Genomic DNA, 461,373 nt, shown 5'->3' on the forward strand with positions numbered 1-461,373 from the left:
TTTTTCAATTGACAATTGAAAAGGGATAATTGACAATGGTGGTTAATTAAGCAGGCATCATCAACTCTGGGAGAAGTATGCCCTCTGTGGATCTCTGTGTCTGCTCGGTGCTCTCTGTGTAACTTTTATTTTATTACTAAGAGAAGTAACGCCTCGTGAATTGATGTGATTATAATATTTTCTGAGTGTTTGATGTTGACTAAATTGTCAATTATCCCTTTTCAATTGTCAATTAATATATTTGTATCCTTGCATGAAAAACGAAGCGCATACAGATAACTTAGACAAAAACAACATTGATCCCGCGTTTGATTATGTAATAACGCCATTTGCTGTTTCGCAACTAAACAGCTCTTTTATCCTGCGTCATTGTTCGGAACTCGTGCCAACAGAAGCAAGAGGTTTCTTCGACATGCAGCCGGAAACAATTTCTGTAAATAAAGTTGTCTTCAATAATTCAACTGTCACGCCTTCTTCATCAACCGTTACAGTTGTTCAAACGGATGATCGCCTTATTCTTTCCTGCGCATGCAGCCAGGAAAAAAGAAAGCTCTGCAGCCACCAGGCAAGGGCTTTGTACAACATCATGGAGCGGGAAGAAATAAAAGCGTTTTTTGATGATGAACTCCGGGACCTGTTAATCCGGCACGCTGCAAAAGAATACGGATTAGAACAGGAAAAAGAGCTTGATAACTTTTTCACGATTGAATACGGCAATAAGCGGGTTAACGTACAACCTATCCGGAAAGAACTACTACCATTTACCAATGAAACAAAGAAAATATTTCAGCAGAGCTTGTTATCACGACAACATGGCGAACCTGTAAATATTCCCGATGGTTCCCTGCAGAAATTTGTGGTGCTAAAGCAGCACAAATATTATGGCCACCTGTATATAGAACTTTTCGAAGCAACTTTCAGTCAACAGGGAAAAGTAAAAAATCCTTTACAACTCGTTAACCCTTCAGATGAAACATGGCGTGCAAATAACAATGCCGCTATTAAATTTTTCGCAGCCATTACTAATTTTCAGCAGAACCACAGTGTACAAAAAAACGCACCGTCAATTGAAGCATTGAAAGCTGTCGTTACAAATCCTTTAGAATTAAATTTTTACTATCATAAGGCAGAAGTTTCAGAGAATGTAATTGCCAGCTCCATTAAGCCGGTTAAACTACAGCTTTTAAAACGCAACATACAACTGCATGTACAGTCAAAAAACCATTTTTATGAGGTAAGCTGTTACGTGCAATTGCGTAACAAATGGTTTGATCTGGCTGATGTTGAGCTTAAATATGATTACTTTATACTATCGGAAGATACGTTGTATCTTATAGATGATTATGAAATATTAAAGGTAATCGACTTCTTCAAACAACATCACTACAAGCTTCTTCTTTATGCATCCAAATACAAAGAGTTTCAACAGGATATATTGACGCAGCTTGAAAATAAGATCAAGATCTCTTATGAATACCTACATGCGGCTACCGCACAACAGATTGAAGATAATGGCTTCAATCAACCGCTGGAAAGAATATTGTATTTAACCAGCTCTCAAAATTATATTCGTTTCTCACCGGTGATAAAATATGGTGATGTTGAAATTCCAATTCTATCGAGAAGGCAGATCTATGCACTCGATAACAAAGGAAAAGCATTCACAATTGAAAGAAATGAGGAAGCCGAACTTGCTTTTACTGCATTATTGTTGAAGCAGCACGCTGATTTTTTCGAGCAGCTTGACTACGATTATCTCTATCTGCATAAGGACCGGTTTCTTGAAAACGATTGGTTTCTACATGCTTTCGAGCAATGGCGGGATGAAAACATCACTATTCTTGGATTTAACCAGCTACCCAATAACAGGTTGAATCAAAATAAAGCAAAGATCACCATTGAAGTAACCAGCGGCATTAACTGGTTCAACACATCCGTTTATGCTCGCTTTGGCAAGCAGAAAGCATCTATAAAAGAGCTTCATAAATCCAACAGAAACAAAAGCAGGTATGTACAACTGGATGACGGAACACTCGGCATTATTCCTGATGATTGGCTAACGAAATTTGCGCATTACTTCGAGGCGGGGGATATAGCTGGCGATATAATTCAAACGCCGAAGATCAATTTTTCCGGTATCACGGAAATGTATGAGTTGCAAATGCTATCACATGAAGTAAAAGAGGAAATTGATCTGTACAAGGCGAAGTTTGACAACTTTGATGAAATTGAAGATGTGGAATTGCCAGAAGAATTTACGGGAACACTCAGACATTATCAGCAACAGGGATTGAACTGGCTCAACTTTTTGGATGACTTTAATTTTGGCGGCTGTCTTGCAGATGATATGGGTCTTGGTAAATCAGCACAGATCATTGCATTCATTCTTACACAAAGAAAAAAGACCAATCGGAATACCAACCTGCTGATTGTACCTACTTCTCTCCTTTTCAACTGGCAACAGGAAATAGCCAAGTTTGCACCAACGCTGAAACTGTTTACACATTACGGCTCCAGGCGTGCCAGGAATTTAAAAGAGTTTGATCAATATGAAGTCATCTTAACAACATATGGAAGCATTTTAGCCGACGCACGTTCTTTAAAAGATTATACCTTCAATTATATTTTTCTTGATGAGTCACAACTAATCAAAAATCCGGGCTCACAACGTTACCAATCCGTTTGTCTGTTAAAGTCAAGAAACAAGATCATCATTACCGGCACACCGCTGGAAAACAACACATTTGATCTGTACGGACAATTGTCTTTCGCATGTCCCGGTTTGTTTGGCAGCAAGCAACATTTCAGGGATTTATATGCCATACCTATTGACAGGTTTAAGGATGATAAACGCGCTGCAGAGTTACAACAAAAAATAAATCCTTTTATTTTAAGACGTACCAAAAAACAGGTAGCAAAAGAACTTCCCGATAAAACGGAAATGGTGATCTACTGCGAAATGGACGGGGAGCAAAGGAAAATATATGACGTGCATGAAAAGGAGTTTCGCGAGTTTCTTTCCGCGCGTAGTGATGAAGACATTCCGAAAACTGCCTTACATGTATTAAAAGGATTGACAACACTCAGGCAAATATGCAATTCGCCTGCCCTGGTAAAAGATGCTGCATACATGCATACTTCAGCCAAAATGGAAGCGCTGATGGAGCAAATAGAAAATAAATCGCCACAGCATAAAATATTGGTATTCTCGCAGTTCGTTTCAATGCTGAATCTTATCAAAAAAGAATTGGAAAGAAGAAATATTTCATTTGCTTATCTTACAGGAAGCACCAGGAACAGAGAAGAAGTAGTTGACTCATTTCAAAACGACAGCAATGTTCGCGTTTTTTTGATAAGTCTGAAAGCCGGAGGTGTCGGCCTTAACCTGACGGAGGCAGATTACGTTTACTTAGTTGACCCATGGTGGAATCCGGCAGTAGAAAACCAGGCAATCGACCGTTGTTACCGTATCGGACAAAATAAAAAAGTAATTGCCGTCAGACTGATCTGTATGGACACTGTTGAGGAAAAAATAATGAAGATGCAACAAGCCAAAACATTGTTGGCAGATGATCTTGTAAGAACTGACAACAACATGCTTAAATCTTTCACGAAAGATGATCTGTTGCGTTTGCTGAAATGATCAAGCCCAAAGCTGATTGCTGATTGCTTTTACAACTTTCGTTACATGTCTGATAAAAGAAAAAATATTGAGACTGTAATTGGCCTGTACAACATGATTCCGAATGTTGTTTGGTCGGTGATAAATTTTACACCGGTTTATTTTTTCTATGCACTACCCGGAAACTTACATTATTTATGGATTGTGATAGCCATCAGCCTGGTTGGATTTTTTTTACCAAAATCCTTCTATAGCCGATTACAACTCAGCAATTCAATACGCACTTATAACAAACTGGGCATACGCATTGTAAGAAAATACGCGCAGGATGGGGATCTCATTAACAGACTCATCAGAAAAAAATACCCGGGCTATAAACCGCACATTCAGCCAAACTTTAGAAAGCATATCGGAAAAACATATTTCTATGAAAAATTCCATTTCGTTTGTCTGCTCTTTTTCTTGCTTACAACGGTGCTGGCATTTATGCAGGAGAAAATAATATTGGGGAGTCTGATCACCATTGCCAATATACTGTACAATGTGTATCCAATTCTCTTGCAGCAATATAACCGGCTTCGCATTATGCTGCTGCTCAAACATACGCGCCGGTTAGCTCCCGATGAATAACAGGATCTTAAGTACTTTTGTGCTCAATATGTTTTTTGTTTTATGAGCTCATCGTTGATTCTTTCCACATATAAAATTTTAACCCGCGACATCTCGCTTTATGTGCCTGAACCCGGAAAAATTGTTGAAGCATTTAAAGAAGATAAAAACAGGAACATTTTTGCCGCTGCTCCTTATTGGGCACGCGTATGGCCGGCTTCAATTGCAATGGCTACATATATTGAAAAGAACAAAGAATTTTTTGCCAACAAAAAAGTCCTGGAACTGGCCGCTGGCCTTGGCTTACCTTCACTAATAGCAGCAAGTTACGCATCTGAAGTTTGCTGCAGTGATTACCTCGAAGAAGCACTGTCTGTAATACAAAGCTCAATTGCACTTAATAGCATCACCAACATGTATTGCCGGTTAATAGACTGGAACAACGTTCCTGCCGATGCAGATGCCGACGTTCTATTATTGAGCGATATTAATTATGAGCCGGCAGCATTCGACACCTTGTTTCTCGTGTTGCAGAAATTTATTCAGCAAGGCACATCCGTTATTTTAACTACACCGCAAAGATTAATGGCAAAGCCGTTTATAACACGCTTATTTCCTTTTATAAGACACCAGGAAGAAATTAGTGCTATCATCGGTGAGCAGCAGTCATTTATTTCGCTTTATGTACTCGGCTGATTCGTTTCGGGGCTTGTCTTTTACCTTAAAATTTTAGGTCACACATTATTCTCATTTGTTTAATTCATAATATTGCACGTACCCAAATTTTTCGTACCTATGTTTTTACGCCTTAAGCCAATTCTGCTAACCGCATTGTTTTCAGCCATTTTTCTTTTAGCCTTTTCACGCGAGCCACTACCTAAAACGTTGCTTTGGCGCATTTCCGGTAACGGTTTGCAAAAGCCATCTTTCCTCTATGGAACTTTTCATCTGAATGACAAACGTCTATTTCAGTTTACAGATTCTGTATATCATTCAATTGAAACGAGCCAGGGTTTGGCGATTGAAGTGAATCCTGATGAAATGGCCGCATATTTCGTTAATAAGCTTTTTGATGAAATAGGGAAAGGAAAAAAATTAAAAGATCTTCTTTCCGAAAAAGACTATGAAAAGTACAGCGGTGTACTCTCAAAAAAACTAAAGAAGCCGGCCGACAAAATAACCAGCAACGATATTCTCAAGGAAAAGAATAAATGGATGTCTGACTATTTTGAAAAGGGAGAAATGCCCACTTTCATGGATGCCTACCTGTACAATATTGCGAGGCGCCAGGGAAAATGGCTTGGGGGAATTGAGGACCTGTCTGATCAAACCAGTCTCAGGGACGACCTTATCGATCAGTCGGATATTACTGCAATATTACATTCTGAAAAAGGCGAGGCGGACAAAGCAATGGAAGAAATGATTCGCCTGTATACTTCTCAAAATATAGAAGGCATTGATTCTTTCACAAACGAAACTTCTTCAGAGAAGCAAAAGGACCTAATCCTGATTCATAGAAATATTAAGATGGCGCGCCGCATGGATAGCCTGGCCAATGAAAGAAGCATGTTCTTTGCAGTAGGTGCGGCCCATCTTCCCGGAGATAGCGGTGTAATTCAATTGCTAAAAGACAGAGGGTTTAATGTAGAGCCCGTTATTTCTGCTAACAAAATAGCTCCGGATAAATACACATTCACAGAAGTGCCAATCCCCTGGCAAAAGGTAACAGACGATCAGAATTATTATAGCACCAGTATGCCGGGAAATCCTGCAGAAATTAAAATGTATGGTGTTGTTAAAATGAAATTCCTGCTTGACCTTTTCAACTTCAAAGGATACTGCACAATGGCCAGCGCCATTCCCGGCAATATCACCAACCATGATAGCCTGCTTGACCGCATGGGAAAGGGAATGTACAAAAACACAAAAAATGTGGAAGTAAACAAGCTTTCAAAAAATGGTATTCCGGGAAAGGAATTTATATATACAGTTGACAATTATACAAACCGTGTTCAAATATATTTTCAAAATAATATTGCATACATGGCCCTTATATCAGCCATGAAGAAATCCGGTGTAAGTGATGAAAGCGCAATAAGGTTTTTTGACTCGCTTAGTATCAGAAAAAATATCCCGGTCGTTGCAGCAGAACAAATGTTCTCATTTAATGATCCATTAATGGGTGTTAGCTTAAACGCGCCAGCAGAGTTAACCTTTAATAAAGAATTGAGCAAATCAAACGAGGGCTGGAAGGTTAGAACCTTTTCGGGTGTAGATGCACATACCGGTTCATACATATTTCTTATGAGCAAGGATGCAACCGACGGACTATACATAGTAGATCACCGGGCAATTTTTGAAGACCTTGCAAAAAAATATAGGGAGTTATACCCGAAGGTTACAGAAAAAGACAGAACTGTTAATGGTAGATTCTTTCGGGAATTAACATGTACAGGCAATAAGGATAACCCATCCATACACATGCGGATCATTATTGCGGTGGCCAATAATCGTAATATTATCTTTTCCATAGTTGGAGATAAAACCAGCATATACAATAAACAAGTTGAAGACATGTTTAGCAGCGTGAGGATTAATATTAAATCCACTGCTGCCTGGAACACACAACAAGCTCGGGACAGTTCATTCACGGTTTGGGCGCCACAGCCGTTAAAACGGATTGAGGCAACTGAAGATGCAAAAGCATACACCGTTACCTATGACAGCACCACTGCAATGTCTTTTATGATATTTGAAGACACATTGGGTAAGTACAACTGGTATGAAAGCGATAGCGCATTCTGGCATGAAAACATACATTTCAATACGGAGACAGACTCTGTCATTTACGACAAACGTGAGAAAATATTATCCGGTGAAACAAGGAGCGCCCTTTTAGAATCAAAAAATAAAAACGTTTTTACAAGAACGAAAATGCTTGTTAACGGAAACATCCTGTACAAATTATTTGGCTTTGGCGACAGAGAAATACTGCAGGAAGAGAATGCCGAAAAATTCTTCAATTCTATAAGTTTTAAAAATGCTGCAACGGGTAATTATATTACAATTTCGAAAGCATCTTTGATTTTACAGGATTTAACCAGTACCGACTCTGCCACAAGAGTGCAGGCATACACCGCTATTACTGACGCACCATTCTCTAAGAATGATCTTGTGAGTTTACGAGACGCACTTTTCAAAAATTATGAGTCTCCATGGCGTGATGAAGACCATTATAATTCAGTTGCTGTTAACAGGCGCATTAGTAATAAACTGCAAAAAATGCAGGATACGTCTGCAGTAAATTTTATAGAGAAAGAATATCCTGCATTAAAGAGTGAAATGCGCCCTCTTGCATTGGCAACGCTTGCAGGAATAAACACAACGGATAGTTATTCCGCGCTGGCAAGATTGCTGGATAAAACGGCGCCGATAGATCGTTTTGAATACAGCTTTTTCGGTAATCTTGAAGACAGTTTATCATTAACGGCCGAAATATATAAACATCTTTTGCCGTTTGCCAAAGATTCAGTGAATGCCCCTTCCATTGCGGAGCTCATGTTGACATTGGTTGATAGTGGCTTCATTAAAATAACAGACATTGCGGCGTCAGAGAATCAATTTATCGAAACAGCTAAATCACTGCTGCCGTTCTATAAAACAAACACGGCTGACAGCAGTAATTACAATTATGACATCTATTCCTTATTAAAATTAATCGGCAGATATAATTCTCCGGTAGGCATTCAGACGGTGAAAAGCTACCTTTCGGCTAAGGAACCTTATCTGCTCAAAGTTGCGGCGCTTATCCTTCTTGAGAAAAATGAAGAAGTAAATGCATCGGTATTTACAACGATCGCCGCCGACAGATCAATGCGTACCAGGCTCTATGACGACTTGAAAGAAAAGAACAAAACATCGCTGTTTCCGCGTAAATATTTAACCCAGTCATACTTTGCAGAAAGCCTTGTTTATAATGCTGCTTCTGATGAAGATCTACCTTCTTCTCTTAAGTTCTTAATGCAAAAGCAAGGCACATACAATGGAAAGACTTACAACTTCTTTTTGTATAAAGTGACTTACGGAGAAGGTGATGACATTTCATCCTATTTGGGTATTGCCGGTGGCTTTAGCTCAAATGCAAATAATATCGAGCCTCTTGATGATGTTTCCGGAGTTTATTGGGAAGAACAGTTTAGCCAGGATAATATTTCAAAATTCTTCAAGGCATATCTAAAGTCTTTAGAAGAAGAAAAGTAAGCATATAAATAAGGCTTCATGAACGGGGAAATTTGTGTTGAAATGGTTTTTCAACACAAATTTCCCCGATTTGCATTTGTCATTATCGCTGCAACATCTCATTTTGCTGACGAACGCTAATTGTCATTTCGACGCAGGAGAAATTTCTTAAAATTGAACAGATAGATCTAACCTTTTTATGCAAATTTTCAACAGCTCTAATGTCGGGAGAGTGTTAGAATTCATTTTTTGGCGGCAATTTTAAAGCTTGCTTTGGTTTCATCATATACCATACGAGAAAGATCTGCTATGAGTTTTATTATAGTTCTCCTTACCAAGTGTTCCGCTTCCTCCCTTTTCTCCGGAACCTCTTCGTTAAAATCATACCGTTCGTGTTCACAACGAAAATAAAGCTCTTGCCCAAAGCTCTTTTTAGGCTTAAAAGTTTTAAATAAAAGTATCCCCATACTTGAAAGAATAATATTAATTTAATTCAAAAGCCCTGGCTAGACAGCCAAGGGCTAATCACTTTAAATCGAGATTGCAAGTTACTAGTGTGATTCTAAAATGCCATGTCGTAAAGGGTTTAAAAATACTCCTGGAATTATTTTTTAGAGCTTGCTCATTGGCACAATTCCCGATTGCAATTGTCCAACTTATTAATTTTTTCCCAAAAGACAGACGTTTATTTTTGATGCCACTAAGATTCTTCGCCATCTTTCACTTTCCCTAACTAGGACGGGCGCTTAAATTTTTCTACAAACCTTATTAGTGTGTCTAACTGAGGGGTTGTAATGTCTGGATTTTTGATGCTGCTAATACTCGCATTTAACTTTCTTCCATCACAGTTGAGTTCAACATTAGCACGAGAATCGTCATATATTACAGGCATTAATCGACCCAATGTATCATAACTACCAAATTCTATGCTACTGAAAAAATCCTTTGTAAGAGCAAATAGAGTATCGCACAAGTTTTTTGAAAATGCAATTTCAAAAGTATCATTAGGAACAAATTTGTGAATACTGGGATTAACCTCGTCAACCTTGCTTCTATAAGAAATATTGTATAAAACTAAAGGTTTTGTTAATGGGTTAGTGAATCTTACGGAATCATAAGTATTAATAAACAAATTATTTAAAACGTACTTAGACTTCTGCTCACCCAATGCATTTGAAATATCAATTGCAATAAGATACTCATATTTTTTCACTACTTGATACTTACCGTTTATCGTTTTGTTATTTTCACTATTACAAGAAGCAAAAAACAAAGTGCAAATAAGCATAAATAAAAAAAAACGATTCATAATAATTTATTATTTGGATTAATTTAACTAGCTGCTTCTTCGATACTATTAATCATTACCAAAGCTGTTATTTGTATTATAAACCTTTCCGTTTTTATCTACTTGATAAGGATCATTCAAATTATGAATCAACATCTAAAACCCTTGTATTCTCATATCGATATCGAGTATTGAAAGTAGGTACAATAAGGGATGCAGGAACCGCAGCTATTTTTATTCCACTGGCTGTAATCTTTTAAAAAGTCACTTTATATAATACGCAATTGTTAGTAACAATCTGGGTATTGAGGTTATGGCCTGAATACTAGTGTATCGCTAAACCCCAAAGTTTCAATGTGAAGTTTATACACAAAACCTTTACTCAAACGTAACGTATCTCCATTAAAATGGTACCCCTCATTTTCTAAAAAAAAGTATATTTTACTTTTTCCATCACCATTAAGATTCTTATAAATATTTTTTTTCCCTATAAAATTATTAAGTGTGTCATATTGCTCAATCGCCACGGCCCTTATAGGAGAGTTATTTTTTTCTTCGACAAATTCATAATCTTTGCTAATCAAAAAAACGGGTTGCTTGGCATGGCAAGAATAAAACACAACTAAAATAGTTGGTAGGTAAAAAAATACTGCTATCTGAATTACTTTCATAATCTAATGCTCTTTTTTTTCAGATTGTAATCTATTAAAATTATCTACCAATTTCATAAGATCATTAAACGCTTGCGTGTAAGCCTTCTTATCGGTATTACCTTGAGCAGTCTGCATTTGTTGCAGTAGGTCTAGAATTTTATTGCCCGATTTTGTTACCCCATTTTCGGTAGTTGTGTAGTTTTGAGAGTCGTAAAAAGAATCGAAACGTGTTTCATATCGAATAGCGTCCTTTTCTATTTCAATTTTATCATGCAGCTTATTGGGGTCCGTTGTCTTATTTTCCGCCGCTTTTGATGCAGCATCTATTCCATATGAAAACAACCAAGCTGCCACAGCCTTTTGGTAATCTTTGTTAGAATTAAAATCTTTTCCAAACGCGTCAATAAACTGCTGAACATGGGCTATTTCATGTCCTGTTAGCTTTAACCAACTTTCTCCACTATTATTGGCTGCGTAGTTTCCTGTATAATTTATTTCAAAGCCTAATGTAACAGCACCGTTTTTATAACCAGTTAATCTGTCATGAAGTGGTTGATTTATAACAATATTGGCTTTAGCACCTGTAGTCCAAAAAGAATTACCGTATAACCTTGCATACATTGCCACAACTGGCAAATTAAGTTTCGTTTGCCCAGATTTATTTTTGCTGGCTATGTATGCTGGCTCTAATCCATCTAAATCTATTGCAACTGTCGGCTCGTTTCCTGCAAACTGATAAGGCGCATATTGGGCATAGTGATCTGCAAGCCTATCTTGTACAAAGAATCGTCCTATTTGATTATCATAAAACCGATGTTTATAATCATACCACTCAAGACCACTTCCATCACTAAATTCACTATGTTGTTGCTCATACCCATTGAAGCGATGTTTGTTCTCCGGCTTACCCGCCGCCTTAGAGCTGATGCCCGTCATTTGCAGGCCGAATGGATAATAGTGTGTTTCCTCCACCAACGGCCCTCGTTCATCACTTACCTGGAAGTTATCAAAGTACACCAGGTTGTTGCTTTCGTTACTAATATAAGCATACGCAAAACCATTCTTCGGTGCTTCTTTGGCAACTTTTACAATCGGCTGCCTACTTCCAACGGTGTTTACCTGCACTATTTCACTGTTCTGTGCTACAAATTTAAACTGTTCGTCAAAAAACAGGATATTTAAATAAGCTTTGGGTAACGTGCTGGTTGCAGCCGTTGTCTGAGGCCTTAGCAGGCTGGTAAAATCGGTGCTATTATTCAGGCCATTAGCAACAAGATTCCCGCTTCCTTTCAGTGCGGCTCCTGCAGCTCCATTGTTGATGGCTGCGGCCAGGCTCGTGATCACGCTGCTGATGCCATTGGCATTACTGTTATCAGTTGTTGCAGCCGGTATATAATAATCAACGGTTACATTTAGTTTGTCCGTAGCCATCACTTTGATAATCTTCCCCACACCGATACTTTGTGCGCTCTTCTGTAGCAACTGCACCTTGCCACCATTTAGACTTTCGTCACCAAAAGCACCAGGTCTTGTTGTGCGTGCTACATCCACATTGGAATAATACAGCTGTTCATTTGCCTGGGTGGCATCTTCAAAGCTCGCCAGCGGATAGTTGTCTTTTTGTTGGTCATCAGTGAGTACCATCCTTACGTTTCCTAAATGATCTTTTAAGAAATAATCATAGGCGTATCCTCCTTTAGAAAATGTACTTTTCCGCATCCTTCCTTCTTCACTCCCGATGTATTGAAGGATATTGTCTTCATAAACGTAATTGCCCAAATAAGTGGTGGTCCTTACCGGTTTACCTGTTTCTGCTATCCTTTTTTCCAACTTGTTACCCAGGGCGTCATAGATATAAGTGATCGTTCCCTTATTTTGTACTGTGATCTGCCAGGGCAGGTTTAGATGATTGTATACAATACCACCAGCCGCAGTAGTACCAATGTCTTTGTTTAAGTCCTTTACCATGTTGCCATTTCCGTCATAGCTATAGTCTACTTTAGTATAAACATTAGTCTCATTCTTATTGGGGCTATAGGCACTGGTTCTAAAATCTCCCAGTGCTGTCTGTGCATCATTGTTATTGTCTAATACACCTTGCAATCTGTTGCTCAAATTGGTATTGTAATAGGCATAAGTGAGATTATCGATTTGTGTGCTGCTTGTACCTTTCAGGCCCCATTGTTGCATCTGTTTGATGTTACCGTTTTCATCATAAGCGGTTCCATTATTGGTACCATCGGTTCCCATCTTTAGCGTGAAGTCAATACCTGCAGAATTATTCCAACCACTGGAGTTTTGCTTGAAGTCGGCAAAAAGCAGCCTATTTACCCGGTCATAACCCAAACCATAACTACGCTCAGCTTTATCCCCATTGCTCTGCCAACGCATACCCGCAATATTGCCATTGTATTGATTGGTTTGATATCCCCAATCATAGCTTAGATCCATGCCGAACCATCGGTTAGCTGTAGCCTTGGTTGTCGTACCTCCGTACCCCTCCCAGTTGATGCCTTTAAGCCAGCCGCGGATATTGTACCCATAGTCCTGGGTTTCCATTGCGGTTGCCATCAGGTTGCCTGATGCATCCTTTTGCTGGCCCACTTGTTTGGTTTTTAGTTTTCCAAGTGCATCGTAACTGTTGCGGGCAATTTTGCGCAATGTGTTGTTGTCGTCATTAAGCTTTTTTCTTACTTCTAATACCCTGCCTGCATGATCATAATCGGTTTCTGTTAAGATTGCCTGATTAGTGGCGCCTGCTGCGGGATTATTGTGCACCTGGTAGCTCGAGATCACTTTACCTGTAAAATCATAACGGCTGGTAACTATATCCAGACCGCCCTTGTAGTTATCCGACTGCGTCTGTACAGCTCGTCCTTTGTCATCATAAAAACTTGCTGTTTCCAGCCATTTGCCGGAACTAAGATTATTTACATCTTCAATTGCCCTTACCTTGCCTCCGGTAGCTAATCCTGTAGTTTGCGTATTTGTGACCGATGGCAGGTTATCACCATAGCCATTGCTACCAATTCCCAGCTTACTATTGTATACTGCATTGTATCTTTTGGCAGTAAAGCTATAGTCATCGTAATAAGTATTGGTCAACGCAGTATAACTGGCGCCTTGTGGCAAAGGATTAAGCGACACTGTGGCCGTGTTGTTATCAACAGAAGTTCCAGCACCCACAATTGCGGCTTCAAATGAAGCTCCGTCTTCACTGGTAAATCCAGGTAAAAACTCAATACTGTTGGTTGCGCTATACTTTTGTACACCCGCGGTACGCTGGCTAACCTGCAGATTTGCCGATAAATCTTTGATCAATGCGGGCAGATTGTTTTGATAAGTTTGAAGGTTATCGCGTGTGGAAGAAGAGTAAAGAATCCCCGTTTGAATAGGTCTGTTTAATTCATCATAGATTGTATATGCCCACTGGTTCTTGTTTTTCAAGTTTGCATCTTGCGTGAGCACCAGTCTGTCGACGGCGTCATAGACCAAGTATGTCCATCCTGCGCCTGGAGTTTTTTTTGCAATCATTCTTTCCCGGCTATCATATTCATAGCGAAAGCAAAGTTCGTTTACTATTGTTTGACTCAAAATCCAGCTTCCTGCCGTAATCATAGCAGCGACTGCTTTGGGTGGAATAACAAAGCGTAGTGATCCATAATCATCGTACACATAGTAGGTACACAAAAAGTTTTGATACCCTGAATAATCAATTGAAACACTCCCGTTCTGTATTTTTTTCAAAATCAATTTGCCCTCGGCATCTTTATACTCCACAACAGCATTGTTGTTTTCGTCAATCGTAACAATTTTGTATAAGGTGGCAGCAGCAAAAGCCGTTGCAACAGTTGGGATATTTTGGCCGTCTGTAACATTAAAAGCATAGTTATTGTCTATCTTCCATTTTTTTACATCGTCCCCACTAAGATTGAGAAGGTATTTTGTTTCGATTCCCTTGCTAGCTCCTATCCAGCTATTACCTGCAGCCATACTTTTTATAGGCCTGCTTAATAAAGACGCTTCAAACTCGGTCTTCCCATAATAAAGCTGCTCTCCGGACAATGAAGGTTGTTGAGAGAGGTAAGTGCTGCTGTAAAACGTTTTCTGATCACTAAAGGAATTAGGTTTATAGTTTCCATCAGTTCCGTTCGCATAAGGTAAAAACTGGTATGCCTCGCGACCATAATCATCATAAGCAACAGGAGCTACAACATCTTTAGCGTCTGGTGCGGCATGCCACAGGACCGTCTGTAGTGGCCTGCCAAGCCCATCAAAATACGATGTTGATCGTTGTACTTCGGTTTCGGACCTCGAGGTGCTAATCACATCTGTTTCCTGGCGGTACGGACGGTTGGGTTGCCAGCTACGCACAAAGTTGACCGGCGTAGTGGCAGGAACCCCTGGTAAAAAAGGCATAACGTTTGTTGTTGACGTTTTTGTTGTTTGGGTAGGTACATTTGTCTGCGCAATTACCTGCATTACACTCATCCATCCAATTAGCGATACAATACCATATATAGACTTACACATTGTTAATGATTTACATTTTAATATTGAATTCTAATATCTCCGTCGGTAGTAAAACTCATATCGTAGAGCGTTCCATTGTTTACTCCAATCAGGGATCGATAGGTAATGCCATATTGGTATAGCTTTACTTTGTCAGAGGACGAAAACGCTACATGGTATTTGCCAGCAGGTATGGTAAGTTTTACATTAGCTGAGTTGGGAGCAATGATAACCGGGCTTCTCGGTCCCGTTATTGTACTTACAAACAACACTGTAATTGTTTCATTCGTATTATTGGTTGCTAGAAAATTGATGTTATAGCTAGTGCATGTGCCGTTTGTATTGGCATAATTCTGTCCATTTACATTTGCATCTTGTTCTGCCTGCGCATCAGCGTCTGCCTGGCTGATGGTACTTGTGTATTTTCCCGCCGGAACCGTGTATGTTACAGCAGATCCGACCGCGGACCCGCTGCAGTTGTTACGTGTAAAGATGGTTGGCAATGCAGCGTTTTTGAAAGTTTTTTCTACGCAATCTGTTTGATTGCCCGCAAAATCATAACAAAATTTCTTCCGGATATTTTTTTGTGCATCCCTGATTAAACTAAGCCGGGAAAGAATATCGTAGTCATAATAGGCGATGCTGTTGCCGGCATCACACTCACTTGTTATGCCAACAAGCGGCGCATATGTATAGGATACTAGTTGTGCATTTTTGGGATACAAACGGACTTCATCAATTGTTGCTGCTCCGGATATCGAAATGGAAGTTGAGTTTTTGACAAGATGTTGATAATAAGTCCAGCCATCTACTGTATTTCCGGTTAGCGAAGAAACACTTCCGGAAACCGTACAGATCCCATTCTTGCTCCAATAAGAGACCACATATTCATTAACACTATTCAACCCGCTTTTAGTCATGGTTCCCGCAGTCAGGCTATAACACATTTTACCAGTAGGAGCAGTATTATCATTAACAGGTGTTCCGGCGAAGGTCCAGTTCCCTTTCGCTTCCGCTTCAAACGAAGTATAGGCTACATCACCATAAGTCGCATTGGTAATTTTTGCCACATTATACTGATTGTTGTAGTCCCAAAACAAACTTGTCGTTTGCCCATTTACGGTGTATTGCTGAAGATTTCCGTTTGATGCATCGTAGCGGTTGTAATTAATCTTCTGTGGATCATCTGCATAAGGATGTTTTCGCTTGGAAACAAGCGCCGCATCTTCCAAAATTCTATCCCCTTCCTGGCGAAAGGTTTTCAAATACTTATACACTTCCGTGGCCGACCCGTTATCATATTTTTTAGATATACTCAGTGAAACAATATCTGACAAACGATTGGCAGTAACCATGCTATTCCACATAAGAATGCCTGCGCCATAGACAGGCCTTGATATGTTGGTTTCTGTTACATAGTCCGTGTTTAATGTCCGGACTGTACTCAAGGCCAACTGGTTGTAATTATCGTAAGAATTGGTGGTTTCCACTTTTAATGCCTGGCCATTAGCATAGCTGGTTGCGGTAGATTTGGATACCAGCGTTTCAAAATCGAAAATCGGATAATAGCCTATCATGTTTTGCTGAAAAGGAAAAACTCCTTTATCATTTAGAATAAACAAGGTTCTATAACCGAATAGCCGCGCCCCATAGTAATAATTTGAACCCTTATTGACATATTGATAATCCTCCTGTTTTAATAACGTGGTAGTATTATCATAATAACTGACCGTTTTAACCGACCCATTTTCTGGTAGTGCACTATTTTTGATGGCAGGCAAGGTTACATTGAGTTGGCAATATTGTAACGCAGCGCTGTTGACTTTATCAGGGTTATTATAGAACTGCATTGTCTTCTTCCCCAGCGCATTTCCTGAAGGATCAACATCCTGCATAGCCACTTGATCATATCCTATTCCATTGATGGATGAAAAAGGACTTGGAGCATAAAATCCTGCTGCACTCACTTCATTGATCGTTGACTGGCGCGCATAATATTGATCTCCTTGTTTTGGCATTAGCCATGTATAAGGGTAAGATTTAAAAACCTGTATTGGTAATATTGCTTTGCCCCCACTGTAGCTATAGACAGTTTTTTTAGACTGCGTTTGATCATCCCTCTTATGTATCACGGATTTTATCCTTAACCCATTCCCCGAAGAAATGGTATTAGTAGTTGCAGCATAATCCGGATACCATACATTATCGAACTGGTTTAATTCGTACTCAAATTCAACAGTTCCGCCTGTAGGATATTTGATTTTTTCCAGGATGCCAGCCTTGGCGTATTCAATATTGGCAGAGTGATTATTACCGTTATCACCTAAGTCAGTCTTTTTAAATCTTTTGGGATTGGGAATTAGAGAAGTATTGGTCAGATTCCCATTGTAAAATCCCCAGAAATCCTGGGCGAAGCAATTTTTAGGAGGCAGTGGCTTATTGTTGTAAGTAAACTCATATAAAGCCCCATCACTCTGACGCAGCGATTTGAGCCGAAGCCTTAAGTTTGCATAGGGCTTATAATCGTCTGAAAGATTATACCCATTTGTTGGTGCAGTTAAATAATCGAAGTAATCGTAGTTAAATTTAAACTCTTTCGTAACGCTTGCTGCAGAAACAGAAATTCTGTCGAGTTTATATTCATTATTAACATCATTGCGCGCAGATAGCGAAAAATCGATTTTGCCTTTTGGGAAAACAATAGATGTAATGATTAAGCGATCTTCGGTTGAAGTAGACAAGTCATAGGATAGAAGACCAGAACTGCCAAACGCATTGGATATGCCGCAAGCATCTGAGGGGTAGCCAAGGAGTTCCGATTGCGCTATCCCGGCTGTTCCTAACACACCCAATTTCCAATTTTGTGAAAAGTTGGGAAAAACCTTACCATTTGGTGTCCTTTGGTAATTAAAAGTGATTGTTCTTTTGTTGTTAGTCACAACACGTGTCAACATCCACATTTTTGACGAAGTGGTTAAGGAGCCACTCCCACATGCAGAGGCAATACTGCTGGTTTTAACTTCAGCCTTTTCTTCGAAAAAAAACTGTTCACCTGTAGGCACCTTAATAGCCCATGTGTCACCATTTTTGCTAACCTGATAACCCTTTTTATTCAGGACGATAAAAGTGTTGCCAGGCCCATCCCAATCTAAAATAAAGTTGATGGAATGGCCTGGAAAATTAGCCTGAAAAATATCAGGTTCAGCATCATATGATTCATGGTTTTGAAAAAAAGCCAACCGTTGCTGATCAAAATCTCCTTTAACAGGCATGTAGTAATCTGTGACAATTTTGTATGAAAGCTCCGGCAATGTCTGCGCTATAGGAAAAGGATTAGACCAACCAGGACCAGGTATCCAATGTCCTGCATCAGTCATTTTGGCGCTATAATCCCAACGTCGGGGTAATTCAGTGGGTAGTGGCCCATAGAAATAATCTGGTCTCATTTTAACCAGCGGCTTATTCATATAACTACCAAAATCATCTCCATCATTCACAGTTTGAATAATGCTTCCAAATTGCAGATTCCATCCCAAGCCAACCCAGCCGGCTTCTTCCGAAACGCGAATGCCGTTGGAGTGATACGATAGATTGACTGGAATTTTTACTCCGTCTTCCTGTATTTCGTACAAGGGTATTGAAATGCTCGGAATACCGGTATACTCGCTCACCGGCATTTCTGTATACTTTATAAATTGAAACTCGGCAGGAGTAACTGTTTTAAAATTATCAAACAGGGGTTTATAAGATTGCGCATGTAAGTGCTGAAAAACGAAAACTGCAAGCGCAACAAGTAATATTATTCTATGTCTCATTACGGTAAAAATTGTAATCGCGATTTGACAACCTTTGTAATTCTGTTTTATTTTTTTTCAAGGAGAGCTAGCTTCTTTTCCAACTCAATCACATACAGCGTCAACTCTTCCACTTTCTTCAACAACAACTTCTGCACCTCACCCAAATCATGACCATCCTTCTCAATAGTCAATGCAGATGGCATTTCAGGCAAATGCTTATTTTCTTTAACGAAAGATGAAACAGACACAAGTGAAGGCAGCTCATAAGACGAATCAAACACATAATCCGGCCAGTCGGCGGCAGCCTGTGATACGCGCACTTTTTTGGCCAGCACTGTACCATTGACTGAAAGTTTTTCGGTGGGAGAAGTCGTACCAATACCGACCTTTCCAACGGCAGGCGCTATGTTGACATTACCATTTTTGGCTACGACTAATCCCATTGAATTCGTCAGACTTGAATAGACATAGAAATCACCATTTTTTACCGGATAATTAGAACCGTCAAGATGTGCTACACCCAGCCTTATTACTTCGTCATCACCTGGAGTCTGAAAGCGTATCTCCGGCCATTCCCTGGACGAGATTTTTATATAATTGCGTTGAGCTGTTGTACCTGCATTGATGTTTCCTATAGTTGAAGTATTTCCGTTTACTGATAAATCATTACCCAGTGTAGCTCCTTTTGTATTGACATAATAATCAACAATTGTTTTATAGGTATGGGTTGGGCCATTTGTCTGTTGAAAAGGCAATGGGTTTTGTACGCCATCATATACCACCGGATTTACATTGGCATTGGCCTTGTAATAATAGGTGGTTGTGCCACCTCTTAACCAAATTATGATTTTGGCATCACCGTTCAGATAAGTTGCATCTGTCCATCCGGCTACGAACCTGTCAATAACAGCATTTGCCAAAAGACAGCTTCTTATATCAGCATCAATAAAGTTGGCAGCGTTGCCCCAGTTGTACGTATGATACCTGAACTTTGATATAAGGGCACCTCTCCAGGAGGCATCCGTATGAACAGCAGCCCTGCCAATTTCTAATTCTGTGGCAACATTTTGCCAGCAATTGCCATCCAAAAAAGTTACAGGGTAATATTTATCAATATCTCCCTTTACTTGAAAACTACCTGACTCCGCCTGCACTGAGATACAGATAAGAGTCATAATAACTGCAACCAATATCTTTTTCATGTTATTGTTTTTTAAAAGCTTAGTTATGATTAACTACCTGTTGTTCTATTTGCTCAATACGTTTTCTTAATGCTTCATTTTCCGATCTTAAGTCTTTAATGGAGCCGTTCTGATCAATGATATAGAGGGTCAACTCTTCCACTTTCTTCAATAACATTTTCTGCACATCGCCTAGATCATGCCCATCTTTTTCTATCGTAGATGCAGAAGGGATTTCAGGCAAGTGCCTGTTTTCTTTAACGAAGGATGAGACTGATTCTAATGATGGTAGGTTATACGCCGAATCAAATACATAATCCGGCCAGTTGGCATAATTCTTTACCACAGCTTTTGTGAAAACAGCAGCTCCATTCACTGCAAGCTTATAGCCTTTAGTATCAGTTGTTCCTATACCAAGAGAACCTTGGGTAACACGAAGGCCATTGCCCTGTACGTCCAAATAACTTTTGCCATACTGCGTGCCAGGATCAATGACAACACCAGTGGTCCAACCCAATCGTAGCTGTTGATAGTTGGGAGCAACCCAGTCACCTGCTGTTCTATGCACTCCATAAACAGTGGGATCACCGCTACCGCTATACCAGGTAATGCCATTAGGTAGGTTCGTTTTATCTACATCTGCAAAACTGAGCTTCCCTGCCGGGTTGGTGGTACCGATCCCTATGTTGCTGGGAGTAGTGATGGGGTCAAGATTTACAAAAGGCTGTACATTGCTGACGAACTCGTCCTTTACTATTGACAGCGTTTCATAATGTGCATAGCCGGTAAAGGAAAAATAATACAAGGCTGAACTATTGTTTATTTCTACGGCTAAATAATTCACATTATTATACGTAAGCGTTACCAGGCGGGCAGCTTCATTATAAGTGATCATACTCCCTCTGTTGGCATTATAGGCGCTGGATGTATTCACTTCTACCGTCCATTTACGGTTCCAGGAGCCAGTATTGCCGCGAATTGCGGTGAGTTTCCCCATTACATGCCGGTCATCGAGCAGTGTGCCGCTATAAATTTCATGAAGCAATAAATAGTTAGGCCCCTGGCTGTCTTCAGAAGATCCAGGGATCATCCTGTCTACATAATAATCCCTTGCGTTCTCAACTACATGAAGTTTTCCCCTGGGCATGGTTGTACCTATTCCAACACTGCCTGTTGCAGGAAAAGTATTCTGTGCCTGAAGGTTTTCCAAGGTTGTAATCAAACTAAAAAAAAGTAGTATTCTTTTCATGATGCCATCGGGTTTATATTAGTTCTTTCTAAAAATTCTAAAAGCCGTAACCAATTCTGAATTTGAGTATCTGGGCCCTTGGTACTTGTTGTGCAGCTATAAAATCATATAAAAGCTGCATACGCCCTTCTTTCTTCGTTCCAATCTTGTATTTCTTGGTAACACCTGCTAGCACACTACGCTGCCACAGATTGATGTTTTGTGCAGCTGGTGATGGCAATGCTCTCAAGCTGCTAAAAGCCCGCATGTAGTTGTACTCAAAACCTGCACTCAGCCATATACTGCCTTTGGCCTTTATGTCCATATAGCTGCGCAAACCAACGCCCTCATTGCTTAAGGCCAACTTTTCCCAACCTTTGCCCAAACCCAGCTTATAGCTTGCACCAATGCCCATCACCGCTTTATCGCTTAATTTGTAACCTAACTGAACTGCTATGTCCGCTATCGTTGGCAAATAATTGGTTACGCCACTTGTCTGTATTGTCAATCCATATTCAAGTCGCTTTAAAAAGCTTTTTGTCTTCTGTTTATTGGGCCTAAAATCGGGCATGGTCATATCGCTGCTGCCACCCGTTAACCGGTTCAGCTTGTTTTTTAGTTCATTCATTTGAGATTCGGCCTGCTGTACTTGCTGCTGCATAAAGGCTTCTGCGTTAGCACCACCACCCATTGGAGAATTAGTGTTTAATGGTAACCCTAATCGTTGGCTGATCATTCCTTCTACCTGGGCCCTTGTCTGCAATCCTTCCAGCGCCTGCGGTGTGCCATAGTTGGCTGGTATTCCAAACAACTGCGCCAGCATGCTGTTTTGCTGCATGAACTCCTTAAAGGCCGGCAATTCTCTTACTAAGGAAATAGCTTTATCCTCCAGCTTCCTGCGATTATTGAGCAGGTTTTTATATTCAGATAATTGCTGTTGATAGTAGACAACCTGTTTATTAATGCCCAGCAATTCTTTACCTAGACCAAACTGAGTGAGTTGTTGTTTTAGTTCCTGTTCTTTCTGACGAATGAAACTTTGGATTTCATTGGCTTGCTGTAGTTTGCCTTGCAGTTCCTGTAATTGTCCGCTGATCTGTTTTACTTTTTGCAATTGTTCCAATGGAAGCTTTGTTCCGTTTTGTTCCAGGAAACGCATGGCGGTCTGCAGGCTGTCCATACCTGGGATATACTCCTTTAATGGATTCGCTATTGATTTATCCAGTGGGGCTTTTAATTTGTTCCGGAGATCCTGGTAAGTACTTTCGGATCCGGCAAACAATTCCTTTGCTTTTGTACTGTCTTTTCCAGCCAGTTTGCGTTGCAGTTTTTCTTCCTTGCGCTGCATCTGTACCAGGCAATGCATGGTGTTTTCATTAATGGCATTGGTCAGGGATTGGTATTTCTGATCAATCTGACGGAGTGCTTTATCACCAATAAAGGACACGTTATTATCAGGCTTTGTAGAATCTTGTGAAGGCTGCCCATAGGCAAGCAGTAAGCAACATAAGCCCGGAAAAAACAGGGCGATCTTTTTTTTAAGAGTCAGTGGTTGTTGTACAGATATTTCCATAAAAGCTTAGCTTTTAAGTTTGGTTTTAAAAAAAATCAACTTAAAATCATTGAGGACGGATCAATAAAACATTAGCTCACAAAATCTCTTGTCTCAATTTTTATAAACCAGGAAAAACGGTCAATGCTTTTGGTATCTTTATTTTGGTATGTCCTGCACTTGTATCACACAGCAATAAACACAGGGAGTACAGTTGTATCAAAGCCCGACCACTAAATTCATGTTCAGACATAAAGCAAAATTAGACGGGGGGTAATTCCAAACACCATTGTATAGATCAAATAATCATCCCGAAAATTATTACTGTTAATACCATAAAGAGCGTCTTTTGCCGTGCATACATATGGTCCGAAGACTTAAAGGATTAAATGCATTAAAATCAGCAGGGAAATTTTTGTATGAATTCAAATAGAAAGTGTCAAATAGCGCGACGTAACAGCATTACAATTGCATCACTAGCTTTATTTGATGCTAAGTTTTATCCGGGATAGTTTTTTGATTTTTTTCAATTAATACGAAAGAATCAACAAAATAGTGATGTTTGTATGTGGATGTTATAGTCATTTTATTACCTATAACAACCAAAAAACAATCCTCAGAATGAAAGTTTTGTCCGCTACCTCAATCATCCTATCTATATCGACTCATCAAGAAAGGCATGGCTTATCAGCTCAAAGCAACTATTTTATATTGCAGGAGTTGCAGGGAGAACCTTACGATCTTTCAAAGATATTGTGATCTGGTTCCAAAATTGAGCAGCATTGCAGTCCTAAAAACGTTGCTTAAAAATTCAACACCACCGATTGCAAGAAAAGTTCTCTTTCGCAGAAATGATGATGTCAATCAAAGTTTCCGCATATTCGAAAACTTTGTTAACCATTTGTATTATATTCGTTACTAGCCTTCTCTTAAACATAACCCCTCTGTTGATTCATAAACCGGTTTTAAAACATGTAGGTCACATATGAAAAAATCAGGCGCTGCTATTCTCGAAACCAAACAACACTATGCTTTACTTGATGGACTAAGAGGCACTGCGGCTTTGACGATTGTTGTTTTTCATTTTCTTGAGATGGTTTACTCAGACTATAGCAAAAATTTTCTCGGTCATGGCTTTCTGGCTGTAGACTTCTTTTTTTGTTTATCGGGTTTTGTAATCGGATATGCTTATGATAACCGCATTCGCAATATCGGCGTTTGGGAATTCTTTAAATCAAGATTAATAAGACTGCATCCGCTGGTTATTTTAGGATCTATTTTGGGCTTGGTTGGATTTCTTTTTGATCCTTTCGGTGGTCATCCGGAGCTGTATAGCGCCGGTAAGATTCTGCTGATGTTTGTCTGTTCAATCTTCCTCATTCCTTTTCCTGCAATTGAGGAACGTGGCTTTGCCCTGTTTGGTTTTAATTCACCATCATGGTCATTATTTTATGAGTATATCGGCAATATCGTTTATGCATTTATTCTTTGCAGAGTTCGTAAAAGCATTTTAATAATACTTACGGCAGCATCAGCCATATGGCTTTGTGTGGTTGCTTTTAAGGCTGGCACTTTGATTGGGGGATGGGATGGTAAAAGTGCCTGGGATGGAATGGCCCGTTTATCATTTTCTTTTCTCGCAGGTCTGCTGGTTTATCGCTGTAGGCTGATCATTCAAAACAAGCTCGGCTTTATTGGTTTATCGTTGTTGCTGGTGTGCCCTTTTGTTATGCCTTATTTTAAATGGAACTGGCTGGCAGAATCTCTTGTTGTTATTTTTTACTTCCCGCTGATTATCTCGCTTGGAGCAGGTGCAAACATCGTCCACCAGGGAATGAATAAACTATGTGCCTTCTTCGGAAAAATATCCTATCCGCTTTACATGATGCATATTCCCGTGATCTGGTCCTTTGGTCATTATTACAGCACAAACAAACCAGACACAAGGCAGCTGTTTTATATCATAGGTATAAGCACCATCCTACTGGTTGCTATGGCTTACATAATAATGATTGTATTTGACATTCCCGTTCGAAAATATTTAACCAACAGGAGAAGAAAAGCACTAGCCCAAAATGAAGTGAGAGAAGGCAAAAAAGCGATAAGCAATGCATAAGCTCATTACTTACCTTTTTAAGGCAAGGCAATAATATGCCAACTACTGATTTTGTCAGTGGAAAAAATTTGCAAATGCAGGCGAAGCTACAACTGCTCGTGCTGCTGCACTACATAAAGATCTATCAGTTCGCCTATTTCCTCAGCTTCCGGTGTTGCCTGTTCGCTGTGTGAATCCATCCAGCGGTTAGCACCTTCAGTATCTTCCTTTACATGAATATGAAGATCTCCATCAACCAGGTGAACAATATAGCCTTTTTCATTAGCTCTTGAGTGCGGGTCTTGTTCTACAACAACCTGCCGTCCTTTGTACTCGATGGTAAATTCTTTTTTCATATCGTTAAAGAATCAATCTCAGTGCCAAGTTATAATTCTTTAGCTCAGGCTGCAAGAAAATCGCCTTCCATTTTACGTTTGCTGTCAAGGTATTTTTCGTAGATAACTGCACCCATCGGTTTTTCGTACACTTTGCTTTCCAGCCAGGAGATTACATCCAGGTATGCAAAAGATCTTGTTTCATACCTGTTTTTCTCAAGATGCTTGATCTTATGTAGAAACTTTTCCAATTCAGGTTTCAGCTTTCTTGGAGAAATAGCGAATGACGTACGCAGGAATCTGAACATCTCTTCCTCAACCACTGTAAGATTTTTCATCTTGGCCATAAACCTGTAGACAGACTTCATTAGTGATTCAATTATCTCGTAGTTACCCAGTTCGTAATGAGCCATCAAATGAAGCAAGCGCGCATAACATTGCAGGTCTATGCGCATATCGGTATTTCCATGTATAAGATTCTGGAGGTAATCTATTGAAGTAGAATAGTCGCCGTTGCCAAAATACAGGCTCGCTATCTTATAGTTTGAAACCATTATTCTATGCCTGTCTATATACAACGAATACTCCTTCATCTTTTCCACAATATGTGGTACCAGCTTTAAACCATCTGCAAAAGTACCCATCATCAAATGCTGATTCAGTTTGGCACTGCTGATGTAAATAAATATGTGAATGCGGAAGTTATCGTGCAGGTTGGCTACCGGTGTTTTAGCAAAATCCTCAAAATCCCGCAGTGTTATTTCAAATTGCTGATAGTTCCGGAGATCGAAGTGCGCATTCAGGAGGTTATGCATTCCTTTTATATAATGACCTATCTCCACGGTTTTCATCAGTTCCTGTTCTTCGTACAGGTCGATCCATTTACGGCTATAACGGTAATACATTAAGAAGTCCTGCCGTATAAATGCATACCAGCAATAACTCTGATACAGGTATAATTTCTCGTAAAAGTCTGTGACCTTGTGTGCATTGGCCGGAAGGTTACTGGAAAAAAAGTTTCTTACATCTTCTTCATCAGCAGGATTGCGCGCGTGGCCATTTTTAATGTACCAGCGATATAATTGAAGTGCCAGGTTAGACAATCTTACAACACTATCAATATGTTCACTGATTTCCAATGCTTCAGCAGCAAGAAGATCAGTCTTTTCTTGTGAGCTGCGGGTAATATGCAGCGTCTCTATTTTCTTTTCCAGGGAAATTACCTGCGCCAGGTAGTTGTATTTGTGATTGGCCTTGGCTAATTCCTTTGCCTTTTCAAGCATTTTCAGCGCCTGTGGCTTTAATCCTTTGTTATAAAGCACACGGGCGTAATCAAGATGCTCGCTTAATTGGAGATCAATGTTCTCGGTGCTTTTCAGAAGCCTGAGGCTCGCAAGAACCTGTTTATACAAGTGCGTTTTCAGATTGGCCAGTTGCGGTTTGGTAATGGGAGAAAGTCTTTTCATTAAAAACTTCTCGTCATATTCCGGCAATTTATCCAATGCATCAAATAACTGTATGATTTTCAAGTCTTCCTTAGCGGAACTCCGCTTTATATATAATTTAAAATGCCTTTTTTCAGATTTTTCCAACGATTGAACTAATTGAAATAAAGCATCTGTTAAACTGTTGGACGTCATAATGAAATTCTCCTCAAATTCAATATCAGTAAGGGTTTTAATATTTATTTATCATTTTTGGCGTAATAAAAACACGATTAAGTTGTCTTGTACGCCAAAAGAATGCGTATTACTTTTACATCAGAATAACAAGAGATCATACAGCAAGCAACCGAAAGAGCAGGCAACAATAGTTAAAGGACCGTGGTAAAAGCAGAAAAAACCTGCCTCTTTGAACAAAAAAAAATTTTCGAACTTTTTTTCATATGGCAAGCAATCGTTAGAGGCCATCTGTTTCTACAGTGTGGCTTTTTTCTTTTTGTATCAACGAAAATAAGCGTTATTTCCAATCCAAAAAATTTTTCTTCGCCATTTTAGCAGGTCGTTTACGCATTTTATCCAACTTTAATTTGGCCTGGTAATCTCAAATTAGCCATTCATAATCAATGTATTCGGAGATTTCGAAACCCGACGGATCTAGCTTTGGTATTATGGCTTGTCCAGAGGTTGGCGGTGAAACGTGATAAAAAGAAAGGTGCTTTTCAAGGGATAGGTAGAACCCACAGCTTAGACTTTTTTTCTAAGTATTTGTAAGGCTATTTGTTCCACTTGCTGGCCGGCATCTGGCTTATGAGAAAAATAAGTGCTTATTTTAAGAATTAATTCTACAGATGCCATTTGTTTGTTCAGGGCTCGGATAATAACGGGCTTGGATTTTCGCGTATAGGTAACCAGTTTTTTAACATCACCTCTTGTCTGCTTTTCCTTCCATATAGCGTAAACACTATCTGGTACAGCAATTACATTTGAGCCGAAATCTGCTTTACTTTGTATTTCTTTTTTGTTTACCAAATATTTACTATTTTATTGTTTGTTTAGACAACAAATCTAAGCATTAATTCTAAACTTTAAAAAACATATTAAATTTTTCTTTCAATGCATATTGGTGAATTTTTAAAGCGATTCAGGGATGCAAAAAACCTAAGCAGGAGCAAGATAGCTGCACAAATTGGTGTCAGCGAATTCCGGCTGCAAAAGTGGGAGGACAAAAATTTCAATCCCAAAAGCGCTGATAGTGAAAAAATTCGCAGCTATTTCAACCTGGTCAGCATTCAATATCTCTCAGAAGAAATTCTTGCAAAATGCATTGCTGCTGAAGATGGGCAATTGAACAATAAGATCAGTTTTGAAGATATTTTACAACAAAAGGATCTGTTATTACAAGAAAAAGACAAACGTATTGAGGAGTTGCAGAAGCTTGTATTAGCCCAGGAAGAAGTGATTAACAGGTATAAGGCAGGCAAAGCCGTACCCGGCGGACAATAGCCTATTCTACTTTTCGAGTACTTTATCCAGCAGATCTTCTAATGACTGCAATTTTTCGGCAGATTGTTCAAGTTTCACCCAATCCGCACCGGATTTATTTTTTTCAGTAGCCAGCCAGATAAGTACCATAGCAATATAGTCCTGCATGTCTTTACCGGAAAAATTGGTTTTAAACTCAAGGATCTTATCATTAATAAGCTTGATGCTTTTACGGACAGATTCCTCGTCCTTAGGCTCAATCTTCAGGCGGTAGGTGCGATCGCCAATGAGTATATTAACAGGTATTAATTCTTCCATACGTTAAGCGTTTAGCAATGCCAGGCAGCGTTCCACCTCTTTCAGATATTGATCAATTCTCTTCTCAAAGTCTTTTTTCGAACTTTCGTCCCAGCCATGTGCACCAACTTTAAGCGCATCAGCCTGCTGCTGCAGCAAGTCTATTTGTTGCTGTTTCGCCGTTGCATCTGCTCGTTGTTTTTCAAGCTCCCTGGAAAGCTGCAGGTTTTCTTTCTGCAGTTGCTGGTGCTGCTTTACAAGCTGTTGAAGCTTTTGCTGCAATCGTGTTATTTGCTCTTCCAGTTGAAACATGACAGTTTATGTACGATGTACGGTGTACGATGTTAGATGTACGATGTTAGATGGACGATGTTATTGATAAAGTACGATGTTAGAGCCGGAGCACACATCGTACACCGTACATCTAACATCGTACATTTGCTCATTTTCTTATTTCTGCGCTTAAGTCTTCCTCAAACGCTTTGATCAGCTTATTGGTGAAACCCTCAATCTCTTTATCTGTAAGTGTTTTTTCGTCATCAGCAAACGTGAAATTAACCGCCAGTGATTTTTTATTTGTTCCCAGCTTTTCACTTTCGAACACGTCAAACAATCTTACTGTTTGCAACTTTTGCAACTTTAATTTTTGAACTGCTTTTTCAATAGCATCAAACGAAACAGATCTGTCAACCACTAAAGCCAGGTCACGCTGAACGGACGGAAATTTCGAAACTTCAGTATACCTGATCTTTTTCTTTTCAAACAACTTCAACAACTGTGCAAAGTCAATATCGATAAAGTACACGGGCTGTTTAATATCAAATCCGCTTAACTGAGCTTTGCTCACTTCGCCAACCAGTCCCACATGTTGTTTACCAATAATAAAGTTCAGTGCGGTAGCATATTCCGGCAGTTCAGTTAATTCAAAAGTTACAGCTTCTAATCCGCACCAGTTAATCAACGCCTGAACAAGTCCCTTAGCCCTGTAAAAATCGTACCGTAAACTTTTGTTGCGCCAGCTATCTGCATGGTTTGCCCCGGTTATGTACAGGCAGAAATGTTCATCTTCCCTGTAAGAAGTAGATTTAGCACTATGGTGATATGTTTTTCCAAACTCAAATAATTGCAGGTCGTTGTTCTTGCGATTGATGTTGTATGCTATGGCTTCCAAACCGGTCTGCAACATTGAAGGACGCATTACATCAAGATCAGCACTCAGGTTGTTCAACATTTTTACTGTAGTGTTGAGCACCTCTTCGGAAAAATATTTGCTGTTCGTTACAGAGTTGGTCATGATCTCATGAAAGCCCTGTCCTACCAGGTAATTTGCAATCTTTTCCTTCAGAACATCTTTTAAACCGCCATCATCAACAGACGGAGTTATTGTGATGCTTGTTGGGATGGAGATATTATCAAGACCGTCGATGCGCACAATCTCTTCCACAATATCTGCCGGCAGAGTGATATCCGGCTTGCTAAAAGGCACTGCTACCCAAATCTCGTCCATACCTTCCTTGATCAGTTCAAAACCAAGACTGGTCAATATCTTCTTGATCGTATCCGGGTGATAGTTTTTACCGCTCAGTTTTTTCAGGTAGTGGTATTTGATCGCCACCTGCAGTTTGTCTTTTTGAACAGGATAAACATCAACCAGGTCGCTCGAAATTTCACCGCCGGCAATTTCCTTTATTAATAAGGCCGCTCTTTTCAATACCGTTACAGTAGCTGAAATATCCACACCTTTTTCAAAGCGGGATGCAGCATCTGTTCTCAGGCCGTGAAACAAGGATGTTTTACGAATATCAACCGGGTTAAACCAGGCACTTTCGAGGAATATGTTTTTAGTCGTATCCTTCACACCGCTATGCAGACCGCCAAATACACCGGCAATACACATGGGCTCACTTTCGTTGCAGATCATCAGGTCTTTTTCAGAAAGCTTGCGTTCTTTTTCATCCAATGTAGTGAATGGTGTGCCTTCCGGAAGATTCTTGACAATGATCTTATTTCCCTTTACTGCGTCTGCATCAAATGCATGTAGCGGCTGCCCTGTTTCATGCAGAATATAATTGGTAATATCTACGATGTTATTGATGGGTCGTAGTCCGATTGCCACCAATCTATCCTTTAGCCACTTTGGAGATTCTTTGATAGTAACTCCGGAGATTGAAATGCCCGCATATCTTCTGCAAGCTTCTTTATTTTCAATGGTAACGCTGATCGGTAAATTGTGGTTATCTGCTTTGAAAGCATTGATAAAAGGAGTCTTAACCTTCGCATCATTTTTTGTGTGATGTGTCAGGTAAGCACACACGTCACGTGCCACACCCAGATGGCTCATGGCATCCATGCGGTTAGGCGTAAGACCAATCTCAAAAATGTAATCATTATAAACCTGGAAGTAATCAGACGCAGGCGTACCAACTTTAACATCGTTTGGCAATACAAGAATGCCATCATGACTTTCACCCAGGCCTATTTCATCTTCAGCACAGATCATCCCAAAGCTTTCTACGCCACGGATCTTGGCTACTTTCATGGTCAGCGCATCACCTTTTACAGGATGAATTGTTGTTCCTACAGTAGCTACCACAACTTTCTGACCGGCTGCCACATTCGCAGCGCCGCACACAACCTGTAATGGTTCACCTTTACCCACACTTACTTTCGTAACTTTCAGTTTATCGGCATTCGGATGTTGTTCGCATTCCAATACTTCACCAATAACTAACCCAGCCAGCCCTTCTTTCACACTTTCATATTTATGCAGGCTTTCTACTTCCAGTCCTATTGATGTCAGAATCTTTGATAATTTCTCCGGTTCAATTCTTTCCGGCAAATAATCACATAACCAGTTATATGAGATTGTCATGTATCGCTCCTTTAATTCAATTGCCTGCAAATATAACGGATGTGGGTGAGGTGGCGGAGGATTTATGGGAAAGACCAGACAATGTACGATGTTAGGTGTACGATGTTAGATGTACCCCGTCGTTTAAGGTTCAGTGTACAACTAGATAAGGGTGTCAGCCGTTCGAAACGCTCTGGTCAATTTTTCTTAATTTTAATCGAGCCATGCCACATAAATCATTTTTTTAACTGACATTTTACCCTTATTTGCGTTGTTTTTATTTTATTATTGCATTGAAAGCGATTAAAAAAAGATAATATGATAACCGAAAAATTCCAATTAACCGGCGTCTTTGTTCAGGACCCTGAGACAAAGGGATTTACGGCTTTTTTCGCACAGTTGCCGAACATTATTGCGGAAGGAGATACTGAAGAAGAGGCTACACATAATTTAATTCATACTGTACAGGCAGTTTTCGAACATCAAAAAAATATCGAACTGCAGTCAGCATGCGCTTCTCAAAGCAATGTGATAACAAAGCCCTTTAACCTATCTTTTGCATAAGCAATGACACGAGCAGATTTTTACGATTGGCTTATAGCCAACGGCTGTACAATTGAGCCCTTACCCGAAGATTCCAGAGGAAACGTAATAAAGATCAAAAGCCCACGAAGCAGTAGCTATGTATTTTATAATACTCCAATAGATGACAGGCCCGTAAAATGTTATTCGGTTTGTACTATTTGTCATCAACTTTATGTAGATGTCCCGGACGAGTGTAAGGAGTTTGAACAGCTGGCTACTATGATAAAAAATAAGCACTATCCGAATAGATAGTGCTTAAAAAAAATCTTATCATGCCTGGAATAAATGCGAATACTATCCCGCAATCATCGTGTTCACAATCACCTTATCCTTCATTAAATCCCGCACAGTTTCAGCGATGGCAACGGCGTCGTAGCCACATTCACGCTGTAATTCTTTTGGCGTTCCGTGTTCTACAATTCTGTCTGGGATTCCCAATATTTTTACCTCTGCCTTGTAGTTGTATTTGGCCATAAATTCTAAAATGGCACTGCCAAAACCACCGGCAACAGTACCGTCTTCCACTGTTACTATTTTAGAATATCTTCCAAACGCTTCATGAAGCAGCTCTTCGTCAAGCGGTTTAACAAAGCGCAGGTCATAATGCGCGGGATTAATTCCTTCAGTTCGTAATTCACGAATGGCTTGCGTTGCAAAGTTTCCGGGGTGACCGAATGAAAGGATTGCCACATCCTGTCCGTCTTTGATCTTGCGCCCCTTGCCTATCTGCATTTCTTCAAACGGTGTTTTCCATTCCGGCATAACACCTTCGCCACGTGGATAACGGATCACGAATGGCAGGTTCATGGTTGGCAACTGTGAAGTATACATCATGTTGCGCAATTCCTGTTCATTCATCGGAGAAGCAATGATCATATTTGGGATGCACCTGAAATAAGCTATATCGTATGCCCCGTGGTGGGTTGGTCCGTCCTCCCCTACCAATCCCGCCCTGTCCAGGCAAAGCACAACCGGCAGCTTTTGAATGGCCACGTCATGCACAACCTGGTCAAACGCGCGTTGCATAAACGAAGAATAAATATTACAGAACACCCGCATTCCTTGCGTAGCGAGTCCTGCACTCAGCGTAACTGCGTGCTGTTCACAAATTCCAACGTCAAATGCGCGGTCCGGCATTTTTTCCATCATGAACTTTAAGGAAGAACCACTTGGCATGGCGGGCGTTACACCCATAATAGCCTCATTCTTTTCTGCCAGTTCGATTATTGTGTGTCCAAAAACATCCTGGTACTTAGGCGGTTGAGGAACATCCAGTTTCTTTTTATAGATCTCACCGGTTACTTTATCAAACAATCCGGGAGCGTGCCATTTTGTTTGATCTTTTTCTGCCAGTTCATATCCTTTCCCTTTTACAGTAATGATATGCAACAATTTAGGACCGGGAATACTTCTCAGATCTTTCAGCGTATCAACCAACTTAGTGATATTGTGGCCGTCAATCGGACCAAAATACCTGAAATTCAACGCCTCAAAAAGATTGCTGCTTTTGCTTACCATTCCTTTAAAACCTGCTTCCAGCTTGCTGGCCATATCGCGGGTAAAACGTTTGCCAACCGGCAGTTTGCCTAACAGGTTCCAAACGTCGTCTCTGAATTTATTGTAAGTATGTGAGGTTGTGATGTCAGTAAGGTATTCTTTTAATGCGCCAACATTGGGGTCGATGCTCATGCAGTTATCATTTAGAATAACCAGCATATCAGCATCTGCCACGCCAGCGTGGTTCAATGCTTCGAAAGCCATACCAGCCGTCATCGCACCATCGCCGATAACAGCGACAGATTTCCGGTTTTCACCTTTGTATTTTGCTGCCATCGCCATACCTAAAGCAGCAGAAATTGATGTGGAAGAGTGTCCTACGCCAAATGTATCATATTCACTTTCACTGCGTTTTGGAAAACCGCTAAGACCATTGTACTTACGGTTGGTGATAAATGTATCCCTGCGGCCGGTAAGGATCTTGTGGCCATAAGCCTGGTGACCCACGTCCCAAACCAGTTGATCGTAAGGAGTATTATATATGTAATGAAGGGCAACTGTAAGTTCTACTACGCCGAGACTTGCCGCAAAGTGACCGCCATGTACGCTTACTACATCAATAATATACTGACGCAATTCATCGCAAAACTGGTGTAATTGTTCTCTTGGAAGCTTTTTAAGATCATCCGGATTGTTCACCTGACTTAATAGCGGACCTGGCAGTATTTCCATTCAACTCAATTTAAGGTGTAAAAATACTATTTTAGCGGCTAAACCTTACATACCGAAAAAAACACCGGAGATATTTATTTTATAACGTTTATCCATTTATTTGGCCGCGTTAATTTATATACTGTAAATTAACAAAAATTTTATTTTTCGACACAACATTCAACCAAACAGCCTTTGCATTTTACCTTTAATCACTAAGAAGATATTATAGCGCGGGCAATAAATTAATTTTGAGTTCCCATGAAGTTTAGATTATCAGCATATTGGTTGTGCCAGATTGCCGGATGGGCATTTTATGGCCTTGTGTTCATGTTCCTGGCGTTAGTGTTCGAACAGAATATCTCTACCCTTTTTGTCCAACGACTTCTTTTGCAATTATTTATGGGTTTATTTTTTACCCATTTGCTCCGCGAATTCATCAATTACAAGAAATTACTACCTCCACTCAATAAAAGAGAATGGATGTTTTTGTTGGTGCTTGTGCTAACAACCTGCGTTTTGTGCAGTTTCGTATCGAGTGTAATAGTTGAAACGCTTTCACTGTACGATCCGCAGATGAAAGCATCTTTCGCCAAGCGCTTTTTGTCCGATATGTTCTATGATTCTCCCATTATTATTGTGTGGGCCTCTATATATTATGTTTGGCACTACGTTGAAGCAACCCGCAAAAGCCAGCTTGACCGTGTACAGCTGGAAAGCGTTGTAAAAGAACTGGAGCTCAAAACCATCAAATCCCACATCAACCCACATTTCATCTTTAACGCCCTGAACAGTATCCGCGCCCTTGTAGATGAAAACCCTGAACGTGCAAGAACCGCCATCACCGAACTTAGTAATATACTTCGCAGCAGCATGAAAGCTGATTCTCTCGAAACATCTCCGCTGGAAAGAGAATTGAGCATTGTAAAAGATTACCTGGCTTTGGAGCATATCCGTTTTGAAGACAGACTGCGAATTGAATATGATATTGACGAGGATACGCTTGACCAACAGGTTCCGCCGATGATGTTGCAAACCCTCGTGGAAAATGCGATCAAGCACGGCATCAGCAAACAGATAGATGGCGGCATCGTTAAGATCTCATCAGGTTTTAAACAAAATCAGCATGAGTTGATCGTTCTTAATACAGGAAAACTGAGCAGTGAAATTAACCCTGAAGGCTTTGGGATAATGAGTACCTTTAACAGGCTTAAGTTGTTATACGGAGCCAAAGCTTATTTTGAAATAAAGAACGTTAACGGAAACCTCGTGGAAGCAAAAGTTATCTTGCCTTTACAACCACTATAGTCACAAATAAATCTGAAGCATCAAAAAAATTTGAAGTCATGTCCATAAAAGCAATTATTGTTGACGACGAACGCTTAGCCAGAAATGAATTAAGGAAGTTATTGCAGGAGTTTAATGACATTGAAGTGATTGAAGAAGCAAGTAACGCCGATGAAGGAATTGAAAAGATAGAGACATTGAATCCTGACCTTATCTTTCTTGATATTCAGATGCCCGGTAAAACCGGTTTTGATATGCTGGCCGAATTGGAGAAAGCCCCCCATGTTGTTTTTACAACAGCCTATGACGATTATGCTTTAAAGGCTTTTGAAGTAAATGCACTGGATTATTTAATGAAGCCAATTGAGCCCCGCCGCATGGCAGACGCTATTCAAAAAGTAATGTTTGAAATAAGCAAGGAAAAGGCAGGCATAAACGGCAACATAAATCGTGGTCCGTTAACAGATAACGACCAGGTATTTGTGAAGGATGGAGAACGCTGCTGGTTTGTGAAACTGGGTGAAGTAAGATTGTTTGAGAGCGTTGGTAACTATGCACGTGTATTCTTCGGAACAAATAAGCCTCTTATCTTAAAATCACTCAACGCCTTGGAAGAAAGACTGGACGACAGGATCTTTTTCCGCGCCAACAGAAAGCACATCATCAATCTCCGCTGGATTGAAAAGATTGAACCATACTTTAACGGTGGCCTCCTTGTTGAACTGAAAGGCGGCGAAAAAATAGAAGTAAGCCGCAGGCAGACAGTGAAGTTTAAGGAAATGATGAGCCTGTAGGAAGACCGTAAGATGGTAAGACAGTAAGACCGTAAGATCGTAAGACAGTAAGAGAGTAAGACAGTAAGAGAGTAAGAATGGAAGTTGATTGATATAAATTAAGTTGCGGCAACTAAAGAAATCAGCGATCAAACAATCAGAGATCAGCGATTTGCTTCCGGCATTTTCAATTGTCCCCGCCTGAATGACATCAGTCGGGCAGGAATTTTCAACTTTCAATTAGCATAAATCGGAGATTCAAACATACAACCAACTATGATTAAAATTACTACTACAGCGTTGCTGACGCTTTTATCGGTATCCTATGTATCAGCGCAAAAAATCAATACCATCATTAATGCAGACGAAGTAAAAAGAATAGAAACTGTTCTTAGTTCGGATGACATGCTCGGCAGAAAAACTTTTAGCCCGGAGATTGACAAGGCCGCAGACTTTATTGCATCAGAGTTTAAAGCAACAGGATTAAAAACATTTCCCGGCTTATCTTCCTACAAACAACACTTTCAATTAATAAAACCAGTAGTACAATCTCAAAGCCTTACAGTAGATGGTGCCGCCGCTGATGAAAAAAACTTTGCAGTAGTTACTTTAAAGAATGAAATAAATATAACCGAGAAATCAGGACTGCCTTTTACTTCTATAAAAAAAGACGAAAATTTATATGAGGCCGCTTCAAAAATTGTTCACTCAAAAAAGAGCCAGGTTGTAATTGTAGATACCTCTTTTGCAAAATACTTTGGCCGCATTACGAATTACCTGAAAAGCAGATTGTTTGAAAACCAGCAGGATGTTCTTTTCATTTTGTCTGACAAGCAGCCAACTTCCTTCTCTTTAACTGCAAAACATACTTTCCAAAAATCAGATTTGAATAATGTTGTAGGCGTGTTGCCAGGTAAGTCAAAGAAAGATGAATTTGTTGTTTTCTCCGGACACTATGATCACCTTGGTATTGGTGAAGCCGTGAACGGCGATTCCATTTATAATGGTGCCAATGATGATGCTGCAGGAACTACAGCAGTTATTATGCTTGCTAAATATTTCAAGGCGTTAAAGAATAATGAACGCTCAATTATCTTTGTTGCTTTCACGGCAGAAGAAATCGGCGGATTTGGCTCTCAATATTTTTCAAGACAACTGGCTCCGGAAAAAGTAATGGCGATGTTCAATATTGAGATGATCGGAACAGAAAGCAAATGGGGCAAAAACTCCGCGTATATAACAGGATACGAGAAGACTGATATGGGAGACATTCTTGCTAAAAATTTAAAAGGATCTTCTTTTTCATTCTATCCTGATCCTTATACCTCGGAACAGTTGTTCTACCGCTCAGATAATGCAACGCTTGCGAGACTTGGCGTTCCGGCGCATACCATCTCTACATCCAAAATGGATAACGAACCCAATTACCACAAACCAAGTGACGAGATTGAAACATTGGATATGAACAATATGGCTGAGATCATTAAGTCTATTGCAATAAGTTCCACCAGTATTGTTAGTGGCAAGGATACACCTTCGAGAGTGAAGACGGAAGAACTTCGTTAATTGAAAATGGACAATTGAAAATTGAAAATGAAGTGTGCGCATAGATGGATGGCTATCGCTGATGTCTGATTTGAGGATGGCTGATTTCGCTTATCTATTCACACATTTTCTCATTTCCAGATTTACATATTGGCACATCTACTCATTTTGCGCATGTACTTATTCGCACATTTCGCCGCCGCCATCATTGTCAATTTTCAATTGTCAATTTTAAAATGAACCTTGACCTGTATGAACAGATATATACTGCTTACAATACTATTGATCTGTTTTTTAGTAAACTCCTACGCAACAAAATTGACGGGCATTGTGTACAATGAAACCGGCAAACCACTGGCATATGCGTCTATTACTGTGAAGGAGACAGGTAGGGGAACGACAACAAATGAGTCAGGAGCATACATCCTGGATCTTTCTTCCGGCAATTATACGATCAGCGTTCAATATATTGGCTACAAAAAGCAGGATAAAAAGATTCATATTAGCAACGATGCGGAAAAATTGGATTTCAAATTAGAACCGCAAACTTTTACACTGAATGAAGTTGTAGTTAAGTCCGGAGGAAAAGATCCTGCATACGAAATCATCCGCAATGCCATTAAGAAAAGGGAAGAATACCGTGCACCTTTGGATTCCTTTACCTGCCAGGCCTATATAAAAATGATGATCAAAACGCGCGGCCTGCCAAAGCGGATCTTTGGTCAGAAAATTGACAGCGCGGATCTGAAAGAAATGGGTGTTGACTCACTTGGGCGCGGTATTGTAGCATTGACTGAATCTGTAACTAAGGTCGCTTATAAAAAACCTGAGAAGCTTAAGCTTGAAGTGCTGTCAGGCAGGGAAAGCGGTTCCGGCGGATATGGATTTAACTTTCCCACTTTTATCAACTTCTATGACAATAATGTGGAAGTAATGAGCGACATCATTGCACCACGCGGATTTGTTTCTCCGATCGCTAATGATGCGCTTTCTTTTTACAATTACAAGTTTCTCGGATCATTTTTTGAAGATGGAAAAGAAGTCAACCGGATAAAAGTAATACCTAAAAGAAATTATGAGCCGCTATTCTCCGGAACAATAGAAATAACGGAGGGGGATTGGCGCATCTTCAGTCTCGATCTTCAGCTTACCAAACAATCACAGTTGCAGATGTTGGATACCATGCACATCCGGCAGATCCACCATGCTATCACACCTAAGGTTTGGCGCGTTAAAGACCAGGTTACTTACTTTACTTTTAACCTGTTTGGCATTAATGCCATCGGCAACCTGGTTAATATTTATAACGACTACGACCTCAAACCAAAGTTCCCCAAAAACTACTTCAATAATGTGATTGTGAAGTATGATACAGCTGTGAACAGAAAAACGCTGGCCTACTGGGATTCGATCCGCCCGGTTCCTTTACAACCGGAGGAAGCAAAAGATTTCAGAACCAAGGACAGTGTGTTTAAGGCGAAGAAAGATTCAGGTTATTCCAAAACATTTATTGATTCGCTTCGCGCAAAACAGGGAAAGGTTACTGTGATGAATATTTTGTGGAACGGTGTAAGGCGGAGCAACTACAACCCCGAAAAATGGACGACTTTTTATTGGAAGCCGTTACTCAAGCAGATACAATATAACACGGTGGAAGGGCTTGCAATGAATGCAGAAGCAACTATTAAAAGAGCTTATCCTGCAGCAAGCGGTGAACTTAGCTTTACGCCACATGTCCGGTACGGGTTTAGCAATGGCCATTTAAACGCATGGGGAACTTTTGAATGGAATAACAGAACGTTCAACAAAGACACTTCCGGCAAATATGATTTTGATGAGTTTGGGTTTGGCAACAATTCGCGCAATCGCTTTTCACTGAGTGGAGGTAAAAGAATAAACCAGTTTAATAAGGATAATCCAATATCGCCTTTATTCAACAGTATTGTGACGCTTTTCTTTAATCACAATTACATGAAGATCTATGAAAACATTTTTACAGAATTCAACTGGATTCATACGAACAACAATGGTTTGAAGTATGGGCTAAACCTGCTGTATGAAGATCGGATCCCTGTTGAAAACACGACTGATTTTTCCATCATTAAATATGACTCTCAAAAGTTCACACCGAATTATCCTTATGAAAAGATCTCGTCGCAGTTTCCGCGTCACCAGGCAGTAATTGCAAGCGCGTTTGTGGAATACCAACCGGGACAAAAATTCATTGAATTCCCCAATGGCAGAATGTTTATCGGCTCAAAATATCCAACGTTTACTTTGAATTATCAAAAGGGTATTGAAGGTATTTTGGGCAGCGATGTAAACTTTGACAAATGGTCATTCTCAGCCAGACAGGAGCTAAAATTAAAACTCTGGGGACAGTTTAACTACCGTGTTAACATTGGAGGTTTTCTCAATACCAGGAGTGTCTATATACAAGATTACAGGCACTTTAATGGTAACCAGATCATTCTTGCCAGTCAATACCTCAATAGTTTTCAGCTAGCGCCATATTACGCAAACAGTACAACTGCTTCATTTTATACCGCCGCACATATGGAGCATCATTTTAATGGTGCTATCACCAACAAGATTCCGTTATTCAAAAAACTCAATTGGTTTCTCGTAACTGGTAGCAACGCATTTTATGTAAATAGCAATAACAACTATGTAGAAATCTTCGGTGGTATCGAGAATATCTTCAAGCTCATTCGGGTGGATGTTGTCGGCGCATACCTCAATGGCACAAGCGGCCAGGTGGCAGTGCGCATTGGACTGGGGGGAATACTTGGAGGAAAAATCTCATTCACGAATAATTGATAATTGACAAGGGAAAATTGACAACGATTGCAGCGAAGGAGAACCGGCTAATTTTGTTTGTATAAACACTTCCCTTAACAATTACAGTTACACAGAGCTACACTGAGAAGGCACTGAGTTACACGGAGGGTTGCCCCATTTGCACATTCGCACATCTACACATCCGCACATTTTCAATTGTCAACTTTCAATTATCAACTGACTACGCCGCGTTTGTTCTGAATTTTGCTTTGCGCTGGAACAACAATTCGGTTACGTAGATCAGCAACATGCTTACTGCTGTCGTTGCAATTACTTTACTGAAGAAGAAAATGAAATCGTTGAACTGCAACCATTCAAGCAGTACGAAATAAAGATTATGGAAGAAGGCCAGGATTAACACATATACGCTGTATGGTGCCCAGCCAAGACTTTTAATGCTTGGTTCTATATAAGAAAATTCGGTTTTTTCCTGGGGCAGTAAAACGTTTAATAAGAACGGTCTGATATAGGCAATCAATACACATGGAGCGGCATGCATACCCGGCGTTCCGGTAAAATAATCCATACACAAACCAAAGATGAATGCAACGATCATCAGGCTGATGCGGGACATATTAAACGGCAACCACAACACAAACAGGAAATATAAATACGGTTTTACATATTGATGCAATGGCGGCACTTTGTCCAGCACAAAAGCCTGCACCAGGATGAACAACACAAAGCGGATAATATTTTTAAGTAAAGTGCTCATTAGTTCTTAGGTGTTTGTGCTTCCAGTTGCTTTTGCTCGTTCCAGTTTGCGTTGTCAATAATATAGGCATACTGCATGGTGAAAAAGTTAGTTGCAGCTTTCACCTTGATATTGTAAGTACTTCCGGAAGGTTCAATGGAAAAATTGTCAATCTGTCCAATCATTAATCCGGGAGGAAATATGCCGGACAAATTACTGGTTAGAACGGTATCACCCTTTTGTATTTTTGCAGTCTTAGGAATATTTCTCAATACAACAATTGAAGCATCTTTTCCGTCCCATTCAACAACGCCGTTATTGTATGCGCCTTTCTTCAGCATTGCACTGATACCCGATTTATGATTGAGCATGCTCATCACTCTGCAGTAGTTATCACTCACCATAATAACCCTTCCCACTACGCCATCCGGACCAACTACAGCCATATCAGGATGAATGCCCTGCTTTCTGCCTCTGTACAAGGTGATGTAGTTGTTTTCTTCGTTCACTGAGTTATTTACCACTTTTGCAGGCAGGTAAGTAAACACACGAACCTTGTAAGTTGAGTCTTGTAACAGGGAATCCAGCTTTTGCTGCTTTGTACTATCAGGCCCTTCAAAACTTGTCAGCAGCTCGTTACGCAATCTTGCGTTTTCGGCTTCGAGCTGCTTATTCGTTTCTTTCAGCCTGAAATAATATTCTACATTATTGTACTGCTTGCCCATTTTGCCGGTTATTTGGCCGGCCACATTTGAAAAAACAGCCTCATGCGTTTTATTGTATTTTACAAGTATGGCTATACTTAACCCTTGTAAAACAAGGAACATGAAAAAAGTAAAAAAACGCCTTATGAAGAGAATGATGTTACGCATGCAGTTTTCTATAATTCATGATCCGATACCAGGAAACCGCAGAACGGAACACCGGATAACAGATTTTCTTCGTGAGCACCAGTTCTATCGCATTACAAACGGATAGCGCTGATAATTTTTTAATGAGATTCCCGTACCACGCACTACACTCTTCAATGGATCATCCGCAATATGTACAGGCAATTTAATTTTCTGGCTTAAACGCTTGTCCAATCCACGAAGTAAAGCACCACCACCAGTCAGGTACAACCCTCTGCGGTAGATATCCGCAGCCAGCTCAGGAGGTGTGGTTTCCAAAGCTTTTAAAATAGCTTCTTCTATTTTAAAGATGCTTTTATCCAATGCTTCGGCAATTTCCTGGTAGCTCACCATAATTTGCTTGGGAATACCGGTAACAAGGTCACGGCCGTTTACGGGTATATCATCCGGAGGAGTTTCCAGGTCTTTCATCGCAGCACCGATCTGGATCTTGATCTGCTCCGCAGTTCTTTCACCGATCAGTAAGCTGTGGTAACGGCGCAAAGCTTCCATAATGTCAGCTGTAAATTCATCACCCGCGATACGGATACTTTGGTCGCACACAATACCGGCCAACGCAATAACGGTAATACCAGTGGTACCACCTCCAATGTCAATGATCATGTTACCAACCGGCTCTTCCACGTCGATACCGATACCTAGTGCAGCCGCCATTGGCTCGTGAATAAGATAAACCTCTTTTGCACCTGCCTGCTCAGCACTATCCCTAACCGCACGTTTTTCTACCTCCGTAATGCTTGATGGTATGCAGATCATCATTCTCCAGCTTGGGGGGAACAATGGCTTTTTGGAATAGATCATTTTGATCATTTCACGGATCATCAGCTCAGCAGCGTTAAAGTCGGCGATTACACCATCTTTCAGCGGCCTTACGGTACGGATGCTTTCGTGTGTTTTTTCATGCATCAATAAGGCACGTTTACCCACAGCCAAAACCTCTTTAGGGTTGTTACGGTTAAGTGCAACTATTGAAGGCTCATTCACCACAATTTCATCGTTATGTATAATAAGGGTATTTGCGGTACCCAGATCCATTGCTATTTCTTGTGTAAAAAAATTAAAAAGTCCCATTATATGAATTGTATTCCTTGTATTGTTATCGAATGCCTGCAAAATTCATAGAAATAACCCGAATAAACAAAAAGCAGAAATTTTTACTTTTTCAGCTTCCCTCTGAATTAACATTCACCCAGACTAAATGTGTAAATTTTTATCGGCCTATTAGAAAATACTGTACCAAAAACGATTTTCTTCCAACTTATTCTTCTTTTTAATCATAAAAAGAATTACTCGAGCTTTTCACCTTTCGAAGCCTTCTCCTTTAGCTGTTGAAAGTATGCTTTCGTTTCAGGAGCAAAATAAGGAAGTACCTCTTCCGGATATTTTCTTTCTGCTGATTCAAGAAACTCTAACGCTTTTTCAGGATGGTTATTTTGCGAAGCAATTATCGCGGCTGTTCCGTACGCAAAACGGTAATTATTAAGCAACTGGATATTATCCCTGTTATTGAGGTATGACCTGGATTCAGTAGAAATATGTTGCAGTTTCTGCAATCTTAGCTCAAGTTCAAAAGTATTATCGCCTTTGGGATGAGTTACCATTTTGGAAGTCAGGCCGCGCGATTGCAGGTACGTATCCAGGAAAAGACTCATATTAGGCGGAACATCGCCCGCAAAAAACACTTCTTTTTCAAAGGAATTTTGCTGTAAAAGATTGAGGACAATTTTATCTGAGCGTAGAATAAACTTACTTGCGTAGGTTGGTTTTAGCTGCCAGGTGATCAGGGAATCACCATATTTATCATTTTTATTGTTGATCGTAACGCTTCTTGTCGTCCATTTCTCTACCTCTACTTTAGCCAGGTCATCCGCAGAATAGGAGACATTCAATATGCCCTTTGTCTGCAGCCATGCAGGATACCACCTGGTATTCAACAGGTTAAGATCAATAAAACGGACATCCACCCGATACCGCTCAATCACCTGGAGATACAGCAGATAATACAGATACATATCGCCATTGGTAAACAGGTAAGCGCCGGCCGAGCATTCATCAACCACCTGGCGGAAATAATCCAGGACAGTTCTGTTCACACCACCACGCTGAAATGCCTGGCGCAAACACCATTCGGCCGAGTCTCTCTTGTCCTCATAAAAATACCTGTAAGCCTGTGAACCCCATGCTGTAAGGATTTTTGTGTGCGGATCGAGCAGCAGAATTTCTCCTTTATAAGTATCACTGTCACTAAGTGCAATGGATTTTTGAAAAGCTTCACTGGCCTTCATGGTTTGATGAAGATCCACATCAAGCATCGTTTCTCCGTCGAAGGAATTAAGCCTGTCAAGCGCATAGCCATAATAATACCAGGCTTCTGCTTTGGTTGAATCGACGGCAACCACTTTTTGCAAAAGATCGACAGCCTGAGTGTAATCCGGCGACAGATCCATGCGGTTGCGCTTCATTTCAGCCTTGGCTTTTTCAAGGTTATGGGCGGCATCGGCTGCTGCATCCTGGGCCAGGGCTGCATTCGACGCTGCAATCATGAAAAAAAGTATGTATAAAAAAAGTTTTTTCATCCAGGTATAACGTGGTTTATTCAAATTCAAAACCAATATCCTTCCTGTAATAGATCCCTTCGAAATTAATTTTCTTTAGTGCTTCTTCCGAACGCTCAACGGCTTCTTTAATATTTTCACCATAGGAGCTCACTGCCAATACTCTTCCGCCGTTTGTAACCACTCCGTTTTCCGCCTGTTTGGTTCCTGCATGAAAAACAATGGTATTCTTATCAAACGATCCATCAAGACCGGTTATTACTTTATTCTTCTCATAATCACCGGGATATCCGCCACTTACAGCTACAACGGTACAACAAGCGCGGTTATCAAAATCAATTACAATATTTTTTAACGTATTGTTATGTAAAGCCACAAAAAGCTCTACCAGGCTATTTTTCAGCCTTGGCATTACCACCTCTGTCTCGGGGTCACCCATGCGGCAGTTATACTCAATAACAAAAGGCTCATCGCCTACTTTTATCAGGCCAAAGAACACAAAACCCTTATAAACGATATTTTCCTTTGCAAATCCGTTAATGGTTGGTTTAATGATCGTCTCTTCCACCTTTTGCATAAACGCTTCATCCGCAAAAGGCACCGGGCTTACACAGCCCATACCACCGGTATTCAGACCTGTGTCACCTTCGCCAATGCGCTTGTAATCTTTCGCGTGGCCGATAATTTTATAGTCAGCTCCATCAGTCAACACGAACACGCTGATTTCAATTCCTGTCAAAAACTGTTCAATAACCACTTTGGAAGATGCATCTCCAAACTGGCGATTGACGATCATTTCTTCAAAAACATCCAATGCTTCTTCATGTGTATTGCTGATTACCACGCCTTTACCAGCAGCAAGACCATCTGCCTTTAATACGATTGGCAGGCTGTGAGAGGCGATGTATTTCTTTCCTTCTTCAAAATTTTCGGACGTGAATTCTGCATAACCGGCAGTAGGAATATTGTGCCTTTGCATGAATTTTTTGGAAAAAGCCTTGCTTCCTTCCAACTGGGCGCCGAATTGAGAAGGGCCAACCACCATAATATCTTCTCCGGCAAAATAATCGTAGGCGCCTTTCACCAGTGGCTCTTCGGGGCCCACCACCAGCATTTGAATTTTATTCTCTTTGCAAAACTTCTTCTGGCTCTCAAAATCATTTACGCCAATTGCCACATTGGTTCCAAAAGCAGAGGTGCCGGCATTACCGGGAGCGATAAACAATGAAGAGCAAAGTTTGTCCTGGCTTATTTTCCATGCCAGCGCATGCTCCCGTCCACCTGAACCCAAAAGAAGAATATTCATAGCTGATTTTTAAAAATTGAACGAAAGTAAATAGTTGAGCGCGAATATTGTAAAGAAGTTTTGGAGCTGTCAGCTGTCAGCTATCAGCTATCAGCCTGTTTCGACTGTTCCAGAACACCGTTTAATTACCACATGTTAGTCGTAAAAAGACGATTTTTTAAAATTCTATGCTTCTACCTCAAGCCTTAATCCTCAAACCTCACAGCTGACACCTGATACCTGAAACCTGATACCCAAAGCTCATAGCCAATAGCTAAAAGCTAACAGCCAATTAAGTGTTTAAACGTAAAGCTGCCGTTCAATGTTGCATTTTCTCACTTTTTTCGAGCATAATATAAATTTCTCTGTATTTTACGCCGCCCCCAAACGGCGCAACGTCAAAAAAACATAAGAAAATTCTACTCTATGCAGGAAAGTGCTGAACTAACGGAGCAACCTATTGCAGCCAGAAAAAGTCATCCGAAAGGCTTATATATTCTCTTCGCCACAGAAATGTGGGAGCGTTTTAACTTCTATGGAATGAGGGCGATCCTTATTCTGTTTATGACAAAGGCCTTATTGTTTGATAAAGTTTTTGCATCTAACTTATATGGAAGCTACATAAGCCTTATCTACTTAACACCATTGCTGGGCGGTTACATTGCGGATCGTTACTGGGGTAACAAACGCTCCATTATTGCCGGCGGTATTGTAATGGCAATCGGCGAATTATTGTTGTTCTTCTGCGGATCATTATATAATAGTGCACCGGGGCTTTCGCAGTTATTGTTTTTCTCAGGATTGGGAATGATGATCACCGGCAACGGATTTTTCAAGCCAAACATTTCTTCCCTGGTTGGTCAGTTATATCCTTCTACTGATACAAGAAAAGATGCAGCATACACCATTTTCTATATGGGGATCAATACCGGCGGAGCGATAGGACCGTTCGTTTGCGGATTGTTTGGTGATACCGGAAATCCGGCAGATTTTAAATGGGCATTCTTAATTGCAGGCATCGGAATGGTTATTAGTGTTATTGTGCAAAGATTGTTTCAGCACAAATATGTTGTTACTCCTGAGGGAAAACCTTTGGGCCAGGTTCCGGCTAATGTTCCCAAATACATGCTTTCGCCCGTGCTCACTATTATTGGTATGGCAGTGATTTCCGCTGTTATGATCGGTTTGTTTTACATTGATGCAAAGGTTGTAAGCTATTTATTCTATTTACTGATTGCATGTATTGTAGGTATACCGACAATTATCTTCATGGACAAAACGCTCTCACCAAAAGAAAAAAAACATGTAACAGTAATATTTGCTGTGTGTTTCTTTGTCATCTTCTTCTGGGGCGCCTTTGAGCAGGCTGGTGCGTCGCTTACATTTTTTGCGGAAGAACAAACTGACCGTCATTTAGGTTTGAAAGTGCCTACATGGATTGTTCATACATTATCGGCATTATTGCTTTTTTATGTGTTTAAGCTCTATAAAAGAACGGCGAAAAATTTGGCGACTGATTTTAATAAGAACCTGCGGGTAACGGTGTATGGTTTGTTGTTGATACTTGCAGCGGCAACAGTTTACGCCAATATTTACATTTTACAGTCGGGCCAGTCTTATGTAGAAAAAGATGTAGTGCCTGCAAGCTGGTTCCAGTCCCTGAACTCAGCATTCATCGTGTTATTTGCTCCTTTCTTTGCATGGATGTGGACCAAATTTGGCAAGCGCGAGCCTGCTTCTCCCACAAAAATGGCCTGGGGATTATTACTGCTGGCGCTCGGTTATTTCTGGATCGCCACTGGCGTAAATAATCTGCATACCGGCGTTAAAGTAAGCATGATCTGGCTTACCGGTATGTACGCATTACATACATGCGGTGAATTGTGTTTGTCACCAATCGGGATGTCCCTCGTAAATAAATTATCTCCACTTAAGTTTTCTTCTTTGTTGATGGCTATCTGGTTTACGGCAAATGCCTTTGGCAACAAACTGGCTGGCGTATTAAGCGCATTGTATCCTCCGGGAATAGCTGAAATTCAGAAAGCTGAAAAAGCAGGCATCAACCTGGAAGAGATCCTTTCCAAAAAAGTAGTGCCAACTGCCGACCAAATTACAAAACTGAAGAGCCTTGAAATTCCTTACGAATTCAAATCATTTGCAGGATATCATATCAATAACCTGTATGACTTCTTCATGCTGTTTGTATTTATGGCAGGCGTAGCATCAATCATATTGTTCTTCCTGACAAGAAAGTTGCAAAGCATGATGAAGTGATCTCTGATGTCTGATTTGATCATCTCTGATTTGCTTTAGTTCGGGCAGGTAAACTAATTTCAGCCGCTTTAACTATGAAGCAGTTCGGATATCAATAAACAAAACTGAACGCTCATCGCAAATCAGAGATCAAAAGATCATACATCAGCGATAAATATCTTATTTTGTAGTAATGTAAACCAATTGCAATGTCCAACGAAAAAGAATTTCATCCCTTTGTCGCGCCCGAAGCCCAGGTAAAAGAGTTTACCATTAAAGCCATCATCATGGGTGGAATTTTTGGTATTATTTTCGGCGCAGCTACAGTATATCTCGCATTGAAAGCAGGATTAACCGTAAGTGCTTCCATTCCCATCGCGGTTATTGCAATAACACTCGGAAGGAAATTTCTGAAAACTACCATTCTTGAAAATAACATCATTCAAACCACCGGCTCTGCAGGCGAAAGTATTGCAGCGGGGGTTGTATTCACCTTACCGGGCTTTTTGTTTTTGACTGAGCCAACCAGCGCATCGTTCTTTAACTATATAACGATATTAACGCTGGCGATCTTCGGCGGTATACTCGGAACATTAATGATGATACCGTTACGCAGGTCGCTCATTGTAAAAGAACACGGCGTATTGCCCTATCCGGAAGGTACTGCGTGTGCTTCAGTATTAAAGGCCGGTGAAAAAGGCGGAGATTTTGCAAAGACAGCATTTATGGGTCTTGGCTTTGCTTTTATTTATGCACTATTACAGAAAATATTTCACGTTATTTCAGAGCTTCCAAAATTTGCTACTCACCAGGTTAATAAATATTTCCCCTCGGCTACATTAAGCAGTGAGATAACACCGGAGTATATGGGTGTTGGGTATATCATTGGACCAAAGATCTCTGGCGTGCTTGTGGCTGGTGGTGTGTTAAGCTGGTTTGTGTTTATTCCTTTATTGGCTTCAGTTGTGCCGGGTGATGTTGTGGCTGCGCAGCTTGTTAAATTGGGTTATCTCGCAAACCTTGCAACAGGCGGCGGACCTGGCAACTGGGATCCTGCAACACATCAGTTTGCCGATTGGTCCGTGGCGCTGTACCGCGCTTATGTAAGACAAATTGGTGCCGGCGCAGTTGCCGCAGGCGGATTTATTACGTTATTCAAAACCTTGCCCACTATCATATCTTCTTTCAAAGGAAGTATCAGTTCTCTGAAAGAAAAAAATGATACCAATGCGGTAGTTAAAAGAACTGACAGAGATCTTGACATTCGCGTTGTGGGTATTGGAAGTGCCATACTTATTATATTGATGACTGTGCTTCCGCAGGTGCCGGGAGATACCATCATCAGCAAATTGATATTGGGTGTACTGGTGATCATTTTCGGTGCATTCTTCGTTACAGTTTCTTCCAGGATTGTGGGATTGATAGGAAGTTCTAATAACCCGATCAGCGGTATGACCATCGCAACCATCATGGGTACATGCCTGGTGTTTATCGCAGTAGGCTGGACAGGAAAAGTGTATGAGCCGATGGCGCTTGTTGTAGGTGGTATTATTTGTATTGCTGCGGCTAATGCCGGTGCTACTTCGCAGGATTTAAAAACAGGTTATATAGTGGGCGCCACACCGCGTTATCAACAGTTGGCATTATTTGTAGGTGCGATTGTTTCTTCCCTGGCAATAGGTGCGACCGTAAAAATTCTGGATACGCCATCACGAGAAATGTTGGCGCAGGGCATTCAACATGCTATTGGGACGGACAAATATCCTGCCCCACAAGGCACACTGATGGCCACGTTGATTAAGGGTATTCTTTCTTATAACCTGGACTGGCAGTTTGTTTTAGTCGGCGTGGCGATTGCTATTGTAATGGAACTTTGCGGCATTAAGGCGTTGAGTTTTGCAGTGGGTGTATATCTTCCACTGAGTACAACGTTGCCCATATTTGTTGGTGGCGCAATAAGAGGCATTGTTGACTGGAGAAAGAAAAGAAAAGGTGAAGAGGTTCATCCGGAGGAAGAAGATCTTGGAAAGGGCAATTTGTTTGCGACTGGCCTTGTTGCAGGCGGAGCTATTGCAGGTGTGATAGTTGCATTCTTATCCGCAAGTGATAATGTAAACGCTGCGCTGGCAAAGTGGAGCGCAGAGCATGGATTGGTGAACTTATTATCAGATACAGGATATATGTTATTAGGCGTTGCATTCTTCGCATTTATGGGAATTGTGTTGTACAGGGTTGCAATAAAGAAAAATGAAATAGAGCTGGAGAATTAAGCTTAAAGCCTAAAGCGAAAAGCCTAAAACTGATAACAGGTTTTAGGCTTTTTTTTTAATACAGTTACACGGAGAAAAGGCAGGAGAAGACATAGGAGCTGCACAGAGAAAATGCCATCACCTAAACATTCCCTTTTAACCAATCCCGAAGGGATGAAATTATTATAGACCCAATCGAAAACATTGCATATAACCGCGAAGGGGTGGCATTATAAAACATAGAACCTTATATGATTAGCTGTGTTGATCCGCAATATTCGGAGATGGTATAATGTCACCCACTTCGGGGTTCAGCCCCCTCTGAAATGATGATTCTATAATAATTTCATCCCTTCGGGATTTCCACTGCCATACTTGAATGATTGTCTCCCTTAAATGATCATATAAAACCGAGATGGTTATAGTTCGCATTCAATACAGCCTTATCATCCGCGCCGAGCCATTTGTTTAAAACCGTTGCATACACTTCCTTAAAATCCACTTTGTATTTTAAATCCCCTTCATCCAGATCATTTAAATCCGGCATGGGATTCAGCAAACCTTTTTGCTTCAAACCGCCGCTAATAAAAAACATATTGTTTGCTGTACCATGATCTGTTCCGCCGCTTGCATTTTGCGATACTCTTCTGCCAAACTCGCTGAAGGTAAACAGCAGCACATCCTGGAAACGATTGTTATCCTTCATGTCCTTTACAAACGCAGACACCGCATCATTAAGCTCGGTGAACAATTTTTGTTGTTGCAGCTGTTGTGCCACATGGGTATCAAAACTTCCGAGGCTTAAATAATAAACTTTTGTGTTGATATCGGAAAGAATAAGTGAAGCAACGGTCTTTAAATTCTTGCCGATCTCTGTTCCCGGATAGGTTACTGAAGAAACATGCTTTTTACTCTGCTCAAAAATATAATCGGCACTACTTAATGTTTCGCTCATCACTTTATACAGATAATCTACCGGTTGTTCATGTTGGGCTGCATGATGGGCTTCCGCCAGCTCCCTGAAATATTTCTGATGACTCGTGTTATACAATCTTCCCGGATCCTTAAACGCCAATCCCTTGTTATTTGTTCCTTTTAAAGCAAGACTCAAAACATCATCAATCTCCAGGATCTGCGTTGGAGCCGAGCAGTTTTGGCATTGCTCATCAAGGTATCGCCCAAGCCAGCCGCTTTGTAAATATTCATTGGAATTGCTTGCTGTCTGCCAAATATCCATGCTGCGAAAATGGCTTCTATCCGGTATTGGATAACCCACACTATTCAGTATTCCGAGACTTCCGTCATCGTACAGATCCTTAAAACCAGGCAATGCGCCATGCAATGCAGCAGCATCATTTAACTGCAATGATCTGCTTTTATTTATTCCCAATCCTGGCCTCTCCCGATAATAAATATCATTGCCGACCGGGATAACCGTATTCAATCCATCATTTCCTCCACTTAACTGAATCACAACTACAACCCTGTTACCAGCAGGCACAGGATCAAATTGCCTGCTCTCAAAAGCCTTCAGAAACTTCGGCATCATGAAGGCAGTCGTTGCCAGTGAACTTATCTTTAAAAAATTTCTTCTTTTGATCAGCATGTGGTAGCCATTTAACACAATTGATATTCAGGTGTACTCATCAACGCGATGGTCGTTGTTTGAATATATGCTTCCCTTGAACTCTTATCGACAATACCCTGCACAACAGTTTCATTCAATGATGAAGGTGGTGTTTGCAATAATACCGACTCCATTACATCGTAGAGATATTCTCTCCCTACGCTTTCAAATTGTTTCATGTAAGATGGCCAGTCGATATCTGCATTAATACGCAACCCTGGTCTTGCAGCACCACTTTTTGCGGATTGTGATGGAGTTGCCTTAAGCTGAGAATAGTTTTCCTGCATTCCCATTTGCTGGTCGTCATCTGTCTTTGGTTTTATATTAAAAGATTCATCTTCCTTAATAAGCCTGGCGAGGCTTAACCTCAACATCAGGGAAGAACTATCTATCCAGTTAGTGCCACCAGGCCAACCGGCAACATTCGGCGGATAAAATAATAGTTGACCAAGCACACGCTGCAAGAGTAATTGCATCGATTCATTTTGAAACTGCATGGGTAGCGTCCGTCTTATTCCTGCAATCAATTCAACAGGAGATTTAACACGCGAGCCAACATTCTTCTCATCATAAAACCAGTCTGCGGTGAAAATATTTTTCATCAGGCTACTGATGTTGTAATAGCTCTTATAAAAATGCTCTGCAAGATGTTTTACTTTTTCTTCATCAGGACTATCGTTCACCAAATATCTGTAGATCTTTCGTGTGATGAACAATGCTGTTTGCTTTTGTTGTAAAAGAATATCAATAACATCATCACCGTCAAAATTGCCAGCCTTTCCAAGAACTGTTTTCACGCCATCATCATGAAACATTTTACGGAATACAAACTCGCCATTCATTTTAAATCCCCAGCCGGTAAAAGCGCGCGCCGCTTCCTTCACATCCTGTTCTGTATAATGTCCGCGACCGAGCGTAAACAGTTCCATTACTTCACGTGCGAAATTTTCGTTTGGATGCTGCTTCTTATTCTGTTGATTATTTAAAAAAGACAGCATTGCAGCGCTCTTGCTTACGGCACGCAACAGATCGCCAAAGTTGCCGAGCGCATTGCTTCTTATCTCATTCAACAATTGTTGCTGATAGAAAATATTCAGATTGATGCAAGCGAAATGCCCGTGCCAGAACAAAGACATTTTCTCCCTTAATTGTGCATCGCTGTTCACCATTTCATGGAGCCAGGTAAGATTGAGACTTTTGATGTCCTCGCGACTTTGTACGCGCACCTGTTTCTTTTGTTCTTTGGACATTTCCTTCATTTGATTTTCCAACTGTACGGCATTGCCGATGCCCATGAATAAACCTTTTAGGGAGTTGTCCGCCACGTCAAAATAACTGGGTTTAGCCTGCGACTTTTTTTCAATGATTTGATAAAGATTATTTGGAGGAATAGTCGACAACCGGCTGATATCATTAACTGCAACACCAAAACCGGCCCGCCACAACAAGTGCTGATTCTTTATTTGAGTGGTAAGCACCATGCGAAAAATTTGCTTTTTGACTTAACGTGTAGCCGCAGGTTTAATTGTGCGAAGGATTAGCCACAGAGGCACTGAAACACAGAGTTTTTTAAACCACAGGGGACAGGGAGTTTTTTTCACAGAGTTGCACAAGGTTTTTTTGAATGCCACAGAGGCGCTGAAACACAGAGTTTTTTAAACCACAGAGGACAGGGAGTTTTTTTCACAGAGTTGCACAAGGTTTTTTTGAATGCCACAGAGGCGCTGAAACACAGAGTTTTTAACCACAGAGGACACGAGTTTTTATTCTCAGAGTTGCACGAAGTTTTTTGAATGCCACAGAGGCACTGAAACACAGAGTTTTTTAAACCACAGAGGACAGGGAGGTTTTTTCACGGAGTTGCACAAAGTTTTTTTGAATGCCACAGAGGCGCTGAAACACAGAGGACACGAGTTTTTTTTCGCGGAGTTGCACGAAGTTTTTTGAATGCCACAAAGATAGATTTATAAAATACAATGCAAGCTTGTGGTTAAAAACCTCCCGCCTCAAGCCTCATACCATACACCTCATATCTATCGCATCTATTCAGTGCTTCAGTGCTTCAGTGGCAAACAACTCCCACCATGCACTCTGTGAAAAAACTCTATGTCCTCTGTGGTTAATCTCTCACCTTATCACTCCTGCACTCCACCGTTTAAATTGTAATTCCGACTTTTTATATCCACAAAAAATGTATATTACAAATCCATTTCTAACAATTGCCAAAACCAAAATCTTTATGCATCGCAGAACCTTTATTAAGAACACCTCGACGGGACTTATTTTTTCCGCGGTTCCTTTTGCGCAAAGCCTGGGCGCATATCAGTCCAAATACACTACTGCATTGATCGGAACAGGTTGGTGGGGAATGAACATTTTGCGCGAAGCCATTGCTGCAGGGCAATCTAAAGTTGTTGCCATGTGTGATGTTGACGACAATCAACTACAACCAGCAGCAGCGGAAGTAAACAAGTTAACAAGTGATACACCCAAGCTGTATAAAGATTTTAGGGAACTCATTCACAAAGAAAAACCACAAATAGTTATCGTTGCAACGCCTGACCACTGGCATCCGCTGATCATGATTGAAGCAGTGAAAAACGGTGCCCATGTGTATGTCGAAAAACCGATCAGTCATACCATTAAAGAAGGCATTGCTATGGTGAAAGCAGCGCGTGACGCAGATCGTATTGTTCAGGTGGGTACGCACAGACGCGTTTCTCCACACAACATTTCCGGCATGGACTTTTTGAAATCGGGCAAAGCTGGAAAGATTGGAATGGTGCGCGCTTTTGTGCATTACGGTGGCGGTCCCGGTCAAAAAGTTCCGGACTCTGAAACGCCTAAAGGATTGGATTGGGACATGTGGTGCGGCCCAGCTCCATACAGACCATTCAACAAAACCATTCATCCGAAAGGATTCCGTTTGTTCTTAGATTATGCGAATGGACAGCTCGGCGACTGGGGCATTCACTGGATGGATCAGATCTTGTGGTGGACAGAAGAAAAAGCACCGAAGAAAATTTCGTCTTACGGGGCACGTTATATCCGGCAGGACAATACAGATGCACCGGATACGCAGGTTGTAGAATACCAATACGAAAGTTTTATCGCCACATGGGAGCATCGTCTGTATGCGGCAAATGAAGCAGAGAAAGCCAATGTGGGCTGCTATTTTTATGGAACAGAAGGAACATTTCATATGGGCTGGACGGATGGCTGGACCTTCTATCCTTCTGACAAAAACAAACAAATCATTCATCAGGACCCGGTTCTTCATACAAAGGATCAGCACAACATCAAAGAGCTTTGGGCCAACTTCCTGGATTCGATTGCCAACAAACGCAGACCGGTTTGTGATATTGAGATCGGACATAGATCCACCTCCGTTAGCTTGCTGGGCATGCTAAGTTATAAACTGGGCAGAAGTATTAACTGGGATGCGGACAAACAACTTATTATTAATGATCCTGACGCGAACAAGTTGCTTATGAGGGATTACAGGGGCGAGTGGAAATATCCAGTGTAGCTGTCAGCAGTCAGCTATCAGCTGTCAGCTAATTGACAATTGAAAAGGGAGAATTGACAACGTCAATTTCGTTTAGTTAAGAGTTGTTAAGTTCAGGCGCTCATAATATCACGATCAGTTCAATATTCGGGAAACCTCTCCTGTCGAGGTGACCATTCGGATGCAGAATTCCAAATTATATACTCGTTGTTAGTGCTGCTGTGGTTATTTTTTCTGATAAGCCAGGATGATCATGTTGACTGGAAAATTGGGGTACCACAATCAAAAAGGTAATGACATTATAGCCGGCGTCGATAGCCCGTAGGGCTTATAGCTCAATAGAAAAACAATAATTTCTGCTCCTCTTGTCCGTAGGACATTAACCAATTAATTGGTCAAGCCCTAACGGGCTATGAGGTTCTCAATTCGATCATTTCTACTGAGCTTAATTCCCTACGGGAAAAATTATAACTGTAATAAAATCATTGGCACGACAGAGACATCTCCCAAAGTTGATAAAGCCTGATTATTAAACAACATTGAATGGACAATGAAGATGGTGAACGCTTATTTCAAATCATACATCAAAAAATCTGAGATCAGCGATTAAAAAATATTTGTCCGGTCAACATTTTATGTAGATTTATCACTCAAAATGTAACCGATTGCACCAACGCTATGCTTATGAAATCATTTATTAATCGTTTTGCGCCCATTCCTGTTGTCATGTCCGTTCTGCTAGGAGCATGTACTTCATCTTCCGAAAAAAAGGAAGAGACTTCAAAGCCATTGACAGAAGCAGAGAGACATTTGCCGGAGAATGCGATCCGCGGATTAAAAGTCGCTGACGGATTAGAAGCTTCTTTGTTTGCGCATGAACCTATGCTGGTTAATCCCACCAATATTGATATTGACGAAAGGGGACGTGTGTGGGTTTGTGAGGCCTACAATTACCGCAACCAGTTGAATCCGCAGAATCCGGTAAAAAATGAAGGGGACAGAATTCTTATTCTTGAAGACACTAACGGTGACGGCACTGCTGACAAACAAACTGTATTTTACCAGGGAACTGAGATCAATGCGCCACTGGGCATTGCGGTTCTGGGCAATAAAGTAATTGTTTCCTGCAGTCCCAATGTGTTTGTTTTTACAGACGAGAATGGTGATGGTAAGGCTGATAAAAAAGAAACATTGTTCACCGGCATTGGTGGTATTCAGCATGACCATGCCATTCACGCTTTCAACTTCGGACCAGACGGCAAACTGTATTTCAACTTTGGTAATGCAGGTGACAGCATTGAAAACAAAGAAGGAAAAGTGATCCGTGATCCGGAAGACAACATAGTAAGAAATGATGGTAAGCCCTATCGCCAGGGAATGGTATTCCGTTGTAACCCTGATGGAAGCGAGTTTGAAGTGCTCGCGAATAATTTCCGCAACAACTACGAAGTGGCGGAAGATTCATATGGTACGATGTGGCAGTCGGACAACGACGATGATGGTAATCGCGGCGTAAGAATAAATTATGTAATGCCTTATGGTAATTATGGTTATACTGATGAATTAACAGGCGCGGGCTGGCGTCAGCGCCGTGTAAATATGGAGGATTCTATTCCATATCGTCACTGGCATTTAAATGATCCGGGTGTTGTGCCTAATCTTCTGCAAACCGGCGCCGGATCTCCTACGGGCATGGTTATTTATGAAGGCAATTTGCTTCCGGAAAAATACCGCAACCAAATGATCCATGCAGATGCCGGACCTAACGTGGTACGGTCGTATGCAGTTGAACCGGATGGCGCAGGCTACAAAGCCACCATCAATAATATTGTAGAAGGAACAGGTGATAACTGGTTCAGGCCTTCTGATGTTTGTATCGCTCCTGATGGGTCATTATTTATTGCAGACTGGTATGATCCAGGTGTAGGCGGTCACCAGGTTGCAGATCTTGATCGTGGAAGAATCTTCAGAATTGCACCAACAGGTAGCAAGTATTCGGTTCCTTCATTCAATCTTGATAATCCTGACAATGCTGTAAAAGCATTACAAAGCCCCAATATTGCAACACGTTATCTTGCCTGGCAGAAACTGCATAAATGGGATACCGACGCTATTCCTGCATTGGAAAAATTATACCGTTCAGATAATTCCCGTTTCAGGGCAAGAGCGTTGTGGTTGCTTGGCATAATTCCGGGCAAAGGATTTGGCTACATTACCGATGCATTGAAAGATAAAGATGATAACATTCGCATCACTGCACTTCGCATTGCACTGGAAACAAAAGCTGATACCATTGGAATAGTTAAACAACTTATCAACGATCCTTCGGCACAGGTGAGAAGAGAAGCTGCCATTGCACTGCGCCATAATAAATCAAAGGAAGCTCCGGAATTATGGGCACAACTGGCTAAACAATATGACGGAAAAGACCGCTGGTATCTGGAGGCGCTGGGTATTGGTGCAGACAAACAGTGGGATACATTTTTTCCCGCCTGGCTCGCCGCAGTTAACAACAACTGGAACACAACTGAAGGCCGTGACATCGTTTGGCGCGCAAGAACGCCACAAACATTGCCGCTGCTCGTTCAGATTGTGAGTAACCCGGAACATAATCCGGATAACTACCTGAAGTTTTACAGGGCATTCGATTTTAATCCCGGTATAGACAAAGAAAAGGCTTTGCGTTCACTGCTCGAGGGCCATCATCCGCAACAGGACAGAATTAATTCTATTGTGTTGATGTTAATCGATGAAACAAAAGTTCCGATGACACCTTCTTTTAAAAATGCTATTGCCAGCGCATTAAACAGCGTGGAAGGCACACAGGATTATGTTGATCTTGTAAGCAGGTATAAACTGAGAGACAAGAACAATGAGCTTTTGCAAATAATTGAACAGAGCAACGACAAGGGTTTACAAACCAGTGCCATAAGGGTATTGCTTTCTACCAATAACGGAGACGTATTGTTAAAGAAGGCATTGGAACCGAGAGATAGTACTTCACTTAAAATCATCAAAGCCCTGGGCGGCTATGAGGACAAAAAAAGTAAAGATATTTTGCAGGCCATTGTACTCGATACCAAATATCCTGCGGACCTGAGAAATGCAGCCATAGAATCATTCTCGCACGGATGGAGCGGAGAAGACAGGTTGCTTGCACTTGCCAAAGAAAACAAGTTGCCTGAAGATGTTAAACCGGTTGCAGTAAAAGTGTTATCAACTGCCTATCGCGGTGAAATCAAAAAAGAAGCAGCTAAATACTTGAACATTTCAACCGGCCCTGTAAATAAGATATCGCCGGTAGCACAACTTGTCACGATGCATGGAGATGCAACAGCAGGGGCCGCAGTGTTCACAACTTATTGTGCAACCTGCCACCAGGTAAATAATAAGGGAACTGACTTTGGTCCGAAATTGTCTGAAATAGGAAGCAAGCTTTCTAAGGAAGCTATCTACACATCCATTATGGAACCGAGCGCTGGCATCAGTTTCGGCTTTGAGGGCTATTCTTTCAAACTGAAAAATGGCACACAATTGCTCGGCTATATTTCCAGTAAAACAAATGATGAGATCACCATAAAGATGATTGGCGGCACAGAAGAAAAACACGCCAAATCAGACATCGTTGAGCAAAAACCTTACGACAAATCGTTAATGCCGGAAGGTCTTGCACAAGGCATGGGCGAAAAGGACCTGGTGAATTTGGTGGAGTATTTGACGACGCTGAAGAAGAAAAACTAAAGTCGCAAGTACGAGGTACGAGGTACGAAGTACCTGGTTTCAGCAGGTTCATTTTATTGAAACAGCGCATCTCTGATGTCTGATTTTTGGATGTCTGATTTGATTGAAGCCTGGAGTTTCAGTCTTAATTAATTAAATGATTATAAGCCCCAAGCCGTTAGAATTTATTGCATTCTAACGGCTTTTTTGTCTAAAAAAATCATCATCCATTTAGCTTTACCCAAAAACATTAGCCTGATCAAAATTGAACAGCAGCTGATAGCTGAAAGCTCATAGCTGATGGCTACTTTTTGCAATTTCTGTCTTAATTAATAGAAGTTTACAAGCAGAAAGCCATTAGAATTTATTGCATTCTAATGGCTTTTTTGTCTAAAAAAATCATCATCCATTTAGCTTTACCCAAAAACATTAGCCTGATCAAAATTGAACAGCAGCTGGCAGCTGATAGCTAATAGCTGACAGCTAATTTCATATTTGCATAACACTCCGGTAACGTCTAAATAACATTAGGTAGGGTACTTTGTAAAACCTCTTACAAATGGAAAGAAGACCTGTTGATGTTGTTGTGATGAGTGACCTTCACCTTGGTACGTACGGCTGCCACGCGAAAGAAATCGTCAATTATCTTAAAAGCATTTCGCCCCAGATCCTGATCCTCAACGGCGATGTTATTGACGGATGGCAATTCAGCAAACGATATTTTCCTGTTGCCCACATGCAGGTGATCAAAGAGATCATGAGCCTGCTGAGCAAAGGAACACGCGTAATTTATATTACCGGCAATCACGATGAAATGATGCGCCGGTACAGTGATATACAGATCGGCAATTTTCAGTTAACGGACAAGCTGGTGATGGAAATAAACGGTAAAATGACCTGGATCTTCCATGGAGACGTATTTGATGCCACTACGAAAGGAGGTGCCAAATTACTCGCTAAAATGGGTGGCCATGGTTATGACCTGCTGATCCTGATGAACAGTTTCATTAACTGGTGGCTTCGCCTGATGGGCAAAGAAAGGATGAGTTTCAGCAAGAAAGTAAAGAATAGCGTAAAAAAAGCTGTTTCCTGGATTTCTGACTTTGAGCAGACTGCAGCAGAACTGGCCATTGAAAAGAACTATGACTATGTTATTTGCGGACATATTCATCAGCCACAAAAAAGAGTTATCGAAACAAAAAATGGTAAAGTAACCTACCTGAACAGTGGCGACTGGATTGAGAACCTGACCTGTCTTGAATACAAACAAAACGAGTGGACAGTTTTTCAATATGACGAAAAGAACTTCCCCGCGGTAAATCAGAAAATAGATAAGAAGCTGCCTCAGCTTAATGTAGTTACAGATGAAGTTGGCCTGTTCATTCATTCACTTTTACAGCCACCAATGGGCGAAGAACCTAAAGTGGTAAACTTCTAAAATAAATCCAATGTTATTCAACGGCGATTACACCCGTAACAACTTCTTTCATATACCGCGCAAAAGCCGGATATTGTATGCCGTTCAGGCAACAGGAAACGGCCACATTGCACGTGCATTGGAACTAATGCCATTCCTTCAAAAATGCGGCACCGTTGATGTTTTCCTGAGCGGCAGCAACAGCAATCTTTCCTTTGATCTTCCTGTAAAATACAGAAGTAAAGGTGTTAGTCTTTTTTACGGTAACCGAGGCGGATTGGACTACTTGAAAATGATGAAAGACATCAGCCTGAAAAGGATCTGGAAAGAAGCGAATGACCTCCCCGTTGAGAAATATGACATTGTTATAAACGATTTTGAAAGCATTACCTCGCTCGCATGTAAGCTGAAAAAGGTAAAATCTGTAAATTTTGGACATCAGGCAAGCTTTCAATCTTCCAAATCACCAAGACCTTCATTTAAAAACCTGAGCGGCGAATTCATTCTGCGTTATTATGCCACTGCCACTGACTATATAGGTTTGCATTTTGAGCAATATGATGATTTTATTTTCTCCCCGGTTATAAAGAAAGATGTACTGGAAGCGAGCCCGTCAGATAACGGACATATCACTGTGTACCTGTCTCATTACTCAGATGAGGTTGTTGCGCCCCAGCTTCGCAAACTGGATGGTGTGCGTTTTGAGGTATTCTCCAAAAAAGTAAAGACTGCACAAACAACCGGCAACATTACTTTTATTCCTGTGAGTAATGCGGCTTTCAATCAAAGCATGATCACCAGCAAAGGCATTATTACGGGCGCCGGCTTTGAAACACCCGCAGAAGCATTGTATATGGGTAAGAAATTGTTGTGTTTGCCCATTAAAGGCCAATACGAACAATTGTGCAATGCCGAAGCCCTAAAGGGTTTTAATGTACCAATTATAAAATCTATTGATGACAATTTTGCCATTGTTGTGGATCAATGGTTGCGGGAGTTGAACCCACGACCACTTAAGCTTAGCCATTCCACCGCTGAGATTGTCGACATTGCTATTGAACGTGTAAGAAACTTACAGGAAGACTTTGATGCTGATGTGTTGCCGGAAGTGGTGGGGTATGCGTTGTAAACGTTGTACGTTTTAAGTTATACGTTGTACGTTTGGGGTATGACTGGCGAAATTGGAGCAATGTCCTGATTACGGATCGCTTATTGAAAGCTGATTGATTTAGATTCATTGCCGTCTGCTTTAGCTGACGGAACATTGTTGCTCTTTTAATCCGGGCTTTAGCCCACGAACAAAACGGCAGCTAACGATCCAAATTTTACCGAAGGTTCTTCCGTCGGTTTGCTGCTCCCTTTGCGGTCTCTGCGTGAAATCCTTCCAACTTATCTTTTGCAAGTGGTTACCGTAAATTTGATCGCTGGCTTATAAAATACTTTTTGATCCGGCGAGCCGTATTTCTTTACGGGTTCGTTATTCATAATATAGAAAGAACCGTCATCTCCCGTTTCTCCTTGCTGCAATCCTAACGACCAGCGGTTTTGCATGTTCTGGAGCCAGGAAATTTTGTCGTTCGAAGTCTGCAAATTCTTGAATTGTTCAATTTGTTCTACAGGATAGATGAATTCAATGCCTATTACAACATCGTTGAAATCAAAATATATCTTATTCTTTGGAAGCGCAAAATTGTTCCATCCTTTTGCAGTCGCGTACATTACAAGGTTGGTGTCTGTAAGCTCCTTGCCCGGTGCGTGTTTTACATCATCCCATTCATACCAGTGAAGCCTAATTGGCACTTTAAAATTAGAAGTCGTCTCATTCATCAACAGGTTAATATTATCAATATACCCGCTTCTCCCCTTGTTATTCATATATCGCGCTATAATAATAAAGCGCGTCTCGGGCCCCGGTCCAACATACTGTTTAATATTTCCTACCCGCTTGTTAAGTACGACCTGCGTTAGTTTTTTACAGCTTTGCACGACAACCGGAGCCAACACATTGGTCGACTGCTGGAGCTTTATTTCATTTAACGATAAAAGTTCTTTTATAAGAAAAGACCGCTTATCATATCCCAGAAATTCAATTGAAACCTTATCGTTCACATCTACAGAATCTTTTTCCAGGAAGAAATTTCCTAACGAATCCGTGTAGGTGATCTTCGCATTGTTACCGTAAATAATAGTGGCGTAAGTAAGTGGCTTACCGGTGGTAGAATCTACAACCTTGCAGCGGATATCCTGTGCGAAAGAGTGGATACAGCTCAATGTAAGCAGGATGGTGACGAGGCGAAGATTCATACAGTTAATTTTAAATTATACCGGTTAAAACTACAAGATTAAGCATTTTTAATGTAGAGCGCATTTTAAAAACATCCTGATTGTCGCCATTTAAGATCCCTGCCGCAAATCAAAATAATCGGTATTTTATTTGCTGTATCCCTTTTACCATTTATCACTTATAAAACTGAACATTTTGATATTTAAAGTGTTTTATTAATTTTGTGGTAATCTTATTAGCGTACTATAAAGCTAAATGGTTATATAGTTGAATGTGGCTTTTTCTTGCCACTGCATTCCGGAGTTAAACCAAACCATCTGTAAAAGCACCCTCGGGAACGTAGAAAAAACAATTATATGACAGCTAGAACAGTTAAACCGGCATTTCCTAAGACTGGAGAAGATCTATTTCTACAGCTAAGACATGAAGTAAACAGAACAGTAAAAGCTTTAGAACCTACCCGAAAAAGAAGAATTAAAATCAAAGCTTATCTGTTTCCTGTACTTTATGTCGTCGCTTATTTTGTGGCACTGATATGGGGAAAGAACCTGGCAATCTTTTATTTAGCCTACTTTGCAATGGGCATTTTCCTCGTCCTTAATTATCTGAATATTGTACATGAAGCAGTTCATGGAACGCTCTTCAGAAGTAATGCAATGAACAAAGCTTATGTTGGCTTTTTCGACCTGATGGGCGCCAACAGCTACATTTTCAAGATCAGGCACGTTAGATTCCACCACAATTATCCAAATATCCAGGGATGGGATACGGACTTTGAACAGAGCCCGCTGGCACGGGTCTTCCCGCATGGCCCGTTTTCAAAAATGCATAAATACCAGCACATATACCTGCCCTTCCTTTACCCGCTTTATCTTTTTAACTGGCTACTGGTAAGGGATTTCAAGGATTTCTTTAAGAAGGATACTATCGTTCGCAAACTTGTTACTGAAATACCCGGAAAGGAATATGTAAAGCTTTTCTTCTTTAAAGCCTTCTTCTTTTTTTACATGCTCGTTCTCCCTGTACTGGTAGTAACCCTGACATTTACGCAGGTACTCATTGGCTTTTTGATTTTTATGTTTACTGCGAGCATATTTTCGTTGTTAGTGCTTTTGTCGCCACATGCAAGCATTGAAAGCGAGTTTCCTATGCCGAATGAAAAAGGACTGTTACCTTCCACCTGGTTCGTCCATCAATTGTCCTGCACCAACGACGTAAAAGAAGATAACTGGTTTACAAGATTTTTTATGGGATGCTTTAATTACCATATTGCGCATCATCTGTTTCCCTCAGTTAATCACGTTTACTATCCGGAGGTAACGAAGACCATCAAACAGTTTGCTGAAAAGAATCAGTTACCTTACCGCACTTACTCTCTGGCTACATCGTTAAAAAACCATTATATACTGCTGAAGAATAATGCCTTTCATGAGAATATTTTTGAGGAGACGATGTAAGGGGTAGTATAGAAGAGCATTTTTTTTACACGCTGGATTTCTCTTCCTGATGAACTGTACGTTTCGGTTTATAAGATTGAAATAAGTAACTGTGTTGCGAATTTTCCTTTTCCGCATTATTGCCGGAAATAATTTATCGTATACATTTGACATAAGTGAGACAGATACTTATTCAATCTTAGAACCTTGCGCCCAATGAATATTTTACTATCTTCTTTTGATGCCTGGTGGCTATCCAAAACCTCCCTTGAACAGATCCTTTGGGGGACTGCAGTTATTGCAACAGTATTACTGGGAATCCAAACATTGACCGGATTTTTAGGAGGAGATCACCATAGCGCCTTTGGCGACGCTGATGATGCAACCGCACACGACGATGGCATACATTCACAGTTCTTTACCGTAAAGAACTTGCTTGCATTCTTTACCATGTTTGGATGGGTGGGTCTAGGCGTTTTCTCCATTTCCAACAATATCACCTACACATTGCTGTCGGCAACCGGCGCCGGCGTAGCCACAATGATACTTATAGCCTGGCTTTTTAAACAGATAAGCAGGCTTCAATATAACGGAACCACAGAATTAAAAAATGCAGTTGGCCAGGTCGCTAAAGTTTACCTGAACATTCCAGGCGGCCGCACGGGTACGGGAAAGGTGCACGTTACCATACAATCGGCCCTAAAAGAACTCGATGCAATTACAGACGATGGGGATGCTCTACCAACCGGATCCAATGCGAAAGTCATCGCCGTTATTACAGATGACACACTTCTCGTTACAAAAAACAATTAATCAACAAATTCACATTTTGTAAAAAATCCCTTATGGAATACATGTTCATTGGCATAATTGCCGTTGTTGTCTTTATTTTTATTTTGATCTTATCCCTTTTCAGACGCTACAAACGATGCCCTTCAGACAGAGTGCTGGTTGTTTATGGTAAAGTTGGCTCAGGACCTGATGGAAACCGTAGCGCAAAATGTATTCACGGCGGTGCAGCCTTTATCTGGCCCATTATCCAGGACTATTCATTTCTTGACCTTACACCCATTTCGATAGAAGTAATGTTGGCAAATGCCCTGAGTAAGCAAAATATCCGCGTGGATGTTCCTTCGCGTTTCACTGTGGGCATTTCGACAGAACAGGGCGTTATGCAAAATGCAGCAGAACGTTTGCTTGGCATGCAGCGTCCGCAAATACATGATCTTGCAAAAGACATTATTCTCGGTCAGATGCGTTTGGTTGTCGCGATGATGGACATTGAGGAGATCAACAACAATCGTGATAAATTTCTTACCAATATAGCGGGCAGTGTTGAGACTGAATTGAAAAAGATCGGTCTGAAAATGATCAATGTAAACGTCACTGATATTAAAGATGAGAGCGGATATATTGAGGCATTGGGTAAAGAAGCTGCTGCTAAAGCCATTAATGAAGCCAAAATAAGCGTTGCCGAACAGGAAAGATCTGGCGACATTGGTAAAACGCAGGCTGAAAAAGATCGTGATATTAAGATTGCAGAAACGTATCGCGACCGCGACAGCCAGGTTGCCATCGCCACAAAAGACAAGGAAATCTCAATTGCGGCAGCTAAAAGAGATGAAAGCATTGGTAAGATAGAAGCAGAAAGAGACACCCGCATTAAATCTGCGGAAGCCAATGCGGATGCTGTTAAAGGTGAAAACCTATCGCGCATACAGATTGCCAATTCAGAAGCAGAAAAAAGAGAAAGAGAGGCCGAAGCGTTGAAACGTGCTATGGCGGCAGAAAAAGTGCAGGCAGCAATGGCATTGGAAGAGGCCTATACCGCAGAAAGAAAAGCGGAAGAAGCTCGCGCCGAAAGAGACAGGGCATCGCAAAATGCCAATATTGTGGTTGCTGCAGAAATTCAGAAACAACGTGCTATTATTGAAGCACAGGCTGAAGCAGAAAAAATCCGCGAAAAAGCAAAAGGTGAGGCTGATGCCATTTTCGCGAAAATGCAGGCCGAGGCAAATGGTATGTTTGAAATATTGACGAAGCAGGCTGAAGGTATGGACAGGATTGTTAAAGCAGCTGGAAATAACTCAAAAGACGCCGTGTTATTGCTAATTGCTGACAAGCTACCAGAACTGGTTAAAATGCAGACCGAAGCAATTAAGAATATTAAGATTGACAAAGTTACCGTTTGGGAAAATGGTAAAGGTGATGGACAATCTTCAACATCAGGTTTTATCTCAGGTTTGTACAAGTCTGTACCGCCGTTGAAAGATATTTTTGATATGGCGGGAATGGATTTGCCCGAATATCTTGGAAAAGGCAAGCAAAATGATCATTACATTTCAGACCTGCCTGCAAAACCAGATAACGTAGAATAATCAAATAAGCTTCTCGATACACGCATATACCGCGTAAACTCATTTTTTCTAAGTGGTGGCATTTGTTTGCACGAGCGAATAGAAGTCGCCACTTATCATTAGTTAGTGCTGTTCTTTTCCATATATTCATGTCTTCGTTCAACCTTGCGGAACATAAAATTTTAAAAATAAGAGGATGCAATTCAAGAAAGCAGCAACACTTCTCCTGTTAGGCATAGGCCTTTTTTCAACAACCTATGCACAAAAAGTCAAGAAAACAGTCTTTGTAATTGTTGATGGAATTGCATCCGACCTGATTGAAAAATTACCTACACCCAATTTGCATGCTATTGCAGGCAAACAGGGTTTTTCAAAATCTTATGTGGGCGGAATAAAAGGCAGCTATTCAGAAACACCTACAATTTCTGCGGTTGGTTACATTAGTGAACTCACCGGCACATGGGTAAATAAACATAATGTCTGGGACAACGACATAGCTGCACCGAATTATAATTACTACACGATATTCCGCTACTTGAAGCAACAATATCCATCCAAGAAGACAGCGATATTCTCCAGCTGGGAAGATAACAGGACCAAGCTTGTTGGCGATAAATTTGCGCAAACCGGCAATATCGCAGTTGATCATCATTACGATGGACTGGAAAATGACACGGTAAACTATCCGCATGATAAAAAACGCGACTTTATGAGTAACATTGATGAAAGCGTTTCGCAACATGCCGCGGATTATATAAAAAGCGATGCACCAGACCTTACCTGGGTTTATCTTGAATATACAGATGACATGGGTCACATGCACGGTGACAGTCCGGAATACTATAAGGCAATTGAACTTGCAGATAAGCGCGTTGGCTACTTATGGCAGGCCATTCAATACAGAGAAAAGAATTTTAATGAAGATTGGCTGATCGTAATTACGACTGATCATGGCCGCGATAAAGCGACCGGAAAAAATCACGGAGGACAAAGTGATCGCGAGCGTGCAAGCTGGATTGTTACCAATGCAAAAAGCCTGAACGAAGAATTTAAAGAACCTCATTTATCCGCCGTTGATATAATGCCATCAATTGCTAGGTTTATGGACATCAACGTTCCTCAACAAAATGCGTTTGAAGTGGATGGTATTCCTTTCATTGGGGAAATTTCTTTTATTCAGCCCGCCATTTCCTTTGCAGATGGAAAGGTGAATATAAACTGGAAGGCAATTCAGAAGAAAGGTGATGTAAAAGTTTTTGTCTCTACTACCAATCAGTTCAAAAAAGGCGGAAAGGATGAATATACAGTGTTAGGTTCGGCACCTTTGGCAGGCCAAAAAGCTTCATTCAAGCTACCCGAAAGCAGCACTGGGTTTTATAAAGTGGTTTTACAGGCGGACGGAAATAATTATAATTATTGGAGTGGGAAGAGTCCTGAGTAGTTTTCTAATTGACAGTGGATAATTGAAAATGAAAGGCGATTAACCACAGAAGCCACGGAGTTTTTTTCACGGAGTTGGGGAAGTAAAATTGTTGTACATCTCTGATGTCTGATTTTTTGATCGCTGATTTATCTCATGTGCGGCATAGCAACCGGTCACAGACAGCGCTTCTCTTACGGTCTTACGATCTTACTGTCTTACGGTCTTAATGCCGTACATCTCTGACGTCTGATTTTTTGATCGCTGATTTATCTCATGTGCGGCATAACAACCGGTCATAGACAGCGCTTCTTCTTACGGTCTTACGATCCTACTGTCTTACGATCTTAATGCCGCACATCTCTGATGTCTGATTTTTTGATTGCTGATTTATCTCATGTGCATAGCAACGAGTCACAGACAGCGCTTCTCTTACGGTCTTACGATCTTACGGTCTTACGGTCTTAATGCCGCACATCTCTGATGTCTGATTTTTTGATCGCTGATTTATCTCATGTGCATAGCAACGAGTCACAGACAGCGCTTCTCTTACGGTCTTACTGTCTTACGATCTTACTGTCTTATTAGCCACAGAGGCACTGAAGCACAGAATTTCTCATTACAAGAAATACTCTGTGCTTTTTTATTTTGATGATCAGCGGTGTACTCTGTGAAAAAAAACTCCGTGGCTATCTGTGGTAAAAAATTTTCACCTCGGTAGCCCATCCGCTTTCAATTGTCCCTTTTCAATTTTCAATTAATTATTTTCTACCGTCTTATGTAATTCTCTTCTTTTCAGCATCAGGCAATTATAAAACCACCTGACATGCAGCGACTACTGGTAATTTTATTCCTGGCTTTACCGCTTATTGGCATTACTCAAATTGACTGGAAAAACCTAAAGAAGAAAAGCGATGATATTTTTACATATCGCGTTACCACTGCAGAAGCAGAGAAATATATCAAGCTGGATAGCATTCCTGTTGACGTGTTCCTCCCCAGAAAGCCCGATTATGTTTTAAAGAGATATTACGATCAGGATAGTTTACCAACCGGCCATTACATATTATTGTCTGTTGACGACATCAACATCAAAGCAGAAATCATTAACGTCACCCGCCTTTATGTATCACCCACCGTAAACCGGAATGTACCTCAAATTCAGATCAGAAATACCAATGGAGGATTTGTGACCAATGCACAAGTTTGGGATAACGGACATAAAACAACATATATTCCACAGGCGCAGGCATATCGTCTGAAGAAAAAAATTCGTGATGAGGTTGCCATAAAAATATTTGCACCGGGAGATTCCACATTCCTGATCCTTAATGGAGATAATTTTCAACCCTATTCCTACAAAAAACATTTCCCCGATACACGTGTTGGAAAAGTAATAACATGGCTTCCCAGAAAAATATCGCCCTCGCATGCTTATCATAAATACTCAGACAACAACAAGGCAGCCGGCGCCAGGGGTTACATATTGTTCAATCAACCAAAATACAAGTTAACCGACACTGTTAAGCTAAAGGCATATATCATAAATAAACATCAGAAGCAATACACGAACAACCTCCGTTTGTATTTACAATTCTATAAAAATGGCAGTGCCAAATCCCAGCTGCTTTCAACCCTAAGCCCTTCCTCTCCGGGGGCATATGTCTATAGCTTTCCGCTGCATGACTCGTTACCATCAGATGCAACGTTATCAATCGTCTTTAAAACAGAAAAAGAAGACTATGTGTTAAGCGGAAATTTTAAAACAGAAGACTACCTGCCTGATGAAATCTCAACTTACAATTTCACTTCTACCAGGAAAGATTATTTCTACGGTGACAGTCTATTGTTTGAAGCATCAGCGCAAGATGCCAATCATCTCACACTATTGGATGCTTCTGCAAAATTGATCCTAACTACCTCCACCGTTTCAAAATTTTATGGAAATCAACAATACATTGCTGACACAATCTACACTGAACAAAAAAAATTGCTTACTGAAGGGAAAACACCATTTGTGGTGCCAGTCAAATATTTACCTGCTGCCGATGTCACCTTAAAAGCTTTGCTGCAATTCCGCAACAGTAATAACGAGCTGCATGAACAAACACTCACCTTAACATACAATGCTCAAAAAGAACAATTAGTTACCTGGATTACGAATGACACATTGTACGCAGATTATCGTATCAACAACAAAAGTGTAAATACTGTAGCCAGCATGGAAATGGATGGCAATTTCAGTAAGGAGCAGGAAGTAGGCCTGCCTTATAAAAGCAAAATTGATCCTTTCGCAGAAAGCTATAATTTCTTTATTGAGAAAAAAGATTCAGGGAGTTTATATTCCTCTATCGATATTCCGGCCAACTACAATGTTCCATTTTCAAGAATAAGCAGCAGCGACACGATAGGTTTCTCTCTGTACAACAATTACAAGATACCGGTTAGTTATCTGGTATTGGATGGAAAAAAGATTGTAGCGTCTGGAACAGACAGCACTTCTGTTATTACCTGGGAAAAGAAGATGACTCTAAAACATAAAGGGTACACCGTTCTATGGCAATATGTATGGGGTGGCAAACAAAAGGAACAACAGGATCGAATAGGTTTACTTTACAGTAAGCTGAACATAGAAGTCAACACTTCCGCTTCCGTTTATCCCGGTCAGCAGGATGCTGTTAAGATACATGTGAGCGACTACAAACACACGCCCGTTCCTAACGTCAACCTGGCCGCCGTTAGTTACAACAGTCAGATCACAAAGAATTTTTATGTTCCAGATCCACCTTATACAGATAAACACAAAATAAAATCGTTGCGCACAAAGGGCGTTTATGAAAACGATGATCATGATCCATACTTTTCAAAAAAATATTTATTGGGCAAGCACCAGCAATGGAAAAGAATATTCGGAGTAGACAGTATCTTTTACTACAAACTTTTGTTTCCTGAAAAAGCTGTTACGGATGTGACTACGCGCATCACCAGCTACCTGCCACAGGTAAGCATTCATGTTACGGATAATGGTATCCCCCAATCAATCGCTCTTTTATATATCAACCGGGGCTTTATGTACATGGAAAGTTCAGCAGATACAAGTGAATATTGTTTTCAGGCTTCCACGAGCTTCATAAAAGTGGGTGTGCGTTTACGCAATTGTTTTTTTGAAGTGGACAGTATCTATATGCAACCCAATTATAAACATGATGTAGTAATTGACATGAGTAAGCTGGCGAAGGAAAAAATAAAACCCATGCCGGAATATTTCACAACGGAGGAACGAAAACTAATTGAGAAACAAATGATGCGCGTAAGAAATAACTATGGTTATTTATGGCAGGGTACTAAAGTCACGCGGCTTTCCGGTCAAGACATGATGATAGGGCCATTCAATGATTACGATAGCCTGCATTTCTATCAGCCTGCAAATTATGATCTGCATTTTGTAAGAGAAAATGGATATGAATACAATTTCTCGCCAAAGATCTTACGCCTCGAAAGAAAACCAATATATGCTGCATCTGCGAAAAAGATCATGATAAATGAAACGTTGAAAAGCTGGAACAAATGGGGTGACACATTATCACTAGTACCTGTCATCAATTATGAAAAGGTTGAAATACATGAACCATACATTGCCGATGTTCCGCAGAATATAACCAGAGCGACAAAAACAGGTCACCTGCTATTCACCGCGGGAAAAGACAGTACGCTCAACCCTGTTGCAGCCAGAAATATTCGCCGGATAGCTTTGGTTCCAATTATGGAAAATGGTCAGCAGCTTGTCGCAACTGTTACAGGAAGATATGCATTCACCAAAATAGAGGCCGGCGAATACATGCTATATCTTATTGATAGCAGATGGAACACAGCATCCGGTAAAATTCAAATTCGGCAAAATAGGACATTGTGTATCGCGACTGAGAACTGGAAGTTCGCTGCCAATGATCCGATCGTTAAGCAATTGGAGTATGAAACAAAAAGAAGAAGGAAGACTGATAATAATCCAATAAAAGTACCCGTTACCGGCAACAAACCACAATCCGGAAAGTTGTCAAAAGGTTCATCTTCGCTAACAGGAAACATAACAGATAGTATTTCAGGAAAACCTGTTCCCTATGCCCTCGTCCGGATCCATGATAATTTCACCAACGGGCAAACTGATGTGGCGACTGACAGCAACGGAATATTTCACGTACAACAGATTTTGGAAGGAACTTATAATGTTTCAGTATATGCATTAGGTTACAACGAAAAGTCGTTGATTATTTCCCTCTCTAAGGGAGAGGACTATTTTTTGCAGCAACGGCTGTCTATAGGACAGTTGAGCTTAAATGAGGTGGTAGTAGTTGGCTATGGCGTGAGTAGAAAATCCGACATAACAGCATCAATAAGTTCTGGCAAAACCAGCAATTTGCTCTTCCTCCAGGGAAAAGCAGCCGGTGTTTACGTGGGCTATGCCGCAACGGCCAATTCAATCAGCATAAGGGGATTAAGGACTTTTTCCGCAAGTGAAAAACCTTTGTATGTAGTTGATGGCATTTTATATGAAGACCTTCCTGCCAGCATTTCTCCGGACACAATAGCCAGTGTGGAAGTAATGAAGAGCACTGAGGCATCTGCGATTTATGGCGCCCGGGCTTTTAACGGTGCCGTAATTATTACAACAAAAAAAACAGCCGGAGGAATGAGAAAAAACTTTAGAGATTACGCGTTCTGGCAGCCAAATCTTATTACAGATAAAAATGGACAGGCGTCATTTTTCGTAAACTACCCGGATAACATAACGGGGTGGGAAACATATGTGATTGCTATCGACAAAAAGCTTAGAACGGGAAAAGCGATGTTGTTTACGCAATCCTTTAAGCCATTGCTCGCGCAACTTAATACGCCGCAATTTCTTATAGAAGGCGATTCAGCTGTTCTTATCGGAAAAGCAATGAACTACACAAATGATTCTTACAAAGCCCAACTTAGCTTTAGCTTACAACAAAAACAATTGTTACAAAAAAAACAGGATCTTGAAGCAAAACAATCTACCATAACACGATTACCGATATTGGTACCCACCAATTCAGATTCATTGCTGGCAGCATTTGAATTGCAGTCGCAAACAGGTTTCAAAGATGGAGAGGAAAGAAAAATCCCGGTCCTCAAGAAAGGTATTGAAGAAACCAAAGGAATATTCTGGCAACTGCATAGAGACACCACCGTAACCTTTACAGCTGATGCCAACGCCCAGAATGTAGAAATAAGTATTTTGAATAACGGCCTGGAGCTTATGTTGAAGGAAATTGAACATCTAAAAGACTATCCTTATGCATGTATGGAGCAAACTGCCTCCAAACTTCGGGGGCTATTAATGGAAAGGCAGATAAGAGAATATTTGTCACAATCATTTAAAGAAGATAAAACGATCAACCTGTTATTGAACAAACTGCAAAAAGCACAACATTTTGATGGGAGCTGGAGCTGGTGGGAAAATGGCCGGTCAAGCATCGACATCACATGCTACGTAATCAATGCGTTATTGCCGGTGCGATCGCAACAACTTGTCGGAACCAGTATAAGGAATGGCCTGTTGTACTTGCAAAGCCAACTTCCCACATTAAACCGAAAAGAAATGTTGACAGCTTTGCTTACGTTATCTGAAGCAGGTCATTTCATGGAATACGGACCTTATCTTAAAACAATTCCGTTCGATTCAATAAGCGTTCACGGACAATGGCAATATGTGCGTATCATGCAAAATCTCAAAGCTGACTATTCAAAGCAGTTGAACTACCTTATCAACAAAGGTACGCGCGGTATACTTGGCGGGCTGCATTGGGGCGATGAAAATTATAGATGGCAAAATAATGCAACCTCAACAACATTGCTTGCACATCAGGTAATCGTTGCAGATAAGAGCACGCAATCGTTGCAGCCAAATATTACACAATATTTTATGGAGCAGCGAAGAAACGGCTATTGGCGCAATACTGTTGAGAGTGCAGGAATACTGTCTGCGATTTTACCTGTGCTGCTGAATGAAAACAAGAAAATCGCAGCACCGGCAACCATCAGCGTTAGCGGTGACACAAGTTTTACAGTTACTCATTTTCCATTTCATCTTAAAACAGGCGCAAATAAAACGCACCTGGAATTACAAAAGACAGGAGGCGGTATTACTTATGCCAGTATTTATCAAAAGTTATGGAATCCGCAACCACAGATAAATAAAGAACTATATAACATTTATACAGCGTTTACAGCAAACGGACAAGAAATGGAAACTATTAAGGCCGGCGAGAAAGTAAAAATGATCATTACCATTGAGGTTGAAAAAGAAGCAGAATATGTAATGATAGAAATTCCTATACCCGCAGGTTGCACCTATGCAGAAAAAAGCCAGGACAGCTGGCAAACGCACAAAGAATTCTTTAAGAATAAGGTTGCTTTGTTCGCTGGGCACCTTGCGGTAGGCAAACACAAATATGAAGTTGAACTGGAAGCAAGATATACAGGAAGTTATACGTTAAATCCCGCAAAAGTTGAATTGATGTACTTTCCAACGTTCTATGGAAGAAATGAGATGAAAAAAGTTTCAATTAATTGACAATTGAAAAGGGAAAATTGAAAATGAAAGGCGATTAACCACAGAAGCCACGGAGTTTTTTTCACGGAGTTACAGAGAGTTTTTGCCATATAAACACAAAAGCACAGAATTTCCAATTAGACGGAAAATTCTGTGCTTTTTAATCTTATTAAACGTTAACCGTGTACTCTGTGAAAAAAACTCCGTGGCTATCTGTGGTTAAAATTTTCAGTGCCTACTGGTTCTTATTCCTTCATTTTCAACTTTCAATTCTCAATTTTCAATTCTTCTTCACAATCTTAATCTCTGGCCCATTCGCAAATGCCTGCCAGTTTTTTTCTGCTTCTTCAGCAGTTATTGTGCCTTCATACACCAGCATTCTATATTTTAATACATGATCTTTTCCCGGTGTAAGAGTCCAGTCCTTGTTTCTTGTGGGGCTAAAGCTAAAGAACACATCTCCCCTGCCGTTCATCTTCTCGGGCCATACGCGCATTGGCTCAGGATAATTATAGTTGGCCGGAAATGACATGAATAAGATTCCGGAATGGCCATTGTTAATCGCGCCATCCAACATGCACCAACGCGCGGTGGATGCATCAGCATCTTTTCTTGTTTTGTTTTCAGAAGTCAGCACTTTGCTGTTGTCATCGTTCCATTGCTCTGTAGCGCGATAGCCAAATCCGCCATAGCGGTATTCTTTAAGAAAAACAGTATCAGTAGTTGCGCAGTTTAAAACGGAAGTAAAATCCCATAACCATTTTTTATCGCCAATGTTATAAACACGCACATCCCATTCTTCATTCATGGCCACTTTTTCTCCCGCAGGATCGTTCAACACCACATGCTCCTGTAAAGCTTTAAAACCACCAAATACAGCACCCTCGTCTTTAGAGATAAATTTCGCAAAACGCACTGTGCCTTCTTTCTTTACCAGGTTCCAGAAGTCAACAATTTTTCCGCGGAAACTAACTTCAGTCCATGGATTCCACAATCCGAAATGATGATAATGATCCGGTGCATTGATGCGTGTCATTACATTTCCATCCGGCGACCAAAGCGGGTGTATAAAGCCGCTGCGTTTAAATACAGTATCAACGCCTTGCGGCGGATACATCGTTGCATAGTTGTACTGTAGTACTTTTTTCCCGGCATCGGTTACAAGCAGTGTACCGTTTTCATCTTTGATGCCAATCTTATCTTGCCCAGAGCCGTCAGGCATGTCGGCTCTACGTTTCTGTAATTCAAAAACACCTTCCTTGTTTGTTGGCTGCATCATCCACCATAAAAAGCGATGATATCTTTTTTCGATCTGGAAAGGGACAGGCGTTCTCTTGCCTTTACTTACTTCTACAAGTTGCAATGTTGAATCCGCATCCTTTGTTAACGGATCCAGGTCTATGCACACCGGCTCTGCAACATACTGCTGGTGTTGCTTAATACTAAACGTAGCAATTACCTGTGCTTTTGCACACACAGTGGCCAACAGACCGGCGGCAGAAATAAACAATACTTTACGCATAATATTTGTTTAAAAAAAGTGAGCCATTATTAATGACTCACTTTACGACTACTCAACTAACTACCTAAAAAACTATTTTGGTATTGTGGTTAATGGAGGTTGATTGTTTTCAAATCCATCATATCCTTCATTCTGATTTATAACTCCACTCACGTTGGCGTTGATGGCAGCTTGTGGAATTGGCCATAATACATGGTACGGGCTCATTGTGTACTCATCACCATGGTTGGTTTTAACACCTTTGTTATAAAAATCTGTTTTCTCCATTATGCGATCATAGAAGAAATTACTTTTTGAAAAGTTTTGCATATTGTACGTTTTACCGTTGTATGCAGGCTTACCCGTTTGTGCAAGGATGTATGAGATACGCGTAAGTTCAACCTTTCTTGGTTCTTCCCAGTACAATTCACGTGCGCGTTCATCGAGAATGGTTCCGATGTTTACATCAGATGCGCTGATCGGAGCACAACCAGCTCTTGTTCTTACCTTGTTGATGTCATCTGCTGCCTGCTGCAACTGACCTTTCCAGAAATACGCTTCAGCTCTCAACAAATACGTTTCTGCCAAACGGAACACATACCAGTCGCTGTGACCACCACTTGGATTAGCATTTTCAACATCCGGAACATACACTTTGTAATGCGGCCAATCAAACCAGCTTCTGATAGTATCTATGCAAAGTATCTTACCGGAGTCATTATACAATTGCAGATTTTTTAAATAATACGGATCATTTAAAGTCTTTAATGCAGGATTATTATACACCAGGTCCTGCATGCGCATCCAGTTTCCTTTTGCGTGACGAAGGTCATTAGAATCTGTCCAGATCATATGCGTAGAGTACCAGCTTCCGCGGCAGCGGCCAATACCGCGACCAACAGCTGTGATCTGCTCATAATCCAGGCTTGGCGTATTCTTTTTCAGAGCATCTGTCGTGCCTTTATTTCCCGCAGGAGTATTAATGTTGGAATGTTCAAAAGGTACATTCTGACGCATGGTTGAGCCACCTCCGCTAAAGTCGCCATTGTTTTTGTAACCTTCTTTATCTATTACCAATAAAATTCCTTCAGTGTTTTCTGAACGTGATTTATTTAACGGACGATGTAGGTCCCAAATAACATTTCTGGTGGCGTCATCTTTATCCACGCCAAATCTTTGCGTCATCAATGCATAACCTCCACCATCGATCACGCTGCTGGCAGCAGCAATGGCATCATCAAATTTGCCCAGCGACAAGTCTATCTTCGTAAGCAAATGGGCAACAGCCGCTTTGTTTACAGAACCACGATCTGTTTTGGCGGGAACCCACGCCAGCGCGGAATCCAGCTCAGCCTTCATTTCCTGTAACACCACTTCTCTCTTTACAGAAGCGAAGTCAACTTTCGGTGTGCTCAGCAGAGACAACGTAACAGGAATATCGCCAAACTCATGACAAAGCATATAATACCTGTAGGCACGATGAAAATAAGCTGTTCCTAACATGGCGTTACGCTCATCGGGAGATTTCCACTTAGGAAGATCTATGTATGTCACTACTGCGTTCGCATTCTTTATCGCTTTATAAGATTCTGTCCAATACCAACCGATGCGGTTATAGTCAGTGCTGTTCAAGTTTGCGGTAGGCGTAATTTGGAGATTCATGTTTTGAGCCGGACCGGATTTATCGGTTGTTCCCTCTACTGCTACATCAGAAAAAATGAGCTGACTAATAATCGGTGACCCGTCTCCAAAAAATTCACTGCGTAAGCTCGCTTCGCAGGAAATTAACATATCCTGCATACCCGCAGCCGTTGATAAAGTGTTGTCCGGCGTATAAAAAGAGAGTGGCTTAGGTTCGAGAAATTCTTTCTTACAGCCGGTGATCGTTGCTATAGCGACCGCAGCGGATGCAACTATATATAGGGGTTTTGATAATCTATTTTTCATAAAAGCATTTTTAGGTAATTAAACAACCAGCCTTAAAGTGTTACGTTGATGCCTGCAGTATAGATTCTTGGCGTAGGGCCAAAAGTTGGACCTGAAGAAGGTTCCGGATCCCAATACTTCCAGTTTGGTGAATACACTGCTGCGTTCTTAATGGTGAAATAAAACTTGGCATCCTGTACACTGATCTTTTTAAGGAACGTTTTAGGAATGTTGTAGCCAAAGCTTATGTTGTCCAGGCGAATAAATGAGCTCTTCTTATACACGCTGTAAGATGCACCACCATCGCTTGACGCCAAACGCGCGTAATCGTTGATCGGGTTTTGTGGTGTCCAGAACGGGAAGGTGTAAGAGTTTACACGATCAGGAAACGCTGCGCTTCTGTTCTTCGCCTGATCGAAAGCATTCATCTGACCCCAATAAGAATATACAAGGAATGAGAACGTAAAGTTTTTGTAGAAGGTGAATTCATTTCTTAATGTCCACCTGAAGCGTGGTTCTTTGAAGCCCAGGAATTCCCTGTCTGCATCAGTATACTTGCCATCATTGTTTACGTCTTTTACGTGAAAGTCACCAGGATAAACACCATATTTTTTAGCCTGTGCAGAGTCCGGTGTTTGCCAAACGCCCAGCACGCGCTGATCCCATATTGCATCAAGAGAATGACCAATAAACCATTTGTTTACTGCATCGTCACCTTCTTTATAACCAATTACTTTTCCGTTGGCATCTTTAATTGCAACCTGGTTACCGTACAGGTGAACAATCTCGTTCCTGTTCAAAGAAAAGTTGGCAGAAGTATTCCAGGTAAAGTTGTTACGCTGAATGTTTCTTGTGTTCAGATTTATCTCAATGCCCTTATTGTCTACCTGTCCGATATTTGTCCAAACAGACGTAAAACCGGTTACATCAGGCAGCGTTCTTTTTGCAAGCAGATTTGTTGTAGAGCTTTTGTAGACATCTATGCTTCCATCAACTCTGTTTTTAAGAACAGTGAAGTCTAAGCCCAGGTTAAATGAAGCTGTTTGCTCCCATTTAAGTTTGGGGTTAGGCATATCGTTTACATTTAACTGTGTTACCTGCTGTACAGAACCATTTTGCAGAACATGCAGATATTTAGATGTAGTAAGGTCAGCCAACGCTGAATATCTACCGATATCCCTGTTACCATTTAAACCATAACTAACACGCAACTTACCGTAGTTGAGCCAATTGGTTTTTACAAAAGATTCATTGGTGAATACCCAGCCAAGTGCGGCTGAAGGGAATGTTGCATATGGCTCTGCCTGGCCAAATGCTGAATAACCATCTCTACGCACTGTAGCAGTCAACATATACCTGTCTTTATATGAATAGAACAGGCGTGCCATTAATGCATTTGCAGTACCTACTTCATCACCAAGGGTCCCTGTTTCATCATTGTAATCTCCGGTGTTACCAATTGAAGGATTTATACCTGATGCCATGTTATGATATCCCAAAACATCAGAAGGGCTAAATCCATTGTTGTTCATATAGCTGCGCCATACCTGGTATTTCTCGGCGTTCGCAAGCAATGTTACGTCCAGGTGATGTCTGCCAAAATCTCTTGACCAGTTGATCAGGTTATCGACCTGCCATTGATAGATCTGCCTGTCCTGGCGCGTTGCAAGACCTCCCAAAGGAGCCCATTCCTGGTATGCAGAATTTTGTGCCTGGTAAAACTTGAACCATTCAAATCTTGGCGTAAAGTTTACCTGGTATTTGATACCGAACGGCAATGCAACCTTGGCGTAGATATTGGAGTTTAAAGAGTAGTATCTCTTTAATTTGTCTGTGTATTTAGGCGCAGTGAACGGTACTTTACCACCACTCGCTTCATCGTTTGGAATATAACGATAGTCAGATGAGTCATCTTTGTAAACAGATCCCCATGGAGAGTTAGGACTGATCACGGTCCAGTCAAAAGGCACTGCACTTTCGTCTCTCACGCTGAACTGCGTGTTTGTACCAACACTAAGAAAATTGGTCACTTTTGCTTCAAGGTTCAAACGGGTGCGCGCAACATTGTATTCATCGTTCGTAACAATGCCTTTGTTATCCATATAACCAACTGACCAGAAATAAGACAAGCCGTCTTTTCTGCCGGATAAACTTAAGTTATAATCTTGTCTTAGGCCATTCTGAAACACCATATCATACCAGTTCTGCGAAACACCTTTTTTGTAGTTGGCAACTTCCACCGGTTGAAGGCCGAGACGTTGTAACCAGATAACCACAGGATCTGAGTTTGGAGCTGATGCATCATAAGCCAGCCAATCTTGAAGAGATACGTCTGAAGGCAGCGTCCTTGGATCATCATACTGATAAGGTTTCGCCTTCAGGTTGGTGCTATATTTAACGTTTCTTCTCCATGTGTTCAAAAAATCATCCGGACCATACACCGGCTGGTTTACACTCATTGTTGCCAGACCTGTGCTCGCGTTCACATTTACAACCGGCTTACCTGTTTTACCTTTTTTAGTGGTAACCTGGATAACACCACTCGCCGCTTTGGCACCGTATACCGCAGCAGAGCTCGCGTCTTTCAGTACGTCAATCGTTTCAATGTCATTTGGGTTAATGTCAGCTAACGCACCATAATAGATGGTTCCGTCCAAAACCACTAACGGACTGGAGCTTGCGTTCAACGTGTTTTTACCTCTCACCTGTAAGCCGGCATCACCTTTAGGAGATGTAGCCAGGCCGATGTTCAAACCAGGCACATTGGCTCTTAACAGATCCTGCACAGATGCAGGATGTTCGTTTTCCAATTGAGAAGCCTTTACAGAGGCAACAGCACCCGTAAGATCTTTTTTCTTCGCAGTACCGTAACCGATAACAACTACCTGTTCAAGATTGGACACTTCCGGTTGCATTTTTAAATTAACCTCGCTGCGGCCCTTTACTGCTACTGATTCTTTCTTATATCCAATATTGGAAAAGATAAGAACCGAGTTAGCTGACAGGCCGGTCAATTTAAAATTACCGTTCTCATCTGTAGTGGTGCCTTTTGTTGTACCATCTATGGTTACAGCAACACCAGCGAGTCCCTGCGACTCATTTTCGCCGGTTACTCTTCCATGCACAGAATGGGTTTGAGCAGATGCAATACCCAGGCTGGCAATTGAAATAACACCCAACATGAACAAATAACGGTAGAGTGTTTTCCATTTCATAAGCAATCGTGTTTTTGGGGTGAATGAAAATGTTTACGATCAAAAATTGAAAAGATTGATAGTTGATTTTCCATCGTACAATGCATTTATAAATTGAAAATTGTTTATAGGTGCATTTGTGTGGCGCTCGTCTTTCAGCCTTTTACAGTTTCAGTTTAGTTTTAGTTTTTATCTACAGTTTTAAAACCCGATGGAATTGCCGCCGTCAACACATAAAACCACGCCCGTTACATACTTCGCAGCATTGGAAGCCAGGTACACAACAGCATATCCTATATCAGCCGGCTCACCCAATTTGCCCATTGGCGTGCGGCCCATCACTTTAGCTTTACGCTCAGGATCGTTGTTCAGTGCTTTTGCTGACATATCTGTTGCAATAAAACCTGGTGCAATACAGTTAACACGGATACCTGATGGTGATAGCTCTACTGCCAGTGATCTGGTCATGCCCTCAATAGCAGTTTTAGATGCAGTGTAAGCAACCACTTTCGGCAAACCGTATTGTGCCGCCATTGAGCTGATCATTACTATACTGCCTCTTTCTCTTTGCAGCATAAACTTTGCAACTTCACGTGTCACAGCAAAAACAGCCTGCTGATTTACCTTGATTATTTCGCTGAATTCTTCATCTGTAACATTTATCGCTTCCTTCTTCAAATTAATTCCGGCATTATTTACCAGTATATCTATCGCGCCGATCTGTTCTTCTACTTCTTTTATAAATGCAGGGATAACAGAAAGATTCGCCAGATCCACAACTTTATATGTTGATTTTTGCCCGAGTTCTTCACAGGCGCTGCGTAACAAAGCTTCATTTCTTCCCACAATAGTTACAGATGCTCCATTTTCTACAAGTGCTTTAGCTGTAGCAAAACCCAGTCCTTTACCGCCACCTGTTACCAATGCATGCTTTCCTGTAAGATCAAATTGATTTATGTATTCCATGTTTCCTTTACGTATTTAAGTTTTGAACCGGCAATATATTACCATTACGGTCACAGCACATCTCTTTAACCGTTTGAAATTTTCATTCCTAACGCACCTGCATTTATGTAATATGATTTTTTACTTTGTTGTAGCCATTTGCAGCGCTTTAGTAGTAGTGTAATATTTTGCTATCATGTTCGGCTGCTCCCAATCGGGCAGCTTTTTATTTTTCAGATATTGAAGAAAACGCTCCATCACCTGTCCAAAATGAGCTTCGTGGCCAACCTTGTAGGAATCAGGAATATTCATTTTCCATCCTTTTACAGTCTTCACTACACCAATGCCCTGATAGTTTGCAGCAATTTGTTGTATAGCGGCCTGTAGCTTTTGTTCAAAGTCCGCATTGTTTGTTAGTGGTTCTATATATAATGTTGGCTGAAACTGTTCTTCCTTTCCTTGCTTAATAATAAGGTTCGCCTTGGTTCCGCGGAATAACGAGTAATGTGTGTCCCCACTTCCTTCCGGTGCCTGGTAATGCCACAACGCGGCTATTTTAGCATGAACACCATTTATCGTATAATTGATATCGCCATTAGCAATAATATTCAGTACTGTATCTTTCTGTACAAATTTTTTAAGGAACGAAGGAAAGCTGTCCTGTCTTGTCATTGCTGCAAACTGAGAAAGGGTTAAAGGCGTTGCCCATCTGCTGGCCGATTCAACTACGATATCTTTTTTGTAATCGATGATCTTGTCAGGAAAGCTCTCCCATTGCACCAGGTCTACAAGGTGCGTTCCTACATCAGCCATCGCATCGCCTTGTTGTTCAGGATCAAAAAACCATGTTGGTCTCTTTAGTGCATTGCCAGATACATATTTGTAAAAGTGATGCACGCTCTCCATTACCACAGCTGGATTATCTTTTGTGCCTTGTTGTAAAGTGCCAAACACATCTTGTTGCTTCATTAATTCGCGCTGGAGGATAGTGGTGATTTCAGAACGTTCTGTCATAATATCGTACAACAGCACATTCTTTTTATTGGCTTCTTCAAATGACTGCAACAGCAGGTCGAAGCCGGCAGAAGTTATAGCCATCGGCTTATCCGCCAGAACATTCAAACCTGCGTCAACAGATTTCTTGATGTATTCGGTTTTTCTCAGATTATTACCAGCTATAACTACCACATTTCCTTTTTTATCCGCAACCATCTTATCCAAAAAATCATTGCCCTTGTATATTTCTTCCTGCCAGTGCGTAGGCTTTTCCGTCCGTTCGTTGTATTGTTTTACGAGAGCGAGATGTGCATTTAGCTCTTCTCCGTCAGGTGCGTATACATGAACAACACTATCAATGCCCGGATACATGGTTTTTTGTACCAAAGCAGCATGAAAGTGCCCCGGATCCAACGTGATTAACCTTACCATTGAAGAATCAGTATTCGTTCCTTTTGCGGTGCTTCCTGAATTACATGAAACACTCGTCAAAGCAAGAGCAGCAAGAGAAAATGTGGTTAGTTTGTTAAACATAATTGAGCTATCAGCTGTCAGCTATTAGCTATCAGCTGGTTTTTAGTAATGATTTTGTTTGATCGCATCCCTAACGCTTCGTTAAGGAAATAATATCCGCGTAATCTTTCTATCAACTCCTTTCTAAATCGTGTATTCCTTCATTCATCATCAACCCAATCCCGTTAATCCTCAAATCTTATAAATCCAGGTCTAGACCAGTTGGTATGGCCAACGTTGCGGTTTACACAACATTGCATTCGCCTCATCATCGTTTTTAAACTTCTCCTGGATCGGATCCCAATAAAGTTTGCGTTTTAACTTCATCGCAGCATGATTGAGCAAACAAACGGAGCAGGCTCTATGTCCAACTTCAATTGGTGTAATAGGTGTTTGTCTTGTTTGAATACAATCCAGCCAGTTACCATGATGCTCTTTACTTTCATACAGATGCAATTCATTCTCCCCGATCACTGAAGTAAGTATTTTGGGATCGCTTGCATCAAGTGCTTTCGCATTTTTATCTTTTGCAACAGGATCGTTTGCTGTTGCGGAATAGTTGCCACGCGTAACAAAGATCCATCCATCGGAACCAACAAATTTTACACCGTTAGGATATTGGTCGCTTGCCAGTACCCGCACACCATTTGCAAACAGGCTTTCCGTTTTAAATGAGCCATGCACATCCCATAAGCTGCCGGCAGGAGGCCACTCGGCAGTTCCGAATATTTCAACCGGACCGGTAAATTCAGTACCCATTCCCCAATTGGCAATATCAAAGTGATGCGCGCCCCAGCCTGTGATCATACCTGCACCAAATTGCTCAATGCGCAACCAGCCTGGTCTCGAAAAATCATTCGTGGGATGAACACGTTTTAATGTATAAGGAACATAAGGCGTAGAGCCCAGCCATTTTTCATAATTCAATTCTGACGGTACCGGCATTGGCTGCTCGACTGTGGCTTGTTTAGGATCATCAATTGGCAAGCCAACATAAATAGTATGCAGTTTACCGATGCGACCATTACGAACCAACTCACATGCGCGTTTAAATTGCGGCATCGAACGTTGTTGGCTGCCTATTTGTAGTATGCGTCCTGATTTATGTACTTCATTACTTAAAAAACGTCCTTCAGAAATAGTGAGTGATGCCGGCTTTTGCATGTACACATCCTTACCCGCACGCACTGCCGCAACAGCAGGTATTACGTGCCAGTGGTCAGGTGTGCTGATCAATACTGCATCAATATCTTTATTTGCCAGCAATTCAAGATAGTCGTCATACCTAATAACCCCATTGTATGGCTTTCCCTCCTTCTTTGAATAATAATCATTCACCAGTTTCTGCGCAGAAGCCAGGCGGTTCTTATCAAGATCACACACGGCAATAATGCGTGCTTTACCGTGCTGCCACGTACCTGGCATATCATGTTCACGGGAAATCCTGCCTGTACCTATAGCTCCTATATTGATCCGGTTGCTTGGTGCATATTTACCAAACACACTTGCAGGAACAATTGTGGGAATATTTACAAGTGCAACACCGGCGGCACCTGCAATAGAGTTCTTCAAAAACTTCCTTCTCGATGAATCGTTGGTTTTCTTTTTCATAACTATAGGTTTTGAAAAGCTATGAGCTGTCAGCCATCAGCTTTCAGCTTTTAGTAACTATCTATATATTTAAACATCCGCACATAAAAAGACTCGCTTCATTTGCATAATCGCACATCCGCACATTTGCACATCTACACATTTGCACATTTAATATGGCAGCGGATCATCCGGACTCTTAGCCTTCGCTTTTGAATAATCCGGTTTATCGTTGCCACCAGCCACCCACTCTATTCCACCAAGCAAGTGTTTTTGAAAAACGGGATTTGAATAAGTAGCGCTGTCATGCCCAAGTGTTGTATACCATTGTCTGCCTCCATCAAATTCGTGACACCAGACTGAAGGAAAAGTCTGTCCGTAGAAAACAGGTTTGTCCTTATCGTCCACGCTACTCAGATCATGAACTACAAGCACATGCAGATCCGGATTTACTTCTTTTACATAATAGCATTCATCATCACACTCCCATATCTGAGGTAAGGATGCTGTTGAAGGATGCGTGTTATCGATGACAATGTCTTTAAACTTCTGATGAGCTGCATGACGCAGGAAAGTGGCGCCCAGCAAGCGTTTGAACCATGGCCAGTTGCGTTCTGTTCCCGATGCGGAATGTATTCCGATAAATCCTCCGCCGGCCTGAACGTATCGCATCAAAGCAACCTTTTGTTCATCTGACGTAAAAACATCATTATTCGTATTATTAAAGATGAGAACATTGTACTTTTTCAAATTTTCTTCTGTGAAATCTTCGGGCTTGTCAGATACATCAACAACAAAACCGTTTTCCCTGCCAAGTTGCTGCAAACTCGAAGTTGCCGCTGCAATATTTTGATGAACATAGCCCTTGCCATTTTTGGTATATACAAGTACACGTTTGTTCTTCAGACTTGCATTGGAAGATGAGGCCGATCTTTTTGCTGATGTGCACGCAAATCCGAATGCTACAATTGCGGTAAGCAGACACGTTATACCAAGTAACTTTTTCACAGTACCCATAATAATTTTAAATCCTGTTTAATGTTTTTCTGATTATTTGCCGGCAATAAACAATGGCAGGTCTGAACACGCTATAACAATGCAATGTTTTGCATAGCGGTAAACAAAGTTTTTTTCATTATGCGCAAGGTCTATCCAATCGTTCCAGGCAAAAGCAATTATTCCGGTTCTTCATTCAAACATAAAAAGAATATCTGTTTAAAACACGTGCTGCTAAAATTGATTAGCAAAGCAATTCGCCTCACTCGTTGCCGGGAACGTTTGCGTTGATGTAACCACGGTTTTTTCCCAAAAAAATTTTAAAAATTTTGAATGAATAACCTTGTTTATTAGATATCTATAAATAGATTTATGCTTTAAACCCCTTATAAGCGTTATAATAGTGCAATGGATAATTCGCAACGTATAGTCACAATTAAAGATATCGCTCAAGAGTTGAAACTCTCTGTGAGCACGGTTTCCCGTGCGTTAAGAGATAGTGCTGAGATAAAGCTTGAGACAAAGATGCTGGTAAAGGAAGTAGCAGCAAGACTGCACTACACTCCCAACCCCATTGCATTGTCACTGAAAGAAAAAAGAAGCAAGATTATCGGCGTCATCGTTCCTGAAATTGCCAATAACTTTTCATCCAACACTATTGCAGGCATTGAAGACATCGCTTATAAAAAAGGTTATCATGTACTTATCTTTCAAAGTCATGAAAAATATGAGCGTGAAAAGGAAAATGTTCAGCTCCTTGTTTCCAGGCGCATTGATGGCCTGATCATTTCGCTTGCGAACGAAACACAGTGCTATGATCATCTTACTGATACAATAGATAAGAACATTCCGCTCGTGATGTTTGATCGTGTGTGTCATTCAATCAACGCACATAAGGTAATTACCAATGATTACTTTGGCGCATACAACGGCGTTGAACACCTGATACAACAAGGATATCACAACATTGCACTGATAACGCTACCGCTCAACCTTTCCATCACACAGAACAGGTTAAACGGTTATAAAGACGCAATGAAAAAATACAATCTTCCGGTTCGTGATGAATGGATCATTCATAGCCCAATCGACGTTGTGTGCAGTGAAATGACGATCAGAAGGATCCTTGAATCGGATAACAGACCGGACGCTATTTTTATTTCTGCAGAAAGATTGAATATCATCTGTATTAAAGTGATAAAAGAAATGGGGTTGCGTATTCCTGAGGACATTGCTATTGCCGGCTTCTCCGATAATCCCATCACGCCTTATCTTGCTCCCGCACTCACTTCTGTTAAGCAACCTACATTTAACGTTGGACAGAAAGCAGCCGAACTTATTATTGAATTGATTGAAAACAATAACACTACAACACAATACCGCACCATTCAGTTAGATACTGCGTTAGATATACAGGCCTCTTCAAGAAGAAGACAGTAAGACCGTAAGATCGTAAGACAGTAAGATGGTAAGAAGATGTGCTGTCTATGTTTAGTTGTTATCTCGCACCTGAGAAAGATCAGAGATCAAAAAAACAGACATCAGAGATATAAGACCGTAAGACGCGTAAGATCGTAAGACAGTAAGAAGGTAAGAAGATGTGCTGTCTATGTTTAGTTGTTATCTCGCACCTGAGATAGATCAGAGATCAAAAGATCAGACATCAGTGATATAAGACCGTAAGACAGTAAGATCGTAAGACAGTAAGAAGGTAAGAAGATGTGCTGTCGATGTTTAGTTGTTATCTCGCACCTGAGATAGATCAGAGATGAAAAAATCAGACATCAGAGATATAAGACCATAAGACGCGTAAGATCGTAAGACAGTCAGAAGAAGTGCTGTCTATGAATTATTGGGATTTTGCGCCTGAACAAATCAGAGATCAAAAAATCAGACATCAGAGATATAAGACCGTAAGACGCGTAAGATCGTAAGACAGTAAGAAGAAGTGCTGTCTATGAATTATTAGGATTTTGCGCCTGAACAAATCAGAGATCAAAAAATCAGCGATCAGCGATATACCAAAACGCTTTATATTTGACGACAACATTTTAAACACCTCTCAAATTGATTGCTTATGTTCATGGAACAGACCATGCGTTGGTATGGCCCTAATGATCCGGTTAGCTTATCAGATATTCGCCAGGCAGGTTGCACAGGCGTTGTTACTGCGCTTCATCATATTGCTGTTGGTGACATATGGCCGGTTGATGAAATAAATAAAAGAAGACAACAGGTAGAAGATGCAGGAATGACCTGGACGGTTATTGAAAGTCTGCCTGTACATGAAGACATCAAAAAACACACTGGCAACTATCTTCAATATATAGAGAACTACAAGCAGAGTCTTCGCAATGTTGCCGCATGTGGATTGAAAGTTGTTACCTATAACTTTATGCCGATCCTTGACTGGATGCGTACAGATATTTCCTATGAAATGGCCGATGGCAGCAAGGCATTGTATTTTGAAAAAGCTGCTTTCATTGCTTTTGATCTTTTTATTTTAAAGAGACCAGGCGCTGAAAAAGATTATACTGAAGATGAGATCAGTAAAGCCAAAGCAAGATTGGAAAGCATGACTGCAGAACAAAAAGATGTTTTGTACACCAATGCATTACTTGGCTTACCAGGAAGTGAAGAGCGTTTTACTGAAGAGCAAATTTTGAATGCATTAAATACTTATAAAGGCATTGATGCGCAAAAATTAAAACAGCATTTGTTTTTCTTTCTGCAGCAGGTTGTTCCCATAGCGGAAGAAGTGGGATTGAAAATGGCGATCCATCCTGATGATCCTCCATATCCGATATTGAGCTTACCCCGTATTGTAAGTACAGAGCAAGATGCTGTTGAATTGCTGAACAGCATTCAATCTCCTGCAAACGGTTTGTGCTTTTGTACGGGATCTTACGGTGTAAGAGCGGATAATGATCTTGTTGGAATGGTTCAACGCCTGGGCGATCATATTCATTTCCTGCACTTACGCAGCACAAGACGTGATGCTGAGGGCAATTTTTATGAAGCGGACCACCTGGATGGTGATGTTGATATGTATGCAGTAGTGAAAGAAATTGTGTTATTGATGAAACGCAGAAATGTTGCAATTCCTATGCGCCCCGATCATGGGCATCAAATGTTGGATGATCTGAAAAAGAAAACCTATCCCGGTTATTCTGCAATTGGAAGATTGAGAGGTTTGGCGGAGTTGAGAGGTTTGGAGCTGGGGATAGCGAGAAGCCTCTAAGAAGACATGTAAGACAGTAAGATCGTAAGATAGTAAGATAGTAAGATGGGCTGTTCAGTTTTGAATATCCCCTTTCTATTTAGCATCGATTCGTTCGGTGAACAGTAAAAAAATAGATCTGGAGAAAGATAGCGCTTCGGCAAAAAACGTGTCCTACACTTGCAAGTGTAGGACACGTTTTTTGTAAATCCAGTTAATCCCCTAATCCCAAAAATCCCGGTCAAGATAATGCCACCCCTTCGGGATTAGTAGAAGACACGTAAGACAGTAAGATCGTAAGATCGTAAGATGGGCTGTTCAGTTTTTGAATAGCCTATTTCTATAAAGCATCGATTCATTCGGTGAAAAGTAAAAAAAATACATCTAGAGAGATCGGGCTTTGCAGCAAAAAACATGTCCTACACTTGCAAGTGTAGGACATGTTTTTGCAAATCCTGTCAATCCTCCAATCCCAAAAATCCCGGTCCAGATAATGCCACCCCTTCGGGGTTATTTTCGCCAAACTATATGATTATGCTATAATAATTTCATCCCTTCCGGATTTGTAGAAGACACGTAAGACTGTAAGACAGTAAGAGCGTAAGATGGGCTGTTCAGTTTTTGAATAGCCTATTTCTTTTTAGCATCGATTCATTCGGTGAACAGTAAAAAAATAGATCTGGAGAAAGATTGGGCTTTGCAGCAAAAAACGTGTCCTACACTTGCAAGTGTAGGACACGTTTTTTGCAAATCCAGTTAATCCCCTAATCCCAAAAATCCCGGTCAAGACAATCCTAATCCAAATCCTAATCTAGGGACCACGGCTTCCTGATATTTGCCTTCGCCAATCTGTTTGCTTCCTTATCGTGCCTGAATTTTTCTTTTTCCGGGTTCCATTCCAGCGGGCGGTTTAACCAGTAGGCTATGTTTGCTATGCAACACAAACTGCTGGTGCGGTGACCAGTTTCTGCATTGCAAATAGGTTGAGTGCCGTTCTTAATCGCATTTAACCAGTCAGAATAGTGATCATCACTCTTATACAAATGAATTTCATTTGGCTGGATAGTCGCGGTCACAATATTTGCAGGATCGGATGTTAAATATTCACGGCTGATATCAAGCGTTCCTTTTGAGCCAATAAATCGTACACCAAAACCTCGTCCAAAGTCCATGTGCTTCATCACTACGCCATTTTTATACACCATGGTAAGGTGCTGATGGTCCTTACCGTCAGGAGGATAAAAATGAACCGGACCGGATTCATCCATGCCCAGGCCCCATTGTGCAATATCAAACATGTGTGCACCCCAGTCGCTCAAAATGCCACCACCAAATTCTTTGTATTTTCTCCAGTTAGGAAAGATGTCTAACTCTACAGGCGGAGCATAATCCGCATTAAAAGGCACCAGTGGCGCAGGACCGCTCCACATGTCCCAGTTAAGCACTGATGGCACTTGCTGTTGCGGCAGCGTTGCAGGCACAGCAGCCACACCAACATTCACTTGCACTTCCTTAACATCACCGATGTAACCATTGCGAACAAGCTCGCAGGCATGGTGGAAAGTCTCGCGGGAACGCTGCATACTTCCCGTTTGGAGTATAACATTATTCTTTTTTGTTGCATTTACCATTGCCCGGCCCTCTTCAACTGAATGTGCCAGTGGCTTTTCGCAATACACATGCTTTTTTTTATTCGCAGCCATTACGGTCATTACAGCGTGCCAATGATCCGGAGTGGCAATAACCACCGCGTCAATATCCTTTCTATCTAATAATTCACGAAAATCTTTATAGCCGGTAATGCCTTTATAATCCATTTTGTCTTTGACCTCAGCATATAACTTTTTCGTATTTGATTCGAACAGATCCAGTTTTTGCTGATCTACATCGGCAGCGGCGACCACCTGTGCGCGGGTGGCAAAGTTGCGAACCAATCCTCTCCCCTGTTTTCCTGTGCCGATAAATCCCAGGTTTATCTGGTCACTTGGAGCAACATAATTTTTTCCTCCCATAACATGGCGGGGAATAATGGTAATAGCAACAGCGGCCTGTACAGTATTTATCAAAAACTTGCGTCTTCCGGCGGAGTAGTTGGGCCGGGGTATTTGTTTTTTCATGTGGAATCGTTAAGCGTTCTTTCAAATATACTTAATCCACTCTATGATTGTTAAGCCAGATCACTTAAAAAAATTATACATATATAGCTGTAAGTAAGACTTACAGCCCCTTCTATATTTGCATTTACTCGCAAGCCCACATTCATTATCTTTGCCAACCTTTTATTTTTTTAATATGAGTCAACATTTGTCCGAACAGGAAATCATCCGCCGTGAAAAGTTAGGAAAGCTGAAAGAAGCAGGCATAGATGCATATCCTGCACCTTTATATCCCGTATCACATTTTTCTGCTGATATCAAGAAGGAATTCAGTGAAGAAACAAAAGACAATTTTGCCAGCGTTTGCGTTGCAGGCAGAATCATGAGTATCAACGACAAAGGCAAGGTTTTCTTTATAAAGATACAAGACAGCAAAGGCATTATTCAGTTGTATGTAAAACGCGATGACATTTGCCCTGGTGAGGATAAATCTTTCTGGGATAATGTTGTAAAACATGGACTGGATCTGGGTGATATTATCGGTTCTACGGGTTTTGTATTTATCACTAAAACAGGCGAAACATCCATACACGCGCAAACAATTACCTTGCTGACGAAATCCCTGAAACCGCTTCCTGTGGTAAAAAGAGATGAGCACGGGCACGTTTTTGATGCTGTCACTGATCCTGAGTTCCGCTATCGTCAACGTTATGCGGACCTGATCATCAACCCGGATGTGAAAGAAACATTCGTAAAAAGAACCAAACTGATCAATACCATCCGCGACTTTTTGAATGGCCAGGGTGCGATTGAGGTAGATACGCCGGTATTGCAATCTATTCCGGGTGGTGCTGCGGCCAGACCGTTTATGACACACCATAATACGTTGGACATGCCTTTTTACCTGCGTATTGCGAATGAGCTGTACTTAAAAAGACTGATCGTTGGTGGTTTTGACTGGGTATATGAATTCAGCCGCAACTTCCGTAATGAGGGCATGGACAGAACACATAATCCTGAGTTTACCGTGTTGGAATGGTATACAGCTTATAAGGATTACTTCTGGATGATGGAAGTGACCGAACAATTAATTGAAAAAATTGCTCTGGCGCTGCACGGAACAACAGAAGTAAAAGTTGGCGAAACTATCATCAATTTTAAAGCGCCGTTCAAACGTCTGAGCATTTATGACGCGATAAAAGAAAACACTGGCATCGACATCAGCGAAATGAATGAAGATGAGCTTCGCACTACCTGCAAACAACTGCATATTGAGGTAGATGCTTCAATGGGTAAAGGCAAGCTGGTCGACGCATTGTTTGGCGAGAAGGCAGAATACAAATATGTTCAACCGACATTCATTATAGACTATCCTGTTGAAATGAGCCCGCTTACCAAAAAGCACCGCAGCAAACCGGGGCTGGTTGAGCGTTTTGAGCTGATGATCAATGGAAAAGAAATTGCGAACGCCTATTCTGAGCTAAACGACCCAATCGATCAACGTGAACGTTTCGAGGAGCAGGTTCGTTTGATGGAGCGTGGCGACGATGAAGCAATGTTCATCGACTATGACTTTTTACGTGCCCTGGAATACGGTATGCCTCCTACCAGTGGTATTGGTATTGGAATTGACAGGCTTTGTATGTTGATGACCAATCAGCCTTCTATTCAGGATGTGCTGCTGTTCCCGCAAATGAGGCCGGAAAGAATGGAAGAGCAGGAAGATTAGCCGCAAAGACGCAAAGACGACAAGAAGCACAAAGAAATAAATGACAAAAGCACAGAATATAAGTTTTATTCTGTGCTTTTTTTATGTTTAGTATTCGAATTCTTCTTTTTAAGAATGCTGATAGCTCAATGCTGATAGCTGAAAGCTTATTGAACCGGCGACGGAGCAGGCGTTTGTGCTGGCGGAGGAGGAGTACTATCGTTGTTCGATGGCAATAAGCTGTCTCCAACCAACAGGTTACCGGTGGCATTTGTAAAGCTATATTTGCTGAAATCCTGTTTTGCGGTAAGTGCAGCACCGCGCAGGTTTTCGCCGGACTTTTTATGAACATTCACCGGCTTGTCTGAGTAGAAGATTTGTTTATTTTGATCCCACCATAGTTCGTCGCAGAACAACGTATCACCCTTGACGTTGAATACAACAACACTATCACGTAAGAATACCTTATTGTCGTTTTGAAGATAGTGACCGTATTTGGCGAACAGATGACTTTCCATTTTCAGGCTGTCGTTATAAAAGATCACCTGGAGCGATTTTGGGAAAATGGTACGTGGCGTATCGTTTTGTGTCCGCAACATTTCAGGAGCAGTCAGCCGTGCTTTCATAACACCGCCTTCACTCATATAACTTTCGATTTGTACGCCTTCTTCAACACCTGTTCTTTTCTTGCCCAGATCCTGTACTTCTTCGATTTTATTCTCACAGGAAAATAACAGCAGCGCCGGAAGCAGTATTGCCCATTTCTTATTTATGCGTAAAAAGCGTTGTATCATAAATTCTGTGAAATAAAATCGGCCCAAAGATAAGTGAAGAAACGTGTAAGCCGGCACCCCCTGAACGTTGCAAATGTCATTTTAACAGGAGCTCTAAGCATTCGGCTATCAGCTATCAGCCTTGAGCCATCAGCTATGAGCTATCAGCTTTGGATTTTGATCTCAATCTGCCTAATTATCAGTTTCATTCTTTCGTGTAGCTTTTGCTTTCGCCCCTTCAGGGCTTGATCGATATTGTGTCTTTTACCCAGGGCGTTGCCCTGGGCTAATGCTCTAAGGCCTTCAGCCTTAGCCGGGTAAGGATTAAGTTTACCCTTCTAATAGTGTAAAATTTCTTAGCTAACTTACAAGGTGCAATTCTTGGACACCTCACACCTCACACCTCACACCTCACACCTCACACCTCACAACTCACATTTCACATTTCACACCTCACACTCACACCTCATGCCTCATGCCTCATGCCTCACACCTTATGCCTAAAACCTGATACCTGACACCCAGCTCATAGTCCACAGCTACTTATTCTCCTCACTAATCGCATACAATCCCTTATAAATCAGATATGGATCGAAAATGATCTCTGATTTAAGATGCGGTTTAAAGAAATGCATATCACCTCCGGTGAGGAATACCTTAAGATTGGCATATTTGGCCAGGTACTCGTCAATAATGCCGTCAATTTCTTTGCTCATGCCCAATATTACGCCACTGAGCATGTTTGTGCGGGTATCATAGCCAATCAGGGGAAAATTGCCGTCAGGTTTTATCAAAGGCAACCTGGCGGTAAACTCGTGCATGGAGCGGAAACGCATTTCAAGGCCGGGTGATATTCCTCCGCCTAAAAATTCGTGACGCTTATTAACAAAATTGAAGGTAATACATGAGCCCAAACCAACCACGAGGCAATGATTTTCAGGAAATTCATGCATGGCACCAACAACCAGCCCCAGCCTGTCGGCACCAATTGTTTCTGGCTTTCCAACAGGTGTTTTAACAGGTAACCGGCTCAGGTGATTGAGCCTGTGAAAATCGGAATGCTGTTGTAAAAGCTCATCCAAGGCCTGATTGTGATTAATTACAGAAGATAGCAGGGTTCTTATTGGCTTGTATTCCCCTATCAACTCCAGAATGGTGTCGTTACTATCATCTTTCAATACAAGTACATCGGTCAATTCTCCGTTGGTAAATACGGCGCACTTTAAGCGGGTGTTTCCAAAGTCAAAGCAAAGGGTGGTCTGCATCATTAAAGATCTAAATTAAAACCTTTCAGTTCCCTGAAATGTCCGTTAAGCTGAATTTTTTCTTTTAGTTTATCTATGCCGCCTGCAATGGGTATTATCTTATTCAGATGGCGTTTTAAGTATTCCAGGCGCTGATCTTCCTGCAACAGTCCAAGCAACTCATATTCTTCGTGTAAGGAAAGTCCTGCGTGATGGGCTATATCATAACTTACCAGCTCGTCATCATTCTTTTTAAAATCTTTGGTCACTTTCAGCAAGCGGTGTAATTCGCGAATGCCTGCAATAATGCGGCGCATCATGTTAATATTCCTCTCGTCAATTGTGTCCGGATAGTTCACAATCGCGCCGTCATATAACTTGTTGGGAACAGAACGTATAATCTCCAGTATTTTGAACATGCGAATTCCCTCTGTGCGTATATCCATACGACCATCTTCATAAACTTCGGCAATCTCTTTGATCTGTACCAACGTACCCAATTCTTTAACATGACTGTCAATAACAGCAGGAATGCCAAAAGATTTTTTTTCAGTAAAACATTCGTTCACCAATTGTTTATAGCGCTCCTCAAAAATATGCAGGTTAAGTTGCTCCCCGGGATACACCACAATATTCAACGGAAATATGGGAATGAAATTAATCATGCTAAACCTGGTATGGATGACAGAATAATAGTTATAGCTACAGCAAATTCCATGCTTTCTTAGTGCAAACTTATTGATATTAGCCAAATGAGAGAATGCCCGTTTTTAAAAAATAAGAAGCCCAACTTTATCGTAGGGCTTCGGTTGACAAATCCGTTTAACACTACCACAGAGGATAGCCTGTATTATACCATTCATTAGACGTAACGTCACCTTCGACATGTTGATAAATCGTACCATTTAAGTCAAGCGTCCACATTGGTGTAGGTTGCGACGGAGATGTGATCCCACTTCCGTTATATTGGGCAAGCAGCAGGGTATAGTCTCCGCTTTGGGTAATGCCTGTATTAAGATTTATTTCAGGACCAACTTGATAGCCACCTGAACCAAAATTCACTGTCGCCGCCCCCTGTAGTGAAGTTCTAATCTCCCTCCTTTCTCCTGCAGGTTGCCGTTTCTACCCTTCCATTCTAACTTAATTCTTAAATATATATACGAACGCCATACAATAGCCGGACCAGCGGGATAATTGCCCTCGTAGTAGGTGATGATTTCATGCACATATTTTCTGTCACCATTCATAGTCCTTCCCTGGTAATTAATTTGAAAAAAAGTTTTCTGATGTCGAGCGTCAAGGGCGTTGGAAAGAGAGAAACTGGTTCTCTCATTATCACTTGACTTTTTTTGAACGAGAGAGCTTCCGGCAGGCACACAATCTTTGATCAAATCTGGATTTTCTTTTAATTTACTCAGCATTGACTCAGATTGTTTGGAAATAAAGTACTTTTTCCCGCGACTATACCAAACAATATAATCACCGATTTGAACTTCACCATCCTGATTAATCACAAACAAAAAAGGCAAGGGAAAATTAAATTGCTTTAAATCTTCAATTTCTTCAGAAATCTCAACATCATCATCAGACTGGCTTCTAAGATAAAGCGACTTAAACCCACTCGTATCGCCGGCAGCGGCAAGTTCATCTGCGGATTTCGACATTCGAGCTTCCACATATTCATAGAATGCACGTTCGTCGGAAAACACCAATCTTCCGTTAATCAGTTGAGGAGCATCACGTTCTTGACTGGAAATTTCGTTCGCAGGTGCTGTTGCTTTCTTACTGCAGGAAAAACTTGTGAATGCTGCAAGCAAACTCAACAAAAAAATTCGTTTCATAAATAGAGTTTAATGTTCAAACTCAAAAATGAGAGAATGTAATAGTTTAAACACTGACTTTAATCAACTTAGTTTTTCATTTTCAGTTAGTAAAAAGATTTATTTTACGCTGTTTTTCTAACGCTAATCGATAATAACACCATGAAGATCAGTGGCTTTACCATTATTAAAAATGCCGTGATAAATGACTATCCTATTGTAGAAGCCATTACTTCCATACTTCCGGTTGTAGATGAGATGATTGTGCTGGTTGGAGACTGCGATGATGATACAGAAGAACTGGTAAGAAGCATTAATAGCAATAAGATCAAGATACATCACTCAGTTTGGGATCAAAGTCTTCGCCACGGCGGAAAAGTTCTTGCAGTAGAAACAGATAAGGCTTTTCAATTAATAGATCCGGCCAGCGACTGGGCATTTTACATTCAGGCTGATGAAGTGGTGCATGAACAATATTATCCTGCAATAATAGAAGCGTGCAAAAAATATAAAGATGATATGCGTGTGCAGGGACTTCTTTTTAAATACCTGCATTTTTATGGCACCTACGATTATGTTGGTGATAGCAGAAAATGGTATAACCGCGAAATAAGGATCATACGGAATAATAAAGCTATTACAGCTTACCGCGATGCGCAAGGTTTTAGAATTGGCACAACCAAACTGCCTGTAAAACCAATTGATGCATACGTGTATCATTACGGATGGGTGAAAAGTCCCAAACTAATGAAGCAGAAAATGAAAAATGTGAGTCGTTTTTGGAATGATGATACAGATGAATGGCAACAATTCCTTGCATCTGAAGATGTGTTCAATTACGATGATTTTGATTCACTGCAAAAATTCACGGCAACTCACCCTTCGGTAATGCAAAAAAGAGTGGCTGAACAGAACTGGCGTCTGAATATAGATATCTCAAAAAAACATTTCGACCTGAAGGACCGGTTTCTTTATTGGTTTGAAAGAAAAACAGGCATTCGTCCTTTCGATTTTAAAAACTATACCATTGTAAAATAACGGATTAACTTTTGCTAAACCACCGTGTGTATAACAATCACTTTTGCAATGCATGCTTATTTTTGCTAAATGGATAATCATCAGTTGATAAAAGAAATAGCAACGGGAAACTTTCGTGCGCTGGCAAGAGGCATTTCCCTTGTTGAAAATGAAGCTGATGGTTACGAAGTGCTAATGTCAGACGTGTCTTCCTATTACAACAATGTTATTGGCGTTACCGGCCCTCCCGGTGCAGGAAAAAGCACACTTGTTGATTGCATGATAAAAGAAATTATTACAGAAAGTAAGAAAGTGGGTGTGATCTGCGTTGATCCTTCGTCACCTTTTAACAAAGGCGCGATTCTCGGCGACAGAATAAGAATGAGTCAGTGGTATAATCACCCGAATGTTTTTATACGCTCGCTTTCTTCAAGGGGAAGTATGGGCGGGCTTCATCCGAAGATTATTGAGATAACAGATTTGATGAATGCCGCCGGTTTCGATTATATTATTATTGAAACCATTGGTGTTGGGCAAACAGAAATTGAAATTGCTGGTCTTGCCAATATCACATTGGTTGTTGTTGTGCCTGAAAGCGGCGACAGTATTCAGACAATGAAATCAGGCCTGATGGAAATAGCTGATATTTTTGTGCTGAATAAATATGACAGACCCGGTGCCGATGAATATTTGCGTAACTTGTATGACACATTGAACCTGGAGGATAACAGGAGTATTCCGGTTATAAAAACTATTGCAGAACAAGGTTTCGGCGTAGATGCTTTATACCAGTCCATTCAGCACATACTGGAAAATAATCCTGCACTGGATAAAAAATATTGGCTGCTCACGGAAAAAGCCTATCACCTTATCCAGGCCAACAAAATGGCAGGAATAAAAAAAGGAGAGATTTTTGAAGAAATAAGCCGGTATATCGCCGGGCACAATCAGTTTAATTTGTATCAGTTTATAAAACCATATATCCAACAGCCCGGCGCTGCAAATTATAAAGCTACACGATGAAGAACATTCCGGACAATATTTTGATAAGCAGAACCGACAGCATTGGCGATGTGGTACTCACATTACCGGTGGCTGCAGTTTTGAAAAAGCACTTTCCGGAAATGAAGATTGGCTTTATCGGAAAAAAATATACAAAGCCGGTTATTGAATCCTGCACGTATGTTGATGAGTTTATTGATGCGGAAGATTTCCTGACCAGGGAAGTAACTATCTGCGGAAAGAAGCCACAGGCTATTTTACATGTTTTCCCCACAACCGGAATTGCAGAAAGAGCGAAGGCTCTGAAGATACCATTGAGAATTGGCACCCGCAACCGCCTGTACCATTGGTATACATGCAACGAGTTGGTGCGTTTAAGCAGAAAAAAATCAGATCTTCATGAGAGCCAGCTTAATCTTAAACTGCTGGAATTTTTTGGCATCAACAAAACATATAGCCTTGATGAAATAAGCGAGCTGTTTGGAATGAATAAACTTGAAACATTACATCCATCATTTAAGGCATTGATCGATCCTTCGAAATACAATCTTATTCTGCATCCTAAATCGCAGGGAAGCGCAAGGGAGTGGGGACTGCACAATTTTGCCACACTCATTAAGATTCTCGATCCTTCCAAATTCAACATATTTGTTTCAGGCACTGCAAAAGAACGGGCTTTGCTTGATCCTCTTTTTAACGAGGCCGGCGATTTGTTTACTGATCTGACTGGTAAAATGGATCTGTCACAGTTCATTCCTTTTATAAAAGCATGCGACGGATTAATTGCCAACAGCACGGGCCCCTTGCACATCTGCGCAGCAGTTGGACGTGAAGCCATCGGTATATATCCACCGATGCGACCGATACATCCGGGCCGATGGGCACCGGTCGGAAAACATGTTCATGTGTTTGTAGAACACAAGTTTTGTGACGATTGCAAAAAAACAAAGCATGTTTGTCATTGCATGTTAGGTATTCGTCCTGATAGCGTCAGGGCTATGCTCGAATTTTCATACGGTAACAAGCAACTAAAAAAAGAAACGGTAAAAGCCTGATTTGGCACTTCGTATTTATTGTTAGCACAGCTTTAAAATTAGCTTAAAAAAACATCACAAATAATATATCATTATTGTGTACTGCCAAGGGAGGGCTATGGAGTTTTTTCCCTTAATTTGCTCCCCTAAAAGATAACATAATGCCGACAAACGGATACAAACGATACTTTAAACTATTCAGGAATATTCAGAACCCGGGCGTTTATCTGCGCAATAAGGTTGCCAAATCTGAGTGGCCGTTGCATTTTGTTACAAAGCCAAATGCCATCGAACTAAGCGTCCCCTCAAACCTTTTTCTGGTGTTCAAGGAAATTTTCATGAGCGATGTTTATGATATTGAAGACCTGATAAAATTATTGCCTTCTGAACCCGTAGTAGTTGACATTGGCGCCAACGTGGGTTTTTTTGATTTTATACTGTTGTCTAAAATAAAGAAGGCCAGGATATTTGCTTATGAACCAATGCCGGCTAATGTCGGGCTTATGAATAAAACAATCAGTCAAAATAATTTGCAGGGATATATCTCTCTTCATCAAATGGCTGTAACTGGTAAGCCTAAGGACAATATCGAGTTGTTTGTTGAAGACGCCAGTGATAATACAGTTATAGCATCCGTGTTCGAAAACTTTAATGATGTGAACACAAAAAAAATATCTGTTCCCTGCATTTCGTATGAACAGATAGTAACAGAAAATAAGCTTGGCCTGATAGATGTACTGAAAGTGGATTGTGAAGGAAGTGAGTTTGACATTTTTTATAACACACCTCCCGAATTGATCAAACTTGCAAAAGTTATTTCGGTGGAAATTCATGATCTGGATAGCGACAAAAACAATATTAACTACTTCAACAATTTTATTCAATCGCTGGGATATACAACCACACACACACAAATCAACGGATTTTGCCATGCATTAACTGCAATAAAACAATCCTGATTTGCAGATGAAGGCTAACCACAACATTCTGTTCGACTGTGAAAAAATGCGCCATCCTAATACGGGCGTATTTTACTTTTGTTTAAACCTTGGACAGGCACTTCAAAAAGCATACAACAGCGCCAGGGAACAACTACATTTTTATACGCCTCAAAACCAGGCGACGGCCTTTGGCAACGAAGCTTCTTATGTGCATCACAAATCATGGCACAAATTTTTTAATCCCGCCGCAGGTAAAATGGATGTTTGGCACTGCACTTACCAGCTATCAAAATATTTACCGCACAATAAGAAAACAAAAAAGATCATCACTGTTCATGACCTCAATTTTTTGGTTGACAATCCCGAAAATCAGCAGGAACAGATCAAGAAAATACAATCATTGATTGATCGGGTGGATGAAATTGTCTGTATCTCGGAACATACAAAGCGGGATGTTTTAAATTATCTCGGAACGAGCAACAAGCCCGTGTCCGTTATTCACAACGGCGGTGGCGTAAAAGAGTTTGCCGGATTTGACGCGCCGGTTTACAAGCCTTCGAAGCCATTTATTTTCAGTATCGGAATGTTCTTTGCAAAAAAGAATTTTCATGTTCTCCCTTGTCTGCTGAAAAACAATGACTACGAATTGATCATTGCAGGCGAACGCAGACCGGATTATGAAGCAAAGATTTTGGAGCAGGCAAAATTGTATAATGTAAGCGACAGGATTAAACTGATTGGAAAAATATCGGATCAGGATAAATACTGGTATTATAAAAATTGCCTTGCATTTGCTTTTCCTTCAATTGCTGAAGGCTTTGGACTGCCTGTTGTGGAAGCCATGCATTTCGGCAAACCTGTATTCTTATCAACGCATACATCGCTGCCGGAAATTGGAGGAAAAGAAGCTTTTTACTTTAACAGCTTTGATTGCGACGCAATGAATACCGTGTTTGAGCAAGGGCTTTCCCAATTCAATGATGAATTATCTGAAAAAGTGAAAGCAAGGTCAAGAGAATTTACCTGGGAGAAAGCTGCGGAACAATACCTGGAAATTTATCGTTCATTTTATTAAGCATTTTAAATGAATGTGTCCTACATTTTAAAAATGTAGGACACATTCATTTGCGAACAGACGCTTTGCTGGGCCTCCACGCTCCGCAGCTTTATTTTGTCGCCGCCGGCGACAGATACATCGTCGGAGGCGATGGAGTGAGATCACGCAGCTAAAAGATGTCCAGAGCAAGCTAACAAAGCAACGGCACAAATCATTTTTCAAAAAATACTGTACTGGAGAGTTTTTCGGAAAGTAATATTTTAACCTATAGGCATTTTCTTTTTAGTATTAACCTCTCTCAATTACATTTTTCAATATTTGCCTTGCAAAGTGAATGCGGCTTTTTATTGTTCCTATCGGTTCATTCAGCATGTTTGCAATTTCAGCGTATTTATAACCTTCAAGATGCAAAACAAACGGTACTTTAAAAAGCTCCGGCAATTTGTGAATCTGGATTAAAATGTTTCGGGACAAAATATCCTGGTGAGAGCTTTTGCTTATGCCATGATTGGAACTTTGTTTATCCGCTGGGGCATAAATGATTTCGGCAAATTTTCTTCTACGCCTGTATTTATTTATAAAGATGTTTCGCATGATAACATATAGCCATGCGCCAAGGTCTGAACCGGCTTTAAATTTCTCCTGGTAAATAAGCGCCTTGCAAAATGTTTCTTGTAGCAGATCCTCTGCATCTTCCCTGGTTCTTGCAAACTTTTGTGCAACTGTGTTTAGAAAACCCGAGTGTTTTAGCAACGATTTGTGAAAGCAGGGTTCATTCATTTTATAACTGTTTTTAAAGTGGCGAACTAAAAGACGATTCTGAAGTACGAGGCGCTTTTTTATAAAATCAAAGCATTATCTAACAACAGCTTGTCGCACTTCGACCCGTTTATTTTTCAACAGTCACAGTAAAATTTTGTTTAATAAGTATTGCGGTTTTAATACGATTTTTGCATTTATTACAATTTTTGGTTATTTCAGGATTACTACTTACCGCAAGCTGTTTGGCAAAACAGACACGCTTTAAAGAATGAAAAGCGCACAAAAAGATTTTTAGAAGATTTCGGAGACGGGCAAAAAAATGTCCTGCATCTCAAAATTGCAGGACATTTTTTTGCCGACAGCTCTTCAGAGCCTCCGGCGACAGATACATCGTCAAAGGCGATAGAGTAAGACCACGCAACTAAAAGGCGCGAGGACCACAGGCAGGTTATTTATTCCTTTTCTCAACCAGGTGGACAAACAATTCATCCATCCCCTCACACATACGCTCCTTAGAATACTTTTCAACCACTGCTTTCTTCGCATTCTCCAGCATCGAATTCAGATCTTCATTTGATTCAAGCTGTTGCAATTGCTCACAAAAATCACTTTCATTATTGTACTCAAACAAATACCCCAATCTTCCATCTTCGAGTAATTCTTTTGTTCCGTCTTTATTGGTGCCAACAACAGGACAACCGGAAGCCATCGCCTCCACTGTCACCATTCCAAAATGTTCTCCTCGCGAAGCCATGGCGAATACATCTATCGCACGATAAAATTGCTTTACATCCCAACTGAATGGTAAAAAATGAACGCGATCTTTTATCTGCAGTGATTCTGCCAGGGAATGCAGGCCATTCATGTATTCTTCGCCATGTTCGGGCGTTATGTTACCCATAATGGCTAAATGATAGTCAGACTGATATTTTTCCTCCAGCACTTTTATACAACGGATCAAAAAATCCTGTCCTTTTTCCGGATCAATGCGACCCAAAACACCTATCAGCTTTACATTCTGCGGCAGATGAAGATTTTGACGTGCTGATGATTTTGTTTCGGGATTTTCAAGAAAAGGTTTTGCATCAATGCTTAGTGGAATCAATTTTATTTTGTCTCTGGTAATGGTTGTTTTCTCCAGCGTTTCTTCAATAAGATAAGGCAATGGACTTATCCATGCATCAACCATTTGATATCGCAGCATGTGAACAGGCGATTTCTTTTTAACACCAACTTTCATTTGCTGTTGATAGATAACAATTGCATTGGATTTATATAGGCGTTTATATAAGGAGGCTGTAGCTATATCTTTGTTAAGCGCAGTAAAAATAATTGGGGATTGATCATTAGCGTTTATCCATCTTCGCATGTAAGTCACTTTGCGCCACTTCATAAAAAAACCTTTAGGCACCGTAGTGATATTCTTACTGAATTTTCCCGCTGCTTCATGCATTTTAGAATCACCCAACAAAAGCAGATGCACCTGCCATCCATATTCTGTAAGCCATTCAGCTAATTTAAGCGTATTGATTTCCAGTCCTCCGAAGCCCGATGAAACACAAGATATATATAGCTGCTTATCCATGATACGCAAAAGTAATGGATTAGTGTGGGCATCAGCAAACGACTACAACCAGATATATTTCTACGTCGTTATTTTCGCATTCTTCAAAATAAAAAAGCTCCCCGATTTTTGTTTGGAGAGCTTTAGCAACATTTAAAAACTCTATATCGTTTAGCTAAGCATGCATCTCCAACGTTGGGAGATGTCTCCTGTCGTGCTCATGACAGATTTTAGAACAGTTACAATTCCCCGCAGGGAATTAAGCTCAACAGAGAAGACCGAATTGGGGGCATCATAGCCCGTACGGGCTTTAACCAAGGGGTTGATTGTCCTACGGACAAGAAAGCCTTTGTATGTTGGGCCTTCTATTGAGCTTAAAGTCCTACGGACTATCGAAGAAAAGCGTACTGTCATCTCTTTTTGATTGTCGTTTGCCAAATTACTTGTCGACATGACGTTCCTGGCTTATCAGAAAAAGTAATTGCAGTAGCATCAATGACGAATTAACTATAATGCGGTAATCTACACTCACTTCGTCACCTCGACGACTGGAGAGGGCTCCCCAATATCGATCTGATCATGACATTATGAATGGTTGATAATGACAACACTCTATTAAACGATATTGATTCTAAAAACTAATTATTCTTTCTCTACCAAATTATCTGCGATCTTATAAACCGCAATCTGTTTTAAGTACGGTGTTGCTTTAGCGTTTTTAATTACAATATCAACCGCATCTGCTTCTTCAGCCGGAAATGTGAGAATCCGTTTTCTGCCGATTGTTGTTGCTGAGATCTCTTTTACAACTGAACCATTCTTTTTCAATTGTACTGAAAATGAAATCACTCTTTGTCCAAGCTCGATTGGTTCCTGTAATAAAACACAATTAACAGCAGTTGATTTTGGCAATGCAACGCTGAAAGTGTTATTGGTTTGCTGAACAGCTTTCCATGTCTTTGAAGCTACAGGTTTACTTAGGTTTTCGTCAAGCAATTTTCTAAAGCCAACCAGCGAAGCACTATCGTAAGATGTAAATAATCCTCTTCTATCAGGAGGAACATTCAACAAAAAGTTTGCTCCCCTTCCAACTGACTTCAGATACAGGTCAAATAATTCTTCTGGTGTTTTGACCTTTGCATCTTCTGTCTGATGATAAAACCATCCTGGTCTGATACTTACGTCGCATTCGGCAGGAATCCAAACCTTTCCATTAAAATTACCGCTATTCAATGTATCTGTTGACGGTGCACCAAGGCCACGGTTAAAACCCGCAGTATCTAACAAATTCCAGTTTGTTTTGCCGGCAATGCCTTTCTCATTTCCAACCCAACGCATATCAGGGCCAATATCGCTGAACACAGGTGTATTAGGCGCAATCGTGCGCATGGTCTGCTCAAAACGATGCCAGTCATACACCATTTTTTTACCGTTCGGGCCTTCACCATTCGCGCCATCCCACCAAAACTCAAACAATGGTCCATAACGGCTCACAACTTCTTTCATCATATCCACAAACACATCGTTGTAACCCGGTGTTCCATATTGCGGATGATTGCGATCCCATGGCGATAAATAGATGCCCAATTTTAAGCCATATGCTTTACATGCATCGCTCAATTCTTTCAATACATCACCTTTTCCATCTTTCCACTTGCTTTCACGCACTGTATGTTTTGAGTATTTGCTTGGCCAAAGACAAAAGCCATCATGATGTTTTGCTGTAATGATAATGCCTTTTGCACCTGCGGCTTTCGCTATTCGAGCCCATTGACGGCAATCCAGCTCCGTTGGGTTGAACACCTCTTCATGTTCTGTTCCATGTCCCCATTCAAGATCGGTAAATGTATTCGGACCAAAATGAGTGAAGAGATAAAACTCCTGTTCCTGCCAGTTTAGTTGTCTTGGCGTTGGCAAAGGTGGCAATAGTGCAGCCTTTTGGGCAGTGGCGCCTAGTCCTAACAAGGATAACAAAATCGTGTAACCAAATTTCATGTTGTGTGTTTTAGACCTCTTCCATTTTCATGAAAGAAGTTGCAATGTATTAATCTCTAAACAATTTACTCAAATGCATTCTTCAACGTAACTACCTGTCCTTTTTTAACATTCATCGTCATCACATTTCCTTCTTCCAGCTTTATCGAACTGCGGTTTATGCCTTCGGACAAATAAGTTGGGAAAGGGCGTTTGATTCGTAGCTGTCCCTCTTTTTCAGCTTTAACTTTCACTTGCGTTATTACACCATTTTCTTTGGCAGCACTTACGACATATGCTCCTTCCGCACGAAGATCTTTGAAAGAAACGTCTTTCCAGCTTTGTGGCACAGCTGGAAAAATTTCGATATAGCCTTTGTTACTTTGTAGTAAGAGTTCATGTACGCCTTGCGCAAATGCAAAATTTCCTTCGAGTGTAAAGGGACGGTAAGTGAAATTGGAATATTGTCCGCCTTTCTGATCGCCGTTTAAATGAAAACTGTTTGTAGAACAAAAATTAGATGCAAATATGCGAAGCTGGTTAACAGCACTATCCGCTTGCTTTGCCCTCGCATAAATACATGCAGCCCAGCTAAATGAATAACCACACCATGCTCTTGTCCCCATCTTTTCCAATTGATGTAATGAGTTCTCCATCACATCTCTGTCCGCAGGCTTTTCAACATCCAATAAACCCAAAGGATAGATTGCCATTAATTGTGCGTGATGACGATGAGATTCATCCAGGTTCTGACCCGGTGCAATTGTTAAACCCGTTTCATTTATATCAAATGCGGGAAGCTGATCATAAATACTTTTCCAGTGCTTCGCTTCGTCAGGCTTATTCATTGCCATAGCAACTTCTGATGCCGTACTTAAGGCATATTTATAGAGTGAGAGATCGTAATTGGTATAATTTTTAAACCATGCCTTAATGGAGTTGTCATGATACTCGGGACTTGAACTTAAGGGCAATACACGTTTACCATTTTGCAGGTAGGTAATGTTTTCGATAAAAGTCGCTACGTCATGTATATATGGATACAACCGATCTTTAAGAAACTTTTCATCCATGGAATATTTCCATTGCCAGTAAAAATGTTGCGCAAGCCACGCGGATGTGGACGGCGATAATGAATACTGGATCCAGCCACCCATTGCAACACCATCTAAAGTAGTTACGCCCGGTACATTCAAACCATCAACGCCAAAATATTGTTTCGTCAGCTTCTTGTTTTCATCACGAATTTTCCAAAGCCAGTCAGTATATGATTCTGCTTCCTGCAAATGGTTGCCGGTATAACCGGGCCAATAACTTAACTCTGTATTCAGGTCGTGATGAAAATCTCCCTTCCATGGTGGAAGGTTTCCGTTGTCTGCCGTCCATACAGCTTGAAGCGTGATGGCAGGTGCACCTTTACGTGCCACACAACCTAACTTGTACATTTCCAGGTAATATTGTTTTTGAAGCAGCGGATCCGGGATTTTCAAAGCGGACTGTTGCCAGTAGTTTTTCCACCATGCAATATGTTGTGCAAGCGCTGCATCATAGGTGGCTTCTGCCGTATTGTTATTTTTTGAAGTAATCGCACTCACGACCCACGATCCTGTAAGTACATTATTTTTCTTACTCCATTTAATGGTTATTGTAAATCCCTTGTTCTTATCTACCGGCTGATAGTAAGAAATCTGTCCCTGCGATTTTTTTATTGTCCCCTTGTCATATCCAAGGCTTTCAAGACCCAGGCCTTCAACTGAATTTCCCTGGCTTGCTTTTCTTCCGGTATTGTAAGGAGGGGCAATTATATCGGGCTGAATATCGGCAGCCAGATTACTAAAACGGAAAAAGCCAATATTCTTATTTGCAGTTACAAATGTTTGAAGTGAAGTTCCGTTCTGCCATTCCACCATGCATGTGGCTGTTTCAATATCAAGCGTGGTTTGTTTCACTGCACCTAATGAAGCTATATTAAATTCAACAGCCCCGGCAGGAATTTTTGTTGGATGGGGATTGGCTTCATAAGGGTCATCGCCCAATTTATGAATCGTATCGTACGTGTTGTTTTTTACTTGTTGTTGTACAAATTTGAAATTGAATTTTGAGAAATCAATTGCCGGACGTTCATCCCACAAGTCTGCCCTATCCAATGAAAAGCGTAGCTTATCTCCCTTTTGCCAAACCAACGCGCCAACCATGCCATTGCCTAATGGCATTGCCTCATCCCATCTTTTAGGAAGTGAATCGACCTGTAAATTGTATGCTTTTAGAGATTGTGCGTTTGCAGAAAAACTACCAGCTGCAGCTACGATAATGCATGACAATCTGATTAAAAAAGACTGACCTATTGCACGATGGGCCTTTGCACCAGCGACGTGTCCGATGGAAATGAAGGCACGATATATCCACCCGAATCCAGTTTTGCCGAGGGGAATTGTTTTTGCAGCTCTGCCCATAGTGTCTTATCTACTTTAGTTTGATACAAATAAATTCGTTTCAGTTGCTTTAGCTGTGCCAGTGGTTTTATGCCATTGGCGGTAACAGCCGTGCCTACTAAATTAAGATAACGCAATTTGGACAGGTTGTTTAATTTGCTCAAATCCTTATCGGTAATTAACGTATGATCAAGAAACAGTTTAATGAGTGAGGTGCATTGCGCGATTGCGTCAAGGGCAGCATCGTTAGTATTGGTATTGCTCAGCTTTAAACTAACCAGCTGCTTTTTTAATTGTACGATCAATTGCAGCTTTTCAGGCGTTATCACTGTATCATTCAGAAAATTAACCTGCAGGTAATTGGAGTTCTGTGCAACGGGTATTACAATTGCACCGGCTTTCCTGAGCGCATCAATTGTTTTTTCATCCGCCTTCGTTACCTGCTCTGCAGGAATATCCTTATCTGCTATAGTCGCAGAACCTTCTTCAGAAGAGCCGCCTTCAGCATTTTGGAAAGATAACAGTACCGGCTTTATGCTATCAGCCTGTGGCAATTGATTGACTTTTTTATCGAAAGGAGCACCGTTACCGATCCACCATTTTATAACTGTAATTTCTTTCTGAGTGAGTTGGGGCTTCTCCTTTGGCGACATATGATGTTCATCTTCCCGCGGTAGCAACACTCTTTTAATGATCTCACTTTCATCCGTATTTCCGGGTTTGATTACCACACCATCCTTTCCACCTTTCATCAATAACTCTTGCTGATCCATGCGAAGTTTACCTTTCTGTTTTGTTGGTCCATGGCAACTAAAGCATTTTTCCGCGAGTATAGGTTGAACAAGATCGTTGTACGCCATTGCCTGCTGCACATCGGGAATAGGTTTGCGTTTAAACTTAGCATCTGCCTTTCCTTCAAGGGCGCTTGTGAGGTAGTCGGCTCCGTGTGTGAGATTACCACCAAGATGTCCGGTAATAATGATTAGCAACACAAGCGCACCGCTCATTATTTTATAGATCTTGTCGCGCCTGTTGTTAATTCGGCGCACATATAATAATGCCGAAACAATCGCAACGCCAAAGCCCATCCACATGTGCCAGCTAATTGCTGACCTGTCGTATTCACCGCTTAGTGACAATAAGTATCCTGTAATACAAGAAGCAAACGCACTTAACATACCAATCAGTAAAGAGATGGTAACAGCTTCTGAAAGGCCGGCATATTTTTCTTTTGTAGAAAGATATTGCATGAGCAACGCTATCAGCAAAATGCCAATAGGCAGATGAACCAAAACGGGGTGAAAACGACCAAGAAATTCAAGCATGTTTTTAGCTTTCAGCTGTCAGCCTTGAGCTGTCAGCAACTCGTAATATTCTTAAAATTTATTTTTCATTTTACAGTCATTCATAAAATGTGAAAAGCTGACTGCTGATAGCTCACAGCTACGCATAGCGTTTCCTCAACGTTTGCATCATATGCACATTAATTGCCCATTGGTCAGCCACCGGCTGGCGCGTATAAGGTAATGAAGGCATATAATCCATCGGACCGAATTCTGTCAGAACTGTCAGAACCTCGCCTTTTTGTTTTTTCATTTCTACAACTTTATCCCACCAGGCGAAATGTGCATTTACGGCATCGGCCCATTCAGGCGCACGGGGATCATTCACTTGTGGTCCTTCAGGATGACCAATGCGTGCATGAATATGATCAACTCTTTCCAGCGTTTTATCTACAGTCCTCTGTTGATCATGCAGTAAACTTTCACTCACATTGCACCAATGTGACACGTCAAAAGTTATACGCAGTTCCGGAACTTTTTCAATATACTGTTTCGCAACAGGTGCCGCGAACAACATGCGTGAACGATGTGTTTCATGGCAGATCTTAATGCCTGTCTTTTTGGACAATTGTGTTGTATGATCAATCAATTGCCTGTTCTCATCAAATGAAAAATAATCACGGCCAGAATGACAATTAATGTACAATGGTTTCTGGATCGTGTTTGTTGCAGCAGCGTCAATCATCATTTTAAAATGATCGAAGTGTTTATCAAAATCACTTTCATGTCCCGCACACAGAAAACCAACTTCCAGTGAATACTTCTTTAATGCTGCAAACAGTTCATCCTGGTCTTTCTTTTCCACCGGCCACCAAATCTCAATGCCGTCGTAACCTTCCTTCTTTACTTTCTCACAATATTCGTCCATCGATCCTTCAAAGCCCCAGTTGGTAGCAAGTACTTTTAAGCTAAAGCCTGTATTCATATTGTTGGTTTGTTGTTGTGGTAACGCAAAACTGTCTAAAGATGTTAAAAATAAAGCAGTTGTTGCAGATACTGATGAAGCAAGAAAATTTCTTCGGGAAAAAAGCATGCGATGTACGATTTACGAAGTACGATGTACGATGTGTTCAATGCAAAACTTTTCATAGAACACACGCCTTCTTAATTTAAATATTGATTTATTGAAACTATCTAACCTCGGCACTAAAAGCTGATTGCTGATAGCTAATAGCTTATAGCTGACAGCTGACAGCCTTCTTCCTGATACCTCACACCTGATACCTGACAGCTGGTACCTACCCAACAATATCCGTCAGCACCCTTCCCTTCACATCTGTCAACCTGAATGGCCTTCCCTGGAAAGGATAGGTGAATTGTTCATGATCGAAGCCAAGCTGATTTAAGATGGTAGCCTGTACATCAAACGGTTCCACTTTGTTGGTCACAGCACTATAGCCAATTTCATCGGTTTCGCCGTATGAGTGTCCTTTTTTGATGCCACCGCCTGCCATCCAGATAGAAAATGCTTCAGTATGATGGTCGCGACCTTTGAACGGATTTTGTTTTCCTTCCCTGTTTTCCATCATCGGCGTGCGACCGAATTCTCCACCCCAAATTACCAGCGTTTCATCAAGGAGGCCCCGTTGTTTCAGGTCGAGGATCAATGCAGTTTTCGCTTTATCTACCTGGCGACATTTATTGATGAATCCAACATCTATCGCAGTAGAAGAATCAGTACCATGACTATCCCAACCCCAATCAAATAATTGAACAAAACGCACACCTTTCTCCACCAGTTTTCTTGCAAGCAGCACATTATTGGCGAAGCAGGCTTTGCCTGGCTGTGTGCCATACATATCATGAATATACTGCGGTTCGTTATTGATGTTCATGACTTCCGGAACAGAGATCTGCATGTTATACGCCATCTCATATTGGGATATGCGCGAAAGAATTTCCGGATCGTTGAACTCCTTATATGATTCTTCGTTCACTTTATTAATAGCATCAATGGAAGCTTTACGCAGGTCTCTGTCCATACCATGCGGGTCTTCAATAAACAGAACCGGATCGCCTTCGCTTCGGCACTGCACACCCTGGTATACACTTGGTAAAAACCCGCTGCCCCAAACGCTTTTTCCTGCATCAGGGAAACGCCCACCGCTTGTCAGAACGACAAAACCAGGTAGATTCTGATTTTCACTACCCAATCCATATGTCACCCACGAACCAATACTTGGTCTTCCCAAACGTGGTGTACCAGTGTGCATCAGCAACTGTGCCGGCGCATGATTGAACTGATCGGTAGTCATGGATTTGATGATGGTTACTTCATCGGCGATGGTTGAAAAATGCGGTAGATTTTCACTTATCCATAACCTGCTTTCTCCGTGCTGGGCAAATTTTGCCTGCGGACCGAGCATCTTAGGAACACCTCTTATGAAGGCAAATTTCTTTCCCGCGAGCAAAGATGGCGGACATTCCTGTCCATCCATTTTCATCAACTCGGGCTTATAATCAAACAGCTCAAGCTGAGAAGGTGCGCCTGCCATGTGCATATAAATAACGCTCTTCGCCTTTCCGGGAAATTGCGGAAGCTTCGGCAACAACGGGTGCGCCGGGTCAAATGCAATTGGTGCAGTTGCAGTAGATTTACTATTGCAGCCGAACAATGCAGCTAAAGCAAGTCCGCCCATACCCATTGCACTTTCTTTTAAAAAGTGACGGCGCGTGTGTAACCGAAGCGCAGTATGCTCCGCCTCTTTCACCAACCGCTGATTATGTATTTCTTGTCGCGTCATATTAAGCTATTAGTGGTCAGCTATCAGCCATCAGCCGATCGCAATTAATCACCACATTTTATTAATCATTTTACACCCACATTTGCACATTCGCACATCTATCAATTCGCACACATTTTCAATTCTCCCCGCCTGAATGACGTCAGTCGGGCAGGAATTTTTAACTGTCAATTAATTTTTTGTTACTACTTCGTCCAAATTCAGCATCGCATTTGCAACTACAACCAGCGCCGCGAAATCCGGTGTTGTATTGTCTTCCTCTGTCATTTCTTTTGCCTTGCTTATATCTTTCGTGAATTTTTGTTTTGCTTCGTTATAGAGCGTTACCAACACCTGTAATTTTTGTTGCTCTAACGGTTTGTAAAGCATCAATTCATAGCCTTTGGAAATTTGCTGTTGAACGGTGTTTCCAGCCGACTGCATGCGCTTTGCAAAATGCCTTGCAACGTCAACATATGCTTCATCATTTAATGTAACCAGTGCCTGCAGCGGCGTGTTGGTTCTAATTCTCCGTGCCATACAAACTTCTCTTGCGCCACCGTCAAAAGTGATCATTGACGGATAAGGTGCAGTACGTTTCCAAAAGGTATATACACCACGTCTGTATTGTTCATTGTTAATGCTTTGTACCCATTCAGCACCGTTGTAAGGCGATTGCCAGATCCCTTTAGGTTGAAATGGAAATACGCTCGGACCATATAATTCTTCATTCATCACACCGCCGATATTCAATGCCTGGTCACGTACTTGTTCTGCACTTAGTCTTACGCGTGCTCCCCTTGCATACCATTTATTGTAGAGATCTTTTTCGCGTAGCTCAGGCGTCAATTTTGAATCTTGTCTATAAGTTGCACTCATTACCATTTTCTTCAATAATTTCTTTACGCTCCAATTGTCTTCGTTCATGAAGTTGTAAGACAGGTAATCAAGCAATTCGCGGTGAGTTGGGGTAACACCCTGCGTACCCATGTCTTCCAAAGTTTCTACTATGCCTGCACCAAACAATTGCTCCCACATGCGGTTCACCAATGTCCTTGAAACAAGCGGGTTTTGTTTGTCGGTTAAAAACATTGCAAGGCCCAACCTGTTTGCAGGCGCCTTCGCAGGCATGGCAGCAGCAAATATGTGGGGAATGGAAGGTTTTACTTCTTTGCCTTTTACCAGCCAGTTTCCTCTTTCAAACACATAAGTCGGGCGATACATATCATCCGGATTATCCATCATCACAGGCGTAGTTGGAGCATTTGCGGTCAATAACTTCCAGAACAGTTTATTATTCGTTTCATAGTCTTTTGTTCCTTTACCCGGAAATTGTTGTGTAAAGTGCAGCCAATCGAACATCATTCCGTTTTGATCAGGCTTTACGATAGTCGGATTCTCGTAAGTCAGATAAATATCATGAACACCGCTTTGCATCAGAAAATCAACCGGGCTAATTTGCCAGCCCCTGGTTGGCTGTATATTGATCTTCACAAATACAGGACCGTTAGTTGAGTCAAGGTGCATGCTTAAAACTCCGCTGGTCAATCCGCTTGTGTATCGCAGTATAAGTTGATTTGTATTTTGAAGATCAACTTGTTTAAAACGTGCGGATGAATGATTTCTCATTGCCAGCCACTTGGTATCGGCAAGTGAACTGCTAACGTATTTATCTGATGTAAGTGAATTGATGGATGGTTGCCATGTTTTTATAAAGCGCTCAATATCTTTTGCTCTTTTTTCAGAACTTTCCTTGGTAAGCCACGCAGTTAATGAGGTCAGCTCATTTGTCAACGTATCGTTGAATGTGCGCAACAGCGGATAATCGGCTTCTGTATCTTCATCACGGCTATTGTTAAAGTAAGCCATGAATTTATAATACTCATCATGTTTAAACGGGTCATACGGGTGACTATGGCATTGCACACAAGAGAAAGTGGTGCCCATTACCGCTTCCCAGGTGGTATTTACACGATCAATAATAGCAGCTGTTCTGAATTCCTCATTATCAGTTCCACCCTCATCATTGGTCATGGTATTCCGATGAAAAGCTGTGGCTATATATTGTGCATCGGTTGGATTTGGCAGCAAATCGCCTGCAACCTGTTCTGTTAAAAACTGATCGTAAGGTTTGTCTGAATTGAAAGCTTTTATCAGCCAGTCACGATAACGCCAGATGCTTCTTACATCATCACGTTCATAGCCTTTTGTATCAGCGTAGCGGGAAAGATCCATCCACATGGCTGTCCAACGTTCACCAAAATGTGGCGACGCCAACAATGAATCAACCAGCGTTTCATAAGCCCGCGGCCCGTTATCCTGTAGAAACTTTTTAGCAACATTTTCAGATGGTTGCATGCCTGTGAGATCGAGGCTCACGCGACGAAGCAATGTTGCCTTGTCAGCTTCGGGTGAAGGTTGCAATTTTTGCTCTTCCAGCTTTTGATAGATAAACTTATCAATATCATTCTTCGCCCATTTATTGTCAACGTCGGGCACTGCAGTTTTCTTTACCGGTACATAAGCCCAGTGTTCGCCCCATTGCGCTCCTTGTTTCACCCATTTACGCAGAATTGCAATTTCATCCTTGCTCAGCGGCTCATGTTTAAAAGGCATCCGCTCTTCAGGATCATCAAGTGTTAAGCGCCTGATCATTTCGCTTCCATCCGGATCTCCTGGAATAATAGCTGGCTGACCTGACTCGGTCTTTGCCAATGCTTCTTCCCTAAACAGCAAACTGAAGCCACCTTTGGCTTTTACACCACCATGGCAGGAAATACATTTGCGGTTAAGAATAGGCTTTACCTGCGTGCTGTAATCAATCTTGTCTTCCTTTGTTACACACGTAAAAAACAAAACTGCTGCCGCAAGGGCAATACTTATCAGGGCAATTTTACTATGTAAGATTTTTTGCATGCGAAATCGTTATGTGCTTTTTACGGTTAGCGTATTCTTTTATCGTGCTACTTGTAAATCTCAAACAGTGTTTGGTACGTTTTTCTGGCTTCAATCCTTTCTCGTAAAAGCAGGTAAATTTAAATTCTTCCTTTCATAAATGATCACTTTGCAGCAGTTTCCGCAAACGGTTGCATAAATGTGGCACCGTTAGTACACAATCCAAATGCTAAATGTATTTAGAATCAATTTTTTATGCCTATGAGTTTATTTACAAAGTAAAAATTCAAAAGTCAAAATTCAAAAGCCTTAACTGATACTTGCTGCATTAATGCATCTTGCTCACAATCAAGGTTTTAAATTTTGACTTTTTACTTTTGAATTTTGCCTTTATTTCCCGGTATTATTCATCTTAATCACATAAGCATACTGGCTTTTGATTTTATTGGGATCGAATTCGGGAAGACTAACTATCACATTTTTTCCATCCTGTTTCCATTGCAGACTTTCTTTGGTATCTAACAATTGCAGTACTGCGTTTTGATCGAGTGTAATATCCTTTATGGTAAACTTCCTGTCGGACGGCCATTTCGGTATAATAGCGTATAAGTTGTTCGCTGTTGGGTTGTAGGTAAAGAAGCATTCCTGCACCGCATAACCAGGTTCGGGATCAATCGTAAGCTTCAGCATCAGGTCCTCAACTGTTTTAAAATCATCCTTTTTGGGTTTGTAGTCAGTTTTGCCTTCGCTCCATTGATGTGGTCTTTTCCAACGCACGGTGCTGTAAATAGCCTCGTTGTTAATTTTCATCCAATCGCCCATCTGGAGTAATCTTTCCTGCATAATAGGCGGAATTTTGCCGTGCTCATCAGGACCAATATCCAGCAGAAAATTACCACCGCGGCTTACCTTATCAACCAGGCTGATAATTAACGACTGGGTGGAATTGTAATCCCACGCGTCTTCTTCGCGGTTATATCCGTAGGAATATCCCATGCCACGGCTCTCTTCCCAGGCGTGATTGGGAAAATCAAGCTCGGGCTGATATTCAGGTGTAAAGAACCCGGCATGTTTAAACCTGTTGTCCTTTCCCCAACGATCATTCACCACCAGCCTGTCTTTAACCGGACTTTCATTAAATGCCCAGGTCAGGAATTCCTGCGATTTCCATCTTTCCGCGGGAAGCTCCCATTCGCCGTCAGTCCAGAATACATCGGGTTTATAAGTCGTGATCACATCTTTCATTTGCGGCCACATATGATTTTTAATGTAGGCGTCTTTATCCTTTAACCAAAGTGGATTGTACCATTCGTACAATGAATAATACATACCAGGATGTACAGAAGTTTTTCTTAATGCAGTAAAAAGATCGCCGAGTAAGTCACGCTTAGGCCCTACCTCTGCAGCGTTCCACGGAAATCCCCAATCCCTGCTGGCATCTTTGCTTGGCCATAAAGCATAGCCATCATGATGTTTGGATGTAAGCACTACATACTTTGCCCCTGATGATTCAATTACTTTGGCCCATTCATCGGGATTATACAATTCAGCTTTGAATTGCGGCGCGAGCTGATAGTAGGTTGTGCCTGCTCCAAATTTTTTATTATGATAATCTACAACAGCTCCTTTAAAAGCTTTTGTCTGCAACCAGTACTGATACCATTCGGAATAATTTCCTTTGGGTGCATACCCCGGAACGGAATAAACGCCCCAGTGAATAAAGATCCCAAACTTGGCGTCAAGATACCATTGTGGTGTTGGGCGCTTATCAAGACTCTCCCAATTGGGCTGATAAGTCTGGGCAGAAAGATTGGTAACAAAAGCAGCAGTTACCATACATACAGCGAGAAGACAATTTTTTTTCATGTACATAACAGGCTAAACGTTAGGTGTTTTAATGATGGAAGATAATGAAAAAGCAAGTACGAGCTACGAAGTACGAAGCACGCAAAGTTGAAGAGCTCTAATTACTTTTAACACCTTCAAACAGACAAAGTACGATTTACGAAGTACGAAGTACCTGACCTCGGACAGCATCATAAATATTAAGCAAAGTCAAAGCCTTCGTCGCTTTGCGCCGCTCCGATTCGCCGCGCCCGCCGCGTGAAAACCTCCGCATGAAACAACAAAAAACCCCGTAGAAGAAACCTTCCCGGGGCTTTGCCATTTAAAAAACATCACACATATTTCTACTGCTACTTAATAATCAGCAGCAAACCTTTTCCTTTCTCTACAGCGATATTATCCTGGGCATTGAACGATTTTCCTGCCTGGAAATTTTTAATCTCAGGTGCAGTAATTGTAGCTTTTGCAGCGTCTATACCCAATGCTTTCCAATCAATCTTTAACTGAACATCGGTTGTTGCGTCAGCCCAGCTCGCAATGCTTACTAACGCCGATCCATTCTTTTTGTAAACTGTCGCCAGCACTTTGTCGTTGGTAGTTCTTACCGGACAATTCGGGCTCCAGCAACCAATCATTTCAGAACCTTTTATTCCGAAATCATCCCACACTTTCCAGATATAACGGGGATCTGAATTGTCTGTCCACGGCATACGGCTGGTCATGCCATAGATCATTCCACGCCATGCGTTACCGCCATCCTGCAACATTTCACCCATTAATCCGAATGGAATACCGCTTACTTCTGTCAGGAAGAAATCTGCCGGATTTTTCTCATAATCAAAATATTCACCAAACCACAAACGATTCAGGTATGGGAAGTGCTCCATGTATAAGTTGGCACTGTTGTTAAAGCCGTCACTCTTGTTGTATTGGTTTGCTGAGTGCAGATCAATAATGCCGGGATGACCATCTTTTGTCAGCACACGTTTAATACGCTTCATCGTAATACGGTCAAAGGCTACATCATCCAGGTAAATACCGTCAATGCCTACATTTTGCGTCAGCCAGTTCATGCCTTCTACATAGTAGTTGTGCCAACGGTTCATGCCGCTGTTGATGATGGCCGCATCCTTAATTTCAGGTACAAACCATGCAGCAATATAATCTGAATCAATATGCTCCTGTAACCAGCTAAAGCCACCACCTTTGCCGGGAGAATATACTTCGTGACCAAGGCTACGCAAAGCAAATGTCTCGTAAGCATGATTCGACAACTCGCGCACAGTGTTGTATATTTTTACTTTCAAACCAAGCTGATGTGCCGTATCAATATAATTTTTCATCGCCTTCCATTCAATGAACGGATAGTTGATCCATGGATTGATAGGTGTTGCGTGGTGAATGTTTATGATTGATGCACCTGCATTTTTTATCGTGTTCAGATCATTGTATTTGTGATAGAACCTGTTCTCCCACTGAAAATCCGTATTGATGGTATGGAAAGGCGTGATCAATAAAGTGAAGTTATAATACAGCACATCACCTTTCTTCATGCTTCTTTCACCACTGTAGTTGTTGGCAAGAATGGCATCGCCTTTTTGTGCAACATTAATCCCTCCTTTGTTATCATTACCCCATGAAGTTGGTAACAACAAAGGTTTCTGCAAGTAGAAGTTCGTATTTAACGGACGAACATATTTTTCATCGCGTAATGAATATTGCAATCCTGCATTCACGCTGCCGATCCATGCACCGTCCTGGTTTTTGTGTGCTACATCCCATTTCCAGGAAAAGTCATCCGGACGGTTACCACCTTTCTGCCCCAATCCCATCATATAAGTTGATGCGGATTTCCGGAAAGGAATATGCATCGCAATGTCAGAAAGCGCCACATCATTTAATGCTGTAAGCTTTACAGAATAATATAAGAATCCGTCAAACTCGATAGATGCAGTTACATCCATTTGTACATCTGAAGAACTGCTGTTGGCTTTCCAGCTAACGGTGCCGGATTGTTGTTGTGTAAACTGCAGACCGTTGTTTTTTAGCTTTATTTCCTGTCCGCCATTTTTCTCAGTTATATGAAAATGAATCGGCTCTGTAAGAATATTGTTGGCAGTTGATGCAATGGATGTCATCTCCGGTGTAAAAAACGTCTGAATTTGTTTAGGTAATCCATTCTCATCCAATTCTATTTTTCTGCCTAACAGACTGATGGTTTTATCATTTACCTGCAATGCCGTATAAGGAGCAATTACCGCATTTTCCTGCGCCAATGTTGAGTTCAGCCATTTTAGCCTTGTCATCATCCACGGTTTGTCAATGCCGCCATGTTCAGTTGTTTTATTGGTTACCACCAATTTAATATTAACGGTCATAGGCGCCAGTCCAGCCGCAATAACTTTTGCAGTACCACTGTAAGTTCCGGCTGCTGCGTCTTTCGGAATATCAATTCCGCACCACATAGGCTGCACAGTGCCTGACCCAACATTTACAGTTTCAACCAATGGTTTGTTATCATAAGAGGTGCCGTTTGTGTTGATGCAATACATATTAGCTGCGGCAATGGTAGCTCCGTTAGATTTCAGATCGCTGAAAACAACCTTAACATCCTGCAAATTTTGCAGCGCATACACGCCTAACTGATAAGTAAAATTTTCTCCTTTATCTGTTGTATCAATGAATGTTGTTGCAGCTTTACCCGCTTTTACCCAACGATAAGGCAGATCATTCGGCATGCGGATGCTGTATTGTCTTCTTTCCGGGAATACAATAAAGGGTTTACCTGCATATTTTGAAACAAGCGAGTTTGTTTCTTTTTTCGTAGCAATTACTTCCATCGGATAAAAACTATTGAACTCATCAATTGATTCTATTGCTTTTACAACGGCAGTCGACTTTGTGCTGCTGGCTTTTGCAGTCCATTCTGCTGACGCCGTTTGTTCAGGTTTTAAGTAAACACCCTTGGGATAATTGTTTCTGCCCTCATTTTTGGAAGGCATATAGTATATATAATACGTCCCCTTTCCTGAAGTTGGTTCAAAACGGATAATACCTTTTTCCCTGTTTATGCTCTCGATTTTTACGTTTAATACCTTCTGTCCGCTTTTGGCGTCTTGTACAATGATTCTTTTTTCTTCCGAATGTTCGTCTCTTCTTCTCCAGGGAATGGACGCTTCAGCAACAGCCCCCTCTCCTTTAAACTCAACGACTACACGGTGGTTGCCTAACGAATCTGCATTCCAGCAATTTTTGCAGGAAGTGTAGTTTATTTCCTGCGCATGAAGCATTACTGCACCGAGGCATTGGAGGATACAAAATAAAAATAGTCTTCTCATGTTGGTATTTTTAAGAACAACCGCACCTTCAAACATATGGCTTTCTCTACGCGTTGGCCTGACTAAACGCATGTTGGGAAATAATATATGACTGAAGGGATTTGAACGGGGTTTAAAACTATGCGATTATGAGCTATTGAGGCAAGGCAAACGTTTGTTTTAATTTAATGAAACCATGTTAGAGTTGAAACAAATGAGAGATTTTTTTTGAGGCATATAAGGTAATATAAGGTTTGGATTGCTTCACGCCTACACGGCACAACATAATGGCTAAAAACTCATTGCTGAAAGCTAATAGCTATTTTTAAACCATATAAGGCATGTAAGGGAATATAAGGTTTTGATTTGATTCACGTTTTGCGACATCACTAGACAGTACATGCATAATGGCTAAAAGCTAACAGCTACGTTTAGCCATATAGAGCATAGAAGAACATATAAGATCCATGTTCTGCGTCTACACTACTTGTAGGAAGCAATATCTACGACCGACGCCTTCGGCGTCGAAGCATTAGCATTGGGCAACGCCCTGGGGAAAAATAGCAAATGATGATCAAGCCCTGAAAGGGCGTAAGCATTAAAAAAGCCGAACGATAGAAGATAATTAAACTTTTACAGACCTCATGTTCTGCGATTTCGCAACATGGTAAGATGTAACAGCTGATAGCTCATTGCTGATAGCTCACAGCTAAAAGCCGACAGCTAAAAAAACCGCAGCGTTAATTCATTGCTGAATCACACTACGGTTTGCAAACCAAAACCCTGTTTAAATATTCAACTTTATGGCTGAATAAGTTTTTTTTAATCTACCAACTAGAATGAAGCCTGCGGAAGACCGGCTGACAGCTCATTGCTGATAGCTGAAAGCTAAACGATTATTCCGTCAATGTTATTTCGCCTTTTACTGTTGCAGGCTCTAGCAGGTGCAGATCAAGCACAACTATTTCGTTGGTACCTTTTTTCAACCAGGAAGCAGGACAATACAAACGCTGTTGCGGTCCGCGGTTCCAGTAACGGCCAAGGTTATGCCCATTTACCCATACAACGCCTTTCGCATATTTACTCATATCGATGTAAGTATCACCGGTTTCATTCAATTCAAATGTTCCTTTGAAAAACATACCATTCTTTGGATCGCTTACTGTTTGAAGTTTAAGAGAAGAAATAAATTTTTCATCGACAGGCAGCAGGTATGTATCCCAGCTCATTAAGGTCATTCCATTCAACGTAACTCTGTCGGTGATCCCTTTGCGATCGATCATATATTGTGCAAAGTTGATGTGCCCCATTCCTTCTACCAGGATGTCAAGCACCGGCTCCTTGCTTTCAGTCTTCGGAAGTTTTATGCTCCATTTACCACCATCACGATAGATCGTATCAACAAATTTTCCATCCACAAAAACCAATGCATAATCATGTGGCTCGGTAATAGTAAGCGTTCCACTCTTATGACCGATGAGTTTTGTTCTGTATAAAATAAAACCCTGGTTTTGATCGTACGCTTCCATTGGCTTAGGCTGCGGAGAAGCGATTGGCTTGGGCAATTGCTGCCATAGAGATGTAAAGGGCTTAAGCATTACATCAGGAACTGAGATCGCGGGTATTGCTTTCGGAACATCCGGTATCTTGTACGAAATATACTTACTGATCAGATTTCTCAGCGCGTAATACTTCGGCGTAGCTTGTCCCTGTTCATTTATCGGAGCATCATAATCATAACTTGTAAGGTCAGGCTGGTATTGTGTTGCAGAAAAAGCATTGGCGCCTGCAGTAAATCCGAAATTGGTGCCACCGTGTACCACATAAAAGTTAACTGATTTTTTGTTATCCATCAGGTAGCGCACTTCTTTCAATAAACCTGCGGTATCAGGTCTCGCCCATTTTTCACCCCAATGGGTTAACCAACCGGGATATGTTTCACTGCTGAACGAAGGCACATTCGGATTGCGTTTGCTAGCCTGTTTAAAATCTTCATCACCGGAACCGCTATCCAAACCAATCGCAGCGCCATCGATATTACCCGCTTCAAGCATGTAAGCGGTAGCACCGTCAGCAGTATAGAAAGGAACATTGATGCCGTTATCGATCCACATTTTCCGCAGCGTTTCAAGATATGTTTTGTCGTTTGCGTAGCTACCATATTCGTTTTCAACCTGAACCATCAGGATTGGTCCGCCGTTGGTGCACTGCAGGGAGGTAACTTCTTTTGACAGACGTGCCACATACTTCTTCACCGCATCCATATAGTGCGGGTCCATGCAACGTATCTTAATATCCGGGATCTTTAAAAGATATGAAGGCAGTCCGCCGAAATCCCATTCCGCACATACATAAGGCCCCGGCCGTAACAACACCCACATACCTTCTTCCTTACAAATACGAATGAATTTTGCAATGTTGTGGTTACCAGTCGAAAAGTCAAAAACACCCGGTGCAGTTTCTTGGTAGTTCCAAAATACATAGGCAGCGATGGTATTGCATCCCATGGCTTTTGCCATCTGGATGCGATGACGCCAGTATTCTTCCGGAATACGCGCGGGGTGCATTTCACCACTAATCATCTGGAAGGGTTTGCCATCCAGTAGAAAATCTGTCTTACCAAGAGAAAACACATGTTTCTGTGATTGGGCTGCGGTTGACAAGAACACCATCAACAAGAGCAGGATTATTTTCGTATATGGATATTTCATAATGACAAACCTATTATAAATGTTTGAAAGATGATGCTTTTAACGCAAACGATTGCATCAAGCTGTCAGCTATCGGCTATCAGCTGGCTGTTGAGCTTTGAAGAGGTTTATAATTGGGGTGAAGCTTTATTCCTACAATTGTTGGTAATAGAAGAAATTATCTGCGAAAGGCCATTTATAATCTCCGGCTAGATCTTTTAATTAACTATTAAAATCAAATCCCGTTAATCCTTTAATCCCTCAAATCCCGGTCCAGACAAAATCTTGCTTCTTCTTTCAAAATCAAATCTGTCAATCTCCTAATCCCTTAAATCCCGGTTCCAAACTTAATCTTAATCCCAGTTCAAAATCCCAATCCGAGTACCAATCCAAATCATTAGTTTTGGCTCCTATGTGGATGATTTGCAAAAAAGAATGGCAACAATTTTTCGGCAGTCTTACAGGTTACATAGCATTGGTCATATTTTTATTGCTGACCGGCTTGTTTCTTTTCGTCTTTCCCGACACCAGCCTGCTCGATTTTGGATATGCTTCTCTCAACGGATTTTTTGAACTCGCTCCCTGGCTGTTATTGTTCCTGGTTCCGGTTGTAACCATGCGCAGCCTTGCAGATGAATACAAGGCCGGCACGTTTGAGCTGCTGAAAACAATGCCGCTGAGCAATGCGTCCATTGTGTGGGGAAAAATAGCCGGTGCGTTCATTACCATTGCAATCGCAATTATTCCAACTATTATCTACGCTTTTTCCATTCAATCATTAAGTTCCGTCGGCGGTATTGATGTGGGCAGTACTATTGGTAGTTATGCCGGTCTTTTGTTTCTTGGTGCGGTATTTACGTCCATCGGTGTTTGCGCCAGCAGTCTTACAAACAATACAGTGGTTGCTTTTATCGTTGGTGCCTTTATGTGTTTCATTTTATATAATGGATTTGAAGCCATCAGCAAATTACCTGCGCTTGGTTCTGCTGGATATTATATTGAAATGATGGGCATTAAATTTCATTATCACAGCATAAGCCGTGGCGTAGTTGACCTTCGCGACATTATCTATTTCGCGGGCATTATCGTTTTGTTTGCATTGATCACTCAAAGAATGTTGGAGAAGAGATAAGCTATGACTTTTGTTCAAAGAATATTACGACATAAATACTGGTGGGTTGCCCTTCTTGTTTTTTTTGCAGGATTGATCTATGTATCAGGCTTGCTGAATTACCGGCTTGATTTAACCGCCGAAAAACGTTTCAGCCTCAACAACTCAACCAAGCAATTACTCAACGATCTTGATACTGTTGTTACGGTTAAAGTTTTTCTTACCGGAGAGCTTCCATCAGACTATAAAAAATTAAGTCTTGCAACAGAAGATCTATTGAACGAATTCAAAGAGAGAAGCCACAACAGAGTACAGATCGCTTTTGAAAAGCCCGGTGAAGATCTTCCTGATAGCAGCAAGATGACGTTATATGACAGCCTTGCCCGGCACGGCGTTGTTTTTGAAAGAAGTGAAGATGTAACGCAATCCGGCAATAAGGCAACACAACAACTGATCATTCCTTCAGCACTTGTTTATTATAAAAATCTGCCACCTTTTGCCGTTGATTTAAGAAGCAGCAGGAAAGTGTTTAAGAACTTCAATGTGATGAATGATATTCCGCAGGAAGATAAAGAAGCTACCCTTAACGCAGCAGAAGCTTTACTCGAATTTAAGTTTGCCAATGCCATTGATAAATTAACGCGCAAAGAAGTGCCTGTAGTCGCGTATGCCGTAGGCAATGGAGAACCAACTGATTTACGTGTGAGCGATTTGGGTGAAAGCTTGCGCAACGATTACCGTTTAGGAATTTTTGATTTGAAAAAGGCCTATCCCAATCCAAAAGATATTAATGCGCTATTGATCGTAAAACCTCAACAACCTTTTACAGAAGAAGATAAGCTTAAACTTGACCAATACGTAATGCATGGCGGTAAGATCATTTGGTTTGTTGACAAGTTGTATGCGGAGCTTGACAGTCTGATGCGCAGCCGTGCGGATTTTGTCGCTTTTGACAGAAACCTCAATCTTGATGACATCTTGTTTAAATACGGTGTTCGTATCAACGGCGATCTTGTACAGGATTTAAACTGTTCAAAGATTCCTGTAGTGGTAGGCTACAATCCTGATAACAGTCCAAGGATGCAACGCACACCGTGGCCCTACTATCCCTTTTTGTCTGCCTATAACAATAACCCTATCTCAAAAAACCTTGACAGGGTGTTGCCTGTTTTCCCATCAAGCATAGACACAGTTAAGGCCGTCGGCATTCAAAAAACCATTCTGTTGGCTACCGACACAAATAGCCGTACGTTAAGTTCGCCTGCGTTAGTCAGCCTTAACAGTATTCAAACAGATGCAGATTTCCATTCCATGAACAAAAGCCATGTTCCGGTTGCTGTTTTATTGGAAGGAAAATTCACTTCTTTATTTGCCAATCGTTTGTCCAATGAAGTAAAAGACAGCGTTACGAAGGCGCTGGGTCAACCATTTGCTGCACAATCTTCAGAAGAAGGCAAGCAGATTGTTGTATCAGATGCAGATATTGTTACGAATGCGGTAAGCAATACAAACGGACCAATGGCAATGGGTATGCTGCCAATGGAAAATTACCGTTTTGCCAACAGGGAATTTTTCCTCAATAGTGTGGATTACCTCGTAAGCAATAGCAAAATATTTGAAAGCAGGAACAAAGACTTCACGCTTCGCCTGCTGGATAAGAGTAAAGTTCAGGAACAAAAAACGTTCTGGCAGCTTGTTAATATCGGTGGGTCTATTCTTATTGTTATCATCATTGGACTGCTAGCTCAATGGAGAAGGAAAAAAAATTACGCATAGCGACCCGGTAATCTGAGTCACTACGCGTTTTGAATAATATCTAAGACCTGTTTTTTAATTTGATAGCTTAATAAATCTTCCCGAGAAAGTTTCGTTGCCAATTGCAACTGTAACAAAGTATGAACCTCCCGAAAGATTGGTTACATTGACTTTCTCTTTCCAAACAGATGCAGTTTTATCAGCGCAGCTTTTCCTTAACACTATTCTTCCCGACATATCCGCAATGTGAACTGTTACTTTGCCTGTTAAATCATTAACCATCGACAAATTCAACTGATCATTGGTTGGCACAGGAGACAATTTTAATTGCTGTGCTTTGGGTTCATTCAACTCCAAAGAAGAAACCTCAGATCCAGAGTGCTGTTCAGCATTTGCAATGCGCTGCCCTGACGAAAGAGTCACTGTAAATGTGACGGTTTGCGAATTACTTCCTGCTTTGTCAGTTACTTTAACGCGATAAGTATATGTACCGTTTGTGAGATTGGTAACTGCTGTTATTGCCTGGGTGGGACTTTGGATGATCGCATTCTTTGGGCCTGCCATATAATTCCATAGATATGATGTGATCGTGCGGCCCGGTACAGTGTATGAACCCGAAGCATCTAACGTCACTGTTGAAGTAGTTACCGGACCCGGATTGGCGATAACGGCAACAGGGCCGGTTATGGCAGCCTGGTTAACTACAACAGTTGCACTAGTTGAATCTAGTTGTCCGGTTCCATTTTTTACGATTAAGGCGAATACATAAGTTCCTGCTTTCATTTTTGTAACCTTAAGCAAGGGCGCAACTGTACTGCTTAGCACATATCCTGTCGGCCCGGAAACAACAACCCAGCGATATGTCAGTCCACCATTGCTACTTGATGAAGAACTACCATCCAATGCAACAGAATCAACCGGAAGCGTGATGGAGTTTGGCGCATTTATGACGGCATGTACAGTGGGCAATGCCGGATTAACAATGATCGTTGCTGTATCTGTATCTTGTTGTCCGGTAGTATTTTTTACGGTCAGGGTGACTTTGTAAGTTCCTTCTTTCATGCCCGTGATCTTAATCACAGGCTCAATTGTGTTGTTTATAGTATAGCCAGCCGGACCTGATATAACAGCCCAGTTATAACTCAAATTCCCGTTACTGCTGGAAGAAAATCTTCCATCCAATACTACAGAGTCAACCGAAATAGAACCTGGCCCGTCTATCACCGCATTTACGGTTGCTGCTGCAAGATTGACTGTAAACGTAACGCGTCCGCTGCCACTTCCGCCGGCATCACTCACTTTTACCTGGAAGGTATAGGTTCCGTTGACCAGGTTACTTACTTTAGTAATGGCTTTTGTACTGTTTTCTATGATGTAGTTTTTCGGACCAGATATATAATTCCATTGCCACTTTGTAATTGTACGTCCAGCCGCGGTGTACGAAGCAGATGCGTCTAATGTTGCTGATGTACCGGTAACCAATCCGGGATTTCTTATCACCGCCACAGGACCTGTAACCGTTGCATTCTTTACCAAAACGGATACGGTATCAGAGGACTCATATCCCCGGTTGTTCTTAACCTTCAAAACGAAATCGTAGATTCCTCCGGTTAAGCTGGTCACTTTTACAACCTTGTTTGTAGTCGAATTGAACACATAGCCGGAAGGTCCACCAATGCAGGACCAATTGTAGGAAGCGATAGTTCCTAACGGGTCGTATGATGCACTGCCATCCAGGGTAACTGAGTCAACAGGCAATGATATAGAAGACGGAGCCTGCGCTACAGCTAAAGGATTCGGTCCTTGTACAGTCACGACTACGGCGTTGGATGAACCTGATACTCCTTTGTTGTTGGAAACGGTTAGTTGAATAGTGTATTTACCCGGAGAAAGCTTAGTGAGTGTTGCTATGGATGCAGTGCTGTTGTTAAGCTGGTAACCCGCCGGCCCCGAAAGCACTTTCCATTTATAGGAAATAATCAAAGCTCCGCTGTCGGTGGAAGAGGCAGATCCGTCCAGCGTTATCCCTTTCACAGGAAGCGTAACCGTGTCCGGCACCGAGATATACGGATATACGCGCCTGGTTGCTGTATCCGTTCCCCTGGTGTATTGCAAAAGCCATTCATAAACGTTTACGCCACGTGGCCTGAATGTTGGATCAAATAGCTTTGTCCAGCTATCATGGCCGCTAACTCCAAATGTGTCGAGCAGGGGCTTCGGATTCATCGGAGGGGTATAAGCGCTGAGAAAATCATACCACCAAAGCGTATACGTATAAGGTATCGTGGGATCTTCAGTATTGGTTGCGAACCACAAGGGCATATTTGTGGCTGCAAGAGTGCTGGATTGCAACGTATCCCCGCTCCAGTCAGTAGATGCGGAAACAATCCCCGCAACCGAATTCGCATCGCTCATGGATGAACTGGCTGAGTACAAGATTCGCCCCGCTCCAAGACTTAGACCGCTCAAATAAACACGTGAATCGTCAATACGATAATGGTGCCTGATATAGTTCATCAGAATATTAAAATCCTGTGCGGTTTCAATGGCGGTGTTCGCGAGCTGCGGAGAAATCACTATGTACGAATAGTTTTTTCCGCCCACAGTTATAGTCTTTGGAAACAAACCATCAGCAATCACCTTTGGCGGCCCGTATGTTAATATCAGCTGCAGATCGGTTTGAGATCCGCTGCCCCGCTCTCCTTTTCCGTGGAAAAACAACAACAGCGGATAAGTTTTATTGGACGTTGCATAATCTGCAGGAAGGTACTCCCAGTAACCGCCGATATTTGGAGAAATGTATGTGGTAATTGGCGTAAAGGTTTGCGAAGAGACATTTAATGCAATCGCGAAGGACAAAAGAACAATCATTGTCCTTTTATAATTTGGCAGGTACGGTACAGTTATGCCTGGCATTCTAAATAGGTTTAAGAATTGTACGGAAATTGTGAAGTGTCTATCTAATCTATCATTTAATCAGGGGGTTTACAAATTTAAAAATTACGCAATTGTAATGCGGAGATTCACTTTGTGATACGGAAATTTGACTGAATCTGAGTGAGGTTGATGCGATTTTTTGCGGATAATTAGGTTTGATTTATAGCCCCTGCAAATGATACAGTATACTCTGCAAAGTTTAAGCTTTGCAGAGTATACTAATAGTAATTTTGAGAATTTATTTACTCAGTTTAATAAACCTTCCGGAAAATTTTTCATTGCCAACAAGAAGTGTAAGAAAATAAGATCCACCGGTCAGGCCTGAGATGTTTATCTTTTCACTCCAATGAGCAGCTTTTTTTTCTCCAAAGCCTTTGCCCAGGAGTGTTCTGCCCGACATATCGGTAATATAAACGGAAACTTTTCCCTTTGCATCATTAACAACAGATAGATTCAAATAGTCATTGGCAGGTATCGGAGATAGTTTTAGTGTCTGAAACGCGTTATTGTCTTTGTCAGGAATCACGTCACGTGAAGAATATTGCTGCGCAGTTGCTGTACGTTGCGCCAATGGCAGCTTAACCGTAAAGGTTACGGTCTTACTGTTGCTGCCTGCCTTGTCTGTCACTTTAACACGGAAAGTATATGTCCCGTTGGTCAGGTTTTTAATATTGGTAATCGAGCGTGCAGGATTCTCAATAATCGCATTTTTAGGTCCCGCCATATAATTCCACAACCATGAAGTAATTGTACGGCCCGCAACAGTGTAAGAGCCCGAGGCATCCAATGTTACAGAGGTTGTGGCAATAGTGTCTCCCGGGTCTGCGATGACTGCCACAGGGCCTGTAGCTGTTGATTCAGTCGTCAGGCTTCTTTTATGCTTCAACATCCACTCGTATACGTTTAAACCACGTGGGCGATAGTTGGGGTCATACATCCTGGTCCAGCTATCATGAGACCTGAGCATCGCACTGTCTATGAGTGGTGGATTGGTCATTGCCGGCGTGTATGTTTTTAAATACTGATACCACCAAAACGTATTCGAATAGGGGATCTGATAATCCAATGTATTGCCGAACAACCATATCGGCAAGTTAGCGGCAGCTATTCTTTTCGCGCTTGCTACATCTCCACTCCAATCAGTGGATGCAGATGTAAGCGCTGCAATGGATTTCGCATTTTCCACAGAAGAGCCTGCCGCATGCAATATTCTTCCTGCACCAAGGCTTAGGCCCGTTACGTAAATCCGCGATTCGTCTATCCGGTAGCGCGATTTAATGTAGGTCATCAACGCATTATAATCTGAGTCTACCGGGATCTCCCTGTTTCTCAACTGCGGAGAGATCACTATAAAAGAAAATTGCTGTCCATCTACTGTGAATGTCTTGGGAAACAGTCCTTCATTTATCAGTTTGGGCGGACCGTATAATAAAATGCGTTTTAGATCTTCTGTAGTGCCATTACCACGTTCGGCCTTGCCGTGAAAAAAAACAAGCAAAGGGTATTTCTTTACTGAAGTGCTATATCCCTGGGGAAGATGTTCATAGTATCCCCAAAGATTTGGCGTAATGACAGTACTTATTGGTTTGTGTGTCTGAGAAAAGCTTGCTATACCAGGGATCAGACAAAGAATAAAAATCCATGCCTGGCGGGCATGAACGGGATTATGCGCAGCAGGTTTCATGTTAACAGGTTAAAACGTTAGGCAGTCAACATCATCAAATAATGTGCTTTTATTGTTTTTTAGAGATTAAAATATTTGCAGGAACACAAAAAAATTAATCCGCACAAGTACAATGACAAAACATTAAAAGATCCCACGGGAGCGGAACACCAGGGTTTTGTGAAGGCGATGGCCAGTTGAACGATATAATAAAACAAGTATTTAGTTATTCTTCTTTTTGTTCCATCAGTGCAACATATGCTCCTCCGGGATCCTGGATTACAACAAATGAAGAAGCGCCTTGTGCATGGCGCGGCCCATCAACAACACGACCTCCCAAAGCGATACATTTTTCAATACTTGCATCAAGATTTTCTACAGTTATATAATTAAGCCATTGTGGAGGCAGGTTTATATTGACCCCTTTATTATGACAAATTCCTGCAACAGGTTCATCATTGCTCATCATCACATAATCCTCATAGTCGCCCATGCTCAGGCCGCTGGCGGTCCAGCCGGCTACCTGTTCATAAAAACGCTTTACGCTTTCTGCATTTTCAACTGTGAGATCAAGCCACAAAATTCTACCTGTTTTCATTTGTCAGTATTTTGGCATTTGTTTCATCTGTACTGGTTCCGGACACTCATCTTAAGCAGGCACAAAAACATGCTCAAATAAAACAGATTGCATCAGCTAGTCATCAAATCTTTGACCTGCCCTGGGTATTACCAGCAAGCTTTTGCGAAGCGTTTGTTTGAGCTGTGTCTTAACAATTTGTCCCATTGTTTTACACCTGAGGAAGAGCGTTTGTTTAAAATAGTCAGCTAATTCTACGCGAAGCTGTTCAATTTTTTCAGGCTTGGAAATATCATCGGTATTCATAATATCCAACAACTCTTTGATCCTGTACCGAGAAGAAACCAACCTGATTGTGATCATGGTTCTTTCTTCCGCCTGGTATTGGGAAATACTTTCTTTATCCAGTTGCTTTAAAACTTCCTGGACAATAGGATAATTCTCCTTGAAGAACTGGGGAAGATATAAATTCCTTCTTCCTTCATAACTCTGCTGATCAAAATCTATTGCACGGATGCGATATTGGAAATCTTCTATATCCGGCGTAATATTCACTACGAAATTATAACTCCGCATATCACCCAGCAATCGCACAAAACAACGTTCATTAAACTTCACAAATTCTTTCGCAAACCTGATAACATTTGTATCGGAACGATACAGATAATTTTTGATGAAATCATCGCCGGGAATTCCGGGAATATGCTCTTCCACCAACGTATTGCCTGCAGTTAGAAATGTAATACGATTTGGAGATAACAAATGCTCCAGCTCAAGTCCATATATCCGGCTGGAGTCGGCTTGCTTAATGTAGTAATGATCGTAATTGTCGTTAAACTTATTTACGATACGAATTCTGAAAGGATGGCTGTTTCCAAAACTGCAGAAATCTATGCGTGCCACATCAAGATGTGTGTTGTAGCTGAAGTCACCTTCAGTTTTCAGTATTGCATAAATATCAACAAGTGCTTCGCGCAAATATTCCCACTCACGCATATCGTATGTAACAGTTTCCCAAAGTGTTTCTTTGCCGTTCTTATCTTTTAAGGGAATGGAATATGTGAAGCGGAGAAGATCATTATAACTTGCCGGCAGCTTCACCTCGCGACCATATTTTTTCAGGTATTGACGCAAAAAATCATTGACAGGAAAAATGGGCTTTTTTCTGGATGGACGTATATGCTCAACCGAATGGAAATTAACCTCTACCATGTGGTGAAATTACGATTTGGATTTGGAATTTAGGGTCTGGACCGGGATTTAGGGGATTTGAGGATTGACGGGATTGCAGTGAAAGTCAAAATGCAAAAGTCAAAATGCAAAACCTGAGTCTGGACCGGGATTTGGGGGATTTGAGGATTGACGGGATTGGATTTATTTCCTATTCAAAAATGATTTGAAACGTCAATTAACAATTCATACGATCAAAATGAAAGCGTGAATATGACAGCAGTTAATCCTACTAATCCACGAATCCCACAAATCCTGGTTCAGACATCCTAATTATAGATATAAATCTCAATCGTTCCGTCCTTCTTAATCGCGCCACGGTACATGCCTGCGGTGTTGAAAGGCATAGTCATATTGCCGTTTTTATCGAGGGCTATCAGGCCCCCATCGCCGCCCAGTTTGCCCACTTTTTCAATAACAGTTTTTCCTGCCTCACTAACGGAGAGTCCTTTGTATTCCATTAAAGCGGAAAGATCATGAGCTACCACATTTCTGATGTAAAATTCGCCCCAGCCGGTACAGGAAACTGCGACAGTATTGTTATTGGCATAAGTACCTGCACCGATGATTGGCGCATCTCCAACGCGTCCGTATTTTTTATTCGTCATTCCGCCTGTGGAAGTGCCTGCGGCAAGATCTCCGTTGTTATCCAGTGCAACACAACCAACCGTTCCGAATTTGTAGTCGATATTGATGATCCCCAATTTCTTTTGATCGGTTTGCTGATTGAAGCTGTGATCAAGCTTCGCTTTGATTGAGTCTTCTTTCAATGCTTTTTGCAATCCATCCCAGCGTTCTTTTGTCCAGAAGTATTTCGGATCAACTATCTGCAGTCCTGCTTCTTTTGCAAATTGCTCCGCTCCTTTTCCAATCAGCATTACGTGCTCTGATTTTTCCATCACTGCTCTCGCTGCACTGATCGGGTTTCTTATAGTAGTTACACCAGCTACAGATCCCGCAGCAAGTGTACGTCCATTCATAATTGCAGCATCCAGTTCGTTACGTCCGTCATGCGTAAACACAGCCCCTTTGCCAGCATTAAAATGCGGGTCATCTTCCAATACCCGGATGGTTGCTTCTACAGCATCAATACTCGACTTGCCAGACTTCAACACAGCATAACCCGTTTCAAGTGCTTTTTGTAATACAGAACGATAGACAGCTTCTTTTTCAGGTGTCATGTTTTGACGTGTAATTGTTCCTGCGCCTCCATGGATCACCAAAATATAATCGCCTTTTTGCTGAGCGAATAAAGAAGATAAGATGACCATGCTGCACATGAAAAATAAAAGCAGACGTTTCATGCAGTAGTAGATTTAACTCTTGGTTTGATCAATTGTTATTAGTGAAGATACATTCAAAGGGAAGATCTTCCCATCCCGCAGATAAATAAATTTCGATTCGAATTTTTTTATGCAAGAAAGTTTATAGCTTTGCAGCGCTAAACTTTACAAACCCAAACTTCAGTGGAGGGTTTTATATATGCTTGAACAATAACTACATATCGCATTGACGTCTCCGGAGTTGCTTATCCGGACATTTATTTCCATTCTGTATTGATGTATCCCTTAGCCATTTGCAATCATTTACAAATGCATGGCATAAATCAATTGTGCGCTGACATTTAATCCAGAACGCGAAATATTCCCGTCGCCAACAAATTCCAGTCATTTTTTATCCATGCAACAGCGTAAGGGAATTCTATTGCCCTTACTCATCACGTTGCGCTTAATCGCTGCATAATAGCAGCTAAATACAACAGAATGAAAACTGTTATACAACTAAAAGAACTAAGCAAGCTGGGCTATACAACAGATATCAGTCGCAGCATTGCAGTCAATATTATATCAAGGCATTGCAAGCATGAATCCAGGCACGCACTAGCTGAAATTTTAAAAAACATTTTGCTCGAACCATCACAATGGAAAACACATGAAGTATGGGGAAAGCTTGCACAACAGTTCTGTGACGAAGAAGAACAACCACAGGCTGATTTTTATTCATTGAAAGATGAAACAAATGCTGCACCGTGCAAAACATATGGCTCGAAAAACATCGATAACGCTGCAAAGCAACAAATGCGTGTAGCACTACAATTACCGGTCGCAACAAAAGGCGCTTTAATGCCCGATGCGCATGGCGGGTATGGATTACCTATAGGAGGTGTACTTGCAACTGACAACGCAGTGATTCCTTATGCGGTTGGTGTTGATATCGGATGCCGCATGGCACTTACGATTTTCAATGAAAATGAAAAATATGTTCAGCGCTACACTCACCAGGTAAAAGAAGCGATCAGACAGTGGACGCATTTTGGAACAGAGGGAGCGCTTGAAGTAAGACAGGAACATGAAGTAATGGATAATCCGTCTTTCGAAGCGACATCATTACTAAAAGAATTAAAAGGTAAGGCCTTCAGGCAGTTGGGAAGCTCAGGTAGCGGCAATCACTTTGTTGAATTCGGTACGATTGAAGTAGTTGAAAACAATTCATTGCAGATACCAGCAGGAAGATACACAGCACTGCTCTCCCACTCAGGTTCACGCGGTTTGGGCGCAGCCATTGCCATGCATTATTCCAAAATTGCAAGAGATGTTTGCAAGCTTCCACGCGAAGCGCAACAATTGGCATGGTTGGATATGGCAAAAGAAGAGGGACAGGAGTATTGGCTAAGTATGAACCTGGCCGGGGAATACGCCCAAGCATGTCACGAAAGGATTCACGCTAACCTCACAAAGGCATTGGGATTGCAACCACTGGTAGGCATAAGCAACCATCACAACTTCGCATGGAAAGATATGATTGAAGGCCGCGAGATGATTATACATCGTAAGGGTGCAACACCTGCTCACGCAGGAGAAATGGGTATTATTCCAGGTAGCATGACTACGCCCGGTTACCTGGTTTGCGGCAAAGGAAATGCTGAATCATTGTACTCTGCTTCACATGGAGCCGGCCGCGAAATGAGCAGAAAAAAAGCGAAAGAAACTTTCACCAACTCAGCATTGAGAAAAATGTTGTCACAGGCAGGCGTTACACTCATCGGTGGCAGTGTGGAAGAAGCTCCTGGCGCTTACAAAAACATTGACACAATCATGCAGGCCCAGACTAGCCTGGTAGACATCCAGGGAAAGTTTATGCCTGGAATTGTAAGAATGGACCGGGATTAAGTCAATTAAAAAATTATCAAATCAAAGGCCGGCTGTTTGATGCAGCCGGCATCGTCCTAATATGGAAGAACAATTAATTCAAATAAGTGCAGGACGCGGACCGGAAGAATGTAGTCGCGTTGTAGCCAAAGTTGTAGAACGCATTTTACGTGAAGCCAGAACAAACAATATAGAAGCAAAGATGGCAGATAGCGTAAAAGGTCATTTAAAAGATACATTGGCTTCGGCGCTAATAGTTCTGCGCGGAAAGCATGCAGCTCACCTTGCAGAAAAATGGCAGGGAACGGTACAATGGATCGCGCAAAGCCCGTACCGTAAGTTCCATCGCAGAAAAAACTGGTTTGTAAGCGTGCAGCTTTTTGATGCCGCACAGAAAGCAGCCTTTAATGAAAAGGATGTTTCTTATAAAACCTGCCGTGCGTCCGGACCTGGCGGTCAACACGTCAACAAAACGGAGACAGCAGTTAGAGCAACACATCAGCCTTCCGGCATAAGCGTAGTCGCATTAACCGAACGTTCTCAACTGCAAAACAAAAAGGAGGCATTGGAAAGGCTTCGTTGTAAAGTACTTGCCTGGCAAATGGAAAAGAATATGGATGCTGCCAAAGAACAATGGCTGCAACATACCAATTTGAAACGTGGAGATGCGGGAATGGTTATTGAGGAACCATTGTAAAAAATTCTTACAACAACGGCGAGAGCATTCTTGCCGTTTTTTCAAACATTACTTTCAGGAAGGCACGTTTTTCCCATCTCACAATATCAATACGTTCCGCGTGCTCAAGATCATCGTAAAACGCTTTGGTTAATTGTTTCGCGATGTGCGGATCGTAAATGAAGGCATTCACTTCAAAGTTCAGTTCAAAACTCCTATAATCCATATTTGCTGTACCAACTGCAGCTACCGCACCGTCGTACACCAATGTCTTTGCATGAATAAATCCTTTTTTATAAAAATAAATTTCAACACCGGCATCAAGCAGATCGTCGTAGTAAGAATGCGCTGCTGCATTTACAAATCTTGAATCGGAAATACCGGGAACAAGCAGCTTTACGGAAACGCCACTTAATGCAGCAACAATTAATGCGTCCAGTAAACTATCACCGGGTATAAAGTAAGGTGTTGTGATCAGTATTTCTTTTTTCGCCAGGTTAATCGCCTGAAGCAGCGAAAACAAAATGCCTGGTGTTTTTGAATCAGGACCACCGGCTGCTATTTGTACCAGTGTATCAGTTTCGTATGTCTTTGGCTTTGGGAAAAACATTTTAGTTGGTTGAAGCTGCTGGTCGCTGCAGAAATTCCAGTCGCATAAAAACAGGTATTGCAGATACTGACAGCCGGCGCCATCTATACGTAAATGCGTATCCCGCCAGTAAATCCTGTTCTTTTTATTACCGTTGTTGATATACCTGTCGCTGATATTTATACCTCCTACAAAGGCTGTGTGTCCGTCAACAATAATAATTTTTCTGTGATTGCGATAATTCAGCCTGTTGGCAAAAAGCAGGAACAGCACCCTGTAAAATGGATATGCTTCCACCCCATTCTCAATAAGCCCGGGCACAAACTTGCGGCGGATCGAGCTGCTGCCAAAATCATCATAAATAAGTCTGACTTCAACACCTTCTGCAGCCTTTTGAATAAGGATCTCTTTTATCTGGTTGCCAATTTCATCATCTTCAAAAATATAGTACTCAATGTGTATGTGATTTTTCGCCTGTTTTAATGCCTCCAGCACTTCCGGAAATTTTTCCTCACCGTTAAATAACAATTTTACCCGGTTGCTGTCTGTTAAAGGGCTCATGTTGTCTTTCAAAAGCAGACAGGCCAGTTCACGGTTTTTCTTTATTTCAGGCGGGTTGGCAGCTAATATTTCTTCGGTTGATTTTTGTATTTCAGCCTCCATCTTCTGTTGCAGCGTATCGTCTGCCAGCAGCTTTTTACTATAGAGATTTCGCTTGCGATAATTGATGCCAAGGAAAAAATAAGAGATCATTCCTATAACCGGAACAAATACAGCGAACAAAAGATAGGCAAGTGTTTTAGTGCTTGTTCTTGTATCATAAATGATCCTCAAGCAAACTATGATGAGAATACCCAGGTACGTTAGTTCAGCAATCAACAGCCAGTCGATATTTTTAAAAAACATATGCTATTCTTTAGGGTAATCTGTTTCTTTTCCTATCATGCGGTTCAGAAAAAATCGTATGGTGTTCCTGTTCCATCCTTCAAAACGTCCACGTTGTACAGCAAGCATATCATCCATTCCCTCATTTAAATAATAGTGAAAAGTAAAGGGCGCATTCGTTCGCTGCCAACCAAGCACTTGCCCAAAGCGTAATACATTAAACACAAGGGTATCATTTTGCTGCTGTACAGAGTAATAACCATGACCAAAGCGAACAAGGTTATTCACTTTTGGCGATGTTTTGAACGATTGCAGCAGGCTAAGGTTTGATGGATAATAACTGATCTTCACCGGCTCATCTTTCTTATCCAGTATTGAGCGGTAGCCAATATAATAACCCGTATCTGTTTTAGCTACAGCATACCAAAGTAACGAATTAAATGGAGTGGGTGTAGTGAAGTATGACGAATAATTTATGTCATTTGATCTTAAGGATTTTTCAAATTTATTATCAACAACCAATTTATTGCAAACACAAAAAAGCAGATAAGCAAGCGCTGGTACCAGGCCACCAAGCGCAATGCGTTTTTGCATTTGCGCGCTTCGCTTCACAAAAACGAGCGTTATAGCGGCCACCGCAAGCGGTAATGAAAACAACGGATCTGCTACATAAATAAGATTAAACGACACTCTTCGATGTAACAAAGGCTCCAGCAACCCTGTGCCGTAAGCATTACATGTATCCAGCAAATCATGTAACAAAATTTGTAAACCAAAAAAGAGCAGAAATTTTCGAAAGGGAATATCATGCGGCCGGTGTAATCTGTCAGCAAGAAAACTAAAAATTAATGCTGCAAGAAGGCCCGCAAAAAGTCCGTGCGTTACACCCCTGTGTACAGAAAAATAAGCTGTTGGCTCAATCCAGAACGCTCCAACAAAATCAATATCAGGAAAACTCTGAGCCAGCGCACCCCATATCAGTGCTTTTTTACCAAGCTGTTTGCTGAATAAAACTTCACCTATACAAGCTCCGATGGCTATGTGCGTAAGAGTATCCATTAGCTGAATTTTATGATGGATCTGCGCAACGCGATCTCTATGAAAACTAGCTCAATTTATGCAACAAATATCTAATAAGTAAAAGAGGCTGCACTCAACATTAGGAGAAACAGCCTCTTTATTAAATAAGATTATAAAAGTATCCGGTGATAGCCTTTAATGCTATTGGATCCTGGTAGTGTTTAAAAGGACCACCTTTAACACAACATCATTTGAGAAAGCATGATCGACACCGGCGCTATATGCATCAAATACGCCCACATCCAAAACTCCTGCAGAGTGGCTGGTAATATAAGTAACCCCGTTAATCACTTCGGGTATCGGTTCAAATGTATTTTCTCCGTCCAAAGAAATATAAGTAAGCACTGCACCCTGCTGCATAACATCGTTGGTTATTTCGGGAATAGATAATGAAATAGAGAACCCTTTTCCGAAATCGGTATTGGTTGTTGGCTGCCATTCATTTGGATGGATCGTAAAAAATATTGATTGTCCTGCATCAACAACATTTGTTACAGTTTTGGTACAGGATCCAGTTGCAAATAGAATCAATAATAAAAGCGCACCGGTAAAGAGCTTCATAAAGTAGTGTTTTACATTAAGTAAGGTATAGTTACAAATAACATAGCAGAAATAATACCACCTTTGTATACTATAACGTAGTTGGTGGCTAAATAGTTTCTTTCAGCAATTAAATGCGGTGAAAATGTCTAGATTAAATTGAATATCCGAAAAATATAAGATTGATTTAATTATCAATTGCTTAAAGTGCTTTCTCCATCTCGTAGTGCGGCACGGTTACTTCTATAAACTCGTCGCCTATTTTGACATAGCCCAGTTTTTCATAAAAACCCAACGCAGTTTTGCGGGCATGCATGCATATTTTCTTAAATCCGCGGTCGCGGGCAACATTTTCTGCAAAAATCAATATAGCCCTTCCAAGCCCCTTTCCCTGTAAACCCGAAGTAACTGCCATTTGGCGTAATCTTAGAATTCCAGGTTCAATTTCGGTCAGCAGGCAGCAACCTTCCATTTTATCATCGTCAAAACATCCAATTAAAATATCATGCTTCTCTTTTTCCAGTTCTTCGGGCAAAAAAGTAAGTCCGAGTGGTTTACGAAGCATTTGCATGCGTAAATCCACCATTTGTTTATACTCTTTTGAACCGTAATCAATAAGTTTTAGTGCCATACAACCAGTTTGCGCCCGAATATACCAATCATTTTTTACAAAAAAGGCAGCTTTAAAAAAACAAACAAACAGAAGTTTTTACAATATGTGCAAACAAAAAAGCCATAACTCATTGTGTATTGGTCAAAAATTATATTTTTGCGCCTGTATCAAAACTTACAACAATGTCAGACATTGCAACAAGAGTTAAAAAAATTATAGTTGACAAGTTAGGTGTTGACGAAGCAGAAGTAACCAATGAGGCTTCTTTCACCAATGATTTAGGTGCTGATTCTTTAGACACCGTGGAGTTAATTATGGAGTTCGAGAAAGAGTTTAACATCTCCATTCCTGATGAGCAGGCTGAGACAATCACTACTGTGGGTCAGGCTATTACTTACCTGGAAGAGCACGCTAAATAAGGAAATTATCCTTTTTTTGTTATGCAATAATTACAATCCGCCTACGGTAGCAAAAAAGTACTCGAAGGCGGATTTATCACTTTCAAACACAGGCTTATTTGTATGCAGTTAAAAAGAGTTGTTGTTACTGGCATGGGTGCCATTACTCCTTTGGGAAATACATTGCAGGAATTCTGGGATGGCTTGGTTAATGGTGTATCCGGTGCTGATTTCATCACCCAATTTGACGCATCAAAATTTAAAACCAGGTTTGCCTGCGAAGTGAAAAATTTCGACCCTACAAGCTATCTTGATAAAAAAGAAGCCCGTAAAATTGACCGTTTCTCTCAATTTGCTCTTGTAGTAAGTGACCAGGCAATGGCTGACGCCGGCCTTCACAGGGATACCATTAATGCGGACAGAGGCGGTGTGGTGTTTGCCAGCGGTATCGGCGGTATTAATACATTCCAGACTGAAGTTTCCGAATATGCAAAAGGCGATGGAACTCCGCGTTTCAACCCCTTCTTCATTCCTAAAATGATCCTGGATATTGCTGCCGGCCAAATTTCTATGCGTCACAACCTGAGAGGACCCAACTTTGCTGTTGTAAGTGCTTGCGCCAGCAGTACCAACAGTTTAATGGAAGCATACAATTTGCTTCGCCTTGGTAAAGCCGACTTCATTCTTGCAGGTGGCAGTGAATCTGTTATCTGCGAAGCCGGTGTGGGTGGTTTTAACGCCATGAAAGCCATGAGCGAAAGAAATGATGATCCAAAAACTGCAAGCCGCCCCTATGACAAAGACCGTGATGGCTTTGTTATGGGAGAAGCTGCTGGTATTGTTGTTCTGGAAACCCTTGAAAGCGCATTAGCAAGAGGCGCCCGCATTTATTGCGAAATAGCAGGTGCCGGTGCTACAGCAGACGCTCACCACATCACTGCTCCTCACCCCGAAGGACTTGGTGCCAGAAATGTTATGATTGCCGCATTGGAAGATGCAGGCATGAAGGCGGAAGATATTGATTACATCAATACTCACGGAACATCCACCCCATTGGGTGATGGCGCTGAAGTAAAAGCAATTACAGATGTATTTGGCGAGCATGCTTATAACCTGAACATCAGTTCAACAAAATCTATGACAGGCCATTGCCTTGGTGCAGCAGGTGTTATTGAAGCGATTGCTTGTATAGAAAGCGTTGTTAATGATGTTGTTCCGCCTACCATTAACCACTTCACAGACGATCCCGACCTTGATCCGAAACTTAATTTTACCTTTAACAAAGCGCAAAAGCGTACAGTAAATGCTGCCCTGAGTAACACCTTTGGATTCGGCGGGCATAACGCATGCGTTATTGTTAAAAAATACGTAGCTTAACATTGTGGGCTTATTTAAAAACATTTTTAGCCGGAAAGGCGAGCCATCATTTGAAAGCCAACTGAGAAATGTGTTGGGATTAAAACCCGGCAATACAACCTTATACCGTATTGCGCTAAGTCATCGTTCCGTAAAAGAAGGGGCTGATGAGAACAACGAACGCCTTGAATACCTGGGCGATGCGGTGTTAAGTGCTATTGTAGCTGATTATCTTTTTAAACGTTATCCATACAAAGGAGAAGGTTTTCTTACTGAAATGCGCAGTAAGATGGTAAACCGGCAGCAATTGAATGATATTGCGCTAAAAATGGGTTTGAAAAGGCTTACGATGTACAATAAGTTTGATAATGCCCTGAAGGCCAGCCAGATATTCGGAAATACACTTGAAGCCCTTATTGGAGCCGTTTATCTTGACAAGGGCTACATCAAAACCCAAAGGTGGGTGCTCCGCAGCATCGTTATCCCTCACATGTTTGTGGACGATCTCGAACAAATTGACATCAATCTTAAAAACAGGCTGATCGGTTGGGCCAGTAAAAATGGCAAAACCCTTGAGTTTGAGACCATTGATGAAAAGTTGGAGAATGGTCGCCGCATTTTCACCATCGCAGCTGTACTGGACGGTGAAGCCATATCGCAGGGCCGCGGATTCAATAAAAAAGACGCCAGCCAGATAGCTGCGCAACAGGCAATAGAGAAGCTGGGAATCTGATGGCTGTGAGCTATCAGCTGTCAGCTATGAGCTTAAGTACTCTCTCAATCCAAATTCAGGTACTAATATTTTTCCGTTCACAGATTTGAGCACTCCTTCATTTTAGAGAGCGTAAAAGGTTTTATTCACACATTTATTCGTACCACGCTTTAGTGAATAACAAGTTCCAGTCTTCTGTTTAGTCCTTGCTCTATAATTTTAAACAACGTTGAAAGCTGAATATCTGCGTGCCCATTTTCGATTCTTGAGATATAACTCTTCTTCGTTCCAGTTTTCTCAGCCAGTTCAGATTGAGTAAGATTAGCTTTCGCCCTTTCTTCTTTGAGCATTTCACCCAAAATAAAGGCCTGTGACTTTATCTCAAAATCTGTCCTTCCCGGCGTTCCGGGCAATCCGTATTTCTTGTCGAGCTGCTTATCCCAGGAGACAAGTTTATTTTTTGATTTTTTTTCTGACTTCATTTTCCTCAGTGATTTGCTTATCAAGAAAGTATTGTTTTTTTAGTTTTACAGCCAACTCAATTTCTCTTTTAGGAATTTTCTGCGCTTTCTTTTGAAATGAGTTTATGAGAATGATCAAATTTCCTTTATCAAAAAAACAAAATATCCGGTAGATGTTGTTTTGATATTCTACTCTGATCTCATAAATACCATCCGTTCCATCAAGATGCTTTAAAAATCGTTTAGGAACCTGATCGATCTTTTTTACCAATTCAAATACATAATCAATTTTTTCCTGGACTTCCTGGCTTATAGACAGATAGAATTCTGGAAAATACTTGCCGTACGATAGAATTTGCCTTTCCATCAATTAAACAAAGGTAACTAATTAGTGAACATTTAGGGTTGTCAATTCAAAATTAATGTTTACACGGACAACTGGGTAAATAATATTCAATTTATTCTTAATAATTCCAGCGTACTTTCTGTGCATTAGCGAAATTTTTATCCAGGTTGGATCGATTCAATTCGCATATCTGCACATCTGCCTCCTTTTGAATTTTTACTTCTCTATTTTCAATTAATCTCTTGGCACAATTCAATTAGCACACTATTCGTCGACTTAGGGTGAAGAAAACATACCAATTTGTTATCTGCACCGGGTTTGGGAACAGTGTTGAGCAATTGAAAACCTTCTGAAGCCAAACGGTCCATTTCTTTTTCAATATCAGCTACCTCAAACGCAATATGGTGAATGCCTTCGCCCTTTTTTGCGATGAATTTGCTGATTGCATTTTCATCACCGATTCCTTCCAGCAATTCGATTTTTGTATCGCCTTTCTTAAAAAAAGCCGTTGTAACATTTTCGGAGTCAACCTGTTCTTTCTTATAACATGCTGTATTTAACAGTTTTTCAAACAATTCGATTGAGGTTTCCAGGTTGCTGACTGCTATGCCTATATGTTCCACTTTCTGCATTTGGATTGATTTTCGATATAAGAAAATAGATGGTTTCTATTACCAGCGTCATGTAAAATAGAACCATTTGACCTAAATTTGTGATCTTATAAAAGAAATAACCGATTTATGCTTAAGTTACCTATTTATTTAGATAACAATGCTACCACACCTATGGATCCCCGGGTTCTGGAAGCCATGTTACCGTATTTCACTGAACATTTTGGAAATGCAGCCAGCCGTAATCACCCATTTGGCTGGGAAGCAGAAGAAGCCGTAGACTATGCGCGTGAACAAGTGGCTAAACTGATTGGCGCTGATCCAAAAGAGATCATCTTCACTTCAGGCGCTACGGAGAGTGACAACCTGGCTATTAAGGGTGTGTTTGAAATGTATGCAAGCAAGGGTAACCACATCATTACTGTTAACACTGAACATAAAGCCGTTCTGGATACATGTAAACATGTTGAAAAAAGCGGTGGCGAAGTAACTTATCTGCAGGTAAAGCCTAACGGCCTGGTTGACCTGGCTGAGCTTGAAGCTGCCATTAAGCCTACAACTATTTTAATCGCAATTATGTATGCTAACAACGAAATAGGCGTTGTTCAGCCGGTTAAAGAGATCAGCAATATTGCAAAAAAACACGGTGTACTGTTCTTTACAGATGCAACCCAGACTGTTGGTAAAATACCTGTTGATGTGTTGAAAGATGGTATTGACCTGATGGCCTTCAGCGGCCACAAAATGTACGGGCCTAAAGGCGTAGGCGCTTTATACGTTCGTCGCAAAAACCCGAGGGTTAAAGTTACTGCGCAGATAGATGGTGGCGGCCACGAAAGAGGCATGCGTAGCGGTACGTTGAATGTTCCTGGTATTGTTGGCCTTGGTAAGGCTTGCGAACTGTGCCGTCTTGAAATGGAAGAAGATACAAAACGCATCAAAGCTTTGCGCGACAAACTGGAAAATGCTTTAATGGAAATTGAAGAGAGCTACCTGAACGGAGATAAAGACAGCCGCTTACCACATGTTAGCAATATCTCTTTCAAATATGTAGAAGGCGAAGGATTGATGATGGGCTTTAATAAAACAATCGCTGTATCATCCGGGTCTGCTTGTACTTCTGCATCTCTCGAGCCAAGCTATGTATTGAAGGCATTGGGTTTGGGCGATGATCTTGCCCACAGCTCACTGCGTTTTGGTCTTGGCCGTTTTACAACTGAAGATCAGATTGATTATACCATTCAGCATGTTAAAGACACTGTAAACAAATTGAGAGACATGAGTCCTCTTTGGGAAATGTTTAAAGAAGGTGTTGATATGAACAGCATAGAGTGGGCACATCATTAATAAGTACGAGGTTAGAAGTAGGAAGCACCTTGAGCAACGTTGCTAATTCTATTTAAACCTTTTGTTTTGAAAAGAAATAAGGCAAAAAGTAATCTAACCAGGCATTAAAAATTCATAACCGTTAATTCAAATTAGTCATGGCATATTCAGAAAAAGTAATTGATCATTACAGCAATCCTAAAAACGTAGGAACGCTTGATAAATCTTCGAAGAACGTTGGTACAGGCCTCGTTGGCGCACCTGAGTGTGGCGACGTAATGCGTTTGCAGATTGAAGTTGATGAAACTTCCGGCATTATTAAAGATGCTAAATTCAAAACATTTGGTTGCGGCTCTGCTATAGCATCATCTTCACTTGCAACAGAGTGGCTGAAAGGCAAATCTGTTGACGAAGCATTGAAGATCGACAATATGGAGATCGTAGAGGAACTGAATCTTCCTCCTGTAAAAATTCACTGCTCTGTACTCGCTGAAGATGCTATTAAAGCAGCTATCAACGATTACCGCAAGAAACAGGGACTGGAAGAGTTGGTGTTTGAAGAAAGAATCCACTAAAATGTACGGTGTACGATGTTAGATGTACGGTGTAATTGACAATTGACAGTTGAAAATTGACAATGACAGGAAGTGAAGCAATCTTGGTTCTCTACCTTACACCTGATACCTGACACCTGATACCTCAAAGCTGGCAGCTGATAGCTGAAAGCTCATAGCTAAATAGACAAACATGAGTGTAATAGCTGATAATGATAATGCAATACTGGTAAGTGATAAGGCAAAAGCAAAAGTTGCCAAACTGATGGAAGAAGCGGGTATTGCTGGTGATCCAAGTTATTTTTTGCGCGTTGGCGTTGTTGGTGGTGGATGTTCAGGATTGAGTTATAAACTTGATTTTGATAACGAAGCTAAACCAATGGACCAGGTGTTTGAGAATAACGGGGTGAAAGTTGTTACTGACCTGAAGAGTTTTCTTTACCTGGTAAATACAGAACTGGATTTCTCTGACGGTTTAAATGGTAAAGGGTTTTACTTTAATAATCCCAATGCCAGCCGTAGCTGTGGTTGCGGTGAGAGCTTCGCTGTTTAATTTGCGGATGGGCAAATATGCAGATGTGCGAATGAATTACTGATAGCTGAAAGCTTATATAATTGAATAAAAAAGATCGGGGTAACACAGCTCCGGTCTTTTTAGTTTTTTAACTTGTGCCAAATATATTTCTGTGACCATAGCAGCATTATACGAGATCTTCAGGCAACATCCTTCCATTGCGACCGATACAAGGAAACTGAAAAAAGGCGATTTGTTTTTTGCATTAAAAGGACCAAATTTCAATGGAAATCAATTTGCTTTACAGGCACTTGAAGCCGGCGCTTCGTACGCTGTTGTTGATGAAGATATTGATGCAAATGACGAACGTATCATCAAAACGGAGGACGCTCTTTCCACATTACAACAGCTTGCGAAATATCATCGGGAGCGGTTCAATATTCCTTTCATTGCGATAACAGGTAGTAATGGAAAAACAACAACAAAAGAACTTGTTGATGCGGTTGTATCATCTCATTATACAACGTATACAACCCAGGGAAATTTGAATAACCACATTGGCATTCCGCTTACGCTATTAAGTGTTAAGGATGATGCGCAGATGGCTGTTATTGAAATGGGTGCGAACCACCAGAAAGAAATCGCAGGTTATTGTGAATACGCCAAACCGACGCATGGCATTATCACCAATGCAGGTAAGGCCCACCTGGAAGGCTTTGGAGGCATTGAAGGTGTGAGAAAAGGCAAGGGCGAATTGTTTGATTACCTGAGAAGCACTAACGGTACTGCCTTTGCGTATGACGATTACAATTACCTTCATGAAATGGTCAAGGGTATTTCATCCGTTACATGGTATGGAACCAGGAACGGAACTGTAACAGGTGATGTGAAAACCAGTGAACCTTTTTTATCAGTTGCCATCACAAAAGGAGCGGGCTTTGATGAAATCAACACACAATTGGTCGGCGCTTATAATCTGCCCAATATTTTATGTGCAACTGCAGTGGGAAAATACTTTGGTGTACCCGACGAAAAAATAAAACAATCCATTGAACAATACACGCCTTCTAACAGCCGGTCCCAGCTTATAGAGAAGGACAGCAATAAAATAATACTGGACGCCTACAATGCAAATCCCACAAGCATGAAAGCGGCAATTGAAAATTTTGCGCAGCTTCATGCAGATAAAAAAGTGCTCTTGCTTGGCGGGATGATGGAATTGGGAGAAGAAAGTGTAAAAGAACATGAAGCACTTATCGGCTTGCTTAAACAATACAAATGGGAGAATGTCGTTTTGGTTGGCGGAGATTTCAGCAAAATCAACCATGATGGCTATATCTATTTAAACAATGCCGACGAAGCACGTAACTGGCTGCAACAGCAACAATTACAACGTGCATACGTACTTATTAAAGGATCGCGCAGTATGCAAATGGAGAAAGCCATCGCATTTTAAGATTCCTTTTGCTTGCAATTGTGTTTTATTGTTGGTACATTTACGACTACCAGATATCGCTATTTCTCACTGAACAATATTCCTATGACAAACTTTATCCAAGAATTTGCGAAAACATTTCTTTCCAAAAAGCAATTTCAGCAACTTTCCAAAGAAGGAGCCATTGTTATTGATGTAAGTGCACCAACAGAGTTTAGCGCAGGGCACCTGGAAAACTCGCGTAATCTGCCTTTGCAATCTTTAATTCAGAAAGTTCCCCAGCTAAGTGTTCAGAAAAAGCCTGTTATTGCAGTATGCCGTAATGGAGTAAAAAGCAGCCTTGCTGTTGCGCTTCTGTCCAACGCAGGAGTTGAAGCGTTTAATGGAGGGGCATGGCGGAATTTTGTGGAATGTTAGATGTACGGTTTTAGATGTACGATGTGGTCTTAAGTACGAGTTACGAAGTACGAAGTACTTAGGTGCAGCAGTATTATGTACGATATACGGTTTTAGATGTACGATGTGGTTTTAAGTACGAAGTACTTAAGTGCAGCAGCGTTATGTTGGACGCACCGTTTGCAATGCTGATAGCTGATTGCCAATGGCTAATTGCTAACAGCTGATAGCTAAAAGCCAATAGCTGACAGCTGATAGCTTTTACGTACCTTTGCAGCACAGCGATTTTAAATTGTTTTTATTATGAGTGGCGAGCGTAAACCATCTTATCTGTTAAGTGTATTAAGCAATAAGTGCCCAAGATGCAGGGAGGGAAGGATTTTTAAATCCGGTAATGCGTATGATCTTAAAGAAAGCAAGTATATTAAGATGAATGATAAATGTCCGGTATGCGGACAACCGACGGAGATAGAAGTTGGCTTTTATTACGGCACCGGCTATGTGAGTTATGCAATAACTGTTGCGCTTACTGTTGCCACTTTTATTGCCTGGTGGGTATTAATTGGATTTTCTATCCAGGACAACCGGATTTTCTATTGGCTGGGCCTTAATTCGCTTGTATTGCTGGTGCTTCAACCTGTCATAATGCGATTGTCGCGAAGCCTTTGGCTAAGCTGGTTTGTGAAATATGATAAGGATTGGGCCAACAAGCCTGCAGATCACAATGAACGTGTGGTACCGGAACAGATGGGGAATTGGTAAGAAGCTTGGAGCTGTCAGCTATGAGCTATCAGCCTTTAGTAGCCAGCACATCTGGCAGGCCGGAATAAATATTTACACAAATAGATTACAATAAAAAAGGCCTTGCGGTGCAAGGCCTTTTTTATTAGTTCAATTCCCTGGTTTCCTCGTAATTCCTGATTTTATTGTACAGGGTTTTCCGGTCTATGTTCAGAATTTCCGCGGCTTTCTTTTTATTAAAGTTTACTTCCTTAAGAAGGCTCATGATCGTTTCATATTCTGCCTTTGCCGCTGCATTCTTCAGGTCCCTTTCTTTTGAAACAGGTTGCTGTGGAGCAGCAGCGCCTGGAGTGGTGGCTGAGATCCGTTGCTCGGTATCAGTGATCAATGGTGCATTCTTAATTTCCCACGGCAAGGTAGAAGCACTTATTTTGCCTGAAGGTGTAAGCAGTACTGCCCTTCTTACCACGTTACGGAATTCCCTTAGATTACCCGGCCACGAGTATTGCAAAAACGTACTCATAACATCGTCATCAAAACCTTCTATTTGCTTGCCTATTTCCTGGTTGGTCTTTTCGAGAAAGAAATTTGCAAACAACGGTATGTCTTCTTTCCTGTTTCTCAGCGGCGGCAGATTGATGGAAAATTCATTGAACCTGTGGTAAAGATCTTCCCTGAACTTTCCACGCCTGTAAGCGTCCTGCAGGTTTTCGTTAGAAGCAACTATAATACGTACGTCAAGGCTCATTTCCTTGTTACCGCCAACTCTTTTGAATTTCCTTTCCTGGATAACCCTCAACAACGAAGCCTGAATATCGTAAGATAGGTTCCCGACTTCATCAAGGAAAAGTGTGCCTCCGTTTGCCAGCTCAAAATGGCCTTCCTTATCAGCTAATGCTCCTGTAAAAGCTCCTTTCACATGTCCAAACAATTCGCTTCCCGCAAGCTCTTTAGACAGCGTACCGCAATCCATCGCAATAAACGGTTTGTCTTTCCGGCTACTTCTGTCGTGAATTGTTTTAGCAATAACTTCTTTACCTGTTCCACTTTCTCCGTACAGAATAATACTGTAAGCGGTCGGAGCTACTATATCAATCTGAGTATACAGTTCCTTGGTAACAGGTGAAACCCCAACCATAAAATTGCTATTGGAAGACAGGGGCGCAAGCGCATTTTTTTCCTCGGGCTTTCTTGCTTCAGCTGCCTGGGAATGTTGCGGAGGCGAAGGCTCGCGTAAAGCCAGGGCAAGGACATTTAATACTTCATCCGGGATTAACGGCTTGGTAATGTAATCATAAGCGCCCAGCTTTATTACTTCCACAGCAGTTTTAATGTCGGAATATCCGGTGATTATAAATACGATTGTCTCCGGATTCATTTGTTTGATCGCCACGAGTACATCCTTACCTTCTTTATCTCCCAGCCTGTAGTCACATAACACAATATCAAACGGTGTTTCTTTGCATTTTGCTATCCCTTTCAAGCCGCTGTGAGAAACTTCTACTTCGTAGCCGTTTTTCATAAGTAACCTGCTAAGCAGTGCGCACATGTCAATATCATCATCAATGATGAGTACTCTTTTTTTCATACGATTTTTTTACTGTTTAACATTATAAGCCACAGTAGGATTCAGGTTTTGTCTTTATAAAGTTACATTATCGGAACCTCTTTTGGCAGAGAGGCAGTTATTCTTTGTCAATAAAAATGCCTAAAATGATTAAACGTCATTTTTTCTCAGAGATGCAGTTTTCAACACCGAAACTATGGCACATTTTTATGATCGTACCCTTTGAAAATTTGCGGTTTTAATCATTTGACATGAATAGAGGAAAAAGTATTACCCATTCAATCGCTCATTCAACGCTACAGGTTTTGATAGTAGATGATGAAGTTGATATATGCTATTTACTTACTGGAATGCTCCGTCAGAAAAAAATTAGAACTACCTATGTAAATACACTGTCTGACGCCGAATTACTGTTAAAAAAGGAAATACCGCAAGTGGTTTTTTTAGATAACCATTTGCCTGACGGGCTCGGATTGGATTTCATTTCCTATATAAAAAAGTATTATCCATTGACCAAAATTGCCATGATTACTGCAAATGATACTTATGCGGACAGGCAGAAAGCGGCGCATGAAGGGGCAGATTTTTTCGTAAGTAAACCATTTTCCAGGCAAACAATTTACAATATCGTCACCGAGGCAACCTCATAGTGTGGATTTTTTTCCCCATTTTTAATTGGTAAAATTTAAATATATTTGTTCTCTGCACGGTTCAGGAAGTATTTGAACCGTTCTTACTAAAAAAGATCTTTTTAAAATCGCTACCTATATCTGAATATTAGCAATAATATTCAAACAATGGTTTCTTAATTGAAACAGTTGTTAACCTTGAAATCACAGCCCTTGTTGTAAAACGAGGGCTTTTTTTAAGCTTCCAGCGTTATTGTAAAAGAAGTTCCCGTTCCCGGAGCGCTCATCACAGCAATTTTTCCGTTATGATTTAGTATGATATTTTGTGTACTGGTCAATCCCAGGCCTGTTCCATTTGGCTTTCGCGTGAAATAAGGTTCAAATAGTTTGCTTACTGTTTCCTCATCCATGCCGCTTCCATTGTCTGTAATCCTGATAAGGCATTTGTCACCATCTTTTTCGGTCTTTATGTTTAAAACACCGCTGGAAGATTCCATTGCCTCAACAGCATTTACAATAATGTTCAACAAGGCTATTTTCATCTTTTCAGGATCCACTTTTATATCGCAGAGGTTAGGATCGTAGCTTTTTTCCAGTTTAATATTTTTGAGATCAATCCGGTCCTTGGCGAGCATCAGCGTATCATCAACCAAATTATTAACGTTAACCTTTGTATACTGTAACTGAACAAATTTTGTGGAATTGAGCAGATCTGTTATCAGTTGATTTATACGACTTACATTTCTGTCAATCATCCCCATCAACAGCGCTATTTCTTCATTGTTGCCATCTATTTCTCCCCGTAATTGTTCTGAGGCAAGGCCAATATTCGTGAGCGGGTTTCTCACTTCGTGCGCCATTGTGCGGGCAATGCGGCCGGTCGCAGCAAATTTCTCAATGCTGCGCAGTTCAAGAAGTTCTTTGTTAGCGCTGTTAAGCTCTTCTATTCTTTTCTCCAGTTCATCCCTGTAAGCCATTGCGCGCAATTTGGCCTCTTCTTTCAGCTTGTTTTCTCTGTTGTAGATAATTACCGAATACAGGGCCAGCAGGGCCGCCAATAAAAAAGACGTGATGTTTACAAACCGTATCGCCGAAGAGAATGAATTCATATCCTCTGCGGGGTATTTAAGTGCATTCTTACCCTTCAATTGCATTTGGGAAATAATGGCTTTTGCAGAGTCCATGAACTTTTTTTCATCGAGTGCTTTTTGCCGAAGTTCAGGCGTAACAACATGCCCGTTCTCATTAAAGCTATTTACAGCAAGGGAAAAAAACTCGTAGCGCCTGTCAACAAGCTTTTTGAGCCTGGCAATTTTTTCCTGGGACTCGTCATCGCGTGCTATGTGTCTTAAAACTCTTAGTACAGAATCTGCTCTGCCGTGGCCATTTTTCAGAGGTTCAAGAAATGCAGCATTGTCAAAAGCCAGGTAACCGCGCATGGCAGTTTCCCCGTCTTTTGTATAGGAAATAACAAACTCAAGGTTGTTCAGGATGTCTTTTGTCTGATTAATGGTGGTCGCCTGCTTGATCAGCTGGTTTGAAGTATAAAATGTCAGAAGATATGAAATAAACAAAAGTGTAATGGCGGTAATAAAACCGATGCGTATCCGCCCGGCCAGTCGGGATGCAGCAGTGGTCTGTATATTTTGAAGGAGATTGATACTTTTCATCCGTTAAAGCAAGGGGTTTACTTTTCACAAATCAGCTATTTAAACACAATTTAAACAATTGTATTCATTGGTTCCGTTTAAGGCTTCTGCACCCAAACGCTCACAGATCCGGCCATTACCTGAAATTCGCCGCAACCATCCTCATCCAGTTTTATTTCACCTTCATGATTGCCTAAAAGGTCAATAAAGGTTTTTCCGGCGTTTCTTGCGCCGGTATCCATTGTCTTAAAACCATCTTCGCTATTGGAGATGATAACTGCACAGCCTGAATTCCCTACTTCATCTACACCTTCCCGGGTAAATCCAATACAATTGGGATGGTCCAGGTAATCTCTCTGTTCACCGTAAGCATATTGCTTCCTGGCTAAGATCAACTTGTCAATTTTATCGCAGGCAGGCAAAAATATTTCATAGTCATTTCCATCGCCCCCCTTATCTGTGTACGTTGCGCTAAACAGGTCCGGATAAAAAATACAGGGATAGCCTTGAGCCCTTAACAGGATAAGCGCATATGCAATCGGTTTAAACCATGCTTCAACAGGCGCTTCCAGGGCTTGCAAAGGTTGAGTATCATGATTGTCTACCAGTGTTACAGCCAGTTCCGGTCTAGTTGCTACTAATGTGTCATTGAATATTGTAGTAAGATCGTAGTCTTTTCCGGCATTTGAAGCTTTATGAAAATTGTTGTGCAGAGGCACATCAAATAAGCTCATGCGGCCTTCTGTAACATCTATATAATTCAGCAATGGGTTAAGATCAATAAACCAGTATTCTCCAACTGCAAACAGATCATCCTTTGTCTCGGCCCGCATAAAATCGAGCCATTCTTTATAAAAATCCTGATTGATATGCTTAACTGCATCTAATCGAACGCCGTCAAATTGCACGGTATCATAATACCATTTGCCCCATCTTTTCAGTTCTTCCCTCACAGCCGGATTTCTGAATTCAATGTCTGCAAACATAAGGTAGTCATAGTTGCCCATTTCCTCATCTACACCATCTTCCCAGCCCGGACCGTATTCGTTCTGAATACTGAAAATGGCGGTTTCCTCTAAATCTTTGGCATAGTCAATGCCCGAAAAACAACTATGATCCCAGATAAACTGTGAGTATTTTCCCTTCCGGGCAGGAAAGGTAAATTTTGTAAACGCTTCTATTTCAAACGTATCGCTGATGAACTTGTTTCTGTCTTCCGGATCAACCTTCCTGACTGGTATTTTTTCCGTTTCATCCGCTCCGCCCATATGGTTTAGAACTACGTCGATATAAACACGCAGTCCCGCAGCACGAGCTGCATTTACAGCCTCAATATACTCATCCCTGGTGCCATATTTAGTTCTGACAGAACCCTTCTGATCAAATTCACCCAGGTCATAAATATCATAAACATCATATCCCGGAGAAAAGCCACCCTCAGTGCTTTTATAGGCGGGCGGCAACCAAACCGAAGTAATGCCCATCTCTGATAAATTCTTTGCCTCGTCCTTAAGTTTGTTCCACACACTTCCGTCAGCAGGACTATACCAATGAAAGTACTGAAGCATTGTGCCATTAAGCATGAAATAAATATTTACTTTGAAACATGCATTTGGATCGTATCTAAAACTAAAAGAAGAATCAGATAAATAAAACCAAACACACTAAGTCCGGTCTGATTATAGCCGGAGATTACAGTACTTTAAAATATATCATCTTTACGTGATATCTCTTTTAGACTAAAACTGTTGAGCAGTTTAATTTTCAGGTAAGAATATAAAATCTCGTTGAGTTGAGACTGCATGGTATTTCTTATTTCAGAAAGAACCTCACTATCGTTTAGTACAGACCTGAAAGCTGATACAACTTCTTTCTCATAATGCATAGCACATTGAAACGGACAGTTAAAACTGATGTCATCATTCCTATCCTTTTCAGGTGTATGCAGGTCCTGCAGTGGAAATACATGTGAAAGACTATCCATTTGTCTCTGGATATTTTCCTCGCATGGCGCCGTTTCGGTAACAAAAGTGAGGATACTTCTTTTTAAATACTTGTCTTTTATCTGTAAGCCTACATTTTCCATTTTAATTCTCGACGCCCGCACTGTCGTTAATAGCTTTGCCAACTTAGCGAAAGAGTGGCGAATTTGTCTTCTTTCTCTGGTATTCAATGTGGGGTGTATCATGACAAGCATATTATATTCATTAGCTCAACAATTTTAATGCCTGTAATGTTTATTACAGGCATGGGAATGATTAAAAAAAAAATAATTCCTTAACATTTTTCTTTCGTTCCTGCTGTCTCTGTTTGTTTTAGCTATGCTCTTTGAATAAGACCCAGCAACAAAGAGACTACTGCTAAAACAATCAGGATATGGATTAAACCGGTTGCATTGTACACAAAGAACCCAAGCAACCAACCTATCACCAGTATTACTGCTATCAGATATAATATCGATCTCATAATTTTAAATTTAAGGTTAGAAATAATTAACTATAGGTTATATACATCTATCATGTAGGGAATTTCATCCTTACAACATGGGGGAAAATTCCACGCAAGATCCCCATTGAACATAATTATTTGCCACAGTCCGTTATCGCATTGTATTGCTGAAAACATATACCTGAAATTCTGATTGTAAATTTCAAATACGGTAAACTCTCCGGACAGATATTTATGATAACCAAAAGCATAGTTTGCTCCTCCCCCGGTAAACCATTGGATCGGCTTGTACTCATCACACTGGTAATTGAAATACCCGGCCAAACTCTGCCCGGTCTGTTTTGCGAGGCTCGTAAATCCCAGATCCTGCTCTATCCATTCTCCTGTTTCCACATCTGTAAAAAATATGTTTTCATAACCATCTTCAAAACAAACTTTAGCCATCAGGTGCATCGGGTGATCTATCAATGTAAAACTTGCCAGGGTGGCCTCTTCGCCATTTTGTATATATATTAAATGTTCCATTGTTCTGCTTTAAGTATTTTACTATCGCCGTTATAACTATACCGGATAAAAAATCTGTGCCACATTTGCTTTATAGCAGCTCATCTTCCAATATCTTCATTACTATTTTTTCTTCAGAGCTAAGTGTGGTTTCATTTTCATTGGTATCCATATTATTTAATTCGGTTATGTATTTTTCAAGGCTTTTGTCTTCGTACCTGGAAATAATGGCGGGGTGCACATAATATTTTCTGCACACTGTTCTTGTATTTCCAAGTTGTGTGGAGACAATGTCCAATGCCTGTACGATTTTTTTCTTGGCTTCGGTTTCCGTTTCAAAGAATTGAAGCTCCTTAAAGGCAAGCAACGCATGTATGGTGCCGTTCCAGGTACGGAAATCCTTGGCTGTAAAATCCTCGCCGGTTATTTCTTTTATGTAAGCGTTTACCATTCCCGAATCAATCTTTCTTCGCTCATTGTTTTCATCGTAATACTGAAATAACTCCTTGCCCGGTATGTCTTTACATTGTTGAACTATTCGTGCCAGCCGCCTGCTTTTTATACTCACATTCTGAAACACACCTTTCTTTCCTTTAAAGGAAAATTTCATATCGCTACCTTTTATGTCAACGTGGTTATCTTTTAGCGTGGTTAGTCCGTAAGAACCGTTGGCTTTCTCATAAGCGTTGTTGCCTACCCTTATTCCGCTCTTATACATAAGGCTTATGACTGCAGCCAGTACTTTTTGTTGAGGAAGACCGGGAAGGGAAAGATCTTCTTCTACCCTTTTTCTTATTGCTTCCAGGCTTTTACCAAATGCATGCAAGTGATAGAACTTGCTTATGTTACGGGCATCAACCCATAAAGGATGGTACTTATACTGCTTTCTGTTCCTGGCATCAATACCGGTAACCTGCAGGTGACCGTTTGAGAGATCACAAATCCAGACATTTTCCCATGCCGGCGGAATTACCAGTGATTTGATCCTTTCCAGGGTGGTTTTATTCCGGACTTTTTTTCCATTAAATACATAATCGAAAACATCTCCTCTCCTTATTCGTCGAATACCGGGGTTGGAATCACTCACATATTGCAAATGAATGGCTTTAGCCATTTGTTCACAGTCCATCAAGGACAGCCTGGGAAGTTTTTTAGAAAGAATTGCATTCATACAAGCGCGTACTATTATTGTACGGACGTAAAAAGAATTGTGCCTTATATATTTAAAGGCATTTTTTGTGGTAGTATGGCCGAGGACTGACGCCGACTGTAGATTTATATATTTTGCTGAGGAAAAAAATCATCAAAAATTAACGCGACGAGCTTAAGAAAAAGCTGCTTTAACATCTTAGCACGCTTTCGTGCAAAATGGTACAAGCCTTGTTTTATTTATAAGCGTAACGCTACCGCTTATGTTATATAATGATACAATAACCGAAAAGGGCAACCATCTGAAATTTCTTGCAGAAAAGATTTGTGAGATAAGAAAAGCGATATTCCGGGCTGATGTTGATACTATGCAAACCTTGCCAAACAACCTCATTAATACGCTGGACGTAGATGAAGAAGGACATGTCTGGTTTCTTACTTCAAGTAACGATAACTACACAAGATTCAGTGAGAAGGAGTTTTATGCATACCTCGAGTATTATCAAAAAGGACGCGATACGCGGTTGTTGGTAAGTGGCGTAGCAACTATTCAGGAAGACGCATTGATTCCCGAGAAATTTTCGGCACAGCGGGCTTACACAAACGGAACAACATTTATGATTAAGTTGAAGATTATGAAGGCGGAATATAGCTATGTTCCCAAAAAAGCCGGAAACTGGAAGGAATGGATCTCCCATCTCTGGAAGCGCTGCTGGCCGATAGAAACTTCCGGGCAATATGATCTTTTTTAGAACCTTTTACAATCATCTCCACTATACATGTCCTCTTATAAAAGAGGTTGGGTAAGCCCCAACCTCTTTTCTCCTTTTAGGGCTGATGGTACATCCAATTTCTTCCCCTGAAATAATTGCAACCGGCATCCTCAATAAGCAGCTTGATTAGAAAATTTGGTTTGCCACAATCAAAAATAACATGACAGGCCCTTGCCGTTGATAGCCCGTAGGGCTTACAGCTCAATAGACAATCTAATAATTTATGCTCCTCTTGTACGTAGGACATTAACCCTACATTGGTTAAAGCCCTAACGGGCTACGATTACCTGAACTCATTCATTTCTATTGAGCTTAATTCCCTACGGGAAAACTTGTCGTTGTTCTAAAATCTGCCATTTGCACTGCAGAATTTGGTTTACCACAATCAAAAATAGAATGAAAGGACGCTTGCGCAATCACGCGGACCGCTGTTGTTGATATGAGGCGGAGCAATGTCCTTAACCCTACCAACAAATTAGCGAGTTATACGTTTCACGAATTAGGGTTTTTCATTTTTTGAGCTTCTTACTTCCGTTTTGACAGTCGTCTCCCAGTTACACATTGCGAGATTTGATGGAAGCCCAATCATCAATATAATGTATCTTCAAGAACATAATGAAATGCCCCTTTCTTTACCGCTACACCTTGATTCTGGTTTTGCTAACAACCAGAATCGCTGTATGGGGGCAAAGTGCTGTTATTAACAATACAGTCGATTACACTATTACAAAAAGACTACTTTCCATAGAAGAGGGACTTGCATCTCACGAAGTATTTTGTGGCCTGCAGGATAAATCGGGCTTCATGTGGTTTGGAACACGAAATGGACTGAATCGTTATGATGGTAAAAATTGCCTGCTCTTTACCCGGCAGCGAAATAAACTACAGGACAATAAGGTTGTGCAGCTTGCAAAAGACGATGCCGGCAACCTGTTTATTGAATATGGCAGCACCGGCTTTCAGCTTACAACAAACGGCAAAGTGGACGTGATGAACGCTGCTACGCAGGAAGTACAAACACTCACAGCCGCCTTTCCAAACCTGCCTTTTAAAGAGCAGAATGTTTACTGGATCTCCAACGACGGCACAGACCAAATAAACTTTCTTACAGCCAATCCTTTCCAGCTCTGGAAATATTCTTCAAAAAAGGGATTTAAATTGCGATACCAGATTAACGACTGGGGATGGAAGGATTCTTTTCCCGCTATCGACTTTCGCAGTACCGGACCTCAATGCTTTTTTGCTAACGGAACAGCCCTGGTCAAACTGTTTAACAGAGCTAACCAATACTTAATAACGGATAAAACCGAAGTTATATTCACGCAGCCGGATGCTTTACGATCCCTGCCCATTGGCTTCAATAGTCAGAACGATCTGCTCATTGCTTATAACACTTCCACCGAAACGGACAGGTTTAATGTGGGTGCTGTAACACATTCGGGACGCAGTTTATTTCCTTACAATATTCAGCGCCCAGGTACAGATAGTATAAAAGGAAAATACTGGTACCAGATAGCCTGTTCTGCAGACGGTGCATCAAGTATACTTTACATTGGTACCGATGCACTCTATCTCTGGAATGAAAACACATTCCTGAAAATAGTGGACAAGTCAGAAATAAAGAATTTTGAGAATTTATTTCTTTACCAGCTCTTTCTCGACAATTTTGGAAACCGCTGGCTTTGTACTTCACTCGGCATATTGCAACTGAAGATCGAGAAGAACAGGTTTAAACAGTACTTCACCAATAAACAACAATTTATTGAAACAAACAGCCAGGCCCGGGGAATTTACGCGGATACAGAAGGCAGGGTTGTCGCCAATATATGGAGAAATACTTTTCTACAACAAAATGGCTACCAGAAAAATGTTGGCGACGCTGAGATAAAGTATGCACTTGTCAACCACAATTCTACCCTGTACTGTGGCGGTAGCAACCTGTTTCGCTACGATGAAAACAGCAACACACTTTCAAAATTTTCCGGCGGCTCAGGAACTGAAATATGGTCGATGCTTTCAGTTAATGACAGCCTTCTTTTGTTGGGAAGAACAAATGGATTTTTGTTGTTTAATTCCAACACCAAACAATTCGATTCTCTATCCTACTCGTCACAAGAAGCGAAATTTGTCTATCGCTTTTTTAAAGATGCAAATGATACCATATGGGCAGTAGCGGAGAATGGATTGTACAAAATTGTCAGAGACAATAAACAAACACCTTCGATCAACCGGCAATGGTCCGTTGTAAAATATCAATCCCGCTTCATCGACCAGCTTAGTTTACTGGATGCGTTTGCTGATGCCAGCGGAATATATTGGCTGGCAACAAATGGAGAAGGATTATACCGTTGGGATAGAAAGGCAAATAAATTTCAACAATTCAACATCACCGGAGGCTTTCCCTCCGATGTGTTATACAGAATTGAACCTGACAACTACAATAACCTTTGGATAAGTTCTGACTACGGGCTCATCCGCTTTAACACAAAAACCTTTGCTGTTAACACCTACACAACGGCCGAAGGTATATCGCATAATGAGCTCAACAGAACATCCTCCTTCAGGGCAAAAGACGGCAAATTGTATTTTGGAGGAATAGATGGTGTGAATGGGTTTGATCCTAAGGATTTTGAAGCTGATACCAGCTCGCTGAATGCCCCGTTACGCATTATTGCATTTAACCAGTTCGTGGGTCCGGAAAACAAACTTGTTAATAAAACAAGTGATTTGCTGGCAACATCACGAATTACACTTGGACCGGATGACCAGTTTTTCACACTCGAGTTCCGGCTACTGGATTTTGCCAGAGAAGAAGCAGACCGTTATGCATACAAGATCGAAGGCGTTGACAAGGGCTGGATCTACATCAACGAAAATTCTATTCGTATCAGCGGGTTGCCATATGGTAAATTTGCCCTCCATATTAAATCTCAGAATCGCGAAGGTGCCTGGAGCAAAAGCGAGTTAAACATTCCGCTAATTGTTTTAAAACCATTTTACCTGGAATGGTGGTTCATTACTTTACTGGCGGTATTATTTATTGCCGGCGTGTATGCCTTCATCAGGTTTAGAATAAACCAGCTTGCTGCAGATAAAAATAAGCTGGAACAAACGGTAAGCGAAAGAACGATACAGTTAAAACAATCATTATCCGAGCAGGCTGAATTGCTTGCTGAGAAAGATGTTTTGATGAAAGAGATACATCACCGTGTAAAAAACAATCTGCAGGTAATTTCCGGTCTTTTGGAATTACAGAGCAAAAGCATGGATGATGAAACTGCCAAAGAGGCCCTGATGGAAGGACGTAACCGTGTAAGAAGCATTGCATTAATTCACCAGAACCTTTACCAGTTTGAAAACTTAAGCGGCATCGAACTAAAGCAATTTGTTACTGATTTGTGCAGGCAGATTGAAAGTGTATATAAAAAACAACACCCGGTAGCTATGCATATTGATGTGCCGGTGCTATACCTGGATATTGATTCAGCTGTTCCCCTTGGTTTGATTCTGAATGAATTGTTATCCAATTCCTTCAAGTATGCCTTTAATAACGGTGTTAATGGAGAAATAAATCTTGAAATTCATACAGTAACAGAAGGAAGATACCAGCTGAAATTTTCGGATAACGGACCTGGCTTGCCGGAAGACTTCGATCTGAGCCGCGCAACTACCTTGGGCATACAATTGATCAACGACTTAAGCAGGCAAATTGGAGGCAATGTGAAATACGAGTATAAAGACGGCGCTCTGTTTATCATTAATTTTACTAACCGTAACTTACGTAAAAACGAAGACTAAAAACCTATGAGCGTTTTAAAAATAGGCGTTGTAGAGGACGAACTTGTGATAGCCAGAACTATTTTAAATACCCTGGATGAGCTTGGCTATGCGCAGTGCGGACCTGCAATAAATTATACCGAGGCAATTGAAATGCTTGAACAAAACAGGCCTGATCTATTGCTTTTGGATATTCAATTATCAGGCAAAAAAGATGGCATTGATGTAGCACAAAAGCTGAATGAACTATATCATATACCGTTTATTTTTTTAACAGCAAACAGCGACGGAGAGACAATCGACCGCGCAAAAAAAGTGAGGCCAAACGCTTACATTGTAAAACCCTTTACCAAAGAAGAATTGTTCGCTGCCATTGAAATTGCATTCAGCAATTTTACCGGCAATCACCCTAATTCAAAGACAGAACAAGGCAGTGCTTATCATACAAAGGATTACATGTTTGTAAGAGATGGATATGTATTCAGAAAGATATTTTTTAGTGAATTGTTGTACCTGGAAAGTGACGCCAATTATGTTACACTGCACCTTAAATCTCAAAGGAAAGTAATGGTGCGATCGACTTTCAACGACTTCATTTCCCATTTGGATCAAAAAACCTTTATCCGCATCCATCGCAGTTATTCCGTAAACGTTAGCCTGGTAGATGATGTTTTTCCCACTGAAGTTACTGTTAGCGGCATCAGGATCCCCACCGGAAAATCTTATAGAGAGGATCTCCTGAAGGCGTTGGGTATTAATGAAACTTAAACGTTCCAACTTTCTTCTCCCAAACTTCCTGCTGTTCATCCCTAACCTGGCATATTCGTCCCTTTTATTTTAAAACCCCTCGGAGCAAGTGCAATTTTGTTCCTGATATGGCGCTACTGGATTTAGACAAGATTATTATTCAACGGACAGTTATCGGGATACGCTGCACAGCATGCGGCGGCAACCTGGTAGCTAAGAAGAGATCCGTCATATCAAGGATTATAGGCATAGTTTCTTTTGGACGATTGAAGCCGCAGCGATACGAGTGTGAAAACTGCAAAAAGAAACATCTGCTATTATAAATTAATCAACTAATTCAAGTACCAATAAAACTAAACTATATGAGTATCAGATTAGGCGACGTTGCGCCAGACTTTCAAGCCGAAACAACACAGGGCGTCATCAATTTTCACGAGTGGATTGGTGATGGCTGGGCTATTCTTTTTTCCCACCCAAAAGATTTTACACCTGTTTGCACTACCGAATTGGGTTATATGGCCAAACTAGCTCCCGAATTTGAACGAAGAAATTGCAAAGTGATTGGTTTGAGCGTGGACCCAGTAGAAAGCCATTTAAGATGGGAGAAAGACATAGAAGCAACTCAGGGATATGCGGTAAACTATCCGATGATCGGCGACTCAACGCTTGCTATTGCTAAACTGTATGAAATGCTTCCTGCGGACGAGGTGGGCACTTGCGAGGGCAGAACTGCGGCCACCAATCAAACAGTGCGTTCAGTGTTTATAATCGGACCTGATAAAAAGATAAAACTGCACCTGACCTACCCAATGACAACAGGCCGTAACTTTTATGAAATATTGCGCGTACTCGATTCTATGCAGCTAACAGCTGCACACAAAGTTGCTACCCCTGTAAACTGGAACAATGGCGACGATGTAATTATAGTTCCCGCAGTATCTGACGAAGAAGCAAAAGCAAAATTTCCCAATGGCTGGAAGACAGTTACGCCTTACCTGCGTATCGTGGGGCAGCCAGGAAAGAATTAGTTAAAGCAAAAAGCCTAACATTGTGAATTTAAAATCAACGTGAGGGTTTTGATATAGAATAATGTCACCCTTTCAGGGTTTGGGGAAAGTATATTTCGCTTCTCTATAATAATTTCATCCCTTCGGGATTTGTACCGGGGCACCCTCATTCACCTGAGCAAGTTGATATTGAAACTGAAAGCTCAAGTCGATTGAAAATGCTTTTGCGCTACGTTAGGTAGTCGTGGAATAGTATTATCGCAAATTGCGGCTCAATGTTCTTCTGGAAAGAGTTTTTACGCCGTATGCAATGTCTCAATCAGATTTACATTCAGGAGACCTCTCCTATCGTGCCAATGACAGATTTTATAATAGTTGCAATTTTTCCCGTAGGGAATTAAGCTCAATAGAAATAATCGAATCGAGAACCTCATAGCCCGTTAGGGCTTTAACCAAATTAACAGGGTTAATGTCCTACGGACAAATAAGGACCTTGCGTGTTAGGACTTCTATTAAGCTATAAGCCCTACGGGCTATCGACAAAAGTGTGATGTCAACTCTTTTTGATTGTGGTTAACCAAATTACTCGTCGAGGGCACGGTACGGGGGCAGATTTTTCACATTGTCGCTTATTCGCCACAGGTGATGCTGCAATTATTTTTTCTGACAAGCCGGGATCGCGACGATAGGAAATATCTGCCAAATTTGACGATCTATGCTCGACTAAACGACATTGGATTAACAAGTATTCTGATTCATTTTAAAATGCAAATAAAACAGTGTATGCTTGCAGCAGGGTACTTCGTACCTCGTAATTCGTACTTATAACAGCCTTCTTCATTTTTAACCACCTTTAAAGTCCATACAATGAAGCTACGGGTAATAGTATTGGGTGCAGGTTTTGGAGGATTGGAACTCAGTTCAATACTTTCTGAAACAATAGGCGATAATCTCGATCTTACCTTAATAGATCAAAACGACTCTTTTTTCTTCGGCTTTTCAAAGCTTGATGTAATGTTTGGCCACAAGGCTGCTAACACAGTTAAGATTCCATACAGCAGCATTACCAAGCCCGGTGTGCGTTTTTGCAAAGAAATCATTACAGCCATAGACCCGGTTACCAAAACTGTTACTACACCGAATGGAACGCATAAGGCCGACGTCCTGGTAGTTGCACTCGGTGCCAACTATGATATAGCAGCGACACCCGGACTTGCTGAATACGGCAATGAATACTATACATTTGAAGGTGCCGTAAAATTGCGCGACATAATTCCCAACATTAAGAAGGGACATGCAATTGTTGGTGTTTGTGGCGCGCCTTTTAAATGTCCGCCTGCTCCGAGCGAAGGCGCATTGATGCTGCATGATTATCTCACAAGCGGTGGCTTACGTGATGAATGCACCATAAGTCTTGTGATCCCCTTTGGAAGCCCTATCCCACCATCGCCTGATTCTTCAAAAGCATTGGTTAAAGCATTTGAAGAAAGAAATATTCAGTTTATTCCGCAACACAAAGTGAGTGCACTTCGCGAGAAGACAGCCATCCTGGATGACGGGACTGAACTACCTTTTGATCTGTTCCTGGGCATTCCTAAACATGTGGCGCCCGATGTAGTACTACAAAGTGGCCTGACAGAGAATGGGTGGATACCTGTTGACAGGGCCAACCTGCTTACAAAATTTCCTGGTGTGTATGCAATCGGTGATGTTACCAGTATAGGAACGCCCAAAGCAGGTGTATTTGCCGAAGGCGCAGCAAAAATTGCAGCAGCTTCTATAATTGCTGCATACAGAGGAACAGAAAACGATAATCCATATACCGGCGCCGGATCTTGTTACATTGAATTTGGCAAGGGACAGGTTGCACGTGTTGACGTAGATTTCTTCTCCGGACCAAAGCCCTTTGGAATTCATCATGATGCATCCGAATTGTTGGTAATAGACAAGGAAATATTTGGCTCCAGCAGAAAAGCGCGCTGGTTTGGATTGAACGATGCAAAACAAGATGCAGCCACCGGTTTGGCTGAACAGGTTACACAAACAAATTAAATCTGAAAAAAATGGCAACTTATTTAATTGAAATTCCTCACTCTGAAAACACATTTGAATGCAAACAGGTAATCAAATTGTTTGTTGAGTCCGGATCACATCTGCTGGCAAATGCACATTGGGGATGCAAAGCCGGCGTTCACAAATCATGGTTCATTAATGATTTTAACAGCAAGGAAGAAGCGCTTCAAATTGTTCCGCCTTTTTTAAGACATTCCGCATCAGTTATTGAGTTGACAACATTTACTAAGAATGATATTCAGCAATTTGCTGAAGCGAATAGCCATTGAGGGATAGAGCTTAACTCAGCAAAGACATCATATAAGTACGAGTTACGAAGTACGAAGTACTCAATTTTGAGCAGGTTATCTTTTTTACATGTCGAAGACATTTATTAAAGCAGTAGAAGATTCTTGTCCGTTTTTAAAAGGTCATTTGAAAACACCCTGGCCTGCAAAATAATTGCAGGCCTCTGTTTTTTTGATGGGGAAGGTTTAATACCGATAGCACTTGTTGCGTCGATAAACATTAAACGATATATCGAAGACAGTGGATATGTCTCTGTGAAACTCTGTGTCTGCTCCGTGCTCTCTGTGTAAGTTTTTTTATTACACGGAGAAACAGCCAAAGAAGACACAAAGACCTACAGAGTATTTAACTATTTGCGGCCTTCTCCTGAAACTCCTGCAACGTTATTTCGCCGGATGCAAAGCGATACTCCAGTAATGTGTTTTTTTCTTTTCTGGTAAGCGGTCTGTTATAAATGGCTTGCAATACTTCGTCCTCGTGAGCAAATGGCTTCATAACATGCTGAAGTTTATTGAACGCCTCAAAATAACGCACACCGAATATTCTTAGTGATGCAGCATTGAAATGGATGTAATCTTCATTCGCAGTCAATTCTTCAGCCGTAACAAAATAACAGTTCTCATGCGTTTGGGCGAATTGCACCAACGCTTCATTCACTATTGGATATGAATCAAAATATTGACCGTACAAGCCCTCAGTTAAAAAATCTCCAAGACCGCCTACGATCAACGGAATATCCGGAACACTTAACTGATGACGTAGTTCTGTAATTATTGCGTTGAATTTCTCTCCATACACTGCCGCACGATCCGGGAAACAATCGGTTTCGCCCTGGTGCCACAAAATGCCTGCAAGCTTACTGGTTCGTTGGGCCAGCCTGGCCTCCGCAACTGCATGATCAAAAAGCGCTCCCCCAACAGCCCAATCCTCCAGGCTTGTGCCTCCATCTGCACAGGGAATCAGCCCTATTTCTTCTGTCTCATTTTTTAAACGCCAGGCTGCCGCAAAAGACGAAGCCAGACCAATACCAGCAGTGGGACGATCATAATTGATGGGCTCAGACATTATCTGCCATCTGCCATTCCGCAGCATCTTTATTCCTTCATTAAAAATGAGCGGAACATCTTTTTTAAAACCACGGCCGGCCATATTTGACTGGCCTATCATAAGAAATGAGTGAATCATGTGGTAATTTTTGGTGACATTTTCTTCAGCAAGCAAGCTGAAGCGATTTGACAAAACAGCAAAAAAAAATGCCAACTTTTAGCTGACATTTTTTGCGGAGACGGCGAGATTCGAACTCGCGATACAGTTTCCCGTATACACACTTTCCAGGCGTGCTCCTTCAACCACTCGGACACGTCTCCGTATTTGAAGGGTCGCAAAAGTACTATTCTAATTCTAGTTGCCGAAAATTTTTATGGCATTTTGAGTAGTAATATCTGCAATTTCATCGGGTGTGACATTCTTTATGCCAGCCAGCTTGTCTACAACATATTGCAAATACGCGCTTTCGTTTCTTTTACCACGGAATGGAACCGGTGTTAAGTACGGCGCATCTGTTTCTAATACAATATGTTGCAGATCTATTTTCTGCAGTACTTCCGCAACTCCCGCATTTTTGTAAGTTGTAACGCCACCAATTCCAAGCAAAAAACCCATATTAATAATTTGAACAGCGCTTTCATAACTGCCACTGAAACAATGAAAAATTCCTTTTAATCCTTTTTCTGCAAAGGGCCTAACAGTGTTGATCGTTTCCTGCATGGCGTTGCGGGTGTGGATCACAATAGGCAGCGAAGATTGCAGCGCCCATTCCATCTGCGTTTCAAAAGCCTCATATTGCTGTTTGGTAAAGGTTTTATCCCAGTAAAAATCAAGTCCGATTTCACCCACAGCAACAAAATGTCTTTTATCAAGCCAATCCTTAACAATCGCCAGCTCCTGCTCATAATTTTCCTTCACATAACAGGGATGTAAACCCATCATCGGGTAACATATGCCCGGATACTTTTTTTCCAGGTTTAGCATACCTTCTATGGCGCTGCTATCAATTCCAGGCAGGTAAAAACGTTGAATACCAATAGTTTGAGCCCTTTTAATCACTTCATCAACATCATTATCAAATTCTTCGGAATACAAGTGACAGTGCGTATCAATAATAGTCATTCGACAAATGTCCGGCTTTTTTGCGACCGATTGGGATTACGGCCTAAACATTAAAAAAACATTAAAAAATTAAGATTTTAAAATATGAAACTTTTACTAATTAATTAGGAACCAATTAAGTATTACATAAAATTAACTTGCAAAAATATTATCTTTTGGTGAACGCTTTGATATGAATGATATAACCCTTACTTTTGATCAGTTTTCATAGGGTACGGATTAAAAACGGGCTAAGGTTTCTACCTTGGCCTTTCTTTTTTTTAACCATCGCGTTAATTTCCACCAATATTTAATTGAATTGACTAACCCGGCAGACTTTTGAAACTATATCCTTCTCTACTAAAATAAGCAAGCACTTTAGGCAAAGCAAAACTCATTCTGTCCCATGCCTTTGTACTGTCGTGAAAAAGAATAATTGATCCTGGTTTGGCGTTGAGCACCACATTATCGAGACATTTCTGAGGAGTTAATGCCATATCAAAATCTGCACTTAATACGGACCACATGATGATCTTGTATAAATGCGCGTTTGCCGAAGCGTTACCTGGAGCCTGTAGAAGTTTTGCCTGGAATTTTTTGATCCTTCCGTAAGGCGGACGAAATAAATTTGAATCGATATGCCTGGACGCTTCAAAAATATTGGAGAGATAGGTTTTATTTTCCGTTTTCCAACCATTCAAATGATTATGTGTATGGTTTCCAACTCGGTGGCCTTCATCAAGAATGCGCCGATAGATCTCCGGTTGTTCCACCACATTTTTTCCAATGCAAAAAAAGGTTGCTTTTGCATTGAACTGTTTCAACTGATCAAGCACAAAAGGAGTCGCCGTTTCGTGTGGTCCATCATCGAATGTAAGATACAGTTCCCTCTCTTTTGTCGGCACATCCCAAACAAAGCTTGAGGGATACAAGCGCTTTAACAGCCAGGTGTTTACCATGTAGAACATGGTTCAAAAATAGCGAAGAAAGTGAATCGTCAATAGTGAATAGTCAATGGTGAACTCTGCGAGAGGCTTCGGGGAATAATTACAACTTGCGGATTGTGAATGGTGAAGAGCCAATCAATGTCGTTTCCTTAAGAGGTTACAAAAAGTAAAGCAAGCCTGAATCAGGTACTTCGTACTTCGTAAATCGTACTTGAATAAATCTTAGTGTTTCTTAAGGAAACGGCATTGAATAGTCAATAGTGAAAGGGTGCAAATCCTTAACTACTATCGACCATTTTCATTAGGAAAGCAAAAACCGTATCTCCAAAAAAATGGTCAATAGCGAAAAGTGAGTAAAAAGTAAACCCGGAATAATTAAAACTGAACCTTTCCGGATTACTTTGAACGCCCGCACCTTTCACGATTGACCATTCACTATTGACCCACTTCACTATTGACTATCAAGCCCCCTCCAGCACAATCACCACATCATCTTCTTCACTTGCATTTGGCGTAATAGTAACTGTTCCGTTTTTAAGAACGGCATTGACTGCACCGTTGCCTTTGAAGTAATAGGCTTTGTTTATTTTTTTGTAAGGGAAATTTTCCAATGTAATCGTTCCAGCGTCTTTTTTCAAAACATGCACATACATTTTGTTGGTGCTTTGCGTTACTGCTCCCCATGCTTGCGGACGCAGATAACCACCTTTTGTATTGTAGATGGTCTGGCCATAAGTCTGCAACCATTTGCCCATATATGCCAAACGTTCCTTAAACTCAGGCTGAATATCACCGTTCGGCATTGGCCCGATGTTTAATAAAAGATTCGCTCCATATCCGCTGGCCCTGACAAGATAATCTATCAGTTGCTTAGGTGTTTTGTAAGATGTATCCGTAATATTAAAACCCCATGATCCGTTGATGGTTTCACATGTTTCCAGCGGCAATTTGTTTGATGCTTCCTGGAAACTCAGACCGGATTTATTTTCGCCTGGCAGATCTCTTTCAAACATCTGGAAATCCTCACCATCAAAAGGAGTCAGGTGATGGTTATTACCAATCATGCACTGAGGCTGTAATTTGTGGATAAGGCCGTAGATCTCATCATATTTCCAGTCAATTCGGGAACTTCTGTCCTTTTCTCCTTCAGGCGCGGTCTGATCCCAGTGGCCGTCAAACCAAATACCTGAAATTTCACCATACTTAGTAAGCAATTCGGTCAACTGGTTCTTCATAAACTGAAGATAGCTCGCGTAGTCACCTTTTCCGGTGCGGCCACTGTACTGGCCTGTACGACCTGTTTCATGCGGATAATCTTCTCTCCTCCAATCCAGCAAAGAATAATACAAAAAGAGTTTCACCCCTTGCTTGTGGCACTCATCAGCAACCATCTTCACGATATCTTTTTTATAGGGAGAATTCATAATGTTGAAATCAGAATACTTTGTATCCCACATGCTGAATCCGTCGTGATGACGCGTGATTAACGTAATATACTTCATACCCGCATTCTTTGCCATGCTCACCCATTCCTGCGCATTAAAATCGATCGGGTTAAAGAAATCCATCAGGCGGGTATAATTCTTGACGGTGATCTTTCTTTCATTCATCACCCACTCACCGGAACCGGGAATACTGAATGGTCCCCAGTGAATAAACAGTCCAAATTTGGCATCAGTGAACCATTGCCGGTCCTTCAGATTTTCCGCAGAAGGCACGTATTTGGTCTGTGCGGTTGCGGCAACACAAACAAAAGCAACCATTAAGCTCAAAAGCATTCTTTTCATCGGTAATTGTTTTAGCAAAAATTAATAGACAACTAAAGATATGGAGATCGTTGAATGTACGATGTTAGATGTACGGTTTTAGATGTGAAGAGGGGGAAGAATGTTAAGATATAGGAAGAAAGTGGTAACGGCATTGTAATGCACGGTGTTAGGTGTACGATTTTAGATGTACGATGCGGCTCAAGTACGAGTTACGAAGTACGAAGTACACAAGTGCGACAGCGTTGTGTTGTGTGTACGGTTTTAGATGCAAAAGGAAGTGGTAAGTTGGAGGCTATACGTTGTACGTTTTTTCAGCGGAGTTCAACTTCATTCCCAGTTTTTACTTTTTCAATTTTGACTTTTTACTTTCTCCCACACCTCACACCTGAAACCTGATACCTGAGACCTGACGCCTGAGCCCAGTCAGCTGATGGCTGATAGCTGATAGCCGATAGCTCCCTATCTTTGCCAGTTATGGAAAAGAAAGTAAGAGTCCGCTTTGCACCCTCTCCAACCGGGGGATTGCATTTGGGCGGCGTAAGAACAGTTTTGTTCAACTACCTTTTCGCCAAACACAATGGCGGCGATTTTATTTTACGTATAGAAGATACAGACCAGACAAGATTCGTGGAGGGTGCGGAAGAATACATTTTTGAATGCCTGAAATGGTGCGGCATTGAGCCGGATGAAAGCGTTCTTCATGGCGGACCTCATGCGCCATACCGACAAAGCGAGCGTAAAGCATTATACAAAGAATACGCTGACAGGCTTGTTAAGGAAGGTTATGCCTATTACGCTTTCGACACAGCCGAAGAGCTGGATGTTAAAAGAAAAGAGATACCCAATTTTCAATATAGCCATGCTACGAGAACCGGCCTGAAGAATTCATTAACGCTGCCTCCTGATGAAACGCTGAAGTTGCTGGACGAACAAACACCTTATGTTATCCGCATCAAAATGCCTGATAATGAAGAGGTTTCTTTCACTGATATGATCCGCGGTCACGTTAGCTTCAATTCATCTTTGGTGGATGATAAAGTATTGCTGAAGGCTGACGGCATGCCGACCTATCACCTGGCTGTTGTAGTAGATGATCACCTGATGGAAATTACGCACGCATTCCGTGGCGAAGAATGGCTGCCCAGCGCACCGGTTCATGTACTTCTTTGGAAATATTTGTTCGGACTGGAAAATATGCCTGAATGGGCACACCTTCCGTTGATCTTAAAACCCGATGGAAATGGAAAGCTGAGCAAACGCGATGGCGACAGACTTGGCTTCCCTGTGTTTGCAATGAACTGGACCGATCCGCGCAGCAATGAGTTTACACAAGGTTTTCGTGAAAGAGGCTTTTTGCCAGAAGCATTCATTAATATGCTTGCTTTGCTCGGCTGGAACGATGGCACCGACCAGGAAATTTATTCCTTGCAGGAGCTTGTGGAAAAATTCACCATGGATCGCGTTCATAAAGGCGGCGCAAAGTTTAATTACGACAAGGCCAAATGGTTCAACCAGGAATGGATCAAGCGTTACAGCACTGAACAATTGAAACCATATGTAAAAGCAGCGTTGGCTGAACAAGGCATTTCAATACCCGACGAATCTAAACTGGACAGAATAATTGAGCTGGTAAAGGATCGCTGCACCTTACTCAGCGATTTTGCACCTCAATCTTCTTTCTTTTTCCAACACCCTGCAGAGGTTGACATAACTGCCATCAAGCCAAAATGGGACGACAAGAAGCAACAGTTTTTTGCTGAGCTCATCAGGACGCTTGAATTAACGCCCGTCTGGAAACACGATGATCTCGACAAAGAATTCAAAGAAATGGCTGCAGCACATCAGATAAAACCGGGAGAACTAATGCTGCCCTTGCGCATTATGTTGGTAGGTGGCAAATTTGGTCCGGGTGTATTTGACATTGCAGAAATCATCGGCAAAGAACAAACGATCGAAAGAATTAAGAACACGCTGAAGCTAATCAGCAATGCATAAGCATTAAGTACGAGGTACGAAGTACCTAGGTGCGTCAGTTTACGTAATGGCGATCTTGTTTACGACAAGGTCGCCATTAGATTTTCAGCTATATACCAGAGCCGGTTTCTTTTTCGCTCATGTAATGGCATTGCAAAAGCTAAACCTGCCGCACACAAGTACTTCGTACTTCGTACCTCGTACTTTTTCTTTTCACACCTTACACCTGATACCTTACCCTTTACCCCTCACTCCTCCCTCCTCCCTTCACCATTTCTCCCTATCTTCAACAAAACCCCAGGGAATGAAAAATCATGTAAAACTGCTGTACATTCTCACTGTTGTAAAAATCATTCTTCCTTTTTTGTTACAAGACGCTTCTTATCAGCCTCACCGGGATGAATTTTTATACCTCGCGGAAGGACAGCATTTGGCCTGGGGTTATATGGAAGTGCCTCCGTTGCTTTCCGTTTTTGCATGGCTTACCCATTTATTTGGAGGCAGCATGTTCTGGATAAAATTCTGGCCATCGCTTTTTGGCGGACTGACATTCTTCCTGACAGGCAAAATCATTATCTCGCTTGGCGGCAGGGCATTTGCTGTTTGGCTTGCATTTCTTCCTTTTGCGCTAGACGGTTATTTGCGTCTTTTCTTTCTCTTTCAGCCCAACTTTCTGGAAGTGTTTTTCTGGACGGCAATTGCGTTTTCTATAATCCAATACATCCAGACAAACAAAAACAAGTGGCTGTATTATTGCGGCTTATGTGTTGGCCTCGGGTTAATGAGCAAATACTCAGTCGCATTTTATACAATAAGCATTCTTGCTGGCCTGGTTATGACTCCTCAGCGAAAGATTTTTGCCAATAAGCATCTCTATTTCGCAGCAATTATTGCAATCATCATTTTTCTTCCGAATATCATTTGGCAATACAACCACCTTTTCCCGGTGTTGCATCATATGAAGGAGTTACAGGAAACGCAATTGCAATACATCAACCGTCCCGCATTTATCATAGACCAGTTTATGATGAACCTTCCATGTGTGTTTATCTGGATCGCGGGATTGTTGACGTTGTTCTTCTCATCATCGTTACGTGCGTATCGCTTTATAGCGTGGGCTTATCTTTTTGTGATCATTCTCTTGCTTTATCTGCAGGGTAAATCATACTATGCACTGGGTGCATATCCGGTGCTGTTTGCATTCGGCGCATTTCAGCTTGAAAAAATTACCAGTAAACGTTTCAGATGGACAAGATTTGCCATGATATTGTTTCCTGTGGCATTGGGATTGTTTTCGTTACCGCTTGTCCTGCCCATCGCCAAGCCGGAAAAACTTGCGAACTATTATCAAAAAACCGGCATGAACAAAACGGGAGATTTTAAGTGGGAAGACTTGAAAACACACCCGCTTCCACAAGACTTTGCAGACATGATCGGATGGAAGGAGCTCGCAAAAAAAGTTGCTGCAGTTTACTCCACTTTGCCATCGGAACAAAAGCAATCCATCTTTATTTATTGCCGCGGATATTATTCAGCTGGCGCTCTCAACTACTACGGACCATCTTTGGGACTGCCTGAAGCATATAGCGATGACGCCAATTTTTTGTGGTGGCTGCCGGACTCCTCCCACTCGAAAAACATGCTGTTTATCGGCCACAACATTCCCAAAAAAGACGATCTTGTTTTTCAACAGTATGAAAAATATGAGATCAAAGACTCCGTAAATATGCCTTTGTTTAGAGAGAATGGAATCAAGGTGGTGCTTTTTGAAAATGGCAATGATTCACTAAACACGTTTATCAACAGATCAATTGCAGAGCAAAGGGCAGAATTTCTGAGGAAGTGATCAAAACGACTTTTTTAATTGACAATTGAAAGTTGATAATTGAAAATGTGCGAAAACCTCTGTGCTCTCTGTGGATCCTCCTGTATTTCTCCGTGTAACCATTACACTCCTTTATGAGGTACATAGTTATTTTCACAAGATTTTTTAAGAAATATTCTAAAAAAGCTGACGCACAGAAATAAAATCAGACATCAGAAAACCAGACATCAGCTATCTATTCTATTTTTGGAATAACTAACAACGATTCACATGCCAACAGAACTGAAAAGGCCACCCAGGGTACTCGTAGCAAAAGTGGGATTAGACGGACACGACCGCGGCGCAAAAGTAATTGCCACCGCTTTAAGAGACGGCGGAATGGAAGTGATCTACACCGGTTTGCGCCAGACTCCTGAAATGGTTGTGAACGCAGCGCTGCAGGAAGATGTGGATGCCATCGGTATCAGCATTTTATCCGGCGCCCACATGACGGTTTTTCCAAAAATCATCAACCTGATGAAGGAAAAAAACATGAACGATGTTCTTTTAACCGGCGGTGGCATCATACCCGAAGACGACATGAAAACCCTCCAGGCCATGGGAGTCGGTAAATTATTTCCGCCCGGCACGGCAACCGGAGAAATAATCAGCTACATCAAAAACTGGATAACAGAACACAGACCATTCTAAAGCTCAAAATACTGTTCAGAACAAAAATAAAAACAAGTAGGAACAAATACATTACACTAAAATATATCTGACTAACAAATTCAATTTTTGCCATTATCTGAGTAATAGTTAAAGAAATATTATCGTATATTTATTTTAACTATGATTGAAAACACACTTCTTTACACTTACAGGGAACAGACAGGAGTTTGGGACGAGATGTTCGGGCAGGAAGGTATTAGAGATCATTACAAAAACTTTTTCTGCGCCATTCAAAACCTGTCGGAAGAGGAAATGACTCATAAAGATGAGCTAGCAAAAAAGCTGTTTATGAGCCAGGGCATCACATTTACTGTTTACAGCAGCGGCGAGGGAATTGAGAAGATCTTTCCTTTCGACATTATTCCCCGCATCATTCAAAACCATGAATGGATGCATGTTGAGCAGGGAATTAAACAGCGACTAAAGGCGCTGAATATCTTTCTTAAAGACATTTATCACCAGCAATTCATTATCAAAGACGGCATTGTTCCGGCAAAGCTCATTTACTCATCACCTAACTTTTTAAGGGAAATGTGTAATGTAAATGTTCCGTTTGATATCTACACGCATATTGCCGGCGTTGACCTCATTCGTGATCACGACGGGGAGTTTTACGTGCTGGAGGATAATTTGCGTACACCTTCAGGCGTATCCTATATGCTGGAAAACAGGAGTATTTCCTACCGCATTTTTCCGGATATGCTGCCAAAGAATAATGTGCGATCTGTAAAGAATTACCCGGATCTTCTTTTAAAAAATCTTCTTTCACTCGCCAACAGGCAAAGCAGTGAACCAACCGTTGTACTGCTTTCCCCCGGTATTTATAACTCGGCTTACTTTGAACATACCACGCTTGCACGATTAATGGGTATTGAATTGGTGGAAGGAAGGGACCTGGTTGTTGACAACCATCATGTGTACATGAAAACAACCAAGGGCTTACAGCAGGTTGATGTGATCTACAGGCGCGTAGACGATGAATTCATTGATCCGTTAGTATTCAGACCAGATAGCATGTTGGGTGTTCCCGGAATTTACTGGGCATACAGAAAGGGCAATGTCGCCATAGTAAACGCAATGGGTAATGGCGTTGCAGATGACAAGGCTGTATATGCTTATGTACCTGATATGATCCGTTATTATTTAAACGAAGAGCCCATTTTAAAAACTGTTCCTACCTACCAGCTGGCTTATCCTGAAAACAGGAAACTGGTTTTTGAGAACATGCACAAAATGGTGATCAAACGCACCAATGAATCGGGCGGTTATGGCATGCTGATAGGCAATTCGGCGACCGAAGAACAAATGGATGCTTTTAAAGTAGCCATCGAGGCTGATCCGCGCAGCTTTATCGCACAACCGATCATTAGTCTTTCATCAACACCTTGTTATATCAACGGTGAATTACAGCCAAGAAGAGTGGATCTGCGCCCGTTTGCACTTTACGGTCCGGATGGAGTAGACATCGTTCCGGGCGGACTTACCAGAGTTGCATTACGTGAGGGATCCTTGGTTGTAAACTCATCACAGGGAGGAGGAAGTAAAGACACATGGGTTGTTGCATAACACTTTAAACAAAGGCAATTTGATGTTGATTTTTCTGCCTCAGTAAAAATCAATCAGGCGGAAAAACTTTAAATACTACACTACCGACGCTTGCTTTTATGAAATGAAGCCGGACAATGCCGGCACATAACACTTTTACAACATAAACAAGGAAGATATGCTTAGTCGCGTAGCAGATACTATTTACTGGATGGCCCGCTACATGGAAAGAACCAACGGCATGTTGCGTGTACTCAAAACTAACTACATTTCTTCCCAGGAAGAATTGACTGACTTTAGCTGGCGCTCCGTTCTGTACACCTATGGCGGACTACCTCCTGACGACATTACCGAAATTGAAGAGGATTCGATTAAAGTGATGGATTATATTTTGCTGGACCGCAACAACCTGCTGTCTGTGATCAATAATATTATCCGTTCGCGGGAATGTGCTCGCGCAATCCAGGATCACATCACACGGGAAGTGTGGCAATGTTTGAATGATTATTATCACTCCATAAGAAATCCCGATATAGCCTACCTGATGCGTTCCGGTGATCCTGTTTCTATTCTTGATTCATTAATTCAGCATAGCCTTTTCTACAATGGAACCGTAGATATTACCATGCCGCGGGGCGAAGGATTCAATTATCTGAATATTGGCAAGCTATTAGAAAGATCTATCCAAACCGCAGACATTTTAAATATAAAACTGCGGGAACTCAACTACGATTCAAACGACAGACTGGAAGCTCCTGCGCTAAGATATTTACTGAATTCCCTTTCAGGTTATGAGCTTTACTTCAAGATCTATCGCGGCAATTTCACGCTTGATAATGTGCTGCAGCTTATCCTGTACAATACCAACTATCCGCATTCTATTTTATACTGCCTGCAACAACTCAACAGCAACTTTGAAAAGCTAAGCACTGAAAGTCTGCCGGAGAATTATAACAGGCTGGAGTTTTTATTGGGCAAGGCGATGAACAACGTTAAATATAGCAACATGCGCTCAACAAACGGCGAAGTGTTGCAACAGTTTCTTGTGCAGACGCGTAAAGAGCTGATTGAAATCGCCAACTCCTTTAACCAGTTTTATTTCGGAAACACTTAAACGTACTGTATGCCTTCATATTCCATAAAACACGTTACACGCTATGCATATGCATCAACTGTTATTGATTGCACCAACCAGATAATGCTGTACCCGGTTAATGATACTTTGCAGGAAGTAAAAAAACACGAAATTAATATTAGCTATAAGCCTTCCGTTGAAATCTTTACCGATTATTTCAACAATCAGGTTGGTGTATTTTCCATCGTGAGGCCACATACTGAGCTAACAATTACTTCTCATATTGAAGTAACGACGCACCCGGTAATGTTACCAGCCGATAATACACCCGCACAACTACAATGGGAACATCTGGATGAATTGAAGGAACAATTTCCTTACATGGATTTTATTAAGATTGACAATAACGATTTACATGCGGCGCTTGGAGAAACGGTAAAGAATATTGTCCATTACAAGCAAGATCCGTTTTACAATGCGCAGGCCCTATCCGCCTTTGTGTACAACAATTTTGAATACAAAAAAGGCGTTACAAATACCGAGACAAGCATTGAAGAAGTATGGGATCTTAAAGCAGGTGTGTGCCAGGATTTTGCGCATATTCTTTTAACTATGCTCCGCATGATCCATGTTCCCGCTCGCTATGTGAGTGGATACATCTGTCCGAAAAATCATGAGCTGCGTGGCGAAGGCGCCACACATGCATGGGTAGAAGCTTATATTCCGTTTTATGGATGGATCGGGCTTGATCCCACAAATAATTGTGTTGTCAGCGACAGGCATGTACGCCTGGCGATCGGTAGAAATTTTTCGGATTGTACACCGGTGAAAGGAACTTACAAAGGATCATCTGAGCACGTGCTGGAAGTGTCTGTAAGTATTGAGAACGGTCATTCAAGAAATGGGCAGCTCAATGGTCATGAAGCACCGGTTGTAAGCTATCGCGTTTCAGCAAACAAACCGGATGCGCAAAATTCTTACAGGATGTACCAGGAGATGCAACAACAACAGTAGGATGTACGATGTCAGGGGTACGATGTACGATGTGGGGTGGCAGGGTTGCAATGTGCTATTAAAAAGGAAGTACAGGCGCCGCAGGGATGCAAAGTAAATTTTGGGCCACGAAGACGCAAAGGACAAAAAGGGGCACAAAAAAAATGTTTGATTTTTAAAGAATGCGCCAAAGCGCAAAAGGTCACAAAGGCTTAGGTTTTAAAACGCATCAACAAATTCTCGGCCCGTTCAGTTTTGGGCTTTGCGCTCAGGCCTTACCTACACTCCTTCGCTTCGATAAACGTATTACGTACAACTTAAAACGTACAACCTGGTAATCAGTTTTAAGCTTTGAGCTTTAGGCGTTAAGCTTCTTTTTCGCTTCGATAAACGTATTACGTATAACTTAAAACGTACAACTCCGCGCAGCTATATTTCCGGCAACGTCACCCGCTTCCATTTAGATACAAATCTTATCAGAGCGATGAGCGCAATACAAATTAAAAGATTGATGTTATTAGTGAGTGAAGTATGTTTTAATGCAACATACACAATACCGCCTATTGCACATGCGGTGGCATACAATTCACCGCGCTTTAAAAGATTGGGAACTGAATTGCAGAGAATGTCAGCCAACAATCCTCCGAAAGTAGCGGTAATAACACCCATTGCAACAGCGTAAAATTCATTGATCCCGGAAAGCAGACTCTTCTCTATTCCCGCGACGGTGAATAGGCCAAGTCCGAGTGCGTCGGTGATTAGAATCGTTCTCCTGAATTTTCTGTAATCAAGCTTGAATAAAAAGGTGATCGTGGTAGAAGATAGTACAAGCACAAGTGCGATATTATCGTTTACCCAATTTACGGGTCTTATACCAATTAACAGGTCACGCAATGTACCTCCGCCATAAGCAGTAACGAATGCCAACACTGTGGCTCCAAATATGTCCATCCTGTATGTTCTTGCTTTAAAGGCGCCAGTTAAAGCAAAGATGAAAATACCCGAGTATGTAATAACGCTTAGAAAATTCATGCAACAAGCATTAAGATACCCAATATAGCGGCTTTTCGGGCTTGGGACAAAATAAAGATTGCATTGTCGCCATTATTTCATGCTTTGCCATGGTTCGTGTCTCACGATCCATTCATAGAACACAAATTGCTTACCTTAGAGATCGCGGCAGGAAAATCTTCATCTCCGCCATGGTTCGTGTCCCACGATCCATTCATGGAACACAAATTGCTTACCTTAGACTTTACGCGGCAGAAAGATCTTCATTATGCACAACCAAACAATCTGATCATAAACGTTTAAAAATCTTCTATGGCTTACCAAACGCTTCTGACAACTTTAGAAAATAACACGCTCATCATTACAATTAACAGACCCGAAAAGCTGAATGCACTTAACAGTACTGTCATTCATGAGCTGGGCAAGGTAATTGATGAAGTATATGAGAACGCCAGTATTAAATCAGCTATCATAACAGGCTCGGGAGAAAAAAGCTTTGTTGCCGGAGCGGACATAACGGAATTCCTCCAGCTGGATTCGTCACAGGGCGAAGCGCTTGCACGCAATGCTCAACAAAATGTGTTCGACAAAATTGAAAGCTCCCCCAAGCCGATCGTTGCAGCCGTTAATGGTTTTGCATTGGGAGGAGGTTGTGAGCTTGCACTGGCTTGTCATTTTATCATTGCGAGTGATAATGCAAAGTTTGCTCAGCCGGAAGTAAATCTCGGCATTATTCCGGGTTATGGCGGAACACAAAGACTCGTGCAAATTGTAGGAAAGGGCAGAGCGATGCAACTGGTAATGACCGGCGAAATGATCACTGCACAGGATGCGATGCAATATGGAATTGCAAACAAAGTTGTGAGCCAGTCGGAGCTGTTGCAAACAGTAAAAGATATTTTACAACTTATTCATACAAAGGCGCCATTGGCAATTACCAAAGTGATTGAATGCATCAACAATTTTGATCACACACAACAGGGTTACGATTTTGAAATAAAGAAGTTCGGTGAATGCTTTTCAACTGAAGACATGAAGGAAGGCGCTACGGCGTTTATTGAAAAGCGGAAGCCAAACTTTAAAGGGAATTGAAAATTGAAAGTTGACAATTCCTGCCCGACTGAAGTCATTCAGGCGGGGACAATGACCGGAGCGAAAAAACCTCTGTTTAATAGATAAATACATTACACAGAGTTCCACGGAGAAATCACGGAGTTTCACAGAGCTTTTATTTATTTTTTTCCTGCAGCATCCTCTCCAGGAGAGCAATTTTTTCGCGCTCACTTTTTATCAAGGCATCATATAATTCAACTATTTTTTCAATGGGATTGAATGTGCAGTGATGATTAATGCCGATTGTACCATTGCCTGTATTTGCACCTTCGTAGTTGTTTTGAATATTAAAGATGGAGGTTTCTTCATTAAAGTTTTTAATAGCTTCAACCGGAACTTTTAGTGCTTTTGCAACTTCATTCAGTATGTTATCATCGATCTCTTCTTTCGCTTCAAGTACCGAGACTTTCCTTTGATTCCAATCATCACCAAGATCAAGTGCAAGCGCTTCCTGTTTAACGCCCAATATTTCGCGCATCCGTTTTAAATTTCGTCCGTGGTGTATTGCGTTTGGCATAGTCTTATTCGTCATAATGATAAGTTTAAGGGTTTATGAACAGGCTGTGTTTGATGCAAATTATTATTTTATTTTTAAATCCTGAAGAATGACTAGCATAATAAAAACAGTTACACACAGCAGACACAGCGTTCCACAGAGATTTTCCGCTCCGTTTATTGTCCCCGCCTGAAATGACGTCAGTCGGGCAGGAATTCTCCATTTTCAGTTGTCAATTGAATTAAGGAGTTGTTGATCTTCTATCGTCAATGCGCATTTGAAGTGTCCTTCGGGACAAGAAGCATGGCCATGCAAACCGCAGGGGCGGCAGGATAAATTGATTTTTGTTTCCACTACAAAGCGCTTGTCACTCAGCGGGCCGAATCCAAAGGCATTGATCGTACTGCAGTAAACAGCGGTAACGGGCGCATTTACGGATGAGGCAAGATGCATGGGTGCAGAATCATTTACATAATTCATCCTTGCATCTTTGAACAGCGCGCAGGATTGAAGGAAATCCAGCTTGCCAGCAAGATTGATCACATTGCCACCAGTTGCGTCTTTTATTATATTACACAAATCCGAGTCATTTGGAGCACCGACAAGGTATACGAGTAAATTGTCCGGCAATTTTTTAATAAAACTGATCCACTTCTCGGGCGGATATTGTTTGGTAAACCATACAGATGCGGGTGCTATACAGATGTACGGTTGTTGTTTGTATTGCTCAACGCTGCTATAATCCTCTTTAGTAGGATAGAGCCTTGGCTTAGCAGGCTTGTCGTCAGTAAAATCTTCTATTAGTTTATTGTTCCTTTCAATCTCATGAAAGATATGTGGATCAGAAACATTGCTTACAATATGCTTTACTTTTTTGGTGAACGCAAAACTCCAGGGATTTTTATCGAATCCGATTTTTTCTTTTGCATTGGAAAAAGCAGTTATAAAACCGGTTGCGGCGAAACGCTGCACATTGATCACCTTATCATATTTCGCTTCACGGATCTGCTTCAACAGTTTTAAAAGATTGCCATACTTGTTCTCCTTCTTGTTCCAAACCAGTACATTCCTGATATAAGGATGATTCTTCAGCATCGATTCATTGCCTTTGCGCACCATATAATCTATCTCTGCTTCGGGGTAAAAGGCGTGCAATTTTTCCAAAACGCCTGTTGCCAGTATTACATCTCCAATAAAAGCGGTCTGAATTACCAGGAATCTTTTGTTCATCAAAGCAAAAATAATAAAACCACGGAGACACTAAAGGCACGGAGAAGCACAGGGTTTTAGTCACAAAGAGCAAAAGACACCAAAAAGCACAAAAAATTTATTATAGAAGAAGATCAGCCAACCTAGCAAAAATATTGTTCGAAGAGGCTTGCTCTTTTTTCCTGCGTCGTTTTCAATCTCTAAATGTCAGATTTTAATTCGCTTATCGTTGTGTCCCTTTGTGTCGTTTGTGGCTCCGTGGTTCAAAAAAAAACACCTTTGCAGGTGTTCAGTAATGTTTTGGTAGATTAAAAACTTATTCCGTGATAAATTTTTTAAGTCTTTTAAATTGCTTTCTTTCGGGTGTTTCAAACAGTTCAATAAACTTGTTGAACAGTCTGCCCAGGAAAGCCTGGTTTTCGTTTTTCATTGAATTGGAATTTGGAGCCGGAAAATATAACAAAATATTAAATTCGGAATACAGTCAACAAAATTTAATCCACTATTAATGTCAGGACTACATTTACTAGCGTCCGGACACAAAAAAGGCCGCTAATCGCGGCCTTTTGTACAAGTTTATTAAGAATTAAATTCCGTAAACGCACAGGAACTTAATACGCATAATCTTTAATTGCTCCCAGGTATAGTCGCTATCTGACATTTCCTCCTGCGCAACCTGTAGAGAAGATGTCTCGCAGCTTTTGAAATAATCCAGTATTTCATCCTGCTCATCGTCGTCCAGCATGTCGTCAATTGCGTAATCCAGGTTTAGTTTGGTTCCGCTGGCAACGATGGTTTCCATTTCTTCCAGTAATGCATCTAGCCTTAAGTCTTTGTTCTTGGCGATGGTTTCCAAAGGAATCTTCTTATCTACATTTTGAATAATGTAGATCTTGTTATTCGCCTTATTGGCAACGCTCTTCATCACAAAATCATCCGGCTTCTCTATTTCGTTCTCCTCAACATATTTTGCAATTACTTCAATGAACGGTTTACCATAACGCAACGCCTTACCCTTACTTACGCCTGAGCATTTTTCCAGTTCCTGCAAACTTGTAGGATACATCGTAGCCATATCCTGCAGTGATGATTCAAGGAAGATCACGAACGGCGGAAGTGCCTTCTTTTTAGCTTCCTTCTGACGAAGCTCTTTCAACATAGTAAACAACTTATCATCAGTTGCAGTGCCGGCATTTCCTGCACCTTCACTTCCTTCATCATCATCTTCATTAGCTTCCTCAAACAAATTGTTCAGCACAATCTTGAATGATGCAGGTTTCTTCAGGAATTTCTCTCCGTTTGGAGTTACTTTCAATAAACCGTACTCCTCAATATCTTTTCTTATCAGGTTCTCCAGTAACATCTGCCTGATCAGGCTGTTCCAGAAATGTTCGTCTTTTTCTTTTCCAATACCAAACACCGGCAGCTTCTCATGGCGGAACATGGTGATCTGCGGAGTAAGTTTGCCTATTAAAATATTTACAACGTATTCAGTCGGGAAGTTTTCATCCAAAGCAGTCACGGTCTTCAGTACCATTACAGCCTCATTCTTAGTCTCAACCTTTTCTTTCTGATTTAAACAGTTATCGCAGTTGCCGCAATTTTCTGTCTGCCATTCTTCACCAAAATAGTGCAGCAAGATCTTTCTGCGACAAACAGAACTTTCAGCAAAAGCCACAGTTTCGTTGATCAGCTGTGCGCCAATTTCCCTTTCACTCAACGGCTTATCGCGCATCAGGTGTTCAAGCTTGGCAACATCTTTATGAGAATAGTATAAAATACATTTTCCTTCCAGTCCATCACGACCTGCACGGCCCGTTTCCTGGTAATAATTTTCAATTGATTTTGGAATGTTGAAATGGATCACAAAACGGATATCCGGTTTGTCAATACCCATTCCGAAAGCGATGGTAGCAACAATCACCTGCACGTCTTCATTCAGAAACTGATCCTGGCGCTCTGCGCGCAGTTTTGCATCCAGACCGGCATGATAGGCGACTGCCTTAATGTTGTTTGCAACCAGCAGTTCAGCCAGTTCCTCAGTGGTTTTACGGTTGAGTGTGTAAATAATCCCACTCTTTCCTTTGTTCTGAGAAATAAAACGCACAATGCTTTTAACCGTCTGTTCCTTTTTAATTTTTGGCTGAATCTCGTAATAAAGATTGCCGCGGTTAAAAGAAGAAATAAAAATATTGGGATTTCTAAGTCCCAGGTTCTTTACAATATCGCTCTGAACCTTTGGTGTTGCGGTGGCAGTTAAAGCTACTACGGGAAGATTCGGGTTGATTTCATCCATCATTTCACGTAAACGTCTGTATTCCGGGCGGAAATCGTGTCCCCATTCAGAAATACAGTGCGCTTCATCCACTGCAAAAAATGATATGGTCAGATCGCTAAAAAATTCAATATTTTCCTGCTTGGTCAATGTTTCAGGAGCTACATACAGCAACTTTGTTTTGCCGCTAAGTAGGTCGTCCTTAACCTCTTTTATCTGCCCCTTATTTAATGACGAGTTTAAGAAGTGAGCCACATTATCATTTTCACTGTATCCTCTTACCAGGTCTACCTGGTTTTTCATCAACGCAATTAACGGACTTACGATGATAGCGCAACCTTCCATAATCATCGCAGGCAATTGATAACAAAGGCTCTTACCGCCACCTGTTGGCATAATAACAAAAGTGTCATGCCCATTCAACAAACTGTGAATAGCTTCTTCCTGCCTGCCCTTAAATTGCTCAAAACCAAAATTTACGGACAAGCCATCATGAATATCATAGCCATGAGGAGTGCCGTTTGATGAAGCGGTTACTTTTTTTGTACCGGCTTTTTTTTCTGCCGCCGGCTCTGACACAGTTGTTTTCTTGGACCGTGTACTCACTTTTTTTGTACTTGTTGCCATGTTTAAATAGGGGTCTCTCCCACACCTTTTTAGTGACTTCCTTAAGTTACTGCTTTAATCCGGATATGGCAATACATGCCAGGACCTGGATTTTTTTTACAACTGGTTGGTTAGTGTCTTAAAAACTTCTAGAAGGGCAGCGAAGTTAATAATCATACGAATAATAATAAACTCTTAGGTGTTAAAGTTTAAATTTGCAGCCAATGAAACAATCCATAAAACAGGTTGCTTCCCGGACCATTCAGGTAGAAGCAGCATCAGTTGCTGGCTTAGAGCAATTTATAGATGATAATTTTGAACATGCCGTAAAGACTGTTCACGAATGTAGAGGTCGACTGGTTGTAAGCGGAATTGGAAAAAGTGCGATTGTTGGCCAGAAGATTGTTGCCACCTTAAACTCAACCGGCACGCCTGCTCTTTTTATGCATGCCGCCGACGCCATTCATGGAGATCTGGGTATGATACAGCAGCATGATGTTGTTCTGATCATCAGCAAAAGCGGTGAAAGTCCCGAAATAAAGGTTTTGGTGCCACTCATTAAAAATTTCAGCAATACACTTATTGCGATGGTGGGAAACCTGAATTCATTTCTCGCCAAAAATGCCTCTATCGTTTTAAATACAACAGTAAACAAAGAAGCTTGCCCTCATAACCTTGCACCAACGAGCAGTACAACTGCCCAAATGGTAATGGGTGATGCGCTGGCAATTTGTCTGATGGAGCTGAATAATTTTACAGGTACGGATTTTGCAAAATACCACCCCGGTGGAAACCTTGGCAAGAGAATGTACCTGCGCGTGGAAGATTTGTATGTAAATAACAGCAAGCCGAAAGTTTTACCAACAGCTTTACTTAAAGAAGTGATATTAACTATTTCACAAAGCCGTTTGGGAACGACTGCTGTTGTGGATGAACGGGATAGTGTTATCGGTGTAATAACTGATGGCGACGTGCGCCGGATGTTAGAAAACATTGAAGATCTGCATTCTGTTCGTGCATCAGATATACAAACCCTTCATCCAAGAACCATTCAACCCGATGTACTGGCCGTTGATGCTTTTGATATGCTACGCAAGCACGATATAAGCGCATTAATAGTGGCAGATCCGGATGGAAAATATTTGGGCATTTTGCATTTGCATGATCTTGTTAAGGAAGGAATTATTTAATGTTTAATATGGGTGAATAGCAACAATACGCTATTTTGCCATTTAATTACCAGGAAATGAATAAGCATCATTATGTAGCTATTATGGCCGGAGGTATTGGAAGCCGCTTTTGGCCCAAGAGCAGGACATCATATCCAAAACAGTTCTTAGATATTTTAAATACAGGTAAAACGCTTATTCAGGCAACTTATGAACGTTACGCCAGGTTTATTCCTGCAGAAAATATTTATGTAGTTACTTCCCAGGATTATGTTTCTATTGTTGAAGAGCAACTACCTCAATTACAAAAGGAGAATATTGTTGCAGAACCAAGCCGCAAGAATACTGCTCCATGCGTGGCATATATTTCTTTTAAGCTGATAGAAAAAGATCCTGAAGCATGCCTGATTGTTGCACCAAGCGATCACCTTGTTCTTGATCCGGATGCGTTTGAACAGGTATCTCTGCGGGCGCTTGAATTCGCAAGAGATTCAAAAGCGTTTATAACACTTGGCATCAAACCTACCTATCCCAATACTGGTTATGGCTACATCCAGCACGATGTTGAAAGCGTTGCTGACAATATTCATAAGGTGAAAACCTTTACTGAAAAGCCTAACCTGGAATTGGCTAAAACTTTCATGGCCAGCGGAGATTTTCTATGGAACGCTGGCATTTTTATATGGCGCGTAGAAAACATCCTGCAGGCATTTGAATCATTTCAGCCTGAGATGTATGAGCTGTTTGCGCAGGAAAAAGAATTGTTTAACACACCACGCGAAAAAGAAGCTATTGACAGGATTTATCCGCAATGCACAAATATTTCCATCGATTATGCCATCATGGAAAAAGCGGATAATGTTTACGTAATTCCGTCATCTTTTGGCTGGAGCGATCTCGGCACATGGAACAGTGCCTATGATAATCTTGAAAAAGATTATCTTGGTAATGCGGTTGCCGGCGACAAGGTGATGGTGATTGACGCAACAAAGTGTATGATAGCTGCCGAAAGCAGCAAGCTGGTTGTATTACAGGGTCTGGATGATTTTATAGTTGTAGATACCCCGGATGTTCTACTCATCTGCAAAAAAGAAAAAGAACAGGAGATTAAAGAATACGTGGCAGAAGTGAAGCGGAACATCGGCGACATGCACCTGTAGAGAAGCGTAAAGCCTAAAGCTGAAAGCCTAAAACTATTTCCATTATCGTTGTGTTTCGGGAAATGTATAGCATTGTTCCTATTTTCTAATTATTAGCTTTTACTTTTGAGCTAGTAATTGACTGGTGGAGATGCTTTGAAGATTTGCTTACTTTATTCATATAAGAAAAAGCTTTTTATGATTACGCTTTTAGTTTTAAGCTTTGCGCTTTAGGCTTTAAGCTTTCAAATATCCCAATGGCATTCAACATTCAAACATTCAAGACAAGATCTTTAACCGCCGCAATATTTGTAGTTGTTATGCTTGCCGGTTTGTTGCTGAATTATTTTAGTTTTTTTCTGTTGTTTACCGTTATACATTTTGGCTGCTGGCTGGAATATCAAAAGCTGATTGGACTGATTGATGAAGATTATAAACAAATAACGCCGTTTCATAAGTACGGTGTAATGATACTTGGCTGGGGATTTATGCTGTACATGGCGCATCCATCCATCGGCATAGGGAATCTAACGCTTCATGAAATCGGATGGTGGCTGATGGTTGTGTTTGCACTCGCATTGCCCATTGCAGAAATACTGTTTAGCAAGCAACTTAATGTAAAACTGATCGGCTATTCGCTGACAGGTCTGTTATATATTTCATTGAGCTGGGGACTGATGATCGACATACGGAACAAGGGAATGGTTGATGGCGATTCAATTTTTCATTATGACTTTGGCTGGATTTACCCTATTGTATTGATTGCATCTATTTGGATCAATGATACAATGGCCTACATAGTGGGTTCTTTTATTGGAAAAACGCCGTTCTCTTCTATTTCTCCGAAGAAAACCTGGGAAGGAACACTTGGCGGGGCAATACTTGCTATTGCGGCCGTAACATTATTAGGCTATTTTGCTTTCGGAATGAAAGACTATACCTCACTTATCGTAATATCTTCTATTGCTGCAGTTATCGGAACCGCCGGCGATCTATTGGAAAGTAAATTAAAAAGGATGGCCAACGTTAAAGACAGCGGACATATCATGCCCGGCCATGGCGGTTTTCTTGACAGATTTGATTCTTTAATCCTGGCAACGCCATTTGTATGGTTTTACATCACTTTTTTTGCTTAAACCAGCCATCTTTAGATTAGACAACGGAGATGCTTTTCCACTTCAGTCATCAGACATCATTTCTCGTTATCTTTGCAGTTCAAAAAACTTACAATGACGGTTCACAAAGAAGGTTACAAATCAATTGGTATTGCGGCACTTATATTTGGATTAGTTAATATATTGTCTTTTTTCTTCCTGAGTGCAAGCCTTCCCTGGCTGACTGCCATTATTTTTATCGTAACACTGTTTCTATTTCTTTTTATAGTTTCTTTCTTCCGTATTCCGAGTCGCACTTTAACCGTTTCTGAAGGACAGGTGATATGCCCTGCAGATGGCAAAGTGGTTGTTATTGAAGAGATTACCGATGAAGAATATTTTAAGGATAAACGCATCCAGGTGAGCATTTTCATGAGCCCTGCTAATGTTCACGTTAACCGCAACCCCATGAGCGGCAACGTACTTTACAGCCAATATCACAAAGGAAAATACCTTGTTGCATGGCATCCAAAATCATCAACTGAGAACGAAAGACATAGTGTAGTGATTGAAAACACAAAAGGAACTATTCTTGTAAAACAGATTGCCGGAGCGCTTGCAAAACGTATTTGTAATTATCTGACAGCGGGACAGCAGGTGAAGCAAGGTGAAGAGCTTGGTTTTATCAAGTTTGGTAGCCGTGTGGACGTATTGTTGCCGCTGAATGCCAAAATTGACGTTCAGATGAACCAGGTAGTAAAAGGCGGCATTACCGTTTTGGCAACTCTGTAAGCAGAATTTTAAACATCGTTTATGCGAACCGGACTTTATCAGTCCGGTTTTTTATTGCCTGGGTATTTTATACGTTGCGTCGCCGCTTCGTAGCGTCCGCCGCGAGAAACCTTGCCCTTTTGTAAACACCCCCCCATAGTATACCTTTGCGCCCATGGATTACTTCAGGAAGCTATTGGATTTATTGAAGACTGAACGGGAAGAAGACCTTCGATCTTACAGACAACTTATTGAGAATTCTTCAGTTATAGATAGAAGAACGGCCGGATTGGCATGGTATCCCATTGCTATCAGGGGTTCCGAAGCCGGAAAAGGGGATTACCTGACCGTAGAAGTTGAGCGCACCACTCACCAGGATGTGAACCACCAACTCCGGTTTGGTGTTTCTGCGGTGCTTTTCTCAAACCATGATGCAAAAAACGACCGGCTGGAAGGCATCATCACCTACCAATCGAACAATACTCTAAAAATTTCCCTTCGTGTTGATGAACTGCCTGATTGGGCAAGTGATGGCAAACTGGGCATTGACCTATTATTTGATGATACCAGTTATGATGAAATGCAAAATGCGTTAAAAACTGCTGCAGGTATTGTCGAAAAAAGAGAAGAAGGACGTTTAGCGAGAATCTTAACCGGCGAACAATCTCCCACATTCGACAACAGTGTGGTTCATTATAAAATCCCTTCATTAAACACAGTACAACAACTGGCGGTAGAAAAAATACTATCTGCAAACGAGGTTGCCATTGTACATGGGCCTCCCGGCACAGGGAAAACAACCACTTTGGTGCAGGCCATTAAGGCGTTGACAAAGCAGAACAATAAAAAAATACTGGTTGTTGCGCCTAGTAACACGGCAGTCGATTTGTTAAGCGAAAAGTTATCTGAAGAAGGGCTAAACGTGTTGCGCGTTGGTAATCCAGCCAAAGTTTCTGACAGATTGATGGCTTTGACATTAGACAGCAAAATGTCGGAGCACAGCAGCATGAAAGTCATCAAGTCGCTCAAAAGACAGGCAAACGAATTCCGGAACATGGCGCAGAAGTACAAGCGCAATTTTGGAAAAGCAGAAAGGGAGCAACGCAAAGCCTTGTTTGATGAGGCGAGAAAAATAATGAATGAAGTTGGCAAGACTGAGCAATACATTATAGACGATCTGATTGCGAAAGCCCAGGTGATCGCTGCAACACCTGTTGGTTCTAATCATTATACCGTTCGCAATGTTAGCTATGATACAGTAGTAATAGATGAAGCCGGACAGGCATTAGAGCCTGCCTGTTGGATACCTGTACTCAAAGCCCGCAAGGTAGTTTTCGCTGGTGATCATTGCCAGCTTTCTCCTACTGTCAAATCTAATGAAGCGGCAAGGGGAGGGTTAAGTACAACATTGTTAGAAAAATGCGTTCAGTTATATCCCGATGCAACTGTGTTACTTGAAGAACAATACCGCATGCATAACGACATAATGGGCTATTCGTCAAAAGTGTTTTACAACAATAAGCTGAAAGCCCATGCATCTGTTGCAGACAGTTTATTATTGGGTAATGATAAAGCAGTGTCATTTATAGATACGGCAGGCTGTGGATTTGATGAAAAGCGGGAAGGCACAAGTACTTCAAATGAAGAGGAAGCGATCTTTCTTATAAAGCATTTAACACAACTCGTAAGAGAACTGGATCTGCATTACACAGAACAGAACTTCCCTTCCATTGCTGTCATCTCTCCTTACAAACAACAAATACATGTACTGTACGAATTATTTGAACAGTCCGACGAACTGAAAAAGTATCGCAATAAGATATCCATTAATACGATTGACAGTTTCCAGGGGCAAGAACGCGATGTCGTTTATATCAGTATGACCAGAAGCAATATTGATGGCGAAATAGGCTTTCTTTCAGATATACGAAGAATGAATGTCGCCATGACAAGAGCCAAAAAGAAACTGGTAATAATTGGCGATAGCAGCACGCTTTCTCAAATGGATTTTTACGCCGGATTTATTGAATATGCCGAGCAGATCAATGCTTATCAGAGTGCGTGGGAGTTTGTAGAAGACTAATTGACAATTGAAAGTGGACAATTGAAAATGAACGCGAAGAAAACTTTTTAACACATAGTAACGGAGCTATTTTCACACAACCTCGCAGCGTTGAAGAAACTTGCTATAAGTCTTTCCACAAAAAGGTTTTCGTTAATGCCCCTTTTTATTTGAAAATTATTGTTACAAAGAGGTACACGGAGAGACTCACAGTTGCGCAGAGAATCTCTCCATTTGCACATTTGCATATTCGCACATTTCCGCGTCGGCACATTTTCAATTGTCCACTGTCAATTATCCATTAATTAAAATACCAGTTTGAGTATTTCCCTGTGCGAGCTTATCACATGCTTCTTAAATTCCTCATACCATTTCTTCCACTCATCACCGCCCATGCCTGCCTGCATCGATTTTTCGTAATCATTAAGCGTCTCATATCCTTGTTCAAAAATCAGGCGATAGGCATCGCCGGTGAAATCTGAAAGGATTCGCACCTCTTTTGCATCAGGTGGCAGCAATTTTTGATCTTTAGCAGATTCGAGCAAGGTTTTTGCATCGCGGTAGTGACCGAATTGCAAATGGAAAATGTCTCTTACAATGTACATGGCAAGCGTTTTAATGTACACGTAAAATTAGTTTATGCCTCCACCCTTGTCAATGGTGCAGATTGGCTAGTTATTTAATGGTAAAAAGAAATTATTGCGTGTTTGCCGCTTCGGTATTACTCTTCTGCAACTGTAAAGATGCAAGCACGAGTTTTATCTCTCCAAAAGAAACATTGTCGCCAAGCTGAGCTTTTATCACAGTAAGCGATTCTCCTTCAAGCTTTTTAACCTCAGGTTCAATCAGAATGACCTTTTCCCGGTCCACCAGTTTTTCAACCGGTATAATTCCCTTTTCTACATAATGCGCTAAATGCCCCTCAATTGTCTGGACAGTAAAATTTCTTGCTGTCGCTATTTCACTGATGGTTTTTCCTTCAGCGAACAGTTTATATGTTTCTGCTTTTGTATCAATTTTTGGAGCAGCCTCGTTTTTCTCCGGTTGCTTTTTAATGGTCTTTCTTTCATGCATTTCTGATGAAAGATTGTGCTTCTCTGAATAGGCTGTAATAATGCGTAAAAATTGTTTTCCGTATGTATTTACTTTTGCCTTTCCGAATCCGGAGATTTGTTCGAGCTCCTTTTCAGTCTGAGGAAGATAGCGCGACATTTCTTCCAACGTTTTGCCACCTGCGACCATGAAAATAGGCAGATCTTTCTGATCACAGATAGCATCACGTAGCTGCTTCAGCTCCCGGTAAAGCTCGATATTGGGAAGATCAGTTTTGTATCCTTTGTTAGCGGCGGCATACGCATTAGCCTTGAACGCCGGCATTATAAAACTCTTGCCTAAAGCATAAAAAGAATCGAGTGTAAATCCTGCGGAAAGTCCTTTCATGATATGTTCTTTCCTGGCCACTTCCAGAAATAATTCCTGCAGGATTTCATTATAGTTGAGGGCCTGAGGTCTGCTATCTGTAACTGCGGGAGATTGGGGCAGTTGTTCCGTTATTAATTTAAGGTGACCTGCAAAATAATTTGCTGCAGCTTTACTACGATCCTGCAAAGCCATATTCTTTTCCGGCACAATGTCTTCTCTTACATATTGCTGCAATTGTGACCTGAATTTCAGGGCCACATTTTGCAAAGCTTCAATGGCCTGCTGTTGCTGCTCAATCCAGGGCATGGTATTTTCTGAAAAAGCAGAAAGATGATCAAGAACAGATTGATGCAATTTATTTACTCCGGCAAGCATCTTTTTAAAATCGAAGATTTCTACAATAAGCTGTCCCTGGTACTGCTTTTTATCTTCCTGCAAGGAAGAATGCAAATAATCGGCGCTTTGTCTTTGATTGGAAAAATGAATGATATGCTCGTTGCTTCTGATACTTGAGCTGGAGATCCGGCTTCTTAACACCATGCCATTCAGCGTTGTACATCGGCTAAGTGCCACATAGACCTGTCCGGATGCAAATGCCGCGCCGGCGTCAATAACAGCTTTTTCAAAAGTGAGTCCCTGGCTTTTGTGAATGGTAATGGCCCAGGCTAATCGCAGTGGGAATTGTTCGAAGGTACCCAGCACTTCGTCTTCCACCTGCTGCGAAGTTGCATTGATGGAATATTTGACATTCTCCCATTTCTCCTTCTTTACTTCAATTTCATTTATATCATCTTTGCACTGCACAAATATTGCTTCGTCTGTCAGTTTTGTAACGGTGCCAATCTTGCCATTAAAATACCGTCTTACTTTTTCAACATCATTCTTGATAAACATCACCTGTGCGCCGACCCTGAGCTGAAGCAGCTCTTCAGCAGGATAAGCTCTTTCTCCAAAATCCCCTGTAACCACAGCTTTGAACGTTGTTCGGGGAGAAGTTAATTTGGCAATTTCCGCAGCATTGATTGCATCTGCCTTATTGTTATGTGTGGTAAGGGTAATATAACCATCCCCCTTAACAGGCTGAAAGTCAGGATCAAATCTGTCATTGAGCACCCGAAAACCACTATCATCCATGGTATTTGTTCGCACCTTATTCAGAAGGTCAATAAAAGCCTGTTCGTTTTGCCTGTATATTTTGTCAAGCTCAATGTGCACTGGCTTTTGCTGTTGGATAACCTTACTATCGAAGAAAAATGTGCTGTCATAGTATCTCGACAAAATACCCCACTCTTCGTCCGACGCCACGGGTGGCAACTGGAACATATCTCCAATGAAAAGCATCTGCACGCCTCCGAATGGCTCAGCATAGCGATTGCGGAAATGACGGAGTACAACATCTATTGCATCCAGCACATCACATCGTACCATGCTTATCTCGTCTATCACCAGTAGTTCCAGTTGTTGGAGGACCTGGCGCCGCTCTTTGGTCAGCTTGATGCGCCCTAATAAATGGTGTTTATCTATGGATTCTTCCTGTGGCTGGAAACCTCTTGATTCTGGTATGTATGGCGTAAATGGAAGCTGAAAAAAAGAGTGAATGGTAACACCGCCCGCGTTAATAGCGGCAACACCCGTGGGCGCCACGACCGCGGTCTGTTTAATGGTATTTGCCCGGATATATTTTAAAAAGGTCGTCTTACCTGTGCCGGCTTTACCCGTTAAAAAAACAGAACGGTTTGTATAATGGATGAAATCAGCCGCCAGGCTAAACATTGTATTTTGAGGATCTTGCATCATTTCCTGTTCACGTGAATTGTAAAGGTAGGTTGTTGGGGGCAATAGTGGTGAATAGTGAATGGTCAATGGTGAAAGGTGCAGCTTCGGAACATTACGGAACCTTTTCAACATGATAAAATAGTGAATAGTGAAAAGGTCAATAGTGAAAGGTGCAGCTTTATAACAATATGGCACCTTTTCAACTTTGATTTGTCGAGCCTTTCCAATCGGAATTTATTCGAGGCGGCTTGTACGGTTATGATTTTTGAGCTTCCCTGGAGGCCGGACTGAAACGGGCGCATTTATTCGTATAAAAGGACTCTTTTATCCGTGGGACAAAAAGAGCTCCTCATGACCTTTCTTGAGAGACAACGATAGCTCTGAAACAATTCCGCTGCCACACCTTTCACTATTGACCATTCACTATTCACTCACAAAAGCTACTCCTCCAACGCCGAAGTATTCTTCTTATCCAGCAACAAAATCTCATTTACCTGTATTTCCGTAAAATAGCGCTTGATACCTTCTTTATCCGTATAGTTACGGCTGGTGAGTTTTCCTTCTATAGCAATTTCATTTCCCTTATCAACATACTTTTCAAGAATGTCGGCTACTTTACCCCAGGCTACCAGCGAGTGCCATTGTGTTTCTTTAACCCGTTCTCCCTTCTGATTCTTGTAAACTTCATTTGTGGCCATAGTGAATTTTGCCATTTTTTTTCCATTGTCAATAGTGCGGATTTCTGGTTTTGCACCTAAATGTCCAATCAACTGTACTTTGTTTCTTAAGGCGTACATAACTGTAGATTTTTTGCTTTTAAAAATTTATTTATTTCAACCGATTCCTTATTGATTCGATCGTGATGCAAAAGTGCAGTGGACGGAAAACCCGAGTCGGTTATTAAACGTTTGTAGTTGGATATAGTCGTTTAGAAACGTTTATACGCGGATATGTGATTGATTATAAGCGAGTTGAGGTTGACGTTGTCAAATACAGGTTGGATGACAGAAATGACAAAGTTGCTATACTACTCAGATTTATTTGAGTTTTAAACGGATTTGGCGAGTCCGCAAGACGCAATCTTCACTATAATTTCTCACCCAACTTTTGTAATATTAGATTACTGTTTTATAATCCGTAAACGCGAAAACCTTTCAACTGTCATACCATATGATACCTCAGGAAGCAAATCCAAATAACCGGGAATATGAAGCGATTCAGAAACGTTATTATACATCACACGGGCTAAAATTGACTACGGAGCAAGCAGCGGAGGTTTTTTACTACGAGCAACAAAGAGACATCCCGTCACGTAATCACTACTTTTCGTTGTGGGAAGAATTTGACTTTGAGTTTGCCGCTCTTCAGGATATTCTGACAGCCGAACAATTTGAGATTTATAAAATGAAGCATCAGGAGTTAATTCATCTGAATGAGCAGTTGTTAATACAGCAAGACGAAGAATACTCACATCAACTTGACGCAATTAAAGATGAACTTGAATATTGCAGAACTCAATTATTGCCCGCACTGGAAAGGGAGCGGATATTTGTCCTTCAAGCCTGTATTGATGAGAAGGAAAAGGTTGCATACCTGAAAGCGGAGTATAAAAAGTTTCTCGTCGACAGTAAAAAATTCATTCTTGTAAACCATTTCAGACATCGTAAAGCGTTACAACCCACATTATTGAAACTTTCGCTGCTCCGTCACCAATTAACTTGTCTGATCCCCGATTACTATTCCTTCCGGGCAAGTATGGATGCTCCAACGATGGCTATTGCAGGCTTCCTCGAAAACAAACTAAAAAAGGATACTGACATAACACGGCATAATTTAGATAGTGTTCTGCAAGCATTGAAAGAATTCAGGCAGGCAAATACAGCCAAACATTTGGGAGATATCCGCGGATGGCATACAATAGATATTGAGGATGAAGAAAATCTAATGTTCATGCTCTTACTCGACCCACAGATGTATGAAAACTTGTAACGGAGTTTTACAATACCCAATCGGGATTCGTATTGTTTACCCCCACCATTTTTGATCGCTAAAGGCAGGCATACAGTTTGTTAAAACAATCTGATCGCACACATATTGATTACCCTTTTTGTATGTTAGCAAAAGAACAACGCTAAACACAGTCGATCGAAATGTATATAAAATGTACCCCAACTACGAAACGATTATTCACAGTAACATTCCTTTTCCCGCTATTCTTTTTCTGTACAGGCCAACAGACTTTAACGCTAAAACTCACAAAGAGCGACTGTCGAAAAAATGAAGTTTTCATTTTCAACAATCGTGACACAATTCAATTTTTTCATAACAATCAACTGATCAACGAAATAAATCTGAAGAACTATCGCAGATGGCCAATATTGATGGATAGTTTCAAAACCGGTACATATGATGTATTTTTCAAGAATTTGTATGGTAAGAAGGTTTCTAAGACTGTTGTCATTCCTGACACAGCAACAAGTTTTGACCTTCATCTTTGTACAGATTCCCTTCCGGAATATCGCGTCAATTCTCTTGCATACTTAAAGAACCGCGATACTGTTAAAATAAGTTTCTCCACTTACGGCTGTTTTAATAATGATGAAGAAACTTTATACTTAACAAAAAAAGATGATCGGTTTATCGCCAGCTTAGTGAGCCATGAAAAGACGAAATCCGTAACGCTGGATTACTCAAGAATAGAAGCTTTCATCAGATTTGAAAACGAAATCCGGGAATTAAGAGATGTTATTGGATGTACGAGTGTCGACACTTACCTGATTACGATGCGAACCGGAACGCTGAAAAGGATTGACGGCGGTTGCTCATGGAATGGCTTTCACTATTTAAAAAAGGCATTATTCGGAAAGACGTAAAAAAAGTCAGAACAATAAAGGATTCGCTTTCAAAACAACTTCGAACTGCGAGTTAAGCGAATACGATATACGTGCTGAAGCCGTTTGTAGCTAAAAACACCCAACAAAATTTTTGTTGGAAATGTTATTTGGATTATTGTCTAAAAAAAATGCGACAATGGAGCGCCCTTCGATGATAAAACATTTGCGGGATATATTGATTCTGCCGTTCACGATGACCGTTATTGTTCCTTATTTGTTTTACAACAAATCGCAAACGCTCTTTGCTAACCAGGTCGTCTACAAAATAGCTGGCGTTATATTTTTTGCAGCGGGCGTCTGTCTTTTTATCTGGACCGTCTGCCTTTTCAGAACATTCGGCAAGGGAACGCTCGCCCCATGGACGCCTACGCAAAAATTAATTATCCACGGCCCCTATAAATATTGCAGAAATCCAATGATCTCAGTTGTTCTCTTTATTATCATTGGCGAAGCTCTTTTCCTAAACTCATCGAATATTCTCTTTTTCTCTGGCATTTTCTTTCTGATTAACACTATCTATTTTATTTTAAAAGAAGAGCCAGACATGAAAAAGCGTTTTGGAAAAGCGTATGAAGATTATAAAACAAATGTGCCGAGATGGATACCGAAGCTCCGATCATACAAAATAAACTCGTAAATCACTGAAACAAATATATATTTTCGAAATAGAAGTTTCCCTTTAGAACAACTTGTCTAAGTTTGTGTCGCTAATAAGTTACAAGAAATGAAGGCGAAAAAGAATAACCCCATTACCCTTGAACAATTCAAGGACAAAAACTATGGAAAAAGAGGCACCCAAAAACGAGAACAGCTAGAAGCTGGTTACCAGCATTTTAAAATTGGCTTCTTATTGCAGGAAGCAAGGCTCGAAAAGGGATTAACACAGGAAGAGCTTGCCGACAGGGTAGGCACTACGAAATCATACATTTCAAAAATTGAAAATGATGTAAAAGAAGTGCGTATTTCAACACTTCAAAAAATTGTTGAGGTAGGTCTTGGGGGACGACTACAGCTTTCAATTCTTTTATAAAAGATGTTGATTGCAATTTGAGCTTGTTTGATTTTAACCCTACTATATCAATTCTCCAAAACCTAACTATTTTTCAATAAATTTATCCCTCACAAAAAAACCTTTAACTGCACCATCATGGCTAACAGAAGAGACGTATTAAAAACATTCGGTCTTTCCGCCGGATTTGCTTTGCTTGGCAAACCTGCATTTTCACAACCGGTAAAAAGAATGCCGTCAGGCAATTTCAGATTTTGCCTGAACACAAGTACCATCAACGGTCAGAAAAGGCCTTTGAAGGAATTGGTTGACATTGCCGCACGGGCAGGTTATGATGGTGTTGAATTATGGATTGAAGATGTTAAAGAATACAGGAAAAACAATTCTTTATCAACTATGAAAAAGTTGCTTTCCGATAGCAAATTACAAGTTGAAGATGCCATTGGTTTTGCGCCGTGGATGAATGAAGATGAAACAAAACGCAAAGCAGGTTTTGCACAAATGAAAGAAGAAATGCAAATGATGGCGGAACTGGGCTGCAAAAGAATTGCTGCGCCTTCTGCTGGTGTAAGTGCAGATCAGCCATTGAATCTGTTTCATGTCGGGCAATGGTATAAAGAGTTGATTGACCTCGGCAGACAAACCGGTGTTATGCCGCAACTGGAGTTCTGGGGCTCCTCTCCTGTTTTCTATACACTCGGCCAGGCAATGATGGCAGCAACTGCTGCAAATGATAAAGATGCACGCGTGCTTCCTGATGTGTACCATCTATTCCGTGGAGGATCAGGATTTAACAGTATTGGAATGCTTAGCGGACAAGCATTTGATGTTATTCACATGAACGACTATCCCGGCAATATTCCGCGTGAACAACAGCACGATAGTGATCGTGTTTACCCGGGAGATGGTGTAGCTCCACTACATCAATTGCTTACTGATCTTGCAAAAATGAACAGCACAAAAGTTTTATCACTCGAACTGTTTAACCAGAAATATTGGAAACAAGATCCGCTGACTGTTGCAAAAACGGGACTCGAAAAAATGCAAAAACTTGTTGCAGCAGTAAACGCATAACGGATTAAAAGATCGATCACGTATTTTTGTGACCGATCTTTTATTTCAATCCCTGAACCATGCATCAACAAGCACCTAAACTCTGTCTCGCATGTAATAAGCCGTTGCTTGGCAGAACCGATAAAAAATTCTGCAACGACTATTGCCGCAATGCCTTTAATAATCAGCGAAAGCCGGCTAACAACAGTTACATAAGAAGCATAAACAATCAGTTGTTGAAGAACAGGCGTATCCTTGAAAGCCTTCTTCCGGCGACGGAAGAAATGAGCAAAGCAAGCAAGGACAAGCTAACGCAACTTGGCTTTGTGTTTAAATACTCCACCCATAGCTATGTAAACAAAAAAGGGAACGTGTATTTTTTCTGTTATGATTATGGTTATCTGCCGTTGGATAACGATGTATACCTAATTGTAAAACGCCGCGAAACCAATTAACGTTTTGAACCAAATAGGATTTTTTTTTGAACCATATAAGACATATAAGGAAATATAAGGTTCATGTTTTCTTGGTTAAATTATCTAAAGCAGAATTCACTTTCGGTTGCCGTCTTTAATATCCTTATATGCCTTCTATACAACTAGTGAATAGTCAATAGTCAATGGTGAAGGTCCGAACTGGTTAAGTAAATATATTGTCGTTTAAGTGTTACGATTATCCTGGGCAAAAGCTCTTATTTGCTCTTATATTTCTTAAATGGTTTAAAAAACTTCGCTTCGGTTCGCTTTAGGCTTTGGGCTTTAAGCTTTATCAGTTGTTAACAAAGAAACGTTGGCGCGGCCGACACCTTACTTATATGGTTCAAAAACGCTTCTATGTTTTCGAAAAACGCTTGCGTTTTTAAATTAAGCTACTATGTTTTCTACCCTCGCATATTTGCGGCGGTATTCTTGGGGTGAAAGCCCGGTTATCCTGCGGAAAATGGTTCTGAAACTTTTCATGTCATTGTAACCTACGTCATACATCAACGACTGGATCTGCTTTTCTGAGTTCTCCAATGCTTTTTTAGCAGATTCAATTCTCACTCTTTGCAAATACTCCAGCGGGTTATTTCTTGTAGCGGTTCGAAACCGGCGGATGAAATTCCGTTTGCTCATACACGCTTTTTCTGAAATTTCGTCGACTGAAATCGGCAGGTGAAAATTCTTTTCGATATAATCCTGTGCCAGCAGCACCGCTTCATCATTGTGCTTTCGCTGACTTTGAAAAACAGCAAAATGCGCCTGGCTCAATTTATCCATATCGATGGAAAACATCTTGCTCATCCAAACACAGGCTTCTCTTCCGCAGAATTTTTCTATCAGGTACAAGATCAGGTTAAGAGATGAGAACGCACCGCCGCTTGTATAAATGCCATCATTGTCTGTAATCACTTTATCAGGCTGAAGACTGATATCGGGATACCTGTTTTTCATATCTTCCATTGCCATCCAATGCGAAGTGCATGACCTGCCGGACAACAATCCCGCTTCGGCCAGGAAATAGCTTCCCTGGCAAAGACTGGCGACTTCGGCGCCCTTTACATACTTTTCCCTGATCCAGTTAATAATAGCTTTATTCTTTTCAAGCACAGGGACAGCCTGTCCATAGAATGACGGAACGATAATGAGATCGGGCGATTGTACGTCTGAGAGATTTTTATAACAGATAAATTGGGCTGGATGAATTAGTTGAATATTCTTCAGCTTTTCACTTACCAGCTCAATTTTAAAGGCTGGCCGTTTTCCCTGCTCTTCAAGAAACTGGTTAACGCCCGTTAACAGGTCCAGCGGACCAGAAATACATGAAAGTATGGCGTCCTCATAAATAAGTAAAGAAACCTGTTTCATGGTGCAATTTGAATTTAATCCTTCAAAATTATACAACAATTATGGCACAAATACACCCTCAATTAGTCGCAAATACACGCCGCAATTGTCTTTTTTTCTGATGACCTTTATGAAACAAAATTTCGATGCATGGAGTCAGTAACCCAGATAACGGGCGCCCCGCAGAAATTAAAAGTGAGTGCCACATCCATCAGCGATTCTACTTTTCAGCAAGTGTGTGGCGAAAGACTGCTGTTTAATGATGTTTCCTTAATCGGTACCAAAATCACCAATGCCAATTTAAGCGATCTTGAAATAGAGGGTGCTCAACTCGGCGGTGCGTATTTACACAATATCGGTATGCCACCGAAGGGCCATCCCGGTTATGACGAAAATGCCAGGCAACGTCCGCTCACTTTTGAAAAATGCGATCTAAGCAATAGTAAAATAAAGCACTGCGATTTAAGCGGCGTAGAGATAAGTGATTGCAAAATAAGCAATGCGAAAATCAACGGAATCTATGTTGAAGAACTGCTAAAAAGCTATAACGATAACCAGAAATAAAACGATACCGTTTCGTTAATGTAAGATCATTCAAGTACGATTTACGAGGTACGAAGTACCTAAATCTGAACAGGTTCAGTTTTTTTGTAAAGTCCTATACATATGGTTTGCATTGTGAGACAAGAGTATCGATAACTAAAACACCATTAAAAAAAGTGCTATGGAAAAAGAAACCGCAACACTTATGCAACCTGATGCAAAGGAGCTTGCTCAACACCCGGTTGTTTCACAACAGGAATGGAACAAAATACTGGAAGAGCATGTGAAAAAAGAGAAGAAAATGACGAAGCTCAGAGATGAGCTAAGAAGGGAATTACGTGCGTTGCCCTGGGTTAAAATAGAAAAGAATTATGTGTTTGAAAGCCCTTACGGCAAAACAACTTTATCTGATCTTTTTGGAAACAGAAGCCAGTTAATTGTAAAACATTTTATGTTCGGACCTGGCTGGGGTGAAGGATGTGTGGGCTGTTCGTTTTCAGCTGATCACCTGGAAGGAACAGTACAGCATCTTGAAAATCACGACGTGAGTGTTGTGGCAATTTCCAGAGCGCCCATCCAGGAAATAGAAGCATTTAAAAAACGCATGGGATGGTCGTTTAGATGGGTATCTTCTTTTGACTCCGATTTTAATTACGACTTTAATGTCTCTTTCACGCCGGAGCAGGTGGCAGAAGGCCATATGTATTACAACTTTGGTTATATAGATGCTCCAATGCAGGAACAGTCTGGCATCAGCACTTTTTACAAAGACGAAAAGGGTGATATCTATCGTACGTATTCTTTATATGCACGCGGTGAAGAGGCAATCCTGTCCACATATGCTCTCCTGGATCTGACAGCGAAAGGCAGAAATGAAGAAGGGAATCTTGTAAACTGGGTTCGCCACCATGACCGCTATAATGCAGGTGGTTTTGTGGATAATACCGGCCGGTACCATGCAGAAGAGAAAAAAGATGGAAGCGGTAGTTGTTGCCATTAAAATATAAGTCTTGAATTGTTCTTGTAACATATCAACCAACACATCAGGTGTAGTAAAAAAGACAGGCTCCGGGATGGTTTCCCAAAACTCCTCCTTGCAAACAATCCGGCAATGGGGAATTATTGGAGCCATCCTATTTATCCTGCCCAAATGCCCGCTTTGTCTTCTTGCTTTGCTAAGCATGGGCTCCGGTATTGGCTTGACGGCAGCGCAATCAAATAGCCTTCAGGGATATCTGCTAATTTTATTACTTGCAATTTTCATTGTGATCGCGCAAAAGATATATATCAGTCAAAATAACCTCCGGTCTACTCAAAATCTTCTCCAATCCAAACTTTCGATGCTATTGATGACTGCCCTTATTTCGATATTCATTTTTGGAAGCTTTTTTAACGAGCAGTTATTACATGTTGTATACTACAATGGCAGAATAGTCTATAGCTGCCCGGTATTGAGGTGAGTGTTTACATGCTGTTCGACATCTTAGCGTAGCACATGCCGGTAGCGAAAATGTCAACTTCCACGAAGGGCTTTCCTGCCCTTTTTCGCGTCCTTTCCCTACCAATTTTTTACTTAGCTATCCCTTAACAACACGCATATTGCATTTTGGTATGCCTTTTCGTATTTTGTTAGTAATAGCCCTCTTTACGCTTTAAAACTATTACCATGAACCTTAACCTTTACAACCAGGCCCGCGACATCTGGAAGAATATTTTCCCGTTGAAAGAACTGAAAATACATTCAGGAGCAAGGACTATCGAACAAAAGAGCTTCATTCCATTACAAACAGAAAACTCCTACCATTATATTTTCAATATCCGCCAGATGGAGATTGAGTATATCAGTCCGAATGCCGAACAAATCCTCGGATTTCCGCTGGATGAAATGAATGCACCATTTCTGATCTCACTAATTCATCCGGACGATATGCCCTGGTTTATGGCTTTTGAGAAGAAGGTGGTTGAATTCTTTAACCCGCTGCCGTACGACCTGGGACAGAAATACAAAACGCATTACGATGTGCGGCTTCAAAAGGCAGACGGCTCTTATATCCGGGTGCTTCACCAAATGCAATTAATGGATGCAGATAAAACCGGCATGTCAACCAGGGTTTTATGTGTGCACACGGATATTACGAGTTTAAAGAAAGGAGGGCATCCGGAGTTATCTTTTGTGGGTTCTGACGATGCGCCGTCTTATTTTGATGTTGAAGTAAGCTGGCCGGTAATAAACTAAGCACTCAGGGAAATAAAAAAGCCCCGATAATTCGAGGCTTTTCAGTGGTGTGGGCCGGGATCGAACCGGCGACACAAGGATTTTCAGTCCTTTGCTCTACCGACTGAGCTACCGCACCATCTCAATACTTTTCCGTATTGGGAGCGCAAAAATAGGATTTCTCACTAAACTGCCAAAAAATAAGCAACTATTTATTAAAAAATGTATTGTTTTTTATTTCGTCCCCTTGCTGAATCAGTCTTAAAGCACCGTCCCACAAGGTTTTACGCATACGCAAACTTTCTTTTGCAGCATCAGTTGCCTCAATCCATTTCTGTTTGTCATTACCGCAGAGGGCAGAAACCATTTCCATTGCAAGAAGACTGTGATGGTCGCCATCCACCTCTATATGTCTTTCAAGATAGTAATTGAAAATATCCAGTTTCCCCTGCAACTGAAGCGAAAGATCTTTTATAAGCTTATGAAACATTCCGGGTATCAGATCTTCACGGCCAAATGTGAAAACAGCCGCCTGAACGTATACCGGTTGTTGCTCAATTACATTAAATGTAAAATTTACAAAACTTTTGATTTCTTCCGGCAATGATAACTGGTCCATTGCTTCCTGCACCGTTTTGCCATTGGCCGTATGATGCAGTAATTCTTTAATTGACGAAGCGTCGGCTTCCATTTGATCCATAGCCTCCAGATACAACTCAAAATGACTTTTACGAACGCCCTCAGCATCTACATCACTTTCTTCGCCGGCAACGATCTCGTTTATGAGATAGCGGGTATTACCGTCGCCAACAGGATGCCAGGGCAGCGATACACAGGTTAGTTGCATCTGTAACGACTTCAACAACGACATAAAATCCCATACAGCAAAAACATGTGTTTCTGCAAAACGTTGTATGTCGGTTAGCTTATTGATCTCTTTGTACAAGGGGTGTGAAATAATCGATTCTTTTTCAGCTGCGAGTTCCTGCTGAAGCACTTCAATACATGACATAGATTATAAAAATTCCAGGGACGGAAGATTAGTTAAATAAAAGATTATCGGCGTGAGAACCCTTTGGTTATAAGAACAAAACGCCGGAGTTTTTTGCTCCGGCGCTTATTAAAATTATTAGAATTCACAGTTCTTCGGCGTTCTTGCAAACGGAATTACGTCGCGAATGTTGCCCATTCCGGTAACAAACTGCACCATACGTTCAAAACCAAGACCGAAACCAGCGTGCGGAACGCTTCCGTAACGGCGGGTATCAAGGTACCACTGCATTTCATCCACCGGCACATGCATATCTTCCATGCGCTGAACCAGTTTTTCCAGTCTTTCCTCACGCTGGCTTCCACCCACAATTTCGCCAATTCCCGGCGCCAGAATGTCCATTGCGGCAACTGTTTTACCGTCATCATTCATACGCATGTAAAACGCCTTAATTGCAGCCGGATAGCCTGTAACAATCACCGGTTTTTTAAAGTGCTTTTCCACCAGGTATCGCTCGTGTTCGCTCTGCAGATCTATGCCCCATTTAACCTCATACTGGAACTTTTTCTTTTTGTAAGCAGGGCTATCCAACAGAATATTGATCGCATCAGTGTAAGTGATCCTTTCGAAATTGTTGTTCAATACAAACTCCAGTTTTTCGATCAATCCCATTTCGCTGCGCTTATCCTGCGGCAATTGTTTTTCCTCTTCCGCCAGGCGCTGAGCAAGAAACTCGAGGTCTTCGCGGTTGTTCTCCATCGCATGGCGAATAATATACCTGATGAACTCTTCTGCAAGGTTCATGTTATCTTCAATATCGTAGAAAGCCATTTCCGGCTCAATCATCCAAAACTCAGCCAGGTGACGGGTTGTATTGGAGTTTTCAGCGCGGAAAGTAGGTCCGAAAGTGTAGATATCGCTAAACGCCATAGCTCCCAATTCGCCTTCCAACTGACCGCTAACCGTAAGGTTCGCACTCTTACCGAAGAAATCCTCAGCAAAATCAATACTTCCGTCTTCTTTACGGGGAGGGTTATCCAGCGGCAATGTAGTAACGCGGAACATTTCACCCGCACCTTCCGCATCGCTTGATGTAACGATCGGGGTATGCAGGTAAACAAATCCTTTGTCATTGAAAAATTTGTGTACCGCAAAAGCCAGTGAATGACGAACGCGGAATACAGCTCCAAAGGTGTTTGTTCTGAAACGCAGATGTGCCACTTCTCGCAAATATTCGAGGCTGGGTCTGTTTTTCAGTTGCAGCGGGTATTTTTCACCATCGCAATCGCCCAATACTTCCACAGTTTTAGCCTTAACCTCTACCTTCTGGCCTTTGCCAAGGCTGGGGATCAGCTCACCCACAACTTTTAAAGATGCGCCGGTAGTTATGCGCTTCAATGTATTTTCATCAAGTAAACCTAACTCGGTAACTATCTGTAAGTTATTATTGGTACTGCCATCATTCAATGCTATAAACTGGTTATTCCTGAAAGAACGAACCCATCCCATTACTATTACTTCCTGGCCAGTAGCTTCCTGCGCCAACAATGTCTTGATCTTTGTTCTAGTGTTGAACATGCATGTACAATTTAGCAGTTTTTAAATCTTAAAACCCGGCAAAGATAATCTAACACGCAGGTTGAACCATCTTAATTTAACGGTCATTTTGCAATGAACCGTTTTGGCGATAGCGTAAATCAATTAATATTGCCGAACGTACCGAAGGAAAACAGATCCCTGCTTGCAAATTCCACGATACAAAAAACGTGCATCTCAAATTTCACAAGATGGTCCGCTCATTCAATTGATATTGTCCGGGCGTCGGAATGTGGAAAATTCATTTTTTGGCACAACTTTTTGGGAATAAAGTATATAAATGTTAAAGTAGATAGTAAAAAGGATCAGATTGGCAAAAAATTTTCCGATTTTATTTTTTTTCATTGTATTATTGCAGGCAGAAACAAGCTGGTCAGTCAGAATTCATATCTCTCAGCTCACCTGTTTGCTTATCATCAATCAAAATTTTTCTTCAATCAATTTTAATGGGATTTTCCGAATTAAAAATGTATCCTTTTTTAGACCCTATTTATGTATGATATTTTGCAATTGAACGACATGTTAGTTCCTGAGTTGCTTGATGTTGCCGAGCATCTGAGCATTCCCAATTCCAAAAAGCTTAACAAACAGGAACTGATTTATAAAATCTTAGACAAACAAGCTGTTATGGCAAGTGAAAAAAAAGACAATGCTTCCGCTACTGAAAAACCAAAACGTAAACGCATTGTAAAAGCAAGCACGGGTAATACTACAGAAGAAGCGGTGGTAATGACTGAAGCAAAGCCTGCGAAAGCAAATAACGACGAAGCTCCAAAGAAAAAAGCCGCTAAGAAAACAAAAGCGAAAGCCGAAATAGAAGAGCCTGAAGTTAGTGCACAACAAGAAGAAGAGGTAGTTGTGAAAAACGAGCCCCAGATTGGCGAAGCCCTTCTCGCAATGGCTTTCGGAGATGATGAACCGCTTTTTGATGACGAGGTGATGGAAGAAGAAGAGGAAGAGGAAGATGAAAAAGGATTCCGTTCCGAAGAGATTGCACCTTCCCGTCCACAATACCGCAAAGAACCAGTTTTCAATATAGAATTTGATGGAGTAATTCAATCTGAAGGCGTACTTGAAATGATGCCTGATGGTTATGGTTTCCTCCGTTCTTCTGATTATAATTACCTGTCATCTCCGGATGATGTTTATGTATCTCCTTCCCAAATAAAGTTATTTGGTTTAAAAACAGGTGATACCGTTTTTGGAGCCGTTCGCCCTCCCAAAGAAGGTGAAAAATATTTCGCACTGTTAAAGGTTGAAACCATTAACGGTAAAGGCCCGGATGAGGTTCGCGACCGTGTACCTTTTGAATACCTGACTCCATTATTTCCATTCGAGAAATTAAATCTCTTTACCAGTCCAAGTAACTACAGTACACGTATCATTGACCTGTTTACACCAATAGGTAAAGGACAGCGTGGATTGATTGTTGCCCAGCCTAAAGTAGGTAAAACCATGTTGCTGAAAGAGGTTGCGAATGCTATCTCTCAAAATCACCCTGAGTGTTATCTGATGGTAGTGTTGATTGATGAGCGTCCTGAAGAGGTTACCGATATGGAGCGCAGCGTTAAAGCAGAAGTGATCGCTTCTACTTTTGATGAGCCAGCTGAAAAACACGTAAAAGTTTCTACAATCGCCTTGCAAAAAGCAAAACGCCTTGTAGAGTGCGGACACGATGTGGTTATCCTGCTTGATTCTATCACCCGTTTGGCAAGAGCACACAACACTGTTGCTCCTGCAAGTGGTAAGGTATTAAGTGGTGGTGTTGAAGCAAATGCTATGCAGAAACCAAAACAATTCTTTGGTGCTGCACGTAAAATAGAAAACGGTGGATCTTTAACCATCCTTGCTACAGCGTTAATTGAAACAGGTAGCAAAATGGACGAAGTTATCTTCGAAGAATTTAAAGGTACAGGTAACATGGAGTTGCAGTTAGACAGAAGACTGGCTAACAAACGCATCTTCCCCGCTATCGATCCTATTGCATCTTCAACTCGTCGCGATGACCTGTTGCTAAGCAAAGAAGTACTGGGCAAAATGAACATTCTTCGCTTATTCATCAATGATATGAATACTGATGAAGCTATGAACGAATTGCTGAGACGTATGCGCGGCACGAAGAGCAATGAGGAATTCCTTGCAAGCATGAACGGATAATCTAAGGATGACAAATCCTTATCCTCAAAATAAGTTATTCCAATAAGCACAATTCAATGTTTCAAACAGCCGCAATTGTTTGAAACATTGAATTTTATATAAGTACAGGTTCCATTTCCAAACCGTGTATCGCAAAAAAATCCATACAAATTTTACAATAATCAATCGCTTATGTCTTTACTTGTAGTAGGCACAATGGCTTTCGATGCCATAGAAACGCCCTTTGGCAAAACAGATAAAATAATCGGCGGATCTGCAACCTATGCAGCTTACGCAGCCAGCAACTTTACACACTCTATCAAGCAGGTATCCATAGTTGGGGAAGATTTTCCTGAAGAGGAAATGAAAGATCTTTCTGACCGCGGTGTTGAGCTGGAAGGTGTTGAAGTGGTAAAGGGTAAAAAATCATTCTTCTGGAGCGGGAAGTATCATCTTGATATGAACACAAGAGATACACTGGTTACAGACCTGAATGTGCTTGCTGATTTTAATCCTGTGATTCCGGACAGTTATCAGGGCGCCGAGTTTGTGATGCTGGGAAATGTAATGCCCGCGCTACAGAAGAAAGTAATTGAGCAATTGAAAGAAAGGCCTCGTTTGATTGTGCTTGACACAATGAACTTCTGGATGGAAACCGCTATGGATGACCTGAAAGAGGTATTAACGATGGTAGATTTGTTGTTGGTGAATGATAGTGAAGCAAGACAATTAGCCGGAGAATATTCTATTGTAAAAGCAGCCCGCAAAATACTTTCAATGGGTCCGAAATACCTGATCATTAAGAAGGGTGAACACGGCGCATTGTTGTTCCATGAGAACAATGTATTCTTTGCCCCCGCACTTCCGCTGGAAGATGTGTTTGACCCAACAGGAGCCGGTGATACTTTCGCCGGTGGCTTTATGGGGCATCTTGTTAAGACCAAAGATGTTTCTTTTGAAAACATGAAAACAGCGATCATTGTTGGTTCTGCACTGGCAAGCTTTTGCGTGGAGAAATTTGGCCCTGAGCGCCTGAAAGAAATCACCAAGCAAGATATTGACACCCGCCTGGATGAGTTTGTTCAGCTGGTGAATTTTGATATTAAGTTAGTGTAGCTTAAAGCCTAAAGCGCAAAGCTTAGAACTGTTCTACACACAATTATAGCTTTCGCATAAATAATAGTTTAAACGGCCTGGAACATTACTGTTTCAGGCCGTTTTTGTTTATTAGCCACAGAGGCACTGAAGCCCTGAAACTATCCGCACATTCATTTTCAATTTTCAAATTTCAATTTTCAATTAATTCGCACATCCGCACATTTGCACATCCGCACATTCATTTTCAATTATCCCCGCCTGAATGATGTCAGTCGGGCAGGAACTTTCAACTATCAGTTACCTAGTCACTGAATCATTCGCACATCCGCACATCCGCACATTTGCACATCTGCACATCCGCACATCCGCACATTCATTTTCAATTCTCAACCGCACTCCGCTCTTCACAAAAAATATCTTCACACCCAAAAGTTTATTACTTTGAGATACTTTCAAAAACAAAGTCTATGAAGCAACTACGGCTTGTACCCGCTGCAATGCTTATGCTGGCAGTGTTTTCCTGCAAACAGGAGACAAAAACAACAGAACAGAAATTTATTGAAACATCGCAACTGGACTCTTCAGTAAAGCCAGGCGATAATTTCTTTTTATTTGTAAACGGTAAATGGCTGCAGAAAGCTGAGATTCCGGCGACAGAAAGCAGCATCGGATCATTCCTGGATATTTATAACAGAACCAAGGACCATATTAAAACGATCCTCGACTCTGTTTCCAAAGCAAATAATACTGCGGGAACCATAGAGCAAAAAGTAGGGGATTTCTATGCATCCGGTATGGATTCCGCTACAATTGAAAAGCGTGGCTATGAGCCGGTAAAACCGTACTTGCAAAAGATAGACGGCTTAACCGATAGCAAAGACATCATGCAGTTTGTTGCCGAACAGCAAGTACTTAACAACAATCTTCTTTTTAGCATGGGCGTAGGCGCAGACGAAAAGAACAGCAGCATGAATATTGCGCTTTTTTACCAGGGAGGACTGGGGCTTCCTGACAGAGATTACTATTTCAAAACGGATGCCCCGACGCTGGATATTGTAAAAGCTTATAAGGCATATATTCAAAAACTGTTTACACTAACAGGAACAGATTCTGCAACTGCAGCGAAAAACGCTGAGACAATTTTTGCTTTTGAAAAACAGATGGCTGGAAGTCACCGCACCAATGTTGAACTCCGCGATCCGCAAAGCAATTATCATAAACTTGCTGTTACAGAACTGGATAAAAAACAACCGGTATTTGCATGGACAACCTTATTGAACAATCTCAACATAAAATCAGATTCTGTAAATGTGGGTCAACCGGCTTTCTACGGACAAGTAAACGAGCTGCTTAAAACAACTCCGCTCGATACATGGAAAATATACCTGCGTTTTCATGTTCTTGCAGATGCAGCCACGGCATTAAGCTCACCTTTTGTGGATGCAGCTTTCAATTATTCAAAAGTGTTAAGCGGACAGCAAAAACAAAAACCCCGCTGGGAACGTATTTACAGAAGAACTGATGCTAACCTTGGTGAAGCCCTCGGACAACTGTATGTAAAGAAATACTTTACCGCTGAGGCTAAACAACGCATGCTGGAATTGGTAAACAACCTACAGACTGCTTTTGATGCACGCATCGGAAAACTCGATTGGATGAGCGACAGCACTAAAGCTAAGGCCAAAGAAAAGCTTCATGCTTTCATAAAGAAGATTGGCTATCCTGACAAATGGAGAGATTACAGTAAAGTAACCATCAACAAAGGAACTTATTTTGAAAACCTTGTTTCTGCAGCAAAGAATGAATACGAATATAACAGGGCAAAAATTGGTAAGCCGGTTGACAAAACCGAATGGGGCATGACACCTCCAACCATCAACGCCTATTACAATCCGGTGTTTAATGAGATCGTATTCCCGGCTGGTATTTTGCAGGCACCGTTCTTTGATCTTACAGCTGATGATGCGATGAACTATGGAGCTATCGGTATGGCTATCGGTCATGAAATGACGCATGGTTTTGACGACCAGGGCGCACAGTACGATAAAGATGGTAACCTGAAAAACTGGTGGAGCAAAGAAGACTACACCAAGTTCCAGGCAAAATCAAAACAAGTCATCGATCTGTATAACTCATTCACTATCCTTGATACGGTTCATATCAATGGCGCATTAACTACCGGTGAAAATATGGCAGACATTGGCGGCATCGCCATTGCATACGACGCATTCAAATTAACCAAGCAAGGAAAGGATACAGCACGTATCGATGGACTTACTCCGGATCAACGTTTCTTCATCTCTTTAGGCCTGGTTTGGCGCGAGAAAGTAAAACCAGAAACAGAGCGTCTTGGCATCAACACTGATCCGCACTCTCCCGGTATGTGGCGTGTAAATGGACCTTTGATGAACTTTGAACCTTTCTATAAAGCATTTAATGTTCAGGCAGGTGAGAAAATGTATGTGGCGGACGATAAGAGAATCAAGATTTGGTAAGACGATGTACGATGTTAGATGTACGATTTTAGATGTAGGCGCAGTTATTGAAAGTACGAGCTACGAAGTACGAAGTACCTAAGTGAAACACGCCAGCGCATTGCGAACACTTTAATATGGGCTTTTGCTGATAGCTGACAGCTCATGGCTTATAGCTGTTAGTTAAAAAAATTTTGAATAACCAATTTTGATGATTACATTCGCAACCGCAATGACAAAAACAATGAAACATACAAAGCGTTCAAAGAAGCAGTTCTCCAACCGGGAAGGTGCGTAACGTTTGCGTATGTATAACATAACTAACAAAGGGCCTTCTCGGATGAGAAGGCCTTTTTTGTTATCGCAAACAGCTCATTTAATAACCAAAGCATAAACAAAAAAAAATCGTCCGCTGATGCGGACAAGGAGGATTAAACAACATGAAAGTAGCGGTAGTTGGAGCTACGGGTTTGGTAGGCTCCAAAATGTTACAGGTATTGGCTGAAAGAAATTTTCCGGTTACAGAACTGGTGCCTGTTGCCAGTGAAAGATCTGTTGGTAAGGAAGTTGAATTCAAAGGCAACAAGTACAAAGTAGTAAGCATGGCGGATGGCATTGCAGCAAAGCCTGCAGTAGCAATCTTTTCAGCAGGTGGCAGCACATCATTGGAATGGGCTCCCAAATTTGCTGAAGCCGGCATTACAGTAATTGATAACTCCAGTGCCTGGAGAATGGATCCTACCAAAAAATTAGTTGTCCCTGAAATCAACGCAGATGCGCTGACTCCTGAAGACAAAATCATTGCGAATCCTAACTGTTCTACTATACAGATGGTTGTAGCGTTAAACCCGCTGCATCAGAAATATAAGATCAAACGTATCATTGTAAGCACTTATCAAAGTGTTACCGGTACAGGTAAAAAAGCTGTTGATCAGCTGAACAACGAGCGTGATGGCAAAGAAGGCGAAATGGCTTACAAATACCAGATCGATCTTAACGTAATTCCTCAGATCGATGTATTCCTTGACAATGGTTACACCAAGGAAGAAATGAAGATGGTTAACGAGACCAAGAAAATCATGCGTGATGACAGCATTCGTGTAACTGCTACAACAGTTCGTATTCCTGTTGTTGGTGGCCACAGCGAAAGCGTGAACATCGAGTTCGAAAATGATTTTGACCTCGCTGAAGTAAAACAATTACTAAGCGAAGCACCTGGTGTTGTATTGCAGGACGATCCTTCTCAGCAACTATATCCAATGCCTTTGTTGGCGCATGAAAAAGATGAGGTGTTTGTAGGAAGATTAAGAAGAGATGAAACACAGCCTAACACTTTAAACATGTGGATAGTGAGCGATAACCTGCGTAAAGGTGCTGCTACCAATGCTGTTCAGATAGCTGAATATCTGCAAGGCAAAGGTTTACTATAATATTTTTTGTGAGTGGAAAGAGAGAACTTGTGTAATGCCCGGTTAGCGCCGGGCATTTTTGTGTGGGACTATTTTGTCTGAATGAAAGAAGGAAATTCTATTTAGTACCCGCAAGGAGGCATTGACATTAGATTAATACTAAAATTAGCGGCTATTGTTTTTCTTCCGCGGGATTAAGTGTTTTACAAAATATTTCCATAGGCTTCATTTATCGCGTTTAACGATAATTTCGCCACAGGTGACAGAGTAAGCTCACGCAGCTGGAAGCTGCACTAAGCTTATATTATTTCGTCATCATCATTCTTTCATTCGTCCAATTTTATCTAGAATAGATTTCAGCTCCTCTGCTTTGTTTGTGCCTACAAGTAACCTTTTGCCATTATTAAACTCAAGTTGTAATCCCTCATTTCCAGAAACATTAAACGCTTTTCCGTTACGTCCAAATCGCAAGCCCCAACCACCGTACTCCTTCAATGCTGAATATTTTCTGATATAGACTTTTTTTAAATTGCTCCAAGAGTATTGTCTGTATTTTATGTGAAAAGGAAAAAAACGAACATAAATTCCATCGGTTTTGATCACGGTGTCGAGGCGAAAATTTAAAAATAGCAGAGTCATTAGCATTGTCAAACCCGTTCCAATTAAAAGACCACTGTCGCTCATTGGTTTATCTCCAAATTGTTGCCCTTTAAATACTTGTTTGTATACACCAAAGAGAAACAATCCGTTAACCGCAAACAGGCCTAAAAAAAGCCACCATTGCTTAAACTTTTGTCTTTCGGAGAAAAGAACTTCATTGTGAGTTGCCATACTAATTGGGTTTTGCCATTTCATGTTTAAGGTTTCGGCTTACCATTATCATTAACATCTGTTGATCTCAGAAGTATTAATTGGCATCCAGATTAGGTCGAATAATTTTGTCCTAAAACTAAAGTTTGAAGCCGCGATTGCCTTTTGAATGCTTATCACACTAAGCAATCTGTCTGTAAACAAAAATGTCGAAACTGTGCCTGGCCGTAAATTCTTTTTTGACCAAATCATTGTGCAATCAATCTGTCCGTGAGCGATGATCGCTAAGCCGAAAAAAAATATAGTCGCCATTAATTGGCCCTGGTCTTATCATTGCTCCATGTGAGTCTTTTGCATGCTGTTCTTCAATACCGGTACTAGTTTGCTTTGGATAATGTCATCGAAGGCAGCAAGGTAAGCCCACGCAGCTTGGAAGATGGGCGGAGCAAACAACTTCGCAATACCTTCAATCTTTTATCGAAAATATTTCAGCCCTCACACTTCAGTATCAATACATCGTACATCTAAAATCGTACACCGTACACTCGCATCATCCCTCAATTCCCCGGTTAATAAACTTCACCATTGGTTGCAATGCATCAAATGCAGATGTAATTTTTTTAAGAAGTCCTTTATCCGTCAAGTCAGCATCCGTTAGTGGTTGCATGGCTAAATAACTTTTCAGTTTGATGAATTCAATGGCAGGATTTGTATCATCATATCCTTTCGGTGGCCTGCTTAAACTTACATCACCACCTTTATAAAGTTCTTTGTAAACACCGGTGAACTTTTTATTGGAGATGATCTTGCCAAACTCATCAAAACAATAATCAACTTCCTGTCTCACTTTTTTTAGCTCATTGGGCATTGGCATCCAAAGGCCGCCACCGACAAAACTTTCACCCGGCTGGCAATGAAAATAATATCCGGCATAAATGCTTTTTTTTCCGCCGCGATTAATGCTTGCACCAAAATTATTTTTGTAAGGAGATTTGTCTTTGCTAAACCGTACATCCCTGTTAATGCGGAACACACAATCCTTTGCCAGCAATGATGCCAGGTCTTCATCTTTCTTTGCGTGAATATCTATTATCTGCTGCACCAGTTGCAGAAAATCGGCTTTAGCGTTGTCATATGCTTTGCGGTTGGCATCAAACCATTCTTTGGTATTGTTCCTTGTAAGATCTTTCAGAAACTTGATCGTTGCGCTCTGTAACATTGAAACGGTTTTATTTGAAGTATTGATCAGTGTATTAAATCACACACTAAAAGTAGTATTGTTTCTATAATTTTTGGGGCAATGATCTGTGGAAGGATCTTTAAGGGTAAAGCAGTTAAATCACTATACTGTAACGTAACCCCAGTTTTCACCGTTCTTGATCCTCGTGATAGCCATTTCACTTATGCCATATTTTTCTGCCATTTGCTTATAGGTCAATCTTCGTTTCGGATTGGCAAGGCTTTGCTTGATCTGCTTAACCTGCATCAGTGTTAACTTCAGACCTTTCTTTTGCCTTACCGGATTTTCTTTGGCTTTTTGTTTTGCTGCAAGTACTGCGGGATTTTCCATATTGTGTACGGCCACTTCTTCCTGGCTTGCCCATCTTAAGTTGGAGACCCTGTTATCTTTCTTATCATGGTTTAAGTGTATTACCATAGAGCGGTTTGGACCAGGGTGTTTCAAGAAATAATCAGCAACCAATCTATGGCAAAGAAAAGCGGGATAATCGTCTTTAACTTTCAGCCTTAAAATTGTATAGCCCTCTATGGTTGAGCCGTGTAATAATACACCGTCTTTCTTTAGATCTTTTGTGTAAGATGCCATCCGGCCCATGTTGCTGATGGCGTACATTTTCTGAAGTTGTTGCCAGTTTTTAAAGATAATTTGTTTCCATTTTTCTTGGGGAAGGTTGGTAATCATATTTAACGGTTTAAGAGTAAAGTATAAAAATTCTTTTTCTGTTACAATGTGCGAAAACATGTATCAGGAAGAAGTCAGGGACCGGAAAATATCTTCCAGGTTGTTGCCTTCAGTCTGTAGCGAAACAATGTTCAGATTGCGATCAATTGACAACTGCAATAATTGTTTGCGTGCGTCTTCAGGGTTTGAGGTAAACAACCGCCAGCTATTTTCATTTATCCGGGTAACGCTGTTGACAGCAACAAGATCTTCCAGCCACTTACTGTCAACAATCTCTTTAAATGTAACTGCAACCATGTTGCCCTGCCTGCGTGTCTGCAAGCTATGCAGCGTATCGTCGGCAACAATTTCACCTTTGTTAATAATAATAATGCGATCACAAACAGCTTCTACTTCCTGCAGGATATGAGAGGAAAATAAAACAGTTTTATCTTTCCCCTGTTGCTTTATAACATTTCTTATTTCTATGATTTGATTGGGATCCAGCCCGCTTGTAGGCTCATCAAGAATCAGCACTTCCGGATCATGTATCAGTGCCGCGGCAAGGCCGGTACGTTGTTTATATCCTTTTGATAATTGTCCGATTTTTTTGTTCTGTTCAACCTGCAATCCAACCATGTCAATAACACGCTGAACATTCTTTGCCACATCAGATAGTCCGTACACACCTGCTACAAAATTCAGGTATTCCTTCACATACATGTCGTAGTACAGAGGATTGGCTTCCGGCAGATAACCGGTTTTTCTTTTTGCTTTCAACGGTTCAGTTGAAACATCAATACCGGTAACGGTTGCCACCCCTGCGTCCTGCTGCAGATAGCCGGCGATAATTTTCATTGTTGTACTTTTTCCGGCGCCATTCGGACCAAGAAAACCCACGATCTCACCCTTACGTACGGAAAAGGAAATATTATTGACAGCCTTTTGAGTCCCGTATGTCTTTAGTAATTCTTTTACTTCAATTGACATAGAGCCAAAGATAGTTATTCTGTAATTTGTTTATAAATGACCTTTATCATGTAGAAAAAGCAGATAAGCGATCAGTATCAGCTCTTAATTATGAAGCTATTGCACGCGCTTCTGTAACACGGCTCAGGCAATAGAAAGCAGCTCCCATTAAGGCAGCTTTATCATTCATAATGATGTTTACCGGCACATCTTCAAGCATCTCCTGCATACGATCGCAGTTAAGAAAATGTTCTACAAAAGCAGAAGATTGCAGCAACGTTTTTATTTTTGGAGGAATCCCCCCTCCCAAATAAATTCCTCCTGTCGCTTTCATTTTTAGCACCATGTTAGAACACTCGCGGGCCAGGTATTTTACAAACAATTCCATTGTTTGCTTAGCAATCTCAGAAGTTCCGGCAATGGCCGCTTCGCTAATGGCGGCAGAGTCATCTTCATATTTAAATTTCTCCTGCAACCATTGTTCTTCTTTATATTTTCCGCTTTCTTTTAAAAATGAGTAAATGGAAGTAATACCCGGACCTGAGACCAATCGTTCCCAACTAACTACGTCAAACTTTTTTGATAGGTAATCGAGTATCTCTACGTCAGTACCGGTACGTGGTGAAAAATCGCAATGTCCTCCTTCCGTTGCAAAAGGATGAAAATAAGTGCCATCCCAATAAAGTCCAGCTTCGCCTAAACCTGTGCCTGGGGCGACAATCGCAGCATTGCCTTTTATACCGGGATTCCCTTTGTAGATATTACAGATATCATCTTTATCCAAACACGCAAGACCATAAGCATTTGCTTCAAGGTCATTAATAAGCAAAACATCTTTGATGCCCGTTCCCTGTGCAATTTCGTCTGCCGTTAATACCCAGGAAATATTGACAAGATCTGCCCGGTTATTAATTACTGGACCAGCAACACCTGCGCAAAGGCAGTGTGGCTTTATGTTGCTGCCAATTTCCTGCAGAAACTCACAGGCAATTTGTGTAAACGATGAATAGTTTTGGGTGTGATACTGTTTAGCATTCAGTTGCTTCATGCTGCCGTCCGCAAACTGGTATACAGCAATATTTACTTTGGTACCGCCAACGTCTGCGGCTACGACCGTCGCATTTGCTTTAGGTAAACGGTCGCTGAAAATTAATGGTAGCAAACTGATAGCATTTTAATGTAAAACAATCAATTACAGTACAAAGATATCTCCAGCTATTTCGCAGACACCTGATATTAGTCACGACGAACTAATATCGCTGAAGCTTTTTAACACATTCATCCAATCGTGCTTTGGCAAGAAAGTTCTTTTCCAGATCTGCATTAAAGGGAACAGGCGTATCAAGGCTTGCGCAGCGAATAACAGGCGCATCAAGCATTTCAAAACAGTGCTCACTTATCCATGCACTTATTTCGCCGCCTATACCGCCGGTTAATGTATCCTCATGCAGGATCAATACTTTTCCGGTTCTTGCAACTGAAGCTTTGATCGCACCATAGTCAAGCGGAGCCAATGACCTCAGATCAATAATATCAAAAGATGTGTCAGCATGCCGGGCGGCATATTCCAGAGCCCAGTGTACACCAAGGCCATAGGTGATGATACTTATGTCATTGCCTTTTTGTACTATCCTGGCCTTTCCGATCTCGGTTTCATAGTACATCTCTGGCACCACATCACTTACACTTCTGTATAAAGCCTTATGTTCAAAAAACAAAACAGGGTTAGGATCATTGATGGCCGCAATCAATAAACCTTTTGCATCAGCAGCAGATGAAGGATACACAACCTTCAGCCCGGGAACATGTGTAAACCATGCTTCGTTGCTTTGTGAATGAAAAGGGCCGCCACCCACACCGGCACCTGTTGGCATGCGTATAACAACATCAGCGTTTTGGCCCCAGCGGTAGTGGATCTTTGCAAGATTATTCACAATCTGGTTAAAACCCACACTAACAAAATCCGCAAATTGCATCTCTACAACACTCTTATATTGTTGAAGACTCAGGCCCAAAGCTGTGCCCACTATTGCGCTTTCGCATAACGGTGTATTACGGACCCTGGCTTTACCAAACTCCTCAACCAATCCTTCAGTAACTTTAAAAGCCCCTCCGTATTCAGCAATATCCTGTCCCATCAAAACAAGCTTCGGATGCTTTTGCATTGATTGATACAGACCTTCCTTTATAGCATCAATAAAACGTTTTTGCGCAACATCACTGGCAGAAGCTAGAAGTTTATCAGCAACATCAATTACAGGAACGTCCGTATCTTTTAGATCCGGTGCGTAAACATCTCTTAACTCTTCGTTGCTGTCAGCAACAACAGGTACCTCATCAAATGCTGTGGCAAGTTCCCGCTCAATCTTTTCTTTGATATCGCTTTTTATCCTGCTAAGTTCCTCTTCGCTTAAAACACCCTGTAATAAAAACTGTTCGTAATTTCTGATGGGGTCTTTTTCAGCCCAGATATCGAACAATTCGGCGGGTACATATTTCGTTCCGCTGGCTTCTTCATGGCCACGCATCCGGAACGTCATGCACTCTATCAGGTATGGCTTCTGTTCGCGTAAACAATAGTCTCTTACGCCTTTGATTGTATCAATTACCGTGAGAATGTTATTTCCATCAATCTGTACACCTTCGATCCCATAACCTTTTGCCCGATCAACCAAACGTTCACATTTATATTGCTCACTAACCGGTGTACTTAATCCGTAGCCATTATTTTCAATAACAAAAATTACAGGCAGGTTCCATACCGCCGCCACATTCAGTGCTTCATGAAAGTCACCTTCACTCGTTCCCCCGTCTCCTGTAAAAGCAAGTGAAACTTGCTGTTGAGAAGAAAGTTTGTGCGCAAGTGCTGTACCGTTAGCAACGGCAAGTTGTGGCCCCAAATGAGAGATCATTCCGCAGATATGATGTTCTGCTGATCCGAAATGGAAGCTTCGCTCTCTTCCTTTACTACAGCAGTTCCGGTTGCCTTGCCATTGCATAAATAGATTGTGAAGCGGCATATTGCGTGTAGTAAAAACACCGAGATTACGATGTAGTGGCATGATCCAATCATCATCCTGCAAAGCATATGTACAACCAACAGCAATGGCTTCCTGGCCAATTCCACTAAACCATTTACTTATTTTACCCTGCCGCAACAACAGCAGCATTTTTTCTTCTATGAGTCTGGGCAGCAATAGTTTGTGATAAATATCGATCAATGCTTCATTCGAAAATAAATCCCTCGAAAACTCCATAATATATGTTGAATAGTGAAAGTTAAGGAAAAGGAGCTACCAAAAAATAATCCCGTACCGACAGACGCAAATCTTATGATTTTGCAGCAGGCAAATACATATATTTGGTTGACAAATTACTCAGCTCATGAAGGCCCTGGCGAATTCATTGCGCATTGTCTTATTTATCGTACTGTCAACCGTAAACTTCGAGTACCTCATAAACAGGCAATCTTCCACAGTGTTATTAATAATCTCCATCCTGCTTGAAATTGTTCTGTTTTACTTCCTGATTTTCAAACTAATAAAGCAATACTTCTTATGATTTCTGTCTTCTTCTTTTTACTGTTTGCGGGCATTGCAATTGCATACGCGCTGAAGAAAACTGTTCCTGCTAAAACCGGAAACGCTCTTTTAGGGGTCCGTTTATATAAAACTATTGGGATAGCTGTTCTCGGGCTAATAATTGCCTTTATTCAGCCATTCGTATTGGAAAGAGTGGATGCCGGTCACGTGGGCATTAAGGTTAACCTTACAGGTGACAATCGTGGTGTTAGCAAATTTGAATACAAAACCGGGTGGGTTATTTACAATACCTGGGTAAGCAAGTTGTATGAATTCCCAACGTTTCAGCAACATATTGATTACCCCGAACAACAGGTGATCACCAAAGGTGGATTTAGTGCCACGATTAAGCCATCTTTCAACTATGCGCTTAAGCCGGGTGAAGTTGGCGACATGTTTCAGAACCTGCGTCTTGATGTAAGGAGCATTGAGCAACAATGGCTGCAAACGGCCATCGTCGGCACCGTTAACGACGTTGCAAACAAGTGGGCGGTAGATGATATTTTCAATCAGCGCGAAAAATTTGAAAGCGATATTGTTACTGAAGCCAACCACAGGGTTTCAAAATGGTTCACTATCTCACAGCTTAGAACAAATATAACTCCGCCGCAGGCACTGCAACAATCCATCGAAGCAAAAACAAAGGCCATCCAGGAAGTTCAGGTTGCCGAAAACCAGCGTTTGGTTGCCATTGCCGAAGGTGAAAGAAAAGTGGCGCAGGCCCGTGCTGATAGTGCTGCCCAGGTAATCCAGGCTGCGGGTGAGGCTGAAGCCATTCGAAGAAAACAGGTTTCCCTAAGTGCCAATTATATTGAATACATGAAAATTCAAAAATGGGATGGTAAGTTGCCGCAAGTGCAAAGTGGCAACGGAGGTGTATTGCTGCAGATGCCGAAACCGGAGTAACTTAATATGAAAATTTGGCACCGTGTTTTAAAAAGACTTGCCGCAATGTGAGCATTAATTAAACCGGAGAGCATATTTAAATCTGATGTTACTTCGCTCTACGTATAATTAGAATATAATCTAATTACAAATCTTTACATTCCGTCCTTAATGTTTTCTATGATTTTTTTAAGTGTTCTGTTATCGATGTTATCGAATTCGGCCTTATCATAAATTGTAAGTAAATAAACTTCTTTATTTTCTGTGACCAGGTAGGTGATAACCCGAGCGCCACCGCTTTTACCCTTGGCCTTACTTCTTATGGCAACCCGAATTTTGTAAACGTCATTTCCTAACGACGTACCTGTCCTTGGATATAATGACAATGTATCAGCTAGATAATACAATTCGTCTTTTAAGGATGGGTATTTTTTGATAAGCCGTTTGGCTTCTTTTCTAAATTTGTCAATTAGGACAACCTTATAGTTCATTCAGAAATTCCTTGAGAGTTTGTTTTTTACTCCTTGTCCTTTTAAGGAGTGCCACTTCCTCAAACGCCTCTTTCAAATCAGATCTTATTTTAAGTGTTTGCTCGTATTTTCTTAACCTTAAAAGAAGTTTTTCCCACTCCACCAAAGGTAGCTTTACCGCATTAGGATTGCCCTTATTGTCTTTTAAGTATTCAACAGAGATTTTCATAATTCAAATGTAATTTTTTTTACAACAAATGAGACACAGAAAATACGAGAATGTTACACCTAAACAAGATCTGATTTTTCGCGACGATCCTTTTCCCTTACTCAAACCTGCTCCACTCCTCTTTTATCTTATCGCCTTTTGAGCTTTGACCGCTGTGTTCCCATTTTGTGCCATCCACTTTTGCGTCAAAAGTCAGGTTCATGCCTACTTTTGAGCTATCACGGGAGAAGAATTCTATTGTTTCCGTGTATTTGCCGTCTTTGAGTATGTAGGTTCCGCCGCCAGTTCCAAAAAATTCACCGGTAGATGTGTTCATTGCTATCCACTGAAAGCGTGTGCCGGATAAGATCTTAATTGTCTTTCTTGGACCATCTTCAATTACCTGCATAGAGCCATTGTTGTCTCTTGCACTGATGCGCCATGCTCCTGCCAAGACTTCATTGCCGCCATCAAGGTTGGTGAATGTTATATCGTTGCCGTTGAAATTAACGGTGAGTTCATTATTGTCTGATGAAAAAGTATTCGTTTCAGTCTTGCCAACCTTAGATTGATCGACTGTATTAAATTTTATAGTAGAAGCACTGGTATTTCCACTTACAATGTATGTTCCGCCCCATGAAGAGATAAACTTTTTATTATCCTTATCAAATACGGTGTAGGTAAAATAACCCGGGGTTAATAAAAGAACATGCTCGGTTGATCCGTCTTTTTTAACCCATGCGCTGTAATCCTGCGCGAAGAGTTGTCCTGTAAAGCACATGCAAATAAAGAGAAACAGAGCGGTGGTAAATTTCTTCATACAACAAGTTTTTTTGGTGAGTCTTAAAGTTCAGGAATATTGATGAGTAAAGCAAGTTAATTGATTAGGAGCTTAGAGCCTAAAGCCCAAAGCGTAAAACTATGCTCCGACGCACAATTAAACAATAGCCACAAAGACACAAAAACTAAAAGGAGCACAAAGAAAAAGAAATTGCCACTGAAGCACAGAAGCCCAGAATTTTTACCACGGAGTAGTGCAGAGTTTCTTCACGGAATACACAGAGTTAGATACGACACGCTCGCAATTTTTTATCATACGAAAGAAGCTTAAAGCGTAAAGCCTAAAGCTTAAAACTATTCCCCGACGCACAATTAAACAATAGCCACAAAGACATGAAGACTGAAAGAAGCACAACGAAAAAGAAATAGCCACTGAAGCACAAAATTTTTACCACAGAGTAGCGCGGAGTTTTTTCACGGAATACACAGAGTTAGATACAACACGCTCGCAACCTTTCATCATTCGCTCAAATAAACGTACAACGTATAACTTACAACGTAAAACCCAGTTTTAGGCTTTGCGCTTTAGGCTTTAAGCTTATTTCACCACCAACGTTGATATCGAATGTGGCAGACAGCTTGTTGCGGCGGCGCTGCCGTTGATCCATAAATGATAAGGTTGTTCTTTATCTGTACGGTTCATAACTACTACAACAATACTGCCGTCGGTGTTGCGGAATGCAGTAGTCTCCAATACATCTCTGCTTGAAGCAGTGCTGATGCGTCTGGCACCAGGACGTATAAATTTTGAGAAATGGCCAATGTAGTAGAAGGCATTCGTATAAATCAATTCACCGGTTTGCGTGTTTGCATGCACGGGTGCAAAACAAAAGTTTCCAACATGATTAGGACCACCCTTTTCATCGAGCAAGATGTTCCAATCTGTCCACGCAGTTGTTCCGCTGTTAAAATCATTGATCATGGAGTTGCCGTACTTTTCGCCCAGACTCCAGTTGAGTACACTATCCAGGTCGAATTTTTCCTTACAGCCTTCCGTAAAGATCAGGTTCTTACCCGGGAAGGCTTGTTCTACCATCTTTACATTGGCGAATTGCATGCCGCTGCCGGTCCATGTTTCGTACCAGTGGAAACCAATTCCCCACACATATTTTGCAGCCGCCGGATCACCGAGTATTACGCTTGCACGTTGATAAACCAGGTCCCTGTTATGATCCCACGCGATCAATTTTTTATTACCCATGCCGTTCTTTTGTAAAGTTGGTCCGAGGTACCCTTTTATAAAATCCCTTTCATCTTCTGCGGTATAAATACACGATTCCCATTTTTGCTTTGCCATGGGCTCATTCTGCACACTCAAGCCCCAAACGGGTATTCCCTTAGCTTCATAAGTCCTGATAAACTTTACATAATAATTAGCCCATGCCTGTCTGAATTCAGGTTTTAATTTGCCGCCTTGCACAAGGCTGTTATTGTCTTTCATCCAGGCCGGAGGGGTCCATGGACTTACAAACAAAGTAAGTTTACCACCTGCCGCGGCAATCGCCTGTTTGATGAGAGGGATACGATACTTTTCATCATGAGCAACACTAAAGGTTTTGAGACCGGCATCATTATCCTCAACATACGTATAACTATCACTTGAAAAATCGCAGCTTTGAATGTTCGTACGACCTAATGTATAACCAATTCCTTTTTCGCGATCGTAGTATGCCGTAAGCAATTCTTTTTGTTTATCTGCCGGCAGTTTTGCAAATACTTCAGCGGATGCATCCGTGATTGCTCCTCCGATACCAATAAATGATTGAAATGATTTTGCAGGATCAACAAAAACACATGGCTCAGTTTCCAGCGGTTGAGGCATAGCTGTAAAGGACGCAGTTCCATTCGGAGAGATCCGAAACCGGGTATTTTCAGCAGTCGTAAAAATGGAAATCGTTTTCCCCTCAAATTTTACATTTCCTGAAGATTGAATTTGGGCATTTAAGGTAAAGACTGAAGCAATACCCATTAAAGTCAGCAGACCCGTTTTCATAATATTTTTTTTAAGCATTGGGGGTAGGCTTTAATTTATAAGAAAACTAAAAAAGGCAAGCAGGTTAGCAAAATTAACCTACATGCCTTTATATTTTCAATAAATTATATCCTGTTTACCGTTGGATATTATTTACACAATTTCTTATGACTTAGTGCTCATAGTACTGTCCGGCCGGAATTTTATACACCATGCCACGTTGATATTTCTGCAGTGCCTTCGCTTCTGCATCATGATTTTTTGCCCATGTTGCGTAACTATCAGCACCACCGCCGAAAATCCATTGGTTATAAGCCTCAAACATTTCTTCCTTAATAAGGGTGCGTTGGTATTCAAACAAACGGTAAGGAAATTTGGGTGTATCGCCTTCGTACCATTGCAGCACAAATTTTGAGCGCAAAGAAGTAAGCGACTCTGGAGTAACACCCTCAGCCAGCATACCGGAATTTTGCAGGAACAAATTACCAACAGCCTTAATAAATGGACTGCCTTTTTTAACCGCATCAGCTAGTGTATTGCCGGTAAACAGTCTCTTATAATCAGCCGTCAATTGTTCTTTAATCTCTGCTGTTCTTGCAGTCAGGCTTTCAATATTGATGAAATTCTCTCCATACAATACTGCCCACAACACTTCATTCTTTTGAGAATAATATTTAGATGCGTTGTAAAAATTACCACTGCAGCTTGGGTCCGCCTCTATACCTTTTTCCCAAAGCTTTATAGCAGTTGATGGATTTTTTTCAAATTCCAGTTCACCATATTCGCTGTACAATATACCGCGATTGGGAAATTTAGCCAGGCCCTTCTTGTATAGCTTAGCGCATTCATCATTCTGTGCAGTTGCCTTATAAGCCATGCCCAATATCTGGAAACTTTGAACATCCGCATTCGGTTTTTCTACAAGCGATTTTGCGACGTCTATAGATTTTGAATAGTCTCTTTTTAATAAAGAAACATAAGCAAGATCTTTTGCAATCTCAATATCATCAGGTTTTAACTGGTTTGCACGGTCAAGAACCAGCACTGCATTGTCCAGGTCGCCCTGCTTCATAAATGTGCGTGCAGTTTCATGCAGTTTTTCCGGGTCCTGTTGCTGTGCCTTTACCACTGTGTAAGAACTAAGTAAAACGAGCGTTGCAAAAAATATTCTTTTCATCCACTTACTTTTAATATTTCAAAAACAGAAGAAACCTTAAAGCCTGTTACGGACGTTAAGGTTTCTCAGCTCAATTAGTTTATTATGCAAAGTACGTTACAAGTACGAAGTTAGAAGTACGAAGTACGTTAGGTTTGAACCTGTTGTGTTTTAATTAACAGCTTGCCGCCAAAGTACTTCATATTCACCTATCTTACTCAAAGTACGAAGTTAGAAGTACGAAGTACGTTAGGATTGAACCTGTTGTGTTTTAATTAACAGCTTCTGATAAAGCACTTCATGTTCATCTATCTTACTCAAGTACAAAGTTAGAAGTACGAAGTACGTTGAGTGCGGCAGGTTTCTTTGAACTTAACATTTCTTGTTGCCAGCTACTATAGTCAACCTTTAACAACTCTATCAACAGTTCCGAACGAGGTACTTCGTAATTCGTAATTCGTACTTATCCACTTATCCTTACTTAGTCATTAATCAAGTGCGTCAACAAGCCATCCCGAAGCTTCGGTTCAAACCAGGTGCTTTTTGGAGGCATTACGTTACCGCTGTCTGCAATGTCAAATAGTTGTTGAATGCTTACAGGATAAAGGCTGAATGCAATCGCCATTTCTCCGCTGTCAACACGTTTGCTAAGCTCCTGCAATCCCCTGATGCCACCTACGAAATCAATTCTTTTATCTGTACGCGGATCTTCAATGTTCAGCAGTTTGCTCAACACATTGTCCTGCAGAATTGTAACGTCCAATACACCGATCGGATCTTCGGAATAAGTGCCCGCTTTTGCAGTCAGCTTGTACCAGCTTTTGCCCAGGTACATGCCAAATTCGTGAAGACTTTCAGGTTTGAAAGGTTCTTCACCAATTTCTTCAACAATAAAATTCTCCTGTAAAGCTTTTAGAAAATCGTGCTCACTATGTCCGTTCAAATCTTTTACAACACGGTTATAATCCATGATGTATAATTGATTGGAAGGGAACAAAGTGGTAAGGAAGTAATTAGCACCGTCAGCGGCTTTATTGCCTAATGCTTTACGCACCTTAGCAGCAGATGCAGCGCGGTGGTGGCCGTCTGCGATATAAGTACAGGGCACTTTTGTTTCAAAATAGCCGGTGATGGATTCTGTAGCATTACTATCATTGATCAGCCAGATAGTGTGCTGGATCTGATCATCCGCGGTAAAATCATACACCGGGTTTTTGGTGCTCATCCATTTGTCAATCAACGCATCTATTTCTTCTACATTTTTGTACGCAAGAAATACATTGCCTGTCTGGGCTCCGGTTGTTTTAATATGGTTGATGCGATCCTGCTCTTTTTCAGGCCTCGTAAACTCGTGTTTTTTAATGATATCATTTTCGTAGTCATCCACCGAGCTAACACAAACGAGACCGGTTTGACTGCGACCATTCATGATAAGTCTGTAAACGTAATAACACTCTTTCGATTCATGAAAAAGGATCTCGCGTTTGATGAAAGCTGTCAGGTTTTCCTTTGCTTTTTCATACACTATTTCAGAATGGATGTCGATATTATCGGGCAGATCAATCTCACTTTTGGTGATGTGCAAAAATGAATTTGGGTTTCCCTGTGTTTCAATTTTTGCTTCCTGGCTGTTTAATACATCATAGGGGCGGCTGGCAACCTGTTTAGCAAGTTGCGCCTGGGGGCGCAATGCTTTAAATGGCTTTATTTTACTCATATTCGTTTGATAGTTGTTGTTTATAATGCTACAAACCGCATTACTTTAACTTACAGATTTTTATTGTTGAATTCAGTCATCAGTTCTACAAAAGCTTTCACACTGTCCATCGGCATTGCATTATACATACTTACCCGTAAACCGCCAACACTTCTGTGACCTTTTACGCCTACCATGCCATTCTTTTTGCATTCATCCAAAAATGGCTGTTCCAACTCTGGTCTTTGCATTACAAATACAGCATTCATAAAGCTTCTGTCCTCTTTATTCACTGTTGGAACAAAAAGCGGAAGGCTATCCAAAGCGTTATACAGATATTCAGCTCTTTCTTTCGCTCTTTTTTCCATCTCTGCAAGTCCGCCTTCTTTTTTTATCCAGCGCAACGTAAGCAGGCTAACATACACCGCAAAGACAGGAGGCGTATTTAGCAAAGAGCCGTTCTCGATATGAATACGGTAATCCATTATAGGCGGAATAGCTCTTTTAATCTTTCCAAGCACATCTTTTTTCACCACAACGAGCGTTACGCCTGCAGCACCCATATTTTTCTGCGCACCGGCATAGATCAGCGAATGCTTAGCAAAAGGCATATTTCTGCTGAAAATATCACTGCTCATGTCGGCTACAAGCGGCACATTGGTTTCGGGTAGTGCATGCCATTGAGTACCTTCTACCGTGTTGTTGGTTGTATAATGGAGGTATTTTGATGTTGCAGGAATCTCAAATCCTTTATTAATATACGTGTGATTTTTATCTTTTGATGATGCTACCACATTTACATTTCCAAACAACTTCGCTTCCTTGATAGCCTTGCTTCCCCAAATACCGTTATCGCAATAGGCGGCGGTTTCGCCATCGTCCAGCAGATTCATCGGCACCTGCATAAACTGTGTGGTGGCGCCTCCATGCAAATACAACGCTTCATGTTCTTCACCCAGTTGCATTAGTTCCTTTATAAGAGATCGCGATTCATCCAGTACATCCTGAAACCAGGAAGTGCGGTGGCCGATTTCCAGGAGAGACAAACCAATGTTATTAAAGTTAAGAACAGCTTCAGCAGCCTGGTTTAATACTTCCTGCGGAAGAATAGAAGGCCCTGAATTAAAATTGTGCATTTTCATGTTGTTAATGGTTATTGCGTTTGCAAAATAAAGCAATTGAAGTCAAAGCATTATTAGTCGTCAAAGCTATTCCAGATGTGTTACACCACCAGATACCACAAACTTCATAGCTTCAGCAGAATTAATATGTAAAGATTTTACCCGTGTTTTCGGCACAAAATAAGTTATTCCTGAAATTGCATATGAATGAGGAACATAAACCGTAACGTGCTCCATCAGGTCAAAGTGTGATGCATCCTCCTGCGTAATAAAACCAATGCGCCATACATCATCGGCATCTACATTTACCAAAACCGGTTTGTCAAACTTTTTCTTATTACCCGCAAAAGCCTCAAAAAAGTCTTTTACAGAACTGTAAATAAATTTAATTCCCGGCGTTTTTTCAAGAATTGTATCTACAACATCCACCAGTTTTCCCACAAAAAAAGAAGATGAGATCCGCCCGATAAGCATCACGATCACAATAACCACCACAAACCCAAGTCCCGGAATACGTCTCGGCAAGCCATTTTCATCCACGCCCATTAAATTGGGAAAAAGTTTGTTGGTAAGATCCGGCAGAATTGTATCCACAGAGTTAAACAAAAAATACACCGCATAGGCAGTAATGCCAATGGGGGCAATAACAACCAAACCCTGGAGAAAATATTGAAGCAATCTTCTCCAATGCAGTCCAACAAGAAGTCTGCGCCTCAGCGAACTCATAATAGATTTATTTTAACTGTAAAGTAAGCAACTATTACATTTCCGGGCATAGTATTACCAAACGCCGTATGCGCTATACTTTATTTATACTTTTTAAAACGTTTTGTAACCCCCTGCCGGTAAAATTAAACCTGCAACACATTATGTTTAAACATTATTTAAGCGTTAATCCTTATCTTGCAACTTATCCTTCATTTTGACCACTCAGATAAAAATGAAAAGAAAAACTAATGGAAACTATTGTAACGAAAAAAGTTTCTATAGTTTTGTCCACCAGTTTAGGAAAAATGAAGGAAAGAATACAACAAAAGGCGCGAGAATTATTCCTGAAATACGGATTTAAGTCTGTTACAATGGATGAGATTGCCAGCCAGTCAGGTATTAGTAAAAAAACTATTTACCAGTTTTTTGCTGATAAAGATGAGCTGGTTGAAGACGTGATGCAGAAGGAGTTGAATTCTATGCGTGATGAATGTATCCGTCAACGGGAAGAATCCCAAAACGCAATTGAGGAATTGATCCAGGACCTTGAATCAAAAATGATGACCATGGAGGCCATGAACCCTTTTATTGTTTTTGATCTGGAAAAATTTTATCCGCAAGCTTTCCTGGTATTTAAAAAACATAAGGAGAGTTTTTTGCTCGAGCTGATAAGGCGGAATATTGAGCGCGGCATTGAAGAAGGCGTTTATAGAAATGACTTTAATGTTGACATTATTTCCAAATTCCGGCTTGAAAGTTCTTTTTTAATCTTCAACCAGGACCTGTATCCCAATAGCAAATACAGCCTGATGGATGTTGCGAGAGAACTGTATTATCATTTTCTCTATGGCATATCTACCGAAAAAGGCAGACAGATCATTGAGAAATACCAACACAAAAAAACCATATAAAACCAACATTATGCAATATCTAAAGCGCATAGGAACCGTGTGTTTGTTTAGTGCTACAGCTTTTATGTCGGTTGCACAAAGTCCGCAAGCGGTCCCTGCATCTCAGACCTCGCAAGAGACAGCATATCATGAGTTTTCGGTACAACAATGCGTTGAATACGCCAGGAAGAATAATGTACAGGTAAAGAATGCACTGATTGATTACAAAATTCAACAGCAAACCAACCGGGGTATTACCGCCACTGCTCTACCGCAGGTGAATGGTAGTGTTGGTACTAACTTTTTCCCCAATGTTCCGGTGCAGGTATTTCCCAACTTTATTGCGATGGGAACCTACGGTGTTCTGGAGCATGAAGGCGTAAAGAACGGAAGTGGCCAACCCATTACCTCCCCTGCAGATTTTGGTTATATCAGTGCCGCTTTTGGTACCAAGTGGAATGCATCAGCAGGAGTTACTTTATCGCAGATATTGTTTGACGGACAGGTGTTTGTTGGTTTGCAGGCGCGTAAGGCTTCATTGGACTATCAAATGAAAAATTTTGAGGTTACTGATGAAAACATCCGCACCAATATTTACAAAGTGTATTACCAGCTGGTGGTTAGTAAAACACAGATGGAACAAATTGATGCGAACATTACACGTACGGCAAAACTGTATAACGATACAAAGGCGATGCATGCCAATGGTTTTACGGAGCAACTGGATGTTGATCGCGCCGCAGTTCAGTTAGCTAATCTTGAAACACAAAAGCTAACTACCCAAAGAACAATTGACAATGGTTATCTCGGATTGAAATACCTGATCGGTATGCCGATACAGGACTCGATTGTATTAACAGATAAAATCACTGAGGACAACATCAGGAAAGGTTTACTGGAGGACAGTACTTTCCAGTATTCTGACAGAAAAGACTATCAGTTGCTTGAGCAGGTTAACATTCTGAATGATTACAATGTAAAGAGATATAAATACATGTACCTGCCGTCCGCAAACTTAACAAGCCAGTTTGCCAAACAGGCTTATCGCGGACAATTCGACTTTATTGGAAAAGGCGATTGGTTCACTACATGGTTTATTGGCCTGAATATCAATATTCCGATTTTTGACGGAATGACTAAAGCTGCCAACGTGCAAAAGGCCAAACTGCAGGCAGAGCAGACGCACAACCAGATGGAATACCTCAAGTTGAATATTGATACCGATGTAGAAACAGCGCGTAACAAATTCAGAGCAGCGATCATTACACTGGAAAACCAACGCAACAATATGAAACTGGCAGAACAGGTATACAACCAGTCGAGGAAAAAATATGAAGCTGGGTTGGGTTCAACAACGGATATCACCAATTCGCAGACTGACCTTATCAATGCACAAACCAATTTTATCAATGCCTTATATGATGCTGTAATTGCCAAGATTGATTACACAAAAGCCATTGGTAAACTTCCATAAACACAACCATTACCATCAATTTCAAATTACTCTATATGCAAAGGGGGATACATTTAATACTTATCGCAGCCATTACATTAGCATTTGCTTCTTGTGGCTCAACTACAGATAAAAAGGATGATCTGTCCAAGAAAAAGGCGAAACTGGAAGAATTAAAAACACAGCAAATAAAGGTTAGCGAGGAAATAACCAAACTGGAGGAGGAAATCTTTAAACTGGATCCATCATCCCGTCCTGAAAAAGCGAAGCTTGTTGCATTAACATCAGTAGCGCCTTCAACTTTTACGCACTATATTGATCTGCAGGGAAAGATTGAATCAGAAAATATCGCTTACGTAACTCCTCGCGGTACCGGCGGCCAGGTAAAAGCAGTGTACGTAAAAAAGGGGGATGCCGTTAAAAAAGGGCAGCTTTTGTTAAAGCTTGATGCAGCGCTGGCGCAAAAACAACTTGACCAGGCACAAACGCAATTGACCTACGCAAAAGACATTTACCAGCGCCGTGAAAACCTGTGGAAACAAAATATAGGTACAGAAGTGGAACTGATCGGTGCAAAGAACAACGTTGAACTGGCTGAAAAACAGATTGCGCTGATAAAAGAGCAAATGTCCTTCAGCAACGTATATGCAGAAATGGATGGTGTAGCTGACGATGTGACTATCCGCGTGGGTGAATTCTTTACAGGAAATCCGCAGTCAGGTTATATCCGCCTGGTAAATACTTCAAACCTTAAGGTTACAGCTCAGGTTCCGGAAAACTATCTTGGAAAAGTTAAGCAAGGCGACAACCTGCTGATCAACCTTCCGGACATCAATAAAAATGTAACGGCACGAATAACCAATGCAGGTAAAATGATCGATCCGAATTCCCGCTCATTTTATGTAGAGGCTAAACTACCGGCAGATAATGTGTTCAGGCCAAACCAGATAGCACTTGTTAAAATACAGGATTATACAGCTTCAAATGCCATCACTGTTCCGGTAAACACCATGCAGACGGATGAGAAAGGAAAATTTGTGTTGGTTGCCGTTAAAGAAAACGGAAAGCTGATTGCACGCAAACGCGCGGTTACAGAAGGCCAGATGTATAGCGATAAGATTGAAGTAAAAAGCGGTCTTCAACAAGGCGACTCCGTTATTACGGAAGGTTTCCAGGGTTTGTATGATGGACAACTGATCACTACCAGCTAATAATAAGGCAAAAGTAAAAAGTAAAAATTCAAAAGCTTGGCGGCCACCCTTCGCAAGCGTACAAGAGAGGTGGCATCTAGACTTTGTAATGGAAATATTGCGCAATATGTATGACGTGCGGCATTACAGCCTCGGTTTTGACTTTTGATTTTTGAATTTTGACTTCTCAAATTGACTTGATGCTATTTTAACGCCCGCGTGGCAAAACTAAACTTAGTATGAGCGCACTTGAAAATATTACGGGAAAGTTTAAAGAGTTTAAACCTACCTCCTGGGCCATTAAGAATAAGACTTCTGTTTACTTATTAATGTTAATAGTCAGCCTTTGGGGGCTTAATGTTTTTATCACTACACCTAAGGAACAGTTTCCTGACGTGGTGATTCCCACTATTTACGTACAGACCATTTATGTAGGCAACTCACCAAAAGACATTGAAAACCTTGTAACGCGTCCGATTGAAAAACAGATAAAAGGCATAACCGGCGCCAAGATCAAAAAATTTACAAGTACTTCTCAACAGGATTATTCAGCTATTATCGTTGAATTTGATACAGAAGTAAAGACTGATATCGGTCTTCAAAAAGTGAAAGACGCCGTTGACAAGGCCAAGCAGGATCTTCCCAACGATCTTACACAGGAACCCACGGTTCTTGAAGTTAGCCTTTCTGACGTTCCGGTTATGTATGTGAATATCAGCGGTAACTACGACCAGCAGCGCCTGAAAAAGTTTGCTGATGATATGAAGGACAGGCTGGAAGATCTTTCGCAGATTAACCGTGTTGATATTGTTGGCGCCCCTGAACGTGAGTTTCAGATCAACGTGGACAATTACCGCATGCAAAGTGCCGGTGTAACATTTGATGATATTGCCGGTGCAGTTGCCCGCGAGAATATGGATATCTCCGGTGGTCTGCTGGATGTTGGCAACATGAAACGCAATCTTCAGTTGAAGGGCCAGTTTAAAACTGCTTTTGATATTGAAAAAGTAGTGCTGCGTAACAGCTCAGGAGCTCCAATCTACTTGAAAGATATTGCCACAATTAAAGACACCATTAAGGAAAGGGAAAGCTACGCCCGTTTGGATGGAAAAAATGTGGTTACCCTTAACATCATCAAACGTTCAGGAGAAAACCTTATCGAAACTTCTGAAGAAGTGCAAAAGGTTGTGGATGAAATGAAGGGTAGTCAGTTCCCTAAAGACCTGGATGTTGTTATTACCGGTGACATGAGCACCAAAACAAAAACTTCGTTCAACGATCTTGTTAACTCAATAGTTATTGGTTTCGTACTCGTACTGCTGATCCTGATGTTCTTCATGGGCGTGGTCAATGCCTTCTTTGTGGCATTGTCCGTACCATTAAGCATGTTCGTTGCGTTTATGTTTTTACCGAGCGCCGAAATTATCATCGGATCGCATGTAACATTGAATTTTATCGTGCTATTTGCGCTGTTGTTTGGACTGGGTATTATTGTGGATGATGCCATTGTGGTTATTGAAAATACACACCGCATATTTACACAAGGCAAGGGCCGTATAAGCGCTCCCCGAAGCGCGATGATGGCTGCAGGCGAAGTATTTGTACCAGTACTTGCAGGTACGCTTACAACGCTGGCACCATTCTTCCCACTTCTGTTCTGGCCGGGTATTATTGGTAAGTTCATGATTTACTTACCCGCCATGCTCATCTTTACGCTGACTGCATCACTTATTGTGGCGTTCATCATGAACCCTGTGTTCGCGGTAGACTTTATGTCGCACGAGGACGGTAAGCCTGAACCAAAATCAGCCATCTTTAAAAAGCCGATGTTCTGGATTGCGTTGGCAGCCGGTATTTTGCTGGATGTGTCCGGATACCCATTTGCAGGAAATCTGCTGATTTGCCTCGTACTGTTGGTGTTGCTATATCGCTATGTTTTAGATGGTGTGATCCACGCCTTCCAGCACCGTGCGTTACCATGGATCATGGGACATTATGAAGACCTGTTGCGTTGGGCACTGAAAGGATGGAGGCCCGTATGGCTACTGGTGGGAACATTTGGTATGCTTGTATTCTCTTTCGTGTTCTTCGGTGCGAGTGGGGTTCCTGTTGTATTCTTCCCGAAAGGTGATCCGAACCAGATCTTTGTTTACATGAAACTACCGGTGGGTACGTCCGTTGAGTATACTGATTCTGTCACAAAAATACTGGAGAACCGTGTGTACAAGATCCTGAAAATGGAGAACGGGAAAAAGAATCCGCTTGTTGAAAGTGTGATCACGAACGTTGCAGTTGGTGCCGCCGATCCAAACAGCGGGGATAGAAGTACACGCAGCGAGCTGGGCCGTATACAGGTTTCATTTGTTGAATTTGAAAAACGTGAAGGTATTCACACGCGTCCATATTTGGATAGCATCCGTAATGCAATGAAGGGCATTCCTGGTGCAGAGATCGGTGTTGACCAGGAAGCGAGCGGACCTCCTACAGATCCTCCCGTTAACTTAGAAATAGCCAGTGAAGATTTTGATAACCTGATCAAAACATCGGTTTCGTTGAAGAACTATCTGGACTCATTGCAGGTGCCGGGAGTTGAGGAGTTGAAGATGGATGTTGATTTGAACAATCCGGAAATTACACTTAGTGTTGACCGCGAACGCGCATTGATTGAAGGTGTGTCATCCGCACAGATCGGTCAAACGATCAGAACAGCATTATTTGGTCGTGAAGTATCAAAGATTAAAGAAGGCAAAGAAGAATATAAGATACAACTACGCAACAATGAATTGCAACGTAAGAACCTGGTAGAACTGCTGAACATGAAAGTGTTTTTCAGGGATATGGCAACGGGTGGTTTTAAAGATATACCGATAAGCAACCTGGTAAAAATTGATCTGACCAGTACGCTTGGCAGTGTTAAGCGTAAAAATCAGAAACGTTTGATCACGTTAAGATCGAATGTGCTTACAGGTTATACACCTACCGCTGTTAACCAGGTTATCGCGAGAGATCTGGACAATTTTAAAGGCAAGGCAGATGGTGTTACTATCAAGCAAACGGGTGAGGGAGAACAGCAGGCTGAGACAGCAAGCTTTCTTGGAAATGCTTTGTTGATTGCATTGATGTTGATCTTGTTCATACTTGTGTTACAGTTTAACTCCATCAGTAAGGCTGTGATCATCTTGACGGAAATCATCTTCAGTGTTATTGGTGTGTTGTTAGGATTTTCAATTACGGGAATGGAAGTATCTGTTGTTATGACGGGTGTGGGTATACTTGGTCTTGCAGGTATCGTAATCAAGAATGGTATCCTTGTGATTGAATTCACTGAAGAGCTAAGGGCACGAGGTTTGAAAACAAGAGAAGCAATTGTACAGGCGGGTAAAACACGTATCATTCCTGTATTGCTGACTGCATTGGCGGTAATACTTGGTCTTATACCGCTGGCAGTTGGTTTCAACATCAACTTCGTAACGCTGTTTGCAGATTTAAATCCGCATATCTTCTTTGGTGGTGATAACGCTGTGTTCTGGAAACCCCTTTCCTGGACCATCATATTTGGTGTAATGTTCGCGTTCTTTATGACGCTGGTTATTGTACCCAGTATGTACCTGATAGCTGAAAGATTGAAGAGACCAATGCGCAGAATATTTAAAGGAAGATGGGTAAGCATGGCTGGTATTCCGCCACTCACTGTAATATTCTTCGTCATGGTGTTTATAACGATGTTCGTTCAACGCTTTAACGTGGCTCGCCGTAGAAGAAAGCTGGTTGGCGAAAAAGTGAATAACGCATTCATTGGTAGTTGGTTTTAGGAAGCTGTGAGCTATCAGCTATTAGCTGCCAGCTTATTGCGGAGGAGATTTAAATGAAATAACAAAGAAGATCAGTCCGACAGACCCGATGGTTTTAGGATCTGAACTTTAAATGATACAGTTGGTTTTGGTTGAAATGTGTGCCGCCTTCTTAATTGAGGGTGGCATACTCTTTTAAGCTATGAGCTATCAGCTGTCGGCTATGAGCTTATCGAAGCGGAGATTGGAGCGAAGGTGAATATGCCGCCGTGGTTCGTGTCATCCGTGCCGTGGTTCGTGTCCCACGAACCACATCATCATACACAACTCACGACCCACATTATAACACAATAAAAAGACCGCTTTTCAGCGGCCTTCAATTTACACGGGAATAGGAACATGTTGTTCAATACAAATGAGCACATTTATTCATGCAGCGCTTCTTCATTAACCATTGACTCGGCTATCCTGGTAAGATTGGAGTCGGTTTCCTTTTCTTCGTTTAATGTTTGTTCCAGCAACTTTGCAATATCGCTATGCCCCATTGTTTTTGCGAATGTGGCGAGTGTTCCGTAAGAGGCTATTTCATAGTGTTCTACTTTCTGAGCCGCAGAAATCAATGCCGCATCACGCACGCTTGAACCATCTTCTGTTTCTTCCTTCAATTCTTCAGCTTCTTGTATTAGACCTTCCATTGCAGGACATTTTTTAGCTACAGGTTTCATTTCCAACAGTTCAAATACCTGTTCAAGGCGCTGCACATGCCCTTCGGTTTGAGATTGATGCTCTGCAAATGCACTCGCCAGCTCTTCAGACGTTGCTGCTTTCTGCATTTTTGTTAATGCTTTTACCAGTGCTTTTTCTGCCCAATAAATGTCCTTTACCTCATCAACAAATAGTTTGTGGAATTCGGAATTTTTCATTGATTCACTCATATTATCTCCGTTTCCACTTGCTGCATTTTTCATAACAAATAAGTTTAAAGATTTGACAATGATCGTTTCTCTATTTTGCTACAAAAATGCCGCCTGATATGCCGAACACTTAAATTACGTCTGAACGGTGTTACACATTGGTCCGCGTGAGTTGCAGATTACTTCTATTGATGAAATAATTCCTCAATAAATATAACCTGCAATATGTGGCCCTGGTTTGATAAGGTCCGGTTGGTGTGACATCAAACGTCCTGAATAAACTGTACGCTTCTTACCGTGCGTTTGCTTTGAGAACGCGCAAGAAATTTCCGCCGAGTATTTTTTTGATATCCTTTTTACTATATCCCCTGGCGATAAGTTCTTTCGTAATCAGCGGATATGTCGTCACATTATTTAATTGTTGAGGAGGCAGGCTTATACCATCAAAGTCGGAACCGAGACCAACATAGTCTATTCCAACAAGCTTAACTATATAATCCAAATGATCAAATAACAGGGAAAACGGGGCTTTGATCTTTTCAATTTCTGTTGCATATCTCTTATCAAGAATGCTGTCCACACTGTTAGGATTTACACTTTTGATGGAATCAATTTCATTTTTATGCAGCGCAATAAAAGCGTTATATTTTCTTTGAAAACTACTGTCAAGAAATCCCGAGAAAAAATTCAGTTGAATTACACCACCATTTTTTGCCAAGGCTTTGATCTGGTCATCTTTTAAATTTCTGAAAACAGGACACAGATTATACACGCAGCTGTGTGAAATCAATACCGGCTTTGTGGTTACACTTATAGCATCTTTAAAAGTCTGTTCCCCCACATGACTGAGATCAACCATCATTCCCAGTTCATTCATTCGTCTTACAATCTGTTTTCCTTTTTCGCTTAATCCCTTTGGCTGATGCACCAAAGAATCCGTTATTTCTTCCATAGCCGAAGTTGCCCAGGGATTGGAATTGTTCCATGTCAACGTCATGTAACAGGTTCCGCGTTTGCGCAGGCTGTCCAGTTTTTGTATATCATCCTCAATCATATGGCCGCCCTCCACTCCTATCATAGCCGCCAGTTTATGTTGCTTCAGCGCTTTTTTTACATCTCCATATGTTTTTGCAATCATCATGGAAGAGCTGTTTCGAGCTACCCACGCGTACAAAGTATCAATTTCCCGGTTGGCCCACGCAAAAGGTTGTGGCTGCTTGCCATCACACCAGATAGAAAATACCTGCACATCCACACCACCGGTTTTCATCCTGGCAAGGTCGCTGTGCGTTTTGCCTGCCAGGTTTTCATCAAAACTGTACCCTTTCTCAATACATGTCGAAATAATGTCGTTGTGGGTATCAGCAAGAACTGCTTTCTCATGTATTTTTTGGTATGATTGCGCATATGCAAACCGGAACAGGAATAAAAGACAAAGAAGGTATTTCATGCAGTTGTGTTTTGGTCTCATTGGTCATGAAAGATAGCCAATATTCGTTTTTATTCGCGGGCGTATATTACAAAATAGCTGATTAAATAAGTAGTTTAATGTTTTTGGCGGAGGGTTATCTTTGCAGCCATGCAAAACAAACCTACGATTCACACAATACTGTCTCCGTCATTGCTCAAGTTGTATAATGTTTCAGACAGTATCGTTGTGATCATCGATGTATTCAGAGCTACTTCAACAATTGCTACGGCTTTATTTAACGGAGCGGACAAGGTTATCCCTGTTTCCAGCGTGGAAGATTGCGTTACAATAGGGCGCAACCTCAACGCAATAACCGCGGGAGAAAGAGACGGAAAAATAATTGAAGGATTACAACATGGTAATTCTCCTGCAGAATATCCAAGAAGTTTTATAGAAAATAAAACCCTGGTATTAACAACAACCAACGGCACCAAATTATTACATATGGCGCTGGACAATGGCGCATCGGAAGTTATTACCGGTTCTTTCCCTAATATTTCGGCAGTTTGCGATCATCTTATCAGCCTAAAAAAGAATGTCATTCTCGGATGTTCTGCATGGAAAGATAAATTCAACATGGAAGACACACTTTTTGCCGGCGCGGTGATCAGCAGGATAAAAGAACATTTCACCGTCCATTGCGATAGTAGCATGATGGCGGAAGACATGTATCGTCTCCATAAAAACGATATTTACAGCTTCATCCGCAAAACAACCCACTGGCACAGGCTGGCGGCTTACGGATTAGAAAGCGACCTGGAATATTGTGTTACGGAAGATGTGGCGAATGTATTGCCGATGTATAAGAATAGCGCGCTTGTAAGATCGTAAGACCGTAAGACGTGTAAGACGTGTAAGATGGTAAGATTTGTAAGAAAGTAAGAGGTTGGAAAATAAGAGAATAAAGCCATGGGACAGATGCCTCATGGCTTTATTTTTATAACTATCACGTAAAGAATACGGCAGGTGTTTAATTCGGCTGCTGCACCTGAATAAATCAGCCATCAGCAAATTAGCGATCAGACATCCGACATCGTACCGCCCGAACGTACCGTCGGTACGGGTAGGCATCTGCAGTTGAATCATGAATACCTAAAAAGTACACACTTGCAACTGTGTACTTCGTACTTCGTATTTCGTACTTAACTACAATTTCCCGTTCTTGATCTCTTCAACAACTCCCGGATCCAGCAGCGTCGACGTATCTCCGATGTTTTCCATTTCGTTTTCGGCGATCTTGCGCAAAATGCGGCGCATTATTTTACCGCTTCTTGTTTTTGGCAATCCGCTTACAAACTGAATTTTGTCTGGTTTTGCAATTGGTCCGATGATGCGGGTTACAGTCTGCAAAATATTCTGGCGTTGCAGGTTATCATCACCATGACCGCCATTATAGATCACAAACGCGTAAATGCCCTGGCCTTTGATATCATGCGGATATCCAACTACTGCACTTTCTACCACACCGGCGTGCATATTGATGGCGTTTTCAACTTCGGCAGTTCCAATACGGTGACCGCTTACGTTTAATACATCATCCACACGGCCTGTAATACGGTAGTTGCCTTGTTCATCTTTCAATGCTCCATCACCTGTAAAATAAAGCTCAGGGTAAGTGCTGAAATAATTCTTTTTACAACGTTCATGATCGCCATAAGTCGTTCTGATGATTGCCGGCCACGGAGCTTTGATACAAAGATTTCCTTTGAACTCTCCGTCAACAGCTTCTGTTATTTCCTCTCCTCTGTCGTCAACCAGTATAGGTTGCACACCCGGTAACGGAAGCGTTGCCCAGCTGGGTTTTGACGGAGTAATACCCGCCATATTGGAAATAAGAATGCCTCCGGTTTCCGTTTGCCACCAGGTATCAACAATCGGACATTTTCCTTTTCCAACATGTTCATCAAACCAATGCCATGCTTCTTCATTTATCGGTTCGCCTACAGTTCCAAGCGTTTTCAGCGAAGTAAGTTTTTTGCCCTGCAATGGCCCGAGACCAAAGCCCATCAGGCTTCTGATAGCGGTTGGCGCTGTATAAAGAATATTTACACGGAATTTGTCAACAATATCCCACAAACGTCCTGCATCCGGATAAGTCGGTACACCTTCAAACATTAAAGTAGTAGCGCCTGCACTTAACGGACCGTACACTATATAGCTATGACCTGTGATCCAACCAATATCCGCTGTACAGAAATGGATATCTCCCGGCTGATATTGAAACACGTTCACAAATGTGTAGTTGGTATACACCATATAACCGCCGCACGCGTGTACAACTCCTTTTGGTTTTCCGGTAGAACCAGATGTGTACAGAATAAACAAAGGATCTTCTGCGTCCATTTCTTCCGCCGGACAATCGAACATGCCGAGTGTTTCCACTTTTTTCACTTCATCTTCCCACCACACATCGCGGCCTTTCAACATACTCACCGGAGTTCTCGTGCGGGTACAAACAATCACACGTTTAACAAATCTGCACCCAATTAAAGCATCATCAATAACATTCTTAAGAGGAATATCTTTTTGCCCGCGATAAGCACCATCACACGTAACAATATATTCCGCCTGGGCATCCTGCAATCTGTCTGCAATACTCTGAGCAGAAAAACCACCGAATATTACGGAGTGGATCGCACCGATCCTCGCACAAGCAAGCACTGCAATGGCCAACTCGGGAATCATCCCCATATAAATACAAACACGGTCACCTTTCTTAACGCCATTGTTTTTAAGTACATTGGCAAACTGGCAAACCTTATAATGCAAATCTTTATAGGTAAGAACGCGATGGTGTTCTTCCGGATCATTGGGTTCCCAAATAATTGCGGGCCTGTTGGCCAGATTTTTCAAATGCCTGTCCAAACAATTCTCTGTAATGTTCAGTTTTGCATTTTTGAACCATTCTACTTTAGGTTCCGTAAAATTCCATTCCAATGTCTTGTCCCATTTTCTTCTCCAGTGAAAATGGCTGGCAACATCCGCCCAAAAATTCTCAGGACTCTCAATACTTTGCTTATAAGCCTGTTGGTAAGCCTCAAGCGATTTGATCTGATAAGGATATGACATAAGTAAGCAACTGTTTAAGCGGCCTTAAATGTACGACCAAAGAATTAAACGGGTATGCGAAATAATTATAAATAATAGTGCAAACGATTGATAAAAATGAAAGATTAAAGCCCAAAGCCTAAAGCTTAAAACTTTCTAAATGCCGTATCAGACTAGTGGAAAGGCCATAATATCAATGTTTGATTTACAGATTATTGTAGTCATTTCAACGTGAAATTATTTTGTGATAGCACCTTTTGTGGTTACATTTAGAGAGTGGATAATGATGTTTACCGCTTCATTATCTGCCAGCAACACAAAACGATAATGCGCCATATATGAAACCAATGGAAAACAGCATTCGCCGGGTAATATTTGCTTCTTCGGCCGGCACGCTTATAGAGTGGTACGATTTTTACATTTTTGGCAGCCTTGCCATAGTCATTTCAGAAAAATTTTTCCCGCAAGGCAATCCCACGCTGGCATTTCTCTCAACGCTGGCCACGTTTGCTGCCGGTTTTATCGTGAGGCCTTTTGGTGCACTGGTTTTTGGACGACTGGGCGACATTGTTGGCAGAAAATATACCTTCCTGCTCACACTTGTGATTATGGGCGGTTCCACATTTCTCATTGGCTGTATCCCCACATATGAAACTTTTTCGTGGGCACCGTTAATCGTATTGCTATTGCGATTGCTGCAAGGACTGGCGCTTGGCGGCGAATATGGCGGAGCCGCTACTTATGTGGCCGAACATTCACCAGCAAAAAGAAGAGGTTATTATACAAGCTGGATACAGACAACTGCTACGCTTGGTTTGTTTGTGTCTCTCGGCGTGATACTTATAACACGTAATCTTCTATCCGACGATCAGTTTAAAGCATGGGGATGGCGCTTACCATTTTTGCTAAGTGTTATTTTAGTAATCGTGTCTATCGTCATCCGCATGAAGATGCATGAAAGCCCGCTGTTTAATAAATTAAAAGAGGAAGGCAAGACATCTGTCAATCCGTTAAAAGAAAGCTTCGGACATAAAACCAATCTTAAAATGGTTTTGCTTGCCTTGTTTGGTGCAACCATGGGGCAGGGTGTGGTTTGGTATACGGGACAATTTTATGCGCAAACATTCCTGCTGAAAACATGTAACCTGAATGATGTGCAGGCTAACACATGGATTGGTATTGCATTGTTATTTGCCACACCATTTTTTGTTGTATTTGGTGCATTGAGCGACAGGATCGGACGGAAGTCAATTATGATGGCGGGGATGCTCCTCGCAATTGTTTGTTACCGCCCTATATTTAAAACACTGTATAATGTGACTGACGTTGCTTCAAAAACAGTTGCGAACGAACATACCTCAACAAATTCAAAAGCTGACGCTAAAGATGCCTCGTTGGTGCAACTTATCACAACAACCGAAAAAACATTTACGGATGGTGCAAGCCTTAAAGAAATAAAAACCCAGGCCGCAGATGCAAAAACAATGGTTCCATTAGCCTCTTCAAAACCATTGGTAAAAAAGACAGTCACCCTTAATTCATCGGAGGCATGGAAAATAATTGCGCTCGTTTTTGTATTGGTGCTCTTTGTAACGATGGTGTATGGGCCAATTGCAGCCTTTCTCGTTGAAATGTTTCCAACCAAAATACGATACACAAGTATGAGTCTTCCTTATCATATAGGCAACGGTGTATTCGGCGGACTCGTACCATTTATTGCAACACTAATGTTTGAATATTCCAAAACACCCGCAAATCCGGCGGGCGACGTACTTGCAGGTCTGTGGTACCCGATCGCCATTGCAGGTTTATGTGCGATCATCGGCATGCTTTATCTGAGTAATAAAATAACGACGCATATTGATGAGGCCGAAAATGAATATGTTCATTCGACGCCTAAGAAGGAGATGCTGTGATAGGTGTGAGGGGGAAGGTTTCAGGTGTCAGGTATCAGGTTTAAATGTCTCACAATGATATGCACAGAATTGATTGAAATGTTTTTTTAAAATAGTTTGTATGAATCTGCTAAAAAGAATATTGGGCGTTGTATGGATGCTTATTGGTCCTGCAGCTATTGCTTTTTTGATTTATGAAGCCATTCAGAAAATAAGCGCCAATCCAAGCCAGGATGTTTACCTGCCGTGGATTATCATCATTACCATCTTTGCACCTATTGCAGTAGGATTTGTGATTTTTGGGTATTACTCGTTGAATGGGGAATACGAGTAAGATGTGAGATGTACGGTGTACGATGTACGATGTGAGAGGCCGGATGTAATGACGCGTGTTGGATGTGAAATCAAGTACGAAGTACGATTTACGAAGTACGCGGGTGTTGCTGGTTTACAAATCACTTGCCGGCTGATAGCTGACAGCTGCAAGTACGAAGTACAATTTACGAAGTACGTAGGTGTTACAGGTTTCGAAATCAGATGCAGACTCATGTTCTTTAGCTAATAGCTGAATGCTGATAGCTGATAGCTGCAGGTACAATTTATGAAGTAATCACTGTTATGGGTTTGTCAATCACATTGCTGCCTGATGACAAATGGCAAATAACTGATTGCTGACAGCTGATAGCTCATAGCTCATAACTGCAAGTACGATTTATGAAGTAATCAGCTGTTATGGATTGTCAATCACATTGCTGCCTGATGGCAAATGGCAAATAGCTGATTGCTGACAGCTGATAGCTCATAGCTCATAACTGCAAGTACGATTTATGAAGTAATCAGCTGTTATGAATTTGTCAATCACATTGCTGCCCGATGACAAATGACAAATAGCTGATTGCTGACAGCTGATAGCTAATAGCTCATAGCCGTTAGCCGTTTGTCATAATTTTATTGAGCGGCTTGTTGATGCAAGTCAATTGTTGTAATTTCAAAGCAACTTATTTAGGAAGAATATACCGCCGATTGTGCAACACACCTTTAGATCTATACAAACTATTTTGCTCCGGCTTAAACTACTATTAATCTGCATTGCCTGCTATTCTCCGTACGGTTGGTCGCAGCAGAAACAATATCCAGGCATGCCGCCTCTTCCGGCAATCAAGCTTTCTACAATTCCTTTTTACCAGATAACCGGCGGCATTATCATTGTTACGGCAGTATTAGACGACTATAAAGATTCGCTGAACTTTGTGCTGGATACTGGTAGCGGAGGCATCTCGCTTGATTCTACAACCTGCGCTTATCTTGGTGTAAAAAAACAACTGAGTGAAAAAACCGTGCGCGGCATTGCGGGAATGAAAACCGTTGAATTTGCATACAATCACACGCTCCAAATAAGTAATCTGAAGGTTGACAGCCTGGATTTTCACATCAACAATTATGATCTTTTATCGAGCACTTATGGGGTTAAGATTGATGGCATCATCGGCTATAGTTTTCTGCGGAGATATATTGTTGAAATTGATTACGACAAATTTCAACTGAATGTCTTTTTACAGGGTGCATACAAATATCCTAAAGGCGGATATATGTTGCGGCCATCATTCGGTACAATACCTATTCAAAACGTCTATGTCAAAGACAATAACAGTGTTGATACGCGTTACTACTTCGATACCGGCGCGGGCCTTTGCATGCTCTTTTGCAATGACCTGGTTAAGGACAATGAACTGTTTAAACGTAAGCGAAAATTTTACGCAACGCAGGCGGAAGGTTTGGGCGGAAAAAAAACAATGGATCTTACCGTTATAAGAAAGGTCAAAATCGGTCCGTACAGCTTTAAGAATGTGCCGGTTTATGTTTTTGATGATGAGTTTAATATTACCTCCTACCCCATGCTTGGCGGTTTAATCGGCAATGATATTTTGCGCCGCTTTAATGTAACGCTCAACTATGCGGAAAGGGAAATTCATCTGAAGCCCAATAAGCATTATACTGATTCTTTTGACTATTCCTATTCAGGGATGAGTGTTTACCTGATCAATGGGGAGATAACGATTGCTGATATTGTAAAAGGTTCACCTGCAGAACAGGCAGGACTGGAAAACGGCGACATCCTGGTATCTGTTGAAAATAACGTTACAGGAAACATACAGCAGTACAAAACAATGCTGCAAAACGCCGGCACAAAACTGAACCTCATTATCCGGAGAAATGGCGATTTGCTTACCAAACGGATTAAGGTAAAAAGTGTTTTATAAGACATTCATTAAAAGAGCCTGACAATTCACAGAATCGTTAAATTATGAATGGTTTTCCTGCAAGGGAGATATCCGATGTTTAATCCATGCTTTATTCGCATCTTTGCACCCTATTAGAGGTTGAATATGATACATTACAACAGATTTGTTCTGGATAACGGATTAAGGGTTTTGGTTCACGAAGATACAAGTACACCTATGGCCGTGGTTAACATTATGTATGATGTTGGCTCACGCGACGAGAATCCCGACAAAACGGGTTTTGCACACCTATTTGAGCATCTGATGTTTGGCGGAAGTATCAACATTCCCGACTACGATGAGCCCTTGCAAAGAGCAGGCGGAGAAAACAATGCTTACACAACCAACGATCTTACCAACTACTATTGTCAGCTTCCTGCGGAAAATATAGAAACAGCTTTCTGGCTGGAAAGCGACAGAATGCTTAGCCTTGCATTCAGCAAAAAAAGCCTGGATGTGCAGCGCAAAGTGGTTTGTGAAGAGTTTAAAGAACATTACATCAATAAGCCCTACGGTGATGTATGGCATAAAATGCGCGAGTTGGCGTATACTGTGCATCCTTATCGCTGGATGACAATAGGGAAAGATCTTAGCCATATAGAAAATGCGCAGCTAAATGATGTAAAAGAGTTTTTCTTCAAACATTACCGCCCTATTAACGCAATTTTAGTTGTAGCAGGCAATGTGAAAACAGAAGAGATCAAGCGCCTTGCAAATAAATGGTTTGGCGATATTCCAATGGGAGAAAAGTATGTAAGGCATCTTACAGATGAGCCGGTTCAGCACCAGGCCCGCGTATTGGATACGGAAGCAGATGTGCCGCTGAACGCTTTTTACAAAACCTGGCATATGGAATCCCGGTTGGAAAAAGGATATTATGTGGCTGATCTGATCACAGAAATTCTTGGCGGCGGGGGGTCTTCAAGACTTTACCAGGCACTGGTAAAAGAACAAAAGCTGTTCAGCAATATCGATTGTTATCATTTCGGAAGCGTTGATAAAGGGTTGATCACGATTGAGGGCAAATTGGTGAAAGGCGTTTCGATGGATAAAGCCGAACAAGCAGTCAACGAAGTAATTGAAAAGATGCAGGCTGATTCTGTGAGTGAAACGGAACTTCAAAAAGTGAAGAACAAAACAGAAAGCATCATTGCATTTGAGGATATGACCATCATGAGCCGTGCGAACAGTCTCGCATTTTATGAATTGCTTGGAGACCCGGATCTCATGAATAAGGAGCTGGAAAAATATCAGCAAATAACTGCGGGAGACATTCTTTCCTACAGCAAATCAACGCTGGATGCAGCAAATAGCAGCACATTGCATTACTATAGCAAGAATTAATATCAAAACACTTAGTTATTCATCCGGTCAATTGTAGAAGTGACCGGATGTTTTATTTATAGGGTAGCATAAAAAAAATCCCGTCATCGGCAAACAACGGGATCTCTACTATTTTACAATATCGCTTCAGCTAACTAAGTATAAAACGGACTGATCATCAAATAAACTACCGGTCCGGTAACTGCTACATAAAACCACAAGGGCCATGTGTAGCGGGCCAATTTTTTATGTGCGGCCCATTCGCCTGTTAAACCTCTGTACGCAGTAAACAGGATAAAAGGAAGAATGATGGACGCCAAAAAAATATGGGTACTTAAAATGAAGAAATACAGGATTCGTTTTCCGCCAGCCTGTAACTTTTCTTCGGGACTTACCAAACCGTCATGATTGATGTCACCATATCTGGCTTCACCGGCAAGCAGGTGGTGCGCTATGTAAGAAACAAGGAAAATAACTGAAAGCACCAATGCTGTAACCATCAGCCTCTTATGTAACAAATAGTTCTTTTTCTTTACCGCAATTAATGCGCAGACCAGCAAAAATGCAATTGTTGCATTGATAACGGCATTCATTTGTGCAAAAAGGTGAACATTAAAGCTGACATTTACTTCAAGCTTTATCTTTCCCAACGCAACCACAACTGCAAATACAACAAAGGAAAAGATGCCGATTAACCATGCTGCACGTTTATCGTTTTTTTGAAAACTTGCCTGTAACATAACTTATTTGGGTGTTTTGTTTTTCTTTCTATTAATAACAGGTGTTTAACGGGCATGCTTTTCAGGGGTATAGAAGGTTGGCTTGTCTATTTCGGGCTACATATTTTGTGCGGGCTTCTTCTTTTTAAACAGCAACGATATTACAGTAACCACAACAACGATTGCTATCACAAAAAAAATCGCCATCAATCCCGGATCGAATGGTAGTTTGGGTTTTGATCCCGGCTCTTTTTCCAACATCAGGGTGCCGATATCACGCGCCAGCTGCTTCAGGGATACTGAATCAAGTCCATTGTAAAAACCACGCACCACATACTCCTTATCCAGCAATACAAACCTGTTTGTATGCACGAAATCAGGATCTACCGGTTCAGTACTGAATTTATCAACTTTTAGTTGTTCAAAGGCAAAATTATAGATCGAATCCCTGTTTCCTGTAAGGAACCACCAGTTATCATGGTTAACGCCAAACCTGTCAGCATAATTTTTCAATCGTTCTACAGAATCGCGTTCGGGGTCCACGGTAAAAGAAAGAAATTGTACAACTGAGGTATCAATCTTCTGCCGGGTATCGCCTCCTTTCATGAAAGATTGCTGCAGCTTTGCCATGTTCTTTGTAAGTGTAGGGCAAATGGAACCACAGCTTGTAAAAAAGAAGTCTAATACAATAGCTTTTCCCTGTATGTCGTACAAACTAACACTATCACCCAGTTGGTTAACCAGCTTAATATTAGCTGTCTTGTGCCAGACTGTGTCGGTTACGATCTTTGAATCCTGAACGGTTGTAATGGTCGTATCAACCAGCCAGCGACGGGGTATCTGAACCGCGCCTTCACCCGCATATCTTACAAACATGTAACTCAATACAGGAATTAAGATTGCGATACATAATGCCAGAAGCGCTTTCTTGTTCATTTCTTGAATATTTTTTGCATTGGGGCGCGGTTTAAGTGAGCTTTTTTCAGCTTGATCCCGCTTTGCGAACGCGAAGTTAGCTGTTGAAGCTTTCTAAACCAGCATTGGCACCTATCTGCGATACTTCTTAACTAAACGTTATTGAAATCTTATTATAGCAAAAAACCATCGCCGTAGCAGACGATGGTTTCATTTTATCTTAAATAAATTCGCTCTAATACAGTTTCAGAAAATAGCCTTTTAACTGCTATTTTATCTCTTTATTCTCTTCATGCCCTTCATGACTTTCCGCCGGCGCTTTTTCTTTGCTGGCTTCATAATGATGCTTGTCGTAAGTGTTCCTCAGGTTCTTGTAAGAATTTCCATCAGCAAGAAACGCGATGATGAACCAAATGAATAACAACAAGGGAACACATATTGTCATGATCAGGTTTCTCAACTCATGACGAAGGTGCATGAAATAACCAACTATATAGAATGCTTTCCAAAGCATTAAGATCATGATCACGCCTTTTACAAAGTGGCGTTTTCCGCTTTCCTCAGGCCAGTCCTTCATCAAAAAGCCCAGTCCAAGTTCTACCACAGTAATGATGCTGAGGTAAATGGTTATCCTTACAACTTCTTTTTTTCCGCCGCCTTCATGTATAGCGTGCGCGTGACTAGCATTTTCAATATGTTCCATGAATATCTTTTTAATCGTTTAGTAAATGTCGTTCAGTTAAACCAGGTAGAAGAATGTAAATACAAACACCCAAACCAGGTCAACAAAGTGCCAGTACAAACCAGCTTTCTCAATCATCAGGTAATGTCCGCGTCTTTCGAATGTGTCACTCAGGGTCATTATCAGCATAATTGTATTGATGATAACACCAGAGAATACGTGAAATCCGTGGAAACCGGTGATGGTAAAGAAGAAGTTGGTAAAGTTGGTTGTAGCCATAGATCCGTCAGCATTGTGGAACGGATTGCGGCCCCACCATGCACCTTCGTGGAACAGATGAGTCCATTCCCATGCCTGGCAGCTAAGGAACGCTAAACCACCGATGATTGTAAGAATAAGATTGACTACAACTGCTTTCTTATCCATACGCTGGCCGGCTTGTACCGCCAACACCATGGTAACAGAGCTGATGATCAAAATAAAGGTCATCAAACTCACAAACAATAACGGGTAACCGGCACCTATTCCCGGGAAAGAATTAAACACCTGGTTAGGATCAGGCCATCCGTTGGTAGCAAAACGTGTTGTTCCGTAGGCAATAAGAAAAGCGCCGAATGTAAAGGCGTCGCTCAATAAGAAATACCACATCATCACCTTACCGTACTCTACATTAAAGGGGCTCTTTCCGCCTCCCCACCATTTGGGATTTGCTGTTGCAGTTGTTGTAGCCATGTTTAATCAAAAAATTTCGTTCGCAAATTTATTAGCTGATGTTGAAAAAGCGTGAATAAATCACGACTTTTTGTTTTTATATGACAAAAATTCTTTTTATTTCAAATAATTCTATCATTCTATGACTCGCTTTCACTAGCGATTTACGAATGAAAGAAATATAAAAAGATAGATCCAAAGTATATCTACAAAGTGCCAGTACGTGCTCACAATTTCAACCGGCACCGGACTATAGATTTTCTGCTTGTTACTAAATGCCCTGAAAAACAGGACGAGCAAAGCAATAACACCACCAAGAACGTGCACAACGTGCAGACCTACAATTATTCCAAGAAATGAAGCAGAAGCATTACTTCCTACTCCAAATATTTTAACTCCATGAAGTTGAAGATCTGTAAAACCGGTCCACTGTAAAGCGCCGAACAAGATCCCAAGCACCGCAGTAAGGGTGATAAGTGTTCTGTACTTTACCATATCCCTTGCTTTGAAAGCCTTTGCAGACAAAAACATAGTAAGGCTGCTGAAAAGGATCACCAAAGTTGAATACCAAAAGATCTTTGGTAAGGGAAACAGTAACCAGTTGCTTTGTTCCTTTTTTACAATATAGGCACTGGTTAAAGCTGCAAACATCATTATAATGCTGCCCAACGCCAGCCACATGGTAAATTTATGTGGATGGATACGTTTTCTTTCAGGGCTCGTCACGGTACTCATTATCATCACATTTAAATTTTTTCTGAGTTGTACGTTATACTTGGTACGTTGTAAGTTATACGTTTTACGTGTTCTGAAGCGGAGATTAGAGCGAGCAGAGCTCTGTGTATCAACTTCTTTTCCGCTTCCAAACATTCGCTAAGATCAACGTAAAACGTACAACTTATTACTTATAACGTTACAAATGCGTTTTATCTGCCAGCAAACTCAGTAATGCAACCGGCAGGTATATATAACTGCTGAACATTACGCGTCTTGCGGACTGCACATCCATTTTTATGTATAATCTGATAGATTGTACCACCATGAACAAGTTGCATGCGAGCACAATCCAAAAGCTTACTTTTCCGGTAATTCCAAAATAATACGGCATCATACCTATAGGCACCATCAATACAGAATACATGATCGTTTGTACTGCTGTAAATTTGGTCGGTCCCTTATCTGCAGGCAATAACTTAAAGCCTGCCTTACTATAATCCCCATGTGCTACCCACGCAATGGCCCAGAAATGTGGAAACTGCCACAGGAACTGGATGCCAAATAGTGACCAACCTGCCAGGTTCAGGATCTGTGTATTCGTAACAGTTACTACTCCCAGCGGGTTGAATACGTCCGTTGCAGCCACCCATCCAATCAAACAAGGCAATGCGCCGGGCAGCGCACCAACCAACACGGCAATAGAACTAACTTTCTTTAGTGGTGTATAAATGTATGCATACAGGAACAAACTAAAAGCCGATATCAGCGCTGACGCAAGGTTGAAATAGTAAAACATCATGAAGACGCCAACAATCCCCGCAACAAGTGCAAACCCATAAGCTTCATTTACGCTCATTCTACCGTTTGCAACGGGTCTTTTGGCCGTACGCTTCATCATCGCATCCGTGTCTTTCTCCACCGCCTGGTTAATAGCATTGGCACTGCCGGTAACAAGCATACCGGCAACGAATAGCAGTATAACATTCAGCCACGGAAAACCTACAATATTAGGAGCGAGCAAATAGCAGATAACGCAGGAAAACACTACAGTAAAACTTAACGTGAATTTCATCAGCAACATGTAGTCTTTCACTTTTGATGATAACTGAAATGCTGCCGGTGAAGATGAAGTATGTGTTGTGTTTTCTGTCATTCCGCAAAGGTCGGTCTAAAAACAATGCCCCGAAAGCTCGAGGCATTGCTGTTATTTTATAGTTTTTTTCAGCTTAATGATGGCTTTCGTGTTCTCCAACGGGCTGAGTCTGAGGGATAAACTCCTGTCCGTCTTTACCATAATCATATGCCCAACGATGAACCTCAGGAATTTCTCCAACCCAGTTACCGTGACCAGGATGAATCGGAGTAGTCCATTCCAAAGTGGTAGAACCCCATGGATTCAGCGTAGTAACTTTTCTTCCTTTGAAAATTGAATAGAAGAAGTTAAACAGGAACAGTAACTGTACAGCAAATACGATGATTACTACAGTAGAGATGAATTTGTTCAGCTCAGCAAATTGCTTGAAGCTTTCCCATACGCTGTAATCGTAGTAACGACGTGGCATACCGGCTAAACCTTCGTAGTGCATTGGCCAGAAGATCAGGTAAGCACCGATCATGGTTAGCCAGAAGTGAATATAGCCAAGCGTATTGTTCATGTAACGGCCGTACATTTTCGGATACCAGTGGTAGATACCTGCAAACATACCGAACATAGATGCAACACCCATTACAATGTGGAAGTGGGCAATTACAAAGTAAGTATCGTGCAGGTGAATATCTAACGCTGAGTTACCAAGCCAGATACCAGTCAAACCACCAGAGATAAACAAGCTTACAAAACCAATGGCGAACAACATACCAGGCGTAAACCTGATATTACCGCGCCATAATGTGGTGAGCCAGTTAAACACTTTAATGGCCGACGGTACCGCAATCAACAACGTTAACAGTACGAAGATGGATCCGAGGAACGGATTCAAACCTGTAACGAACATGTGGTGCGCCCAAACAAGGAACGCCAGGATTGCGATTGCGAACAGAGAACCGATCATCGCCATATAACCAAAGATCGGTTTGCGTGCATTTGTTGAAAGGATCTCGCTCACCATACCCATCGCTGGTAACAGGATGATATACACCTCAGGGTGACCGAGGAACCAGAATAAGTGTTGGTATAAGATTGCGCTACCGCCTTCGTTTGGTAAAGCTTTATTGGTAGAGGCAATGAATATATCAGAAAGATAGAAGCTGGTGCCGAAGTTTCTGTCGAAGATCAACAGGATGAAACCAGAGAATAATACCGGGAATGATAATAAACCAAGTACAGCAGTAAAGAACAGTGCCCATATTGTTAATGGAAGCCTTGTCATGCTCATACCTTTTGTACGCAGGTTCAATACAGTAGAGATGTAGTTAATCCCTGCAAGTAACTGTGAAACCACGAACAACGCCATCGAAGTCAACCACAGATCCATACCAGTTTTAGAACCGGGAGAAGCATCACCCAGCGCACTTAACGGAGGATAAGCAGTCCAACCACCACTGAAAGGACCGGTTTCAACAAAAATAGAAGACAACATAACTACGCTGGCAGCCAGGAAGAACCAGTAGCTAAGCATATTCATCATTGGAGATGCCATATCGCGTGCACCAACCTGCAAAGGAATAAGGAAGTTAGCGAATGTACCACTCAATCCCGCTGTTAATACAAAAAACACCAGTACAGTACCATGTGTAGTTACCAAAGCGTAATATGCTTCAGCAGAAATTCTTCCGCCTTTAGCCCATTTACCCAGGATATCTTCTAACCATGGGAAAGTAGCATCAGGATATCCAAGCTGTAAACGGAACAACACAGACATTAAACCTCCGATAACCGCCCAAACCATCCCTGTAATAAGGAATTGTTTAGCAATCATCTTGTGATCCTGGCTGAAAACATATTTTGTAATAAATGTTTCGTGATGGTGATGTTCATGATGCTCTCCATGATGTACACCTGAATGTGGTAACACCACAGCATCTCCGTGCAAAACAGCGTCGTTACTCATATACAATAATTTATTAAAACCGCGGAATTATTTGTTGTTATGCTCTAATGTGTGTTTCTAATTACATTTTTACCTTTTCTGTAGCAGCCGGTGCTTTGGCTGTTGACGCGCTATCCTTAGCAGCAGGTGTTGCAGGTTGTTGGTTAGCCGGATCTTTATCAGGGAAAGCTGCATAATAGTTCGGCTTTTGTTTAGCCATCCACAAATCAAACTCAGCCTGCGTTACTACCTCAATAATTCCCTTCATTGAATAGTGACCGTTTCCGCACATCTGGTCACAGCTAATTTCATACTGGAAGTTCGGATTGCCAGTCTTCTCCTTCATTTCCTTTGTAGTATATTTTGGAGTGAACCACAATGTAGTTGGCGTTCCCGGGACAGCGTCCATTTTTAGACGGAAATGAGGTAAACCCACATCATGCACTACGTCTCTTGAACCTATGATCAATTTCACAGGTTTGTCTTTTACGATGTACATTGTCTGAGTAACAACTACATCATCAAAGTTTTTAGAATCATCCCATATCTGACCTAACAGGTTGCTGTTAGCTTCATCAATGTTTCTAAAGTATTTTTTACCAAATTCTTTGTCTTTACCGGCATAACGGAAAATCCAGCCGAACTGTTTTCCGGTTACTTCTACCTGTAATGCATTTTTAGGAGCATCGCTGGTAAAGGCGAACCAGTTGCGAAGACCAATTACCACCAGCACGGTTAATGCAATAGCAGGAATTACGGTCCAAACAACTTCCATAGTATTGTTGTGTGGGAAATAGAACGCTTTGCGTTTATCATTTTCCTGGTATTTGTATGCAAACCAGAAAAGAATGATCTGTGTGATAATGAATACCACGCCGGTAACGATCAATGTTACCCACAGCATGCTATCCACTTTTTCGCCCTGAACGCTTGCTGAACCATGAGGAAGCAATGTTTTGCCGTACAGCATTTTATTGCATACGTACACTCCGATGAGCCCTAATACCAGAAAGCCTACCATTAGAAAGCCATTGACCTTGTTCTGCTGCTTTCTCGATTTTTCCTCGCCTTTAAGTACCGATACGTATTCACTCGCCTTAGCAATCTGGAAAATGATTAAAAAGACCAGAACAATTACCGCAATAGTAAAAAACATTGACATGATTCTGTATGAGTTATCTTATCAAAATAATATATAAAGCAATTGGCTACTTTGAAAAGGTTTTAACCCACATTCAAAGCAATTAGTTTTTCAGGGTGTTTAAGGTTAGCTATCAGTTCCGCTGAACGAGCAGTATTATTACGTATGGTGAATAATACTTTCTTTCAGGAACGGGTGATATTTTGGCACCAGTGGTCTTGATGCAAGAGCCTTACCGGTGAACAATATGATCATTCCAATAAAGAATGCTGCAATTCCGAAATCAAACCAGCTCAATGCTGCGTCGTCTTTTCTGATGCTGCCCATGATCATTTGGTAGAAATCAATCCAGTGGCCAAAAATGATCATAACGGCCATAAAGGTAATCAAAGTATAGTTTCTTTTAGCCGAACGCGTCATCAATATAAGTATCGGACAAACGAAGTTGATGATCAGGTTCAGGAAGAAAATGCCTTTGTAAGGACCCTGAACACGGTGTTTGAAGTAAACAGTTTCTTCAGGAATGTTTGCGTACCAGATCAACATATATTGTGAAAACCACAGATATGTCCAGAAAATAGAGAACGCAAACATGAATTTACCAATGTCATGCAGGTGCTCCTGGTTAGTGTATTCCAGGTAACCTTTATTTTTCAGGTAGATTACAAACAATGCAATAAGGCTCATGCCACTCACGAATGAGCTTGCAAATGTGTACCAGCTATACATGGTGCTGTACCAATGTGCATCGATGCTCATCATCCACAACCAGGGAACAGTAGAACCTACGGTCAATGCGAACCAAACAATAAACAAAGAAGCAGTAACTGTATTTCTCCAAATAAAGCTCTTTCCGGGTTCTTCACCTCGTAAGGCTGCATCATCAGCTTCTGCACTCAGTTTACGCATGCGGGCTCCAAGTAATGCCCAAAGACCAATTGCCAAAACAGTCCATACAAGGAAAAATACCGGATTCAGAAATCCTAATTTTCCTTTGAGGATCGGATCTTCTTTAGCCTCATCGCTCAACCAGTGGTAGATGTGATGATTGTGATCAACAAATACAATATATATAAGAACCAGGAATGCGATTGGTCCAAATATCAAAACCATTTTAGAAATAGCTTCAGGAACACGACGGAAAGCAACCTGCCAGCCGCCCATAGCCAAAGTTGTTGCACAAATAAAGAACATGCTCGCATTACAGATCAGCATCCAGTACAAACTGTTATACATGATTGTACCGATGAACTCATTGTGTTCTTTAGTGAACAGACCCAATATAAAAGCTAACACGCCCGCGCCAATGAGCCCGTAAGCCCAGGTTTTCATTTTTGCAGGAATCTCAAATTGTTCTCTTATTGAAGCCATTGTAAATCTCTTTTATATTATTTAGTGTTATTATTCCCGTATTACTTTGCTTTTTCTGTGCTGTCTTTAGCAGGCGCTGTAGCAGTTGCTGCCGGTGAAGCCGCAGGTGCTGCAGCTGTAGTAGTAGCACCACCGTGTTTCTCTGCCTGTTTTCCCTTAATATAATGTGCAATCTGCCAACGCTGTTTGCGCGTTAACTGAGATGCATAGCTACCCATCAGGTTTTTACCATATGTCATTACGTAGAACATCTGGCCATCAGGCATATTCACTGCAACGGCATCGTCAACAAGGTTTCTTGGCTTAGCAGGGTAAGGTCCTTTACCGTCTTTGTATAAAGGTCCGTTTCCATCCAGTTTTGCACCGTGGCAAATACCACAGTTAACCAGGTATAAACGTTCGGTTTCTTTTAACTCAGTGGGAGTCAGAGCTGCCTCCGGATTAGCAATCTGCCTTGAAGCAACGTAATTAGTTGTATCACCTGCTGCGTCTTTAGCTAAAGGAAAAGGAAGTTCTTCACCTCTTGCTACTGTGCCAGCCACAGGCAGGTTATTGTAAAATATCCTGTTCTCGGCATCGTTAGGATCAGTTGTAAATACGCTGGAATCACGTTGTGCGTATGTTTCATAAGCGCGGCTATAAGCCATATCCGGCATGTAGATAGCGCCGGGTTTGCGTTTAACATCGCTGCAACTAACCAGTGCAATACCTGCTGCAACAAAACTTATGATAGCTAATTTTTTCATCCGGAAACTATATTTTTCTATGGTAAGACGCGGTTCAAATATTTCTTTCGCTCCGCATCCTTTTTTAATTCAATTGTCTTTTATGCTACTTCCACTTGTTCTCTGATCAATTCCTGGTCCTTGTCGTAACGACCTAACCACCATCCAGGTTCAGCAACCTGAACATTCACCTCTTTTGCTCCGTTGTTACTTAAAAAACCTTTCAGCTCATCAATGTTCGTTTTACCGGTTGTTTCAATAACCATAACAAACAAATCGTCTGTAGCTCTTTCATGAAAATGATGTTTTTTCACAAAGGGCGCCATTTGACACAAGTAGCAAAATGAAAGCACCATCCCTACTGCAGAAAACAATACAGTAAGCTCAAATGTGATAGGGATCCACGCTGGTAATGCGAAGTGAGGCTTACCACCGAAGTTCAGCGGCCAGTCTTTCGTAAGAATCCAGCTAATGCTGCCCAGCGCGGTACTTGTTCCGCAAAGCGCATAGATAAAACCCGCTGTATGCAGGCTTGTTTCCCTCAAGCCCATTGCATGATCCAGTCCATGTACAGGAAACGGTGTATATATATCGTGTATTTTATAACCTGCCAAACGTGTCTTTTTCACTGCAGGAAATAAAACTTCTTCGTCATCAAAACAGCCAACAACAAATGTTTTCTTTGCCATATTTATAAGTTTGAACTTTTGGCCAAAGGCCATCAGCCTTTACAAATCTTAATCTAATTTTTTATATGCACCACAATTAGTGTGCATATTCATGTGCAAACTCTTCAGAACCTTTTTCTTCAATATTATCCATTCCATCCTTAAAGCTTTCGCCAGATGTCTTCAATACATATTTGATTTCCGCTACTGCAATCACAGGGAAGTATTTTGCGAACAGGAAGAAACATGTAAAGAACAATCCGAAAGTTCCAAGATAGAAGCCCATTTCCCATGGGGTAGGACTATAATAAACTGACCATGAAGAAGGCAGGTAATCGCGATACAGAGATGTAACGATGATCACAAAACGCTCGAACCACATACCTATGTTTACGATCACACTCATAAAGAATGTCACGAAAAGATTTCTTCTCATTTTGCGGAACCAGAAGATCTGCGGGCTTATAACGTTACAAGCCATCATACCCCAGTAGCTCCATCCATAAGGACTGAATAAATTAGCACGGCTGTACCAGAAAGTGTACCCTTCGTATTTGTTCTGGCTGTACCATCCCATAAACAATTCAGTAAGGTAAGCACAACCTACAATTGAACCGGTCAATACGATTACCTTGTTCATTGCCTCGATGTGACCAAGTGTAATGTAATCTTCCATACCGAATACTTTACGCAGGATCAGCATTAATGACTGCACCATTGCGAAGCCGGAGAACACCGCACCCGCAACGAAGTATGGAGGGAAGATGGTTGTGTGCCAACCTGGAATTACAGAGGTGGCAAAGTCAAAAGATACAATTGTGTGTACTGAAAGTACCAGAGGAGTTGATAAACCTGCAAGTACTAAAGAAAGAGATTCGTGGCGCTGCCAGTGTTTGGTTGAACCAGTCCAGCCAAATGCAGCTACACCATATAAATATTTACGAAGTTTAGTTTTAGCTCTGTCGCGGATTGTAGCAAAGTCAGGCAACAGACCAGAATACCAGAACAAAAGAGATACTGTAAAGTAAGTTGAGATCGCAAACACGTCCCACAACAGCGGAGAGTTGAAGTTTGTCCACAAAGGTCCGCGTGTGTTAGGATAAGGTAATACGAAGAAAGCCATCCATACACGTCCCATGTGGAAGATCGGGAACTGACCGGCACACATTACCGCGAAGATGGTCATCGCTTCTGCCGCACGGTTAACACCTGTTCTCCATCCCTGGCGGAACAACAGCAAGATAGCAGAGATAAGCGTACCTGCGTGACCGATACCTACCCACCACACGAAGTTGGTGATATCCCAACCCCATCCGATGGTTTTGTTCAGGTTCCACTGGCCAATACCGTAAGTTACCTCACGATAAACGCTGTAAACACCGAACATCAATAAAGCTACAGCTATAAAGAAACCAACATACCAAAGCTTTGTAGGTTTGGCCTCAATAGGACGGACAATGTCTTCCGTAACCTGGTGATAAGTTTTATCACCATACACCAGCGGCTCTCTCAGTTGTGATTCGTACTTTAAATGCATCTGCTATTGTTTTAACCAGGTTACCCTGATTTACTGATTCATCTGATTTTAATATTCTCTTACTGTTCTTACCAATTAAGCGTGTTCCGCTTCTTTTTTACCTGCAACGTCTGCTTCTTCTACTGTATTTCTAACTTTTGCCAGGTAGTTTACGTTTGGTAATACGTGTAATTGTTCCAGAGAAATGAACAACCTCTGTGGATTCTCCTGTCTTGTTTTTGTGATTGCGCTTTCAGTGCTGTTGGCATTACCGAAAACAATCGCATTGGTAGGACAAGCCTGTGCACAAGCCGTAGTAACATCGCTGTCATTCAACGGACGGCTGTCTTTCTTAGCTTTCAGCTTACCTTCCTGTAAACGTTGTACGCAGAATGAACATTTTTCAATCACACCACGGCTACGTACAGTAACATCCGGATTCAACACCATTCTTGTAAGATCATCATTCATCATCATTGTAACATCGCTGATGTGATCTCTCTGGTTGTCAGGGAAGCTGTCAGCACCTGTATAATCAGCCCAGTTAAAGCGACGAACTTTAAATGGACAGTTGTTAGCGCAATAACGTGTACCGATACAACGGTTGTAGGTCATTTGGTTAAGACCTTCACTGCTGTGGTTTGTTGCAGCAACCGGACATACGTTTTCACAAGGAGCGTTGTCGCAATGCTGACACATTAATGGTTGGAAAACTACTTTTGGATTGTCGATATCGCCGCTGTAATAACGGTCAATTCTCATCCAGTGCATATCGTGGAAACGCGCTACTTCCTCCTTACCTACAACAGGGATGTTGTTTTCAGCGTTACAAGCAACAACGCACGCACCACAACCAACGCATGAGTTAAGATCGACGCTCATTCCCCATTTGATACCTGGTCTGTCGTAAACAGGATAAATAGTTGCCTGTTTTTCGAACTTCTCGAGACCTCCGTAAGGAGCTAATTCTTTCTCTCTATCTTCACGAATTTCATTTGGCTTCTTGATGAAGTCTGCCAAAGTCAATTCTTTCATTACCTCAACACGTTTACCCTGGCTGGTATCGTAAATATTGTGCGTTTGAGTAAGCGCAACAGGGTATTTATCACCCGTTAATTCGAGCTTAACGTTAGAAGCAGTAAAGTCAATTGCACTTCCGTTCAGAGAAGCAAGGTGGTATACGTTTTTACCAACACCTTCAGCTGCTTTACCAACTTTTGGTGTACGTCCGTAACCAACTGCAATACCTATTGTGTTTGCCTGGGTACCGGGGATGATCAACACCGGCAGTTCAACCGGAGCTTTTCCATTTACGGTAACTCTTACAACTTTTTTATCAGGATTAACTTCGTATGCATCTGCCTGGCCGTTGTTTGTCAAATCTATGTTCAACAAGCTCTTTGCCATTGCAGGAGAAACGATAATGTAGTTGTCCCATGTAGCTTTGGTAACAGGGTCAGGCATTTCCTGCAACCAGGGGTTAGCAGCACCTTGTCCATCACCAACACCAACTTTCTGATACAGCACCAATTCAACACCATCTGATTTTTTAGCAGATGAGATAGCACCCGTTGCAGTAGCAACTGCAGCGCTGTTGAATGCAGAACCGGTTGCCGGAGCTTCAGCCGGAACGATAACACCGTCTTGCAGTGCTTTGTTCCATCCTGCTTCTCCACCCAGTTTTGCAGACCAGTAAGCTTTTACAAAGCCCAGGTAATCAGTTGTGGAACCACTCCATTTCAACAGACTGTCCTGCCACTGGCGTGTTTTAAATAATGGGTGAATTGTTGGTTGTATTAAGGAGAAATAACCGGTTTTAGCTTCTGCATCACCCCAGCTTTCCAGGTAGTGATGATCAGGAATGCTGAATTTACACAGCTGAGTAGTTTCATCCGCTTTAGGATTGAAAGACACAGTTGTTTTCACTTTCTTCAGTGCATCAGCAAATTTCTTAGCATCAAACCAGCTATATGCCGGGTTTGCACCGTATACCAAAAGTGTGTTAACGCTTCCGGCATTCATATCTTCAACGAGTTTAGCGAAATCCGCATCAACACCCTGACGATAATTATAAGTTGCACTCCAGTCGATGGTATTGCCACCAGCCTGTAATGCTTCGTTTATTGCATTTACTACAATCTGAACATTGGTATCGTTGCTATCGCTCACAACAAGCGCAGCACCTTTGTTAGCAGATAAAACCTTAGCAGCCTGCTCTATACCTGCTTTCAGTTTAGCGTCACTGATACCGCTAACGCCAGAACCATTGATCGCATTGTACAGCGCAAGAACAACCGCACCTTTTTCTGAGGGACGGTGTAAGAACCTGTCATCTGCATTAGAACCTGTTGTAGAGGCTACAGTTTCAAAATGAATGTGCTTGCTCATTACAGGATTCTTCTCGTCTATCTTCTTACCTTTTGAGTATTGTTTAGCAAACTCAACCGGGCTTAACCATGTACCCAGGAAATCTGCACCAATACTTACTATTGCTTTTGCTTTATCAAAACGGTAAGTTGGAATAGCTCTTTTACCATAAGTAGCTTCATTAGCCAGCAGTAAACCGGTGTATGAAACCGCATCGTACTGAACGTGGCGGCTGCCCGGATATTTAGCTAAAAATTGGTTGATAACTTCTTTGGTAGTGGGTGAAGTAACAGTGCTTGTTAAGATAACAACAGCGCCACCAAGCCCCTGAGCAACCGCTTTGTCTATTGCTTCAAGCGTTACTTCTTTATTATCGATAGAAGGAAAACGTAATCTCGCTGTATCATATAATTCAAGAACAGATGCCTGAACCCTTGCAGAAGTACCACCCTGTGTAATTGGTGACATGGTGTTACCTTCTATTTTAATGGGACGGCCATCTCTTACCTTAGCCAGCACACTTATTACATCTCCATCCTGAACATAAGTTGTGGCATAATAATTGGCTACACCCGGAAGGATATCCTCCGGCCTGTTAACAAACGGAATAGCTTTTTTCACAGGCATTTCGCAACTGGCGGCCAAAGCAGCAGCAGCAGTGCTGAAACCTAAATACTTTAGGAAATCTCTTCTTGGAGTAGAAGCCTGTAAAAAACCATTGTCCGCGCTTTCAAAAGGAAGTTCTTCTTTGAACTCATCTTTTGCAGCTTGCTGATAAGCTTCTGAGTTATTCAGCTCGCCGAAACTTTGCCAATACTTTTTATCACTCATACGTATGATGGTTAATTGCCTATTGCCTATTGAAATGATCCAACCGACAATTATTATTTATAAAACTGACAATATTCTTATTTACTCTTTGAACTAAGGAACACGCTACCGGTTCCTGCAAATTAGTAGTGACATTTCTGACACTCAGTACCGCCGATCTTTTCAACAGTGATGCCTTTTGTGCTATCAAGCTTTCCGTTCTTCAACTGATCGTGGTATTTTTCATAGAGGCTATAGAAACCATTGTCTTTGAATTTCACTTCAGTTGTACGGTGACAGTTGATACACCAGCCCATGCTCAGGTCAGCAAACTGATGAACTTCATCCATTTTGTTGATCTCACCGTGGCAGGTCTGACACTGTACCTGGCCAGCAGTCACGTGCTGTGAGTGGTTAAAATATACGTGGTCAGGAAGATTGTGAATACGAACCCACTCAATTGGTTTTGCTTTGGAAGGATCCCATGGCTTGCCGGGTTCGAAACCAGCGTATTTATATAATTTCTGTATTTCCGCAGTACCGTTTACTTCTTCTCCTTCTCCATTGTAGATCTTTTCTTTACCAGTGTATTCGTTGATAGCCTGGTGACAGTTCATACATATATTGATGGAAGGAATAGTTGCTTGTTTTCCGTCGTGTGCAGGACCGTGACAATACAAACAGTTGATCTGGTTTACACCTGCGTGAATTTTGTGTGCGAAGAAAATTGGTTGTTCAGGCTGATAGTCTTTGGTGCGGCCCAAACCAATCGCTCCTTTAGTAGTAAAATAACCACCGATCAGGAATAATATAATTGTGATAAATGCGATGTAAGCTTTGTTTCTCCAGAAAGGAACCGGCTCATGAGCAGGAACGCCTTCTTTATCATCAGCCATTTTGCGAAGATTGGCATTTACCTGTAGTAACGTAAAGGCAACGATTGCAAGAATGAGTGTAATAATACCGAACAACAGTGAGCTGTCACCTGTTTCCTCAGCCTGTGCAGCACCAGGAGCGCCGGCTGCAGGGGCAGCAGTTGCAGCAGCTTCTTCAGCTTTAACATAGTCAAGGATTGCGTCGATTTCCTTCTCGTTCAGGGTAGGAAACGCAGTCATCACGATACCATATTCTTTATGAAGACCTTCGGTATAAGCGTCGGTTTTCATGAAACCTGCCGGGTTGTGTACCCAGTCATGGATCTTTTTTCTATCACCCCAGGGACCCCTGGTTTCTACACCAGCCAGTGCAGGACCCGTTAACTTTTTTGTTACAGAGTGGCAGGAGGCACAGTTAGCTGAAAACAGCGCCTTTCCATCCTGAGCTGACACCTTATTACTAATTAATAGGACAAACGATGCGATTAATCCTGATACTACGTTTTTGATAAATCTTCTATTGTGGGTCATATTCACAATTCAATTGTTGGAATGTGGAAAAATATCCCTGAACGGCTGCAAAAATATGACACGATATTGACAAAATATCAAGGTGTATAAAATTTTTTTAGCCTTACCCAGCTTGACTTTCAGAGGATTCGCAGCATTGTCATGACAAAATTGTCATAAAAGTGTAAGCCGGGAAGCTGTCCGAAATCAGGAAATTTTTCTAAAATTTTCCTTAAAGCAAGGCGTCAAATGTTAAAATGACCTGAATTCAGATTAAGAAAATGAATTATTCGTAATTCCAATTTTCTCAGGTATTGAATTTTTTGCTCTTTTTGCGGCCCTTTAATTCGCGACAACAACCCTGAAAATTATCTTTCAGCTTTTCGGGGGGTGTTACATCATATTCAAATTATTTTACCTGGAACGGATATCTTGCGGGTCAATCCTCTTTGATTTATGCAATTTTTACGCTTGCGTGCCTGTGTATATTAAATAAGGTTATTGCAACAGATTTCACGTATCAAACCTTTACTTAGTATTTTAAAGATATCTTGCAGGCCGATTTAATAGTCATTTTATGAACATAGCCATTTTTGCATCAGGTGCAGGCTCTAATGCCAGGAGGATAATTGAATACTTTAAGGACGCTGAGACGGTAAAAATTGCACTCATCGTGTGTAATAAGCCTGGTGCCGGCGTTCTGGATATTGCCCGGGAACATAACATTCCTGCATTACTGATTGAAAAAGAGCAGTTTTTTAGAGGAAATGCCTATGTTGACGAACTTCGTAGCCATCATATCGATTTTATTGTTCTGGCTGGCTTTTTATGGAAAGTTCCATCAGCACTTATCAAAGCCTTCCAGGAAAAGATCATCAATATTCACCCTGCATTACTACCCAAATACGGAGGGAAAGGAATGTATGGCCAGTTTGTACATGAAGCGGTTATTGGTGCAAAAGATGCCGAAAGCGGAATCACCATACATTTTGTGGACGAACAATATGACCACGGTTCAACCATTTTCCAGGCAACCTGCCCGGTATTACCTGACGACACAGCCGCAAGCCTGGCGCAGCGTATTCATGAGTTGGAACACAAGCACTATCCAGCGGTTATCGAAAAGTTGTTGTTAAGTTAAAGACCTCAAATTTTTGGGCATTTTTGAAAAAGCTATTTAGATTGTATCCGCTACCCTGCATTAATATATATGAAGATGAAAACACTATTTCTCTTTCTTTTAGGGTACTTAGGTCTTGTAACAGCAGGCCTCGCGAATACCATTATTTTGTCGCCTGATAATAATGGTAATATTTATTTGAAAACACCACCGCCATACGGACCGGGCGATACTTTCATTATAAAAGAAGACGCAAAAAGCCTGGTTTTGTACAATATAAAAGGCTCGCCCAATAATTATGTTGTTATTACAACCGCGCCGGGTATAACCATTGGCGGCGCACCAAATCATACAGTCGGAATTTATCTGTGCCAATACGTGAAAATTTGCAATATGCATATTTCAGGTGTGCCTAATCAAATCGGCTTAAAAACACAATTATGTTCGGACATGACGTACGAAAACATTCAGATCGAAAATGCATCTGTGGGGTTCTCGCTGAAGAATGATCCGAAGCAAAATGCACCTGAAACATATTATCCTGTTACCATCAATAATATCGTAATTAAGAATTGCACTGCGAAAAATTGCAATAACGAGGGATTTTATATCGGTCATACATTTTCTCAACCGCTGTATAATCAAATCCCAAGCCCGATCATTGGTCTGACTGTTGAGAATCTCTATGTGGAAAATACAGGCTGGGATGGCATACAAATAACAAATGCCCAAAATTGTTCCGTTCGTGGGCTGAGAACCAAAAATACCGGCACGGCACAAAAAGGCGGGCAGGCAAGCTGCGTTGCTTTGCAGGACGCCGTTACCGGTTCGTTTGAAAATATTTATTGTGAAGATGGTACCGGCGGCCTAACGATTTTGGGCAATGGCGAATTCAACATAAAAAATGTCACTTTGAAGCATGTGGCGACCGCCATGAATTCCAACGCCATTTTTGTAGACAACCGCAGTGATCACGGCCTTGATCTACCGGCGCGAAAATTAATTATGAGTGATGTGAGCATTGTTGATGGCAATCCCAATGGCCGTTACCCGGTATACATCCTGGATGGAACTACAGGAAATCCACCTGCGAAAAAGGCTATTCCGGGAACAATCTCAAATCTTACTTACGAAAAATCTGTTTGGAAGAATAAAATAAATGATGCTGCACGAAACAAGTTTGTAGGAGGATCACTAAACTTCTAAGTCATTTTTCTCATCTACTCGGGCCTCAGGTCTTTTTCCATGAAGACAACATCTTCAATCGGGTTAAAGTAGTAGGGCTTTGTTTCAATAAATCCCTTTCGCTGGTATAATTTAATAGCCGGTTGTAGCCTCTTTAAGGTATCCAGCTTCATAATATCATAGCCCAGTTTACGCGCTTCGCAAATAATGGCATCAACCAGGGCATTTCCGATTGCGTGTTTTCTGTGTCCGGGCCTGACAAACAATCTTTTCATTTCGCAAAACCGCACTCCGTTATCATCATCCAGTTTTTGTAGTGCAACGCATGCGGCCAACGTATCATTCCAGTATGCAAGCAATAATGCTCCATCTGGCGGCCCGTATTTTTTCATTGGATCATCCAGCTCTTTTTCAAATTGCTGAAACTGCAGATCAATACCCAATTCCCGGGCATATTCATCAAATAATTGTGCAGCCAGACGAGTATCTTCTCCCGGACCTGTTATTCGTTGTATTGTAAGCACAGGCAAAAATAAACTGGATTACTTTGTTATAACCTATTGCTTTTTTTCGTCACCCGCACTTTCATTGTCATTGCCAGCAGATCTGGCCTTTATCTTTTTTGAAAACGTGAGCTTGAATTTCATTTTGCCATCATCGCCACTAACGGCCCGCACAAAAATGCTTGGCCCTACTTTAGAATGTACGCCCACATTTTGCGGACGTTTATCATCTTTCTTTCCAAGATTGCTTAATGGCAGTTGTATAAGTATATTGGAGTTTCCGTTCAATCCATAAATTCCTTCAACAAACATGCTTAGCACATTCGACTGAATTTCCATCCGGTTGATATGGATTTTATCGTGATCAATATCCAGCCTGTTTTTTAATTCCGCAAATTTTACATTGCTCAGATCGCGATTTCGCAGAATAAAATTTTTTATGTTCTCCAATGGTTTATAATTTACCAATGCTCCATTTTTTAAAGAGAAATCTACTGCGCCTGTGATCGAGTTCGCTACAACTGAACCAGAGCTGCTAATTCCAAGAGCAATATCTGCGTCTGCAGTAAAGTTTCCTCTTAAATTGCGGCTGGTAATTCCGTTTTGTCCAAATTCGTTAAACTCGTAAAATAACTTTTGAACGTTCACATTTTTTACGGCAACTGCAATTTTTGCATCATGCCTCGCAGCTCCGGGTTGTTGCACAGATCCTTTCGCTGTCAGGCTGCCACCCGCTGTATTAAGAGATATATTGTTGATGAGCCAATCATCTTTTCGAAACAGAATATTGCTGTTGAATGCGGTTGCATCAAATTGATCAAAAACAATGTGGCCAGCCTTCATATTTAATGAGAGTGTTCCGTTTTCAAGAATTTCATCTGCGTTCAAAAGAGTTTTCGCAAGCTTCGGTCCTTTTTTCTTTCTGGCAGATGAGGCGGTTTTGTTGCGCGAAAAGACTGATTTGAAATCACCGAGATCAATAAATGGTGCAGTTACATTGCAAACAATCATTGCCTTTGCAGGGTCGGACTGCATATAAGCTCCCGCATTTTTTCCCTGGACCTGTACCTCAAAATGGCTTTTATTAAGGTCACACTTGAAGTTATTTATGCTTATATCGTTTTCGTTAAAGATAATATCACCGTTACAATTGGTGAATGTAAGCGTCTTAGGTTCATACTGTATTATACCGTCTTTTACATGAATTGCGCCACTCAGCTTTTGCAGCAGCGCAACATTTGCCGTAAGGGGGCCGTTGTATTGCAGCGTCATTACCGCTATGCCTTCAATAAAGCGTATTGTCTGCAAATTGAATTTATTGTCCAGCGCCGGGAAGTCGGTAGTGGATTGCAGCTTCACGTCAAGCGTGGGATTGGCCAGGTCAGTTATCATGATGTTTGAACCTGCCACCTGTATTCCTTCCCAGTTACCAACAAAATTATCAAACACTACCATGGAGTTGGGGTCAGTTCTCGGAACGCCTTTCACGCGTTCATTAAAATAACTGCCTTTAAAACTGCATTTATCAAATGTTGCAATGGGCGTCTGTAAAATATTGTCTTCTGTGGTCCACTCAACTCTTACAAAAGGAATTGATTTATACATTAACGGACCTTCAATTTCCGCAGTTACATTAATGGGTTCGGACAGCTGATAGAGACTCAGCTTTCTTTGAATCTTTTCTGTAAGTATGGATAATGCCTGCTTGTAGACCAATTTTCTTGTGTCTACTTTAAGGCTAAACTTACCACTATCCGAGAAGTTAAAATTACCACCCATTGTATATAGCTGCTTATTGATGGAAGCCTTGGCATTTGAGAACTGCAGGCTTTTTTGCGGCAGATTGAATTTTATATTGAATGTTCCCTCTACTTCCTGATTTTGTAAATAAATGCCTTGTGCAAGGTTAAATCCTAAACCGTTTACAAGACATTTTTCTTTAAGCCTGATGTTTAAAACGGTGTCAACCTTTTTTATGCGTGCATCCATGTCCTTAATCAGGATATCATATTTCTTTTCCTTTTGTGCGTGGTCTATCACAACATGGAAGTTTTGCAGCTCTACATTATCAATAAATACTTTTTGTGATTTTTTGCCTGGTCTTTCAATTTCCCTTTGCTTGGGCTTCAGCAGGTAATTATTGGAATATCCTGAAGAGTCTGTAAAAAGATGAAAGCTTCCATTTGCAACTTTGAGATCACGCACATCGAGGTTTCGCTGGATTAACTGAACAATATTGAAGGTTGTGGACACTGTTTTGGCAACAAACAATGGTTCATGCCGCAGTGTATCTTTATAAGAAACATCAATAAGCCGGATCTCAATTTTAGGAAAATAACGCCACATGTTTATTTCAATATCGTTTATGTGCGCGTCGCCTGGCAGCAGTTGATGAACCGCATTGTTCACCTTCGAAAGTATGAGCCCTTTTTTATTGTTGGCCAAAATGCTAAGTACAATAAGGATAAGAACATATAATGCGATAATACTTAACAGTATCATCCCTGTTCGCTTTATGATCTTTCCTTTAACCAACGCTCTTTTATTAAGTAATAACGCTCAACAAATCATTTTGTTACCAGATATAAACACGCCGTTTCCCCGAAAACGCTTTGCTTAAGTACGATTTACGAAGTACGAAGTACCTAATCTTAAGCAGACTCATTTTTTTGCCAATATCTTAAGTAAACGTTATTGCCAGATATATTACCATTAGCATGCCAGCCCGCAAAATGCACTTTGCTAATCTTTGTATACCAGGCATCTCCGTAGGAGAAACATGAACATTCTTTTCTCGGCATTGGCAGTTCAAAAGGCCCAATAACCGATTTCTGCTGGTTTCATTAATGCTAAGTAAATTTTTCCTTGATAATATATGGCAGCATCATTCGCCAGGTTGGCCAGTCGTGGTGTATATCGTGGCCCCATAATTCAAAGTCATGCCAGATGCCTTTGTTCCACAACATATCAGAAAACTGTTGATTTTTTTCCGGTGCCTCATGATTGCCGCTACCTGTGTAAATATGGATATGATGGCTTGCGCGAATATTTTTGAGATACCATTCATCTGTAAGGTTTGGAATGTAGTGGGCAGGTGAGTTAAAATATACCTGCTCGTCCCAATAGCCATGTGTATACTCAGTAAGGTCGTACACACCGCTCATTCCAATTGCGCCGTTAATCAGGTCGGGCTTCTTAAAGAAGAGATTTACCGCATGAAAAGCACCCAGGGAAGCACCGCAGGTATATACAAATGTTTCTTCACTTGAAGTGTTGCGGATATACGGGATAACTTCGTTAAGCACATACTCGTTAAACTGGTTATGGCGGATGGCTTTATGAGCTCCTTCCTTTTGCCCGTTCAACCAGCTTTCATCGTTAACGCTGTTGATGCTGTAAACTTTCAATACACCGGCATCAATAAATGGCTTTAACGTTTGCAATAATTCAAAGCGCTCATATTCGAGAAAATCGGCGTTGGCTGTGGGAATCATCAACAATGCATATCCGTAATAACCGTATACAGCCACAGGCATTTCTTTTTGTAATGCGGGGCTAAACCATGAAACAACGTTCTTCTCCATGTAAAATCTTTTAACCTTTTCAAAAAATCTATCCGGTGCGTTCAACGGAGGCAGCATTGGTAATTGCGTTGCCACATATTACAGTAAGGAAGGTAAGGATTTTTATTTACAGGCAGGTCTTCTTTATCTCGTTCCAGAGATCTCTATAACACTGGGCTGCATAGCTGCTGTTAGCATATTCAAAAAGGGGTTGCTGATTGCTGCCCATTTTTTCAACATCACTTAAGTAAGGTATATAGTTTTTAAAAAACAACTTGTCTTTATAAAATTTCTCCATGGTTTCATGATGAAGATTTTTACGGTGATCTACCATGCTGAAGAAACATTTGAGTTTATCTTCCTGAAGCTCGTGTTCTTTAAAATAACCGGCAACTGTTTCAAAAGAGCGGATGGAAAGTGTAGTTGGAATGTTTGGCATAAGGATCCAGTCAGCCGCGTTAAAAACATTATCGTGCAGAAGTGATATGCCGGGCGGACAATCCAGGAACACTACATCAAATTGTTTTAAGCCGGCAAGCAAATTTTTCACCTTTTTCTTACTCTGTTTCATTTCATCCAACTGAACATCTGCATTGCGCGCAGAAATATCTGACGGAAGGATCCATAGCTTTTCAAATAATGAATCCTGGATGGCTTCCTGCATCTCAACCTCACCGGATAACAGTTTGCGTGTCTCATTTTTTACTGTTGGCTCTACATGCAGGTAAAAAGAAGACGAGCCTTGCGGATCCAAATCCCACACCAACGTTTTTAATCCATCTGCCGCGGCAAGATATGCCAGGTTAATTGTTGCGGCAGTTTTTCCAACACCGCCTTTTAAGTTGTATAGTGCTAGTGTTACCATGTCTTAAATATACAAAATTTGATTAATTGATAGCCTGAGACGTAATTGAAAGTCGACAATTGACAATTGAAAATGTGGGGCACACAATGACGGATTTAGAACAGTAACAGGATTTCCTGAAGGAAATTAAACTCAATAGAAACGGATGAATTCAGCGCATCGTAACCTTTTAGGGCTTTAGCCAATGCAAGGGTTAATGTCCTACGGACAAAAGGAGCGCAAATCATTAGACTATCTATTGAGCTTTAAGCCCTACGGGCTATCGATGACAGGCGTGCCGTCATTACGTTTTTGATTATGTCAAACGAAATTCTTCATTCGAGCCAACGATCACCCTGCAGCATACAACATTTTGTCAAAACTTTTAATTGTCGTCCTAATACATCCTAAGAAAACAGAATGTATATGTTTATTAGAATACCCACGCGGTCAGGCATAGCTAATAGCTGATAGCTCACAGCTGATTGCTGATAGCTATCTTTGCCCTATGGATGCAGATTTCAGGCTGAAAGTTTTTTATGCGGCCGCATGTAAACTGAACTTTACAAAAGCCGCCAACGATTTGTTTATAACGCAACCTGCAGTTACGAAAAATATAAAGGAACTGGAACAACAAACAGGTGTTACCTTATTTGAACGTAACGGAGGCAGGCTTATGCTGACCGAAGCCGGAGAAATATTGAAGGAACACGCCAAAAAGATCCTTGATCAGTATAACCAGGCCGATTATGCATTGAGCTTATTAAACGGAAAAGAATCCGGCATGCTTAAACTCGGTGCCAGCACAACGGTTTCGCAATATGTAATACCGACCATACTGGCGCTGTTTCATGCCAAACATCCAGGCATTCAACTGCAACTGGTTAATGGAAATACGGAGCAAATAGAAAGAGGTCTGTTGGATAAAGAAATTGATCTTGCCATTACGGAGGGCAGTGCCAGCAAGAACTCAATTAAATACATTCCTTTTCTAAAAGATGAAATTGTTTTAGTAACTGCAACAGCAAACAATCGCATTCAGCAAATTGAAGACTACAATGAATTGAAAAAACTACCATTGGTAATGCGTGAAAACGGATCCGGCACTTTGGCGATAATTGAACAAAGCCTGAAGGAAAAAGCCATCCATCTACCGGAACTTGACATAAGATTGCAGCTTGGCAGTTCAGAAAGTATCAAAGAATTTTTGTTGCATAGTAATTATTACGCTTTTTTGTCCGTTCATGCTATTACACGATATTTACAGGATGGTTCGCTAACGATTATTGAGATTGCGGACATGGATATACATCGCAAGTTTTACTTTGCACACATGTATGGAACATTAAGCGCCTTGCCTAATCTGTTTATGAAATTTGCCTTTCAACAACAATCACATACATAACTTTTGGTTATATACCATTACATATTGCCATTTCCCACGGATAAGCATACGCGATACTTTTGAATCTCAAAATAGCACGGATGAAAAACACAGATGACATGAAAACTAATATGGGGTTTGGTAACATTTTTAAAACTATTACAACAACTGCATTTGCTGCTTTACTTGTTATAGCTTCTACAATTTCAGGTTGTTTGAATAGTGAAAAAAAATCCAGGACTGACGTAGTAGAAAGTCACACAACTAAAGATTCAATTGATCTTTTTGCCAGGGCAAATGAACTGGTTGCGCATTTTCCACAGGACGAACAAGGCCGACTGATACAATACGGCTATAATCTTATAACAGAAACGCAGAAATATCTCGGACCAGAAATTAAGGATAAGAGCAAAGTGAGGACTGGTAATAATATGGCTTGCAAAAACTGTCACCTTGGTTCTGGGACAAAAGCATTTGCTGCTCCTTATATTGGATTAACGAAAGTCTTCCCTACATACATCGGTCGCGAAAACAAGATCGAAAGCCTTGAAGATCGCATCAATGGGTGTTTTGAAAGAAGTATGAATGGCAACGCCCTGGACAGCGCTTCCCGCGAAATGAAGGCCATTGTTGCTTACATCACTTATTTAAGCAATGACGTCGGCCAAAATGGCCGTATTAACGGACAGGGCTTTGTGAAGCTGAAAGTTCCGGCCCGCGCAGCGGATCTGGAAAAAGGAAAGATTGTGTTCACCAATAATTGTGTTGTGTGTCATGGTGCCAATGGTGAAGGAAAAAGAAAAGGTATGCCCGGTGATGGAGAAGGATATTTATATCCGCCGCTATGGGGACATGACTCTTATAATGACGGTGCCGGTATGAGTCGCTTGTTGACGGCTGCAAAATTTATCAAGGCCAACATGCCGTTCGGAGTATCTCATGATAAACCGTTGCTGACAGATGAACAGGCGTATGACGTTGCTGCTTACATCAACTCCTTTAAAAGGCCGGCAAAGGCACATAAAGAAAAAGACTATCCTGATTTGAGTAAGAAACCACAGGATTGCCCATATCCGCCGTACAATGATACTTTATCATTAGCTCAGCACAAATTCGGACCGTTTAAAGTAATGGACAAGTGATAATTCCTGCCCGACTGAAAGTCATTCAGGCGGGGACAATTGAAAATGATTACCATCGGCACATCTCTGTGAAACTCAGTGCCTCCTCTGTGATCTCTGTATAACCATAACTTATTCTTATTAACTAAAAACACAGTCGAATGACAGTAACATCGCGTGTCTTCTATGAAAACAGCGCATAATATTTTACTCTCTAAATACTGACACATGAAAAAAATCAAACTCATCACCTGCCTCGTTTTACTGCTGGCTGCAGTTCACCTGCAGGCACAAGACAATGCCCTGGAGAAAAACAGCCATTACACCGGCGCATCTGCAACAAAAAAGCAGTATAAAGCCATTTACCAGTTAGATCAAAATGATCCGCATATTATTGAAAAGACCTTTCGCAATATCAACAACGCATTATCCGACCCGCGTCTAACAGGAAAGTTGCAGGTTGAACTCGTTGCATTTTCCGGCGGGACCAACGCCTATCTTAAAAACAGTAATTACGGGGAAGATCTCAAAAAGCTCGTCGAAAAAGGCGTCATTGTTGCGCAATGCAATAACACATTACAGGAAAGAAACATTAGCCGCGATTCTTTGTATAATTTTATAGCCATTGTTCCAAGTGGCAATGGTGAGCTGATCATACGGGAACAGGAAGGCTGGACCATTATTAAACCATAAATGAATGTCGTTATGAAAAGGAATGGAATTATTTTGCTATTTGCTTTACTTCTGGCAACATGCATAAACGCACAACAAAAAACTGATAAACACCGGTTTGATCCGCCCTGGAACACTCCTCTCAAGGGTGGCGTAAACTTTACAGTTCCGGGTATTGACAATGTCCCTGATCTGTTTGGAGACATCAACGATCCGCAGCTGGTAGTATTCTTTGCAGGCAACCAGTTTATGGTGTTGGATGAATTGCTTGAAGCCTTCAAAACAGCGTACCCGCAGTACACGCGCATCTTTGTGGAAACACTGCCTCCGGGCATTCTTGCCAAACAAATAAAAGAACAGTCACTCGTAATGGGCAATATGCGCATTACCCTTGCGCCTGATATTTTCAGTGATGGAAAAAACAAAATGGAGGACTACGCAAAGCAAGGCTGGTTCGACACCATGCACATCTACGCAAAAAACAGGCTGACCATTATGACATATAAGGACAATCCTTTACAAATAAGGTCTTTCAAGGATTTTGGCAAGAAAGATGTTCGCATCAGCATGCCCAATCCTGCGCATGAAAGTATAGGAAAGCGGATTGAACTTGCTTATGAACAAACCGGTGGGGCCGCACTTCGAAAAACAATCATGGATGAAAAAGTGAACAACGGCACAACGATGCTTACTGCTATCCACCACCGCGAAACACCGCTGGCCATCTTAAACAAAACTGCAGACGCAGGACCTGTTTGGTATACAGAAGCATATTATCAGAAGATGATCAACCATCCGGTGGAGATCGTTGAGATACCCGAGAAAGAAAATATTTATACAGAATATGTTGCCGGTGTGTTGAAAAATGCACCGCATAAGGACGCAGCCAATGCTTTTCTGCAATTTATTACAACGGGAAAGGGTAAGGAGATTTATAAGAAGTATGGATTTATAGTTGAATGAGATGAGCCAAGAATAAATTGTGGTTCGTGAGACACGAACCACGGCGGCCAGGAAAAATGTGTCCTACACTTTTGAAGTGTAGGGCACGTTTTTTCCGCAACTTCATTCAGTACCCCACAAGTCTTATTTAATCAAAACGCTTTCTCATTCAGCCAATCCACAACCGGATCCATCCAAACCTTTCTTGCTTTGTAAAAGAACCCGTGACTCAGACCGGTATTTAATATAAGTTCTTTATGACTGGCAATATGCGGCTGATTCTCAAAAACCTGGAAGCAGGTGCCGTGCTTGTCAGACTTTTCAATGATAGAAAGAAACTTCCCGTACAGCTGAATTCCATTGAAATCTTTATAGGTATCCGGCCAGCACCCTCCCATCATTACAAAATGAAGTTTATCGTTTTTCAACCGGGAAGATGCAAATAAGCCAATTGGCCAACCGGCTGATGCGCCAACAACAATAATGCTGTCAACACTTACGCCATTCCGGAGCAATGTATCAACCTGGTTTGCAAGCCTGGTAATGTAGACCGAGTCGTTGACATCCGGCATTCTTCTTTCACTTATAATATTAAAACCACGGTTTTGAAGAGAATCAAGAATGGTGGAATATTCATATCGTCCCCATTCCGGTGCACCATTATTGATTGCATTATCGCCAACATTGGTGATCAGTTGGCCATGTAAATAGAACAAATATTTTTTATAGGGAGTATTGCCTTTGGGAATAAATGCGCGGGTAGTTTGGCCTGCGGCGGTTGAGCTGATGATGATCAACAGAATCAATATTCTCATGGCACGTATGTTTATTGGTTGAGGTATTGCAGATTTAGGCGGAGGTTAAGAATATGTCCTACACTTTGAAAGTGTAGGACATATTCTTAACCTCTACTTCATCACTTCCAGTTCTTTTTGCAAGCGGAACATTTCATCACGAAGCCTTGCTGCTTCAATAAAGTCAAGATCGCGGGCAGCTTTCTCCATATCCTTCTTCACTTTATTAATTGCTTTTTCCATTTGAGGAATGGTCTTATAGTTTTCCTGTTCTTCCGCAGCTACATTGCGAACAATATCCTGGTCACCCTGAATGGCGTACGGACTTTTTACATCAAATCCTTTAATGTCTAACACAGATGTCTGCGCAAACACCTGCTCTTTACTCTTCGAAACCGTTTTGGGAACAATGCCGTGTTTTTGATTATAAGCAATCTGAATCTCACGGCGCCTGGAGGTTTCGTCGATGGTCTTCTGCATGCTTTCAGTCATTTTATCCGCGTAGAAAATTACCAACCCATCAACGTTACGCGCGGCGCGGCCGGCCGTTTGAGTAAGCGATCTTTCGTTACGCAGAAACCCTTCTTTATCTGCATCCAAAATTGCAACAAGAGAAACCTCAGGTAAATCAAGCCCTTCACGCAGAAGGTTAACACCCACCAATACGTCTATTTCTCCAAGACGCAATTGACGGAGAATCTCCACACGTTCAAGGGTATCCACGTCGCTGTGAATGTATTTTGATTTAATGTTGATGCGATGTAAATACTTATCCATTTCTTCCGCCATGCGTTTGGTAAGCGTGGTTACAAGTACGCGGTCGCCTTTTGTAACACGCTTATCAATTTCTTCCAGCAGATCATCTATCTGGTTTACGCTGGGTCTTATTTCGATCGGAGGATCCAGCAAACCGGTAGGTCTTACAACCTGCTCAACCACTACTCCCCCTGTATGTTCCAACTCGAATTCACCCGGCGTTGCACTCACAAATACTGTCTGATCAATTAAATTTTCAAATTCATGAAAATTCAGCGGCCGGTTATCCATTGCGCTCGGAAGGCGAAAACCATAATCGACTAATATTAATTTGCGACTTCTGTCACCACCATACATTCCCGCAACCTGGGGAATTGTCTGGTGACTCTCATCTATCACACACAAAAAATCTTTTGGAAAATAATCCAGCAGACAGAATGGTCTTGTACCCGGCTGGCGGCGATCAAAAAACCGTGAATAGTTTTCAATACCATTGCAATAACCCAGTTCGCGCATCATTTCAAGATCGTATTCCACTCTTTCTTTCAAACGCTGTGCTTCAATCAACTTGCCGATGTTTTTAAAATATTCCACCTGCAATCTCATTTCATCCTGAATCTCATGCATGATCTGCTGCATCATATCCTTGGGCGCTATATACAGATTGGCGGGAAAGATGGCAGCCTCATCTACGCCCGAAATACGTTTGCTGGTGTTTACATCGATGCGGTCAATCTCTTCAATCTCATCACCAAAAAAAGTAATGCGGTATCCGTAATCCGCGTAGGGCAGGTTAATGTCCACGGTATCACCTTTTACGCGAAAAGTCCCGCGCTTGAATTCTATCTGCGTCCTTGTGTACAGACTGTTTACCAACGAATGTAGAAAGCCCTGGCGAGAGATCATTTGTCCCTTTTGCAGTCGGACAATCCCATTCTCAAACTCAGACGGGTTACCAATACCATAAATGCAACTTACACTTGCAACAACAATAATGTCCCGCCGACCTGTAAGTAATTCAGAAGTGGCTTGCAGGCGCAGTTTGTCCAATTCCTCGTTGATGCTTAGATCTTTTTCGATATAGACATCACTCACCGGCATATACGCTTCCGGCTGATAGTAGTCGTAATAAGAAACAAAATAACCTACTGCGTTTTCGGGGAAAAACTGTTTAAACTCTCCATATAACTGGGCCACCAGCGTTTTGTTGTGCGTAAGTACCAGCGTTGGTCTTTGCACGTTTTGAATAACGTTGGCCATGGTATATGTTTTACCACTACCTGTTACGCCCAATAAGGTTTGAAACTTTTCACCACTTAATATTCCTTCTGTTAATTGTGCTATTGCCGAAGGCTGATCACCACTCGGCGCATAAGGAGCATGTAATTTAAACGGCATGTTACGAAGGTAGGAAAAGTGGTACGTTGTAAGTAGTACGTTATACGTTTATTAACGAGGAGGAAATACAGGTGCAACATGGTATTTTAAAAAATGCAATGACTTCGGTCCAATAAACGTACAGCGTATCACGTATAACTTACAACTTCCCCAAGTATTCCGCCAGCCTGTTAACTGCTGCAGCCGCCGCATTAATCTGTTCCTGCGCTTCTTTAAAGTTTCGCTGTTCGATTGCTTCGCGAATTCCGGGCATGGTTTTAACCCCGTAGCCGGTGTAAAATCCGGGTGCATAAATGCTGTGCTTGAACCAGCTTCTGCGCGGAAGGCCATCAGGCAGTAACAGCGATTGTTCGGCCTGGTACAGTTTGTTGTTAAATGTTGCTTCAGATGTTCCTGCCGTTAGCATTTTTTTGGATGAAGAACTTAGGCTATCGGCATTTTTTTGCAGTTTATCCAATGCGTTTTTTAGTCCTGAAAAATCGATATAAGGAATGGGATCTTTTGCAGCCGGAGGATTGTAAGTAAGCGTTGGATCGGCGGCAAGCTGATAGAGTTTTTTCCCGATTACTTCGTTTTCAGTAGCAGTTGCATCCCGCAGATCGTCAACCATTGACTGCAATTCTGTAACATAACTGTTGATGGTTTTATGCAGGGATGAGAAATTAAAAGGCAACACGTCTGCATTTGCCATGCGGAGGACGGCAAGTCCTGCAGTTTGAGAAAGCGCGAGGCCGTATGCAAAGCCCGGGTCTTTAAACCGGCGATAATCATCATAAGAGTCGTAAATGGAATGGTATTCCCCTCCCTCATCTTCACCACCGAAACCCAGGTTTAAAGACGGGATGCCGGCATGCTGTAAAAATGAAGAATAATCCGAACCGGAACCAAGTGCACCCAAATCAAGATCCTTCTTGCTTAGTGCATCCTTTTTTGATTTTGTGGACGTTGCATTAACAACTTGCCTGGCATTCGCCCTTTCAAACAGAGAAACTTTTGTTTGAGGATCAGTTAGCTCTTTCGCAATGCCATCCATTAATGGTGTTAAGGCATGTGAGCCACCGGCTTCCAGAAAGCCGCGCCCGTTATTATCTGTATTAATATATACAACGCATTTCTGTTGCAGCTCCTGCTGATGATCTTCCAGCCATTCTGTTGAACCGATTAACCCAGGCTCTTCTCCGTCCCAGGCGCAATACACCAAAGTGCGTTTAGGTTTCCATTCGGATTTTAAAAGAGCTCCAATGCTTTTGGCTTCTTCAAGCATAGACGCCAGACCACTCGCAGGGTCTGCAGCACCATTCACCCACGCGTCGTGGTGATTCCCCCGCACAACCCATTGATCGGGATATTGCGCTCCTTTAATTTTTCCTATAACATCATAACATGGAACTGTGTTCCAGTTGAATTCGAGCTTCAAATGCACTTTTGTTTTGCCGGGACCAATATGATAGGTCAGTGGCAAAGCACCTCTCCACGCTGCAGGAGCAACAGGACCTTCCAAAGCTGCCAGTAACGGCTGTGCATCTTTATAACTGATTGGCAAAACCGGTATTTTCAACAAATTGACCGCTTCATTGTGCGAGGCAATTCTCTTCGCATCTTTTGTAGAACCGATGCCAGGTGTTAACGGGTCACCAGGGTACACCACCATATCCATCACTGATCCACGCTGAACACCATACTCATTCTTGAATGCACCTTTGGGATAAACATCTCCGCGGAAATAGCCGTCATCTTTCGGATCAGAATAAATGATACATCCGATGGCGCCATGCTCCTGCGCAACTTTTGGTTTAATACCGCGCCAGCTTTGGCCGTATTTGGCAATTACGATCTTGCCCTTAACATCAACACCCAATTTTGCCAGTTCATCGTAATCTGCCGGCAAACCATAGTTCACAAATACCAGGTCGCCGGTTACATCTCCATCGGCGCTCCATGCATTGTAGGTCGGCAATTGCCCTTCTTGTCCGCTGGTAGCATCTTCTTTTAATGCTGGCTCTTTAAGAATGGCTTTGTATGCCGCCGGTGAAGTCATTTCCAGCAACCTTGTTTTTGGTGTAGGAAACAACACCTGGTAGGTTTCAATATTTGTTTCGAAACCATAATCCTTCAGCCTGGCTGCTATCTGATCTGCATACAATTTTCCCGCAGGAGAACCAATATTATGCGGCCTGTCGGAAAACTGCCTGATCGTAGCACCGATATTCTCAGCGCTCAACGTATTGTTGAAAGTTGTTTCGGTTTGCCTTTGCTGCGCACTCGATTGCTCTGAAAAACCTGCTATGGATTTTGTTTGTGCTGAAGCAAATAGTGTGCTTACCAGTAGGCATGCACTGCCGAGAATGATTTTTTTCATGCAGTTATGGTTTCGTTTAATGAGTTAATGGGGCAGGCAGTCGAAGACTAAATATAAGAAATTTGAATAATTGAAAATGGAGAATTGAAAATTGAAAATGCACAGTCATTTAGTTAAGCATACATCGTCAATTTCGGGAGATGTCTCCGGTCGTGCTAAATGACAGATTTTATAACAGTCCCAATTTTTCCCGTAGGGAATTAAGCTCAATAGAAACAATCCAATCGAGAACCTCATAGTCCTTTAGGGCTTTAACCAAATAAAGGAGTTAATATCCTACGGACAATAAAGCCCTTGTGTGCTGGACCTCTATTGAGCTTAAAGCCCTACGGGCTACCAACAAAAAGTGTACTGTCATCTTTTTGGATTGCACAAGGAAAGGGCGGCCCGACCTGCAATTCCCTTCATTTTCAATTGTCAACTGTCCCCGCCTGAATGACTTGTCGGGCAGGAATTTTCAACTAACCAACAGTTTCACCCATATATAATCGTCAATTATCTCATTGTTTTTTATGGCTGCTTTGCGGCGAATAGACTCGAGATAAAAACCGTTTTTGCGTAATACTTCCATTGAGGCTTTGTTGTGTTCAAACACTTCTGCATAAATGCGGATTACGTTAAACTGTTTTTGTATGTAGACGAGCATTTCTTTGACCGCGGCTGTTGCTATTCCGTTACCCCAATACGGCTCACCAATAAAATAACCTATTTCCACATTTTTCCGGTACACATCGTCTTTTAAAACACAACCAATGCTACCTACAACTTTGTGTTCACATTCTATGGCAAAATTCAAATGAGGTTTTTCGCTCAGGCAATGATTGATCCACTGCAGGGCATCCATAACGGTGTATGGACTTGGCAATCTGTCACGCACATTGTTCCAGATATTTCTGTTATTGGCTATAAGAGCCAGCTGTTGTGCATCTTCACGTTTCCACTGACGGAGTATTACCTGGCTCATATACAATCGAAACTTGGATAAACGTTGTAAAAATTGCGGCAAACGACTTCGGGCAATGCGGAGTTATCAGTCCCAGAACTATGCGTTACTATATTTTTTCCTCGATCGGTCTTTTAAGATAATCGGTATAGCTGGGGAGAATAGTTTCATATTCTTCGTGCATAAACGGCGACGTCATAATAAAATCAGCAGTAGCACGATCGCAAGCCATCGGAATGTTCCATGCAACGCCCAATCTCAACAGGGCTTTTACATCACTATCGTGCGGCTGTGACGACATAGGATCCCAGAAAAAGATCAGCACATCAATTTCACCACCGGCAATCATTGCTCCAATCTGCTGATCGCCACCTAAAGGACCACTTAATAATTTTTTGATCGGTCTGTCCAATGCGTCTTCCACCATGCGGCCGGTTGTTCCGGTAGCAAATAATTCGTGTCGTGACAGAACGGTTTTATTATACACAACCCAATCAATCAGGTCATTTTTTTTATGGTCGTGGGCCACCAATGCTATTCTTTTTCTTTTCCCGATCACTTTAATTTGTGCCATAGCTATTGTTTAAGTGGCGTAAATGTAAGGCTTTTTATGTACGATGTGAGGCGATGTACAATGTTAGATGTACGGTTTTAGATGTGCGATGTATAATAAGTACGAGTTGCGAAGTACTCAGGTGTGAGAACCGAAGTAAATGTTAACAGTGATTGATCAAAAGCCGGGAATTGAAAGGTTTACTCCGGTAAATCTTGTGGCTCAGTGCTGCAAAAAGACCACCGATAGCTATGGGCTATTAATCGCAGAAGCGATGGAGTAAAACCACGCAGCCGGAAACTACATGGATTGGAGATACTATTAGAAGGATTATAAGCAACTTATGAAATAGTATTTCAAGTGCGAGGAAATCTCTTGCCTCACATCTTAAACCTCAAGCCTTACACCGGAAACCTGAAACCTAATACCTCCCCTCAATACGCTGATCCCTCCATACGCGTGTTCTGCAAATTCGCCCAGATCACCTCAAGTATATATTTGTCGGCAGAGGGGGAACTGCCTTTGATTTTTACATATTGCAAAGTGCATGTTTCTGGCTTGTTGGTTTTTTCCTGATTCTTTGTGTAGGCATAGCCAAAACCTTCCACATTGCTTCCTGAAACCTTTATTTCGTGCTCAAACTTCCACGATTTCTTTATGCTGTTTCTGAGCGCATTAAAGTTGCTCATAAGGTCGGGATATTTTAATTGAGAATACTCAGTGCCTATGTATGCCTTATACAATTTATCATCGGCGAAATCCATTCTCAATACATTATTGGTGCCATTAAAACAAGGTATTTTAATTCCGCCAGCCTTGTATGTCAATGTTTCCAGGACAATTGAGTCGCCGCCACTGCCGTAAGGAGGCCTCTTTTCCGATTCGGTGTTAACCAGCTTTATATTGCTGTATCTGCTATTAATGGTATCTACAACCGTAGGTTTACTCATACCCGGTTTAATGGTAAACAAGTTTTCAAACGCACAGCGAGCAGTTTGCGCATGCAATAAGGCACTAAACACAGTGGCGATTATTACAAGAAGCAGCTTTTTGGACATAACTTCTATTTGACATTTTAGGATTAAGTGATGACAGCACGCCGCAATCGCGGGCAGAGCTGTATCTAACTTCCTAACAATCAATAATCGTTATTGTTCAGTTTGTTTCCGGGATAAACAAAAATTAATCGGCCTTAGTTTACAAATACCTCATCTACAAAAATCCACCCTTTACTGCCTTTTCCGCCATGCCACTCCGGAAGTTTGGCGATAGGAACAAGCACTATTTTAAGACATTTAACCGTTGTTGGTTTAAAGTCGCAGGAAACAGAAATATTTATTCTTTCAGTTTCCGTCTTTTCCGGTTGTTTCGGCTCAATGCGGGAAAGCAAAGCCATGTTTTTTTCATCTGTGCCACCCCATATTTCGGCTCTTACCGGAGGAAATATATAACCGTTTATATCTTTGAGAAGGCTAATTGTTACATTTTTTGCTTCTACCGGTTTGTTGTACATCATTACGGCCACCATATTGCTATCCTTGTAACCGAGCCATTTGCCACTGCCCGCGTTCAAATCGCTTTTATCCAGGTCAATTAGTGTTTTCGCACCGGCGCCTTTATATCTCGCATCCGGTCGCGTCACTAACACGGCACTGTCTGCAACATAAGTTGTTTTGAAAAAGTGTTCCTGGATAATATCGCTACTGATCCATCCCGGCTTAAAAGCTTTAGCCCTGACGGTGACATCCTCTTTTAACACCACATTTTTGTCATAAACCGGGGAGTTTACGCTGTCAGGATCTTTTCCATCCAACGTATAGCGAATGGTCGTGCCGTTTACATATTGTTTCAGCTCCAACGGCAATGGTTGGGCCGTTATGATGGGCTGTTCATTCTGAAAAATAGGAGGCGTCAATTTTAATACAACAGTATCCCCTTTGAATCCGGTTTGAAAACTGATGTTCTTGTTCTTAGATGCAAGATATTCAGCATCCTTTGATACTACAGACGTGTTCCACAAATACACCGTTTTTAGTTTCGGTAAAGATGTAAGAGCAGTAAGATCGCCCGATTTTACGGTTGTACCGGAAAGTGAAAGGCTTTTAAGGAATTGAAGGTTTTTCAACTCTCCCAATGTTTTTCCCGTTACAGCTGTAAAGTTGAGATTCAGTTTTCTCAGATTCTTGAACCTGCTGATGATTTTAAGATCTTCATCCTTTACACCCATGTTTTCCAGGTTCAATTCTACCACCTGGTTTTCCAAAGGCTTTAATTCTTCCAGTTGTTTGGAATCATAAAACGGTTTGTTGTAGAAATTTACAACTAACGCCGGAGAGCCTATAGCCACCTGGGATATTATACGATTGTTGTTTGTTAGTTTCTGGATTTGTTTTTCATCGGCAGCAGCAAAATCATACTGCTCGTCGGCAGATTGCTTTAAGACTTTCGTCGCGAGAACACGCAACGTGTCTTTCTCAGGCAAATCGATAACCCTTTTATCAAATAAAGAGCCGCCTTTGATCCATGCATATAAAATGGACATCTCCTCTATACTTAACTGAGGTTTTCCCGCCGGCGGCATGTGTTCTTTTTCTTCTTCCGGAAGATGAATGCGATGCATCATTAAACCAAGATCGGCCCTGCCGGAATCCCACAGTTTTCCATTCTTGCCACCTTTCAACAACAACTCTTTTGTATCCATAACCAACTCACCCTTCGCCTTGCTGCTGTTATGGCAACCCATACATTTTGCCTGGAGTATCGGTTGCACGAGATCGGCATATACGACCGCATCCTCTAAAGGAGCGACTTGCTTTTTCTTGTCGGGAGTTACCGGTGCCAGTACAAAGTTTTCACCGTGGGTAATGTTTGCTCCCAGATGTGAAGCAATGGCAATTAAAACAGCGATCGACAATGCTGAGGCATAAGAAAACAATCCGCCTCTTTCTATTTTTAGTCTGAAAGAATAAAAAGCGTAGAGGACAAAAGAAGTGGATGCACCCAGCCATTTGTGCCAGGCTATCGCGTCGGAATCGTAACCCGGTTCTCTTGAAAGAAACAATCCCATTAAAGCTGTAACGGCCGCTGAAAGCGCAGCTGCAAGCAGCAGGATGTCAGTAACATCTTTGTACCACTGATGTGATTTTAAATTCTCTGAAGCAAATAGTTGCCACGCCACATAGAGCAAAACCAATACAATAGGAAAGTGTAAAATCAGTGGGTGCATACGACCTATCACCTGCAACCATGATGGTACCACCAATCTGCTACTAAACACCAACAGAAAAAACAATAAGATGTTTAAAGGAAGCAGGGACGCCGCTACAAGTTTTTTAATTTTCATGAAATCTAAAGCAAACTGGTTGTTATGAGTACGAGTTACGAAGTACGTAGTACCTAGGTTTGACAGCACCTAACATTCGTAACAATTTTATTGTTAAAACAGAAAACTACGAAGACGAAAAGCGCAGGTCTTAAAAAGGAACTTATAATATAAGCCGGTTTGTGTATTTCCAACCGGCCCGAACCTTTCGTACCTCGTACTTCTTACTTCGTACTTTGCCCTACGCTGTTCTCTTTAATTTATAAGGATAAACTTTTCCTGAAGCCCACTGCGCAACATATAAGTTTTCATCGCTGTCAACACATACGTCGTGTGGATGAACAAATATTTTTTCTGTCTGTTGCATTGGTTGCAGTACACCGTTTACATATTTAGGTTCGCTTCCACCAATATTGCTTACTACTTTATTGTCCTTATCCAGGATGGTTACAAAGCCGGAACCTTCCAGCTTCATATCCGGAGAGCGCAACACAGCGGCATATAAATGATCCTTATGAATTACCGGGCGGCATACACATGCGCCAGGCAATTTGATCACTTCAAGCAACTTGCCTTCTTTTGTAAAACGTTTGAAGCAATTACGCGTTCTGTCTGTAACAAGCAAAGTTGTTTCACCGCTACGTTTGTCAAACACTATACCGTGCGCATTATCCAGATGCTCATCTCCTTCTCCCCTGCCACCAAAATAATGCTTCAGATTTCCTTTGCTGTCATATTGCAACACATACTGTGCTCCGTAACCATCGGCAATGAAGATGTCTCCATTTTCATCAATGGTTGTTTCGGTAGGAACAAATTCCTCCGCTTTTTTATAGATTCCCGGATCCATTGGCGTACTGATGGTCAACAGAATCTTGCCGTCCATTGTTGTTTTATACACCTGGTGTTTTGCTGTATCGGTAATATATAAATACTCTGTTCCATTTTCATTATGGAGCGTTAAACCGTGTGCACCGGGAAATTCATGTCCCCAGCTCTCCAACAGTTTACCCTTTGTGTTGTAAACAAGAATGTTGTTCTTTGTTTCGTTGGTAAGCAGAAAAATACGGCCGTGTTTATCCTGCACCATTTCGTGACAGTCGTTCACCGGATATTGCGTGGGGTTGGCTTTGCTCCATGCTGTATCCAATGTATAACTCATATTGTTGTAGCCGTATACTTTGCCTTTTTCTTTTGCAAACAAGTCCTGCATAATCAAAATGCCGCCGGTAGCAAAAGAGGTTTGTTGTAAGAATTTTCTGCGGTTCATAATTTTTGTTGTGTTAAGGAGAGTTCGATGTAATATTTTAAGCGATCAGATCTTTAATTACTTTGCCTGCCACATCTGTCAGGCGATAGCGCCTGCCCAAATGCCTGAAGGTGAGTTTTTCATGATCCAATCCCATCTGGTTTAAAATTGTTGCGTGGAAGTCGTGAACGTGCACCGGATTACTTGCAATGTTATAGCCAAACTCATCGGTTTCGCCATATACACCCGGCTTAACGCCACCTCCTGCCATCCATACAGTAAAGCATCTTGGGTGATGGTCTCTTCCGTAATTATCGAGGGTTAATTTTCCCTGGCAATAGTTGGTGCGGCCAAATTCACCACCCCAGATCACCAGCGTTTCATCTAACAGTCCACGTTGTTTAAGATCTGTTATTAACGCTGCACTAGCCTGGTCAACGTCTTTACACTGACCTTTAATTTGTCCCGGCAAATCGCCATGTGCATCCCAACCCTGGTGGTACAACTGCACAAAGCGTACACCGTTCTCACTGAGTTTGCGGGCAAGCAAACAGTTTGCTGCGTATGTTCCCGGAACCAGGCAATCAGGGCCGTATAATTTAATGATTGATTCCGGCTCTTTACTCATATCTGTTATTTCCGGCACGGCTGTCTGCATGCGGAAAGCCATTTCATATTGCTGGATCTTGGTGTTTATTTCGGGATCGCCAAACTGCTGGTAAGAAGCAGTGTTCAATTCAGCAATCTTGTCCAGCATTTTTCTTCTGTCCGCCTTATCAATCGCATCCGGATTGTTCAGGTATAATACAGGATTTTCACCGCTGCTGAATTGTACGCCCTGGTGTATTGAATCCAAAAATCCATTACTCCAGAGTTTTGAATACACCCCCTGTCCGTTGCCCTTGCCTTTAGAGAGCAATACACAAAATGCCGGCAGGTTTTTATTCTCACTTCCGAGGCCATAGCTTAACCATGCGCCCATGCTCGGTCTGTTGCCCACTTGTGCCCCCGTTTGGAAGAACGTCAAGGCAGGATCGTGGTTAATGGCTTCTGTCCATATGGTTTTGATAATACACAGATCATCCGCTACACCGGCAGTATATGGCAACAATTCACTGATCTGGGCACGCGCGCGACCATATTCACCAAATTTAAAGACAGTCCCGGCCAGTGGAAAATGTGTCTGATCAGCTGTCATCCCAGTTAAGCGTTGGCCCATGCGTATGCTTGCAGGAAGATCCTGCCCGTGCATTTCCTGCAACTTTGGCTTATAGTCAAACAGGTCCAGTTGGGACGGAGCGCCGTTTTGAAAAAGATAAATGATGCGCTTGGCTTTTGGCGCAAAATGCGGTAAGCCCGCCATAATTGTTTCTTCACTCCCGCTACTAAACAGATCGGGAATCAATAGAGAACCCAATGCCATGCTGCCAATACCAAGGCTAAGCCTTGATAAAAACTTGCGGCGGTTGTAGTTTAGTCCGTGTTCGAGGATTTCCTTTTCCATTTTTATTTTTTTCTCGCGGCGGACGCAACGAAGCGGCGGCGCGACGATTTTTTATGCTTCACGCGGCGGTCGCAAAGAGGCAGCGACGCAGCGATATTTTTATTGTTAAAGACGGAATTTTCAATTAGCGAGTTTTAAAAGCTGACTGCTGATAGCTAACAGCTCACAGCTATGACTTCGTTATTGCTTCTTCCATGTTATAAATCGCGCTGATGGTTTTCATCAGAGATGCCAGGGAATTCTGCTCCAGCCTGTCGTTCTTGTGGAATTCACCTACGTTCAAAGTTTTCTGTGCGTCCAGCTTCTTTTGTTTGAATTCCTGCAATTGATCGTCATAATAACTTTGGAGGATCTTCATCTCTGCGTCCGTTGCTTTTCTGCAAATGATCAGGCGGAACGCTTTGTTTATTTTATCCGTTGCAGAGCCAGGTTCCGCTTCCAGTTTTTGTGCAAGCACGCGTGATGCTTCCAGCACTGTCGGATCATTTAGCATGATCAATGCCTGCAGCGGCGTATTTGTCTTTAAGCGTTTTACTTCACATTGATCGCGGTTGCTGGCATCAAATACAATCATAGATGGAGGCGGCACGGTTAATTTGATAAACGTGTACATACCTCTTCTATATAAGGCATCGCCGTGATCCTGTTGATAAGTTGCTAATACACCTCTGCCACTTGATGCAGCTTCCCACAAACCTTTTGGCTGATATGGCTTTACACTTGGTCCGCCAATTGTTCTTACAAGCAATCCACTGCTTGACAGAACCATATCACGTACAAATTCAGCGGTTAACCTGTTGCGGGGACCATGCGACAAATAAACGTTTTCCGGATCAATACCTTGTTTTTGGTCCGTTGTTTTAGTTGACTGCCTGTAGGTGGCACTCATTACCATTTGCTTCATCAGGCGTTTAATATCCCAGCCGTGTTCCATAAAATCTATAGCAAGCCAGTCCAGCAGTTCAGGATGAGAAGGCAATTCGCCCTGCATACCGAAGTCGCCGGTTGTTTTAACAAGACCGCGACCAAAAACTTCTTGCCACATTTGATTCACAAATACGCGGGCCGTTAGTGGATTGTTTCGATCGATCGTCCATTCTGCCAATCCAAGACGGTTACGCTGAAATTTAGTCGTGTCATACTTCATTATAGCAGCAACGGCAGTTGGCTGCACTTCAACAGAGGGCGCATCGTATACGCCGCGTTTCAGTATATAAGTCTTGCGCGCCGTATCCAGTTCCCCCATTACAGAAACAGTAAGAGCGTTCGTATCTTTATAGTTGATGAATGAAAGCAGCTTCTGCCTGTCCTCTTGCGTAATTTGCATCAGCGGATTCTTGGCTGGTTTAGATGTGCTAACATCACCTTCATATCCTTTTTCTTTTGTATTGTTGAAAAATGCAAAAAGCTCGTAATAATCCTTCTGGCTGAAAGGATCGTATTTGTGATCATGACACTGAGCGCATTCTATTGTGATGCCCATAATACCCTTGCCATAAGTTTTTGTTTTATCAAGTATATATTCAATTCTGTACTCTTCCGGAATAACACCCCCTTCTTCTGTGTACTTATGGTTGCGGAAAAAACCGGTTGCGAGGATCTGTTCCTTGTTTGCATCAGGAAGCATATCGCCGGCAATCTGCCAGGTAAGAAATTTATCGTAAGGGAGATTTTCATTAAATGCATGAATTACCCAGTCGCGCCAGGGCCATTGAGAACGGATGTTGTCATCCTGGTATCCGTAAGAATCAGAGTAACGTGCTACGTCCAGCCAGTGCTGTGCCATTTTCTCTCCGTAAGCTGTGTTCTGCATCAATCTGTCGACAACCTTTTCGTAAGCATTCGGACTTTTGTCATTCAGAAAGTCATCCATCATTTGAATTGACGGCGGCAACCCGGTTAAGTCAAACGAAACTCTTTTTAATAGTCTTTCTTTATCAGCTTCTTCATTTGGAGATAAGCCCTTTTGTTCCATTTTCGCCATAATGAAATTGTCCAGTTCATTCTTTGGCCACTTTTCATCTTTTACTTTTGGAACCGGCGCTTTCTTTGGCGCAATAAAAGCCCAGTGGCGTTCATATTTCGCACCCTGTTTTATCCATTTTTTAAAAAGTGCAACTTCATGTTCGTTTAGTAATCCAAGATGCGATTCCGGTGTAGGCATCTGGTAGGTAGGATCCTGTGAACTGATGCGTTTGAACAATTCACTTTGTTCCGGTTTACCGGGCACAATAGCATATGCTCCCTTTGTTTCAGTCAGAGGCGCATAGGCAGATTCGGCAATATCCAGACGCAAGTGCGCCTGCCGCTTATTGGCATCGGGACCGTGACATGCGAAACATTTGTCTGATAATATCGGGCGTATGTTAAAATTATAGCTAACAACATCCGGCATCGACTCCGCAGATCCGTTCTTATTATTACATCCAACTGTAGCAGCAAGCAGCAAGGCAGAAAAACCGGCACCTATCCAAAGTAACCTGGATCGAAAAAAACAATCGCTATTGAACATTAGTGTTTTATTGGCAGCTTAATAATGTTCAACCAAATTACAGATTTCTGAGGTAGCTCCCAACAAATAATTCAAAATTTAAAAAGTTAATAGTGGATTTTATTGATTTTGAGGGTTGTTTGTACGAATGTCTGAACAAATGAACCTGAATGTGTACGGGGATTTTAAAACAGCAAAAAGCGCTCTGCGATTGGGATGAGAATTTTAATAAAATGATTGATTTTTGTCAAGACGGGCTGGGAGCTGCCGGGACCAGGATTTTTGGGATTTAAGGATTGACGGGATTTATTTAATATTAACCGGAATGTGAGTGGTCCGGGATATTGAAGCTTTTACTAAATAGATTCGAAGTAATTTCCGGCGCGCAACACCTGATACCTGATACCTGATACCTGATATCCGATATCTCAAAGCTAACAGCTAACAGCTGATAGCTAAAAAGCGTTACGAGCTGAACCTGACAGGTCCAACCCATAACGCATCAAAATCCTTCCTGGTGAACTAAATAAAATTACTCACGCCATCCTTCGCTACGATATACGTAAAACGTATAACTTACAACGTACAACCCCATTAAGCTAACACTGTGATCAGGCTTTTAACAATAGCGCCTAACTTAACTGATTCCAATACTCTTGCTTCAGAGCTGCCATGCTGCAGAACCGATTGTTCATGTGATGTTACGCACATTTCGCAACCATTGATGGAGCTGATCACAAGACTTGTTAATTCAAAGAATTCCTTGCCCAACACAGGATTCATCATGATGCTCATTTTGATACCTGCAGGCTGTGTGTTATAAAATTCTTTGTTGGTGAAATGACGGAAACGATAAAAGATATTGTTTGCGTTCATCAGTGAAGTGCACGCCACGATCTCTGCAATTTCTGCTTCTGTTGCGCCTTCTTCACGAGCCTGCTGTAAAAAGCTTTCTTTTAAAGGCTCATACTTTTCATTGGTTGCAACGGCCAATGCTAACAATAAAGCCTCTTTCTTATTTAAATATTGGGTGTTGTTAAGAACGTTCCCCACATTTATTTTAAGGTCTTTAATATAGCGATGTTCCGTTTCTAAGAGGGCGATAGTGGTTGATGAAAGATTATGGTCTGCCAATCCAAGATCGTTAAGCAAATTGGAGAATGTTTCGTTTTGAATAGCTGTACTCATAATTATAATGTTTTAGAAAAAGGCAGATGGTGATCATCTGCCTTTGCAAATGAAGTGTAGATTAGTTCATATTCAACTTAGCAGTCAAAGTCTCTTCGCCTTGTTTCCAGTTGCAGGGGCAAAGTTCATCTGTCTGCAAAGCATCCAACACGCGCAATACTTCCTGTACGTTACGGCCTACATTAAGATCGTAAACACTTACCCAACGCACAATACCGTGTGGATCGATAATGAATGTAGCGCGGTATGCAATCTTTTCTTCTGCATCCAGGATACCTAATTCTTCAGCTAAAGATTTAGAAGTGTCTGCCAGCATAGGAATTTTCAGGTCGCGCAGATCAGCGTGATCTTTTCTCCAGGCCAGGTGAACAAACTCAGAATCTGTAGAAGCACCGATCAATACCGTATCGCGATCTGCAAACTCGCTATTCTTTTTGCTGAATTCAGCTATTTCTGTAGGACACACGAAAGTGAAATCTTTAGGCCACCAGAACATTACTGTCCATTTACCTTCTGCTGTTGCTATTTCATTGGTGATTTCTGTAAACTCTTTTCCTTTTTCCAATGATACTACTGCTTTCTTCTTAAAAGCGGGGAACTGACTACCGATTGATAATACTTTGCTCATGTTTGTAAATTTTAATGCGTAACTACTTATTTTGTAATAAATAGATTTAAAATCGGGTGCAAAGATGCGGGACGGAAGTAATAGAAAAAAATTGTTAGTTTCTATTAATTCATAGATGAAGTCTATAATAATATTTAATTGACAATTGAAAAGGGACAATTGAAAATGACTAGCGGAGGAGAAACGAGTACGGGACAATTTGCAAGTCTGGACTCGCATCGTCACTTCAACTAAATCATGTGGTACACACAGCGAAGATGAGACGGCAGATCTGCATCACGCGCTCTGTGGAGCTCTGTGTCTTCTCCTGTATTTCTCCGTGTAGCCATAACTGTTATTAAGCACTATTAATCACCAATCATTGTCAATTTTCAACTTTCAATTGTCAATTAATCAAGTATCTTGAATGATGAATATTCCTCTTCCACAGGTTTTGCTTTGCCTTGTTGCAGGTATTGCCATTATTGTGTTGCTAACGTCTGTATGGCGTGTTCACGCTTTTTTTGCTTTATTGATCGCGAGTTTTGTAGTAGGACTTGGCATGCAAATGCCCGTTGAAGAGATCATTACGACAGTAAAGAAAGGCTTTGGAAATATTATGCAGTCGCTCGGGTTGATCATAGTATTGGGAACAACTATTGGTGTAATCCTTGAATACACGGGGAGCACCAGCGTACTGGCAAATTATATTCTTGGTAAAGTCGGACATAAACGGGCTCCACTTGCCATGAGCATCACAGGATTTATTGTTGGATTGCCTATTTTTTGCGACTCCGGCTATATAGTATTAAGTGGTCTCAACAATTCCATTGCACGGAAAGCGGCGCAACCTATAGCCGTTATGGCTGTCTCAATGGCAACGGGATTGTATTCTGTTCACTGCCTTATTCCTCCGCATCCTGGTGCTTCTGCCGCAGCAGGAACGATGGGTATCGATTTCGGCAAGTTGATCTTATGGGGAAGCCTGATTGCTATACCCGCTGCGTTGGTCGGCCATTTGTACGCGCGTTATTCCGGACGTAATACGCCTCTTTTACCTGAACATTCTGAAGAGGAAGAAAAAGGCACCGGCAACATAAATCCACCGTCCGTTATGCGGGCTTTTTTACCCATCGTTGTTCCGATTGTGTTAATCGCTTTAAAATCTTTCTTTTCGATTGAAGCTAAAGATGGAGGCTTTTTGATGAACATTATTTCCATATTGGGCGATCCGGTGATTGCCTTATCTATTAGTGTTTTGCTTGCTTTGAATTGTGGTCGTAACTGGAATAAAAAAACATTGGGAGCATTGTTGCAGGACGCTGCGGAAAAAGCAGGTGGTATTCTTGTGATCATAGGAGCGGGCGGTGCGTTCGGCGCTGTACTGGCTGAAACCAATATCGGCATGCATGTGAGTCAATCGCTTTCATTAAGCGGCATGGGATTGCTGTTTCCTTTTTTATTGACATGTTTGCTAAAAACTGCGCAAGGTTCGTCAACTGTGGCAATAATAACAGCAGCGTCAATTGTGCATCCGTTGTTACCCGCACTACATATTACAGGTTCTAACGGACCTATGCTTGTCGTGCTGGCAATGGGCGCCGGATCTATGTGTGTGTCTCATGCAAATGATGCATATTTCTGGGTGGTATCCAAGTTTTCAGGATTGGAGATGAAGACGATGCTAAAGACTTATAGTGTTGCGAGTATATTGATGGGAGTGACGAGTTTTTTGGCAGTGTGGGTTTTGTCATGGGTGATAGGATGAGGTTATTTAACCACAGAGGGCATAGAGTTTTTTTTCACAGAGTAACGCAGAATTTATACGATATTACTCTGACCTGAATCATAATATGTTTTGCCTCTGAGACACTGAAGCACAGAGGTCTTTTTCCTGTGTTACTTTGTGTAAAAACTGCTTTAACTCTGTGGTAAAACCTCCGCTTAGATTATCTTAACAACAGAAGTTGCGAACTGAAGCTAGCAGTCTCAATTTTTTGCTATGTTCAAAAGATCAAGGCAAGCGCGAAAGCCTCCGGCCGCTTTGCCGCCAGCGCCTCTCCAAAGCGCAGCCATTGTTCACTCTTTTCAATTAGCTTCTACCGATTATTATTTTCAGTAGTATTTCTGTCTCCCTTCAAACGATTGCCCTTTAATCTTTTTTACACAGCTCTTTAATCTGGTATCAGCTCATGTAATTGCTATCTCCTACACTTAAGTACTTCGTCAATCCTACTTCGCAGTTTTTAATTTTCGTCACTGAGCTCAAATTTTCTTTCTGTGAAACTCCGTGAAAAACTCTGTGTTCTCTGTGGTTAAAAACCCCCACTAATGTTTAACTTGAGCAGAATGAAAAACAACGACTTAAAATTACTACTTCCGTCATTTTCAATTGTAAAATTTCCATTGTCAATTACTTTCCTGCTTATAATCGGCTTGATTGTTTCGTTCTCCGGGAAAGCGCAGTTGTCTCAGAAGCTGGATTCGCTTTTCAAATCCCAATCACCAACGGAGCCGGGATTTGCACTGATGATCCGGCAGAATGGAAAGGAGATATATAATAACGTGGTGGGTATGGCGAATGATTCGATAGGCTATAAGATTACAGATCGCACCAACTTCCGTATGGCTTCTGTTTCCAAGCAGTTTACAGCGATGGCTATTCTTCTTTTGGAGAAAGATGGAAAACTTTCAGTGAATGATCCTATTTCCGAATATTTTCCTGAGTTACCCGCTAATGTTGGAAAACCTGTTCTTGTGCGCCACCTGCTTACTCATTCTTCAGGCATTATTGATTATGAATCATTGATTCCGGATACCCGGACAACACAGGTGTTGGACAAAGATATTTTGGATTTAATAGCGCATACCGACACAACTTATTTTAAACCTGGCACGCAGTTCCGCTACAGCAATTCAGGATTTTGTCTGTTGGCATTGATCATCGAGCGTGTGTCGCATCGATCTTTTGCTTCGTTCATCAAGACAAGAATTTTTGCACCGCTGCAAATGACAGAATCAACTGTTTATGAAAAAGATTCATTAATTCAATATCGTGCGATGGGATATGCGCGTGACAATAACGGCAGGATCATTTTCTCAGATCAAAGTATAACCAGTGCAACTAAAGGAGACGGTGGCATTTATACTTCGTTACATGATTATGCAAAATGGACAAAAGCATTGGAACAAAATAAGTTGATCGATTTATCTGCTGCATTGAAGCGCCTGCATTTCGCTATCAACAATTGGCCAGACAGATATTATGCCGCTGGCTGGTTTGAATTGATCGGCAGCGAACATGTACTGTTTCATTCAGGCAGCACATGTGGGTTTAATAATTATGTGATCTTAATTCCGGAAAAGAAAGTAAGCATTGTGTTCTTTTCCAATCTTGACGACAGGCTGGCAACATTTGAAGCAATCATTCAGATTTTGAAAAGCGAGGGTTTTGGAGATTTCAGCGATGTGTTTTGGCTACATAGGTTAACAAGTTAGATAAGGTTGTCAGTAATTGGGTTAATGTCCTACGGACAAGAATGGTCATGTTGTCTGCTTGTTCTATTGAGCTTAATGCCCTACGGGCAAGGCTGGTGAAATTGCAAGTTGTTTTGTTTGGTGAGGCTTCTTGCTTATCGCAAATAAAATCAAGTGTCGATATCAACATTCATTTATAATTTCGATCGATCAACACATTTATATCAAAATTTATTCCTTCCAGGAAATTAAATGTCCTACGTACAAGGTTGTTGAGACGTTTTATAATTGTTTATAATAGTCTGGTACTTCTTTATTGCAAATCAAAAATTTTCGGCTTGAACCATCGAGCTGCCAATTGCCCGTAGGGCATTAAGCTCAATAGAAAAGTTGCCCTATAATACCTTATTGTCCGCAGGACATATACACTGCGTTGAACGTATTAATCAACTCTCCGCGCTTTTCCTTGCCACTTTTGCTGATACTTTCCTGTTAGGCGTTTTTATCCTTCTTGCAGCCTGAAATTGCGTCTTGCTTCGGCGATGTGTTTGGGCTACATTGGTTAACGAGTTAGATTGGGTTGTCGGTAATGGGGTTAATGTCCTACGGACAAGAATGTTCATGTTGTCTGCTTGTTCTATTGAGCTTAATGCCCTACGGGCAAGGCTCGTGAAATTGCAAGTTATTTTGTTTGGTGAGGCTTCTTGCTTATCGCAAATAAAATCAAGTGTCGATATCAACATTCATTTATAATTTCGATCGATCAACATATTTATATCAAATTTTTTCCTTCCAGGAAATTAATTGTCCTACACACAGGGTTGTTGAGGCGTTTTATAGTTGTTTATAATAGTCTGATACTTCTTTATTGCAAATCAAAAATTTTCGGCTTGAACCATCGAGCTGCCAATTGCCCGTAGGGCATTAAGCTCAATAGAAAAGTTGCCCTATAATACCTTATTGTCCGCAGGACATATAAATTGCGTTAAATATTCCAATCAACTCTCCGCGCTCTTCCTTGCCAATTTTGCTGATACTTTCCTGTTAGGCGTTTTTATCCTTCTTGCAGCCTGCAACTGCGTCTTGCTTCAGCGATTTGTTTGGGCTACATAGGTTAACGAGTTAGATTGGGTTGTTAGTAATGGGGTTAATGTCCTACGGACAAGAATGTTCATGTTGTCTGCTTGTTCTATTGAGCTTAATGTCCTACGGGCAAGGCTGGTGAAATTGCAAGTTGTTTTGTTTGGCGAGGCTTCTTGCTTATCGCAAATAAAATCAAGTGTCGATATCAACATTCATTTATAATTTCGATCGATCAACATATTTATATCAAATTTTTTCCTTCCAGGAAATTAATTGTCCTACACACAGGGTTGTTGAGGCGTTTTATAGTTGTTTATAATAGTCTGATACTTCTTTATTGCAAATCAAAAATTTTCGGCTTGAACCATCGAGCTGCCAATTGCCCGTAGGGCATTAAGCTCAATAGGAAAGTTGCCCTATAATACCTTATTGTCCGTAGGACATATACGCAGCGTTGAATATATTAATCAACTCTCCGCGCTCTTCCTTGCCAATTTTGCTGATACTTTCCTGTTGGGCGTTTTTATCCTTCTTGCAGCCTGAAATTGCGTCTTGCTTAAGCGATGTGTTTGGGCTACATAGGTTAACGAGTTAGATTGGGTTGTTAGTAATGGGGTTAATGTCCTACGGACAAGAATGTTCATGTTGTCTGCTTGTTCTATTGAGCTTAATGCCCTACGGGCAAGGCTGTTAATTCAAATTCAAATATTCATTTTAGATAAAGAAAAATCAAACCATATAAGTCAGGTGTCGGCCACGCCGACGTTTCTTTGCAAACAACTGATAAAGCTTAAAGCCCAAAGCTATAAGCTGACCGAAGCGAAATTTTTAAACCATATAAGGCATATAAGAGAATGTAAGAATTTTGTCTACGGTAACAATTGCACTTAAACGAGAATTAATTTACTTAGCCAGACCATACCTTCACCAGTGAACATTGACTATTCACTAGTTGTATAGAAGACATATAAGGAAATGTAAGTACCCAATGCAAAATCAATAAGAAAACCTTGGACGGCTACGAATTCCTTATATTCTCTTATATGCCTTATATGGTTTAAAAACAAATCCTACGGATTTATTTGTGTTCGTCTTTTACATTTAACACACTCACAGCCCCCAGTAACATACAAACACCGGCAATCACTATTGCATAAATGGCCTGTCCGTTATAAAAGTGTTTTACGATCCAGCCGCCGAAGAATCCATTGACGATCTGCGGAAATGTGATGAAGAAGTTGAAGATTCCCATATAAACACCCATTTTCTTCGCGGGTAATGATCCTGCAAGTATAGCATAAGGCATGGCGAGAATACTTCCCCAGGCCAAACCAATTCCAACCATGGATATCACCAACAGATCAGGATTACTGATGAAGTAAACAGATAACAATCCAAGTCCGCCGGCTATTAATGAAAATGCATGCGCCTTTTTACGACCAAATCTTTTTGCAATCAATGGCAGGCACAAGGCATACACAGCAGAAACGCCATTGTAAATACTGAATAAAACACCAACCCAGTTACCAGCATCGGCATAAGCGGCAGAATTGGTATCACCAGCAGGTACTTTATAGATATGCTGCGCCACAGCCGGGGTAGTAAATACCCACATAGAAAACAATGCAAACCAGGAAAAAAATTGAACCAATCCCAATCGTTTCATGGTGGCGGGCATATTGGCAAAATCTTTTGCAATAGCAGACAGGCCTTTGTGTTCTTCTTCAACATCAGTTGGCGCAAATGCCGCACGTTCTTCGGGAGAGTACTCTTTTGTTGTTGTGATTGTCCAGATTATCGAAGCTAGTAATATAAATGCGCCAATATAGAAAGACAGTTTCACATTAAAAGGCACAATGCCGGGATTATCGGTTTTTGCAACACCGAACCATTCTGTTAATATATATGGCAGTGCTGATCCAACAATGGCCCCTACTCCAATCAGGAAGGTTTGAATGGAGAACCCGACGCTTCGCTGATCATCCGGTAAATTGTCTGCAACCAAGGCACGAAAAGGTTCCATTGCAACATTGATGGATGCATCCATGATCATCAGCATACCTGCGCCAATAACCAATGGAGGCAAAATACTTGCAAGGAAAGAAGAGTTAGGCATCAGCACCAATGCAAGGGACGTTAGTATTGCACCAGCCAGGAAATAGGGACGCCTTCTGCCGAGTCTGTTCCAGGTACGGTCGCTATAGTGACCAATAATCGGCTGAATGATCATACCGGTTAGGGGAGCAGCGAGCCAGAATAAAGAAAGATGTTCTACATCTGCACCATAAGTCTGCAGGATGCGTGAGGCATTGCCGTTTTGTAAAGCAAATCCAAACTGAATTCCCAGAAATCCAAAACTCATGTTGAATATCTGCCAGAATGAAAGGCGGGGCTTTTCCTTTAAAAGTTGCATAGTTGCAATCGTTTTTTTAAACCACAGAGGACATAGAGTTTTTTTCACGGAGTTGCACAGAGTTTCTGTTTCGTGAAATGCTTCTTTGGGCGCTGCGGTAATTAATATATTGGCCATTGAGGCACAGATATTTTTCCGTGTAACTCTGTGAAAAAAACTCCGTGTCCTCTGTGGTTAACATTTTCTCAGTGGCTACAATTTATTTATTATTTCAATCGCCTCACATCTTTTCTCAATCTATTTCTAATATGACTGCGCGCATCGAAGGCACCTGTACATTAATCCCTTTACCTGCATTTTTCAAAGTACGCTTCCTGTGGCTTAAAATATCGGTTACTGTAACGGTTTGTTTGCTCAATGAAACTTCTGCCGGCAGTACAATATTTGTTGCCAAAGCCTTCTCCGCATGGAAATTAGCAACAACCAGCACCTTTTTCTTTTCAGTATATCTTACATAAGCAATCGTTTTATCTCCAGCCTCTGGCTGATCAATTACAACAAACTTTCCTTTACAAATAGCTTCGTTACTTTTTACTGCGTTTAATAAACTAACATAAAACGAACGTAATGCCTTTTGATCAGCAGACAATTTTGTTCCGTCAAAAGCACCATCATTCATCCACCGCTGATGCGCCGGAACTCCCCAATAATCAAACATGGTGGTACGGTTGTCATCGCCGCCAAAGCCTTCTTTTCCTTCACCCTTCTCTCCCACTTCCTGCCCGAAATACAGCATTAACGGACCGTTAGACAACGTTGCAGACACCACCATGCCAGGAACCGCTTTCCACGCATCCTGAGCGAAATCTTTAGATGCGATCCGTTCTTCATCATGGTTCTCCATAAACCGAAGCAGTTTGCCATAATAATTTGAGCGTTCATTGCTGGCAATGCTTACAATATCTTTCGTGTTGCCTTTCGCTTCATTCTTTGTCAACCGTTTAACAGCATCATACAATCCAACTTTATCATATAAATAATCAAAGCCACCTTCTCCCAGGTATTTGCGATAAACATCCGGGTTGTATGCTTCCGCAATAAACACAATAGCAGGATTCACTTTTCTTACTTGCGGAATGGCCCAGCTCCAAAATTCAACCGGCACCATTTCAGCCATGTCACAACGGAAACCATCAACATGTTTTCCAGCCCAAAACAGCAGGATATCACGCATTTTTGTCCATACAGGCGGTATCGGCTGGAAATGTTTTTCTTCTTTATTTAAATAATCAACACCGTAGTTTAGCTTGATGGTTTCGTACCAATCATCGATGGAAGGCTTATTGGAGAATACATTGTTTCCGGTTGCTTTCGCCGGACTTTCAGCAAACTTCCCGTCTTTTAACGGACTTTTGAAATCATCGCCTCCGGCATTTACACCTCCGGGGACAATAAAACTTTTTCCAGTGATATAATAAAAGTCGTTTGATGCAGAAAATGCTTTGGTAGTGTCATCGTTAACGCCAAATGTATTTGTTTTGGAATGATAGGTACGCGCAACATGATTGGGGACAAAATCAATCAGCACTTTTAATCCGTGTTGATGTGTACGATCAACCAGGGATTCGAACTCCTTCATTCGGCTATTGACATCTACGGCAAGATCGGGATCTACATCATAATAGTCACGAATGGCATAGGGAGAACCCGCGCGACCTTTTACAATGTCCGGATCATCTGGCTGAATACCAAAGGCCCGATAATCAGTCATTGTTGCATGTGCAATTACGCCAGTGTACCAAACATGGCTAACTCCAAGTTTCTTCAGCTCTTCTAACGCTTTGCCATTTATGTCGCCGAACTTGCCAACACCGTTTTGCTGAATTGAACCATAATATGCGTTCGTTGAGTTCGTATTGCCAAATAAGCGAACCATCATTTGATAGACGATCATCTTTTGGTCAACAGTATCTCGTTGCTGCGCGACCACAACTGTAGCTCGCAAGAAAAACACGAGTAGAATAAAGAACCAATTGAATATTTTTCGAACCTTTTTCATTGGCTGGGAATTTTGGGGATTGAACCATATAAGTAAAGTGTAGGCCGCGCCAACGTTTCCTGGCACAACTGATAAAGCTTAAAGCCCAAAGCTGACCGAAGCGAGGTTTTTTAAACCATATAAGTCATATAAGGTCGTATAAGACCTTACCTCCGGGGTTAATACTGACCAGAGTAGTTTATACCTACGCAGCCTGTTTGAGCCCTTCACCATTGACCATTCACTATTCACTAATTGGATATAAAGCATATAAGGGAATATAAGTCATCATCCTGTATTTAATTGTCCTACACTTTAAAAGTGTAGGACAATTAAATACAGCCCTCGACGTTCAAAAAAATCTATACTACTTCCACATTAACCTTTTCTGTTTTTATATCCAACTTCGTATGTGCATTTAACAAATATTCTTTTCCTTCTATTGTAATATTAACTGCTTTTGCTGAACGGTTGATTAAATGAACACCTTCTTTATTGATCTGCACATTTATGATTGCTGAACGGAAGGCAATATTAAATGAAAAGGCTTTCCATTTGCCGGGAATAAACGGATTAAAGATCAGCCGGTCATTTTGTACACGCATGCCCGCAAATCCATGCACGATACTCATCCAGGTTCCTGCCATTGACGTAATATGTAGTCCGTCTTCTGTGTCATTGTTGTAATCATTCAGGTCAAGACGGGCCGTGCGCAAATAGAATTCATAAGCTCGTCTTTCATCACCAAGCTTCGCGGCCAAAACAGCATGAACACATGGCGACAAAGAACTTTCGTGAACCGTTCTTGGTTCATAAAAATCAAAGTTTCTTCTTATCGTATCAAGATCATAATTCTCTTCAAAGAAGAAGATGCCCTGCAATACATCAGCCTGTTTGATGAAGCAGGAACGTAAGATCCTGTCCCAGCTCCATTTCTGGTTGATCGGACGTTGGTCTGCAGGAAGATCTTTCACCAATATTTGCTCTTTATCCAGGAACCCGTCTTGCTGAAGAAAAATTCCTCTTTCTTCATCAACCGGAAGGTACATATTGTCGATGATGTGCTGCCATTTACCAATTTCTTCAGCATCATTGAACTGAAGTTTATGAGTCAGTGTCCGGAATTTATCAGGAGCGGATTCACGTACAAATTGTACAGATTGGATGGCATAGTCCATGCACCAGCATGCCAGCATATTGGTGTACCAGTTATTGTTTACGTTATTTTCATATTCATTCGGACCGGTTACCCCCAACATCACATATTGCTTACGTGCCTCGCTCCAGTTAACACGCTGGTTCCAGAACCGCGCAATGCCAATCAATACTTCCAGTCCATAATCTGCCATATAGCTTTTATCGTCTGTATAGCGTATGTAATTATAAATTGCATAGGCTATGGCGCCGTTGCGATGAATTTCTTCAAAAGTGATTTCCCATTCGTTGTGACATTCTTCCCCATTGATCGTTACCATCGGGTATAACGCGGCACCCTTGTTGAAGCCAAGCTTCTCTGCATTTTCAATTGCTTTACCTAATTGATTGTAGCGATATAGCAGCAATTGTTTCGTAACCCTGGCATCAGCTGTTGCCAGGTAAAAAGGCACGCAATATGCTTCGGTGTCCCAATAAGTAGAACCACCATATTTTTCACCTGTAAAGCCCTTGGGACCTATGTTCAATCTTGCATCCTCGCCCGTATAAGTCTGGTTCAGCTGAAAAATATTGAACCGGATTGCCTGCTGTGCGGAAACATCTCCATCAATAACAATATCGCTTTCCGCCCATTTGGCTGCCCAGGCTTCTTTCTGCTCCTGAAGCATCATATCAAAGCCTTTGGCTACAATTGCATTCACCTGCATTTCGCAAGCAGACAGCAATTGCTCACGCGGATGATTTTCCGAGGAAAGATTCGCAGCATACTTATAGATAACCGTTTCTTCGTTTGCTTTAACAGCAAGACTGCAGGAGATCCCAACAAATTTTTCTTTTGTGATCGCTTCTGTCGGCAGATCCAGCTGCTCACCTCTCTGCGTAACGCAAAAATGCATTCCGGAACAAACATCAAAGCCGGTTTTCTTTGTGCGAAGCGTAATGAAAGCACCGGACGGATGTACATCTCTGCTTATTTCGTCCCAGAACTTTTCATCGTAATTTGAATCCTGGTTTTTTATATCACCATCAATAAAAGGTGTTATAGTAAGGAGGCCGCTAAAGTTTAATGGAGTAACCGAGTAGCTTATCACACCTGTCTCATCATCAACTATGCTGCAAAAACGTGTTGAAGTAACTGCCACTTGTTTGCCCGATGGTAAAGTCGCGGTAAAGGAACGCTGCAGATAACCTTCTTGCATATTCAGCTCGCGGCGAAAAGATTCTACTGTGCATGTATGCAGATCCAATTCTTCGCCATCTATCTGAACGCGAATGCCGATCCAGTTGGCAGCATTGAGCACTTTGGCAAAATATTCAGGGTAACCATTTTTCCACCAACCAACGCGCGTTTTATCGGGATAATAAACGCCTGCAATATAATTTCCCTGAAGTGTTTCTCCTGTATAGGTTTCCTCAAAATTACCACGCTGGCCCATGCGGCCATTGCCGACGCTAAATATGCTTTCCGAAATTTTATTGTAGGAAGGAACAAAACCTTCCTCTATAATCTTCCACTCATCCGCTTTAATATATTGCTTCATATGCTGATTAAAACTTGATTCTAAAATTTATTTCCCGCTTTGCTATTGTTTCACGCGGCGAACGCTAAGAAGCGGCGGCGCGGCATTTTATTCGTAGCGTCGTTGCTCCGCTGCGGACGCTGCGTGAAACTTCTTCCGAAAATTTCTCGCGGCGGGCGCGGAGAGGCGGCGGCGCAGCGGTTTAATTCTTTGCGTCGTTGCTCCTTTGCGAGCTTTGCGTGAACCTTTCAAAAATTTCTCGTGGCGAGCGCGGAGAGGCGGCGGCGCAGCGATTTAATTCTTTGCGCCGTTGCTCCTTTGCGAGCTTTGTGTGAAACTCTCAAAAATTTCTCGCGGCGGGCGCGGAGAGGCGGCGTCGCGGCGTTTTAATTCTTTGCGTCGCTGCTCCTTTGCGGGCTTTGCGTGAAACTCTCAAAAATTTCTCGCGGCGGGCGCGGAGAGGCGGCGGCGCAGCGGTTTAATTCTTTGCGTCGTTGCTTCTTTGCGACCTTTGCGTGAACCTTTCAAAAGTTTCTCGCGGCGGGCGCGGAGAGGCGGCGACGCGGCGGCTTATTCTTTGCGTCGCTCCTTCTTTGCACCCTTTGCGTGAAACTGTATTCTCCGCGTGAAACTTATATTGATTGAATGTCGGCGATGGTTATTTTGTTGAGGCCGCTGACAAGGATGTCCGCGCCGTGCAAAATTTCGGCCGAGCCAATGCCTACCGTATGCATGCCTGCCCGCTTCGCTGCTTCAATACCAGCTTCGGCATCTTCAAAAACCACACAGTGCTGCGGCCGCTCATTCACCAACTCAGCGCCTTTTAAAAACACCTGCGGATCTGGTTTTGAAGCTGTCACGATATTTCCATCAACAATTGCATCAAACAACGGCAGCACACCTGTTTTATCCAATATCAGTTTCGCATTTTTACTGGCGGATCCTAAAACCACTTTATAACCTTTCTCCTTTGCTGCGACCAAAAAATCGTGTGCTCCCGGCAATAAGTTTTCAGGTGTCATCTGTTCTATCATTGCCAGGTAGGCGTCATTTTTATGTTTGGCCAATACCTGAATTTCCTCTTCTTCTTTTACCACATTTCCCCAGCTAAGGATCAGTCTTAATGAGTCTATGCGACTCACTCCCTTCAACTTTTCATTCTGCAATTCTGAAAAATCAAATCCCAACTCGTTGGCCATCTGTCGCCACGCTTTGTAATGATATACAGCCGTGTCTACAATAACGCCATCCAGATCAAAAATGCAGGTTGTAATAGTGTTTCCCATTCTTATTCAAAAGTTAATATTCAATTATTTCAATTCCAGTACCCACGAGGTCTTAGCCGGAATAGTGATCTTTTCTGCAATGGTTATATTATCACCGCTGACTATGTTAGTGGCTTGCGTAAAGCCTTTCGTTCTTTGTTCAAAGCGGGCTGTTGTAATTGTATGTTCTTTCTCTTCGGGATTTGCAATCACCATTACTGTTTTCTGATCATTATACCTGAAGTACACATACACACCATCTTCAGGCACATATTGCATTAATTTACCGGTTTGCAAAACTTCGTTGTTCTTGCGGTAATTGGCCAGTGTGCGGACAAAATTAAATGCATCATTTTCCTGTGCAGTTCTGCCTTCTGCAGTAAACTTGTTTTCCTTATCGCCTTCCCATCCTCCTTTAAAATCGAAGCGCACCAGGCCATCAGGATTAGAAAAATTCTTCATCAGAATTTCTGTGCCATAATACATTTGCGGTATTCCACGTGTGGTTAATAAGATGGAAAGACCAATTTTATATTTTGCAAGATCTTCACCAACCATCGAGTAATACCTGCTCATGTCATGGTTATCCATAAAGAGCAGGTTGCGGGTAGGATCTTTGTAAACGAAGTCTTCAGACAGCACACTGTATAATTTTGAGGCACCACTGGTCCAGCCGAATTTGCCATTCAGCGTTTCATAAATACCTTCTTTTACCGCAACATCTGTTACACCCGGAAGCTTCGTATCAAATCCCTGGTTGATCATGTTGCCTTCGCAATAAAAGGCCTGGCTTACCACTGAGTTTACCAGTGCTTCACCAAAAATGGAAAAGTTGGGATATTCAGTTTTCACGGCGGTCATCCATGAAGCCATAAACTTCAGATCATTGTATGGATAAGTATCTATACGAAAACCGTCAACGCCAGCATATTCAATCCACCACAGATAGTTTTGGGTAAGATAAGTTGCCACGTAAGGATTGCTTTCGTTCATATCAGGCATGGTTGGCACAAACCATCCGTCTACCTGCAACTTCCAGTCAATATCAGATCTGTAAGGATCCATTGCAGGTTGATCTTTATATGTTGTCTGCGTATACTTTGGCCAGGGATGCACCCAATCTTTCATGGGCATGTCTTTCATAAACCAGTGTTCATTGCCACAATGGTTGGGCACAACATCTTTAATAACTTTCAGACCGATGCTGTGGCATTTTTCCACATAACTTTTATACAATTCGTTTGTCCCGTAACGCGGATCAATCTTGTAAAAATCAGTTCCTGCATACCCATGATAAGATGCCTGCGGCTGGTCGTTTTCAATTTCCGGCGTCATCCATATAGCAGTAACGCCAAGATCCTTGAGGTAATCCAGGTGATTCATCACACCTTCTATATCACCACCATGACGATAATACATGGAGTCACGATTCAACGTGGTTTCCTTCATGCCTTTTACAATATCGTTTGTTTTATCCCCGTTGGAAAAACGATCCGGCATCAGCAGGTAAATAAAGTCTTTATTTGTAACGCCCTGCGCCCTGTTGGTTGAAGTATTTTTTTCTTTCAGCTCGTAGGCGTAAGTAAGTTTCTTTTCTTTTTTCTGATTTGATGAAAAACTGATATCAAACTTTCCGGGTTTTGCAGATGCATTAATATTCAGATCAATGAACAGGTAATTTGGATTTTCTACCTTATTCACTTTCACCAATTGCACACCCGGATAATTGATGCTAATGGCGCGTGATGCGATATTGTTCCCATGGACCAACAGCTGTAACTGCTGATTTTTCATCCCTGTGAACCAATTCATCGGTTCAACGCGATCGAGCGCAGCGATCGATTGTGCACCTACGTGTACTTGCGAAATGATAAAAACAAACGCGATAAAAAAAACAATCTTTCTTTTCATGAGCATTGTTGTTTCAAAATGAATCAAAATTCCTGAGACAAACCTGAGACCAATAACAAGTTAATATTTAAGATCACTTTTAAAATATCGATCTCTCAATTTTAGTTTAAAATGCTACTGCTGAACAAATGATATTCGCCCGGCTGCAGCGTTGCCGCATAATTTCCACTTACGGTTATCGCTGCGTTGCCATTCAGACAATCATACCAGGTTCCGGATGCCGGAAACGGGATTTTTACCTCCTGCGGCACCACGTCAAAATTGCCCACCACTACAACATTTGAATTCGTACCAGTAAGTTTTATAGATTTTGTTTTTCCACTTAAATCATACTGGAAATTGGTTGTTGCGAATACCTCATTGTTCTTTTTCAATGACGCCATTTTCGCGAACACATTATATAGCGCAACGCGACCGGGATCATTCCTGTAGTTCCACAGTATTGGCTTTTCGCCGGTTCTTCCGTTTTGTTCAATCGAAATATCGTAACCTAGTTCACCAAACTGCCAGATCATTTTTGGCCCGGGCATGGCAAACAAGAATGCAGCTGCCATTTTCTGCCGGTTCAGTGCTGTCGCCTCGTCCTTTACACTGTAACTACCAGAAGCATTTCCGTATTGAATGTTCTTGAACATCAGTCTTTCTTCATCATGGCTCTCTATATAGGTTACGAGATTGTAAGGTTGAGTAAAACCATGTGCAGAATAAAAACCTCTTGAAAGGTCTGAGCCATCGGAATAGCCCATTGTTGCCTGGTTCATGCTGGCATTCAAATTATTCCACAACATCATTCCTTCAGCAGAAAGTTCCTGTTCTTCCCTGTCTTCAGCAAAATGTTCGAGTATTACATAGAAATTATTATTATCAACAGTTTTGATGAAGTTGTTGTAGTCTTTCCAGATAGCAATGCGGCTTGCATCATACTGGCTCCATGCATTTACATCATCGCCTGAATTCTTTTGAGTGAACCCTTTTGACAGATCGAAGCGATAGCCATCTATTTTATATTCCTGCATCCAGAATCTCATTACATTTTTGCAGAAATATTTTGTAGCCTGACTTTCGTGATTAAAGTCGTATCCTACACTGTAAGGATGTGTTGCCTGCTGGTTAAACCACGGACTGTTTGCCGCCGGTTTGTCATTTTCAAAATACAATTGCACCATTGGTGACTGTCCGAACGAATGATTGAGCACCATATCTAACACTACCGCCATTCCTTTTTGATGACATTTGTCTATTAGTGCCTTCAGCTCATTTTTTGTGCCGTAGTATTTATCAGGTGAAAAGTAAAAATCAGGATTGTAACCCCAGCTTGAATTGCCTTCAAATTCATTAACTGGCATCAGCTCAATTGCGTTCACGCCTAAACGGCTTAAATAGCTTAATGTATCTTCAAGCGTTTTGTAATTATGCGCCGCCATAAAATCACGCATGTGCAATTCATAAATTACAAGGTTCTGCTTTTGCGGACGTGTAAAGTTTAAAACCTGCCACACATAGCTTGCCGGGTTTCCCTGCATGACACTCACTATGCCCGTAGTTTTTCCTGTCGGATAAGCTTTCAGGTTAGGATAGGTGGAAGCGTTAATATACTGGTCGTTATCAGGATCCAATATTTTTTCACAGTACGGATCTGCGATTTTCAGGCTGCCATTAACCAGGTATTGATAAGCATATTCTTTATTCGGATCCAGTCCGTCTATCTGAATCCACCATATATTGCCATCTAATGACCGCTTCATAAATCCTTTTGGATCTGGCTGCCAATTATTGAAATCTCCTATCACAAAGAGGTTTTGTTTACCAGGTGCATATAATTTGAAAATGGCAGACGTCCCGTTATTGATAAAAGTAACGCCGTCTTTCGCCCCGGCAGGAGGATCCGCAACTTCAACAATGCCTGTTAAAAGAAAACTTTGTTCAACGCTATTGTTGGCAACCACCTTGATTAACTGCGGACCGCCAACTGTTATTTTTGCCTTACCACTAATGGTTGTAGCATTGGCTGCTGAAGCAAATGTTACGCCGTTCAGCATTAAGGTGAGGTTTGCTGCTTGTGAAGAAATAGCTGATATGTTCACTTCATCACCGATAGCACTTGCATTAACACCCACCGGCACCGGGTTGAACTTTGGCTCAAACTCTGGATTGGTAAAGCGAAGATTTAATTGAGTGTGATCGTAAACCGGAATAAACATGTCGCTTCCATCAGCATTGCGCGCAACCTTAGATCCATCGGCATTGCGAAACAGAACCGCGAGCTTCAATATTTTTTCTCCCTGGGGAACATTATAAAAAGAACGGGGAACAAAGCTTATGGAGAATTTATTATTTCCCAAAGCCTTTGCTTTCGCCGCAGCAGGGGCTGCGACACTCCAATCGTACTTCACATATTTCCAGCCGCCATTGCTTTGATCTGTTACCACACCTGAATAGATGTAAACATCTCCTGCAACATTGCTCAGTTCTTTATTTCCTTTTGAAGCGTCGAATGTAATAACAATAGTATCGTTCGCCGAAGGAAAATCCGGAGACCATGTTATCAGGCCCTGCTGTTGTGTAACAGAAGGGGTAGCAGGCTGCTCCTGTGTAGGAGTACCTATTTTTTTACAGGCTACAGAAAATGCAATAAGCGTAAGAAAAAGGGAGAATACTCTTTTCATGCTATGAGCTTTCAGCTATGAGCTATCAGCCGTAAGACGTTACAACCATAATATTGGAGAACGCTTAAGGCTGAGAGCTGGAGCTGATTCCAATTTTTTAATGCTTTTTCAGTATGTAGGTAAACTTCGCGGGATTGCTCAGGTCTAGCGTTACATCATATGTTCCCGCTGCATCTATAACCAGGTTGGCGCCACCATTTGTCAACGTGCCTTCTGCATCCCCTTTTCCAAGATTTATTGCCCAGTCTTTATTCGCACGGAATTTCATTTCACCTGCGGCAAGTGACAATGTCAATTTCCATGTATTTGAGGCGGCATCAAATTGCATCACTTGATCATTTACGGCATCCCATCCACCAACTGCAGAACCAATGATTGCCCAAACTGTTTTAGTATATTTCCAGGTAAGGTCATCAATGTTCGCTTCTATCAGGTAGTATGCGGGATCTGGTACTGTGAGGTTATCACCGGTTGTGCTCAATTTACCAGGACCGCCCGTTCCATAATTGGTATGGTTCCAATCTGCCGCGCTGGTTATCTTAAACATGGTGTTTGCATCGGGGAAATTTACATAGCCTGAATGCAAGCCTTTTCCATCCCCGGAATACAGCTGTGGCGCAGTTGCAGGAGACCAGTTCTGGTAGCTTCCGGGCATCCATAACCAGGACTCTTTCAGGTATGAATTGATGGTGAGATCAACCACATTTGAATAAGTGGCAGGATATGAATCGCTGATCTTTGCCTGTACCCTTGCTTCGGCAGCATCAGAAGTATAGGCTGTCAACCCAAGTTTCAAAGCAATGCTATTCAGCTGATCAACTGTTAAGGTAGCTGATGCTGTACCGTTTGCGAAAGTCATCCCTACCGACTGTGCGGAATCAAAGTTCTTTCCTTTTTTGCCAAACTGCAATGTATAGGTAACCACCGCATCGTAACCAAAGTTGGATGCGGAGCTTGTAAACGTAGCGGCATTGTTTGCTGCGCTGTCTTTCTTTAAAACAAAATCCGTTTGAGAAGCAGCGAGTGTAATTGCACTGCCCTGGTTCGCTGTAGTGCGTACTTCATCTTTTTTACAGGATACGCCGAACAACGAAACAAGCGCAGCAAGCAATGTTAATATGGTGAGTCTTTTTTTCATGACACGAGATTTGTAATGATTAGTACTTATCATTTTGTTTTAAGTTGGGGTTAGCAGTAAGGTCGGTAACCGGAATCGGGAAGATGTTGAAATGTGCATCCACACCGGTACCGTTTTTCACACCACCCTTCCATGGCCATACATAGTTGCTGGTGGTGAACCTGTTATACCTTATCAGGTCGGTTCTTCTGAAACCTTCCCAGTACAATTCGCGTGCACGTTCATCCAGAATGAAATCGAGACTAATATCTGCTACATTTCCCGAAGCATCGCCATAAGCTCTCTGACGCAGTTTATTGATATAGCTTATTGCAGTTGCTTTGTCACCACCAGTGCCGCCGCGCAATACCGCTTCAGCGTAGATCAGGTATTGTTCAGCCAGGCGGAAAAGCGGGAAATCCACATCACTAAAGCTTTGAGAAACATTGCTGCCCGGTGTTCCGTCTGAATTTACATTTCTGAATTTTGCAACAGCCAGGCCATCTGTAAATGCAGATACATTGTCAATCTCGATCTTGTCACCCATAAACATGGAGCGTGAATCTTTAGTCGTCGCATAGTTTCCAAACAGCAAAGGCAGATTTTTTGTGGTGCGTAAGCCGCCCCATCCACCGCTACTGATTCCGAATAATTTCTGATCCATGCTGCCACCAACTGACGCGTTAATAATAAAAGAAGTACCGCCGTAGCTCTGTGTATGTAAACCATCATAAGCAATTGGAAAGATGACTTCGTTGTTATTCTTATTATTATCAGCCAGGAACAGTTGATTGTATTTTGCCTTCAGGTCATAGCCGCCGGCAATTACTTTGTTTGCATAAGTAAGCGCATCCGTATACCTGGCTGTTCCTGTATAGGTTTCAGCATTCAGATACAATCTTGCCAATAATGCCCAAACAGTAGCCTGGTCGGCACGTGCGTATTCATTTTGGTGAGGAGCAACCATCAGTGGTTCTATTTCTTTTAGTTCCTTCTCTACATAAGTAAAGAGATCTGCTCTTTTTATTTGAGGAGGCAGGTATTTACCGATAGGATCATTTTCCGTAACAAATGGAGGATTTGCATACAGATCCATCAGCACCCAGTACTGAAACGCTCTGAGAAAGCGCGCTTCAACCCTGTAATGTTTAATGTCATCTGCATCAGCTCCGCTAATACCGCGACCAGCAACTTTATCATCTGCAGATTCCCTGATGAACTCGTTACACATGCTGATCTGGAAAATAGCACGGTCATACAAACCCAATAGGAATGGATTTGTTGATGTCCATGACTGATAGTGCAGATCCGGAATGCCCGGGTCGTTCCATCCGCAGATGGCTTCATCTGTTGTTACTTCCTGTGCGTTGAAGAATGTACGCAGGAAATCGGCATTACTACCTTCATCAAGCCCCTGTACGTCAGGCGAACCTGCAGGACCTGCGTTACCAGTCAATGCAAAGCTTCCATAGACTTTTGCAAGCACTTGTTTGTAACCTGCAGGTGTTTTGTACACAACATCCGCAGTAATATCATTTGTCGGCGTGCGGTCCAGATCCTTGGTGCATGATGTTGCAATTACTGCAGAACCCAGAGCCACACATATATATTTAAATAAATTCTTTTTCATCTGTTTAGTTTTAACCGTTAGAATTATTAGAAAGCAAGGTTTGCGCCCACAGTATATATTCTTGGTCTGGGATAGAACTTGTTATCTATACCGCCGAAGATTTCCGGATCAACACCTGTGTATTTTGTTACAGTAAATACGTTCTGACAGTTCGCATTCAGGATCAATCCAAACCTGCTTTTACCCAATTTTCCTAAGTTGTAGGTAAGGCCAATGTTATCCATCTTCAGGAAAGATGCATTTTGCACATAGTAGTCAGACAACGCCTGTGAATACTTGAAGTTTGTATTTAATACATCTGTTGTTCCGTTCTGTAAATATTCCAATGGATTCAACATTGTTTGCGTTCTGTCCAGGTTGGATGCAACGTTGTTATACATATAGTTACCCAGGTTTGCACGCATCACCATGTTCAGTCCCCATTGCTTGTAATTTAGCTGGGTACTGAAGCCAAGGATAAATTTCGGGAACGGAGATTTGTAGTGATAAAGATCTTTCTGGTTAATGATGCCATCTTTGTTCAGATCCTGGTAAGCGCCTTCAATTGGTTTACCATTCGCATCATACACTTGTTTGTACACAAAGAATGAGTTGGTGTTATAACCAACAGAGTTCATCTGGATGTTATATCCTGTTGCACCGGCAATACCACCTGTTGGGTTACCCAGGAAACTGGAGTCTGCAACTGCTGTAAGCTTGGTGATCTTGTTCACATTGTAAGTGAAGTTGAAGCCGATGTCCCAGTTAAAATTGCTTGTTCTTACTGCATTGGCGTTGATGTTAAACTCAATACCCCTGTTTTCCACATTTCCAACGTTTGTCAGCAACTGGTTAGCGAAGTTGGAACCAACGGGGATCGGAATAACGCTTAACAGATCAGAAGTTTTCTTGTAGTAGAAATCTATGCTACCGTTAATCCTGTTTTTCAGGAAGCCATAATCAACACCCACGTTGTAAGCTGCAGTCTGTTCCCATTTCAACTTGCTGTCATAAGCGCTTGGTCTGTACATATTGTACAATGAATTGCCAAGCTGGTATTGCGCAGTATTGTTACTAAGTGCATATACAGGCAGGTAAGAATAGTTGGCTATACCATCCTGCTGGCCTGTTTTACCATAGCTTAAACGCAGTTTCAGGTCTGAAAGCACATTGGAGTTTTTAAGAAATTCTTCTTCCTTCAAACGCCATGTGAAGGCAAGAGAAGGGAAGTAACCCCAGCGGGAATCTTTTGCAAAACGTGATGAACCATCTGAACGGATAGAACCTGCGAGAATATATTTTCCATCGAAAGTGTAGATCAGGCGAGCATAGTAAGAGATCAGGGTGTTCCTTGGCTTATCGTAAGGAAACGCCGGTTTTGTATTCATGATGGTATCACCATTCGCACGTAATGTGTAGTAATTGTAGTTCGTGCTCATGTTATCATAGTAACCATAACCTGCAGTTGCGTTGATGTTACTTTTGATAGATTTGATGTCTTTGTTGTAGTTCAGGTAAAACTCACCAACCCTGTTGGCAATCTCCTGTTTGTATTTTGACATTCTGCCTGAGTCTGTCCATGCCTGTGCAGCATAGGCCGGAATAAACACATCGCCGTGTCCGTGCGATACGTCATAACCCAGGTTTAAGTTGGCATGCAGTTCAGGAAGAAAATGAAACGAATAATCGAACTGAATGTTGCCGTAGCTTCTTTCAACCTGGCCTTCATCGTTCTTTTGCATCAGCAAAGCAACCGGATTGCGTGTTGCCTGCCCGTTGGGAATCGCATCTTCACCTGTACCTTTTGTCCACTCATAATAGCCGCCGAATTTTCCTTCTGCATACACAGGTTGTGTTGGATCGAAGGTTGCAGCAGCGCCAATGGCATCCTGGTTAGCAAAACGTGTTTTGGTGACAGCGCCTTTCAGGTTAAGATCAACTTTCAGGTGGTTGTCAAAAAATTTAGGATTAAGACTTATTCCTAAAGAACCGCGTTGCATTTTATCCGTTTTCAAAATGCCTGTCTGGTCAAGATAACCGGCAGATACACGGTAAGGGATATTCTTTACAGAACCTGTAACATTCAGGTTATTATCTGAAGTTATACCTGTCTGATAGATCTGATCCTGCCAGTCTGTGTTCGCTGTTCCAAGCAATGCTTTTTGCGCATCCGTTCCCAGTGAATCGACCAAAGTGTGGAATTGATTGGCAGAAAGCACATTCACTCTCCTTGCTACTTTTGACAAAGAGAATTGCGTATTGAAGTTGAAGACAGGCTTTCCGGCTTTTCCTTTTTTGGTGGTGATAAGAATCACACCGTTAGAAGCTCGGGAACCATAAATGGCCGTTGATGCCGCATCTTTAAGAATCGTCATTGACTCAATATCGTTCGGGTTGATCAGGCTAAGCGGATTGGCTACACCGGATACGGCGGCAGAACCATCAGGATTTTTAGTATAAGCCAAAGGCACTCCGTCAATCACGATCAACGGATCATTGCTGGCGCTAAGTGAAGCACCACCGCGAATACGGATGGTACTTCCGCTACCAGGCGCTCCGCCGTTTGAAGTGATAGAAACGCCCGGCGCCTTACCGGCAATCAGTTGTTCCGGAGTTGTTATAGATCCTTTCTGAAAATCTTTTGAAGTAACCGTGCTTAAAGAACCTGTTGATTCTTTTTTGCGCGCAGTACCATAGCCGATAACAACCACTTCACCAATATCGGTAGTGCCATGTTGCAGCGTAAAGTCAAGTGTTTCATCACCGCTTAGCTGAAGCGTTTTTTCCAGCTGCTGGTACCCGATGAAGTTGACTGTGATTGTGTATTTACCAACGGCAAGGTTGGCAATTTTGTAATGGCCGTCTATGTCGGCAGCTGTGCCTCTATTTAGTTCTCTGATGGTAACAGATGCGCCGGCGAGGGGCTGATTGTTTTCACCTGTAACTCTTCCTTCGATAGAACCTTTTTGTTGGGCGTAGAGAAAAGTAGATAGCAGGGAGCATACACTGAGGAGTACAAATTTCCACAAGGGAGATGTTTTTTTCATCTGGCTCGTAATTTAAAGTGACTAGTTTGTTGCTAACAGCGGTTAGCGGGTATAAAAGTAAGTAGGGAACGTTCCCGAAAATTAACAAGTCATTTCGAAGTTATTAACATTACATTTTTAATGAATTTGTAAAAGAGGGATTTTATTTTTTAATCTATTTTATATCAGCTATAAAAACATTTAATTATTTCATAAATTGAAATAAAAACATGTGGATAACTTCTAGGGAACGTTCCCGAAGTAAGAAGATGAAAAAACGTTTTTGCAAAATTTGAACGCTGAATTAATGAACCATTTGAGGATTTTTTTAAACCATATAAGGCATATAAGGGAATATAAGGTTGACGCCGGGTAGAATTCGTCCGCCGCAAGCTTAACCTTCCGTTTATAGTTTTTTTGTGAATATGATAGCATATGTTTACGGAGCTCATACTTCTAAACAACTACTTATATTCTCTTATATGCCTTATATGGTTTAAATTTTCTTCCAATCGCGAAGCGTAGCGAGCGATTCCAACCAAAAATTACATAGTTCCAACCGCCGAAGATTTGCGTTGTATTAACTCAGAGTTCAGCACAACTTTCCGTGTCGCAAAATCTGCTTTGGTTTCATCATCAGCAAGTATCTTGAACAGCACATCTGCTGCTTCAAGCCCCATGTTATAAGCTGGTTGAATAATAGTTGACAATGCAGGATTCAATAACGGTGCTATTTCAAGACCGGAAAAGCCTATTACTTTAACCTGTTCCGGAATAGAAATATTCAGCTCCATGCAGGTGTAGTATGTTGCAATAGCCAGACGCTCAACCGATGCAAAAACGCCATCCGGTCGCAATTTGGAGAATGTATCAGAAAGAATGGAAATATTCTGTGTAAGCTCATTGCTGCAATCAACAACAAGATTATCGTCCGTCTCAATGCCGTATTTATCCAGCGCATCCAGGTAGCCCTGCATACGCGTTTTACCAATGGACAAATTTTTATTCACCACCAGATAGGCAATTCTTTTACAGCCCTGCTGTAACAGGTGTTCCGTGGCAAGAAAGCTACTTTCATAATCGTTGGTAGTTACTTTCGCGGTTTCAATATCCTCATACACACGGTCAAAGAATACCAGCGGGATATTTTTCTTTTGAAGCATTTTCAAATAGCTGTGATCCTGCTCCTCCCCTGAAACGGACATGATGATACCATCCACTTTTCCATTACTGAGGTTCTGAACGAAGGAAACCTCTTTTTCAAACTCATCATCTGTCAGACAGATCAGAACACTATAACCGTTCTTTTTCGCCACCTGCTCTATTCCGTTAATGGCCTTGGAGAAGAAGTTGTTTGCAATCTCGGGAACAATAACCGCAATAGTGTTGCTCTTTTGAATTCGCAGATTACTGGCGTGGTGATTAGGTGTAAAATTGAGCTCCCTCGCGCGCGCGAGGATCCTTTCTTTTGTCTCTTTATTGATGCCACTGTTGTTTCGGAAGGCCCGGGATACGGTGGATTTTGAAAGGTTTAAATCTTTTGCAAGCTCAATAATATTAATATCTGCCATTGCGGCAAATCTAATTATAATTCAATAAAAACCTAATCTGCGCTTAGCGTACGGTTAATTAAATTGAGATAAAAAATACCGTTAAAAAACCGCGTGAACCGGTCGTGCATAGGCGCATGACTATCATCTTAGGGTATAAACACCCAATACTGGCATGGAAATTTGATTAAGGTAGTTATTACTTAATTTTTAAAATTTTCAGTCATGCCAAACACTAAAACAGATAAGTTAGGTTTTTCTACAGAAAATCCTGATACGCAAAGAAACATAGCTGCAAAAGGTCCAAGCCAGGGTGTTGGTAAAGCAGACAGTCATCATGCTGTTGGGCATCCATACGATGAGGACCTTCAAACCCAAATAACAGCAAAATCGAAGAATAAGAAACAAAACATGAAGAAGAAATAGGGGTTTTTTAATTGAAAATTGAGAGTTGATAATTGACAATGTGTGCATGCCTAAAATAGGTTGCAACTCTCAATTTTTATTTTCAGGAACAGTCGCCAATCCAGGAAAAATCTTCGTTCAATTTCATTTTCAATTTTCAATTGTCCCTTATCAATTATTAAAATCCTCCGCCGATCCATTGTCAATTTTCCCCGCCTGAACGACCTTAGTCGGGCAGGAATTTTCCCTTATCAATTATTAAGATTCCTGCAACTTATTGTGTGCTATCTTTACTTATCTGATTTTCTACGCTTATTCTCCCTTAAAATCTAAACGCTTTTTTATGGATAAACAACAAATCCGCGACGCCTACGAGCTGTACTGGCTCGAGAATGGAACAAGGCCCATTTCAGTATTTACTTTTTGTAAAAAACTTGATATATCAGAGCCCGATTTTTACAATGAATACAGCTCTTTTGAAGCCATAGAGAAGGATATCTGGCTGTATTATTTCAATAAAACGGTTGATCAGATACAGAATGACGAAACATACAAGCGATACACGGTAAGAGAGAAATTGCTAACATTCTATTTTGTATGGGTTCAAACATTAAAAGAGCACAGAAGTTATATTTTGTTGCACAAAAAATCACTCATCAATTATGGTGTGATGCAACCCAAACCAGATGTGCTGGAAAATTTCCGCAAAGCCTTTTACGAATATGTGCGCAACCTGATTAAAGAAGGTTATTCCACACATGAAATAAAAGAAAGAAAATACATTTCCGACAAGTATGTTCATGGATTTTGGGTGCAGGCATTATTCGTGTTGCGTTATTGGCTGACTGATACCAGCGAGAAATTCGAAATGACAGATGCGGCTATTGAAAAAGCTGTTAACCTCAGCTTCAAACTTATTATTGAAAACACGTTAGACAGCCTGGTTGACTTCGGAAAATTTCTCTTCACAAAAAAATAATGGACAAGAACTTTTTTCTGCTCCATCCAGATATACATGAAAGAACAATCTAAGATCCCTACTTCCAAAATAGAAAGAGCGGGCCGCTTTGTGTCTACCGGTTTCAAAGTTGGCACCAATTACCTGAAACATTACACCCGCAAACTGGTTGATCCGGAGATTGATAAAGAAGATCTTCACCAGGAAAATGCAGAGGACATTTATGAAACACTGAGCAATCTGAAAGGAAGCGCGCTTAAGGTTGCACAGATGTTGAGTATGGACCGAGGTATGCTGCCCAAGGCATATTCAGAACGTTTTGCCATGTCGCAATACAGTGCACCACCTTTATCCGGTCCGCTTGTTATAAATACATTCATAAAGACATTAGGCAAAACGCCGGCTCAGCTTTTTGATAAGTTTGAGATCAGTGCTGCAAATGCTGCATCTATCGGCCAGGTACATCACGCCTGGAAAGATGGGAAAAAGCTGGCTATTAAAATACAATATCCAGGTGTGGCGAACAGTGTCCGGACAGATCTCCGCATCGTAAAGCCTTTTGCCATGCGGCTTGTAGGTATGAGCAAGGTTGATATGGATAAGTATTTTGATGAGATAGAAACGAGGTTGCTGGAAGAAACAGATTATACGCTGGAGTTTAGAAGATCCGTTGAAGTATCTGATCTTTGCGCGTATATACCCAACCTGGTTTTCCCCAAATATTATCCGGAGCTTTCCTCAGAAAAGATCATCACGATGGATTGGCTGGAAGGCAAGCACCTGAAAGAGTTTTTAGAAGACAGGCCTTCGCAGGAAGTACGCAATAAAATTGGTCAGGCTCTGTGGGATTTTTATCAGTTCCAGGTACATCAACTTAAAAAAGTGCACGCAGATCCACATCCGGGCAATTTCCTGATGCGCAATGATGGTACCGTTGGTGTTTTTGACTTTGGCTGTATTAAAGAAATTCCTGAAGATTTCTATGTGAATTATTTTAAACTGACTGAGCCGGAAATTTTAAAGAATGATGAGGAACGGAAACAAATCTATCTCAACCTGGAAATGATTCATCCTGGTGACACGCCAAAAGAAGTAGCATTTTTCTCGCAACTGTTTCAAAAAATGATTGACCTCACCACCTTGCCGTTCACAAAAAAAACTTTTGATTTTGGTAACGACGCCTACTTCGAAGAGATTTACTCTTACATGGAATACATATCGAATCTTAAGGAAATAAGGGATTCAAAAAATGCCAGGGGTTCCCGGCATTCGCTTTATATTAACAGAACATATTTTGGGTTGTATTCGCTTTTAAATGATTTGAAGGCAAATATTATTACGGATAAAAACAGGATACTGGATTTAACGGGCGGTTAATTTGTAGAGACGTTGCAATGGTAGAGACGTTGCAATGCATAATGCGTAGAGACGTTGCAATGCAACGTCTCTACAATGCAACGTCTCTACATGCGGATACGGCCTTCCGTTATTGCGGCGGCGCCGCGGTTGTATTGTTGTTTACAATTGGCCATATACCAGGCGTTGGAACGCTTACACCTTTTGTACTACCTCTTGTGCTATTATCAGCTCCGAAATAATATAACGGCCATCCTTTATAAGTAAGCTGTGTGCGGCCAAATACCTGGATGGAACTAAAGTCCGCTTTACTTAAAAAACTTGGAACCATATTAACTCCGTTTATTTCTGCAATTGGCCAAATAGCATTGTTGCTAAAGTCAGGTTTGGTGAACGTATTTGTATTCATCTTGTCCGGCTTAAATGAGTAAAGTGTTTTACCGACACTGTCCACAATAAAGAAAGTAGCTTCAGCTCCCGGAGTATAATCGCTTTTATACTGCACACCGTCTAATCCAACAAGCTGGGCTTTGGCAACCATTACTGAGTAATCCGGCTTTGCAACAAACCAAATGTTGCTTACATTATCTCCATTAACATCTCCGGCAGCAGCATCGTTTGCATAGTAATAAAGCGGCCATCCTTTATAAGTTGTCTGCTTAGAGCCATCGGAGCGGGTGATCACAGCGAAGTCGCTGGCATTTAAACCGGCAGATAATGTAGGATTTTCCTTTAGGAATACCGGCCATACTGCAAGGCAACCACCAGTGCAAGCAGACGCGCCACTTACATCAAGTGAAAAGAAATACAGTGTTCTTCCCATACTGTCCGCCAGGATATTTCCGAAGGTCGAATTATTGATTAATTGAATACTCGGTTTTGGCGTTGGAGTAGAATTAGAATTATAACTGCTACTCTTAGAGCACGAAACAGACACCAGGCATGTTGCAACAACAATATATAACAACCATGAGGTTTTAAACTTTTTCATTTAATTACGTTTAATGAGGAATTGTGTTTGTTTGCGGTACCATAATTAGTAATACGTCGAGATGGCGCCGGGGTTGCCTGGGAGGCAGGAAAAAGCTTAGAGCTAAAGCCCAGAGCTTAGAACCGGATATAGCTACAAATAAGCTACACCGCTTAATAAAATTTTTCGGAGTAGACATAATAAAGATTGGAAGGCAGTTCTGAGTAGTCGACAATGGCTTTAGTTTTAAGCTTTAGGCTTTGAGCTTTCCCATGACTTTTATCATTTTCCATCTCCCCCATCCTCTCCACCTTTGCCGCATTTTTAAATGCAACTGTGAAGAATGTCACCTTCTATTGAATTACTATCTCCTGCCGGAAATTTTGAATCTTTAACTGCAGCCGTCCAGGGAGGCGCCGACGCTGTGTATTTCGGTGTTGATCAGTTGAATATGCGCGCCAGGGCAACGATGAATTTTACCTTGCAGGATCTTTCTGCTATCGCTGAACAATGCCACGCAAGCAATGTCCGCGCCTATCTAACGCTGAATACTATCGTGTACGACCACGATCTTTCCCTGATCAAAACAATTCTTCAACAGGCGAAAGCCTCATGCATCGATGCCGTAATTGCTGCAGATCAGGCCGTTCTTGCTTATGCTTCATCTATTCAAATGCCAGTGCACATTTCTACACAGGCAAACATTTCCAATATTGAAGCCATCAAATTCTATGCACATTTTGCGGATGTAATGGTACTGGCCCGTGAACTTAGCCTGAAACAGGTAAAGACTATTTGTGATGAGATACAGCAACAGCAGATCTATGGACCTTCCGGCAGGCTTGTTAAAATAGAGGTGTTTGCACATGGAGCTTTATGCATGGCTGTTTCAGGAAAATGTTATCTGAGTCTGCACAGCCACAATGCATCCGCGAACCGCGGGGCATGCATTCAAAATTGCAGGCACAAATACCGTGTTACAGATATTGAAGAAGATGTTGAATTGGAGATCGACAACGAATACATCATGTCATCCAAAGATCTGAAGACCATCGACTTTCTGGATGAACTTATCGCATCAGGCGTTTCCGTATTAAAGATTGAAGGACGTGGACGTAGTCCTGAATATGTGAAAACGGTAACATCCTGCTATCACGAAGCAATAGACGCATGCGCAGAAGGCATCTTCAGTGAAGAAAAAATATTTGAATGGACTAACCGGCTGCGGGAAGTGTATAACCGTGACTTTTGGGGCGGTTATTATTTAGGTCAGAAAATGGGAGAATGGAGCAATGCTTCGGGGTCAAAGGCAACTACTAAAAAGATCTACCTGGGAAAAGGTAAACATTATTATAGTAAAACGCAGATTGCAGAATTTGAAATAGAAGCTTATCAATTGCATGTTGGCGACCGCATATTAGTCACCGGACCAACAACTGGTGCAGTTGAAACGACAATAAGCTCCCTGCATATAAATGATTCAGGAGCCGCAGAATTTGCGACTAAAGGTGATCGATGTGCATTTCCTTTGGAATGCGCTATTCGTCCGTCAGATAAACTTTACAAAATAGTAAACGCAAATCAGTAATGCATGCCTACCATTGTTTATAGAAGAAATAAATGCATTGGCTGCAATTACTGCACAGAACAGGCACCGGAATTCTGGCGCATGTCTAAAAAGGATGGTAAAAGTGTTTTATTGAATTCAATTGAAAAGAAAGGATTCTGGACATTACGCATCCGCGATGAGGAAACTGATATTAATGAAAGGGCAGCAACAGCATGTCCTGTAAAAGTTATAGAGGTTAGGTAGCAAAGGGTTGTGTCCTACATCTGAAAATGTAGGACACGTAAAGCCCGAAAAGCTCTGAAGCATGCAAGTGTCTTACAACTGCGGGGTGTGGGATACTTACTTCACGTTTGAATTGTATATTGCAGATAGCAACCTCGTCTTTTACGATAATTTGTTGTGACGGGAAGCGCTCAATTATCCTCATGGCAAAAATATTTACGCTTTTATTGTGTATTGTCTGTACATGCTCCTTCGCGCAAAAGACAGATGAGCATCAAAAAATATATCGTGTTCACCTTGGTTACGAATTACCGGCTTCAGTGGCAGCGATCGGGCTTTCCAATCTTGGCTTTAAACAATTGGGAAAGATTGCGTCTCTATCGGAAAGTGAAGCAGCTGCATTAGATCCCTACAGCATTAATTCTTTCGACAGACCAATTGCTTTTTTGAATCCTTCAGGATTTGAAAATGCAAGCAAAAAGTCCGACCTGCTTTTGAATGTGGCGCTTTTCAGCCCGGCATTGCTGGTGATTGACAAGAAAATCCGGCATGACTGGCTGGACCTCCTGACCATGTATGTAGTAACTCACGCAGTTGACAATGCCCTTTATTTTGCTGCACAGTTTTCCGTCCGCAGGCCAAGGCCTTTTACTTATAATCCTGAAGTGGCCTTGCAGGATAAGGTGGGTGACGGAAAAACCAATTCATTCTTTAGCGGACACACCGGTTTCGCAGCGGCATCCACATTTTATGCCGCAAAAGTGTATACCGATTATAATCACGTCAAAGGCTGGAAGCGAATGATGTGGTATGGCATTGCTTCTGTTCCGCCAGCGGTAGTAGGCTTTTACCGTACACGGGCAGGGAAACATTTTAAGACGGATGTTATTACCGGTTTTATAGCCGGAGCAGCATCAGGTATACTTGTTCCTGAATTGCACCGGATTAAAAAGAAAAAGGAAAATTTATCATTCGCGCCGTTTTATTCGGGAGATGCAAGTGGGATTACGGCTACATTGAGATTCTAATATAGATTATGCAGCATTTGTTTTTGGCAACATTGTACCCACTCGCCGAAAAAAATATATGATTAAAGGAACTATTCTCTTCCACTTGAAAATAATACATTAGTTTTTCAGACTGAAAATTTTCAACCTGGCATGACACCAAAAACACTAACAACCGACGGCTTGTCCGTTTCTTATCTTGAAGCAAATCCCGGCGCAGAAAAAACAATCTTCTTTATTCATGGTAATTCATGCACTGCCCGCATGTGGAAAAAACAGTTGACCGACACGGATTTAAAAGATTACAGATTGATTGCTTTCGACCTTCCCGGTCACGGACAGTCTGACAAGTTTCCGTTGGAAAAAACTTATAGTTTGCCGGCAATGGGTGAAGTGGTCGCCAAAGCGATTGTTGAGCTTAGCGGAGAAAAAGAATATATCGTCGCAGGTTTTTCCCTGGGTACCAACATAGTTGCCGAAACCCTGGCATTCGATTTAAAGCCTGCCGGTCTTGTATTTGCAGGATCATGCCTGCTCGGAGGAGAAATTGCATTTAGTGATGTTGCTCATCCTGATTTTGACGCAACTGTGATCTTTACCGACCATCCGCCAAAAGAGCAAGTAGATAAATTCTGGATCAACGCTTTACCACGCAGCGGAGCTGGCGAGGTAAGGTTATTCAGGGAAGACTATGATAAGGCAGACCCGCCGTTCCGACCATCTGTGCTGCAAACAGCTTTAAGCGGAACAATAGCTAACGAAATTGAACTGGTGCAACAATACGGCAGGCCTACTTTTTTCATTTTCGGCCGCGAAGAAGCTTCCGTAAACAACAACTATCTGGATAACGTTCCGTTGCCATTTTGGCGTGATGCTCCAACAATAGTGCCGGATGCCGGGCATTTTGTTACGTTTGAACAGCCCCGGATTTTTAACCGGTTACTCGCAGAATATGCCGATGAAGTGTTTAAATAATACCATTTTTTACGGCGAAACTGAGCAGCTCAAATGAATTTTTGCAATCAGTTTTTTGCAGCATGCTTTTGCGGTGATTATTGACCGTATTGATGCTGATCCGCATTTTTTCAGCAATTTGTTTGCTGCTCAGTCCATCGCAGATCCATCTCAGCACTTCTGCTTCCCGCCGGCTAATATCCAGCATTGTTAGCTCGGGATAGTAATTCTTTTGATAAACAATTTCCGCTTTTTTTGTGCCACCGGGTTTATGCAAACATTCTATCACATGGGTCATGCACTTGTCCCGCTTGAAAGGTGTTATATCTGTAACATATCCTACTGTTCCAAGCGGAACACCTTCGGGAGATAAAATAAAACTTGACCGTTGAAGGAGCGTTGCAAAATCGCCCTTTTGTGTTTTTATACGGAATGTGTGTGAGAAGACGAAGTTGACAGATTTTTCCGGCGCGTGATTGCTCAAAAAAGTCAGGTTCTCCGGAAATATGTTTTCGTTGTAAATTTCAAAATCGTCAGGATGCCATTTACCCACATACGCATCTACACCATTCTTTAAAAAATATGCTGCGGAATAGCCCACAATGTTAATCACCGCTTTGTGTACATAACCATAGTTTCTTACAGTGTAATCAATCATATAAGGCGCATTCCCGCTGTTAAATGTAAAATCGGTTCTTTCAAACGCTCTTCTCAGAAAGTGCGCTCCGGTTTTTACAAATGAAGGATTTTCCTGTTTTTGTGCTATTTCAAGGCTGCCGAGAAATGTATGTGAAAGGGGGTACATATCTAGATCTCAAATTTTTAAATAGCTATAAATGGCTATTTTTCGGAACAAGATACATATTTAATTTTACTTAATCAATGTGCAATTACCCTTTTTCGTCCCGGGACCTCTTACTAACTGTCAGCATGTTTCCCCGAGATTAAAAAACAAAGAATGGCGCCTTATTTATTCCCCCCGGGTTGGTTCACTATAACCAACCGCTATTCTTTTTTTATCTGTTTACAGTTATGCCTTTTAATTACCTTATCAGCAAAACCGTTCCTTTGAGCTGTATGTTTTTGTCTTCCTGGCAAACAGCATCAACTATATAAATAAAAGTAGAGGATTGGGCTGTTGGCCGTCCACCCACCACACCGTTCCAGCCTGCTTTTATATCATTGGGCGTAAAGTTCTCCCGGTAAAATACAAGTTTACCCCAACGGTCAAATATTCTGAAGTTTTTTATCTTTTTAAGAGCGTGTCCTCTGATATAGAAAATATCATTTATTCCGTCACCGTTTGGCGTGAAGGCAGTCGGAATATATACGGCTTCTTTATTGCAAAGCACATGCACAGCAATGGTATCAGACGCCGTACAACCCTCTTGTGTAAGGACACGCAAAACAATAGATTCATCATGATCGGCAATAAAGTTGAGATCCTGGCACGATATACATTTTGATGCTGTCGCGATGTTCCACAGATACGACTTGATATTCCCGCTTGCCGATGCGTGCAAGGTTACCGGACTACCGGCTGGTACAGTAATATCTGAGCCCAACGAAACTATGGGGTTATCCACTACGTTAACCATAACTGATTTCTTCTCGTCGGGACAGGCATTTCCACTAACACCGGTAACATGATAAGCAGTTGATGTAAGGGGTGAAGCGATTGGAGATGCTATGGTTGGGTTATTCAGAGAAGCGTAATTATCCCAAAGGAACAAAGAAGTGTTAGCGGTTGCCGAAAGCTGAGCTTTTGCACCTTTACATATTGTTTGTGTATCGCAAACTTTCAGATCGACCGGTTTATCAACCTTCACAAATACACTGTCAGTTATGGAGCAGTTGTACTTATTGGTTGCAGTAAGATAAAAATTGGTTGAGACGAGTGGTTTAACAGATAGCGATGCACCGGTTCTGGTAGCTAAATTATCGCCGCTCCCATTGTTCCAACTATAATTGTCTGTACCCGTGGCCCGCAATGTTACTGCAGATCCCCTGCATATTGTTGTATCGTGCGTTATTACAGGCGAAGGAAGCGGATGAACTATCAACAACATTGAAGAAGAGTCCGTGCAATCATGTTCCGATATCGCTTTGTAACTAACAATGTAATTACCTGTATCAGAGAACATTTTTACAGCATGATGAGCGACTCCCTTAACCGGAGTGTTATTAACTATCCATTGGTAACTTATTATTTTATCCTCAGAAGATGTGAGCGCAATAAAATCTACAGGCGTATTCAGACACGATTCCTTATTGGCAAAAAGTTCAACAGCCGGATTTCCGTAAATTTCAATGGCATTCTCTTTTGTTAAAGATGAACTACAATTGTTTTCCGTGGTAACATGCAAAGAAGCTGTGTGATTGCCTTTTCCAGCGTAATAGCGCGTTAGTGTAGATTGATCATGGTAGATAGAATCATCCAAACGCCATAAATAACCGGTGATTGGAAAGGCGGATGAAGAAGTATTAATGAAACTGACATTTCCCGCACCGCAGCGGACGGAATCCAACACAAGAAAATCTGCTTTAACCGAGTCGATTGTAATTGTCATTATTGCAGAATCCGTGCAACCATTTTTTGTTGTTGATATTAGTGTTAAGTTATGCTTACCTGATTGCCGATAGTTTGTATTTAATATTGTATCTGCCGAAACAAAAGCCCCATCTATCAGCCACGAATAAGAATGAATGGGATCGGCACTTGTAATATCCGGTTTATAATTCAATACCGGTGAATCAGAAGGGAGGCAAATAACGTTATTACCCTTTATGTTTAGGACAGGTGATTGATTTAAATGAATGGTAATCGCATCACTTTTGTCCGTGCAACCATTTTCCGTGGTTACAAACAATGCCGCTTTCACATCGCCGTAAAGATCGTATTTGTGTGAAGTCCCATTGTTTGCAACGGAATAATTTCCATCACCGAAATCCCATTCTGCTTTCGCTATTGTATTTGCCGGTGTTGAAGTATTTGTAAAGAAAATATTTCTGTTTTCTCCACAGATAGAATTCGCAGATGTAGTAAAACTGGCGCGTACATTATCTATGACAATTCTTTTGGAGGAAGAATCAATACAACCATTAATTGTTGTGGCAATCAACTTCAGATCATGAACACCTGCCTGACGATAATTGACATTTGGATGCTCATTTGTTGAAATCAGCGAATCATTTATCAGCCATTTATAAGTTTCAATAGCATCCGGACGCTCAATTCCAGCCGAATAATCAAAGGATGCTACCTCTTTTGCAAGACAAACTACTTCCCTGCCATTAATAGAAACTACCGGTTCCTCATAGATACTCACTTTTTCGTTCGCGCTCGCTTCGCAACCATATTCATTTTTTATTTCCAGGGCAATTTCATATTCTCCAGGCGTATTGTACTTGAATGCAGTGGGATGTATCTCATCAGAAATCAATTCGCCATTCACTTTCCATTTGTACGATGCTATTTCCGAAACTGCAGAAGCCGCAGAAACTTCTTTCACCGAAGCAGTGCCATTACCGCAAAAACGGAGGGAATCAAGTTGAAAAGCAGCAGATACTTTATCTACAATAACACTGTCTTCATTTACAAGCGAAATATGGCAACCTTCATCACTGGATATAATCACATTCGGCAAATATTTTCTGGGAGCCGTATATGTATGTGTTTGAGCAAACGCAGTTGGATCTACAGGTAACGTTCCATCACCAAAATCCCAACTGTAACTAGTTACATTTTTTGTGTCTGTAACCTTCATCTCAAAATCAAAAGGCACGCAGCCAACTGTGTTCTCATACCGCAATTTACCAGCCGGTCCTTTGATGTGTATGGGTTTTGTTATTTCATCAATGCAACCATCCACTCCCTCAACATGCAGCTTTATCATATAATCACCGCCCATCTCGTAAAGATGTCCGGATATATCTTTTTGGGCAGAACTACCTCCCTCACTAAAAGTCCATGTGCCTGGGCCGGCATTAAAAGATTTATTCGTACAGCTAACAGCGACAGGCGGACATTCATCCGGATTACTTATCTCAAAATCAGCGACGGGTTTCACCACCTTTATTAGCTTTTCTTTGGTTATTGTATCCTTACAGGCTGGCATATTTTGTTCCGCTACTGTGAGGGTTACTGAATACCGGTTCACATCTTCGGGATAGGCGTGCGTGGGGCTGGACAAGGAAGACGAGCTGCCATCGCCAAAAAGCCACACATTCATTGTTCCCGACGAAGTGGTGGATGCATTATAAAAATTCACGATCCCGCTTCCACACATGGAGTCCCTGCTAACGCTGAAACCTGCCTTTGGCCAATAGCTTTTAACCAACTTGCTGACGGTTTTTGGCGCCGACTTACATTTATCCACATCTGTTACGACGAGCTTTACAGAATACTCAGCCGCAACGGCCGATGCATTTTTGAAAGGCAATAAAATCTTTTCAGGGATATTGTCTTTAGTGTACGACAATGTGGGCGTTGATGGTTGAGCATCGCCTGTGCGCCATATATACCAATCCCATTTATCTATCGGTAAAGATGCATTCGGTGTGGACTTATCGGTGACGGCCTTGGTAAATTCAAGCGCTTTGCAGCTCAATATATCCGGTGCGTTATAATCCGCCTGCGGACCGCTGATTTGAACAAGATCAGGATATGTACCCTCTGTTATGCATCCGAGTTTATCAGTGATCTTGAGAGAAACCGGATATTTCCCGTTGGAACTGTACGTGTGTGTTGTGTAGCCATCTTCAGCAGGATCGAACGAACTGTTGTTGATTGTTTTGGTGGATTTATCGCCAAAGTTCCATACATATTGCTTTACATACTGTGCATGAATTCCGGACGTTCTGAACGGCACCTGCGTCTGCGTACAAGTAGCAGTTTTAGTAAGATAAATGATTGGTTTTTCATCAATGATCACCATTTTTTTGGTTGATGTACTTACAGCTCCTGTTAATGCATCCTTTCTTGTTACTGTTACATCATATTCTCTCGTTCCCGCAGCGGTGTATGTGTGAACAACAGGGTTCTTATTTCCTGTTGTGGTACCATCTCCAAAATCCCAGCTCAAAACAGAATAGTTATTATCCGTTCGTTTGCTAAAGTCATCCGTGAATATGATGGTGTTTTTATTTTCACAGGTGTTTAAAAAGCTAAATCCACCGCTGGCGGCATTTCCTCCGCTGCCACTGCCATCATCCCTGCAGTTGTCGTTAACCTGCACACTTATTCCATTTGAAACAGCAGTACATCCGTTTTCCGTGGCTATTTCTACCTTAACAATGTAAGAGCCTTCATTTATGTAAAAGTGACCAGCCGTATTTGTGGTTGTTGTTGAAGAGGTGTTATCGCCCCAGTCCCAGGTGTAAGATACTATTTGTTCATTCGCATTGGCTGCAGCCGTGGCCTGTATAACCAAAGGCTTACAGCCTTGTTGCGGAACAACATCCAGGGTTACCGATGGCTCCCGCAGATCCACAAATTGACTTACGGGTGAACTTTCGCAACCCGATATTTTGTCCTTAATAGTAAACGTTACATACTTTGAGGCGGCAGAAACGTAAGTATGCTCCGGATCTTCCAATGTGCTCAATTGTCCGTCACCAAAGTTCCATACATATTCATAGCCGGTTCCTTTGTAGTTTGAAATATTATCGAACCGGATAGCGAAAGGCGACTTACAAAGATGTGTTGGTGTTGCCTGAAACAAGGCTATCGGCGATGATTTGACGGTTGTGAAAGACGTAGCCTCGGAAGTACAGCCGATTGCCGACACCGCTTTTACTTTTATAAGATACGTTTCATTGTTGCTGAAGATGTGGCTTGCCGAAGCTCCGGCGGCGCTTGTATTATCATCCGGAAAGTACCATGTTATATTTTGTGCCAGCGATGAAGGGGAAGCGATGGCGGCATAGTTAGCAGATTTGCCAGTGCAGACTATTAACGGTGCCGACGAAATACTCACATTTGGCGTACCCGCATAAATGTAACGCGACGCGATAGATGATGGACAGTTTGTACCATTGTTCACAGTTAACTTCACATTGAATAAGCCGGCGGCCTGGAACTCGTGTTGTGGATTTTTATTGCTTGAGGTTCCTCCGTCACCAAAATCCCATGAATAACTAACGCTCCCATTCCCGGTAGATGTGTTATTGAAATTGATCGAGAAAGGACAGCTACATGAGCCATTTTTGTCGGAGCTAAATGCCGCTTTCGCGGGGTCAAATACTTTTATTATTTCCTTTGCGGCAACTTCGCTCTTGCAGTTATAGTCATTGTAAACAATAAGAGAAACGGTAAAATCTTTTTTATCTGAAAAAGAATGTACAGGGTTTTGAACTGTACTGCTTCCGTCACCAAAATCCCACTGCCATTTGGTTATCGCACCTGAAGTGGTGGTGGACCTATCGGTGAACGTAACATCCAGCGGCGCACAGCCTGCTACTGTGCTGGTTTCAAAACCGGCAACAGGTCTCGGTTTAACAATGATTGTTTTAGCACTTGAAACAAGCTGCCTTCCATCTTCCATCACCAGGGTTAGGGTAATTGGAAAATCTCCGTCTGTAATATAATTATGCCCGGCTTCAATATCCTTTGCTGCAAACGTGCCGGTAGTGCCATCGCCAAAGTTCCAGGTACGCGACACTACATTTCCCGGGATATTCGACACATCCGTAAACTTTACAGCGACAGGTGTGCATACTCCGGAAAGGGAAGTATCAAAAGCCGGAGCTTGAGCAATTGTTTTTAATGACATTAACAGAGAAATATACAAGAACAACGGTCTCATGAAAGGATTTGGAGTTGAATTAGAACATGGAACTAAATTGGATTGTTACAACGTTAGGGCGCTACCCGTGTTTCTCACGGCTGCTATTGAATGGTTGTGACAGCGCTGAATAATTACCCGTATTTGAACAATTGTTGAAAAACGAAGTCATGCAATTATTGGTGTTCAGTTTTTAAGGGAAGCATGAGTTTTATAAAAGGGCGACAACCAAATATAAAAAAGTTTTATGTAAAAAGTTTACTCAACCTTTCCCTTATTATTTACCAGATCCACCACTCAGCACCGATGCCAATAAACTGACCGATGCTCTTAGCTCCAGACTGTTGCAGATAAGTTGAATACAGATTGTTTGAAGCGAACTTGTTATAAAAAGCACATTCATATACAAGCCTGATCTGTGGTCTGGCCCACACGTCGCGTTTTCCGGTAGGAACTATTGTGGGAATAATACCCAGCTTAAACATGGTTGCATACGGTTGGGAACCATCTTTTCTGGCAGCGTAGTTGGCTTCATGGAGCAAGTGAAACCAATTGGTTATGTACCATTGCCCTCTGAAGCCAACTGCCAGATCGGTTTTTCTGTTAAATACCTGCCTGTTCATAAAGTCCGGAGCCTTATTTGTACTATCTGCCGCACCCTTGCTATGGGTATAAAGTGCATATCCGTTCAGGGAATAATTCCTGTTAAAGTTGGCAAGAAAATGTTCTGTGAGCGCAATTGAATAAGCGTTCTTAAACTTTCCGGTTTGCAAATTGGGAGCTCCGTAAGTAAGGAAGGTTTTTGAACCACCACCATCTCCGCCATTTGCGATTCCATATCCATAACGTGCAGAAAATTGCTGAAAAGATCCGTCGAGGAACTGTTTTATCGGGATAATATGTTTTACACCAAGAACAAAGCCGAGATCCGCAGGGTAATTATATCTTGTTGTATCGCTTACCGTTGCATTGTTGAGCTTGTGGAATTCGCCCAATATTTTAAACTGTCCCCATTTATTGCTAAAAAGCTGTTGCTCCAGGATATAAACCTGCCTGCCGCGGAGACCGAGCACTGGCGTATTGTTTACAATGTTCAGATAGAAATATGGCGGCACAGAACTGCTTGTATCTACTGCACCGGGCAGCATTACAGCGAATTGCGTGTTTTTGTACTTGATGCCAAAGCCCTGGCTGGTGTGATCATCAAAGTAAAAATAATCGGCGATATGAATATCACCTCCCCTGAAATAGCGTGCTCCCACCCAAACGGACCAGTTTGATCCTGCAATTTTCTTTGCTTCTACATATAGTTCCGGAATAGCTGTGGTGATACTACCGAATGATTTGGAAGTACTTCCTCCGATCAGTTGTCCTTGAGTGGGAAAAAAACCAAACCTGACCTGTGCATCAATGCTGGTGGTATCTTTATTGGCAGTTACAGGACTGAAATGAAGTGCACCGGCAAGTTCAAAATAATCACCTTCCTCCAGGCGACCGCCTACTGCGCCCATGCCGTTCAGGTTAAGATTGCGCCCTACAGAGCCAGTAATACCAGGCGCCCAGCCCACACCCACGCGACCATAAGAGCCGAAGGAAAAAAGTTTGTTGCGAACAACCGGTTCCTGGGCCAGGCTGAAGAATGACAAGCAGATTCCCAACCATGTACAAAGAACATACAATGCTTTCCGGTACATAGCGAAAGTTGGTTTATCTTATAACAACAAAAGGTAAAATGAGTTGAAATAAAAGAAACTAAATTTCACATATAACCGTAAAACCAAATAAGTGGTTTTTACGGATACGCTTTGTTTACCGCGAACACCTGACCCGGCTATTTATAGGCAACAAACAATCCACCTGATTCATTTCTTTCCCAAATGATTTTTCGTCCGAAACCCATACTGCTGTCTGTTAATTTAACTGCACTTAGGCGGATGGTAAAAATTTCTCCTTTCATGGCAATCGCCAGGGGATGTCTTTTATTATAAAAGAACGAAGCATCTCTGCATAAAAGATGCTTCGGATCAAGAACCTCTCCGTTAAATTGTATGCCTTTTATCGCCAGCTTGTTTAATTTGTCTGGCAAAATGGTACCTGAAACGCGCGCGTTTTCCCTGATTAAAAGAGCATGTTTTGAATTGGAAGAAGACTTAAAGTAAATAAGTCCTTCTTCAGCATTGAAAGCGAAAAAACATGTAAAACAATAAGGCTGGGCTTCAGTATCGATACAGCAAATAGTAGCCGCTGTTTGTTCTTTTATAAAATCTGCAATCTGCTCATTCATAGTACAGTGTTTATTTTTATTGGCAGAAGGCGCAAAGATAGCAATTATGGACAAAAATGTCCTTAATAGAGTCGTTATTCAACGATCATTGGGTATATTCCTTAAAAAAAACACGACTTCTGCTTTCAGAAGTCGTGTTAAACAATTATCCGGGTAAAATCCATTATTGCACCACCAGTTTTTCGGTAGTCACTTTCGTTCCATCAACTACACTTACCATGTACAGGCCTTTTGGCAGCATACCTATTTGAAGTGTCTGAATACTTTTGTTTGTTATGTTTTCTTTAATGAGCGCATGTCCTTTTAAATCGGTAACAGTAAGCCATACAGATTTTTCCTGGTTATGAACAGTCCGGGTAACTGTTACATAACTGGTAGCGGGATTCGGGTAGAATTTAATTCCGTTGTCCTTTTTCCTGTTAATCCATACTGCTTCTATATTACTGTAGGAAACATTTCCATTGGCATCGGTTTGCTTTATGCGATAGTAGTTAACACCTTCAACAGGTGCTTCATCCAGGTAATCCAATGCTTCCACTTTCTGTTGTTTTCTTGCGGATGCTGCAGGATTCAGTGGCTTGAATGTAATGCTGTTGGGCCCCCGTTCAACCATATAAGTTGAGCTTTCATCAGCCATTTCCGGTGTCCAGTTAAGCCTTATTTTATCATCATTTTGCAGAGCGATCAGGTGGATAGAAGCGGCGGAGGCAGTTACTGTAAATGAGTCCACACGCACAAGGCTCCAGTTGTTCTTCGCATCCTTTACACGCAAATGCAGATAATGTTTTTTACCCGTAGTAAGTCCGGATGGTACTAATAGCGCAAGTGTTTTCTTAACCGTGTCGGCTTGCGGTGAAATTGTTACGGCATGTCCTTTTCCAACGCCGGGATCGGTATCTACAAAGTATTCAGCCGCAGCTATGGACGGCATGTTAGCTGCAAATGCGGTTACGTGAATTAAGCCACTTGCTGCCGGACCATAATGGCCAGATGTATCCTTAAACCTGATGTATAAAACATGCAGGCCTTCCTGCAAATTGCCGACTGAAAGAGACTGTGTTGTGCTTATAATATCAGACCGGCTAAAGGATAATTTGGTTCCTTTATCTTTCCCCGGATCTGTATCAAAAAAATATTCTGCACCGGACAGTTGCGGCATCGCCGAAGCATGGGCCGTGATATTTACCGGCCATGCGCTAACAGGACCGTAATGTCCAGCACTGTCATTATATCGCAAATACAATATATGCGTACCTTCTTTCAGGTTCTTAGCTGTGAACAACTGTGTGGTGATAACCGATTGTGCTCCGGAAACATTTATTGGTGCCGCCTTGTTTGTGCCGGGATCTGTGTCAAAAAAATACTCCATTGTTTTCAGGCCTGGCATATCGAAATATTTATCAACCGCAATAAGAGTCGATGTCCAGGATCCCCATTGCCTGTTTTCATTCTGAAAACGGATGTACAAGATGTGAGGGCCTTGTGACAGCCCTGCAGCAGATAAGCTAAAGGTACTTCTGATGGTATCGGCAGCAGTAAAAGTTATCGATTTGGCTTTGCCTGAACCCGGGTCCGTATCAAAGAAATATTCCAGTCGGGATAGCTTTTGTCCTTTAGAAACCAGGAATCCAAGCAGTAGAGCCAATATGTATAGTGTCCTTTTCATTATAAAATGTTGTTTATTGGCGGAGTGTAAGTGCATTCAGAAACAAATGAATCCAGCCACAATCAAATAGACGTTTGGTATGATACGCCCCGTTATAAGCATACTTTCACCGGCTGTATTCTTTCATGGAGGATTCATTGTCAAGGGGGTCTTTGGTTCACTTTAATACAGGGGCCGGGTTTAAACCTGGTAACGAGTAACTGATAATGCTTGCTTTATCCGCCAGGTTACAGAAGATGCATCACTAAACATGGAACAGGTAACTAATTGTTTTTCCGTGCTTCAAGCGTAACTGAAAGCGTTCCGTTAGATGCTACCGTCGGGTTCGCAATTTTCATCGTGAAGATATAAGGCAATCTGCTGGTTCTGCTATTGTTCCAGTTCAGGCTTCCGGTTGTGTTGTACAATAAGCCCATATCTTTTCCATCGTTGCCTTTATTATTTGCAGGACCAGCAGCAATGGTAAAGTTCAACAAGGGGTTATCTGTTCCGCTATTAACCAATGCCTGGTCTGCCATCTGCGGATCCTGGTTAAGAACATTGCCACCACCATCAACATTGCTGTTTTGTGTCCAGGGTGCGGTTGCGGGAGTATTGAACGTTATATTGTTTTTGAAAGTGCATTTTACGGTGGAAGATGTGCCATATACCGGAGCTGCTTTGCTGAAAATATTATTCTGAATTACAAGGTTGTAGCAGGCATAATAACTGTTTGTTCCAAACGGATAATACAAGCCGCTGTAATAAAACAGGTTATGATCTACGACAATATTGGAAGAATTTGTGAAATAGAGAATCCCGCCGGCATAAAACAGGTTGTTCTGAATAATAAAATTGGAAAAGTAAGAAGCTACATTTGCCTGGATGTAAGATTTTTCAAACCAATTGCCTTCAAACAGGTAGCCGCTATAAGTAAGCGTGTTGGCGCCGATGGTAATACTTCCTGTGAAATGGTTACGGATAAAACGGAGGTTGTTGATGGAAGCTGTAGTAATATTCAGTCCCACAAATGTGAGTCCCTGGATTTCAGATCCGCTTGCTACGGCGTTATTGATCACGCTTGTTGCAACTGTAGCAGGCACAGCAGAGATCTGACTTTGTGGCCACCAGCCTGGCCCTATAATTACCACGCGTTTATTTGCCAGGGTAAAGCCGGTATAAGTTAAGGATGTGCCTTGCACCATGATAGTGTCTCCGTTTCCACTTGCATCTATTGCAGCCTGAATGGTGCTATACTGTGCAGAAGGAGTTGGTATGTTACAAACTGTTCTTACAGCAGCGAAAGAAAAACTGCAAATCATTAACAACAGCGGCAGGAAAGTGTATATCTTTTTCATTTTTCTGAGTTTTCTTTTAACAGATGATAATATTTTGGTTAGCAGCAACCTCCAATACACAAAAAAGTATTGATCAACCATTCGTTTGTATGGTTGGTACATTGCGACACTTGAGTGAACCGGGATTACTTTATTGAACGACTATCAGAATTGTGTTGTAAACCTAGTATTGGCCACAGGTTTTTGCAATCAGCATTTATTTTTTGAAGATGCTTTATGATTTTCTGACAGAAAGGATTGATTTTTTGAAAAGGCGAGGTTGGGTTTCACGCGGCGAACGCAAAGAAGCGGCGGCGCTGCGGAAAACCATGCTTCACGTTTTAGTGAACAGGCAAGATGTTTAACAACCACAAAAAGAGAAACATTTTAGAAAAAGTCAACTAAATCCCGAAGGGATGAAATTGTTATAGAATGATATAGACGGCGGTATTTAAAACCCGAAGCCCGCCTGACCGGACGGGCAGGGGTTGACATTATACTATGCCACCCTTTCAGGGTTTGAATAAATAATTTATGCATTTACTATAATAATTTCATCCCTTCGGGATTGTATCGGGTAATGATAGCCAGGTAGCCAACTTAGTCTCAGAAAAAAAATTCATAATTCGCACCAGAATGATGCATTCCATTTTGAAGTTTTTTATTGTCATGCGGTTTTTCATTGCTTTCGGAGCCGTAAGTAAAACGTGGTTAACCACAATCAAAAAGAGATGACAGTACGCTTTTTGATCGGTAGCCCGTAGGGCTTTAAGCTCAATAGATATTCTAACATACATGGTCTTTATTGTCCGTAGGACATTAACCCTTTTTATTTGGTTAAAGCCCAACGGGCTACAAGGTTCCCGATTCGATTATTTCTATTGAGCTTTATTCCCTACGGGAAAAATTGCAGCCGTTATAAAATCTGTCTTTGCTACGACAGGTAGTCGATAGTCGAATGCAACGCCACCAGTTAAATATCATGTTGTTTTTCTTCGCTTTCGAAATCGCAAGTAAAACGTGTCCTACACTTGCAAGTGTAGGACACGTTTTACTTGTCATCAGGTCTTCCGTTGTCCGCGTAACCTTAAATGTTTCACACTTTTCTTCCTGAACAGAAGCGAGCCCACACTTATGCCGATGGCCAGTGCAAAAAGAAGAGAACCGGTGAGTACAAAATTGTGAAAGGTTTCGGTTAACAAACCTGGCGTGCGAACGGACGTATCAGTATCTGCTATTTTCACTACTCCAATCATGGTTCTGTAAGCATACAATCCGGGAATCATTGTAATGCATGCCGGCATAGAAAAAACTACCGGTGGTGTATGTACAACATGCGCCGCACCAATACTGCAAAACCCAATGAACAAAGAGCCTGCAAGTGTAGCCGCTATAATCCCTATTTCAAATTCTTCCCGCAAAACAAAACGTAACATATGTCCGCCTGCGCCAAGCAATCCGGCCATTATAACCGCTTTTTTCGGTGCATTAAATAACAATGCAAACCCAACGCCCACAAAAAAAGCCAGCAATCCGTCTTGCAGTACACGTAGTATTACCGAGTCAAAACTGATCATAACAAAGGTTTTAATAATTACTAAAGCCAATGAGCATCATGCTTAAGATCATACCGATCGCTATACCAAGCAAAATGCACGCAGCATATAAGCCCCGCGCCATGGCTGTGGGAATATGCCCTTCAATCATGTCCATAATCGCATTTAACAAAGGCACACCGGGAATGAGATATAAAACACTTGTTGCCAGTGTTGATTCAGGCGTCTTTCCAAAATGATACAACACGTCCATGCCCGCAATAAGACTGGTTACAAATGAGGCAGGGACAATACAGATCAGTACATTAAATTTCAGCCCCGCCAACAAACGCCGGAAATATAAACCCGCGCAGGAAGCAACAAATGCCACAAGAGCATTTTTGTAATCGCCATGCATTAACATACACAAAGAAGCGCAGGCGATGCCAATGCCAAAATAAATCTGGCCCGCTGGTCGGTGAGGCATTTTGCTAATTATCTCCAGCTCCCGCTCAACTTCTTCAAAAGAAAGCTGCTCATCTTTAACGCGCCAGGATAAAACACTTATCTGACTAACAATACCATAATGAACACCATGATGCGCCACTCTTTTGAATTTGGTAACCAGGTTCGAGTTTTCCTTGTCCTTTAGGCTGACCATGATACCGGTAAATGACGAGAACAATTCAATCTTACAGTTCCATGCGTTGGCAATGCGGCTGATATTCACGTTCATCCTCCTGCTGTTACTTCCCGAGCTAAGCAATAAAACGCCTATACTCAGCAGCAGGTCTGCAATGCGTTCCGTGTTTTCTTTGTGAGATATAGAGGTTGTTTGTTCCATTCAAAAAGTGTTATACTTCTATGAATATTTTAAAAGGCCGCAAAGTAGATTGTTTTTATAGGTTTAAAGGTGATAAAAATCAAACGATGTACGATGTGAGGTGTACGATGTGAGCATCCTCTAACTGCAGGGCCTGTCATAAGTACGAGTTACGAAGTACGAAGTACTTAGGTGCTGCAGTTTCATTTTTCACAATCTTTTTCATGTACGATGTACGATTTTAGATGCCTGCCCGTACCGACGGCACGTTCGGGCGGGTACGATGTGGCTTCGAAACAATGTGCTGTCTATAAGTACGAAGTACGCTGATGCATCAGTTGCATAGTTCACAATCTTTTTCATGTACGCTGTTAGATGTACGGTGTACAATGTGAATGGCTTCTGACTACTGACCCTGTCGAAAGTACGGGTTACGAAGTACGAAGTACTTAGGTGCAGCAGTTTCATTATTCACAATCCGATTCATCTGCAATCTTAGATGTAGCCACCTTGTAACTGTCCGCTGTCTCACAAGTACAATTTACGAAGTACCACTTGCTAATCCAAAGTTCCATCCAACCAATCCTCCAATCCCATAAATCCCGATCCAGACAAAAATCCTCGCTCCAAATAAAAAAGCAGGCTTCCATAAGAATACCTGCTTTCTTTCTATATTCAAATCATAATGTTATCCTATTTGAGAAACCAAAGCTCAATCCAATCAATCCCCTAATCCTCCCAATCCCGGTCCAGACAAATTTGACCTGTCAAATCCTCGTTTCCTAATCCTGGCCTACGATTCTAAGTTTTGCGTAGTTCAACATAATCTTTTTCTCTCCGTTCAGTTCAAACTTCACCGTCGCGATCGGGTTGTGAGCGCTCCCTTCCAATTTCAGCACGGTACCAAACCCAAACTTCTGGTGCTCCACTTTTTGCCCGGCCTGCAGATTGCTGGTATCGCTGGGAACAAAGTCTGCCGAAGGCTTATGTTCAACCACTTTTGGCGCTGTGGCCTGAGGTGGCATATAAGAAGGCTTGCTTTCGACAGGCTTGCGTTCAGGTCCAGCTTTTTTTGCTGGTGGTGGTCCATATCTTTTTTCAACGCTTGCCATGTCATTATAATCACCAAAGCCGCGTTGCATGCGTTGGTAGGCAGAACCTGCATTTTCGAAACTTCCTTTGTTGTGCAATCCGCCACCAGCGTAGGTTTTATCGATATATTGCTCCGGCATTTCATCCAGGAAACGGCTGGCTTCGTTCTGAACAAGATTTCCAAAACGGTAGCGCGCATTGGCGTAAGTCAAAAACAATCTTGCTTTTGCCCTTGTAACTGCTACATAAAATAAACGGCGCTCCTCTTCCAACTCTTCGCGCGTGTTGATGCTCATGGCACTTGGAAACAGTGTTTCCTCTACCCCAACCACAAATACTACCGGAAACTCAAGACCTTTTGCTGCGTGAATGGTCATCAGTTTTACAACATCCGCATTTTCATCATCGTCATCAGCATCTGTCAACAACGTAATTTGTTGCAGATAGGCGCCAAGACTTTTCTCTATTACTTCACCTTCTTCACTATCGGGGCTTTCTGTCCATTCTTTAATTGAGTTCAGTAATTCCTGTACGTTCTCGTAACGTGCTAAACCTTCAACCGTTTTATCATTAAACAGTTCTTTCACCAGATTGGTATGTTTACCTACCTGAACTGCTACATCATACGCATTTTTATCTCCAAGCATGCTCTGGAAATAGCGCATCATGGTAACAAAGTTGTTGATGGACTCCAGCGTTCCCGCTTTAAATCCAAACTCCCCTGCGCGTTGCAATACTTCCCAAACAGTAATATTCTGTTCGTTGGCAAAAATTACAATCTTTTCAATGGTTGTTTTACCAATACCACGAACCGGATAGTTGATAATACGTTTCAACGCTTCTTCATCTCTTGTATTTACTACAACGCGCAGATAAGCAATAAAGTCTTTGATCTCTTTACGTTGATAGAAGCTTACACCTCCAAATATTTTATAGGCAATCCCCATTCTGCGCAAGCTTTCCTCGAAAGAACGGGATTGCGCGTTGGTTCTGTATAAGATCGCGAAATCGCGGTTATAATAATGATTGCGGAGTTTTTGTTCCTGTATGGTGTCAGCAACAAAACGGCCCTCATCATTATCCGTCATTGTGCGGACAAGCTTGATCTTCTCTCCTTCTTCATTATCGGTCCAAAGATCTTTAGGTATTTGGCCTTTGTTATTTTTAATTACTTCGTTAGCAACATTCAGAATGCTTTTTGAGCTGCGGTAGTTCTGCTCCAGCTTCACCACTTTCACATCATCGTAATCTTTTTGGAACTGCAATATGTTTTCAATGGTTGCGCCGCGGAAACTATAGATACTCTGCGCATCATCGCCCACCACACAAATATTTTCATTGGCTGCAGCCAGGAGTTTTGTGATCTGATACTGAACGGTATTAGTATCCTGGTACTCATCAATCATGATGTACTTGAACTTATGCTGAAATCTGTGCAATACTTCAGGAAAAGTTTGCAGCAGCTCATACATTTTCAACAACAGATCATCAAAATCCATTGCGCCATTCTTAAAACAACGTGCTGCATATGCCTGGTAGATCTGAGCAATAGCCGGGCGGTTACTGCGCATATCTTCCTGCTGAATATAATGATCCGTTGCATATTCGGCCGGACCAACCAATGCGTTCTTTGCCTGCGAAATACGGCTGTGAACTACGTTAGGTTTATAATGTTTATCATCCAGGTTAAGTTCATTGATCACAGTTTTTAACACACTACGGCTATCATCCGTATCATAAATAGTAAAACTGTTGGGATAACCGATGCGATGCGCCTCTCCTCTCAAAATTCTTGCGAATACACTGTGGAATGTTCCAATGTATAAATTGCGGGCGTTACTGTTTCCCAGTATTTTTTCAATACGTTCTTTCATTTCTGCCGCCGCTTTGTTGGTAAACGTCAGCGCCAGAATGTTAAATGCATCAATGCCCAGGTTCATTAAGTGGGCGATGCGGGTTGTTAGTACCTTGGTTTTGCCGCTACCTGCGCCAGCCACAATCATCAACGGGCCATTTACATGCGTTACAGCCTCTGCCTGTTCCTTATTCAGTCCCTTTAAATAATCTTGCATGGTGCGAAGATAGGATTTGGGAAGGGAAAAAGAATGGCGGAGCGGGGCTGTTGTAGTCAATAGTGAATGGTCAATAGTGAAAATTTGGAACATTTGAGAAGTCAATGGTGAATGGTCAATAGTGAAAGGTGTAACAGCCTCCTATTTTGCGAAGCCGTGGTAAAAAATTTTTAAAAAACAAATATTGGTCGTTAACACTAAGTTTTTCAACAAACCTTAAAATGTCGGCGAATGAAGCACTTAGATTGAGCGAGAACCTCTAAGAAAGAAAGTCTGCGCCACTTTCTGCTATTAACTATGCCCTTTTCCACATGGTATTTTTTTTAGCAAAAAGAATAGCTAACAAAAAAGAAACGAGCCGCACCTTTCACTATTGACCATTCACTATTCACTATTCCTCCCCATCCACTATTCACATCTGAACTCTATCATTATCTTCGCGCCCATGACAGGCATCGACAGCGTTCAACTTAACCAGGTGATAGTACATAAAGTGGGTAATCCTTCACGCGCGGAAGAATTAAAACTTTCGTTGAATCCGCTCTCATTAAATGATGAGATGGTAAGAAAGTTGCTCACAAAATATTTTCTGGGTTCTTTCAATGAAAATGAAACTTATCGTTTTACACATATAAGTGATGTAAATCTGAACGAAGTTTTCAATTACGTAACACAACTTTTTGAAAAACCGAATGAATTTGTCGAGACTTCGGCTATCCTGGCGCAGTTTCTTTATTCAAAAAGTACGCACGTAAAGGTGAAAGAAGGCGAGTTGTATGTCGCTTTGTTTGACGATGTTCCTTACGACGGTGACTTTGTGCAGGCTGTCGGGCTTTTTAAAAGTGAAAGCAAAGAAACCTTTTTAAAAGTTTTTCCTCATGGCAAAAGCTGGGAGGTAATTCAGGAAGAAGGTGTTAACATCAATAAGTTGGATAAGGGCTGTCTTGTGTTCAGAAAACACCAGGCGGATGGCTATGTGGTTTGCATAGTTGATGCCACCAACAAACAAAACGATGCACAATACTGGGTTGACGATTTTTTACAGGTTACGCCATACACAGACAGTTATCACAATACAGATAAATATCTCGGTCTCTGCAAGCAATTCATTACGAATGAATACGCAGAAAAATTTGAGGTGAGCAAAAGCGAGCAAATTGATCTCCTAAACCGCTCCATGGACTATTTTAAAAGCAAGGAAGAATTCAACCTGCAGGAATTTGCCGAAGAAGTAATTCACCACCAGGAAGTGGTAGACACTTTTATGGATTATAAAAAGAATTATGAAGCGGCGAAGAATTTTACCATGGAGGATGAATTCAGCATTCATGTTGCAGCAGTAAAAAAACAGCAGAAAAGCTTTAAAACCGTACTTAAACTCGACAAAAACTTCCATGTTTATATCCATGGGCGTCGCGATTTAATGGAAAGAGGTTACGACGAATTAACTAACAAACAGTATTATAAGCTGTACTTTGACGAGGAAAGTTAGGTTAGTTGAGAATGGAGAATTCCTGCCCGACTAAGTTCGTTAGGCGGGGAAAATTGAAAATGATTTGTATCTCTTTAATAACCTGATTTATTGCGAATAATACATGTTATAGAACATAATGTAAATAATTTTTAGACTTTTATCCACATACGAATTGTGTCGAGGTGACATGTTTCCATTTTAACTTTTTCCTGATTTTGTAAATACAATTTCCCGATTCGGCAGTAAAAAACTCCGGATTAGGGATTTTTTTGCGCAAAATTTAACGCTGTGAAGAATATTGTGTTTTTTTTCTGCGCTTTAGGAACTGGAATTGTTTCTGCAAATGCACAAAATGCTATTGTAAAGGGGAAAGTTGTTACTACGGACGGAAGACCTGCTGAGTCAGTTGCGGTTGTTTTGAAAGAATCACGCAAGTCTACAATCAGCAACGAAGACGGAACCTTCTCGTTCAAAAACGTAAAACAAGGCAAATACACTGTTGTTGTTTCTCATACAGGTTTGCAAACCAAAGAACAAAACATAAACATTCAAACAAGTGATGAAACCCTTCAGTTGGACTTTACGCTTGCCGAAACTGCTCAGCAACTGGATGAAGTGATCATCAGTGGCAGAAGAAGCACAAATATCCGCACGGTTTCTGTTGGAAAAATTCCTATTTCACCAATGGATCTTCCACAAAGCGTTGCTGTTATTGGCGAAGGAACTATCACCAACCAGCAGGCAATGCGCCTGAGCGATGTAATAAAAAATGTAAACGGTGTTTATCTTGGAACTACTAGAGGTAGCACACAGGAAGCTTTTTATGCACGTGGATATAGTTTTGGTAGTGGCAACATGTTTAAAAACGGATTCAGGGTTAACTCCGGCGCTATGCCAGAAGTGAGTTCACTTGATCGCGTTGAAATATTAAAAGGAAGTGCATCTATTCTTTACGGTAACGTTGCGCCCGGCGGCATTTTGAACATGGTTACCAAGCAGCCTAAGTTTGAAACAGGAGGAGAAGTTTCCATGCGTATAGGAAGCTACAGCCTGTATAAACCTTCGTTTGATGTATATGGCCCAATCAATTCTAAAATAGCTTACCGCGTTAATGGTACCTACGAAAATGCGAAAAGCTACCGTGATGTTGTTAAATCCGAACGCTATTATATCAACCCTTCCCTGTTGTTTAAATTAGGTAAACGCACGGAGTTATTGGTTCAGGGTGATTACCTGCATCACAACTTTACACCTGATTTTGGTATTGGTTCTATCGGCGACACAGCAATCGCTCCTCTTCCACACAACAGGTTTCTCGGTACTAACTGGCAATACACCAAAACGGATCAAAGCACTGCCGGCTTTAACCTGAAACACCAGTTAAGTGACAGATGGACATTGAATGTCGGTGGTTCTTATCAATCGTATAAAAGAGATTACTATTCTACTGAAAGAATTCAGATCAAATCAAACGGAGACTGGGCAAGACCTATCAACAGACTGAATTCAAATGAAAAATATTATGTAGCCCAAGCGGACATTAATGGTAAATTCAAAACTGGTAAAATTGAACATACACTGTTGACAGGTATTGATGCGGACAGGTATTATACAACAAACTATGCGTATGATATTGCTGGTATAAAAAGTGGCATTTATGATACTATCAATATTTTTGACAATGGCAAATACACAGCCCGCACAGATATGCCTGATGCAACCAAATCAAAAGTGGGTCATCAGCCTACCAACCGTTTTGGTGTATATGCACAGGATCTGATCAGCCTTTCTTCAAAATTAAAAGTATTGGTTGGCTTGCGCTGGTCTTACCAGAATGCGCTTGCACCAGATACGTTGGCTTATGCAAGTGGTAAAACTACTGTTGGTAAAGACAAAATTGATAAAGCTTTCTCTCCAAGAGTCGGCATCGTCTACAAACCATTTTCTACAACTTCCGTTTTCGCGAGCTATTCAAATTCGTTTGTACCTAACACTGGTACTGATATTTATGGTGGTCAGCTTGATCCCTCTATTATCGATCAATTTGAAGTTGGTATCAAAAACGATTTCCTGAAAGGGTTGCTTTCTGTAAATGTTACAGCTTATCGCATCATCAATCACAACCTGGCACAAACAGCACAATTTGATTCTTTGGGTAATCCGAACAGTAACACAAACCTGAAACAACTTGCGGGTGAAACTACCAGCGATGGTATTGAACTGGATGTAGTTGCACATCCTGTAAAGGGCCTTGATGTACTTGCAGGTTATAGCTACAATAACATGCGTTACACAAAAACACCGGATGCGAAAGGTAACTATGTTGAAGGACAGAGACTGGTTAACACCCCTGCCAACACTGCAAATGGAAGCGTTTTCTATACTTTCCAAAACAAGTTAAGAGGTTTTAAAGTTGGCGCTACGGTTGTTTATATTGGCAAACGCTATGGCGGATGGAACGATACAAAACAGCAAACACAAACATACTCCCGTTTAATTCCTGTTGATGGATTTACAACACTCGATTTCAGCGCAGGTTACACTTACAAAAAGGTTTCATTGCTGGCTAAGATCTCCAATGTTACCAACGCTTTGAACTACTATGTTCACGAAAACTATAGCATCAACCCAATCCCTCCAAGACAATTTGTAGCAACCGTTGCTTATAGATTTTAATTGATGGTGAGGCAATTTTAGCAATCGCTGACATTCATAAAAAAGGCTACCGGTAAAAACCGGTAGCTTTTTTATTTCCTCACTTTTTGCTTTCGTAACTTTAAGTACAACAACAATCAGCTTATGAAAAAAATTATCAGTATTGTTTATCTTCTTTATTGTTTCAGCATCGGGGCATCCGCTCAGGATACCACATCTCATCCAAACACATCAGCCAAAGGATGGACCGATTTATTTAAAACCGATCTTTCCAATGCCGTATTCCCCGATGGTGTATGGAGCGTAACGGATGGCGTATTGACGGCCACAAAAGATGAAGCTATCTGGAGTGAGAAATCTTACAACAATTTTGTGCTGGATCTGGAATTTAAGAATGCGGAAGGAACTAATAGTGGTGTTATCGTACATGCCAGCGATATTAAAAACTGGATACCACATTCAGTAGAAATTCAGATTGCAGATGATTATTCAGAAAAATGGTCCAGGGCCTCACCAACATGGCAATGTGCAGCAGTTTTTGGCCACCAGGCTGCAACCAAAAGAACAGTTAAAAAACCAGGTGAATGGAATCACTATACCATTACATGCATTGATAAAAAAATATGGATAGTACTAAATGGCGAACTGGTGAACAGTTTTGATATGAGCTTATATACTTCGGCAACCACCAATCCCGATGGTTCACAAATTCCTGCATGGTTAAGTAATCCGTTATCATCATTGCCCCTGAAAGGACAGATAGGCTTACAGGGTAAACACGCAGGTGCGCCAATATGGTTCAGGAATATTAAAATAAAAGAAGTGAAGTGAAAGTTGTCTTACACTTTGAAAGCTCAGGACAACTTTCTTTCACGTAGTAACATAGAAAAGCCGGAGCAGCTTCAGCGCCCCGGCTTTTTCGTGCTTGCCAGGTTTTCATATCATACGAATGAAAAGTAAATACTACTGTTTAACTTGAGCAGCATCAGGTTTCCTTGTCGTATCCTTTTTAGAAGTATCCTTCTTGGTTGTATCCTGATAAGATTCGTAAGAAGCCAATGCCTTAGAATTTACTTTCTGCGTATGGCCTACTGTAATTGCCGTTCCAAATACAGCCACTGTAACAAGGCCTGATAATAATAATTTTTTCATAGTCATAAACTTTTTTTGATTATACCATGTTATTTTTCAAGTATCATGCCATTAATAAAAAGCGGGTGAAAAAACATAATAAAAAAAAACTTAAAGCATCACCTGTTGAACAACAATGTCGCAGTATTAATTCAACTTTATACTTATGAAAACATTCTTGGCTTTACTGCTATCAGTTCTTGCCATAATAGTATTTGTAGTGGCCTCTAAACCTGACTATGATGAGTGCATGCAAATGGGAAAACAAATTGCGGAAAGACGGATAGCCCGTAAATATCCCGGGTACTTAAATGTTGCAGATACCACGTTGGATAGTGCAGCATTGCATGCCCCTCAAAAAATAATTGTTACGGACAGGTTCTTGTTTAAAGAGATTACATACTCATGGAACGGCCATGTTCAATTATTAGGTAAGGCTTATCTTGGAAGTTTTCATATTTCACCGGACACGGTTGGAAGACCGTAAGACGCGTAAGACGCGTAAGACACGTAAGACACGTAAGATAGTAAGACAGTAAGATAGTAAGAAGGGAAGAGCGGTCCAGTTTGGTAAGATTAGAGAAAACATTTCATTTATCACTCTCACCAGTAATCCTAATACAATTTAATGTACTGTGCTATCGGCAACATGCATTTTTCCGGACTTCACACGAACACTATCGCCTGTAGATTGCCTGATATACTGTGAACCGGTGCATGCTGCATATGCGATCATTAGTACTATCATCAGCACCATTACAACAACTTGCTTTTTCATAGCGAGGTTTATTAACCTGTTGCAAGGATAAAGCCGCTTTCTTTCAAATAAGGTAAGTGTTCTTTTAAATAAAATTTTATACGCACGCGCGGCACTAAATACACATTTTCCTCTTGCTGTTGGCAGTTTAATGTACAAACAGGTTTGGTTCAAAAATTGTCACATTATACTGTTATGAAAAGGAATGTTCATATTGGCATGTCAGGTTGGAGTTATGGCGACTGGAAAAACGTGTTTTACCCTTCGGGTATTAGCAGTAAAGAATGGTTGTCATTTTATGCTGAATCATTTTCCTGTACAGAAATCAATTCCAGCTTCTATCGTTTGCCGCGCAAACAAACAGTTGAAAATTGGGCTGACATGGTGCCGAAGCATTTTTATTTCTGTCCGAAGCTAAACAGGTACATCACACATCTGAAAAAACTGCGTGAACCGGAAGAACCCATGGAGCGGTTCTTCGGCGTATTTGCCCCGATGTTAAAAAAGATGGGACCGGTATTGATACAACTTCCTCCGTCGCTCTCTTTTCATGAAGATGTAGCAGCTGCTTTTTTCGGGTTATTGAAAAACAAGTACAGCGTTGCAGATTTTGTATTGGAGCCGCGGCACAAAAGCTGGCTGGAAGACGAAAGCATCAAGCTGCTAAAAAAGTATAAGATTGGGTTTGTAGTCTCACAATCGGGCGTTGGCTTTCCTTATGCCGAATATATAACATCAGGGAACATTTACGTTCGCTTTCACGGACCAGGTAAGTTATACGCATCTTCTTACACAGAAGAAGAACTTACTTATTTCGCTTCTCTGTTCAAAAAATGGCTGAAAGAAAAACATAGCCTGTGGATTTTCTTTAACAACACCTATAATGGCATAGCTATCGAAAACGCCAAAGTACTTGAAAAAATGCTCACTTAAACATTCGTGATCACATCAAAACATCAGATATGATAAAATCTTGGCCTTTACTTATCAGACTTACATTCATCTTACTCTTACTGTTCCTCGTTCTTTACGCTCTTTATATAGCGCAGGGCATTTTCGTTCCGTTGGGATTTTCTCTTCTGCTGGCTATATTGTTGCAGCCAATACAGTTTAAATGTATGCGGTTTAAAATTCCACGCATACCGGCCATTATGATTGCCATGCTGGTTGCTGCCATCGTTCTTACCGGCATACTGGTATTTATGTATTACCAGGTTTCAACTTTCGTAAACGATTTTGGTACGGTTAAGAAGAATTTGCTGCAGTTTTTTTCCCAGGTGCAGGACTGGTTCAGTTCAACATTCAATGTAAGCAAACAGAAACAACAGCAATTAATTGAGCAAACAAAGGAAAACAGTGTCGAAAAAGTTGGCGCGGTAGCTGGCATTATTGGTGCATCCTTCGCCTCGGTAGTTGTTGTTCCTGTGTATGTATTTCTTTTTATGTACTACAGCGACCATCTAAAGCATTTTATCGTCAACCTGTTTGATCAAAAACATCTAACTAAGGTAACGCACGCGTTGCAGGAGGTCCGTACTGTTATACAACATTACATTACCGGGCTTTTGTTAGAAACTACCTGTGTGGCTGTGCTTAATAGTATCGGTTTAATGATCATCGGTGTTCCGTTTGCTATATTGCTTGGCGTTATCGGTGCCATCTTAAATCTTATTCCTTATATAGGCGGTCTTATTTCAGTTGTATTAACAGCTTTAATAACATTAACCAATACGGGCGATGCATATAAAATGCTTGGCTCATTTATCGTTTATTTGATAGTACAGTTTATTGACAACAATTTTTTTGTTCCGCGCATCATTGGTTCACATGTAAAACTCAACGCGCTTATTTCCCTTATTGCAGTTTTAGTTGGCGGCGCCATTGCAGGTGTGGGCGGTATGTTTTTAAGTATTCCTTTTATAGCCATTGCCAAAGTGGTCTTTGATCATGTGGAAGATCTCAAGCCATGGGGAACATTGTTTGGTGATGAGGAAAATGCAGGTTGGAACTTACGGTTGGCCAGAAGGAAAGCACGCGCAATTCAGGCAAACAAAAAAGACAAGTGATACAAATACCACTTGCCTTTTGCAGATTAGACAGGGATTCGGAAAACAGCTATCTTGAAACGGCATGTATGCCTTCTGCTATTTCTTCAATCATTTTTTTGTTGAATGCATCAAGATCTTTGGGACTACGGCTGGTAACCAACCCGTTGTCCACCACCACTTCTTCATCTTTCCAGGTAACGCCTGCATTTTCAAGATCGGTTTTGAGAGAAGGATAGGAAGTCATCTCTTTTCCTTTCAGCAAACCTGTTTCTATCAGCAGTTGCGGACCATGGCATATGGCTGCAATAGGTTTGCCTTCATCAAAGAATTGTTGGGCAAAGTCTACACAATCTTTATTCAGCCGCATTTTATCCGGATTGATAACTCCGCCGGGAATCATTAACGCGTCATAGTTTTCTACGTCTGCATAAGCAACCTCTACATCAACGGGCAATTCAATGGACCAATGATCATGATCCCATGCTTTTACTTTGTCTTTTTGCGGAGACACTATATGCACTTTGGCACCAGCATCTTCTAAAGCCTTTTTCGGACTTGTCAGTTCCACTTCCTCAAAGCCGTTTTCAGTAAGTATGGCAACAGTTTTACCTTCTAGCTTTTTCATTACTTTTTGTTTTTGTGATTTTAGAATGATTTATGCCAAAACCGCTACAAAAACCAAGCCTCCGGAATTGTGTAGAATTTTTACGTGCTAATACTTTTTCATACAGGTTTTACATATATAACTGCGACGCTTTGTTTTGCCTGTGTATTTTTTTTGAATGGGATGTTTTTGCGGACATTCTTTTTGTTCATATACTTCCCAATGTTTCTTCAGTTCATATTTCTTTTTCCATTTGAGAAAGTCTTTGCTATAAGTTTTTGTCTGCTTGATAAGAGCTGTAATCTTTTCCGGGGGAATGTTTCCAAGTTTTGATTCAGGATGAATCTTAACACGATACAAAACTTCATTACGGATAATGTTACCAACACCTGAGAAAATATCAGCATCTAACAAAAGATCTCCGATCTGCTTGCTTTTATCCTGCTGAAGCAACATTTTTTTGACATATGCTGCGCTCCATTCAGGAGAGAGCATATCGAGTCGCCAGTCGTACACATCATTGAGATCCTCATTTATAATTTTTGCAGAAGCAACGTAACAGTTTAGCTCGCCGTTGGTGAAGGCCAGGTGTACACTGGCGTTCACGCCTTTTTTTCGATCGTTGATGCGGTAATTTCCAAAAAGTCCAAAAGGTACCCTTACCGTGAAATCGTTAAAACAGATCAGGAAATGCTTTCCCCAGGTTTTAAAGTCAATAACCTTTTTATGCTCCAGTTGCGAAAAATCAATTTTCGCATACCCTTTGGCTTCTTTAATGATCTTTCCTTTAAACGGCGCAACCTCTTCCTTTAAAATAACCAGTGACGGACCTTCCATACTATGCTTTTTCCTTTACAAGACCTTGTTTGGATCTTCCCCATTTGGACAATATGGTTTTATCGTTTAACAGGAACAGAAAACCATCCTCAAACCGATAATTGGTTGTTGACATCAGGTTGTCCAGGAATGCTTTTTCATTATACCCCTGGCAAGCCATTTTAGTTGTAACCAGCTGATTATTAAATATTAGAGAATCACCCTGCACCGAAAACCGGCCTTTTAAGCTATTACATCCGGTATTCCCGGAAAACGAGCTTTCTTTTAGAGAAAACTTAAGTGTAGGTGTTGTGCCTGTGGCGGTGTCGGATGCCATTGCCGGTTGCAAAAACCACTCGCCTTCAAGAGATGGCGTTTTGGTCTGTTGTTTGAGTGTTGTTCCGCCAATACTTGAAAAAGCAACCAGAAGAAATACGTAGACAAATATATTTTTCATGGCTTTCATTTTTTGATGTAGAAAATGCGCTGTTATACCCATAATACAGGGAGTATTGTTTCAATTTTCCTGCCAGCAGCAGAAGACTGTCGCTAAATCTTAACAAAATGGTTTCCAATAACGAAAATGCCAGGCATAGAAGCTTTTTATTCTTTCATTAATTTTGTCTCTATGCAAGACACAATTGTTAATAAAGTTGCGGAGAGCGGGATTATATCGCTGGATCTTGAAAACTTCTATCCAAAAGGCGAGATAAAAGTGTTTGATCTGAAGCATCATTTATTTATGGGATTGATTTTGAAGGAGAAAGATTTCAGGGCTGCCCTTCAGGCGACAGATTGGGAAGCTTATCGCGATGCTTACGTTGCAGTAACCTGCTCGGCCGATGCGGTAATTCCCATGTGGGCATATATGCTGGTTGCTACATATTTGCAGCCGGTTGCCAAAGATGTGGTGTTTGGTGATGAGAAAAGCCTGGTAAATACCCTCATCATAAAAAACCTTGGTTTTGTGAACGGTGAAGAATACCTTGACAAAAGGGTTGTGGTGAAAGGCTGTGGAGACGTGCAAATACCAGAATCAGCCTACCTGGAAATAACGAACAAGCTACGCCCATTCGCTAAAAGCATAATGTATGGCGAGCCGTGTAGTACGGTGCCGATTTTTAAGAAGAAGTAAGAGTGAGAAGGAAAATATTGGAAAAGTTCGGGGAAGCCCGGACTTTTTTTGATTCCATAAGAAAAGTATGCACACCCAGATACTTTTCCTGAGAAAGAATCCGGGTTAAATTTATTAACGCCAGGAATTCAGGCTGCCCCCTGCGGCAAAACAAAAAACAGCTTCACCGTTCCACGAGCCATTTACTATCTTCATGCTGTTAGAACATAAGCAAAAGACACATTAGCCGAACAATCGGAATTGAAAAAATAACGTTTAGAAAAAAATGGTTATGGAATTTGAAATACCATTATTACCCCCAACATCTGACATTGAAACAAAAGCTGTATTGAAACAGTTGGCTAACGCGCATCGCTATCTGGCATTGTTGAATGGAAGATGCAACGTGATACCAAATGAAAATATTTTGATTAACACCCTTTCCTTACAAGAAGCAAAGGAAAGCAGCGCTATAGAAAATATTATCACCACACACGATGAAGTTTATAAGGCTGAATTATTGGAAAGTTTTGTAAATGACGCCGCCGCCAAAGAAGTAAGCCGTTATGCACAGGCCTTAAGACAAGGATTCCAAGATGTCCGGAAAAATAAACTAATTACCAATAGGCATATTCTGCAAATACAGCAAACGCTGGAACAGAACGATGCAGGATATCGAAGAAATGCAGGCACTATACTAAAAAACGAAAGAACCGGAGAAATTGTCTATACACCACCACAGGATTATCCAGCCATTGAGAAATTAATGAACAACCTTGTTCAATTTATAAATGATGAATCAATGAGCGATGCGGACCCTTTAATAAAGATGGCGGTTATCCACCACCGGTTTGAGACGGTGCATCCGTTTTACGATGGCAATGGTCGCACCGGCAGAATTATTAACATTCTTTATTTAGTTAAAGAAGACCTGCTCACATTACCTATTCTATATCTGAGCCGCTTCATTATTCAATATAAGGCTGACTACTACCGGTTGTTACAACAGGTAAGAGTAGACGGAAATTGGGAACCATGGTTACTGTTTATGCTTAAAGCAGTAGAAGAAACTGCCAAGCAAACCCTTCATTTGATAGATGGAATAAAAAATCTGATGCAGGATTATAAAAAACGCATCCGAAGCGAGCTTCCTAAAATATATAGCCAGGATTTGTTAAATAATCTGTTTAAACATCCTTATACCAAAATAGAGTTTTTGGAAACTGAACTGAATGTGAGCCGGCAGACGGCCTCTATTTATTTGAATAAACTTTGTGACGCTGGAATGCTCACTAAGATCAAGATAGGAAAAAGCAACTTTTATATGAATGATCCGTTATATCTGCTTTTTTTGGATGGAGTACCACCCGCTCAACCAGCGGAGCCTATTACCACTATAACTCGCTAATATTTAATGGATTATCATCTGTCCGAAAATGCTCTTTCTTAACATATCGAAATAACATGTTAGAATTTTCGTATTTTACAAACACGAAAATAGGACATGTTAGAATTTTTGTATTTTCTTGACACGTGTTAAAGATATCAGGGCAAAAACCTATTTCATTAACATGACAATAATTCCAAACGAGACGCAAATTATGGTTTCCAAAAGCCAACCCAACAAACTTCCTCTTCATTTGGAATTGTATTTACACTATGGCTAATAATAAACGCTATAAACTAAAAGGAGAACAAATAAGAAGCTTGATCGAACCAATGGGAGGTTGCATCGCAACCGACAAAATAACTGTTCACGGCGAGTTGGTGGATTATATGTTACGAGAAAAACCAGTCAATGATATAGATAGCGGATGGCAGTTTTTTTCGGGAACAGAAGATCAAGATTATGTCAATGATCCAAATAACTCTGCAATTTATGATGTAAATACAATTGCAAATTACGACCCTGCTATAATTCCTTATTTGCATCTGCCTGTCGGAACGCAACTTGAGCGGATTCGCGGAACTGATAAATTTCAGATTATACCTGGCTAAAATAAGTTACTCACATCCCAATCGTCATTTCCTTGCGACGTGTCGAGCGTACTTATGCAGAGACAGCCACTCCTTCAAATTTGTTTCGATCAATGCGTAAAAAAAATATAATGCGTCCCGTACAAGTACGTTCTGCTCAAAATCAACTGTACATATTTGCGCCAGTATCGGCTAACTGTTGTTTCTGACGCTGTCTCTATTTAATTGTAACGATACAATTCCTAATTTACTGATGGGCCATCGCAGCGATTATAAAAAACTTATTTCGCTCCAGACCTTTTTTTGACCGAGCACTATTTATTAATATGTTTGCTGATGCCTTATTTAATGACAAACAACCAATAACCAACATAGCAATGTTTAAAAAATATAAGAACTGGTATAGTAATTTGAGCCCTTTGAAGCAGCTGGCAGTCTCGTTTATTATCAACTGGTTCATATGGTTAATTGGTTCGTTGCTCGGTGATAAAGTTTTTTTTGATGAGCCACATTCAACGAAATATCATCTTTTTTACGCAACCTGGATGGCTTTTATTCCCACCATGTTCTCCAATTGGGCAAAAATGAAAACACTGTTTAAGAGTGAGAATAACACAACAGGAAGTGCGCAGTGCTAAAAGGCTAATCCCGGCTATGACAAAGTATTAAGGGAGCAAAGTATTCACCGATATCCACGGCAAATTGTTTGAAGGAGCCAAAGAAAAATTATCCACCACCAATTTATCCATAAGCGAAATCGCAAAGTTGTCAATATCAACGGGCAAAACTATAACCATCAAATCGAAATTAGAGGGACCAGTTTTTCTCTTGTGTCAGTGACAGACCCGTGTTTAAAATTATTAGCAGATCACAATTTGTTTTGAAGATCTGAAACCAGTCTCTGTATAGCTCTGTGTGTTCTCCGTGCGCCTCTGTGTAATTGTATTTTTTATTTCACATAGGATGAAAAGGCAGAAGCAGAAACGGAGTGCCACGGAATCGTTTGCGTATTTATCTAAACCCTAAAATCTCATTCTGCTTATCTTTAAACGAAAGCAATTCTTGTCATATGCCCGACAACAACTATTCAAGAAGAAAATTTTTGACGCAGGCCGTATTGGCTTCGGCTGCAGCAGCCACGCCTGGTTTATTAATGGCAAAAGGCCGCGGCTCAACGCGCAGCTCAGACAAAGTAAATCTCGCTTGCATTGGTATCGGTAACCGGGGCGGCGAAATTATCCAGGAGCTTTATAAAACCGGCCTGGCTAACATCGTAGCACTTTGTGATGTGGATATGGAAGCACCTCACACGCAGGCTACACTCAAACAGTTTCCGGATGTGCCGCGTTTTAAAGACTTCCGCCAGATGTTCGACAAAATGGGCAACCAGATTGAAGCTGTTTCAATCGGCGTTCCCGACTTCGCTCACTTTCCTATCACCATGATGGCGATTAGCCTTGGTAAGCATGTATATGTGGAAAAACCCATGGCCCGCACTTTCAACGAAGTGGAACTGATGATGAAGGCTGCAGCTAAGCATCCCAAAGTGGTTACGCAAATGGGAAACCAGGGGCATTCTGACGCCAATTATTTCCAGTTTAAAGCCTGGAAAGATGCTGGCATTATCAAGGATGTGACCGCCATTACTGCCCACATGAACTCAGCAAGACGCTGGCATGGCTGGAATCCAAATATTACTTCTTTCCCTGCAGCAGAGCCTGTTCCAGCTACACTGGATTGGAATGTATGGCAAATGCAAACACAGGGACATCAATATAATAAAGACTTTGTAAACGGTCAGTGGCGCTGTTGGTTCGATTTTGGAATGGGCGCTTTGGGCGACTGGGGTGCGCATCTGCTTGATACCGCTCACCAGTTCCTGGATCTGGGTCTTCCTTATGAAGTTACTCCGCTGAAACTGGATGGACATAACAACTTTTTCTATCCCATGTCCACCACACTTTCCTTCAAATTTCCGGAACGCGGCAACATGCCACCCGTAGAAGTGAAATGGTACGACGGACTGGATAATCTTCCGCCTATCCCTCCGGGTTATGGTGTTCAGGGACTGGATCCGAATATTCCACCTCCAAGCAACGGACCAATCAAGCCGGCGAAACTTAACCCCGGCAAAATCATCTATAGTAAGGAACTGACTTTCAAGGGAGGTTCTCACGGCAGCACTTTATCCATCATTCCGGAAGAGAAAGCAAAAGAAATGGCTTCGAAATTACCGGTTGTTCCGGCAAGTCCTTCCAACCATTTTGCCAACTTCCTTAAAGCATGTAAAGGAGAGGAACAAACACGTTCACCGTTCTCCATTGCAGGGCCATTAAGCCAGGTCTTCTGCCTGGGTGTACTGGCGCAATGGACAGGCGAGAAAGTTAGTTTTGACAGAAAAAAGAAAATAATCACCAGCAGCCAGAAGTTAAATGACTTGCTGGTTGGTCCTCCCCCGCGCAAAGGATGGGAGCAATATTATACCGTTTAGTTAAGTACGATTTACGAAGCCCGCCCGCGCCGAATGCGCATTTGGACGGGTACGAACTACGTGGGTGCAGCATGCTTCTTTATTGTTAGCAACGTGAAGAAGTGAAACTCGTTAATCCCGAAGCAAGTCAATCCAAAGGCAAGTTTCGGGATTATTTCTTTTTCGGCAATTCAAAAATTAGCTTTGGGTAAGCAACATATACTTTCAAATGACAGAAGACGCATTTAAAGTAACGATTCATATGGTTTCAAGTCTCGACGGCATTATTGCCAAAAGAGACAACAGTGTTTCCTGGTTTGAAACAGTTGACTATTATGAAAGAGGAGTTGATGAACAAGACCCGGCTGAATTTCTCAAAACTATAGATTGCTATGTAATGGGAGCGCGCACATATGAACATGCGCTCGAACTCTCAAAATCTTATGGCCGGGCTTATGGCAACACACCGACGATTGTAATAAGCCATAGAGATCTTCCCGTTGAAAGAAAGAATGTCGAAATTTATTCAGGAGACCTGAACAAACTCGTGAATGAACGGCTGAAACCAAGCTATAAAAATGTTTGGCTGGTTGGTGGAGCAATGCTTGCGAAAGATTTCATTCATTTAAAGCTGGCAGACGAAATCAGGTTATCTGTTCTACCTGTTATCCTGGGTGATGGTTTACTGTTCTTTAATCAAATAGGAAGGGAGCTTGCCTTGCACCTGAAAAATGTCACCGCCTACAAAAGCGGTATAGTTGAACTACATTATGAAATAAAAAAATAAACGCTCCAAATAATCCAGCTCAACTCAATTTTGTTTCGATCAATATTAAGTTTACCATTTGGAATTGTGTTGGGCTTTTGTACTTTTATTCTCGCTAACGATTTTCAATTGTTCCCCCATCTCAAAACCGTTACCTGTTGCAGCCCGCCAAATGACCATCCTGTTAAAAAATAGATCATGCATTTTTTAACTACCAAATAATACATGCAATGAAAAAAGCAGTCATTACTTTAATCTGTGCCCTGTTTAGCTTTCATTCTTTTAGTCAATCGTTACAGAAAGGAAACCTGGTCGGTCTCCACACTTTTAGTCCTACTTTAAAAGATGGTGTTACGATGGAAGATTTTGCAAAGTTTGTTACCACTAAAGCAATACCTGTTTATGAAGATGCCTTTCCAGGTATGAAAATGTATTTTATCAGATCCTTGCGAGGAAAGGATAGCAGCAGCCTGGGTATTATTTATATGTTTAAAACCGAATCCGACAGAAATAAATACTTTGGTTACAGCGGCCAATTGACAGAACTTGGCAAGGCCGCTGTTGCAAAACTGAGTGATATTGGAAAGGAATTTGAAAAATATGAAGTGGCATCTAACGAGCCGGACATATATAACGATTGGCTGGTTGAGTAATTCGCAATTCCATGTCGTTTTGTTAAGAGTTGTTATTCCCAAATACGCACAAACTATCAGGATCAAATTCATATTAGGGAGACCTAATAAAGCATCTCCTCTGTGCAGCTCTGTGTCTTCTCCGTGAAGCTCTGTGTAATTGTATTTTTTTATTTCACAAAGGAAAGGCAGAAGTGGACACGGAGTGCCACAGAGAATATGTTCGTGTTTTCCAAAACAAAGAACAATTCTGCACCATAGACCTATCATCGACGCCCTCTCTTTTCCGATGACTAACTCTTTCATGTAAAAAAATTTGCGTAGCCAAATAACTACATTATATTTGTAGTCAAATAGCTACATAATGAATTTACGAAGAGACGTTTTCCAGGCAATAGCAGATCCAACAAGAAGAGCTATTCTCCTGTTGGTTGCTTCACAAGCCATGACCGCAGGCGCCATAGCTTCAAACTTTGATACTGCAAGACCTACCGTTTCAAAACACCTGCAAATACTTACCGAATGCGAGCTGCTAGCCCAGGAGCAGAACGGCAGGGAAATTTATTACCATATAAATGCTAACAAAATGAAAGAAGTAGACGATTTCATTGAGCCATTCCGCAAAATGTGGGATGACAGGTTTAACAAGCTTGAGGCAATTATGAAGAATTACAAATCAAAAAAATAGTACAACATGGAAAGAAAAACAAAGGTCCATGCCGAAGAGGGTAAACAGGAAATAACAATCACGCGGGAATTTGATCTTCCGGTAGAGCTACTTTTTAAAGCATACGAGGAACCTGAGATTGTTGAGCAATGGATGGGAACCAGGGTACTGAAACTGGAAAGTAAAAAACACGGCAGTTGGCAAATTGAAACACCTGATCCCAAAGGCAATGTGGCTTTTCGTGCTAATGGTGTAATTCACGAATTCATTCCTGTCCAGAAGATCACGCGGACATTTGAAATGGAGAATACTCCGTTTGGTGTTCAGTTGGAGATCTATGAGTTTGAAAGGTTGACTGATGATACAAGCAGACTGACGATGCATGTAATATATGAATCAGTTGCCCAAAGGGATCAGGTTTTAAAACTTCCTTTTGCCCAGGGCATCAATATGGCGCACAATCGCCTTGAAGAAATTGTAAGCAAATTAAAATAACGGACTATGTCAAAAAGAAATAAAATTATCTACTGGATCGCTACACTTTGGCTGGCATTGGGAATGGTGGCAACAGGATTGGTGCAGGTGCTAAAACAACAGGCGGAAGGACAGCTGTCACCGCCCGGCGTTTATGGTATTACACAACTTGGCTACCCGGTTTATTTTCTAACCATAATAGGTGTATGGAAGCTTTTAGGTGTTGTTGCCATTCTCGTTCCCAGGTTTCCTTTACTGAAAGAATGGGCATATGCAGGCTTCTTCTTTATTATGTCAGGAGCGATATTCTCGCATATTGCAACCGGGCACTCCATGAAGGAAATGTTTCCGGCGTTGCTACTTCTTGCACTTACTGTTGTATCTTGGTATTTCAGGCCCGCCGATAGAAAAGTGATTTTAGTTAATCAATAAATCAGAATTCATGAATCCCAAAGTTGATTTCTTTTTTGACAAGGCTACAAAATGGCAGAAAGAGTATGAGCAATTGAGAACAATTGTTCTTAATTGCGGATTGGAAGAAGAATTGAAATGGGGGAATCCATGCTATACTTTTGAAGACAGAAATATTGTCTTAATTCACGGATTTAAAGATTATTGTGCGCTGCTGTTTTTTAAAGGGGCATTGTTAAACGATGCGCATGGAATGTTGATTCAGCAAACTGAAAATGTGCAAGCTGCACGCCAGATCCGCTTTACTGACGTAAAAGAAATAGTAAAGAAGCAACGAGCCATCAAGACATATATTTATGAAGCTATCGAGGTTGAAAAAGCCGGATTGCAGGTAAAACTGAAAAAGCCAACAGAATTTGCGGTTGCCGAAGAGTTTCAAGTAAGATTAGGCAAGAACCGGGCTTTAAAAAAAGCTTTTGAAGCATTAACGCCGGGGCGTCAAAGAGCTTACCTGCTTTATTTTTCCTCACCCAAACAAGCGAAAACACGCGAATCGAGAGTTGAGAAATATGTCCCGCTGATTTTGGAAGGAAAAGGGTTGAACGACTAATTAAGGAAGGGTGCACGCAGCGTACGCGGAGAGGCGGCGACGCGGCGATAATTCAAAAGCAAAAAAACGGGCAAAAGCAGCATTAAATTAGCAGCAGTATGAGTAACGATAAAAGGAAATTGACAGCGTCGCAAAACGAAGAATTGCTCCAGGTGTTGAAAGCACGATTTGAGAAAAACATGGCTCGCCATAAAAATATAAAATGGGCTGAAGTTCAGGCAAGGCTTGACGCTCAACCGCGTAAATTATGGTCGCTAAACCAGATGGAAGCGACCGGCGGCGAACCGGATGTAGTTGGGTTGGATAAGAAGACCGGCGAATTCCTTTTTTATGATTGCTCTGCTGAAAGTCCAAAGGGCCGCAGAAGCTTTTGTTATGATCACGAAGCTTTGGAGAAAAGAAAAGAACACAAGCCCGAAGATAGTGCCGTTAACATGGCAGCTGAGATGGGCATTGAACTTTTAACGGAAGAACAATACAGGGAGCTGCAGCAGCTTGGAAAATTCGACACAAAAACCTCCAGTTGGGTTGTAACACCTGCTAACATAAGAAAACTGGGTGGCGCAGTATTTTGTGATCGTCGCTATGATACTGTCTTTTTATATCACAATGGAGCAGATTCGTATTACGCCGCAAGGGGATTTCGCGGATGTTTAAAAGTGTAGGTATTCATAAATTCTTTTGAAACGCTGTGCCTTCCACAGCGTTTTTCCATCTGAATATTTCCAAAAACACATGTCCATTATACTTGATCGAAAGTACATCCGGATGCCAAGCTCAGGGCTCATAGCTGAAGGCTCATAGCTTTTTCAAAACCATCCCCGTCTTTTAAACTGCCTGATCATCCACACAGGAATAAGCAGCATAAGCGCAACTGCTATGTAAAATCCGTATTTATTGTGCAAGATAGGTATACGTTCAAAGTTCATTCCGAAAATACCGCCTATCACCGTAGCCGGCGCCAGTAAACATGTTACAATGGCCATCACCTTCATTACCTCGTTCATTTTCATATTTACCTTGTTAAGATAAAGGTCCTGAAGGTTCACCATCATATCTCGATAGTTTTCTACAAGGTCTGAAGCCTGTATCGTATGGTCATAAACGTCTTTGAAATATTTGGTCGTTTTTTCATCCAGCAACTCGCTGTCACTCCGTATAAAACCATTCACCAGCTCACGTACCGGAAGAACATTTCGTTTTAGTACGATGAGCTCTTTACGCAGGTTATTAATGCGGGCGAGTGATCTCGCATTCCCATAGCGAATAATATCCTCTTCAAGCAGTTCAATTCTTTCGCTCAGCTTTTCCATTACCACAAAATAATGGTCAACAATCATGTCTATTAGGGAATAACACAGATAATCCGCACCGGACTGTCTCAGCTTTGTGCCAGAGGCCTTTAGTTTAGAACGGACAAGGTCAAATACATCTCTTTTAGGATCTTCCTGGAAAGTGATCACAAAATTTTTTCCGAGTACAATGCTGATCTGTTCCTGCTCAACCGCAAGCACTTTTTCGTTGAAGAACAGCATATTCAACAGACAGAAAAGGCCTTCGTCCATTTCGTCCATCTTAGCGCGTTGCCCCACGCTAAGAATATCTTCCATAAAAAGGTAGTGTATATTGTACTGCCTGCAGATAGCTTCCACATCAGCCTTGCGTAAACCATCAATATTAATCCAGCTAATATTATCACTGCTCTTAAAACTGAAGCATTCTTCAACCCTTGCAAAGGTATACTCCCTTATTTCAGTAGCGCTATACTCAAATACATAGATATGAACATCCTTTGCTTCTTTCCGCTCAGGTATCACCGTAGGATTTACGGTAAATATTTCCTTTGTTCTTTTCGTGTTTGCCTGCGGAAAGAAAAGCTGCAAATATTTATTGGGATTGATCGTCATAAACACAATTCATTAATAAGGAACATTGGCCGGGCTTCATGATCGTGAATGGTCAATAGTCAATGGTGAAAGGTGAAGCAGGTTTAATTATATCGGTCATCTTGAATGCCAGTTAATTCAACGGCCGTAAACATTATATCGACACTACAATTAATAACTGCAAATATCCACCTGATAAAAATTCTGAGCAAGCTCGCATTTTTCACTATTCACCATTCACTATTCACCATTCACCCCTAAACAATTCTTTTCCCAAAAGGCATTAAAGAAAGCTCCACCAATTTCATGTGTTGCTTGGCAAATGGTATTCCTATTATTGTTATAGCGAGTATAAAAGCGAAAAAAATATGCACCAGCGCTGTGTACCAACCGCCACAAATAATCCAGATGATGTTGCACAATGTTGAAAGGCATCCGTAGTTATTGGGGCCGTTTTCAATGCGCGTACCAAAAGGCCACAGAACTACAGCACCAATTTTAAAACATTGAATACCAAAAGGGATGCCTATGATTGTGCAGCAAAGCACCAGGCCCCCTACAAAATAACCCAATGCACTTAAAAAGCCGCCGAATATCAACCAGATTAAATTACCCAGAATGTTCATCATGGAAAGATAGTTGAAACTTTTTTATTATTTCACAGATTTGCACGATTGAAAAAACATCCAAATATTCTTACCGTGGAACGTTTTATAGAAGAAAGAGTGTTACTTTGTAGGATTGAGGCTACTTATGATAATGCTAAGACCTGTTTTTAACTTAATTAGTTGGGTTTTATTTTTTTTTACCATCGCATTTTTGACAACATCATGTTCGTTAAAAGCAACACGCCCTCAGGTAGCAAAGACAGGGGTGATTGACCTCCGGAATACAGATCTTACAAATTCAAAAGTACCTCTAAACGGTGAGTGGGAATTCTACTTCGGCCATCTGTTAAAACCCGGCGAAAACACGCCTCCTAAAACATACACTGAATTTCCCACACTCTGGAATAATACAGTCGTCAACGGAAAAAATTTACCAGCTTTTGGATATGCAACTTATAAGCTGGATGTATTGCTTCCAAAAAAAAGGCCCAAACTGATATTGCAGGTTCCTGAAGTTTACAGCGCCTTCCGCTTGTATGTAAACGGACAAGTGAATGCCGAAAATGGCGTTCCCGGAAAAACCAGGGAAACAACAGTGCCCTATTGGAGCACGATCATCAGTAGTCTGTTGCCAAATAATACGGATACGTTACACCTGTTGCTACAGGTAAGTAATTTTCATCATCACCGGGGTGGGCCTTACCACCATATTGTTATTGGAGACAGACAAAGTATCATTCTGAAAAAGAACAGGCAAATAGCACTCGATTTTACCCTGGCAGGATGCCTTTTTATGGGCGGACTTTTTTTTATCGGTTTGTATTTGTTTGGCCAGCATGATAAAGCCATCCTTTTTTTCGCATTGTTTTGCATAACCTACAGCTATCGTATAGCAGGCGTTAGTCCTTATTCCCTGCACACAATTGTGCCGGATGTAAGCTGGTTTGTAACCCTGCGGCTGGAATACACAACGCTTTTCCTGAGTGTACTTTTCTTTGCACAGTACATGCGCTTTTTATATCCGGCAGATGTTCACCGGCCCGTTGTAACGATTATGTCGCTTATTTCTTTGGTGTATACGCTTTGTGCTTTGGTGCTTCCTGTAAAGATGTTTTCATCCATGCTAAACTTCTTTTTGGTGGTGCTGCTATTGTTCATTGTTTATGGCATGTACCTTTTTATAAAAGCCGCACGCAAAGAACGTATAGGGGCCAAATATGCCTTAATAAGCACAGCGGTAATCATCGTTGTATTTATTATCATCAACGTTAACTATTTCTATAAAATCGAGGCATCTAATTACATTCTGTTGTTCGCAGCTTATCTGCTGTTCTTCTTTTTTCAATCGCTTATACTGTCTTTTCGGTTTGCAACTACTTTGAAAGTTGCCAAACAACAGGCGGAGCTTGGTTTAAAAGTGAAGTCAGAATTTCTGTCCACTATGTCCCACGAAATAAGAACACCGTTGAATTCTGTCATAGGTACAAGCCAGTTACTTATACAAAATAATCCGCGCCAGGATCAAAAGGAGAGTCTGGACGTGCTGCTGTTCTCAGCAAACAATCTGTTGGTAATAGTGAACGATATCCTTGATTTCAATAAGATAGAGGAGCAGAAAATTACTTTTGAACATATTGAAATGGATTTGGCAGCCATCGCCAGAAACATTATCGCTAGTGCCAGGGCCAGTGCAGAACAAAAAGGTATTGCCCTGAAACTGGAAATGCCGGAGCTTAAAGTAATTGTAATGGGCGATCCTACGCGCCTTAGCCAGGTGTTATACAACCTCGTAAACAATGCCATAAAATTCACCCATACCGGTTCAGTGTGCTTACGTATTAAATTGGTTTCGCAGACTGATGAAGAGCTTAAATTAACTTTTGAGATAGAAGATACCGGTATTGGCATAGAACAGGATAAACAAAAACTAATATTCGATAAATTTACCCAGGCGGACTCTTCCACTTTAAGAAGTTATGGTGGCACCGGTCTCGGCCTTGCTATTTGTAAAAGACTATTGGAATTACAAAACTCAACGCTGCAATTGAGAAGCCTGGTAGGCGTTGGTTCCGTTTTTTATTTCACACAGTCTTTTGAAAAAAGCAACACTCAGTACCCCGTAGAAAACATACAGTCAAATAAAGAAAATGGCAGTATGAAAAATTTGCAAGGCGTTAAAGTATTACTGGTAGAAGACAATCCGATGAATGTGTTTATAGCCAAGAAGTTCCTGGATATGTGGAAAGTGGATGTTGAGGTGGCTGATAATGGCGAAAAAGCTGTGGTTATGAGCACGCAAAATAAATACAATATTATTCTGATGGATCTCCACATGCCACTTGTTGACGGATACGATGCAACAAAACGGATAAGGGCCACAGGAAACCAAACTCCTATTATCGCGCTTACAGCCGCTATTCCTTCTGAAATTCAATCCAAGGTTTTTGAAGCTGGTATGAATGGCATACTTATAAAGCCATTCAATGCAAATGAATTATTTTCAGTTGTTTCAAAATCTTCAAACAATCATCTTAGTTCGCAGCATTAACATGCCGCTATCCAAAAAAGTTAAATTTCATGGCATCTATATTGCTGGCTAGCAATTAATTCACTTGCTTTTTTGTTATCTTTAGGCAACAGCGATTGTTGCTACATTTCTATTACATGTAAGCCATGTACCTTTGCACCGTTTTTACGGTGTAGTGAACATTGGCACAATATTTAAAGGTTCTAATTCATTTAAATTTATTTGACATGAAAGCATTGTATGTTACCGTATCCATTCTATCCTTTGGTCTTTTATTCTCATGCGTTAGCCCCAAAAAAGTAAGACAAGCCGAAGCTAAATATGGACAGTTGAACGGCGCCTATCTTGAATTACAACAAAAGCTCAGAAACTGTGAGCAGACTTCTAAAGATTCTTCAGCGGCATATGCCAGCAGCCGGGCTGATTACGAATCAAGAATTCGTGCATTGACTGACCAGGTAGACTTCTTAAAAACCAACAATACCCAGGTATTATCACAGCTTAAAGATTTGTCTGTTATCTCCAGCTCCCAGGCTGAAAGTATCAATAAATCACTTGAAAATATAGGCGCTAAAGACGCTTATATCAAGGATCTGCAGTCAGCAATGGCTCGTAAAGACTCCTTAAACATGGCGCTGGTGATGAATCTGAAAGGTGCTATAGGTAATCTTGATGATAAGGATATTAACATCAAGGTGGATAAAGGTGTAGTTTACATTGACATCTCTGATAAACTACTTTTCAAAAGCGGAAGCTATGTTGTTACCGACCGCGCGAAAGAAGTGTTAGGAAAAGTTGCGGCGGTTTTGAACAACCAGCCTGATATTGAATTTATGGTGGAAGGCCATACTGACAATGTTCCTTATAAAGGTAATTCTGTGTTGCAGGACAACTGGGATCTGAGTGTTAAGCGTGCAACTTCTGTAGTAAGAATACTTCAGGATCAATACAATATCAAACCGGCACGTATGACAGCAGCGGGTCGCAGTGAATATATACCTGTTGCGACAAATGATTCTGCAGACGGAAAAGCAGCTAACAGAAGGACAAGAATTGTTATTCTACCGCAGTTAGATCAGTTCTTTAAACTGTTGGAAACTCCGCAGGGTAAATAGTTAGAGCGATAACGATTTAATATAGATAAATGGAAAGGCGGCTGAATATCAGTCGCTTTTTTATTTGGGAGCTGATTTGATTAGATTGAAACATGGTGATGTATTTGTTTGCAAAACAGATGGAAAAACATTTTAGAAATGCATTTGAAGACCTGCGGTCTTTGGATTTGAACCATATAAGTAAGGTGTCGGCCGCGCCAACGTTTCGTTATAAACAACTGGCCTAAAACCTAAAGCTTAAAGCCCAAAGCCTAAAGCTGACCGAAGCGAAGTTTTTTAAACCATATAAGGCATATAAGAGCAAATAAGGATTTTGTCTACAATAATAATTGTACTTAAGCGAGAATAAATTTACTTAGCCAGACCGGACTTTCACCATTGACTATTGACTATTCACTAGTTGTATAGAAGGGATGTAAGGAATATAAGTTAAGCGGCTGTTCGCCGCTCCGCGAAGCCTCCTGGCTTCGTGGCTTTACTCTATCGCCTTTGGCGATATGTCTTTTACAATTAATCGCTCCAAGCGATAGAGCAGGTTTGCGGAAGCTGGGACTTCCGCAGAGCGGAAAATCTTATATTCTCTTACATCCCTTCTATACAACTAGTGGATAGTGAATGGTGAAGGTCCGAACTGGTTAAGTAAATATATTGTCGTTTAAGTGTTACTATTATCCTGGGCAAAAGCTCTTATTTGCTCTTATATGCCTTATATGGTTTAAAAAACTTCGCTTCGGTTCGCTTTGGGCTTTAAGCTTTATCAGTTGTTTACAAAGAAACGTTGGCGCGGCCGACACCTTACTTATATGGTTTAATTTCTTCCGCCCTTCCAGGGCGTTGCCTGTGCTAAAGCTTCGACGCCTTCAGCGTCGGTCGAGAAGCGCTAATTATACCCAACAAAAAAAGGGATGCTACTCTCGTAACACCCCTTTCTATATTTCATTTAGTTATCTACTAATAGAATTTGCTTCTGTAATCTTTTACAGTTGCAGCTTGCCTTAAGGAGGCCATAGATCTGTACCCGATCATACTGCGCAACGTATTTTCAAGCTGTGCTTTCAATGAAGCAGGATTGCTTTCCATAGAAGCTTTTGCACCGATGGATTCGCCTTTTACAGCAAAAACACCAGTAGTACCTGCGATCGGCGAGCTTACTTTTCCCTGTAAAGATTTGTTGAATGCAGCACCAACCATTTTAGGTTCATTTCCTACAGCTGGAACAAACGGAGTTTGGAAAGAAATGCTATCTGCTTTCTGTACAGATGCGCCAGCACCCTGAGCATAGGATTCTAAAGTATTTCCTTTCATTTTTGTATCAACGATCACCTTGGCTTTCTTCTCGTTTCTGATGATACTTTCAACCATTGGTCTTGCAGTAGCTGCATTTTGTAAACCTTCTTTATTAATATTGGTAATAATTGCAACTATATACCTGTTATTAATTTTAGTAGGCTCAGAAATAGCACCAAGCTTGTTATCATATACCCATCTTACAAAAGTTCTGCTTTCACCTAATGTACCAATGTTAGCATCGTTTTCCCTTATTTCAGTAGCGGGTAAAACGGGTTTACCTTGTTTAACCGCATTCTGCTCAAAGCTCTTCATATCGCGGCTTACAGCTACAAACTGGCTCGCTGCATTACTTGCAGTTACATCTGTTTCAGCGCTAACTGCGATTGGTTTTGAAACATATGCGATCTGGTAGGCGTCTTCAAATTTCTTTTGGTCAAGAACTTCAATATAATGGTAACCACCATATGCAGCGTTCTCAACTTTCACCGTTTTCTTATCACCGGTTTTGCCGTAGAATATGGTTTCAGCGAACTCTTTGCTGATGCTTCCGAACTGCATTGCAGTAAATGTATATTCTCCGTTGGTAGCTTTACTTCCGGGATCATCGCTGAATTTCTGAACCATCGAATCGAAGCTTGCACCATGGTTAATAGCGTTAACAATGCTGTCAATTCTTTTCTTGGCAACGCTATCAGGTAATACAGGCTGTCCCTGATTTTCTGTCTTAATTAATATGTGGCGGCATTTTACAGAATCAGGCATTACACGGCGGCTGATCATTTTAGCCAGGGTGTAGTTAGTATTATCAAGATACGGTCCGAACACCTGTCCGTCTGCCAGTTTTAAAATGCTGTCAGCGCTCGGAACCTGTACCGTACTTTTTGTGATGTAACCATCATAATAAGGAATAGCGCTTCCTTTAGAAGCAACAAATGTTTTCACGTTTGCAGTAGGAGTGTTAACAAACTCTGGTTTAATTTCTTCCAGTTGTTTGTAAACAGCAGCACTATCCTGTGAGCTTGGATTTGCATCAAAAGCTACATAAGAAACAGAGCGTGTTTCTTCATCCTGCTTAAACAGGTTCTTATGTTTATTCACATAGTTGTTAATATCATCATCAGATACTTTGATGGTGCTGTCAACAACTGAATTGTAAGGAACAAATACATAAGAAACGCTTGCGATAGAATTATTATCAGCGCTCATTTTCTCAACCATCCATTTAGGAATGTATGCAGCACCAGTGATCAAAGACTGGTATTTGCGTTGTAATGTCTGATCGATTGTTGGCTGAATATATGCTTCATAGATCGCATTAACCTGCGGATCATTTTTCTTTTTCTTAAGCTGGTTAAACTGCTGTTTAGCCTGCTCCATATTAAACTGGCCGGTATTAGGATCAGTAAATGCCTGAACAAGCCATTGCGGAGGATTAGCACCGAACAACTGGTTGCTTATTTCGTCACCTGTAACCTGTACGCCAAGTTTTTTGTATTCTTTATTCATCAACACTTCATTCACCATCAGGTTCCATACACCCGCCATCAACTGTTCGCGGGGCATGTTTGCTGCCTGCTGGTTGGTTTGCTGAATAAATTCTACTTTTCTTTCAAAATCAGCTTTCTCTATAGATTCTCCATCTACTTTACCAACAGTTGTGGTATTAGCGAATAAACTTCCTTTACGGTACAAGCCATCCTGCAGAATAAAAGCAATTAGGGCAAGAGCAATGATAATAAAGACAATCCACGCGCCTTTATCACGAATTCGTTGAATTACTGACATATTAGTTAATACGGTTTAATATAAGGATGGCAAAAATAGGGGAAAAAACATTTCAACAAATTGTGGATAACGGCTGAAAATATTGTCGTATTTGCTTTTTTGGGCTTTTTGGCGTTTTACCCCCATATATATTATATATATGCATGCAGAAAACCATAATCCTGTGTTTTTTTATGTAAAAAGCGGTAAAAAAACTTCCGTGGAACATTAATTAACACAAAAATGTTGAAAACCGGGTAAAGCCGTTAATAAACTCACTTTTTAACAATGCGGATTGTGGACGCGAGTGGAATAACTAAGGCGGTTTTCCGGTTTTTTCGATTTTCCACTTTCTTAATCACTTTTTCCCCCATCTTAATTAACAGTTAATTACTTGTGAATTACCAGATGGGCATAAACCGGTTTAAGATTTTCCACCGATGTGGGTAAAGCCGCCTTTTTTATATTTCACGAACGTTTCACAGTGTGAGTTTTATGTGGATATGTGTGGATAGATAATCAGTCATTAACTTTGCATTGTGGGGATAAGAAAGTTATCACGATATCCACAGCCGTAATAGTAATAGCTTTTTTTTTATAAATGTATTATTAAAGAATATTACGGTCGATATTCACATTTTTTGAGAGTGATTTCAAAAAATTTTTTTCTCAGGTTGTTGGATATTTGTTGCCTGCAAAAAATTAAACAACGCACGATGAACAATCTTAATGTAGTTCCGGATGAAGTTTTGCAAAGAGCAAAAGCAAATGTTGATTCGAACGGTTATTTGAATATTGAAATAGATCCGCGCCTGGATCTGTTTGCGGAAATAGAACGATTGAAGAAAGAAAAGAATGCAATACTGCTGGCTCACTATTACCAGGAGCCGGATATACAGGATGTTGCAGATTATATTGGCGATAGCCTTGGCCTTGCTCAACAGGCAGCAAAGACAGATGCTGATATAATTGTATTTGCCGGAGTGCACTTTATGGCTGAAACGGCAAAAATTCTCAACCCAAACAAAAAAGTGCTCCTTCCCGATTTAAAGGCCGGATGTTCCTTAGCCGATAGCGCTCCTGCTGATTTATTTGCCCATTTTAAGGCAAAATACCCCGGGCACATCGTAATTAGTTATATAAACTGTACAGCCGAAATTAAGGCCCTTAGCGACATAATCTGCACATCTTCAAATGCAGAGAAGATTATAGAGAGTGTTCCGAAGGATCAGCCGATCATTTTTGCGCCAGATAAAAATCTTGGTGGATATCTCAACAAAAAGACCGGACGCAACATGGTACTGTGGAACGGTGCATGTATGGTTCATGAAATATTCAGCCTGGAGAAGATCACTAAATTAAAAGTCCGTCACCCTAAAGCCAAATTGATTGCGCACCCTGAGTGTGAAGATGCTGTTTTGCAGGTTGCTGATTTTGTTGGAAGCACAACGCAACTGTTGAAATATGCTATTCAGGATAGTGCAGAAGAATATATTGTTGCTACAGAAACAGGTATACTGCACCAGATGCAAAAAGATGCACCTCACAAGACATTTATACCGGCCCCGCCGAATAACAGCTGTGCATGCAATGATTGTCCACACATGAAGCTGAATACACTTGAAAAGCTGTACCTGTGCATGGAATATGAAACCCCGGAAATCACCATGGATGAAACGCTTAGAAAAGCGGCTTTAAAACCAATTGAGCGTATGCTTGAAATAAGCAGGGCTGCAGGTCTGATTGGCGGATAGATGTGGATAAACTGTTGACTTTGTTGGTTTGTTGTTCTTGACAATTAGCTGCCTTTTGTGAACGACTACATGGATAAATAAAGATATTTAATCAGGTAGGTTATGGATACAATGCAACGAATCAGGAACGCCTATAAAATGGCGCGGGATTATCCTTCTCTCATGTCTATGCTTATTGACATTGGAGTTGCTTCTTATACCGTTGATGTTGCTACCAGCACGGTTTTGTATCGGATGCCCGAAGGGGAAAACGTTATTCACATAAGTGATGTTGTTCCCAGGGAAATTGCAAGAAGTTTCAATAAAAAACAGGTAACACAAGCGATCAAGGACAAACGTGAAGACAAGATTGATTATCCTGTTTTTATGACCGAGCTTGCAAAATCGGGCGTACGGTTTTACGAAGCCACATTGAATGGCATTAGTAAGAAAGTAACTTACATTGGGCCTGATGGTCACTTTGAAGAGAGGATCCCTCTATGAGCTAATATTATTAAGCCGGGCATAAGTTTGTTCATCTTTTGTTGAAGCTTGTCATGCAAAAATTTTTATCAGAAGAATAAACAGCCTGGCTTAATAATATTTTTCTTCACCTGGTGTGAATAAAGCTATGGTTCATGAAAATCGGAATAAGCATCAGGTCGCTTATTCACAATTGCATGTTGATAACCTCTCAGAAATAAGAAAGCCATCTGGAAAGATGGCCTTCATTTACTAACCCATATAGTTCTATTAATCTTCCTCAGCTTCCTGTAAAACAGAGCCTGCGGGAACATCCATAAGTTTTGCCCTGATCTTACCTTCTATTTCATTTGCTAATTCAGGATTGTCTTGCAATAATTTTTTCACTGCCTCACGACCCTGGCCCAGTTTGTTGCTGTCATAGCTGAACCAGCTACCGCTTTTCTGTACAATGCCAAGATCCACACCCATATCAAGTATCTCACCTATTTTGCTGATACCTTCACCAAACACCAGATCGAACTCTGCAGAACGGAAAGGAGGAGCCACTTTATTTTTTACAACTTTTACTTTTATACGGTTACCGATTGCTTCATCACCATCTTTGATCTGTGCCATACGGCGGATATCCAAACGTACAGAAGCATAGAATTTTAAAGCGTTACCGCCGGTTGTTGTTTCAGGGTTTCCAAACATTACACCGATCTTTTCACGTAACTGGTTAATGAAGATACAAACGGTATTTGTCTTGCTGATAGTAGCTGTAAGTTTACGTAAAGCCTGGCTCATTAAACGTGCCTGTAAGCCCATTTTGCTATCACCCATTTCACCTTCCAACTCACCTTTCGGTACAAGCGCAGCTACTGAGTCAATTACCACAACATCCAGCGCACCGGAAAGAATTAAGCGGTCAGCAATTTCAAGCGCCTGCTCACCATAATCAGGTTGAGATATTAAAAGGTTATCCACATCAACACCCAGCTTTTGCGCATAAGCGCTGTCAAAGGCATGTTCGGCATCTATTATCGCACAAATGCCGCCTTTTTTCTGAGCTTCAGCAATCACATGCGTGGCTACAGTTGTTTTACCTGAAGATTCAGGTCCATATATTTCAACAATTCTTCCTTTTGGTAATCCGCCTATTCCAAGTGCAGTATCAAGACCGATGGATCCGGTTGAAACTACTTCCAGTTGTTTTTCGGCCTTTTCATTCATCATCATTACACTACCCTTGCCAAAATCTTTATCTATTTTATCTATCGTGAGCTTGAGTGCTTTAAGTTTTTCTGCGTTTGACATTATTATTCGTTTTAGAGGTAATGAGAAAACAAAACTAATTAATTTATCAATATAATGCTAAAAAATTTAGAATATATTTTGTTCTGCTACACAAAATAAAGGGATATTCAATCAATTTGACTAAGTAGTTTTGCGTTTCAAAAACATTATATACGTAAGCCAAAGAGTTGGTTTTACGTTGCCGATTTTTGCGTTGCCGTAAGTTATACACAGATATGTGAAGAAGGCTGTGAACAAGATGAATGTTGATTTGTTTTAGCATTGAGGCTTGCAAAAAATTGCCGAATCTTTAATCTAAAATTATAAGTATGGGAATTGCTCAAATGATGTTGCCGGAATTAAAACACGAGGCGGCTAATACACGTAAAATACTGGAGCGTTTAAAACAAGCCGAAGATAAGTTCGAGTGGAGACCTCATCAGAAATCTTATACCATGGGTCAGTTGGCTAGTCACATCGCCAACCTTACGACGTGGATAACTATGACAATTAACAGTGATGAACTTGATTTAGCCAGTAGTCCGAGAAGGCAACCGCTGACGGGTTTTTTGGAGGTGCTGGAGGTTTTTGAAAAGAACCTGGATGAAGCCACGAAGGCACTTGAAGGGGCTGATGACAGCCTGCTAATGAAGAAATGGACCTTGCGTAAAGGTGATCATGTTATTCTGGAATTACCGAAGGCGGCAGTAATCAGGAGTATGGTATTTAATCATGTTGTACATCATCGCGGTCAGTTGACCGTATACCTGAGATTGAATGATCTTGCGGTTCCCGGCATGTATGGCCCATCCGCAGATGAGCAATAGCACAAAAGAAAACCGGCAGTAATAAGTGCCGGTTTTTTTCTGGTTGCGAGGTGTACTCTATGACTGATGCTGATAAAACTTATTTTTCAAGTTTAATTTCGCCCAAATCCGTTGTTTGTCCGTCGGCTACCTGAACGCCTTCCTTAATCACATCTTTGTAAGGTTCAGTTGCGTCTATCATCACTTTATATGTACCAGCTTTAGCATTTGTAAATGTAAATGCTCCCCCGCTAATTGTGGCTCTTATAGTGTCTGTAGAAGATAGCGCCCAGGCTTCTTTCGCGCCATCGGCAGGTGTAATAGATCCTTTAATTCCTCCACCCTGCAGATTGGTGAATGCAAAGAAACCAGCGGCAGATATAGCAAGGGCCGCAAGGCCCAGTTTAACTCTTTTCATATGTGCTCAATTTAATGTTAAACAATAAAGGTGAATTCTTTTAGCTTATTGCTATTTTTCAAGTACCATGCCAAGCTGTTGACAACTTTGTTAATAAAAAAAGCCACTTGGTGGTGGCTTTCATAAATGTTAAAGACGTTTGTACAGTTTTCTTAGCTTTTCACGCGTCATTATCTTTTCCCAGTCTGCGCCGAGTGCGTTTTCCCACAAGGCTTTCATGCCGAGGGAAACATTGATCATGGTATCGAACTGTTCGTCGGTCAGATCTTTGCAGATGCCTTCCGGAATATCAATATTATTTTTTTCAACCATTTTCTTGAACTCCGCTGTTCCTTCAGGATAATATTCTTCAAGATGGTTCATTACTATACAGTTTCCAATTCCATGTTTGGTTCCCAACAGATAGCTTAAGCCATAGCTAACAGCGTGGGTTACGCCTACCTGGCTATAAGCAATGCTCATTCCGCCGGCATAAGATGCCATCATCAGTTTATCATCACTTTCTTCGTCCCACGTGTCTTTTTCAAGAAATACTTCCTGGCAAAGCTCAAGCGCTTTTTCACCATAGCTTTTGCTGAATTCATTCAGGTAAGTTCCTTCCAGACTTTCAACGCAATGGATATAGCAATCCATTCCCGTATAGAAGCGCTGATTAGCCGGTGCGTTTGCTGTTAATTCAGGGTCAAGAACTATCTGATCAAATGGTGTATAATCAGAGTTCATACCCAGTTTTTTAGTTGGTCCGGTAAGTACACAGGTTCTGCTTACCTCAGCGCCGGTTCCGCTTAACGTTGGAATACCTACTTTATACACACCGGGTTTCTTTACGAGGTCCCATCCCTGGTAATCGGCGGATGAACCCTCATTGGTCATCATTAAAGAAACGGCTTTGGCCAGATCCATTACAGAACCACCACCAATGCCAATAATACCACTTACCGTTCCGAATTCTTCTTTTAGGTCTTTGGCCAGTTTATCCACATAAGAGGTCTTAGGTTCGTGTGTTACATCAATATAAATAAGTTTGTCATTGCCTTTTAATGGAACTCTGTCAGCCAAAGGTTTTCCTTCGAAAAAGTAATCGACAAAAAATACCATTGGAGCACCGTTTTTGCGGTTAGGAGCAAGAATTTCATCCAGTTGGTCAAAACTTCCTCTTCCGAAAATCACATAATTTACCATCCTGAAGTTGCGGAACTGTGCCATAACATTAGATTTTATGCTGCGAAGGTAATAGTTTGAGTGGCATGGGTTTACTCATTTCTGGATGAGATAAGAGTTTTAATAATTTCTTGTATGTCTGATTGTGAATAACCTTTTTGTAAAAGATAAGTTGTTGTTTTTACCCTGCACGATTGATCTGTTTCCTTAGTAAGTGTTGATATCTTTTGCCTGGCAAGATCTTCAAGTGTAGCATAGTAATCATCCATGTCTATTGAAGCAAGTGCTTCTGTAATGTATTCCTGTGAAATGCCCTTTAATTTTAAAGCATACTGAATCTTTCGTTTTCCCCAATGTTTTAATCTAAATTTGGATCCGGCGTATTGAAGGGCAAATCTTTGTTCATTTACAAATCCTTCTTTTACCAGGGAGTGAAGTATTTCTTCGCTTTCAGCAGAATTTAATCCGTAAGATGCAAGCTTTTCAAGCGTTTCAGCCGGTGAACGCTCCTGATAGGCACAAAAATTGCTGATTTTATGTAGTGCTTTTTGCTTTGTAAGATTGTTCAAGAATTGAGCTTTAAAAATTAAACAAATTCTCGTGAATAACCTGCAAAGATTGGAAATTTAAAAGTTATGCCCCAAATGAAAGCTATGAGACTGACCATTTGTGTTGTTGATGATGACAAAGTTTATCAGTTCGCAGTGCGTAAGACTATCGAAGCCACGGGGATGGCTGACAGCGTATTAACTTTCTCCAACGGGGCTGAAGCAATCAGCTATCTGGAAACCCACAAATCAAGTTCCGATCTTCCTGATATAATCTTCCTTGACATCAATATGCCGGTAATGAACGGTTGGCAGTTCCTTGAGAATTATGCGCGTATTTCATTAGGTAAAAATATTCCGGTTTATATGGTGAGTTCGTCAATAGATGAACACGATATCAATAAATCAAGACAATATCAATCTGTTGCCGACTATATTCTTAAACCCGTGCATAAAGAAAAATTCAGCCAGTTACTGGCTTCTATCCCGCACAACTAATTCACATTCGGGTGTGAATAAAGCTGAAATGTAAAACTGGTTTTCCATAATAATTTATTTTACAGTAGGTTTGTTGGATTACAAAACTTGAGAGCGTTTTATGAAATTTATTGTATCCTCTTCAGCTTTATTAAAACACTTACAACAAATAAGTGGTGTAATTAGCGCTAATACGGTATTGCCAATATTAGAAGATTTCTTATTTGAGATTCAGGATAAAAAATTAGGAATTGTTGCTACCGACCTTGAAACCGTTATGAGAGTTGAAATGGATGTGGAAAGTAAAATGAACGGTAGAGTATGTATCCCTGCAAAGATCCTGATGGATTCTTTGAAAAACCTTCCAGATCAGCCGCTGACATTTAATATAGATAGCAAATATGCAGTTGAAATTACCAGTGATAATGGTAAGTATAAAGTAATGGGTGAAAATCCCGATAACTTTCCCAAAGAGCCATCAGCGGATGAAACCAATAGCTTTAACATGAGCAGCGGAGCCCTGATAACTGCGATCAATAAAACTTTGTTTGCTGTTAGCAATGATGATCTTCGTCCTGCAATGACAGGTGTTTTCTTTGAACTGAATGGAAACAGTGCTCAATTTGTCGCTACGGATGCGCACAGACTTGTACGTTATAAAAGAACAGATGTAGTTTGTCCAAAATCAGACAGCTTCATCGTTCCAAAGAAACCTTTGAACTTGCTGAAGAATGCATTGCCTGACAATTCAGATGAAATAACGATCAGCTATAACAGCAATCACCTTTTCATTAAGCATGGTTCAACACAATTGATCTGTAGATTGATTGATGCGCGTTTCCCAGATTATAAAGTCGTTATTCCTGCTGACAATCCTTACAAGCTTGTGGTTGTTAAATCTGATTTCCAGAGTGCATTAAGACGTGTAAGTGTGTTCAGTAATAAAAGCACTAACCAGGTTGCTTTGAACATAAGCGGCAGCGAGCTTACATTAACAGCGCAGGATGTTGATTTCAGTTTTGAAGGTAACGAGCGTATGAGCTGCCAGTACGATGGTGAAGATCTGCAAATTGCTTTCAACGCAAAATTTTTGATTGAGATGCTGAATGGCGTTGATGGTGATGAGATCAAAATGGAGTTATCAACACCAACAAAAGCGGGTCTTATTAAGCCGATTGAAGAAGAGAGTAACCAGGAGCTGTTGATGCTTGTAATGCCACTAATGCTGAACAACTAGAATAGCTTAGTATAAAGTGAAAACCACCGTAAGCACGGTGGTTTTTTATTTTAGTGAGAAAATATTTGTTTCACGCGGCGAACGCAAAGATGGGGCGACGCAGCATGTACTTTCCGCGTTAGCGCTTCTTAAGACTTTGTGCTGCTTTGTGTTCTTAGTGTCTTCGTGTTTCAAATTGTTTTCCCTCATTGTTACACAAGTAACATTTTATCAATTGCCGAAATAGCTGTTTGTAGCCGCTCTTCATAGGATCCGTTTATCTGTACCCACGGGGTCTGTTGATTTATAAGAAGGTCTTTGTAAATGTGGAACAGTTCTCTTCTGTAAATTTCATCCGGATATTCGCGTAGTTCATCCTGCACCCATGGCAGATCTATATTGCACAACAAGTAGAGATCATATTTGCGTGTAGTGATCTGATCGAGTATAAACTGATGACATCGCTGAAATACATATTCGCACCAGACTTTCATCACATACATGTCTGTGTCTATGATCAATGGTTTGATCTGCTGCGGATCAATAACGGCAAGGTGTTCAGAAGTCTTTTCTTCAAGAGACAATTGTCCTTTTGCAATTGTAAGCAGATCATCATAATTGTATTGCCTTTCGTGCGTCAGCAAATATTCTCTTGCATATTCAGCGCACCAACTTGTGTTGTAATGCGAAGCCAGCAATTCACATAGAGTACTTTTGCCCGTTGACTCGGGACCTATTACAACTATCTTTTTTCTTTCGTACATAAAGGCAGTACCGTTATGATGAATTTATATTGAAATATGATTGTCTTATTATAAAGCGACATTTGTCGCATAGTATAATTTGAGCAAATAAAAACCCCGGAAATTATTTCCAGGGTTCTTATTATATGCTAATAAACTTATTCAGCTTCGGCAACTACTTCTTTTACTTCAGGTATCATGCGTTTCATCATTCCTTCAATACCGGCTTTTAAAGTGATCATTGAAGATGGGCAACCGCTACAACTTCCCTGCAGCATAAGGTTTACAACACCGCTGTTATAGCTTTTGAACTGGATAGCACCACCATCCATTTCAACTGCGGGTTTCACATAGTTGTCTAACAATTCTTTGATGCGTTTTACTACGTCATCATCATCAGCGGCTACATCATTGGTAGCTTCCTGTTTTACTTTTGCAAGTTCGTCCTCGTTAACAACTATACCACCACCTTCAAGATAATCTTTCAGGAATTGTTTAATGGTTGGAATAACGTCCTGCCAGTCTTCTGTCTCCTGCGTTTTTGTAAGTGTTACAAAATTGCTGGCGATAAAAACGCTTTTTATAAAAGGAAAGCTAAAGAGCTCTTTTGCTAATGGAGAAGGAGCTGCAGTAGTTTCATCAGGAAAATCTATGCTTTTACCGGGGAACAATAATTTGTTTGCAACAAATTTCATTGTTTCCGGATTAGGAGTCATTTCTGTATAAATGCTGATTACAGGATTTCCGGTTTTAATCATATCACATCTTTTTACAACGGCAAAAATAATAAATTCAGACAGGTTATTTACCCTGGCCGGAATTTACAGGATTTATTTAGAGATTAATTTCGCTTGTCGAAATTATTAAGGTTCTTCTTCCTCCGGCTTGCGAATGAACACATCTGGTTTTTCGGATTTAGTTGGTTGTATATGGCGGAACTGATAATAACATTGCTGTATATAATATCCAAGTTCTATATCATTCATTGCGAGCATCACGTCATAAGGAGGTTTGTAAATCATTATAAATGAATCCAATGATTTGCCATCGAGATTGGTTAGTTGCTTGATCAACCTTTTACTGAATCGATGTAGCACATATTTATCCTGTTCTTCAAACAATAACCTGTTTTGCAGGCTCGCCATCTGACGTTTCTTTTTATACCTGAAAACATCGATCAGTGCATCCAGATCAAAAGCGGAGGTCACACTTCCGGGAACATATGAAGATGGCGGATTGCTACTAATTGCAATGCCGGGCTTTTTGTAATCAAAAGCCTTGGCGTAATTCTGCCTGTTTAAAATGGAGTCCGATCTATAATCGCTGGATCTTACTTTAACGGCAGGCAGCCAGGCGACATCAATGTGAAGTCCGACTTCAAAACTGTAGGGATTAGCTATTGTATCCACCGGATACTTTTGGGTTCTTTTTCCAAAGTAAGAAAACCAGATCGAATCACCACTTTTTACAGGTACGGTAAATTTTCCCAGGCTGTCAGTTATGAGGGTTTTCCCTGAAGTGGTAAAAACAGAAACGGCTTCGAGGGGTCTCCGGTTTGAATAGTCCACAACCTTACCTTCTACATTGTATTGTTGCTGAGCCTTGCTAAACGAATAACTGAAAGAAAAAAAGAGAAATAAAATGAATGTAAAAGATGTTCTCAAAACAAGCCGTTTATGGGATAATATTACAAACGCGGGACCATTCATAAATGGTAGGAAGTGTAATTTAACACGATTTTCTTAATAAATCCGGGCATCTCAAAAGCAAGTGGCAATCAGCCTGTTAAGGACGATTGCCACTTGAAAAAATATATGAGAAAAACTACCGGCCCATGTATACCATAAGTATTTGTACGTCAGTCGGACTAACTCCGCTGATCCTGCTTGCCTGGCCCAGGGTCTTTGGTTTTACTTTTTTAAATTTCTGGAGTGCTTCGTTGCTTAACGATGAAATTCCGTCATAATTAAATGAATCCGGAATTACAAGGTCTTCCATCTGTGACATTCTCTGCACGAGTTCCTGCTCCTTCTCGATGTAACGTTCGTACTTCACCTGGATTTCAGTCTGCTCAACTATCTCCGGGGTATACTCTGCGAACAACGTTTTCAGCGTTTCGGAAGAATCGATCATATCCTTTAATGTCACGTCCGGACGGAGCAGAATCTTAGCTGCCTTTTGCTTCTCGGTAAGTGCAGCAGATTCTATGGTCTCCAAATAGCTGTTTATATCCGCCGGTTCTACTGAGGTTTCGGTAAGCAGCTTGCGCATGGTAACAACCCTATTCTTTTTATCAAGGGTCTTTTCCATTCTTTTCTGGCTTGCCAGTCCCATTCTGTAACTCATTTCAGTCAATCTCAAGTCAGCATTATCCTGCCTTAATAAGGTACGATACTCTGCCCTGCTGGTAAACATCCTGTATGGTTCCTCCGTGCCTTTACTAATTAAATCATCGATCAGTACTCCTATATAAGCATCGCTTCTTTTCAGGATAAGTGGCTCAAGATCATTGATCTTTTGATGAGCATTGATGCCGGCAATAAGTCCCTGGCAGGCGGCTTCCTCATAACCGGTAGTTCCGTTTACCTGACCTGCAAAGAATAAGCTACTCAGAAGCTTTGTTTCCAGGGAGTATTTTAACTGCGTTGGTGGAAAATAGTCGTATTCAATGGCATATCCCGGTCTGAAGAATTTTACATTTTCAAAGCCAGGGATATGTTTTATAGCTGCATACTGAACTTCTTCAGGTAATGAAGTGGAGAATCCGTTCACATAAATCTCAATTGTATTGAAACCTTCCGGTTCAACGAAGATCTGGTGCCTTTCCTTGTCAGCGAAACGGTTGATCTTGTCTTCAATGCTAGGGCAATATCTTGGCCCCACTCCTTCGATTCTACCAGTATACATCGGGCTTCTGTCGAAACCTGTTTTCAGAATATCGTGAACTGTCTGGTTTGTATAGGTAATATGACAACTTCTTTGCTGGGTAGCTGTGATCTTTGGAACATCCAGGTATGAGAAGCCTGTTATCTCTTCATCACCCAGTTGTTCATCCATTTTAGTGTAGTCAAGACTGCGTCCGTCAACCCTTGGAGGAGTTCCGGTTTTAAGTCTACTGCTTTCAAAGCCAAATTCAACCAGCTGCTCGGTAATTCCTGTAGCTGCTTTTTCTGCTACACGGCCACCACCAAAACGTTTTTCACCAATATGAATAATGCCATTCAGGAATGTCCCGCTGGTTACAACCACTGCCCTGGCTTTAATTTCATGACCCAGACCCGTTACAACTCCACAAACCTTGTCTCCTTTTATAACAAGACTCTTCACCATATCCTGGTAAAAGTCAACATTAGGCGTCTGTTCCAGCATTTCCCTCCATGTTTGGGCAAAGAGCATCCTGTCGTTTTGTGATCTGGGACTCCACATGGCAGGCCCCTTACTCCTATTCAACATCCTGAACTGGATCATTGAACGGTCGCTCACTATCCCACTATAACCTCCTAAGGCATCTATTTCCCTTACAATCTGTCCTTTAGCAATTCCGCCCATTGCAGGATTACAGCTCATTTGGCCGATAACCTGCAGATTCATCGTTATTAATAAGACCTTACTACCTAGATTGGCAGCGGCGGCAGCGGCTTCAGACCCTGCGTGACCGGCACCAACCACAATTACATCGTATTCTGGAAACATCTGGCTTTATTTAGGGTGCAAAGATAGACTGAGATTTTGGTAAGAATTCTTAAAATGGATTAAGATGTTTCACGTGGAACGGGGATTGGGGCCGGGATTGGTTGGATTTTAGGATTAACAGGATTCGAAGGCGTTTTATGTTCCACGTGGAACGAGAAAGGAAGGAACTAGGATTGAGATATGGTTTATTGATAGAAACACTGATTACAGATGCTAGATATATATCCGGAATATTGTGGCCATATTTTCTAAATCATAAATGAAAGCGAATTATGGAGAATGCTTTTGTTATGCCTGGGTTTGTTTAAATAAATTAAGGGCTAGAGGGTTAGGGTCTAATTGTTGTTTTATGATTAATGTTGGGGCTAGAAAAAAAAGTTCCACGTGGAACTTTATCTTGAATAGAGGTTTATGTAGTAGTCTTCTTTGGAACGCATTAGTTGGACTTCTTCCTTCTTTTTATCCTTGTAACCGCAAAGGTGGAGAGCGCCGTGGAAGATTACCCTGAGAGCTTCTTCGTTGAATGGTGTTTTAAGTTGTTTGGCATTGTCTTTAATCCTATCTACACTTATATAGACTTCCGCTACTATTTCGCTGGTTTCGCTAAGGTCGAAGGTGATGATATCCGTATAGTAATCATGCTGCAAATGTTCTTTGTTAATGGTTAACAGGAATTCATCCGAGCAAAAGACGTAGTTAATGGCCTCAAGTTTCCTCCTTTCTTTTTTAAAGATGGTTTCGACGAATTCTTTTACCCTGTTTTTGTCGCTGAGATTCAGCTTGGCGTCAGCGTAGTTAAAGGTTACTTTTTTTGACATTTTTTGTGATTTCGCTTCCAAAATTCGTAACAAAATACTGTAATACAAGTCTACATTTGCTTATTAATATTTCAGAGATGAAGAAGTTGTCTAATATTCCCATTGGAAAGAGTGCAGTGATAAAAGCGTTTGAAAAAGATGATATTTTTATTAAGCTGATGGAAATGGGTTGTGTACCGGGCGAAATAATCAAGGTTGAACAAAAGGCGCCATTGGGAGATCCTATTTCTATAACAGTGGCTGGATATAACCTGAGTCTGCGCATTAACGAAGCTGATCAGATACTTGTAGAAGAAATCAATTAAAGCCAAACCCCTCCTTACATGCATATCGGATTGTATTTTGGTTCATTTAATCCTATTCATATTGGTCACCTGATTATCGCCGAATTCGTTGCAAACAATACTGATGTTCAACAGGTTTGGTTTGTAGTCTCTCCACACAATCCCCTGAAGTCTGAAGCCAGCCTTTTAAATGAGTACAATCGCCTCCACCTGGTAAACATAGCTATAGAAGATAATTCCAAACTGAAGGCCACTGACGTGGAATTCAAACTGGCGCGACCTTCCTATACAATTGATACACTTACCTATCTGCAGGAAAAGTATCCTGCCAACCAATTCAGTATCATCCTGGGTTCGGATAGCTATCAAAATCTTCCAAAATGGAAGAACGTAGATATCCTTAAAAGAGATTATGCCTTCATCGTGTACCAACGCCCGGGGTACCTGGTTCAACCTGAGCCGGAAGTAAAAGCGACTGTTCTTGATGCCCCCCTATTGGAAATCTCTGCTACTCAAATAAGGAAATTTATAAAGAACAACACCTCAACGCGTTATATCCTACCGGAGAAGGTGCGGATGGAAATTGAGGCGAATAGATATTACAAGTAGAGCGCAAAGCCTAAAACTTATCGAAGCGAGGTTTTTTAACCACAGAGTGAAAGGAGTTTTGGCACAGGGATGCACGGGGTTTTAGCCACTGAGGCCTAAAGCTCAAAGCTTAAAACTTATTGAAGCGAGGTTTTTTAACCACAGAGTGAAAGGAGTTTTGGCACAGGGATGCACGGGGTTTTAGCCACTGAGATACTGAAGCAATAAGTTTATTGGGTAGGATAAATGTCCCGTTTATTTATGATCTTATAATCGTCAGTAGATTCCTCCCGGCGATTTCTGGTAATCTGTGAAAACAACTCCGTTCACTCTGTGGTAAAAAGCTTCTTTGGGCTTTCGTAAAGATAATTTGCTGTGTTTCGTTCCTGTCGTTGTGTCTCCATGGTTTATATCAACCAACCCAGTAACAGACAAAGCGCCGGGATAAACGGTGTTCTGATCTTAGAAGAAGATAATAGGAAGAAGGTCGAGAAGATGATCACAACGTTCATAAAGTGAACAGTAGATCCGTCCGTGATATCGATAGAAATATCTTTCATCAGATAAAAGCATGCTCCGGTCATAATTCCCACAACGGCAGCATTAACTCCTTCCAGGGAACGGAATATTACCGCATATTTTTTCAGGTTGTGCCATACAGGAAAAAAGAAAAGAACCATCAATGCACTTGGTAAAAAGATCGCGATGGCTCCGATTATACAACCGGTGATCTGCATTCCGGGACCTTTATCTTTTAATACCATTCCGCCGACAAATGAGCTAATAGAAAATACGGGACCTGGAATTGCTCTCACCAAACCGGAACCCGTAAGAAATTCTTCTTTGTTCATTCTCAGGGCATTTGGATTTTTCTCTTCTACCCTTTTGGTTTCCGGCCTGGTTACATACTGTTCATACATCAGCGGCATTAATACATCGCCACCACCAAACACCAGGCTTCCAAAACGGTAAAAGTTTTCAAATAAATTGTATGGAGCCCTGTTCTTCCATTCCTGTTTACGGGCAGTTTCACTTAGAAAACCCGCAAGCATAAAAATGGAAAGAAATATGATCAGGTTGCCGTAATTGACTTTTTTAGGCGGTATACCCTTTTGAGGAATTCTTTTATCACTAAAATTCGTAGCTATGCCGGCGGCCACCAACACACAAGGAAATACCCACGGCGTTTTGAATAACAGGAAGGTCAACACAGTGACCGTCGCCATAATTATCCGCGTTATCGTATTATTCACGCTTACTTTAAACAACCGGAAAGCCGAGAATGCTATGAAGCCTACAGCCATTGGATGTATAAACTTGAATATCCCCGGATCTATAGAATGATCACTGAAATAGTCGAGCAAAAAAGATAACCCGCCCATTAACGTACACGCCGGAAGTATCCATATTAAAAGCGTCAAAACAGCAAGCGGAAGTCCACCCCTTTTATACCCGATAAGCGTAAGTGTTTGTGTTGAAGATGCCCCCGGAAGCATTTGACAGAAAGCATTGAATTCAAGCAGCTCTTTTTCTGAAATGTCTTTCCGCTGGTGGACAAATGTTTTGAACATCATCCCAAGGTGGCCCTGCGGGCCGCCAAATGCTGTTATGCTATGAAAAAAAACAGCTTTGAGAAATGATATGTGACGAAATAAATAAATAATAATGAAGAAAAATTAGGCAAACTTATAGATGTTTAAACTTTATTCTGCATAAACCCATTATTCTCAATCGCATAAAGGTAAAACTTCTGACATTAAAAAAATATGATAAAACCAATGAAAAATTAAGGATATACCATCTGGTAGTATTTATCTATTTGTTATTTTAGCAGCAGAAATTCACGCAAAAGACTTTCTTCGTATTTAAAGTTTGTAATAATCGTTTACTTCCGTACTGAAACCTTTACTACATTTGATTTTTAGTTTTTATGGAATATAATACAACAAGAAATTATCTTGTGATGAGAGAGTATGGCAGGCATATTCAAAAAATGGTTGAATACCTGTTGACAATTGAAGATCGCGAGACTCGCCAGAAACAGGCACAGGTAGTTATTGAACTCATGGGCTTTTTAAACCCACACTTGAAAAACGTAGAAGATTTCCGTCATAAATTGTGGGACCATCTTTTTTATGTCAGCAATTTCCAGCTGGATGTTGATAGCCCCTATCCCATTCCTCAAAAGGAAACCTACAAGGCTAAGCCTGAACCGATTCCATATCCGAAGCGTTATCCCAAGTTTTCTCACCTTGGTAAAAACCTGGAGCTGGTTATTAACAAGGCGCTTAGTGAGGATAACCCGGAAAAGAAAAATGGGTTTGCTCATTCTATCGCTTATTACATGAAGCTGGCTTACAGCAACTGGCACAAAGAGCTGGTTCATGATGATGGCATCAGAAGTGAGTTAAACAGCATAACAGGCGGACAGCTTGAGTTTAGCAACACACCATATATTAAACACCGCAATCAGAATTTTGAACGTGATGATTATGGACGTGGTGGTGGACGTGATAACCGCAGACAGAATTTTTCTAACCGCAATAACAGAAACAGCGGTGGTGGACGTGATAGCCGTAATGGTAGCGGCGGACGCGATAACCGTAATGGTAATAACCGCGACAACAGAGGCGGCAACAACGGTAACCGCAACCAGGGCGGTTTCAAAAAGCGCTTTAAATAAAGTAAAACTGCAGGTTGCGGCACAGCTTCCTGTATATAAAATAAATAAGGCTGAAGTGTTGAAATCTTCAGCCTTATTTTATTTTTGACCATTCAAAACCCAACTGTTTATGCTGCAGCCGAATGCCCTTCAACAACAGTTGTGTAATTGCTTTTTCCGATTGATTTTAAGAAACGAATAAATAAATTTTATGGCTTCTTTTGAAGTAAGAGGTGGCAACAAATTACAAGGCGAGATTATACCACAAGGTGCAAAAAATGAAGCACTGCAGATTATTTCCGCTGTGCTGTTAACACCTGAGAAAGTTACGATCAACAATATACCTGATATACTGGATGTAAATCTATTGATAGAATTGTTGATGGATCTGGGTGTTAAGGTAGAAAGGCCGCAGAGAGATATTTGTACTTTTCAGGCAGATGAAGTTGATATTGATTTTTTAGGATCTGAAGCGTTTCGCAAAAAGAGTGGCAAGCTTCGTGGAAGTGTAATGGTAGCAGGCCCTATGCTATCCCGCTTTAAAAAAGCATATATACCAAAGCCAGGGGGAGATAAGATCGGCCGCAGAAGACTTGATACACATATCATAGGTTTTGAAAAGCTAGGGGCACGTTTTGAATACAATGAAGACCTGCATTATTTTCAGCTTGTGGCACCTGATCTGAAAGGTACTTACATGTTGTTGGATGAACCTTCTGTAACAGGTACAGCAAACATTGTAATGGCTGCGGTAATGGCGAAAGGAACAACAACTATTTATAATGCTGCATGTGAGCCTTATCTGCAACAACTATGTAAGATGTTGAACAGAATGGGTGCAAAGATCTCCGGTGTTGGTAGCAACCTGCTTATAATTGAAGGCGTTGATTATCTCGGAGGAACAACACACACGATGCTGCCTGATATGATTGAGATAGGAAGTTTTATTGGTCTTGCAGCAATGACACGAAGTGAGATCACCATTAAGAATGCCGGCATTGAACATCTGGGTATTATACCTGAAAAGTTTCAGCAGCTTGGCATACAAATGGAATTTCGCGGAGATGATATATATATACCATCACAGGAAAAATATGAAATAAGTACTTATCTCGATGGTGGTATACTTACTATATCTGATCACCCGTGGCCAGGGTTTACACCAGACTTGCTAAGCATAGTGCTGGTAGTAGCAACACAGGCTATCGGCAGCGTATTGATCCATCAAAAAATGTTTGAAAGCCGTCTGTTCTTTGTTGACAAATTAATTGATATGGGGGCACAGATCATTCTCTGTGATCCGCACAGGGCAACGGTTATAGGACTTGGAAGAAGAAATAATCTTCGTGGTATTACAATGAGTAGTCCTGATATCCGTGCGGGACAAGCGTTGTTGATTGCTGCATTAAGTGCAGAAGGGAAGAGCACTATCCAAAACATTGAGCAGATAGACAGAGGCTACCAGAATATTGATGCAAGATTGAGAAATCTGGGAGCAGATATAAGGAGAATTGATTAATGTACGATGTACCTGAGATTTTTGACTTTTTAATTTTGAATTTTGACTTTAATTAAGCGCATGAATAATTTTGAAACACTACAACGTATTATTTTAAACAGGCGGAGCAACAAGCCTGTGTTGATGAATGGTAAGAAGATTGACGACAGTCTTGTACAGCAGCTATTGGAATTGGCTGACTGGGCTCCTACTCACGGACACACAGAACCATGGCGCTTTATTGTATTCAGTGATGATGCAGTTACAGGCTTTTGTAAAACACATGCTGATCTATACAAGAGCATCACTCCCGAAGAAAAATTCAACACAGCTACTTTCGAAAAGTTGCTTCATATGGGTGATAAGGTTTCACACGCAGTAATTGTTTATTGCAAACGTGGTGATAATCCTAAGATCCCCGTACTTGAAGAGATTGCAGCAACATCTGCAGCTATTGAAAACATTTTGCTTGGAGCCGAAGCTTTGGATATAGCTGTACTTTGGAGCACGGGCGGCCTGGTACACAACTCTGCATTAAAGCGACATTTTAACCTTCGTGAAGAAGATACCATGATGGCCCTGTTGTACCTGGGTTATGTTGATGAAACTGTAAAAGAAGGAAAAAGAATCGTTCCGCTGGAAGAAAAAATAGTGTGGAACAAATAACAAACACATTTTAAATGAAAGGCCTTGAAACATTGTTCAAGGCCATTTTATTTCGATGTATCGCGACATTTGATGTTTATAAATAAAAAAACCTTGAAGAATTAGTTCTCAAGGTTTTGTTACCCGACCTGGATTCGAACCAAGACAAGCAGAACCAGAATCTGCCGTACTACCGTTATACTATCGGGCAATCGTATATTTCAACGCTGCAAATGTGACGAATTTTTTGCAAAAAACCTGAACAAATTCACTCAAAAACAAGGAAAAATCTTGTCGCATAAACATGTGGCTCCGTTTGTTTTTTAACAAGGGGCAGGCATAATTAATAATGCTCTTTGCCACCTAACTGGTTCACAACATTCGCATTGTCCTTAATATTTACATGTAACTGAATTATATTATGTTTTTTAAAGTAGGTTACCATCGTGTTGTAAAAAAACATTATCTCATCATGTCCCCCGGATAACCCTATGCATCCCTCAGTCGGCATTCTGACAATATTTTTTCCATAACGCAGTCGTTGTACGGGATGAATTCTGAACTCTCTCCTATTCAATATGCCGATAGAAGACCCTGGTTTGAGGATCATCTTAAACCCAAATCCCTGTTCATCCAAAAACTGATCAACTCTCATCGGCCGCGTAACAATGTAAGTACCGTTTGGCAACAATCCATTGTTCATTGCACCACTCAATGCTTCGTACGATGCAACCAAAGCGGTATTGCCATCATTGTTGTTTGAATAAATATTCAGCCTGCCTTCACCCTGCTGCCTGATCTTTCCTTCATTCAACACATCCTTTGCGTAACCCGTGAATTCAAGAATAAGATTTTTACATCGTGCAATAATATCATCCATGGGTTGGATTTCATCACTGTTTTCAAACATGTCGCTAAGCTCAGTGCTGATATTCAGGCCTGCCATCGCTGCTATCTTGTTTAGTCCTATCCGGCTATTCAAAAACTTGTGATCAGGTTTATTGTTGTAATAATCTTCATCAACTACCATTTCAATAGACAGCGACGTGTTATTGACAATGGAGATTTTTTCTCCATGAAGATTATTGTAGATAACAGTATCGCCGTTTGAATTGCTGTAATAAAATTGATTGTTGGTAATGACCATTGCCGGACTTTTGTACCCGCTGTGAACAACTGAAGTAGTTGGCTCTGTGGCTTGTTTGACTACTGCGTTGCTGAAAACAGTTGGTGAAGAGACTTGCTGATGATCACTTTCAACAATATGATCTATGTTATTCGCATTTTTCTTAAGAACTGATTCAAAAGGATGCAGGCTTTCTTCCATAGCAGGCCTACGCGTATGTGTTATTTGTAAATTATCGAAATAAACATCTGCATTAATTGTTTCGTTACTTACAAAGATCAATGCATAACCGTTTTTACTGAATGCTCTTTTAACAATGGACAATGTCTGCACCTGGGTTGTTTGATTTACCTGCTGTGATGTACTATTAAGATCGTCACTTGTAGAAACAGCATTAAGCGAGTCATCAAACAACAACACATTCAGAAAAGCAGAAGGCGTGTTGGTTGTAGCTGAATGTTTTCTTTGTTTTAGATAATCTGAAACAGACAAATGCACACAGGAATCGTTTCCTTTAAATATCGAAACGTCCTTTATGTTATCAGCAAGAATGTTCACGATATCTATTCCTGCTGAATGATCAAAACAACTATCTGTTGATGAAGGATTGTACCATGCATTAACAGACGCACTTATTTCATCGCCGCTATTTACTTTAATAAACATGTATGTGCCAATCTTTGCATTGTTTCCATTTAGCCTTTGGACGAATTCATTTTCTGAAATGTCTGTTTGAGGATAATCCGGAATGTTTTTCTTTTCAACTCTCGCAGAATCTGCACGCTTATAATATAACCTTTCTGTTGAAAGATTATTTGTTTCAAGAGATGCTTTGGTATAAACATCGGTTTGTGTAACATCGCTAAAAACCATTCGCATATTGCCAGGCGGATCTTGTTGAAAGTTTGCCCAAAATAAAGACGCATTATTATCATCATTGTTACTACGTAATCCGCTGTTGAAGTAATTATTTTTTACATCACTATATGTAAACAAACCCGTATAGTTAGTAGTAGTGGTACGTGCTGCGGTTATCACAATATCCTTTGACAAAGCATGTAGCCACTGATCTTTGAAAAAATACTTCGTGTTTACAAATTCATATTTTTCCGTGTAAGAATTATCCTTGATCAAAGGAGAATTTTTAACTTCTGTATTGTTTAAATGAAAAGTATACGAACTATTATTTTTTGCAGATAAATACGGGAGATAAAAAAATCCGGTAAATCCTTTTGAAGATGTATTGATAGTGCCAATTATATTATAACCGGAAACAAAACCCAATGAGGAGTCAGGATAAATAAATGTTTTATGTGCAATTTGTGTCTGACGGAGGTTTTTTAAGCATAAAGCCTCCGTTGCAAATGCTGTGTCAAAAGAATATTGGGCCTTTACACTACAAAAGGTCAACATAAAGAGTGCAATTACCACCGGAAGTATCGCCGGTCGTCTAAATACAATCTTTCTCATGAACACAGCATTTTTTGATCACACGGTAATCAGCCTGTGCTACGTATAAGAAAATAATGGTGATTTTTTATCAGGTATATCCTGTTTGTATAACAACCGCCGCAGCCAATTGGTTTAAAAGAAAATAAAACGCTATAATCGGCTTAATGCGTGAACATTCATACCGTGCGTTTGTTAATAGAAAAAGTATCCCCGGCGTAAGTGCGGTGCGCTTGAAAAACATTTAAAAAATTCTCTATAAATTTTTACCTGTTAAACAATTAATACTGTTCAAAACCTCTAATCATGAAAAAATCCCTGGCAGAGTTTATCGGTACTTTTGCACTTGTTCTTTTTGGCTGCGGTGCGGCAGTAATATCAGGAAAAACTCCTGAAGGGTCGGCCGCCGGTATTGGCCTACTGGGCATTGCATTTGCTTTCGGGCTTTCTGTATTTGTTATGGCATATGCAATTGGGGGAATTTCCGGTTGTCACATCAATCCGGCAATCACCATTTCAATGCTGGTAGCAGGAAAGATAAGTGCTGCTGATGCCGTTGGATATATTATTGCTCAATTCCTTGGAGCTACCGTTGCGGCCGGGGTGTTGTATGCCATTTTGCAGGGACATTTAGGATTTGAACTGAAAGAATGGGGTCTTGGATCCAACGGCTGGGGACCTGGTTACCTGGGAGAATATTCAATGACTGCTGCCTTCATAGCGGAAGCTGTATTAACTTTCCTTTTCCTGTTTGTAATATTTGGAACGACATCCAAATTCGGCAATTCCACCATGGCAGGTGCCGCAATTGGTTTTACCCTTGTACTTATTCATTTATTTGCCATACCAATAACCGGAACCAGCGTAAACCCGGCGAGAAGCTTTGGACCCGCCATTTTAGCCGGTGGAATGGCACTTAAACAATTATGGTTATTTATCGTTGCGCCGATCGTTGGAGGTGTGGTGGCTGCCATAGTGTGGCGCGGCTTATTCGAAGAGAAGTAATGAAGAGGGATAATTAAAAAGCCATTTCCCGTAAATGGGAAGTGGCTTCTTTTTTTGGTGATATCTTACTCAACGCCGATCAACACTTCGGTAATATTGTTCGCGGGATTTTCGGTATCAATATTTAAATACATTTCACGACATTCCTTTGTTGGAAGCATAGACATCTGATTAGCATATACTGACCCAATTACTTTTTCATACGTTGTACCCAGCTCTTTCCATTCGCCATGATGAATTGACGAAACATAATTCAACGATGGCAGGGTTTTAATTTGAAATTTGCCGGTTCCGCTTGCTTTTCCATTTACCGGAAGGGCAATCTCCAGTGTGAATTCGGTATCCGGTTTTCCATCAGCGCCATAGTAAATCCAGTATTGCGGCCCGCCGATAAATAAGTTAAGACGCATAGCTTCTTTATACAACTCCCCCGGCACCTTAATTACAAATTCATGCATGGTGCCTAATGTTGTTTTCGTTGTAAAGTAAAGGACCTGCATGGCAGGAAGGGTTCTTTTTTCCATAACTGAATAATTTTACTGCAAAGAACATTTACTAAACGACAGCATTATGTCAGCATCTTTTTAACACAAAAAAAATTAAGAAGCGCTATAATGTTGATGAAGCGTTTTGCATAAAGCCTGCACCGTATTTTTTATGCTTTGAGGAGATTCAATGATCACCTTATCAGTAAACATTAAGATCCATCTGCAAAATGTATCGGGGAAGCCGTTTAAAAAAGTAATGCGGACATAGTCTCCCAACAATTCTTCCGATACAAAGCCATAATAATATTTATGCTGGTGAATAAACGGCATCATTTCTTTTTTTATGCGGATCACTATTTCGCGGAGGGTTTCTTCGGTGCGCATCCTTTCAATATATTCTTTGATGGATGGATGTCTGTCGGTTTCAAAGCTGATGTCAGTTATTTCAAGTGATTGAATGCGGCTGATCTTAAAATCGCGATAATCATTCCGTAATGTACACCATGCAATACAATGCCATGCACCGGCGTAGTAACAGAGACCGATCGGTTCAACAATACGGTCTGATTTATCGGCATATAATTTTTGATAGTCTATGCGTATAGATTTTTTATCAATGATCGCACGCTGCAGGTCAGACAGGTATTTGTTTTCACCCTCATATCTTCCGGAAACCGGTCCCATTACAAGAACCGTCTCTTCCAGTTTTTCAATATTCTCTTTATCTGTTGCACGTAACACTGCCTTTATCTTAAAGAGTGCACTTTCGAATTGTTTTTTTACAGTAGGGCTTGTAAATTTTTCAGCAAATTTCCCGGCCAGTAAAATAGATTGGGCTTCTTCGCTGGTAAACATTACCGGCGGAAGGCGATAACCTTCCATAATACTATAACCAATGCCGGCTTCGCCAATAACGGGAACCCCTGCTTCATCCAGCGCTTTTATGTCGCGGTAAACGCTGCGCAGGCTAATATCAAAACGGTCAGCAATCTGTTGCGCAGTTACACGTTTCTTTCCCTGTAGATGTATGAGTATGGCGTTGAGTCTGTCTATGCGATTCACGATAACAGCATTTGAAAGTTAATTGATAATCCCGGAACAAGGGATATGAATACTAATCAAGCAGCAATGGATCTTCATCTGTTAATGTAAGATTGACTGCATCTGTTCCCGCTATACCTTCTATCGATCCTCTTATATGAGCAGCGTTGAGCAATACTTTTTCCAATTGCTTTTCCCTGGCCTTCCAAAGTTTTTCCATAGCGTCGCGCTCCTTCTGAATGCTTAGCTTCATGTTCATAAAACCTTCGCGAATGGCTTTCCATTGCTCGCCAAATTCATTGCTTGTGAGGTAATCATACAGCATTACCATTTTATCACCTTTATTTTCCTGGCTTTTTCTAACATCTGCAATTTTGAGAAGCGCATTGCGCAACATCAGCGCAACACTTCTTACTTCTATGAACGTACAGATGTATACACCATCGCGCTCACCAAAACGTTCCATATCTTTCGGTAAAGCCTTGGTTACTATAACGGCAACATCTGCACCGAGACTGCGCATGTCAGCCTTTAACTTCTCAATCCATTCATTGGAAAAATCTTTTGTGCGCTTGCTTTCATAAATAATTCTGCCGGCCTCATTGCCAAACTGGTTGCGTACGGTTTGAATACAATCTGCTCCACGAACGCCCTTGCCCACTTCAGAAATTTCATCGAAAGGAAATGCGGCCTGGAGAATTTCTTCCAACAATAACTCCTGTACTTCGCCCTGCAACTGCATGCTGCCCTGCTCTGCACGCCGCTTCATTTCATCGGCAAGTTTCTTTTGATCCTCCAGTTGCTTTTCAAGTTCCCTCATGCGTAACTGAAACTCCTGTTCTTTAACATTCATGCGTTCCTGTTCTTCTTTCACCAACTGCTCTTTCAGTTGCCCACGCTCCTGCAACAGTTTCTTTTGCAGTTCTATTTCCAGTTCTTCTTCTTTGGCTTTTAAGGCCTGCTCTTTCTGCAAAAACTCCAGTTCTTTTTTTCTTGCTTCTTTTAATTTTTCCTCACTCTCAGTCGCCGATTGCTGAAGCATCAACAAACGGTTTTCATAATCCGAACTTACCGATTTACGAATGCTTTGCTCTATTTGTTCGTTGCTTTTCTTTAATTCTTCATCGAGTCTTTGTTTGAAAACTTCTTCCTGTTGTTGCTTAAGTGAATTAAACTCCTCCTGTTTGCGCAATAATTCCAGCTCTTTATTTTTCCGGTCAGTCTTTAATTCTTCTTCAAGCTTTCGCTGATTTTCCAATTGGAGCTCCAGTGCTTTCTTGCTTTCCTCAAATTCCTGCTCCCTGGCAAGCGCTCTTTCTTTTTCTTCTTTTGTCAATTGCTCTTTTAACAGGTTGCGTTCCTGCATCACTTTTTTCTGCAGCTCTAGTTCCAGCTCCTGTTCCCTTGCATTCAGCGTTTGCTCTTTTTGCAGAAACTCCAGTTCTTTTCTTCTCGCCTCTTTTAATTTTTCTTCGTTTTCATTTGCATTACGTTGAAGCAATTGCAAACGGGTTTCGTAGTCTGACGAAATAGACTTGCGAATATTTTCTTCAATTTGTTCGTTGTTCTTTTTGAGTTCTTCTTCCAGTTTTTTTCTGAAAGATTCTTCCTGCTGCTGTTTTATATTATTGAATTCTTCTTCTTTGCGAAGCAACTCCTGCTCCTTGCTTTTTTTAAAATCAAGCATTTGCTGACGGAGTTGTTGCTTTTCTCTTTCTATATTTTCCTTCAGCTCGTCGTTCAGTGCATCTTCTAATGGAAACTCATGGCCACAAGATGTGCATTTGATAATTGTAGGCATATTCCGTTTTTTGCAGAGCTCAATATTACAAAAAGGCTGCTAAGCTTGCTGCAAATTGTGGCAATTTGTGAGAGATGGTAAAAGGGAAGGGTTGATAAAGAAGCTTAAGGATTGAATTTATATGAGCTGTTGCCGCAGTCATAAATCATTGATACCTCGTTGTTATATTCATAATTGAGCGGAGTTTTACTATCATAGCGTTGTTGAATCTCCGCAGTAACTTCACCAAATACGGGATTAACCAGGAAATGGGTGCTTGTTTGAGCATTTCGTTTAAAACAGTTTTTACTGTTTACTACAACAACCGCTAAAAGACCAACACAGAGGAAAGCAGCACAGAAAAATAAATTTTTCATCGTTTTGTTTTTAGATAAGGTTATTACAGGATCATGTAATTGGGACACGAAGGTAATTCCCTTCATAAGCCTTTGTCCAGAGGTAAATGCACCTGTTTTTTTTCTTTTTCTCACAGAATAAACTGTGAGAAATCACAAACAGCGTAGAGTGTGTGTTAGAACTAATATTAAATACGGGCTTTATTTTCGATGGAATTCTGTAGTACCGCCAGCCTTGTGCCTTAAAATAACTAATTTACACACTGCATTTTTAACTGCTTACAGAAAAAACGAATACGATCTTTTTACCTTTCAAAACCGCGCTTTTGTACCGGACTATTTTTAAGAAAACCAGGCTAAACAAGCTAAAGGCGTTATTGCTGTTTAGCTATTGTTTGGTTTCAGTAAAGATGTTCGGTCAGGTCAATCCTTACCATCTTAACGGGAATGCTTACCAGGAGAACTGCCATTGCTACACACTTACCAACGATAATCCCACTTTTTTAATGGGTTCAATCTGGAATATCAATAAAATTGATCTCAGTGTGCCGTTTGATTATCATTTTAATGTATTTCTTGGTTGCCAGGATCAGGACGGCGCAGATGGAATAGCATTCGTGCTACAGCCACTGGGAACAAGTATTGGAACATATGGTGAGGGCATCGGCATACAGGGCGTTTCTCCTTCTGCAGCAATTGTAATAGACACATATCAGAATTACAACCGTGATGATCCCTCATATGATCATATATCCATTAACCTCAATGGCGATATAAATCACAATAGCCCGAATAATATTGCAGGTCCGGTTACGGCTATTGATGGCAATGATAATATTGAAGACTGCAACTGGCACGTTTTTAGAATCATTTGGGACCCGGCATCAAAACTTCTTTCGGCTTTTATAGATGGCAAGCCTCGTGTCTCTGTAACAATTGACCTTATTAACACTGTTTTTCAAAACGACCCAAAAGTGTTCTGGGGTTTTACCGGGGCAACGGGCGGATACACAAACCGCCAACGTTTTTGCACGTCACTCAATGCTACTTTCACTGTGCCGGAAGACCAGGTAACCTGCTTCCCCACTCCGGTTAATTTTCTGGATAGTTCCACTTCTTTCGGCAAGATCACTAAATGGATGTGGGATTTTGGCGATGGAACAAAAAGTGATCTTGAACAACCGCCTCCACACGTATTTCCAGCACCCGGCGACTATATTGTGAAATTGAATATCCAGGGGAATGATGGGTGTGTGTCAGATACTTTCAGCAAGAAAATAGTGGCCGGATCCAAACCCACTGCAAAGTTTACAACGGAAGCGCCGCCTTTTTGCTCCGAAAGAAGCATTCTATTTCACGATGTTTCTGAAGTGATTTATGGCACAATCGACCATCGCATCTGGAACGTAAATGGAGATACTACAGAGGCCGGCGCTGACGGACTGCAAACAATGCTTCCATTGGGCAGTAATAACATTTCACTTTTAGTTACCACACAGGAAGGATGCGTTTCTGATTTATTTCAGCGGAACATTGAGGTATATCAAAAACCATCAATAGCAGTAAATGATGTGAGAGACATGTGCAAAAATGAAGATCAGCTTTTTGTGGGCAACGAAGTGAGCAACACTGTGCCAATAAAAAAATGGTACTGGAGTTTTGGCGATGGCAAGCTGGGATTTACTTCGCCACAACAGCACAGTTACCGCGATACAGGAAAATACTCGATAATGGTGTATGGTTTAAGCGAGGCCGGCTGCCCGTCGGACACTATTTGGAAACCGATAACCATTTACGGCACAAACGCTTTTGCCGGACGCGATACGATTGTAAGCGCAGGACAGCCATTACAATTGCAGGCAACGGGTGGGGATAGTTATTGGTGGAGCCCTTCTTCCGGACTGAATAATCCTACAATTCCAAATCCTGTGGCGACGCTCCAACAGGATGTTACATATGTTCTGACAGCTAATTCTCCGGCCAATTGTCCAACCTCGGATACCATTCGTATTAAAGTGTACAAGGGGCCGGATCTATACGTGCCTACAGCATTTACGCCCAATGCAGATGGAAAGAATGATGTTTTCAGGTTTGTCGCCGCGGGAATGCAGGCAGTGCATTATTTCAGGGTGTTTAACCGTTACGGTCAGCTCTTATTTTCATCGGCCTCGTCTTCCGTTGGGTGGGATGGAAATTTTAAAGGCCAGCCGCAACCGGCAGGCACTTATGTATGGATGATCGAAGCTGTTGATTATCTTGGTAATCTTGTTAAAAAACAGGGATATACAGTTTTGATAAGATAGGTTTAAATGGTTGGATGTTGTTTATATCTCTTTCGCAACCGCATTCCTAATGAGATAAGCATAACGCCAAACATGATGGCATAAATAGCGAAGATGATCATGATGGAAAGTATTCCGACAAAAGGATTTCTGAGTAACAAAATGCCAAACAGGATAGTTAAAATACCGCCGAATATATACCACCCTTCGCCGGTAATTGATTTTCGCAACCTGATGGCAATAGCAATTTCCGCAATGCCGGCAACAAGTGTCCAGAAAGCAATAAAATAAATGAGCGCTGCTGCAGTAGCAAACGGGTGATAAAACATGATTATACCGACAACTATGCCCGTGATACCCGAGAACAGGAGCCAGCCCCAGTCCGGGTTGGTCCTTCTTGAACTGATAGCGGAAACTACGCTGAATATTCCGTCAACAAAAAGAAATACACCCAGGAACAGAATGAGCGTGGCAAATGCAGCGCCGGGAGCAAAAAGGGCAATAAGCCCAAGAATAATTGCGAATACGCCCCTGAGTACAAAAAGCCACCAATATTGGCTAAACAAATGATTCATAGCAAATATGTTATGTGTGAATAACAATGAGGTGCCAGAAATGTTCGGAGGTTGAGGATTTGCAGAATAAGAAAGAAGCATCTGTCCAAATGGTAAAATTCTCTTCGTGTCAATAAAAGGTTAATTTCAGTGGCGTATTTTTTCATTGCCGTTCCGCTTTAGCGAACGGTAAATGAAGGCTTCTCGAAGTCGGCTTTAGCCATACAGCGGAATTATTGGGCTAAAGCCCAGAATGGATGGGAGATCAATTAGCATCCGTCGGCTGAAGCACGACGGCAATGAATCTAAATCAAGCAACTTCACTAGGATATGTTAGTTCATTTGCGTTGCAGTCCTTTTAAATTTCGGAAGATTTCTTTATGTCGAAATGACGTTGATCGTTTATCAACACCAAGGATTAGAGCCAGCCTCCGTGCTTTTTGCGATGATAATAAGATTGCTATTACAAGATAATAGAGTCGAATGATTACAAAGCGTGTGATTTCATATAATTGATTTCATCCTGCAAACTTTTCATTCGCAGCAGCAAATGCTGGATTGCATCAATACCTTCCATATTAATATTCAAATCATAATGAAGATGAATAAATTTTTCCAGGTCGTGCAGTTGGTTGGTATGAATAAAGGTTTTTTCTTCAATAACATTTAGCTCAATCAACTCGTATTCCTGCAACGACTGGATAAACGACAATTCAATATTGTAGTGAACACAACATTCTTCGGCAGCAATAAAATCTGTTTGCATAACAAAGTGTTTACTGTATTTATAATGCAGCTAATCGTTTAAATAATTCCTTCTGCTGGTCTGTCAGGCCCGTTGGTATTTTTATAGTGAATGTTACTATAAGGTCACCATGCTCTCCTTCTTTTTTATATACCGGAAATCCTTTTCCCTTCAGTTTTGTCCTGGTTCCATTTTGTGTTTCAGGTTTAACTTTCAGCTTAACCTTGCCATCCATTGTATCTACCATAACTTCTCCACCTAAAACGGCGGTATACAAATCAAGATCGATGTTAACATAAAGATCATTATCCACCCGTTTAAAAACCGGATCCTCTGCAATTACAAATGTTATGTATAAATCGCCCGCCGGACCACCATTAACGCCGGGCCCGCCATGACCTTTCAGCTTAATCACCTGTCCGTTCGCAATTCCCGCGGGAACAGTGATGCGGATATTTTTTCCATTTACCGTTAAAGTATGCTGATGTGTTTTTGCAGCATCGCGCAGGTTTATGTGCATTTCTGCATTGTAATCCTGCCCACGAAACTTAATATTACCGCTTCTTCTACTAGTGCTGCCACCACTTCCGCCAAACATAGATTGAAAGAAATCGGAAAAGTCGTCATCATCAAAATGCTGGGAAAAATCTGCGCCGCCACCACCCGCTCCTGCATAGGACTGAGAAGCCCGCGCTTTTTCATATTCTTCCGCATGCTGCCAGTTTTCGCCATACTGGTCGTATTTCTTTCTTTTTTCAGGATCACTTAAAACTTCATTCGCTTCATTTATCTGCTGAAAAGTTTTATGCGCGTTCTGATCGTTTGGATTTAAATCGGGATGATACTTCCTTGCAAGTTTCCGGTAAGCTTTCTTAATATCATCTGTGGAAGCACTTTTATCTACTCCTAATACTTTATAATAGTCAATAAATGCCATAGCTTATTGTATAATGTATAAAGGCAAATTTTTTGCTGTGTTTATATCCTGGTGACCTGTATTGGCTCAGCCAGGTTTTGAAACTTAAATTTACTAATACCTCTTCATTTGTCCGCCAACATTTGGATAACATAATTTGAGGTAATTGGTTTAGTACTACAATCATTGTGCTGAAAACGGGACAATCAATGTCGTTTCCTTAAGAGGTCAGGAAAAACAAAGCAAGCCTGAAATCTGGTACTTCGTACCCGTCCGAATGCGCATTCGGCGCGGGCGGGCTTCGTAAATCGTACTTGATGAATGCCAATTATTCTTAAGGAAACGACATGGACAGGACAATAGAGAATGACTCGCGAAGATTATATTTGCAGACATCTTCCAAAAAATCATTCCTCATGAATCAGGCACCAACCATTACAACATTGTTCCTGGATATTGGTGGAGTTCTTTTAACCAATGGATGGGACAGAACAGCAAGAAAATCTGCTGCTGAAACCTTCTCACTCAATCTGGCTGAATTTGAAGAACGACACCATCTTACTTTCGATACTTATGAAGAAGGTAAATTAACATTGGATGAATACCTTGACCGTGTAGTGTTCTATGAAAAGAGGTTTTTCAGCAGGCACGATTTCCGCGAATTTATGTTTGCGCAATCGTCACCGTTTGACGATATGATAGAAATGGTAAAAGGGCTGAAGTCCAGGTACAATCTGAAAATTGCGATTGTAAACAATGAAGGAAGAGAACTCAATCGCCATCGTATTCATACATTCGGACTGAATAAGTTTGTTGACTTTTTTATCTCCTCATGCTTTGTGCATTTCAGAAAACCCGATGCAGATATTTTCAGAATAGCCCTGGACATTGCATTGGTGGAACCGGATGAAGTTGTGTATATAGAAGACAGACCAATGTTTGTGTCTGTTGCCGAAAGTTTAGGGATCAATGGCATTTGCCATACGGATTATGCTTCGACGAAAGAGAAGCTTGCTGCCTGGGGACTTGGATGAGACGTTGATTGGGACGCGAATTGTCTTGACCGGGATTTGGGGGATTAAGGGATTGACAGGATTTGAATTTTTTTAGCCACAGAGGCACTGAAGCACAGAGGATTGCTCTCTCTGTAGCAAACGAAAAAACACTGTGTATTCTGTGCAAAAAACTCCTTTACCTCTGTGGTAAAAACCGACATTTTCAATTTTCAACTTTCAATTATCCATTAATTCCGGACCTGGATTTGGGAGATTGGGGGATTGATTTTTTTAGCCTCAGAGGCACTGAAGCACAGAGGAATTTGAATTGCATGATTTCGTGTATTCTCCAATGTATTTTCTCTGTGCGATCTGTGAAAAAACTTCGTGTCTTCTGTGGTAAAAAAATTCAGTGCTTCAGTGGCAAACAAGGTTATCGTACAAAGAAGCTAATTAAAAATAACACAGCCAACACATACATCACCGGCGAAATTTCTTTTTTACGTCCGCTGAAAAGTTTAAGCAATACATAAGACAGCATACCAAAAACAATACCTTCGGCAATGCTATAAGTATAAGGCATCATTACAATAGCGAGAAATGCCGGAACTGCTTCTGTTACATCGTTGAATTCAATTTGCTTTACTGCACTCATCATTAACATACCCACAATTATCAAAGCCGGAGCTGTTGCCGCAGCAGGTATCATTGCAAATAACGGTGCAAAAAACAGGGCAAGAACAAACAAACATGCTACTGTAAACGCTGTTAGCCCTGTACGTCCACCAGTTGCAATACCACTTGCACTTTCAACGTAAGCCGCAACAACACTCGTTCCCAAAATAGATCCCACGGTAGTACCGATAGCATCCGCCAACAATGCTTTTTTTGCCTGGGGAATTTTTCCGTTTTTATCAAGTAGCCCGGCTTTGCTACATAACCCTATCAGCGTTCCTACAGTATCAAAAAGGTTAACCATAAGCAATGTGAAAAGAATCACCAGCATATCAAGACTGAAGATCTTTTCAAACTTTAGTTGCATGAATGTTTCCGAGATGGATGGAGGAAGGCTCACAACTTTCCCGCCCGCTGGCAATTGGGTAAGGCCTAATGGGATACCTGCAACGGTCGCAACGGCTATCCCAATAAGTAAGGCTGCATTTACGTTTTTAAACATCAGAACAGCACTAACCAATAAGCCAAGCATGGCGATGATAGGTCCGGCAGATTTTATGTTACCCATCTTTACGATAACGCCGTCCAACTGGTTATTGCCAATATAAGTCATGCCGGTTTCCACAATGCCTGCATTCACCATTCCTATCAACGCAATGAATAAGCCAATGCCAACAGAGATGGCATGTTTAAGATTTATTGGAATACTATCAATGATCGCTTCGCGGATACGAAACAGCGATAAAAAGATAAATAGCAAGCCTTCCAGGAAAACCGCAGTAAGCGCAAACTGCCAGGTATAGCCCATGCGAAGAACAATAGTGTACGCAAGAAATGCATTCAATCCCATGCCAGGAGCCAGTGCAATAGGAAGCTTGGCATAAAAAGCCATTACCAGCGTGCCCGCAACCGCGGCAAGCGCGGTTGCTGTGATCTGCGCTTCGAAAGGCATTCCGGCTTTGGAAAGAATAACAGGATTTACCACCAGGATATAAGCCATTGTAGAAAACGTAGTAAGCCCTGCAAGAATTTCTTTTTTTACAGTTGTGTTATTCTCTTTTAAGCGGAAAAAAGATGATAGCATAAGCGACCAGGTTATAAAGGGTATAAGTTTAATTACGCTGTGAAATTAGTTGATATAACGCAAAGGAGAAGTGGTAAGTTGCAGGTTATACGTTGTACGTTTTTTGAAGCGGAGGGAGAAGCTGAAAGCGTAAAGCCTAAAGCTGAAAGCGGTGCGCGTGCGAACGATGACGTTTAAGGGGTGCTCATGATTTCCACTATCTGAAGAATAAGTTGAAGTCGTTCTTCACGGGCTTTGCGAAATAAAAAGGCCAGCAAATTATTCGCTGGCCTTTCCTTTAAATTTGGAATAAGATTGTAAGATATAGTGCTGCTTCACCATTCACCATTGACTATTCACTATTCACTTTTTATACTGTATCCGGTAAATAGTTCCCCCCGCATCGTCAGCCACATAAATAGATCCGTCTGCACCCTGCGCAAGTCCGCAAGGTTTGTGCTGAACGCTGGTTCCGGTAGGATTAAAACCATCTGCAAAGATTTCCCATTGTCCGGAAGGCTTGCCGTTTTTGAACGGAACAAAAGCTATGAGATAACCTTTCTGCAATTCGGGTGATTTACCATGAAAGGCAATGAAAGCGCCATGCTTATACTTTTCAGGAAAAGAATTACCGGTATAAAATAACAGTGCGTTAGGAGCAAGATGCGCCGGAAAAGCAACTACCGGGTCAATGGTTTTTTTGCCACCCGTTTTCTTGCCATCGCCACCATATTCCGGAGCGAGGATCTTTTTATTTTGCTGCTGATCGTAATATACGTAGGGCCAGCCGGCGTCGTCTTCTTTGCGAAGCTCATACATTGTTTCTGCGGGCAGTGTTGCATCCTGTTCTTTTGAGAAATACTGCGGATACAAAAGATTTAACTGGTCACGGCCGTGCTGCATTACAAACAGCGAGTTGGTTGCGGTGTTCCAATCCAGTCCTACAACATTTTTTAAACCCGTAGCATAACGAATGCCATCTTTAAAATGCTGGTCCGCTTTATCGGTTTTGTATTTCCAGATGCCGCCGGCGGAATCAAGAATCGGGCAAGGCATTGGCGCAGTAAGATTTTTCCCTTCCAGGCATGCATTGGCGTAAGAGCCGACATTTACATACAGATTGCCTTTATTGTCAACTGCCAGCGATTTTGAATTGTCCCTGTTGTGATTAACCAGCCCCGACACAATTTTTTCCGGAGCGTCAGGACTGATCACTTCATTGTTATCATTTAGTTTGTAACGATAGATATCATCGTTGGATGAAGCATAGAGATAGCCATTCTTCACAAGAATGCCGGTACCAGGATAGTTACCAAAACCAATTTGTTCATCCGGGTTTCCATCTCCATTGTTATCTTTTAAAAAGTAGATGCCCTTGCCATCTTTCAGTTTGGACAATTTTACATAAATATCACCTTTATTGGTAACAGTAAGATGCCTGGCCCCGTTAAGACCCGTAGCTATAATATTTGCATGAAAGCCGGAAGGAAGCGTTAATGGTGCTGTAGGCAGTGTGTCATTAAGAACTTCATGCACAATAAACGTGGTATCCTTTGCATAGGCCGAGGCAAATCGTGGTAATGCCAGGGCCGATAAAAGACCAAGACAGTAAAAAACTTTTTTCATGGTTGCTTGAGAAATATATGATGGATAAAGATAAAGGTTGATGTGAAAAGGCACGCGCAAAAAAGCGAAATAAAGGGACGACTAAGTAAAAACGTAGCACAGGATGGAAATCAACCTTGTCTGCGGTGCAACATTTGAATTGGTTTGGTCAATATTTAATTGCCTTGATCCACAACAGGATGCTCCTACGGAGCAACACAATCGAACAATCCCTAACTAAATGATATTGGGCTATAGGTTAAAGCCCTAACGGACTATGATGTCTGTATTCGGGCATTTCTATTGAGCTTAATTCCCTACGGGAAAACCTGTTATTGTTATGAAATCTGTTATTGGGCACACACGAGGTCCCAAATACTGATTCGATTGTGATATTTTATGAGTGTTTGATATAGAAAACTTTTATCTAAACGACATGGGCTTGCAAATAGAGCATCAAGAAGATAAAGGAAGTTATCCTGGATTAGACTGACACAAGAGCGTTTGTCAACGAGTATTTTTTTCCAGCAGCCTTAATTTCGTCTGTAATCTCGTCCATGCTTGTTTTTGATAATTCAAATCTATTCGATAGTTCCACACAGCCGTTTAATGTCTGCTTTGAAAGCTCAATACTTATCAGGTCGATAAGATCGCTGAAAGTGAGATGTTCGCTCCGGAAACCAAACTTATTGTACTCAACATCTGATATAGAAATATTAAGCATCCGCATGCTTATCCTTTAATTCGTTCCAATTTACGCTTTTATCATCTTGCGAGAACTTCTGTCAATACTCATTTTTAACTACCGGTTCCAACTCCGCCATCTCCTCTTCAGAAAATATCCTTGATTGAATATAAAACCGCACACCCAACGGTATCTCAAGTGAAAAGCTGCTGCCTCTCCCCGGTGTTACATCCAGGATAAGCTGCGTGTGTTTCCAATATTCAAACTGATCAGCGCCCATATAAAACTTGCATCCCTCTATCTTTCCAAGGCACACATCGCTTCCGCCAATTTTGAACTCGCCGTCGGCAAAACACATGGGCTGCGAACCATCACAACAACCGCCGCTTTGATGAAACATCAGGGGGCCATGTTCTGCCCGTAATTTTTCTATTAGTTCTATTGCCTTTGGTGTGGCAATTACTCTTGGAATTGACATACGCTGTTTGTTATTTTTAGAAAAAATAACCCCCGCTAAAAAGCAGGGATTATTGTTCGTGTGATATCCGTTTTAATCCGTCAACGAAATCGTTTCGCCTGTCAACGACGCAGGCAGGAATTCACACTTCCTCCTTCACCAATCACTATCACTAAAAAAAGCCCAATTTTTGCTTGTTATAAGAGATCAGCATGTTTTTAGTCTGCCTGTAATGATTCAGCATCATTTTATGCGTCTCACGTCCAAAGCCGGATTTTTTATAACCGCCAAATGGAGCATGGGCCGGGTAGGCATGATAACAATTCACCCAAACACGTCCGGCCTGTATAGCTCGTGGCACCTGGTACAATTCGTGTGCATCACGGGTCCAAACGCCGGCACCCAGTCCATACAATGTATCGTTGGCAATTGCTATCGCTTCTTCTGTTGTTTTAAATGTGGTTACACAGCTTACCGGTCCAAAAATTTCTTCCTGGAAAACGCGCATTTTGTTATCGCCTTTGAATAGTGTAGGCTGAATGTAAAATCCGTGTTCAAGCCCGCTGTTCTGATGGAAAGCTTCGCCTCCACAAAGCACTTGCGCACCTTCCTGTTTGCCGATGTCCAGGTAGCTGAGCACTTTATTGTATTGGTCTTCTGATGCCTGCGCACCCATCATAACAGTGCTATCCAGCGGATTGCCCATTTTAATGGCTTTCGTACGCTGGATAACGGCGTTCATGAATTTGTCGTAAATATTTTCGTGCACCAGAATGCGGCTTGGGCAGGTACATACTTCGCCCTGGTTCAGTGCAAATAAAACTGCGCCCTCAACTGCCTTGTCAAAAAACTCATCGTCGGCGGCAGCCACACTTTCAAAGAAAATATTGGGGCTTTTTCCACCAAGTTCCATGGTGATTGGAATCAGGTTTTCTGAAGCATACTGCATAATCAGGCGGCCTGTAGTGGTTTCACCTGTAAATGCAACTTTCTGTACTCTTGGCGATGATGCCAGGGGTTTGCCAGCCTCTGGTCCAAAACCGGTTACTATGTTCAAAACGCCCTTTGGTAAAATGTCGCCGATCAGTTCCATCAAACACATAATGCTCGTCGGTGTTTGCTCAGCTGGTTTAACAATCACACAGCAACCTGCTGCAAGTGCCGGTGCAATTTTCCATGTGGCCATGAGCAGCGGAAAGTTCCATGGAATGATCTGTCCTACCACGCCAATGGGTTCATGCAGGTTTATGCTCACGGTAGTATCGTCATGCTCACTAATAGTTCCCTCTTCGCTGCGGATAACGCCGGCAAAATACCTGAAATGGTCAATAACAAGTGGCAGATCTGCCGCCCTGGTTTCGCGGATGGCCTTGCCATTGTCTATCGTTTCGATAATAGCCAGGTATTCCAGGTTGTCTTCAATAATCTGTGCAATTTTTAAAAGAAGATTACTGCGATAAGCTGCCGCAGTTTTACTCCAGGATGGAAAAGCTTCATGTGCGGCGTCGATGGCTTTTTCAATATCCTTCGCATTACCACGGGCGGCTTGTGTAAAAACCTTACCGTCGATGGGCGAAACGTTATCAAAATATTGCCCGCTTTCAGGAGCAACCCACTCTCCGCCGATGAAATGATCATATTTACTTTTGAATTGGGGACGGACCGCTACCGTAGAAGCCGGCGCAGCTGTTTGAACAGAACTCATAGGAAGCAATTTAATCGTTAATTAATACAGCTAATATTTATTAAAAAACGCTCAAATGGCTTCACTTTTGTATTTTTTTATAGCATAATTGTACCGCTCTTAAAAAAAACTTTTTAACTTGTTATTGTCCTAATAAGGAGTAATGGGTTATAGCTTCGCCTGTTTTGCTAATATGAATTCCAGAATTGTTGCAGACCTTAGATTTCAACAAAAAGGCGTGTAACTTTTGCCCCCTATCCTTCCCCCGGCTTCAGGCACTCTGCTGTATATCCGATTAAACTATTTAAAACATCCTTCTATGCCACTAAAAAATTTGCTGCAGAAAATTGATCTAACCAACCCCGGGCAATTGCAGACACTTGTTGAGAACAGACGGGTGTTTAATCTGGATAATTGCGAGCTGAATGTGTTTGAAAGCTATGAACAGGCTTTTGGAATACCGCTTACGTTTGGTGATTTTATTATTACCAGTATGGTGCGCGGAAAAAAAATTATGCATCTCGACAATAAGCCGGCGTTTGATTATCTGCCGGGGGAAACGGTTGTAGTTCCTGCAAATGAAACAATGATGATAGATTTTCCGGAAGCTACAGAAGCCAACCCCACGCAGTGCATTGCGCTTGCTATAGATGCTTCTTATATCAACGAAACGGTGAATTACCTGAATCAATATCACAACGTAAATAAACAGAATAATAACTGGAACCTTAGGTTCAACCAGTATCATTTTACAAACGATACTGAGATGAGTGACCTGATCAATAAAATAATACGCATTTGCACAAGCTCCAACACAACCAAAAATATTCTCGCCGACCTTAATTTGAAAGAGTTGCTGATAAGATTACTCCAAAGCCAGCAACTGGAGCAGGTTTACACAGAAAGTAAAACAAACAGTAATCATAGCCGCGAACATTTTGTGTTGAATTACATTCAGGAACATTTATGCGAAAAGATACACGTGGCTACATTAAGCCGTAAGGCATACCTGAGCAGGACCATCTTCTTTAAATGGTTTAAAGAACAATTTGGAACCACACCATCAGAGTACATAAACAGGGAAAGAATAAAACTGGCGAAACAATTACTCACCAACCCGGAGCACAACGTACATACGGTTAGTACCATGACCGGATTTATTGATGCCAATTATTTTATCAGGGTCTTCAGAAAGCTGGAGGGGGTAACGCCGAAGACGTATAAAGACTGTCTTGAGAACTAAATAAAAAAGGCGCAGAATTTAACTCCTGCGCCTTTCGTTTTTATAAAGATTGTTTAATGTACTGAATACTTTTTTGGACGCTTTCAAATTTGTCAGCCATGTAAATGCCATCCTGTTCAACGAAGAAATGTTTCAGGCCGGCAACATCTGCTTTTGCAAAAATGCTTTTGAAATCGATGCTTCCGGTGCCTACTTCAGCAAACTTCACATCTTTCAGAACATCCATAATGGGCTTGTGATCCAGATCGCCACCGGTAACTTTATTCGTTTTGGACTTATCCATATCTTTTACATGCCACATGGGAAAACGGCCGGGATATTTGGTGAAATAATCAACCGGGTTAAGTCCTGCTTTTTCAATCCAAAAAAGGTCCAGCTCAAAACACACCAATGACTTATCGGTGTTTTCCAGCATGATATCTAAACCTTTCTTCCCGTTATCAAATGTCCGGAATTCCCAGAAGTGGTTATGATAACCAAGCTGCAGGTTGTGTTTCTTACAGAGCTCGCCTCCCTTGTTCATTTGATCAGCCATAAACTTGTAATCATCAGCAGTAAGTTTATCTATTAATTGAAACGGAGGAACAGGAATAATAAGATATTGTTGCCCCAACTGGCTGGCAATTTCTACCTGTGCATGTAATGCATCTTCGTTGCCATTGCCGCGGGTTAGGAAATCATTCAATGCGTAGTGGCCACTGTATGTAACCAGGTTGTTTTCTTTTAGAACAGACGCCAGTTCTTTGGTATCAAGCCCCCAGAATTTTCCCTGTTTATCTGCGCCAAATGTTTCTACATTGGTGAAGCCAAGCTTAGCCACTTTAGCAATGGTGCCTTTTGCATCTTTGGCAAGTTCCTCGCGCAGTGTGTACAACTGCAAACCAACATCTTTTGTAGACACTTTGTAGTTGCCGCGGCTGAATATATTGGCGGGCTTCATTAGCATGCCTGCTGCTACCAATGCTCCTTGTTGAAGAAATGTACGTCTGGTACTCATATTGTGCATGTGATTTATAGGTAAGCAAAATAAATTGCGATGGTGTTGAATTGTGTTTTGTATTTACACGGAAGTTACGTGCGCAGATATAGTATTGGCTGGCAATCATATTAGATAGCGTGACAGTTTTGTTGGTATCAAATCTAGGGAAATTTTTGTGTCTTTATTTAAATAAAGTTTCACAACGTCGCAGCTCTTCTCACAGCACTTTTTCCTGGTGCAGGTAATTGCTTACTTCAATAAGGTTCAGGTCGGGGTCCCGGAAGTAGATGGATCTGATAGTGCCTATTGCACCGGTTCGCTCCACAATGCCTTCTGCTATCTCTATTTGCTTTTCGCGCAGCTCATTCAGAATCGTTTCCAACGGCGTATCAGCAACGAAACAAAGATCAGCCGAGCCCGGCGTGGGTTTGTTTGCCTTTGGCTCAAACTCTTTCCCTGCCTGGTGAAGGTTTATTTTTTGATTGCCGAATTGGAGTGCTTTCCTTCCATTACCAAAAGTCACAATATCCATCCCCATAACAGAGCTGTAGAAATAACAGGTGGCTTCAATATCGGCAACTGTTAATACGAAGTGATCTAATCTGTTGATAGTCATAATGCTTGTTATTTAGAAGTGATAGTCAGGAGACGTGGACGCGGCAGGATTTTAAAAACTACCTCTAAGATAAAGAATGTTAAAAAAACCAAGCAAGCGTTTGTGTGCATTCAACAAGTGATGACCGGGCCGCACAAGAATGGAAAATTGAATAGTTTTGCGGGCTTAAAAAGGAAAACACCTGGTAGGTAAGACTTTCCGATTCAATAGGAAAATATGAGAATTGCAATTAATGGTATGGGACGTATTGGTCGTCTTTTGTTTCGCAGGTTAATGGATCAATCTGAACATCAGCTGATAGCCGTAAATGATATTATGGAAACCGATAACCTGGCGTATCTGCTGAAGTATGATTCGCTTTATGGAACATTACAGGAGAGCGTTGTAGCAGAAGGAAACAATCTCATCTGCGGCTCGAAGAAAGTAGTGGCGCTGAAAGAGGCAAATGCAGAAAATTTGCCGTGGAAAGCATTGGACATTGATATTGTGCTGGAATGTTCCGGCAGATACACGAGTAAAGAAGGGGCTGAGGTCCATCTGAAAGCCGGCGCAAAAAAAGTATTGTTATCAACAACCGGTTCCTCTGAAATTCCATTGATGATCTATGGTTATAATCATCATCAGTTAACAAAAGATACGCCGATTGTTGCGCCCGGTGGTTGCATGACCAATTGTACTACGCATGTGTTGTATATTCTTAACGCAATAGGGATTGAGTCTGCACAAATTAATATTCTTCACTCCTATACATCAAGACAACAACTCGTAGATACCTGGCACAAGCAGTTCCGTCGCGGACGTGCGGCTGCGGAATCTATTATACCGGTTGAAATTGACCTGCATGTTTCTTTAGAAAGATTAATGCCGGTTTTGAAAGATAAAGTAATGGCAACGTCCACGCGTGTGCCCGTTACGAATGGCGCAATGGCTGATTTCTCTATTCAGTTAAAAGAAGCAGTAAGCGCAGCAGATATAAATGCACGCTTCAAAAAAGCTGCGGTGAATGAATACAAAGGTATTCTTGATTATACTGAGGACCCGTTGGTTTCTGCAGATATCAAAGGCAATAGAAATTCATGTTTGATTGATGGAACACTTACATCTGTTGTCGGAAAGCAGGTGAAGATAATTGCCTGGTTCGATAACGAATATGGCTTTACAAGCAGGATGCTTGACTGGCTGGACTACTGGAAGAAAGTAATGAACTAAATAAAAAGAAGCGGCTGAATAATCACTCAGCCGCTTCTTTTTTATTAAAAGCGTTTTGATACAATATAAATAAATCCCTCCCGGTTGTTTTTAATAACCGGTTAACGCCAGAGATAAACAGTTTACCTGTTAATCAAACTTGCGGTTGATAGGAACACGCGTGCGTTTCCTTCTTCCGTCGTCTTCATCTCTTTCCTGTGGCCGCCCATAGCTGCTCTGCTGAGATTGACCAAAACTCCGTCTGTCATTTCTTTGACCATAATTACCACCGCCTCTTTGTGGTCTTTGTTGTTGCTGGCGGTTGTTATCAGGTTCAATCTTAAATTTAAGAGGGTTTTCAGCTAAAACTTTTCCTTGCAGTTCCTTAATAGCTTGTTCAGCTTCAGTTGTAGTTGGCATTTCTACAATACCTCTTCTCCTGCTTTTCAGGGTAAGCGGATCATAATATACCTTAACATACGAAACGCGTCCGAATGGAAGAAATAGAGCCTCGAGTTCAAGGTCTGTGTAATGTTGCGGCAGTGCCGATACGGTGAATCTCATTTTATTATACCTGTGTTATTGCAAAGATAACAAGTTAAAGTTCAAAAAGAACTATCGGAAGAAACGAATTTGGGAATTAAAAGCTCCTGAAAATCATATAATTAACTTTATCATATAATGTATCTGTTACACAATGAAAGTGGAAGCACAATGCTAACAACTCTACGTTCATATGATGGAAAACATGACAAATTCCCCCTGCCTTGATATATGTTAACACATGTTTCAACGTCGCTTCTAATCTGCCCTTACCACCGTTTAGTTATTGTTAACTTTTCAGGTTAATACTTGTATAGTCGTTATCATTTCTTTTAAAATAACATTATCTGAATCACCGGATTTTTATTACAAAAACTTAATCTATCTTAGGAATGCAATATTGATTATACTTTCATTTTCACATCTGCCCATTCGCCCATTCGCCCATTTGCAAATTTGCACATTCACTCATTTACTTACCTTCGCCCTCTAACCATGCTCAAGCCCGTTATAACAGAAATTTTCCACAATGTCTAAAAGAAAAAATCAACCGGGAGGCAAACCAAAACAGCCAGGCCTTTCTGTGCTGCTCAAGCCTTACCGGAGCCGAATTGTTCTGCTTATTGCATTTGCCCTGGCAGGAAATGTTTTTAATTTATGGATCCCAAAAATTATCGGACAAGGTATAGACAGCTATACACAAGGTCATTATGTGCAAAGCTCCATATTGATCCGCTTTGCCGCTTCTGCCCTGCTTATATTTCTTTTTAGTTATCTGCAAAGTGTAGCACAGACTTATTCTTCTGAAAGAGTTGCAAAAGATTTACGTGAAAAACTGTCTGATAAAATTTCGCAGCAAAGCTATACATGGGTGCAGCAATCAAATCCATCCAAACTGCTTACAAATCTTACGGCAGATGTTGATTCTATTAAGATGTATGTATCCACCGCCATTGCATCTATTGCTTCATCCGTGTTTATGATCATTGGTGCATCTATCTTGTTGCTTACAATTAACTGGAGGCTGGCCTTGATTGTGCTTACAATTATCCCGATCATTTCATTTACATTTTTCACCGTATTAAAAAGAGTGCGTTCACTGTTTATTAAAGGAAGAGGAATAATAGATACGCTTAATAAAACTATTAGTGAAAGTATTCTCGGGGCTGCATTGATAAGAGTGCTGAACAGCCAGCAACTGGAATTTAGCAAATTTGTTGAATCAAACACAGGCGCAAAAGAAAACGGTTTCAAAATTCTGAATTTGTTTGCCATTATGATCCCTGTAGTAGTATTCACAGCAAACATGGCCGGCGTTGCAATACTGGGTGTTGGTGGCCATTTTGTAATCGCCGGCACGATGACGCTTGGTGATTTTGCAGCATTCAATAACTACCTGATGATGCTCGTTTTTCCCATATTTGTGTTGGGCTTTATGAGTAATATTATTGCACAGGCAGGAGCATCTTACACACGTATCTCTTCTGTATTACAGGCCCAGGATATAGTTGATAAAGGAACCATCCAGGCAGATGTGAGAGGTGATATTGTGATGGACGGTGTTAATCTTTCACTGGCAAACAAGCCTGTTTTAAAAGATGTATCCTTCAGCATAAAATCAGGAACGCATACTGCTATTACAGGACCGACGGCCTCAGGGAAAACACAATTGCTTAACCTGATGATCGGGTTGCTGAATCCTGATGACGGAAAAATATACCTGGATAACAAACCGCTCGAAGATTACCGAAAGGATGCTTTGCATCAGCAAATGGGCATTGTTTTCCAGGACAGCATTGTGTTTAACATGAGTATGCGTGAGAACATTGCCTTTAACCAGCAGGTAACTCCCGAGGCTATGCAAAAAGCAATTGCAACAGCCGAACTGGAAGCTTTTGCATCAACACTGCCGCAAGGACTGGATACCATAGTTTCAGAAAGAGGTACAAGCCTTTCCGGCGGACAAAAACAACGCATGATGTTGGCAAGAGCGTTGGCAATAGAACCCAAAGTATTATTGTTGGATGACTTTACAGCAAGAGTGGATACACTTACAGAACAAAAAATACTGGCGAATATTAAAAGAAATTATCCGGGAATAACTGTTATCTCCGTAACACAAAAGATCAGCTCGGCAGAAAATTCTGCGGAAGTGATCTTGTTAATGGAAGGAGAAGTGATCGCCTCAGGCACACACGGAGAATTATTACAGACCTGTCCCGAATACATTCAGATCTATCAATCACAAAGAAGCACCGGCAACTATGAACTATGATTTAAACAGCCTTACAGAGGCTCAGAAAAATAATACAGCAAAGGCATTGCGAAAACTGGTGCGCTGGCTTGGCGAGGAACGTCGCGTACTTATATATGCTTTTATTACAATGATGATCACATCCGGTATTAACCTTACCGGTCCGTTAGTGATAGGTTATACAATTGACCATTATGTAGCAACAGGCAATTCTTCAGCGGTGATCACCAATTGTTTTGTTTTATTAGGATTGTATGCATTGTCATTCAGCACAAACTATCTGCAAACAAGATTGATGGGCGGCGTTGGTCAGCGTATATTGTTTAATTTACGTAACGGGCTTTTTACAAAACTTAACCAGCTGCCACTTGCATTTTTCAACCAGAACAGAACGGGCGATTTAATATCAAGAATTAATAACGATACGGATAAGGTAAACCAGTTTTTCTCACAATCATTGATGCAGTTTGTTACCAACATTTTTATGATGTTGGGCTCTGCCATTTTTCTTATCGCCATCAATCCGCGTCTTGGCGCAGCTGCATTGGTTCCAGCTGTATTGATACTGCTCTTTATCCGCGTTATTTCACCTCTTGTAAAAAAGAGAAATGCACGTAACCTAAAATCAGGTGGTGCAATGAGTGCAGAGATCCAGGAGAGCTTGCAGAATTTTAAAGCTATCATCGCGTTTAACAGAAGAGATTATTTCCGCCAGCGTTTTAACGAAGCAAGTACAGATAACTATAAGAGTGCAATTGGTGCCGGTTTGGTAAACAACATTTTTTTACCGGTGTTTACGTTCTGCTCTCACCTGGCGCAGTTGACGGTACTTATTTACGGGATCTTTCTTATTACACATGGAATGCTGACTGTAGGTATCCTCATCAGCTATTTTGCATATGTGAGCAATTTTTATTTTCCGATCAGGCAACTGGCAACTATCTGGACAAGCTTCCAGGTTGCAATGGCAGGATGGGACAGGATCGCCGTTATTCTTGATCTTGAACCTGCAAAAGCACGCCCAGCGCTTGATGCAAAAGCTAGCCCAAATACATTACTGTCTTTTCAACATGTACATTTTGGATATCCTGGAGGAGAGAAAGAAGTATTGCACAATGTAAGTTTCGAGTTACAGCGTGGAAAAACTTATGCTTTTGTTGGTCCTACAGGTGGAGGTAAATCAACTACAGCCTCACTGATGGCAGGCTTGTATAACCCAACAGGCGGAACTGTTCTGCTGAAGGGTAAAGACATGCAAGTGTATGATGGAGAGCAACGAACAGAAAGCATCGGGTTCATCTTGCAGGAGCCATTTCTGTTTAGCGGAACAGTAAAGGACAATATTCTGTACGGCAATAAAAAGTACGCACATCTTTCCAATGAAGGTCTTGAAAAAGTAATTAAAGAAGCGCGACTTGAAGGATTGCTGGAAAAGTTTGAAGGCGGCCTGGAAAGCAATGTGTCTGATGCAGATAGCGTAAGTCTTGGACAAAAGCAATTGATCGCATTTATGCGTGCAGTGCTCAGGCATCCTGAATTGTTGATATTGGATGAAGCAACAGCAAACATTGATACACTAACTGAAAATCTGCTGGAAGACATATTGGAACATCTGCCGGATACAACGACAAGAGTAATAATTGCACACCGGTTAAATACAATTGAAAGCGCCGATGAAATCTTTTTTGTGAACGATGGCCGCATCAGCAGGGCAGGTAACTTCCAGGAAGCACTTGCCATGTTAATGCAGGAAGCGCGGGTGAGTTGAGAAGCAAGCTTAAAGCCCAAAGCCTAAAGCTTAAAACTAAGTATGTACTCCCAATAAAACAATCTCGACTTTTTGATAAATGCGCGAATTTGATAACTATTAACTTTTCTAAAATTAAACAGCAGTTCCAGGCTTTGAGCTTTAGGCTTTAAGCTTTGAACACCTATCACAGCTTAAATCATCATTTAAACTTAACAACCTTAGCTTTGATACACGTATAACGTACAACTTACAACAATCCTAAGTTCTAGGCTTTGAGCTTTAGGCTTTAAGCTTAGAAACCGGGAAATATCTCCACATTTTTCAATAAAATCCCTTTTTAAGGACAACTTAAAAGGGATTTTTTGCTTTTAGTCCTTTGGTTTGAGTTTTGATAAAATTTATAATGGACCTGGTGTTGTTTTGTAAGAACCGGCACCGGGACATCTGTCAAAATATTTTCTAACCAAAAACCAGGATTATGGATTACTACAAACTGGCATTTACGCTTAACTCAAACAAGTTAAACGGTATTAAGCTGAAAATGCTGACCGACATACTGGTTGAGGCTAAAATAACCAATAGCCTGCTGTCGAAACTTGTTGCTGAAAAGAATGGGATTGACGCATCCGGTGGCGGTTTTTCGGAACAGGATGTTTTGAGAAAAGAATACACAAGAGATATATTAACCGCATTATATGCAAACGATGAAGAACTGCCCGACGAGATAAGGCAGCTGATGAAAGACGAAGAATAAACACATAAACCATGTAACCATTCAAATGAATGGAATGAAAAAGGACAAGCGGTCGTTTAACCTGGTTGTCCTTTTGTTTTTTCAAAGTTGGTCTTTTCCGCGATTATCGTTATTTTCAGCCTTGTTCGGCTTGTGAGAAAACTGATGCATTATAGAGCCCTCACCCTGGATCTGGATGCTTCAATGTAAAATAAATGTACCTTGTTTGTTATGCATCTTACCGATGCTTCATAATTACTTAACACGGAATTGCTTGTTTTGCCCCTTCGATAAGCTGTTGCTAATGCGCATGCAGCCCGTAACGGTTGCAGCCAGGTAAATTAATGTATGAAATTTATTGCCGGCATTTTTACAACTATATGCTGCATGGTTATTTATAGCAACCTTGCCGGTACTGAGCGCAGTTATTTAACCAGGGACAGAGCTGTGGACCGTTTTAATAATATTGCCAGAAAATTTTCCTCTGCAGCACTTGAACTAAAAAATTCTGTTGAACTATTAGATAGCTCTAACCCGTCAACAATTGCACATGCCAAGCAGGCTTTAAAACAATGCCGGCTGCAATACAAAGGCATTGAATTTTTAATGGAATATTTTTTTAAAAGTGCAGCGGTAATTTATAATGGCCCGCCAAAATTTGAGGTGGAAGAACCTTATATGGAATACCAGGAGCCCACTGGTTTACAGGTAATAGAAGGCTTACTGTTTGAAAAAATTACCAATGAAAGTAAAGTGAGCCTTCGGGAGCAGGCGGATATTGTATACTCGTCGGCTAAAGATCTTACTGCAACAATATTTGGATTTAAGGCCACGGATAATCAAATTCTGGAAAGCATAAAGCTGGAACTGATCCGTATTAATACGTTGGGGATTACTGGTTATGATGCGCCGTTACTTAAAACAGGCATTGAAGAATCTGAAGCCGCATTTCAATCCATACAATATGTGTTGTCAGTATTTGCAGAAGTTAATTCAAATGACAGTGTTGGAATATATTTATCAGGCAGTATAAAATACCTGCAGGACCATCCCGGTTTTGATGATTTTGACCGGCTGACGTTTCTAACGGAGTATGCCTTGCCGCTGGAACGGAACATCCATAAACTTATTAATGAAAAACATCTGGAGTTAAATACTTCCGCCGGAATTTTAAATTATGATGCCGGAGATCTTTTCAACGATGATGTAATTAACATCAATGCGTTCCCATCGTCAGACACGATCAATAATCAACACCTGGTTCAACTGGGAAAAAAATTGTTTTTTGAAAAAGCGTTGTCTGCCAATAACAAAATCAGTTGCGCAACATGTCATGATCCTGCAAAGCATTTTTCAGACGGATTGCCGAAGAGTGTGGCATTTGACGGGCATTCTCATGTTACACGCAATGCACCTTCATTATTTTACGCAGGCTTTCAGTTTGGACAGTTTTGGGATGCAAGGGCGAAAACGCTGGAAGAACAGATTCAAACAGTTGTTTCCAATCCATCAGAAATGAACAGCAACGGCGCTACTGTCGTTGGTAATTTATCTGCAAAATCATCTTATCATCCGGACTTTAAAAGAGCATTTTCTAATTTGCAGGATAGCCTGATCTCATTCAGAAAAGTGTCGCAAGCGATCGCTGCTTACGTGCGAACACTTAATCCAAGAACTTCAGCTTTTGATGATTACATAAAAGGTGATAAGTCGGCGCTGACAAAACAGCAAATAAAAGGATTCAATCTTTTTATGGGTAAGGCGCAATGTGGTACTTGCCATTTTGCACCGCTATTTAACGGACTTGTTCCTCCGCTATACAATATGTCGGAACTGGAAGTGTTAGGTACGCCTGCAAATGGTGATCTGGAAAAAGCATTGAATGATACAGATAATGGGCGCTATAATTTTTTTCCGTTAGAAGTGTATCAAAAAGCATTTAAAACGCCAACAGTGCGTAATGCATCGGCAACAGCGCCATACATGCACAATGGAGCATTTAAAACACTGGAAAAGGTTGTTGAGTTTTATAACAAAGGCGGCGGCAACGGAATTGGCCTGAATATAAAGGGCCAAACCTTGTCGTCAATTCCTTTAAATCTCAATGATGATGAGATAAAAGATATTGTGAGTTTCATCAACTCACTGGAGGATAAAGTGCCCGGATAAAGACAACAGATTTAACAAGTATAACCAACATGATCGTGAAAAAACAATTATTTCTTGCACTGGCGGTTGCGGCTACTATGTCTGCCATTGCACAAAACACTCCGGCTAAAACAGAACCGGCAAAAAGTGTTCAGGCACCCAAGCAGGAACGCAGGCCCGATGTATTGGCTGGCCTTATTCGCGGACCATATTTACAAATGGCGACAAGCAAAAGCATCGTCATCCGCTGGCGCACAAATGCTTTAACAAGAAGTGTTGTAAACTTTGGTTCTTCAGAAAATAACCTGGATCAGCAAGCGGAAGATCCCGCGCTTACTTTTGAACACCAGGTGCAACTTACCGGGTTATCTCCCAGAACAAAATATTATTATGCTATTGGTGGAGGTGCAGGTGATACATTGCAAAAAGGTAAAGACAATTTTTTTGTGACACTCCCTGTTCCTGGCGATGAAGGTTTTTACCGGATTGGTATTTTGGGTGATTGTGGTAATAACTCCACCAACCAACGCCAGGTTCGCGACCAGGTTGAAAAATATATTGGTGATGATAAACCAATGGATGCATGGATCCTGTTAGGAGACAACGCCTATTCCAGTGGCACAGACCCTGAGTTCCAGGAAAAATTCTTCAACATCTACAGAGATAATTTTCTTAAAAAATATCCTTTGTTTCCTTCGCCCGGAAATCATGATTACAATGATTTTTATCGCTTTAAAGCCACAGCACAATCAACGCATGATATAGCGTATTATCAAAACTTTACTATGCCTACAAAAGGCGAAGCAGGGGGTGTTCCTTCTGGTACAGAAGCGTTTTATTCTTTTGATATCGGTAATGTACATTTTCTCTCACTTGATTCTTACGGAAAGGAGGACAATGCCACACGATTGTATGATACAACCGGTGCGCAGGTAAACTGGATAAAAAAAGATCTGGAAGCTTACAATCAGAATCCCAAACGCGGGTGGATAGTTGCTTACTGGCATCATCCTCCTTATACGATGGGATCACACAATTCAGACAAAGAAGAAGAACTGGTTAAGATACGAGAGAATTTTATTCGCATTCTCGAGCGTTATGGGGTAGATCTTATCGTGTGCGGCCATAGTCATCTTTATGAACGCTCCCGATTAATGCACGGACATTATGGAATGGAAGCAACTTTTAACGCAGCAACTAATAACCTCAGCACTTCATCGGCCTTGTATGACGGAAGTGATAATTCTTGTCCATATATAAAAAAATCAGGGGAACAGGGAACTGTTTATGTCGTTACAGGATCTGCAGGTGCTTCCGGGAAAAATCAACCAACCTATCCGCATGATGCTTTCTATTATTCAAAATATGAGATTGGAGGCGCTTCTATGCTGGAAGTTCAGGGAAGTCGTCTTGAGTTGAAATGGATCTGCGCGGATGGCGTGATAAGGGACCATTTTGTAATGATGAAAGATGTAAATAAAACTCAGAAAATTCAGTTGAAAAAAGGCGAAACAACTACGCTTACCGCTTCTTTTGTTGGCGACTACAAATGGAACAAAAGTGCGGATACAGGCAGAAGCATTAAGGTAAAGCCGCCGGTTGGCAAAACAACTTATGAAGTACGCGATGCCAACAGTTGCGTTAAGGATATTTTTGAGATAACAGTTGCTAAGTAAGATTGACGTTCAATTGGCTCATCTTGCAACTCTCTGTGCAACTCCGTGTCTTCTCCTGTATTTTCTCTGTGTAACCATAATTTTTATTCTATACCACGAACAATTAGTTACATAGAGAACGCTGAGAAGACACGGAGTTGCACAGAGAATAAACCTAAGTACGCAATACATTCGAACCCGGGGACAATTTAGTTAAGAGCGGCAACACGACTGTTGCAATGTTCAGACCTCAAACCTCAAACCTTACGCCTGATACCGTCCCTTGCAATTCTCCCCAATTCCTGTTAATTTAATACAAGTCTCACACCTTTAAACCTACACGTATGACACTTAAAAGTATCCGGGATATAGATCTTACTCCCGATTCCGATAAAACTTATTTCAATATTGACAGGGAATGGCGCGAAGAATTCATTTACTTTTTAATGGTCGATCGTTTTCATGACGGTGCTGCGCGTTCGCCCGTTTTATCTACCGAAAGATCGAAAGGATTTACTACCGGCAACGATTTTTACGGTGGCAAAATAAAAGGCATCACCAATAACCTAAATTATATTGCCGGATTAGGCTGCACAGCAATCTGGTTATCGCCGGTGTTTGAAAACAACGACAAGTCTTATCATGGCTATTCAATAAAAAATTACTTACAGATCGATCCCAACTTCGGAACGAAAGAAGACCTGGTTGAATTGGTGCAAGCAGCGCACAATTTTCAAAAAGATGGCAAACCATTTCCAATCAGAATAATCCTGGATGTTGTTATAAACCATTCGGGTGATAACTGGTTTTATAAAAATGAAGATCAGCCCGGTGTTAATCCTTATTTGTACTATGATGATATCACATTTGATTTCGGCAACTGGAAATCTGATGATCATCCTGTGCCGCAGGAACTAAGAAATCAGGATCTCTATCACCGCAAAGGGAGAATAACAGATAACGGTTATGATCGCTATCCTGAAAATCAGCATGGTGACTTATTTGGGCTGAAAGATTATGCAAACGATGATGATGAAGCAGGTTCTGAGTTGATCAATATTTTGATTAAAAGCCATTGTTACTGGATCCGTGAAGCCGATATTGACGGTTTTCGCGTTGATGCAGTAAAACATATGGGAGAATTGGCCTGCTCACGCTTTTGCTCAAACATTCGTGAATATGCGTACAGCCTCGGAAAAAGAAATTTCTTTCTGTTTGGTGAACTGGCAGTCAGCAGTGATGATATTTATAACAGGTATCTCGGACAAAATACTTCGCAAACCGACGGCAACAGAACTGTGTTCTTTGGTATTAATTCATTACTTGATTTCAGGCTGGCGCAGGGTGACGGAGAAAATGCAGCATTGCGGGAAGTAATTACAGGAAATGCTGGTCCCGAAACGCTTTACAACCGCCTTTCCGCGCAGGAACATCGTGCGCTGAACCGTGGAGAGATTGGCCGGTATCTCGTAACTTTTATTGACAACCACGACAGCTTTTGGCAGGATGGACGTATCGCTTTTTCCGCCAACGATAAGCAGGTAATTGCCGGCATTGGCTATTTGCTTTGCAGCTTGGGAACGCCTTGCATTTTTTATGGAACGGAACAGGGATTTGATGGAAGCGGCGGCGATATTCAAATGCGCGAAGCAATGTTTGATAACCAGGATCCGTCAAAGGACTTGCTAAACACAGCCTGTAATATTTATGCTGAAATAGCAAAGATTGCCAATGTAATGCGCAACACCACGCCTTTGAGATTTGGTAGAATGTATTTCCGCCAGACATCTGAAAACGGAACCGATTTTAATTTTCCATCCGGCAATGATTATACGCTCGCCTTTTCACGGATTTTATATGGAAAAGAAATATTGGTTGCCTACAATGTTTCTGCCAGCGAAAGAACCGACTGCATTATCGTTGATGCAACATATCATCGGCCAAATGACCAGCTACAATTTCTATATGGTGGTGATGGTGCTGTTACTGTACAACAATCGCCGGCTGGTGCTGTTTATGTACAGTTAGTACTTTCTCCCCGTCAATTTGTTATTCTCGGTTAATCGACATAAATGGCATTGGGACTATGCCTCAAACCTTAAACCTTACACCTCATAGCTTAGAAGAATCCGCATTGATTGCTATCTTTAAATAAAAAATCATGGTAGCATTTTTAGGAATGGGCCTTTTAGGTTCAAACTTCGTAAGAGCGATGATAAAAAAGGGAGCGCAGGTTAATGTTTGGAACAGAACAGCATCTAAAGCCAAAGCACTTGAACAATACGGCGCGAAGGCTTTTGAAAATATTGCCGATGCGGTAAAAGATGCCGGTGTGATTCATGTAACATTAAAAGACGATGACACAGTAAATGAAGTGCTTGAAATGATAAAACCGGCGCTTAAAACCGGCGCAACCATTATAGATCATACAACAACATCCGCAAACGGAGCCATTGAGCGTACAAAATATTGGAAAGAACTTGGCTTTACTTATCTGCACGCCCCGGTATTTATGGGTCCGCAAAACGCATTGGAAAGCACCGGCTATATGTTAGTCTCCGGCGACCAGGAAGTGATTCGTAAATGGCAGCAGGAGCTGGCAAAGATGACAGGTAAAGTGATCAACTTTGGCGAAGAAGAAGGCAGGGCCGCTGCAATGAAATTAATTGGCAACTCTTTCCTCGTTGCATTTACGGCAGGAATTGTGGATGCATTGGCTTTAGGTAAGGCACAGAACGTACCGGTAAGTGATATAGCAACCTTGTTTGATTCATGGAATCCCGCTGCGATGTTGCCTGCAAGATTACAAAGAGTTTCTGGCGGCAAGTATGATAACCCTTCCTGGGAACTTAGCATGGCAAGAAAAGACACGCAGTTATTCATGAATGCTGCAGATGCTGCAGGTGTTAACCTGGTAGTGATCCCGAGTATAGCAAAGCAAATGGACAAGTGGATAGAAAAAGGTTTTGGCAATAGCGACTGGACGATAATTGGGAAAGATGTAGCAGGATAATGTGCGAAGTTAGATGTACGATGTACGATGTAGGATGTGGGAATGTGTCGACTTGCTCAGGAGTTGCGGGCCTGGATGGATGTTTCGCAATCCCTGCTCAAGTTTGGTGACCGCCTTTGTTGGTATGCCGCATAGCAATTGTGTGCGGCGTACCAACAATATATGCGCAGTTTAGAAAAATAGCATAACGAAGGCGAAGTTATTATTGAATCCCTACTACGATCACGCGTCCTTATCAAAATATTTAACTCAGTGCGTCCATCCGAAACAAAAACATAGATTGGCTGGATATTCTCTCTATTATTCCCTCCGCTTCCATATCCAATTTAACCGACTCCATAAACCATTCAACAGAGCCTTCAAAGACAATCTGTTTCTTCTCAAAATATTCCACTACGCTTTGCAAAAGCATTTTGTGTGATAACTCACGACCTCCTTGCAGACTTTTCAGGATTGCCTGCCTGATAAGCAAATATTTTTCCTTATCCATGCGGACTGCGTGTTTTCCTGCAGGATGTTTAAGCTGAATTTTTCCAGACTTTTTTGATGTCGCCGACGAGTACGTTTTCAGGTCTTTTGTCATACTTATCTAGGTTTAAAAGAAATTGGTAGCCATCATTGATATACAGCATGATGATTTGTCTTACTTGCGAGGAATAGGCGAGAGCAGAATTTGTTGTTGGTGCCCCTGGCTTCGTAAGGCCTCGCCGCACACGCAACAACGGCTGTCAGCGTGGCTTTGCAAGCACGGGTTGGGTTAAGTACGCGTTTCCGCTAAGGTTGATAACGGTTCATAGGCCTGTCACAAGTTTGGTGATCGCCATTGGTATGCCGTATTGCACTGTGCGCCGCGTACCAACAACTTGTGAGTAACTCCAACCCTATTCCGTTTTAAAAGATCCTCACGATTTCTGCCCCAACGAAAACCAATTCCCCGAGTCGTCTTTAAACAGCGCCTCAATTCCGTAAAACTCCTTTTTTGGCTCTTTTATAAACTCTACCCCTTTTGCTTTCAATTCTTCATAGGTAGCATAGATATCCTTGCATTCAAAAACGCCAAATCCAAACGTTCCTTTTTGAATCATGTCCTTCATGGTGGCCGCAGATTCTTTTGTAAACATCATACCTTCCATAACGGGAATAAGGGTTATCTCCAGGTCCGGTTGTTCCGGCGACGTAACCGTGAGCCAGCGCAACCCTTCTCCCATCGGCGCATCTGTGTGAACTTTAAAACCAAGCTTGTTGACATAAAACTCGAAAGCACTTTCCTGGCTAAGAACGAAAACGCTGACATGAGACATTCTTGCAATCATGTTGTTCCAGTTTTTTGGTTGAAGAATATCACAAAGTTCAGAAGGTGCAGGTCAGGGCATTTCTTGAAAATTGCGATTCAGGAAGATTTTTCAGAATTAGAGGTATTGTAAAAGCGAAGCAAGTCCTCGGGATGATGTTGGGTAAATTGATAAGGCTTCTAAAAAACCAGTGAAACTATCACACCTTTCACTATTCACCATTGACTATTCACCGGCACCGCTGTCAACCAAAAAGATAATTTCCACTCCATGCAACGAATACCGCAATTAAGTTGACTTACTATCTGCAATGCTATGATTTTTAAATTTTAGGAAGTCCTCGCGGCTTCATGAATTTTGCAGGCCTCTTTTAAGGGGCTTTTTTTGTTTTAATCGGAACTTAACAAAAACTTTACGCCAGTAAACAATAACAAACGTAAGTTTGCACCGCAAAATTTATGAAGTCCAGCGGTTACAGGTCGGAATATTGGCCTGTTCCGTCTGGCACAAGATCCACATTTTCACTTTTTTATACTCCCAATTTTTTTACTGTTGTCTTTGGCCGAAGCAATAGCACAGACCATCAGGTGCAACGATAAAGAATACTTTCCAATTTATATCCCCGTATTTTTGAAAGCTAAAGTCCGATAATTCCTTTGTCAATCCTGTCGCTTTACACTCGTCAAATGCTTTCTGCACATTATCAACTTCAAAAAAACAGCCGTCTTGTGTAGGATCGCCACCATTTTCTTCAAGACCAATTTGAAGATCGTCTCTTTGCAATAAGGCAGATTTAAAAGGTGTCTCAGCACGGTTAACAACATGAAATCTTAAGTGTGTTTCATAAAAGGGGAGGGCAGATTCAACATTGCCCACAGGAAGTTTCATTTTGTCCTGCTGATAAGGCCATGCCTTAATGAGATGGGCTTTTGTATCATTCATGGTTTGGTGAATTTGAAATAATGGAATTTGTCTGGCTAAGACAAGTCAATTTGCAAATTTTTGTGCAACTCTCTGTGTCTATTTCTGCTTTCGGTGAAATACAAAAATACAGTTACACAGAGTCACACGGAGATAACACAAAGCTACACAGAGCGTATGTCAATACAAATATGTTATTGGCGCGGGAGACGAGTCCTTGCGAATATTTGTCTGATAGTGATCTTTTGCCAACTACTTACTGCTTCCAAGTATATAAGCCGAATATCCAAGCTGGATCTGGGCGAAATTGTTCTTATAATTATTGACCTCTGAATTGAATCTCACACGGCCAAACAATTTGGCATCTCCCGTTTTGCTAACATTAAAGGCTATTAATAGCTCGAGTGTATTAAGCCAGGCATTCTTTTTTACTAAAAACTTGTCAGGATCCTGTTTGTCGAACGACAATAATTGCACACTACTGGAGAACGGTTTAATAAATAACGCCCGGTAGGCGATGGAAAAATTAAGGCGTTCCTCAGGCAAAAAGATCAGTCTTGCTTCCGGAATAATCTGCAAAGTGTTGACAGCGTATTCGGAAACAACACCGGTTTTAGTAATCGAGTTTCCTGATATGTTCGTTGCCGAATCTGTTACAGGCGTAACTCCCAGCCTCGTGCCCAGGTTGAGATACAGGTTGTATTTCAGATTGTGATTGCTAAAGAAGACCACATTTAAATCAAACCCGGCAGTAAAGCTTTGATGCTGGTACAGTTGCAGCGGAGTTGCGTAACGATTCAGATTTTTGGTAAGGGCGGCAGTATCATTATTTCCCGGATTTAATTTGATAGAATCCAGGTCGCCCAATATCAACCGCTTATTATGCTGTTCCAGTTTTGATAATGTGATTGAAGGCTTAATAAATTGAAATATTCCCACACTTTTGAATATGCCATAAATAAACCTCGGCGTTTGCAACTGGTTCGAGTTAATATTGATTCGTTTTTCTACTTCTGTTTGAACGAGCCCATTTGGTTTATCATCCTGCAGGCCGACAAAATCAGTATAAATACGCGCTTCAAGCAGTTTATTGGTTTGCTCTTTATACAATGTCACGTTTTGACCGCCGTAGAGGATGATGGCTGTATCCATCGGACTATAGTCCCTCCGGTCAACCTCCAGTCTTGGCTTGTAGTTCAACAATTCACCCAGGTTGATGAACGTGAAGTTGTCCGGCGACACCATCGCTTTATCTACCGAAGTACGTTTTTTACTGGGGAATGCTTTAGCGCCTTTTTGAAATAACCGGATGGTTCTTAGCTTGTTTTGATTTTCCACGGAAGTAAATCCAATCCCATAGATGTTTTGGTAGGTTCTTGGAATTCCTTTTATCAATAACGTGACATAGATATTTTCGATATAGCCGCTATTAAATTCAATATGGACATCCTGTACGTCATATTCCTGAGAACCAAAGAACCTATCCTTTCCTGTTGCAGAATCTTTAAGGGAGATGTAGTAGGGGATCTTTTTAGCAACAGACAAAGTACCGGCTTCAGGAGCGAAACTGGGTTTTGCCAGCGGCCGCATGGAAATCAATTGTAACCACAAATTGTTTCCTTCTTTTAGCATTATGTCCTTTTCAGGATCTGTGGCTGAAATGCCATCGACCTTCAAAAAATTTCTTTGAAAAACACCCATGAATGCTGTTACATCCTGGCCACTATAAGTGTATTCGATTTTCTTAGATGCATCATTTACATTCTCTATCGAAATCTTCATCGCATTATCGCTGTTAAATGAACCTGTGTAGCGGTAGCTTTCACTACCAATGGGAACGGTGTTGGAATAAACCTGGGACTGGGTTTGAAGTACAAGCACCTGCATTTTATTCCATATCTCATTTCCTTCCAGCACAAGCTTGTTCTGTTCATCGGCAGAGCATGAAATTGCCGGATTACTCAATCGTAAAAACTGTGTTTTAAAAATGTTTTTAAAGTCAACCACATCGTTGCCGGAATAACTATATCCCACTTTACGTGTGCTGTCATTTAGATCCAGAATTGAAACCTTTATGGATTTATCCAGTTGCATTGTCACCGTGTAAGTATAAGTTCCGGAGCAAATTGGCAGCGTTTTGGAAAAGCTTTGAGCCAGCGCATCAAGACATAGAAATAACAGTATGATGAATGAGAAGCATTTTTTCATTTTCAAATATTGATGTGAGGGTGTGTTAAATGTTATCAGCAGGGTTCATTTCCGGTAAGCCAGTCGGTTTGGCCATCACCAATATCAAAGCATCTGAATAAAATGCCATTTTCACATTTGGTCTGGCCCGGTGTGCAAACGCTCGCCTCTCCCACAGCTAATAATCCTTTTGCACGAGTAGGTTTCTTTTTTTCACGGGTTGCAGTAAAAGTTTCTCCGTTTACCTTGTAAGTGATGGAGATAATTTCAATTTTGCTTGATTTAGCCTTGGCCATAACAGTTGTTTAATAGGTTATTCAATCTTGTACATATGAAAACATGATGAAGCAGAGATGACGGTTACAGTTGAACCAGCTCATCAAACACAGTTAGTTACGATCCGGTGGAATTTAATAGTAAGATAATGAGCGTAATTATTAAATGCAATAGCCAGTATACCACAAATGCATAAATTTGGTTACACAGAGTCACACGGAGAAAACACAGAGCTACACGGAGTCTTTTAGATCTTCAAAAAGTGAACGAATATTGAAGGCATTTCCGTTGCGTCGCTTCTTCTTTGCGTTCGCTGCGTGAAACCTTCAGAAATCAGGTTAACCAGTCAATTATTGCTGGCCCCCAATAGAATTTAGTGAAATAGTAGGTGCCTAATATGAGAAAGGCGGTCATGAGTAGCAGGGCAAATGCCGATACTATATTCAGAACCGGAGCGCTGATGGATCTGCGATTGCGGATAAAAATTTCCGCCACTAAAAGATTAGGCAAATAGAAGAAAAAAGCCATCGTATAATCAAATGGCCCCCTGAAATTTTTCAGGTGACCGGCGCCATCAGCAAGCAAAAGCCAGAAACCATAGTCCATCCGGTACAGCCAGGAGCCGATGGCTAGTGCATACAAACGGATGGCCCAGGCCCGGTGCATCTCTATTCTTCGTGCAACTCCATGTAGCCAGGCTTCAATTGCTGCCAGGAGCATGAGAACTCCGTATAGCGCAAAGCCTGTATTCATCACCGGTCCACCGATCGTTCCTTTTGCTGCAATAAAAATCAGTCCTCCGATTGCCGCGAAAATACATGCGGTAATATAAACCCTGCCTGCCCAGCGGTGAAAAGCCGGCCAACGGTTCCTTATTTTGCTGATCAACTGAATGCTGCCCAGTACCAAAATAATACCTCCCATTGCAAAATGCAGACCTATGCCGGTTGTTGCTGCGCTGGCATTTTCCTGGTACAAACCCGGAAGAATTTGGTTCCATTTTGCCAGGTGACCATTATAAAGTGCTGCTGCATAAAAGGCGAGAATATACAGTCCGAACAAACCGGCGCTGACCCATACGGTACTTACGAGTAATAAACCTGTGCCGTACAGAAATCTTGCACTTCCACCCCGTGGTTCTTTCTGAACCTCCCGGTGTAAGGTTATCTCGTCGCTGGAATAGCCCATGTTGAAACTCAGTTGTGGTAAGCCTTTCAGTGACAAGATACCAATTGCTGTCTGAATTTACAACGTCTTAAAACAGTCAGTTGCCTTAAAACTTAAAGAGAACTTTCAATTCACGAATAATTTCGTACATTTAGACTAGTTGAGTGGATTTAATCATCAATCCATTGAGCAAAACGGATCTGCATTGCTAACGCCAATAAAACAATATGCTTAGTAACTTCTTCAAAATCGCACTGCGCAATCTTAGAAAGCACAGCGGCTTTAGTATCATAAATATTGCCGGTCTTACGCTTGGCCTTACCACCTGCCTGTTGATCGGTTGTTTTGTGTGGGATGAGAATCAATATGACAAGAATGTTCCAAACAGTGATCGTGTTTACCGGGTATACAGCGAATTCACGAATAACCAGGGAACCGAAGTGTTTGCCGTAACCTCGCCCATGTATGCGACAACTTTACAAAAAGATTTCCCTGAAGTTGAACAAACTGCGCGTGTGATGATGCAGGCACAATACAAAAGGCTTTTTGAAGCCGGCAAAGTACAACTTTACGAAGAAAAAGGATTTTACGTTGATTCTACTTTCTTTCAGGTGCTTGAGATCCCTTTTAAGTACGGATCATCTCAAAATGCGCTAAATGATCCGGGTTCTATTGTTCTTTCCGAAGACATGGCCAGGCGTTTTTTTGGAAATGAAGATCCGGTAGGAAAACAACTGCTGCTGGAAAAAAATCCACTATTGGTAAAGGGTGTTTTCAGGAATGACCCACGTTTTCATTTGCAATTTGACTATTTAATGCCCCTTGCTGCAATACACTTACCGGCCGATCGCATGCAAAGCTGGAACTGGCAGCAGTTTTACACCTATGTAAAACTCAAGAAAGGAACAGGTGCTGGTTTGCTGCAATCAAAATTCCAGCAACTGGTTCATCAGGTTGCCCTGCCTTTTGACACCGATAAAAATGCAAAGCGTACGCCTTTTCTTCAGCCTTTAAAAAAGATTCATCTTTACTCTTCCAATTTTAAATTTGATTCTGCTGTAAGAGGAAACATTACTTATGTAAAAGCACTTACAATAATTGCGGTATTCATATTGCTGATCGCCTGTTTCAATTTCGTGAATCTGTCAACTGCAAGGTCTTTACAGCGCGCGAAAGAAGTTGGGGTAAGAAAGGCCATCGGCGCAGCAAGAAAACAGCTCGTGCTGCAATTTTTGGGTGAAACCATTTTGCTGGCAATCGCGAGCCTGATTATTGCAGTCATTCTTTTATTAATAGCATTGCCATGGCTCAACCGGTTCACGGACAAACATATCTCCGTTGCTATGTTCTTCACTCCTTCAATGCCGCTGATCCTGATTGGAATGATCCTGTTTACCGGCGTATTTGCCGGATTGTATCCGGCTATTGTATTGTCGTCTTTTAAACCGGTAAATGTATTGAAAGGAAAAGCCGGCAACGAACATTCGCCGGGTAAAGTACCATGGCTCAGACACAGCCTTGTGGTGCTTCAATTTGCTTTGTCTGTTCTGTTGATCATCTGCGTGGCGGTCGTTTTCCGGCAGGTGAATTATTTGCATGATAAGGATCTTGGCTTTAATAAGGAGCAAATCATGTTCTTTCCCATGCGTGGCGATAATATGTTCAAGAACAATACCTCTTTTAAAAATGAATTGCTTCAGTCACCATATATCAGTAACGTTTCTATTGGATACGGTTTTCCGGGTGATGCGGTTGCAGGCGACGAGGTGATTGTGCACAACAATGGAGAACAGAAAACTTATTCTGCTACGCAATTGATGGTTGATTTCGACTATATCAAAACACTCGGATTACAGATGGCTGCCGGCCGCGATTTTATGAAAGAGATGCAGACCGATAAGGATCATGCATACATCATCAACGAGACTGCGGCTAGAGAACTCGGGTTCGGTAACGCGGAAAAAGCATTGGGCAAGACATTATCCTGGCATGTATGGGGTGCCAAAAATCCCGATTCACTAAAAACCGGCACCATAATAGGCGTGGTGAAAGATTTTAATTACAAAAGCCTGTATGATAAAGTTGAAGTCGCGGTGCTGCAGATCTTTCCCGATGCTGCCTGGAAAGTTGCTGTAAAACTAAAGACCGCCAATACCAGTGCGGCTATTGCGGCCGTAAGGTCTGCCTGGAACCGGTTTACACCCGAATTTCCCATCGAGTATAAATTTTTGGACGAGAGTTTCGAGCAGATGTATGTCTCGGAAGATAAGCTTCAATCGCTGTTGTTTATCTTCACAAGCATTGCCGTTTTTGTGGCCTGCCTGGGTTTATTTGGCCTAGCCACCTATACTGCAGAACGTAGAAGAAAAGAAATCGGTATCAGAAAATTGCTTGGTGCGAGTGTGCGTGGGGTGGTGTTTTTGTTGAGTAAAGACCTTATCAAACTCGTTGTTATTTCGCTTTTGATCGCTTCACCCGTTGCACGGTATTTCATGCGGCATTGGCTGGATGATTTTGCCTATCGCGTCAATATTAACTGGCTCATATTTGTGATTCCTGCGATACTCATTTTGTTCATCGCGTTCGGCACAGTAAGCATCCAGGTAATTAAGGCTGCCATCGCCAATCCCGTCAAAAATCTCCGGGTCGAGTAATCGGCCCCTCTTATCTTCCATCTGTATTTCTTAATCTTCTTACACCAGTTAGCGGTAGTGTTTCTGTCAACATTGAAGAAGCGCCAACTACCTATTTTAGTCCCCGGGTAATCAATGAAGCTTTTTCATTTACTTCGTAGTCAACCGAAGAAACATTCTTTACGAATGGTCGGCTTACAACTGCTTTTACCAGGTCAGAATTCATAAAATCTTCCATAGCCGTTTTGCTTTCCCATAAATAGAAACCGCCAAAAGTATTTTTTTCTACGTCTGCCAGCCAAACTTTTGAAATAAGACCTTTTACTTCCGCTAAAATCGGTGCATCTGGTTCCACCATTTGCTTAAGATATTCCGGTTGAGAAATATCCTTTAATTGATAAGTGATTATTTGGGCTTGCATTGTTAGATATTTTAAATTAATAATAATGCAAAAGTGAAAGTATACCACCATCTAAAAAATGCACAAATCATAAAATTTAATGCAGATATCTGTTTGTAAATTCTTTCGGACTTGACCTGTTCTATTTTTAAAATACCCACTAAAGTTATGCTTCATTTTCAAAACCTGGTTCGCAAGCTTCTTTGCCCTTTGTATTACTCGTTCTGGATGTTTGATTTAGATGTTCCGTCATAGCATCACCGCTAACATATCTTACACGTCTTACGATCTTACTGTCTTACTGTCTTACTGTCTTACGGTCTTACGGTCTTACGGTCTTATCTCAATCCACACCGGAGCATGATCACTTGTTTTTTCCCACCCGCGAACATGGCGGTCAACGCCGGCGGAAACCAGTTTTTTGGCAACATGCGGACTCAATAGAAAATGATCGATGCGGAGGCCTGCATTGCGGCCATATGCATCACGGAAATAATCCCAGAACGTATAGATCGTTTCATCCGGGTGAAGCTTGCGAATGGCATCCGTCCAGCCCTGGTCAACAAGATTTTTAAAAGCTGCACGTGTTTCCGGACGGAACAACGCATCATCCACCCAACGTTCAGGTTTATACACATCCAGCTCAGTAGGCATAACGTTGTAATCGCCGGTAAGAATAACGGGCACATCCTGCGCCAGTAAGGTTTTGGCGTGATCCGTTAGTCGCTTGAACCATCCGAGTTTGTAATCAAACTTAGGTCCGGGTGCAGGATTACCGTTTGGCAAATAAAGGCATCCTATAGTAAGTCCATCAATCTTTGCTTCAATATACCGGCTATGCAAATCTTCCGGATCGCCCGGTAGCGCCCTGCAGATTTCTTCAATTTTCGCTTTGCGCGATAAAATAGCGACACCGTTCCAGCTTTTCTGGCCATGCCAGATCACCTGGTACCCTGCATCTGCAATAGCCTGTTCAGGAAATTTTTCCTGGGGCGCTTTTAACTCCTGCAGGCACACAATGTCCGGTTTGGCTTCATCCAGCCAACGAAGCAAAACGGGCAATCTTCCATTAACGCCGTTTACATTATAGGTAGCTATTTTCATGAGGCAACAATTTGAGGTTTATTCTTTTTGTCCAGTACTTTTTAAGTACGAAGTACTTGGGTTCGGACATGCTCACTTTTCGCGGTCTTGTTGACTAGGACAACAGCGTTGATGCTTTTTGTGAGATCATGGAACCGATCATTCCTTTAAAGAAAGATAATGCAAAGGGCAGATCAGACTCGATTTCCACATCAGAAGGATTTACCTGGATCGTTCCTGCCAGATCAAACCCTTTTGCGGAAAAGCTGAAATCGTTCTTGTCACCCTGCCAGTTTTCTTTTACATTGGAAATCGTGTCTTTATGTTCTTCCTGTAAATTTTTGAGCAGACTTTTTACTCTTTCAAGCGCTTCTTCTTTAGAAAGGTTGTGTGGAATATTCAGATTTAATAGTGCCATACTGTAAATTTTTGAGTTTGTATCCGGCGAATGTCGACCGAATTCATTCCTTTAGAACAAATTAAGCTGCGATTATACTATTTTCAAAGCAGATGCCGCTTTTTTATTTCCTGCAAATTTTTTTACAAAGCAAGCAGATCCCAAAAACCGTTTTTTGTGTTGTCTGCAATAATTAATATTTACATAATGCATTGTTCATAGTTGGTTTATACGGATGAAGCAAATTCATTGGCTAAAACGCCACTTTCCGGTTCTGGAAAATAGTTCATCCTAAGCGTTTGTAATTATTGTGGTGGTATGAAAATCATCGGGGCCACATTTATTTTTTTCCATCAGTGTCTGTCCTGATTTGAACAAATTGAACAGAGATGTTTGACGGATAATAATTACAGATTAATTTCCCTAAAACCAATCCCTTCGGGCAATGTCATTAAGTTAAGCACAGACATCTTCAACTTTGGGAGATATCTCCTATCGTCGATATGACGATCCTGGCTTATCAGAAAAAGTAATCACAACAGCATCAATACCAAGTACAGAATAATGAGCAAGTCTGCAACCTCAACGTCACTTCGACGATAGGAGAGGTCTCCCGAATATAGAACTGATGGTGATATTTTATAAGCGTTTGATATGAAAACCTCCCTGGCTTATCAGAAAAAGTAATCACAACAGCATCAATGCCAAGTACAGAATAATGAGCAAGTTTGCAACCTCAACGTCACCTCGACGACAGGAGAGGTCTCCCGAATATAGAACTGATGGTGATATTTTATAAGCGTTTGATATGAAACCTCTTAACTTAATGACATTGCCCGAAGGGATGGAATTATTATAGCATAATATCGAAATCATTTACCAAAACCCCGACGGGGTGACATAGTAAAATGTCACTTCGGGGTTTTAATACACGTCATATATGCCCTTCTATAATAATTTCATCCCTCCGGGATTGGATAGATAGATCCGGTTTAAACGCGTAGTTGACCCTTTAATTTTCAGGGCAACTTCACATTTCATATTCTTCGTCAGACGGCAACTATTTTTTACTGTCAATGATCTGCTGATAAACCTTTCTTGCTTCATTATATAATTGTTCTGCCGCAGCAAGCTCTTCCTTTTTTATCTTGTCCTGCTTCATCTTCCAGCATTGATCAACCGCTTTCAAACACCATGCGGCACTTTGTGGATCTGCCACTTGCTTCCCTCCCACATTAATAAATATTGGATTTGTGTGAACGCTCGGATAAATTCTGAGGGCTATCCAACCTGAGTGATTTGCAGCATAATTAAACTCAATATCATTCCAATTGCCATCAGCTTCAATATCTGAACTGTCAACAGCAACGCCGTTAAAGATCAATTGTACACGAACCTTTCTTGACGTACCGATCCTCGCCCGTTCAACATGCCAATAAGGGGATTCTGTTAGTGGACGGGCTGCTATATTTTTTCCATCTTCATCCTGCTGCACGGGCAATAATGCCGCTGCCTTGGCTGTAATATGAACTTTTCCGGGTTGCGACAATGCTATGTCACCGCTACCCATTTCCGTATTATTGGCAGTAAAATCAATAAGATGAGCATGACCTTCAGACACATAATTGCGACCTTTTTTTAACGCTTCCATATATGCATCATAACTGAGCGGCCCGTCTGCTTTAAAATAACTGCGCGCTATGCCCACGCGCTCGTCAAAAATGCAGGGAAAATCGGTTTCGCCACTAAGCTTTGTTCTGAATCCGCAATTAAGTGAATGATACCACATGTTCAACTCCCATGGTGCGGGCGTATCTCCCGCACTATAAAAGTCCACAAGGTTTTGGGTAACTGTAACGACGTATTCATTTGCGCCGATGCCGTCCATTTTCGGCAGTACATCATTAGGCAACTGAGTCGTTGGTTGCATAGGCTCAAGCCCCCAACCGGAATGGGCATAACCGGTAAGGGCATGTTGGTCCTTCGCCCATTGCAAAACAGGCGCGGTCCATGTCGGCCAGTCCTCGATCTTTTTTGTGCCGGGATAATCATCTTCCTTCAGGTTTAACAAAACCAAATGACCTGCGTGAGATGAAGGAAAACCGGAGACTTCCACATCATACCTCATCACGTTTTGTTTTGAAGACAATGGGCTGACCTCGCCGGTAAAAAATTGTTTTTGATGATACCACCCGGGTCCCCAACTGAGCACAGCACCCACATTCAGGTCCTCGCCTTTTACCTGACGGATCATGTTGTCGGGTGTTACACCTTCCTCCGGACTTTCATAATGGCTGCATCCCGCTGCATGAATGTGATGATCTGCACTGTACCATTTCATGTTTGCCATATTGATCCATCGTTTGAGCCGGAAGTCGACATTAATGGTTTGAGCATTTTCCGGCACGGTCAGTTCTTTGGTTTGTGTAATATATTCTGGCCCTCGTATGTAGGTGATTGTGTAATGACCAGGAGGAAGATTCACATGCTCACCATCATACCTGTATACCTGTGGTTGAAAAAAGAAATCAGGATACTCATCAGTTAATGCTAACCGGCGGGATGGTAGCGGATACAAACCTCTGAGCGATTTGTTGTAAACAAAGTATTCGTTGGACGCAAACCAATAGCGATAGTTGGTTTGGCGGAAATCAAAACTGTCTGGCAACAATCGTTCAATATTATCTTTTATAATGAACGAAGCCATTGCCGGCTCCCCGTTCTCATCTTTGATGTTGAATATAACTTTTGACGATGGCTTGCAATTAAACAGGACCGAAATGGCGTTTCGAAAACCAATATCTTCTGTTCCCTGGCCAGCACTGAAACTTAATGATGCCTCACGCTGGCCTTTATCCTTTGTGAAGATCTGCACCACAACATATTCAAGCGCAAGGCCTGAAAGTGTTGGTTGCAACGGACGATTGCGGTAAACACCAATTTCAAGGAAACGATTGGCAACCTGCGCCGCCGATAGAATATTCGAAGCCTTTGGCTCTGCACCATTTGCCGATGCATGTAATAACGGCGCTGCGTTTTCGCTTTGTACATCCAGCGCGGATTTGATGCCTGCCTCATTATACACTTTTACCAGAAAGCTTTTCCAACCACCCTGGATCAATATGGCTGCAGCAGGCCCTCTTTCAACGCTAACTCTCGCCTCCGGGTTAATTCTAACGCTGGCCAGGCAATATGGATCAAGGATCTCCTGGATGTGATGAATCATATGATCATCAAGTGCTGTTTTTTTGAGCGCTTCCAACTTTGCTACATCATTTTTTTGAAGCGGACTACCAAGATATTCCAGTGCCTGCTGTAATCTGGCTACTTGCGCCAGCAGCGGTTGTGCATCTATTTTACCTGCTGGTTGCTCCGCAGCATGGTGTTCATGTTGGGCATTGGTGAAACTGTGCAGCGATAGACAAGCGATGAATAAAGTGATCGCGAATTTCATAACTATGGTGTTTGTGGTTAGTTACCGAAGTCCGGTCAACAGGATGTTTATTATTTCATTGCAGCAATAGGTTATAGAAAATTACAGAATAGTTGAACAATTACCGCCTTCCTGGTAACAGATTGTTTTGAATCGATGCATTATCAATGGATAGTTTATCCCGGCATAAAAAAAACCTGCCGGAAATACGACAGGTTTAATTTCAGTTGATTTTGATGAACAGCATATTTTACTTCAACGATGCCAATTGTGTTGGCGGTATTGGTTGTGGCACCACATTTTTCACAGGCTTGATGGATTTGAGATAAGCAAAAATTGCTTTCAGATCATCATCAGATGCTTGTGCATAAGATGGCCATGGCATTGGAGGAAGAAGCGCCCGGTTTCCGTCGAGGCCTTTTGATTTGCCTTCCCGGATGGCTTTGAAAAACTGCGCTTCGGTCCAGGAACCGATCCCGGTTTCATCGGGAGTGAGGTTAGCAGTGAATGAAACGCCCCACGGACCAACCCATGCAGTGTTGTGCATGTTGGTCATTGCCCAGTCCTTTGTAGCCGCAGTGTCTATTTTGGGTAATGGTAAGCCGGACGGATGCCCTGAAAGCAAGAGTGCGGGATCCGGCTCCGGACCATTTGGCCCCATTTTTTTAGGCGTATGGCAATCGGTACATGCCATCATGTTTACCAAATAGCTGCCTCGTTTTATAAGGCTGTCATGAGAAATTGTTCCGGTTCCGGATGTGGTGGTTTCAGTTTTCTGCTGACAGGAAGCAAGCATTACAGCTCCTGCCGCGATCAGGTACAGTGTTTTAAGCATAGCAATGTTTGAAAGGTTAGAGATGACACAAAGATGACAAAAGAAAAACATCTTGTCAAGATGGAAGAATGGATTGTGTAAAATACCGGATGAGTTGTGGAAAAGGCTTTGTGGATGGGGATGATCTGCAGTCGTGTCACCTCCTATTGCTTTGGTGCTTATTGAAACAATAAAATAACCTGCCGTGTTTGCGACAGGTTATTGTTGAATTGATCCTGATGAAAGTAATTTATTTGGTCAAGTCCTACAATTGTGTTGGCGGAATTGGCTGAGGTACAATGTTCTTAACCGGTTTTGTAGATTTAAGGTAAGCGAATATCGCTTTCAGATCTTCATCACTTGCTTGCCCGTAAGTTGGCCACGGCATTGGTGGCAAAAGCATGCGGTTACTATCAAGACCTTTCGCCTTACCCTCGCGCATTGCTTTAAAAAATTGCGCTTCTGTCCAGGTACCGATACCCGTTTCATCGGACGAGATATTTGCACCGAAGGATATTCCCCACGGTCCGACAATTGCGGTATTGTTCATGTTAAAAAGCACCCAGTTATGGGCTGTTGCCGTATCAAATTTGGCCAAAGGCATGGAGGCTGGATGGCCTGATAGCAACAATTGCTCGTCGGGAACCGGACCTTGTGGTCCCATTTTTTTGGGTGAATGACAGTCGTTGCAACCCATGATTGTTACCAGGTAGGCGCCGCGCTTAACGAGGCTGTCCTGGGAAATTGGACCAGAAGGGTTGTTGTCTGTTTTTTGTTGGCACGAAGCGAATACGAGCCCTGCAGAAGCAGTTAGCAGCAGTGTTTTTAGCATATTTATGTTTAAAAGGTTAGAGAAGGCGCAAAGATGAAAGAAAGAACTGTATCGTGTTAAAGTTGATGGATGAACTACAGATTAAAAGGGATGAGTTGCAGAAAACCTTTAGTGAGTGGAAAAGAGTCGCCAATTGGTAAACAAATTTTCCATTTTCCAGAAAATGGAAAATCGCGAATGTGAAAATGAAAAATTAATAGAGGTCCTTTCCTATAATTAATTAGTAAAGCAATGTCGTTTAGTTAAGGGTTGTCAATATAAAACGCTCATAAAATATCACAATTAGGTCAATATTCGGGAGACTTCTCCTGTCGTGCCAATGACAGATTAAGGCTGTCTTTTTCATTGCCGTCTGCTTTAGCTGACGGAAAACGAAAGTATTGAATATGGCTTTAGCCACACAATCCAATTTTTGGGCTAAAGCCCGGTTTTAAAGACGGACCGCTGTCCGTCAGCTAAAGCAGACGGCAATGAATCGATGGCAGTCAGCTCTTAATGAATGATATCTAATTCTATTTTTGATTGTGGCAAACCAAATTCATCATTGAAGGTGACGATGCGGTTTAGGACTTACACATTATTATATACTTGTTGTTAGTGCTGCTCCCAATACTTTTTCTGACGAGCCAGGATCGTCATGTCGACGAGAGGAGACATCTCCCAACGTTCACGATGCTTGCTTAACTAAACGAACGTCAAATTTTGGCTTCATATGTGATGTATATCCTTTCGTTTTATGCAATTAGCTGAAATATCTTTGACCCGGTTGAGGTCAGGGTTTGTGGAAATGAAAAGCAGTTGCCAGAAAGTAAAATCATTATTCAACACCATGAAAGCAGTACTAATAACACAACCCGGTGCACCAGAAGTTCTGAAATTACAGGAATATGCTGAGCCAAAACCTGGCGATGATGAAGTGCTTATTAAAGTAAAAGCTGCAGGTTTAAACAGGGCCGATGTCGCGCAACGGCAGGGAAATTATCCTCCACCTCCGGGCGCACCGGTAGATGTTCCGGGGATGGAAGTATCTGGAGTAGTGACTGAATGCGGGATTGCTGTAACAATGTGGAAGCCCGGTGATGAAGTATGTGCATTGATTGCAGGCGGTGGTTACGCCGAATATGTTGCCGTGAAAGAAGGGCAATGCCTGCCTGTGCCCGGGGGAATTTCGCTAGCTGATGCTGCGGGACTTCCCGAAACAATCTTTACTGTTTGGTCCAATGTTTTTCAAAGAGGAAGTTTACAACCCGGCGAAAATCTCCTGGTTCATGGCGGAAGTAGTGGTATTGGCATTACTGCCATTCAACTTGCGCATGCCTTTGGTTCAAGAGTGTTTGTGACCGTAGGATCTGAAGACAAAGGAAAAGCATGTCTTGAATTAGGAGCCAATAAATACATTAATTACAGGACACAGGATTTTGAGCAGGAACTAAAATCTGAAGGAGTAGATGTGATATTGGATATGATTGGCGGCGCTTATTTTTCTAAAAACATCAATATTCTTAACCCCGGGGGCAGACTTGTTTATATCAATTTTATGAAAGGCAAAATGGCTGAGCTTGACCTTGCAAAGCTGATGCAGAAGAGGCTGCTTGTAACAGGCAGCACTTTGCGTGGACGGGAATATGGTTATAAGAAGGCTTTGGCTGAAGAAATTTTGCTACGAGTGTGGCCATTGTTTGAATCAGGAGAATTTAAGCCGGTTACATACAAGACCTTTTCTTTTAATGAGGCCGCAGAAGCGCACATGCTGATGGAAAGCAGTGATCATATTGGGAAGATTATTTTGGTAAATGAAAATTTTAGATAGATGTAACGCAAGTCTGAAACAAATGCCGCTCTATGTAACTAATTGTTGATAGTACTTAATAACAGTTATTGTTACACGGAGAAATACAGGAGGAGACACAGAGTTACACAGAGCGTTTTCACCAAACATCTGTCATTTTATTTTTTGGATGTGTTCCTCACATAGTTTAGTCGACATGACGATAATGACCCATCGAAAAATTAATCATAGCAGCAGCAATAGCCTGCACATAATAATGTGAAAGGCTATCCTCGCATTGTCACCTGGACGATTGCATTTGATTTGCTGCAATCAAAAATAGCATAACAGTCCTCTTGCACGATCAGGCCGCCCGCCGTTGTTGGTATGAGGCGTAGCTATGTGCCTAAGCCTACCAACAACAAATTAGCGAGTTAGACGTTTCACGAATTAGGCCTTTTCATTTAATTGAATGACATTGGGCTGATGCAAGTAAAGAAAATATTCTTATCTCACACCTACCTCAAACGGTGAAGCCGGCAATCCCTCTTTATTGTAAAGATTAGCTCCGAACGGATTATCCGCCCATGCATACCGCACATAAACCGGATTGGAAATTGCTTCATTCCAAACAACAACAGTGTTGTCTTTTATCTCTGCTTTTGCCCAAACAAACTTTTTATCAGCGCCTGCAACCGCAAACTGTTGCAACGGCTCTCCGTCGCTACTTACAAGCCCGGAACCAGTATTGCTAAAATGAAGAACAGCTTTGTTGCCATCTCTTGTAGCTGAATCGCAGACCGGTCCTGAATAGACAAGATCTTTTTCCCCATACCCAACTTTTTGAGCAGCTAAAGCCAGCCGGTGGCCGGCATCCTTTTTATTCAACGGATGAATATCATTCCATTCGCCAAGATCAATTGCAACGGCCATTGCTGTATTCGGTACTTTTAAAGTTTTCAGTTGAGCATCACGAAGCCTGGCCCAATCGCTCTCTGTTGGAGCAAATGTCTGATCCATAAAATTAGCGAGCTGCACATACAAAAAAGGAAGGTCTGGCTTTTGCCACAAAGACCGCCAATTGTTGATAAGTGCCGACATCATACCGGCATAGTTTTCCGGCGCCGCTGCATTTGATTCGCCCTGGTACCACAAGATGCCCTTTATTGAATAATTTTTTAGTGGATGGATCATAGCATTATATAGAGCCGCTGGCTGATACTGAACTGGTATTGCGGAAGGTGTAGTATCTCCCTGCCCAAAAACTTCAGCAATCTTAAACTGCCATTGGCCTTTTAAATCAAGTGTATCATCACCAAGCTTCAGGTAATAAGGTTTGTCCGGAACAAATCCTCCCTTTCCACTATAATTAATCACGCGAATGGTGATAGTGTTTTTACCTGGCTTAAGCAGTCCAGCCGGAAGCTCATACCTCCGCGGAGGATACTGGTAAGTGATGTTGCCTGACTGAACGCCATTCACATACAAAAAATCCGCATCCACGATTCTTCCCATATACAACTTCGCAGGTTTATCAGTCATGGACGCAGGGATCTCGACAACCTTTCTTAACCAAACGATGCCATCCAGATCTTTCAGGCCAAGATCTTCCCAATAACCCGGAACGTTTATGTTTTGCCAGCCTTTCGGAATAAAGCTGGTATCGTACCAGGCCGGCTTTCCTTGCAAGCCTTCATCCCGTTGATCTTGTTTTTGTCTTAGTGCTGACGTCTGGGCCGCCGCTTGTTTGTTGCGCAAATTAATTGAGGCTGTATCGCGGTTACGCAATAGCAAATTGTAACTAACGGGAAATGTTTTCAACGCTTCCTCACTCATCCATGATTCAATGGGCGATCCGCCAACACTGGCGTTAATTATGCCGATGGGCACATGATATTTTTGATAGATCTCTCTTGCAAAAAAATAAGCCACTGCGGAAAATTGCAGGACGTTTTTCGGCGTTGCTGATTTCCAGTTGCCCGGCAAAATGGTATCAAGGGCACCGGTAAGACTCGTTTGCTGTGGAATAAAAAACTGGCGGATCTCCGGAAAGTTGGCAGTTTCTATATCATCTGGATACTTTTCTTTAACGCGCTCCATCGGAAGCACCATGTTTGACTGACCTGAGCACAACCATACATCTCCAATCAGAATATCGTGAAGGGCAATGGTATTGCTTCCTTTGATTGTCATATCAAATGGTCCGCCTGCTTGCATGCGAGGTAATGAAATCGACCATTTGCCATCTGTGCTGGCTGTGGTATTGTATCTTTTCTTGTTGAATACAACTTCAACCTTTTCTTCTTTTGCCGCCCATCCCCAGATCTTTAATTCTGCATCGCGCTGCAAAATCATGCTGTCTCTAACTAATGCAGGAAGTTTAATTGCTGCATGAGAATTATTGGAATAAAAACATGAAATGACAAATGCAACAAAAGGAACTATCCGTCCTAATTCTAAAAGCAATCTAACAGAGTTTTTATTCAATGGCATAAGAGCAGTTTAATTATGAACTGTCCACTTATAGACAGCCTTCAAAGGGCTCTGTGGATCTCTGAGTCTTCTCCGGCTGTTTCTCTGTGTAACAAAAAAAGTTTCACAGAGAGCACGAGGCAGACACAGAGTTTCGCAGAGTATGTTTAAAATGCAAATCTGTCACTGGCGACTTTCGTTCATCCTAGTACTTCCTAACTCGTACTTACAGCGCACATGGTACACCATTTTCTTTGTTCGACAGGAATAAGCAGTAATAATGGTCTGTCTGACAATTAAAGTTAATCTATTTCACTCAACATGCAACTATGCGAATGCCCGGTTAGTTATGCCGTTTTTTAAATACGGATGGATTTTCGCCGGTTAGTTTTTTAAACAATTTGTTGAAATGGGAAAGGCTTTCAAAACCAACTTCGTAACAAGCTTCAGATACGCTCACATCTTTTAACAACAGCGTTTTTGCCTGTGTGATGCGGTACTGGTTTACAAAATCGGTAAAAGTCATTTTGGTCTGCCTCTTAAAATAGCGGCAAAAGGCGGCCGTACTTAAATGCACACTGGCGGCAACTGTATTCACATCGGGCTTTTCATTGTAGTTGGCGTGAATGTATTTGTAGATGGTGCCCATTCTTATCTTATCATCAAAAAACAGTTTAATGCTTGTATCCTGTTCGTTCAGCTCTTCCACTTCATCGGACGTAGCCAGGATCTGGAATATTTCCAGCAGGTGAAGTAACTGTTCAAAATGACTGAGACCTTGCATATACCGCAATTTTTCGGCAACTATCTTTTTAGTATTCCCGCTGAACGAAAGACCAAGATAGGCCCTGTCAAACATCCGCTGAATGTTCGTCAGTTCCGGTGTTTCTTTAAACGCATCGCCAAGAAAGTTTTCCTTCAGCTGCACCACAATCTGCCGGTACTCAGTCTTTACACCATAATCAAAATTCAGGTGGGGAATATTTGATCCTATCAGCACCAGGTCACTGTCCATATAACTGGAAATATGCTGCCCTACGTGCCGTATTCCCGTTGTGGCTTCAACATAAACCAATTCATATTCAGGGTGATAGTGCCAGTAAAAGTTGTTCCTCAGGCTGGGACTGAACAGCTTGAACGACTGGCCCGGACCAGGTAACACAATCTCCTTTTGAATTTTCACAACTATCCCATTTTTCTGTAAAGCTACATAAATGCTGCTTTTCGAGACATAAATGTCAATACAGAGCAAATGATGGTCATTGGAGATATTAGCCGGCTAGTATTCTAAATAGAACTTTGACATACAAAACGATGGTAATCCGGTTTGGAAATAGGGGTTGCCTTCGAACATCAAATCATCAAAACCTTGTTATATGAATCAGGCCGCAACAATGCAAACCATGACCATGGCTAATGCACACACCGACATTCCCGGTAATCCGTCCACAGCCAAAAGCAGCAAAGTAAAATTGAACGACAGAAGCAATGGAGAACCGCTTCGCGTTTTATCTGAGGAAGACTGGAAATTTTGGATCCATAATGGCTACATCGTTATCAAAAACGCTGTGCCTAAAGAACAGGTAGAAAGGCTGGCCGGTTTTTTATGGGAATTTGAAGAAAAAGATCCCAACGATCCGGAAACATGGTATGCGCCCCCGCGTGCCGAGATGAAGATGAAGGAACTGACCAATACAGGTATGGTGGAAGTGTATAATCATCAATATTTATGGGACAACCGCCAGATGCCGAAAGTACACCAGGCTTTTGCAGACATATGGGGTACAGAGAAATTGTGGGTAACGATAGATCGCGCTAACCTGAACTTTCCCATCCGCCCGGGTTATGAATACAAGGGGTTTATCCACTGGGACTATGACCCGGAAACCAAACCGCAAAATGTTCAGGGAGTGCTGGCGCTGGCTGATCAGACCGATGAAAATATGGGCGGATTTCAATGTATTCCCGAATTGTACCGAACCTACGAAACCTGGAAGCTAACACAGCCAGGAGACCGGGATCATTTTAAACCGGACACAACAGGTTTTGACATTGTGAAAGTGCCGATGCAGGCAGGCGATCTGCTCATCTTTAACAGCACTCAACCGCATGGAATAAGGGCAAACAATAGTGGTAGCAAAGTTAGAATGGCGCAGTATATCTCTATGATGCCGGCAGAAGAGGACAATGAGCTATTGCGGGAATGGCGCATTTCATCCTGGCAGGAAAGAAGAGCACCTGAAGGATTTGCCTTCCCCGGCGACCCAAGAAAATGGGAACAAACAAAATATGAAACGGCTAAGCTATCACCGCTGGGCAGAAAGTTGCTGGGATTGGATAGATGGTAAAGATCAACCTGCTTCTTTAATCAATAAAAACCAACCTATGTGCCTTAAGTTAAATGAAGATTCTGCAAAGAAATGTACCTGTAAATTTGCTCGCGTATGCAGGCGTCGCAAAAATGCGGGGACAATTGAAATCCGGACAGAAAAATTATCATTTGTGCATGCTGTGTGGGCGCCGCTGAGTTCACAATTATTCGTTCTTAAATCAATATTACATGCAGAAAAGGGCGCTCATTTTTGATTTGGATAATACGATATATGCGGTTCGTTCAATTGGAGATAAAATATTTGCACCGTTGCTTGAACTGATCGCAGCAGATGACGAACAAAGCCTGCAAATGGATAAGATCAGGCACGAGATTATGCGAAGGCCTTTTCAAATGGTGGCAAAGGATTTTAATTTTTCGGAAGAACTTACTTCTAAAGGAATAGAGCTGCTAAGCAGCATTCGTTTTGATGGAGAAATTGAGCCTTTTAGTGACTATGAAATTGCGCGAACCCTGCCGCTCGACAAGTTTCTTGTGACAACCGGTTTCACCAACATGCAGCAAAGCAAGGTTACAGGAATGAATTTGGACCGTGACTTTAAAGAAATCCACATCATAGATCCTTCCTCTTCCACTAAAACTAAAAAGGATGTTTTTGAAGACATTATAAAACGGCACAATTATGCCAGCCCTGAGGTATTGGTAATTGGCGATGATCTTCACTCTGAAATTAAGGCAGCGTTGGAGCTTGGCATTAGCGCTGTATTGTACGACAAGATGAATGTGTATGAAAATGACATTCCTGTTCCCAGGATCACAGACTTTGCGGAGTTAGCTGATTATTTGGGTTGAGGGGCAGAATATAACATTTAAAGGAGGCACGAAGCATATTCAAGTTGTGTTTCGTGTCTCCTTTTTGATCTATCCATTCTGATAGAATTTTTTGGATAAAAACTTTACCAGAAACATCTTATTTACTGTTTAGCTGGCTGTACAAGTACGCATTGCACGACGCCATTGTGGCATATATACGCCAGATAGGGCAAATGGTCAGGTATTATTTACCATATTCTAAAGTCGAATTAATCCCCAAAAAAACATTACAAGCATCTGCTAACGATCCCACGCTCCGATTTCTTTTACCGCCGGTGATGCAGGAGTTTTTAACTTTGTATTCCCGTCTTAAAAAAGATAAAAATGAAAAAGTTTGTCTGCCAAAACCTTGTTGCATTAATTTGTTTGGCAGCTGCGGTAAGCCTGACGGCCTGTACAGGAAATAAAAAAAATGACAGGGATGAGCTGGTCAAACAAATTCAGGCGCTTACGGCGAGCAAAGACACCATTGCCAAAAATCTGCAAACATTCGACACATTAGATTACACGGTTTTTTCGAATCGCGAATGGACACGACTGCATGAGAGCCATGCAAAAGACATCATTGTGCATTTTCCTGACGGGCATATTGAAAAGGGCATTGAGCAACACATCAAAACACTGGATGCGATGTTTGTATATGCGCCCGATACAAGAATTAAAGAGCACCCTATCAAAATAGGCTCCGGTAATATGACCGCCGTAATGGGTTGGATGGAAGGAACTTTTACAAAGCCGATGCCAACCGGCGATGGTAAATTTATTCAACCTACGGGCAAGAAGTTTCGCATTCCGATGGCGACGATCGGTATTTGGAAAAGCGATGGTACCATGAGTGAAGAATATCTGTTTTGGGATAATAAGACGTACATGGATCAGATCATGGGGAAATGATAAACTGCTTAGGTAGGTTGCAGGTAATGGTAAAAAAAATTAGCGTGTGACGGGTTTACTAAACTGATTATCCCATGCTGGAGCTTCTATTATTTTGAACCGTTGGATGAAACAGATCCACAATGAAATTTACAAGGATCAAACAAAATGAATTTTTAAAAACGGCGGTCCTTAATGGCGCAAGTATGCTGTGGAATTACGTGCGTTACGTAATTTGGCTGAGTCAATCCAATGAGCTAAGGTTTTTTGATAAAACTTTTACTAGAAATATAATCTTTACAGTATAACCGGCGCCATAAGTACACATTGCCGGAAGTCATCGCCGCATACTTGTGGTGGGTGGGCGCAGGAATAAAGATGACCAAAAAAAATTTAATGTTACAATAGTGTTGTAAAACGTATATTCGATTTCACGCGGCCTGAATCATTATTCATTATCCTTACCTAAACCATCTAAATCCCTTATCCACTTTTATCTTAAATCAATAAAAAATCGTGCTTGTTATGAGACGTCATTCTTTTATGCCCTATTCTTTCTTTACGACAAATCCCATCAATTTTTTATATATCACTTGTAAATCCTTTCAATCATAAATGCACTAGAAATTTTTTTAAAACCTAAAACCAGCTTGCCATGGACTTTAAAGACCAAATTGGACTACTTGCTCAAAGAGTTTCCAAAATGAAAGATGCTATTCTTACAGAAGAAGCTACCAAGAATGCATTTATTATGCCTTTCCTGCAAACAATGGGGTATGATATTTTTAACCCGCTTGAAGTTGTTCCTGAATTTATCGCGGATATTGGCATAAAAAAAGGAGAAAAAGTTGATTATGCTATTCTCAAAGACGGAAGCCCAATAATTTTGATTGAATGCAAGCATTGGTCTTCTGATCTTGACCCACACAACAGCCAGCTGTTCAGATATTTTCATACAACTGAGGCGAAATTTGGAATCCTTACGAATGGTATTATTTATAGGTTTTACACCGATTTGGTACAGTCTAACAAAATGGATGAAAAGCCTTTCTTCGAATTTAAAATAGATGACATTAAAGAAGCACAGATTGAAAAATTAAAAGAATTCCACAAGAGCTATTTTAATCTTGAAAGCATTAATAACACTGCCAGTGAACTAAAGTACATGTCGGAATTGCGTGCTTTAATTATCAAAGAAATAAGCGATCCGTCCGAAGAGTTTACAAGACTTTTTGCTAAAACCGTATATCCTTCAATTGTTACCGCTAAAATTTTGGAACAGTTTAAAGGATATTTAAAGAGAACATTCGCGCAGTTCCTGAACGATTCTATTAATGAGCGTCTTAAAACAGCATTAGCGACCGAGACACAAAAAGCAGAAGAAATAAGTAAAGAAGATTTGACCTCTGCTACTGTGGACGAAAATAAAGTAGTAACCACTGCAGAAGAGATGGATGCTTTTTACATAGTCCGGGCAATTTTGGCATCGAAGGTTAAGGTAACAAGAATTATAAGCAGGGACACTCAATCTTATTTCGGCGTTCTTCTTGATGACAATAACAGAAAGCCATTATGCAGGTTACATTTTAATGGCAAGAAAAAACACATAAGCTTCTTTGATACAGGCAAGGAGGAGCGGGTTCAAATAGAATCAACAAACGATATCTATGAACATGCATCAAGGTTGATAAAAAGTATTGACATATATGAACCGATAGGAAATTGAAATCCTTCTGAAATAAAAAGATGCTCTACTTGCAAGAATTGTAATGTAATCAGGTCAGACAATAATAGTTCTGGTTCGACGCTCGAAGCGCTGAAGCTGCTTTTAGAAATTAACTCCACTGGAAATACGTTAACACTGGAGTATAAAAAAATATTGTAATAACGAAAAAGATATAAAACACATGTGGGCAGATAATGAAACATCAGAAGACCTTTTAGGATTTAAGGTACACGCAGACTTGTTAATTAATATCATTAATGATGAATCTGTTTTGCCGATTACAATAGGAGTTTTTGGCGATTGGGGAAGTGGAAAATCCAGCATCTTGCAAATAGTAAAAGAAGAATTTGATGGGGTGGATGATAAAGATTCGCTCTGTATACATTTTAATGGATGGACTTTTGAAGGATATGATGATGCTAAAGCTGCGTTACTCGACTCAATTGTCAAAGAATTGGAGGGCAACAAAAAGATTTCTGCTGAAATAAAGGATACGATTAAGGAAAAAGCAAGAAAACTTTGGAAGTCTATCAATTGGATGCGTGGCGCAGGTATGGTTATGAAAAATGTTGCCTTGCCAGCTGTTTCTGCATATTTTACAGGAGGGCTTAGTTTAGTTCCGTTTGCAATTCAGAAGATAACTGAATGGGGGGATAATCCGGAAAAAATAATTGAAAAACTGAAATCGGAAGAGGGGAAGGAAATATATAATGCCTTTGTAAAAGATCGAAAAGAAAAAGATAAAAATTCCACAAATGCGGTAGCCGAATTTCGAAAGGATTTTTCAGATTTATTAGAAGCGACAAACCTCAAAAGATTAATTGTTATAATAGATGACTTGGATAGATGTAGTCCAGAAAGGATTATTGAAAATCTCGAAGCAATTAAGCTTTTTCTAAACGTATCAAAAACAGCTTTCCTCATTGGAGCCGACCCTCGAATAGTAAAATACGCAATTGAACATAAGTACAAGAACAATAGAGAGATTGAGGAAGACAACAATAGGATTATTATAGATTACTTGGAAAAGTTAATACAGCTTCCATATTCTTTACCAAGACTTTCCGAATCAGAAGTCGAAACTTATATATCAATGCTAATTTGTAAAAAAGAAATCGGCATTGAAAAGTTTAAAAATGTACTTGATGAATTTAAGAAGTATAGAATGACGAATAAGTATTCAGCATTTGGACTATCACACTTTGAAAAAATTTTAGAAGCAGAAGAATTCAGAAAAGTTAAGGACAATGTAATTACAATCCCTTCATTAGTACCCTTGATTACAAATAGTTTGTATGGGAATCCCCGACAGATTAAACGGTTTCTAAATACTTACACCATCAGAAAAAGGCTTGCAGAAGTTGCATCCTTGCAAAGTTTTAATGAAGCTGTTCTTGCAAAAATGATGATACTTGAATATTCTGAACCCAAGTTATTCAAAAAGCTATTTGAATGGCAAATTGTTCAAGATGGTGTGCCTAAAGAAATAACTGATATAGAAACTCTATGTAAAGAAAAAGGAATTAATGATGTTATTTCAGAAATAAAAGATACAGATTTCAAAGACTGGAGTAAACCTAAAATAATTAAATGGTTTCAGATTGAGCCTTTATTATCAGGAGTTGATTTACGAGATTATTATTGGATTGCTCGTGATAAATTAGAAAATTCTATCACTTCAGCGAGTATGATTCCGCCAGTAGTTAGAGCATTGTTTAATGAGTTATTGCCCGATAATATGACGACAACTGTCACAAAATCTCTACTTTCTGAAAAGTTCCAGCCCTTTAGCGATATTGAGAAAGATGCATTTTTTAACCTTCTATCTTCAAATTTAAAAAGGAATCCTCAGCAAAAGAGACTTTATGATATTTTCAATGTAATGACAGAAAATAAAATTGAAAATACAGGTTACCATTATATGGAAGCTCTTAAGATAATAAGTGTAACAGATATTGAACCTGCAGTTGCAACGAGATTAGCAGATTTTAAATCTGAACCAGAGATGGGAGACTTTTTGAAAGATTATTTCCAAGATGGAAAATCTAGAGCAAGCAAGGCATTTAATCTAAAAAAATAGAAATGGGAACATCTAAATCATTTTCTGAAGTAAAACACTCAATGGTTCCGAATTGGGGTTCACTTAGCTCTTCGCTTACTTCAAACTGTGATTCTTCTGTTCTTCCTACTCAGAAGCTACAGAATATTATGGGAAATTTTGTTTCAGCATTGGGGGGAGCATCAACGGGAGGTCGCGGCGGTTCAAAAGCAGGAGGGAGAAGTAGTATCAAAACTGCGAAGAAAATCGGAAAGGTCTTTTCAAAGTTTATAAGTTCTGGTAATAATATTAGGGAAACGCTTGAATTTACAGGATTAACTGATATTGATACTAAAACAGTGGGGGATGTTATTAATCATTTGATTGAATATTGTTCCGGCAGTGCCACATCAATTGATGATAACGCGGCAAAAGAAGCTACAAGATTATTATTAGAAGAACTGATAGGGCAAGCTGAGTCTATTGATGAGGTACAAACTTTATTACAACAAACTTTTGAAACCAATACTTTGGAAGATATAATAATAAAGTATTTCGGGTATTACATTAATGAGCTTTTGTCAAAATGGTTCTATGAAAATTTAATAAGGAACAAGAATGAAAGTGACTGCAATAGTCTTTTCAATCAGGTAAAAAATTTCATAGTTGAGAGAGTTAACGATATGCACAAAAGAAATCCACTACAAAATATTGATTGGAGTTCTGATGAAGCAGACAGGCTTGTAAAAAACATTCAACAAGATATATTAACCGTATTTGAATAGTTATGAGAGTAAATGTAGTTATTGATAATGCCGATTATGGCAAATTTTCAGATTTGCAGCTTTGTTATACAGATAGCGGAGTGAATAGAAAAGTTCCATTGTCTTTTTTAAGCTATGAAAGAGTTTTTGATTTTACGACTGATTTTACTTCTGTAAAATTTGATTTCTTCCTTATATCTGCGATAGTTTATGGTGTTGACAACCTACTTAGTCGGGCTATTTATTCAAATGATGGTTGGACAAGAGATATACAAGTAGAATTTCCAGTAAAGAATTTCTCGGTGTGGAGTGGGAAGGAAGAAAAGTTGAAGCAGATTTTAGACTTCTTAACAGGTGATGATTGGCGGATTTCTTTTAGGGAAATAGAAGATGTCAGCTTTTTTCAACCACGAACAAACCGAAGGAAAATTCCACGTTATGAAAGAGAAACTATTAATTCCGTAAGTTTATTTTCAGGCGGGTTAGATTCTTTAATTGGGGTCATAGATGAGTTAGAAAAGCTAAGAGATAATGAAAAAATACTATTGGTTTCTCATTTCGATTCAAAGTCGCCAGGGCCAAATGGAGACCAGAGAAAACTATTGAGCCATTTAATGACCAAATACCCCAATAAAATATATTGGGTGCAATCAAAATTAGCATTATCAAGAAAAGATGTTAATGGTAACGGGGTAACGATAGAAAATAATTACCGCAGTCGTTCACTATTTTTTATTGGTTTAGGTTGTTATTTATCCACGATTGATAAATTAACAATTCCTGAGAACGGCACAATTTCAATTAATTATCCTCTTACTCCATCAAGAGTAAGTTCGTTAAGTACAAGGACAACCCATCCTTATGTTTTAAAGAATACGCAAGAATTGCTCGCAGCATTAGGATTATCCACTAGAATATATAACCCTTATGCATTTAAGACCAAAGGAGAAATGTTTGTTGAATGTACGAACCCTACATTTATACAACATATTTTTCAAGATTCTGTTTCTTGTGGAAAAAGAGGTAGACGACAATTCCACTTTGACAATCCAAATGAAATTCACAATTGTGGGAGATGTATGCCCTGTATATACAGGCGAGCAGCATTAAATAAAGCTGGTTTGGATAATGAAAATCACTATGGAAATTTTATCACTAATGTTGCAGCGGTAGGAAATAATGATTTACCAGCTTTATTCAGTTACTTAAAAAGAAATATATCCTTAGAGAAAATGAAAAGAGATTTATTAGTTAATGGGAATATTAATATTAATAATCTTACTGAATATGCGGAAATGGTATTGAGGTCGAAACAAGAAGTGTTGCAGTTGTTTAGAGATAAAGGTAGTAGATTTGTAAAATCAGAACTGGGTTTAAGATGATTATTGATACACACTGCCACATAGATTTATATCCCGATCCAGGTGAAGTTTTACAAGATTCTATAAAAGCTAATACAACAGTATTAGCAATGACTAATCTTCCAAGCCATTTTGAAATGGGATATCCCCATTTCAAATCACTAAAAAAGATAAGATTGGCATTGGGAATGCATCCACTAATGGCGGATTCCCACAAAAAGGAGTTTGATTTATTTCTAAATAATATAAGTAAAACATCGTACGTTGGAGAAGTTGGTTTGGACTTTTCTGCAGAGGGTATGCCTACAAAGGATATCCAGATATACACTTTTGCTAAAATACTAAAGGTAGTTTCCGGGCAAAAAAAAATCTTAAGCATTCATTCTAGACAAGCAGAGAAAGAAGTTTTAGAGCTATTGGTAAAATACAAAATTGAAAACGCAATTTTTCATTGGTATAGTGGGCCATTATATTTAATTGAAAAAATCGCACACGCTGGATACTATTTTTCAATAAATCCAGCAATGACTCGATCAGCATCGGGAAGAAAAATAATTTCCAAAATCCCTAAGGCGCTTTTATTAACCGAAACAGACGGCCCATTTGTAATGGAGCATAACTCTCCTGCTAGACCTGGCCAAGTTTCATCTGTAATTTCTTGTTTAGCTCGTTTATTGCTGCGCTCAAACAAAGAAATTGAAGAATTAATTGAGATGAACTTTAATAGTGTTATAAAAAGATTACGGCCATATTGAATTCAGATACCAACTTCCACTTTGTTTTCGAAATCTTAGAGGAAAACACCTGCTGGACTTCTTTTCATGATGTTAAAATAGGATTGGCGGTTATATGGCTGCAAAAGAAAATGGTGGAAGATTTTTACCGACCAGTATGGTGAAAGAAGTATGTATATATGACTGTTTATCATGTTACTAAATTCAAAGTTTTCTTCAAGTTTTCTATAAAAATAGATCGAAAATTGTGCTGTGAGAGACGCATTGTATGTGGAGTGCATTATAAAAATGTGTTGAATTAATGAGCGGTCCACTCACGCGTCACATCGGTCGCGGGTGCGGATAGTCATTGATCCGCAAAGAAGGAATTAAAATAAATGAATGATCCAGCTCAATTTCAACCCCACTCTCCCCTACTTCCCCTTCCCCAACATTCTCTCCATCAATTCAACCTTCTCTTTCTCGGCCTGCAATAATCTTTCATACAGCTTTTTAATTTCGTCCACCGCCTCAAGCCATCTGTCAGCATAGTTAATTGTGCAATCGTTGTTTGTTGTATTTATTTGAGTATCCCTTGTATTTGAACCCTCATAGTTATTCTGAATATTAAAGATTGTATCCTGCACATCAAAATTCTTAATTGCATCTACAGGAACCTTCAACGCTTTTGCCACTTCCGCTAATATATCTTCCTCAATCACTTCCTTTTGTTCCAATAGCGATATTTTACGCTGGTTCCAATCGTCACCAAGTTCCATTGCCAGTCCTTCCTGTTTCAGGCCGAGCATTTCTCTAAAATGCCTTATGTTACGGCCCTGGTGTATTGTTTTTTCCATTTTAATAAGTGCTAATATGGCAAATATAATAAAAGGTTATAAGGTAAAATAGCTGGTAAATTACCGGTCATTTCCGTTATCATACCTGCGCTGCATATTGCATAGCGAAAGCAGGGAACGGAGCTTCGTTAAAACCCAATAACCATGAGCAAAAAAACTGATCCATTATCCTCACCATCTACTGAGTTGTTACGAAACGCCGCTTCGCCTTATGCCATTCCTTTAACTGCCGGTCCCTATGTATTCTCAAATGACATGTTGCAACAGGTTACCGAGTCGCGGATAAAGCGCAAGCGCGATTGGTATTATCCGGCACTCTCTTTTATCAGCTTCGAAAATGGCACGCTAACATTATTAAATTCAGATGGTAATCATTCATTTGAATTAACTATTACCATAGAGCCTCATCAGCTGCATGTTGCGTGTAGTTGCGGTAGGGAAGTTGAAACGCTTTGCCTGCATGCATATAAGGCATTGGACCGGCTTACGTGGCATGGATGTAACAGCTTTTTTAAAGATTACCAACCGGGAGGTTTAGTAGATACTGCCCTGCGGCACAAGTGTTATTTTACGATTGACCCCTGCGACAAAGGTTTGGAAATAAAGGCCAGGCCTGAGATGGGGACGGTGTATCAGCTTTCAAATGCAATAATTGCAACAGAATTTAATGATGCCATCCATTTGCCCGGTGCAGCACAATTGCCTTCGCCGCCGATAAAAGGCATGGCACTTACCTGGTTGTTAACGCACACTTTTCATAACAGACTGTCACCATTTTTAGTGCCTTGTGTTGGGTTGCTGAACAAAGGCGGAAAGAATGTAAAAGGATTTCAACATTTTACCAGCGGAACAGAAAAACAATATGATGCTTACTTAACCAGCGGGCAAAGAGCCTTGAATAAACTTAGCTATGACATGTGGCAACTGGCAGAGCGAATTCCGGGATCAATTACTTCATCAAATGTTGCGGAGCAGGAAAAGATGACCGCTTTACTTTCGCTATGGCATGAAGCGCTTCCGCTATTACAACAACAGGTTTTTTTATACAGCTACAGGTTGTATGGTAAAAAGGAATTGAAATACAAACCTTGCCGGCAATGGCTGTCGCGGGTTGAATTAAGCGCTGTAACTCCGCAGCTTCGTTTCCGGTTATGGGACAGAGGCGATCTTTTTCAATTGTGTATGCAAGTGGCTCTAAAAGGAAATGTAATAAATGACTATTCAATAGATAACCCGTTTTTTATCCGTACCAATAACACGATGTATTTACTGCAGTCAATTAAAGATGTGGCCATAACGGAATGGATGCATAACAATAATAATTGCATCACCATTTTTAAACATCACTTCGAAACCTTCCGTCATGAGTTTTTAGATTTGATTCGTGCGCATTGTTTAATTGAAGAGGTTAGTGCGCCGCTGCAAATAAAGAGAAAGGTTAAGGAAAAAAACTTTTTAAGCGGGGAGGCGGGGAAGTGTATTTCGGCGGCGACAAACCAAGGTCTGTGATCGAGTGCTGGTTCGAATCCAGTCCTGGGCACATTAAAAAGCCGCAATCATTGATTACAGGTTTTATATTTTAGATGTGAATATCGTTTATAGTTTGCCAATTACTTGTTGGCATAGCGCATAGCTTGACAGAAAAAGTAATTACAGCGTCGATAGTCCGTAGGACTTTAAGCTTAATAGAAACGCTAACATATAGGGGTTTTCTTGTCCGTTAGGACATTAACCCTTTTATTTGGGTCAAAGTCCTAACGGACTATGATGTTCTCAATTCACACATTTCTATTAAGCTTAATTCCCTACGGGAAAAATTGTTACTGCGATGAAATCCGTCATTGGTACAATGGAAAAAACCTCCCGAGCATTGACCTGATCCTTATATTGTACGATCGTTTTATAGATATTGCAATAGGCTATCAACTCAGATATCAAGCGCCGCCGAAACAGCTATCCCCCACTTCATAATTTTTTAATATTACCCTCTTCCGTTTTCATTTAGTTTTGGCGGCCCTTCAGCACAGTAGGCATAATGCCTGATGCAATAACACACCCCACTAACAAACACCGACAATGAAACGATTCTTATTTTCAGCATTGCTGCTGCAGGTAATGTGTGCTGGCGTGATCAAAGCACAGGGTCCTTCAACAATTGAAAGTAAAAAAGTGCAGCTACCAAATGGTTGGTCGCTTACACCAGCCGGTACAAGCCTTCCGCTTGGGGATCTCCCGCTCAACATTGCCTTGAGCAAAAGCCATCGCTATGCCGCAGTTACCAACAACGGACAAAGCGTTCAAACCATTCAGCTGTTAGACGCCCAGAACGACCGGCAGCTTGACCAGGTAACCATTGCTAAATCATGGGGCGGACTTGCTTTTAGTGAAGATGAGCAATCGTTATATGCTTCCGGAGGTGATGATAACTGCATTATCCGCTATGCGATCCGCGATAATAAACTCACCGCAGGCGATACTATCCGCCTTGGCAATGCTTATAATGGTAAAAAAGAAAGCAGCTCCGCTATATCTCCAACCGGCATCGCGCTCGATGGTAAGCGTGGTGTTTTATATGCGGTAACCAAGCAGGATAATAGCTTATACGTGATTGACCTTAGTACGCGTCAAATTAAAAATAAGTATCCGCTTGGCGCTGAAGCGTACACATGTCTGCTCTCGCCCGACAGATCAGCGCTCTATATCAGTGTTTGGGGCGGGGACCAGGTAAAGATCTTCAACACGCGCAACAATGTGTTTGCCGATAGCATTAAAGTGGGCGATAACCCCAACGATCTGTGTATTACGAAAAACGGCCGCTACCTGTTTGTAGCGAATGGCAACGACAATACCGTTTCGGTAATTGATGTAAAAAAGCGTCGCGTGCTGGAAACGCTCAACACAGCGGTATATCCTACTACGCTCAGTGGATCTACACCTAACAGCGTAGCATTGGACAAGAATGATAAAACATTGTACATCGCGAATGCCGATAATAATTGTCTTGCAGTATTTAATGTACAAAAGCCCGGCCACAGTAATTCCCTTGGATTTATACCAACAGGCTGGTATCCTTCTGTTGTTCGTGTTACAGGCAATAAATTGTATGTGGCTAACGGCAAGGGAAACAGCTCGCTGCCTAACCCGCAGGGCCCTAATCCCACTGATAAAAAAGAAAAAGTAGGCATCCACAGTGGAGACGATTCAAAACCTAAGATTGTTCAATATATCGGCGGCGGTTTGTTGATGGGCTCCCTGAGCATCATTCCAGTTCCTGCGGAAAAAGAACTGGCCGCATACTCACAGGCGGTATATCACAACACACCTTATAATACAAGTGTTGAACGCAGCACGGACGGGCAGGATGGCAATCCTATTCCTCATAAAGTGGGCGACGCCTCCCCGATCAAACACGTGTTCTATATTATCAAAGAAAACCGTACCTACGACCAGGTACTGGGTGATATGCCACAGGGTAATGGAGACACCAGCCTTCTGCTGTTTGGCCGCCACTATACTCCGAACCTTCATTCCATTGCTGACAATTTTGTATTACTCGATAATTTTTATGTAGATGGCGAAGTAAGTGCCGATGGCCATAACTGGAGCATGGGTGCTTATGCAACGGACTACATGGAAAAGAACTGGCCAACCAGCTATGGTGGTCGTGGTCAGGGTGCCGTAGGTGGTACCGCGCTTAACAAAATGTATATCTGGGACCAGGCGAAACGTTCCGGTGTGAGCTTCCGTACTTATGGTGAGTTTGCTTCAGGCAAGAACGTGCGGATCCCTGTATTGAATGATCATTATGTACCACAGTATCCACCTTTCAACCTGAAGATCATGGATACCGTGCGTTATCATATCTGGGAAAAAGATTTCGATTCGCTGGTAGCCAACAACGCGCTGCCCCAGTTAATGACCGTATATTTTCCCAATGACCATACGGAAGGCATGGCTGCAGACAGGCCTACACCTTTTGCCCATGTGGCCGATAATGACCTGGCCATCGGCATGTTCCTGGAACATTTAAGCCATAGCCCTGTATGGGAAAACTCAGTGGTATTTATGTTGGAAGACGATGCGCAAAATGGTCCTGATCATGTGGACGCCCATCGTTCACCTGCTTTTATTGCCGGTGGTTACGTTAAGCGCCATTATGTAGATCACACAATGTATTCTACTTCCAGCGTCATTCGCACAA

Annotated in this window: 352 protein-coding genes and 3 tRNA genes (1 of these 355 cut by a window edge); 155 read left to right on the forward strand and 200 right to left on the reverse strand. The window is 41.3% G+C overall.

Going from position 1 to position 461,373, the window contains the following annotated elements; genetic code table 11:
- The first annotated feature begins 253 nt into the window (after nt 1–253).
- The 4 genes from QTN47_RS15280 (at nt 254) to QTN47_RS15295 (ending at nt 8,491) form a co-directional block, all read left to right on the forward strand.
- A complete protein-coding gene (locus tag QTN47_RS15280; protein ID WP_369330262.1) occupies nt 254–3,643 on the forward strand; it encodes a DEAD/DEAH box helicase in 3,390 nt (1,129 codons plus the stop codon).
- 45 nt (nt 3,644–3,688) lie between these two features.
- On the forward strand, nt 3,689–4,252 hold the full coding sequence (locus tag QTN47_RS15285; protein ID WP_369330263.1) for a glycosyl-4,4'-diaponeurosporenoate acyltransferase CrtO family protein: 564 nt from the start codon (nt 3,689–3,691) through the stop codon (nt 4,250–4,252).
- Between the two features lie 42 nt (nt 4,253–4,294).
- Complete coding sequence (locus tag QTN47_RS15290) at nt 4,295–4,927, forward strand: class I SAM-dependent methyltransferase (RefSeq protein WP_369330264.1); 633 nt, start codon at nt 4,295–4,297, stop codon at nt 4,925–4,927.
- Nucleotides 4,928–5,026: 99 nt separating this feature from the next.
- A complete protein-coding gene (locus QTN47_RS15295; protein ID WP_369330265.1) occupies nt 5,027–8,491 on the forward strand; it encodes a TraB/GumN family protein in 3,465 nt (1,154 codons plus the stop codon).
- Nucleotides 8,492–8,712: 221 nt separating this feature from the next.
- Here the strand turns inward: QTN47_RS15295 and QTN47_RS15300 are convergent, their stop codons facing one another.
- The 8 genes from QTN47_RS15300 to QTN47_RS15335 form a co-directional block, all read right to left on the reverse strand.
- Entirely contained in the window at nt 8,713–8,937 is a 225-nt protein-coding gene (locus QTN47_RS15300; protein WP_369330266.1) for a hypothetical protein, read from the reverse strand.
- A gap of 266 nt (nt 8,938–9,203) precedes the next feature.
- On the reverse strand, nt 9,204–9,779 hold the full coding sequence (locus QTN47_RS15305; RefSeq protein ID WP_369330267.1) for a hypothetical protein: 576 nt from the start codon (nt 9,777–9,779) through the stop codon (nt 9,204–9,206).
- A 290-nt stretch (nt 9,780–10,069) separates the two neighbouring features.
- Complete coding sequence (locus QTN47_RS15310) at nt 10,070–10,429, reverse strand: hypothetical protein (RefSeq protein ID WP_369330268.1); 360 nt, start codon at nt 10,427–10,429, stop codon at nt 10,070–10,072.
- A gap of 3 nt (nt 10,430–10,432) precedes the next feature.
- Nucleotides 10,433–14,944 carry a DUF6443 domain-containing protein gene (locus QTN47_RS15315; protein WP_369330269.1) on the reverse strand — a complete coding sequence of 1,504 codons (4,512 nt, stop codon included), beginning with the start codon at nt 14,942–14,944 and terminating at the stop codon, nt 10,433–10,435.
- 17 nt (nt 14,945–14,961) lie between these two features.
- A complete protein-coding gene (locus QTN47_RS15320) occupies nt 14,962–18,738 on the reverse strand; it encodes a DUF5977 domain-containing protein (protein WP_369330270.1) in 3,777 nt (1,258 codons plus the stop codon).
- Nucleotides 18,739–18,785: 47 nt separating this feature from the next.
- Nucleotides 18,786–19,922: a hypothetical protein gene (locus QTN47_RS15325; protein WP_369330271.1), complete on the reverse strand. Its 1,137-nt coding sequence runs from the start codon at nt 19,920–19,922 to the stop codon at nt 18,786–18,788.
- A gap of 19 nt (nt 19,923–19,941) precedes the next feature.
- Nucleotides 19,942–21,150 carry a hypothetical protein gene (locus QTN47_RS15330; protein ID WP_369330272.1) on the reverse strand — a complete coding sequence of 403 codons (1,209 nt, stop codon included), beginning with the start codon at nt 21,148–21,150 and terminating at the stop codon, nt 19,942–19,944.
- Nucleotides 21,151–21,187: 37 nt separating this feature from the next.
- A complete protein-coding gene (locus QTN47_RS15335; protein ID WP_369330273.1) occupies nt 21,188–22,702 on the reverse strand; it encodes a BAR domain-containing protein in 1,515 nt (504 codons plus the stop codon).
- A 964-nt stretch (nt 22,703–23,666) separates the two neighbouring features.
- Here QTN47_RS15335 and QTN47_RS15340 point away from each other — a divergent pair.
- Nucleotides 23,667–24,797, forward strand: coding sequence for an acyltransferase family protein (locus tag QTN47_RS15340; RefSeq protein ID WP_369330274.1), 1,131 nt, complete (start codon nt 23,667–23,669; stop codon nt 24,795–24,797).
- 86 nt (nt 24,798–24,883) lie between these two features.
- Here the strand turns inward: QTN47_RS15340 and QTN47_RS15345 are convergent, their stop codons facing one another.
- From QTN47_RS15345 to QTN47_RS15355, 3 genes are all read right to left on the reverse strand, one after another.
- Entirely contained in the window at nt 24,884–25,132 is a 249-nt protein-coding gene (locus tag QTN47_RS15345) for a hypothetical protein (RefSeq protein WP_369330275.1), read from the reverse strand.
- A gap of 44 nt (nt 25,133–25,176) precedes the next feature.
- On the reverse strand, nt 25,177–26,703 hold the full coding sequence (locus QTN47_RS15350; protein ID WP_369330276.1) for a hypothetical protein: 1,527 nt from the start codon (nt 26,701–26,703) through the stop codon (nt 25,177–25,179).
- A gap of 594 nt (nt 26,704–27,297) precedes the next feature.
- Complete coding sequence (locus tag QTN47_RS15355) at nt 27,298–27,582, reverse strand: hypothetical protein (RefSeq protein ID WP_369330277.1); 285 nt, start codon at nt 27,580–27,582, stop codon at nt 27,298–27,300.
- An 84-nt stretch (nt 27,583–27,666) separates the two neighbouring features.
- On the opposite strand from QTN47_RS15355, the gene QTN47_RS15360 reads away from it, so the two are divergent.
- Entirely contained in the window at nt 27,667–28,056 is a 390-nt protein-coding gene (locus tag QTN47_RS15360) for a helix-turn-helix domain-containing protein (RefSeq protein ID WP_369330278.1), read from the forward strand.
- Nucleotides 28,057–28,062: 6 nt separating this feature from the next.
- Here QTN47_RS15360 and QTN47_RS15365 read toward each other — a convergent pair whose 3' ends face one another.
- From QTN47_RS15365 to pheT, 3 genes are all read right to left on the reverse strand, one after another.
- A complete protein-coding gene (locus QTN47_RS15365; RefSeq protein WP_369330279.1) occupies nt 28,063–28,353 on the reverse strand; it encodes a cell division protein ZapA in 291 nt (96 codons plus the stop codon).
- A gap of 3 nt (nt 28,354–28,356) precedes the next feature.
- A complete protein-coding gene (locus QTN47_RS15370) occupies nt 28,357–28,644 on the reverse strand; it encodes a coiled-coil domain-containing protein (protein WP_369330280.1) in 288 nt (95 codons plus the stop codon).
- Between the two features lie 130 nt (nt 28,645–28,774).
- A complete protein-coding gene (gene pheT, locus QTN47_RS15375) occupies nt 28,775–31,204 on the reverse strand; it encodes a phenylalanine--tRNA ligase subunit beta (protein ID WP_369330281.1) in 2,430 nt (809 codons plus the stop codon).
- A 297-nt stretch (nt 31,205–31,501) separates the two neighbouring features.
- Between pheT and QTN47_RS15380 the strand changes: the two genes are divergently transcribed.
- Nucleotides 31,502–31,747, forward strand: a complete 246-nt coding sequence (locus QTN47_RS15380; protein ID WP_369330282.1) for a type II toxin-antitoxin system HicB family antitoxin — start codon at nt 31,502–31,504, stop codon at nt 31,745–31,747.
- Nucleotides 31,748–32,062: 315 nt separating this feature from the next.
- Here QTN47_RS15380 and dxs read toward each other — a convergent pair whose 3' ends face one another.
- A complete protein-coding gene (gene dxs, locus QTN47_RS15385) occupies nt 32,063–33,997 on the reverse strand; it encodes a 1-deoxy-D-xylulose-5-phosphate synthase (RefSeq protein ID WP_369330283.1) in 1,935 nt (644 codons plus the stop codon).
- A gap of 240 nt (nt 33,998–34,237) precedes the next feature.
- Between dxs and QTN47_RS15390 the strand changes: the two genes are divergently transcribed.
- From QTN47_RS15390 to QTN47_RS15405, 4 genes are all read left to right on the forward strand, one after another.
- The gene (locus tag QTN47_RS15390) at nt 34,238–35,284 is read left to right on the forward strand and encodes a sensor histidine kinase (RefSeq protein ID WP_369330284.1); all 1,047 of its coding nucleotides are present in this window, start codon (nt 34,238–34,240) and stop codon (nt 35,282–35,284) included.
- Between the two features lie 38 nt (nt 35,285–35,322).
- A complete protein-coding gene (locus QTN47_RS15395; protein ID WP_369330285.1) occupies nt 35,323–36,057 on the forward strand; it encodes a LytR/AlgR family response regulator transcription factor in 735 nt (244 codons plus the stop codon).
- Between the two features lie 255 nt (nt 36,058–36,312).
- Nucleotides 36,313–37,602, forward strand: a complete 1,290-nt coding sequence (locus tag QTN47_RS15400; protein ID WP_369330286.1) for a M28 family peptidase — start codon at nt 36,313–36,315, stop codon at nt 37,600–37,602.
- A gap of 231 nt (nt 37,603–37,833) precedes the next feature.
- A complete protein-coding gene (locus tag QTN47_RS15405) occupies nt 37,834–40,401 on the forward strand; it encodes a DUF5686 and carboxypeptidase regulatory-like domain-containing protein (protein ID WP_369330287.1) in 2,568 nt (855 codons plus the stop codon).
- Nucleotides 40,402–40,603: 202 nt separating this feature from the next.
- Here QTN47_RS15405 and QTN47_RS15410 read toward each other — a convergent pair whose 3' ends face one another.
- Both QTN47_RS15410 and mreC read right to left on the reverse strand, forming a co-directional pair.
- Nucleotides 40,604–41,137, reverse strand: a complete 534-nt coding sequence (locus QTN47_RS15410; protein ID WP_369330288.1) for a rod shape-determining protein MreD — start codon at nt 41,135–41,137, stop codon at nt 40,604–40,606.
- Complete coding sequence (gene mreC / locus QTN47_RS15415) at nt 41,137–41,943, reverse strand: rod shape-determining protein MreC (RefSeq protein ID WP_369330289.1); 807 nt, start codon at nt 41,941–41,943, stop codon at nt 41,137–41,139. The genes QTN47_RS15410 and mreC overlap by 1 nt, the downstream gene beginning before the upstream one ends.
- Here mreC and QTN47_RS15420 point away from each other — a divergent pair.
- Entirely contained in the window at nt 41,942–42,094 is a 153-nt protein-coding gene (locus QTN47_RS15420) for a hypothetical protein (RefSeq protein ID WP_369330290.1), read from the forward strand. The two genes, mreC and QTN47_RS15420, sit on opposite strands and share 2 nt — an antisense overlap.
- Here QTN47_RS15420 and QTN47_RS15425 read toward each other — a convergent pair.
- The 3 genes from QTN47_RS15425 to purD all read right to left on the reverse strand — a co-directional run bounded on the left by QTN47_RS15425 (nt 42,073) and on the right by purD (nt 45,888).
- Nucleotides 42,073–43,098, reverse strand: a complete 1,026-nt coding sequence (locus QTN47_RS15425; protein ID WP_369330291.1) for a rod shape-determining protein — start codon at nt 43,096–43,098, stop codon at nt 42,073–42,075. The two genes, QTN47_RS15420 and QTN47_RS15425, sit on opposite strands and share 22 nt — an antisense overlap.
- A 215-nt stretch (nt 43,099–43,313) precedes the next feature.
- Nucleotides 43,314–44,603 (reverse strand): tetratricopeptide repeat protein, encoded by a 1,290-nt coding sequence (locus QTN47_RS15430; RefSeq protein ID WP_369330292.1) that lies wholly within the window; start codon nt 44,601–44,603, stop codon nt 43,314–43,316.
- A gap of 16 nt (nt 44,604–44,619) precedes the next feature.
- Nucleotides 44,620–45,888 carry a phosphoribosylamine--glycine ligase gene (gene purD / locus QTN47_RS15435; protein ID WP_369330293.1) on the reverse strand — a complete coding sequence of 423 codons (1,269 nt, stop codon included), beginning with the start codon at nt 45,886–45,888 and terminating at the stop codon, nt 44,620–44,622.
- Nucleotides 45,889–46,293: 405 nt separating this feature from the next.
- Between purD and QTN47_RS15440 the strand changes: the two genes are divergently transcribed.
- Both QTN47_RS15440 and QTN47_RS15445 read left to right on the forward strand, forming a co-directional pair.
- Entirely contained in the window at nt 46,294–48,141 is a 1,848-nt protein-coding gene (locus QTN47_RS15440; protein ID WP_369330294.1) for a peptide MFS transporter, read from the forward strand.
- Between the two features lie 188 nt (nt 48,142–48,329).
- Nucleotides 48,330–50,390, forward strand: a complete 2,061-nt coding sequence (locus tag QTN47_RS15445) for an OPT family oligopeptide transporter (protein WP_369330295.1) — start codon at nt 48,330–48,332, stop codon at nt 50,388–50,390.
- Between the two features lie 379 nt (nt 50,391–50,769).
- On the opposite strand, the gene QTN47_RS15450 is transcribed toward QTN47_RS15445, so the two are convergent.
- Nucleotides 50,770–51,975 carry a DUF1501 domain-containing protein gene (locus QTN47_RS15450; protein WP_369330296.1) on the reverse strand — a complete coding sequence of 402 codons (1,206 nt, stop codon included), beginning with the start codon at nt 51,973–51,975 and terminating at the stop codon, nt 50,770–50,772.
- An 11-nt stretch (nt 51,976–51,986) separates the two neighbouring features.
- A complete protein-coding gene (locus tag QTN47_RS15455; RefSeq protein ID WP_369330297.1) occupies nt 51,987–53,477 on the reverse strand; it encodes a DUF1800 domain-containing protein in 1,491 nt (496 codons plus the stop codon).
- Nucleotides 53,478–54,235: 758 nt separating this feature from the next.
- Here QTN47_RS15455 and QTN47_RS15460 point away from each other — a divergent pair.
- The 4 genes from QTN47_RS15460 to QTN47_RS15475 all read left to right on the forward strand — a co-directional run bounded on the left by QTN47_RS15460 (nt 54,236) and on the right by QTN47_RS15475 (nt 61,770).
- Entirely contained in the window at nt 54,236–55,525 is a 1,290-nt protein-coding gene (locus QTN47_RS15460; RefSeq protein WP_369330298.1) for a Gfo/Idh/MocA family protein, read from the forward strand.
- A gap of 663 nt (nt 55,526–56,188) precedes the next feature.
- Nucleotides 56,189–59,245, forward strand: coding sequence for a PVC-type heme-binding CxxCH protein (locus tag QTN47_RS15465; protein ID WP_369330299.1), 3,057 nt, complete (start codon nt 56,189–56,191; stop codon nt 59,243–59,245).
- 538 nt (nt 59,246–59,783) lie between these two features.
- Nucleotides 59,784–60,662, forward strand: coding sequence for a UDP-2,3-diacylglucosamine diphosphatase (locus QTN47_RS15470; protein ID WP_369330300.1), 879 nt, complete (start codon nt 59,784–59,786; stop codon nt 60,660–60,662).
- Between the two features lie 10 nt (nt 60,663–60,672).
- On the forward strand, nt 60,673–61,770 hold the full coding sequence (locus QTN47_RS15475) for a glycosyltransferase family protein (protein ID WP_369330301.1): 1,098 nt from the start codon (nt 60,673–60,675) through the stop codon (nt 61,768–61,770).
- Between the two features lie 260 nt (nt 61,771–62,030).
- Here the strand turns inward: QTN47_RS15475 and QTN47_RS15480 are convergent, their stop codons facing one another.
- Entirely contained in the window at nt 62,031–62,945 is a 915-nt protein-coding gene (locus QTN47_RS15480; protein ID WP_369330302.1) for a carboxypeptidase-like regulatory domain-containing protein, read from the reverse strand.
- Nucleotides 62,946–63,281: 336 nt separating this feature from the next.
- Between QTN47_RS15480 and QTN47_RS15485 the strand changes: the two genes are divergently transcribed.
- The 5 genes from QTN47_RS15485 to QTN47_RS15505 all read left to right on the forward strand — a co-directional run bounded on the left by QTN47_RS15485 (nt 63,282) and on the right by QTN47_RS15505 (nt 74,736).
- Complete coding sequence (locus tag QTN47_RS15485; RefSeq protein ID WP_369330303.1) at nt 63,282–64,382, forward strand: fatty acid desaturase family protein; 1,101 nt, start codon at nt 63,282–63,284, stop codon at nt 64,380–64,382.
- A gap of 195 nt (nt 64,383–64,577) precedes the next feature.
- The gene (locus QTN47_RS15490) at nt 64,578–65,174 is read left to right on the forward strand and encodes a hypothetical protein (protein WP_369330304.1); all 597 of its coding nucleotides are present in this window, start codon (nt 64,578–64,580) and stop codon (nt 65,172–65,174) included.
- Nucleotides 65,175–65,206: 32 nt separating this feature from the next.
- On the forward strand, nt 65,207–66,739 hold the full coding sequence (locus tag QTN47_RS15495) for a flotillin family protein (RefSeq protein WP_369330305.1): 1,533 nt from the start codon (nt 65,207–65,209) through the stop codon (nt 66,737–66,739).
- Between the two features lie 175 nt (nt 66,740–66,914).
- Nucleotides 66,915–68,159, forward strand: coding sequence for an alkaline phosphatase family protein (locus tag QTN47_RS15500; protein ID WP_369330306.1), 1,245 nt, complete (start codon nt 66,915–66,917; stop codon nt 68,157–68,159).
- 805 nt (nt 68,160–68,964) lie between these two features.
- Nucleotides 68,965–74,736: an alpha-2-macroglobulin family protein gene (locus tag QTN47_RS15505; RefSeq protein ID WP_369330307.1), complete on the forward strand. Its 5,772-nt coding sequence runs from the start codon at nt 68,965–68,967 to the stop codon at nt 74,734–74,736.
- 259 nt (nt 74,737–74,995) lie between these two features.
- Here the strand turns inward: QTN47_RS15505 and QTN47_RS15510 are convergent, their stop codons facing one another.
- From QTN47_RS15510 to QTN47_RS15540, 7 genes are all read right to left on the reverse strand, one after another.
- A complete protein-coding gene (locus tag QTN47_RS15510; protein ID WP_369330308.1) occupies nt 74,996–76,237 on the reverse strand; it encodes a DUF6807 domain-containing protein in 1,242 nt (413 codons plus the stop codon).
- 72 nt (nt 76,238–76,309) lie between these two features.
- On the reverse strand, nt 76,310–78,163 hold the full coding sequence (locus QTN47_RS15515; protein WP_369330309.1) for a RagB/SusD family nutrient uptake outer membrane protein: 1,854 nt from the start codon (nt 78,161–78,163) through the stop codon (nt 76,310–76,312).
- 32 nt (nt 78,164–78,195) lie between these two features.
- Nucleotides 78,196–81,357 (reverse strand): SusC/RagA family TonB-linked outer membrane protein, encoded by a 3,162-nt coding sequence (locus QTN47_RS15520; RefSeq protein ID WP_369330310.1) that lies wholly within the window; start codon nt 81,355–81,357, stop codon nt 78,196–78,198.
- Between the two features lie 180 nt (nt 81,358–81,537).
- Nucleotides 81,538–82,302: an SDR family NAD(P)-dependent oxidoreductase gene (locus tag QTN47_RS15525; RefSeq protein ID WP_369330311.1), complete on the reverse strand. Its 765-nt coding sequence runs from the start codon at nt 82,300–82,302 to the stop codon at nt 81,538–81,540.
- Between the two features lie 120 nt (nt 82,303–82,422).
- Nucleotides 82,423–83,811, reverse strand: a complete 1,389-nt coding sequence (locus tag QTN47_RS15530; RefSeq protein ID WP_369330312.1) for a putative oxidoreductase C-terminal domain-containing protein — start codon at nt 83,809–83,811, stop codon at nt 82,423–82,425.
- A 192-nt stretch (nt 83,812–84,003) separates the two neighbouring features.
- Nucleotides 84,004–85,401 carry a Gfo/Idh/MocA family protein gene (locus QTN47_RS15535; protein WP_369330313.1) on the reverse strand — a complete coding sequence of 466 codons (1,398 nt, stop codon included), beginning with the start codon at nt 85,399–85,401 and terminating at the stop codon, nt 84,004–84,006.
- Nucleotides 85,402–85,551: 150 nt separating this feature from the next.
- Nucleotides 85,552–86,388, reverse strand: a complete 837-nt coding sequence (locus QTN47_RS15540; protein ID WP_369330314.1) for a ThuA domain-containing protein — start codon at nt 86,386–86,388, stop codon at nt 85,552–85,554.
- A gap of 396 nt (nt 86,389–86,784) precedes the next feature.
- On the opposite strand from QTN47_RS15540, the gene QTN47_RS15545 reads away from it, so the two are divergent.
- Nucleotides 86,785–87,816, forward strand: coding sequence for a LacI family DNA-binding transcriptional regulator (locus QTN47_RS15545; RefSeq protein WP_369330315.1), 1,032 nt, complete (start codon nt 86,785–86,787; stop codon nt 87,814–87,816).
- Nucleotides 87,817–88,453: 637 nt separating this feature from the next.
- Entirely contained in the window at nt 88,454–89,617 is a 1,164-nt protein-coding gene (gene uxuA / locus QTN47_RS15550) for a mannonate dehydratase (protein WP_369330316.1), read from the forward strand.
- A gap of 785 nt (nt 89,618–90,402) precedes the next feature.
- On the opposite strand, the gene QTN47_RS15555 is transcribed toward uxuA, so the two are convergent.
- Nucleotides 90,403–91,713 (reverse strand): Gfo/Idh/MocA family protein, encoded by a 1,311-nt coding sequence (locus QTN47_RS15555; protein ID WP_369330317.1) that lies wholly within the window; start codon nt 91,711–91,713, stop codon nt 90,403–90,405.
- A gap of 175 nt (nt 91,714–91,888) precedes the next feature.
- Here QTN47_RS15555 and lysS point away from each other — a divergent pair, with 175 nt between their 5' ends.
- Entirely contained in the window at nt 91,889–93,421 is a 1,533-nt protein-coding gene (gene lysS, locus QTN47_RS15560; protein ID WP_369330318.1) for a lysine--tRNA ligase, read from the forward strand.
- A gap of 146 nt (nt 93,422–93,567) precedes the next feature.
- Here lysS and lptC read toward each other — a convergent pair whose 3' ends face one another.
- From lptC to QTN47_RS15585, 5 genes are all read right to left on the reverse strand, one after another.
- Entirely contained in the window at nt 93,568–94,194 is a 627-nt protein-coding gene (gene lptC / locus QTN47_RS15565; RefSeq protein ID WP_369330319.1) for an LPS export ABC transporter periplasmic protein LptC, read from the reverse strand.
- A 518-nt stretch (nt 94,195–94,712) separates the two neighbouring features.
- Complete coding sequence (locus QTN47_RS15570) at nt 94,713–95,441, reverse strand: type III pantothenate kinase (RefSeq protein ID WP_369330320.1); 729 nt, start codon at nt 95,439–95,441, stop codon at nt 94,713–94,715.
- Nucleotides 95,441–96,082: an LON peptidase substrate-binding domain-containing protein gene (locus QTN47_RS15575; protein ID WP_369330321.1), complete on the reverse strand. Its 642-nt coding sequence runs from the start codon at nt 96,080–96,082 to the stop codon at nt 95,441–95,443. Before QTN47_RS15575 ends, QTN47_RS15570 begins: the two co-directional genes overlap by 1 nt.
- A gap of 163 nt (nt 96,083–96,245) precedes the next feature.
- A complete protein-coding gene (locus QTN47_RS15580) occupies nt 96,246–96,479 on the reverse strand; it encodes a hypothetical protein (protein WP_369330322.1) in 234 nt (77 codons plus the stop codon).
- The gene (locus QTN47_RS15585; RefSeq protein ID WP_369330323.1) at nt 96,476–97,258 is read right to left on the reverse strand and encodes a hypothetical protein; all 783 of its coding nucleotides are present in this window, start codon (nt 97,256–97,258) and stop codon (nt 96,476–96,478) included. The genes QTN47_RS15580 and QTN47_RS15585 overlap by 4 nt, the downstream gene beginning before the upstream one ends.
- Before the next feature lie 141 nt (nt 97,259–97,399).
- On the opposite strand from QTN47_RS15585, the gene QTN47_RS15590 reads away from it, so the two are divergent.
- The 5 genes from QTN47_RS15590 to QTN47_RS15610 all read left to right on the forward strand — a co-directional run bounded on the left by QTN47_RS15590 (nt 97,400) and on the right by QTN47_RS15610 (nt 102,306).
- On the forward strand, nt 97,400–98,275 hold the full coding sequence (locus QTN47_RS15590) for a glycosyltransferase family protein (RefSeq protein WP_369330324.1): 876 nt from the start codon (nt 97,400–97,402) through the stop codon (nt 98,273–98,275).
- 69 nt (nt 98,276–98,344) lie between these two features.
- Entirely contained in the window at nt 98,345–99,277 is a 933-nt protein-coding gene (meaB, locus tag QTN47_RS15595) for a methylmalonyl Co-A mutase-associated GTPase MeaB (RefSeq protein ID WP_369330325.1), read from the forward strand.
- On the forward strand, nt 99,274–100,311 hold the full coding sequence (locus QTN47_RS15600) for a glycosyltransferase family 9 protein (RefSeq protein WP_369330326.1): 1,038 nt from the start codon (nt 99,274–99,276) through the stop codon (nt 100,309–100,311). The genes meaB and QTN47_RS15600 overlap by 4 nt, the downstream gene beginning before the upstream one ends.
- 140 nt (nt 100,312–100,451) lie before the next feature.
- The gene (locus tag QTN47_RS15605; RefSeq protein WP_369330327.1) at nt 100,452–101,249 is read left to right on the forward strand and encodes an FkbM family methyltransferase; all 798 of its coding nucleotides are present in this window, start codon (nt 100,452–100,454) and stop codon (nt 101,247–101,249) included.
- Nucleotides 101,250–101,256: 7 nt separating this feature from the next.
- Nucleotides 101,257–102,306 carry a glycosyltransferase family 4 protein gene (locus QTN47_RS15610; protein WP_369330328.1) on the forward strand — a complete coding sequence of 350 codons (1,050 nt, stop codon included), beginning with the start codon at nt 101,257–101,259 and terminating at the stop codon, nt 102,304–102,306.
- Between the two features lie 270 nt (nt 102,307–102,576).
- Here QTN47_RS15610 and QTN47_RS15615 read toward each other — a convergent pair whose 3' ends face one another.
- From QTN47_RS15615 to QTN47_RS15665, 11 genes are all read right to left on the reverse strand, one after another.
- Complete coding sequence (locus QTN47_RS15615) at nt 102,577–103,068, reverse strand: RNA polymerase sigma factor (protein WP_369330329.1); 492 nt, start codon at nt 103,066–103,068, stop codon at nt 102,577–102,579.
- 430 nt (nt 103,069–103,498) lie between these two features.
- On the reverse strand, nt 103,499–104,635 hold the full coding sequence (locus QTN47_RS15620) for a glycosyltransferase family 4 protein (protein ID WP_369330330.1): 1,137 nt from the start codon (nt 104,633–104,635) through the stop codon (nt 103,499–103,501).
- A 621-nt stretch (nt 104,636–105,256) separates the two neighbouring features.
- Nucleotides 105,257–106,609 carry an alpha-L-fucosidase gene (locus tag QTN47_RS15625; protein ID WP_369330331.1) on the reverse strand — a complete coding sequence of 451 codons (1,353 nt, stop codon included), beginning with the start codon at nt 106,607–106,609 and terminating at the stop codon, nt 105,257–105,259.
- Between the two features lie 65 nt (nt 106,610–106,674).
- Complete coding sequence (locus tag QTN47_RS15630) at nt 106,675–109,041, reverse strand: glycosyl hydrolase family 95 catalytic domain-containing protein (RefSeq protein WP_369330332.1); 2,367 nt, start codon at nt 109,039–109,041, stop codon at nt 106,675–106,677.
- Nucleotides 108,930–110,345, reverse strand: a complete 1,416-nt coding sequence (locus QTN47_RS15635) for a c-type cytochrome domain-containing protein (RefSeq protein WP_369330333.1) — start codon at nt 110,343–110,345, stop codon at nt 108,930–108,932. Before QTN47_RS15635 ends, QTN47_RS15630 begins: the two co-directional genes overlap by 112 nt.
- Before the next feature lie 118 nt (nt 110,346–110,463).
- Nucleotides 110,464–111,396: a sugar phosphate isomerase/epimerase family protein gene (locus QTN47_RS15640; protein WP_369330334.1), complete on the reverse strand. Its 933-nt coding sequence runs from the start codon at nt 111,394–111,396 to the stop codon at nt 110,464–110,466.
- Between the two features lie 205 nt (nt 111,397–111,601).
- Entirely contained in the window at nt 111,602–113,107 is a 1,506-nt protein-coding gene (locus QTN47_RS15645) for a DUF1501 domain-containing protein (RefSeq protein ID WP_369330335.1), read from the reverse strand.
- Between the two features lie 171 nt (nt 113,108–113,278).
- Entirely contained in the window at nt 113,279–116,002 is a 2,724-nt protein-coding gene (locus tag QTN47_RS15650) for a DUF1553 domain-containing protein (RefSeq protein ID WP_369330336.1), read from the reverse strand.
- A gap of 369 nt (nt 116,003–116,371) precedes the next feature.
- Entirely contained in the window at nt 116,372–117,847 is a 1,476-nt protein-coding gene (locus QTN47_RS15655) for an alpha-L-fucosidase (RefSeq protein WP_369330337.1), read from the reverse strand.
- A gap of 329 nt (nt 117,848–118,176) precedes the next feature.
- Complete coding sequence (locus QTN47_RS15660) at nt 118,177–121,164, reverse strand: glycoside hydrolase domain-containing protein (RefSeq protein ID WP_369330338.1); 2,988 nt, start codon at nt 121,162–121,164, stop codon at nt 118,177–118,179.
- A gap of 875 nt (nt 121,165–122,039) precedes the next feature.
- The gene (locus QTN47_RS15665) at nt 122,040–123,854 is read right to left on the reverse strand and encodes a glycoside hydrolase family 35 protein (protein ID WP_369330339.1); all 1,815 of its coding nucleotides are present in this window, start codon (nt 123,852–123,854) and stop codon (nt 122,040–122,042) included.
- Between the two features lie 391 nt (nt 123,855–124,245).
- On the opposite strand from QTN47_RS15665, the gene QTN47_RS15670 reads away from it, so the two are divergent.
- A complete protein-coding gene (locus QTN47_RS15670; RefSeq protein ID WP_369330667.1) occupies nt 124,246–124,965 on the forward strand; it encodes an ABC transporter permease subunit in 720 nt (239 codons plus the stop codon).
- Nucleotides 124,966–124,968: 3 nt separating this feature from the next.
- Complete coding sequence (gene gldG, locus QTN47_RS15675) at nt 124,969–126,720, forward strand: gliding motility-associated ABC transporter substrate-binding protein GldG (protein WP_369330340.1); 1,752 nt, start codon at nt 124,969–124,971, stop codon at nt 126,718–126,720.
- A 54-nt stretch (nt 126,721–126,774) separates the two neighbouring features.
- Here the strand turns inward: gldG and QTN47_RS15680 are convergent, their stop codons facing one another.
- From QTN47_RS15680 to QTN47_RS15700, 5 genes are all read right to left on the reverse strand, one after another.
- On the reverse strand, nt 126,775–129,615 hold the full coding sequence (locus QTN47_RS15680) for a PKD domain-containing protein (protein WP_369330341.1): 2,841 nt from the start codon (nt 129,613–129,615) through the stop codon (nt 126,775–126,777).
- 259 nt (nt 129,616–129,874) lie between these two features.
- Nucleotides 129,875–131,320 (reverse strand): PKD domain-containing protein, encoded by a 1,446-nt coding sequence (locus QTN47_RS15685; protein WP_369330342.1) that lies wholly within the window; start codon nt 131,318–131,320, stop codon nt 129,875–129,877.
- Nucleotides 131,321–131,525: 205 nt separating this feature from the next.
- Entirely contained in the window at nt 131,526–131,897 is a 372-nt protein-coding gene (locus tag QTN47_RS15690; protein WP_369330343.1) for a VOC family protein, read from the reverse strand.
- Between the two features lie 96 nt (nt 131,898–131,993).
- Nucleotides 131,994–133,088 carry a hypothetical protein gene (locus tag QTN47_RS15695; RefSeq protein WP_369330344.1) on the reverse strand — a complete coding sequence of 365 codons (1,095 nt, stop codon included), beginning with the start codon at nt 133,086–133,088 and terminating at the stop codon, nt 131,994–131,996.
- 287 nt (nt 133,089–133,375) lie between these two features.
- Entirely contained in the window at nt 133,376–134,410 is a 1,035-nt protein-coding gene (locus tag QTN47_RS15700) for an isoaspartyl peptidase/L-asparaginase family protein (RefSeq protein ID WP_369330345.1), read from the reverse strand.
- Nucleotides 134,411–134,869: 459 nt separating this feature from the next.
- On the opposite strand from QTN47_RS15700, the gene QTN47_RS15705 reads away from it, so the two are divergent.
- The gene (locus QTN47_RS15705; protein WP_369330346.1) at nt 134,870–136,276 is read left to right on the forward strand and encodes an RtcB family protein; all 1,407 of its coding nucleotides are present in this window, start codon (nt 134,870–134,872) and stop codon (nt 136,274–136,276) included.
- Between the two features lie 61 nt (nt 136,277–136,337).
- Nucleotides 136,338–136,952, forward strand: coding sequence for a peptide chain release factor H (gene prfH / locus QTN47_RS15710; protein WP_369330347.1), 615 nt, complete (start codon nt 136,338–136,340; stop codon nt 136,950–136,952).
- A 7-nt stretch (nt 136,953–136,959) separates the two neighbouring features.
- Here the strand turns inward: prfH and cls are convergent, their stop codons facing one another.
- The 4 genes from cls to QTN47_RS15730 all read right to left on the reverse strand — a co-directional run bounded on the left by cls (nt 136,960) and on the right by QTN47_RS15730 (nt 140,656).
- Entirely contained in the window at nt 136,960–138,426 is a 1,467-nt protein-coding gene (gene cls, locus QTN47_RS15715) for a cardiolipin synthase (RefSeq protein ID WP_369330348.1), read from the reverse strand.
- 3 nt (nt 138,427–138,429) lie between these two features.
- Nucleotides 138,430–139,464: a metal-dependent hydrolase gene (locus QTN47_RS15720; protein WP_369330349.1), complete on the reverse strand. Its 1,035-nt coding sequence runs from the start codon at nt 139,462–139,464 to the stop codon at nt 138,430–138,432.
- Between the two features lie 162 nt (nt 139,465–139,626).
- The gene (locus tag QTN47_RS15725; protein WP_369330350.1) at nt 139,627–140,046 is read right to left on the reverse strand and encodes a hypothetical protein; all 420 of its coding nucleotides are present in this window, start codon (nt 140,044–140,046) and stop codon (nt 139,627–139,629) included.
- Between the two features lie 181 nt (nt 140,047–140,227).
- Nucleotides 140,228–140,656: a GNAT family N-acetyltransferase gene (locus QTN47_RS15730; protein ID WP_369330351.1), complete on the reverse strand. Its 429-nt coding sequence runs from the start codon at nt 140,654–140,656 to the stop codon at nt 140,228–140,230.
- Between the two features lie 164 nt (nt 140,657–140,820).
- On the opposite strand from QTN47_RS15730, the gene QTN47_RS15735 reads away from it, so the two are divergent.
- The 3 genes from QTN47_RS15735 to rnc all read left to right on the forward strand — a co-directional run bounded on the left by QTN47_RS15735 (nt 140,821) and on the right by rnc (nt 143,125).
- A complete protein-coding gene (locus QTN47_RS15735; RefSeq protein WP_068244159.1) occupies nt 140,821–141,057 on the forward strand; it encodes an acyl carrier protein in 237 nt (78 codons plus the stop codon).
- A gap of 102 nt (nt 141,058–141,159) precedes the next feature.
- Entirely contained in the window at nt 141,160–142,413 is a 1,254-nt protein-coding gene (fabF, locus tag QTN47_RS15740) for a beta-ketoacyl-ACP synthase II (RefSeq protein WP_369330352.1), read from the forward strand.
- 4 nt (nt 142,414–142,417) lie between these two features.
- On the forward strand, nt 142,418–143,125 hold the full coding sequence (rnc, locus tag QTN47_RS15745; protein ID WP_369330353.1) for a ribonuclease III: 708 nt from the start codon (nt 142,418–142,420) through the stop codon (nt 143,123–143,125).
- 149 nt (nt 143,126–143,274) lie between these two features.
- On the opposite strand, the gene QTN47_RS15750 is transcribed toward rnc, so the two are convergent.
- The 3 genes from QTN47_RS15750 to mce all read right to left on the reverse strand — a co-directional run bounded on the left by QTN47_RS15750 (nt 143,275) and on the right by mce (nt 144,543).
- Entirely contained in the window at nt 143,275–143,586 is a 312-nt protein-coding gene (locus QTN47_RS15750; protein ID WP_369330354.1) for a helix-turn-helix domain-containing protein, read from the reverse strand.
- Complete coding sequence (locus QTN47_RS15755; RefSeq protein ID WP_369330355.1) at nt 143,558–143,932, reverse strand: type II toxin-antitoxin system RelE/ParE family toxin; 375 nt, start codon at nt 143,930–143,932, stop codon at nt 143,558–143,560. Before QTN47_RS15755 ends, QTN47_RS15750 begins: the two co-directional genes overlap by 29 nt.
- A gap of 209 nt (nt 143,933–144,141) precedes the next feature.
- Nucleotides 144,142–144,543 (reverse strand): methylmalonyl-CoA epimerase, encoded by a 402-nt coding sequence (mce, locus tag QTN47_RS15760; RefSeq protein WP_369330356.1) that lies wholly within the window; start codon nt 144,541–144,543, stop codon nt 144,142–144,144.
- A 108-nt stretch (nt 144,544–144,651) separates the two neighbouring features.
- On the opposite strand from mce, the gene QTN47_RS15765 reads away from it, so the two are divergent.
- The 6 genes from QTN47_RS15765 to QTN47_RS15790 all read left to right on the forward strand — a co-directional run bounded on the left by QTN47_RS15765 (nt 144,652) and on the right by QTN47_RS15790 (nt 149,509).
- The gene (locus QTN47_RS15765) at nt 144,652–145,869 is read left to right on the forward strand and encodes an IscS subfamily cysteine desulfurase (protein WP_369330357.1); all 1,218 of its coding nucleotides are present in this window, start codon (nt 144,652–144,654) and stop codon (nt 145,867–145,869) included.
- Between the two features lie 137 nt (nt 145,870–146,006).
- Nucleotides 146,007–146,423 carry a Fe-S cluster assembly scaffold IscU gene (gene iscU / locus QTN47_RS15770; protein WP_369330358.1) on the forward strand — a complete coding sequence of 139 codons (417 nt, stop codon included), beginning with the start codon at nt 146,007–146,009 and terminating at the stop codon, nt 146,421–146,423.
- A 172-nt stretch (nt 146,424–146,595) separates the two neighbouring features.
- The gene (locus QTN47_RS15775; RefSeq protein ID WP_369330359.1) at nt 146,596–146,955 is read left to right on the forward strand and encodes a HesB/IscA family protein; all 360 of its coding nucleotides are present in this window, start codon (nt 146,596–146,598) and stop codon (nt 146,953–146,955) included.
- A gap of 133 nt (nt 146,956–147,088) precedes the next feature.
- Nucleotides 147,089–148,372, forward strand: coding sequence for a UDP-N-acetylmuramoyl-tripeptide--D-alanyl-D-alanine ligase (locus QTN47_RS15780; protein ID WP_369330360.1), 1,284 nt, complete (start codon nt 147,089–147,091; stop codon nt 148,370–148,372).
- An 84-nt stretch (nt 148,373–148,456) separates the two neighbouring features.
- Nucleotides 148,457–148,768 carry a rhodanese-like domain-containing protein gene (locus tag QTN47_RS15785; RefSeq protein WP_369330361.1) on the forward strand — a complete coding sequence of 104 codons (312 nt, stop codon included), beginning with the start codon at nt 148,457–148,459 and terminating at the stop codon, nt 148,766–148,768.
- A 282-nt stretch (nt 148,769–149,050) separates the two neighbouring features.
- Nucleotides 149,051–149,509 (forward strand): DUF983 domain-containing protein, encoded by a 459-nt coding sequence (locus QTN47_RS15790; RefSeq protein ID WP_369330362.1) that lies wholly within the window; start codon nt 149,051–149,053, stop codon nt 149,507–149,509.
- A gap of 124 nt (nt 149,510–149,633) precedes the next feature.
- Here QTN47_RS15790 and QTN47_RS15795 read toward each other — a convergent pair whose 3' ends face one another.
- Nucleotides 149,634–151,076 carry a sigma-54-dependent transcriptional regulator gene (locus QTN47_RS15795; RefSeq protein ID WP_369330363.1) on the reverse strand — a complete coding sequence of 481 codons (1,443 nt, stop codon included), beginning with the start codon at nt 151,074–151,076 and terminating at the stop codon, nt 149,634–149,636.
- A gap of 230 nt (nt 151,077–151,306) precedes the next feature.
- Here QTN47_RS15795 and QTN47_RS15800 point away from each other — a divergent pair, with 230 nt between their 5' ends.
- Nucleotides 151,307–151,705: a response regulator gene (locus QTN47_RS15800; protein WP_369330364.1), complete on the forward strand. Its 399-nt coding sequence runs from the start codon at nt 151,307–151,309 to the stop codon at nt 151,703–151,705.
- Between the two features lie 215 nt (nt 151,706–151,920).
- Here QTN47_RS15800 and QTN47_RS15805 read toward each other — a convergent pair whose 3' ends face one another.
- The 6 genes from QTN47_RS15805 to QTN47_RS15830 form a co-directional block, all read right to left on the reverse strand.
- The gene (locus tag QTN47_RS15805) at nt 151,921–153,354 is read right to left on the reverse strand and encodes an ATP-binding protein (RefSeq protein ID WP_369330365.1); all 1,434 of its coding nucleotides are present in this window, start codon (nt 153,352–153,354) and stop codon (nt 151,921–151,923) included.
- A gap of 77 nt (nt 153,355–153,431) precedes the next feature.
- On the reverse strand, nt 153,432–154,916 hold the full coding sequence (locus tag QTN47_RS15810; protein ID WP_369330366.1) for an alpha-amylase: 1,485 nt from the start codon (nt 154,914–154,916) through the stop codon (nt 153,432–153,434).
- Nucleotides 154,917–155,035: 119 nt separating this feature from the next.
- Nucleotides 155,036–155,521 carry a hypothetical protein gene (locus QTN47_RS15815; protein WP_369330367.1) on the reverse strand — a complete coding sequence of 162 codons (486 nt, stop codon included), beginning with the start codon at nt 155,519–155,521 and terminating at the stop codon, nt 155,036–155,038.
- 131 nt (nt 155,522–155,652) lie between these two features.
- Entirely contained in the window at nt 155,653–155,799 is a 147-nt protein-coding gene (locus tag QTN47_RS15820) for a lmo0937 family membrane protein (RefSeq protein ID WP_369330368.1), read from the reverse strand.
- Nucleotides 155,800–155,829: 30 nt separating this feature from the next.
- Nucleotides 155,830–156,306: a hypothetical protein gene (locus tag QTN47_RS15825; protein ID WP_369330369.1), complete on the reverse strand. Its 477-nt coding sequence runs from the start codon at nt 156,304–156,306 to the stop codon at nt 155,830–155,832.
- 70 nt (nt 156,307–156,376) lie between these two features.
- A complete protein-coding gene (locus QTN47_RS15830) occupies nt 156,377–157,456 on the reverse strand; it encodes a DNA topoisomerase IB (protein ID WP_369330370.1) in 1,080 nt (359 codons plus the stop codon).
- A 241-nt stretch (nt 157,457–157,697) separates the two neighbouring features.
- Between QTN47_RS15830 and QTN47_RS15835 the strand changes: the two genes are divergently transcribed.
- The 6 genes from QTN47_RS15835 to QTN47_RS15860 all read left to right on the forward strand — a co-directional run bounded on the left by QTN47_RS15835 (nt 157,698) and on the right by QTN47_RS15860 (nt 166,080).
- A complete protein-coding gene (locus QTN47_RS15835) occupies nt 157,698–158,186 on the forward strand; it encodes a hypothetical protein (protein WP_369330371.1) in 489 nt (162 codons plus the stop codon).
- Nucleotides 158,187–158,864: 678 nt separating this feature from the next.
- The gene (locus QTN47_RS15840; RefSeq protein WP_369330372.1) at nt 158,865–162,005 is read left to right on the forward strand and encodes a histidine kinase dimerization/phosphoacceptor domain -containing protein; all 3,141 of its coding nucleotides are present in this window, start codon (nt 158,865–158,867) and stop codon (nt 162,003–162,005) included.
- Nucleotides 162,006–162,011: 6 nt separating this feature from the next.
- Nucleotides 162,012–162,752: a response regulator gene (locus QTN47_RS15845; RefSeq protein ID WP_369330373.1), complete on the forward strand. Its 741-nt coding sequence runs from the start codon at nt 162,012–162,014 to the stop codon at nt 162,750–162,752.
- Between the two features lie 341 nt (nt 162,753–163,093).
- Nucleotides 163,094–163,759, forward strand: coding sequence for a peroxiredoxin (locus QTN47_RS15850; RefSeq protein ID WP_369330374.1), 666 nt, complete (start codon nt 163,094–163,096; stop codon nt 163,757–163,759).
- An 846-nt stretch (nt 163,760–164,605) separates the two neighbouring features.
- A complete protein-coding gene (locus QTN47_RS15855; protein WP_369330375.1) occupies nt 164,606–165,790 on the forward strand; it encodes an NAD(P)/FAD-dependent oxidoreductase in 1,185 nt (394 codons plus the stop codon).
- A gap of 11 nt (nt 165,791–165,801) precedes the next feature.
- Complete coding sequence (locus tag QTN47_RS15860) at nt 165,802–166,080, forward strand: hypothetical protein (protein ID WP_369330376.1); 279 nt, start codon at nt 165,802–165,804, stop codon at nt 166,078–166,080.
- 364 nt (nt 166,081–166,444) lie between these two features.
- On the opposite strand, the gene QTN47_RS15865 is transcribed toward QTN47_RS15860, so the two are convergent.
- The 5 genes from QTN47_RS15865 to QTN47_RS15885 all read right to left on the reverse strand — a co-directional run bounded on the left by QTN47_RS15865 (nt 166,445) and on the right by QTN47_RS15885 (nt 170,981).
- Nucleotides 166,445–167,284 (reverse strand): sialate O-acetylesterase, encoded by an 840-nt coding sequence (locus QTN47_RS15865; protein ID WP_369330377.1) that lies wholly within the window; start codon nt 167,282–167,284, stop codon nt 166,445–166,447.
- A gap of 95 nt (nt 167,285–167,379) precedes the next feature.
- Nucleotides 167,380–167,466, reverse strand: a tRNA-Ser gene (locus QTN47_RS15870).
- A 34-nt stretch (nt 167,467–167,500) separates the two neighbouring features.
- Nucleotides 167,501–168,268 (reverse strand): TatD family hydrolase, encoded by a 768-nt coding sequence (locus QTN47_RS15875; RefSeq protein ID WP_369330378.1) that lies wholly within the window; start codon nt 168,266–168,268, stop codon nt 167,501–167,503.
- 302 nt (nt 168,269–168,570) lie between these two features.
- Nucleotides 168,571–169,206, reverse strand: a complete 636-nt coding sequence (locus QTN47_RS15880) for a polysaccharide deacetylase family protein (RefSeq protein WP_369330379.1) — start codon at nt 169,204–169,206, stop codon at nt 168,571–168,573.
- Nucleotides 169,207–169,655: 449 nt separating this feature from the next.
- The gene (locus QTN47_RS15885; protein WP_369330380.1) at nt 169,656–170,981 is read right to left on the reverse strand and encodes an alpha-L-fucosidase; all 1,326 of its coding nucleotides are present in this window, start codon (nt 170,979–170,981) and stop codon (nt 169,656–169,658) included.
- A 456-nt stretch (nt 170,982–171,437) separates the two neighbouring features.
- On the opposite strand from QTN47_RS15885, the gene gltX reads away from it, so the two are divergent.
- From gltX to QTN47_RS15915, 6 genes are all read left to right on the forward strand, one after another.
- Nucleotides 171,438–172,958: a glutamate--tRNA ligase gene (gene gltX, locus QTN47_RS15890; protein ID WP_369330381.1), complete on the forward strand. Its 1,521-nt coding sequence runs from the start codon at nt 171,438–171,440 to the stop codon at nt 172,956–172,958.
- A gap of 283 nt (nt 172,959–173,241) precedes the next feature.
- A complete protein-coding gene (locus QTN47_RS15895) occupies nt 173,242–174,783 on the forward strand; it encodes a glycosyltransferase family 39 protein (RefSeq protein ID WP_369330382.1) in 1,542 nt (513 codons plus the stop codon).
- A gap of 249 nt (nt 174,784–175,032) precedes the next feature.
- Nucleotides 175,033–175,452, forward strand: a complete 420-nt coding sequence (locus QTN47_RS15900; protein ID WP_369330383.1) for a cobalamin B12-binding domain-containing protein — start codon at nt 175,033–175,035, stop codon at nt 175,450–175,452.
- Nucleotides 175,453–175,593: 141 nt separating this feature from the next.
- A complete protein-coding gene (locus QTN47_RS15905) occupies nt 175,594–177,039 on the forward strand; it encodes a circularly permuted type 2 ATP-grasp protein (protein WP_369330384.1) in 1,446 nt (481 codons plus the stop codon).
- Between the two features lie 157 nt (nt 177,040–177,196).
- Nucleotides 177,197–178,132 (forward strand): alpha-E domain-containing protein, encoded by a 936-nt coding sequence (locus QTN47_RS15910; protein ID WP_369330385.1) that lies wholly within the window; start codon nt 177,197–177,199, stop codon nt 178,130–178,132.
- 9 nt (nt 178,133–178,141) lie between these two features.
- Complete coding sequence (locus tag QTN47_RS15915) at nt 178,142–179,107, forward strand: transglutaminase family protein (protein WP_369330386.1); 966 nt, start codon at nt 178,142–178,144, stop codon at nt 179,105–179,107.
- A 408-nt stretch (nt 179,108–179,515) separates the two neighbouring features.
- Here QTN47_RS15915 and QTN47_RS15920 read toward each other — a convergent pair whose 3' ends face one another.
- The gene (locus QTN47_RS15920; RefSeq protein WP_369330387.1) at nt 179,516–180,118 is read right to left on the reverse strand and encodes a trimeric intracellular cation channel family protein; all 603 of its coding nucleotides are present in this window, start codon (nt 180,116–180,118) and stop codon (nt 179,516–179,518) included.
- 291 nt (nt 180,119–180,409) lie between these two features.
- Here QTN47_RS15920 and QTN47_RS15925 point away from each other — a divergent pair, with 291 nt between their 5' ends.
- A complete protein-coding gene (locus QTN47_RS15925; RefSeq protein ID WP_369330388.1) occupies nt 180,410–181,189 on the forward strand; it encodes an enoyl-CoA hydratase/isomerase family protein in 780 nt (259 codons plus the stop codon).
- 136 nt (nt 181,190–181,325) lie between these two features.
- Here the strand turns inward: QTN47_RS15925 and QTN47_RS15930 are convergent, their stop codons facing one another.
- The 3 genes from QTN47_RS15930 to recQ all read right to left on the reverse strand — a co-directional run bounded on the left by QTN47_RS15930 (nt 181,326) and on the right by recQ (nt 185,817).
- Nucleotides 181,326–181,742: a helix-turn-helix domain-containing protein gene (locus tag QTN47_RS15930; RefSeq protein WP_369330389.1), complete on the reverse strand. Its 417-nt coding sequence runs from the start codon at nt 181,740–181,742 to the stop codon at nt 181,326–181,328.
- Between the two features lie 189 nt (nt 181,743–181,931).
- Nucleotides 181,932–182,936: a glycosyltransferase family 9 protein gene (locus tag QTN47_RS15935; RefSeq protein WP_369330390.1), complete on the reverse strand. Its 1,005-nt coding sequence runs from the start codon at nt 182,934–182,936 to the stop codon at nt 181,932–181,934.
- A gap of 565 nt (nt 182,937–183,501) precedes the next feature.
- Nucleotides 183,502–185,817, reverse strand: coding sequence for a DNA helicase RecQ (recQ, locus tag QTN47_RS15940; protein WP_369330391.1), 2,316 nt, complete (start codon nt 185,815–185,817; stop codon nt 183,502–183,504).
- A 203-nt stretch (nt 185,818–186,020) separates the two neighbouring features.
- Here recQ and QTN47_RS15945 point away from each other — a divergent pair, with 203 nt between their 5' ends.
- From QTN47_RS15945 to QTN47_RS15965, 5 genes are all read left to right on the forward strand, one after another.
- Entirely contained in the window at nt 186,021–186,986 is a 966-nt protein-coding gene (locus tag QTN47_RS15945) for a KpsF/GutQ family sugar-phosphate isomerase (protein ID WP_369330392.1), read from the forward strand.
- A gap of 56 nt (nt 186,987–187,042) precedes the next feature.
- Nucleotides 187,043–188,125 (forward strand): mannose-1-phosphate guanylyltransferase, encoded by a 1,083-nt coding sequence (locus tag QTN47_RS15950; protein ID WP_369330393.1) that lies wholly within the window; start codon nt 187,043–187,045, stop codon nt 188,123–188,125.
- A 236-nt stretch (nt 188,126–188,361) separates the two neighbouring features.
- Nucleotides 188,362–189,240 carry a phosphatidate cytidylyltransferase gene (locus tag QTN47_RS15955; protein WP_369330394.1) on the forward strand — a complete coding sequence of 293 codons (879 nt, stop codon included), beginning with the start codon at nt 188,362–188,364 and terminating at the stop codon, nt 189,238–189,240.
- Nucleotides 189,241–189,333: 93 nt separating this feature from the next.
- Complete coding sequence (locus QTN47_RS15960; RefSeq protein ID WP_369330395.1) at nt 189,334–189,990, forward strand: phosphatidylserine decarboxylase family protein; 657 nt, start codon at nt 189,334–189,336, stop codon at nt 189,988–189,990.
- A gap of 154 nt (nt 189,991–190,144) precedes the next feature.
- A complete protein-coding gene (locus tag QTN47_RS15965; RefSeq protein ID WP_369330396.1) occupies nt 190,145–192,052 on the forward strand; it encodes an AAA domain-containing protein in 1,908 nt (635 codons plus the stop codon).
- A 284-nt stretch (nt 192,053–192,336) separates the two neighbouring features.
- Here the strand turns inward: QTN47_RS15965 and QTN47_RS15970 are convergent, their stop codons facing one another.
- The 3 genes from QTN47_RS15970 to QTN47_RS15980 all read right to left on the reverse strand — a co-directional run bounded on the left by QTN47_RS15970 (nt 192,337) and on the right by QTN47_RS15980 (nt 196,026).
- The gene (locus QTN47_RS15970) at nt 192,337–192,636 is read right to left on the reverse strand and encodes a hypothetical protein (RefSeq protein WP_369330397.1); all 300 of its coding nucleotides are present in this window, start codon (nt 192,634–192,636) and stop codon (nt 192,337–192,339) included.
- Between the two features lie 91 nt (nt 192,637–192,727).
- Nucleotides 192,728–195,361 (reverse strand): helix-turn-helix domain-containing protein, encoded by a 2,634-nt coding sequence (locus tag QTN47_RS15975; RefSeq protein ID WP_369330398.1) that lies wholly within the window; start codon nt 195,359–195,361, stop codon nt 192,728–192,730.
- Nucleotides 195,362–195,669: 308 nt separating this feature from the next.
- Nucleotides 195,670–196,026, reverse strand: coding sequence for a single-stranded DNA-binding protein (locus QTN47_RS15980; protein WP_369330399.1), 357 nt, complete (start codon nt 196,024–196,026; stop codon nt 195,670–195,672).
- Between the two features lie 373 nt (nt 196,027–196,399).
- Here QTN47_RS15980 and QTN47_RS15985 point away from each other — a divergent pair, with 373 nt between their 5' ends.
- The 6 genes from QTN47_RS15985 (at nt 196,400) to QTN47_RS16010 (ending at nt 200,640) form a co-directional block, all read left to right on the forward strand.
- Complete coding sequence (locus QTN47_RS15985; protein WP_369330400.1) at nt 196,400–197,218, forward strand: hypothetical protein; 819 nt, start codon at nt 196,400–196,402, stop codon at nt 197,216–197,218.
- 161 nt (nt 197,219–197,379) lie between these two features.
- On the forward strand, nt 197,380–198,102 hold the full coding sequence (locus QTN47_RS15990) for a hypothetical protein (RefSeq protein ID WP_369330401.1): 723 nt from the start codon (nt 197,380–197,382) through the stop codon (nt 198,100–198,102).
- Nucleotides 198,103–198,259: 157 nt separating this feature from the next.
- Complete coding sequence (locus QTN47_RS15995) at nt 198,260–198,760, forward strand: methyltransferase family protein (protein WP_369330402.1); 501 nt, start codon at nt 198,260–198,262, stop codon at nt 198,758–198,760.
- A gap of 87 nt (nt 198,761–198,847) precedes the next feature.
- Nucleotides 198,848–199,153, forward strand: a complete 306-nt coding sequence (locus QTN47_RS16000) for a helix-turn-helix domain-containing protein (RefSeq protein ID WP_369330403.1) — start codon at nt 198,848–198,850, stop codon at nt 199,151–199,153.
- A 117-nt stretch (nt 199,154–199,270) separates the two neighbouring features.
- Nucleotides 199,271–200,206, forward strand: a complete 936-nt coding sequence (locus QTN47_RS16005; protein WP_369330404.1) for a sugar phosphate isomerase/epimerase family protein — start codon at nt 199,271–199,273, stop codon at nt 200,204–200,206.
- Nucleotides 200,207–200,265: 59 nt separating this feature from the next.
- Nucleotides 200,266–200,640, forward strand: a complete 375-nt coding sequence (locus QTN47_RS16010; protein WP_369330405.1) for a hypothetical protein — start codon at nt 200,266–200,268, stop codon at nt 200,638–200,640.
- A gap of 408 nt (nt 200,641–201,048) precedes the next feature.
- Here the strand turns inward: QTN47_RS16010 and QTN47_RS16015 are convergent, their stop codons facing one another.
- Nucleotides 201,049–202,032 (reverse strand): GlxA family transcriptional regulator, encoded by a 984-nt coding sequence (locus QTN47_RS16015; protein ID WP_369330406.1) that lies wholly within the window; start codon nt 202,030–202,032, stop codon nt 201,049–201,051.
- 129 nt (nt 202,033–202,161) lie between these two features.
- Here QTN47_RS16015 and QTN47_RS16020 point away from each other — a divergent pair, with 129 nt between their 5' ends.
- The 3 genes from QTN47_RS16020 to QTN47_RS16030 all read left to right on the forward strand — a co-directional run bounded on the left by QTN47_RS16020 (nt 202,162) and on the right by QTN47_RS16030 (nt 204,790).
- The gene (locus QTN47_RS16020; protein ID WP_369330407.1) at nt 202,162–202,575 is read left to right on the forward strand and encodes a pentapeptide repeat-containing protein; all 414 of its coding nucleotides are present in this window, start codon (nt 202,162–202,164) and stop codon (nt 202,573–202,575) included.
- Nucleotides 202,576–202,735: 160 nt separating this feature from the next.
- Nucleotides 202,736–203,554 (forward strand): DUF899 domain-containing protein, encoded by an 819-nt coding sequence (locus QTN47_RS16025; RefSeq protein ID WP_369330408.1) that lies wholly within the window; start codon nt 202,736–202,738, stop codon nt 203,552–203,554.
- A 666-nt stretch (nt 203,555–204,220) separates the two neighbouring features.
- Nucleotides 204,221–204,790 (forward strand): PAS domain-containing protein, encoded by a 570-nt coding sequence (locus tag QTN47_RS16030; protein WP_369330409.1) that lies wholly within the window; start codon nt 204,221–204,223, stop codon nt 204,788–204,790.
- A 45-nt stretch (nt 204,791–204,835) separates the two neighbouring features.
- Here the strand turns inward: QTN47_RS16030 and QTN47_RS16035 are convergent.
- The 3 genes from QTN47_RS16035 to asnS form a co-directional block, all read right to left on the reverse strand.
- Nucleotides 204,836–204,908, reverse strand: a tRNA-Phe gene (locus tag QTN47_RS16035).
- 69 nt (nt 204,909–204,977) lie between these two features.
- On the reverse strand, nt 204,978–205,781 hold the full coding sequence (locus QTN47_RS16040) for a DUF3050 domain-containing protein (RefSeq protein WP_369330410.1): 804 nt from the start codon (nt 205,779–205,781) through the stop codon (nt 204,978–204,980).
- A 117-nt stretch (nt 205,782–205,898) separates the two neighbouring features.
- Nucleotides 205,899–207,338 (reverse strand): asparagine--tRNA ligase, encoded by a 1,440-nt coding sequence (gene asnS, locus QTN47_RS16045; protein WP_369330411.1) that lies wholly within the window; start codon nt 207,336–207,338, stop codon nt 205,899–205,901.
- Nucleotides 207,339–207,848: 510 nt separating this feature from the next.
- Here asnS and rho point away from each other — a divergent pair.
- From rho to QTN47_RS16065, 4 genes are all read left to right on the forward strand, one after another.
- Nucleotides 207,849–209,513: a transcription termination factor Rho gene (rho, locus tag QTN47_RS16050; RefSeq protein ID WP_369330412.1), complete on the forward strand. Its 1,665-nt coding sequence runs from the start codon at nt 207,849–207,851 to the stop codon at nt 209,511–209,513.
- Nucleotides 209,514–209,684: 171 nt separating this feature from the next.
- Nucleotides 209,685–210,608 carry a PfkB family carbohydrate kinase gene (locus QTN47_RS16055; protein WP_369330413.1) on the forward strand — a complete coding sequence of 308 codons (924 nt, stop codon included), beginning with the start codon at nt 209,685–209,687 and terminating at the stop codon, nt 210,606–210,608.
- A gap of 449 nt (nt 210,609–211,057) precedes the next feature.
- Complete coding sequence (locus QTN47_RS16060; RefSeq protein WP_369330414.1) at nt 211,058–213,085, forward strand: M13 family metallopeptidase; 2,028 nt, start codon at nt 211,058–211,060, stop codon at nt 213,083–213,085.
- Between the two features lie 419 nt (nt 213,086–213,504).
- Entirely contained in the window at nt 213,505–214,494 is a 990-nt protein-coding gene (locus tag QTN47_RS16065; protein ID WP_369330415.1) for an aspartate-semialdehyde dehydrogenase, read from the forward strand.
- 297 nt (nt 214,495–214,791) lie between these two features.
- On the opposite strand, the gene QTN47_RS16070 is transcribed toward QTN47_RS16065, so the two are convergent.
- The 6 genes from QTN47_RS16070 to QTN47_RS16095 form a co-directional block, all read right to left on the reverse strand.
- On the reverse strand, nt 214,792–215,328 hold the full coding sequence (locus QTN47_RS16070; protein WP_369330416.1) for a hypothetical protein: 537 nt from the start codon (nt 215,326–215,328) through the stop codon (nt 214,792–214,794).
- A gap of 505 nt (nt 215,329–215,833) precedes the next feature.
- Nucleotides 215,834–216,502, reverse strand: a complete 669-nt coding sequence (locus QTN47_RS16075; protein ID WP_369330417.1) for a DUF2461 domain-containing protein — start codon at nt 216,500–216,502, stop codon at nt 215,834–215,836.
- A gap of 123 nt (nt 216,503–216,625) precedes the next feature.
- Nucleotides 216,626–217,204: an HNH endonuclease gene (locus QTN47_RS16080; protein ID WP_369330418.1), complete on the reverse strand. Its 579-nt coding sequence runs from the start codon at nt 217,202–217,204 to the stop codon at nt 216,626–216,628.
- 63 nt (nt 217,205–217,267) lie between these two features.
- On the reverse strand, nt 217,268–218,173 hold the full coding sequence (gldA, locus tag QTN47_RS16085) for a gliding motility-associated ABC transporter ATP-binding subunit GldA (protein ID WP_369330419.1): 906 nt from the start codon (nt 218,171–218,173) through the stop codon (nt 217,268–217,270).
- Nucleotides 218,174–218,261: 88 nt separating this feature from the next.
- Nucleotides 218,262–219,314: a glucokinase gene (glk, locus tag QTN47_RS16090; protein ID WP_369330420.1), complete on the reverse strand. Its 1,053-nt coding sequence runs from the start codon at nt 219,312–219,314 to the stop codon at nt 218,262–218,264.
- A gap of 88 nt (nt 219,315–219,402) precedes the next feature.
- A complete protein-coding gene (locus QTN47_RS16095) occupies nt 219,403–221,409 on the reverse strand; it encodes an alpha-ketoacid dehydrogenase subunit alpha/beta (RefSeq protein WP_369330421.1) in 2,007 nt (668 codons plus the stop codon).
- Nucleotides 221,410–221,709: 300 nt separating this feature from the next.
- Between QTN47_RS16095 and QTN47_RS16100 the strand changes: the two genes are divergently transcribed.
- Nucleotides 221,710–222,639, forward strand: a complete 930-nt coding sequence (locus QTN47_RS16100) for an SPFH domain-containing protein (RefSeq protein WP_369330422.1) — start codon at nt 221,710–221,712, stop codon at nt 222,637–222,639.
- A gap of 134 nt (nt 222,640–222,773) precedes the next feature.
- On the opposite strand, the gene QTN47_RS16105 is transcribed toward QTN47_RS16100, so the two are convergent.
- The 8 genes from QTN47_RS16105 to QTN47_RS16140 form a co-directional block, all read right to left on the reverse strand.
- Nucleotides 222,774–223,109, reverse strand: coding sequence for a type II toxin-antitoxin system RelE/ParE family toxin (locus QTN47_RS16105; protein WP_369330423.1), 336 nt, complete (start codon nt 223,107–223,109; stop codon nt 222,774–222,776).
- On the reverse strand, nt 223,099–223,317 hold the full coding sequence (locus QTN47_RS16110) for a hypothetical protein (protein ID WP_369330424.1): 219 nt from the start codon (nt 223,315–223,317) through the stop codon (nt 223,099–223,101). Before QTN47_RS16110 ends, QTN47_RS16105 begins: the two co-directional genes overlap by 11 nt.
- A 97-nt stretch (nt 223,318–223,414) precedes the next feature.
- Nucleotides 223,415–224,116: a DUF4488 domain-containing protein gene (locus QTN47_RS16115; protein ID WP_369330425.1), complete on the reverse strand. Its 702-nt coding sequence runs from the start codon at nt 224,114–224,116 to the stop codon at nt 223,415–223,417.
- Between the two features lie 558 nt (nt 224,117–224,674).
- Complete coding sequence (locus QTN47_RS16120; RefSeq protein WP_369330426.1) at nt 224,675–226,129, reverse strand: glycoside hydrolase family 30 protein; 1,455 nt, start codon at nt 226,127–226,129, stop codon at nt 224,675–224,677.
- Between the two features lie 151 nt (nt 226,130–226,280).
- Nucleotides 226,281–227,285 (reverse strand): tetratricopeptide repeat protein, encoded by a 1,005-nt coding sequence (locus QTN47_RS16125; protein ID WP_369330427.1) that lies wholly within the window; start codon nt 227,283–227,285, stop codon nt 226,281–226,283.
- A 460-nt stretch (nt 227,286–227,745) separates the two neighbouring features.
- Nucleotides 227,746–228,981 carry a DUF1015 domain-containing protein gene (locus QTN47_RS16130; RefSeq protein WP_369330428.1) on the reverse strand — a complete coding sequence of 412 codons (1,236 nt, stop codon included), beginning with the start codon at nt 228,979–228,981 and terminating at the stop codon, nt 227,746–227,748.
- A gap of 50 nt (nt 228,982–229,031) precedes the next feature.
- Nucleotides 229,032–230,102, reverse strand: coding sequence for a 3-phosphoserine/phosphohydroxythreonine transaminase (serC, locus tag QTN47_RS16135; protein WP_369330429.1), 1,071 nt, complete (start codon nt 230,100–230,102; stop codon nt 229,032–229,034).
- Between the two features lie 66 nt (nt 230,103–230,168).
- Nucleotides 230,169–230,807, reverse strand: a complete 639-nt coding sequence (locus QTN47_RS16140; protein WP_369330430.1) for a DUF502 domain-containing protein — start codon at nt 230,805–230,807, stop codon at nt 230,169–230,171.
- A gap of 230 nt (nt 230,808–231,037) precedes the next feature.
- Between QTN47_RS16140 and QTN47_RS16145 the strand changes: the two genes are divergently transcribed.
- The 4 genes from QTN47_RS16145 (at nt 231,038) to QTN47_RS16160 (ending at nt 238,134) form a co-directional block, all read left to right on the forward strand.
- Nucleotides 231,038–231,700: a TetR/AcrR family transcriptional regulator gene (locus tag QTN47_RS16145; RefSeq protein ID WP_369330431.1), complete on the forward strand. Its 663-nt coding sequence runs from the start codon at nt 231,038–231,040 to the stop codon at nt 231,698–231,700.
- A 10-nt stretch (nt 231,701–231,710) separates the two neighbouring features.
- Nucleotides 231,711–233,153 carry a TolC family protein gene (locus QTN47_RS16150; protein WP_369330432.1) on the forward strand — a complete coding sequence of 481 codons (1,443 nt, stop codon included), beginning with the start codon at nt 231,711–231,713 and terminating at the stop codon, nt 233,151–233,153.
- 35 nt (nt 233,154–233,188) lie between these two features.
- Nucleotides 233,189–234,343, forward strand: coding sequence for an efflux RND transporter periplasmic adaptor subunit (locus QTN47_RS16155; protein ID WP_369330433.1), 1,155 nt, complete (start codon nt 233,189–233,191; stop codon nt 234,341–234,343).
- Between the two features lie 218 nt (nt 234,344–234,561).
- Nucleotides 234,562–238,134, forward strand: a complete 3,573-nt coding sequence (locus tag QTN47_RS16160; RefSeq protein ID WP_369330434.1) for an efflux RND transporter permease subunit — start codon at nt 234,562–234,564, stop codon at nt 238,132–238,134.
- Nucleotides 238,135–238,538: 404 nt separating this feature from the next.
- On the opposite strand, the gene QTN47_RS16165 is transcribed toward QTN47_RS16160, so the two are convergent.
- Nucleotides 238,539–239,081, reverse strand: coding sequence for a YciE/YciF ferroxidase family protein (locus QTN47_RS16165; RefSeq protein WP_369330435.1), 543 nt, complete (start codon nt 239,079–239,081; stop codon nt 238,539–238,541).
- Between the two features lie 238 nt (nt 239,082–239,319).
- On the reverse strand, nt 239,320–240,477 hold the full coding sequence (locus QTN47_RS16170) for a dipeptidase (protein WP_369330436.1): 1,158 nt from the start codon (nt 240,475–240,477) through the stop codon (nt 239,320–239,322).
- 129 nt (nt 240,478–240,606) lie between these two features.
- On the opposite strand from QTN47_RS16170, the gene QTN47_RS16175 reads away from it, so the two are divergent.
- Nucleotides 240,607–241,329, forward strand: coding sequence for a 2-phosphosulfolactate phosphatase (locus tag QTN47_RS16175; protein WP_369330437.1), 723 nt, complete (start codon nt 240,607–240,609; stop codon nt 241,327–241,329).
- A 315-nt stretch (nt 241,330–241,644) separates the two neighbouring features.
- On the opposite strand, the gene acs is transcribed toward QTN47_RS16175, so the two are convergent.
- Entirely contained in the window at nt 241,645–243,567 is a 1,923-nt protein-coding gene (gene acs, locus QTN47_RS16180) for an acetate--CoA ligase (RefSeq protein ID WP_369330438.1), read from the reverse strand.
- 317 nt (nt 243,568–243,884) lie between these two features.
- Between acs and QTN47_RS16185 the strand changes: the two genes are divergently transcribed.
- From QTN47_RS16185 to QTN47_RS16200, 4 genes are all read left to right on the forward strand, one after another.
- The gene (locus QTN47_RS16185) at nt 243,885–245,462 is read left to right on the forward strand and encodes an MFS transporter (RefSeq protein WP_369330439.1); all 1,578 of its coding nucleotides are present in this window, start codon (nt 243,885–243,887) and stop codon (nt 245,460–245,462) included.
- A gap of 100 nt (nt 245,463–245,562) precedes the next feature.
- Complete coding sequence (locus tag QTN47_RS16190; RefSeq protein WP_369330440.1) at nt 245,563–245,775, forward strand: DUF6814 family protein; 213 nt, start codon at nt 245,563–245,565, stop codon at nt 245,773–245,775.
- A gap of 805 nt (nt 245,776–246,580) precedes the next feature.
- Entirely contained in the window at nt 246,581–247,702 is a 1,122-nt protein-coding gene (locus QTN47_RS16195) for an aspartyl protease family protein (protein WP_369330441.1), read from the forward strand.
- Between the two features lie 126 nt (nt 247,703–247,828).
- On the forward strand, nt 247,829–249,067 hold the full coding sequence (locus QTN47_RS16200) for a M16 family metallopeptidase (RefSeq protein ID WP_369330442.1): 1,239 nt from the start codon (nt 247,829–247,831) through the stop codon (nt 249,065–249,067).
- A gap of 134 nt (nt 249,068–249,201) precedes the next feature.
- On the opposite strand, the gene QTN47_RS16205 is transcribed toward QTN47_RS16200, so the two are convergent.
- From QTN47_RS16205 to QTN47_RS16270, 14 genes are all read right to left on the reverse strand, one after another.
- A complete protein-coding gene (locus tag QTN47_RS16205) occupies nt 249,202–249,786 on the reverse strand; it encodes a DUF420 domain-containing protein (protein ID WP_369330443.1) in 585 nt (194 codons plus the stop codon).
- A 96-nt stretch (nt 249,787–249,882) separates the two neighbouring features.
- Nucleotides 249,883–250,701: an SCO family protein gene (locus QTN47_RS16210; protein ID WP_369330444.1), complete on the reverse strand. Its 819-nt coding sequence runs from the start codon at nt 250,699–250,701 to the stop codon at nt 249,883–249,885.
- Between the two features lie 247 nt (nt 250,702–250,948).
- Nucleotides 250,949–251,383: a cytochrome C oxidase subunit IV family protein gene (locus QTN47_RS16215; protein ID WP_369330445.1), complete on the reverse strand. Its 435-nt coding sequence runs from the start codon at nt 251,381–251,383 to the stop codon at nt 250,949–250,951.
- Nucleotides 251,384–251,419: 36 nt separating this feature from the next.
- The gene (locus QTN47_RS16220) at nt 251,420–252,094 is read right to left on the reverse strand and encodes a cytochrome c oxidase subunit 3 (RefSeq protein ID WP_369330446.1); all 675 of its coding nucleotides are present in this window, start codon (nt 252,092–252,094) and stop codon (nt 251,420–251,422) included.
- A gap of 135 nt (nt 252,095–252,229) precedes the next feature.
- Nucleotides 252,230–252,808: a cytochrome c oxidase subunit 3 gene (locus QTN47_RS16225; RefSeq protein WP_369330447.1), complete on the reverse strand. Its 579-nt coding sequence runs from the start codon at nt 252,806–252,808 to the stop codon at nt 252,230–252,232.
- A gap of 178 nt (nt 252,809–252,986) precedes the next feature.
- Nucleotides 252,987–253,943: a heme o synthase gene (gene cyoE / locus QTN47_RS16230; RefSeq protein ID WP_369330448.1), complete on the reverse strand. Its 957-nt coding sequence runs from the start codon at nt 253,941–253,943 to the stop codon at nt 252,987–252,989.
- A gap of 73 nt (nt 253,944–254,016) precedes the next feature.
- The gene (locus tag QTN47_RS16235; protein WP_369330449.1) at nt 254,017–255,840 is read right to left on the reverse strand and encodes a cytochrome c oxidase subunit I; all 1,824 of its coding nucleotides are present in this window, start codon (nt 255,838–255,840) and stop codon (nt 254,017–254,019) included.
- Nucleotides 255,841–255,901: 61 nt separating this feature from the next.
- A complete protein-coding gene (locus QTN47_RS16240; RefSeq protein WP_369330450.1) occupies nt 255,902–256,981 on the reverse strand; it encodes a cytochrome c oxidase subunit II in 1,080 nt (359 codons plus the stop codon).
- A gap of 138 nt (nt 256,982–257,119) precedes the next feature.
- The gene (locus QTN47_RS16245; protein ID WP_369330451.1) at nt 257,120–258,331 is read right to left on the reverse strand and encodes a quinol:cytochrome C oxidoreductase; all 1,212 of its coding nucleotides are present in this window, start codon (nt 258,329–258,331) and stop codon (nt 257,120–257,122) included.
- Nucleotides 258,332–258,372: 41 nt separating this feature from the next.
- On the reverse strand, nt 258,373–259,077 hold the full coding sequence (locus tag QTN47_RS16250) for a c-type cytochrome (RefSeq protein ID WP_369330452.1): 705 nt from the start codon (nt 259,075–259,077) through the stop codon (nt 258,373–258,375).
- Nucleotides 259,078–259,157: 80 nt separating this feature from the next.
- Entirely contained in the window at nt 259,158–259,745 is a 588-nt protein-coding gene (locus QTN47_RS16255) for a DUF3341 domain-containing protein (RefSeq protein ID WP_369330453.1), read from the reverse strand.
- A gap of 76 nt (nt 259,746–259,821) precedes the next feature.
- Nucleotides 259,822–261,261: an NrfD/PsrC family molybdoenzyme membrane anchor subunit gene (gene nrfD, locus QTN47_RS16260; RefSeq protein ID WP_369330454.1), complete on the reverse strand. Its 1,440-nt coding sequence runs from the start codon at nt 261,259–261,261 to the stop codon at nt 259,822–259,824.
- A gap of 75 nt (nt 261,262–261,336) precedes the next feature.
- Entirely contained in the window at nt 261,337–264,438 is a 3,102-nt protein-coding gene (locus QTN47_RS16265; protein WP_369330455.1) for a TAT-variant-translocated molybdopterin oxidoreductase, read from the reverse strand.
- Nucleotides 264,439–264,560: 122 nt separating this feature from the next.
- Complete coding sequence (locus tag QTN47_RS16270; protein ID WP_369330456.1) at nt 264,561–265,823, reverse strand: c-type cytochrome; 1,263 nt, start codon at nt 265,821–265,823, stop codon at nt 264,561–264,563.
- Between the two features lie 556 nt (nt 265,824–266,379).
- Here QTN47_RS16270 and purN point away from each other — a divergent pair.
- Both purN and QTN47_RS16280 read left to right on the forward strand, forming a co-directional pair.
- A complete protein-coding gene (purN, locus tag QTN47_RS16275) occupies nt 266,380–266,943 on the forward strand; it encodes a phosphoribosylglycinamide formyltransferase (protein WP_369330457.1) in 564 nt (187 codons plus the stop codon).
- 75 nt (nt 266,944–267,018) lie between these two features.
- Nucleotides 267,019–268,128: a glycoside hydrolase family protein gene (locus QTN47_RS16280; protein ID WP_369330458.1), complete on the forward strand. Its 1,110-nt coding sequence runs from the start codon at nt 267,019–267,021 to the stop codon at nt 268,126–268,128.
- Nucleotides 268,129–268,142: 14 nt separating this feature from the next.
- Here QTN47_RS16280 and QTN47_RS16285 read toward each other — a convergent pair whose 3' ends face one another.
- The 4 genes from QTN47_RS16285 to QTN47_RS16300 all read right to left on the reverse strand — a co-directional run bounded on the left by QTN47_RS16285 (nt 268,143) and on the right by QTN47_RS16300 (nt 273,038).
- Nucleotides 268,143–268,631 carry a GNAT family N-acetyltransferase gene (locus tag QTN47_RS16285; RefSeq protein WP_369330459.1) on the reverse strand — a complete coding sequence of 163 codons (489 nt, stop codon included), beginning with the start codon at nt 268,629–268,631 and terminating at the stop codon, nt 268,143–268,145.
- A gap of 33 nt (nt 268,632–268,664) precedes the next feature.
- Nucleotides 268,665–271,112: an AsmA family protein gene (locus QTN47_RS16290; protein ID WP_369330460.1), complete on the reverse strand. Its 2,448-nt coding sequence runs from the start codon at nt 271,110–271,112 to the stop codon at nt 268,665–268,667.
- 347 nt (nt 271,113–271,459) lie between these two features.
- Complete coding sequence (locus tag QTN47_RS16295; RefSeq protein ID WP_369330461.1) at nt 271,460–272,194, reverse strand: esterase family protein; 735 nt, start codon at nt 272,192–272,194, stop codon at nt 271,460–271,462.
- Nucleotides 272,195–272,300: 106 nt separating this feature from the next.
- Nucleotides 272,301–273,038, reverse strand: a complete 738-nt coding sequence (locus QTN47_RS16300) for a ParA family protein (protein ID WP_369330462.1) — start codon at nt 273,036–273,038, stop codon at nt 272,301–272,303.
- 487 nt (nt 273,039–273,525) lie between these two features.
- On the opposite strand from QTN47_RS16300, the gene QTN47_RS16305 reads away from it, so the two are divergent.
- The 4 genes from QTN47_RS16305 to QTN47_RS16320 all read left to right on the forward strand — a co-directional run bounded on the left by QTN47_RS16305 (nt 273,526) and on the right by QTN47_RS16320 (nt 277,157).
- Nucleotides 273,526–274,422 carry a LysR substrate-binding domain-containing protein gene (locus QTN47_RS16305; RefSeq protein ID WP_369330463.1) on the forward strand — a complete coding sequence of 299 codons (897 nt, stop codon included), beginning with the start codon at nt 273,526–273,528 and terminating at the stop codon, nt 274,420–274,422.
- An 80-nt stretch (nt 274,423–274,502) separates the two neighbouring features.
- A complete protein-coding gene (locus QTN47_RS16310) occupies nt 274,503–275,543 on the forward strand; it encodes a c-type cytochrome (protein WP_369330464.1) in 1,041 nt (346 codons plus the stop codon).
- Between the two features lie 207 nt (nt 275,544–275,750).
- Nucleotides 275,751–276,215, forward strand: a complete 465-nt coding sequence (locus QTN47_RS16315) for a DsrE family protein (protein WP_369330465.1) — start codon at nt 275,751–275,753, stop codon at nt 276,213–276,215.
- Between the two features lie 12 nt (nt 276,216–276,227).
- Nucleotides 276,228–277,157 carry a molybdate ABC transporter substrate-binding protein gene (locus QTN47_RS16320; RefSeq protein WP_369330466.1) on the forward strand — a complete coding sequence of 310 codons (930 nt, stop codon included), beginning with the start codon at nt 276,228–276,230 and terminating at the stop codon, nt 277,155–277,157.
- A 131-nt stretch (nt 277,158–277,288) separates the two neighbouring features.
- Here the strand turns inward: QTN47_RS16320 and QTN47_RS16325 are convergent, their stop codons facing one another.
- From QTN47_RS16325 to QTN47_RS16380, 12 genes are all read right to left on the reverse strand, one after another.
- Nucleotides 277,289–277,951, reverse strand: a complete 663-nt coding sequence (locus QTN47_RS16325) for a hypothetical protein (protein WP_369330467.1) — start codon at nt 277,949–277,951, stop codon at nt 277,289–277,291.
- Nucleotides 277,952–278,044: 93 nt separating this feature from the next.
- Entirely contained in the window at nt 278,045–280,084 is a 2,040-nt protein-coding gene (gene uvrB, locus QTN47_RS16330) for an excinuclease ABC subunit UvrB (protein WP_369330468.1), read from the reverse strand.
- 139 nt (nt 280,085–280,223) lie between these two features.
- On the reverse strand, nt 280,224–282,443 hold the full coding sequence (locus tag QTN47_RS16335) for a transferrin receptor-like dimerization domain-containing protein (RefSeq protein WP_369330469.1): 2,220 nt from the start codon (nt 282,441–282,443) through the stop codon (nt 280,224–280,226).
- A 457-nt stretch (nt 282,444–282,900) separates the two neighbouring features.
- Nucleotides 282,901–283,407, reverse strand: a complete 507-nt coding sequence (locus tag QTN47_RS16340; protein ID WP_369330470.1) for a GNAT family N-acetyltransferase — start codon at nt 283,405–283,407, stop codon at nt 282,901–282,903.
- Between the two features lie 88 nt (nt 283,408–283,495).
- Nucleotides 283,496–283,960, reverse strand: coding sequence for a methylglyoxal synthase (locus QTN47_RS16345; RefSeq protein ID WP_369330471.1), 465 nt, complete (start codon nt 283,958–283,960; stop codon nt 283,496–283,498).
- Nucleotides 283,961–284,373: 413 nt separating this feature from the next.
- Nucleotides 284,374–284,997 (reverse strand): hypothetical protein, encoded by a 624-nt coding sequence (locus tag QTN47_RS16350; protein WP_369330472.1) that lies wholly within the window; start codon nt 284,995–284,997, stop codon nt 284,374–284,376.
- Between the two features lie 134 nt (nt 284,998–285,131).
- Nucleotides 285,132–287,282, reverse strand: a complete 2,151-nt coding sequence (locus tag QTN47_RS16355; protein ID WP_369330473.1) for an FN3 associated domain-containing protein — start codon at nt 287,280–287,282, stop codon at nt 285,132–285,134.
- A gap of 220 nt (nt 287,283–287,502) precedes the next feature.
- Nucleotides 287,503–288,531, reverse strand: a complete 1,029-nt coding sequence (locus tag QTN47_RS16360; RefSeq protein WP_369330474.1) for an NHL repeat-containing protein — start codon at nt 288,529–288,531, stop codon at nt 287,503–287,505.
- A 37-nt stretch (nt 288,532–288,568) separates the two neighbouring features.
- A complete protein-coding gene (locus tag QTN47_RS16365) occupies nt 288,569–290,014 on the reverse strand; it encodes a DUF1501 domain-containing protein (protein ID WP_369330475.1) in 1,446 nt (481 codons plus the stop codon).
- 169 nt (nt 290,015–290,183) lie between these two features.
- Nucleotides 290,184–292,526 carry a PSD1 and planctomycete cytochrome C domain-containing protein gene (locus tag QTN47_RS16370; protein WP_369330476.1) on the reverse strand — a complete coding sequence of 781 codons (2,343 nt, stop codon included), beginning with the start codon at nt 292,524–292,526 and terminating at the stop codon, nt 290,184–290,186.
- Nucleotides 292,527–293,099: 573 nt separating this feature from the next.
- Nucleotides 293,100–293,693, reverse strand: a complete 594-nt coding sequence (locus tag QTN47_RS16375; RefSeq protein ID WP_369330477.1) for a carboxymuconolactone decarboxylase family protein — start codon at nt 293,691–293,693, stop codon at nt 293,100–293,102.
- A 61-nt stretch (nt 293,694–293,754) separates the two neighbouring features.
- Nucleotides 293,755–294,321 carry a peroxiredoxin gene (locus tag QTN47_RS16380; protein ID WP_369330478.1) on the reverse strand — a complete coding sequence of 189 codons (567 nt, stop codon included), beginning with the start codon at nt 294,319–294,321 and terminating at the stop codon, nt 293,755–293,757.
- A gap of 406 nt (nt 294,322–294,727) precedes the next feature.
- Here QTN47_RS16380 and QTN47_RS16385 point away from each other — a divergent pair, with 406 nt between their 5' ends.
- Both QTN47_RS16385 and QTN47_RS16390 read left to right on the forward strand, forming a co-directional pair.
- Entirely contained in the window at nt 294,728–296,068 is a 1,341-nt protein-coding gene (locus QTN47_RS16385) for a GntP family permease (protein ID WP_369330479.1), read from the forward strand.
- Between the two features lie 581 nt (nt 296,069–296,649).
- A complete protein-coding gene (locus QTN47_RS16390) occupies nt 296,650–297,798 on the forward strand; it encodes a serine hydrolase domain-containing protein (protein ID WP_369330480.1) in 1,149 nt (382 codons plus the stop codon).
- 2,140 nt (nt 297,799–299,938) lie between these two features.
- Here QTN47_RS16390 and QTN47_RS16395 read toward each other — a convergent pair.
- From QTN47_RS16395 to QTN47_RS16440, 10 genes are all read right to left on the reverse strand, one after another.
- Nucleotides 299,939–301,273: an MFS transporter gene (locus QTN47_RS16395; protein ID WP_369330481.1), complete on the reverse strand. Its 1,335-nt coding sequence runs from the start codon at nt 301,271–301,273 to the stop codon at nt 299,939–299,941.
- A 232-nt stretch (nt 301,274–301,505) separates the two neighbouring features.
- Nucleotides 301,506–303,272 (reverse strand): alpha-amylase family glycosyl hydrolase, encoded by a 1,767-nt coding sequence (locus QTN47_RS16400; protein ID WP_369330482.1) that lies wholly within the window; start codon nt 303,270–303,272, stop codon nt 301,506–301,508.
- A gap of 341 nt (nt 303,273–303,613) precedes the next feature.
- Nucleotides 303,614–305,947 carry a glycoside hydrolase family 65 protein gene (locus QTN47_RS16405; protein WP_369330483.1) on the reverse strand — a complete coding sequence of 778 codons (2,334 nt, stop codon included), beginning with the start codon at nt 305,945–305,947 and terminating at the stop codon, nt 303,614–303,616.
- Between the two features lie 611 nt (nt 305,948–306,558).
- The gene (gene pgmB / locus QTN47_RS16410; RefSeq protein WP_369330484.1) at nt 306,559–307,212 is read right to left on the reverse strand and encodes a beta-phosphoglucomutase; all 654 of its coding nucleotides are present in this window, start codon (nt 307,210–307,212) and stop codon (nt 306,559–306,561) included.
- 24 nt (nt 307,213–307,236) lie between these two features.
- Nucleotides 307,237–309,102, reverse strand: coding sequence for a glycoside hydrolase family 13 protein (locus tag QTN47_RS16415; RefSeq protein ID WP_369330485.1), 1,866 nt, complete (start codon nt 309,100–309,102; stop codon nt 307,237–307,239).
- Between the two features lie 101 nt (nt 309,103–309,203).
- A complete protein-coding gene (locus QTN47_RS16420) occupies nt 309,204–311,768 on the reverse strand; it encodes an alpha-amylase family glycosyl hydrolase (protein ID WP_369330486.1) in 2,565 nt (854 codons plus the stop codon).
- A gap of 97 nt (nt 311,769–311,865) precedes the next feature.
- Nucleotides 311,866–312,906 carry a SusE domain-containing protein gene (locus QTN47_RS16425; RefSeq protein WP_369330487.1) on the reverse strand — a complete coding sequence of 347 codons (1,041 nt, stop codon included), beginning with the start codon at nt 312,904–312,906 and terminating at the stop codon, nt 311,866–311,868.
- A gap of 19 nt (nt 312,907–312,925) precedes the next feature.
- Nucleotides 312,926–314,515: a RagB/SusD family nutrient uptake outer membrane protein gene (locus QTN47_RS16430; RefSeq protein ID WP_369330488.1), complete on the reverse strand. Its 1,590-nt coding sequence runs from the start codon at nt 314,513–314,515 to the stop codon at nt 312,926–312,928.
- Nucleotides 314,516–314,541: 26 nt separating this feature from the next.
- Nucleotides 314,542–317,541, reverse strand: coding sequence for a SusC/RagA family TonB-linked outer membrane protein (locus QTN47_RS16435; protein ID WP_369330489.1), 3,000 nt, complete (start codon nt 317,539–317,541; stop codon nt 314,542–314,544).
- A 524-nt stretch (nt 317,542–318,065) separates the two neighbouring features.
- The gene (locus QTN47_RS16440) at nt 318,066–319,091 is read right to left on the reverse strand and encodes a LacI family DNA-binding transcriptional regulator (RefSeq protein WP_369330490.1); all 1,026 of its coding nucleotides are present in this window, start codon (nt 319,089–319,091) and stop codon (nt 318,066–318,068) included.
- 204 nt (nt 319,092–319,295) lie between these two features.
- On the opposite strand from QTN47_RS16440, the gene QTN47_RS16445 reads away from it, so the two are divergent.
- From QTN47_RS16445 to QTN47_RS16455, 3 genes are all read left to right on the forward strand, one after another.
- A complete protein-coding gene (locus tag QTN47_RS16445; RefSeq protein WP_369330491.1) occupies nt 319,296–319,496 on the forward strand; it encodes a hypothetical protein in 201 nt (66 codons plus the stop codon).
- Nucleotides 319,497–319,818: 322 nt separating this feature from the next.
- Nucleotides 319,819–320,454, forward strand: a complete 636-nt coding sequence (locus tag QTN47_RS16450) for a TetR/AcrR family transcriptional regulator (RefSeq protein ID WP_369330492.1) — start codon at nt 319,819–319,821, stop codon at nt 320,452–320,454.
- Nucleotides 320,455–320,490: 36 nt separating this feature from the next.
- Nucleotides 320,491–321,810 (forward strand): ABC1 kinase family protein, encoded by a 1,320-nt coding sequence (locus tag QTN47_RS16455; protein ID WP_369330493.1) that lies wholly within the window; start codon nt 320,491–320,493, stop codon nt 321,808–321,810.
- 109 nt (nt 321,811–321,919) lie between these two features.
- Here the strand turns inward: QTN47_RS16455 and QTN47_RS16460 are convergent, their stop codons facing one another.
- Nucleotides 321,920–322,780 carry a hypothetical protein gene (locus QTN47_RS16460; protein WP_369330494.1) on the reverse strand — a complete coding sequence of 287 codons (861 nt, stop codon included), beginning with the start codon at nt 322,778–322,780 and terminating at the stop codon, nt 321,920–321,922.
- 322 nt (nt 322,781–323,102) lie between these two features.
- Here QTN47_RS16460 and QTN47_RS16465 point away from each other — a divergent pair, with 322 nt between their 5' ends.
- From QTN47_RS16465 to QTN47_RS16480, 4 genes are all read left to right on the forward strand, one after another.
- The gene (locus QTN47_RS16465) at nt 323,103–324,347 is read left to right on the forward strand and encodes a peptidase U32 family protein (RefSeq protein ID WP_369330495.1); all 1,245 of its coding nucleotides are present in this window, start codon (nt 323,103–323,105) and stop codon (nt 324,345–324,347) included.
- Between the two features lie 3 nt (nt 324,348–324,350).
- On the forward strand, nt 324,351–324,572 hold the full coding sequence (locus tag QTN47_RS16470; protein WP_369330496.1) for a ferredoxin: 222 nt from the start codon (nt 324,351–324,353) through the stop codon (nt 324,570–324,572).
- A gap of 182 nt (nt 324,573–324,754) precedes the next feature.
- Nucleotides 324,755–325,579 (forward strand): phosphatase PAP2 family protein, encoded by an 825-nt coding sequence (locus QTN47_RS16475; RefSeq protein ID WP_369330497.1) that lies wholly within the window; start codon nt 324,755–324,757, stop codon nt 325,577–325,579.
- A gap of 132 nt (nt 325,580–325,711) precedes the next feature.
- Nucleotides 325,712–326,533, forward strand: a complete 822-nt coding sequence (locus tag QTN47_RS16480; protein ID WP_369330498.1) for an alpha/beta fold hydrolase — start codon at nt 325,712–325,714, stop codon at nt 326,531–326,533.
- On the opposite strand, the gene QTN47_RS16485 is transcribed toward QTN47_RS16480, so the two are convergent.
- The 10 genes from QTN47_RS16485 to QTN47_RS16530 all read right to left on the reverse strand — a co-directional run bounded on the left by QTN47_RS16485 (nt 326,526) and on the right by QTN47_RS16530 (nt 344,085).
- Entirely contained in the window at nt 326,526–327,317 is a 792-nt protein-coding gene (locus tag QTN47_RS16485; protein WP_369330499.1) for a helix-turn-helix domain-containing protein, read from the reverse strand. The two genes, QTN47_RS16480 and QTN47_RS16485, sit on opposite strands and share 8 nt — an antisense overlap.
- Before the next feature lie 238 nt (nt 327,318–327,555).
- The gene (locus QTN47_RS16490; protein ID WP_369330500.1) at nt 327,556–333,285 is read right to left on the reverse strand and encodes a PKD domain-containing protein; all 5,730 of its coding nucleotides are present in this window, start codon (nt 333,283–333,285) and stop codon (nt 327,556–327,558) included.
- 293 nt (nt 333,286–333,578) lie between these two features.
- Nucleotides 333,579–334,991 (reverse strand): carbohydrate porin, encoded by a 1,413-nt coding sequence (locus QTN47_RS16495; RefSeq protein ID WP_369330501.1) that lies wholly within the window; start codon nt 334,989–334,991, stop codon nt 333,579–333,581.
- Nucleotides 334,992–335,128: 137 nt separating this feature from the next.
- Entirely contained in the window at nt 335,129–335,581 is a 453-nt protein-coding gene (locus QTN47_RS16500; RefSeq protein WP_369330502.1) for a PNPOx family protein, read from the reverse strand.
- Nucleotides 335,582–335,744: 163 nt separating this feature from the next.
- Entirely contained in the window at nt 335,745–337,247 is a 1,503-nt protein-coding gene (locus QTN47_RS16505) for a T9SS type A sorting domain-containing protein (RefSeq protein WP_369330503.1), read from the reverse strand.
- 263 nt (nt 337,248–337,510) lie between these two features.
- Nucleotides 337,511–338,584: a right-handed parallel beta-helix repeat-containing protein gene (locus QTN47_RS16510; protein ID WP_369330504.1), complete on the reverse strand. Its 1,074-nt coding sequence runs from the start codon at nt 338,582–338,584 to the stop codon at nt 337,511–337,513.
- Nucleotides 338,585–339,624: 1,040 nt separating this feature from the next.
- Nucleotides 339,625–340,140 carry a threonine/serine exporter family protein gene (locus tag QTN47_RS16515; protein ID WP_369330505.1) on the reverse strand — a complete coding sequence of 172 codons (516 nt, stop codon included), beginning with the start codon at nt 340,138–340,140 and terminating at the stop codon, nt 339,625–339,627.
- A gap of 10 nt (nt 340,141–340,150) precedes the next feature.
- Entirely contained in the window at nt 340,151–340,942 is a 792-nt protein-coding gene (locus QTN47_RS16520; RefSeq protein ID WP_369330506.1) for a threonine/serine exporter family protein, read from the reverse strand.
- Nucleotides 340,943–341,462: 520 nt separating this feature from the next.
- Entirely contained in the window at nt 341,463–341,600 is a 138-nt protein-coding gene (locus tag QTN47_RS16525) for a hypothetical protein (protein WP_369330507.1), read from the reverse strand.
- A 103-nt stretch (nt 341,601–341,703) separates the two neighbouring features.
- Nucleotides 341,704–344,085 carry an ATP-dependent helicase gene (locus QTN47_RS16530; protein ID WP_369330508.1) on the reverse strand — a complete coding sequence of 794 codons (2,382 nt, stop codon included), beginning with the start codon at nt 344,083–344,085 and terminating at the stop codon, nt 341,704–341,706.
- Between the two features lie 445 nt (nt 344,086–344,530).
- On the opposite strand from QTN47_RS16530, the gene QTN47_RS16535 reads away from it, so the two are divergent.
- From QTN47_RS16535 to QTN47_RS16545, 3 genes are all read left to right on the forward strand, one after another.
- Nucleotides 344,531–345,577: a nucleoid-associated protein gene (locus tag QTN47_RS16535; protein ID WP_369330509.1), complete on the forward strand. Its 1,047-nt coding sequence runs from the start codon at nt 344,531–344,533 to the stop codon at nt 345,575–345,577.
- Nucleotides 345,578–345,847: 270 nt separating this feature from the next.
- Nucleotides 345,848–348,235, forward strand: coding sequence for a TonB-dependent receptor (locus QTN47_RS16540; protein WP_369330510.1), 2,388 nt, complete (start codon nt 345,848–345,850; stop codon nt 348,233–348,235).
- Nucleotides 348,236–348,358: 123 nt separating this feature from the next.
- Complete coding sequence (locus QTN47_RS16545) at nt 348,359–349,045, forward strand: 3-keto-disaccharide hydrolase (RefSeq protein WP_369330511.1); 687 nt, start codon at nt 348,359–348,361, stop codon at nt 349,043–349,045.
- A 132-nt stretch (nt 349,046–349,177) separates the two neighbouring features.
- Here the strand turns inward: QTN47_RS16545 and QTN47_RS16550 are convergent, their stop codons facing one another.
- A complete protein-coding gene (locus tag QTN47_RS16550; RefSeq protein WP_369330512.1) occupies nt 349,178–349,366 on the reverse strand; it encodes a hypothetical protein in 189 nt (62 codons plus the stop codon).
- A gap of 145 nt (nt 349,367–349,511) precedes the next feature.
- Between QTN47_RS16550 and QTN47_RS16555 the strand changes: the two genes are divergently transcribed.
- Entirely contained in the window at nt 349,512–349,832 is a 321-nt protein-coding gene (locus QTN47_RS16555) for a hypothetical protein (RefSeq protein WP_369330513.1), read from the forward strand.
- Between the two features lie 138 nt (nt 349,833–349,970).
- Here QTN47_RS16555 and QTN47_RS16560 read toward each other — a convergent pair whose 3' ends face one another.
- A complete protein-coding gene (locus QTN47_RS16560) occupies nt 349,971–350,123 on the reverse strand; it encodes a hypothetical protein (RefSeq protein ID WP_369330514.1) in 153 nt (50 codons plus the stop codon).
- A 174-nt stretch (nt 350,124–350,297) separates the two neighbouring features.
- Here QTN47_RS16560 and QTN47_RS16565 point away from each other — a divergent pair, with 174 nt between their 5' ends.
- Together QTN47_RS16565 and QTN47_RS16570 are read left to right on the forward strand one after the other, a co-directional pair.
- Nucleotides 350,298–351,035 (forward strand): DUF72 domain-containing protein, encoded by a 738-nt coding sequence (locus QTN47_RS16565; protein WP_369330515.1) that lies wholly within the window; start codon nt 350,298–350,300, stop codon nt 351,033–351,035.
- A 29-nt stretch (nt 351,036–351,064) separates the two neighbouring features.
- Nucleotides 351,065–352,168, forward strand: a complete 1,104-nt coding sequence (locus QTN47_RS16570) for an AI-2E family transporter (RefSeq protein WP_369330516.1) — start codon at nt 351,065–351,067, stop codon at nt 352,166–352,168.
- Nucleotides 352,169–352,217: 49 nt separating this feature from the next.
- Here the strand turns inward: QTN47_RS16570 and QTN47_RS16575 are convergent, their stop codons facing one another.
- The 3 genes from QTN47_RS16575 to QTN47_RS16585 all read right to left on the reverse strand — a co-directional run bounded on the left by QTN47_RS16575 (nt 352,218) and on the right by QTN47_RS16585 (nt 354,027).
- A complete protein-coding gene (locus QTN47_RS16575) occupies nt 352,218–352,775 on the reverse strand; it encodes a type 1 glutamine amidotransferase domain-containing protein (protein WP_369330517.1) in 558 nt (185 codons plus the stop codon).
- Nucleotides 352,776–352,862: 87 nt separating this feature from the next.
- Nucleotides 352,863–353,591 carry an endonuclease gene (locus QTN47_RS16580; RefSeq protein ID WP_369330518.1) on the reverse strand — a complete coding sequence of 243 codons (729 nt, stop codon included), beginning with the start codon at nt 353,589–353,591 and terminating at the stop codon, nt 352,863–352,865.
- Between the two features lies 1 nt (nt 353,592).
- On the reverse strand, nt 353,593–354,027 hold the full coding sequence (locus QTN47_RS16585) for an META domain-containing protein (RefSeq protein ID WP_369330519.1): 435 nt from the start codon (nt 354,025–354,027) through the stop codon (nt 353,593–353,595).
- A 171-nt stretch (nt 354,028–354,198) separates the two neighbouring features.
- On the opposite strand from QTN47_RS16585, the gene QTN47_RS16590 reads away from it, so the two are divergent.
- From QTN47_RS16590 to QTN47_RS16645, 12 genes are all read left to right on the forward strand, one after another.
- Nucleotides 354,199–354,705: a DUF2480 family protein gene (locus QTN47_RS16590; protein ID WP_369330520.1), complete on the forward strand. Its 507-nt coding sequence runs from the start codon at nt 354,199–354,201 to the stop codon at nt 354,703–354,705.
- Nucleotides 354,706–354,976: 271 nt separating this feature from the next.
- On the forward strand, nt 354,977–356,092 hold the full coding sequence (locus QTN47_RS16595) for a Fic family protein (RefSeq protein WP_369330521.1): 1,116 nt from the start codon (nt 354,977–354,979) through the stop codon (nt 356,090–356,092).
- Nucleotides 356,093–356,343: 251 nt separating this feature from the next.
- Nucleotides 356,344–356,682, forward strand: coding sequence for a DUF2185 domain-containing protein (locus QTN47_RS16600; protein ID WP_369330522.1), 339 nt, complete (start codon nt 356,344–356,346; stop codon nt 356,680–356,682).
- Between the two features lie 356 nt (nt 356,683–357,038).
- A complete protein-coding gene (locus tag QTN47_RS16605; protein ID WP_369330523.1) occupies nt 357,039–357,299 on the forward strand; it encodes a hypothetical protein in 261 nt (86 codons plus the stop codon).
- 431 nt (nt 357,300–357,730) lie between these two features.
- Nucleotides 357,731–359,152 carry a Gfo/Idh/MocA family protein gene (locus QTN47_RS16610; RefSeq protein ID WP_369330524.1) on the forward strand — a complete coding sequence of 474 codons (1,422 nt, stop codon included), beginning with the start codon at nt 357,731–357,733 and terminating at the stop codon, nt 359,150–359,152.
- 208 nt (nt 359,153–359,360) lie between these two features.
- Nucleotides 359,361–359,918 carry a dihydrofolate reductase family protein gene (locus QTN47_RS16615; protein ID WP_369330525.1) on the forward strand — a complete coding sequence of 186 codons (558 nt, stop codon included), beginning with the start codon at nt 359,361–359,363 and terminating at the stop codon, nt 359,916–359,918.
- 209 nt (nt 359,919–360,127) lie between these two features.
- Entirely contained in the window at nt 360,128–360,550 is a 423-nt protein-coding gene (locus QTN47_RS16620; RefSeq protein ID WP_369330526.1) for a hypothetical protein, read from the forward strand.
- Between the two features lie 343 nt (nt 360,551–360,893).
- Complete coding sequence (locus tag QTN47_RS16625; protein ID WP_369330527.1) at nt 360,894–361,217, forward strand: ArsR/SmtB family transcription factor; 324 nt, start codon at nt 360,894–360,896, stop codon at nt 361,215–361,217.
- 6 nt (nt 361,218–361,223) lie between these two features.
- Entirely contained in the window at nt 361,224–361,691 is a 468-nt protein-coding gene (locus QTN47_RS16630; RefSeq protein WP_369330528.1) for an SRPBCC domain-containing protein, read from the forward strand.
- A 6-nt stretch (nt 361,692–361,697) separates the two neighbouring features.
- On the forward strand, nt 361,698–362,102 hold the full coding sequence (locus tag QTN47_RS16635) for a DoxX family protein (RefSeq protein WP_369330529.1): 405 nt from the start codon (nt 361,698–361,700) through the stop codon (nt 362,100–362,102).
- 10 nt (nt 362,103–362,112) lie between these two features.
- Complete coding sequence (locus QTN47_RS16640) at nt 362,113–362,691, forward strand: YdeI/OmpD-associated family protein (RefSeq protein WP_369330530.1); 579 nt, start codon at nt 362,113–362,115, stop codon at nt 362,689–362,691.
- A 98-nt stretch (nt 362,692–362,789) separates the two neighbouring features.
- Entirely contained in the window at nt 362,790–363,356 is a 567-nt protein-coding gene (locus QTN47_RS16645; RefSeq protein ID WP_369330531.1) for a DUF4256 domain-containing protein, read from the forward strand.
- 144 nt (nt 363,357–363,500) lie between these two features.
- Here QTN47_RS16645 and corA read toward each other — a convergent pair whose 3' ends face one another.
- Together corA and QTN47_RS16655 are read right to left on the reverse strand one after the other, a co-directional pair.
- Nucleotides 363,501–364,598: a magnesium/cobalt transporter CorA gene (corA, locus tag QTN47_RS16650; RefSeq protein WP_369330532.1), complete on the reverse strand. Its 1,098-nt coding sequence runs from the start codon at nt 364,596–364,598 to the stop codon at nt 363,501–363,503.
- A gap of 236 nt (nt 364,599–364,834) precedes the next feature.
- Complete coding sequence (locus QTN47_RS16655; RefSeq protein ID WP_369330533.1) at nt 364,835–365,206, reverse strand: YccF domain-containing protein; 372 nt, start codon at nt 365,204–365,206, stop codon at nt 364,835–364,837.
- A 190-nt stretch (nt 365,207–365,396) separates the two neighbouring features.
- Here QTN47_RS16655 and QTN47_RS16660 point away from each other — a divergent pair, with 190 nt between their 5' ends.
- Nucleotides 365,397–367,733, forward strand: coding sequence for an ATP-binding protein (locus QTN47_RS16660; RefSeq protein WP_369330534.1), 2,337 nt, complete (start codon nt 365,397–365,399; stop codon nt 367,731–367,733).
- A 206-nt stretch (nt 367,734–367,939) separates the two neighbouring features.
- Nucleotides 367,940–368,827 (forward strand): OmpA/MotB family protein, encoded by an 888-nt coding sequence (locus QTN47_RS16665; RefSeq protein WP_369330535.1) that lies wholly within the window; start codon nt 367,940–367,942, stop codon nt 368,825–368,827.
- 951 nt (nt 368,828–369,778) lie between these two features.
- On the opposite strand, the gene QTN47_RS16670 is transcribed toward QTN47_RS16665, so the two are convergent.
- On the reverse strand, nt 369,779–371,902 hold the full coding sequence (locus QTN47_RS16670) for a SurA N-terminal domain-containing protein (protein WP_369330536.1): 2,124 nt from the start codon (nt 371,900–371,902) through the stop codon (nt 369,779–369,781).
- Nucleotides 371,903–372,597: 695 nt separating this feature from the next.
- On the opposite strand from QTN47_RS16670, the gene nadA reads away from it, so the two are divergent.
- Together nadA and QTN47_RS16680 are read left to right on the forward strand one after the other, a co-directional pair.
- Nucleotides 372,598–373,635, forward strand: a complete 1,038-nt coding sequence (gene nadA / locus QTN47_RS16675; RefSeq protein ID WP_369330537.1) for a quinolinate synthase NadA — start codon at nt 372,598–372,600, stop codon at nt 373,633–373,635.
- 102 nt (nt 373,636–373,737) lie between these two features.
- Nucleotides 373,738–374,118, forward strand: coding sequence for a DUF1398 family protein (locus tag QTN47_RS16680; protein ID WP_369330538.1), 381 nt, complete (start codon nt 373,738–373,740; stop codon nt 374,116–374,118).
- Between the two features lie 249 nt (nt 374,119–374,367).
- Here the strand turns inward: QTN47_RS16680 and recA are convergent, their stop codons facing one another.
- A complete protein-coding gene (recA, locus tag QTN47_RS16685; protein ID WP_369330539.1) occupies nt 374,368–375,396 on the reverse strand; it encodes a recombinase RecA in 1,029 nt (342 codons plus the stop codon).
- A 308-nt stretch (nt 375,397–375,704) separates the two neighbouring features.
- On the opposite strand from recA, the gene QTN47_RS16690 reads away from it, so the two are divergent.
- Nucleotides 375,705–376,202 (forward strand): DinB family protein, encoded by a 498-nt coding sequence (locus QTN47_RS16690; RefSeq protein ID WP_369330540.1) that lies wholly within the window; start codon nt 375,705–375,707, stop codon nt 376,200–376,202.
- Nucleotides 376,203–376,281: 79 nt separating this feature from the next.
- Here QTN47_RS16690 and QTN47_RS16695 read toward each other — a convergent pair whose 3' ends face one another.
- From QTN47_RS16695 to QTN47_RS16705, 3 genes are all read right to left on the reverse strand, one after another.
- On the reverse strand, nt 376,282–376,599 hold the full coding sequence (locus QTN47_RS16695) for a carboxypeptidase-like regulatory domain-containing protein (RefSeq protein ID WP_369330541.1): 318 nt from the start codon (nt 376,597–376,599) through the stop codon (nt 376,282–376,284).
- 129 nt (nt 376,600–376,728) lie between these two features.
- Nucleotides 376,729–377,805: an iron-containing alcohol dehydrogenase family protein gene (locus QTN47_RS16700; protein ID WP_369330542.1), complete on the reverse strand. Its 1,077-nt coding sequence runs from the start codon at nt 377,803–377,805 to the stop codon at nt 376,729–376,731.
- Nucleotides 377,806–377,852: 47 nt separating this feature from the next.
- Nucleotides 377,853–378,329 (reverse strand): regulatory protein RecX, encoded by a 477-nt coding sequence (locus QTN47_RS16705; RefSeq protein ID WP_369330543.1) that lies wholly within the window; start codon nt 378,327–378,329, stop codon nt 377,853–377,855.
- 84 nt (nt 378,330–378,413) lie between these two features.
- Here QTN47_RS16705 and QTN47_RS16710 point away from each other — a divergent pair, with 84 nt between their 5' ends.
- Together QTN47_RS16710 and dnaN are read left to right on the forward strand one after the other, a co-directional pair.
- Nucleotides 378,414–378,806, forward strand: coding sequence for a response regulator (locus QTN47_RS16710; protein ID WP_369330544.1), 393 nt, complete (start codon nt 378,414–378,416; stop codon nt 378,804–378,806).
- A gap of 100 nt (nt 378,807–378,906) precedes the next feature.
- Nucleotides 378,907–380,022: a DNA polymerase III subunit beta gene (gene dnaN, locus QTN47_RS16715; protein ID WP_369330545.1), complete on the forward strand. Its 1,116-nt coding sequence runs from the start codon at nt 378,907–378,909 to the stop codon at nt 380,020–380,022.
- Nucleotides 380,023–380,213: 191 nt separating this feature from the next.
- On the opposite strand, the gene QTN47_RS16720 is transcribed toward dnaN, so the two are convergent.
- The 5 genes from QTN47_RS16720 to ybeY form a co-directional block, all read right to left on the reverse strand.
- On the reverse strand, nt 380,214–380,765 hold the full coding sequence (locus QTN47_RS16720; RefSeq protein WP_369330546.1) for an AAA family ATPase: 552 nt from the start codon (nt 380,763–380,765) through the stop codon (nt 380,214–380,216).
- A gap of 137 nt (nt 380,766–380,902) precedes the next feature.
- Entirely contained in the window at nt 380,903–381,502 is a 600-nt protein-coding gene (locus tag QTN47_RS16725) for a NifU family protein (protein WP_369330547.1), read from the reverse strand.
- A 105-nt stretch (nt 381,503–381,607) separates the two neighbouring features.
- A complete protein-coding gene (locus QTN47_RS16730) occupies nt 381,608–382,408 on the reverse strand; it encodes a hypothetical protein (protein WP_369330548.1) in 801 nt (266 codons plus the stop codon).
- A gap of 160 nt (nt 382,409–382,568) precedes the next feature.
- Nucleotides 382,569–384,437 carry a tRNA uridine-5-carboxymethylaminomethyl(34) synthesis enzyme MnmG gene (gene mnmG / locus QTN47_RS16735; RefSeq protein ID WP_369330549.1) on the reverse strand — a complete coding sequence of 623 codons (1,869 nt, stop codon included), beginning with the start codon at nt 384,435–384,437 and terminating at the stop codon, nt 382,569–382,571.
- A 392-nt stretch (nt 384,438–384,829) separates the two neighbouring features.
- Nucleotides 384,830–385,255 carry an rRNA maturation RNase YbeY gene (ybeY, locus tag QTN47_RS16740; protein WP_369330550.1) on the reverse strand — a complete coding sequence of 142 codons (426 nt, stop codon included), beginning with the start codon at nt 385,253–385,255 and terminating at the stop codon, nt 384,830–384,832.
- A gap of 77 nt (nt 385,256–385,332) precedes the next feature.
- On the opposite strand from ybeY, the gene QTN47_RS16745 reads away from it, so the two are divergent.
- Nucleotides 385,333–385,560, forward strand: a complete 228-nt coding sequence (locus QTN47_RS16745) for a FeoA family protein (protein ID WP_369330551.1) — start codon at nt 385,333–385,335, stop codon at nt 385,558–385,560.
- Nucleotides 385,561–385,578: 18 nt separating this feature from the next.
- Nucleotides 385,579–386,148 (forward strand): nicotinate (nicotinamide) nucleotide adenylyltransferase, encoded by a 570-nt coding sequence (nadD, locus tag QTN47_RS16750; RefSeq protein ID WP_369330552.1) that lies wholly within the window; start codon nt 385,579–385,581, stop codon nt 386,146–386,148.
- 386 nt (nt 386,149–386,534) lie between these two features.
- Here the strand turns inward: nadD and chrA are convergent, their stop codons facing one another.
- On the reverse strand, nt 386,535–387,794 hold the full coding sequence (chrA, locus tag QTN47_RS16755; protein WP_369330668.1) for a chromate efflux transporter: 1,260 nt from the start codon (nt 387,792–387,794) through the stop codon (nt 386,535–386,537).
- Between the two features lie 263 nt (nt 387,795–388,057).
- Here chrA and QTN47_RS16760 point away from each other — a divergent pair, with 263 nt between their 5' ends.
- From QTN47_RS16760 to QTN47_RS16770, 3 genes are all read left to right on the forward strand, one after another.
- Nucleotides 388,058–388,810, forward strand: a complete 753-nt coding sequence (locus QTN47_RS16760) for a DUF4290 domain-containing protein (RefSeq protein ID WP_369330553.1) — start codon at nt 388,058–388,060, stop codon at nt 388,808–388,810.
- Between the two features lie 190 nt (nt 388,811–389,000).
- Nucleotides 389,001–390,308 (forward strand): UDP-N-acetylglucosamine 1-carboxyvinyltransferase, encoded by a 1,308-nt coding sequence (gene murA / locus QTN47_RS16765; RefSeq protein WP_369330554.1) that lies wholly within the window; start codon nt 389,001–389,003, stop codon nt 390,306–390,308.
- 60 nt (nt 390,309–390,368) lie between these two features.
- Nucleotides 390,369–390,953, forward strand: coding sequence for a nitroreductase family protein (locus QTN47_RS16770; RefSeq protein WP_369330555.1), 585 nt, complete (start codon nt 390,369–390,371; stop codon nt 390,951–390,953).
- A gap of 119 nt (nt 390,954–391,072) precedes the next feature.
- Here QTN47_RS16770 and QTN47_RS16775 read toward each other — a convergent pair.
- Nucleotides 391,073–391,143: transfer RNA gene (locus QTN47_RS16775), tRNA-Gln, on the reverse strand.
- Nucleotides 391,144–391,275: 132 nt separating this feature from the next.
- Nucleotides 391,276–393,528: a hypothetical protein gene (locus tag QTN47_RS16780; protein WP_369330556.1), complete on the reverse strand. Its 2,253-nt coding sequence runs from the start codon at nt 393,526–393,528 to the stop codon at nt 391,276–391,278.
- A 285-nt stretch (nt 393,529–393,813) separates the two neighbouring features.
- Here QTN47_RS16780 and aqpZ point away from each other — a divergent pair, with 285 nt between their 5' ends.
- On the forward strand, nt 393,814–394,512 hold the full coding sequence (gene aqpZ, locus QTN47_RS16785) for an aquaporin Z (protein WP_369330557.1): 699 nt from the start codon (nt 393,814–393,816) through the stop codon (nt 394,510–394,512).
- 65 nt (nt 394,513–394,577) lie between these two features.
- Here aqpZ and QTN47_RS16790 read toward each other — a convergent pair whose 3' ends face one another.
- The 4 genes from QTN47_RS16790 to QTN47_RS16805 form a co-directional block, all read right to left on the reverse strand.
- Nucleotides 394,578–395,036 carry a GyrI-like domain-containing protein gene (locus QTN47_RS16790; protein WP_369330558.1) on the reverse strand — a complete coding sequence of 153 codons (459 nt, stop codon included), beginning with the start codon at nt 395,034–395,036 and terminating at the stop codon, nt 394,578–394,580.
- Nucleotides 395,037–395,111: 75 nt separating this feature from the next.
- The gene (locus QTN47_RS16795; protein WP_369330559.1) at nt 395,112–396,062 is read right to left on the reverse strand and encodes a helix-turn-helix transcriptional regulator; all 951 of its coding nucleotides are present in this window, start codon (nt 396,060–396,062) and stop codon (nt 395,112–395,114) included.
- A 52-nt stretch (nt 396,063–396,114) separates the two neighbouring features.
- Complete coding sequence (locus QTN47_RS16800) at nt 396,115–397,842, reverse strand: DUF2130 domain-containing protein (protein WP_369330560.1); 1,728 nt, start codon at nt 397,840–397,842, stop codon at nt 396,115–396,117.
- 104 nt (nt 397,843–397,946) lie between these two features.
- Entirely contained in the window at nt 397,947–398,312 is a 366-nt protein-coding gene (locus tag QTN47_RS16805) for a hypothetical protein (RefSeq protein WP_369330561.1), read from the reverse strand.
- A 191-nt stretch (nt 398,313–398,503) separates the two neighbouring features.
- Between QTN47_RS16805 and QTN47_RS16810 the strand changes: the two genes are divergently transcribed.
- On the forward strand, nt 398,504–400,480 hold the full coding sequence (locus QTN47_RS16810) for a lectin-like domain-containing protein (RefSeq protein WP_369330562.1): 1,977 nt from the start codon (nt 398,504–398,506) through the stop codon (nt 400,478–400,480).
- Between the two features lie 2 nt (nt 400,481–400,482).
- Here the strand turns inward: QTN47_RS16810 and QTN47_RS16815 are convergent, their stop codons facing one another.
- The 3 genes from QTN47_RS16815 to QTN47_RS16825 form a co-directional block, all read right to left on the reverse strand.
- Nucleotides 400,483–401,034 carry an HdeD family acid-resistance protein gene (locus tag QTN47_RS16815; RefSeq protein ID WP_369330563.1) on the reverse strand — a complete coding sequence of 184 codons (552 nt, stop codon included), beginning with the start codon at nt 401,032–401,034 and terminating at the stop codon, nt 400,483–400,485.
- Between the two features lie 466 nt (nt 401,035–401,500).
- Nucleotides 401,501–401,779, reverse strand: coding sequence for a chaperone modulator CbpM (locus tag QTN47_RS16820; RefSeq protein WP_369330564.1), 279 nt, complete (start codon nt 401,777–401,779; stop codon nt 401,501–401,503).
- 19 nt (nt 401,780–401,798) lie between these two features.
- Nucleotides 401,799–402,695, reverse strand: a complete 897-nt coding sequence (locus tag QTN47_RS16825) for a DnaJ C-terminal domain-containing protein (protein ID WP_369330565.1) — start codon at nt 402,693–402,695, stop codon at nt 401,799–401,801.
- A 395-nt stretch (nt 402,696–403,090) separates the two neighbouring features.
- Here QTN47_RS16825 and QTN47_RS16830 point away from each other — a divergent pair, with 395 nt between their 5' ends.
- Nucleotides 403,091–403,708, forward strand: a complete 618-nt coding sequence (locus QTN47_RS16830) for an HAD family hydrolase (RefSeq protein ID WP_369330566.1) — start codon at nt 403,091–403,093, stop codon at nt 403,706–403,708.
- A gap of 394 nt (nt 403,709–404,102) precedes the next feature.
- Here QTN47_RS16830 and QTN47_RS16835 read toward each other — a convergent pair whose 3' ends face one another.
- The 5 genes from QTN47_RS16835 to QTN47_RS16855 form a co-directional block, all read right to left on the reverse strand.
- Complete coding sequence (locus QTN47_RS16835; protein WP_369330567.1) at nt 404,103–405,428, reverse strand: NCS2 family permease; 1,326 nt, start codon at nt 405,426–405,428, stop codon at nt 404,103–404,105.
- Nucleotides 405,429–405,770: 342 nt separating this feature from the next.
- The gene (locus tag QTN47_RS16840; protein ID WP_369330568.1) at nt 405,771–407,033 is read right to left on the reverse strand and encodes a PQQ-dependent sugar dehydrogenase; all 1,263 of its coding nucleotides are present in this window, start codon (nt 407,031–407,033) and stop codon (nt 405,771–405,773) included.
- A gap of 463 nt (nt 407,034–407,496) precedes the next feature.
- On the reverse strand, nt 407,497–407,736 hold the full coding sequence (locus QTN47_RS16845) for a hypothetical protein (RefSeq protein WP_369330569.1): 240 nt from the start codon (nt 407,734–407,736) through the stop codon (nt 407,497–407,499).
- 61 nt (nt 407,737–407,797) lie between these two features.
- The gene (locus QTN47_RS16850) at nt 407,798–408,175 is read right to left on the reverse strand and encodes a DUF779 domain-containing protein (protein WP_369330570.1); all 378 of its coding nucleotides are present in this window, start codon (nt 408,173–408,175) and stop codon (nt 407,798–407,800) included.
- A gap of 151 nt (nt 408,176–408,326) precedes the next feature.
- A complete protein-coding gene (locus QTN47_RS16855) occupies nt 408,327–409,859 on the reverse strand; it encodes an aldehyde dehydrogenase family protein (protein ID WP_369330571.1) in 1,533 nt (510 codons plus the stop codon).
- 298 nt (nt 409,860–410,157) lie between these two features.
- Here QTN47_RS16855 and QTN47_RS16860 point away from each other — a divergent pair, with 298 nt between their 5' ends.
- The gene (locus QTN47_RS16860) at nt 410,158–411,081 is read left to right on the forward strand and encodes an AraC family transcriptional regulator (RefSeq protein WP_369330572.1); all 924 of its coding nucleotides are present in this window, start codon (nt 410,158–410,160) and stop codon (nt 411,079–411,081) included.
- A 40-nt stretch (nt 411,082–411,121) separates the two neighbouring features.
- Here the strand turns inward: QTN47_RS16860 and QTN47_RS16865 are convergent, their stop codons facing one another.
- Both QTN47_RS16865 and QTN47_RS16870 read right to left on the reverse strand, forming a co-directional pair.
- A complete protein-coding gene (locus QTN47_RS16865) occupies nt 411,122–412,078 on the reverse strand; it encodes a sugar phosphate isomerase/epimerase family protein (protein WP_369330573.1) in 957 nt (318 codons plus the stop codon).
- A gap of 199 nt (nt 412,079–412,277) precedes the next feature.
- A complete protein-coding gene (locus QTN47_RS16870; RefSeq protein WP_369330574.1) occupies nt 412,278–412,676 on the reverse strand; it encodes a VOC family protein in 399 nt (132 codons plus the stop codon).
- 216 nt (nt 412,677–412,892) lie between these two features.
- Between QTN47_RS16870 and QTN47_RS16875 the strand changes: the two genes are divergently transcribed.
- The gene (locus QTN47_RS16875; protein WP_369330575.1) at nt 412,893–413,885 is read left to right on the forward strand and encodes a type I glyceraldehyde-3-phosphate dehydrogenase; all 993 of its coding nucleotides are present in this window, start codon (nt 412,893–412,895) and stop codon (nt 413,883–413,885) included.
- A 129-nt stretch (nt 413,886–414,014) separates the two neighbouring features.
- On the opposite strand, the gene QTN47_RS16880 is transcribed toward QTN47_RS16875, so the two are convergent.
- Nucleotides 414,015–414,428, reverse strand: a complete 414-nt coding sequence (locus QTN47_RS16880) for an RNA recognition motif domain-containing protein (protein WP_369330576.1) — start codon at nt 414,426–414,428, stop codon at nt 414,015–414,017.
- A gap of 508 nt (nt 414,429–414,936) precedes the next feature.
- On the opposite strand from QTN47_RS16880, the gene QTN47_RS16885 reads away from it, so the two are divergent.
- From QTN47_RS16885 to QTN47_RS16915, 7 genes are all read left to right on the forward strand, one after another.
- The gene (locus QTN47_RS16885; protein WP_369330577.1) at nt 414,937–416,682 is read left to right on the forward strand and encodes an ABC transporter ATP-binding protein; all 1,746 of its coding nucleotides are present in this window, start codon (nt 414,937–414,939) and stop codon (nt 416,680–416,682) included.
- On the forward strand, nt 416,672–418,429 hold the full coding sequence (locus QTN47_RS16890) for an ABC transporter ATP-binding protein (protein WP_369330578.1): 1,758 nt from the start codon (nt 416,672–416,674) through the stop codon (nt 418,427–418,429). Before QTN47_RS16885 ends, QTN47_RS16890 begins: the two co-directional genes overlap by 11 nt.
- A gap of 460 nt (nt 418,430–418,889) precedes the next feature.
- Entirely contained in the window at nt 418,890–419,165 is a 276-nt protein-coding gene (locus QTN47_RS16895) for a hypothetical protein (protein WP_369330579.1), read from the forward strand.
- A 327-nt stretch (nt 419,166–419,492) separates the two neighbouring features.
- Complete coding sequence (locus QTN47_RS16900) at nt 419,493–421,313, forward strand: cytochrome-c peroxidase (protein WP_369330580.1); 1,821 nt, start codon at nt 419,493–419,495, stop codon at nt 421,311–421,313.
- 35 nt (nt 421,314–421,348) lie between these two features.
- Entirely contained in the window at nt 421,349–422,968 is a 1,620-nt protein-coding gene (locus QTN47_RS16905) for a purple acid phosphatase family protein (RefSeq protein ID WP_369330581.1), read from the forward strand.
- Between the two features lie 323 nt (nt 422,969–423,291).
- Nucleotides 423,292–425,010 carry an alpha-amylase family glycosyl hydrolase gene (locus QTN47_RS16910; RefSeq protein WP_369330582.1) on the forward strand — a complete coding sequence of 573 codons (1,719 nt, stop codon included), beginning with the start codon at nt 423,292–423,294 and terminating at the stop codon, nt 425,008–425,010.
- A gap of 98 nt (nt 425,011–425,108) precedes the next feature.
- A complete protein-coding gene (locus QTN47_RS16915) occupies nt 425,109–425,960 on the forward strand; it encodes an NAD(P)-dependent oxidoreductase (protein ID WP_369330583.1) in 852 nt (283 codons plus the stop codon).
- Nucleotides 425,961–426,204: 244 nt separating this feature from the next.
- Here QTN47_RS16915 and QTN47_RS16920 read toward each other — a convergent pair whose 3' ends face one another.
- From QTN47_RS16920 to QTN47_RS16945, 6 genes are all read right to left on the reverse strand, one after another.
- Nucleotides 426,205–426,543, reverse strand: coding sequence for a DUF6958 family protein (locus tag QTN47_RS16920; protein WP_369330584.1), 339 nt, complete (start codon nt 426,541–426,543; stop codon nt 426,205–426,207).
- A gap of 319 nt (nt 426,544–426,862) precedes the next feature.
- Nucleotides 426,863–427,273 carry a VOC family protein gene (locus QTN47_RS16925; protein WP_369330585.1) on the reverse strand — a complete coding sequence of 137 codons (411 nt, stop codon included), beginning with the start codon at nt 427,271–427,273 and terminating at the stop codon, nt 426,863–426,865.
- 525 nt (nt 427,274–427,798) lie between these two features.
- Nucleotides 427,799–428,194, reverse strand: a complete 396-nt coding sequence (locus QTN47_RS16930; RefSeq protein ID WP_369330586.1) for a VOC family protein — start codon at nt 428,192–428,194, stop codon at nt 427,799–427,801.
- A gap of 231 nt (nt 428,195–428,425) precedes the next feature.
- A complete protein-coding gene (locus tag QTN47_RS16935) occupies nt 428,426–430,381 on the reverse strand; it encodes a hypothetical protein (protein WP_369330587.1) in 1,956 nt (651 codons plus the stop codon).
- Between the two features lie 35 nt (nt 430,382–430,416).
- Complete coding sequence (locus tag QTN47_RS16940) at nt 430,417–430,656, reverse strand: hypothetical protein (protein WP_369330588.1); 240 nt, start codon at nt 430,654–430,656, stop codon at nt 430,417–430,419.
- 313 nt (nt 430,657–430,969) lie between these two features.
- A complete protein-coding gene (locus QTN47_RS16945; RefSeq protein ID WP_369330589.1) occupies nt 430,970–431,824 on the reverse strand; it encodes a DUF2306 domain-containing protein in 855 nt (284 codons plus the stop codon).
- A gap of 206 nt (nt 431,825–432,030) precedes the next feature.
- On the opposite strand from QTN47_RS16945, the gene QTN47_RS16950 reads away from it, so the two are divergent.
- The gene (locus QTN47_RS16950) at nt 432,031–434,457 is read left to right on the forward strand and encodes an ABC transporter permease (protein WP_369330590.1); all 2,427 of its coding nucleotides are present in this window, start codon (nt 432,031–432,033) and stop codon (nt 434,455–434,457) included.
- A 91-nt stretch (nt 434,458–434,548) separates the two neighbouring features.
- Here QTN47_RS16950 and QTN47_RS16955 read toward each other — a convergent pair whose 3' ends face one another.
- The 6 genes from QTN47_RS16955 to QTN47_RS16980 form a co-directional block, all read right to left on the reverse strand.
- Complete coding sequence (locus QTN47_RS16955; protein WP_369330591.1) at nt 434,549–434,857, reverse strand: YdhR family protein; 309 nt, start codon at nt 434,855–434,857, stop codon at nt 434,549–434,551.
- A gap of 309 nt (nt 434,858–435,166) precedes the next feature.
- On the reverse strand, nt 435,167–435,940 hold the full coding sequence (gene xth / locus QTN47_RS16960) for an exodeoxyribonuclease III (protein WP_369330592.1): 774 nt from the start codon (nt 435,938–435,940) through the stop codon (nt 435,167–435,169).
- A gap of 94 nt (nt 435,941–436,034) precedes the next feature.
- The gene (locus QTN47_RS16965) at nt 436,035–436,337 is read right to left on the reverse strand and encodes a polyhydroxyalkanoic acid system family protein (RefSeq protein ID WP_369330593.1); all 303 of its coding nucleotides are present in this window, start codon (nt 436,335–436,337) and stop codon (nt 436,035–436,037) included.
- Between the two features lie 1,039 nt (nt 436,338–437,376).
- Nucleotides 437,377–439,770 (reverse strand): CehA/McbA family metallohydrolase, encoded by a 2,394-nt coding sequence (locus tag QTN47_RS16970; protein ID WP_369330594.1) that lies wholly within the window; start codon nt 439,768–439,770, stop codon nt 437,377–437,379.
- A 229-nt stretch (nt 439,771–439,999) separates the two neighbouring features.
- Nucleotides 440,000–440,584 carry a c-type cytochrome gene (locus tag QTN47_RS16975; protein WP_369330595.1) on the reverse strand — a complete coding sequence of 195 codons (585 nt, stop codon included), beginning with the start codon at nt 440,582–440,584 and terminating at the stop codon, nt 440,000–440,002.
- 244 nt (nt 440,585–440,828) lie between these two features.
- On the reverse strand, nt 440,829–441,395 hold the full coding sequence (locus tag QTN47_RS16980; RefSeq protein WP_369330596.1) for a c-type cytochrome: 567 nt from the start codon (nt 441,393–441,395) through the stop codon (nt 440,829–440,831).
- 829 nt (nt 441,396–442,224) lie between these two features.
- Between QTN47_RS16980 and QTN47_RS16985 the strand changes: the two genes are divergently transcribed.
- Nucleotides 442,225–443,205 (forward strand): NAD(P)H-quinone oxidoreductase, encoded by a 981-nt coding sequence (locus QTN47_RS16985; RefSeq protein WP_369330597.1) that lies wholly within the window; start codon nt 442,225–442,227, stop codon nt 443,203–443,205.
- Between the two features lie 465 nt (nt 443,206–443,670).
- On the opposite strand, the gene QTN47_RS16990 is transcribed toward QTN47_RS16985, so the two are convergent.
- Together QTN47_RS16990 and QTN47_RS16995 are read right to left on the reverse strand one after the other, a co-directional pair.
- On the reverse strand, nt 443,671–445,656 hold the full coding sequence (locus QTN47_RS16990; RefSeq protein ID WP_369330598.1) for a sialate O-acetylesterase: 1,986 nt from the start codon (nt 445,654–445,656) through the stop codon (nt 443,671–443,673).
- A 322-nt stretch (nt 445,657–445,978) separates the two neighbouring features.
- Complete coding sequence (locus QTN47_RS16995; protein ID WP_369330599.1) at nt 445,979–446,818, reverse strand: AraC family transcriptional regulator; 840 nt, start codon at nt 446,816–446,818, stop codon at nt 445,979–445,981.
- A gap of 193 nt (nt 446,819–447,011) precedes the next feature.
- Here QTN47_RS16995 and QTN47_RS17000 point away from each other — a divergent pair, with 193 nt between their 5' ends.
- The 8 genes from QTN47_RS17000 to qatD all read left to right on the forward strand — a co-directional run bounded on the left by QTN47_RS17000 (nt 447,012) and on the right by qatD (nt 456,357).
- Complete coding sequence (locus QTN47_RS17000) at nt 447,012–447,983, forward strand: phytanoyl-CoA dioxygenase family protein (RefSeq protein WP_369330600.1); 972 nt, start codon at nt 447,012–447,014, stop codon at nt 447,981–447,983.
- Between the two features lie 212 nt (nt 447,984–448,195).
- The gene (locus QTN47_RS17005) at nt 448,196–448,819 is read left to right on the forward strand and encodes an HAD family hydrolase (protein WP_369330601.1); all 624 of its coding nucleotides are present in this window, start codon (nt 448,196–448,198) and stop codon (nt 448,817–448,819) included.
- Nucleotides 448,820–449,164: 345 nt separating this feature from the next.
- On the forward strand, nt 449,165–449,734 hold the full coding sequence (locus tag QTN47_RS17010; protein WP_369330602.1) for an ester cyclase: 570 nt from the start codon (nt 449,165–449,167) through the stop codon (nt 449,732–449,734).
- A 634-nt stretch (nt 449,735–450,368) separates the two neighbouring features.
- Nucleotides 450,369–451,439, forward strand: coding sequence for a type I restriction endonuclease (locus QTN47_RS17015; protein WP_369330603.1), 1,071 nt, complete (start codon nt 450,369–450,371; stop codon nt 451,437–451,439).
- A gap of 181 nt (nt 451,440–451,620) precedes the next feature.
- Nucleotides 451,621–453,519 carry a KAP family P-loop NTPase fold protein gene (locus tag QTN47_RS17020; RefSeq protein ID WP_369330604.1) on the forward strand — a complete coding sequence of 633 codons (1,899 nt, stop codon included), beginning with the start codon at nt 451,621–451,623 and terminating at the stop codon, nt 453,517–453,519.
- A gap of 2 nt (nt 453,520–453,521) precedes the next feature.
- Nucleotides 453,522–454,262 carry a Qat anti-phage system associated protein QatB gene (locus QTN47_RS17025; protein WP_369330605.1) on the forward strand — a complete coding sequence of 247 codons (741 nt, stop codon included), beginning with the start codon at nt 453,522–453,524 and terminating at the stop codon, nt 454,260–454,262.
- Between the two features lie 2 nt (nt 454,263–454,264).
- Nucleotides 454,265–455,623 (forward strand): Qat anti-phage system QueC-like protein QatC, encoded by a 1,359-nt coding sequence (qatC, locus tag QTN47_RS17030; protein WP_369330606.1) that lies wholly within the window; start codon nt 454,265–454,267, stop codon nt 455,621–455,623.
- Nucleotides 455,620–456,357 (forward strand): Qat anti-phage system TatD family nuclease QatD, encoded by a 738-nt coding sequence (qatD, locus tag QTN47_RS17035; protein ID WP_369330607.1) that lies wholly within the window; start codon nt 455,620–455,622, stop codon nt 456,355–456,357. The genes qatC and qatD overlap by 4 nt, the downstream gene beginning before the upstream one ends.
- A gap of 392 nt (nt 456,358–456,749) precedes the next feature.
- Here qatD and QTN47_RS17040 read toward each other — a convergent pair whose 3' ends face one another.
- Complete coding sequence (locus QTN47_RS17040; RefSeq protein ID WP_369330608.1) at nt 456,750–457,172, reverse strand: helix-turn-helix domain-containing protein; 423 nt, start codon at nt 457,170–457,172, stop codon at nt 456,750–456,752.
- Between the two features lie 144 nt (nt 457,173–457,316).
- Between QTN47_RS17040 and QTN47_RS17045 the strand changes: the two genes are divergently transcribed.
- Together QTN47_RS17045 and QTN47_RS17050 are read left to right on the forward strand one after the other, a co-directional pair.
- Entirely contained in the window at nt 457,317–458,681 is a 1,365-nt protein-coding gene (locus tag QTN47_RS17045; RefSeq protein WP_369330609.1) for a hypothetical protein, read from the forward strand.
- 567 nt (nt 458,682–459,248) lie between these two features.
- Nucleotides 459,249–461,373, forward strand: partial view of a bifunctional YncE family protein/alkaline phosphatase family protein gene (locus QTN47_RS17050; RefSeq protein WP_369330610.1) — the 5' portion only. Its footprint extends 323 nt past the window's final position; 2,125 of the gene's 2,448 nt are visible here — the first part of the coding sequence; its start codon is at nt 459,249–459,251; its stop codon lies beyond the right edge, outside the window.

The sequence above is a fragment of the Danxiaibacter flavus genome (assembly GCF_041060425.1).
Lineage (GTDB): Bacteria > Bacteroidota > Bacteroidia > Chitinophagales > Chitinophagaceae > Danxiaibacter > Danxiaibacter flavus.

Excerpts from the sequence above, each read along its gene's own strand:
- QTN47_RS15885 (WP_369330380.1), bottom strand. The coding sequence starts at position 170,981 with ATGAAAAGAATGCTTTTGAGCTTAATGGTTGCTTTTGTTTGTGTTGCC.
- QTN47_RS15480 (WP_369330302.1), bottom strand. The coding sequence starts at position 62,945 with ATGAATCTTCGCCTCGTCACCATCCTGCTTACATTGAGCTGTATCCAC.
- QTN47_RS15730 (WP_369330351.1), bottom strand. The coding sequence starts at position 140,656 with ATGGCACTAAAACTTATTGATTACGGTTCAAAAGAGTATAAACAAATG.
- QTN47_RS15605 (WP_369330327.1), top strand. The coding sequence starts at position 100,452 with ATGCCGACAAACGGATACAAACGATACTTTAAACTATTCAGGAATATT.
- QTN47_RS16630 (WP_369330528.1), top strand. The coding sequence starts at position 361,224 with ATGGAAAGAAAAACAAAGGTCCATGCCGAAGAGGGTAAACAGGAAATA.
- QTN47_RS16350 (WP_369330472.1), bottom strand. The coding sequence starts at position 284,997 with ATGTCCAAAAAGCTGCTTCTTGTAATAATCGCCACTGTGTTTAGTGCC.
- QTN47_RS16115 (WP_369330425.1), bottom strand. The coding sequence starts at position 224,116 with ATGAAGAAATTTACCACCGCTCTGTTTCTCTTTATTTGCATGTGCTTT.
- QTN47_RS15700 (WP_369330345.1), bottom strand. The coding sequence starts at position 134,410 with ATGAAACGTCTGCTTTTATTTTTCATGTGCAGCATGGTCATCTTATCT.
- xth (WP_369330592.1), bottom strand. The coding sequence starts at position 435,940 with ATGAAAATAGCTACCTATAATGTAAACGGCGTTAATGGAAGATTGCCC.
- QTN47_RS15800 (WP_369330364.1), top strand. The coding sequence starts at position 151,307 with ATGAATAGAGGAAAAAGTATTACCCATTCAATCGCTCATTCAACGCTA.
- qatD (WP_369330607.1), top strand. The coding sequence starts at position 455,620 with ATGATTATTGATACACACTGCCACATAGATTTATATCCCGATCCAGGT.
- QTN47_RS16945 (WP_369330589.1), bottom strand. The coding sequence starts at position 431,824 with ATGGGCTATTCCAGCGACGAGATAACCTTACACCGGGAGGTTCAGAAA.
- QTN47_RS15615 (WP_369330329.1), bottom strand. The coding sequence starts at position 103,068 with ATGAATGAACCCTGCTTTCACAAATCGTTGCTAAAACACTCGGGTTTT.
- QTN47_RS16485 (WP_369330499.1), bottom strand. The coding sequence starts at position 327,317 with ATGTACCCCCTTTCACATACATTTCTCGGCAGCCTTGAAATAGCACAA.
- QTN47_RS16270 (WP_369330456.1), bottom strand. The coding sequence starts at position 265,823 with ATGACCCACAATAGAAGATTTATCAAAAACGTAGTATCAGGATTAATC.
- QTN47_RS15585 (WP_369330323.1), bottom strand. The coding sequence starts at position 97,258 with ATGAAACGAATTTTTTTGTTGAGTTTGCTTGCAGCATTCACAAGTTTT.
- QTN47_RS16890 (WP_369330578.1), top strand. The coding sequence starts at position 416,672 with ATGAACTATGATTTAAACAGCCTTACAGAGGCTCAGAAAAATAATACA.
- QTN47_RS15505 (WP_369330307.1), top strand. The coding sequence starts at position 68,965 with ATGCAGCGACTACTGGTAATTTTATTCCTGGCTTTACCGCTTATTGGC.
- QTN47_RS16250 (WP_369330452.1), bottom strand. The coding sequence starts at position 259,077 with ATGAAAAAATTAGCTATCATAAGTTTTGTTGCAGCAGGTATTGCACTG.
- QTN47_RS16840 (WP_369330568.1), bottom strand. The coding sequence starts at position 407,033 with ATGAAAAAAGTTTTTTACTGTCTTGGTCTTTTATCGGCCCTGGCATTA.
- recA (WP_369330539.1), bottom strand. The coding sequence starts at position 375,396 with ATGTCAAACGCAGAAAAACTTAAAGCACTCAAGCTCACGATAGATAAA.
- QTN47_RS16670 (WP_369330536.1), bottom strand. The coding sequence starts at position 371,902 with ATGTCAGTAATTCAACGAATTCGTGATAAAGGCGCGTGGATTGTCTTT.
- QTN47_RS15285 (WP_369330263.1), top strand. The coding sequence starts at position 3,689 with ATGTCTGATAAAAGAAAAAATATTGAGACTGTAATTGGCCTGTACAAC.
- QTN47_RS16380 (WP_369330478.1), bottom strand. The coding sequence starts at position 294,321 with ATGAGCAAAGTATTATCAATCGGTAGTCAGTTCCCCGCTTTTAAGAAG.
- QTN47_RS16220 (WP_369330446.1), bottom strand. The coding sequence starts at position 252,094 with ATGGCTACAACAACTGCAACAGCAAATCCCAAATGGTGGGGAGGCGGA.
- QTN47_RS16040 (WP_369330410.1), bottom strand. The coding sequence starts at position 205,781 with ATGTCATGTATTGAAGTGCTTCAGCAGGAACTCGCAGCTGAAAAAGAA.
- QTN47_RS15925 (WP_369330388.1), top strand. The coding sequence starts at position 180,410 with ATGGCTTACCAAACGCTTCTGACAACTTTAGAAAATAACACGCTCATC.
- QTN47_RS16895 (WP_369330579.1), top strand. The coding sequence starts at position 418,890 with ATGGATTACTACAAACTGGCATTTACGCTTAACTCAAACAAGTTAAAC.
- QTN47_RS16950 (WP_369330590.1), top strand. The coding sequence starts at position 432,031 with ATGCTTAGTAACTTCTTCAAAATCGCACTGCGCAATCTTAGAAAGCAC.
- QTN47_RS15775 (WP_369330359.1), top strand. The coding sequence starts at position 146,596 with ATGAGTGTAATAGCTGATAATGATAATGCAATACTGGTAAGTGATAAG.
- QTN47_RS16335 (WP_369330469.1), bottom strand. The coding sequence starts at position 282,443 with ATGAAAAAAATCATTCTCGGCAGTGCATGCCTACTGGTAAGCACACTA.
- QTN47_RS16395 (WP_369330481.1), bottom strand. The coding sequence starts at position 301,273 with ATGCAACTTTTAAAGGAAAAGCCCCGCCTTTCATTCTGGCAGATATTC.
- QTN47_RS16975 (WP_369330595.1), bottom strand. The coding sequence starts at position 440,584 with ATGCTTAAAACACTGTACCTGATCGCGGCAGGAGCTGTAATGCTTGCT.
- QTN47_RS16560 (WP_369330514.1), bottom strand. The coding sequence starts at position 350,123 with ATGAAAAAGCAAGTTGTTGTAATGGTGCTGATGATAGTACTAATGATC.
- purD (WP_369330293.1), bottom strand. The coding sequence starts at position 45,888 with ATGAATATTCTTCTTTTGGGTTCAGGTGGACGGGAGCATGCGCTGGCA.
- QTN47_RS16940 (WP_369330588.1), bottom strand. The coding sequence starts at position 430,656 with ATGGCCAAGGCTAAATCAAGCAAAATTGAAATTATCTCCATCACTTAC.
- QTN47_RS16680 (WP_369330538.1), top strand. The coding sequence starts at position 373,738 with ATGGATACAATGCAACGAATCAGGAACGCCTATAAAATGGCGCGGGAT.
- QTN47_RS15835 (WP_369330371.1), top strand. The coding sequence starts at position 157,698 with ATGTTATATAATGATACAATAACCGAAAAGGGCAACCATCTGAAATTT.
- QTN47_RS16985 (WP_369330597.1), top strand. The coding sequence starts at position 442,225 with ATGAAAGCAGTACTAATAACACAACCCGGTGCACCAGAAGTTCTGAAA.
- QTN47_RS15655 (WP_369330337.1), bottom strand. The coding sequence starts at position 117,847 with ATGAAAAAAAATTGTCTTCTCGCTGTATGTATGGTAACTGCTGCTTTT.
- QTN47_RS16530 (WP_369330508.1), bottom strand. The coding sequence starts at position 344,085 with ATGCAAGATTATTTAAAGGGACTGAATAAGGAACAGGCAGAGGCTGTA.
- QTN47_RS15930 (WP_369330389.1), bottom strand. The coding sequence starts at position 181,742 with ATGACGAATAAGACTATGCCAAACGCAATACACCACGGACGAAATTTA.
- QTN47_RS16065 (WP_369330415.1), top strand. The coding sequence starts at position 213,505 with ATGAAAGTAGCGGTAGTTGGAGCTACGGGTTTGGTAGGCTCCAAAATG.
- QTN47_RS15630 (WP_369330332.1), bottom strand. The coding sequence starts at position 109,041 with ATGGGCAGAGCTGCAAAAACAATTCCCCTCGGCAAAACTGGATTCGGG.
- QTN47_RS15525 (WP_369330311.1), bottom strand. The coding sequence starts at position 82,302 with ATGGAATACATAAATCAATTTGATCTTACAGGAAAGCATGCATTGGTA.
- QTN47_RS15945 (WP_369330392.1), top strand. The coding sequence starts at position 186,021 with ATGAAACAATCCATAAAACAGGTTGCTTCCCGGACCATTCAGGTAGAA.
- QTN47_RS16855 (WP_369330571.1), bottom strand. The coding sequence starts at position 409,859 with ATGAGTTCTGTTCAAACAGCTGCGCCGGCTTCTACGGTAGCGGTCCGT.
- QTN47_RS15950 (WP_369330393.1), top strand. The coding sequence starts at position 187,043 with ATGAATAAGCATCATTATGTAGCTATTATGGCCGGAGGTATTGGAAGC.
- QTN47_RS15670 (WP_369330667.1), top strand. The coding sequence starts at position 124,246 with ATGTGGATGATTTGCAAAAAAGAATGGCAACAATTTTTCGGCAGTCTT.
- QTN47_RS16160 (WP_369330434.1), top strand. The coding sequence starts at position 234,562 with ATGAGCGCACTTGAAAATATTACGGGAAAGTTTAAAGAGTTTAAACCT.
- QTN47_RS16390 (WP_369330480.1), top strand. The coding sequence starts at position 296,650 with ATGAAAAACAACGACTTAAAATTACTACTTCCGTCATTTTCAATTGTA.
- QTN47_RS15445 (WP_369330295.1), top strand. The coding sequence starts at position 48,330 with ATGTCCAACGAAAAAGAATTTCATCCCTTTGTCGCGCCCGAAGCCCAG.
- gldA (WP_369330419.1), bottom strand. The coding sequence starts at position 218,173 with ATGTCAATTGAAGTAAAAGAATTACTAAAGACATACGGGACTCAAAAG.
- QTN47_RS15815 (WP_369330367.1), bottom strand. The coding sequence starts at position 155,521 with ATGATACACCCCACATTGAATACCAGAGAAAGAAGACAAATTCGCCAC.
- QTN47_RS16545 (WP_369330511.1), top strand. The coding sequence starts at position 348,359 with ATGAAAAAAATTATCAGTATTGTTTATCTTCTTTATTGTTTCAGCATC.
- QTN47_RS15410 (WP_369330288.1), bottom strand. The coding sequence starts at position 41,137 with ATGAGCACTTTACTTAAAAATATTATCCGCTTTGTGTTGTTCATCCTG.
- QTN47_RS16920 (WP_369330584.1), bottom strand. The coding sequence starts at position 426,543 with ATGACAAAAGACCTGAAAACGTACTCGTCGGCGACATCAAAAAAGTCT.
- QTN47_RS15965 (WP_369330396.1), top strand. The coding sequence starts at position 190,145 with ATGGATTACTTCAGGAAGCTATTGGATTTATTGAAGACTGAACGGGAA.
- QTN47_RS15575 (WP_369330321.1), bottom strand. The coding sequence starts at position 96,082 with ATGATTAATTTCATTCCCATATTTCCGTTGAATATTGTGGTGTATCCC.
- QTN47_RS16325 (WP_369330467.1), bottom strand. The coding sequence starts at position 277,951 with ATGAGAATATTGATTCTGTTGATCATCATCAGCTCAACCGCCGCAGGC.
- QTN47_RS16885 (WP_369330577.1), top strand. The coding sequence starts at position 414,937 with ATGTCTAAAAGAAAAAATCAACCGGGAGGCAAACCAAAACAGCCAGGC.
- QTN47_RS16295 (WP_369330461.1), bottom strand. The coding sequence starts at position 272,194 with ATGGAGAAGAACGTTGTTTCATGGTTTAGCCCCGCATTACAAAAAGAA.
- QTN47_RS16340 (WP_369330470.1), bottom strand. The coding sequence starts at position 283,407 with ATGAGCCAGGTAATACTCCGTCAGTGGAAACGTGAAGATGCACAACAG.
- QTN47_RS16140 (WP_369330430.1), bottom strand. The coding sequence starts at position 230,807 with ATGAGTTCGCTGAGGCGCAGACTTCTTGTTGGACTGCATTGGAGAAGA.
- QTN47_RS15725 (WP_369330350.1), bottom strand. The coding sequence starts at position 140,046 with ATGAAGCTCTTTACCGGTGCGCTTTTATTATTGATTCTATTTGCAACT.
- QTN47_RS16290 (WP_369330460.1), bottom strand. The coding sequence starts at position 271,112 with ATGATACTGTTAAGTATTATCGCATTATATGTTCTTATCCTTATTGTA.
- QTN47_RS16120 (WP_369330426.1), bottom strand. The coding sequence starts at position 226,129 with ATGAAAACGGGTCTGCTGACTTTAATGGGTATTGCTTCAGTCTTTACC.
- QTN47_RS16645 (WP_369330531.1), top strand. The coding sequence starts at position 362,790 with ATGAGTAACGATAAAAGGAAATTGACAGCGTCGCAAAACGAAGAATTG.
- QTN47_RS15290 (WP_369330264.1), top strand. The coding sequence starts at position 4,295 with ATGAGCTCATCGTTGATTCTTTCCACATATAAAATTTTAACCCGCGAC.
- lptC (WP_369330319.1), bottom strand. The coding sequence starts at position 94,194 with ATGATACAACGCTTTTTACGCATAAATAAGAAATGGGCAATACTGCTT.
- QTN47_RS16005 (WP_369330404.1), top strand. The coding sequence starts at position 199,271 with ATGGCTAACAGAAGAGACGTATTAAAAACATTCGGTCTTTCCGCCGGA.
- QTN47_RS16185 (WP_369330439.1), top strand. The coding sequence starts at position 243,885 with ATGAAACCAATGGAAAACAGCATTCGCCGGGTAATATTTGCTTCTTCG.
- QTN47_RS16510 (WP_369330504.1), bottom strand. The coding sequence starts at position 338,584 with ATGAAAAAGATATACACTTTCCTGCCGCTGTTGTTAATGATTTGCAGT.
- QTN47_RS16535 (WP_369330509.1), top strand. The coding sequence starts at position 344,531 with ATGACAGGCATCGACAGCGTTCAACTTAACCAGGTGATAGTACATAAA.
- QTN47_RS16700 (WP_369330542.1), bottom strand. The coding sequence starts at position 377,805 with ATGGCACAGTTCCGCAACTTCAGGATGGTAAATTATGTGATTTTCGGA.
- qatC (WP_369330606.1), top strand. The coding sequence starts at position 454,265 with ATGAGAGTAAATGTAGTTATTGATAATGCCGATTATGGCAAATTTTCA.
- QTN47_RS15395 (WP_369330285.1), top strand. The coding sequence starts at position 35,323 with ATGTCCATAAAAGCAATTATTGTTGACGACGAACGCTTAGCCAGAAAT.
- QTN47_RS16075 (WP_369330417.1), bottom strand. The coding sequence starts at position 216,502 with ATGTTACAGAGCGCAACGATCAAGTTTCTGAAAGATCTTACAAGGAAC.
- QTN47_RS15320 (WP_369330270.1), bottom strand. The coding sequence starts at position 18,738 with ATGAGACATAGAATAATATTACTTGTTGCGCTTGCAGTTTTCGTTTTT.
- murA (WP_369330554.1), top strand. The coding sequence starts at position 389,001 with ATGGCTTCTTTTGAAGTAAGAGGTGGCAACAAATTACAAGGCGAGATT.
- acs (WP_369330438.1), bottom strand. The coding sequence starts at position 243,567 with ATGTCATATCCTTATCAGATCAAATCGCTTGAGGCTTACCAACAGGCT.
- QTN47_RS15990 (WP_369330401.1), top strand. The coding sequence starts at position 197,380 with ATGTATATAAAATGTACCCCAACTACGAAACGATTATTCACAGTAACA.
- QTN47_RS15960 (WP_369330395.1), top strand. The coding sequence starts at position 189,334 with ATGACGGTTCACAAAGAAGGTTACAAATCAATTGGTATTGCGGCACTT.
- QTN47_RS15280 (WP_369330262.1), top strand. The coding sequence starts at position 254 with ATGAAAAACGAAGCGCATACAGATAACTTAGACAAAAACAACATTGAT.
- QTN47_RS15755 (WP_369330355.1), bottom strand. The coding sequence starts at position 143,932 with ATGGAAAGGCAAATTCTATCGTACGGCAAGTATTTTCCAGAATTCTAT.
- QTN47_RS15315 (WP_369330269.1), bottom strand. The coding sequence starts at position 14,944 with ATGTGTAAGTCTATATATGGTATTGTATCGCTAATTGGATGGATGAGT.
- QTN47_RS15620 (WP_369330330.1), bottom strand. The coding sequence starts at position 104,635 with ATGGATAAGCAGCTATATATATCTTGTGTTTCATCGGGCTTCGGAGGA.
- QTN47_RS15665 (WP_369330339.1), bottom strand. The coding sequence starts at position 123,854 with ATGAAATATCCATATACGAAAATAATCCTGCTCTTGTTGATGGTGTTC.
- QTN47_RS16925 (WP_369330585.1), bottom strand. The coding sequence starts at position 427,273 with ATGATTGCAAGAATGTCTCATGTCAGCGTTTTCGTTCTTAGCCAGGAA.
- QTN47_RS16430 (WP_369330488.1), bottom strand. The coding sequence starts at position 314,515 with ATGAAAAAGAATTTATTTAAATATATATGTGTGGCTCTGGGTTCTGCA.
- QTN47_RS16690 (WP_369330540.1), top strand. The coding sequence starts at position 375,705 with ATGGGAATTGCTCAAATGATGTTGCCGGAATTAAAACACGAGGCGGCT.
- QTN47_RS16915 (WP_369330583.1), top strand. The coding sequence starts at position 425,109 with ATGGTAGCATTTTTAGGAATGGGCCTTTTAGGTTCAAACTTCGTAAGA.
- QTN47_RS15985 (WP_369330400.1), top strand. The coding sequence starts at position 196,400 with ATGATACCTCAGGAAGCAAATCCAAATAACCGGGAATATGAAGCGATT.
- mnmG (WP_369330549.1), bottom strand. The coding sequence starts at position 384,437 with ATGTTTCCAGAATACGATGTAATTGTGGTTGGTGCCGGTCACGCAGGG.
- mce (WP_369330356.1), bottom strand. The coding sequence starts at position 144,543 with ATGCAGAAAGTGGAACATATAGGCATAGCAGTCAGCAACCTGGAAACC.
- QTN47_RS15425 (WP_369330291.1), bottom strand. The coding sequence starts at position 43,098 with ATGGGACTTTTTAATTTTTTTACACAAGAAATAGCAATGGATCTGGGT.
- meaB (WP_369330325.1), top strand. The coding sequence starts at position 98,345 with ATGGATAATCATCAGTTGATAAAAGAAATAGCAACGGGAAACTTTCGT.
- QTN47_RS15860 (WP_369330376.1), top strand. The coding sequence starts at position 165,802 with ATGGCAACTTATTTAATTGAAATTCCTCACTCTGAAAACACATTTGAA.
- QTN47_RS15750 (WP_369330354.1), bottom strand. The coding sequence starts at position 143,586 with ATGAAGTCAGAAAAAAAATCAAAAAATAAACTTGTCTCCTGGGATAAG.
- QTN47_RS16155 (WP_369330433.1), top strand. The coding sequence starts at position 233,189 with ATGCAAAGGGGGATACATTTAATACTTATCGCAGCCATTACATTAGCA.
- QTN47_RS16070 (WP_369330416.1), bottom strand. The coding sequence starts at position 215,328 with ATGAAATGGCAAAACCCAATTAGTATGGCAACTCACAATGAAGTTCTT.
- QTN47_RS15805 (WP_369330365.1), bottom strand. The coding sequence starts at position 153,354 with ATGAAAAGTATCAATCTCCTTCAAAATATACAGACCACTGCTGCATCC.
- QTN47_RS16935 (WP_369330587.1), bottom strand. The coding sequence starts at position 430,381 with ATGAAAAAATGCTTCTCATTCATCATACTGTTATTTCTATGTCTTGAT.
- QTN47_RS16505 (WP_369330503.1), bottom strand. The coding sequence starts at position 337,247 with ATGAAAAGGACACTATACATATTGGCTCTACTGCTTGGATTCCTGGTT.
- QTN47_RS16435 (WP_369330489.1), bottom strand. The coding sequence starts at position 317,541 with ATGAAAAAAACATCTCCCTTGTGGAAATTTGTACTCCTCAGTGTATGC.
- QTN47_RS16385 (WP_369330479.1), top strand. The coding sequence starts at position 294,728 with ATGATGAATATTCCTCTTCCACAGGTTTTGCTTTGCCTTGTTGCAGGT.
- QTN47_RS16365 (WP_369330475.1), bottom strand. The coding sequence starts at position 290,014 with ATGGAAAAGGAAATCCTCGAACACGGACTAAACTACAACCGCCGCAAG.
- QTN47_RS16550 (WP_369330512.1), bottom strand. The coding sequence starts at position 349,366 with ATGAAAAAATTATTATTATCAGGCCTTGTTACAGTGGCTGTATTTGGA.
- QTN47_RS16305 (WP_369330463.1), top strand. The coding sequence starts at position 273,526 with ATGGATGCAGATTTCAGGCTGAAAGTTTTTTATGCGGCCGCATGTAAA.
- QTN47_RS15855 (WP_369330375.1), top strand. The coding sequence starts at position 164,606 with ATGAAGCTACGGGTAATAGTATTGGGTGCAGGTTTTGGAGGATTGGAA.
- QTN47_RS16195 (WP_369330441.1), top strand. The coding sequence starts at position 246,581 with ATGCCGCCTCTTCCGGCAATCAAGCTTTCTACAATTCCTTTTTACCAG.
- QTN47_RS15570 (WP_369330320.1), bottom strand. The coding sequence starts at position 95,441 with ATGATGCAGACCACCCTTTGCTTTGACTTTGGAAACACCCGCTTAAAG.
- QTN47_RS16490 (WP_369330500.1), bottom strand. The coding sequence starts at position 333,285 with ATGTCATTAAAAACAATTGCTCAAGCTCCGGCTTTTGATACTTCCCTT.
- corA (WP_369330532.1), bottom strand. The coding sequence starts at position 364,598 with ATGACGATCAATCCCAATAAATATTTGCAGCTTTTCTTTCCGCAGGCA.
- QTN47_RS15370 (WP_369330280.1), bottom strand. The coding sequence starts at position 28,644 with ATGTTTCAACTGGAAGAGCAAATAACACGATTGCAGCAAAAGCTTCAA.
- QTN47_RS17025 (WP_369330605.1), top strand. The coding sequence starts at position 453,522 with ATGGGAACATCTAAATCATTTTCTGAAGTAAAACACTCAATGGTTCCG.
- QTN47_RS16970 (WP_369330594.1), bottom strand. The coding sequence starts at position 439,770 with ATGAAATTCGCGATCACTTTATTCATCGCTTGTCTATCGCTGCACAGT.
- pgmB (WP_369330484.1), bottom strand. The coding sequence starts at position 307,212 with ATGGGAAACACTATTACAACCTGCATTTTTGATCTGGATGGCGTTATT.
- QTN47_RS15640 (WP_369330334.1), bottom strand. The coding sequence starts at position 111,396 with ATGCTTTTTTCCCGAAGAAATTTTCTTGCTTCATCAGTATCTGCAACA.
- QTN47_RS16790 (WP_369330558.1), bottom strand. The coding sequence starts at position 395,036 with ATGGAAAAAAGAACCCTTCCTGCCATGCAGGTCCTTTACTTTACAACG.
- QTN47_RS15420 (WP_369330290.1), top strand. The coding sequence starts at position 41,942 with ATGAAAAAAGTAAAAAAACGCCTTATGAAGAGAATGATGTTACGCATG.
- QTN47_RS16835 (WP_369330567.1), bottom strand. The coding sequence starts at position 405,428 with ATGCTATCATCTTTTTTCCGCTTAAAAGAGAATAACACAACTGTAAAA.
- QTN47_RS16725 (WP_369330547.1), bottom strand. The coding sequence starts at position 381,502 with ATGATTAAAACCGGAAATCCTGTAATCAGCATTTATACAGAAATGACT.
- QTN47_RS16695 (WP_369330541.1), bottom strand. The coding sequence starts at position 376,599 with ATGAAAAGAGTTAAACTGGGCCTTGCGGCCCTTGCTATATCTGCCGCT.
- QTN47_RS16590 (WP_369330520.1), top strand. The coding sequence starts at position 354,199 with ATGCAAGACACAATTGTTAATAAAGTTGCGGAGAGCGGGATTATATCG.
- iscU (WP_369330358.1), top strand. The coding sequence starts at position 146,007 with ATGGCATATTCAGAAAAAGTAATTGATCATTACAGCAATCCTAAAAAC.
- QTN47_RS15995 (WP_369330402.1), top strand. The coding sequence starts at position 198,260 with ATGGAGCGCCCTTCGATGATAAAACATTTGCGGGATATATTGATTCTG.
- QTN47_RS15345 (WP_369330275.1), bottom strand. The coding sequence starts at position 25,132 with ATGAAAAAAGAATTTACCATCGAGTACAAAGGACGGCAGGTTGTTGTA.
- QTN47_RS15310 (WP_369330268.1), bottom strand. The coding sequence starts at position 10,429 with ATGAAAGTAATTCAGATAGCAGTATTTTTTTACCTACCAACTATTTTA.
- QTN47_RS15455 (WP_369330297.1), bottom strand. The coding sequence starts at position 53,477 with ATGGTGCTTACCACTCAAATAAAGAATCAGCACTTGTTGTGGCGGGCC.
- QTN47_RS17020 (WP_369330604.1), top strand. The coding sequence starts at position 451,621 with ATGTGGGCAGATAATGAAACATCAGAAGACCTTTTAGGATTTAAGGTA.
- QTN47_RS15900 (WP_369330383.1), top strand. The coding sequence starts at position 175,033 with ATGCCAACAGAACTGAAAAGGCCACCCAGGGTACTCGTAGCAAAAGTG.
- QTN47_RS16555 (WP_369330513.1), top strand. The coding sequence starts at position 349,512 with ATGAAAACATTCTTGGCTTTACTGCTATCAGTTCTTGCCATAATAGTA.
- QTN47_RS15865 (WP_369330377.1), bottom strand. The coding sequence starts at position 167,284 with ATGATTCACTCATTTCTTATGATAGGCCAGTCAAATATGGCCGGCCGT.
- lysS (WP_369330318.1), top strand. The coding sequence starts at position 91,889 with ATGAGTCAACATTTGTCCGAACAGGAAATCATCCGCCGTGAAAAGTTA.
- QTN47_RS16470 (WP_369330496.1), top strand. The coding sequence starts at position 324,351 with ATGCCTACCATTGTTTATAGAAGAAATAAATGCATTGGCTGCAATTAC.
- QTN47_RS16580 (WP_369330518.1), bottom strand. The coding sequence starts at position 353,591 with ATGGAAGGTCCGTCACTGGTTATTTTAAAGGAAGAGGTTGCGCCGTTT.
- aqpZ (WP_369330557.1), top strand. The coding sequence starts at position 393,814 with ATGAAAAAATCCCTGGCAGAGTTTATCGGTACTTTTGCACTTGTTCTT.
- QTN47_RS17005 (WP_369330601.1), top strand. The coding sequence starts at position 448,196 with ATGCAGAAAAGGGCGCTCATTTTTGATTTGGATAATACGATATATGCG.
- QTN47_RS16030 (WP_369330409.1), top strand. The coding sequence starts at position 204,221 with ATGAACCTTAACCTTTACAACCAGGCCCGCGACATCTGGAAGAATATT.
- QTN47_RS16655 (WP_369330533.1), bottom strand. The coding sequence starts at position 365,206 with ATGATGAACATTCTGGGTAATTTAATCTGGTTGATATTCGGCGGCTTT.
- QTN47_RS15720 (WP_369330349.1), bottom strand. The coding sequence starts at position 139,464 with ATGGATACTCTTACGCACATAGCCATCGGAGCTTGTATAGGTGAAGTT.
- QTN47_RS15910 (WP_369330385.1), top strand. The coding sequence starts at position 177,197 with ATGCTTAGTCGCGTAGCAGATACTATTTACTGGATGGCCCGCTACATG.
- QTN47_RS16215 (WP_369330445.1), bottom strand. The coding sequence starts at position 251,383 with ATGGAACATATTGAAAATGCTAGTCACGCGCACGCTATACATGAAGGC.
- fabF (WP_369330352.1), top strand. The coding sequence starts at position 141,160 with ATGCAGTTAAAAAGAGTTGTTGTTACTGGCATGGGTGCCATTACTCCT.
- QTN47_RS16455 (WP_369330493.1), top strand. The coding sequence starts at position 320,491 with ATGAAAGAACAATCTAAGATCCCTACTTCCAAAATAGAAAGAGCGGGC.
- QTN47_RS15635 (WP_369330333.1), bottom strand. The coding sequence starts at position 110,345 with ATGCTTGAATTTCTTGGTCGTTTTCACCCCGTTTTGGTTCATCTGCCT.
- QTN47_RS15695 (WP_369330344.1), bottom strand. The coding sequence starts at position 133,088 with ATGGTAGAGGTTAATTTCCATTCGGTTGAGCATATACGTCCATCCAGA.
- QTN47_RS15970 (WP_369330397.1), bottom strand. The coding sequence starts at position 192,636 with ATGTACATTGTAAGAGACATTTTCCATTTGCAATTCGGTCACTACCGC.
- QTN47_RS15390 (WP_369330284.1), top strand. The coding sequence starts at position 34,238 with ATGAAGTTTAGATTATCAGCATATTGGTTGTGCCAGATTGCCGGATGG.
- QTN47_RS16635 (WP_369330529.1), top strand. The coding sequence starts at position 361,698 with ATGTCAAAAAGAAATAAAATTATCTACTGGATCGCTACACTTTGGCTG.
- QTN47_RS16845 (WP_369330569.1), bottom strand. The coding sequence starts at position 407,736 with ATGCTTAATATTTCTATATCAGATGTTGAGTACAATAAGTTTGGTTTC.
- QTN47_RS15405 (WP_369330287.1), top strand. The coding sequence starts at position 37,834 with ATGAACAGATATATACTGCTTACAATACTATTGATCTGTTTTTTAGTA.
- QTN47_RS15500 (WP_369330306.1), top strand. The coding sequence starts at position 66,915 with ATGCAATTCAAGAAAGCAGCAACACTTCTCCTGTTAGGCATAGGCCTT.
- gldG (WP_369330340.1), top strand. The coding sequence starts at position 124,969 with ATGACTTTTGTTCAAAGAATATTACGACATAAATACTGGTGGGTTGCC.
- QTN47_RS16150 (WP_369330432.1), top strand. The coding sequence starts at position 231,711 with ATGCAATATCTAAAGCGCATAGGAACCGTGTGTTTGTTTAGTGCTACA.
- cls (WP_369330348.1), bottom strand. The coding sequence starts at position 138,426 with ATGTTTTTTAAAAATATCGACTGGCTGTTGATTGCTGAACTAACGTAC.
- QTN47_RS15895 (WP_369330382.1), top strand. The coding sequence starts at position 173,242 with ATGAAAAATCATGTAAAACTGCTGTACATTCTCACTGTTGTAAAAATC.
- QTN47_RS16370 (WP_369330476.1), bottom strand. The coding sequence starts at position 292,526 with ATGTTCAATAGCGATTGTTTTTTTCGATCCAGGTTACTTTGGATAGGT.
- QTN47_RS16770 (WP_369330555.1), top strand. The coding sequence starts at position 390,369 with ATGAATAATTTTGAAACACTACAACGTATTATTTTAAACAGGCGGAGC.
- QTN47_RS15975 (WP_369330398.1), bottom strand. The coding sequence starts at position 195,361 with ATGTTGAAAAGGTTCCGTAATGTTCCGAAGCTGCACCTTTCACCATTG.
- QTN47_RS16830 (WP_369330566.1), top strand. The coding sequence starts at position 403,091 with ATGAATCAGGCACCAACCATTACAACATTGTTCCTGGATATTGGTGGA.
- QTN47_RS16320 (WP_369330466.1), top strand. The coding sequence starts at position 276,228 with ATGAAAAGGAATGGAATTATTTTGCTATTTGCTTTACTTCTGGCAACA.
- QTN47_RS16265 (WP_369330455.1), bottom strand. The coding sequence starts at position 264,438 with ATGAGTGATAAAAAGTATTGGCAAAGTTTCGGCGAGCTGAATAACTCA.
- QTN47_RS16480 (WP_369330498.1), top strand. The coding sequence starts at position 325,712 with ATGACACCAAAAACACTAACAACCGACGGCTTGTCCGTTTCTTATCTT.
- nadA (WP_369330537.1), top strand. The coding sequence starts at position 372,598 with ATGAACAATCTTAATGTAGTTCCGGATGAAGTTTTGCAAAGAGCAAAA.
- QTN47_RS15485 (WP_369330303.1), top strand. The coding sequence starts at position 63,282 with ATGACAGCTAGAACAGTTAAACCGGCATTTCCTAAGACTGGAGAAGAT.
- QTN47_RS15645 (WP_369330335.1), bottom strand. The coding sequence starts at position 113,107 with ATGACGCGACAAGAAATACATAATCAGCGGTTGGTGAAAGAGGCGGAG.
- QTN47_RS15650 (WP_369330336.1), bottom strand. The coding sequence starts at position 116,002 with ATGCAAAAAATCTTACATAGTAAAATTGCCCTGATAAGTATTGCCCTT.
- QTN47_RS16955 (WP_369330591.1), bottom strand. The coding sequence starts at position 434,857 with ATGCAAGCCCAAATAATCACTTATCAATTAAAGGATATTTCTCAACCG.
- QTN47_RS16310 (WP_369330464.1), top strand. The coding sequence starts at position 274,503 with ATGAAAAACACAGATGACATGAAAACTAATATGGGGTTTGGTAACATT.
- gltX (WP_369330381.1), top strand. The coding sequence starts at position 171,438 with ATGGAAAAGAAAGTAAGAGTCCGCTTTGCACCCTCTCCAACCGGGGGA.
- uvrB (WP_369330468.1), bottom strand. The coding sequence starts at position 280,084 with ATGCCGTTTAAATTACATGCTCCTTATGCGCCGAGTGGTGATCAGCCT.
- QTN47_RS16865 (WP_369330573.1), bottom strand. The coding sequence starts at position 412,078 with ATGAGTACCAGACGTACATTTCTTCAACAAGGAGCATTGGTAGCAGCA.
- QTN47_RS16965 (WP_369330593.1), bottom strand. The coding sequence starts at position 436,337 with ATGGCACTATTAAATCTGAATATTCCACACAACCTTTCTAAAGAAGAA.
- QTN47_RS15330 (WP_369330272.1), bottom strand. The coding sequence starts at position 21,150 with ATGAAAAGAATACTACTTTTTTTTAGTTTGATTACAACCTTGGAAAAC.
- QTN47_RS17015 (WP_369330603.1), top strand. The coding sequence starts at position 450,369 with ATGGACTTTAAAGACCAAATTGGACTACTTGCTCAAAGAGTTTCCAAA.
- QTN47_RS15845 (WP_369330373.1), top strand. The coding sequence starts at position 162,012 with ATGAGCGTTTTAAAAATAGGCGTTGTAGAGGACGAACTTGTGATAGCC.
- QTN47_RS16130 (WP_369330428.1), bottom strand. The coding sequence starts at position 228,981 with ATGAGTAAAATAAAGCCATTTAAAGCATTGCGCCCCCAGGCGCAACTT.
- QTN47_RS16800 (WP_369330560.1), bottom strand. The coding sequence starts at position 397,842 with ATGCCTACAATTATCAAATGCACATCTTGTGGCCATGAGTTTCCATTA.
- uxuA (WP_369330316.1), top strand. The coding sequence starts at position 88,454 with ATGTTCATGGAACAGACCATGCGTTGGTATGGCCCTAATGATCCGGTT.
- nrfD (WP_369330454.1), bottom strand. The coding sequence starts at position 261,261 with ATGCATTTAAAGTACGAATCACAACTGAGAGAGCCGCTGGTGTATGGT.
- QTN47_RS16010 (WP_369330405.1), top strand. The coding sequence starts at position 200,266 with ATGCATCAACAAGCACCTAAACTCTGTCTCGCATGTAATAAGCCGTTG.
- QTN47_RS15360 (WP_369330278.1), top strand. The coding sequence starts at position 27,667 with ATGCATATTGGTGAATTTTTAAAGCGATTCAGGGATGCAAAAAACCTA.
- QTN47_RS15295 (WP_369330265.1), top strand. The coding sequence starts at position 5,027 with ATGTTTTTACGCCTTAAGCCAATTCTGCTAACCGCATTGTTTTCAGCC.
- QTN47_RS16625 (WP_369330527.1), top strand. The coding sequence starts at position 360,894 with ATGAATTTACGAAGAGACGTTTTCCAGGCAATAGCAGATCCAACAAGA.
- QTN47_RS16200 (WP_369330442.1), top strand. The coding sequence starts at position 247,829 with ATGATACATTACAACAGATTTGTTCTGGATAACGGATTAAGGGTTTTG.
- QTN47_RS15955 (WP_369330394.1), top strand. The coding sequence starts at position 188,362 with ATGGCATTCAACATTCAAACATTCAAGACAAGATCTTTAACCGCCGCA.
- QTN47_RS16405 (WP_369330483.1), bottom strand. The coding sequence starts at position 305,947 with ATGAAGCAATATATTAAAGCGGATGAGTGGAAGATTATAGAGGAAGGT.
- QTN47_RS16875 (WP_369330575.1), top strand. The coding sequence starts at position 412,893 with ATGAGAATTGCAATTAATGGTATGGGACGTATTGGTCGTCTTTTGTTT.
- QTN47_RS16500 (WP_369330502.1), bottom strand. The coding sequence starts at position 335,581 with ATGAATGAGCAGATTGCAGATTTTATAAAAGAACAAACAGCGGCTACT.
- QTN47_RS16000 (WP_369330403.1), top strand. The coding sequence starts at position 198,848 with ATGAAGGCGAAAAAGAATAACCCCATTACCCTTGAACAATTCAAGGAC.
- QTN47_RS15590 (WP_369330324.1), top strand. The coding sequence starts at position 97,400 with ATGAAGATCAGTGGCTTTACCATTATTAAAAATGCCGTGATAAATGAC.
- QTN47_RS16060 (WP_369330414.1), top strand. The coding sequence starts at position 211,058 with ATGAAGCAACTACGGCTTGTACCCGCTGCAATGCTTATGCTGGCAGTG.
- QTN47_RS16280 (WP_369330458.1), top strand. The coding sequence starts at position 267,019 with ATGAAAACACTATTTCTCTTTCTTTTAGGGTACTTAGGTCTTGTAACA.
- QTN47_RS15920 (WP_369330387.1), bottom strand. The coding sequence starts at position 180,118 with ATGAATTTTCTAAGCGTTATTACATACTCGGGTATTTTCATCTTTGCT.
- QTN47_RS16445 (WP_369330491.1), top strand. The coding sequence starts at position 319,296 with ATGCCAAACACTAAAACAGATAAGTTAGGTTTTTCTACAGAAAATCCT.
- QTN47_RS16425 (WP_369330487.1), bottom strand. The coding sequence starts at position 312,906 with ATGAAAAAAAGACTCACCATATTAACATTGCTTGCTGCGCTTGTTTCG.
- QTN47_RS16080 (WP_369330418.1), bottom strand. The coding sequence starts at position 217,204 with ATGATTACCAACCTTCCCCAAGAAAAATGGAAACAAATTATCTTTAAA.
- QTN47_RS16210 (WP_369330444.1), bottom strand. The coding sequence starts at position 250,701 with ATGAACAAGAAAGCGCTTCTGGCATTATGTATCGCAATCTTAATTCCT.
- mreC (WP_369330289.1), bottom strand. The coding sequence starts at position 41,943 with ATGTTCCTTGTTTTACAAGGGTTAAGTATAGCCATACTTGTAAAATAC.
- QTN47_RS15980 (WP_369330399.1), bottom strand. The coding sequence starts at position 196,026 with ATGTACGCCTTAAGAAACAAAGTACAGTTGATTGGACATTTAGGTGCA.
- QTN47_RS16095 (WP_369330421.1), bottom strand. The coding sequence starts at position 221,409 with ATGGAGTTTTCGAGGGATTTATTTTCGAATGAAGCATTGATCGATATT.
- QTN47_RS16170 (WP_369330436.1), bottom strand. The coding sequence starts at position 240,477 with ATGAAATACCTTCTTTGTCTTTTATTCCTGTTCCGGTTTGCATATGCG.
- QTN47_RS15470 (WP_369330300.1), top strand. The coding sequence starts at position 59,784 with ATGGAAAGAAGACCTGTTGATGTTGTTGTGATGAGTGACCTTCACCTT.
- QTN47_RS16175 (WP_369330437.1), top strand. The coding sequence starts at position 240,607 with ATGCAAAACAAACCTACGATTCACACAATACTGTCTCCGTCATTGCTC.
- QTN47_RS16300 (WP_369330462.1), bottom strand. The coding sequence starts at position 273,038 with ATGGTAACACTAGCACTATACAACTTAAAAGGCGGTGTTGGAAAAACT.
- pheT (WP_369330281.1), bottom strand. The coding sequence starts at position 31,204 with ATGACAATCTCATATAACTGGTTATGTGATTATTTGCCGGAAAGAATT.
- QTN47_RS17040 (WP_369330608.1), bottom strand. The coding sequence starts at position 457,172 with ATGGAAAAAACAATACACCAGGGCCGTAACATAAGGCATTTTAGAGAA.
- QTN47_RS16615 (WP_369330525.1), top strand. The coding sequence starts at position 359,361 with ATGACAGAAGACGCATTTAAAGTAACGATTCATATGGTTTCAAGTCTC.
- QTN47_RS15690 (WP_369330343.1), bottom strand. The coding sequence starts at position 131,897 with ATGAAAACAGGTAGAATTTTGTGGCTTGATCTCACAGTTGAAAATGCA.
- QTN47_RS15555 (WP_369330317.1), bottom strand. The coding sequence starts at position 91,713 with ATGAAAAAACAAATACCCCGGCCCAACTACTCCGCCGGAAGACGCAAG.
- QTN47_RS15475 (WP_369330301.1), top strand. The coding sequence starts at position 60,673 with ATGTTATTCAACGGCGATTACACCCGTAACAACTTCTTTCATATACCG.
- QTN47_RS16585 (WP_369330519.1), bottom strand. The coding sequence starts at position 354,027 with ATGAAAAATATATTTGTCTACGTATTTCTTCTGGTTGCTTTTTCAAGT.
- QTN47_RS16315 (WP_369330465.1), top strand. The coding sequence starts at position 275,751 with ATGAAAAAAATCAAACTCATCACCTGCCTCGTTTTACTGCTGGCTGCA.
- QTN47_RS15490 (WP_369330304.1), top strand. The coding sequence starts at position 64,578 with ATGAATATTTTACTATCTTCTTTTGATGCCTGGTGGCTATCCAAAACC.
- QTN47_RS15450 (WP_369330296.1), bottom strand. The coding sequence starts at position 51,975 with ATGCTGATCAAAAGAAGAAATTTTTTAAAGATAAGTTCACTGGCAACG.
- purN (WP_369330457.1), top strand. The coding sequence starts at position 266,380 with ATGAACATAGCCATTTTTGCATCAGGTGCAGGCTCTAATGCCAGGAGG.
- cyoE (WP_369330448.1), bottom strand. The coding sequence starts at position 253,943 with ATGACAGAAAACACAACACATACTTCATCTTCACCGGCAGCATTTCAG.
- QTN47_RS16240 (WP_369330450.1), bottom strand. The coding sequence starts at position 256,981 with ATGTCAATGTTTTTTACTATTGCGGTAATTGTTCTGGTCTTTTTAATC.
- asnS (WP_369330411.1), bottom strand. The coding sequence starts at position 207,338 with ATGTTCAACACTAGAACAAAGATCAAGACATTGTTGGCGCAGGAAGCT.
- QTN47_RS15625 (WP_369330331.1), bottom strand. The coding sequence starts at position 106,609 with ATGAAATTTGGTTACACGATTTTGTTATCCTTGTTAGGACTAGGCGCC.
- QTN47_RS16355 (WP_369330473.1), bottom strand. The coding sequence starts at position 287,282 with ATGAAAATTAAAAAACTTGTAGCGGCGTCCCTGCTTCCTTTAAACATC.
- QTN47_RS15460 (WP_369330298.1), top strand. The coding sequence starts at position 54,236 with ATGCATCGCAGAACCTTTATTAAGAACACCTCGACGGGACTTATTTTT.
- QTN47_RS16575 (WP_369330517.1), bottom strand. The coding sequence starts at position 352,775 with ATGAAAAAGCTAGAAGGTAAAACTGTTGCCATACTTACTGAAAACGGC.
- QTN47_RS16515 (WP_369330505.1), bottom strand. The coding sequence starts at position 340,140 with ATGATCAGTTTTGACTCGGTAATACTACGTGTACTGCAAGACGGATTG.
- QTN47_RS15875 (WP_369330378.1), bottom strand. The coding sequence starts at position 168,268 with ATGACTATTATTGATACGCACTGTCACTTGTATTCCGAAGAATTTGAT.
- QTN47_RS16595 (WP_369330521.1), top strand. The coding sequence starts at position 354,977 with ATGGAATTTGAAATACCATTATTACCCCCAACATCTGACATTGAAACA.
- QTN47_RS15680 (WP_369330341.1), bottom strand. The coding sequence starts at position 129,615 with ATGCCAGGCATAACTGTACCGTACCTGCCAAATTATAAAAGGACAATG.
- QTN47_RS15935 (WP_369330390.1), bottom strand. The coding sequence starts at position 182,936 with ATGAACAAAAGATTCCTGGTAATTCAGACCGCTTTTATTGGAGATGTA.
- QTN47_RS15850 (WP_369330374.1), top strand. The coding sequence starts at position 163,094 with ATGAGTATCAGATTAGGCGACGTTGCGCCAGACTTTCAAGCCGAAACA.
- QTN47_RS15305 (WP_369330267.1), bottom strand. The coding sequence starts at position 9,779 with ATGAATCGTTTTTTTTTATTTATGCTTATTTGCACTTTGTTTTTTGCT.
- QTN47_RS16495 (WP_369330501.1), bottom strand. The coding sequence starts at position 334,991 with ATGTACCGGAAAGCATTGTATGTTCTTTGTACATGGTTGGGAATCTGC.
- QTN47_RS15795 (WP_369330363.1), bottom strand. The coding sequence starts at position 151,076 with ATGAAAAAAAGAGTACTCATCATTGATGATGATATTGACATGTGCGCA.
- QTN47_RS15735 (WP_068244159.1), top strand. The coding sequence starts at position 140,821 with ATGTCAGACATTGCAACAAGAGTTAAAAAAATTATAGTTGACAAGTTA.
- QTN47_RS16025 (WP_369330408.1), top strand. The coding sequence starts at position 202,736 with ATGGAAAAAGAAACCGCAACACTTATGCAACCTGATGCAAAGGAGCTT.
- QTN47_RS15535 (WP_369330313.1), bottom strand. The coding sequence starts at position 85,401 with ATGAAAAAGAAAACCAACGATTCATCGAGAAGGAAGTTTTTGAAGAAC.
- QTN47_RS15340 (WP_369330274.1), top strand. The coding sequence starts at position 23,667 with ATGAAAAAATCAGGCGCTGCTATTCTCGAAACCAAACAACACTATGCT.
- QTN47_RS16850 (WP_369330570.1), bottom strand. The coding sequence starts at position 408,175 with ATGTCAATTCCAAGAGTAATTGCCACACCAAAGGCAATAGAACTAATA.
- QTN47_RS15520 (WP_369330310.1), bottom strand. The coding sequence starts at position 81,357 with ATGAAATGGAAAACACTCTACCGTTATTTGTTCATGTTGGGTGTTATT.
- QTN47_RS15765 (WP_369330357.1), top strand. The coding sequence starts at position 144,652 with ATGCTTAAGTTACCTATTTATTTAGATAACAATGCTACCACACCTATG.
- QTN47_RS15365 (WP_369330279.1), bottom strand. The coding sequence starts at position 28,353 with ATGGAAGAATTAATACCTGTTAATATACTCATTGGCGATCGCACCTAC.
- QTN47_RS16620 (WP_369330526.1), top strand. The coding sequence starts at position 360,128 with ATGAAAAAAGCAGTCATTACTTTAATCTGTGCCCTGTTTAGCTTTCAT.
- dxs (WP_369330283.1), bottom strand. The coding sequence starts at position 33,997 with ATGGAAATACTGCCAGGTCCGCTATTAAGTCAGGTGAACAATCCGGAT.
- QTN47_RS15495 (WP_369330305.1), top strand. The coding sequence starts at position 65,207 with ATGGAATACATGTTCATTGGCATAATTGCCGTTGTTGTCTTTATTTTT.
- QTN47_RS16565 (WP_369330515.1), top strand. The coding sequence starts at position 350,298 with ATGAAAAGGAATGTTCATATTGGCATGTCAGGTTGGAGTTATGGCGAC.
- QTN47_RS16570 (WP_369330516.1), top strand. The coding sequence starts at position 351,065 with ATGATAAAATCTTGGCCTTTACTTATCAGACTTACATTCATCTTACTC.
- QTN47_RS16190 (WP_369330440.1), top strand. The coding sequence starts at position 245,563 with ATGAATCTGCTAAAAAGAATATTGGGCGTTGTATGGATGCTTATTGGT.
- QTN47_RS15820 (WP_369330368.1), bottom strand. The coding sequence starts at position 155,799 with ATGAGATCGATATTATATCTGATAGCAGTAATACTGGTGATAGGTTGG.
- QTN47_RS15610 (WP_369330328.1), top strand. The coding sequence starts at position 101,257 with ATGAAGGCTAACCACAACATTCTGTTCGACTGTGAAAAAATGCGCCAT.
- QTN47_RS16145 (WP_369330431.1), top strand. The coding sequence starts at position 231,038 with ATGGAAACTATTGTAACGAAAAAAGTTTCTATAGTTTTGTCCACCAGT.
- QTN47_RS15400 (WP_369330286.1), top strand. The coding sequence starts at position 36,313 with ATGATTAAAATTACTACTACAGCGTTGCTGACGCTTTTATCGGTATCC.
- QTN47_RS16990 (WP_369330598.1), bottom strand. The coding sequence starts at position 445,656 with ATGCCATTGAATAAAAACTCTGTTAGATTGCTTTTAGAATTAGGACGG.
- QTN47_RS16400 (WP_369330482.1), bottom strand. The coding sequence starts at position 303,272 with ATGAAAAAGGTTCGAAAAATATTCAATTGGTTCTTTATTCTACTCGTG.
- recQ (WP_369330391.1), bottom strand. The coding sequence starts at position 185,817 with ATGGCAACAAGTACAAAAAAAGTGAGTACACGGTCCAAGAAAACAACT.
- QTN47_RS16125 (WP_369330427.1), bottom strand. The coding sequence starts at position 227,285 with ATGAAAAGAATATTTTTTGCAACGCTCGTTTTACTTAGTTCTTACACA.
- QTN47_RS16020 (WP_369330407.1), top strand. The coding sequence starts at position 202,162 with ATGGAGTCAGTAACCCAGATAACGGGCGCCCCGCAGAAATTAAAAGTG.
- QTN47_RS15465 (WP_369330299.1), top strand. The coding sequence starts at position 56,189 with ATGAAATCATTTATTAATCGTTTTGCGCCCATTCCTGTTGTCATGTCC.
- ybeY (WP_369330550.1), bottom strand. The coding sequence starts at position 385,255 with ATGTCAAAAAAAGTAACCTTTAACTACGCTGACGCCAAGCTGAATCTC.
- QTN47_RS15600 (WP_369330326.1), top strand. The coding sequence starts at position 99,274 with ATGAAGAACATTCCGGACAATATTTTGATAAGCAGAACCGACAGCATT.
- QTN47_RS15785 (WP_369330361.1), top strand. The coding sequence starts at position 148,457 with ATGACAAACTTTATCCAAGAATTTGCGAAAACATTTCTTTCCAAAAAG.
- QTN47_RS17000 (WP_369330600.1), top strand. The coding sequence starts at position 447,012 with ATGAATCAGGCCGCAACAATGCAAACCATGACCATGGCTAATGCACAC.
- QTN47_RS16465 (WP_369330495.1), top strand. The coding sequence starts at position 323,103 with ATGTCACCTTCTATTGAATTACTATCTCCTGCCGGAAATTTTGAATCT.
- QTN47_RS16440 (WP_369330490.1), bottom strand. The coding sequence starts at position 319,091 with ATGGCAGATATTAATATTATTGAGCTTGCAAAAGATTTAAACCTTTCA.
- QTN47_RS16860 (WP_369330572.1), top strand. The coding sequence starts at position 410,158 with ATGCCACTAAAAAATTTGCTGCAGAAAATTGATCTAACCAACCCCGGG.
- QTN47_RS15300 (WP_369330266.1), bottom strand. The coding sequence starts at position 8,937 with ATGGGGATACTTTTATTTAAAACTTTTAAGCCTAAAAAGAGCTTTGGG.
- QTN47_RS16450 (WP_369330492.1), top strand. The coding sequence starts at position 319,819 with ATGGATAAACAACAAATCCGCGACGCCTACGAGCTGTACTGGCTCGAG.
- QTN47_RS17045 (WP_369330609.1), top strand. The coding sequence starts at position 457,317 with ATGAGCAAAAAAACTGATCCATTATCCTCACCATCTACTGAGTTGTTA.
- QTN47_RS16760 (WP_369330553.1), top strand. The coding sequence starts at position 388,058 with ATGGAATATAATACAACAAGAAATTATCTTGTGATGAGAGAGTATGGC.
- QTN47_RS15905 (WP_369330384.1), top strand. The coding sequence starts at position 175,594 with ATGATTGAAAACACACTTCTTTACACTTACAGGGAACAGACAGGAGTT.
- QTN47_RS16255 (WP_369330453.1), bottom strand. The coding sequence starts at position 259,745 with ATGGCAAAGAAAACATTTGTTGTTGGCTGTTTTGATGACGAAGAAGTT.
- QTN47_RS15685 (WP_369330342.1), bottom strand. The coding sequence starts at position 131,320 with ATGAAACCTGCTGCGCATAATCCCGTTCATGCCCGCCAGGCATGGATT.
- QTN47_RS15825 (WP_369330369.1), bottom strand. The coding sequence starts at position 156,306 with ATGGAACATTTAATATATATACAAAATGGCGAAGAGGCCACCCTGGCA.
- QTN47_RS16600 (WP_369330522.1), top strand. The coding sequence starts at position 356,344 with ATGGCTAATAATAAACGCTATAAACTAAAAGGAGAACAAATAAGAAGC.
- QTN47_RS15530 (WP_369330312.1), bottom strand. The coding sequence starts at position 83,811 with ATGTTTAACAAACTAACCACATTTTCTCTTGCTGCTCTTGCTTTGACG.
- QTN47_RS16825 (WP_369330565.1), bottom strand. The coding sequence starts at position 402,695 with ATGGCATTTATTGACTATTATAAAGTATTAGGAGTAGATAAAAGTGCT.
- QTN47_RS16605 (WP_369330523.1), top strand. The coding sequence starts at position 357,039 with ATGTTTAAAAAATATAAGAACTGGTATAGTAATTTGAGCCCTTTGAAG.
- QTN47_RS16815 (WP_369330563.1), bottom strand. The coding sequence starts at position 401,034 with ATGAATCATTTGTTTAGCCAATATTGGTGGCTTTTTGTACTCAGGGGC.
- QTN47_RS16745 (WP_369330551.1), top strand. The coding sequence starts at position 385,333 with ATGAAGAAGTTGTCTAATATTCCCATTGGAAAGAGTGCAGTGATAAAA.
- QTN47_RS15810 (WP_369330366.1), bottom strand. The coding sequence starts at position 154,916 with ATGCTTAATGGCACAATGCTTCAGTACTTTCATTGGTATAGTCCTGCT.
- QTN47_RS16665 (WP_369330535.1), top strand. The coding sequence starts at position 367,940 with ATGAAAGCATTGTATGTTACCGTATCCATTCTATCCTTTGGTCTTTTA.
- QTN47_RS16225 (WP_369330447.1), bottom strand. The coding sequence starts at position 252,808 with ATGAGTACCGTGACGAGCCCTGAAAGAAAACGTATCCATCCACATAAA.
- QTN47_RS16880 (WP_369330576.1), bottom strand. The coding sequence starts at position 414,428 with ATGAGATTCACCGTATCGGCACTGCCGCAACATTACACAGACCTTGAA.
- QTN47_RS16015 (WP_369330406.1), bottom strand. The coding sequence starts at position 202,032 with ATGAAACAGGTTTCTTTACTTATTTATGAGGACGCCATACTTTCATGT.
- QTN47_RS15325 (WP_369330271.1), bottom strand. The coding sequence starts at position 19,922 with ATGAAAAAGATATTGGTTGCAGTTATTATGACTCTTATCTGTATCTCA.
- QTN47_RS16420 (WP_369330486.1), bottom strand. The coding sequence starts at position 311,768 with ATGAAAAGAGTATTCTCCCTTTTTCTTACGCTTATTGCATTTTCTGTA.
- QTN47_RS15705 (WP_369330346.1), top strand. The coding sequence starts at position 134,870 with ATGAAAACTGTTATACAACTAAAAGAACTAAGCAAGCTGGGCTATACA.
- QTN47_RS15915 (WP_369330386.1), top strand. The coding sequence starts at position 178,142 with ATGCCTTCATATTCCATAAAACACGTTACACGCTATGCATATGCATCA.
- QTN47_RS15660 (WP_369330338.1), bottom strand. The coding sequence starts at position 121,164 with ATGAGAAGACTATTTTTATTTTGTATCCTCCAATGCCTCGGTGCAGTA.
- QTN47_RS16245 (WP_369330451.1), bottom strand. The coding sequence starts at position 258,331 with ATGGCTTCAATAAGAGAACAATTTGAGATTCCTGCAAAAATGAAAACC.
- QTN47_RS16105 (WP_369330423.1), bottom strand. The coding sequence starts at position 223,109 with ATGAACTATAAGGTTGTCCTAATTGACAAATTTAGAAAAGAAGCCAAA.
- QTN47_RS15880 (WP_369330379.1), bottom strand. The coding sequence starts at position 169,206 with ATGGTAAACACCTGGCTGTTAAAGCGCTTGTATCCCTCAAGCTTTGTT.
- QTN47_RS16055 (WP_369330413.1), top strand. The coding sequence starts at position 209,685 with ATGTCTTTACTTGTAGTAGGCACAATGGCTTTCGATGCCATAGAAACG.
- rho (WP_369330412.1), top strand. The coding sequence starts at position 207,849 with ATGTATGATATTTTGCAATTGAACGACATGTTAGTTCCTGAGTTGCTT.
- QTN47_RS16900 (WP_369330580.1), top strand. The coding sequence starts at position 419,493 with ATGAAATTTATTGCCGGCATTTTTACAACTATATGCTGCATGGTTATT.
- QTN47_RS15545 (WP_369330315.1), top strand. The coding sequence starts at position 86,785 with ATGGATAATTCGCAACGTATAGTCACAATTAAAGATATCGCTCAAGAG.
- QTN47_RS16375 (WP_369330477.1), bottom strand. The coding sequence starts at position 293,693 with ATGAGTACAGCTATTCAAAACGAAACATTCTCCAATTTGCTTAACGAT.
- QTN47_RS16870 (WP_369330574.1), bottom strand. The coding sequence starts at position 412,676 with ATGACTATCAACAGATTAGATCACTTCGTATTAACAGTTGCCGATATT.
- QTN47_RS16415 (WP_369330485.1), bottom strand. The coding sequence starts at position 309,102 with ATGAAAAGAAAGATTGTTTTTTTTATCGCGTTTGTTTTTATCATTTCG.
- QTN47_RS16100 (WP_369330422.1), top strand. The coding sequence starts at position 221,710 with ATGATTTCTGTCTTCTTCTTTTTACTGTTTGCGGGCATTGCAATTGCA.
- dnaN (WP_369330545.1), top strand. The coding sequence starts at position 378,907 with ATGAAATTTATTGTATCCTCTTCAGCTTTATTAAAACACTTACAACAA.
- nadD (WP_369330552.1), top strand. The coding sequence starts at position 385,579 with ATGCATATCGGATTGTATTTTGGTTCATTTAATCCTATTCATATTGGT.
- QTN47_RS16235 (WP_369330449.1), bottom strand. The coding sequence starts at position 255,840 with ATGAGTAACGACGCTGTTTTGCACGGAGATGCTGTGGTGTTACCACAT.
- QTN47_RS15440 (WP_369330294.1), top strand. The coding sequence starts at position 46,294 with ATGCAGGAAAGTGCTGAACTAACGGAGCAACCTATTGCAGCCAGAAAA.
- QTN47_RS16360 (WP_369330474.1), bottom strand. The coding sequence starts at position 288,531 with ATGAACCGCAGAAAATTCTTACAACAAACCTCTTTTGCTACCGGCGGC.
- QTN47_RS15380 (WP_369330282.1), top strand. The coding sequence starts at position 31,502 with ATGATAACCGAAAAATTCCAATTAACCGGCGTCTTTGTTCAGGACCCT.
- QTN47_RS15430 (WP_369330292.1), bottom strand. The coding sequence starts at position 44,603 with ATGAAAAAACTTTTTTTATACATACTTTTTTTCATGATTGCAGCGTCG.
- QTN47_RS15515 (WP_369330309.1), bottom strand. The coding sequence starts at position 78,163 with ATGAAAAATAGATTATCAAAACCCCTATATATAGTTGCATCCGCTGCG.
- QTN47_RS16475 (WP_369330497.1), top strand. The coding sequence starts at position 324,755 with ATGGCAAAAATATTTACGCTTTTATTGTGTATTGTCTGTACATGCTCC.
- QTN47_RS16640 (WP_369330530.1), top strand. The coding sequence starts at position 362,113 with ATGAATCCCAAAGTTGATTTCTTTTTTGACAAGGCTACAAAATGGCAG.
- QTN47_RS16930 (WP_369330586.1), bottom strand. The coding sequence starts at position 428,194 with ATGAATGATACAAAAGCCCATCTCATTAAGGCATGGCCTTATCAGCAG.
- QTN47_RS16780 (WP_369330556.1), bottom strand. The coding sequence starts at position 393,528 with ATGAGAAAGATTGTATTTAGACGACCGGCGATACTTCCGGTGGTAATT.
- QTN47_RS16110 (WP_369330424.1), bottom strand. The coding sequence starts at position 223,317 with ATGAAAATCTCTGTTGAATACTTAAAAGACAATAAGGGCAATCCTAAT.
- QTN47_RS16610 (WP_369330524.1), top strand. The coding sequence starts at position 357,731 with ATGCCCGACAACAACTATTCAAGAAGAAAATTTTTGACGCAGGCCGTA.
- QTN47_RS16820 (WP_369330564.1), bottom strand. The coding sequence starts at position 401,779 with ATGCAAACAGATTTTATTGCTGCCGAAGAATGTTGTGTTCACTACAAT.
- QTN47_RS16345 (WP_369330471.1), bottom strand. The coding sequence starts at position 283,960 with ATGGCACAAATTAAAGTGATCGGGAAAAGAAAAAGAATAGCATTGGTG.
- QTN47_RS16205 (WP_369330443.1), bottom strand. The coding sequence starts at position 249,786 with ATGTTACAGGCAAGTTTTCAAAAAAACGATAAACGTGCAGCATGGTTA.
- QTN47_RS16460 (WP_369330494.1), bottom strand. The coding sequence starts at position 322,780 with ATGAAAAAGTTTAAAACCTCATGGTTGTTATATATTGTTGTTGCAACA.
- QTN47_RS15830 (WP_369330370.1), bottom strand. The coding sequence starts at position 157,456 with ATGAATGCAATTCTTTCTAAAAAACTTCCCAGGCTGTCCTTGATGGAC.
- QTN47_RS16910 (WP_369330582.1), top strand. The coding sequence starts at position 423,292 with ATGACACTTAAAAGTATCCGGGATATAGATCTTACTCCCGATTCCGAT.
- QTN47_RS17010 (WP_369330602.1), top strand. The coding sequence starts at position 449,165 with ATGAAAAAGTTTGTCTGCCAAAACCTTGTTGCATTAATTTGTTTGGCA.
- QTN47_RS15510 (WP_369330308.1), bottom strand. The coding sequence starts at position 76,237 with ATGCGTAAAGTATTGTTTATTTCTGCCGCCGGTCTGTTGGCCACTGTG.
- QTN47_RS15335 (WP_369330273.1), bottom strand. The coding sequence starts at position 22,702 with ATGGAAATATCTGTACAACAACCACTGACTCTTAAAAAAAAGATCGCC.
- QTN47_RS16980 (WP_369330596.1), bottom strand. The coding sequence starts at position 441,395 with ATGCTAAAAACACTGCTGCTAACTGCTTCTGCAGGGCTCGTATTCGCT.
- QTN47_RS16165 (WP_369330435.1), bottom strand. The coding sequence starts at position 239,081 with ATGAAAAATGCAGCAAGTGGAAACGGAGATAATATGAGTGAATCAATG.
- serC (WP_369330429.1), bottom strand. The coding sequence starts at position 230,102 with ATGAAAATGCACAATTTTAATTCAGGGCCTTCTATTCTTCCGCAGGAA.
- QTN47_RS16710 (WP_369330544.1), top strand. The coding sequence starts at position 378,414 with ATGAGACTGACCATTTGTGTTGTTGATGATGACAAAGTTTATCAGTTC.
- QTN47_RS16720 (WP_369330546.1), bottom strand. The coding sequence starts at position 380,765 with ATGTACGAAAGAAAAAAGATAGTTGTAATAGGTCCCGAGTCAACGGGC.
- QTN47_RS16520 (WP_369330506.1), bottom strand. The coding sequence starts at position 340,942 with ATGGAACAAACAACCTCTATATCTCACAAAGAAAACACGGAACGCATT.
- QTN47_RS15790 (WP_369330362.1), top strand. The coding sequence starts at position 149,051 with ATGAGTGGCGAGCGTAAACCATCTTATCTGTTAAGTGTATTAAGCAAT.
- prfH (WP_369330347.1), top strand. The coding sequence starts at position 136,338 with ATGGAAGAACAATTAATTCAAATAAGTGCAGGACGCGGACCGGAAGAA.